Source organism: Chryseobacterium culicis (assembly GCF_002979755.1).
Lineage (GTDB): Bacteria > Bacteroidota > Bacteroidia > Flavobacteriales > Weeksellaceae > Chryseobacterium > Chryseobacterium culicis_A.
This window is the reverse complement of sequence record NZ_PCPP01000001.1, coordinates 502,693-964,065: the sequence shown is the minus strand read 5'-3', so window position 1 is coordinate 964,065 and position 461,373 is coordinate 502,693. Positions and strand designations below refer to the sequence as shown.

Below are 461,373 nucleotides of genomic sequence, written 5' to 3'. Positions count from 1 at the left end.
CTTTTCAAAGATAAAAATCTGAAATTCTTCCTGTCAAGTTTCTTCTTTTACAGTGTAGGAATGCAGACAATTTTCCTTATGGCAACTTTATTCGGAAAGAGTGAGATCAATCTTGCTCAGGATAAACTGATAGGAACCCTTCTGGTGATTCAGATCGAAGCGATCATCGGAGCAGTTATTTTCTCGAGACTATCCAAGAGAATTGGTAACAAAAATGTGATTTCAATTGCCATCATCCTTTGGATTGTAGCATGTCTTTGGGCTTATTTCCTGAACAAAGAAAATCCTACAGTAGAATACCAGTTTTATGGAGTAGCTGCCGTAGTTGGTTTGGTAATGGGAGGTCTTCAGGCAATGTCAAGATCTACCTACTCAAAACTTCTTCCGGAAAATTCCATGGAAAATACAACGTACTTCAGTTTCTATGATGTATTGGAGAAAATTGCCATTATCATCGGAACATTCATCTTTGCAACATTAATTGAACATTTCAATAATATGCGTATCGCGGCCTTATCAATGACCATATTTTTTGCAGCAGGATTAGTTTTAATACGATTCCTGAAGGTCAAAATGAGAACCGATAGAGAAACTTTATAAAAATTAAAAGACGTTATTTTTAACGTCTTTTTTTATTTTAATGAATTAAAAACATTCATTTAGTGATTTGGTTAAATTTATTTATGTAGTTTCCATAAATAATAGAATATAATAAGGATTTTTCACTATGTTTTGATTTTTTTTGTTTATTTGTAAAAATGATAAATTATCAAAATCATGAAAAAGTTTCTATTAGTTTGTTTTTTACAATGTTGTGTTATGGGTTTTTCTCAAAAATTAAAACCGGTTGCGCAAAAAGTTTCGGAATATCATAATGGGAAATCGGAGCTTAAAAGCTATGATTTATTTGAGATAGATAAAAATGCAGATAAATTAGCCGAATATAAAAGGGCTGCAACAGATATCACGGTGATGTCTCTGAAGTCTTCAGAACTGAAAAGATTAATCACCGAAAAACCTGAGTTTCTTGAAATATCTTTTCCCTTTGACGGAGGCAGGCAGATCACCGTTGAAATGTACAGACATCAGATCTTGACCAACGATTTTAAAGTAGTTACAGAGAAAGGAAAAGCAGTAGACTACACACCGGGAGTTTATTATCAGGGTATTGTAAAAGGTGATAATGCATCTATTGCTGCTTTTAGCTTTTTTAATAATGATATTGTAGGAGTTGCTTCTACCCCCGAATTAGGAAATATAGTACTGGGAAAAGCTAAAAATTCTGAAGATTTTGTAAACTATTCAGATGCTAAATTAACAGGTGCCAATCCATTTGCCTGTGGGGTAGACGGATTGAAAGAAAACCAGACCCAGAGACCTGTTTTTAATCCTAATAATACCACCAGTAAAAAAACGGATAACTGCGTAAGAATATACTATGAAGTAGGGTTTGGGCCTTATACCCAAAACGGAAGCAATACTACAACTACCACCAATTGGGTGACTGCTATGCATAATAACGTTACCACTTTATATGCCAATGAAAATGTGAATGTAGCATTAAGTGAAGTTTTTGTCTGGACAACTACTGATCCTTATTCAGGTTCACCAAGTGCAATTCTGAACCAGTTTAGAACTACCAGAACTACTTTTAATGGGGATGTGGCACAGTTATTAAGAAATCCGGCTACAACAAGTATCGCATATGTTAATTCATTATGTACCAGTTATAAATATTCTTATTGTGGAATGAATTTAAATTATCAAAATGTACCTACCTATTCCTGGAATATAGAAGTTATGACCCATGAACTTGGACATAATTTAGGGTCACCACATACACACTCTTGTTTCTGGAATGGTAATAATACAGCTATTGACGGATGCGGCCCTGCTTCAGGAAATAACGAAGGATGTACAGCGGCCCTTCCTCCGGCAGGTGGTGGTACGATTATGAGCTACTGCCATTTGGTAAGCAGTGTAGGGATTAATTTTGCGAATGGTTTTGGTGTACAGCCAGGAACATTGATTAAAAATACAGTAGATTCAAAAGGGTGTCTGGGTACCAACTGTACAGCATCTTGTGCTACATCCATCACCAACTTTAAAGTTAACAACATTACACAGACTTCAGCAAATGCTAATTTTACAGATGCATCCTCAACTTCATGGAAGTATAAATTAACTACTGCTAATGGAGCAGCAGTATCATCAGGAAATACAACTACGCCATCTGTTAACTTTACCAACCTTCAGCCAGCCACTTATTATAGATTAAGTGTAGGAACAGATTGTAGTGGACCCAATGCATTCCAGCTATCACAAATCTTTTTAACTGATGGAGCCTGGTGTGACGGAATTCAGTTTTTAGACACAGGAGGTTCAACAGGTCAATATGGAGATAATGAAGAAATTGTAAAAACATTTTCTCCTACTCCTGGTTCCGCTATGACAATGACATTTACAGCATTCGATCTTGAACAGGGGTATGACTTTATGTATGTGTACAATGGTCCTTCTACAGCTTCCCCATTATTCGCCAACGGAAATAATCTGAGTGGAAATACAGTGCCAGGTCCGTTTACATCAACAGATCCTTCAGGGGCAATAACAGTAAAATTTGTTTCCGATGGAGCCGCTACAGAGAATGGATGGAATGTGAATTTCTCTTGCAATGTTTTAGCAGTAGAAGACATCAATATAAAAAATAACTCAATAGATCTATATCCGAATCCTGCCAAAAATATGATAATGCTCTCTTCAAAAGAAAGACTAAAAGGGTATAAAATCTATGACGAAGCCGGAAGACTGGTGATTTCTAATTCTTCTTTAAAAGGAAATAAACAGGAAATAAATCTTTCCTCAATTCAGACAGGAAACTACGTAATTACCATAGAAACAGAAAAGCAGACCATCAGCAAGAAGCTGATCAAACAGTAATTAATAATAAAAAAATAATACATATTTATTTAAACCATAGCAGACTTTCTGTTATGGTTTTTTTTATATTTTATGATTGTTTTGTAAAAACTTAAAGTATTTGTGTTACTTTTATTAAAAATTAATAATGCGAAAACTCTTACTATTTGGCCCATTGATATGGGGCATCTTTTGTTTTGGGCAACATCTAAAACCTGTAGCCCAAAAAATCCATGAATATGAAAAGCTAAACTACCGTGCTCCTAAGTATGACTTATTTGATGTGAAAAGCACGGATAATATCTCTGATTTAAGAAAAACGGCAACTGATGCTACTGTTTTAAGCCTGGATATACCCAAACTCATGAGATTACTTGCTGAAAGCCCTGAATTTCTTGAAGTATCCTTTCCTTTTGATGGCAATAAAGAAATCACTGTTCAGCTTTTTAAAAAGCAAATTTTCACTGATGATTTTAAAGTAAAAACGAAAAAAGATGAAGAGGTATCCTATAATCCCGGGATTTACTATCGCGGAATTGTTAAAGGAGATGATCAGTCTATAGTAGCATTTAGTTTTTTTGATAATGATGTGGTAGGGATTATTTCAACACCAGCTTTGGGAAATATTATACTTGGAAAAATAAAGAATTCGAGTGATTTTATAAGTTATTCAGAATCTAAGCTGACGGTAAAAAATAGTTTCATTTGTAGTGTAGATGAATTGAAAGAAAATAAAACTCAATTACCACCACCTGATCCAGGACAGCTTACCCATAAAACAATGACAGAAAATTGTGTAAGGGTATTTTATGAAGTAGGTTATAAACCCTATCAGGGGAATGGTTATAATGTAGCTGCTACTGTTAACTGGATGACCGCTATCCATAACAGTGTTGAAACAATATATTTTAATGATGATATTAAGATAGCTTTAAGTGAAATGTATGTATGGACTACACCAGATCCTTATACAGGTAACTATAATCCGGACTTAGGGGTATTTAGCAATAGCAGGCCTATATTTAATGGTGATATTGCTCACTTAGTGATCTCGCCTACTGGTACCGGTTATTCCAATATTAACTCACTCTGTACAGATGTGAGATACTGTTACTCACCCGTTACGGTAACCTACCAGCAATTTCCGATGTATTCCTGGACGGTCAATGTTACGGCCCATGAATTGGGACATAATCTAGGCTCTCAGCATACCCATGCCTGTGCGTGGAATGGTAATAATACTGCTATTGATGGATGTGGTGCCCAAAGTGGAAATCAGGGAAATGCATGCAGCGGGCCAATTCCTGGTAGTGGCGGAGGGACTATAATGAGTTATTGTCACTTAATTTCCGGAGTTGGAATCAATTTCAGTAACGGATTTGGGCCACAACCCGCTGAATTCATTAGAAAAACCATTAATTTAAAAGCTTGTCTGGGTACTAACTGTATTTCTTCCTGTGAAGTAACGGTAATGGATCTCAGTATTGACAATGTTACACAAAACTCAGCAAGTGTCTTTATTATAGATGGAGCTTCACAAGCATGGAAGTATACACTCTCCAAAATAAATGGAACAATTGTGCAGTCAGGAACAATCAATACCAACAGCTTTAGTTTAAATAATCTGGATCCAAATACTTACTATAACTTATTCATTGGAAGTGAATGTTCAGGTTCTTTAGCTTATCAAAAATACCGAACATTTTTAACAGATGGAGATTGGTGCTCAGGAGCACGGTTTACAGATTCCGGAGGTCTTTCCGGAGGATATAGTAACAATGAGAAGTTAACCAAAACTTTTTATCCACTTTCCAATTCCAAACTGACATTATATTTCAGTGAATTTAATTTAGAGAATTTTAAAGACTTTATGTACGTATATAATGGACCTACAGCCGGATCTCCTTTATTTCCGAATGGGAATAATCTTACGGGTACGTTGCCTCCCGGGCCTTTTGTATCTACAGATCCTACCGGAGCTATTACTGTTGAGTTTTTCTCCAATGAATATGGCACGGGGAACGGGTGGAATGCTGGATTTTTATGCAAGTTTTTAGGGGTTGAAGATATTGAAACAAATAACAATACCGTTTCAATTTATCCGAATCCGGCAAAAACAATGATCATTATTTCATCCAAAGAAAATTTAAAATCCTATAAAATATTTGATGAAGCGGGGAGATTGGTGACATCAGCTTCTTCTCTGAAAGGAAGTAAAACAGAGATCAATCTATCTTCCATACAAACAGGAAATTATGTCATTAGCATTGAAACAGAGAAGCAGACAATCAACAAAAAGCTGATCAAACAATAATTAATAATAAAAAAAGAATGCATATTTAAACCATAGCAGATATTTTGTTATGGTTTTTTTATGTTTCATGATTGTTTTAGTGAAAATTAAAGTATTTGTAGTATTTTTAATAAAAAAATTAATAATGCGAAAACTCCTTTTATTCAGCTCCTTTTTATGGGGTATCTTTTGTATTGCCCAAAATTTAAAACCTTTAGCTCGCAAAATCCATGAGTATGAAAAATTAAAGGTTCGTAGCCATACCTATGGCTTATTTGATCTGAAAAATACAGGTGATTTGTCTGATCTTAAGAGGATAGCAACCGATGCAGCTATTTTTAAACTTGATCAGGCTCAGCTTAAAAAACTGATGCTTGAGAGCCCTGAGTTTCTTGAAGTATCTTTTCCTTTTGATGGAAATAAAGAAATAACAGTTCAGTTATATAAAAAATCAATTTTTGCTGATGGTTTTAATGTAAAAACTAAAAAAGATGAACGGGTTTCTTACAAGCCGGGAATCTATTATCGGGGTATTGTGAAAGGGAATGATGAATCTCTTGCAGCTTTTAGTTTTTTTGACAATGATATTGTCGGAGTTATTTCAACTCCTGCTCTGGGGAATGTTGTTATTGGTAAGCTTAAAGACTCCGAAGATTTTGTAAGTTATTCAGAAAATAAACTAACAGTACAAAACAGTTTTGTTTGCGAGGCAGATGAAATAATGGGAAACAAAGGGCAAAAAAACTCTCTTCAGCCTGATCAGCTTACCCAAAAGACAATAACTGATAATTGCGTAAGGACTTATTATGAAGTAGGATATAAACCTTACGAAAATAATGGTTTTAATGTAACATCCACCGTTAATTGGATGACTGCTATGCATAATAATGTCGAAACATTATATTTTAATGATGATATCCGGATATCTTTAAGTGAAATTTATGTCTGGACAACCCCAGATCCTTATACAGGAGGACATGATGCGAATTTAGCAATGTTTAGCAATAACAGACCTCTGTTTAACGGAGATATTGCCAGTTTAATAGTTTCACCTTCAAGTACAGGCGTAGCCTATCTGAATTCACTTTGCTCAGATTTGAAATATTGCTTTTCTCCTGTTCGTTCATATTATGAACAGTTTCCATTGTTTTCCTGGAATATTTTTATAATTGCCCATGAAATGGGACATGGCTTAGGGTCTCCCCATACCCACGCCTGTGCATGGAATGGTAATAATACTGCTATTGATGGATGTGGAGCTCAGGCCGGATCTCAAGGCAGTACATGTCCCGGACCAATTCCGGGAAGCTCAGGAGGAACCATAATGAGCTATTGTCATTTAGTTGCCGGAACTGGAATCAATTTTAGTAATGGTTTTGGGGCACAACCTGCAGAACTTATAAGAAGTATCATTAATTCTAAATCTTGTCTTGGAACAAACTGTACTTCTTCATGTGAGATTACCGTACTGGATGTCAGTGTTTCTGATGTAACTCAAAACTCAGCAAATATTTTTATTATGGATGGAAGTCTGTCATCCTGGAGATACAGACTTTGTAAAATTGACGGCACAGTTGTACAATCAGGAACTACTAATTCTAATAGCTTTATAATAAACAATCTTGAACCGAACACGTATTACAATTTATTTGTAGGAAGCGAATGCTCAGGTCCATTGGCATTTCAGAAACACAGAACATTTTTAACAGATGGAAACTGGTGTTCTGGGGTACGGTTTACAGATTCCGGAGGTCTTTCCGGAGGGTATAGTAACAACGAAAAGTTAACCAAAACTTTTTACCCACTTTCCAATTCCAAACTGACATTGCATTTCAGTGAATTTAATTTAGAAAGTTTTAAAGACTATATGTATGTATATAATGGACCTACAGCCGGATCTCCATTGTTTCCGAATGGAAATAATCTTACGGGTTCTTTGGTTCCCGGGCCATTTGTATCTACAGATCCTACCGGAGCTATTACCGTTGAGTTTTTCTCCAATGAATCAGGTACAGCAAACGGATGGAATGCCGGATTTTTATGCAAGTTTTTAGGAGTTGAAGATATTGAAACAAATAACAATACCGTTTCAATTTACCCGAATCCGGCAAAAACAATGATCATCATTTCATCCAAAGAAAATTTAAAATCCTATAAAATGTTTGATGAAGCGGGAAGATTGGTAACATCAGCTTCTTCTCTGAAAGGAAGTAAAACAGAGATCAATCTATCTTCCATACAAACAGGGAATTATGTCATTAGCATTGAAACAGAGAAGCAGACAATCAACAAAAAATTGATCAAACAGTAATTTCTAAATAAATTTATTATAAAAGCCTGATATTCTCAGGCTTTTTTCTTACTTTTAATCGGTAAAAGAATGCTGTAAACTTAAATAACTCATATTTCGGTCTGAGTTTTGCTTATATTCAGCGGAATAATTTTTAACTTTGCAAAAAGATTTATTGTCAATATGACCAACCCTTTATTTTATGCAAAAATAATTCTGTTTGGAGAATATGGAATGATTGAAGATTCCCAGGGACTTGTAGTACCTTACAGTTTCTATAAGGGAACTTTAAAATTTTCAGATTTAAGTTCTGAATTTGAACTTAATTCCAACAGACATCTGCAGAAATATTCAGACTTTCTTACAGCCCTTGATCTTTCCGATGATTTTAAGTTGGATATTGAGAGCTTCAAAAATGATATTTCAAACGGACTTTTCTTTGATTCCAATATTCCTCAAGGATATGGAGTAGGAAGTTCCGGAGCTTTGGTAGCTGCTATTTTCGAAAAATATTCAGTCAGTAAACTTAATCCTGAGAATATCTCAAAAGATAATCTTAAGAAATTAAAAGCTGTTTTTGGAGAAATGGAAAGCTATTTCCATGGGAAAAGTTCAGGAATGGATCCATTGATCTGTTACATGAATCTGCCAATTCTCATTGAAAATAAAGAAAATTTAGACAGGGTAAATATTCCCGAAGGAGAAGAAGGAAAAGGGGCAATTTTTCTGATTGATTCAGGAATAACGGGTGAAACCGGGCCCATGATTCAAATTTTCTTTGAGAAAATGAAAACAGAAGGTTTCCGTAAAACCCTGAAGGAAGAGTTTATCCGTTACAATAATGCGTGTATTGAATCTTTCCTTAAAAAAGACATGAATCCATTCTTCAGAAATCTTAAAAAGCTTTCTCACTGGGCGTATGAACATTTCCGCCCTATGATTCCTGAAAGTATTTTTAATATCTGGAAAAAAGGACTGGATTCTAATGCCTATTATCTGAAACTGTGTGGAAGCGGTGGAGGTGGTTACATCTTAGGATTTACCAAAGACTACGCAAAAGCAGAAAAAATGCTTGAAGGCTTCCAAAAAGAAGTGATTTACAGATTTTAAATAGATTGGAATGAATTCTGAAAAAGAAACTTTCCAATCTAAAAACTATATCTCAAAATCTTTATTTTACAGATTTTCGCAATTCGTTGGGTTTTTACTCGGAGCACGCTTTTTTGTGGCTGCTTTGTTGACATTTGCGCTCTATGTTTCTACTTTTTTCCTGTTCAATCAGGATGAATCTTTCAGAAAATTCGTATTCGATTTCAAAGTACATGGTATTATTTTTTGTACCGTCCTTACCATTCTTGCGGGTGGCATTATCAACCAATTCTATGATCTGGAGAAAGATCATGTAGTAAAACCTTTCAGAACCAGAGTTCAGAGCTTCATCAAACAGAAATATTTTCTATATGCCTATCTGGCACTCAGTGTTATTTCTTTAGGAGTAGCCTGGATGATTTCTCATAATGTATTTGTTTTTTTTGTTGTATATCAGTTCTTTATGTGGTTTTACAGCCATAAACTGAGCCGAATACTGATCTTAAATAACCTTACTTTTGTCAGCCTCACCCTGTATCCGTTCTTTGGAATGATGGTGTACTATGAAACCTTTTCAAAAAAGGTTTTCCTGATGGCTGTTTTTCTATTTCTTATCCTTTTGTGTATTGATATTGTGAAAGATACCCTTACCAGAAGTGTAGATAAAGCATTTGGATATACTACAATTCCCAATTATTTTAAAAGCCGGAATACAAAAATTATTCTGACCTCTTTATTAGCAGTTACCATGGCAGTTTCTATGAATATCATTACAAAAACTGGTATTACAGGGTTCATGGCTTATTATTTTGCAGGAGGACTTTTTGTAATGATACTTTGTATTTACCTTCTTTTAAACGCATCGAGAAGAACTAACTTCTTCACATTGAATGTATTACGATTTTGGGTTTTCGTTGGAATCATAGCAATGCTTTTAAACGGAATAGAACATAAATTGTAAAAAAAATTCTTTAAATAAACTGAGGTTATTATTACCTTTGCATAACTAAATTTAATAAATAGGAATGCCCATTTTTAATGATACTAAAATTGCATTTGCAGACAAGTCTGATGCACAATTGAGAAAGGCTTACTGGATGTTTAAAATGATTGAACAGCCCGCTCTTACAAGCCTTGGAACATCTGTTCTGAATTTCACAGTACACAACAACTTTCCTTTCGTTACCGGAATTGTAAAAAATACCTTATTTGCACAGTTCTGTGGTGGAGAAACCCGTGAAGAAAGTATGAAAGTTGTAAAGCAGCTGTTTAAAAGAGGAGTTGGAAGTATTTTCGATTATTCTATTGAAGGGAAAGAAGATGAGGAAACTTTTGATGCTGTTTGCAAAGAAATTAAGGATATTGTAAGATTCTCAGTAGGAAATCCGGCAATCCCTTTTATTGTATTTAAACCTACTGCTTTCGGAAGAATTGATTTATATGAAGCTGTTGGAAAAGGTGCAGAGCTTACTACAAGCCAGAAAGAAGAATGGGAAAGAGTAGTGAAAAGATTTGATGAAGTTTGCAGTCTTTGCCACGAGCATGATAAAAAAGTAATGGTAGATGCTGAAGAAACCTGGATGCAGGATGCAGCAGATCACCTTTGCGAAGAGATGATGGAGAAATATAACCAGCAAAAGCCTATCGTTTGGAATACCATCCAGATGTACAGAACCGGAAGGCTGGAATATATGGAAGCTCATCTTCAGAGAGCAAGAGAGAAGAACTACTTCATCGGTTACAAAATTGTGCGTGGTGCTTACATGGAGAAAGAAAGAGCCAGAGCTGCGGAAAAAGGATATGCAGATCCTATCCAACCTACTAAAGAGGCTTCAGATAAAAATTACAATGCAGGAATTGACTTTGTAATGGATCATTTGGATAAGGTTTCAGCGTTTTTCGGAACCCATAACGAAATCTCTTCTGAATTGATTATGGATAAAATGAAAGCAAAATCTCTTGAAAACGGGAATCCACATGTTTATTTCGGACAGCTTTACGGAATGAGTGATAATATTACTTTCTATTTGTCAGATAAAGGCTATAATGTAGCTAAATATCTTCCATACGGACCTGTAAAGGATGTTGTTCCTTATTTGACGAGAAGAGCTCAGGAAAACACCTCTGTGGCCGGACAAACCGGGAGAGAGCTTGGACTGATTAAAAAAGAACTTGAAAGAAGAAAGAAATAATAATATTGTTTTCAATAAATCTATCAGGCCTGCAATTTTGCAGGTCTTTTTTGTTGGAATTAATAGGGGGAAATTTTATGGGAGATTAGTAATAATCAACACAATTGTCTTGTGGGTTAATCATATGTTAAAATAATCTTATTTTTATTGCTGATTTGATTTTAAATATTTATATTTGATAGAGCCATAAAAACTAACGTATAATAATATTTTCATTTACTGTTACAATTCCGTCATAAGACAGAACTTCATCAATACGAAAATCAATAATATTACCCTTATAAATAACCGAAATTATAAAAATATAGCATGGGAGTAAGATAAAATTCCATCATCTGATGCCCGTCAAAATTTTTAAAAATAAAATAAAGCAATAGCTTTAGTTTTCTTCTTCAAATATTTTTTAACCTGATCATTTTCTTTGATCAGGTTTTTTTAAGGCTCAAAACTTTCGAATTTTCCGTTTTCGTAGAACAAAACAATACGCTTTATTTTACTTTGTTGATTACCAAATAGTTGTCCTAATAATTGATCGCTGGTATTTTCTAATCGCTGAGAATCTGATATTTTTTCAGGCGTCTTATCTTGGGTCGGTATAAACGATTCTCCAGGACTTGGTTTTGGAGTTTCTATTTCTGTTTCATCACTTCCAAATTCATCATCATCATTCATCATGGTGAAAAGGTCGGGTAGTGGAGTTGTTTTTATTTTCTCTTCCTCTATATGATCTTCGCTAATTTCGGTTTCCGGCAGTTGGGATTTCAGCATCTCACCTTCTCCAGTAACCAGCCAGTCCCAAAGAAGTTCCGGGAAACGGGATTTTATTTTTATGATAAACTCAAGAGACGGCTTGTTTCTTCCTGAAGTAATATGCGAAATAGATGAACGCTGTACGTCAATCTCATCAGCAAACTCAGAAGGTGTCAGATTGGAATACTCTATAATTTTGGAAATTCTTTCATTTAAACTCATAAAAATAAGCCTTTAATTATTTTACAAATGTAACTCATATAATTTACAAATGCAAAATACAAATGTAAATAAGTATGAATATTTTCAGTATACATTTGTAACATGAAATTAAAATATTATCAATCAATGCATTATAGTTAAATTACAATTGTATTTAATAATTATATGAGGCTGCTATAAGATTTAGGAATAGGCATCCAGACCTTATTATTTGACCTTCTTTTTCCCAAAATATTAGTTTAATAATGTAAATTTTTGCTTTTTCACAGCTTATTTTGTCCCTTAAACCACTTCCTTTTCCCTATTTACATTATTAACGTCTATAAATCTATTTCCTGAGCAATCTATTTCAATAAATATCAAATTAAAGCCATATAAAGGCTATTTTAAAGATGTTACATAGGTAAATTACTGATATAAATACACTATTTAAGCCAATATAATGGAGTAATAGTAGAGAATTAGTATTTCTGTTAAGCAACTATTTTTATGGTGAACTAAAATGGTTCAAAAATAAGCGAATGGATTAAAAATAAGGAGTCCAATCTGATTCATAATACACTTTACAAATGTATACAACGGTAAATATCTAAGTTTTCCACAATTTTTATGTTTAATAAAATACCCCTCAAATGGTAAAAAACGGCTTTTTTAAGCCTTAAAGTACCATTGCAAATAGTATTTAGATAAGCTTTATAACTTACTGACTTTTAATTATTTAAATATATAGTATTAAATTATTCGCAATCCACAATTTTATCCACAGACAATTTGTCTTTTGATGGTGTTTAACAATGTTACAGGTGTTAATCGATCTCTAAACCTCAAAAAGGACAGGATTTAAATATTGTAAACAAATTTCAAAACTAATGTCAAATGTAAATTTGTACATTTTTGCAATATTTACAAATGTTAATTTAAGTTTTTGCCTAAAAATGGCTAAATTTGAATCTTGTAAACAATTCCCAAAATGAATTTTGAACAGATCTATTCTCAAAACCCCGATTTCTCAAATCGCTATATTTCCCCTGAAAAATTATTTTCTTACCTACAGAACAATCTCAGCGATTATATTCAGGAGATCGGAAGATCGTATTTAGATAAACCTATTTATCAGCTAAGCGTCGGAACCGGAAACATTAATGTATTGGCCTGGTCACAAATGCACGGCAATGAATCCAATGCTACTCATGCCATGCTTGATCTTTTGGTGAGCCTTGATAAAGCTCCTGAAATGAAAAAGGATTTATTCAGTAAAATAAAACTGGATTTTATATTCATGCTGAATCCGGACGGATCGGAGAGATGGACCAGACTGAATGCAGCTGATATTGATCTTAACAGAGATTTTCATAATGAGGCTAGTAAGGAGATTAAATTTCTGAAAAAAGCTGTTGCTTCTAAAAAGTATGATTATGCACTAAATCTTCATGAGCAGAGAACCATCTTTACAACCGATGGTATTCATCCTGCCACTCTTTCCTTTTTGGCACCTTCCGAAAATGTAGAACGTACTGTTACAGAAAATAGAAAGAAATGTATGGCTGTGATCGGAAGTGTATACAATCATTTAAAGGAAATGATCCCTCATCAGATTGGAAGATATTCTGATGAATTCTATCCGACTTCTACAGGAGATAACTTTATAAAAGCCGGAATGCCTACAATTCTATTTGAAGGCGGACATTTTGTGGATGATTATACCAGAACAGGTACAAGAAAGTATTATACAATTGCTCTTTATTATGCTTTGAAAGCAATCAGTGAACTGAACTCTAATAGTACTGGATGGGAAAATTATCTTGAAATTCCTGAGAATAAAGAAACGCATTATGATATTATTTACAGAAATGTAAAACTGAACACAGAACATGAATGTATTTTGGACATAGCAGTTCAGTTTAGAGAAATAAAAGAAGAAGGAAAAAGTGAAATCTCATTTATTCCTTTCGTAATGGAAGCAGGGGATGTAAAACAGAGAAAAGGCTGGCTGGAAATAGACTGTACCGGAAAGAAATTTATTTCTGCAACTAAATATCCGAAACTGGATGCTGTTGTAGATTTTAAAATTGAAGACTAATAAAATCGGCTGTCCCAAAGGACAGCCGATTTTATTTTTTTATCTAATTTCTAAAAGTTTATATTCAATAGGAATGGGCTTTAGCCCATTTAATTTAAATAAAAATTCATATGGCTTTAGCCAAAACCTAACTTTGGAAATATAAAATTTAGATTTTATTCAATGATTAAAGCTTAGTTAACCACTTTAATACCATTAGCAACAAACCTGATCTCTTCCTTAGGCTGTGTAATCGCATCAATTTCAGATTGAGGCTTCTTAGCATCTTCTGCATAGTGTTTCTGTTCGTTTACAGAAGTTACTTTTCTTTCTGCATTTCCTTCTAACACAACGTTTTTCCCTTTTAAGGCTGTAGGTACGAAGAAAGCATAGTCTTTCATTTTTACAAAAAACTTAGAATTGTCTTCTGTCTGGATGGTAAGCCAGCATCCTTTTTTATCACATACATCGGTTACTTTTCCTTTAACAGATACATTTTCAACTTTTTTGTTATCTTTTTTAAGCTGCTTAGTCAGTTTTTCTACTGTGATGGCTTTGGATTCAGCAGAAGAATTTACCTGATCTCCGTATGTATCACCTACCAAAGCTTTCCCTTCCGGAGGACCAGACTGGGCAAATGCTAATGAAGAAGCTGTTAAAGCTGCTGTAAATAATATCGCTTTAAATTTCATGTTTAATATTTTTCCCAAAAATACTAATTAAAATTGAATCATAAAGGAATAAAAAATGACAAAAAACAGCTGTTTTAAGGAATTTTCAATAAAATTCAAAATCGAAGACAGATTTGATTATATTTGACCCCTATACTTGACTATGCAAAAAAAACTGAAACTATGGGATGCCATTATGCTTGTGATGGGATCCATGATCGGAAGTGGGATCTTTATTGTAAGTGCGGACATGATGAGGAATCTGGGATCCGGATACTGGCTGATTGTGGTGTGGATCATTACAGGAATAATGACGGTAGCTGCAGCCATAAGCTATGGTGAACTGTCCGCATTATTTCCAAAAGCGGGAGGGCAATATACCTATCTCAAAGAAATTTTTGGTAAAAGAATGGGATTCCTTTACGGATGGGGATTGTTTACAGTAATACAAACCGGAACAATTGCTGCAGTGGCAATGGCTTTTGGAAAATTTACAGCGTATCTGATTCCTTCACTCAACGATGCTGCACCTATTTTTCAAAGCGGTGAATTTAAAATTACATGGATACAGATTCTGGCCATTGGTGTAATTCTGCTGCTTACCTATATTAATACCAGAGGAGTAGAGAGTGGTAAAATTCTTCAGAACATCTTTACCGGTTCCAAAATTATTGCATTAATAGGTTTGATTGCTGCCGGTTTTATATTGGTAGATATCTCTCATTTAGCAGAAAACTTTAGCTGGGGTACGGATTCTTTTAATAACCTGAAAAAAGATATAAGTGGTAATTTTCTCAAAGAAGGCTGGGAACCTATTGGTGGGATGACTCTTCTGGGGGGAATTGCAGCCGCGATGGTAGGTTCTGTTTTCAGTTCTGTTGCCTGGGAAAGTGTAACATTTGTTTCCGGGGAAATTGAAAATCCGAAGAAGAATGTAGTGAAGTCAATGATTTATGGTACTTCTGCTGTTATGATCCTTTATATAGCGGTAAACTATGTATACCTAAATGCATTGGACAGAGACGGAATTGCTTTTGCAGCTAATGACAGAGTAGCAGTAGCGGCTTCACAGAATATTTTTGGAAGTGCTGGTACTATTATCATTGCTCTATTGGTAATGATTTCTACATTTGGATGTAATAACGGATTGATTTTGGCGGGAGCAAGAGTTTTTCAGACTATGGCAAAAGACGGAATGTTCTTTAAATCAGCCGAAAAAAATAATAAAAATGAAGTTCCGGAAAATGCACTTTGGATGCAGGGTGTGTGGGCTTCAATTCTTTGTTTGAGCGGACAGTACGGGAATTTATTGGATATGATTTCTTTCGTAATTGTTCTGTTTTATATGATTACCGTATTTGGAGTTATTTATTTAAGAATGAAACAACCGGAACTCGAAAGACCTTATAAGACATGGCTTTACCCGGTAACACCTGTTATCTACCTTTTAATAGGAACCTGCTTCTGCATTTTACTGTTAATCTATAAACAACAATATACATGGCCTGGTTTTATTTTGGTGCTGCTGGGACTTCCGGTGTACTATTTTATCAACCGGAAAAAAGCGAATGCTTAAAGTAAAATAAAAATATAAAAGATTACAAGGCTTTCAATTCAGTTTGAAGGCTCTTTTTTTGAATAATATTTTAAAGTATTGTCATCATTATTTGTCGAAAATGTGTATTTTGGTAGTTCGTTTTTAAAACAGGACCATGAAGTAAAAACAATAAGTTATGGATACACCAAATTACAGAATGCCTTTCGTACCGTCTACTTTAATGACCGAAGGCGGAAGTATCGATACCTGCGATATGGGGGAAAGTATTGCCCACAATATTATGCTGCTGATCACCACCAAAAAAGGGGAGAACAGATATGATGAAAACTATGGAAACGATGTTTGGAACCTTGAATTCGATAATGGAGTTACAAGTGCCATCTGGGAAAGCGTTTTTATCAAAAGTTTAAGGAGACAGATTCAGGAATATGAACCCAGAATCGTCAACCCGCAGATTGATGCTCATATACAATTTGTAGAGCACAGCTACGATACTAAAGAACACACCGAAATTAAAAAGAAAGTAAGAATTGCCATCAATGCAAAAATGGAAGAATCAGGGGAACGTTTCAGTTTTTCAACAGAGTTGTTTCTAAGTCCAATGTCTATTGATTAATATTTTTAACAGCGAAAGAAAATTATGAATTTAGATCAGAATATTTATTCCAAAGAATCTGTAAAAGCAAGAATGCTGCAGAATGCCACTAAAGTATGGGGATTGAGAAGTCCGCAGTCTTTAGATCCTTTTGTAAAACTGTTGATAGATGCATTCAGTACAGAAGTTTTCAAAGCGAATAATGAAATACAGACGGTAAATGCCCGTATATTGGAAAAACTGGCAAAACTTCTTACCCCGTCTATTTATACCCATCCTATTCCGGCTCATTCCGTGGCTTTTACACAACCTTATGAGTCTTCCGAAGTTTTATTGGAACACACTGAGTTTTTCTTCCGTAAGCAGATGACTTCTACGGTAAAATCAGAATCAGATAAACAGCTGAATATTCCTTTTACTCCGGTAGGAAATGTAAGAATTAATAAAGTTCACACATCCATCATGTTTGTAGGAAATACCTGCTACAGTATTGATGACAGATTCAATAAAATTCCTATTGCAAGATTTCAGGGAAGGCCTGAAGATTATAGAAAAATCACAATAGGAGTAGATGTAAGCAAATATGTAAGTGAAAACTTTCCAAAGTATCTGAGCATTTTCTGCTCCAATCCTGCTTTTGAACACCTTGATTTTGTTTATAAATTATTGCCGTATATCACGGTGTCAAGCAATGGTAATCCTTTATTTGTGAGAGAAGGACTGAGTTATCTTACAGAAAGTCAGAATGATGGCTACGAACAGATGTTCAAAGAGCAATCCATCCGAAATAAAGTGATTGAAGATATTAAAAGTATCTATCGTCATAAATTTATCGAGGTAACAGGAATTTCTCAAAGTCTTTTTTCAGAACCGGGGCAGCTTCCTCAGAATCTTGATTTTCTTGCAGGAAAAGAAGAAATTACTAAATTCCTGGATAATAAAAGCTACCTGTGGCTTACCTTCGAGTTTCCACCACAATTTTCGGCAGAAATACTTGACAATTTTTCCTTTGTTCTGAATGCTTTTCCCGTATACAACAGAGGTTGGAAAAAAACAGAATACAGCCTTGATATCATGGGAAATAATATTCCTTTGGTAACCGATGAGGGGGAACATTTTCTTTATGTAGATGAGGTGCAGGATGGTGACGGAAGAAAGTATACCGAAATTCCTTTTACTCCGGCTGATGATCTTAAAAAAGGATTGTACACCGTAAGAAAAGGAGGCATGGAACGTTTCACAAGCAGAAATGCTGTGGATATGATTGCCAATGTTCTGGAATTGACAAGAGATGAAATTGCCGCATTTTCCCTTTTGAACAGAGATAATGTAAAAGGAGTTCTCAGCGAAATGTCTGACAAAATGAAAACCATGGTTCAGAAAGTGAACAACGCCAAAAGGAATATCAGACAGGAACTGAATTATGTGATCATGGAACCTGTAGAAAAAACAGACCATACCTATGCTGCTTTTTGGATAACGCACTGTACGCTTGCCAATCATATGCGTCCGGGAACTGAACTTTCCAACCAATTAAAATCGCAAACTGTTGTACTGCTTACCGAGACATTGGGAGGAGCTGAAGAACAGAAGGGAACAGACAGTATTCAGGCTTACAAATACGCACTGACAACCAGAGATAAAATCATTTCTTTGGAAGACGTTAAAAACTATTGCCGCATGATTCTGAAAGATGAGGTAAGAGAAGTAAGAGTAAGAAGAGGAACAATGATCAGCAACAAGCCTAAAGAAGGTTTTGTAAGAACAGTAGAGGTAGAGATTATTCCGCAGAACTATTCTTTCTATGGAAGAGCCTATTGGGAGAATATGGCCAACATTATCAGAAACCAGATCATTGCCAAAGCCATTGACGGAATAGAATATATTGTAAGAATAAATAATGAAGATGTTGATTTCCAGGATATGTAAATCTTTGGGGAACACACCATTCATTTAAAATATAAATGCCGTAGCAGATACGGCATTTTTAATATAATGTTGAATTATATCAATAGAAACGGGCTTTAGCCCGTTTTTTTATTACATAAGATTTCCCATCGGTTTTAACCAAAACATAATTACCCGGAAATATCAAATCATTTTCGGAAAAATTCAATCCTGTTAATTTCAATAGGGAATAAAAAAATATTCATTCCCAACATACATTAGGTTTTTTTTATAAAACTTTTATGCCTTTTAAATTCAAAAAAATTGCATAAAATTCCGTATTTTTGCACATTGTGATTTTCAGGCAAAATCATTCCGGATTATGAGCAAATCAACAGAATATATAGAAGTTTACGGAGCACGTGAACACAACCTTAAAAATATTAATGTTAAAATTCCGCGCAACGAATTGGTCGTTATTACAGGCCTTTCCGGAAGTGGAAAATCGTCATTGGCTTTTGATACTATTTTTGCAGAAGGCCAGCGCCGTTATATTGAAACATTCTCTGCCTATGCACGTCAGTTTTTAGGCGGACTGGAGCGTCCTGATGTAGATAAAATTGAAGGACTTTCTCCGGTGATTGCTATTGAGCAGAAAACGACCAATAAAAATCCACGTTCTACCGTGGGTACAGTTACCGAGCTGTATGACTTTCTGCGTCTTTTGTATGCAAGAGTTTCAGATGCGTACTCTTTGTCTACCGGACAAAAATTGGTAAGCTATACCGAAGATCAGATTCTTGAAACCATCAAAGAAAACTATAAAAAAGAAAAGATCATGCTTTTGGCGCCCGTGGTACGTTCCAGAAAAGGACATTATCATGAACTTTTTGTCCAGATGGCTAAAAAAGGCTACGGACAGGCAAGAATTGATGGTGAATTACAGGATATTGAATATGATTTAAAACTTGACCGTTATAAAACCCACGATATTGACATCGTTATCGACCGTTGGATCATCGGGGAAAATGCTTCGGAAAGCAGAATGGAAAAATCATTGCGTACTGCAATGGAAATGGGAGAAGGTATTATTGGAATTCAGAAACTGGGAAGTACAGACATCGAATACTTTTCCAAAAACCTGATGGATGCTGAAACGGGACATTCTCTGGCTTTGCCGGAGCCCAACACTTTCTCATTCAACTCACCCAAAGGAAGCTGCCCGAACTGTAAAGGATTGGGAACAATCAAAAAGATCAACACGGATTATTTCATAGACAATCCAAAATTATCCATTAATCAGGGAGGATTATTACCGTTGGAAGATATCAAGTCCAACAAATGGATTCTATCACAGATCAAAAATATTCTTGAGATCTTTGGATTGGGATTAACAACTCCGCTTCAGGATATTCCGGAAGAAGCATTGGATTATATCTACAACGGTTGTCACAAAGAATTTAATAAAGATCTGAAATACGCAGGAATTACCAAGAAAATAAAAATTGGTTTTGACGGGCTTATTGCTTTCATGGAAGAAATTATCGATGAGAGAGAATCTTATGAAGCTATTTTGCTGGAAAGACATTTCACCACAGAAGAAACCTGCCCGGAGTGTCATGGTACCCGTCTTCAGCCTTCAAGTTTAAGTTTTAAAATTGACGGAAAAAATATTGCTGAGGTCAATGGATTAAGCTTAGCAGATTTAAAAGACTGGTTAGCTGATGTTAAAGATAAATTTTCAGAAAAAAATAAAATCATTGCTCATGAAATCTTAAAAGAGATTGAAACCAGACTTCAGTTTTTGCTGGATGTAGGGTTAGATTATTTAAGTCTGAGTAGAAGTTCAAAAACCCTTTCAGGAGGAGAATCACAAAGGATTCGTTTAGCGACTCAAATCGGGTCTCAATTGGTGAATGTATTGTATATCCTCGATGAACCAAGTATCGGACTTCACCAGAGAGATAACGAAAGGCTGATCCATTCTCTGAAAAACCTTAGAGATATCGGAAACTCTGTATTGGTGGTAGAGCATGATAAAGACATGATTCTGGAAGCTGATGAGGTACTGGATATTGGTCCAAGAGCCGGAAAGTTCGGTGGAGAGATCCTTTGGCAGGGAAAACCGAAAGATTTGTTGAAAGCAGATACCATCACTGCTCAATATATCAATGGTAAAAGGAAAATTGCAATTCCTGAAGAAAGAAGAGCAGGAAGCGGTAAAAATATTGTATTAAAAGGCGCTACAGGAAACAACCTTAAAAATGTTACACTGGATGTTCCTCTTGGGAAGTTAGTCGTAGTAACCGGAATTTCAGGAAGTGGAAAATCTTCTTTGATTAACGGAACACTATATCCTATCCTTAACAAACATTTCTACAGAGCTGTTCAGGAACCTTTACCTTACAAAAAGATCGAAGGGCTGGATAATATTGATAAAATTGTAGATGTAGATCAAACACCAATCGGAAGAACGCCACGTTCGAATCCTGCTACTTATACCGGAATGTTTACCGATATCAGAAACCTTTTTGCAGAACTGCCGGAAAGTAAAATCCGTGGTTATAAACCAGGTCGATTCTCTTTCAACGTAAAAGGCGGAAGATGTGAAACCTGTCAGGGAGGAGGATTGAAAGTGATTGAAATGAATTTCCTTCCGGATGTATACGTTCATTGTGAAACCTGTAACGGAAAACGTTTCAACAGAGAAACCCTGGAGGTTCGTTACAAAGGAAAATCCATCTCTGATGTTCTGGATATGACGATTGATGAAGCAGTAGATTTCTTCCAGCCGATTCCTAAGATTTTTGCAAAAGTGAAAACCCTGCAGGATGTTGGGTTAGGATATATTACCCTGGGACAGCAGTCAACAACGCTTTCTGGAGGTGAAGCACAGCGTATCAAGTTAGCAACCGAATTAGCAAAAAGACAAACCGGAAACACCCTTTATATCCTTGACGAACCCACTACAGGACTTCATTTTGAAGATGTGAAAATCCTGATGGATGCCATCAACCAATTGGTAGAACTTGGAAACTCGTTCATCATCATCGAACATAATATGGACGTCATCAAATTAGCAGACCATATTATTGATGTTGGACCGGAAGGAGGAAAATATGGCGGACAGATCGTAGCACAAGGAACTCCTGAGGAAATTGTGAAGTCTAAAAAGAGCTTGACTGGCAAGTTTTTGAAGAGGGAATTGGAATAATAAAATATCAATTTAATTATATAAAAGAATTTGCGAAAGCAGATTCTTTTTTGTTTCTCATGAGTTTATCAGGCTTAAAATGTATAAAATGAGAAGATTTATCTTTAAAAATACCCCTTCAATATTAAATTTTCAATTATTTTAAAAATTTATTTCATTGATAATCAATTAATTAAATTCTAATGTTAACCCAATGTTAATTGAATGTAAAATTAATATGAATTATTTTTAATAACTTTGGGTAAGAGATACAAAAATAGGTTAGTATAACATTTAAAACCAGTTAGTTATGAAAAATAGAATTCAAATATTGATGGCTTCACTTTTCGTTTGTGGATTTGCTGCTGTTTTGAACACTGCCAAAGCCCAGACAACAGATCATAATACCATTCAGGAAATTCAGTTGAATAGAAGTGAAACATTTAATGATATCAGAAATAAATTAGAAGCCAACTTTGATCTTACCAATCCTGATTACAAGCAGGGAACCGTAAACTCAGTGGTGAAGTTTGATATTGCAAAAAATGGTAAAATTGTAAATGTTCACTCCACAGGAGACTGCAAAACCGTAAGCAAAGAAATTGAAATGGTATTAAGCGACCTTGATTATAAAGTAGACCGTAAAAAACTGACTGAAAATATGGTTGCTTATACTTACGTAATGCCTGTGACTGTAGAGATTCACAACAGATAGTATTGATTGCATATTATTCATGAAAGTGTGAATAATGAAAACTTATCAGATTAAGTTGTAATAAAGAATAAAGGACAAGGTTTTAATTTTGGGCTACCATAAAATTAGAACTATATGAAAAATTTAAAGAAACTGACAAAGTCAGATTTGAAGTCAGTGTACGGAGGAGAGCCAAGAAAATACTGTACATTTTGCGAATGGGCAAATAAAGTAATTTGCAGTGATATTCCAATCGTTCAATGTCCGTAAAAAAAAATAAAGCCGCTTTTATAAGCGGCTTTTCTATTGCTGTGCACTTTGCACAAATTCGGTTAATCTTGTTTTAAGATTTTTAGAATTTCCTATCTTATCAAAAGTAATATTATCTATTTTCCATCCTTTCTCCGTATTGATCAGATGTACGGTATCCATCCAGGTTTCTTTAGGAGAAGCGGAATTATATTCAAATGCTACCAGTGCTTCAGCAGTTTTATCCTGTATCTTGACAGATTTAATTTTATAACTGGTAAATCCTTCATACAAACTGGAGAAAATAGCACCTTCAAAAATTAAAGGTTTTTCATCAGGATGATCACTTTTTTTAACCTTTTCGATATCTGCTTTTGAAGCATTGATAGCCTCTTCCAATGCTTTTTTTAAATCTTTGGAAAACAAATCCTCAGAAATCGGCTGGTTGTAAATGGCCTCATTGGACTTGCCATACTGAGTATAAAGTTCGTTTACTTTTTCATTGATGATTGCATCAGGAGATAAAGTGGGTTGAGTTTCTTGTTTTTTGCAGGATACGAAGAACAGAAAGATTCCTAAATAGAGAAATAATTTTTTCATGTAAGTTTATTTTTTGTGGTGTAATGAGAATCCCAAGGTCAAAATTTATACCAAAATCTGTTAATAAAATATTTTTTACGAATCACAAAAATCAATACATTTGAGTAGATAAAAAATTGTGGATCCTATACTTAACGTCATTGTTCGTTCCCTCTGCGTTTACCTTTTTATGGTGATCGCTATCCGCTTGTTTGGTAAAAATCAGCTTTCTCAGCTTAATACAGCAGATGTTGTGTTACTGCTATTGATTTCAAATGCCGTTCAGAATGCAATGGTAGGGCCTGATACTTCTCTTCAGGGAGGAATTATTGCGGCACTGGTTTTGTTTGTTGCTAATTTTATCTTGAAAAGGATCATGTTTTCCAGTCGTTCCTTTCAGACTTTTATGGAAGATGAACCGGTAATTCTTATCAGAGACGGAGTAGCAGATCAGGCCGCTCTGAATCGTGTTAAGATTACAGAAAGCGAATTGGAAGAAGCCATAAGAGAACATGGAATTGAAAACATACACAATGTAAAGCTTTCCGTTCTGGAAGTGGATGGAAATATCAGTGTTGTTTCTCAGGACGAAAAAAGCAAACAGACCCACTATTCAAGAATTAAAAGAAAACTCAAAAGAAAATACCATTAAATACAATGAATTACGAATTAAGAGAAATGCTTCCCAGTGACGAAAATCGTGTGCTTGAGATCTTCCGGCAGGGAGTAGAGGGTGGAATTGCTACTTTGGAAACAGAAGTTCCTACCGCTGAGGCCTGGAGCATGGAATATTTCAATGACTGCCGCTGGGTGCTGGAAAATGAAAATAATGAAGTCGTAGGATGGTGCGCTTTAAAACCTGTCAGCAAAAGAGAGTGTTTTAAAGGAGTTGCAGAAGTAAGCATTTATTTTGATAACGAATACCAGGGGAAGGGATTGGGTTCCGTATTGCTTAAAAAGATAATTTTGGATAGCGAGGATCACGGATTCTGGACATTACAGACTAATATCTTCTCCGAAAATGAAATGGCCATCAAATCTCATCAGAAAAATGGTTTCAGAATGGTAGGAGTCCGCAAAAAAATAGGAAAACTCAACGGAGTGTGGAAAGATCTTATTATGATGGAAAAGAGAAGCGAAATCATTTAGAGAATTATAAATTATAAATGATGAATGATGAATGATGAATGATGAATGATGAATGATGAATGATGAATTTGTTCAGTAAGCACATAACCTCCCTAACCAAATTGACCATTGACTTGCGAAGCAAAATTGACCATTGACGATAAAAGACTTTATTCCAGCCTTAGACCTTGAATTTTGAACTTTTGGCATTACCATTGTTATATTAAATCAAGTTGAAAAAATAGAAATAATGAAAAATTTGATTAAAATTACAGGGGTGCTTATCGTGATGGTTATGTTGTCATCATGTGTAGTGCATGATAATGGAGCCAGAGGAAATACAATCCCTCCGGGACAGGCTAAAAAAGTGTTTGGAGGAAGTGCAAAAGACTATGCTCCTGGACAGGTGAAAAAGAGAAGTGGCTATTAATAGCAATTTAAAATAAAAATATTAACAGTCGGTTTTAACATACATTAGCTTAATTTCCATCTTTTTTGGCATTAACATTGATATATTTCGCTATCGAAATTGAAAAAGTGAAAATAATGAAAAGTATGTTTAAAATTGTTGGGGCAGGCGCTGTACTGTTACTATTGTCCTCTTGCATAGTACACGAGCCACATGGAAGAAGAATGCCACCAGGGCACGCAAAAAGATATTATGGCGGAAGTGCAAGATACTATGCACCGGGTCAGGTTAAGAAAGTGTATATTTATGACGATCGTGGTCATCATCACAAAGGTCGCGGTCATGGACATCACAGATAAAAAAGAAAAGCACTGAAGAAATTCAGTGCTTTTTTATGATCAGTTATAATCTCGATTTTTTCGGATTTAGGAAAGTATTAAAAATCATAACTTCCTGTCCGAACTTTTTCTCAATCCTTTCAGAAATATTCAAAAGTTCGCTTTTTATAAAATCTTCACGTAATTCATCATTATCGAAGATTAACAGCAGATTATAATTTTTACCTTCCTCAATAAAATCACTGTGTACCTCAGAAAGAATATACTTTTCTACATCCATCAGGTTTTCAGTCATTAAAACCAGGGTTTCATCAATATAATTTTCCCATTCTTCTAGGTTATCTTTCGTACAGTGGAAAGTTATACTTAATACGCTCATTTTTTATGAATTTTTAAGATTTTTTGGATAAATTCTACAGCAAAAATCGGCATTTTTTTCGTAAATTAGCCCGTTAATAAAAATTGGAAATAAATAATTTTCAGACTTACAGCTAAAGGTCTGACTATCATTATAATAAAATTTGTTTATGCAAAAAGAAGGAGAAAGACTGATTCCTATCAACATTGTTGATGAAATGAAGTCGTCTTATATCGATTATTCGATGTCCGTTATCGTTTCAAGAGCGTTACCGGATGTAAGAGACGGCTTGAAACCCGTTCATAGAAGAGTACTGTATGGTATGTATGGATTAGGGGTGTTTTCTAATAGAAAATATTTAAAATCTGCGAGAATTGTTGGGGATGTTTTGGGTAAATATCACCCGCACGGAGATTCCTCTGTATATGATGCTATGGTAAGAATGGCCCAGGACTGGAGCTTGCGTTATCCGCAGGTAGACGGACAGGGTAACTTTGGTTCTATGGATGGTGACCCGCCTGCAGCAATGCGTTATACTGAGGCAAGATTGAAAAAAATCTCTGATGAGGTTCTTTCAGACTTAGACAAAGAAACAGTTGATTTCCAAAATAACTTCGATGATAGTTTGCAGGAACCAACAGTAATGCCAACGAAAGTTCCTAACCTTTTGGTAAACGGTACTTCTGGTATTGCAGTAGGGATGGCTACCAATATGGCGCCCCACAACTTATCTGAGTCTGTAGATGCCATCTGCGCTTATATCGATAACAAAGAAATTACCATCGATGAATTAATGCAGCATATCATTGCTCCGGATTTCCCTACAGGAGGTATCATCTATGGTTATGACGGTGTAAGAGATGCTTTCCATACAGGAAGAGGAAGAGTGGTTTTAAGAGCAAAAGTTAACTTTGACGAAATCGGAAACAGAAACGCTATTATCGTTACTGAAATCCCTTATCAGGTGAACAAAGCTGAAATGATTGCCAGAACAGCAGAGCTTGTAAAAGACGAAAAAATTCCTGGTATCCACGAGATCAGAGATGAATCGGATAGAAAAGGACTTCGTGTGGTGTACGAACTGAAAAACGATGCCATTCCGAATGTTGTTCTTAACCTATTATATAAATATACAGCACTTCAGACTTCTTTCAGTGTAAACAATATTGCATTGGTACACGGAAGACCAGAGCAGCTGAATCTTAAAGATATCATTCATCACTTTGTAGAGCACAGACATGAAGTAATCGTAAGAAGAACTCAGTTTGAGCTTAAGAAAGCAAAAGAAAGAGCGCATATCCTTGAAGGGTTCATGAAAGTAATCGGAACTCAGGATTCTTTAGACAGAGCAATTTCTATTATCCGTCACAGTGCCAACCCTCAGGCTGCAAAAGAAGGCTTAATCGAGGCGTTTGAACTTTCAGATATCCAGGCTCAGGCAATCCTTGACCTTAGATTAGCTCGTCTGACAGGAATGGAGCTTGATAAGATCCGTGATGAATATGATGCCATCATGAAAGAAATTGAAAATTTGGAAGATATCTTAGCCAACGAGCCAAGAAGATTCCAGATCATCAAAGACGAATTGATCGAAATCAAAGAAAAATACGGAGACGAAAGAAGAACTGAAATTGATTACTCAGGAGGAGAAATGTCTATCGAAGATATTATCCCGAACGAATCTGTAGTTCTTACCATCTCTCACGCAGGATATATCAAGAGAACTTCACTTTCAGAATATAAAATTCAAAGTAGAGGAGGTGTAGGAAACAAAGCGGCAACAACAAGGGATTCCGACTTCCTTGAGTATATTGTTTCTGCAACCAACCACCAGTATATGCTGTTCTTTACAGAAAAAGGAAGATGTTACTGGTTAAGAGTATTTGAAATTCCTGAAGGCTCCAAAACAGCAAAAGGAAGAGCAGTACAAAACCTTATCAATATCGAGCCGGATGATAAGATCAAAGCTTATATCAGAACCAATAACCTTAAAGATTCTGAATATGTAAATCAAATGAGCGTTGTGATGGTAACCAAAAACGGTACTATCAAGAAAACATCATTAGAAGCGTATTCAAGACCAAGAGTGAATGGGGTGAATGCCATTGAGATTAGAGACAATGACCAGTTATTAGGAGCTTATCTGACGAACGGAACTTCTCAGATCATGATTGCTACTAAAAATGGTAAATGTATCCGTTTCCCTGAAGAAAAAGTAAGAGAAGTAGGTAGAGGATCTATCGGGGTAAGAGGTATCTTGCTTGAAGATGGTGATGAAGCTATTGGTATGATTGTTGTGAACGATGTAGAGAACGAAACAGTACTTGTAGTATCTGAAAAAGGATATGGAAAAAGAACTGCAGTAGAAGACTACAGAATTACCAACAGAGGAGGAAAAGGAGTAATTACGCTGAACATTACTGACAAAACAGGAAACCTGATTGCTATTCAAAACGTAACAGACGAAGACGGATTGATGATTATCAACAAATCCGGTGTTGCCATCAGAATGGGAATGGATGAAATGAGAGTAATGGGTAGAAATACTCAGGGTGTAAAACTGATCAACCTTAAGAAAAATGACGAAATTGCAGCCATTGCAAAAGTAGAAATGGATAAAGATGTAGAAGAAGATTCTGAAGAAACTGAAGAGATTGAAGAAGTAGAAGAAGGAGTAGGATCACTATTTGATAACCAGGAAGACAATGCGGAACCTCAGGCAGAAAATGAGAATTCTGATTCAGAAGAATAAATTGTACAATTAAATATAAAATAGTTATTATGAAGAAACTAATTTTAGGAATGGCTATCGTAGCGTCTGCTTTTGTTTTCGGACAAAAAGATGCGAATGCCCTGAATGTAAAGCTTCAGGAAGCCAACAAAGCAGCTATGGATGCATATAATGCAAAAAATTATGCAGTGGCAGCACCTAAGTTTATTGAAGTTTATGACTTATTAAAATCTAGTGGTCAGGACAATAAAATATATATGTATTATGCCGGACTTAGCCACGCGTTAGCTAATAACAGTGACCAGTCTATCAAAATATATACAGACCTTGTAAATTCAGGATTTACAGGTGTGGAAACTACTTATACTGCAAAAGAAAAGAAAACAGGTCAGGTGGTAAATCTTGATAAAGCGACTTGGGAGCTTATGAAGAAGAACACAGACTATACTGATTTCAAAACAGAACAGTCAAAAAGTATAGAATCTGATTTATATGAAACTTTAACTTCATTACTTCTAAATGCTAAAAAAGCACCTGAAGCTCTTGCTGTTATTGAAAAAGGATTAGCTAAATTCCCAAACAGTGCCAAACTTAAAGAAGCTCAGACTACAGCATATCTTCAGTCAGGAAACACTGATAAATTTGTTGCTGGATTGAAAGAGCAGCTAGCGAAAAATCCTAACGATGCAACAAACTGGTATAATCTTGGAGTAATGCAGGCTAAAAACCCTGCTACTGCTAATGATGCTATAGATGCATTCAAAAAAGCAATTGAACTTAAGCCAGACTTCTCTGATGCATACCAAAACCTGGTTTATACTACTATCGGAGATGATGCTAAAGTTGTAGGAGAGATTAATGCACTGAGAAAAGACAAACCGGACGAAGCTTCTAAGCTGATTGATGCAAGAAGAGAGAGATTCGGAAAAGCATTGCCATATGCTGAAGGATGGTATAAAGCAAATCCAAAAAGTCTTGACGCTGTTTCTGCATTAAAAGAAATTTATGTAGTAACTAAAAACATTGAAAAAGTTAAAGAAATGAAAGCTAAAGAAGTTGAACTAAGTGCAGCTGCAAAGTAATCATTAGATAACACAATCATAAAAAGCCGGAACAGAAATGCTCCGGCTTTTGTTTTATAATCAAAACTCTCTATCGCTTATTCTAAAAGCAGTTCCGACTGAATAGGTATAGCCGGAAATTCATCATTCAAAATTTCTCTTCTCAATAGTAATGATCAGTAAATTTCACCCTCATAAATTCTCTGTAATTCCGTATCTTTGAGAAAAATTTTTATAAGATGATCGAGTGGAAAACCGCCAAGGAATACGAAGATATTACCTATAAAAAATCTAACGGAGTAGCAAGAATTGCTTTCAACAGACCGGAAGTACGTAATGCGTTCAGACCAAAGACAACTTCAGAATTATACGATGCTTTTTATGACGCTTCTGAAGACCCTTCAATAGGTGTTGTTTTACTTTCAGGAGAAGGACCAAGTTCTAAAGACGGAGGTTGGGCTTTCTGTAGTGGAGGAGACCAAAAAGCAAGAGGAGATCAGGGGTATGTAGGAGAAGACGGAAGACACCGTTTAAATATTCTTGAAGTTCAGCGTTTGATCCGTTTCATGCCGAAAGTGGTGATCGCAGTGGTTCCGGGATGGGCAGTTGGTGGAGGACACTCACTTCATGTAGTATGTGATCTTACTTTAGCAAGTGAAGAACATGCTATTTTTAAACAAACTGATGCTGACGTTACAAGTTTCGATGGGGGTTATGGCTCTGCTTACCTTGCGAAAATGGTAGGACAGAAAAAAGCCCGTGAAATCTTCTTTTTAGGAAGAAATTATTCCGCTCAGGAAGCTTTTGAAATGGGAATGGTAAACAAAGTTGTTCCCCATGCAGAATTAGAAGACACAGCCTACGAATGGGCTCAGGAAATATTAGCTAAATCTCCAATGTCTATCAGAATGCTGAAATTCGCCATGAACCTTACAGATGACGGCATGGTAGGACAGCAGGTATTTGCAGGAGAAGCAACTCGTTTAGCTTACATGACTGAAGAAGCTAAAGAAGGAAGAAATGCTTTCCTTGAAAAAAGAAAACCCAACTTCGGAGAAGATCAATGGATATCTTAAAATTGTAAAAAGTACAATGTAAAATGTATTAATGATATCCATTAATGAGTTTACATTGTACATGATACACTGTACATTATACAAATTATGACTGATTGGATAAAAGCCGCAAGGCTAAGAACTTTACCGCTTTCCTTAAGCGGAATTATTATGGGAGCTTTCATTGCAAAATGGAGACTTTACGGAGAAGGCGGAACTTGGGATTGGAAGATCCTTGCCCTTGCTCTTTTGGTGACGCTTTTATACCAGATTTTATCAAATTATGCCAATGATTATGGAGATGGGGTAAAAGGAACTGATGCTAAAAGAATGAATGAGGCAGAAGCAAGAGCAGTGGCATCAGGGAAAATTACCGCAAAACAGATGAAAAATGCAGTAATACTTTTCGCTGCATTGTCTTTTATTGCTACCATTGCTTTGTTGTACGTAGCTTTCATTCCAAACTATATGAATGAATTTTATATTTTCATAGGATTAGGAGTGGCATGTATTCTTGCAGCAATTGGATATACAGTAGGTAAAAAACCTTACGGATATATGGGACTGGGAGATCTCTTTGTTTTTATCTTCTTTGGGCTTGTTTCCGTATGTGGAAGTTATTTTCTGTTTACAAAAACTTTCAGCTGGGATATTTTATTACCTGGAACTGCTGTTGGAATGATGAGTATGGCGGTTCTTAACCTGAACAACATGAGAGATATTGAAAGCGATAAACTATCAGGGAAAAACAGCTTTGCATTGAGAATCGGATTCAGAAATGCAATGATCTATGAAATGGTACTGTTACAGCTTCCATTATTGCTTATTCTTGCGTTTTTAGGGATCAATGGATTCATGCAGGGGCAAAATTACTATGTTTTTATTGTAATGATCCTGTTGATCCCATTATCAAAACTAAGAAGAAAGATTTTATCCGTAAAAGAACCGAAAGAATTAGATCAATATTTAAAGCAGGTAGGAATCATGACGTTTGTAATGGCAATTCTTACGGCAGTCGGACTTAATTTATTTAACTAAATCCAAAATATTATATCATGAGTTCTACGATCTATGTTGAAGCTCAAATGCTTATCAGAAAGCCGGTTGAAGATGTTTTTGAAGCATTCATCAATCCGGAAGTGACTACCAATTTCTGGTTTACAAAATCTACCGGAAAGTTGGAAGAAGGTAAGACCGTTACCTGGGAATGGGAAATGTACGGAGTACAATCTGTAGTGAAAGTTCATCAGATCATTCCCAACCAGCTGATCAGAACAGAGTGGGGAGAACCTTCAACAAACGTAGACTATGAATTCAAAGCCATGGAAAAAGGTACTCTTGTTGTGATTAAAAGCTACGGATTCAGCCAGACAGGCGAAGATCTGTTAAAAGTAATTAATGACAATACAGGAGGTTTTACGACAGTTTTAGACGGTTGTAAAGCTTATCTGGAACATGGAATTAATCTTAGGCTTATCGAAGATAAATTCCCATCGAAATAATAGATAAAAAAACACGGATGGCACGAATACTTTTGCAAATGTCACTAATCTCATGGTGATGTCTGTGAAATTATTTGAGTCATTTGTGTTTAATAATAATTGAAACTAAATTTAAAATGAAAATACAATTCTTAGGGCAAAATTGTTTCCTGTTTACCTACAAGGACAAAACAATTTTGAGTGACCCTTTTTACAACTACAAAAAAGCAGAATCAGGTTTTGAGATTTCTGCTCAAAAAATCGACTATATCCTGTTGACCCATGCACACGGTGATCACATTGCGGATGTAGGAGAAGTATTGCAGCATTATCCTGAAGCTACCATCATTGGAGTTCCAGAAGTATGCGGTTACTTCCAACAGGCAAAAAATAAAGACGATGTGAACTTAGGAGGGTCGGCAAAAATCGACGATCTGAAAATTTCCATGGTTCCGGCTCACCATACAAGTTCTTTCCCGGATGGAAGCTATGGAGGCGTTCCTGTAGGGTATATCTTCAGACTTCCTGAAGGTAAGAACATCTATTTGGCAGGTGATACAGGAGTAATGGCGGATATGGAGCTGTTTCCAAGATTATACGGAAACATTGATCTTTCTATTCTTCCCATCGGAAGCCATTATACAATGTGCCCTAGAAAAGCTTCTTTTGCAGCAGCAGAGCTATTAAAAACACCGAAAGTAATCGGATGTCACTTTGATACTTTCCCTGCCATTGAAATCAATCATGAAAGTGCATTGCAACATTTTGCAGATAAAAATGTAGAACTTGTTTTACCAAAACTAGGTGAGACCTTCGAATTTTAATCAATAACGAACCCGGAGGTAATCTGAAAATTAGAAAAATGAAAATGATGCGTAAGGTATTAAAAACAAAAAAAGATAATTATCAAATTACCTCTCTTCTTACTTTAAACCAAAAAAAAAATGGCAAGCTACCTAAATCACACCGCTACGACCGATTACCTTTGCTGCGTTCCCACCCTGGAGGATTCTCAGGAGCTGGTTGTTTAGGACTTGCCGTTGCAAAGGTAGGAATATTTTATAAACTTCAAAACTTTATCAAAGAAAATTAGTTGAAAAAATGCAGTGGTAAAGCTAAACGCCTGACATTTAGAGGGAAAAATTTTCAACTTTTTTTTAAAAATTTAAATATGACGAAAAGTCCATCAACACTAGGAATTATACTTTTTATCGCTACAATGATCGTTTTCTTTGTAGTATATACTTTTTTCTCAGGAATCAATTATTTTGATATCTCTTTGAAAGCCAATGCTTTTGTTTTGCCTATTTTATATGCCGGAACAGCTTTCTGGTCTGTAAAATCTTATTGGAACAACCATAGAGTAGTAAAATTCAAAGACGCTTTCAAAAGAGCATTCGTTCCGATGTTTATCGGAGGAATTCTTTCCATCTTCAGTATTTATGCCTTTTTAACCTTTGTAGATCCGGCTGCTAAAAGCCTGTTGAACTACCAATATGTTCAGAGACAAAAATCAGAATTGGATACAGAATATACTTCTGCAAGAAAAATCATGAAGCATCAGAAAGATATTGACGAGCTGGATCAGAAGTACAAAGAAAGATTGCAAAGCTTCACTCCTGAGGCGGTTAAAGGAAAAGATATGCTTACCGCTAGCCATTTTTCAGGATATTTTGCAGCAATTCTTATATTTTACGTAGTTTTGTCGGTGTTTTTCGGAGCGTTTTTCAGAACAAGAACAATACATCAGCCCGAAGAAACAAACCAAGCCTAATTTTTATTAAAATTAAATGAATTTATCTATAGTTATTCCGTTACTGAACGAAGAAGACTCTCTGGAAGAGCTTTTTTCAAGAATTGATAAAGTATGCACAACCAGCAGTTTATCTTATGAAATCTGGTTTGTAGACGATGGAAGTACGGATTTGTCGTGGAGCATTATTGAGAATATGAAAGTACAGCATCCTCAGATCCACGCTATTAAATTTTCCAGAAATTATGGAAAATCACAGGCGCTTCATGCTGCTTTTGAAAGAACAAACGGAGAGGTAGTGATTACCATGGATGCCGATTTGCAGGATTTCCCTGAAGAAATTCCGGAACTGTATAATATGGTGATTCATGATAATTATGATATCGTATCCGGTTGGAAAAAGAAGCGTTTTGATAATGTAATGACGAAAAATATTCCGTCAAAACTATTCAATGCAGCAGCGAGAAAAGTTTCAGGAGTTTATCTTCACGATTTCAACTGTGGTTTGAAAGCCTATAAAAGACAGGTGGTAAAATCAGTTGATGTGTATGGAGATATGCACCGTTATATTCCGGTACTGGCTGCCAATGCTGGTTTCAGAAGAATCACGGAAAAAGAAGTGCAGCACCAGGCTAGACCTTACGGAACTTCAAAATTCGGAACCGAAAGATTTGTCAGAGGATTTCTGGATTTAATCACCCTTTGGTTTGTAAGCCGTTTTGGAGGAAGGCCAATGCATTTCTTTGGAGCTGTGGGTACTTTAATGTTTATTGTGGGTTTTCTTTCTGCACTTTGGTTAGGAATTTCTAAACTTATTGATGTTGCAAGAGGAATTTACGGACATTTAATTACCAATAACCCTTGGTTCTTTATTGCTTTAACCATGATGATTTTGGGAAGTCTTCTGTTTGTAGCAGGGTTCCTGGGAGAAATGATTATCAGAACAAACCGCGAGCATAAGAACTATAATATTGACGAAGTGATATAATCTTTAAACACTAATGGTACGAATGTTTCACAAATAGCCCTATGTATGCTTGTGATATTGGTGGATAAAATTAGTGTAATTCGTGGTTTTAGTTTAAACACTAATGACGCGAATGTTTCACAAATAACACTATTGGTATTTGTGATATTAGTGTATAAAATTTGTGTAATTAGTGGTTTTTAAGCTAAATAATAGGAAACCACAATTAAATATAATAACTTCATCTTAATAAATAAAAGCACTCTGTCAGCAGGGTGCTTTTTGTAATTTATAAAAACTTTTAACTTTCATGTTTAAACTCAAACCTATTCTTTTTTATTTTCTTTTACTTTTTACAGCCTCCTGCTCATCCAATAAACTTTCCGGTTCCTGGGAATTTATTGATATCTATGAGGGAGAAATCCGTAATACCGATACATTGAAAACCAAGACAAACAATTCCAGATACGGAACAGGAATTCTCACATTTAATCAGAATAAAACTTTCAGTTCCATGGGAAATAGCGGGACTTATCAGATAGACAACAATCTGTTGAAAATGAAGTACAATGGTGATGAAAAAGTTACCCCAATGAAAATTTCCAAAGTCAGTAAAGATGATCTGCTTCTATTTTCAATGGCCGGTAGCCCTAAAACATGGTTTTATAAGAAAGTAAAAGAAAGAGAGAATAAGAAATAGTCTTTTCCTGAAAAGCCAAAAATTGAAAATTATCAGGTATTTTATTGTCAAAAGACAAAGTTTTTTAGAAATTTTAATCCTATTTTTGTTCAAAATAATATTGAAAGTCCTGTGAGAGACCTGAAAAAAGCTTTCAGAGATTTTCAGTAAAGATCGTTGCGATTATAATATAGAATATTTTAAATTAAATATGAAAAAAGTTGTATACACATTGATGCTGATGGCAGTAGTTTCCTGTGGAAAAGTTTCTCCAAAAGGAAATATTGAAAAGAAAGATGTGGATGTATCGGAATTCGTAAACCTTGATCTGGAAGGGAAATTCCGTGTATTTTATGCCAAAGGCCCGAAAAATTTTGTAGAAATAGAGACCTATCCAAATGTAGCCAGTAATCTGGATGTGGATGTAAAAGATAAAACACTTTTCATCAAAGAAAAAAGAGGAACAAAGGGAGTGGATTTCTATAATGTGACCATTTATTCGAAATATAATCTGGAAAAAGTGGCTATTTCTGATTCTGTTGAAGTGAATATTTCAAGTGAAATCAAAACTGACAATTTCAGACTTAATATGAAAAATAACGCAAGCTTCATGGGATCTGTAAACACCAGAAGAGCAGAGGTGGAAATGCATAACAGAAGCCGTGCTAATTTTCTGGGGTTGTCTAAAGAAGCTGTTATAAAAATCTCAGATACAGCAAGTTTGATTGCTCCTTACTGGAAAATTACCAACCTGAATATCGATTCTAAAAACGGAAATTATGCAGAAGTGAATGTAAAAGATTCGTTGAAAGGACATATTCAGAATACGGCAAAATTTATCTATTATAATGACCCAATCAGAGCGTTTAAAATTGATAAAACGACGAAAGTCGAGAATAAGAAATTAGAGTAATTTGGGATGGAAGTGGGAGGCTGGAAGCTGGGAGTAATGTTAGTTTTTCATACTTCTTGTTTTCCAGATTAGAAATTTGCTTCCCATCTTTAAAACATAAAAAATAAAAACAAAGCAGGAATTTTGAAGCCAGGCACAATATAACTTATAGCCTCCAGCTTCCTTCTTCTAGCCTAGAAAGAAATATGAGCTTTAAATTTGAAAAGTTAATAATTTGGCAAAAATCTATGGATTTCGGAGAGCTTATTTTTAAATTATCTCAAAAATTTCCAAAGGATGAAATGTTTAATTTAACTTCACAAATAAGAAGAGCATCCGATTCGATTGCATTAAATATTTCTGAGGGAAGTATTTTGCAGTCAAAATTAGAGTTTAAAAAGTTTTTAGGATATTCAATTCGGTCTTTGGCAGAAACAGTCACCTGTTTATATAAAGCAAAAAATAGAGAATATATTACAGAAGAAGAATTTAGTAAACTATATAATGAAAGCTATAATTTGATGAACCAGATTGTTGCTTTTAGAAATCAGATAAAAGAATAGATTGGGTTGAGAGAGAGAAGCTGGAAGTAATGTTAGTTTTTCATACTTCTTGTTTTCCAGATTGAACATTTTCTTCCAAGTTTTAAACATAAAAATAAAATAAATAAAACAAAGCAGGAATTTTGAAGCTAGGCAGGATATAACTTCCAGCCTCCAGCTTCCTTCTTCCAGCTTACAAAACTTACACATAAATTATGAATACACTAGAAAAAGCGAAACTTTGGTTAAGTGATACCTTCGATAAAGAAACGAGAGATGCTGTACAGGCATTAATCGACAGCAATTCCCCTGATCTGGAAGATTCTTTCTACAGAGAACTGGAATTCGGAACCGGAGGAATGCGTGGGATAATGGGAGTAGGAACCAACCGCTTGAATAAATACACATTAGGGCAGGCTACTCAGGGACTGGCAAATTATATGTTGCAGCAGTTCAAAGGAGAAGAAATTAAAGTGGCCATCGCTTATGATGTTCGTCATAACTCAAAAGAATTCGGAAAACTGGTAGCAGATGTTTTAACGGCAAACGGAATTAAAGTATTGCTTTTCAAAGATCACAGACCCACTCCGGAATTGTCTTTCACCGTTCGTGATAAAAAATGTAACGGAGGAATTGTACTGACAGCTTCTCACAACCCGCCGGAATACAACGGTTATAAAGTATACTGGAATGACGGAGCACAGATTGTTCCACCGAACGATGAAGCAATTATCAACGAAGTATATTCTGTAAAATTCGAAGAAATTAAATTCAACGGAAATGATGATCTGATCGAGTGGATCGGAGAGGAGCAAGATGATGTATATATCGATGCATGTATTGAAAACTCTACTTATCAGAATGTTGGAAAAGAAAATTTAAATATAGTTTTCACCTCTATCCACGGAACTACCTATACTACGATTCCTAAAGCGTTAGAAAAAGCAGGATTCAAAAAAATAGATCTTGTAAGAGAACAGATGATCCCAAGCGGAAATTTCCCTACCGTAGATTCTCCAAACCCGGAAGAACCTGCTGCATTGGAAATGGCAATGGATCTGGCAAGAATTACCAATGCGGATATCGTTATCGGAACAGATCCGGATGGGGATAGATTAGGTATTGCAGTAAGAAACCTTGAGGGTGAAATGCAATTACTAAACGGTAACCAAACCAATACAATCCTTACTTACTACATCCTGAATGAATGGAGAAAGCAGGGAAGAATTACCGGAAAAGAATTTATTGGTTCTACGATCGTAACTTCAGATATCTTCTTTGATATTGCACAGAAGTTTGGAGTAGAATGCAAAGTAGGTCTTACCGGATTCAAATGGATCGGAAAAATGATCCGTGAAGCAGAAGGAACACAGAAATTTGTATGTGGTGGTGAAGAAAGTTTCGGATTTATGACCGGAGACTTCGTTCGTGACAAAGACTCTTGTGGAAGTATTCTTGTAGCCTGCGAAATTGCTGCATGGTGTAAAGCGAATGGAAAAACAATGTATCAGTACATGATCGAGATTTATGAAGATCTTGGAATGTATTATGAAGGATTGATCAACATTGTAAGAAAAGGGAAAGAAGGTGCTGAAGAGATTCAGAATATGATGAAAAACTTCCGTGAAAACCCTCCCAAAGAACTGGCAGGTTCACTAGTGGAAGAAGTTAAGGACTTTAAAGAGCAGACAAGCCTTACCATTTCTACCAATGAGAAAAAAGTAATGAATGATATTCCAAAGTCTAACGTATTGATCTATTACACACAGGATGGAACAAAAGTATGCGTAAGACCTTCAGGAACAGAACCAAAAATCAAGTTCTATGTTTCAGTGAAAGATTCCATTACTTCAGAAGCAGATTTCAGAGACAAATTACAATCATTGGAAGCTAAAATTGGAGCCGTTAAATCAGATTTGAATCTGGATTAATTCTCTGAAACGACTGATGATCAAAAAAATAATAGCAGTTTGCTTACTGTCTGCAGCCGTAGTTTCCTGTAAAAAGGAAACTGCAGTTTCGGATACAAAGCCGGAAAATGATTCGATTGCGGTAACAGGAACCAAAGAAGATCAGTACAAACCGATAGATACAGCATGTTCTCCCTCTTATAAAACCGAGGATTACATCACATCCCTTCAATGGTACCGGACAAAAATCGAAAAAGAAATGGCTGGAAACAGTCCGGAACAGAACGACAAAGTATACGAAGATTATTTAAAAATAAGAGGAAAGTATACAGAATGTCTGATGGGGCTGCATACTGATGTTTTAGATAAATACGTGAATTATTATAACTACGATAAGGATCAGTATAATCTTCCGGATAACGTTAAAAAAATAGCCTCAGAACTCAAGAAAGCAAATCTTGAATTCAGGGAAGTAGGAGAAGGAATAACCGAAATATGGACTGTTCCCGGATACTATTCTTCTCTTTTTAAGAATAAAGTGACTCCGGATTACGAGGCCTATATTTTACAAACTGACAAAGAAAGTGAAACCAATTATGCAGCAGATGCAGGATTGATGATTACCTGGGAACAATTGGGCGACAGACTGATGTTCTGGGAAAATTTTATGAACAAATATCCTGACAGCAAGCTGATAAAGACGGTAAAACGGGATTATCAATACTATCTGTCTGATTATTTTTTAGGAATGGATAATACTCCTACTTATGAAAGAGATCATGACAAAGGAACAGGAAAACTAAACGATGAAAACAGAGCGGAATTCAACAGGATTATCAAAAAATATCCGAATTCCAATACGGCAAAAAAAGCAAAAGAAATAATCCTTCTTTTTGATGCGCAAACGCCCGTAGATCAGATAGATGAGAAGATCAATGGAGAACGATAATATAAATTTAAAATAAGAAAAAGTGAAAGTTTCAAAATTAGCAGCGAACCTGATCGGTTCTGAAATTGTAAAAATTGGTAACGAAGTAAATGATCTAAAAGCAAAAGGAGCGGAAATTGCCAATCTTACTATTGGTGATCTGAATTCTAATATCTATCCTATTCCGGCATTGCTGAAGGAAGAGATTCAGAAAGCATATCAGAATAACCTGACAAACTATCCGCCTGCAAATGGACTTTTATCTTTAAGAAAAGAAGTTTCCAAAGACCTTAAAAAAAGATGGAATCTTGATTATTCTCCAGAGGATATTTTGATCACAGCAGGATCAAGACCTTTGATCTATGCCGTATACAAAACCATCGTAGACGAAGGAGATAAAGTAGTTTACCCTACACCATCATGGAATAATAACCACTATGCTTACCTTACTTCAGCCAACGCTGTAGAAGTAAAAACAAAACCTGAAACCAATTTCCTTCCTACCGCAGATGATTTAAGACCTCATTTGGATGGAGCAGTATTATTGGCACTTTGTTCACCATTGAATCCTACAGGAACAATGTTTACAAAAGAGCAGCTTTCAGAAATCTGTGAATTGGTAATCGCTGAAAATAAAAAAAGAGGAGCAGACGAAAAACCGTTGTACCTGATGTATGATCAGATCTATTCTAACCTTACTTTCGGTGCTGAGCACGTAGATCCGGTTTCTCTTTTCCCTGAATTGAAAGACTATACAATTTATATCGATGGTATTTCAAAATGCCTTGCTGCAACAGGAGTACGTGTTGGATGGGGATTCGGTCCGGCTCATATTCTTGATAAAATGAAGGCGCTTCTTACCCACGTTGGAGCATGGGCACCAAAACCAGAGCAGGAAGCAACTGCTAAATTCTATGAAAATCCAGAGAATGTAGATGTTTTCGTTGATGATTTTAAAGCTAAACTTGAAGAGAGCTTAAAAGTTCTTCACAACGGAGTTCAGGATTTAAAAGCAAAAGGGCTTGCTGTAGACAGTATTGAACCAATGGGAGCACTTTATCTTACCATTAAATTAGACTATATCGGAAAAACAAAACCAGACGGTGCTGTTATTGAGAACTCTTCAGACCTTGTATTCTACCTGATTAATGACGCAGGAGTGGCCCTAGTACCATTCTCAGCCTTCGGAGAAGAAAAATCAGAACCTTGGTTCCGTGCTTCTGTAGGAGGGTTAGCAGTAGATGAAATCAAAGTAATGCTTCCAAAACTGGAAAGTGCTTTGAATAATTTAAAGTAATCTTTAAATAAAAATATAGGCTTCGACTCTGTCCGGCATGGCATCGTTAAAATAAACAATAGTATTAACTGTGTCACGCTGAGCGGAGTCGAAGCATTTTCATATATAATATAAAACCATGAAGCTTCCACGGAAATCTTTTCTTGAAACAAAATATGTGTTTTTATCAACACTGGTAATTATAACACTGGTGATTCTGAGTGTTTGGCTTTCAGGAAAAGCTGATCACCGCTCATTATTTCAAAATTCTATTTTGTCAACCTCTATTTTAGCAGGAGGATTTTTTCTTTTTATAAGCATAGGTCTGTATTATGGCTGGAAATTAAAAGATAATGTTGGAAATATTTTAAACAAAGAACGGGTACAAAGGTATGCTGATAAAACCCCGAAAATTAATGGTTTTGATTTTGATCCACCAGCGGTAGGAGATAGTATAGGAGGCATTATTCTTTCCATTCTGTTATGGATTGTAATTTCCATTTTGCTCATCTTTCTGTCCTATTTTTTTGGACTTTTCTTTTGGTCAGCAGTATTATTGCTGGGCGCTAGTTTGTACTGGGTCTTTTTCAGAGCTTTGAGATTGGTTTTCAAAAACTCAGGAAAATGTAAAGGAGATTTGTTCAAAAGTCTTGGATTCGGAGTTTGCTACTCGTTTCTGTATATTTCCTGGATGTACGGAATTATTTTTTTGATTAAATATTTAAACTGATAAAAAATACAACGATAAAAAATTAAATAAATATTAAAAGTTAAATAATAACTTTGCCTACACTCAACTAGGAATTACCTTTGGGGCTTTTATACCCCTAAATATAATAAAGTTGAAAATTACACGATGAAAAAATTAAAATTTCTATTCTTACCCGTTTCAATACTGGTATGCTCACAAGAGGTTGATACCGTAAAGGTAAAAGAACTTCCAAAGGAGCTCGGATTGCCAAAAGTACAAACTTACACCCTAAAAGACGGATCTGTCAGAACCTATCCCAAACCTAAATTATTAGATTTTGTAACCAAATTACCCAGAAACTTTATCGATACCAATAAAGATTTTGTTGCTAAAGATCATGCTTATTATCTGGGAGGAGCAGTAGCAGCTACGGTGATTCTCCTGCCGTTTGATCAGAAACTGATTGATAATTCAAGAGAGCTGGCAGAAAAATGGGGAATGGATAAAGATAACAACTATAACAAAGTGGGTGGAGTATTTAAAATTCCAAAAGATGTCGGATCTGCCCTCTACCTGATAGGAAATGGTTCTACATTAGTTTTGTTAGGTATTGGTTTCGGAACCTATGGATTGATTAAAAATGATTATAGAGCACAGGCTACCGCCAGCGGTTTGATGGAAAGTTTAATTCTTTCCGGAGTATTCACCCAGACCCTTAAAAGAATCACAGGAAGAGAAAGTCCATTTATTGCCGAAGAATACGGACATAAAGGAGGAGCATGGAATCCGTTTCCAAGCTTTTCGGCATTCAGCAAAAATACCTCGAATTATGATGCAATGCCATCCGGTCACCTGACAACCTTTATGGCTGGTATCACCGTGATAGCAGATAATTATCCGGATGCCAAATGGATCAAACCGGTAGGATATACATTAGCCGGAGCACTATGCTTTCAAATGATGCAAAGTAAGGTTCACTGGGCATCAGACTATCCGTTAGCCTTATTAATGGGATATTTTATTGGAAAAACAATCTCAAAAAGCAGATATACTTCTTCAGAAGGAACTATAGGAAAGACGAAATATAATCTCAACTTTATTGCATCCCGACAATGGGAATACAATATGGTAGGAGTAAAACTCTCTTTTTAAACTGCTGAACCCTCTGTTTTGTATACTAAATAAGATACTTTTCACTACATTTGATCTCAAGATAAAAGAATTATTCAGGCTTTTTGTACATGCCGGAATGAAACCTGCTGATTTAAAACGAATTACTTAATATTGTATTGAATGAAAATAATCGCTGTTATCCCTGCCCGTTACGAAGCAAGCCGTTTTCCGGGTAAATTAATGCAGATTTTAGGAGAAAAAACCGTTATCACCACAACCTATCAGAATGTAGTGGAAACCGGGCTGTTTGATGAGGTATTTGTGGCAACAGACTCCGAAATTATTTTTGATGAAATTGTAAAAAACGGAGGGAAAGCCGTAATGACAGGGCAGCACGAAACAGGAAGCGACCGTATTGCTGAAGCAGTACAGCATATTGACTGTGATATTGTGATCAATGTTCAGGGAGATGAACCTTTCCTTAAACTGGAACCTTTACATCAGCTGATTGAAGTTTTTAAACATGATGATCAGCAGGAAATATCCTTAGCTTCTTTAAAAATACAGCTGCATGAAAAAGAAGAAATTGAAAACCCTAATAATGTAAAAGTTATTACAGATAATAATGGTTTCGCTTTGTATTTCAGCCGTTCTGCAATTCCTTTTCACAGAGAGGTTTCTTATGATGTAAGTTATTTTAAACATATTGGAGTATATGCTTTCAGAAAAGAAGCATTGCTGCAGTTTTCAAAACTGGCTATGAAACCATTGGAAATATCCGAAAAGATTGAATGTATCCGCTATCTTGAATATGGAATGAAAATCAAAATGATAGAAACCAATTTCGTAGGAGTAGGTATTGATACGCCTGAAGATCTGGAAAAAGCCCGAAAGTTAATTTAAAATCATCGGAGGCAGCAGAGCAAATTTGCCCATCAGCCTTTTTTGCAATTTTACATAAATCCCCCTATATTTGAATTTATAAATAAAATTAATGAAGAAGTTATTATTCGTATTTGGACTGATATTTTCACATGTGATATTCGGACAGACCGCAAAGGAAATTATAGATAAAAACATTGAATTATCCGGAGGGTTAACCAATTGGAAACTATTGAATTCAGTATTGCTTCAGGGAAAAGTGGTATTGGGAATCAAAGATGAATATCCAATAAGAATTTTTCAACAGCGTCCAAATCTTACTAAAACATTGATTACTACCGGAGGAAAAGAAACTGCTATTGAAGGTTTTGACGGTTCCAAAGGATATGCCATGAACTATGCCGCCAATAAACTTCAGGAGTATCCTGAATATGTGCCGGAAAGTTTTGATAATGACTTCATAGACTGGGAAAATAAAGGATTTGATGCCAAATACCTTGGAAAAGAAAAAGTAGGAGAGATCTACTGCCATAAAGTGGAACTTACCAAGAATGTCAATAAGAATATGTATTACTTTGATACAAAGACTTATATGCTGATAAAAGAAGTGAAAAAAGATGAGACGCTTGTCTATTCTGATTTTAAAAAAGTAGGAAGCCTTACAATGCCTTTCAGAATAGAATCTTCCAGTACTAAAAAAGATGGAGATTATGTGATGCTATTAAACAGAATAGACATCAACAAAGTATTTCCGGCTAATATTTTCAAGTTTTAATACAACTGCAGTTCGCGGTACAAAATAATAAAAAATGAAAAAGATTTTTTTAATGCTGCTTTCTTTCATGGCATGCCTGCAAAGCTGCACCAATCAAAAAAGTGAAATTTCAAAAGCTAAAACCAACGAACTTATGGGAAAAACAATTTACGACTTCAAAGTAGAAAGTCTTGACGGTAAAGAGATCAATTTTGCAGATTTTAAAGGGAAGAAAATCCTGATTGTCAATACTGCTTCAGAATGTGGATTTACACCACAGTATGCAGATCTTGAAAAGGTGTATGAAGAATATAAAGACAAACTGGTAGTGGTAGGTTTCCCTGCTAATAACTTCGGAGGACAGGAGCCTGGAACCAACACTGAAATCGGAACTTTCTGCCAGAAAAACTATGGAGTAACATTCCCAATGGCTGCTAAAGTTTCTGTAAAAGGGGATGATACTGCACCTATCTTTAAATATTTAACAGAACAGGAATTAAACGGAGTAAAGAATACAAGCATCCTTTGGAACTTCACTAAATTTCTGGTGGACGAAAACGGAAAACTGATTGATTCTTTTGTAAGTACTACAAAGCCTACTGATGTGGCGATTACAAAGTATCTGAAATAATAGATTATTACATGGATTCTTTGGATCAGTTTGAAGCTTGTATCATTAGCGGAGCAATTGGAGATGCCTGGGGAAGCAGCTATGAAAATGAAGTAGAAACTGATGATTCACATATTTATTATTTAGGAAAAAGGAGCATAAAGCAAAGAGTCTGGAGTATTACGGATGATACACAAATGACTTTGGCAACTTGTGAGGTTTTGTCTGAGAGTAGCTTTACCCCTGAAAATCTTATCAATAAATTTATAGAATATTATAGAAGCCGTAAATTAACAGGAATTGGCGCTTCTACACTTAAGGCAATTTTAGATACTGAAGCTGGTATTCATTGGAGCCAGGCTGGACGAATTGGAGAATTTGCCGCAGGAAACGGAGGAGCGATGAGAATTGCTCCTTTTGCTTTTTTCTCAGATATTACAAGACAAAATATTTACGAAGCATGTAAGGTTACCCATAGAAATGATGAAGCCTTTTCTGGAGCTTTAGCTGTTTTTCTTTCCATAAAAGCAATCCTAAATTCTGAATGGAATGGAAACAATAATCTTTTTGATATTATTATTCCGGAAATTCCTGATACAAATATAAAAGACAGATTAATCGAAATTAATTCAGCAGGAAATAACTCTTCAATTTCAGAAATATCAAAATTGGGCAATAATGGTTATGTTGTTAATTCAGTTCCTTTTGCAATTTACTGTTCAACCAAAATTATTGATTTAGGTATGGAAGAAATGTTTAAACAAATTATCAGTTCGGGAGGAGATACAGATACCAATGCTTCAATTGCCGGACAAATTGCGGGAACATTGATTGGAACTAAAGATATCCCTCAAGAATTAATTTCGAAACTAAAAAAATTACCGGATTACCAATGGATCAAGCAGATTATCGATACAACAAAACAGAAAATCAGTTAAAATATTATTCATTGCTTTTCTCTGCAAAACAGAAAATATTTCCAAGCTTTATACTGGAATAGCCATTGCTTTTTATTTTCGAAGAATTAATCATGGCCTTTGCCAGAATATCAGTGGGCAGAGGCTTCTGACTTTCCAATAATCCCAGTTTATTGGCAAACTTTATAATCCGGCTGCCTAAAACTTCTCCTGTTCTTTCAGAATTTTTTCGTTCAAGCATTCCCGGTTTAAAAATAGTAATCTTATTGAAATGCAGTTGTTTTACAGCTTCTTCCAGCTCACCTTTCATCTTGGAATAGAAAATTTTGGATTGTGGATTGGCTCCATAAGCGGATACCAGAATATAATCTTCTACTTCATTCTCTTTCGCTGCTTTCGCAAATTCATACTGGTAATCAAAGTCTACTTTCTTCTGAGCTTCCTTACTTCCGGCATCCTTTAAAGTAGTTCCCAGACACGAAAATGCAACATCTCCCTTCACCATATCTTTCCATTCTTCGGGTTTTTCAAAATTCACAACATGAACTTTAAGCTTATCATTCTGAATATCGATAGGTTTTCTGACAAAAATATCCACTTCATCAAACTCTTTGTCATTCAATAACTGATTGACAAGATCTTTTCCTGTGGCGCCTGTAGCACCTATTACCAGAGCTTTCATAATAATTGTGATTTTGTGAGATTATTTCTTTCTTAAATTTACTAAATTTGAATTAAAGATTAAAGAATTATATCATTTAATCATTACTAATTACTTATCACTCATTACTTATATTTGATATGGATGCCAACGAAATTTTAGATTACTGTCTTGCTAAAAAAGGAACTACGGAAAGTTTTCCGTTTGATAATGAAACACTTGTCATCAAAGTAGATACTAAAATATTTTTACTGATGGGGCTTGAAAGACAGCCGTTAGGTGTTAATGTAAAAACAGATCCGGAGTGGAGTGCAGAGCTTCGTGAGCAATATCCTCAGATCACAGGAGCTTACCATATGAATAAAACCCATTGGAATTCTGTAACAATCGATGGTTTGAAAAGAGATTTGATCTTTAAATTGATTGACCACTCGTATGATCTGGTTTTTAAATCCCTGACCAAGAAAGCTCAGAATGAAGTGAATTCTTTATAAAAAATAAAAAAGATTGAGGTACGAAATTTGTTATCTGTTATCAGTGAAATATACATTTAATAGTAATAAAATAAAGAACAAATGAGAAACCACCTTTTATTATTCGCCGCAGCAGGGACATTAATGTGGTCAAGCTGCACCAAGCCACAAAGCAAAAGCACTGCTGACAACCCAACTTCGGCTGTCTCAGCTTCTGAGACTTCTTCCGAAAACATTAAACTGGAATTTTCAGGTACAGAGAATTTTACCATTAAAAATCCAAAACTTAAAGTAAGTTTATACGGAATGGATGAAAAACTGGCTGACGCTCCTGCCAGCTTAATTACGGAAAAAGAATTTGAGCAGAAATCAGTGCCATTCACCATTGATCTTCCGGTACCAAAAGATGCTGAAAGCAAGATTAATCCAAAACCTGCCGGTCCTGCAAAATATTATGTAACCATAAGCTGGGACTCTGACGGAAACGGAAAAGCAGATGAAAAAGGAGATATCTTTATTGATTACGACAAACAGTTCCCGAATGTGAAACTGAATAATGAGACCCAAAAAATCTACTTAAAAGTATTAAAATAAGCAAAAAGGCTATTCGGTGAGAATAGCCTTTTTTGTTAATAAATCTTTATATCCTAATGCTTTCTTTTCAATCAGATGCCAGGAAGCATATCCCAGCAGAATAGATAGCGGTAATGAAAATATAAATAACATCGCTGTATCCAGTTTAAAAAAGTACACCAGCGTTTGCTGTATGGGGAAAGAATAAATATAAATCCCGTAAGAAGTATCCCCAATAGTGTCTCCAACTTTATTAAGATATCGGGTAGAGCTTTTCCCAAGCAGAATAACCAGTAGAGGAAGAGTAATATAGCAGGTATAGTGCGAAATATTTAAATATATACTGGCAATAAAAACAATGGAAGAAAGTATAATAAGGATGTTTTCTGTTCTTTTATTGGTGTTAAGATAAGTCATGATCATTCCTCCGACAAAAAAACACATCAGATTATAAAAATGATTGCTTCCCAGTTCCATCTTCATAAATAATCCGTGAAGGAAATAGGGATGGAAAAGACTGAAGGCATAGCTCGATATGAATAACAGAGTTACAATAATTTTCAGATAAGTTTTTTCCCTGATAAAGAAAAGTAGAGAGACCATCACATACATGCTGAATTCATAGCATATTGTCCACAAACTCCCATTGATACTGTACTTATAAGGATTACTTTCAAAAACTCCATCAATACCTTTCTGGCGGAAAAATAAAGTGATATTTTGAGGAATATAAGTATATACAGAGGTATTCTTTAAATAAGGAACGGAACTTTCATAGACTGCAGGTGCCAGAAAAACGGTAAGAAAGAGAACGACCAATAGTGCCGGAAAAAGTCTTAAAAGTCTTTTCCAGTAAAAATCGGGAAGACCTTTGCAACGCAGGAGACTTTTGAAAATTAAATATCCTGAGATAATGAAAAAACCATGAACTCCCAGATAAGAAAATTCCATCTGGCCGTTGGTAAGTTGTGACAGAGGATCACCGTGGGCGGCCCCTGAAAGAGCATAGGAATGAGAAATGACAACAAAGCTTGCAAAAACAAGCCTTAGAAAGTCAAAATTATTACTCCTTGAAATCATATATTTGTGTTATTCTTTTATCCTCATCCAGTCTTTCAATCAATTTGTCAAGACCTTCGAATTTGATTTCATCATGAAGAAAATCCCTGAAACTTACCGTAATCTTTTCATCATAAATATCATCATCAAAATCAAGGATATAAACTTCCACAGTTAGTTTTTCTCCGTTTACGGTTGGATTGGTTCCTACACTCAGCATTCCTTTATATTGGTTGCCTTTTACGAATACTTCTACAATATAAGCTCCTTTTTTAGGTAAAAGCTTGATGGATTCTGTTTCAATATTGGCTGTTGGATATCCGATGGTTCTTCCGATTTTCTTCCCGTGAACCACAGTTCCGGAAACAGAGTAGGTGTACCCCAGCATTTCGTTGGCCTCTTTAATATTTCCTGTTAAAAGCGCATTACGTACTTTCGTAGAACTGATATTATTTTCATGGATATTGATTGCTTCCATTTGTTCTACCTCAAAATCAAGTTCTTTCGATAGTTTTTGAAGAAGCTCAAAATTTCCACTTTTGTTTTTTCCAAAAGAATGGTCATATCCTATAATAAGGTATTTTACATTCAGTTTATCAATTAAAATCTGACGTACAAATTCTTCTCCGGTAAGATTTCTGAATTCTTCATCAAATTCTTTCAGGAACAAATTATCAATGCCATATTTCTCAACCAGCTGTTTTTTTTCTTCCAGCGTATTCAGAAGCTTTAAATCTTCATTAGGATTAAAAACAAATCTTGGATGCGGCCAAAAAGTAAGGATAGCAGTTTCCAGATTGTTTTCTGTACCTATTTTAGCCAGTTCATCGATAATACTCTTGTGCCCTAGATGCACCCCGTCAAACATACCTAAAGACAATGCTAGAGGCTTCTGTGAGGAGTAATCTGTAAAATTCTTGAAAACTTTCAAAACGGAAAAATTTTGATTGCAAATATAAAACCTTTATTTTTAATGTAACCGAGGGAATTTGAAAATTTGAAAATGAAAAATTTTGAAAAATATCCTACATTATATTATACTATAATAATGACAAACGGCTGAATTACCAATTTGCTGTTAAATATAATGATAAATATTGAATTTTACATAGTATAGCGTAAACTCATTCATCTCTTAAAAAGCATGATAAAAATCTTTTTTTTACCAATTGCGGGTTTATGAAGAATCACTATATTTGCACCAAGAAAAAATTTAGCAATGGCAAACCAAATTAAAGGTAAAATTTCTCAAATTATTGGTCCGGTAATCGACGTTGTCTTCACAGATGTGGAAGCTGTTCCAGCAATCTATGACGCGTTAGAAATTACAAAAGAAAACGGTGAAAAAGTAGTTTTAGAGGTAGAACAACATATTGGCGAAGATACAGTAAGATGTATTGCAATGGACGCTACTGATGGTCTTAAGAGAGGTCAAGATGTAATTGGATATGGAAATCCTATTATGATGCCAATCGGAGAGGCTGTAAACGGAAGACTATTCAACGTTGTTGGTGATGCTATCGACGGACTTCAAAATATTTCTAAGGATGGTGGTCTTCCAATTCACAGACCAGCTCCAAAATTTGATCAACTTTCAACTTCTGCAGAAGTTTTATTTACAGGTATTAAAGTAATCGACTTAGTTGAGCCTTACGCAAAAGGAGGTAAAATTGGATTGTTCGGTGGTGCTGGTGTAGGTAAAACAGTATTGATCCAGGAGTTGATTAACAATATTGCAAAAGGACACGGAGGTCTTTCTGTATTCGCCGGAGTAGGTGAAAGAACGAGAGAAGGAAATGACCTTTTGAGAGAGATGTTGGAATCAGGTATTATCAAGTATGGTGATGATTTCATGCACTCTATGGAAAACGGAGGTTGGGATCTTTCTAAAGTAGACTTAGAAGCTATGAAAGATTCAAAAGCTGCATTCGTTTTCGGACAGATGAACGAGCCGCCAGGTGCAAGAGCTAGAGTAGCACTTTCTGGTCTTACATTAGCTGAGTACTACAGAGATGGTGGAGAAAGCGGACAAGGTAGAGATGTACTTTTCTTCGTAGACAACATCTTCCGTTTTACACAGGCTGGTTCTGAGGTATCTGCACTTCTTGGTCGTATGCCATCAGCGGTAGGTTACCAACCAACTCTTGCTTCTGAAATGGGTGCGATGCAGGAAAGAATTACTTCAACTAAAAATGGTTCAATTACTTCAGTACAAGCGGTATACGTACCTGCGGATGACTTAACTGACCCGGCTCCTGCAACTACGTTTGCTCACTTGGATGCAACTACGGTACTTGACAGAAAGATTGCTTCATTAGGTATCTATCCAGCGGTAGATCCATTAGCTTCTACTTCAAGAATCCTTGCTCCGGAAGTTATCGGTCACGATCACTACAACTGTGCTCAAAGAGTAAAAGAAATCCTTCAAAGATATAAGGCACTTCAGGATATCATCGCAATCCTTGGTATGGAAGAACTTTCTGAGGAAGATAAATCAGTTGTTTACCGTGCAAGAAAAGTTCAGAGATTCTTATCTCAGCCTTTCCACGTAGCAGAACAGTTTACAGGTATCCCAGGATCATTGGTAGACATCAAAGATACTATCAAAGGATTCAACATGATTATGGATGGTGAATTAGATCACTTACCAGAAGCAGCTTTCAACTTGAAAGGAACCATCGAAGAAGCTATCGAAGCAGGACAAAAAATGTTAGCTGAAAACGCTTAATAATTAGACATAAGATTTTTAGACATGAGATGAGAGACATATAATGTTTGTCAAAAATCTTTTAATCTTCAATCTTTTAATCTTTTAATCTAAATTAAATGAATATAAAAATTTTAACACCAGAATACGTAGTTTTTGAAGGAGAAGTAGACTCAGTATTATTGCCTGGAAAAAATGGTGAATTTCACATCATGAAAAACCACGCAGGAATTGTTTCTTCTTTAATCGGAGGTGATGTAAAGCTTTTTGCTAATTCTATTGATGAAGCTTTTGCTAAAAATTTCACTAAAGAAACTGGAAAAGACTCTGTTTTTGCTTATGCTATCAAAAGCGGTGTTGTAGAATTTAATCATAATAAAGGCATTATCCTTTGTGAATAATTAAATGAAAAGCTAAATATATTTTCAAGAAAGTGTAACTTTGTGTTACACTTTTTTTATTTGTAAAAGTCTGATTGTATGAAGAAAGGCATAATCATATTATTTACAGTTCTGGGTGTTTTCCTCCATGCCCAGAATATCAAAACCAAGAGAGGAATTATTAATCTTGACGGTATTCCGGTAGCTAAGCTTTCCAACAAATCCAGTGAATATACTTTTATGGATCTGAAGGAAACTCCGATGTATACTATAAAATTCATTGATAAAAGTATCGTTGATTCTGTTCGCGACAGCTATATCAGTGTCAACAGGGTATATAACAGGGACAAAACAATCGAAATTGATTATTCATCACCTTCTGCATTTTCCGGAGAAGAGAGGTCTGCGGTATTTACTTCAGTGAAGGATCTTAAGATAATTGATAATAAAGGAATCAATGTTAAAAACCTTGATGAGCTTTTTTCCAATGTACCTAAGAGAAAACTGGATGCTAAAACGAAAGATGCTTATACTATCCGAAAGAAGATAGATAAGATGAATATTGAGGTTAATAAAGTGGGAGAGATCCTTAGTAACGGTGTTCCGGTAGGATATTTTACCAATTTACCTGTAAGTTTCGGCTCAGAAGAAACAATCATGGATAAAACTCCAATTGATATTGAGATCTATGATGCCAAAAGCAAGCTTATCGGAAGATATATCACGACTACAAAACAGCTGAAAACAGCTGGAGGAAAATCTTTTACCATCTACAAGGAAATGTCAGGAAGAGCTTCTATTCTAAAATTTCCAACCTATAAAGCATTGGCGGAACGTATGGCTATTATGGATCCAAACTTTATTAAAATACAGGAAAAAGTATCTGTAGGTACCGTAACAAAAGAAACACCTAATTAAATCTGATAAAAAGGAATGGCTTATTATCAATAGAAACGGGCTTTAGCCCGTTTATTTATTAAGGATCAAATTTCCATTGGCTTTAGCCAAAACTTATATTATTAAACCACCCCGTCAAAAATTCTTTGAATTTTCGCCACCCCTCCGGAGGAGGGGAATATTTTGTCGGTTTATATAGGGGTAGTTAAAAAATATGGACATGATTCTTTCGAAATGAAAAAAAACTTTATTCCTTAAATAAAAATCTGTGTAAATCCGCGTAATCTGTGGGAGATTATAATTCTATAGAAACAGATGTTATTCGTTCAGAAAAAGAAAAATTTATAAAAAATTATGTCTTTTTAAAATCCCTGAGAAAAAAATGAAAATTTTTATAAACTTAAAATGACTCCATTTTCCTTCAATTGCTGCATCGGTTTTGAAAACCAGAATAACTCAAAATCTTCAAAACTTTCTTCAAATTGATTCTTAAGTTGTTGAATAGTAGGTTTTTTTGAATTTTCAATAGCGTTTTCTTCCAGCACATTCATCAGCCATTCTGCCTTTTCCTGTTCCAGCTCAACCTTCACAATATTGGTTTTTAAGTGGAATGTAAGTAACGTATATGTACCAGAATATTTCTTTTTATTTTTTACGCGATTCTCAGCGATTACATTTTTGGTTAAAAAGACCACTTTGGAATTTCCTTTCAGACTAAACTGCCCATCTTCCAAAAGACAGTCGTGAATGTAATCCGGATGGATGGATGTTCTTGGAATTTTAAAATCAAACCATTCCTGAAGAGGGAGTTCAAAATTTACTCCATGCATATAATTGAACAGTGATTTTTTTAATCCGAAACTAAATTTGTTATGATCAATTCCGGTTTTATCTTTAAAGTCGATGTCGTTATTGGCAAACAAAATTTCCTGCTTCACGGGAATCACTCCAAAATCTTCCGGGCTTATTCCAACAGGTGAGTGGGCTGTCATGGCAAACTGATGCCAGAAACCACTTTGAAGAATTCCCATCTCAAACATCTGCCGAACCATTTCCAGAGAATCAACAGTTTCCTGAACCGTTTGGGTAGGGTAGCCATACATCAGATAAGCATGAACCATAACACCGGCTTCTGTAAAATTTCTTGTTACGTTGGCAACCTGTTCCACAGAAACTCCTTTGTCAATTAATTTCAGCAATCGGTCACTGGCCACTTCAAGTCCTCCGGAAACAGCAACGCATCCCGAAAGCTTCAGAAGATAACATAAATCACGGGTGAAACTTTTTTCAAAACGAATATTGGTCCACCAGGTAACAACAAGATTTCTTCTGAGAATTTCCAGAGCCACTTCTCTCATTAAAGCTGGTGGTGCTGCTTCATCCACAAAATGGAATCCGGTTTCACCTGTTGTTCGGATCAATTCTTCAATTCTGTCTACCAGAATTTTAGCAGAAATAGGTTCGTAGATCTTGATATAATCTAAAGAAATATCACAGAATGTACATTTTCCCCAATAGCATCCATGCGCCATCGTCAGTTTATTCCATCTGCCGTCACTCCATAAACTATGCATGGGATTGGCGATTTCGATAACGGAAATATATTGATCCAGTTTTAAATTTGTATAATCAGGCGTTCCTATTTCAGATTGTTTAAAATCGTGCCTTTTAGAATTATTCTTATAAACAACTTCATTATTTTCGATAAGAAAAGTTCTTTTAAATTCTCCTTTCTCAGCGGAAATTTCTAAATTTTGATAAAGAAGTTCTAATGGAAGTTCACCATCATCTAAGGTAATAAAGTCAAAAAATTCAAATACTCTCTGATCTTTAACTTCTCTTAATTCTGTATTGGGAAATCCGCCTCCCATAGCCGTTTTAATATGGGGATAATGTTTTTTAATCCATTGGGCGCATTTAAAACCGGAATACAGATTACCAGGAAATGGTATTGAAAAACAAACCAGCTTTGGCTGAACCGTTTCTATTTTTTCTTGAAGAATTTTTAAGGTAAACGCATCGATAAATGTAGGTTCACCAGATAATTTTGAATATAATTCATCAAAAGAATTGGCACTTTTTCCAAGACGTTCTGCATATCTGCTGAAACCAAAATCAGCATCAATGTTTTCTACAATATAATCGGAAATATCTTCTAAATATAAAGTCGCCAGATGTTTGGCTTTATCCTGAAGACCCATATTTCCAAAAGCAAACTCCATATCATCCAGCTGGTTGAAGCGGGAAGCTTCGGGAAGGAAGTTCATGCTGCAGATCTGCCTTGCCAGTGTAGGTGTTTTTCCTTGTAAAAAAGGGATGACCTGATCAATAGTCTTTAAATATTCTTCTCTTAGAGCATAAATTCTCTTAGAGTTTTCAGAGGTGTTCTGAAGATGAATTTCTTTATTAAAAACCTTCTGAATTCCTTCTTTTGAAAATAAATCCAAAATAACATCGATCCCCAAATCTACCTGATAGCTGGAAATATTTTTGGTATTTAAAAATCCTTTAATATAAGCCGTTGCAGGATAAGGAGTATTAAGTTGGGTAAAAGGCGGAGTAATAAGAAGCAGGTCTTTCAACAGAAATTTTTTGCAAAGTTATTCTAAAGTTTTTTTAGAAAAAAATTTTTTCTCCTGATTATAAACAGTGAAGAAAAAGTCTTTAGAATTCTGCTTTATGACTATCTCAATGACAAAGAGTTTCTGTTAAAACAAATGAGTCGGTTTATTAAACAAAGCATCCGGAGAATTTCTGTCAATAAAATTTAAAAAAGAATCTTCATCAAAATATCCGTCTTCATCAAGGATTTCGTCTTTTAATAATCCAATTTCACTAGGTTTCTCAAGGTTGATATTCTCAATAAATTTTCCGGTCTTTCCGATTATCTCATTATGAAAACTGATTAAGTATCTGGAATATATATTTCCTTCAGCCACTGTATAATGCCCGTTTTCTGCAATGAGTGAGGTCATAATACTTCCTCCAATATAGGTTTCATTATCATTGCCCGATGCTCCGAATACTACTTTGGAGGTAACATTTCCGGAGCAGTACAATGAACCGTTCACAATAATATTTTCTGCCTGTATATTTCCTGTAACAATAAGGACAATGTAATCTTCAACAAACAATTTTTTGGATAAGTGAAGGTTACCTTCTATAAGAACGATTTTATAGCCTTCGCCTTCACCGGTAATCAGTTCAAGAGAAGTATTGATATCATTTTCTATAAGAATAATTTCGGGAGCGTCATCTTCATTATTGATGTGAAGGGAAGCTTCTTTTATTTTTTCTGCGGTTTCATCATCCAGCATTTCGAGAAATTCTGCAAGACTTTCTTCATCTAAAGCGCTTTCATTGAAAAAATTGTTTTCCAGAGCTTCATGGGTGATGTTGTATAAGTTTTCTGATTTCTCTTTAATTCTATTATATAATTGATCTTTAGTAAGTTTCTGTAATTCTTTCATAGGCTTTTATAATAAATGTATATATCTGTTATAGAAGGGGAACACCTATCAATAGACAGCTGCAATATAGTCAGATAAATTTTGTTATACCAGAGGCCGGAAGGGATTATTGAATATTTTTTTCAATCAGACCAATAGATATGAATGGTTACTTTTTAATCAGATTGTATGATCTTATTTATATCATTTTTGAAATTTCCTGCCGAGTAAAAAGATACTGTACTAAAGAATTCCAGAGTATAATTTATGCGTGGTTTAGTTTTTTACGATCCGTAATTACATTTAAAGTTACTCCCAACAGGATCAGTGTTATTCCGATCAATAAGTTATTGGTGAATTTTTCATGAAACATCAAGACACTGATCAATACCGCTACTACCGGTTCCAAAGCACCCAGAATTGCAACAGGTGTAGAACCTATATATTTAATGGCATACACCAGACAAAGACTGGAGATAACCGTAGTGAGAAATGCAAAAATAAGGAAACTCAGAAAGACAGACATTGAAGGAATAGCAAATGATTCGTGTCCGATCATTGCTTTAGTCATGAAAAACATAGAAGTGAAAAACATGGAAAAAAAAGTAAGTTTAAATCCTGATACTTTCAGATTTGACTTGTTCACAATAACCATATAAAGTGCATAAAAAAGAGAACTTAGCATTACAATTCCCAAACCTGCAAAATTAATTTCTAAGCCGTTTCCTTTTAAGCATAAAACAATAACTCCAGCAAAGGCAAGAAGTAATGAAAATACCGAGAGCCTGGTAAGCCTTTCCTTATAAAAGAAAAACATAATCAGGGCTACAATGACAGGATATATAAACAGTACGGTAGATGCTATTCCTGGAGTCAGAAAATCATAACCCAGAAACAGAAACTCTGAAGAAAGCGCATAGCATATTCCCAGAATAGCCAATATAAGGGTTTCTTTTTTATTGAGTCTGAAGTTTTGTCGGGAATAAATCAGATAACCACCCACCATTAAAGCTGAAAAGAAAAACCTGTAAAACAAGGTTATATCCATAGAAAAGTGAGCCTGTTTGACAGGCAGAATAAAAATCGGAATCAGACCATAAGAAACAGCCGACAGAATTCCCAATGTGTAACCTCTAAGTTTCATTTGCTTTATAGTTATTAAACAAAAAAGCCACTGAATCAATCAGTGGCTTTTTTTTATTTTTTAAGATTAAATCGGTTTAAAACTTAATCCTTGTTCCTGCAGTAATTTTTGTTCCTGCTCTTTGTAGTAGCCACCTACTAATTTATCATGAATTGCTTCAAACGCTGCCAGAGTTTCGTTGATCTCTGCATCCGTATGGGAAGCGGTAGGAATCAGTCTTAAAAGAATCATTCCCTTCGGAATGACCGGATATACCACTACAGAAGTGAAAATACCGTAATTCTCTCTTAAATCTTTTACCAATAGAGTAGCCTCTACCGGAGTTCCCTGCATCATTACCGGAGTTACACAAGTATTGGTATCTCCAATGTTGAATCCTCTTTCTTTAAGTCCGTTTTGAAGTTTGTAAACATTCTCCCAAAGTTTAGCTTTGATCTCAGGTCTTGTTCTCAATAGCTCCAGTCTTTTCAATCCTCCGATTACCATTGGCATTGTAAGAGATTTTGCGAAGATTTGTGATCTCAGGTTGAATTTCAGATATCTGATGATTTCTTTGTCACCCGCAAGGAATGCTCCGAAACCTGCCATTGATTTAGCAAAAGTAGAGAAATATACATCAATCTGATCATTACAGTCCTGCTCTTCACCTACACCGGCACCTGTTTTACCAAGTGTCCCGAAACCATGAGCATCATCTACCAATAATCTGAACTGGTATTTTGATTTAAGATCACAAATTTCTTTGATTTTTCCCTGCTGACCTCTCATCCCGAAAACTCCTTCCGTAATCACAAGAATACCTCCTCCGGTTTCTTCAGCTACCTTAGTTGCTCTCTGAAGGTTTTTCTCAAGACTTTCCATATCGTTATGCTTGTAGGTAAATCTTTTACCGGCATGAAGTCTTACTCCATCTACGATGCAGGCATGAGAATCCATATCATAAACAATAACATCATTTCTGCTTACCAGAGCATCAATGGTAGAAACCATTCCCTGGTAACCGAAATTCAATAAGTATGCTGATTCTTTTTGTACGAAGTCTGCTAATTCTCTTTCCAGCTGAAGGTGTTGATCTGTTTCTCCAGACATTGCTCTTGCTCCCATTGGATAGAACATTCCGTATTCTGCAGCCGCTTTTGCATCTGCTTCAATAACTTCAGGATGATTACACAGTCCTAAATAGTCATTAGCACTCCAGAAAATTACTTCTCTACCCTGAAACTGCATTCTAGGGCCGATGGGTCCCTCTAATCTTGGGAAAATAAAATAGCCTTCACCATAATCTGCAAATTGTCCAAGTGGTCCTGGATTTTCTTTTATTCTTTCAAAAATATCCAACATTGTATCGTAATTTTTAAGTAACAAAGCCTTTTTTGTCAGAATACGCAAAAGGCTTTATTTGTATCGTGATTTTATTCGTTCTTATTTGATAAACTCAGTTTTGAAAACTTCGTCATAGTTGTGAACACAGTTGTTAACAAATCCCTGTTCGGCCATCCATTTATCACTGTATACTTTAGTGATGTATCGGGAACCATGGTCAGGATATATTAAAACAACCACGTCATTTTCTGTAAGCTCATGAGACTGGGCATACTGCATTAATCCCTGTGTTACAGCTCCGGTAGTATAACCACCCATAATAGCTTCTTTCAAAGCAATTTCGCGGGTTCTGTACGCGGACATTTCATCATTTACCCTTACAAACTCATCCACCTTGTCAAAAAGCAGGGCAGAAGGGATCAGGTTTTTACCCATTCCTTCAATCTGATAAGGATGTACATCTTCTTTGTGTATTTCTCCTGTTTCGTGATAGCTTTTAAGGATAGAACCATCTGCATCTACACCGATGATTTTGATGTCGGGGTTCTTTTCTTTTAAAAACTTGGCAGAACCAGACAATGTACCCCCTGTTCCGGTGCAGGCAAAAAGGTGAGTGATCTTACCTTCCGTCTGTTCCCAGATCTCAGGACCTGTAGTCTGATAGTGTGCATCAATATTAAGCTCGTTAAAATATTGATTGATGTAAATAGAATTAGGAGTTTCCTGAGCGATTCTTTTAGCTACTTCATAGTATGATCTTGGATCATCAGCCGGTACATTGGCCGGGCATATATACACCACAGCACCCAACGCTTTCAGATAAGCAATTTTTTCTGGTTTAGTTTTATCACTTACTGCAAGAATACATTTATATCCCTTAATGATACATACCATCGCAATAGAAAACCCAGTATTACCGGAAGTAGTTTCTACAACTACAGAATCTTCTTTTAAAAGGCCTTTCTTCTCTGCGTTCTCTATAATATGAAGTGCAATTCGGTCTTTAGTGGAATGTCCAGGATTATATGATTCTAACTTGGCATAAACGGTTGCTGGAATATCTTTTGTAACAGTATTTAGCTTCACCATAGGAGTGTGTCCTATTAGGCCAAGAATATTATCGTAAACATTACTCATTATTTGTTATTTTCAATAAAAATCTGACTGCAAAAATACAAAAAAATAAATAATTACTAAACTTTTGTTTGATTTCTAGGGCATAGTTTGTAAAAAAAAATTTTAGTATTTTCAGTTTTGACAGCAGTATAATCGCAAATACTACGCCAAATTTTTTAAATTTTGTTAAAACCCGCATAAAATAAGATAAAAGCCTTATTTTCGCATAATTGATTTAATACTATGAAAAATTGGACTTTTAGGCAATGGAACACCGTTTCAGGATGGGTGGTTTTCGTTATTGCTTTTTTCACGTACTTGTCCACCATAGAACCCAATTTCAGTTTTTGGGATTGTGGCGAGTACATTTCTTCTGCAGTAAAACTTGAAGTAACGCACGCTCCCGGAGCTGCTTTATTCCAGATAGTGGGTGCCGTGGCAGCCATTTTTGCATTAGGGAAAGGCGAAAACTATTCTATCGTGATCAACGCGATGTCTGCATTGTTCAGTGCGCTGACTATTTTATTTTTGTTCTGGACGATCACACACTTTGTGAGAAGACTTCTAAACAAAGATTTTGAAGAAATTACAAAACATCAGGAAATCTCTATTTTATTTGCCGGAGCTATAGGAGCACTTTGCTTTACGTTCTCAGATACATTCTGGTTTTCGGCAGTAGAAGGAGAGGTTTACTCTATGGCTTCAATGTTTATCGCGCTTTTGGTCTGGTTGATTACCAAATGGGAGAATGAGTATAAAGCGGGAGACAGTGAAAGATGGATTATTCTTATTTTCTTTGTTTTAGGACTTTCTGTGGGAGTACACATGATGTGTATGCTGGCGATTCCTGCAGTGTGTCTGGTTTACTATGCAAGAAATTACAAATTTACCTGGAAAAACTTTATCTGGGCAAACCTTATTACACTGGGGATTTTGATTATTGTTTTCAAAATTATCTTCCCTTTAATTATGACCATGTTCGGAAGACTTGAAATTTTCTTCGTGAATGGTCTTGGACTTCCTTTCCACTCGGGAACGATTGTAGCTTTTGTGCTGATGGTAGCGATCTGCTATTTCTTAATTAAGTATGCAAGAAAAGCCAAAAGAAACATTTATCAGACCGCTGCATTATCTGTAGTTTTCATGATGATCGGATTCTCTTGCTGGATGGTTATTCCTATCAGAGCCAATGCAAATCCACCGATGAACCTTAATGATCCGGATACGGCAATTGGTATGCTGGATTATTATAACAGAGAGCAGTATGGTGACTGGCCTACAATCTACGGGCAAAACTACACAGCATTCCTTGACGCTAACGGAATTGAAAAGAATGAAGACGGAAGTTTTAAAACACAAAAAACCGGAGAGATCTACGAAAAAGATGAAAAAACCGGAACGTACAGAAAAACCGGAGACCGCTTCAATTACGTATTCAATAAGTCTCAGGTAAGCTTAATGCCAAGAATGTTTAATGAGGATAAGGATGTAATGGCGAACTATATTTCTATGTATGGTGCTCCTGATTTTACCTTCAATTATGCTAACGAAGATGTGGCAGACAATCCACAGGCTAAGCAGATTTTTGATGAGCTGAGAGCTAAATATGAAGACAAATCCATTACAGCTTCAGATTATCTGAAAGTAAAACCTTATAACTTAATCAATGTTCAGAAGCCTTCATTACTTCAGAATATGGATTACTTTATTACTTTCCAAAACGGATACTACTTTGTAAGATATCTGATGTGGAACTTCGTAGGAAGACAGAATGATCTTGAAGGAAATATGGAGAGTACAAAAGGAAACTGGATTTCCGGAATTCCTTTTGTAGATAATGCTGTAGTTGGAAATCAGGATAAAATGCCTGCTAAATTCAAGAATGAAAGTACCGTAAAATTCTTCTTCCTTCCATTAATCCTAGGTTTGATTGGATTCTTTTTCCAGTTAAACAGAGACTTCGGAAGATTCTATGCCCTATTATCTTTATTTATTTTAACAAGTGTAGGAATTGTTTTCTATACAGGGGTAAAACCTTTTGAACCGAGAGAAAGAGATTATGCAATGGTAGGTTCATTCTATGCATTTGCCATCTGGATTGGTTTGGGAGCCGGAGCAATCTTGTGGTTCTTACAATCTAAAATAAAATCAAACGGAGCGAACATCGCTTTAGGAGTGGTTTTATTAGGTGTTCCTTTCATGATGGGCTTCCAGAACTACAATGTTCATGACAGAAGCAACAGATATACAGCTTATGATTATGCATATTCTGTTTTAAAATCATTACCGAAAAACGATATCCTTTTCGTGTACGGAGATAATGATACTTATCCGGTTTGGGCTATTCAGGAAACAGAGCAGTTCAGAGATGATGTGAAGGTGGTAAACTTTACCCTTGCTTCAACACCATGGAATCTGGATCAGGTGAAAAGAAGAACTTACAATGCTATGGGTATTCCTAGCCAGTTGACACACGATGATTACAGAGATGGAGTAAATGACCAGATCTATATGATGAAGAAGGAAGATTGGGAAGGTGTTTTCTCTATGTTGAAAGAGCAGGGAGCTCCGGAAACAGAATTCCAGTCTTTCAGAAAATATCTTACTCAGGATTCTTTAACATTGAAACAAGCGATTGAATTCATTAAATTCAAATCTCCTGAAAAAGACGAATTATTAAAAATGTACTTCGGGGAAGAGAAATTTGAAAAATATAATATCCTTCCGGTAAACAAATTCATCCTTCCTGTTAATAAAGAAAATGCTTTAAAAGCTGGAATCATTAATAAAGAAGATCTTCCAAACGTAGCCAATCAGATCATGATTACTTACAAAGGAAACACGCTTTATAAGAACAACCTTATCCTGATGGATCTTTTGGCGAACTTCGACTGGAAGCGTCCAATCAACTTCTCATCAGGAGGTATTTATGACAGTGAAAATATTTTCTATCTGAACGATTACCTTCAGTTTGACGGATTCAGTTACAGATTAATCCCTATCCAAACGCCTCCAACGGCAGATGGTGATATGGGAAGAGTAGATGCTAATTCTCTTTATAATGTAGTGAAAAGCTTCAGATGGGGGAACTTCAAAAACTTAAATGCTCACTTTGATGAAACGGCTACTTCTAATATCATCAGCTACAGAATGTCAGCAAGCAGAGCAGCGTCAGCACTTGCATTAAGCGGACAGAAAGCTAAAGCAATAGAAATTCTGGATCTTGCAGCAAAAGAAATTCCTGCAGAGAAATATAATGATCCTCGTTCGTTAAGTTCAATTGTATCAGGATATATTATTGCAGGCCAGGAGCAGAAAGGTCTTCAGATTGCTGAAGTACTTAAAAAAGGAATCTTTGAAGAGTATGATTATTATTTAAGCCTTTCCAAAGCAGACCAAAGCTACCTGAGAAGACAAATGAGAACAAAACCTATGGAATATTCTCTTGTTGTTTCAGCAGTAACAGATGCTTATACTAAGATCGGACAGAAAGAAAAAGCGTATGCTTATCTGGTAAAATCCATAGAGCCGATTGATAAGAAGTTCAATGTATTTATCAGAGATCTTCAGGAAATGGGCAGAGATAAGGCGATGAAAGAGTCTGAAAATGTTCAGCAGATTGCGCCATTCTACCAGTACTTATTTGATGTCATGGAGCCTTATGATTCCACTTATTCAAAAGAAAAGGAAAATCAAATTACCACAGCGATTATCAAAGCAACAAAATAAAATACTTTAAAACGGAACTTCGGTTCCGTTTTTTTATTATTGGGAATCCTGAATTTTAAGGTTATATTTGTGAAAGTAAAAATACATAATGTCCGAAACACAAAATAGCAAATTCCCAATCTATGCCGTAATGGCTACGGTTCTTTTTAAACTTCTTTTTTTATTGACGCACTACATACAGGAAGATGCATTTATTACCTGGAGGGTTGCTCAGAACCTGTTGGACTATGGAGTAATCGGCTTCAACGGAGACACTAAGATTTCTGCTTCTACAACACATCTGTATGTTTTTGTATCTTATATTTTCAATCTTGTTTTTGGAAAAGAAAACTTTATTGAACCTCTTTTGATTTTTAATTCTATCCTGTTTACGATAGGAACTTTATGGCTTTCTCATCTTGTTCTTAAAAATCCATGGCATAAAGCCATCTTTATATTTCTGATCGGTATTTTGCCGCCAGCTATTAAAATTTCAATTCTCGGAATGGAGTATGGAATTCTGTTTTTCCTGGAGATGGCATTATTGTATTATGGTTTCCATAAAGGGAAAAAATGGGTCTTGACACTTCTTCCCGTTTTAATCATGTTTACAAGAATTGATACGGTAATATTCCTGGGAATTGTCTTTCTTGTAGATCTGTTCTGGAATAAAAAAATCAGATGGAATTATATTTTTGGCGGAATTCTGGGCGTTTTATTCACGGTAGCTTTCAATTGGTTTTATTTTGATGAATGGGTGAACAATACCATTACAGCCAAAAAACTCCTTTACAGCGAAAACTTTACCATCCAGCAGCATATCGGATATTTTTTCAAAAGCTTTGGAAACTTCTGGGGAATGCTGAAAGTTCCGGGAGATTTTAATCCTCTCACCATTGTAGTCTTGATTTTTGAACTGCTTTGCTTTATTTATCTGATCAGACAACGAGAGAAGCGAAACTACTTTTTGTGGATGATTTTTCTTTTCGGATGGGCAAAACAAATAATCTTTATTTCTCAAAAAAGTTTGTTCGACTGGTATTACTGGGTGCCACAGCTTTTGCTTTTTGTTCCTATTCTTATTTTTGTATTGGAACAGAAAGAAAAGAGAAATCTATGGCTGTCATTATTGATTATATTTTATATTTTCCCAATGCTTGTTTTCCAGACTGTTCACTGTATTGCAACAGGAAACGGGGAATGGAACTACCGCAGAACAATTGGTACATTTTTACATCAATATGAAAAAGATAAAAATCAATGGATTCTGCTTGAACCAGCAGGTTATGTTCCTTATTTTTCAGGATTAAAAACGATTGATGAGGTTGGGCTGGTAGATAAACAAATTCAGGAGGAAATAAAAAAAGATAAGGTAAATTACTGGATCAATACCGTAAAGACAAGAAAACCGAAATATCTTCTTTCTTACCAGAATCTGTACGAAGGAAATACAGCAAATTCATTGTATTATCAAACCCATTATAGACTTTTAAAAGAATTCAGAGTGAAGGATCATCTGAAAAGTGACAATAAGATTTTAGAAAAAATTTACCACCTGAAACCTTCAGGAACAGACTATAATTTGTACATTAGAGTTGATTAAAAGATTGAAATATTTAAGCATTTAAAGATTAAAAAATAAGGAGTTCTTATAACTTTTTCACTCTCAAACTTACAACCTATCATCTAATCCCTAATCCCTGAAAAAATGAAATACTGTGCTTTTCTCCGTGGTGTCAACGTAAAAGGAACGAATATGAAAATGGCTGATGTCTGCCAGGTTTTTAAAGATGCCGGAATGAAAGACGTGAGTTCAATACTGGCTTCCGGAAATATTGTATTTTCTTCAGATAAAAGTATTGGAGATTTAAAGGTCATTCTGGAAAAAGCAATGTCAGATTACTTTTCTTATGAAGCCTTTTTGTTTGTAAAATCTCAGGAAGAAACAGAAGTTTTCTGGAATAGTATTCCTTTCGAAAAAAATGATGAACTTCATATTTATGGTTTTGTTGGAATTCCAGGGGTGGAAAAAGTTCTGATGGAAGAATTTCAGAAAGCTGCACAGGCAGAAAATGAAAAGGCAGAGATTATCAATGATATATTTTACTGGCAGGTGCCGAAGGGCAATACCCTGGATTCTACCTTTGGAAAAGTACTGGGCAAAAAAAGTCTTAAAGATCAGTTTACCAGCAGGAATGTGAATACGTTTGAGAAGGTTCTGAAAAAGTTCTGATGCCTGGGATATTGATTTATTTAATAGCGATGTTCGCCATTGCTAATTTCTATTATTACGTTTTTAAAAATCCCTTAAAGATTTTTAAGTTTTTTAGCCTTTTCTTTATCCTTGTTTCCATTATTTCGATAGTGATTTCACTTAATTATTCAGAAAGTGTATGGGAAGGTTTTATTACATTCAGCGGGTATTATACTTTGCTTTTTGGAATACATTTATTATTGAGAAAAGTGTTTAAAATCAATAACTATCTTTTTTATATCATTGCTTTTTTCCTTGCTTCATTTTTGATTACAGTTTTCTTTGCAGCATTGATGCAGGATATCTTTAATTACTCTTAGAGTCAAATAATTTCCATTTGTGAAACTTTCTCAGTATTTTTACTGAACTTTTTAATTACAACAAAATGATTCAGTATTTAGATAATATTTCGCACAAAGATTCAAAGAACTTTTTCCTTATTGCCGGACCTTGTATTATTGAGGGGGAAGATATGGCATTAAGAATTGCTGAAAAAGTAATCAATATCACAGATAAATATAACATCCCTTATATTTTCAAAGGAAGCTTCAAAAAGGCTAACAGAAGCCGTGTAGATTCTTTCACAACCATTGGTGAAGAGAAATCTCTTGAAATCCTTAAAAAAGTAGGAGAGACGTTCAACATTCCTACAACAACAGATATTCATGAAAATGAACATGCAGCGCTGGCAGCACAGTATGTAGATGTTCTGCAGATTCCTGCATTCCTTGTTCGTCAAACTGATTTATTAATCGCAGCAGCAAAAACAGGAAAATGTGTTACCCTGAAAAAAGGACAGTTCCTTTCACCGGAAGCCATGAAATTTGCTGTTCAGAAAGTGACTGATTCTGATAACCAGAAAGTAGCCATTATTGAAAGAGGAAATTCTTTCGGATATACAGACCTTATCGTGGATTACAGAGGAATTCCTACCATGAGAGAATATGCTCCTGTGATTTTAGATGTTACCCACTCTCTGCAGCAGCCTAATCAGAATTCAGGGGTTACAGGTGGAAGACCGGACCTTATTGAAACTGTTGCCAAAGCAGGAATTGCAGTAGGTGCAGACGGAATCTTCATTGAAACACATCCTACACCGGAAACGGCTTTATCTGATGGTGCCAACATGTTAAGATTAGATTTATTAGAAGATTTGTTACAAAAATTGACAAGAATTAGAGAATCAATTTTGTAATTGTTAAAAAAACATTAATTTTAGAAATTCTAAAACATTTCTTTTGAAAAAACTAGTTTTACCGCTAAGCCTTATGGTCCCTTTTCTGATTTTCTCCCAACAAAGAAAAAAGGATACAGCGACCACTAAAGTAACCGATATAGAGGAAGTTGTCTTCCAGAAAAAAGCAACAGGAAGAACCAATGACCTTACCAACGTAAGAATTTCAGCGAAAGAAGCGAAATCAGTAGCTTCTATTAATGGAGGAATTGAAGGATTGCTTAAAACACTACCTTCCGTAAACTCCAATACCGAGCTGTCTTCACAATATATGGTTCGTGGTGGAAACTATGACGAAAACCTTATCTACATTAATGATATTGAGATCTACAGACCTTTCCTGATCAGAAATTCTCAACAGGAGGGAATGAGTATTATCAATCCGGATATGGTTTCTGCAGTGAATTTTTCTGCAGGTGGATTTGAAGCCAAGTATGGTGATAAAATGTCTTCTGCTTTAAATATTTATTACCGTGAACCTGAAAAATTTGAACTTTCGGGAGAGGCCAGTTTAATTGGAGGTAGATTGACAACAGGTCTGGCTTCTAAAAATAAAAAATTTACAGCCTTATTTTCCGGTAGATACAGAAATACCAATCTTGTTCTTAACACCTTAAAAGAAGATACAGATTTTAACCCAACGTATTGGGATTTCCAGTCTTATCTGAATTATCATGTGAGTGATAAATTCACGATGTCATTCATCGGATATTATTCCAAGAATGATTATGAGATGATTCCAAGAGCAAAAAGTGTTACGTTCGGAAGTCTTCAACAGCCTATTACCGTGAATATAGGCTATGGAGGTAAAGAAAATGACCAGTATAAAAATATGATGGGTACATTTTCCATGAACTATAAGCCGACAGATAAATGGAAGCTTACATTGGATGCCTTTGCCTATCAGAACAGAGAAAGAGAATATTATACAATACAGTCCCAGTATGAATTACAGACCTTTGATCCTGTGACACAGCAGCCTGTGACATCTTTTGACGTTGGAGGTCAGATTGAGCATGCAAGAAATGACTTATTTGTAAGAACATACGGAACACAGTTCAGAGCGAAATTTTCTCCTAATGTAAATACTGATTTTGAGTTTGGATTTAAATATGAAAAAGAGAATCTGAAAGATCTTACTAATGAATGGAAATTGGTAGATGCAGCAGGATACAGTATTCCAAGACCGGAAATAATTGATCCGAGAACCGGAACTACAGGGGATCTTAAGCTTGCTTACTATATTGCCGGACAAAATAATATTGAGCCTACAAGGCTTTCTGCCTATGCACAGTATTCTCAAAAGTTCTACTGGGGAGCCAGTAAAGTATTCGTGAATGCGGGAGTACGTGTAGCCAACTGGAGTTTTAATAAAGAAACAATATTCTCCCCAAGAGCTCAGTTCGCCATTAAACCGGATTGGGACAGCGATATGTTGTTCAAAATTTCAGGGGGAATCTATTATCAGTCTCCTTTCTATAAAGAGATCAAAGATTTAGACGGTAATTTTAACTCTAATATAAAATCGCAGCGTTCTATCCAGGTAATTCTTGCCAACGATTATGAGTTCCAGATGTATGACAGACCCTTTAAGCTGACTACAGAACTTTATTATAAGAAAATGGATAACCTGATTCCATATTATATGGATAATGTAAGGATTCGTTATTCAGGGCAGAATAATTCCAAAGGATATGCCTACGGTATTGATACAAGATTATTCGGAGAATTTGTACCAGGTGTAGATTCATGGTTATCTGCGAGTTATGCCAGAGTATATGAAAATATTGATGGACGAGGAGATATTCCGAGACCTACGGATCAGAGATTGAGATTTGCTATGTTCTATCAGGATTATATGCCAAGTTTTCCGTCTATGCGTGTGAATCTTACTTTAGTCTATGCTATGGGATTGCCTACAGGAGCACCTGTAATGTTTAATAGCAACGGACAGCCGGACTTTGGTTCTGCTTATAATTACCAGCAGACTCTTCCTGCCTATAAAAGAGTAGATTTAGGATTGACTAAAGTATTCATTGATCCGAAAGAAAAAAATAAAAGATCAGGTTTCTGGGGTAACTTTGAGGAGCTGACATTAGGTGTTCAGGTTTTCAACGCCTTTAACATCAATAATACGGTAGCCAATCAATGGATTACAGATTATAATACCAATTATATGTATCCTGTTCCCGTACGTCTTACAGGACGTTTCTTTAATGTGAAACTGGAATTCAAACTATAAAAATTAAAAGATGAGGTTGATTGTAATCTCTCAAAGAATAAATAAAAGCTTTCGGAAATTTTCGGAAGCTTTTTCATTTTCCTGAATTTTATAACAACATTACCAAATTCTATAACAACGGTTTCAGAGATATTTTTACCTTTGTCTTACCAATGAAAAAGATTCTTGCCATATTGTTTTCTATTTTCTATTTCGGATTTTCTTCCGGAGCAGCTTTTAGCATTCATTATTGTATGAAAGAATTGGTTTCTGTAAGCCAGAAAGTAGATGATATCTGTGCAAAATGCGGTGTTAAAGAGAAAAAAGGATGCTGCAAAACAGAGATTAAACTAGTAAAAGTAGATGATTCCCAGAAATCTGATCTTCTGAACATTGATTTTTTAAGTTCAGTTTCAGAAATCCCGGTGAAACACCAGTTTACTGTGGTTGACAAGTCTTTTTCTGCTACCAAGTTTACTCAGATTCAGATCAATGGACCGCCTGAATATCGGCCTGTACCTATCTACATCAATCATTGTAATTTTAGAATTTAGAATTATTCAGTCGCTTTTGGTATCATTATATTTTATAGTGTTACAGGCAACATGTTCTGACGCATTTACACATGCGTTCCCCTTTATTCTTTATTAAAAATTAATTCTAAAATTTAAAACAATGAAAAAATATATCATCACAGCAGCCTTATCTTTATTCTCAGTTATTTCACTATCAGCACAATCTAAAAAGGATGCTCAGGTTTCTAAACTGTACCAGAATTATATTGCGATCAAATCTGCTTTAGCTTCAGATGATGCCGACAAAACCTCAAAAGCTGCAACAGAATTCATTAAAACAGCTTCTACGATTGATTATAAAGTAGTTTCTGAAGGAAATATCAATGTTCTTAGAAAAGATGCTTCTGCTATTTCCGATGCAAGAAATGTTGCTGCACAAAGAGAAACTTTTTTAAATCTTTCAGACAATATGATTGCTTTAACCAAGCAGTTTAAACTTTCTGATAAACCAGTATACGTTCAATATTGCCCAATGGCGGACGGAAGCTGGCTAAGCGATGAAAAACAGATCGTTAATCCCTATTACGGAAAGTCTATGCTTTCATGTGGAAGTGTAAAGTCGGAAATTAAATAATTACCGTACTATTCTTTAAAATAATAAGTTGCATGGCTTAAATTATAATTAACTTTAAGCTGTGCGACTTCTAAAAGTTCGAAATATTATGAAAAAGATAATAATGTTTCTGGTACTTTTGTTCTCTGTATTTACTTTCGCTCAAACAACAAAAAACCTTTATACTTGTCCGATGCACCCAGAAGTGGTGTCCTCTCAACCTGGAGACTGCCCGAAATGCGGAATGACTCTAGAGAAGAAAACTGTTGCCCTAAAGTCAAAAGCAGCGGTGAAACCGGAAGCGAAATCTACAGCAGAAACAAAAATAAAACCCTCAGAAACAAAAATAAATAAGGGTAAAGTCGAAAAAATAGATAATAAAAATGCAAATAGTTATGCATGTCCAATGCATCCGGAAGTAGTTTCAGACAAGCCGGGAAAATGTCCTAAATGCGGGATGGAACTTGAGGAGAAAGAGGATCATTCACATACTGATAAACCGAAGGCAGAAGGTTCTGTTTTAAAAAGAAATTCTGAAAATGGAAGAATTACCTTCGGAGGAAAAACAGTTCGTTATGATCTGTATGTAAAAGATACCATTGTCAATTTCACCGGAAAAAACAGAAGGGCAATTGCAATCAACGGTAAACTCCAGTCTCCAACCTTATATTTTACGGAAGGAGATACCGCTGAGATTTATCTTCACAATATGCTTAAGGAAAATACAGGGCTTCACTGGCACGGTGTGATTCTTCCCAATGAACATGACGGAGTTCCCTACCTTACGACAAAACCTGTAAAACCCGGAGAAACCCATCTGTACAAATTCACAGTTTCTCAAAACGGAACCTATTGGTACCATTCTCACGAAGCCCTTCAGGAGCAGATAGGAATGAATGGTATTTTGGTGTTCAAAAAAAGAGAAGGTGAACCCAAAACGGAATACAATGCTGAAATTCCTGTATTGCTGGGAGATTGGAGCGATGATGATCCGATGCAGATTGCAAGAAGACTTCATATGGCCAATACTGACTGGTATGCGGTAAAGAAAAATGCAGTACAGAGTTATTGGGAAGCCATTAAATCCGGAAATTTTGGAACAAAAGCCCTGAATGAATGGAAGAGGATGGAAGCCATGGATGTGAGTGATGTCTATTATGATAAATTTTTGATTAACGGAGTTCCCAGCTCGGGTTATTCAAATTTAAAAGCTGGAGATAAAGTGAGACTCAGAGTAGCCAACGGAGGTTCATCTACTTATTTTTGGCTGAATTATGGAGGCGGAAAGATAAAAGTAGTAGGAAATGACGGTAATGATGTGGTACCCGTAGAGGTTGACCGTCTGATTGTAGGAGTTTCTGAAACGTATGACATAGAAGTCACCATTCCTGAAAATAAAAGTTTTGAATTCAGAGCTACTTCAGAGGACAGGATAGGGCATGCTTCCCTTTGGCTGGGTTCAGGCGAAAAGATGGAAGCTCCCAACCTTCCAAGGCTGATGCTATTTGAAGGAATGAAAATGATGAACGGCATGATGGAGATGAGCGGAAATATGAAACCGATGAATATGACGATGGGAAATCAGATGATGGATATGAATGAAGTAATGTACCCGGAATTATCTGAAAATCAAAGAAAAACTACAGCAAAACATATCAATGAGATGATGGGAATAAAAACCAAAGAAGATAAAAAAGAGGATCATTCTCAACATTCAGAAATGGATATGAAAGAAGAAAAAACAATCAAAAGATTGTCTTATAATATCTTAAAATCTCCGGAAAAAACGATTCTTCCTACAGACAGCCTCCGTGAAATGAAATTTACACTGGAAGGAAATATGAATCATTATCTGTGGACGCTGGACAATAAAACCGTAACGGAGACGGATAAGATTCTGATCAAAAAAGGAGAAGTTCTTAGAGTTAAAATGTATAACAATTCTATGATGCGCCACCCAATGCATCTTCACGGTCATGATTTCAGATTAATCAATGCAAAAGGAGAATATTCTCCACTGAAAAATGTAGTGGATATTATGCCGATGGAAACGGTGACCATTGAGTTTGCAGCCAATCAGGATGGTGACTGGTTCTTCCACTGTCATATCCTGTACCATATGATGGCAGGAATGGGAAGAATCTTCAGTTATGAAAATTCAAAACCTAATCCTCAGCTACCCAATAGAAAACTGGCCTGGAAAAACTTTATTCAGGATAATAAAATGACCAGTTCAATGGCAATGCTGGATATAGCAAGCAATAAGATTCATGCAGAAACCATGACAATGTTCGGACCCAGATGGGCAAACCTGAATGAGTTTCACTCCAACTGGAATTTTGATCATTTCGAGGGAAGTGCAAAAGTAGGACGCTTCTTAGGAAAATTCCAATGGGCACTTCCTTATGCAGGATTCAGGGTTCAAAAGAATCACGAGATCATGGAGAGACAGATGGCAGAAGATATGGGAATGGATTTCCTTGGCAAAAAGACCTGGTTCGGACAGCAGAAAGCCTCAAAAAACAGATTGGCATTTATGGTGGGTATGCAGTACGTATTGCCAATGTTGATTACCGCTGATGCAAGTGTTGATCAAAACGGGAAAGTATTGTTAGAGCTGAGTCGTGAAGATATACCGCTTTCCAGAAGACTGAGAGGAAACTTCAGCGTCAATTCAGATGGTGAATTCTCAACAGGGGTGAGATACATTGTTCAGAAATGGCTATCCCTTTCCGGAAATTATGATAATGAAATGGGCTGGGGTGCAGGTGTTACCTTAACTTATTAAATAAAACTAAATTATATTCAAAAAGCTGTCTCATTGAGGCAGCTTTTTTAGTCAGGTAAATACTCGTTATAGGTGATTTTTTTTAACGCAAAGAATAGATAATTGAAATGTTTAATTTTAGGAGGCAAAGAGCGGCGACTTTGTTGCGGATGAAGCTTAAGTAATACATTCGCTTAGAAAAATCAATGAAATTGATTCTTGCTTTGCTCCCTTAAAATTTTACTATTCAAAAGTGAAACCTTTGCGTTTTACATATTTTCGTACAAATTTTAAAATTCATGATTTTGGCTAAAAAACAAAAACCACCTCATTTTCACGAGATGGCTTTATATAATTGATACAAGTGCTTTTATTTAGAAGCTCCTGTAGCTTTTTCAGTTTTTGCCGGAGTATATGTTACTTTTGAAATATCAACCGTCATTTCCTTCAGACGTTTTGCCACATTTTCAGGCATCTCTTTCTGATATCTTCCTCCAATTACTTCAGCAAGGAATTTCTCTGTTTCAGCATACATCGCCATGCTGTTTACAGGTTTACGGAATCCGTGGCCTTCATCATCTGCCAAAATATAATTCACCTTTTTACCTTTATCGCGAAGAGCAATGACAATCTGATCTGCTTCTGCCTGCTTTACTCTCGGATCATTGGCTCCCTGAACAATCAGTAAGGGTTTATTGATTTTATCTACACTGAACAATGGACTGGCATCATGCATACGTTTTTTACCATCCTCTGTCTTAGGATCACCTACCATACCATACAGGAAAGCACGTGCGGCCTCCCAATAAGCAGGAACAGAATTCAGTAACGTAAATAGGTTACTTGGTCCTACAATATCTACTCCTGCAGCATATACATCCGGAGTGAATGCTAAACCGGCCAGTGTTGCATATCCACCGTAGCTTCCTCCCATGATCACTACTTTGCTTTTGTCTGCAATTCCCTGATCGATAAGGTATTTAACACCCCAGGTGATATCATCCTGCATCAGTTTTCCCCACTGAAGATCTCCGCCATTCTGGAACTTTTTACCATATCCGCCGCTTGCTCTGAAGTTGGGCTGTAATACTGCATATCCTCTGTTGGCCAGAAACTGTACTGTTGAGTTATATCCCCAGTAATCCCTTGGTCCTTTCGGGCCTCCATGAACCAATACGACTACAGGAACATTTTTGCCGGATGAACCTACAGGTAAAGTCAGATAAGCCGGAATTTCAAGACCATCACTGCTTTTATAGCTGATAGGAGTCATTGCAGCCAGGTATTTTTCAACTTTTTTCAATTCTGTTCTTGGTGTATACTGGAAAATCAGCTGTTTTGTCTTTGCATCAAAGAAATAGGCTTCAGAAGCATATTGAGCACCTCCAACAGCAACTAAGGATTTAGAATAATCATTGGTAGAGCTTGAAAAATTAACTTCTCTTCCAGGAAACTTACTTTGCAGAAATTTATAATTTTCCTCCCATGTTTTATCTTTCCAGTAATATTCTGTTTTATCTCCGGTGTAAGAGGTGTAGATCATCTTTCTGGTATTTCTGTCCAGAAAAAGCCCTCCGAAATCTACTTTATCTTTAGGGTCGCTTTCTACTTTGGTGATTTGTTTGGTTTTGGGATCCATCAGGAATAAGGTAGACTTGTCAAGATCTCCTTTATTGGTCACCAGATAAAACTTAGAATTATCTTCATTCCAGTTAGAGATATAAGCATTTTCCGTTACCAGTGTTTCGTAAATAGGAGTCAGTTTATCTCCTTCTTTGTAAAAGAACTGTGTGGTTCCTTTATCATCAGTTTTCGACAGTACTCTCAGTTTTTCATCCCAGTCAAAATTATAGCTTGTGATACGGTCTGTATTCTCGTAGATCTTTTTCAGTTCTCCTGTAGAAATTTTCAATGAATATAAATCATGCCATGCTTTATCACGATTATTCAGTCCAATCATCAGCAAGTCAGGATCTTTTCTGCTTGCCAGATAAATATTTGCAGTTACTTCCTTAAGTGGAGTTAAATTCCTTGATTCCGGAACTCCATTCTTTGCTTTAGCCATAGGATCTACTGCAAAAATATTCATGTTTTCATCACCATTACTATCTTTTACATACAGAATGTATTTTCCGTCTTCTGTCCAGAAGTAGCCACTCATTGGGCGTTTACTGTCTGTTAATGGACGGGCTTTTTCAAAGGGCTCATCAATTTTTTTTACCCATATATTCATGATACCGCCATATTCTTTCATAAATGAAATCCATTTTCCATCCGGGCTCAACTGTCCTCCGGCAATTTCAGGGTTACCAAAAAATAAACCCCTGTCCAGTACCGGAACCTCCTGTGCTTGTGCCACATGAACTCCTATCAGTAAGAGCAATACATAAAAGATTTTTTTCATGTTTTTAATTTTTAGTTGTTATTAATACATCGAATATAATTTTTAAAATTTTATCTTTTCTTACGATTATAAACTCTACATTTCCAGTTCTATAATTTTTTTTGCCATTTTTTGATTGATACTTTCAGGAATCAGTCCTATCAGAAAATTTCGTATTGAATTTCCTCTTTCCCATTGAGAAACCTTTCCGATACTGCGGCTTGTATTGACAATATAATCTACTTTCTTTCGTCTGATATTTTGAAATTTTCCGAAAATCATATTGAAGTCAGTATTCTTTTCCAGCAGCTTTCCGATGATATAAGCATCTTCAATTGCCTGGCAGGCACCCTGTCCCATATTAGGTGTCGTTGCGTGGGCTGCATCTCCAATCAGGCAGAGGTTTTCAGCATGCCATTGAGGAATAGGAGCGAGGTCTGATATGGTATTACAAATAATATTTTCATTGGCCGTAGCCTTAATAAGTTGTAAAACCAAAGGATCAAAATCATGAAAAATCTCCGCAATTCCCTGATATCTGCCAAAACTTTTCTCATTGACGCAGGCGTACCAGTACACTTTTTTATCAGAAATTTTTACGAAACCGAACCGTTTTCCTTTTCCCCACATCTCAAAAGCTTCCTGATGGTGTTTCTCAGGTAAGTCGAATTCCACCAGACCACGCCAGCATTTCTGTCCGGAATTCCGTATAGTTCCTGTTTTTAAAATCTGATTGCGGATAGGAGATTTTATGCCGTCTGCTCCAAAAACAATTCTACTTTCAATCTGGTTTCCATTTTCAAAATCTAAAATATAGTTTTCCTCTTTTCTTATTTTTTGTAATGAATGGTTCAGATGTATAGAACCGGGATTTAAATTTTCTGCCAGAATTTTCTGAAGCTCTGCCCGGTGAATAGCAACATTGCAAGAGTTGTACTGAGTTTCCAGGTCTAAAATTTCTGTTTTTGAAATAGTTCTCAGAGATTCATCAGCGATAACAATTCTGTGAATTTTATTACCCGCATTTTCAATTTTTTCTTTTAAACCCAAACGGTCAAAAACCTGCATTGCATTGACGGCCATCATAATTCCGGCGCCTACAGGTTTTATTTCTGGGGCAGATTCGTAGATGGTAAAATCATATTGATGCTGTTTCAGTACATTTCCGAGGGTAAGTCCGCCGATTCCTGCTCCGATGATTGAAATGGTGTTCATAAGGTTTATTTTTTTTGAAAACATACATTGTGAAAGATGCCTATTGCTTGAGGCATTTGCCTTAGATATGTCATTCTGAAAGAAATGGAATGTAGTGAAGAATCTCAGTTAATTGTCCATTGAAATAGATGTCTTCTTTACATCATCTAATTTAAATTGTTAAAATATAACTCTCTGATACTTTTTTGAAACCATATCTGCTGAAAAAATTGTGAGCACCGTGATTGTTGACTCCGCTTTCCAGCAAAATAAAACTGATGTTCCAGTTTTTAGATTCATGAATGGCTTTCTCCAGGAGTGTACTTCCAAGAGATTGACCTCTTACAGACTGATCCAGAAGCATATCCTCTAAAATTGCATACTTTTTAAAAGGACTGTTGATCACATTGAAAACCATCATTCCCACAATTTCCTCATTTTCGTTTTCTGCAATTAAAATATTCAGTTTAGAATTGCCATCAGAATTAAAATCAGTAATCAGCTGTTCGGTAAGAATCAGTTCAAGATCTGGATTCCAGTGATGGGAATCAATAGCTCTGCCGGACATCATTTCGCCATGGGAAATATAAGAATCTGTCTTATGGGTAATGAAAAAGTCTACGAGTTCTTTGATACGGGCTTTATCAGTAAGCCATTGGGTGGTATATTTCATGATGCGTAATGGTGTTTATTTTAATTTTTCAATTCTTCCAGCAAGGCATTCTGCTTATTGATGAATTGATTGAGACTGTCTGTTTTCAGTGGATGAGCGTTTTGATACTTTTCAATTTCAGGAAGGGTTTTTCTGATTTTGAGTGCAGTATATACACTGTAAATACTTTGTTTATTCCTATTAATCTTGCTCTTAAGTTCTTTTATTTTTTGAACTTTCAGATAATACTTGTCTGAACTTTCTGTGATGAGGTTCATCATTTCTTTTCTTAAAATGGAATCATTAATAGATTTTGCCTCATTTTTTGCAATCAAATAGTAATCTTCTGAATTAGAAATGATGTTGCTATATATACTTTGCATTTTATGAGCATCTTCTTGCATTAAAGATATTTTTTCATCTACTTTTTTAATTTCTTTATCGTTTTTGATTTTTTCATAATAGATGCCATTAAATATATCCTGAGTTTTACTTAGTCGTTTTATAGGAATACTGGATTCTGTGTTTTCAGCAGCTTTTTCTACGATGTCATTTTGCGATTTGTTTTCTCCGCAGGAAAGCAGAGATAAAGCCAGAATAGAGGCGAAAAGTATTTTTTTCATAGTATGTTTTATTTTGGTTGAAAATCAGCATTATCCCAACAACTAAAATTACTCATTTAGATTTTAATGCAAATGAGGAAAGGATATGATTTTAATTAGTTGAACAAACGGTGAAAAATGTTACATCCATAATACTACAGCGTATAAATAATTTGTTTTACTAATGAATGATAATAAAAAAACGGAGCCTGAAAACAGACTCCGCCTATAAATTTTTTTACGCTAAAATTATTTACCCAGGTAAGATTTAAGAATCTTGCTTCTGGTATTGTGTTTTAGTCTCTTAATTGCTTTTTCTTTGATCTGACGAACTCTCTCTCTTGTAAGATCAAAAGTTTCACCAATTTCTTCTAAAGTCATTGGGTGTTTTCCGTTCAGTCCGAAGTATAATCTTACCAAATCAGCCTCTCTCGGCGTTAAAGTATTCAATGCTCTTTCAATCTCAATTTGTAGAGATTCAAGCATCAGATCTTTATCAGGACTTGGTGATTCTCCTGAACGTAATACATCATAAAGATTAGAATCTTCACCTTCTACTAAAGGAGCATCCATAGACAGGTGTCTTCCGGAGTTTTTCATAGATTCTTTGATATCTTCCTCGCTCATGTCAAGAACTTCAGCCAATTCTTCCGGAGAAGGTGGTCTTTCATTTTCCTGCTCAAGGTGAGCGTATGCTTTATTGATTTTGTTGATAGAACCAATTTTGTTCAATGGTAATCTTACAATTCTTGACTGCTCAGCCAATGCCTGTAAAATTGATTGACGGATCCACCATACTGCATAAGAGATAAATTTGAAACCTCTAGTTTCATCGTACCTTTTTGCCGCTTTCATTAATCCTAAGTTACCTTCATTGATCAAATCGGGTAAAGAAAGACCTTGATTTTGGTATTGTTTAGATACAGAAACTACGAAACGAAGGTTGGCTTTGATTAATTTCTCAAGTGCGGCTCTGTCGCCTGCACGTATTCTTTGTGCCAATTCTACTTCCTCGTCCGCAGTGATCAGTTCCACTTTACCAATTTCCTGCAAATACTTGTCTAATGAAGCAGTTTCCCTGTTGGTAACCTGCTTAGTGATTTTTAATTGTCTCATTTATTTTATCCTCAAAAAAAGAGTTACTATAATATATACGTATGAAAAGGTAAAAAGGTTACACAAGTTTTATTTTTTTGTGAAAAGAAACGTGTTAAAATAATGATAATTTTCTTAAAAACAATATATACTACTGGTATTCAATCGCTTGTGGTTTGCTCTGGACTGGAAATAAAATATACATAAATAACAAAAAGACCATACCTTATTTGAGAATTCTGTAATTTCCCTAAACCCTAAACCCTAAACCCTAAACCCTAAACCCTAAACCCTAAACCCTAAACAAAAAAAACGAAACCGAAGTTCCGTTTTTATATCTAAGAGTACTATTTTAAGTTTGGGTTTGTGAACCTTCAAACTCGCAATTCGTAACTAAAAAAGCTCATTTAATACTTTCGCCAGTCTTAATCCTCCATATAGAAGCTGTCTTTCCATTGTTTCATTGAACTTATACTGATAGTCGTAAGATAACTTGGAATCGTTAGGAGTCTGTGCGTAAATTTTGTTGGCTATTTTATGAGAATCATACAACCAGTCTTCCAGTGTTCCGGATTGAATCTGTGCTACTTCGTCTTTAGATTTGATATCTAAAAGCTTAGAATATTCTGTGTAGCTGTATTTTTGAGAATCTACTAATTTCCCGTCCCAAACGGAGTGTAAATTGGTTTTTTCTCCGAAATAAGTAACATTGATTTTGTTTCCTCCTAAATCCTCTGCTCTTCCTACGTGTAGAGGCTGAGCAAGATCTCCCATAATGTGGATAAGGAAGATTAAAGCAATTTTTCTGTCTTTTTCAGAGGTGTTTTTGTCTTTGATCTGGCTAGACAAGGTATTGACCTGAGTATAAAGACTTGGGCCTGCCTGTGCTTTCAGGTTTTGTTCAAAAGCTTTAAAGTCAGTCATCGGATCGATGTTTACATAATGCCATGATGAAGCCTGCTTCCATGCCCCTGTGGTATCAGATTTGATAAAATCCGGCCAGTTAGCCCAGTAAGCCAGACGCTCTTTTCCCATGATCTTTTTAATCTCTCTTCTTGCTTTGCGGGAAAGGTGGTTTTGTGCAATGTCTGCAATCACTCGGTGTCCCGTTAATCCCCACGCATAAGAATAAAGTGAAGAGGCCATGAATGCTAAAATCAGAATTTTAGAATAAATACTTTTCATTTTAAATAACAATTTTCAGTCTGCAAAGATACGGCCCGCTTTCGGAATGAGCATACATTATCCTGAATTTATTCTATAAGATGATGTTAATAAAATTTAATTTAAATAAATACATAATAATGTTAGGTTTGAAAAGAATAGAAAGCAGCGAGCGTAAAGACATAAAACTCTTCATATAATACATAAAAGCAAAAGTAAAACCTTATCACAACCTTAAACTTTAAACCTTGAATCTCAAATTCTAAACGCTTGATTCTGAATAGTTAATTTTAAATTCAAAAAAGCAAATAAACTTTCTATTTACCGTATTTTCACGGAATTTGTAGAAAATTATTCCTATTAATGTCAATAAATTATTATTTTTAGGATAAAATTGTTGTTAAAATATTTTTTCAAACTTATGAGATATATTATCTTTACAAGTCATAATCAGAGGAAACACTATGTATGAGAGTAATATTGTAGATATGCATTACAATAAGCTGCAGACAGACTTTAAGGCTGAAGCTGTAGCTGTTAACCTTTTGAAATACCACCGTGCGGTAAGCAATATATTCATAGAGAGGGTTGGTGTAAACGACCGTGCTTACCTGAAAGACATTAAAAGTATTTCAAGCAGTTATTTAGGATTTGACGAAGAAGTCTTTACCATAGAGAGTTACAGAGAGGGGATTTACGATTACCTTCCGGAAGGACTATTCCATCCACCTTCTCTTGGGGCTTCAAGAAAGAATGTAGATACTGTGGTAAGGGAAATCCGAAAGCAGAAAAGGGTAGAAGATGATGCCCGTAAATTTTTCCGTCCTTTTGAACTGGAAGTATTTTTTACGGAAATCAGTGCTTTGCTTAAAGAATCAGAATTTGACATTACAAGCAATACAGATGCTTTACTTGACACGGTAAGTGAGCTGTGGCCTATGATAAAAATGCTGGACAAACAGAGTGCTTATATCTTTATGCATATTTTACCGTTTTTCCATCAGATCAGAGGGGACAAGAGATGGTTTGAAAGATGTATGACTGCTTTCCTGCAGGTACCGGTACAAGTAACTTTTTCACCTAATATTATTGACGGAATTGAGAAAAACGATGATTCCATGTTATTAGGAAATTCCCGATTGGGGGTAACCTATATTCCAAGTGGGCCTCATATGGACGGACAACGAAACTGGGTGGTCAACATTGGCCCTATTCCTTACGGAGATATGAAGAAGTATATCCCGGGAAGTCCTTTCAGAAATGTACTCCAGGCACTCTATGACTATTTTCTTCCCGTAACAGTGGATGTGGAGGAAAATTTTGTCACAGAAAAAGAGGAATATTCTTTCAGCCTTGAGGATGAGGAAAGAAATGCCAGCCGCCTTGGATACTCTACATTCCTCTAAATTATTTTATTATATTTACAACTACCAACAAAGTATAAATTCGAAAAGAAACAAATGGAAATTTCTTCAGTAAAAGGTATTTTTTTAAGGTATATCTTAATGCCTTTAATCGCAATTATTATGATGGTTATACTCGGTGTAATCAGGAGAAATAAACCTGCGATAAAAATTAAAGTCATTATTATATACGTATTGCTGTGCAGTTTATGCCTGGCTATCCCGGGCGTTTTTGGATTTGCCGGAAATCTTTTTAACCCATACTGGTATCTCATTGCACAGATCATCTACCTTATTTTTGGGATTATTCATGTGAATCTGCTGCATAAATATTTCAAAAAGCATATCGATTCTCTGGCTATGAGTATTCTGTTTGAATCTATACTTTCATTAACGTGCATAGCTTTGGGAGGATATCTTTTCACCCTGATTTTTAACTGGATGAGCAAAGGAACAGGATATGCGGTAATGGCAGCAACAAGTATGGTTATCTTTGTGGTTCCTATGGTGTTTTACTACTGCTATATCCAGTTTATCAGTATTCCTTTTGATATTTATAAAACTTGGAGATATTCGCCGGAACAGAAACTGCCTGATTTTGAAGGAGCAGATTTTGACAGATTAATGGTACTGAATGTTGAACTGAGCAAAAAATTAGAAGATACAAACCGTTTCAGAATTAAAGCGAAAACACTTCCGACAGGAGTTACTTTCGGAGATTGGTTCTACAGAGTAGTGGATGATTACAACCATAAAAATCCGGGTTCAATTATTCATCTTTCAGACGAAGGAAATGAGCCTTATTACTGGATCTTTTATACTAAAAAATCGTTTTTCAGCTTTAGAAAATATATAGATTTCGACCACGACATTACGACAAACAGCATTTCTGAAAATGAAGTGGTGATTTGTAAGAGAGTTATTCAGCATGAAGAGGAGGGAGTCACAAGAAAATCATAAACACAAAAATTAAAAAGTATTAAACATGATACAGCCTATTAAACATTTTGCAATCAATTGGGTGGATGGGATGAAGGTTTCCCAGAGGCACCTTAATGATCAGGATAATTTCTTAATTGATACCATCAGAGATTCCAATTCCCTTGGAATTACTACATATAACTACGGACTTTTGCCCATTTCCAATGAATTTACAGACCGTACCATTTTTGATGTTCATAACACGGCAACGAACGATGTACAGCTTGTCATTAAGCGCTGCAGTGCTGTTACGATGGCAGGATACCGTATTGAGCTGACGGACAGAAGAATCAGCGTAAAATCTTTGGCGAAATCAATGAATGAAGAGCAGGCAGATGGAGATTATTATATCTTAATCTCTGTAAATCCTTTTGATAAAGTTCCTTTTGGAGATATTGATCCTGAGGAAATTCCGCCACGCCATCCAAGTGCACAGCCTAATCACCATATTGAACTGCTTCCTGTAACGTCTTTGAACAGCAGCTATTCAGGAGGAAATTATCTTATTATTGGTAAGGTAGATTTAAAAGGAAATATTGCACAGGTTGATTCGAACTTTATTCCGCCTTGTACTTCTGTACAGAGTCATCCGGCTTTGGTAGATTACTACAGCAGCTATGCGAAGTCTATCGGAAACCTTCAGCAGTATGCTTTTAAAATTATTCAGAAAGCATCCCATAAAAACCAAAATACAGCTTTAGCCCAAAACGTTAAGTTTTTGTGTACTACAATGGTGAATACTTTTGGAGATATGTATTTCCAGTTTAGAAATATTACCCCTTGGCAACCGCCTGTATTTTTAATTGAATCTTTTGCAAGACTGGCCCTTCATTTATACAACTCAACGCAGCTTCTTGTTCCTGCTGAGTTGGAAGAAATGCTGAACTACAGCCTTGAGTGGAGCGAAATTGCCCCTCATACCTTATTAAACCAACTTTCTATTGTTGCAGAAACCAATTATGATCACCATAACTGTGGTGAGCCATTGCTTTACATTCAACAGATGTTGAGAAGCCTTGAAATCATTTTCTCTAAACTGAGCGAGCTTGATTACATCGGTCAGAGAAAAGAAAATATCATTGTTAATGAGCAGGAAGTTTCTACCAACACGAATCCTAAAAGAGGTTGGAGTGTTTTAGATTAAAATCATTGAGTAAAAATAGAGTCCCGGATGAAAATTCGGGATTTTTTATAGACGTATATAGAAAAAAATAAAAGTAAATTTGTTATAAGGATTGATAAAATGAATTTAGAGGTTATAAGACAGGATACTCCGGGATGTTCGGATAAGATATTTTTAAACAGTGCAGGGTCATCATTAATGCCGAAGCCCGTTGTAGAGGCCACTATTAAGTTTTTATATGAAGAACAGGAGCTTGGAGGTTATGCCGCTGCGGTAGAAAATTCAGGTCTTATCAGCCAGTTTTATGAAGAGGTTGCGAAACTTATTAATACCAGGTCTTCCAATATCGCATTTGTAGGCAGCTCAACAGATGGGTATGCAAAAGCTTTATCCAGCATTTCTTTTAAAGAAGGCGATTGTATTATTACCACCAATGATGATTATATCTCCAATCAGATTGCTTTTATTTCTTTGCAGAAAAGATATCATATTGAAATCATCAGGGTTGCCAATCTGCCTGACCATGAGCTAGATCTTGAGGATTTTGAAAATTTAATCAAAAAACATCATCCTAAATTAATAGCGGTCACTCATATTCCTACCAATTCCGGTTTGATTCAGAATATAGAAAGAGTAGGAAGGTTGTGCAAACAATATGATGTCCTTTATCTTGTGGATGCCTGCCAGTCTGTGGGACAGATTGTGGTGGATGTTGAAAAAATCCATTGTGATTTTCTGACGGCAACCGGAAGGAAATTTATGCGTGGACCGAGAGGAACAGGTTTTTTGTATGTTTCTGATAAAGCCTTAAACCAGAAAATGTATCCTCTGTTTTTAGATAGTATTGGAGCTAGGTGGACGGCGTTTGATGATTATCAGCTTAATGATACAGCCAAAAGATTTGAACTTTTTGAAAGACCCTATGCTGCTTTACTGGGATTTGCAGAAGCTTTACGCTATGCCAATACGATTGGAATGAATCAAATTGAGCATTACAATCGCACGTTGGCAGATACTTTAAGAATCAACCTGCAGAATAATGGTTTCAGAATTTTGGATAAAGGAAATAGATTAAGCAGTATTGTTACTTTTTGTCAGGCTGATGGAAAGGTTGAAAAGATCCATAAGATTCTGAGTGATCATAAGGTATTTTTTAAGGAAAACCGCAGAGAGGATGCCTTAATAGATTTTACCTCTAAAAATGTAGACCATGCGATCCGTTTATCTCCTCATTACTTCAATACGATCGAAGAAATTGAAAAAGTATCACAGCTTTTAGAAAATATAAACCTTTAAAATGTGGTTTAAAATAGTAGCGCCCTGGCATTCGCCAGGGCGCTACTATTTTATTTTTTATTCAGAAGATCAAGAGTGTGCTCTACATGTCCGCCTCCTTTCCATTCATCATGTCCCGGAATAATCAGAGTTGCCTGGGCGTATTTGGATTTCAGTTTTTCCATGGTTTTTGGCCATTGAGCAACATTGGCTTCTCCGGTGTAACCAAGATCAACAGCTGCTTTACTTTTTACCAGACACCCTCCGTCCAGTATTTTGTATTGTGGAAACCATACCACTACATTGTCAACAGTGTGTCCTTCACCAAGAAAATCCACTACAAATTTCTCACCGCCAAAACGGTACGTTTTTCCTGTTTCTATAAGTTCTGTAGAAGTAGCTTTTCCTTCTTTCTTCAATAATTCGTTGGTTTTGGCAGTTGCATATGTTTTGATTCCTTTGTTATTATAAAAGCTCAAATCTCCGGCTCTGTCTTCATGTGAATGGGTAGCAAACACTGCAATAACAGGCAGGTTATGGCGTTTCTGGATGGTATCCAGCAGGCTTTGATATTGTGTTTTCTGCCATGGAACATCGAACAAAACAACTCCTTTTTTGGTCACCAGATAAACGGCATTCGTCGAATATTCTTTTCCTCCGAATACTCCGAAAGTTTTATAAATATAAAAATTAGGCTTAATCTGTGGCTCAATCACAAAATCTCTTACCTGAGTGGTTTGAGCATTGGCCAATGGACTTAATAGCATCGAAATAATAAAAAAAGAAAGGCTTTTTTTCATAATTTTTTAAGTAATAATTAAAGATTTTTATTTGTCGGAAAAGACAAACTCTGTAGGTTGTTTTGCAAACCTAACTAAAAATTAATTTTGGGGTATTCAGAGAAGGAAAGTTTAACCGTTTTTTAACAGTTTGAGGAATAGACTAAATGCAGATCTGTATGAATATCATACCTTACAGGTTTTTAAAACCTGTAAGGTATATTTTTTCAGTTGTAAGGATTTATTTCTTAACCAATATTTTTTCAGTCGCTTTTTTGCTTAAAATTTCTGTTTTACCATCAATTTCTATGGTCATTGATTTATCAAAACTTTCAATTTTAATGATTTTCACTTTAGTATTAAGCAGCAGTTTCCTGTCATTCAGATAAGTCAGGAAAGCATCATCAGAAAGCGTTACCGAAGCGAAAGTAACATCTTCACCAGGTTCGCAATGGCTCAACTTTTGCAGATCCTGGGAAATAATATTTCCGTCTTTATCAGGAATAGGCTCCCCATGAGGATCGAATTTAGGATGGTCCAGAATTTCATCCATTTTATCAAAAAAGATTTGAGAATGTACATGCTCAAGCTGTTCCGCAATCTCATGAACGTTTTCCCAGCCGAAATTCATTTTTTTAACCAGGAACATTTCGGTAAGCCTGTGTTTACGAACCACCAAAGCAGCTTCACGTCTTCCGCTTTCTGTAACGATTAATGGTTTGTAAGTCTCATAAATGACCCACTTTTTCTCGGCAAATTTCTTCATCATGTTATTAACACTCGGCATTTTTACATTTAAAAATTTACTGAGCTCATTAATCGTAACCTTTCCTTCATTGTCAACTAAATGAAACAAAGCTTTCAGGTAATTCTCTTCTGTTAGGGTTGTTTTCAAAATGTTAGATGATTTTCAATACAAATCTAACAAAATAAAATGAAAAGTTAGCTCTTGTTATTTTAACTTTTTTTACTTTTACTCTATGAAATTTTCATTCAAAAACGATTATTCTGAGGGATGCCATCCTAATATTTTACAGGCTCTTTTACAGTATAATCTTGATCAGCAGGCCGGATATGGAGAAGATGAGTATTCATTAAAAGCGAAGACATTAATCAAAGAAAAAATCAACAACCCACATTCGGAAGTCTTTTTAGTTTCAGGAGGAACGCAGGCTAACTTAATTGTTATTTCTGCCATCTTGAAACCTTATCAATGCGTAATTTCTGCCGCTCCCGGACATATCCTGAATAATGAAACCGGTGCCATCGAAGCTACAGGTCATAAAATATTGAGCATTGAAACCGAAGACGGTAAAATAAAACCATCAGATATTATCCCTATTTTAGAAGGACATCGTAATGTACCCCATCAGGTAATGCCTAAGCTGGTTTATATTTCCAATTCTACAGAGCTGGGAACCATCTATCAGGCAAAAGAACTGGAAGAGCTTTCTGCATTTTGTAAGGAGAATAAATTATATCTGTTTATGGATGGAGCCAGGCTGGGACATGGTCTCACAGCGGAAATCAGTGATCTTACTCTGGAGAAAGTGGCTGCTCTTACCGATATTTTCTATCTTGGAGGAACTAAGAACGGTGCGTTGATTGGTGAAGCAATCATTATTAATAATCCTGTTCTTCAGGAAGATTTTGCTTTTAATATCAAACAAAAAGGAGCATTATTAGCAAAGGGAAGATTGCTGGGAATTCAGTTTATGGAACTGATGAAAGACGACCTGTATTTTGATCTGGCCCGACACGCCAATCAGCAGGCCATGAAAATTAAGAATGCGTTGCAGAATAAAGGGATTGCTTTTCTTTCCGATACCTATACCAATCAGATTTTTCCTATTCTGAACAATCATCTTATTGAAGTGTTATCCGAGAATTTTGAGTTCTATGTCTGGAAAAAAGTAGATGAGAATCTTTCTGCCATTCGTCTTATTACTTCATGGAGTACAGGAGATGAAGCGGTAAACCAATTTATTGAAATTATAGAAAGAGAACTATAGTAACAAAAAAATTGTCTCAAAAGTCAAGTAGTTTGACTTTTGAGACAACTTTTTGTTTATAACGGAGTGTTATTTTACAGCTTTGTTCACTACTTTGCAATCTGCAGTATTCAACTTCTGCCCGTCTTTATAGCTTATTTTATTCTCGTTAGCATATTTAGACTGTCCGTCTTCTTCTTTATGATCGCCAATTCCTTCTGTTAAAGCATTATCTTTTTGAAGGAAATAGATATCTCTTTTACTTTTTTTGCCTTCAGCAGTAAATTCGTAAGTCAGTTTCAATGTATCTCCTGATTTGAAACCCGTTACATCACCTTTTGAACTGTCTTTTTCACTGTTTTTATATGATAATTTTCCGGTGATGGTTCCCAGATTATCATCAATAGAAGCAAAAACACTGTCTTTTCCTGTTACCCCGATATAACAGAACGATTTTGGTCCAAGCGTATCTATTACGGGTTCTTCTACAGCAATGGTATCTGCTTCCACTTTGGGAGCCGGTGCCTCAGTTTTTTTATTGCAATTGATTAAAAAAGCTGATACAGCGCCCAATAAGATTAATTTTTTCATATCCTTAATTGTTAAATCAAATTTTTGAAGCTCAAAAATAATAAACTATTTATATAATAAAGAATATTGTTCATAAATAAGAATAATTTTCTAAAATGCATTAGCCGGAATATTTTAGGCACGGAAAATGATCTACCTTGCAAAATTGATTGTAATGAAAAAGATGACCAAAGCGCTGGGATTGGGATTATTTATGCTTGGTTTACATTGGATGTCAGGGCAAGCTCCTCAGAATTATATTTATACATCTTCGGGAGACCTTAAGAACATAGAAAAAATGATTACTCGCCAGGATATTGGAGGAGTACAGATTGTTTATAACTGGAAAGCTTTGGAAACTTCAAAAGATGTGTATGATTTTTCTGTTATTGAAAAAGATCTGGAATATTTAACTTCCATCAACAGAAAATTATTTATTCAGCTTCAGGACAGATTTTTTGAGCCACAGGCCAGATATATTCCCGATTATCTTTTGAATGATAAAGAGTATACGGGAGGACTGGTTCCTCAATATGATAATCCTGGTGAGAATAAACCTGTGGGAAGCGGATGGGTTACCCAGCAATGGAATCCTGCTGTCCGAATGAGATTCCAGAAGCTTATAGGAGCGCTGGCAGAGAAGTTTGACGGTAAAATTCAAGGGATTAATCTTCCTGAAACATCCATAGATATAGAAATGAAAGCCGATAAAACAGGCTTTAGCTGTGACCGCTATTTTCAGGCTGAATTAGAAAATCTGAAGTTCGCAAAAAATGCTTTCCGTCAATCCAACGTATTGCAATATGTCAATTTTTTTCCCTGTGAGTGGGATAATGATCATCAATACATGTCCAGATTGTTTGATTTTGCTTATAAAAATAATATAGGGCTGGGAGGACCTGATATTGTTCCCAATAAAAAAGGTCAGATGAAAAACTCTTATCCATTTTTTAATCAATACAAAGGAAAGCTTTCTCTTGTTGCCATGGCGGTTCAGGAACCGACTCTGACCTATAAAAATCCGAAAACTAAAAAACCTTTTACCAAAGAAGAATTTACAGAATATGCTGAAAACTATCTGGGTGTTAACATTATTTTCTGGAGTGTGGAATCTCCCTGGTTGAGAGATCCCAGTTAATAATTCTCCCTTATATTTTTAATAATCCCCTAAATCCTCTCGCTGCATAATAAGAATCTGCGCCATTGTGATAGGTGAATACAGTGTTGTATCGTCTGTCACAGAAGAGAGCACCTCCAAGCTCTCGTATTTGAGGTGGTGTCTTGATCCAGCTTGAAGTCTTTTGATCAAACTTTCCTAATTCCTGAAGATGGCGGTATTGTTCTTCTGTCAAAAGTTCAATACCCATTTCAGAAGCGGTATCAATGACATTGCTTTCGGGTTTATTGGCTTTTCTGGCATCCCAGGCCTGATAATCATAACATAAACTTCTGCGTTTTGGACTTTCCGGAGAGCAGTCCACAAAGGAATATTCATCCGTTTTTTTATTATAATCTACTACATCTGGTTCTCCTTCTGTAGTTTCCATTTCGTATAAAGACCATATTTTTTCAGGGTTGGCTTCCAGTTTTTGCTGGATTTTTTCCCATTTCATATCCTTATGACGGTTCATATTTTTTTCAAAACGGGTTTTTAGTGTTTTTAAAAGTTCGTTGATTTGTTCCTGGGTGAGTTTCTTTTTCATGTCAAATTTTGTTTTGTTATGTTGATGGGTGTTGTTGGAAATCGCGAAGACGTAAATTTTATTAATAATGGCTTGTTTAAAGGCGCAAGGATTTTATCTGCGATAAAATTTCTGACTCTTTATCTTTAAAAATGATTTTATAAAAAAATTGTTTAAACTTATCAAAAAATACTTAATACATATTGAACCATTAAGAAGGATTTAAGAAATAAAGTATAGTTAAGATAAATCATTCTGATTTTTAAGTTTAAAGCATAGCTTATCTTAATAATCTTAACAACTTAATACAATCTTACTGTTTCAAAAATAAAAGTTTAAACAACTTTTAATATTAAAATTATTAATCAGTAATGGTGATTTTTCTGTCTGCAGGTCTGAAATACCATGAAATAAGAACCAATACCAATAATAATACGGCCGGAAAAGTTCTGCCAACTGTATCACCCACGATAAGATGAGAGATTACAGCGCCTGACATGACAAAGAAAAATCCTGCATAGGCCCATTCTTTCAGGATCAGACGCTTAGGAATCAGTAGGGCAATAACGCCCAGAATTTTCCATACTCCAATGATGGTCATCAGATAAGAAGGGTAGCCGAGGTTGGTAAAATTGGCCAGTTCATCTTTGTTTTTCATAAGTTGGACAATGGCTGTTGAAACCATTCCCAGTGCCATCCAGAGGGTGAATATCCAATAGATGATTTTTGTTCTTTTTTGTGAGGGTTGTGGTGTGTTCATGATTTGTTGTATTTATAATTAGTCGTTTAATCCTATTCCGTCCATGATTTGTGGAATGCTTTTTTCAATGCGGGCTTCACGGGTTTTGGACTGTTTGGCAGAAGAAAAGTGGAGTAGGTAAGCTCTTTGTCTTCCCGGAGTTAATGCTTTGAAAGCTTCCTGTAATGCTGGGCTTTGATCCAGTTTCTCTTGAAATTCTTCAGCCATTTCAAACTCTTTTGTTTTCTTCATTTCCACTTTAGCACCTGACTCTTCAATTTCAACGGCTTCAAACATGTAAGAACGAAGAACTTCCTCCAAGTCATTGATTTGTGCTGCCTCCGTGAAGCGGATCTGTCTTGCAGCCTGTACGTTTTTGGACTGCTGAATCAAAATGTTGTCCGGATCTTTCATCAGCGCTCCTTTAAAGAAAAGAAGAGCACAATATTCTTTAAAACCGTGGATCAGGAAAATATTTTTCCCTTCATACGTATAACATGGACATCCCCATTTTACATCTTCTGCAAGTTCGGTGCTTAGAGCAATGGCTCTTAATTTTTCAAATTCTTCCTGCCATTGTCCGGCATTTTCGAAGAAAAAATTAACTTTTGGATTCATATGTTTTGGGTTTGAGGGTTTCTTGAGGGTTGGAGAGTATAAGGGTTCAATGTTTAACGTTTAAAGTTGTTATTCTTTCCCTGATCATTGACGATTCACTTGCAAAGCAAAATTCACTATTGACATTGATTTTCACAATTTAAACTATGGCATCCATGTCCCTCATCTTTTCCTCTATTCCTCTATTATCTTTTATCTGCTACCTGCCACCTAACATCTCCTGTAAACGGTTATGCGCCATATTAATGCCCTGGGCGAATGGCATTTTCAGATGCTGATCTCTGAAGTCTACAGATTTATAAATGGTTTGGATGGTAATCTTGCTGGTGGTATCCGTTAACTTTTCAAATGCTAAAAACTCAATCTGAACCGGAAAAGGAGTATTTTCCATCTGGAAAGTTCTTATAATTTTCTCATTCTGAACAATTTCATGAATCGTTCCATTGGCACTGAAAACCACATCGCCCTGAGGATTTAACGTTTCGAAACGGTAACTTCCGTGTTGTTTGTTTTCGAATTTGGTCACCTTAGTTCCCATCCATTGCTCGAAAAGTTCTGCTTCTGTATACGCTTTGAAAAGCAATTCTACAGGAAGATCAAATTCTCTGATAATGAAAATTTCCTGTTTGCCGTCTTCAGCGTGGATTTTTGTTTTAAGTTCCATGATGTTGGTGTTTGAGGGTTTCTTGGGTTTGAGAGTATTAGAGTGGGAGAGTAGAAGCGTTCAAGGTTTAAAGTTTTTAGCTAAGTTACTGGTTGCTGTTTGCTGGTTGCTTTTGTTGCAAGTTTATTTCGTTGATGCTTAAAATTAAAGATAGACGTTCTAACTCTATTAAAAAATTCACCATTCACTTGCAAAGCAAAATTCACTATTGACAAGATTTTCAAAATTTAAACTTTGACGTCCATTGTCTCTTATCTCTTATCATTATTGTTCTGATACGCTTTCATTACACTTTCCAGCTTGTTGAATTTCTCGTCCCACATTTTGCGGAAAGGTTCTATAAAATCAGCTATTTCTTTCATTTTATCGGGATTTAGGTGATAGATTATTTCTCGGCCGTTTTGTTCAGATCTCAGCAGTTCACATTCTGTAAGGATCTGGAGATGCTTTGAAACGGTAGGTCTCGCCGTATCAAAATTAGAAGCAATGGCTCCCGCTGTCATCGACTGTGCCGCCACCAACATCAATATAGACCGTCTTGTAGGATCTGCTATCGCCTGAAATACATCTCTTCTTAAATTCATCGTGTAGTTATTTGACTACAAATATATGTGTAGTTATTTAGCTACGCAAGTTTTTTTTTGAAAATTTTTATTAATTAATTGTAAGTATGCTTTTTAAAAGAAAAATGGAGAACTTAATGCTCTCCATTTTATTATTTAAATATTGACTTAGATTGTTAGTTACTCAGGAACTATTAATTTTAAAAACCAGATTATTTTGGAAAGGGAAGTAAATGATGAGTGAAAGGATTAATTTTTTTTTAACCATTAAAGTTCCTTAAAAACTTTCTTTCTGCTTTTTGACGCAAAGTTTTAATGATAAGAGTTTTTATTTTAGGGAGCAAAGACTGGACAAGCAGGCTTGTCCGATGAAGCGGGCGAATAGTTTTCCGCAGATTTTTTGAGTATTAATAATCCGCGGATGATTATTGTTTTACAAAAATACCGATGTATTTCCCATTGTATTCTACAACAAAGGTGCTGACATTCATTCTGTTGCAAAAATCCTGATAGGCGGAATTGTCGCCAATATCATCACTGATAAACACGGCACCAGGTCTCAGTCTTTTATAGATCTGATGATAAGCCCACATTCTTCCGTGGTAACTTTTGTCAGAATCATAATGGAAAACATCAAAAGAGGAAACTTTTTTTAAAATTTTAGGTAAAGATTCTCTGTCTGCAAAACGGAATAGTTGCCAGTACTTTTTAAGATTTTCAGGAACAACACAGCCTACATACTGATCACCATCCTGAGCAAGATAAGGCATATCTGAGCTATAGAGTGTACCATTTCTTTTTTGAAGCGAAAGCAATATCGCTAAAGAAGACCATCCATAAGCCACACCTGTTTCAAGAACGTTTTGTGCTTTGGTGAATTCGCAGGCGTAATAAATAAGCTCCAGTGCACCAGCGCCACCCATTTTAATAGGGCATTCTTTTTCTTTTGCATTGGCTTTTTCCAGAATGTCAGCATAGGCAGATCTAAAATTGTCAGTATCCATTGAGAAAAGCCTGGAGATCACTTCTTTTTGTGAAACGGCTATGGATGCGGCCCAGTAATTTGTTTTTGCTTTTCCTTTGAAAGGACTTCTTCTGCTTACCGTATTTTTAATGATTTTTCTGCCCAGTTCAGGATAAAGAGCAGGTCTTTTAAGATAAGCTACAAATGTTTTGAGAACTGTTGACATTGCATTGATGGTATTAAAATTACAAGACAAATGTATTTTTTTTAAAACCATATTGCATTGAGACAATATTAACTTTACGAGTAAATCTGTTTAAGATTTTTTAATCTAAAAATAAAGTGCTAAAATGATAAAATGAATTATTTCAGGAAGTTAGGGATAGGTAGGAGAATTGCTGTGAAGATTTTTTTACAGGGTAATCTGCAAAATAGGTCTGCTCCACGAAAGATCGTATTCTTTGATTTTTACAACAAGGATATCAAATTGTTTTTCAATGACTTAAGGTAGAAGTCATTTCTTTGTATTTGAGGAAATACTTTTATTTTTTCCTTTACAAAAATGTCTGTCCAAAAATATATGGAGTACGGTCATAAAAACGGCTATACTTTTCTGCTTTTTCACTAGGGTAGGTATTTTTTTAACACACTTTTTAGTGTGTTGTTTGCAAATGTATAAAATAATTGGATAAACCAAAAGAAAAATAAGACGAAATTGTTCTAATGATTTAATAATTTTTACAATAAATACATTTGAGAGAAATATAAAAGCCTATTATGATAAGCAGAAAAGTTCACAATCTATCGTATCTTCTTCATAGGAAATGATTGTCTGGCCATTTTTCCGTTCATGATTCCGGAAATTTCTGCCCATAAAGAATCCTTACCCATTTTTTTATATTTTATAGTTTGGGGGAAATCATGCTGAAGATTTTCGAAGACGAGCAAAGCTGGATCTTTGATGAGGTTTGAGCTAAAATCTACAGGCTGTTCATTATTCTGATTCTTTACAGAAACAATGTAATGCAGCTTTTTATCTATCTCTACAAGCCGGACAGATTCAAACAAGACGGTGTCTTTTTGTTTCAGGTAATAGCTTTTTCCCTGAAATTCTGTTGTACTTTTTCGGGTCCATGTTTCATAGAGGTTTCCTTTGGAGGTTTTGGTTTCCCAGGTACCGAGAAGCCATTCAATTTTTTTCATTTCATGTTGTTGAGGTGTCCTGCTGCTTGTGATGGATAGGCCGATCATTGCAAGGATTAATGTTGTTTTCATTGCCCAATCATTTTATTTCAGTAAAATTCTGGATAAAAACTTTTTTAAAATTGTAAAAATGCGACATCAGGATTCTTTTCCATAAAACAGGAAAGACATCGTAAGACTTTCACCATAAAATTCTTTAGGAGTAAGCCCTGTAAACTCTTTGAAATCTTTGATGAAATGAGCCTGATCATAATATTCGGAATCATAAGCAAGCGTTGTAAGACTAGTATATTCTTTATTGAGAAGATGTTTGAGGGTAGTTTGAAGCCGTATGGTTTTTGAAAGTTGCTTCGGGCTTAATCCGATAGCCGAAGAAAATTTGCGCTCCAGCTGTCTTCTGTTGATATTTGTTTGTCTCGAAAGTTCATGAACTGAAATCTTTCCGTCCACGTTCAATAGCAGATCTACAGTAGATTGTACAATCCTGTCAATGGTTTCTGTATCAAGCCTTCCCCGTAAAAAGGTCTCTATGATATCTATTTTTTCCTGTACTGTAATAGCTTGTAAAATGTTTTTTTCCAGTTCAGTCCCATGAATTTCAAAGAGTTTTTCTAACGGAACTGCCTGATTATCCATGTCTTTAATAGGAATTGTGGCAAAAGGAATAAAACCATCATGATGGAAACGGACAGAGAAAATACCGGTGATTCCTGTAGGTTCTATTTGTAAAGGCTGGGTCAACTGTCCGAAAACACAGCTTCTTGGCTGCAAAATAGCCTTTCCGTCAATGTATTGATTGTAAAGATCACCATAATGAAAGATCATTTCCATACAGCCGTCCGGAACAATGGTCTGTACCTGCGGGTTCATTTCTGCCGGGCTGTCCAGCGTCCAGTAGCATTTTATAAAGGAAGCCAGCTCGGGCTGTGGCTGATAGGTTTGGTAATTCATGGTGTACTATATTCTGATGTTATAAAATTATTAAATAAAAAATGAAATAGTCTTAAGCCGCTGAAATATAGTCTGGAAAGCAATATTCAGGAAATGTCTACCTTTGCAAATTCGATGTTTTCTATACATTAATCAATATTATTTGAAGATGAAATTTTTACTTGACCTTTTATTTCGTGTTATTCAGCTTTTTACAGAACCTTATTTCTTAGTATTTCTTGCAATAGTTATCATCGCATTACTAAAAAGAAAAAATAAGCGTAAAAATCTAAGGATAGGAGTTGGCTTTTTTGCCGTTGTAATGATCATTTTTATAGGAAATGGTTTTCTGGGGAAACTTACTTCGGGATATCTGCAGAAAAGTTATGTTAATACGATTATGAATAAAAATAAGACTTCACAGAATCCTGTTATCGTTGTATTGGGTGGCGGAGTTGTAGACTTTGACAATACGGAGAAGCTGCATACAATGTCTTATTCCAGACTCGTAACCGCTTATCAGCTTTATCATGAATATAAGATGAATAATCTGCCTTGTAAAATAGTAATCTCCGGAAAGGGAAGAGGACAAAAAAGTGAAGCAGAATTATTCAGTGAAAATTTTAAAAAAATGGGAGTATCAGAGACAGATCTCATTAAAGAAGATAAAAGTATGAACACCTATGAAAATGCAAAATATTCCAGCAAGATATTGAAACAGATGGCTCCTTCGGATGTATATCTGGTTACTTCCGGGTTTCATATGAAAAGGTCTGTTGCTTTGTTTCATACCTTTGGATTAGATCCTGTTCCACAGGCATCAGACTTTATAGATACAGAAATCACTTTGTTTCCTAACAGCTATAATGCTGCCTTTACCTTTGTTATGCTTAAAGAGGTACTGGGAATATGGCAGGTGCAGCTGTATAATAGTTTGGGATTGAATGGGTAATATTTAAAAACTTATTATATAAAAACCGGACACTTAAATTAGTTTAAGTGTCCGGTTTTGTTTTAAACAGCTTTAGCTGTTATTTTGCTTTCTTCAGTGAAATTAATGTCTGTAAAACCACAGAAGCAATAATAAAAATCAATCCTATATAAAAAGACAGATTGACTTCCTTACTTTCTCCAAAAAATAAAAATGCCATAATAATAGCGTACACGGGTTCCAAATTGTAGGTGAGATTAACGGTAAAGGCAGGAATTTTCTTTAAAACCTCTGCAAAGATCACATATAAGCCAACGGTACAAAAAAGTGATAAAATGCCCAAATAAGCCGTGTTTTTTAAGTCAGGAACTATGCTATCTGACGGGAAATAGAGGAGATATAGGGCAAAAACGCTCCCCAGCATAAAGTACCGGCAATCATCTGATAATAGTTGATAACTTTGGTATCAAAATGGTGCACCAGACGTTTGTTGTAGATGGTATAAAGGGCTCCAAATGCTGATGAAAAGATACCTAAAATAATTCCAAGCTGATAGGAAGTATCAAAATGAAAAATTAAGCTTATTCCCAGAATAGTTAATGTGCTGAGAAGCAATTCTGAAAGTTTGAATTTCTCTTTATCAATAACAGGTTTAAATACCGCTGTAAAAAAACTGGTCAGGCAGTAGCATACAACACCAATAGATATATTCGCGTATTTTATACTCGCATAGAATAGAAGCCAGTGTAGCGTAATGAGCAATCCGGCTTTTGAAATCTGAATTTTTCCCCGGAGAGGAATATCTGCTGGAATTCTAAACAGTTTTAAAATAAAGAATAAAATAATAGAGGAGAAGAGGAGTCTGTACCAGACTAGCAATCCTTCATTAAGTGTGATTAATTTCCCGAATACCCCTGTAAATCCGGCCAGAATTACGGCCAGATGTAATAATAAATATGATTTTTTCATTGAGAATGAACTGTATAAAAGATTTTAAATTATTTTGCTGAAATAGAAGCATAACTAAAAAGACCGATAAAAATTTATCAGCAGCAATACTTCAAATTACAATTTGAAAATATTAAAATCTTGGTGGGGAGATACAGCTCGCGATGTTCATATTTATTCGTTGAAGCTCAAATATAGGGAAAAATATTGTATAATTTTACATAAAAAATACATTAAACTTGTGTCCGTCCGGATCTGCAAATACAAAACCATAATAGTTTTCGCCAAAACTTTCAGGTTCTGAAACAATGGTTCCGCCAGCATTTCTTACTTCTTCAGCCCATTCATCCACCTGGTTTTTACTGTCTGCAGAAAGGGTGAATATAATTTCATTGGAACTTTGAGGGTCTCCGAATTTCATGCTTTTCAGGTTGTTTTCTATAACATTTTTTAAGAAAAAGTGAATAATGAATTCATTTCCAGCCATAAAAAAGCTTACCAGTTCATTGGAACTGTGCGGATTATTGGGTTTGAATCCCAGCTCAGTATAGAATTTTTGGGTGCGTTCAAGGTTGGCTACTGCCAGATTGGCCCAGATCATTTTAGGTTTCATATGCGTGATATTTTGGTTAGGATAAAGGTATTTTGTTTTTACAGAATAAAAACTGTCATGAGGCAAGATTTTGTATTTTTAAGAACTATTAGAGACTTTGGAATCGTTTCAATTTAACATAATATATTAGTGAATTATAACACATGAATAAAAGTATTGCAAAGAAAATTAAACAGCTAGGAGGAAATATAGTGGGCTTACATGCAGATAAAAGTTTTATTGAAAACTGGCAGAGTCTCAGCTTCAGCCATTATCTTTATGACAAAGATTGGGATGTTTATGGAATAGATCAGTATTATGAACAATACAAAGATTTGTATATAGAAGATCAGAAAAGTTTTTATGAGAACTTGCTGGAACATTATTTTTCTGACCATGAATTGCCGTATGGTCAATATTTTTTCAAAGATTGGATTTTCACGCCATTTAAAGAAAATTCCGAGGATTATGAAGAGCTGGACGGACTTGTAGAGGAATGCGAAGTAAAAAAAATCGTACAAGGCAAAGAGATGGATTTTATGTGTATATTTTATTCTTACGGATATCCTGATCATTTTTTTGTTTGCACAACAGATCCTGATCAAAATAATCCAACGGTGTACAGTACAGATCATGAAATATATTTTCAGGAAATTGAGAATGAAGGAAACCTGGATGAGTTTCTGGATCGTTTTATGACCCAAGAAGAGTTCTTAGAAATCGTTATAGAATATTTGGATGGGAAATATTCAAAATAAGGGATTCTGAGGGAGTTAATACTCTATTTCAGTTGGATAATAAAAATCCTATAATTTATATTATGTTAAATAATAAATAATATTTATCTTTTTTTTAAAAATTAATATTTTAATATAGCTTATTAACCTTGCTATTACTTTTACAAGATCACCCTATAAAGAGTAATAAAAAATTAAGTATTTTTTGAGGTTAAATTATTAATATCTATATCGTTTTTACTTTAAATTCAGCATTTTACTTACACATATTTATGCGGTTGGAATTAATTAATTACCTTTGTAGCGTTAGTTCATAAAGACTAATATAAAAACACAATTAAAATAATGAAAAAAAACTTATCTACAGCTTTTGCTGTATTGTTCTCGGCGTTCCTGTATTCTCAGGTTGGAATCAATAACAAGAACCCAAAGTCTACCTTTGATATCATGGCTAACACCACAGACGGAAGCAAACCGGAGGGACTTATTACTCCCAGACTGACCGGAGACCAGATCAGGACTGCTAACAACCAGTATGGTGTGGATCAGAAAGGTGCTATTGTATATGCCACATCAGCCGATTCTGTTCCAGGAATCAAAACAACCAACATCAATGCAGAAGGCTATTACTTTTTTGATGGAAGTGTATGGCAAAAAATGGGATCTAAGGCATATACTGCTGGCAACGGGCTTACCCTATCTGAGAATAATGTAAAACTGGGAGGTCCCCTTACCGAAGCTACGGCTATATCCAATGTAACGACAATCAATAAACTCACCGTTACCGCAACAGGAACTGACGCTATCAATTTTGATTCCAATACACTGAGTGTGGATGCTTCCAATGATAGAATCGGGATTGGAACTTCCTCACCGGGAGCCAAACTGGAAATTAAGTCAGGATCAAATGGTGTTTCAGGACTAAAATTTACCGATTTTAATGCTTCTTCCCCTACAGGAAATGGACAGGCATTAGGTGTAGATGCCAATGGGAATGTCATCACTGTTCCTAATCCAACAACAGCAAGTGTAAGCACTTCGGAAGCTTATCTGAACGGAAATGGCTCGTATTCCAACGTATATAATGTAAATGATTTAGTGTGGACTAAGGTGCCATCATCTAATCAAACCATCAGTATTCCAGCAGGCGGCAAAGCTTTATTTTTAAGTTTTATGCTTGGAATAGACTATGTAGGTAATTTAGCAGGTTCCGGTGCTGGCTACTATACCGCAAGGCTTTTTATTGATGATAACCCTACGAATGTATTCTTAACCACTCAAGAACCGGGGCCAGATGCGCAAACCCAATACAGTATAAGCGCCGTAAAATTCTTATCCTCCGGAAATCATGCGGTTGATGTAAGAATGCAAAGAACATTTAATAATGGAACGGCCAGCGGGGCAAATATGAATTGTGGAGTAATGTCTATGAGCTTTAATGCAAGTTATATCAATTAAAGTCTGAAATTTTTTAGAAAGACAAAAAGGCTTTTAAGCTTAATACATAGTAATTTAAAAAAATTACTTAATAATATATTTATAAAACGAGACCGTTTCATTTCAAAAATGGCGGATTAAGGAATCTTTCAATTAAGCCTTAATCCGCCATTTTTGCAAACTGCTGTGAGCAGACGTTTTTTCTATTTATTTAATTTTTCTAATTCGGGTAATTCTTTTTTATACTTTTCAACGTCCCAAACTAAATTCCAATTTTTAAGATAATCAGAGATTGGACCTAAGCCAACTTCTGTTCTTCTTTTATCTACATTGTCAGGATCAATTAAAGGTGAAACATAGAAAGTATTATTACTCTGAATGATTCCTATCTGACTTCCGTATATTTGTTTTCTACCTTCCCGAATTTCTATTCTGTCAATTAACAATGCTAAAGAGCCTGGACTTGCATTTCCTTTTGCTACCGCTTCTTTCATCATGGGCAAATATTTTTTCTGCGTTTCCAAATCTGAATGCTGAATAACCAGGAATAATGCACTATTGGCTTGTGCGCCTACTTTGTCTTTGCCAACCCAACCTTTTTCATCTAGTATTTTTTTTACTTTTAATAGATTAATTGAGTCTTTTTGATTGGTTACTCTCCAAAGATCATTCATTTCTTTAGAATTTGGACCGAATTTTTTTTGAGTTTCATTCATTTGCACCCTGTATTTTTGGTCTTCTTCAAGAATTGCCAATAATTCAGCCTGCAATGGTTTGTCATAATTTGCTTCTATTAAAGCTAATTTTTTTTCTAACTTTTCAATTGTTTTCCCCCACTCTTTTTTTGAATGTAAATTTTCTAAATCAGTATCAGAGTTTAAGTGCTTTAGATTGGTCCAACCTTTTTCTATGGATAAGTTCAACCATTTAAATGCTTTTTTTGTATTTCCTGCTAAAGAAGATGAACATGCGCCATTATATAAGTGACTTGGATTTTCGCTTTCGATTTTAAACGCTTTATCATATAAATCTGCAGACATTTTATAATCTTTTGTTTCATATAATTTATTTGCTTCACTTATTAATTTTGAATATTCCTGAGCATTAATGCTTGTGAATAAAAATAATAGTAATAAGGTATAAATAGTGTTCCTCATTTTTTTCTGTATTTAACTGTTGAATTTTAGATGGTTATGTTCTGTTTTAAAATATCTGCTAGTTTTCAAATATACACATTGGAGTCAATCTGATGTATGTAACTTCGGTAAAGCCATTGATGCTACGAATATAAAATTTATTTTGATGATTGGTTTGTTAAGAGATCATAAAAAAATAATCCTAAGTTTTCCATGGATTGACGAATTTTGTTGTTTTTAAATTAAATATTCATTTTGAATAAATATTGGTAAGAATTTTCTTTATCAATAAAACGGCATCTTCAAGTTCTTTCTCATTCATTGAAGCAAAGCCTAATCGAAAAGCATTTTCTTCTTCATCTATTCGTTTGATTTGCAATTGTGAATGGGTTTTCAATGTATTAACGCTGTATGGAGATTTTAGCTGTATCCAAACCGCCAGACCTCCGTCTGGTAAAGTAAAAGAAATATAAGACCTCAGATGTTGCTGCAAAAGTATATTCAGGTAATCTCTGCGCTGATGGTAACATTTTTTTGCTTTCTTCAGATACCTTCCTAAATCACCACTTCTAATCAATTCTGCTAATGCATTTTGCATATATCCATCCCCTCCTACATCAATTGCTTTTCGTAAAATAAGAGCTTCCTGAATGAAGTTTTTAGGCGCTACCATAAAACCAATACGAAGGGAAGAACCTAATATTTTTGAAAATGAACCTATATAAATAATGTTCCCCTTATGCGTTCCACTTGCTAAAGGTAGATAGGGTGAAGAGGAGTAATGATAATCGTAATCGTAATCATCCTCAATAATAGCAAACGAATATTGATTGGAAAGCTCCAACAGTTTCATTCTTCTTTCAACGCTCAAAGTGACCGTTGTAGGATAATGATGATGAGGAATGAGATATACAGCTGTTATTTTTTTCTTTTTACATATTTTTTCTAGAACATGGATGTCCAGCCCATTTTCGTCTACAGGAACTTCTATCACAGACGCTTTTGTTTTTTCAAATGCACTGTTCGCAATAGGATATCCTGGTTTTCCGGAAATAATAATGTCTCCTGGCTGTAAAAGCAATTGAGCTGCCAGATAAATGCTCATTTGTGCACCATGGGTAACCAATAGATTATCTGCGGAAATATTCAGTCCTCTTGTTACAGATAGGTATCTCGATAACTCTTCTCTTAGTTTTAGCGTACCTTGAGTTGTCCCGACCACTGATTTTTTAATGGTAAAGCTTCTTGATGTATAGCTACGGTAAATTTTCAACAGCTCGTCTACAGGAGAAAGCCGAATATCAGGATGTCCATCATCAATAAAAACCTCAGGAAGAACAGTCAGTTCCCGTTGTGACGAATCTTTCTTCGAAATATGAAGCGGAAGATCAAAACTGTTTTCATAGGATACAGAGGAGTTTTGAGCATGCCACTTTTGAGGCTTTAGAGTGGGAATATGTTCAGATACTCTAACCTGTTTTCGGGGAACAATCAGGATCCAATCCTGGGAATTGAGTTCTTCATAGGCTGCGATTACCGTCTTACGATGTACACCTAGTGTTTTTGCAAGTTCTCTGGTACCGGGAAGGGGCATTCCAGCTTTTAAATTACCATTTCTTATCGCATTAATAATAGAGATTGCTATCTGTCTGTAAACAGGAAGCTTTTTTTCTTTATCAATACTGATGATATGTTCAAACGGAAACATTCTGGACTACTCTATATGTTTAATCTGGAATACAAATGTAGTCCAAAATACAGGTAAGTTTGTTCTGTGAATCAAATAAATTTTAATTAAAAGTATGATCGCTGTAATATTTGAAGTTCTTCCTGAAGAAGGAAAAAAAGATGAATACCTGGATATAGCAAGTTCACTAAAATCAGAGTTGGAAATAATTCCTGGTTTTATTTCGATTGAACGATTTCAAAGTCTTGTAAATCCAAAAAAAATCCTTTCTCTGTCCTTTTGGGAAGATGAGAATAGTATAAAAGAATGGCGCAACAGAACCACACACAGAAAAGCACAACAGGCAGGAAGGAATTCTGTATTTGAAGATTACAGATTGCGTGTAGCTGCGGTAATAAGGGATTATGGGATGTCTGAAAGACAGGAAGCTCCTACAGATCGTATTTTTTAAAATAATAATAAAAAAAATAAAAAATGATTACGTACCAAATTGAAGAAAAAATTGGAATAGAAGAATTTATCGAGGTGTTGGTAAACTCTACATTAGGAGAAAGACGCCCGGTAAACGAACCGGAAAGAATAACAGAGATGCTGCAGCATGCCAATCTTATTGCAACAGCCCGGGATAATGGTAAATTAATTGGAATATCAAGATCGTTAACCGATTTTGCCTTCTGTACTTATCTTTCAGATTTGGCTGTTGATGAGAATTATCAAAAGAAAGGGATTGGAAAAGAATTAATCCGATTGACAAAAGAACACACTCCCAAAGCCACCTTGATTCTATTGGCAGCACCAAAAGCTGTAGCCTACTATCCTAAAATCGGGATGAAACAGTGGGAACAGTGTTATATACTGAACAATGTGGAGGATTTGAAATAAAATACCCCAGAAAATAAGAAGACATGTAGTTTAGGTACATGTCTTCTTTCAAGATAATAACTTGGTCGATATCGTTATTTTTACACTGGCTGAATATTAAGTGGACTTAGAAATTTTAACTGAGAATTGTTTGAGTTCGTTATTTTATTCTGGTAGTTATTGTATCAAATTTTTTAAGCAATAGTAAATTATAAAGTTCTGTGACTTCGTTCCAATCTGTAGCCTGATATCTGGTTTGTTTTCCTTCAAAAATTACGAAAAGTGATAAATCTTTATTTACTTCAATTATATTTTCATTATCAGTTATAACTGAAACCCAAAATGCTCCATGCTCTTCATCCATTAATTGAATGTCTGATATGGCTTTTATTATATCCTTTTCATCAATATTGTCTTTTTGATAACCGTCAGCATATTGAATATAATTTTCCGTCATATTATTGTTTTTGAGATTTAATTTATCCATTATTGACTTTCTCTATTTTACAAAAAAAGCTCAATAGGATTACAAATTACAATTGTTGAACATTGAAGCTCTCGACAATCTTGCTGCCTTTTCCGTTGTCTTTTTAGTTTCTATTTTCATTATCCAAATTAAAACGTAAAATGCAGAAATCTATAATTTCTTTTCTTCGGTTATCTACATTTGTTTTATCAAAATTTCCTTTTTGTATTTGCCCTGCTAAATTTGTTATTTCTGTATTTGTTGATTTTAAATAACCATCAACTTTGTTTATTGGTGGAAGATTTCCTAATCCAATATTTAACCCTCTCTCTAAAAGCGAAAGATTTCCTAATCTATTTTTTTCATAATCGTAATCTCCTGCAAATCCATATGAAGTTGCATCGTAATTTGGATCTTTACTAAATATGTGCTCTACTTGATAGTCTTTGTAAGTTTCAATATCATGATTATCATTGCAATATTCTGAAAGTATATATTTTACTGCACCATTTGCATAAATAGCTCCATCAAGGTAGGTCCTAAAAACGTGATTGTTTACAAATTTTTCACTGAATCCTATCAGATATTCTCTAATTTCTTCAACAGTTAAATTCTGTTCAGAAATATGAGAACTCAACCAATACATATCTGCAATAGGGTTTGTTCCCCTTAATTTGTAGACTCTAACTTCAATAGTTTCCAAATTTGGTAATAATTCATTAAGTTTACCTTGCATATAAAGTCTTACCAACAAGGGATATAATGTTGCTGTAAACTCCAAATATCTAAAAGGTTTTTGATAAATATCTTTTGTCTCGACTTCTTTTATGAGGTTAGAGTAACTAACAGCAAACCTTTCAAAATCTTCTAAATATTCTGAAACAAAAAGTTTCAATTCGTCTGGTCGTTCTTTTAGTTCTTCGCATCTTACTTTTAGATTGTCAAATATTGTGTCCGCACCATCTCTGTTGTTCCAAGTTGAAGAAAATAATTTTTTTGAGGAATAGTAATGTTGGGTAAAAATTGTGTTTTCTTCAAGTCTGCTCAATATTCCTAATTTGTCTCTTCTGACTAAAAGGTCATCATAAGCATCAAATATTTTTTCAAAACTATTATTTATATTGTCGTTAAGCTCTTCTTTTAAATGTAGTGTTGAAAAAAGCATTAAAATACTTTTAGTTTTATCTAAAATTCGCAATGGCAAACCTCTGTCGTTTATAATTGAAAACATTTTAACGGCCTGTGCTTGGCTCTCAACATTAAAAACCAAAACTTCAATATTATCACGTATAAAAATTATTCGTTGTTCAATTTCAGTAGCTGTCAAAGAGTTTGAAAATGCAGTGAATAATTTCTTTGCTGAAAACATAAACCTTTGACTTCTTCTGTTTATTATTTCAGCATCTATTGTTTCTGGTTCAAAAAGAAGTTGATTTAAAAATTCACCATCAATTCCAAGTGGTTGAAGTTTTAAGCTATTTTTACTACCAATGAATGCTAATAATTGACTTTTTTTAAGATCTTCATCTGAAATTTTGTCAATAAGAACTTTTAGTAGTATGAATATTGTAGTTATACGTTGTTGCCCATCAATAATTTCATATATTGTGTCAGTTGATAATCCACTCGATTTATTTTCTTTAAATGAAAGTGTTCCAACAAAATGTTTCATCTCGTCTTTTATACTTTCTTCAATGTCTTGCCATAATGCTTTTATTTCTGTATGTGTCCAACTATATTTACGCTGATATGATGGAATAATAAATCTATTTCCATTGAAAATAGAGCCAATTTTTTCTGTCTGACTTTTTGTTATTGACATATTGAATTTAAGTATATTATTGGTTATGTGTCTATATTTATACCTTTGTATTGACAATTTTTTTCTTTCAATTAAGGTTGGATTGATCAAATATAATTATTCTAATCTGTAACAAATTACGGGATACCATAAGAATTATTTAAGTCGCTCTTGTCGAGTACTGCTATTTCAATTTAGCTCGTTTTTAATCTCAATTTTATGATAAGCAATCCATCGTTTTAAATTCCCCACCATTCTTTTTAAATGATCTTCATTCAGGAAAATATTGGTCCAATATTCAAATCTGTCACACTGAACACTTATATAATAGTTCATAATGGCCAGACATGCGTAAGGTAAAAACTTTTTTTCTTCATCATTAATTTTAGTTACAGTTTCGTAGCCTCTTATGAAACTGTCAGCTTTTGCCTCATATTCCTCTTCGTTAAGATGGGTTGTAAATAACTGAAATAGAAAGTAAGAAATATCAAAGCATAAATAACCGTTACCACAAAAATCAAAGTCAAAAAAGGTTACTTCTTTTTCATCGTCAATGTGCAAATTGTCAAACCAAACATCAAGATGAACTGCTCCATATCTCATATGCTGTTTGTCTGCATTTTCCATTTTTAGCGTTAAAAAATCAGAGAGATTTTCCAAAAATTCAATTTCGCTGGTATTTTTACTATAGAATTCTTTTGTTCTTAGAACAGGATTTTTGAGTAGGTTTTGAGTATTGTAGGACATTCTCATCAGTTCGACATTTTCTGTTGATTGATGAATTTTAGCTAATGCTTGTCCAATCAGAAAACTTGTTTCGGATGAAAATTTTGCTGTCTTTATACCTTTAGCATATGAAAATAAAACACCAAATCTTGTCCCTTCCGGAGCTTCAATTTCCTGGATAAATTGGTTTGATTGATCAGCTATAGGAAAAGCAATTTGTCGGTTTGCTTCTTTGAGATGATTGAGAAGTCTTAATTCTTCTTCAATTTCTAATAGAGTTCGCCAATGATGCGTGTACACTCTAAAAACGTATTTGTTTTTACTATCATGAACGATGTATAAATGGTTCATAGCGAGCCGAAATATATTGCATTTTGTTTTGTCGGTTAGCCCATATTTTTCTTGAATAAGTTGACCAAGTTTATGAGGTGAAAGTGTACTGTTTATTGTCGGAAATTTCTCTGTCATTTAATTCTTGTTCGTTTCTGGTTATAGAGTGATGCAATTTCGGTAACATTTTTCGATTTCACTCATAAAAAGCTCCAAAATCCGTAGATTTAATGCTTGATTATTTTAGTGAAAACAGTATCATCTTTTAAGAAATAGTTCCCTAATGGATATTCAGTAAGATCCATCATGCTTTTCCCTTTTCTGAACATCATATTTTTAATGAGATTTCCATTGATATTTTTAATTAATTTTTGTGTAAATAAATTGGGTAGAAATCACAAAAAATGAGTTGTGTACTAAAACTGATTTTGAATAGATAACATAAAAAATCTGCAGCTATGAATTAATAATAACTGCAGAAATATAATTGATTTATATAGTGATTTTCATACCGACTGAAATATTAATTCCGGGCAGCGGACTTAGAAATTTTAACTGAGAATTCTGAAGTCGAGCCTCGGTGTTCAGAAGATTATTTCCAATAATATAATATTCCAGTTCACCAAAGCCTAAGCTGTTGTCTTTATAGGCTAAACGGGCATTTAGCAACGAAAATGCAGGCATAGGAAGCTCCGGATTAATATTTTTTCCTAAATATTTTTGTTGTAAATAATGATCTAAACTTAGATTCAGGCTAAAGTTCTGCAGAGTGCCTTCCAGATTGAATCCAAAACGGCTGGTAGGCATATTAGGCATATAATCACCATCACTCCATTTTCTTATGGAACTGTCGGCAACGCTTATATTCCTTACCAAGTCATAATATCCGCCTATCTCCCACTTTCCTAATTTTCCAAGATCGGCTTTATAGGCGGCTTCAGCTTCAATTCCGTTGATTTCTGTATCATCGGAGCGCCATTCTTTTACCAGAAAAACTTCTCTCGAAATTCCGGTATGGGCAAGGTAAATATAATTCTTATAAGAAGTATTGTACCAACTGGCAGATATTCGAAGGTTCTTCAGGTTAACTCCAGTTCCGATTTCAATGGTGTTTGCCGTTTCCTTATCCAGCTTGTCATCACCATTTTCCTCTGTCAGAATAGCAAAATGATTGTTTCCTGAATAAAGCTCATTCACTTCCGGTGCTCTTTCCGAGTGATTGTATTGTACTTTCAGATATCCTTTTTTAAAGATATTCCATTGAGCAGAACTGTGGAATTGATGAAGGGTAAAGTCTCTGTCGCTGAGTTTTCCCCCGGAAAGTCCGCGGCTTCTGACATATTTTTGATCTGCTTCCGCCCTGCGTTGTACATGATCATTTCTATATCCAAGATCTATCTGAATACTATTAAAATCAAGATGCTGCATGGTAAAAACTCCAATTTCACGGCTTATATTATTGGGTAAATATCTCTGCCCGCCATTTCCTTCCATTTCTCTGTATTGAATGTCAAGGCCAGTGGTTCCCGTAAGAAATTTTAATTTCTGCTGCGTAATTTCCATACGTCCGTTGTGTTGATTTACAGCAAACTGATTGGCGCGGTAACGATCAAGAAGTTCTGCATTTTTTGAGAATACTCCCATATAATTCAGTTTTATGCTTGAAATCGGAGAATTTGTAAATCGGTAACCAGATTCAAACATGGCTTTATGTGATAAACTTCTGATGTTGATCGGAAGATATTCTATTTTTTGCGATGGTTTTCCATGAGTATGTTTGGGTATTTTAGGGATTGCATATCCCGGAACTCCAAAATAAGAGTAAGAATTCTGATAGGCTCCTCCTGCATAAAACGATTTTCCTATATAACTGGTTCCTACATAGAATGAATTGCTTTCTGAATGACTATTGGGAATGATTCCGTCTTTTGTTTCCACATAATCCCTGATTCCGTTTACTTCACTTCTGTAACGGTCTTTCACAGCATCCTGACCAGGAACATAAAGATCATTCTTTGGATTGGGATAATGTTTGCCGTCAGCAGGATTATAATACGTGGAATTGAAGGTGTAAAGATCATCTTCCGACAGTTCATATTCTATCATATGATCTTTGGCAAACTGGCTGATGTAAGGGAAAAGACTTTTGTTGAGTACCCGTCTTGAATCCACATCTATCTGGCAAAGTGACTGTAAAATACTGTTGAAACCTACCAGATTGGGATCATAACATCTGCTGTCTTTTGATTTTCCCGGAATTCTGACCATTTCCTGCTTCTGATTGGATGCTCCTACCGTCCAAACCCAGTTTTTAGCAATAGTACCTTTAGCTGAAAAGGCCTGTTTCTGACCACTATTGCTTCCTCCTTCCAAAAGCCCGCGAAAATTTATCTTTTTATCCGGCAATTGTGTGGCAATATAATCTGTTTCAATATCTATTGCGCCCCCAATAGCTTTTCCTCCATATAAAACCGATGCAGAGTTTTTGTAAATCGTAATATTCTGAACATTGTTCATCTCTATATCCGTATTAAAATCAGGACTTATTCCGGAAAGATCATTAACTGCCGTTCCGTTTTCCAATATTTTTACACGGTTTCCGCTAAGGCTTCTGATAACGGGAGCTCCGGAGTTGGGCCCATATCCCGAATTTTGAATTCCGGGAATTTTACTCAATGTTTCTCCCAGTGTGTTAGACTGAATAAAATCCAGTTTTTTTCTTGAAATATTTGCAGAGTTATAATTTGTTTTTCCCTGTACCCTGACAGATTCTATATCCTTTACCACTTTTTTATCAGGAGTAATTTTCTGAGATTTCAGAATAGATGGTGAATACATAAGTGTGCTTCCCACCAAAAAATAGACGGTCCTTTTCATGTGCATATACTTTAATGATCCGGCAAAGCTAGAAAATTAAAATATTTAATGCAACATTGTTGCTTTATTGAAATTATTAAATTTTTTCTTATAAAGCGAATAGGTTAAATGGATTGTATTGTAGCGTTTTCCTTGAATTATTTTTTCAGAGACCTAAAAAAACCGCTCTTTTTCAGAGCGGTATAATCTTTTTAATTCAATGCTTTTTGACTAGCAAGTTGAACCACACTCAAGTAATTTGATGTGGATAACACCGTTTACTACACATTGTGTTTGGCATAACGCGTTCGTTACAACAGTGCTTACACCGCCAACTACTCCACCTACTGTAGATCCTACGCCAGTAACTACGCCACCAACGATAGTACCTACACCGCCTACTACTCCACCAACTACACCTCCTAGTCCACCTAGAAGTCCGCCGATTGGATCTAGTAATCCGTTACCTGAAATAGCTTTTAATTCGTTTCTGTCCAATTTTTTTAAGTTTTTCATAACTATAATTTTATATGATTATTACATCACGAATATATGAATAATAATAATACCATTGCAAATTATTTTCAATAAATTAATTATATGTTTTTATTATTTAATATTTCATTAATATAAGTGTATTTTAATGAAAATAATATTTTCACTTATATGTGATTGATTTACTAAATGTTAAAACTAATAACTCAATTTATGAAATTTAGAGTTATTGGTTTTGTATTAAATACTGATTATTTATGGTTATTATTCAATGGTTATAAGGGCTTTTAACTGAGCTTAAAAAACGCTTACTGCAGTGGCGAATGTTGAGTATTTTACGGTTGAGACTACCCTATTTCAGGAAAAATGGACAGAAGTTGAATAAAATTCTGTAGAATGTATGGGAAAACCTGTTTCATTCGTTGATAAAAGAGGTCAAATTTTGTATTTTTGCTGACATACTTTTATCAATGTCAGTTTTTTCAAATAATATACGCTTTTTAAGAGCCAGAAGAAAGCTCTCTCAACAAAATGTAGCCGACGAATTGTTGATTTCAAGAGTTCGGTATTCAAAATATGAAAACGGAATATCCGAACCTCCTATCGAGCTGCTGGTAAAAATTTCCAAATATTTTCATGTAAGTATTGACCTTATGCTTTCTGTAGATATTGAGAAGCATCCTATGGATGAGATGCTGAAACTTCCTGATAACAGAATCGTTCTTCCGGTTGCAGTAGATACGCATGGAAATGATACGATAGAAATTATTCCGCAGAAAGCCTCAATGGGATATCTGGAAGGCTATAGCGATATAGAATACATTGAAAGTCTTCAGCGTATTGCTCTTCCTTTCCTTACCAATGGAAAATACAGGGCTTTTCCTGCGGATGGTGATTCTATGCCTCCGTTCAGAAACGGATCTTATATTGTAGGAAAATATGTAGAAGGAATTAATGAGCTTAAGGAAGGTAAAACCTATGTTTTTGTTACCTTAAATGACGGAATTACCTACAAAAGATTTAAAGAAAGAAAAGAAACGGCAATCAGTGTAAGTGCTGATAATTCATTTTATGAACCTTACGATATTCCTTTTGAAGAAGTGGTGGAAATCTGGCAGTATGCTTCAGGGATTTTTCCGGAAGATTTTGAACCGGGTGATTATGAAAGCTACAATTTTAAAGAGATGTTCCGTGAGCTGAGACAGGATATCAGGGATCTGGATAAAAAAGTTTCAGGCCGTCGCCGTAAGCAATCTTAATCTGTAAAATACTTATTATATATATACTCCTGATTTTTCGCGGGAGTATATTTTATATGAACTTCTGTCATTACAGATGATCCGATAGTTCAATCCAAACAGGAGCATGATCACTGCTTTTTTCCCAGCCCCGTACATGGCTGTCTACTCCACCCGATAACAGTCTGGGTTGTAGATAAGGACTTAATAAAATATGATCAAGTCTCATTCCTGCATTACGGTCGTAAGCTTTATATAAATAATCCCAGAAGGTATAAATTTTCTCATCAGGATAAAGACTTCGTATAGAATCAAGCCAGCCTTTTTTCTGAAGGTCCTTAAATGCTTTTCTTACTTCTGTTCTGTATAGCGCATCATTTTCCCAACGTTCAGGTTTATAAACATCCATAGGTTCCGGTATAATATTGAAATCACCGATCAGTATGGCGGGAAGTTCCATTTTGATGAGCTGGTTGGTTCGTCTTTTAAAACGCTTAATCCAGGATAATTTATAATCAAATTTGGGCCCGGGATAAGGATTTCCATTGGGAAGATACAGGCAGCAGATTACCATTTGATCAATAATAGCTTCTATATAACGGCTCTGAACATCGTCTGTATCACCTGGTAAAGATCTTTGTACTTCAGTTATTTCTCTGTTTTTTGCCAGTATGGCTACTCCGTTCCAGCTTTTTTGTCCGTTCCATATGGCCTGATATCCTGCGTTATTAATATCCTGTAATGGAAAGCGTTCCTGTGGGGCTTTTAATTCCTGAAGGCAGACAATATCCGGTGACGTTTCTTTCAGCCATTTCAGTAAAACAGGAAGACGGCCATTGATTCCGTTCACATTATAGGTTGCTATTTTCATGATGTAGGTTTTTTAGAAAATCAATTCTTTTTAATTACGACAATAATTATTCCATCATAAATATCTACTATTTGATATTTTATGGAATAATAATCTCAAAAAAATAAGTTTTAATGAATAATCTCTGGTTTGAGAAATAAAAGTTCAATATATTTGTGATACCAGATGTAGCTCATTAATAATAAACTTCGATGAAAAGATATCCGACCTTTTTATTAGCAATACTTTTTCCAATTACCCTATACAGCCAGCAGAATCTTACTGCTGATGAATTGTTTGTTAAAGCCCGTACTACTGCTTTTGAACAGAAAGATTATACTACATCTATAGCACTCGCCAAAGAAGCATTGGAAAAAGCACCCAATTATACAGATATTTCAGTTTTTCTGGGAAGGCTATATACCTGGAACAAAGATCTGGCTGCAGCAAGAGCTGTGTTTGAAGATCTTGGAAAAAGAGAGGTTCAGGATGAAGATTATTTTCTGGCCTATGCGTCATTGGAATACTGGAATGATCAGAATACAAAGGCTATTGAAATTATAGATAAAGGACTTTCCTACCATTCTAAATCTGAAGCATTACTGTTGTTGAAGGCAAAAGTATATTTTGGTATGGATAATTATGAGGAAGCCGACAAAGCTGTAAAAACTCTTTTATCCATCAATCCTAAAAATACTGAGGCAAGGGCTCTTGCGGTAAGAATAAATGATCTTTCTTCTAAAAATGCGATAGGAATTGTTTATAATTATTCTCATTTTGACAAACAGTTTGATGACGACTGGCATATCGTGGGCGTAAGCTATAAAAGAATCACACCGATTGGTTCTGTGATCCTTCGGGGTAATTATGCCAATAAGTTTGCACAGGGCGGCACACAGATTGAGTTGGAAGCCTATCCAAGACTTTCCAAAATGTTCTATCTGTACGTTGGCGGAGGATATTCTGACGATGTTGGTCTGTTTCCGAAATACCGCACCGGCGTTTCTTTAAATGCGAATCTTCCTCATAGTTTTGAGGCAGAGCTGGGCTACCGTCAGCTTTATTTCAGCAACAGTATCTGGATGTTTACTGCTGCTGTAGGTAAATATTATAAAAATTTCTGGTTCAATCTGCGTACTTACATTACGCCTGACAGCAAGAATATTTCACATTCTTATACAGGAACGGTACGATATTATACAAAAGGAGCCCAGGACTATTTTGCTTTTCAGATCGGAACAGGTATAAGCCCTGAAGAGTACCGTAATAACCTTCTGGAAAACGAAACTTTTAAGCTTAAAACCTTTAAAGTAGGAGCTGAATATAATTTTTCTTACCGCTCTGTCAATCTTTTTTCTGTGGGAACGATGTATTATAATCAGGAATTCCGTCCGGGTGAGAAAGGAAATCAGTTTGATCTTACTTTAGGCTACACCCGAAAGTTTTAAAATCTTGATTTCGTTTTTTTCTTAAAATTGACCATTACCGAATCCGGCATTAGCTTTTTCGTAGAATAAAACTTGGCATTCATACTTTTGTATTGATTGAATCTGCCATTGATTTTATTCATGGCTGCCGCATCATTGTCCGCGCCCTCCTCCATATTTTTCAGTGTGAAAAGTTGTCCGTCATGGATGTAATACTTTTCAGATACAAAGTCAATCAGTTGGTTTTTACTCTGCATCATAGGAATTCCGGTTTTGCTTATCTCAGAATCTGCAGAAAAGCCTCTTCCTACCCATGTTACTGTAGAAGGAGTACTAATTTTATAATTATTTCTGTAGTATGCTAAAATAGAAGGTGCAATATCAAAATGACTGACTGTTTTGTGAAAACGTTTTGATTCTTTTAATAAGGGAGAATAGATCAATAAGGGTACGTGGAACCTGTCAATTTTGGCTTGTAATGTAATTTCAGGCATACTGTGATCTCCCGTGATGACAAAAATTGTGTTTTTGAAATCCGGTCGTTTGCTGTAGTTTTCAAAGAAACCTTTCATGGCATCATCTGCATTCAATACTGAAATGAGCTGATCTTTGTGAGCGGCTGCCCATTTTTTCTGTTCAGCAGTTAAAATCCCTGAATTAAGCCTTTGATTGTATAGCTTTTCATAATAATTTTTATTGTTGATTAAAAAAGGATTATGTGTTGAAAGCGTAAGGATCATATTGAAATACGGCTGATTCTGTGGTTTCTGTTGCTGCTGTACTTTATCTAAGACAGCCTGATCCTCATATCCCCAGCTTTCTCCGTTGTTGGCGGGAAGTTTACGGTAAGGGCTGCTGAATGAAGCTTCATCTACGATATGATCTACTCCACTGTATTCCAGAAATTCACGGTAGCGGTCAAAGGATGCGTGACCTCCATAATAAAATCCAGTTTCAAATCCGTTGGCTTTAAGGATGTTATAAAGATTGAAATTCTCTGGTGTTTTCTCTATTTCAAGGAAGCCGTTCTTTCCGAAAGGAAGTGACCCTGTCAGTGATGGCAATGCTCCAAATGTTCTTCCTGCTGAGCTTAAGCTGTTTTCCCAGAATAATCCTTTACCTGATAAAGAATCAAGATAAGGGGTGAAATTCCCGATATATCCTTTTGGAGAGGTATAAGCATGTCCAAAACCTTCCATAACAAGGAAAACGAGATTAGGAATCTTCTCAGACTTGTTAAGATAAGACCCTAAGAAATCCTGTGTATTTTCTTTTCTCCAGAACGGAAAGTTTTTATCAATCATTTCTGCGTTGGCTGCAAAATCTTCATTTTCGCTCAGTAATTCAGTCAGTTCCGGATGATCGCTGATGAAATTATCTTCATTGGATTTAAAGAAATAGGCCCATTTACTTTTTGCTGCATTTTGGTTAAATTCACTCTCAGAACCTAAGATCTTAGATCCTGCTATATCAGATGGAATGAAAAATGCCGCCAGCCCAAAGATTAATAATACCAATCCGGGATAGATTGATTTTAAAGCTGTTTTACCTGCAATCCATAAAGGAATGAGAGAAGCGGTTATTAAAATTCCCAGTAATGCAAAGTTTTTGAAGTTGAGCATTCCGCTTGCCTGTAGAATCTGTTTCATCTCTTCTTTGCTGTAGTATAAAAGATCTGCCCCCAATACATTACGGCTTTCAGAAAAATACAGGAACAAGATATATTGGGTAACCGCTACAATAAGCAACGTTATCATTCCCAAAGTCCTTGCCCAGCCTTCTTTGATAAAATTGATGATCAGATACACGATCCCAATACAGAATATCAGTTTAAACGCAAATAAAATATTTTCTACGAAAAGATTACCAATAATGGCAGATGTTTCAAATTTTGGAAAAGTATATTGGTACCACAATGATTCTGCGGCAACTCCTATTAAAAATAAAGCAAAGAAAACCAGCGCCAGCATTCCCCATTTTTTCAGTCCTGCCTGAAGAATAGCATATATTCTTTCTTTTAGAGGTAAGTGCTGTGTACTCTGATTGAAACCCTGTCTCGTCATTTCGCCCCAGCCATGGGATTTTTTGAAATAATCTATAAATCCGTTTACCCCTGCTTTTACTACAATAGGATGGAAATAAAAAGGTTCGGAAAAAGCGGTGAAAATCAATCTAAGGAAATCTTTTCTTTTGGTATAGACCTGATGGCTTACGAGATCCACTAGTATCGCATAGATGGAATATAAGAATCCCATTGATATAACGAGAGCAAACAGAACGATAAAGAAAGGCCAGTTGATAATTCCAAGCAATAAAAAGATAATGAAGATAATGTAGCCCGAAAATTCGATGAGTGGCCCCAGAAATTCAAAGAAGAACCAATAAGGAAGACTGATCATTCCCAGTTTTTTATACTTCGGATTGAACATGAGTTTTCTGTGTTTCCACAAGGTTTCCATGGTTCCGCGCATCCATCTGTTTCTTTGTTTTCTAAGAATATCTTTGGATTCGGGAACTTCTGTCCAGCATAGAGGATCCGGAATGGTAAGCACTTCGTAAGGCTCATTCTTTTCCTCCATGTATTTTCTCATTCTTACCACCAGCTCCATGTCCTCTCCTACGTTATTTTTATCATAACCTCCGCATGCCAGTACAATTTTTCTGTCAAATACTCCAAAAGCACCAGAGATCAGGATTAACCCTGAGGCGCGGGACCATGCCATACGTCCGAGTACAAAAGCCCGTATATATTCCAATGCCTGAGTTCTTCCCAGAAGAGTTTTCGGCATGTTGACACTGACTACTTTTCCGTTTTCAATGACACAATTGTTGGCCAGACGAATCACTCCACCGCATGCAATGAACTTTTTATCAGTCTGCTCCAGCATGGGTTTTGCAAGTTTTAAAATAGAATCCTGCTCCAGAATACAGTCAACATCAATGCAGACCAGATATTCGCCGGAAGAAATATTCACTCCAACATTTAAAGCATCTGCTTTTCCTCCGTTTTCTTTATCAACAACAATCAGTTTTTTAAAGGCCGGATTTTTACTTTTATAAACGCCTCTTACCGCATTAGTTTCTATTTTTCCCTGAATGAAATAAGCCATGGATTCCAGTTCATAAGCTTCGATGAGCTTTTGCATTGAATCGTCCTTACTTCCATCATTGACAATAATGATTTCCAGATTATGATAGTAAAGAGATAACAGGGAACGTACATTTTCCACAATGGTCATTCCTTCATTATAGGCCGGAGCAATAACACTGAATACAGGGGCATTGGGGTTGGCTGCAATAATGCTGTAATCTGTAAATGTATTTTCTTTTTTATAACGCAATACGGCACCCAGCGCATAAATTCCTATCCAGCCATAGATAAGGGTTACTGCTGTTCCATAAATCAGAAACACCCAAATAACAACTTCATAGATGATGTGTGAGAATTCTAACATACTTTTTCCTGTAATGCGTATTTAATGATTTGAATTAATTCTTCAGAAGAGTTTTCCTTTTGGGAGAGTTCTGTCAGGTATTCCTGTTTTTCCAAAGCACATAAAGCTTCTGCAGCATGCACTTTTATTCCAGAATCAGGAGTGTTCAATAATTGATCTTTCAGAAAATCTGTACAGCACTGGTCTTTTGACTTTTTCATGACTTTAAGGATTTCTTTCTGTACTTCAATCGGCTGATGCAGATACACTTCCATAAGATCACTAATGGTAGATGAATTTTCCAGTGATAATAAAGTCTGAACTGCCTGTACCCGTATATCAACAGAAGGATGATCCAATAAATCAGTTACGGTAGAATAGAGAGATAATACCTGAAATTTTCTTAATAGTTTAAGGGTGAAAATAACTACGGAGTCATTAGAACTTTCCATCCAGATTTTAATACTTTCTCCGGAATTTTCAGGAATATTGGTAATTGAAATCAACAAACGAAGCTGTTGCCATTCTGATATTTTTGATGAAATGCTGTTCAGGAAATGAAGACCTTCAAATCCCTTAAAATTCACCATTGCATATTGTGCTTCCTGGTATACCTGAGCTGAAGGATGGGTTAAAAATGTAGAAATTTTAGGTAAGGCTTCTTCTACTTGCATAGCCGTAAGCTCCTGTATTCCTCCTGCAATGATATGTTCTTTCTTTTGAGTCAGTTTTTTCAATGCTTCTTCCTGAAGGCTGTATTCCTGAAATAAGTCTTTAAGTTTATTCTGTGCTGCTCCGGAAAATTTCTTCTCGGATTCTGCCAGTTTCTGAAGGAATAAATTTCTGAATGAGGCACTGCCGGAAGCTGCTGAAAAGTTACTGTTTACAGGTATTTCCTCTTCACCATATACAATCACTTCTGAGATTTTTTTATTGATCACTTCAGACCATCTGAAAGCCTGAAGAGATTCTCTGTACTGATAAAAGCTGTAGATCAGTACCGCTATGATCAGTAAAAGTACTAAAGATAGCATTCCCAGAAAAACAAGAAAGAGAAAATGCACAGAAGTGGTGAGAAACATGGCTGTAGTTTATTTTGAAGAAAATCTTTTTATTCTTAATATCAATTCATTGGGACTGAATGGTTTTATGATGAAATCGGCTGCTCCCAGATCAAAAGCATTCAGTACCACTTCTTCCTGCCCCATACTGGAAAGCATAATCACCGGGATCTGCTTACCCATGGTTTTAATGGCTGAAAGTATTTCAATTCCGGATGCAAATGGCATCATGATATCTGTGATAGCCAGATCTACATCTTTGGTTTTCAAGGTTTCAATAGCATCTTTCCCGTTACGGGTCAGGATCACTTCATGCCCCTCTTTTAATAATTTATGTTCAATCGTTTTTAGAATCAGTTCGTCGTCTTCGGCGATTAGAATCAGCATAATTTTAGTTTTTTATTGTATTAAATTTTTTATTAATTGTAATCCTGTTGTTATTTCCTGGATCATTTCTTTTTCCATGGAAGGAAAATCCATGTTGGGTTCTGTTTTGCTTTCCCAGTGGACGGTACGTTCTGTAAGTCTTACCAACCCTGCTGTTCCTGCTGTTCCTTTGAGCTTGTGAAGAATCAATTTCAGATTGGTACTGTCTTTTTCTGCTGTGCTTTTTTTGATATTTTCTTCAGCCTGGGTAAGTTGATCTACTACAAGGTTCAGGAATATTTTTCTGAAATCCTCGTCGTCATCACCTATTTGTTCGTTCAGAACATTGATATCAAGATAATTTGGCTTACTGGCCGAATCTTCAGATGGGATATTGATAGGGTTTTCATTAATGATGTACTTTTTTAGCATTTCCAGCAAATCTGCCTGTCTTAAAGGTTTAGGAAGGAAGTCATTCATTCCGGAATCCAGACATTTTTCTTTCTCACCCAATACATTTCCTGCGGTTACCCCAATAATCGGAATATTATGATAATCAGGCAATAATCGGATTTGTTTTGTGGCTTCAATACCATCCATTACCGGCATCTGAACATCCATTAAAATAATATTGAATGTTTTTCCTTTACACAGCTGAAATGCCTGAAGGCCGTCTGTAGCTTCTGTAAGCTGTGCATCCGGGATTAATGAACGCATCATTTTATTATTCAGCACCATATTCACCGGGTTGTCATCTACCAATAAAACCTCCGGCGACTGCATGAGTATTGAGGTTTCTGTTTCCGGCTGTGAACTGTGGGTGATCTCTTTTTCAGTATTTTTTACCGCCCGTCTCAAGGTTTTGTAAAGCTCTTCAGATTTGATAGGCTTCAGCAGGAAGTATGAATTGTTTTCCTGACGGAAAGAATTAATGACATCATGTTCTTCAGAAGACGTGTGAAGGATAATCAGAGGAGAAGATTCATTTTGTGTATTAAACAGTTCCTTGATTTTTTCTATGGTTTCCAGTCCGGAAATAATCGGCATGTGATAATCCATCAGAATGACATCAAAACGTTCTCCAGCAAGTAGTATCTGAAGTGCTTCCATTCCATTGGCCGCAAGTTTTGAATCCACATTTTTATAGGCAAGCATATGCTGGATAATAATCCTGTTGGCTTCATTATCATCTACAATAAGTACCTTGCTTATTTTCAGGTCATCATCCTCACGGTGATCAGACATTTCATAAGGAACTTCGAGGTCAAAATAGAAAACGGAACCTTTCTGAAGTTCGCTTACCAATGACAGCTTGCTTCCCATGTAATTCAGGATATTATTGGAAATGGTCAATCCAAGACCTGTTCCTCCATACTGTTTGCTGATAGAGCTGTTTTCCTGGGTAAAGGCATTGAAAATATGCTGTTGTTTTTCCTTAGGAATCCCAATTCCGGTATCTCTTACGGAAAATCTGAGTTTGATATTTTTGCTGTCCAGATTCAGCTTTTCTACTTTAAGTTCTATTTCCCCCTGTGTTGTAAATTTTACTGCATTTCCAAGGAGGTTGATCAAAATTTGTTTCAGTCTTGATTCATCAAGCCAAATCGTTTCAGGAAGTCCCTGTTCTATATTTAACAGTAATTCTATATTCTTTTTCTGCGACTGGTAAAGGATAACATTGATTACCTGGCTTACCATGTCATAAATATTAGATTTCTCAATAATAAGATCCATTTTTCCGGATTCTACCTTGGAAAAATCAAGTATATCGTTGATGATATTCAATAAATTCTCTCCTGATTCATTGATATAATTGAGGTATTGGGTCTGTATATCGTTCAATGGCGTTTTTAAAAGAAGGTCGGAAAAACCAATAACCCCGTTCAGTGGAGTTCGGATTTCATGGCTCATGTTAGCTAAGAATTCAGATTTTGCTTTGCTGGCAATATCTGCCATTTTCTTGGCATTTTTCAGTTCTCTGTTGATTTTTACAGATGCTGTAATATTTTGGGCAGAAACAATAATTCCCCCGATAACATTATTGGAAAGATACCATGGCGTGACCTCTACGCTGTAATGCTGAATAATTCCTTTACCCGGAACTTCTATTGCCATGTCTTCATTTTTGTAAGCCTTTCCTGCCAGTGCGTCCTGATATATTTTTAATCTTTCATCGGGTACATTGGGAGAAATTTTAAACATATTTTCACCAATAAGCCTGATATCGTTCATCTGAAACTCATCTTTCCAGCTTCTGCTTACAGAAACATAATTAAGATCTTTGTCGAACATGGCTACTGTAGAAGGGACATATTTTACGAAAGACTGTAGCATAGCCTCTTTTTTGGCCAGTTCAAGATAAACTTTTTTGAAGGTATCAATATTCTGAATGATTCCGTAGACTCTGGTGCATACTCCATCTTCAAATTCCGGGATACCTTTTACCCTTACCCAAATCATTACCCCATCATTTTGTACAAGCTGTAATTCTTCATCGTAGGGAATGCCTTCTTTTACAGTCTTTTCGAATAAGAATTCCAGTCTTTCCCTGCTTTTTTCAGTGTAGAAACCCAGGGCATTGTCAAAATTAGGCTGAAAATCCTTATCTATTTTATGTATTTCTCTGGTAGACTGTGACCAAGTGACGGTATTGTTTTTCAGATTCACTTCCCATCCTCCTACCTGGGCAACAGCACTGGTCTGTTCCAGCATTTTTTTGGTATGCACCAGATCTTTTTCCAAACTCACTCTTTCAGTAACATTCAGTGCGGTGCTGACCACATAAGGTTTTCCTTCCTTATTGATCTCCACAAGATTGTGATACATCCAGATCATTTCTTCACCTCCTTTTGCTTTCAGAATCATGGTTCCGAAATCTTCCTGGTTTTTGTTAATCCGCTCGAGGTATTGCTCAAGAAGAGGCCAGTTTTTTTTAGGAACAAGGTCTTTTAAATTCAAGCCTTCTACTTCTTCTGCTGAATATTGCAGGATTTCTCTTCCTTTTTCGTTAACAGCAATGATATTTCCATCCATATCATGCATACTCATCAATCCAATGGCGTTTTCGAAGAAGCTTCTGAAACGGCGTTCAGAGCTTTCCAGTTTTAATTTTTCTTCGATGCGTTGGGTAATATTGATTCCGAAGCAAAAAATCTCAGTGTGATTTTTATTGAGTTTTAAATACCATTCCACAATAATGGTTTGGGCATCCTCTATTTTTGTTGAAGTGGTAAAGGTTACTTCTTCATCGGTATGGGGAAGATTTTTGGAAAGTAATTGCAGTTGGGAATTATGATGACCTATCAGATCCAGGAAATTATGATCAAGAACCTGGCTCTTATCCAATTGAAATGTATTCTCAAAAGCCGGGTTAATATCTTTCAGCGTTAAGTCTTTATCCAGTACGCAGATCAGGTTATTGGAAATGGCAAAGGTCTGTTGAAAATATTCAGCCTGGATATTTTTCTTTTTTCCAGTCAGGATTTTTGTGATGGCCTCTCCTATTTTTTTCAGGGTTGAAATCTGATCGTCTGTTATCGTTTTGGGCTTATAGTCAATAACACAGATGGTTCCTAATACAAACCCTTCCTCATCAATCAAAGGAACTCCTGCATAAAACCGGATTCCCCCTGCAAGAATAAGTGGGTTATCAGAAGATCTTTCATCCAGTAATGTATCATTAATGATGACAACATCTCCACTTGCAATAGAATACTGGCATAAGGTACTTTTCCGGTCTACAAAATCCAGGGCAAGCCCCACACAGCTCTGGATAGTTTGGGTTTCACTTTCCATCATGGCGATGAGCGCTGCGGGGCAGTCGGTCAACAGACATGCTGTTTCTGCAAAAATGTCTAACTGGGGATCTTTTTCAAGGTTTAAAAGATTAAAATACTCCAGTTTCTTCATTCTCCCTTCTTCATTCGCAGGAATTGGATACTTCTTCATATGTTATTTCAACGATTAGAGACTATTCTTTTATTATTATTAAAAAATGATAATCAATGCCTTAAAGTTTATATTTTAAACATTTTTAAGTACTTTAAATTATTATTTTAATAAGTAAACCAAAGTACGAAATAATTTTGTATTCTATTGCGGTAAATTTGTTAATAAAGCTATATGTATATTTATTTTAAACTAGTTTATAAGAATCCTATATTTATATGGAAGTAATGAGCATTATGAAAATAAAAAGTACCCTCTGTAAAATAGGGTACTTAATGGATGAACCGGGATGATATAAGTTGTTCATAATGTGTTTTCTTAAGGCCTGACGATTGATTGTTTATAAAAGTCCATTCCCGGAAAATACGGAAATGGACTCACCACTTATCATCATCCAAATCACAACTAAACTATAAAGAGTGAAGCAATAGCCTGTGCATCGCTACCACTTAAAATTTCGTCATAAGCTGCAGAACCTGCTGCAGCCCCAAATAGTGTTCCTGTGTTGTAACCGGCCTGATTGGTATTATCTTCTCCTGCATACACCGGATTGGTTGCCGATGGCATATTTCCTCCGTCAGCAAGCTCTATCCATCCTTTGTTGGCTCTCATTCTTCTTACCTGTGAGGCATGTCTGGCTTCCACGGAATGAATTTGTAATGCTGCCTGAAGTACCACTTTATTGGACATTACATTTCCGGCCTGCCCTTTATACGCCCTTACTCCGGTATCTTCAAAGGCTTGAGCAAGGATAAGAAATTGGTTATAATCTGTAAAAGGCATAAAGTTTCCGCTGGCTGTGAAATCAAAAGTAGGTTTATTCCCCGGGGTTGTCCCTAGAGAAGTCAGGGTGCTTTTCAGAAAGCTTACATGGGCGGATTCATGTTTTGAAATCTGCATAAAAACAGTTCTGTCTGCATTGGGGATCAGTCCTGGTGTTGACAGTCCTATGCTGTAATACTCATTTTCCAGATATTCCAGTACCAATGCCAGCTGTAAAGCATCTGTCAATGTGCTTTTTAAAGCAGTACCTGTTAATACTGGTTTGGGAGTCTCTGCTTTGGCTGAAGTAGCCATCAATGTGCCTAATCCAAGAGGAACAGCTGCTGTAGCGGCTTTTTTCCCGAATGAGGATATATTCGTAAGGGTTTCTAATCTTGAAGCTTCTGTGGTAAAAAATTTATCATGTGAAAGCTTATCCAGTAATCTAAGAATATTCATAATGTAAGTTTTTTAAGATGAATGATTAATTGATACCTCTTTCTTTCCAGGTAAAAGGTGTTTTGATAAATGCTCCTGCGGCCATTACAATGTCTTTGGGCTCTTTGGCAAGATCAAGACCGTTGGCATCTATCACATCATCTCCTGAAAAATCTGCAGATCCCGGATTGATTAAATTTCTGATGGCAGAAGCATGTCTGGCTTCCACTGAAACTATTTTTCCGGCAATGACAAGATAAGCAGGATTGGAAATATATTTTCCGGCACCATTATACGCTGCCACGCCTGTATCTTCTAATGCTTTTGCAGTGGCCAATACCGAATTTCTGTCATTAAAATTCACATTCGGATACTGGAATTCAAGTTTTGGAAGTACATGATCTGTAGCTCCGCTAATGGCTGCTTTGAAAAAATCCCGATGGATGACCTCATGATGGTAGAGATCAGTAAAGACCTCTTTTTCAATACTGGAAATTCCCGTATAAAAATTGTTGACCACTTTTGTATAAAAATCTGCTTCAAGCTGTTCCAGTGCATAGGCATAATTCAATACGCCTACATCTCCTGTTCCCAAATCATACTTGGATTCTTCTATAATCTGGAAGTCATCATCATCATTACATCCGATAATGGTAAGGCCTGCAATGGCTAATCCTACTCCACCTAATTTTAAAAAGTTTCTTCTGCTGGTATCAAGGGTAGCACCCTGATTAGAAACCTGAATTGTTTTTTTCATACTATTAATTTTTTAGTGTTAGATATGCAAAGAAGTAAAAACAGCATATTGGAATATGCTGTTTGAAATCTTAGAAATTGTTATGGCATTAAAACCGTATCTATTACATGAATTACTCCGTTAGATTGGTTCACATCAGCAATAGTCACTTTGGCACTGTTTCCTTTTGCATCTTTAATGTAAAGGTCTTTTCCTTTGGTCCAGAATGTAAGATCCTCTCCCTGTACAGTTTTCATCATGCTTTTTCCGTTTCCTGCTTTTACAGCAGCCCAGATTTCTTTGGCACTGTATCTTCCTGGTAGAACGTGATAAGTAAGGATGCTCGTAAGTGTTGCTTTATTCTCAGGTTTTACAAGACTTTCTACTGTTCCTTTCGGAAGTTTTGCAAAGGCAGCATCGGTAGGTGCCAATACAGTAAAAGGACCTGCTCCCTGTAATGTTTCTACTAAACCTGCAGCTTTTACTGCTGCAACAAGGGTTTTGTGATCTTTAGAGTTAACAGCATTTTCAATAATGTTTTTGGATGGATACATTGGAGCTCCTCCCACCATTACTGTTTTTTCTTTCATCGTTTGTGCAGTTACCTTTCCGCTGAAAGCAAATGATAAAGCTACCATTGCTAAAACTGTGATTTTTGACTGTGTGTTCATTGTGTTGATTTTTTTATTAATTATATTTAATATGTGTCTTTAATGTCATTTACGAGGTTGGTTTTATTTTAGATTGAAAAAAAATAAAATAAATTATAATTAATTGATTTTCAAATGGTTATTTTTTACCCGGGATGAATTCAAGACAGATAGAATTCATACAAAATCGTTTTCCTGTAGGTTTTGGACCATCATCGAAGACATGTCCAAGATGAGAATCGCATCTTCCACATAATACTTCTGTACGTTCCATATGATAAGAAGTATCTTTTCTGTATTTGACACTATTTTTACGGATAGGTTGATAAAAGGAAGGCCAGCCGCAAGTAGTGGCAAATTTGGAAGTTGAAATGAAAAGAGGGTTTCCACAGACAGCACAATAATAAGTTCCCTTTTCATCAAATTCATAATATTTACCGGTAAAAGCTGTTTCTGTAGCTCCTTCCCTTGCGACCTGATAGAGCTCAGGTTTTAAAATCTTTTTCCATTCACTATTGCTTACTTTCAGTGTATTTTCTGCAGTGTGGGAGTAATAAGGATTTTTATTTTTAAAAAGTGTACTTTGTGCATGATAGGTTCCGAAAAATAGTGCCATGCAAAAAGTGGATATTGTTTTTGAAGCTAATGTTTTCATATTTACTATTTTTTAATTATTTTCTTAAAATCATGTACGATATAAAAGTTGAGATAGATTTTTTTGGGAATATGTTTTATTTTATTACATTTGGATAGAAAAATAAATACTATTAAAACAACCTATTCTGAAGAGGAACTTATCGTTTTACTAAAAGAAAAAAACGAAAATGGTTTTCATTATCTGTATGACCACTATTCCGGTGCGCTGTACGGAATCATTCTTCGAATCGTTCAGTCTAAAGAATATACTGAAGAAATTATACAGGATGTTTTTGTTAAAATTTGGAACTCTATTCATCAATATGATGCTTCAAAAGGAAGGTTTTATACCTGGATGATCAATATTGCCAGGAATACTGCTATCGATTATTTAAAATCAAAAGCATTCCAGAACGAACTTAAAAACCAATCACTTCCGGATTTCGTATATAATACTGCAGAGCTTTCAACAACGAATAATTCTTCCGATTATATTGGATTTAATAACGTACTTGAAGGTTTGGAAACAGACAAGCAGGAGCTTATTGATCTTGCGTATTATCAGGGATATACCCAACATGAAATATCCGAAAAACTGAAGATACCGCTGGGAACGGTAAAAACGAAAATGCGGAATGCATTGATGAAATTAAAAGATTTGCTAAAAGATTATCAATAAATTGAACACTAAAGAATACATATCATCCGGAATTATAGAATCTTATATTCTTGGCCATGCTTCTCCTGAGGAAGCAGGGATTTTGGAGTGTGTGATGAAGAATAATGCTGAAGTAAAGGCGGCTTTTGAAGAAGCACAAAAGACTTTGGAACATCTTGCTACAGCAAAAGCTGTAACACCTCCAAGCGAGTTGAGATCTAAGATCTGGAATAAGATTCAACAGGAACAGAATGTTGAAGAAGTAAGTCCTACCCTTTCAACAAATATTCCTGAAATTAAAGATCATAGAGAATCCACTGAAAGAGTAAATATTCAAAAGAATACCAATTGGAAACCGTATGCAATAGCGGCTTCTGTACTGTTCCTGATCAGTGTTGGCGGAAACTTGTTCATGATGAATACACAATCTTCTGATAAAAAGGAAATGGCTTTACTGACTGCTGATAAAAAGGTTCAGGCTCAGGCCATGGAAAGAATGAATCTGAAGATTGATATGTTCTCTAATCCTGATATGCAGATGGTGATGCTGAAGGGGGTTGAAAAGCATACAGAAGCTAAAGCAATGGTTTTCTGGGATAAAAAAACAAAAGAAGTCTATCTGAATGCAGAAAAACTTCCTAAAGCTCCTGAAGGAATGCAGTATCAGCTTTGGGCAATAGAAGACGGAAAACCGGTAAATGCTGGAATGTACACGGAAGATAAAGACAGCAGAATTGCTTTGGCCAGTATTCCTCAAGCGCAGGCTTTTGCCATTACTCTTGAAAAAGAAGGGGGAAGCACTATTCCTACCATGGAAAATATGTTTGTAATGGGAGAAATCTAAAATCTCTTATGGACAAAAAAACAAGGCGGACACAATCAATCCGCCTCGTATCTCCCAAATAATTGAATATGAAAAAAAATATGAATGTCTATATCAAACAGGCTTTCAGCATCAGATCATGCAGGTCTGTATTTTTAATGAAAGGCTGTAAAAGTTCGTTTCCAGGACCATAGGCTGCAACTTCCACATAATCTCCGGAATGGTCCATACTGATCCATCCTACAGAATTTCTGCTTTTCTGAATGTCTGAGTACAGTTTAAAGGGCAGTTTTTTATAATTATAAAGTCCTTCTTCCTCTTTCTCAAGCCCGTTGTAAAAACTCAGCATATGCTTGGCCTCTTCATCATTCAGAACAATTTTATTAGCCTCATAAATCCAGTCTTTAATATCTTTTACCGAATGCTCTTTCTGAATCTTGTTCAGAATATATTCATTGGTATATTGATAGTCTGAAATACTGTTAAAATTCTTGGTGGCCTCTGTTCCATAAATCGTTCCGGGGTTGGCATTTCCATGATCTGTGGTAATAATCACGAGGGTATTTCCATCTTTTTCAGCAAAATCTATGGCTGTTTTTACCGCTTCATCAAACGCCAGCTGATCGTGTATCAACGCTGCTACGTCATTGGCATGGGCTGCCCAGTCTACTTTCCCTGCTTCTACCTGAAGGACAAAACCTTCGGGATGATCTTTCATCTGATGGATGGCTGTATGGGCCATTTCAGCCAGCGTTGGTGTATTTTTGAATTCCTGGAGATGAGCTCTGTCAATACTATAAGGCAATGCACCTGTATTAAAAATACCCAGGAGTTTCTCCCCTTTTCTGATTTCTTTCAGATCATTTTGTGTTTTTAGAATCCGGTATCCTTTTTGGCGATAAACAGAATAAAGATCTTTTTTGTCTTCTCTTTTGGAAGGGTTGAAAAACTCATCTCCTCCTCCTAACAGTACATCGAGTTCCAGATCAGCGTACATTTCAACAATTTGAGGCTCGGCATTTCTTCTGGAAGAATTCACACAGAATCCGGCAGGAGTAGCATGAGTAATGGTTACAGAGGTCACACAACCAGCTTTCTTTCCTGCTTTTTTATATTGCTGCCATATGGGAAGATGTTTCTCTCCGTTAGCTCCCATATTCAGTGTTCCGTTTTTTACTCTGATTCCTCCACCGAATGCTGAGCTTGCGGCCGCAGAATCTGTAACAATAGAACTTGCTGAAGCAGTATCCATCAAAGCACGTGTCACTTTTTTCTCATGATACAAATTGAACCAGTTACTTCCCTTTCCTAAAATATTCCGTGAATAAAGGTCTGCCATTGAAAGCGTTCCGAGGCTCATTCCGTCACTAACCATAAAAATGATGTTCTTTGCTTTACCTGTCCCGGATGTTTCACTATTTTTCCCGAAGCTCCAGAGATCAGACGGTGATAAGGTCAATAACCCTGAAAGTATTGCAGATCCTTTTAGAAATTTTCTTCTGTCCATATTGTTTTGAAATAATGCTGTAAGTTATTGTATTTAGTGTTTTACTGAAACTTTGTTGCATTAAATAAAGGTTAATTTTAAATATTCTTCGGAAACGGATCTTCAAACATCATATTCTGATCAAACATTTCTTTTTCCTTATCGTTAATGAGGCAATGTTGCAGCTGTAATAACATTTGATCTTTATCCAGATTCTGCCCGATAAACACCAGTTCATTGATTCGGTCTCCCCAGTTTTTATCCCATCTGCTTTCTATAAACTTTTGGTTTTCTGCAAATGAAGAATATTGTACCCTTTGATTCAAAGGCATGCTGCACCACCATACACCCGCCTTTTCAAGACGAAAAGATCCTCCTGCCTGGGAAAAATTCAAAGCATCATTGGGTCTTGAAGCCAGCCAGAACAGTCCTTTAGCTCTGATTGCTCCTTCCGGGTATTGCTGGTTCAGAAATTTCCATAATCTTACAGGATGAAAAGGTCTCTTATCCCTGAAAACCATTGAACTTATTCCGTATTCTTCAGTTTCAGGGGTATGATGCTCAGACTGTAATTCTTTTTGCCAGCCGGCTGAAGATTGTGCTTTATCGAAATCAAAAAGCTGTGTATTCAAAATCTTTTGAGGGTCAATTTTCCCAAATTCAGAATGGAGAAGAACTGCATCCGGATTCAATTTCTTTATGGCAGCTGTTAAAAAGCCAAGGGTTTCAGTATTGATAAGATCTGTTTTGTTTAAAATAATCACATTGGCAAATTCAATCTGGTCGGTAAGAAGATTGACAATGGTTCTGTAATCCCCTTCCATATCTGTAAGGTCACGATCCGTCAGCATTTCATTAGAACCGAAATCATGCATAAAGTTGAAACAATCTACCACCGTTACCATTGTATCTACATAACTGAACCTGGAAAGATCGATTCCGCTCTCTTCATCTACATACGTAAAGGTCTGGGCAACCGGAATAGGCTCACTGATTCCTGTACTTTCAATAAGGAGATAGTCGAAACGGTTTTCATGAGCAAGGCGTTCTACTTCTACCATAAGATCTTCCCGAAGTGTGCAGCAAATGCATCCGTTACTCATTTCCACCAGTTTTTCTTCTGTTCTTGAAAGGGTATTTTGGTTTTCAACAAGGCGGGCATCAATATTAACTTCACTCATATCATTCACAATAACTGCTACTTTTAAGCCCTGTTTGTTGTGTAGAATATGGTTTAATAATGTCGTTTTGCCCGCTCCCAGAAAGCCACTGAGTACAGTTACAGGAAGTTTTTTAGTCATGTTTTTAATGTTTATGATTTTTAAAATTGATGATATGACCTGTAATCAAACCTGCTGCTCCTATGTAGATCAGAGGAATATGTATTTCAAACAAGAGATCTGTGAGTACAGAAATGAAGATAAGAGCAATAGATATCCAGAATAAAAATTTCAGCCAGCGCTTCTCCATTTTTTGGGTTACCCTGAATACGACAACTGCTCCAATAAAAAGGAAAGCCAGATCAATATAGGGATTGTGTGATATTCCCAATGGGACAATCAGTAATAATGGAAAGACAATACAATGAATCAGGCATAAAACAGCAGCGGAGATTCCTACAGCATCAAGAATTTTTGATTTCATAATAGTATGGATTAATTTTCTTATCGTAACTTTGTTGCAAAAGTAGACATAAAAAATTAAATAACGCAACTTTGTTGCATTAAAATATGAAACAGGTCAGAAATACTCATGCCAAAACTGAAATTTTAAACCTTATTAATGGTTCAGATGTAGCCCTTACCCACTCTGATATTCAGAAAAAACTGGGTGATTTGTGCAATAGAGTAACCATTTACAGGGTGTTGGAAAGGCTTGAAAACGAAGGAGCTATCCACAAGGTTGTCAATATTGACGGAGTGGTAAATTTTGCAAAGTGCAGTGGCAAATGCAGTCATGAACAGCATTTTCACAATCATGTTCATTTTAACTGTAAAGAATGTCATTCTGTAACATGCATTGAAAATGCTATTCCGGAAATCAGTTTACCGGAGCATTTTATCGCACAGGAATACAATTTTATTATCAGCGGGATTTGTCCGAAATGTGCTGACGCTTAAAAAAGCAAAAAGGCAGAAAAACGAATTCGCTCATCTGCCTTTTTACCTTTGTTTGCTGTTATAAGGAAGAGATATAGACTTCTATTTTGGTTCCGTCATAATTGAAGGTTCCATCAGAATTCTTTTTACCTAATACCCATTTCATATCTACGGGTACGGTCCATGCAGATCCTAACGAAAAACCGTTTACAGATCTTATTTCATTTCCGTTTCCTGTAGTAATTGCTGAATGAAAGAAGGTTTTATCAATAAGTCTGTAGAAACCAATGGCTTTTCCTCCGGGAATGGGCGAATATCCATCCCATTTTTCTCCTGCCGGATAATTAAACAGAGTTAACCATTTTTGTCCTGCTGATTCTGCCAGCTGAGTAGGACTTATTCTGGCACCACGCATATACAATGCATAGGCTACCACATCATGACATACTCCACTGTTGTATTTCGAAATATTCTCTTCCCCAGAGAGAATGGCATGGGCAACGGGTGCCCTTTCGGATAGGGATAGCTGAGCCTTCCTGGCTCCTTCCGGTGTAATAAATGACATATTATACTATTTTGTTTTGGTAGGGTAAAGATACAGCTTTAAAATTTAATCACGATTGTAGGAAAATATAGATAGGGTTTTAGAAAATATGAATAGATAATATTTTAAGTTTGGGCTAAAGCCATTGGACTTTATATTTTTTACTAAAACGGGCTAAAGCCCGTTCCTATTGAATCTTTGTAATATTTTTTAGATAGGTTGTTGTACATCAATAGAAGTGGGCTTTAGCCCGCTTATTTTATGGTTTGTGATGATCCAAAGTTTAATGTAAATATCGTTTTGAGAAAACCTCCTAATTTTAGATTTAAAATAATTTAGCAATAGAACATACATTCATAGCTGAAAAGTTTTCCATTTTTAAAGGTGAAAATGAAAAGGCCTGCATCACTATTTTGAATGTGATATTCATGGGGTGAAGAGATCCAGCGGGTAGACAGCATATCACCAAAACGGTTTACGAAATCCCTTTCATCATACTGGGAATCCATGCGTACATTTCCTAAGACTAAGGCTTCACCATTGCTAAAAGACATCTTATAGATACTCCCGGAAACTTTTCCTTTATATTCTTCAAAGGCAACAATGGTGTTGGGGGTTCTGTAAAAATATTGAGGTTCCCAGCCACATTCAGGAGTATTGGGAATATCTTTCACTTTCTGCATGTCCAGCTGTTTTACCTGAGCCTCTGTAATTTTTCCGTCAAAAAGTTGAGTGTCTTTCCATATAAAATGCAGGTTCAGGGCTTTGAGTTTTTTTTCATAAGCTTCCGTTCCCGGTTTTTTTGCCAATTGATCTGCCAGAAGGCGTTCAAAGTCGATATCTATTTTAGGATTTTCTACACCGGCATTTGTATAAGATTCTTTCCAGTAATTCAAGGCTTGCTTCAAATTTTTGTCTTCCAGCCATGCCATTTCACGTAATCTTCCCACCTGTGTAAGTTCCTTTTCCTTATTTTTTCCTTTCACTGCAAGATATTCTTTTAGAACTTTCTCATAAGTAAGCTCAGTACCGAGATATTTCATTTGAATATATTCAGGATTCTCATGGAAATGATCTCCAATATATACCCAGCCATCCTGATATAAAGGGACATAATCAATACACACCAGCTCATTTAAAGCAGCTCTTCGGATGGCGGCACTTTCTGTGGCAGGAGCTTTTCTTACCCGTAATTCAGACACCTGTACATAATAGTGTGGACACTGGTATCCCTGTGTTCCTCTATAAAAATACTGAACAGGTTCACCCGCAGATTTCTTGCCACGCATGGATTTTAATAAAGGCTGCCGATCTATAAACCCAATATCACCGTTACTTACCTGTACTTTATATTGGGTTTGGGTAGAATCCAGAAGGTAAACAGGAGCTTCGGTGGAAAATATTCCCAGAAGGTCTTTATTATTCCCATTTTCACGATAGAGATGTCCCCATTCGGATGTATAAACAGGATGCTCACCAGGTTTTTGAGCCATGATAGAATAAAAACAGCAATGAATAATGCCGGCTCCTAATAGTATCTTTTTCAACATATTGTAATTTGGACAAACCTAATATTTCCCTTTTTTGGAAAAGAGTTTGCTATTGTTATAAGGTTATTTCCTTCAAAAATACTGAATAATGAAGGACATTCCTACTCTTATTGTTATTCAGAATGGGTATAAATTCCATGCTATTCACCTGTTCCCATTGGGTAGCGCCAATAAAAATACTATTTTTATCCGCCAAAAAAAGTAAAGACTAATTTATGCCGACTGATGCTTCTCATAAGCTGATTCCGATGACCACTTTCGTGCTGGAATATTATTCTCACGAAGGATATGCCGATCTTCAGATTTTGAATCTGATGAATAATTATGCCAATTTCTTAAAGAAGCGTTTGACTCTTGGAATGTTTGTTCCCGTAGACCGTAAAGGAGATATTCTGAAAGAGCCTAAAAACTATTCTGAATGGAAATCTCTGGATCATAATGACGGAAAAAGAACAGATGTTGCCGGATTTGAAGAATACGCGGAATATCAGAAGGCTGAGCAGAACTGCATGTTTGAAGGTTTTAAAGTAGATTATAACGGCTATTCAAAAGTACGGATTATAGCTTCATATGATCCTTCTATTGAATTATCTTTTAATAAGAATGATCTGATTCCTTCAGGATTTAACGATGTAGAATCCCTTACTGTTTTTGATGACATCTTTTTAACATCCAGTGCGTTAAAAGCAATCGGAATAAAAAGATAAAACTGTATCTGTTTGTCAATCAATTATTTTCCTATTGATCTCTTTTTAAACTCAGAAGGAGACATTTCTTTATACGCTTTGAATATTTTATTGAAATGACTGGCATCATTAAAGCTTAGCTTATCTGCTATCTCACTGATGTTGTAGTGGCTTTGAAGTAAAAGTTTTTCCGCCGTTTTTATTTTATGCTGCATAATATGCTGTTGTATGGAGAAACCAGTCTGCTTTTTAATATAGATGCTGATATAATTGGGCGAAAGCATAAACTCTTTGGCAAGATTCTCAATTTTCATTTTATTGGCATCCAAGGCATTGACATTGATATAATATAATATCCTTTCAATTCTGCTTAGATTTTGGGTAATCCAGTTTTTGGTGGTGGCAGTATTCATCGTATTTCGGATGAGAATGGTAATGATCGCTGAAAAAAGATCGCTGGTAATCTCTTTATTATAGGTGTTTTTATGACTGAATTCATACAGGAGAATGCTGGCAAGCTGTAACAGGTGTATTCTATCTGTTTTACTTTTAATCACTGATTCGTAAACGAAAGAATGATCTTCCATCAGAAGCTGAACAACCTTTTTAAGCTCATTCTTTTTATTAGACAAAAGGTTTTCCCAGATATACTGTTCCGTAAATTTTATATAAATAAACCTTGTTTTGCTTTTAATAGAAAACTCATGGCCATCACTGGGTCTGAGAAGAAAAACATCTCCTTTTTTGTAGGGAAAAGTAATATTGTTGAGATGATGAAACCCTTTCCCGTTTTCTATAATAATCAGTTCATAGAAATTATGATTGTGATATTCAACGTCCCAAATTTCTTTTTCAATACTGAAAACATTAAAAGAATTGAAATTAACGATTCGTTTCATCTAAGAATGGATTTTTACAAATTTACCATTAATTTTTACAATACAAACTGATGGGCTATTCCTCAATTTTGTCCTATCAATACATTCAATATGAAATACATAAAACAATCAGTATTGTTGCTTGCCTCAACAATTGTTTTGATGTCTTTTTCTGATCGTCAGGACAAAGATAAAAGAGAGAAAAAGGAACCACATGAAGCAAAGATTTCCACCAAAAAATACTGGCCTAATGGTGCTCAGCTGGTCATTTCTGTTTCTATGCAGTTTGAAACAGGCGGACAACCGGAAGGGGCAGAAAGTCCGTTCAGTGGAACTCCTCTTCCTAAGGGCCAGCCGGATCTTCCGGCGGAAAGCTGGTACCGCTATGGTGGGAATGAAGGCATTTACCGGATGCTGGATTTATGGAAAAAATACAATATTAAAGTAACGTCTCATGTAGTGGGAACGGCAGCGGAAAAATATCCCGAAGTCGCTAAAGCGATTGCAAACGGAGGGCATGAAATTGCTGCTCACGGTATTTCCTGGGACAATCAATGGAATAAGAGCTATTCTGATGAGTTGAATTTTGTCAAAGAAGGTGTCAATGTGGTTGAAAAGATTACTGGTCAGAAAGCAGTAGGCTACAATTGTAATTGGCTGAGAAGAAGCCCGAATACCCTTAAAGTATTACAGGAGCTCGGCTTTTTGTATCACATAGATGATGTAAGCCATGATGAGCCCTTCATTAGCAAAGTAAAAGGGAAAAATTTTGTAGTAATTCCTTATACATTGCGTAACAATGATATTGTCAATATCGAAGGAAAACACTGGAGCCCGGATCAGTTTCTGGCTCAATTGAAGTTTGAGTTTGATCGTCTCTATGAAGAAGGTGCTTCCAAAAGAAGAATGATGAGCATCAGTTTTCATGACAGAATTGGTGGAACTCCGGCAATGGTGCACGCCATGGAAGAATTCATTAAATACACCAAAGAAAAACAAGGGGTAATCTTTATGAGAAAAGATGATATCGCCAAAATGGTAATGAATGATCCCGATACTCCGGTTGATAATAGTGAAGAAAAGTTTAATAAGTAAGGAAGCGGGAAGCTGGAGGAAGGAAGTTATTAAGGTCTGCAAAAACAAATTATAGTTAATTAAGTACAGTGAAGTGAATCATACCGGATATAACTTCCAGCATCCGGCTTCCAGCTTCCAACCAAAAAATACCTTTATGAATAATACAAAAACAGCCTATTTTTTCCTTCGTGTTTCGATGGGAATAAACCTTTTAGGACACGGATTGGTCCGATTGGTAAAATTACAGGACTTTGCCTCAGGAATGATGAAAGGTTTTGAAACAAGCTGGCTTCCACAGCCATTGGTACAGCTCTTTGGGATAACGCTCCCCTTTTTGGAATTTCTCATCGGATTATTGCTTATGATTGGTTTTAAAACCCGAATTGCCACTATAGCCGGAGCTTCCCTGATCATCCTGCTGCTTTTTGGAAGCAGTACCGTTGAAAACTGGGAAGCCATGGGAATTCAGATGATTTATGCAGGTTTATTTTACCTATTGATCAGCAGAATTGAAGATAATTATCTGGCACTGGATAGAAAAAATTAAACCAAGCTAACGAAGCAGTGAAGGCTGGGAAAGAAAAGGAAACAAAGAGAAATAAAGAATAAATTATTCAATCGTTGTGATCTTTACTTTCTCAGTTTTTTTATGATCTCAGAGATTATGTTACAACTTTCATGAATTCAGCTACTCTATTTTTATCATTATGCCCGAATTTTGTATCAGAAATAAAAGCAGCTGAAAATATTCTGTTTATTTTCAATGCAATATCCAACCCTCAAAATAAAAAATGATGCAAACGATATTAGGAGCCAATGGACAGATTGGCGAAGAACTGGCAAGAGAACTGGCAAGAAATTATACTTCAGATATCCGTATTGTCAGCAGAAATGCTAAAAAAGTAAATGCTACAGATCGTATTTTCTCAGCAGACTTATCAGACAGAGAAAAAGCAATAGAAGCCGTGAAAGGAAGTGAAATTGCTTATTTTACCCTTGGACTTCCTATGGATACCAATCTTTGGGAAAAACAATTCTCGATAATATTGAAAAATGTTATTGAAGCTTGCAAAATCAATGGAACGAAGCTGGTATTTTTTGATAATACCTATATGTACCCTCAAAATAATGAGGTTTTAACGGAGCATACTCAATTTGCTCCTGTAGGCAGAAAAGGAAATGTAAGAAGAGAAATGGCAGAAATGCTTTTGAAAGAGATAAAAGCCGGAACAATAGAAGCCGTCATCTGCAGAGCTCCTGAATTTTATGGCCCCGGAAAAACTCAAAGTATTACCAATAGTCTTATTTTCAATGCTATCAAAGAAGATAAAAAACTGAAAGTCCCTTTAAGAGATGATAAATTACGAAGCCTGATCTGGACATCTGATGCAAGCCGTGCTACAGCTTTAATCGGAAATACTCCCGATGTTTATGGACAAACCTGGCATTTGCCGGTAGACGATAATAAGTTAACCTATGAAGAATTCATTGCATTGACTTCTCAGATCTATGGGAAAGAATTCAGGTATTCCGTAATCCCCAATCTGGCTTTTACCATAGGATCTTTCTTCAATAAAAATGCAAAAGAATTGAAGGAACTGCTTCCAAGATATCAATATGATAATCTCTTTGACGATTCAAAATTCAGAAAAAGGTTCCCGGAGTTTAAGGTAACTACCTACAGACAGGGAATTGAACAGATCAAAAAAGAACAGCTAGCGGCAAAATAATACGGTTAAAATAAGTAACTTAGAAACACCAATACCACAACCGAAGGGGAAAATATTCCCCTCCTTTAGAGGGGTGGCGAAAATTCACAGAATTTTTGACGGGGTGGTTAAAGGATAAACTCAAACAAAAAAGGAAATGAAAGCTCCTGAAAAAGTAACTTCTATCACAGCATTACACAACTATCTGAAACTGAAAAGGCCTTCCAACCCTCTGATCAGCGTATTTGATTTTAATGAAGTGAATATAGATCCGGAAACGATACTAAGTGCCGTGACTACAGATTTTTATGTGGTTTCCATTAAAAAGGATTGTGCAGGAAGATGTAAATATGGACAGCATTATTATGATTTTGAGGATGGAATTATGTATTTTATTGCTCCCCATCAGGTATTGCAGTTTGAAGATATTCTGCTTTCCGAAGTGAGAGGAAATGTATTGGTCATACATCCTGATTTTCTGCAGGGATATCCGTTAGCCTCTATCATAAAAGATTACGGCTACTTCTCCTATACGGCCAATGAAGCGCTCTACCTTTCCGAAAAAGAAGAAAAATCTGTAACGGATATCATGGGTAATATCAGCAGAGAGATAGAAGCCAATATGGATGGTTTTACCCAGGATTTATTGCTTTCCAATATTGATTTGCTGTTGAAATACTGTGACAGATTCTACAACCGTCAGTTTTTAACCCGAAAAAAAGTAAATCATGATCTTTTGACTCAACTTGAAAATTTACTGGATGATTATTTCAAAAATGAAAAACTGCTGATCAATGGGATTCCCACCGTACAGTTTGTGGCAGGACAAATGAATATAAGTCCCAATTATCTAAGTGACATGCTGAGGGTGCATACAGGACAGACCACGCAGCAGCATATTCAGAACAGAGTGATTGAAAAGGCAAAAGAGCTGTTGTCTACCACTACAATGTCTGTATCTGAGATTGCTTACAATCTGGGATTTGAGCATCCACAGTCTTTTCATCGTTTGTTTAAAAATCAGACCGCTGTTTCTCCTTTAGAATTCAGAAAGAGCTTTAATTAGAGCTTTTTGACAAGCCTATAAATCTCATAATGTACGCTAATTAAAAAGCAAGTATAAATATTTTATTATATTTGTCTGAATTGCATGGGATTTATGACAGGAAAGAATGGAATATTACATGGTATACAGATCGTTAGTATATTTTTAATACTAGTCCATTTTCTGATCCCAAAAACAGAAAACACAACCTTTTCTACCATAGAAATCACAAGTAATTCCAAATCCGAAGAAAGTCCTCAGAAAAAATGTAATAAGACTTTTCTTGAAGAAAATAACAAGACTCCGATAAAATGCAATAATAACTATTGCTCTAATTCTTCTCTCTTTTTTACCACCTCTTTTCCTTCCTTTGGATTTGAAAAATTTATGGATCCGGAAATAAGCAACGGCTTCTTTTTATATGATGATCCGCCCTATTCTTCTTTTTTTAATTCTATTTGGATTCCGCCCAAAATAAAAATGTAATTTTCAGTTATTGGTAAAATAACATTTTTCAGCTATGGAATATTTTTTTCCATAGCCTATCCTATTATCTAAACCAGAATTACATGACCAGCTGCTGTTCATGGCTTTGTCACGGTGATGTAATCAAAAAATGAATTAAAAAAATAATGAAAACAATAGTATCAAACCTCGAAAAAAATACGAATACCATCTATATAATATGCAGAATATTAATTGGATTATTCTTTTTTGTAGCAGGCTTTAACAAGCTTTTTCATCCTATTTTCCAGGGATATATGTTCAATACCATCAGTACCATAGGATTTCCTTTTCCTCAGTTTACGGCCAATTTCACCGCCTTTTGTGAATGTGTCTTTGGTTTATTTCTAATGCTGGGTTTTTGGACGAGAATAAGCTCCGTATTTTTAATCATTATTATACTTGTTGCTTTATTTACCCATGACCTGGGCTCAATTCCTAAGGAACTTATTCCTATCAAACCCGAAACCGGAATTTATGAAATGGATCCTTTTACATGGCTTGGCTATTTTCTATACCTGCCTCAAATGTTATATCTCCTGTTTTTACTTCTGTTTTTGTTTCAGGGGTGCACAGGATTTGGAATTGATCGTTTCCAAAAAACAAAATCTGGAAATAGTTAATAATTATAAACAGCTCTCTTTTTGGGAGCTGTTTTTTATTGGAAAATCGCAAAGTCGCAAGGTTTTTCTAAATTTTATGTATGATTTTAAGACGCAAGAAAATCGAAGACTTTCAGCAAGTGATGATTGTGTTTTTATAATAGAGTAAAGTGATTAGCATATTTTTGCATCAACATCTGTGAAAGTTTTAAAACATACAGTGTTTAATTTTATCGAAGATAAAATCCTTGCGCCTTACAGAAGCTTTTTTAATATCATTTTGCGCCTTTGCGTTTCCCAAATAGAAGCATTCAAAAAAATAAAAAAACGCAAAGATTTAATGGTTTCAGATTTTTACTAAAAATGAGTAATGATATAATGTCAACGGACTGTATCATTGATTTTTCCCCCTTTGATTCCTCAAGATAAAGTAAAACATTAAAATCTTTGCGTTAAAAAATATTTATAACAAGACCTGGTAAAAAAACAAAGTTTAAAGACCCAGACCTTTTTATTAGAGCGAGCAAATATGCTATAAAGTCACTGATGAAGCTACGCGGCTATGCGTTTGCGTGGAAAGAATCAATGCATTGATTCCTGTCTTTGCCTTCTTAAATTTGTAATGAATAATTTAAATCCTTTGCGTTAAAAAAATATACATTCCCTCTCAATTGCATACCTGTTTTTTACGATAAAACTGATTTGGTTATCGTAATAAGGCTCATGGCAATAACTACCATTCCTACCACGACAAACATTTTCTTTGTTGGCAGTTTTGAGGTAAGCATGGCAGAAAAAGGAGCTGTAAAAACACCACCCAGCAAAAGCCCCAAAACAATATTCCAGTGATGGATACCAATGGTAAAGATGAAGGTAACTGCACTGGTTATGGTAAGTAAAAACTTGGCAACAGTTGAGCTTCCCACTACATATCGGGGAATTCGTCCTTCTTTGATCAATGTTCCGGTTACTAATGGTCCCCATCCGCCTCCTGCAAAAGAATCAATAAAACCACCTACCAATCCTAATACTCTGAGATTGGTTCTGCGTTTGGTTTTACCTTGCCCTGATTTTTTATCTTTGAATGCATTTCTTAAGATATTTACCCCAAGATACAAGGTATAGCAGGCGATAATTGGCTTTACAATATGAGCATAATGTTCTCCATAATGAGAAAGCGTTAATGCTCCGATAACAGAACCTACAATAGCCAGCGGGAATAATACCCACACCATTTTCTTATTGACATTTCCCAGTTTATAATGACTGAAACTTCCGGCTGCAGTAGTAAATGATTCTGCAGAATGAATGCTTGCACTCACTACAGGTGGTGGTACATTCAACAGCAGAAGTATGGTGGTACATATTACTCCATACCCCATTCCCATGGATCCGGCCACAATTTCTGCCATAAAACCTGCAAACAGCATCCAGTAAAAAATATGACCGTCTTTATTCAGAAAGTATTGGATATCACCGGAAAGATTGAACTGATACACCACGAGCCCAAATAATCCAAAAAGCAATAAAACACCTATAATGGCAAGATAAATATTGGCTTTTCTCTGAGCTGTTTTGGTAATATTGATCAGTTTCTCAATTTCCCTATCCGGTTTTGAAGCAACTTTTCCGTCAGATAGATATTCTGTAGTGATCTTATTGAGTTCTTTCACTTTGTAATTGAAATCTCCTGTCAATTGATTTCGGATATTCTGCATATTATCCAGAACATGATCCATTTCGTCAGGGATGATTTCAGTAAAAGTTTCTCTTAATCTTTTAGCGATAGTCGGAGATTTTCCATTGGTGGAAATGGCAATTTTAAGGCTTCCTTTTTTGACAATGGAACCTAAATAGAAATCACACAAATCCGGTTTGTCAGCAATATTGACTAATACATTATTTTGTTGTGCTTTTTCTCTGATCTCTCCTGCCAGTACAATATCATTTACCGCAATAATTGCAAGATCCATATCATTAAAATCATGATCATTGTATGACCTTTCGTGAAGAGTGATATTGGAGAACTGATTTTGTAAGGTTCTGACTTCAGGGATAATTTCTTTTGCTACCAGTTTGATGGATGTTTCAGGTGAATTACCCAGTACGGATTCCAGTTTTTCAAGAGCTACCTTTCCACCACCGATGATCAATAGTGAAAGGTTTTCAAGTTTTAAAAATATGGGATATAAAGAATTGCTCATGCTGATTACAGTTTTAAATCATAAGTAAAAGCGAGATAATACAGTCCTCCAATTTCAGGACCTGCTGCATACTGAAAATAACGTCTGTTCAGTAAATTGGTTGCCCCAATTTTCACATTCGCACGGATTTCAGGAATCTTCCATGTAGCCTGAGCATCAATGGTATAATAAGCCGGAATTGCACCTGATGCTAAAGGACTTTCCCACATAAAGCCACTCTGCCATCTTGCCACAAGGGTAAATCCTATGTTTTTGACAATTTCTCTGTTTCCGATACTTACATTCATCATCCATTTCGGGGTGTTGAAAGCCGTAATAAACAGATCTGAAGTATTGTTGGACGCAAGATCATTATAAGAAACATTGGTATTGACATTGTAATTTCCTGTGATATTATAACGGATGCCTAAAGAGGTTCCATAGCTTTTGTAAGTGTTGTTACTGTTGGTATAAACTCTGTATCTGTCCTGTTTACTTCGGTCCAGCATAGCGAGTATAGCTGCATTGCTTCCTACCTGGCTGTTTTTTGGGACGGCTACTTCTACCTGACCAAGGAATCCTTCGTAAATATTGTAATAGAAATCCCAATCCAGCACCAGCTTGTTATTGAAGAAAGTAGACTTGTACCCTACTTCAAATGAATTGATTTTTTCCGGCTGTAATTTTTGCAGATTGGCTACTGTTAAAAGCTGTTTATTATCCTGAGCGGCTTGAGCCTGAGTTTTTCCTGCATCTATAGCTGCATTGACTGCTGAGGTAAATTTGTCAATGGAAGCCAGGGTATAGGAATTTTCCAGATATCCCAGTCCGTCATTCACTTTCGAAAGACCTCCCACTCTTCTTACATTTCCGTTATTTACGAACGAAAGTGCTTCAAATAACGAAGGGAAACGGTATCCGTTTTGGAATGAAGCTCTGAAATTATGTTCTTTAACAGGAGAATAAACGACACTTATTCTAGGGTTAAGTTTGGCTTCAAATTCGGGATTCCTGTCAATTCGTAAAGCAGCATTGATTTTTAATTTATCATTAAAGAAAAGTTTCGTTATCTGAGCAAAAGCTCCATATTTCTGATAAATAACATCTTTCCCGAACGTACCATTGGCTAAAGGAATATTTCTTTCACTTACAGGACGGTCAAAATCAACGAAATTATTTCCGTCCGGAGTAATACTGTACAAACGGTAATCTATACCTGCGAGAAGGCTGAATATTTTCACAAACCTGCTAAAGTCGTAGGTAAGTTCGCCTTGATAGAAACGGGATTTCTGTTCCAGTTTAGCGCCACCCGTTGCCGGAGCACCTGCAATTCCTGCATTGGCTGAATCCCAGTTATTGATTCCGATAATGGTATTTTTTAACTGTTCAAACGCTGCAGTTCCTGGTACGACTCTATTTTTATCTGCTTCCTGGCGGGCTATAATGAAGGCATCATTGAGATTAGCTCCTGCATTCAGGTTATTCTGAAGAGCCGTTTGAAATATATTTTTCCAGTTGGTATTGGAGAGATTGGTTAAATCCAGATTATCCGCCAAAGGTTTCAGATTATAAGAATCTCCTGTGTTTTCTATGGATACATAAGCTCTGAACGTCAGTTCTTTTCCAGTCAGTTCTACTTTATGGTTTTGAACCGTGGCATTTTGTAACCGGATTTTATTTCCTCTTTGGAAAGTTCCGTCCAGCAAGCCATAACGGTATACATAAGATGTTCTCCACTGATCTCCGAAACGGTAGTATAGTCCTGCATCAAACTTAATGTTTTTTACATCCGGGCTTACAAGATCTTTTTCAAGATATCCTGTCCTCGAAACATTAAATGTGGTGGGCTTTCCGTTGTAATCTACTTTTACAGCAACACGGTTGTTTCTTTCATCTCCGTATTTATTCCACAGATCTTCAGCAGGATTATTGGCCAAAGCAAAATTAGGATTGGCTGTGACCATAGATCCGGGATTCTGATCTGTCAGATTATTTGAAATCCAGTCGGTTCCACTGAAATAAGAGGCATTGACTTTAACGGCAAAATTTTTATTGATCACCTTTGCAAAGCGAATAGCACTTTCACCCAGAGAACTTATTTTATGATTAACATTATCTACATGATTGACTCCGCCACGGAAATAAAGGCTTATTCCTTCAGAAGTAAACGGATCTTTGGTCTGTAAACTGGCCAGCCCGTTGATGGCATTCATTCCGTACAAAGCCGAAGCTGCTCCTGGTGTTACTTCCATAGACTGAATATCCAGCTCTGTAGGCCCTATTGCATTTCCCAATGGAACTCCCAACGTTGCCGACTGCACATCTACTCCGTCTACCAACTGCATAAAACGGAAATTATTGGGTGAGTTAAAACCTCTTGAATTAGGGATTTTTAAAGTAAGACTTGAGGTTAAAAGCTGCAGTCCTTTTACATTTTCCAATGTTTCATAGAACGAAGCAGCCGGACTTTCCCTGATGGTTTTAATATCAATTTTTTCAATGGCAATCGGTGATCTTAATATTTTTTCCGGAACTCTGGAGGCTGAAATTACGACATCATCAATAATCGTATTTTGAGGGTTAAGACCTATCGTTATTTTGTTGGAAGGAGAAAGTATTTCAACTGTCTGGCTGGTGAATCCATCTTTCTGAATAACCACCCGAAATGGTAGGGTAACTCTTGTTCTGATCTTAAAATTTCCCAGTGGGTCTGTGATGGCATTATCCTGTGTATTTTCGATGTGTACTTTTACCGAATCAAGGCCTTTGCTTGTGCCTGTATTTTTGATGCTTCCGCTAAGCTCTATGAGTTGCTGCTGGGCCTCTGCCAGATTGAAAAATAGAAATGTAAATGCAATAATACCTGCTTTAGGCAGAAAATTTCCCTGTTTTTTGTTTTTCATTTTTGCTTCATTTTTTAGGTTGAGAATGAAGCTGTCTGAACTTTTACATTGATTGTTTTTGGCCACAAAAGGCACAAAAGTTTTCATTTTAAAACACTTTAGTTCACCTAAGTAAGTTTAAAACGGTGCCGTAGAAAGCTCACATTAGATGAAAATCAAAGATTTTCACAAAACTTAGGTGTTCTTATTACGCACAAAGTTGGGCTCTTAAAAAACTTAAGTGTTTAAAAATTTTTGTGACTTTTGTGGTTGGATTGAAAAGTTGAAACAGCTTTGATTGTATTGCTATTGGAGAATCAACAACACATACACATTCGTCTCCCAAAATGAAGAGGTTTAGTTTTTTTATTTTTTTTCAGATCATAATGAAAATTAGCCATATAATTAATTTAAGGTATGTAAGTAACGGTATGAAAAATCACCAAATGTTTCTTCTGCAAGTCTTTTCTGTACATAAATTCCGAAAAGCTCATCCAGGGTTGTAAGAATTTCTTCTTCGCCAATATTTTCTTTAAATTTTGTATTCAATCGCATACCCAGACGGTCTCCTCCGATGTGAAGATTATATTTCCCATAAGCTGTACCCACAAATCCGATTTCAGCATTTGGAGATCTTCCACACCCATTAGGACATCCAGTCATACGAATGGTAATATCTTCGTCCCGCAGACCATATTTTTCAAGGATAGGTTCTATTTTTGTGACCAATGAAGGCAGATAACGCTGAGCTTCAGCCAATGCCAATGAACAGGTATTCAAAGCCACACAGGCAACAGAGTTTTTACGCAGAGCACTGGCTCCGTTTGTATATTCTGAAATTCCGTGTTCTTCTAAAATATGTTCAATATCAGCTTTATTCTTTTCATCAATATCAGCAAGAATAAGGTTCTGGTTACAGGTAAAACGGAAATTGGCATTGCCAGTCTGCGCTACTTTTAATAATCCTGATTTTAAAGGATATTCTGCCGTATTAAGGATTCTTCCATGCTCTACAAATACAGTGTAAAACCATTTTCCTTCATGATTTTGAATCCATCCGTAACGGTCTTTTCTTTGTTCAAACTTAAATTCTCTGGCAGGTTCAAAGCTGAATCCTGTTCTTTTTTCTACTTCCGCTCTGTACTGATCGATACCCAATTTATCAATCGTATATTTCAATCTTGATAATTTTCGGTCGCTTCTGTTTCCGAAGTCTCTTTGAACCGTGATGATTTCGTAGACAGCTTTTAATACTTTTTCTTCGGTATCTACAAATCCAAGAATGGATGCAAGGCGGGCATAAGTAGCTTCGTTTCCGTGAGTAGCTCCTAGTCCTCCTCCGGCAGCAATATTGTAACCAACAATTTTATCATTTTCGATAATAGCAATTAAGGCAATATCATTGATGAATACATCCACATCATTATTGGGTGGAACAGCGATTCCTATTTTCAGCTTTCTCGGAAGATATCTATCCTGATACAGAGGATCTTCTTCTGCTTTTCTGTCTACCAGAAGTTCATCATCAATCCAGATATCATAATAAGATTTGGTTTTTGGAAGACACATCTCACTGATTTTCCCTGCCAGTTCGTAAGCTTCCTTGTGCAAAGGTGATTCTGAGGGATTGGCTGTACACGTTACATTTCTGTTGACATCCCCACAAGCCGCAATAGAATCCAGATGCTGAAGATTGAAACTTTGGATGGTAGGTCTTAAATGAGATTTTAAAATACCATGCAGCTGAATCGTTTGTCTTGTGGTTACTTTAATGGTTCCGGTGGAATGATCTTCTGCTGTTTCATTCAATCCTACCCATTGTTCCGGAGTTAAAAAGCCGCCGGGAAGTCTTAATCTGATCATGTAGGAATACAGCCATTCCAGTTTTTTAGAGACACGCTCTTCCCTTCGGTCCCTGTCGTCCTGTTGGTACATTCCATGAAATTTGATCAGCGTCTGATCATCTTCCCTTATGGCTCCGGTAATAGGATCAGCAAGGCTTTCTTTTAAAGATCCCCTAAGCCCATTACTGCTGGTTTTAATCCTTTCTACCGGTGAAAGGTTTTCTTTATCATTGTTCATAATTGTTTCCTTTAATTTTTTACGAGTACTTCTTTATCTCATTTAATAAACATCTTTAGCATATCTGCCGCTAAGCTCCATCTCTTCCAGATAAAGGGCTGCATCTTCTTTGCTTCTTTTTCCTTCATTCTGAATGATGGTGAGAAGTGTCTGTTCTACATCACGAGCCATTGGTTCTTTGGCTCCGCACACGTATACAGATGCTCCGCCTTCCAGCCAGTAAAAAACTTCCTGTGCTTTTTGTTCCAGTCTGTGCTGAACATATATTTTTTCAGCGGTATCTCTTGAAAAAGCAAGGTCTAAATGAGTAAGGCTGCCCGTTTTAATGAAATCCTGAAGTTCTGCCTGATAAAGGAAGTCTGAAACGAAGCTTCTGTCCCCGAAAAACAGCCAGTTTCTTCCTTCCGCACCTGTTGCATCACGCTCCCAAAGGAATGATCTGAAAGGTGCTATTCCTGTACCGGGACCAATCATGATGATATCTTTATCAGCTTGAGGCAATTTGAAGTGTCCTGCATCCTGAATATAAAACTCAATATCTTCTCCTTCTTTGAATTCACTCAGAAAACCACTGCATAATCCATTATGTTTCTGATGATCTATAAAGAATTCTGATTTGGCGACCGTAATATGAATTTCTGTATCACCATGCGCTTCAAGCGAAGAGGAAATTGAATACAGACGGGGTGACTGAGCAGTTAATACCTGAACGATTTCTTCAAATTCATCAGCATTTTTTACCGGATAAATCCTAAGCAGATCAAGAAGACTGAGTCTGACCTCGGGAATGGAATGTCCTGTTATTTTAGCATATTGAGCAACAACGGATTTAAGCAGATAACTGATGTTAAGATGTTTGTGTAAAAGTTCTTCAGCGGTATCTGTAATTTTTGCTGTTTCTATCTTTTTTTGAGGATCAATTCCTGTAAGGGTAATAATTTCATCTACTATAGATTTTGAATTGAAAGGAATTAATCCTAACGCTGCACCCGGCTGGTAAGCCAGCGATTCTTCTGTTTCAATTTCAATGTGATACGTTTCTTTTTCAGAAGTAATATCGTTCAGATTAATGATTGCCGAAACTTTCCCCTGGTATTTCTTTCTTCCGGCAGAAACCTTTGGAGTTGAAATACTTTTTGTACTCTGACCAGCATTTTTACTGACTGTCTCGAATACATGTTCTATCCAGTGTGAAGCTTCCTGTTCATAATCAATATCACATTTCTTTAATGGGATAACACGCTGAGCTCCCAATATTTCAAAGCGCGAATCTACATCTTCTCCTGTTTTGCAGAACAGAGGGTAACTGCTGTCTCCTAAAGCCAGTACTCCGAATTTAAGTCCGCTAAGATTAATTTCATTTTCATAGATATAATCATAGAACTTTTTGGCCAGCGCTGGTGGTTCACCTTCTCCCTGAGTGCTGATCACTACGAAGAAAAACTCTTCTTTAGCCAGATCTTTTGGTTTGTACTGAGAAAGGTCAGCCAGTTTTACCTGAAGTCCTTTTTTCTTCACAATACCTGCTAAAGCTGTCGCTAATTTTTTACTGTTTCCGGTTTCTGTTCCGTAGGCCAGCGTTATTTTCTTTACAGCATTCTGTGCAGTACTATTCGTTTCCTGAGGCGGCAGTACGGCGGTCAGTGACGATCCTCCGGCAATACCTGCAAGATATCCGCTTGCCCAAATGGCTTCGTCTCTGGATAGGTCTCCGGATATTTGTTTTAATACATTTAATTTAGTTTCAGACAGCATATTCAAAGAAATTTTGAGTTGTAGGGATTAGACTTCCGTTTTCCACTGATTTAAAGTAAAGACCTTCCTGTTCGGCATTTTCCAGCCATGAAAATTCTTCGTGAAGGTTAACAATTTTACCCACAACAACCAATGAAGGTGAAGCAAAGTTTTTGTCTCCGAATTTTTCATTAAAATCATCAAATGATGAAGTGTACACCTTTTGGAAAGGCGTTGTCGCCTGTTCAATGACTGCAATTTTTTTATCACCTGAAATCTCAAGCTGTTTCAGCTTTTCTACAAGTGGGGTAAGATTTCCTTTAGACATATAGAAAACAAGGGTATCATTGGTTAAAGCCAGCTCTTTCCAATATTCTTCACTCACAATTTCTGATTTATAATACGTCAGAAAACGCACTGATGTAGAATATCCTCTTGCTGTTAAAGGCATCCCTGCAAATGCGGCTGCTCCTAATGCGGCTGTAATTCCCGGAATAATTTCGTAAGGAATATGATTCTGTTTTAAAGCCTGCAATTCATCCAGAATATTAGAGAATATAGAAACGTCTCCTCCTTTAAGCCTGACAATAGTTTTGTTCTGAAGGGCATATTCCACCATCAAAGTATTGATATGAGACTGCGGTGTGGAAGCATTTTTACTGCATTCTTTCCCTACATAGATGATTTCTGTGTTTTCATTAACGTAGGTTTCCAGAATCTCCGGGCTTACAAGGCGGTCACATAAGATGACATCTGCTTCTGCGATTGCTTTTACTGCTTTTACAGTGATCAGTTCAGGGTTGCCGGGCCCTGCACCGATAAGGAAGACCTTTGGTGATTTTATATTTGTTTTCATTGAAGTAGGTGTTAATTAAGGATTTAGAAGAGTCCTTCTACGGACAGATACCTTTCTCCGGTATCGTAATTGATGGTGAGAATTTTAGCGTTAGGTTGTATTTCCGGTAAATGTTTTGCAATGGCTGCTAAAGCGGCTCCTGTGGAAACTCCCACAAAAAGACCTTCTTGTTTAGCGGCATTGAGGGCGTATTCATAAGCTTCTTCCTTTCCTACTGTAATGACTCCGTCTAAAAGAGTAACATCCAGAATGGAAGGAACAAATCCTGCTCCGAGTCCTTGTAATGGGTGCGGTGCGGGGCTTCCTCCACTGAGTACGGGAGATAATTCCGGTTCTACAGCAATTACTTTTACATTAGGATACTTTTCTTTTACTGCTTTTGCAATTCCCGTGATGTGTCCTCCGGTTCCTACTCCTGTAATGATGTAATCTAGGCCATCCGGGAAATCTTTTAAAATTTCCTGTGCAGTGGTTTCTACATGTACTTTTACATTGGCAGGATTGTCAAATTGTTTTGGAATCCATGAATTGGGGGTTTCTTCAGCAAGCTCATTGGCTTTTTCAATGGCTCCTTTCATCCCTTTTTCTCTTGGGGTAAGGACGAATTCTGCTCCGTACGCTTCCATAATTTTACGGCGTTCTATGCTCATACTTTCCGGCATGACAAGGATTAGTTTGTATCCTTTTACAGCAGCTACCAAAGCGAGTCCTATCCCTGTATTTCCGCTAGTGGGTTCTATAATGACACTGTCTTTATTTAATAATCCTTTTGCTTCTGCATCTTCAATCATGGATAGGGCAATTCTGTCTTTAATGCTTCCGCCAGGGTTGCTTTTTTCAAGTTTGATCCAGATTTCATGATCTGAACTGAAGAGTTTATTGATTTTTACGACGGGTGTGTTTCCAATCGTTTCTAATGCGTTCTGAAATTTCATATCAATTTACTTTTTTGTTTTTTTTAAATCACAAAGGTTAATGATTCCGGTAATGAAGTATTATCCTTTATTTTTATTTCACTTTTGTGGTAGACCAGAGAGTTGGCAGGAACATCCTGGGTTACCCAGACATTTCCTCCTATGATACTTTCTCTGCCTATAGTTGTTTCACCTCCCAGAATGGTGGCTCCCGAATAGATAATCACATCATCTTCAATATTGGGATGCCTTTTCTGATGGGCTTTTTCTTTGGAAACATTCAAGGCTCCGAGGGTTACTCCCTGATAGATTTTGACATTGTTTCCAATAATGGTTGTTTCTCCAATCACTATTCCTGTTCCGTGATCAATAAAAAAAGATTTGCCGATGGTAGCTCCGGGATGAATATCAATTCCGGTTTTACTGTGTGCATATTCTGAAATGACACGCGGTAGAATCTTCACTTCCTGACTCCAAAGCTGGTGCGAAATACGGTAGACATAGGTGGCAAAAAAGCCCGGATATGCCAGATATACCTCTTCCAGAGAATCTGCTGCGGGATCAAATTCCAGAATAGATTTTGCATCCAGAACCAACTGATCATACAGTGTCGGCAAGGCTTCAAAAAATTGATTGACTTGTTTTTCAGTAAGATCTTTATCTCCTACAACGGTATTAATTAAGTCAGATAGTGTTTCCTGCAGGGCTTCGAAATTTCTTTTCAGTTGCTCTTCAGTATTGTCAGTCTGAGGCAGGAAAAGTGTTTCATACAAATCCTTAACCCATTTTTTGGTCTTTATTTTATCAAAGAATCCATGAATGCTGTTTTGCTTTGTCTGATGAATTCTTTCAATTAATTGATCGGGAATTGCCATTTTTTCTATTGAATTATACAGGCTGCTACCGTTGAATTGGACGTTTCATCTACCAAAATGGCAGAGCCCGTTGTTTTATTATTGGTAAAGCTGTCATAGACCAAAGGCTGTGCCGTTCGAAGGGTAACTTTTACAATTTCGTTCAGTTTAATTTCTCCATCCGCCTGTTCCCGGATAAGGGTATTGACATTGATCTTGTAATCTACTTCTTTTACAACGGCTTTGACAAGTCTGCTATTCTGTTGCAACAGATATTTATTCCCTGGCTGCAAAGGTTTCTGATCAAGCCAGCATAACAGAATTTCAAGGTCTTTTTCAACCGCAGGAACATGTTCTTCCGTTGCAAAAATATCTCCTCTGCTGACATCTACATCGTGAGCAAGGTGGATAACAGCGGGTTGACCTTCAAATGCTTCTTCTTTTTCAACACCATTGATTTCAATTTTAGTGATTTCATTGGTAAGATCTGCCGGAAGAATATGGATTTTGTCTCCTTTGATGAATTTTCCACTAAGTATCTGTCCGGCATAGCCTCTGTAATCATGCAGTTCCTCCGTTTGAGGACGAATCACATACTGAACCTGAAAACGGCTTCCGTTGTTTTTTTGTTCATGTAGGGTTACTTCTTCAAGATACTCAAGAAGAGAATTTCCTTCATACCAATCTGTTCTGGAAGATTTTGAAACAATATTATCTCCTTTTAATGCGGAGATCGGAAAATAACTTACGTCATTTAATCCCAGATTTTCTGCAATTTTTGCATATTCTGATTTTATATTTTCAAAAACATCTTCTGCATAATCCACCATATCCATTTTGTTGATGGCTACTGCAACTTTCTTCAACTGTAATAAAGAGGCAATAATGGAATGTCTTCTGGTCTGTTCTATCACACCTTTTCGGGCATCGATCAGAATGACCATCAGATCAGAATTGGATGCTCCGGTGATCATATTACGGGTATATTGTACATGCCCGGGAGCATCAGCAATGATAAATTTTCTTTTTGCGGTTGAAAAATAACGGTAGGCAACATCAATCGTGATTCCCTGTTCTCTTTCCGCACGCAATCCGTCTGTTAGAAGAGCAAGGTCTACCCCGTCTTCATTTTTATTTTTAGAATGTTTTTCAAGGACTTCCAATTGATCCTGTAAAATACTTTTGCTATCGTAAAGCAGTCTGCCAATAAGGGTACTTTTACCGTCATCTACGCTTCCTGCTGTTATAAATCTTAATATATCCATCCGATTTTTGTTATAAATAATGAGTAATTGGTAATGAGTAATATTCTGTGGTTAAGAAGTAAAAGCTGTCTATTCTATTACTTATTACTCATTGCTGATTGCTTATCTAGAAATAGCCTCCTTTTTTTCTGTCTTCCATGGCGGCTTCTGTCACTCTGTCGTCAATTCTGGTTTCTCCGCGTTCTGAAATTCTGGTGGCTACAATTTCATCGATTACCGCATCAATGGTTACAGCATTGGATTCTACAGCAGCAGTGCAGGTCATATCGCCTACAGTTCGGTAACGTATTTTTTTGGTGGTGATAATATCCTCCGGCTCTAAAAAGACGTGTGAGGAATTGGCAAGCCATTGACCGTTAAAGTCTACCACTTCTCTTTCATGCGAAAAATAAATGGAAGGAAGTGCAATTTTCTCTCTGCGGATATAGTTCCAGATGTCAAGCTCAGTCCAGTTGCTGATTGGGAAAATTCTTACATTTTCTCCTTTGTGAATTTTTCCGTTGAAGATATTCCATAGCTCGGGACGCTGAAGTTTAGGATCCCATTGCCCGAATTCATCACGGACGGAAAATATTCTTTCTTTTGCTCTTGCTTTTTCCTCATCTCTTCTGGCTCCTCCGATACAGGCATCAAATTCAAATTCTTCAATCGTATCAAGAAGTGTATAGGTTTGCAGCCAGTTTCTGCTTGGAAATTTACCTTTGGCTTCCGTTAATTTTTTACTTTTTATCGTGTCTTCCACTTTCCTTACCGCCAGATTGACCTCTAACTGCTTTACCAGCTGATCACGAAAATCCAACACTTCCGGAAAGTTGTGTCCGGTATCTACATGAACAAAGGTAAACGGTATTTTGCCATGGAAGAATGCTTTTTTGGCCAGATGAGCCAGCACAATACTGTCTTTTCCTCCACTGAATAATAAGGCAGGACGTTCAAACTGACCCGCTACTTCTCTTAATATATAAATAGATTCAGCTTCTAACTGATCTAAATAATTGAACTGATGTATTGACATTTTTTTCTTTTTTTATTGATGAATATGCAGACCGCATTCTTTTTTGTTGGCATCTTCCCACCACCAACGGCCTGCTCTGAAATCTTCTCCTTCTTTGATGGCTCTGGTACAGGGCGCACATCCTATGCTTACAAATCCTTTTTTATGAAGATGATTGTAGGGCAGATGATGATCCTTTACATAGGCTGTCACCTGTTCTGTGGTCCAGTGTAGAATAGGATGAAATTTGATAATCCTGTTATCCGGATCCCATTCCAGCTGGGGCATATTTTGTCTGTTGGGAGAATGTTCTGACCTCAGGCCTGTAACCCATACTTTATAGCCTTCCAGTGCTTTTCTCAGAGGATGAACCTTTCGGATGGTACAACATGCTTTCCTTTTCTCTACGGACTGATAGAATGAATCCGGACCATTTTCTGTGACAAATGCTCTGAGTTCTTCCGTATCCGGATAGTAGGCTTTGATATTCTTTTTGAAAAAAGCTTTTGTGGAGGTCCAGGTTTCGTAGGTCTGTTCAAAAAGTCTTCCGGTATCAAGTGTGAATATTTCAATAGTTAAATCTTTTATCAGATGAGTGATCACCTGATCTTCGTAACTGAAACTGGTTGAAAAGATAACTTCTCCCGGGAATCTTTCGGTCAGTATTTGCAGTCCATTCGTTTGAAAAGAAGCTTCACTAGCCTCTTTTACAAGATTTTCGTATTCATTTTCCAGACTGTTGTTCATTTTGAATTGAGATTTAAGTCTTGCAAATATATACAAAATTCTATAACTCCTATCAAAATAGTAGAATTTAAATAAAAAAAATTAATTGTTATTGATAAACTTAGTCAGAGTGGCCTCCATCATGCTTGTTCTGGTCTTTTCACGAACGATCATTAATTCTTTTCTTAAGTAACAGACCGCTTCATCTACGCAATCATCGCATGCTTCATAAAAATTTAGAGATACACATGGCGTAAGAGCAATAGGCCCATCAAAAATACGATAAATGTCTGCTAATGAGACATCGTCGGGTGATTTCAGTAAGTAATACCCTCCTACTTTGCCTTGTTTACTGTTGACCAGTTTGGCTCTTTTAAGTTCGAGAAGAATTTGTTCCAGAAATTTCTTGGGGATGTTTTCGTCTTGTGCAATAACGGAGGTTGGCAGAAAGCCCTGGTTATAATTCCTTGCTAATCTGACCATTGCTTTAAGCGCATATTTGCAACGTTTCGACATCATAATTCCTGCAAGTTATGATAAATTATTGTATAAATGAAATGTTTTTAGGGTTGAAGACTTTGTATTTAACCACAAAAGTCACAAAAGATTTTAAAAACACTTAAGTTGATTTTAAGTAAGAAATAAACTCTCGAGAAGTTTAATTAAGCTTAAAAAAAGCAAAGATTTTTATTGTCTGAGGTTATTTTAGTCTAAAAATATGCACAAACATCTGGGTAAATCTGTGAAATCTGTGGGAAAAAGATACTCAATAAGTTTACCCTTTCTCCAATATAAAGTAAGCCAGTTCTCTATCCTCTCGTATCAGATTTTCAATTCTGCTGAAGCCACTTTTTAAAAGTACTTTTTGAGATCCTATATTATCAAGATCGGTAACAGCCACAATATCTTTCTGAGAATTCAGTGAAGAACAATAATCAACAAGAGCTTTACAAACTTCAGTTCCAAGTCCTTTACCCCAATACTCTTCTCCTAAGGTATAGCCGATTTCTAGTTGTTCCGGATGGTCAAGGAAGATTCTTGCGAGGCACATTCCTACAAAATCCTGATTTTGGGTATTAAATATTCCCCATCTGCTGAAGGTTCCTTCTGTGTAATCAGATAATGCCTTGTCAAACATTTCTTTATACTCTTCCGGAGTCTTGTAAGGCAGATACCTGGTAACATTTTCATTTTCAAAAAGACCAGAAAATAAAGGGAATTCTTCGGGAGTAAATTCGCGGATGGTGATGGTGTCGTTTTTATAATGCACTGAATATTGTTATCAAAGAATAAAATTACATAAATAAATGGAGAACTGCTCATAAATAGGATAAAAAATTGGGCTTACAATGAAGCCCAATCTACTCTGCATATGAATACTAAACTATTATTCATATTTCTGAGAAAAGTGTTTTTGTTATTTAAAACGTTTTAAACCAGTCTGTAACTGCTTTGAGTTTGATTCTATTTTTTAATGAATTTTTGGGAAGATTTTCCTAAAGTGGTTTCAATATCAATTAAATAAGTTCCGCTTAGGAAGTGTTTAACATCCACCTTATCACCAACAATTTTAGCATTCATATTTCTTCCAAACATGTCATAAACAGCAATTGATTTAATTTTCCCTTTTGTTTTAATATTCAATACATCAGAAACCGGATTTGGATAGACGGATGTTTCTGAGTTTGTTATATCAATGTCTGCAGTGGATAATGGTAATGCACAAGGTGTTGTAATACTGCCATATGGTTGTGTGTTGTAGCCAAACTCAGTTACAGAATAACCTGATCCATTGGCCCCAGCAATCAGTTTGAAATAGCCGTTAATATTGTAGCCTTCGAATTGGTTTCTAAAACCAACATAAGCGGTTTTGCCAGACCAGGTAGTATATGTAGGACTGTAGACATCAAGTTGTCCAGGAGTATAAGTAGGATAACCTATATTACTGGCATTCGTTATGGTGGTGCAGGCTGGAATTAGGCTAATATTTCTGGTTCCTGTTTCGCATACTAATCCTTTCCAATAGGTTTCAAATTTTAATTGATTGGTAGCATAGTACCAGGCACCATACCCAGCATCATCACTAAGCTCCGGGTTAATGATAAAATATTTCCAGGTTGCTCCAGAGTTAGTTGTTACTGTTGTTGGTGTTGGATTGGCATAACTTTCCAGAGGAGTTCCGGTAACTATTTTATAAGGATCTTTATAAGAAAAAGTTAATGCTAAAGCTGTTGTGGATCCTAATGATGTTGCACCTCCTGTTATGGCTGGATTAAGGAACGTAATTGATGAATTGAGAACCTGGCTTTTAGGATGACTGGTTGCCGCACCATTTATAGTAAGTGTTGCAGTAGTAGGACTTGTAACGACTATCGTTGCTGTTAGTCCTGCGGGTAATGAAGAAGTGAAATGGGTTCCTGCAATAAGAGTTGTTCCATTCGATACGCCAAATGTTGCTCCGTTTAGGGTAATGGTTGAGATTGGAGTAGATGCTACTGTTCCATCTAATGATACTTTACCATTATTGTTTAAGTTTTCAGTAAATGTACTGTTGCTAAGAGTTAATCTAGGCGGAGTATTGGCAACACCGGTTGCTGCTAAGTTTGCGGGCTGCCATAAATTTATTCTTGAAGGGTGGTTTAATGCGGCTAACATTCTGTTGACTTGTCCATTGGTAAACATTTTATAACAACCGGAAGAGCCGTTGTATCCCATATAGTTTTCAACGTTCACTTTTTGTCCAAGACAATTATTTCCAGAGTTACATCCTAATCCATTAGAATTATTTTCTACAGGGGTGTCAGCAACTCCGTCACCATCATTACCAGGGTTACCCGTTGAACAAAGAACATTAAAGGTATGTTGAAGATTTAACCAATGCCCGAATTCGTGAGTGAATGTGTCAGAAAACTCGTTTGAAGCCACAGTTCCTGCAGCATCATATATATAACGGCCATTATAAACAACTCTGGCTGTATTTACTGAAGTCATGTATGAATCCGGATACCAGGCAACACCTGATTGATATAAATCTTTATCAGCATATAGATCATTTTGTATATACACATTCATATACTTTGTATTATCCCAGGCATCTGTGCCAATTTGTGCATCATATCCGCCACCGTTGCCATATCCACCTTTGAAAGGATGAAATACCACTCCGCTTGTTGCTTTTCCTGTTGGATCAATTTTAGCTAAGCGGAATTCAATACTTAATGTGCCCCTAATAGGCTGGAAGTAAGAATCTATAGTGTTTGAATCAGTGTTGATTCCATTGAAATTTAAGTTGATTTGTTGCAGTAAGTCAACTACTTTTTGGTAATTTACTTTTACATTACTCTGAGATTCTCCATACACATGAAAAACCACAGGGATGATATAGGTGGGAGCATTCACCTTTTTATTCAATGGAGTTTTGTTTGATTCCATTTTTTTTACAAAATCTTTGGTGAATTTTTCAAAATTTTCATATTCAGCCTTAGATTTAGGGTGCAGTTCAAAATGTCTTTTCATCATTTCATCTGCTTTACACTCATGAGGTCTGTTTTCTTGAGCAAAACCTATTATTGGAAATAGGGAAACAAGTAGTAGTAATTTAAATTTTTTCATGATTTTTTGGATTTGGGTGTTAATAAATTATTTGAATAATTAAATGGTTTTAGGCATAATTTTTTTTTGTGTGTTATGTGATGTTTTTTAATTAAATCTTTCAGGGTTGAATATCTTTATCTCAACCGTTGGCTTTTGGTCATTGGCAAGTTCAGAGACTGTTTTTCCGAAAATGGGTCCAAGACTTAGTCCCATCATTCCACCACCTCCGGCAATAATTAGATTTTTTAATTTCGAAGATTGACCTAAATACGGAAGGCCATCCGGAGCGCAGGGTCTGTATCCAAACCAGATTTCTGATTCTTTGGGTATTTCCATCTGGAAATCGGGTAAATACTTAGGAATAGAACGGATGATTCCTTCTACCCTTTTCATATTAATTTTCTCCTTATGGGAAGCCAGTTCCATGGTTCCGCCAAAACGGATTTGCCCGTTCATAGGAGTTACCGCTACTCTTGCTTCGAGTAATAAGGCAGCATGTTCCATTTTATGAAGAGGATTGTTGGGACTATGCATCAATGAGTAACCTTTCCCGGGCATTAATTGAATGGAAAGACCTGCTTTTTGAGCGAGCTCAGGTAAGAATGAACCTCCTGTCATAATAAATCGGTCTGCGGTAAATTGCTTACCATTGGCAATGACAGTTTTAATATTGTTTCCGGAAGTCTCAAAACCTGTTACTTTATGATGGGTATGAAAAATGACATTGTTATTTTTAAGATAGGCGATCATTTGTTTCATCAGCTTTACCGGATTCATATGACCGTCACATTTATAATTGATTCCGCCAATGACGTCCAGTTGTGTATGGGGTTCCAGTTCCTGAATTTCTTTTTTGTTAAGAATATCCACTGATAATCCCATATTCATTGCTTTGTAGGCAAGCTCAATTTCCTCTTCTGCTACTTTCTCTGTTTTATAAAGCATCAGAATACCATTTTGATTAAGTTCAAAATCAAAACCATCTGTTTCTGCGATGTCATTATAAAGTTTGCTGCTTGCAAGATTAAGATCACGGATGGCTGCTGCTGAATGATCAACATGTTTCTGGTTGGAATGTTTCAAAAACTGTAATCCCCAGGATATCAGTTTGGAGTTGAGTGAAGGCTTCACATAAAACGGACTTTTACTGTCAAACATCCAGCGTATTCCCTGAGCAACAACTCCCGGTGCGGCCAATGGGGTAAAATGACTGGGTACAATCATTCCTGCATTTCCATAAGAACAGTTGTTGGTAAGATCATTTTGTTCTAGAATCTCCACCTGCCATCCTTTCTGTAAAAGGTAATAGGCTGAGCTTAATCCTGCTATTCCTGCACCAATGATCAGTGCTTTTCCTTTATTCTGTGTCATATGCGTGTTACATTACCTGAAAACCCTGCCAATAAGGATCTTCATCATCAATAATAATATGATTATATCCGGTAATTCTTGCCCAGCCTTCTACTGATGGGATAATGGCTGATCTTCCATCTACAGCTGCGGTCTCTTCAATTCTGCCAATAAACTGAGAACCAATATAGCTTTCATGGATAAATTCTTCTCCTTTTTTGAGTTTTCCTTTAGCATGCCACTGCGCCATTCTTGCAGAAGTTCCTGTGCCACATGGTGAGCGGTCCAAGGCATTTTCACCTACCAATACCGCATTTCTCCCACTTGCTTTAGGATCTGTAGGTATACCCGTCCATTGAATATGGCTTAATCCGGTAATGTGTTCAATTTCAGGATGAATAAATTCATACTTTTCATTGAGTAATTTTCTGATAAGTTTTCCATAATGGATGAGCTGGCTGGCTGTAAAATCAGAAATATCTCTATAATTTTCCTGAGGATCTATAATAGCATAAAAGTTTCCGCCATAGGCTACATCGGCACTGATTAATCCAAGATCCGGGCATTCAACTTCCAGATTTTCCGTATACAGAAAAGACTTTACATTCGTTAGTTTTACCGATTTTACTTTTTTCCCTTCCTGTACATAATCTATGAGGATAAGTCCTGCAGGTGTTTCAAGACGTAGTTTCCCGGGAATTTTAGGTACAACAAGACCTTCTTCTATGGCAATAGTAACCGTCCCAATTGTTCCGTGCCCGCACATGGGAAGACATCCGCTGGTTTCAATATATAAAACCCCGATATCATTATTTTCATCAGCAGGAGGATACAGAATACTTCCGCTCATCATATCATGGCCCCGGGGTTCAAACATTAATCCCTGTCTTATCCAGTCATATTCTTTCATGAAATGAAGCCGGCGCTCCATCATGGAATTTCCTTTTAAAATAGGCGCTCCTCCTGCAACAAGGCGTACAGGACATCCACAGGTATGTGAATCTATACAAAAAAATGTTCTGTTCATGTCGTCTGTAATTTTAATGATCCTGAATTCATTTCTCCATCCACCATTCTGCTGATCTGCAATGGATTGTCATTCTTTAACTCTTCGGGTAAAAATTCATCCGGCCAGTTTTGAAAAGAAATAGGACGAACAAATCGTTTTACAGCATCCGGTCCTACAGAAGTAAAACGAGAATCTGTGGTAGAGGGAAACGGACCGCCATGCTGCATGGCATAAACTACTTCCACTCCTGTAGGCATTCCGTTGAATAACAGTCTTCCGCATTTATCTTTCAGAAGGCTGACTAACGTAAGATTATCACGTAGGTCTTCATCAGTAGCGGCTACCGTAATCGTCAATTGTCCTTTTAGCTGATGGGCGATTTCTCTGATTTCATCAATTGTTTCACATACCACAACAATACCAAATGGTCCGAAAACTTCTTCACTCAATACAGGATTATTCAGGAAGGTCTGAGCATTTGTTTTTATAATGGAAGCATGTCCTTGACCATCTTCTGTTGTGGTGTTTGCCGAAGCAATTATTTCAACATTCGGTTGTTCTATCGCAATATTTTTATGTTTTTCAAAGCTTTCCAATATCCCTTTGTGAAGCATATTCGCAGGAGCAACATTCAGAATTTCATCTTTTAATGTGTTGATAAAGCGATCAAGAGAATTCCCTTTCAATGCAATAAATAATCCCGGATTTGTACAAAACTGACCTACTCCTAGCGTTAAAGAAGCCATATATTCTTTTGCTAATATTTCAGCTTTAGTTTCAAGTAAGTTTTGAAAAGCAAATACAGGATTGATACTTCCCATTTCGGCAAACACCGGAATAGGATTTTCACGACGGTTAGCAATATCAAACAAAGCCTTTCCCCCTTGTAAAGAACCGGTAAATGCAACGGCCTGGATATCCGAATGCTGAGTCAGGTAAGCTCCGGTTTCATAAGATGTTCCGGTAATATGGCTAAAGATCCCTTCAGGCCATCCAAAAGCTGTAACAACGGTATTTATAGCATCAGCCATTATTTGTGAAGTCTTTGGGTGTGCCGGATGTGCCTTTACAATCACAGGACAGCCTGCCCCAATAGCACTTGCTGTATCTCCTCCCGCTGTAGAAAATGCAAACGGAAAATTACTGGCTCCAAAAACAACGACAGTTCCAATGCCTACATGGTATTTTCGGAGATCTCCTTTTTGTTTTTCCGGCTGGGCAAGATCAATTCTGGGTTCTGTATATATTCCGGCAGCAACAGCTTTTGCATAACTTCTCCATTGTCCTACTGTTCTGGCCTTTTCACCCGTAAGTCTTGCTAGAGGCAATGACGTTTCAGCGTGAGTAACTGCCAAAAGTTCTTCTCCCAAAGCTTCAATCTGATCAGCAACAGCATTCATAAATTCTGCCCGTTCATTGATGGTGGTATTCTTCAGGAACTGAAAAGCTTCAGCAGCCCTCTGAATTCTTTTATCAATATTTTCTTTTGATGTTTCTTCAATCATAATTATTTTTCAGGTGTTAATTGAGTACCGGACGATTAGCCCTACCTTCTTCAATGATTTTTTGAACTTTTTCAGCTTCCTCTCCATGGAGTTCAAGACGTGGAGCTCTCACATAGGGATTGCTTATTCCTTCTGCCGCCGCCGCCAGTTTGATATACTGGATAAGTTTAGGATGAATATCCAGCTCCAGCAAAGGCATAAACCATCTGTAGATTGCTACAGCTTTGTCATATTCATTGGCTTTTGCGTAGTTATACATCGCCATGGTTTCATTAGGAAAGGCATCTACAAGACCTGCCACAAGGCCATCAGCTCCAAGCATCAGGGTTTCCAGGCAAATTGTATCTACACCTCCAAGAATTTTGATCCTTTTTCCGAAACGGTTAATCATTCGGGTTACATTCGCCAGATCTCTCGTTGATTCTTTAACAGCCTGAATGGTTGGATATTCAATAAGCTCCTCAAACATTTCAAGGGTAACATATATTCCGTAGTCTACGGGATTGTTGTAAATAAGAATAGGAAGATCTGTAGCAGAAGCCACTGCTTTGAAATACTCAACAACTTCACGATTATCAGCTTTATAACGCATAGGCGGAAGAAGCATAAGGCCGTCTGCTCCGAATTCTTTTGCTTTCTGTGCAAAGTTCACAGCATTTTTGGTTGTATTTTCAGAAAGATTAAGAATGACAGGAATTCTTCCCTGCGTTATTTTTTTTGCGTATTTCAGCAACTCAAATTTTTCTTCAGTTTCCAAAGCACTGGCCTCCCCTAATGTTCCTGCAAGGATAATTCCGTGAACTCCTGCTTTAATCTGGGCTTCTGTATTGAGAGCAAACATTTCAAAGTCGATCTCACCTTCTTTCGTAAAAGGAGTTAATACAGCAGGATAAATTCCTTCCCAGTTTAGTTTTGTACTCATATCAAATAATATTTATTCAAAACTAAGTGAATTTCAAAACGGTAAATGTTAATATTTTAATAGATATTAACCATATTTTAACAGGTTGCTTTTATTGGTCTATGGTGACCTCTTTATAATGCTTAAGGTATTCTTTGGGTGAATATTTCATAATGGACTTGAAAACGCGGTTAAAATTGGTAAGGCTGCTAAACCCGCTATTAAAAGCAACCGAAGAAATACTGTACATATTGCTGGCTGTCAATAGTCTGCATGCTCGCTGTACACGAAGCTCATTCAGATATTCAATATACGTAATGCGGGTACGTTTTTTAAAAGAGCGGCAAAAAGCCTGAGGAGTCATACAGGCTTCTTTGGCAATAAGGTCTAGCGTAAGTTTATTTTGGGCGAAATTTTTCTTAATAAAAGTCTGGGCATCTATAATTCTTTTGTCGGTATCAGAAATAAGATCAGGCAGATTCTTTTCTGAAGATAATGGAATATGCAAATGCCTGTTTTGCATAAGATGGTTTAAAATCCTGATAAAATCAATGATCTGATCTACTCCTTTTGTCTTTTGTAATGCTGCAATATTTTCCCCGATATTTTTTTTAAGTTTGGAAGATACCTGAAAACCTACTTCTGAATGATTGATGAAATTTTTAAGCTCCTCAAATTCAGGTAAATCAAAAAATGCGGAGATCTTTTTATGAGGATCAAAAAAAATAGAAATAGCATGAACCTTCTGTTTTTCATTTTTCTCAAAATTACCCCTGAAGACGTGGGATTGATTGGCTCCCAGATAGAAAATATCACCCGCTTCAAAATTAAAGAGATTCTGTTCTATGGCCAGTGTTCCATGCCCTTTAAGAATCCACATGATCTGTGTTTCTGTATGACGGTGGAAATAAGGATAGAAATTAGGCATTATATCTTCCTGGATGCGAAGACTCTTGTTAGTATCAGCAGGAACAGAAAATTGCAGACTCTTCATAATATCATGGCTTTATTAGAATAACATTTTCTTAAAGGTTAAAATATTGCTGAAGGTAAGCAAAATATGAACATTGAATATCATATTAAAATCCAAATTTTACATATTCTTAATTTTAATGAATAAAGGGCTATCAATAGTACAAAATCGTAACTTTAACCTTTTAAAATAAAAAGTATTCATAATATATGTTTTCAGCACAAACTTATCAAGACAGAAGAGCAATATTACAAAGAAATGTATCTGGCGGAATCCTGTTATTTCTAGGAAATATAGAGAATCCCGTGAATTTTGAGCACAATCCTTATTATTTCCGTCAGGACAGTACTTATTTATATTATTTCGGAATTCAGGAACCCCGTATTGCAGCCATCATGGATATCGATGAAAATAAAACCATTGTTTTCGGAGATGAACTCAGCATAGATGATATCGTATGGATGGGCAGACAGGAAACCCTGAAAGAAAGATGTCAGAAGTCCGGAGTACAGGAAACGCTGCCTTATACAGAGCTTTCTCAATACATTGCAAAAGTACAGGCTTCGGGAAGAAAGGTTCATTATCTTCCTCCCTATCAATCTTCTAATAAAATTTTACTGGGAGATCTTCTTGGGACTACAATTGCAGAATTACAGCCTTCTGCAGAAATGATTAAAGCAATTGTAAAACAGCGTTCTATCAAAGAACCTCAGGAAATTGTACAGATAGAACAGGCAGTGAATGTATCTAATGATATGCATTTATTGGCCATGCGAATAGCAAAACCCGGAATTAAAGAATATGAAATTGCAAATGCGATTCAATATCTTGCGGCCAACAAAGAATGTCAGATGTCTTATCCCCCGATTGTGACGATAAATGGAGGGATTCTGCATAACCATTACCGTCTCAACACCTTAAAAGAAGGAGATCTTTTTCTCAATGATTCCGGAGCAGAAACAGCGATGGGATATGCAGGGGATCTTACGAGAACCTTTCCTGCAGGCAAAACTTTTACGACCCAACAAAAGGAAATGTATGAAGTTGTTCTGAATGCTTTTAATGAGGCTCAGAATCTTCTGAAACCGGGAGTACGATTTAAAGATATTCACCTGAAAGCAGCACAACATCTGGTAGAAGGGCTTACCGATCTCGGACTGATGAAAGGAAATCCTGAAGAGGCTGTTAAAAACCATGCTCATACTCTGTTTTTCCAGTGTGGACTGGGACATATGATGGGACTTGATGTTCATGATATGGAAGATCTTGGAGAACAGTATATTGGTTATACGGAGGAAGAGCCAAAAGATACCAGAACATTCGGGCTAAAATCTTTACGTTTGGGAAAAGCCCTGGAATCTGGTTTTGTCGTTACAGTTGAACCTGGTATTTACATGATTCCGGATCTGATTGATATGTGGCAGTCCGAAAACAAAAACGCAGACTTTATTAATTATGATAAAGTAAATGAATACCGGGATTTCGGAGGAATCCGTGTGGAAGATGATTTCCTGATAACAGATAATGGTTACAGACTTTTAGGTAACGGACTGATCAAAACGGTTGAAGAAATTGAAAATTACAGAGCTGAACATTTAGCTTAATTTAAATCATATTTATGAAGAACATAAAAAAACTAACAGCTATTGCATTGTATTTCCTGTGTTTGTCCCCACTGGCAGCGCAGAAAACTCAATGGACTCCTGATGGTAATGCGTATTATTCATTTACTAAAAAAGGAGTTGAAATTGTTGATGTACTGCATCCAGGGAAAGATCAGACACTTTTAAACAGTAGTGAGCTGGTTCCTGCCGGAAGTTCTGATGCTCTGCAGGTACAGAGTTTTCAGGTATCTCCTGATGGTAAAAGTTTATTGCTTTTTGCCGATACCAAAAAAGTATGGAGGGACAATACCCGTGGAGATTACTGGATCTTCGACAAAAATACCAAAAAGCTTACCCAGCTTGGAAAAGATTTGCCTGCTTCATCGCTAATGTTTGCAAAATATTCACCGGATGGAAAAAAAGTAGCCTTTGTCTCTAAGCATAATATTTATATTGAAGATCTTTCAAATAATCAGCTCAGCAAAATTACGAATGATGGTACAGACAGAATGATCAATGGTACTTTTGACTGGGCATATGAAGAAGAGTTTGGAACTCAGGATGGTTTCAGATGGTCTCCGGATGGAAGTAAAATAGCTTACTGGAAAATGGATGCACGAGGAACTAAGAATTTTCTGATGATCAATAATACGGATAGCCTGTATTCTTTTACCGTTCCTGTAGAATATCCAAAAGTAGGAGAAAATCCTTCAGGATGCAGTATCTGGTTTTATGATCTTGCCTCCAAAGCCTCAAAGAAAGCCAATATTGCAGGTGATGAAGTACAAAACTATATTCCGAGAATGGAATGGGTGCTGGATTCTAAATCCGTAATCCTGCAACAGCTGAACAGAAAGCAGAATCAAAGTAAAATCATCGTAGCAGATGCCAATTCCGGAAGCAGTAAAACCATTCATACGGAAACTGATGCTGCATGGATTGATATCAAATCCCGTTGGAACGATAATGATCCGAGCGGCTGGGATTGGATTGAAAATGGTAAAGAATTCTTATGGCTTTCTGAAAAAGACGGCTGGAGACATATTTATAAAATAGATATGAACGGTAAAGAAACATTACTTACAAAAGATAATTTTGATGTTATAAAACCTGAGTTTTTTGATGTTCCTAATCAACTGATTTACTTTTTGGCTTCTCCTGATAATGCCGCTCAGAAATACCTGTATAAAGTAAGTATGAAAGGAGGAAAAGCGCAAAAAGTAACTCCGGCATCTTATACAGGATCTAATAACTATACCATATCCCCTAACGGAAAGATTGCGATGTTTACCAATAACAGCATCAATTCAATTTCCATAGGCTCTGTAATCTCTCTTCCGGAACATAAAGAACTGGTTGCAGCCAAAAGATCAGCAAAAGCTGATCCTGCAAAATCTAAAGCAGAGTTTTTCCAGATTACCACACAGGATGGTGTTACACTCGACGGATGGGTGGTAAAGCCTAAAAATTTTGATCCTAATAAAAAGTATCCGATTGTTTTTACCGTTTATGGAGAACCGGGATCACAAACTGTAACCGATAATTTCTATACCGGCTGGAATTATCTATATACAGGAAATATGGCTGAGGATGGTTATTTATACGTTTCCCTTGAAAACCGTGGAACTCCATCCCCAAGAGGACGCGAATGGAGAAAATCCATTTATCGTAAAATAGGACAGCTTAATATCCGCGATCAGGCAATGGGAGCCAAAGCTTTATTCGCAAAATGGCCTTATGCAGATACTTCAAGAGTTGCTGTTTGGGGATGGAGCGGTGGCGGTTCTTCTACCCTGAACCTTTTGGGACAATATCCTGATATTTACCAGACAGGAATTGCCATTGCTCCGGTTGCCAATCAGTTGTTCTATGACAATATTTATCAGGAACGCTATATGGGGCTTCCACAGGAGAACAGAGAAGATTTTGTCAATGGTTCTCCACTGGCTTATGCTAAAAACTTAAAAGGAAATCTTCTGCTGATTCACGGAACAGGTGATGACAATGTACATTACCAGAATACAGAAGTATATATCAACGAATTAGTAAAATATAACAAACAGTTTCAGCTGATGTCTTATCCTAACCGTACTCATTCTATTAATGAAGGAGAAGGAACATCACTGCATCTTGCCACTATGTTTACAAAATACCTGAAAGAACACTGCCCTCCGGGAGCAAGATAAGTAATAAAGCCTCACAGTAATGTGGGGCTTTTATTATGTAAAACCATTACAGCATTAAACAAAAATTCCCCGGATTGCTCCAGGGAAAAAATAAGTGTCAAAACCTATAATTTTTTTATAGTGGTGTGGAATGATGTTAAATTAAAAGCAACAATGCATGTGCCAAATTACTCACTATTTTATGAAATGTGATCTTTTGTGGTACCTTTTGTTTCCTTTCTTCCTTAGTGCTTCTATTTTTACATGATTATCACTAAATTTGAGTGAATCATTTCTAACATCATTCATGAAACTACCACGCTCCTATTATTCCAATCAGGATGTTCTTTTTCTGGCTCAGGATCTTTTGGGAAAAATACTTTTTACGGAACTCAATGGTGAAACTACAGCCGGAATCATTGTAGAAACGGAAGCCTATTTTGGAGTTAAAGATAAAGCTTCCCATGCCTATGGAGGCAGGCGTACAGACCGTACAGAAACCCTGTATCATCATGGCGGAATTTCTTATGTGTATTTATGCTATGGAATTCACCATCTTTTCAATATTGTCACTTCTGTGGAAGATGATCCTCACGCAGTGTTGGTGAGAGCTGTTGAACCTTTGATTGGTAAAGAAATCATGGAGTTGAGAAGAAATATGCCGGCTTCAAAACCAGCCATTTCCGCAGGTCCGGGATCAGCTTCCAAAGCATTGGGAATTGACCGCTCTTTTAATAAAAAAGATCTGAACGGACAGGAGATTTGGATTGAAGATCACGGTATTTCGTATACTCCGGATGAAATTGTCACGGGACCTCGTATAGGTGTAGCTTACGCTCAGGAAGATGCGCTTCTGCCCTGGCGGTTTTTTGTCAAGGGGAACAAATATGTGAGTAAACCCAATAAAGTATAAAGGTCAGGATGTACTGATTGAATCATAAAATTCTTTATAGTGTATAACCAGACTGTCAAGAGAAAAGCCACGGTTTAGCCCGCTCGTATTGGGTAAAACCCAGACTTTTGCTCCACAGAAATCTTCAGACTGTTCTCCCCAAAGAATTTCTTTCTTTTTAGAAAATGCCTTGTAGGCTGCTTTACCCAGAAAAACAATATATTTCGGTCGGTATTTGGTTATTTTTGAGGTAAAACTTTCAAGAGATTCATCAAATTCTTCTTTTGAAAGCTCATCCGCACGGGATGTTGCTCTGGCCACAGCAGTGGTCAGCCCATATCCGAAATCCAATAGAGAAGTATCATGTACGGCTTCTATTTCATACGGTGTAAACCCCGATTGATAAAGTACTTTCCAAAAACGATTGCTCTTTCCTGAAAAATGATGACCATCGTTTGATGACTTTAAGCCGGGATTGATTCCGCAAAAAATAACATTGAGATCGGTTGAAATAATATCTGTCAGCATATAGATAATAAAAGGATTTAAAGATATTGATATTTGTATTTGAGCTGTTCAAAGATAAATTTTATCTCAAGATACAGGACGTTTCATCTTCTTTAAAATACGTTTTATCTAGCTCTTTTGCGGTGTCACTCAGATTATAATACTGAATACGAATTGATAGCGGTAATTTTGTCGGGTAAATTAGATGAAATTGTTTACGGTAAAGAGTTCATTTTAATGATACTCTTTTAATCAATAACAAAACATCTTAAAAACAAGTGATATGAACTGGATTGCATTAATTATTGCAGGAATTTTTGAAATCGGATGGCCTTTGGGGCTTAAACTATCTCAACAACCGGAAAATAGTAAATGGAACTGGATCATCTTTTCGGTCCTATGTATGACGGTTAGTGGAGGATTTCTCTGGTATGCTCAGAAAAGCATCCCTATTGGAACGGCTTATGCTGTCTGGACGGGAATCGGTGCGGTAGGAACTCTATTGGTTGGAATTCTCTTTTTTCAGGATTCTGCAAGCATTTTAAGACTATTGTCTGCTTTACTGATTGTTGTCGGTATTGTTGGTCTCAAATTATTTTAAAGTAAAAAATGGCTTAAGACTATCAGAAGTCTTAAGCCAAAACATTATTCAACATTCGAATAATAAACTAACCACATTCATTTTTCCTGGTTTTGATATTCTTTTATGTATTAGATTTTTTATAAAGCAAATGTGAACAAACCAATAGAAATGCGGAAAAAATATCTATCAACAGAGATTCAGAATCTACAAAACTTATAATTTTACTGGCTTTTTTGAATAGAAAAGCTGAATATTTCCATTTTCTTAACGGATGATTTTAAACAATTTCATTTCTAATATTATAGCTCCAGCAAAGCCTTATATGTTCTCCCCACCGGAAGTTTTTTCCCATTGATCTGAATCATATTGGCCGACTTGACTTCTATTTTTGACCGTGATATAATATATGATTTATGAATGCGGGTAAACATTGTAGGATGTAAAGTCTCTTCTATTTTACTGATGGGCATTTTAAAAGTGAAGCACCCTGCTTTGGTATGAATATGAATGTATTCTCTTAAACTTTCGATGTAAAAAATATCGTGGAGAATAATTTTTACCTGCTTTTTACCACTGCTGATGAATATAAAATCACGCTCAGAGACTTCAAGTAAAGCATCTTCTGCTTCCATCAAATGCTTAAATTTACCAACAGCAGTCTGAAAACGCTCATACGGAATAGGTTTCATCAGATAGTCTGCAATATCAAGTTCATAACCTTCTACAGCATACTGATGATACGCTGTGGTAACAATTACAAAAGGTGGATTTTTTACCTTTCTGAGAAAATCAAAACCTTTTACCACCGGAAGATGGAGATCAAGAAACATCAGATCCACATCATGGATACTTAAAAGACTGCTGGCATATACTGCATCTGTACATTTTCCTATAAGATTCAGTTCCGGGTCTCTGGAGATGAAATTTTCCAGAATTTCGGCGGCAATGGGTTCATCTTCTACAATAATGCAGTTGTATTTTTTATAGGCTGATGGTATCATGGAAATTGATGGTTAAAGTTATAGTATAATGGTTATTCTTGTCTTCTACGAAAAGCGTATGTTGGGGATAAAGCAGTTCAAGCTGTCGGCGGATATTTTTTAGTCCGATTTTTGTGGAATGTTCATGAGGTTTTTCCTGTTTGGAGTTTTCTATGCTGTAAGTAAGAATTCCGTTCTTTAACTTGATATCAACGGTAATAAAAGCTTTTCCCAGACTTTCAGAAACACCATGTTTAAAGGCATTTTCCACAAACTGTATCAAAATCAGAGGTGAAATTTCCTGTGAAGGATTATCAATTTTTTCCGTAAAATTAATGGTAAGCTGGTGATGACGGATTTTCTGGATCTGTATAAAGTCTTTAATATTTTCAATATCCTTGGCTATAGAAATACTTTTTTCGGAGGACTCATAGATATTATACCGCATTATCTTGGAAAGCTGCAGGATCACATCCGGGGTTTCATCTGCTTTTTTCAGAGCCATGCCGTAGATGTTATTGAGCGTATTGAAAAGAAAATGAGGATTGATCTGTGCCTTCAACATGGTCAGCTCCTGATCCAGCTTTTCTGATTTTAATTGAGCGATTTGCTGTTTCAGAAGATTTTTCTGCCGGGTAATTTCAACACCGAAAATAAGACCCACCATAAAAATAAGATCCATAAAAGAATTGAATGCTACATAACCATTCAAAAAACCAGAAACCTCTTTCCCATCCAGTGTTTCTGTAACACCATAGATGTGAGGGTAAATGATAAAATGAGTCAAAAACCGATGCCCGAAAACAGCAGCAATTACAATGAAAATAGAGATAAAGTATTTAGAAAAACCTTTAAAATAAACCTTCTCATAAACATATAGCAAAGCATAGGCAAGTGGAATTTTGACAAAAAGATAGCCAAGCTCCAGAATAAGTGTATTCTGAAGTCTTATGGGCCATTTGAAATCCGGGAATTGATATCTGGACCAGTAAAAATCAAGGTAAACTTCCAGAATATAATACAATATCCAAAAAAGCAAATGAATCCGCCATTTAGAGGAACGATCTGATTTCAAATTTGTGATGATTTAAAAGTACAAAGTACCATTTGTTGACTCAAATATAAAAATATAAGTCTATCAAATGAAGATAACGATCTACAAACTATTGATTTTGAACGATGCCGGATCAGCAGGATTTGAGAAAACAGATGATTGGGGAAGCTCTAAGTTCTTTTTTTATTCGTGAATTTTAAAGAAACTTCAGGATACATAAGATTGAAAAAGCTAAAGATCAGCAGAATATTGAATTCAATCCCGTTATTTCCGCCTCCTACTACAAACCAGCCATTTTGCCAGTGTACATAATAAATTCCGAAAATGAAAATGAGAATATTACAAACAGCTATCGGCTTAATACACCTATCGATCCAGATCAATACTACTGAAAACAAATGGATAAGTTTGATCATCCATGCAATATAAATTCCTATTGGACTGAAACCTATACTATCCAGATAAACATGTCCGAAATCATTCACATCTCCACTGAAAATGGAAATTACACTATGCATCAGCAATATTGTTGACAAGGCTAAGCGAAGAAAGAAACTCTTTTTCATATCACCAAAAGTAATACATGAAGAACAGGCTCCTTTTATTTTGTATATCAACAACTTTGAAGTAGATATAAAAGTTTTACTTTTCTAAAGTATTCATACTCATTATCTTGTTAAGTGCAATATAATCAATAGAATACATGTGTTATTTAGAAGAATCTGATAGTGTTTTCATTTTTCAAGTGTATGAACTGTATTTTAATAAGATAGTGGTAATAATAATTTTCTTTTACATATATCATTATATAGTGATTTAAATAAAATAAATTATTATATTTACATTCAAATCAGGCGCGGATACCAAAATAAAATAATGATACAAAAAAATGCAGGACATCAGGATGAGAACTTAGGAAACATCCGGAAGGTCTTACAGAGCAGACACAATGATTAATTCCCTCATGATCATAAATCTGTTTTTTGTTCTTTAAATTATTAAGGTAAGATTCTAAAACACAAATACTTCTTTTTCAATCAAAAAAAGAGTGGTTAAATAAGTACCACTCTTTTTCTATTAAATTCAAAAAAATTGTCAGTTTTAATTCTGTGTCAGACTTTTCTTAATAAACTCTTCCAGTTCTTTGCCATGAAGGTTTTTAGCTAAAATAGTTCCCTGTCCGTCAATGATCACATTAAAAGGCAGTTCATCAACTTCGTAAAGCTTTGCTACAGGGCTTTTCCAGAATTTTAAATCGCTGATCTGTATCCAGTTGATGTTAAATCTGTCAATTGCTTTCTGCCAGCTTTCTTTATTCTTGTCTAAAGAAACTCCCAGTATTTCAAACTGATTGTTTTTTACCTGTTCTGAGTAGGTTTCATACATCGTTTTCAGCTGAGGCTGTTCTTCTACACATGGAGCACACCATGTCGCCCAGAAATCAATCAGAACAAGTTTTCCCTTCAATGCTGAAAGAGAAAATGAAGTTCCGTCTGCTTTGGTCATTGTTATCTCAGGAGCTTTTTTCCCAATTTCTATTTTGTTTTGGGCAGTAATAAATCCTGAGAAAACTATTAAAAATATTATGGTAAAACCGGTCTTCATATTAATCATTTGTAGGATAATCTTTATCTAACCAGTCTGTTTTAATGTTTTTGGGAAGATTTAAAAGTTTCGCATTTTTGAAACCCATTTCCATCAGTAATGCAAAAGCAGGGCGAATATTAGGACACTTCACAAAAGGGCAACATCCGCAGTAAATCACAATTTCTCTGTTCTTAGGAATATCTTTAAGATAATTTTTCAGCTTTTCCAGGTTTTCAGGCTCATGGGTAGGGCCAATGTCTACCGAACCTTTAATGATAGCTTCAGGTCCGACAGAAATGATGACAAGATCTTTTGTCTTATGTTTTTCAATTCTGGAAGCCAGTAACGCGGGATCCATCAGCTGACTGTCTTTCCATGGATCCTGTTTTTGCTGTGCCTGGCTGAAAATGGAGCAGGCAAAGCATACAATGATTAACAAATACTTCATACTTCTATTTTTCACAAAGATAAAAATGTTTTATTGAGGGATCTGTTCAGAAGGCAGGAAAATTAGCTGTTTTTGTATATTTTACCTCAATCAGAGTTTTTTAGGAGTAATATGAATTACATTGGATGCTCCGGGCTCTATGACCAATTGAGTTCCTCCTCCCCTTTCATTTTCCCGACCCTGAATTGCGGATCCGGTAACCAGCGTTAATTTTCCCTGAAAAACAGGATGAAGCGGGGTCAGTGGAATTTCAATTTCCTCTTCTTCAAGCTGTATAATAATAGATTCTGCATCAATGGGTTGACGGGTTCCGTCTTTTAGGACAGCAAATGTCTGGTATTTTTGATTTTCGTTCATTCTTCTGTTTTTTATCAGTAATAAAAGTATTGAGAATATTTTAAACCAGAAATAGTAAAATATTTTAATGTAAATGTTGATATTTTAAAGGTTAATATCTGTTTGATTTTAAATATTTAATACATTTATATCAAGTATCATTCAATCTAAAAAAATGAAGATGGAAGAAAGATTCCAGCCTGATGCAATCATCATAGGAGCCGGACTGGCAGGGCTTACTGCTGCTATGGAAATTACCAATACCGGGAAAAAAGTTCTGCTTTTGGACCAGGAAACAGAACAGAATATTGGCGGACAGGCATTCTGGTCATTTGGTGGTTTGTTTTTGATCAATTCCCCTCAGCAAAGGAGAATGGGAATTAAAGATTCTTATGAACTGGCATTGCAGGACTGGAAAGGAACAGCCGGATTTGACCGTCCTGAAGACTATTGGCCTCATCAATGGGCAGAAGCCTATCTGAAATTTGCTGCCGGGGAAAAATATGAATACATTTCTAAGTTGGGTATCAAGCTGATGTTTATGGTAGGCTGGGCAGAACGTGGTGATGGTTCGGCAACAGGTCATGGAAATTCTGTGCCCCGTTTTCATGTCAGCTGGGGAACGGGAACAGGTGTGGTAAAACCGTTTGTGGAAAAAGCTTATCAAGCTCAGAAAAAAGGACTGCTTGAGATGAAATTCAGACATCGAGTGACAGAACTTATCACCGAAAACGGAAAGATAAAAGGTCTTAAAGGAGATATTCTGGAAAATGATACCCAGGATAGAGGTGCTTCTACAAACAGAAACGTTATCTCAACATTTGAATATACAGCTCCGAATATCATTATCGCTTCTGGAGGAATTGGTGCCAACCATGAGCAGGTAAGGAAAAACTGGCCGGAAAGATTGGGCAAAGCCCCTGAAAATATGGTATGTGGTGTTCCAGCCTATGTGGATGGCAAAATGATTGGGATTGCAGAAAATACAGGTGCTCATATCATTAATCCGGACAGAATGTGGCATTATACGGAAGGATTACAAAACTGGAATCCTATCTGGCCAAATCACGGAATCCGTATACTTCCAGGTCCATCATCTTTATGGTTTGATGCCAAAGGAAAACGTCTCCCCGCTCCTTTCCTTCCGGGATTTGATACGTTGGGGACTTTACAATATATACAGGAAACAGGATTTTCCTATTCCTGGTTTATCCTTACCCAGAAAATTATTAAGAAGGAGTTTGCTCTTTCAGGCTCAGAACAGAATCCGGATATTACCAATAAAGATTATTCTCTTTTTCTGAAAAGAATTTTTGGTAAAAAAGCACCCGGGCCTGTAGAAGCCTTTAAAGAACATGGAAAAGATTTTATTGTATCAGATAATCTGAAAGATCTGGTTAACAGGATGAATGAACTGGCTGGAAATAACCTGTTGAATTATGAAGACATACACTCACAGATTGAAGCCAGAGACAGGGAATTAGATAATAAATTTTCAAAAGATACCCAGGTTAATTATATCCGGAATACCCGAAATTATTGGGGTGATAAATTGGGACGTGTTGCTGCACCCCATAAGATTTTAGCTCCTGAAAACGGTCCTTTGATTGCTGTACGTCTTAATATTTTAACCCGTAAAACTTTAGGCGGAATAAAAACCAATCTGAACGGACAGGTATTAAAGGATGATGACAGCATCATTGAAGGATTGTATGCAGCCGGAGAAGCTGCCGGATTTGGCGGTGGCGGAATGCACGGTTACAGAGCTCTGGAAGGAACATTTTTGGGAGGCTGTATTTTTTCAGGGATGAAAGCCGGAAAATATATTGCCGGACTTTAAAATTACATATTAGTATGAGTCATTATTTTGATCATAAAGTCATTTGGATTACAGGAGCATCATCAGGAATTGGTGAAGCTTTGGTAAAAGAGATTGCAAAGAACAGCAATGCGAAAGTCATTCTTTCATCCAGAAAGGAAGAACAGCTGCATAAAGTTGCTGAAAAAACAGGTTTGAATACTGATCGGTATGCAGTAATTCCTTTAGATCTTAAAAATTATAAAGAAATGCCAGCCATTGCAGCGAAAGCATCTGAACAGTTTGGAAAAATTGATATTCTGATCAATAATGCCGGACTCTCACAACGTTCTCTAGCCATGGAAACAGATATTGAAGTGGATAAACAGCTGATAGATATTGATTATATCGGAACAGTAGCTCTTACAAAAGCAGTTCTGCCTTATATGATCAGGAATAAAGGCGGACAGATTGCTGTGGTATCAAGTCTTATGGGAATATTCGGGGCTCCTATGCGAAGCGGATATGCAGGGGCAAAACATGCCTTACACGGATTTTTTGATGCGTTGAGGGCAGAATTGTTCAATCAGAATATTCTGATTACGATCATTTGCCCGGGCTTTATACAAACCGATATTTCTGTGAATGCCGTTACCGGAGACGGTTCATTACAGGGAACAATGGACGACGCTACGAAAAACGGAATGCCTGCAGATGTTTTTGCAAAAAAGATGCTGTATGCAATTGAAAAACAAAAAAAACAAAAAGCCATAGGAGGTAAAGAAGTAATGGCCGTCTATCTGAAAAGATTCTTTCCGAATTTACTGGCAAAGATAATCCGTAAGGCAAAAGTGGTATAAAAAAGCACCATTCTCTGTTGAACAGTGCTTTTTTAGTAAATAAACGAATGGATTTGTATTAAAAGGTTTTCACCCATCCGATTCCTACTGTTTTATTTTGATAAAACGGCATTACCATAGTGGATGACAGCATATTTTTACTTTTATTTTTTCCTCTTAATAAACTGTCAATTTTTGGAAACAGCCAATAGGCAAGTTCTGTAGAAAGAATTCCAAAGCCGGCCCCCGCTACAACATCTCCCAGCCAATGTTTATCATTCAGCATTCTGTAGACTCCGGTGAAAACAGCAAACGGATATCCTGAAATACTCAGCCAGAAATTGGTGTCTTTATATTCCCGGAACATAAATTGTGCTGAAGAAAATGCAGTTGCCGCATGTCCTGAAGGGAAAGATAAAGTGTTGGATCCATCCGGTCTTTCTTCTTTTACCAGATATTTTAAAGGCATCGTAAAGGCAGCAGCAATCAGCTGTGAGGAAGCGTAGATAATGGTACGGTCTCTCAGGTTATGTTTTCCTTTCACCCCCATTGCATTAAGTCCATATACGATCACTGCAGGAGCGTATTGGGTATAATTATCCAGTTTTATTTGGGTAGGCTGATGCTCGTTGATTTCCACCTTTGTGGATACATTCAGCTTTTTGAGATTATTCATCGTCAGCCCTGCTACTCCATAGCTAATAAATGCTGCGGGAATGATCAGACTTTTATAGTTCAGGTTGCTTTTGGGAATCTCTGCTTTGATAATACTGTCTTGTACAGGTTTCTGAACAGTCATCGTGTCTTTTGTATTCTGAGCATTGATTTGGCTTAAAGCTGAGCTCAAAACCAGTATATACATCAGGTTTTTTTGAAAGTGTTTTTTCATTTTAAATCACATTAAAATTATCCGGTTCTGTATTAAAATTTATAGCTGTATCCCAAACGGACCCCCTGAGTTTCATAGTAGTCATTACTGGTATAGGCAAATCCGTTACCCTGAACAGCCTTTTTGATCACCATAGTATTGAGTAAATCCGTAGCATTTAAAAACAGTTCACCCTTCCCTTTCTGTATCGCTTTTTTTACTCCTGCATCCATGGAAAATCTTGACTGTATTCTTCCCTGAGGAATAATATCCGGTGCCAGATACACCAGTGTACACTGCATATCAAATCCTTTTGAAAAATGAAAAACATTATTCATTTTGATGTTTCCTGATATAGCCGTCTGTTGATCAGCAGAGAAAGTATTAGGCTGAGGATACAGATTTTGTACAGTAAATGCATTGATCTGATTACGGTATATATTTCCATTGACATTCAGGGAATACAAATCAGATATCTTTTGGTTCCATATTGTTTCCAGCCCTGTATTGTAGCTTTTTCCCGCATTCTGAAATATGGCATAAATAAGTGTGCTGTCCGGGACAATACTCGAAATTCTGGTAATAGTTCCGTTGGCAAAACGATGGTATAGTGCAGAATATAAATATCCATTATCCCAATTGTGCTTATATCCGAGCTCAATGGAATTTGTAAACTGGGGACGTAACGCAGGATTTCCTACTTTAATGATCTCTGCATCGTCATACTTGGGAAAAATTCTGATATCTACTTCATTGGGACGGTCTACCCTTTTGTTATAAAAAACGGAGAACTTATTGCGGTCATCAAGTTTGTAGGCAAGCCGGAAATTCGGGAATGGCTGGGTGTAGTTGTATCCGTCACTTTTATACGTCGGGTGGTTAGGATTTACATCATATTGAATTTTGACATATTCCAGTCTGAGACCCAATTCAGCTTCCCATTTTTCATTTTCAAAAACATAATTTCCATACACGGCAGGAATAAATTCTTTATAATCAGCTTTTCCTCCCGCAGAAACATCCAAAACAGAGTTGGCTCCCGGAATAAAATTCATATTGGTCGGAATGCTTCTGTTTCTCAGTTTAATACCTGTTTCTATTCTACCATATTTCAATGGTTTTACATAATCGATATTGAAATCATATACCTGTTCATCAGATAATAGTTTAAAAGCATCTGTTCCTGTAGAGGAAGGAAGATAATTATCATAGAAATACTTTTCATCCTCTCTATGGAAAGTATAATTGAAACCTACATTCAATACATGCCCTGCTTCTTTAAATTTATGCTGATAGGAAGCTGTTCCCATCACTGTTGTTTTCAGTTCATCTTCCAGAAACTGCCACAAACGGAGACGCTGGGACATATCTCCATTGAAAAACGGCTGATCTCCTCTGTCTATAATCTTTTCACTTCCATACATTCCTGAAATCGTTAGTGTATTTTGCGGATCAATATTCCAGTCTATTCCTGCTTTGGTGGTGAAGAAATTGGTGTTTCTATTCCTTTTCAGCTGAGAATTAATTACCGTTCCGTTATCATAAGTACGGGTTACGAATTCATTTTTGTTAAGCGTTTCTGTGTACAGATTATCCGCCTGCAGAAATATATTAACCTTATTTTTTCTGTAATTGACCGATAATGAAGGATTAATTTTGGGAGTCAGCGTATACTGTGGTCTTATGGTAGGAAGATTTTCCTTTCTTACCCAAAGTGAACCTAAACCTGTTGTAAATCCTGCTTTTCCGTTCCAGCCGTTCTGTTTATTTTTTTTCATGATGATGTTGATAATCCCTGCATTCCCGTTTGCATCATATTTTGATGAAGGATTGTTGATGATTTCAATTTTATCAATGGCAGAAGCTGGAATATTATCCAGTCCGGTTTGGCTTCCAAAACCTGTAAGAGCGGTTTGTTTGCCATCAATCAGTACTGTTACTTTATCATTTCCTCTTAGCTGGACTTTACCATCCTGAACGGTAATTCCGGGAAGATTCTGCATGCTTTGGAGCACAGAACCACCATTTTGACTGATATTATCTGCCACAGAATAGGTTTTCTTATCAAGACGGCTGTCTATTTCATTCTTTTTGGTTGCCGTAATGGTTATTGCTTCTATTTTAGTCTCATTTTCCTGTTCCTGAATGAGCTCAACAGTGGGAATTTCCAGAAACTCAGAAAGGCTTCCTATAAAAATGGGTTGAATTTGGGTCTTATATCCGGTGACTGAAGTTTCCAGAAGATAGTGATCCGGTTTTATCCCAGTAAGTGAAAACCTTCCTTCCTCATTGGTAATCGTTCCGGCAATAAAGGTGCTGTCTTTTTCTTTTTTTAAAATAATATGGGCATAAGGTAATGCTGTTTTGTCTTTCCCCGTAATTCTTCCTGAGGCAGTCACAGAAGCTGTCTGCGCAGAAACAAGGGAAGAAACCACTAGGCAGGCTGGAAAAAATAACAAGGCTGCTTTATTCATTCGTCTAGTATTTATTTTTTTTAAATATTTTTTGTTATTCGTTATAAGGTGTATGATTTATTTGTTCCGAAGAGGTCATTTCCCGCCGGGTTTTTCTTTGTGAAATGACAATCATCAAAACCATCAGAGCCAGGGATATCAGAGAAGCGTTGAGGGTTCCAAGATCCAGTCCGCCTTTAGCTAAAGGTTTGGTTAAAAGATCTCCGAATGTAGCACCAAACGGTCTGGTAAAAACAAAAGCAATCCAGAACAGTACGACATGATTGATTTTCGTGAAATAATGCATGAGAACCACTATAAGTATAATCAATCCGGTGATCAGAGCTCCGGTCATATATCCGAGTCCTAAATTATCACTCAGGAAATCCCCAAAAGCAGTGCCCAGACTATTGGAAAATAAAATAGCAGTCCAGTAATAAAATTCTTTATTCTTTTCAACAATTGGATAAACTTCAAGGTTGCCGTACTTTTTGTACCATAAAAACAAAGAGAGTAAAAGACCGGAAAGAAGGATTAAACTTCCTGTAAGATATCCGGTTTTCAATGTTCTGTCAATGCAGTCAGAAATTTCTGTCCCCAGGGTTGTTGTTCCAATAATCACCATCCAGTAGACTGCCGGAATATATTTTTTTGCACGGAGCTGTACGGATAAAATGATTACAAAAAACAACAGGGTAATCAGTATGCCTACGATATATCCCCAATTAAGGGTCATGGAAATAAAATCACCAAGAGTTTCTCCTAATGTTGTTGCTACAATTTTCATCAGCCAGAAAAGAAGGGTTACGGCTGCAACTTTGTTTACGGTTTTCATTTCTAAATAAAATTATACCTCAGTATGTTTTCTATACAAAGGTGCAATCCGATTTAGAAGAAATTTAGAATTGTAGGAAGGTGGATTTTTTTTAACTATAATTTAACAGCAAAAATATGATGATGATTCTCAAATCTGTAAGTGATGGTCCAATGATGAAACCTACAGATTTCCTGAATAATAGAAAGCCCGAGCCCACTTCCATTGCTGTCTGTTGAAAGCTTTGAAAATCGTTTGAACAGTAAATCCGTATTCAGTTTTTCTGTTCCCGAATTGGAAACTTCAAAAACAGAATCAGTAAGCTGTAGAGAAATGCTCCCGCCTGCAGTAGTATGACGGATGGCATTGATAATAAGATTGTTGATGAGTATTTCTGCCAGAATATTATTTCCACTTACCTGTACCTCATTGGAAATATGTTTTGTAAGGGATATGTTTTTTTGTTCAAAATGTTCCTCGAGAATATCAATGCTTTGATGCAGCAAATGATCAAACGAAATGATTTCAGAACTGTCGAACTGATTATTATCAATTTTCGCAAGAAGTAAAAGGTTTTTATTGATTCGGGAGCTTCTTGTAAGCGCCTTGTTCATATCTTCCGCGATGGTATACTGTTTTTCGGTAAGATTCTGATCCTGAAGTAAAAGATCCAGCTTGTTTTTAATAATAGCAAGCGGAGTCTGCAATTCGTGGGATGCATTTTCCGTGAACTCTTTCTGGGTTTTATAGGTAGAGACATTACGTTCTATCAGTTTGTAAAGAGATTGATTAAGCTCTTCAAATTCTGTCGTATCAGAAGCCGGAAACTCTATGGTATTCTGGCTGTTGAGATTAAAGGTCTTCAGTTGATCCAATGTACTTCTGAACGGTTTCCAGATCGATGAAGAAAGCCTTCTGTTAAGATATAAAAGTCCAAGAACAATAACCACAAAAAAGAATATCGTAATCATGGCGATAATGGCTATCGTTTCATGAGATTCCTCAATATTGGTCTGTATCGTAAACAGATAAGGTTTGTTTTGAAGATAAACTACTTTTTTTAGACAGCGGTAACGTTCTTTTTTTTGTTCCGAAATAAAGGGAAGATGTTTTTCATAAGTATAAACCGTATCCCGTTTTATTTGGTTCGAAGAGATCTTTTCAATATTCGTTTCCGGCTGGATGTGATTCCATAATTCAAGACTCTTATCCAGCGCTTCTTCTGAAAGTTTTAACTGATTGAATTCATAAGCCGTTTTCTCTACAATAATCTGATTATGCTCATCCAATTCATTTTTCCAGATGGTGTCTACGACAAAATAATACACGGGAATGCTTATCATCAGTACAATAAGTACGTAGATAAGAAAGGGCTTTGTGGTTTTGGTCAGTAGAGGCTTCAAAATAATGATGAATTATGAATTATGAATTATAAGTTATGAATTTTTACTTTTTGATGTAATAATAATACTTCGAATTATTTTTAATATTTCAGTTGCTTCACTGCTTATACTCTCATATTCTGAAGATGACAAATAGTGGGTGTGAAATAAAAGTTCAATCCAATAAATAGATTCATCACATTCTTTTTGAGCAATAGAAAGTTTATGAATGAAATCTGCTTTACTTTCTGCATTTTGGGACTCTCTTATTAAAGCTCCCACTGCTGTTCCGCTTCTCAATAACTGTTTACTCAGAACATATTCATTCTTATGAGTTGAAAGATATTTATAAAGGTTAGTAATTCTTATTGCAAAACTAAAACTTTTATCTTTCAACACATTTTTCTTCTCACTCATAATAATTCATCATTTATAATTCATCATTTATAATTCATAATTATTTTAGTTTTCCCACTTATATCCCGTTCCATACACTGTTTTGAGATAATGGCTGCATCCGGCATCATAGAGCTTTTTCTTGAGATTTTTCACATGAGCATATACAAAATCGTGATTATCAAGCATATCTGCAAAGTCACCGGAAAGATGTTCTGCCAGTGTACTTTTGGAGATGACTTTATTTTTGTTACCGATAAAATAAATGAGGAGATCAAATTCTTTCTTGGTCAGGGAAATAAGTTCATCGTTTACAACTACCGTTTTAGCTAATAGATCAATCTGTAATTCGTTCTGAATGATTACATTAGAACTGCTAAACTGCTTTCGTCTGATAATAGAATACACCCTTGCCATAAGCTCAGAAAGATGAAAAGGTTTGGTAAGGTAATCATCAGCACCCAATTTTAAGCCTTCAATCTTATCATCAAGAGCATTTTTAGCAGAAATAATAATCACACCGTCCTGTTTCTGTTGTTTTTTTAATTCTTCCAAAATTTTAAGTCCGTTTCCGTCCGGCAGCATAATGTCCAGTAAAATACAGTCATACTCAAACGCTTCTATTTTACCCATTGCTTCACCGAATGTACTAACTGCTTCACAGAGGTAATTTTCTCCGGATAGATATTCGGAAATGCTTTGAGCAAGAGCTGCTTCGTCTTCAATGATGAGAATTTTCATGCGGTAAATCTATTCCTAAATTTAGAAGAAATTTCGAATTTTAAATTAAAATATAAATTACAAAAATAGAAACGATAAAACAAGTGTAAAGATTTAAAAGGAGGTTTTTTATTATATATTTCATAAATTTACGGTGCTGTATCAATCTGATGACAGCATAAAATGTTTTCGAGGTGAAAATTCACAACAAAAAAAAATACCTTAGCTTCCTTAAATTTAAAAGAGATTTCCAGAAATATGGATTAGAAAAAGCACGCAGCTATGAGCTTATTCTGCATTGGCTGAACAACAGACTGAGCAGAAATCAGTTTTTAGTTCTTTCCGGAATTTTGGTAGGATGTACCGCTGGTTTAGCAGGAGTTATTCTGAAAACTCTGGTACACAATATTCATTATTTCATTACCAATAAAGTTCATTTTGAATATCAGATATTATTCTATATCGTCTTTCCTTTTTTAGGAATTGTTTTGACTACCATGATTGTTCTGACGCTGTTCAAAGGTCAGGATCGTAAAGGGATCGGAGCTATTTTGTATGAAATTGCACAGAATTCCAGTATTGTAGCTTCCGTTAAAATGTATTCTCAGGTGATACAAAGTGCAATTACCGTAGGATTGGGAGGATCTGCCGGATTGGAAAGTCCTATTGCGGTTACCGGAGCTGCCATTGGTTCCAATTATGCGCAGACGTACAGACTGAGCTACAAAGAACGTACTTTATTGCTTGCTGCTGGGGCTACTGCCGGAATTGCGTCAGCATTCAACGCTCCTATTGCGGGGATTATGTTTGCTTTTGAGATTCTTTTAACCGGAGTGGTTTTCACAGATTTCATTCCTTTGGTTGTTGCTGCTGTTTGCGGAAGTCTTTTGTCAAGAATTTTGCTTCAGGAAGATGTCCTTTTCAGATTTTATACCAGGGAGGCATTCAACTATAAGAATGTTCCATATTATCTGATTTTAGGATTGGTTACAGGATTATATGCCCGTTATTTTGTGATTATTTCTCAAAAAGTGGAACATTTTATAAAAGGACTTCAGCTTTCAAGAATGCGTAAAGCGATGTTTGGAGGAGCAGTGCTGTCTTTATTATGTGTTCTCTTTCCTCCTCTGTTTGGAGAAGGTTATGAAACCGTAAAGGCTTTTACGAACGGGAACACCTACTCTATTATTGAAAACAGTTTTTTCCGATACTTTGAGATCGGAGACTGGACCATTATTATATTTTTGGTGCTGGTATTACTTTTAAAAGCATTTGCAACCTCATTTACCATATTCAGTGGCGGAAACGGAGGGAATTTTGCACCTTCTCTTTTTGCCGGAGGAACTTTAGGGTATTTATTTGCTTTGATTTGCCAGCATTTAGGTTTTACAGATGTTCCGGTGACTAATCTTGTTTTGGTAGGAATGGCCGGAGCGATGAGTGGTGTATTGTATGCTCCGCTTACCGCGATATTTCTGATTGCAGAATCAAGTTTCGGATATGATTTGTTTATCCCACTGATGATTGCTTCCATCATATCTTATCTCATTGCCAAATGGTTCTCCCCGATTTCTCCGGAGCTGAAGTCTTTAGCAGATGAAGGAAAAATATTCACGAATAAACATGATAAAAACCTCCTCTTTGCTTTAAGAACCGAAGATTTCATTGATAAATATTCACAAACAATTAATGAAAATGCTTCAGTTACAGAACTGTTTGAAATGGTAAAGAATGGAGATAAAAATATTTTTGCGGTTGTGGATGAAAGCAGAAAACTGAAAGGAGTTCTTACTTTGGATGATATAAGACCTTATCTTTTTACTAAAGAAATAGAAACCTCCCAGGTTGTTGCCCAGATCATGAAAACTCCACCAGCCGTTCTTCACCGCGAAAATAAACCATTGGATATTCTCCAGACCTTTGATGATACCGGAGTATGGAATCTCCCGGTAGTGACTGAAAATAATGATTTTATAGGATTTATTTCAAAATCTTCAATACTGATGAGCTACAGACAACTTCTGAAAGAATATTCTGATTAATATTGAAGTAGAATATAACAACTAAAGAACTCCATTCCCCTCCTCTGGTGGGGTGTCAAATCTGTTGATTTGACGGGGTGGTATACAAAAAATCCGTTCAGCAATGAACGGATTTAATTTTAGTCTATAATGAAAGTTGAAAAAATTAGTTGCTTGCGTTATTCAACAGCGCAATATCTTCCTGATCCAGAATAAGTTTCGGAGCATTGAATACGGTCTCCAGCTGTGAAGCACTGGTGGCACTTACGATAGGTGCTGTGATCAAAGGATTGGATAGCAGCCATGCCAGAGAAACCGTTCCCTGAGTGGTATTATGCTTTGCACTTACCTGATCCAAAGCTTTTAATACTTCAAGCCCTTTAGGATTTAAATATTTTCTAACCCCTTCACCTCTCGCACTTTTTGCAAGATCTGCTTCATCACGATATTTACCGGTTAAAAAACCAGCTGCCAGAGACCAATAAGGAAATACACTTAAGTCAAACTGTTCTGCCAGAGGAGCATAGTTTGTTTCAAAACCTTCTCTTTCCATTAAATTGTAATGAGGCTGTAATGCAACATATTTGGGAAGGTTATTCTTCTCGGCAGCATCAAATGAAGCTTTCAAACGTTCCGGTGATAAATTGGAAGCCGCAATATAACGTACTTTTCCAGCCTTAATAATTTCATCATAAGCAGAAAGCGTTTCTTCTACCGGAGTGATGTTGTCATCAAAATGAGTATAATAAAGGTCAATATGATCGGTCTGCAGCCTTTGCAGAGATTCGTCTACAGATTTTAGAATATGTTTTTTGCTGATGTCATAGCCATGTTCTTTTGTCTCTGAGCCTACTTTCGTTGCTAAAACGATGTCATTGCGGTTCGATCTGCTTTTCATCCACTTTCCGATAATCTCCTCAGACTGTCCGCCTTTTCCGTTCACCCACCAAGAATAGGTGTCTGCAGTATCTATAAAATTGAATCCGGCTTCTGTAAAGCGGTCTAGTATATCGAAAGACTGTTTCTCGTCCAGAGTCCATCCAAAAACATTTCCTCCGAAATTGATTGGGGCAATCATTAAATCGGTGTTTTTGATTTTTCTTTTTTCCATAAAAATAATTTTACTAAGTGAGATCTAAGGTAAGGAATATTAAGGGCGAAGACTATTCAAAATAGCCATTCCAACTATAGTTATTATAAATGAAAACACTGATGTTTCCTAAGTTTTTTTTGGTTATTGATTTTTTGGAAAATGCAAAGGCGCAAATTAATTAAAAACAAACTGCTTTAAGGCGCAAAGATTTGTATAATCTTCTCATTGATTTTCTTGCGCCTAAAAAATATATATTGTAATAAAAAGCTTGCGCCTTTGCGTTTGTCAAATAAAAAAATAAAAACAGCCCGTTTTGAAAAGCTGTTTTTATTATCTATCAATTAAAAATACGGTTACTTTTCAACCTGAGGAATCTCAATAGCAATAAGCTGTAGTTTGTATTCCTGCAATTGCTGGTTGATGGTAGATAAACCGTTGCTGAAGAATGGTGATGCTGTAAAAAGCTCATGATAATAGGTGATCCCTTCAAGAACGTTTTTCCTGAATGCATTCCATTTTTTTGTCTGCGAATGGGTAATCTGTACGGTTGATTCTGCAATTTCTTTTCTCAGATACTCCACATACATTTTCAATTCATTGATGAACATGTTCGGACGTTGATTGTCTGAAAGAATGTTGGTATTTCCATAAATATGTTTTACCATTTCCGAAAGAGAAACTTCCTTATCAAAAAAAGCAATATTGGGTCCGGGACATATCACTACCCCTTGTTTTTCCCCTTTGATTTCAAGGTTTTGTTCCATATATGCCGCATTTACAAGTCCGACACACAGGCAAGCTTTATCGGTAATTTCAGACTTCCTTTTATTGAATTCCTGCTCTGTTAATGTTTCCTGTTCTGCATACAACGCTTTCAGTTTGATATCCTGATATTTTTTAGACGCGGTACAGGTTCCTTCCGGAGAAAATTCTTTGCTTAATGCCAGAAGTTTTTTAGGGCACGAACTACCGTATTTTCCTTTTGCTTCTTTTTCATACTTCAATGTTTCGTTGGATGTTCCTTTTACTGTATTGAAAGGCACTCCCAACGGTGAGATATTACTCAGATAGAAATCCTGTTCTTTTGATTGTAAAAGTAAATTTCTGGTTTCAGTATCTACGGAGGTTGCTTCGGGCACCAATAAAAACGGAGAACCCCATCCTACGCTGTCTACACTATAATTCGCCAATAAAAACGCATGCTCTTCAGAAGTACCTACTCCACCTTGCACCGTAATTTTCATTTCTAAAGGCTCGGAAACTACGGGTTTTCCTTTTTGTTCTAAAGCGGCAGTCATTAAACTGTGAGCCGATTGTATCAGATCATTTTTTTTCTGCTTAAACTCTTCCATAATAGGTCCAAGAAGCATTCCTTCAGTGGCAAATGCATGGCCTCCGCAATTCAATCCGGATTCTATTCTGTATTCTGAAACCCATAACCCTTTTTTGGCCAGAAAATTCCCCTGTATCATCGCAGAGCGGAAATCGCTTACTTTAAGAATGATTTTCTTTTTGATTTTTCCGTTTTCATCCGGGAAGAAGTCTTCAAACTCTTCCATATAGCTGTACAAACGGGGATTCATGCCTGCAGAAAGAACCATGGATGATGACAGTTTGCTTTTGGCAAAACCCCGCAGTGAAGCATGGGCATCGTTATACATTACAGGAAGCTGCTCATTTTTATGATAATTGTCTTTATCTACTTTCGTCATGATATTGACATCAATACTTCCCGGTTTTAAATTAGATTCTATGAAGTTTTTGATATTGGAACTCCAGTTGTCTTTTTGATTGATAAGGGTTTGAAGGCTGTTTTTAAGATCCGAAGTATTCGGAAGCATAGCTATAAAGTCCTTTAAAGCTTCTTTGTTTTTGCTGATTTCCTGTTTAAAAGATTCAAATTTTTCATTCACAATATCATCCACCATATCCAGATAAGCCGTAACTCTTCTGGCTCTGTAGTCTTCTGTTTTTGCTGAAATTCCGAAATAGTCAAGATTGAACTTTTTGTTGTAAAAGTTCTTCATTTTTTCCAGGATTTCATCATCAATGATGGAGATCACAGAAGAAATTCCATATTGGGCAACACGAATCGGGCTGTCTATAGTATAAGCCAGACCCATTACCGGAATATGGAAATTGTGCAAAGGTTTTTTTGTCATAAAGTTTTGATAAAAGTTCTTTTATTATTCATCTAAAAATCCTTTACAACTATTCACTCTTTAAAAATATTATTTTAAAATGAATTATGCATTAAATAGTATTTCATAATATGGAAAACATGTCAAATATCATGAGTTGAAAACCTGCCTTATGTTTTTAAAAGCAAAAGAAAATATAGGAATACTATGGATTTTCATTATATTTATAAGTTAAACTATAACCATAACGTGAGAAAAAATAAAGGATTATTAATCGGGATAATAGTGGCTCTCATTGCTTTTTCCTCTGCCATTATCATGATTGGCGGTTTGGTAGTCATGGAATTTGCTAATAATACGTCTAAAGTAATTGGTGATTTATTTGATTTTGATTCACATATTACAAACCATATAACTACAGATCTTATTTTCCTGGGAATTACAGGGATTGGTTATCTTTTTTCACTTAGAAAAATTAAAAATGAGAGCCTTTCGTTTATGATTCTTTTAACCTTCATGGTTTCTATATTTGTTTTTGGAAGTGATTTGCTTGTTCAGTTTGAAGCAATGAAAGTAACAAAACTGGATGGGCAGTTTGGGTTCTATATTTTTGAAAAAGTGGCTTACACAAGTGTTGTTTATCCTATTATTGGGTTTATTTATGACAGAAGCAGAAGAAAAATCCGTTAAAATCATGATCTGTAAACTCTTTATGATAAGCTTGATTTTAAGTTCAATATTTATTTTTTCTCAAAGCATCAATGAAGATCTGGCTCGTTATTTACAAAGTGCAGACACAATTCTTATTACCAGTCATGACGATCTCAGGCTTGATATTGAAAAACCAGGTAAGAGTACAACAATTCACAGAGACTTACTCAAAAACGGTGTTCCTAACAATGCTATCATAAGAAAGAAAACAATATTAACTCCTGATTCAAAACAAGAATTAATAGAGATTATAAAAGGACAGAAAAGTGTAAAAGCCTGGGACGGAGCATTTTGTTTTGAACCCCATAATACTTTATTCATTTATAAAGAAAATCAGTGGAGAAATATTGAATTATGTTTCGGATGTAAGCAATATGGCCATAGTAAAGATGTACCTGTTAATGCAGAAGAATTTTTGCACAGTGATCAGGACTGGCTCAATCTTGAAGAATTTTTCAAAAAGCAGGGAGTACAGTGGGAAGTCCCGAAGAAGAAATAAAAAAGATCAGCCCACTGACTGATCTTTTGAATGATAATATAGGTATTTAAGGCTATTCAGCTTTATTTTTAAGCATCATCAGAAGGCTGTAAGCTCCTTTCTGTACAATTTTCTTATCTTTTAAAAAGTCTGATTTTATTATCTCTGTAAACTGATCATCAGAAATTCCGGTCACTACGGGAATCATTTTATAATTGGATTTTCCCAGATCTTCAAAAACGTAATTTTTATTTTCATAAGAAACCAATGCTTCATTGGGAAGACCTTGTGTATAACGGCTGCTGATTTTAACTTCAGCATTGATATACATTCCTTTTACAAACTCAGCAGTTGCAGAAGACAGCTTAGCAATTGCAGTGGCTGATCCCCCATTTTCAATACTTGGCACTACGCTGATAATTTTGGCATTGGATTTCAGCCCCGGATTCTGATTGTTATACACTAAAATTTCCTGTCCTGTTTGAATATCATTCACATCATTTTCAAAAACCTTTAATTCTAAAAGTAATCCTGCAGGGTTGATCAATTCAAATAAAGTATCTGCCGGATTGATGTATTGTCCGTTATTCACAAAAATTTTGCTTACAAAACCTGTAAACGGAGCATGAATACTGATTCTGCTTCTGATATTTCCGGTATGTAAACCTTTGGTATTGATCCCGATGATTCTCAGTTTTTCTTCAAGTCCTTTCAAGGTAGCATTCAGCGTAGCATAATCAGCTTGTGCGGTCTGCATCGTCTTATCACTGCTGGCTTTGCTTGTATTGAGGTCTTTCTGGCGGTTGAAATTCAGTCTTGCAGCTTCAAGCTGAGCCTTTGTCACCAGATAATCCTGTTGCAGCTGTATAAACTGCGGATCTTCTACAACAGCCAGCACTTGTCCTTTGTTGAAGTGGCTTCCATTAATCACGTTAATAGATTTTATATGTCCTCCCATAATACTGGAAACGGAATTAATATGTGATGGTGCAATTTCTGCCTTTCCGTTCAGTCTTACCAGTTTTTCCATATTTCTGTTCTGGATAGCGGTTGTTGTTAACCCTACAGACTGAATCTGCTTTTCTGTAAGATGCACTGAGTTTTTATTGTTTTTAGCAAATTTCGTGTTTTCATACACTGTTTTTTCTTCTTCTTTTTTCCCTGAACATGAAGATAAGGTAAGGATTAAAGTAAGGCTGTATAGAGATATATTCTTGAAATGCATGATGGTATTATTTTGAAATTAAGAATTGAAGTTCTGCCCCGATCTGATTGAGTTTTTCCAACTGATCAGTATAATCTGCTTTGGTTTTTACGGCCTGGTTCACCAGTATTACCCAATCCAGATAATCAATTTCTCCTGCTTCCATTTGTTTTTGTGCAGTTTTTAAAATAGTTTCAGATTTTGGGAGCTGTTTTTGTTCGTAATTTTCGATGATCCGCTGTTGGTTCATATAATTGTTCAGCTGCTGATTTAACCTGTTTTGAAGCTCAATTTCTTTTCTTTGGTATTGATTCTCTGAGATTATAATTTTAGCCTGTGCCGCTTTGGCCAAAGCTCTTTGTCCTTTTGTAAACAATGGAATTCCCACTCCCACCTGCACTGAATTGAAGCGGTTGTTACTGATGTTTTTCATACTCTGGTTAGTATATCCGATAAGAAGATCCGGAAGCAGTCTACTTTTCTCAAGCTGTACTTCGGCCTCTCCTATTTTGATCTGTTGCTGCAGATACTGAAGTTCGGGATGCTGTTTTACCATTTCCCCGGAAATCTGCATCCCCATACTCATGGTGGGCTTTTCAGCAATAGGCTGGTAAAGAATTTCGGACTGAAGTAATAGCTGAAGCTGAAGTTTGGCCATGTTCAGATCATTTTCAAGAATATTCAACTGTACTTTTACCTGTTCTTTCTGAATTTCAGCGGTGGATTCCTCTAAAATATTGGCTTCACCCTTTTTTAATCTTAATGCGGCTTTATCTGCAAAGTTATTATACAACTGACTGATGTATTCCAGGACTTTTTTCTTCTCCTGAAGCACTAATATTCTGTAGAAAACGTCTGTCACTTCTTTGGTAAGCTGTGTTTTTGTAAGGTTCTGGTTAATGACACTTGCAGACCATTCAGCATCCAGCATCTGCTTCCTTTTTGAATAGACTGTTGGAAAGCTGAATCTCTGGGAAATTCCGAATGAATTATCTGTTTCTTCTCCCTGAATCTGCCCAAATCCTCCGGTAACTTCCATCTGAGGAATATCCAGATAGCTGGCTTTTAGCTTTTCCTGATAATCTGATAATAATTTTGAGTTTTTAAGAATACCGTTTTGTTGGTATGCTTTTTCCAAAGCCTGGTCATAGGTAATATTTTCCTGAGCCTGGAAACTTCCAAAGGAAATTAACAACAAGAAAACAGAAAGTTTTTTATAGTTGGTTTTTTTTGCGAATTTCATTTTATCTTTATTAATATGTTCAAACAGGACGTATAAAATAGGGAGTACAAATAGTGTTAAAAAGGTTGCAAGCATCAGACCTCCGATTACCACAGTTGCCAAAGGTCTCTGTACTTCAGCTCCTGCACCGTTGCTTATTGCCATGGGAAGGAATCCCAAAGAAGCTACAAAAGCCGTCATCAAAACCGGGCGGAGTCTGATTTTTGTCCCTATGAGTACAATTCTGCTGGTATTTGATATTCCACTTTTTTTCAATCGGTTAAATTCTGATATCAAAACAATTCCATTAAGTACAGCTACTCCAAACAAAGCAATGAATCCTACTCCTGCACTAATACTGAAAGGCATTCCTCTCAACGCCAGAAAATAAACGCCTCCTATTGCAGACAATGGAATGGCTGTGTAGATGAGCAGGCTGTGTTTTACAGAGCCGAAAGCAAAGAATAAGAGAAGGAAAATCATCACCAACGAAATAGGAACAGCAATTCCCAGTCTGGCTTTAGCTTCATTTAAATTTTCAAAAGCACCTCCATAAGAAACAGTGTAACCTGGTGACAGCTTGAGGCTTTTACCTGCTTTTTGCTGAAGTTCCTCCACAATACTCTGAACATCTCTCCCTCTTACGTTAAATCCTACAATAATCCTTCTTTTAGTGTCTTCTCTCTGAATCTGGTTCGGACTGTTTTTAAGTTCTACTTTAGCCAATTGTGACAATGGAATCTGCTCTCCGGAAGCCGTAGGAATCAAAAGATTTTGGATGCTGGTAATATCTTTTTTCTGTTCATTATCCATTCGGACAACGATGTCAAACTTCTTCTCTCCTTCGTATAATGCTCCTGCTGTCTGACCTGCAAAAGCCATGTTGATCACCCTGTTTATATCTGCCACCGAAATATGGTAACGGGACAGTTCGGAACGGTTATAATCAATCACAACCTGCGGAGCACCTACAACAGGTTCAATGTAAAGATCCTGAGCCCCTTTTACGGTATTGATGATACTTCCCATCTTTTTCGCATAGGCAGCAAGGCTGTCAAGATCTTCACCATAAATTTTGCATACCACATCCTGCCTTGCCCCGGTCATCAGTTCATTGAAACGCATTTGTACAGGGAACTGGAAACTGGTTGTCAATCCCGGAATAACACTTAGCGCTTTACTCATTTTATCAGAAAGTTCCGGAAATGTTTTGGCGGAAGTCCATTTCTTTTTAGGCTTTAAAACGACAATCATATCTCCGGAATCCATAGGCATAGGTTCTGTGGGAATTTCTGCACTACCAATTTTCATAACCACTTTTTCTACTTCAGGAAACTGTGTTAAAAGGATATGTGCTGCCTGAGTGGTTGCTTTCTTTGTTTCATTGATATTACTTCCCTGCAGTATTCTCATCTCCACGGCAAAGTCACCTTCCTCCAGAGAAGGAATAAATTCTCCTCCCATTCTGGAAAGGGTAAAAACAGCACCAACAAACAGGATGAATACGCCAACAATAATGGTTTTTCTGAACTTAAGAGCCTTCATCAGGAGTTTCTGATGCCCTGTTTCCACTTGCCCCATCACACGGTCTGAAATATTTTCTTTTTCCTTTTTCTTTCTGCTTAATACCCAAGAGCTCATCATAGGAATGTAAGTCAGAGAAAGAATAAAGGCACCAATCAGGGCAAAGGCAACCGTCTGAGCCATAGGTTTGAACATTTTCCCTTCAATTCCCTGAAGCGTAAAGATGGGAAGGTATACAATCAGAATGATAATCTGCCCGAAAACCGCACTGTTAACCATTTTGGTTGCAGAGCTGGAAACCTGGTCGTCCATTTCCTTTTTGCTGAGCATATTGTCTTTTCCAAAATGCTTTTTATGAGCGAGCTGATGCAGTACCGCTTCAACGATGATAACGGCACCATCTACAATAAGCCCAAAATCAAGGGCTCCAAGGCTCATCAGATTTCCTCCCACCCCGAAAATATTCATCATGATAATCGCGAAAAGCATCGCTAAAGGAATGACAGAAGCAACCAATAATCCCGCCCTGAAATTTCCTAAGAATAAAACAAGGATAAAAACAACAATCAAAGCGCCTTCCATCAGATTGGTTTTTACCGTACTGATGGTATTGTTCACCATTTTAGCACGGTCAAGAAAAGGCTCGATGACCACTCCTTCAGGTAATGATTCCTGGATTTTTTCCAGTCTTTCTTTGATATTTCCGATCACCACATTGGCATTCTCTCCTTTCAGCATCAGGACAATCGCTCCGGATACTTCTCCGGTATCATTATAGGTCATAGCGCCATATCTTGTCGCATACCCGATCTTTACAGAAGCCACATCTTTAATATGTACAGGAATCCCTTCTTTGGTTTCCGCTACCTGTATGCTTCCGATATCTTCTGTGCTTCCCAGAAGCCCTTCACTTCGGATAAATAAGACCGTTTCTTTCTTTTCAATATAAGCACCTCCGGTATTCTGATTATTCTTTTCAAGAGCCGCAAAAACATCGTTGATATTGATATTAAATGCCTGAAGTTTATTCGGATTAATGGCAATTTCATATTGTTTCAATTTCCCCCCGAAACTACTGACATCAGCCACACCTTTTGTTCCCAGAAGCTGTCTTCTGACTACCCAGTCCTGAATGGTTCTGAGCTCAGTTTCATCATACACATTTTCGTATCCTTTTTTAGGTCTTACCACATATTGGAAAATCTCTCCCAATCCGGTTGAAATAGGCCCTAATTCCGGCTTCCCGATTCCCTCAGGGATATTGTCCTGAACGAGTTGTAAACGTTCCTGAACCTGTTGACGAGCCCAATACACATCGGTATTGTCATCAAAAACTACAGTCACCAATGAAAGCCCGAAACGGGAGAAGCTTCTCAGCTCTGTAATTCCGCTGATATTACTGGTAGCCTGTTCAATAGGAAATGTAACAAGACGTTCTATATCTGCTGCACCATAAGAAGGAGCTGTTGTAATGATCTGAACCTGATTATTAGTGATATCCGGCTGGGCATCAATAGGAAGTTTAGTGGTTTCATAAACTCCAAAAAGCACAAGCCCCACTGTAAACAGAGCAATGATGAGTTTATTCTTTACAGAAAACTCAATAATTTTATTTAACATGGAAAAACGATTAATTAGTAACCCGGGAATGCGTTATAAAAACTGTTGAAATTTTCCATTGCAGAAATTGCTTAGGGTAACAACAAAGTTATAATGACATTGTAAACAGAGTTATAATGCACAACAGGTTAAATTGATATGGAATAATAAATGGATTGCTTTAAGTCTAAAGCAATTTCAGGATAAAATTAATTAAGAAAGCCGCGGAGGCTGGAAAATCTGAGAAAGATATTGATTGGAGAAATCTTTTTCTTTGTAGATACTGGTTTTCCTTGAAACTGTAATTTCTTTAGGTTTTTTAAATTCGAATGTCAATTCCGGAAGCTGGGCATGTACAGTGAGTACAATTGGTGGATTGATAAAAGGCAGTTTCTGATCAGTGTCCCAGTCAGAATCCTGCTTGTGGTTATCATAATGCTCCATTACAAATTCTGAAAAGCTCCCGTGATATTCCATGAAATGCTCAACAAACATAGGTACTTTCAATACTTCCCCCGCATTGGTGGTAGCCAGTACATACATCATTGAACATAATATGGAGAACCATTTTAACATGGATGCAAATATAGGGCTTAAATTTTTCCTGAGAACGCACCAGTATTAATTTTTTGAGAATTTTATCTAGTTTAAAAATAGTTTAAATAAATAATAGCTATTCAAAATAATGTTAGATTCACCAAACAAAAATTAAAGTCTGGATTTCAGTCGGCTTAGCGTTTCCTGTGAAATATTAAGATAAGAAGCCACCATTTTATTAGAAAGTCTTCTTACAACAACCGGGTTTTCATCCAGGAGCTGGCGGTATTTTTCAAGAGCATCCTGAACAAGGAAAGACATCAGTCTTTTGGTATTATTTACATACGCTGTTTCCAGATAGATTCTGTAAAATTTCTCCCATTGCGGGATAATTTTCAGGAGGTGGTAAAAATTCTTATGGCTGATATAATATACTTCTGAATCCTCTACGGCCTCAATAAATTCCTCAGAGGGTTCAGAAGTAATGAAACTGGTGAGAGCAGTGGCAAACTGATTTTCAAATGCAAAATATCGGGTGGAATCCTGCCCTTCTTCATTGATGAAAAATATACGGAGGCAGCCATTCACTACAAAGAATGTTCTCTGGCTATTTTGCCCGTTAGAAAGCAGCATTTCATTCTTTTTTAATTGGATCGGTCTGAAATAAGAGAGAATCGTTTCCAATTCTTTATCCGTTACTGCTATTCTATTTTTAATATATGACGTTAAAAGTTCCTGCATGTAAGCAAAAATAGGGATAAATGGCTTTGCTTACCTCTTTTATTCTGTTCTGTCTATGGATTTTCTGCCTGCCCGGCTTTCCAGTATGAACAGATATACATTCCATGTGGATCCCAGTCCAGTGTTGTTTTGAAATAAGTACGAAGCTCATGTACCGTAGTATATTCTGCAGCGATGTAAACATATTCTTTTAAAACTCCGGATGGAAACTGAACCGATTTCACCGTTTCAGCAAGCTTACTTCCTTTCTCAGGATGAGGATTGTGAAGCCATTCAACCGAAATATCGGCTGCAGAACACAGAATAAGCTCGTCCTCTTTGCCAGATACCTCCAATAGGATCTTTGCGGATACATAAGACGGAAACTGTTCTGCAATGGCACAAATAACAGGAAGCGCTGTTGCATCTCCTGCCAACAGGTAAAAATCAGCATCAGGAACTAGTGGTCTTGTACTTTCTTTCATTCCTACTTCTAATACATCCCCTGTACAGGCTTTTAGTGCCCAGGCAGAAGCCGGACCATTATCACCATGAGCAACAAAATCAATAATTAATTCCCTATTTTCAAGATCAATTTTCCTGTTGGTATAGGTTCTGACGAGAGAAACGCTGTCTTCTTCAGTCGGGATAAAGATTTTATTGTTAGAACCGGAACCGACATTGGCTAATAACTCAGCCTGTTTATCATCGATTTCAAATATCACACGGATAAGATGCGGAGTAAGATATTGCTTGTTTTTAACGATAAATGCAGAACGTATTTTTTTTGTTTTCTTTGCCTGAACTATTATAGAATTTTCCATTTTTTATTTTTTATTGAATAGTAAAATGATCATAGATAAAACACAGCTGATGCCTCCGAACAGATACACTGTCTGATAATCAAACCAACCCGCAATCAATCCGGCAATAGGCCCTGCCAGTCCTAATGACAGGTCAACGAAAGCCACATACGCTCCCAATGCTGTTCCTCTCATCTGAGGTTTTACTTTTTGAATGGCAAGAACTCCCAAAGCCGGAAAAACCAGTGAGAATCCTACACCTGTTAATCCACATCCAAGTAAGGCTAATGTTTTGGAAGGAGATGTCCAGATGAGCATCTGTCCCGCCACTTCGATAATCAGGGAGATCAATGCTATTTTAAAACCTCCGTATTTATCCGGAAAAGAAGCAAATAAAATTCTGGTGAGGACATAGCATGCTCCAAAAATCATAAAAGCAAGTGAGGCGTCACCCCAATTTTTTTGTGTGAAAAATAAGGCAATAAAAGAAGCGATACATCCAAAAGCCATTGATGAAAAAGCAAGACTCAACCCCTGACCGGATATGGCACCAATTACCTTGTAGAAAGGAGTTCTCACATGATCTTTATCTACCGGAATAGAAGGAAGTCTTGCGGTAGAAAGCCAGCTTACCAGCGGAAGTAAGGCAATCAGCATAAAAGCAGGCAGGATATTGTATTCTTTACTTAACCAGATACTGATGGGAGCTCCGATGGCAATACCTGCATACATGGCAATTCCGTTCCATGTCATTACTTTTCCGGAATTGGAGTGCCCTACGAGACCTATTCCCCACGTTAAAGCTCCGGTAACCAGGAAACTTTCACCAACTCCATGAATAATTCTTGCGATTAAAAGAAAAACCAGTGCCAGCAATGGATGAGCCTGAAATACTACAGCCAATACATAAACGATTCCGGCAATCACTGCCAGTATCACACCGGACATTTTGCTTTTCTTAGCTCCTTTTGTATCCGTGATTTTTCCGGAATAAGCACGGGTTAAAAGGGTTGACAGCGACTGCAGACCAATGACAAGTCCTACCATAATACTGTCAAAACCTAAACTGTTCTGGACAAACCTTGGAAGTACTCCCAGGGCAATTCCTATGGTGAGATAAACCCCGAATACCGAAATAATAATCGGAGTAGTTGCCTGATAGAAATTAATAGTCTGACCTTTTTCTAATGTTGTACTCATAAATTTTGTTTAAAATATTCGGGTGCAAAGGTCCCTGTACAACAAATAAAAAACTTTGATCTAGATCAAAAACGGTACATTGAGTTAATCAAAATCCAGGAAGCTATCAGTAAGCTGCTTCCATTGTATTTTAGCGATTCCCATCATTCCACCTGCAGCCGTTACAAGATTTCTAATCACATCAATGAATTGAGCATTCCAATTAGGCCTTTCATTTCGTCCGTATACTGCTGCTTTTAAATGAGCTATGTTTCTGGAAATCATAAAGGTTGAACTTGCTGCAGAACTGTAAAAATGAGCAATATGACGACTTTCTTTGTGTTGGGGATCTCCTGATGGCCTGCATGTCATCGATATACTTTCAGAAAAACTGTCTTGATAGAAACAGATATCCGTAATCTCTACCCAGTCGTACCCTTTTGCCTCAGGCTCTCCCGGACCCGGAATATCAATTCGGATGAAATCTCCTTTTTGAGGTTCGCGATCTACGGGATTTCCTTCAAAATCATACAATTTAAATGCGGCAAATGCCTTACCACTATAACTTTCCCATTTATTAACTGAAAAAAATCTTTCTTTCAATATTTTATATTTCAGCGGAATTAAATCCTGCTCAAATACTTTTCGGCTTTCCGTATCATGGGAACCTCCGAATTTTTGTGCAGGAACTCCCTTGAATTTCTTTGGACTCATAGGATCGGTTTTAAGCAAAATAGGATAAAAACATTACAAAATTTTATGACTGAGGTCACAAAAGAGTTAAACAATTGTTTGAATATCGACTGATATAGACCTTGTTTTGATAATAATTCACTTTTTGCCAATTATTTATTTTTGGCGAAAATCATACGTACAATTCTTCAGATGGCGAATTATATTTAACAGGATATGATTTTCTACTCCTAATTTCGGAATCCTGAATAAAATGAAACACATTTAGTAAATAATTATTTTGACTTAAAATAAATAATTTTTAAAAAAAATGAGCTTATGATGTTTTGCATAACATGATTTTTGCTTATATTTGTGAATCGAAATAATTTTTTTTCATCATTTGTGTTTTTTTAAGGTCTTCATTCGTGGAGACCTTTTTATTTTCAATAATATCATAATTGAATATTGTCTATTGAAGTGGAAAAAAGGGTAAAATGTGAAATATTACCTTTTTAAATCTTTCCAATTTCTTTTCTGTAAAGGAATGTATGATGTTTTGAGATGTCAATAACTCTCCTTTTTGATAAATTTAAATCGCCTTTGTACGGGTTTATAAGCCTATTGAATTGTTTTAATAAAATCTGTTGGCCTGAACTGCATTACAGACTGAAAACTTCTGGTATATGCCTGAACACTCTTATACCCTACTTCATAAGCTGTTTCTGAAATCGTAAGATTACCCGAACTTAAATACTCCAGACTCTTGATAATACGAAGCATTTGCTGGTATTTGCTTAAGGTAAGTCCGGTTTCTTTTTTGAAAATACGTTCCAGGGTACGGAAAGATAAATGAGCTGTATCACTAAGATCTTCCATTTTGATTTCATTCCGGTAATGATTGTGCAGATGCTGTATAACTTTAGCAAGACGTTTATCTTTGGGAAGGCTGATGTGAAGGGTCAGCGAATGCTCTACAAATTGTGGCAGTTCGTTGAAAAGAGCCTTCAGGAATAGGTTTTCATTATGATTCACAGTCATCTGTTTAGACCACTTTTCTGCGTATTTTATCATTTCTTTCAATACAGGAGGAACAGAAAATACATTTACTTCATAATAGAAAGATTCTTGGGTACTGATATCGGCAAACATAATCATCAGCTTGATCTTTTCAGAATGAGAATTGGTTTTGTGAACAGCATTCGGAGGAATCCATACGGCATGATTCTGAGGAAGAAGATAGATTTTTTCTTCGATAGTAATATATTGAAACCCACTTTCTACATAAACAAGCTGCCCTTTCTGATGGTGATGAAGAACATCATCATGAATCCAGTTTTCTTCAAACCATACAAAATAAGGTTTCTTCAGTTCATCTATTTTTATGGTGCCGTGGATGTCCATGTCGTTTTAGGTTAAAACTTTGGCAAAATTAAACAAAATTACTGTACTAATTTTGTACAAAAGTTTTTATTATGATGAAGAATGAAGTAAAAAAGAATGCTTCGTATGTTTTATTACTTATTAATGTTCTGGTGGTTATACTCATTTCCAGTAACCTCCGTTCACCGATTGTGGCGGTTGCGCCTGTATTGGGAGAGATAAGAGATGTTTTGAAGCTGGACAATTTTCAGGTGAGCCTTTTAACCTCTATTCCACTGTTTATGTTTGCTGCCTGTTCGGTGCTGGTGAGCAGATTTTCCAATAAGTTCGGAATCAGCAAACTTTTGATGTACTCACTGATTATTCTGAGTTTCGGGTTGTTTTTACGAATCAGCGGATCTCTATGGCTTTTGTTTGTAGGATCTATATTCATTGGGTTGGGTATCTGCATTGGAAATGTGGTTACTCCCGGATATGTTAAGAATAATTTCCCGAAACAGATTGGTCTCATGACCGGAATTTTTGCGGTATCTATGAACCTTACTGCTGCTTTAGCTTCAGGGTTCAGTGTAAAAATCGGGGAACTGACAGGATTTGGATGGAAAGGTTCTCTCGGTATCTGGCTGGTGATTGCTGCACTGGGTTTTCTTGTTTTATCATTGGAGTTCATATTTAATAAAAGAAATCCGGTTCCATCTCAAACGGCACTCAGTACTTCAGATTTCAATATGTTTAAATCTGCTCAGGCATGGAATATCAGTATTTTTATGGGACTTCAGTCATTGTTTTACTATTGCCTCGTAGCCTGGCTTCCTTCATTTCTTTCAGATTTTCATATGCAGGGAGAAAGTTCCGGCTGGGTTTTCTTTGTGATTCAGATTACCATGATTCCTGTGACATTCTGTTGCCCGATTATTGCCAGTAAAATGAAAGATCAGAGACTCATGATCCTTTTTATCTGTGCTTTGATGTTTGGAAGTACCATGATGTTTGTCTTCCTTAAATCTCAATGGATCTATGTGAATGCAGTTATCATAGGGATTTCTAATGGATTATCTTTCAGTCTTTCGATTCTGTTTTTTTCTACAAGAACGAAAAGCAGTATCAATGCTGTTAAAATATCAGGAATGGCACAGTCTGTAGGATATCTGATTGCAGCATTCGGACCTCCGTTGTTTGGAAAGCTGCATGACTGGGATATTTCCTGGAACAGTTCGTTTTATTTATTAAGTGGTGCTGTACTGCTGATGTTGTATTTTGGATTGAAAGCAGCAAGAAATAAATATGTTGAGGATTAAGATGGTCAAAGGTCATGTGACCCGTCTTTTATTGCTGGATGCTACCCATTCTTCTTTTTGGCATTTTGGGCAGCGTCCGGCATTACCCGCTTTTTTATGTTCAGTATACCCACAGAATATACAAGAGTAATATCTTTCCTCATGAATATATTGTAACGGATTATGTAATGAGCCTGGTATAATAGGAAGCCCATATCTTACAGATTCATCTTCTAAAAAGAATACACTGATCTCTCCTGATATTTCTTCTATAGCCATTTCAATCTGCCCAAGTTGCGAAACTCCTTTTAACCTTAATTCTGCAAAGAATTCGTCACTCCCAAGGTTTTCTTTTTGAAAGTTTTTAATTGAAAATTCGCCATTTTCTACCAGACAGATAGATTTTCCTTCGACTAGATTTTCAAATTTTTTACTTTTTCCGATAAAATAGGTCACAATAGAATATAGAAGAATAATAACGATAAAAACAATAAGGGATGAAATAATTCCGACATCCTTATTAAACATAGGATCTCCCGCGGCCGATCCCAGGCCAATAATGACTACCAACTCAAAGATTGAGAGTTGTTTTACCCCTCTTTTTCCTAAAATTCTAAGTCCGATGATAATAGCAAGAAACATAATCATGGTACGAAGAATGATCTCTAAAAGAAAAGACCATTCTTCGTGTCCCAATAATAATTCTTTCCAATCAAGATTTAAGAGAAAAGCTGACAGCATACCAATTATTTATCAGGAAATATTCAAAAAATAAGCCATAACTCCTGTTATTTATTTCATATCTATTTCAGGCTTACCTCTTCTCCGTCTTTCAGTATGAAACATTGGTTTTCGAGTCCTTTTTCTGTTATTTTTCCCTGAATAAATTTCCGGTCTTCCCTGCAATGGCTTACAGCTTCCAGATGAGTTACCCAAACCGTAGACTCCGATGCATGTTCACAGACTGTTACAATGTCTTCACTGTTCATAATAATAGGATCTCCTACGGAAAAAGTGGCGGCTCCTCCTGCCAAAATGATATGTTGAGGCTTGTGTTTATCAATTTCCTGGGCAATTTCATCATACCAAATAGTATCTCCTGCAATATAAACTGATGTATGCTCTGTTTTAAAAACAAAACCATTCACAATTCCCATTTTCTCTCCGATTTCTCCGGTCCCGTGCTGGCCTTTGGTGGTAGATATTTCAATATTTTCCCATTGAAGCTGATCATTCACAGTGACAACGTTGGTAAATCCCTGTTCTGAAATTTGCTCAGAAATAATCCCTGAACAAATAATCGGAATGTTTTTATCAAGAAGTTCTATGGCTGCAGCATCCCAATGATCAGGATGAAGATGGGTGACGGCAACGGCATCTATTCCTTGTAATTTTTTTATTAATTCATCCTTACTGAAAGGCAGATTTACGAGAGGATTCAGTAATTCACTATCTGTCATGGGCATTTTTCCCATAGATCCTTTTTCTCCCAGCATAGGATCAATCAGGATGGAAATTCCATCAATATTCAATAGCAATGTTGCATTGCGCCATAATTGTAATTTCATTTTGACTAAGTTTGTAGAGCAAAGCTATTGCCTGATCAGGGTAAAACAATCGAAGGTTACCAAAAGGTTAACCATAAATATTCAATTGACGTATGAATTTTGAAGAATTTAAAAACTGCGGATTAAGACGAAGCCTGAATATTCTTTCGGGCAAATGGAAACCGCTGATTCTACACAACCTTTTTGAAAAAGATCAGGTACGGTTTGTGGAACTTTGGCGAAATATGCCCAGAGTTTCCAAGAAAGTACTTGCCGAGCAATTGAAACAGCTGGAAGAAGATCTTATTATTGAACGGATTGAAGTGTATAATTTTCCACCGGAAGTATATTATAAGCTTACTGAAAAAGGCAAAAAGCTAGGGCCTATCCTTTCTCAATTACACCTATGGGGAAATGAGTTGAGATAGCACTGTTTATTTAATATTTTATATATTGGCGAAAATTACCTTGTAATTTTAAGGGTATAAAAACTAATAGCAATTTTTACCAATGAAAAGAATCATTATTTTGATCTCCTGTGTATCATGTACATGGACTGCTGCTCAAATAGCACCGCCACCTACTATCCAAAGATCAACAACATCCCGAGGACTTACCGTCAATTCAAGAAAAGGGACATTAATTGAGAAGAAAATCAGCACTCTGGGTACGTTTAAAAACCTTAATATTCAAAAGATTGTAACGAAAGATGTTTCTGACAATTCATCAGACCGTTTTCTGGGAATCATGTATGAATATGAAACCTTTGATGAGATATCAAAAAAAACATTGACTATTGATAAAAATGAATTGGGAAAACTGATTCAGGCTCTTCAGATGGTAGAACAGAAAGAAAATGAAAAGACAAACCAGGAAACCAAATATAAGTTTGTTACGATGAGCAATATTGAGTTCGGAAGTGTTTATCGGGAAAAACTTTCTTCGTGGGTTAATTATATAAAAATTCCTTCTCATTATTTTAATCAGAGCTTACAGGAATTCAATAAAGATGACCTGAAAGAATTGATTGCTCTTTTGAAGAAAGCTGAACAGGAACTTTAAAAAATCCTGAGCTGCAATCGTTGTCAATAGGTAAACATAAAAACCTTATAGGCTTACAAAACCTATAAGGTACATTTAAAAAAATTAAAAATAATTATTACCGGAGCAGGATCAATTTAATCTTTAAACTGATCCAGAACTTCCATAATATTCTGATATACAAAATCCAATTCTTCAGAGGTAATACAATACGGAGGAACCAGATATATTACATTTCCCAACGGCCTCATGATAATCCCTCTCTGTAAGAATTCATTGTAAAGTTTCTTCCCTATTTCATTGAAATAAGAAGTACCATTCCCGGTTTTGAAATCGAAAGCTAAAATAGTTCCGATCTGTCGAACCTTTTCTACATGAGGATGCAAAGCAAGTGCTTTCACAAACTCTGAATGCTGATAAGTGATGCGGTTGATATTCATTTGAGTTTCGCTTGTAAGTAGGAGTTCCATACTGGCAAGAGCAGCTGTACAGGCTAAAGGATTGGCTGTAAACGAGTGCCCGTGAAATAAAGTTTTATAACGATCATCAGAAAGGAAAGCATCATAGATTTCATGGGAACAGGTGGTAATTCCCATTGGCATTGTTCCTCCTGTCAATCCTTTTGAAAAACACATGATATCCGGTTTCTGTGTAAGATAATCTGCTGCGAAAAGTTTTCCCGTTCTTCCAAATCCTGTAAAAACTTCATCCTGAATCATAAGAACACCTTCTTCCCGGCAGCATTTCATCAGCTGGCTAAGATCTTCGGCTTTATACATCAGCATTCCGGCCGCTCCCTGCACTAACGGTTCGTAGATAAAGCAGGCTACTTCATCAGCGAGTTCTTTAATCTGCTTTTGCAGGCTTTCCAGATTTTCTGTATTGGGTGTATCGATAAAAACAACTTCAAACAGCATGCTTTCAAAAGGCCTTGTCCAGAAACTTTTTTCACTTACAGACATGGCACCGAAGGTATCTCCGTGGTAAGCATTTTTAAACGCTAAAATCTTTGTTTTCTTTTTTTCCTTATTGTATGCATATTGAATACACATTTTTAAAGCAACTTCCACTGCAGTAGAGCCATTATCAGAGTAAAAAACTTTCTCCTGGCCAGCCGGAAGAATTTTCAGTAGATTTTCTGAAAGCTGTATGGCAGGTTCATGGGTAAATCCTGCAAAAATAACTTGCTCAAGGGTGTTTAACTGTTCAAAAACACGCTGCGCAATATAAGGATGAGAATGCCCGTGCAACGTCACCCACCATGATGAAACAACATCCAGATATTTTTTCCCTTTGTTATCATAAAGGTAAATTCCTTTTCCTTTTACAATGGGAATCGCATCATCAGCTGTTTTCATCTGCGTGTAAGGATGCCAGTTAACGGCTTTGTCTCTTTGTTGCAGGCTGGCTTGTTCTGTTATAGTATTCATATATTGATGTAAGAAATAATGATGAGTGATGAAATTGGATTTAACAATAATTTAGTTGAATAGGCTGAAATGTTGGATTAATCGCAAAGGCGCAAAATTTATCATCGATTGCTATTATTTTAAGACGCAAGAAAATCGAAGATTTTCAGCAAGGAATATGTTGTAATTTTCCCGTAAATTTTTTCTAATATTATTTGCATAATCTGCAAGAGAATGAAAATTTGCAATATTAAATTTTATCGGAGATAAAATCCTTGCGCCTTAAATATTTACTTACTACAAAAGTTTTTTGCGCTTTTGCGTTTTCCAACTTGTAGAGCAGTTTATAAAAATTCAAAAACCAATTTTATAATAAACCCTATAATACTCATAATCCAGCTCATCACTCATTATTTTATCATTTATAATTCATAATTTTCTAGCAACATGTTTCTTTTTTCATCATAGGTTTCAGTCCTAATGTCTGAAGCATCTGCATATCTTCAGAAACTCCCGGATTAGGGGTTACCAATAGCGTTTCTCTTTCTCCTGTAAAAATGGAATTAGCTCCTGCCATAAAACACCACGCCTGTTCTGTTTCTGACATTTCTATACGGCCGGCGCTTAATCTCACCATAGAAGAAGGCATTACAATTCTTGCGGTTGCGATCATTCTTACCATTTCCCAGGTATCTACTTTTTCATTATCTTCTAATGGAGTTCCTGCTACTCTTGCTAAAGCATTGATAGGAACAGATTCCGGGTGTTTTGGCATTGTTGCCAACGTCAGAAGCATTGAAATTCTGTCTCTGTGCGTTTCACCCAGTCCGATAATTCCTCCGGAACAAACGGTGATTCCTGCATTTCTTACATTGTTGATGGTATTGATCCTGTTATCAAATGTTCTGGTAGAAATGATCTCTTCATAATATTGCTCAGAGGTGTCAAGATTATGATTGTAGGCATATAATCCTGCTTCCTGAAGTCTGATAGCCTGTTCTTCGGTAAGCATTCCTAAAGTGCAGCAAACTTCTAATCCAAGTTCATTCACTCCTTTTACCATGTCAATAACCCTATCAAAATCGCGGTTATTACGAACTTCACGCCACGCTGCTGCCATACAAAATCTTGAAGATCCTGAATCTTTTGCTTTCTGAGCATGGGCAATTACTGTTTCCGTAGGCAATAAAGCCTGTACTTTGATATTCGTGTGATAACGGGCTGCCTGTCCGCAATATGAACAATCCTCAGGACATCCACCAGTTTTGATGGATAATAAAGTAGAGATCTGTACTTCAGAAGGATCATGCCATTCACGGTGCACGGTTGCTGCTTTATAGATCAGTTCCATCAGAGGAAGGTGATAAATCTCCTCAATCTCTTCTTTAGTCCAGTCGTTTCTCAATGTTGTTTTTCTATCCATTATCATAATTTTGTTATTGTTAATTGCTGTGCAGCATGTTGTATAGATTCCTTATCGGTATTTTTGATTTCCGGAATCTTTATCATTTTTGTTTCTTTTTCGATGAAACTGCAGATTACTCTTTCAGTATCTTCGGGAAAGTCTCCGTTAAGAATTAAATATTCCAACTGAATTCCTCGTTGTTGTAAAGCCATAATTGAAAGTAGACTGTGATTGATACATCCCAGATAATTTCTGACTACCAATGCCGCCGGAAGATCTAATTCTTCAATCAAATCGATCATAAATGTAGAGTCAGATATGGGAACCATAAGCCCTCCTGCTCCTTCTATAATTAATGGTTTTTCTGTTTTGGGGAGTTGAAAATCATTCAGGTTTATGGTGATGTTTTCTTCTCTTGCGGACTGATGTGGTGATGCAGCCAGCTGTAAACGATAGGTTTCCGGGTGGCATATTGCATGATCTGTCCATGCTTCAATTTTATGACTGTCTGTATACTGCAGATCACCAGACTGTATGGGTTTCCAGTATTCTGTTTTAAAATGTTGAACCAAAACCGCTGAGCATACTGTTTTTCCGATTTCGGTTCCTATTCCTGTTATAAATAATTTCATGTGTTTCGAGATTCGGGATTCGTGTTGCGAGGTTTGAAAGCTTATTTTTTGTTTTAAATAAATTCTCTAATAATTCCTGTCAGTTTTATAATTTCCTCTTCTGTATTAAAGCTGTGAAGGCAAATCCGCAGTCGTTCACTTCCTTCTTTTACGGTGGGACTGTAGATTGCGTAGGTTAAAAATCCTTCCTCAGATAAGGTGTTCTGTACTTGTTTCAGTTGTTGATTGTCCGGAATTACAATGGCTTGAATGGGACTTGTTTCCGCTGATGGAGAGTCTAAATTTCGGCTTCGGAAAACTCTGATGTTGTCCTGAAGTTTTTTTGCGAGATCCTGATGCTGATCTAAAAATTCATACCCAGTTTTTATACTCATCCACTGGAAATCCTGTGCTGAAGTAGTGTAAATGAATGGGCTTGCAAAATTGATCAGGTAGGATTTCACTGTTTCATTGCAGAGGATTGCTGCTCCATGCGCTCCAAGAGCTTTTCCATAGGTTACAACTGCGGCTGAAACCTGGTTCTGTAATTGATATTTTTCAACCAATCCATATCCAAATACTCCAAAAGCATGGGCTTCGTCAACAATCAAAGAAGCTTTATACTGATCTGCAATCGCTGAAATTTCCTGAAGAGGAGCAAAATCCCCTTCCATCGAGTACAAACTTTCGATAGCGATATAACAGTGTCCATTTTGCCTTTTTAAAACATTTTCAAGATCTTCAATATCATTGTGCTTGAATTTCAGTTTTTTTGCATTTGATAATCTGCAGGCATCATGCACCGACCGATGAATCTGTTCGTCCACAATAACTGTATCATGACGGCTGGGAAGTGTAGAAAACAAGGCCAGATTTGCATTATATCCGGACGGAAAAAGTAATGCCGACTCAAACTGATGTGTCTGAGCAATATCATTTTCTACCGAAACCGCAATGTCACTGTTTCCACTAATTAGCCTTGATCCTGTACTTCCTGAAAGCAGTTGAGGATGAGCCATAATCTTCTGCAACAAAGAATGTTGAAAGTCTTTGCTTTTTGCCAACCCCAGATAATCATTGGAGTAGAAATCAATTCCACCAGATGGAAGCCGTAAACGCCTTAGAGTTCCTTCCTCTCTTCTTTTATCAAGGGATTCCTGAAAACGGGAGATATGGCTAAGCATAATTTAACTGTGCCACTTCCTGTGTAATAGCATTAATCCACTCTTCGTGCAGTTCTTTTTCTATAGTTAAGACATGCTCTGCGTGTTCCTTCCAGTCGGGTGAAAATTCATTAAGTTGATTGATCATTTCTTCCAGATGTCCTTCTTCTTCAAGGATGATAGATTTTACCATAATTCTGGAAGAAGCCTCAGTAAGTACCTCCTGATAAACCGGATAAAGCTCATCCGCACGCACTTCAATGGCATAGGTTACAAAAAGATATGCCGCATATTTCAGGTCTGTTTTATTCAGATTGAATGCTTCCTGAAGATATCTGCAGGCTTTGATATCCAATGAATGAAGATATTGGCTTGTTGCTATGGGAGCCAGAAGTTCCGTACTTTCGTAGGTTTTGCATAATTCAGGATCTATTTTCCCGATCTGTTTTTTTAGATAATAGGCATGGCGGTGCTCTTCGGCAGCATGCTTCAGCTGGATCTGAGAAACCAATGTAGGATGTTCACATTTTGATATTTTTCTTGCACCGGCATTCTCCATAAAAGAAAGTGTATTCAGCCATTTGGCGTGGATACTTCCTTCCTGTACAATTTTTTTTAACAGATGATGAAATTCCATAGATTTTTATTTTGATGTCAAAAGTAGTATATTGCCGGATGGTTACATGGTGCCAGTTTTGATATTATGGATAGTCCGGTTAAGATTCCTTATGAAAGTTTTATTAAGATTGATAGAAAATCAGAGACTTCTATCTATTTGCAGATTGCCAATCAGCTGATCAATGCAATTCAGAGAGGATTCCTTCCTTTTGGAACAAAGCTCCCCGGAACAAGAACTTTCAGTGAAATGCTGGAAATTCACAGGAATACAGCAGTGGTTGTGTATGATGAATTGTCGGCTCAGGGTTGGACAGAGAGTTTTCCGAATAAAGGTACCTTTGTGATTGGAAAAGATCAGGAGAAACCTGTAAAGGTGAACGATTTTGAGCAAAATAACCTTCAAAACTATCCTGTAAACACTGGTTTTTCCTTCAAAACATCTAATATTCTTGACAATCCTTTTGAACATTCAGACTGTGAGTATGTTTTTAATGATGGTGTGCCGGATATCCGATTGACACAAATCGGACAGCATTCCCGGTTTTACAGCTCTATTTTGAAGCGTAAATCCAATCAGAAAGCTTTGGGACATTATAATCATGACGGAAGTGAATTTTTTAAAGAACATTTATCTCAATATCTGAATCTTTCCCGTGGGCTTCCTATTTCTAAGAATAACCTTCTTATCACCCGCAGTACGGAAATGAGTATCTATATTGTTTCCGAAATCCTTCTTTCTGCAGGTGATACCGTATTGGTAGGTGCATTGAGCTATTTTTCCGTCAATATGATCTTTATGAAAGCGGGTGTTGATATTGTCTCGATTCCTATTGATGAAGAGGGAATCATTGTTGAAAGTGTACGGGAAGCCTGTAAAAAACAGAAAATACGAATGCTTTACTTGACGCCTCATCACCACTATCCTACTACCGTTGCGCTGAGTGCTCAGAGAAGATTTGAGCTGCTGGAACTCGCTAATGAGTATGGATTTATTATTCTGGAAGACGATTATGATTACGAATTTCATTATGATAAAAGCCCTATTCTTCCCTTAGCCAGCGCCGATACCAACGGAATGGTAATTTACATTGGTTCATTCGGGAAATCTTTGGCTCCGGGATTCAGGACAGGATTTATTGTTGCACCGGAAAATCTGATGACCGAAATGCGTAAATATCTTGGAATTATTGACCGTCAGGGAGATATTCTGATGGAAAGAGCACTTGGAGAAATGATTGCAGAGGGAGAAATCAACCGTTATCTGAAGAAGTCTTTAAAAGTATATCAGGAAAGGCGTGATCATTTTACTTTGTTGCTGGAAGAAAATCTGGGTGATTTGATCTCCTTCCAAAAACCTTCCGGAGGTCTTGCCATTTGGCTGGAATGGAATATCCCTTTGAACCTGATGCAGCTAAGCCGGAACTGTGCTAAGGACAACCTTTTCATTCCCAAAACGCTTTTATATCAGAATAAAGGGCTTACCGCCATGCGACTGGGGTTTGGGGATCTTAATTTTGAAGAGATGAACAAAGGAATTGAGGTTTTTTCAAAAAATGTGAAGGGATTGATTGGTTGATTAAAATAGATAATTGTACCGTTTTATGGATCTGCAGGAAAATTATGAGGTATCACTTGCTGAAAATCTTTGATTTTCTTGCGCCTTAAAAAGTTATAAGATTAAAAAACTTTGCGCCTTTGCGATTTTCAAAAAAAATACTTTATCAAAAGAATATTTTAGTTTTGAACGCAAAGGCGCAATTGAAATCAAAAATAACTTGTTTTTAAGGCGCGAGGATTTTATCGCAGATAAAATTGATACTGGATATTTAAAAATAAGAAGTTATCTAACTTTTAGATTGATTGATTTTAACCACAAAAGACACAAAAGCCTTGAACATTTAAGTTTTAAGAGTCTGATTTACGCTTAATAAGTACACATAAGTTTTATAAAATCTTTGATTTTCATCTTATGTGAACTTTTTTGCAGTATCATTTTAAGCTTATTTAAACAGTTAAAATTTTTAAAGTAAAATCTTTTGTGACTTTTGTGGTTTTAAAAGATTAAAAGCCCCTTTGCAGAGGCTTTTACTAATGTTGAGAAGGAAAAACTACTTTATTTTTCTTATGTTTTGGTTTCTTCTTTTTCTTATTCAAATAGATGATAAAACCGGTAATGGGAAGCGATAGTGCGATAACAGCGGCCAGAAAATAAATAATTCTGCTCGTTAATCCCAAAATACTTCCGGTGTGAAGATCATAATTTCTTTCTCTTAATGCGGTTCCATATCCGATATTTTTGTTTTTATAAGATTGAGATTTTAAAACATCTCCTGAATATTGATCCAAATTAAAATGTTCATTTCTATATTGCCTTCCGTCATAGGTCAGTTCAGCATAATATGTTCCCTCTTCTGATCTTGGAAAATTGATAAGTGCTGATTTCTTACCTTTCAACCCTTTTTCCATCGTGTTTCCAATCAAATTGAGGATGTTATTCCGGTTTGAAAATTCTTCGGAAGGAATGGTGCTTTTTGCTTTTTTTTCTGTAGGAGTATTTCCGTTCAGTGTGTTCTTTACCCATTTATCTACATCTTCGAAGCTCCATATCAATGCGGAATAAGAGATTAAGAGTAAAGGAATAATGGCATAGAATCCCAGCACATTATGAGCGTCATAGTTAATCCTTTTCCAATTAGCAGATGTTTTAATGAAAAACATTCCTTTCAGCATGGCTTTACTCATTTTTCGGGGATACCATATCACAAGCCCCGATAAAAGGATTACAGCAAATATCAATGTGGAATAACCGGTAATTGTTTTTCCAATTTTTTCACCCAGCAGAAGTCTTCTGTGAAGATCCAGCACAATTTCAAAGAAATCCTTTTTAGCATCTTCTAGTTCCTGTACTTTTCCGGTGTAAGGATCTACATAAATCCGGTAATAATAAAGATAAGTTCCCCAATATGTCCATGCTTCCTCATCCATTTTCAGTGTGCGGAAAACATAGGTTCGTGAGGGATCGGAAGGCATTACCACTCTTTTGACTTTCAAACCTTCAGGAAGTGCTTTTTCTGCTTTTTCCGTAAGTTCTGATAATGAAAGTTTTTTTCTTCCGATATTTTCAACGAAATATCTGTTGGGATGGACAATATGTTTTAATTCTTCTTCGAAAGCCAGGATACAACCTGTAGCGGCCATGATAACAACTATAAGCCCGGACGTTAGTCCGAGCCATAGATGTAACTGATATGCAATTTTTCTAAACTTTAACTTCATTCTTAAAATTTAAAGCTAACCTCAGCAACAAAGTTACGAGGCATCTGAGCTACTACAACTCCCTGCCCTGCAAAATATTGCACATTGCCCAGATTATTCATTTTAAATCCTAATCTGTATCTTTCTTTTTCAAGGGAAATGGAAGCATTCACTAAAGTATAGGCTGGGAATGCAAACTGCCCGGTAACTACTTTGTTTCCGGTAAGCTGTTTTCCTACACGGTTTACCCCAAAGCCTACTCCAAGTCCCTGAAGTCCTCTGATAGGAAGAATATAACTGATCCATGAATTGAATACATTCGCTGGACCTGCAGATTCCGGACGACGGCCATCTACAGCAGGATCTGCTTTTTCATATCTGCTGTGGTTGTAGGCATATCCGGCCATAATATTTAATCCCTGAACAGGATTCATAATGGTTTCTATTTCAATTCCTTTACTTCTCTGTTGTCCATCCTGAACCACAATATTGTATTCTTTTCCGTCACGGATCACTCCGGTTCCTCTCTGGATATTGTCAACAAGAATGTCATAATATGAAACGGTAAAGTTAACCTTGTTTCTCCAAAGGTTTCCTTTGATCCCTACTTCCCACTGATTGGCCATCTGTGGTTTCATATCTCCGCTATAGTCAGCCAATTGCTGGGTAACAGGTGCTGTATAGCTGAAACCATTCATATAGTTACCATAAGCAGATAGTTGATCTTTAAGGATTTGGTATACAACGCCTACTTTTGGAGACCATGCTGTTTGTTTGAATTCTCCAGCGCGTTTGTTGTCATTCAAATTAAGTTGTCCTTTACTTTCATAATGGTCCATACGCAAGCTGATCAAGGTAGTCAAGCGGTCGGTAATATGGGTTACATTTGAGATATAAGCTCCATAAAGATTGGATGCTGTGGTATTTCTTACCAATGGAGATTTACCCGCCAGGATTGCAGCCTGGGTAAAAGCCTGAATTTTTTGCAGCGCCAGATCTTTGGATATGTTACCATATATTCCTGTCACTGGTGCTACCACTGGCCCTGAAGGATTTGTACCATCGATATAATCATATACCACAATCGGGGAATGGTTATTGTTGATGGTCTGATTAAGATAATCTAACCCAATCAACACTTTATTTTTAATCTTACCGATGTTAAATTCTCCGTTAAAGTTCTGCTGAACACTTGTAGAAGAAGCTTCGGAGTTCTGCCACTGTACGTTACGTTCCAGCAGAACATCACTGGTTGTCCCTCTGATAAACTGATATTGATATAATCCTTCCGTTTTTCTGAAGTTTCTTGAAAGCAAAGTTTGTGAAGTCCATTTATCTGCAATTTTGTAGACAGCCTCAGCTTTTACATTGATAGATGGAGCTTTTAAGGTCATATCATTGTTGGAGTAAGATCTTTTCCAGTCGAATCCAAGTTCATCTGGTGTATGAGCAACATAGGGTCTTGTTCTGGACAGAAAGATAATTGGAGTGTTTGTTCCTTCATAATTATAAATCTGAGCTCCTAAGTTAAATTTCAATCTTTCATTAACCTGATAACTTATCGTAGGCGCTACAAAGAATGACTTTCTGAATTCAGAATCTCTAAATCCGTTCTGATACTGATAAGCGGCATTCAAACGGAATAACATATTTCTGGATTCTGTAATGGGACCATAAACATCAGCGGTTACACGGTTCAGATTATAGCTTCCCATAAGATAAGAAGCTTCTCCTCCGAAATAATCTTTCGGTTTTTTGGTGACCGCATTAATCAAACCTCCAAAAGAAGTTACAGCACCTCCGTACAATGTTCCGGAAGGTCCTTTGATCACTTCCAGACGTTCAATGTCAGCAGGATCTATCTCACCGTTGGTAGTTGCCGGAACACCATCTACCATAGATACTTTGGTTGGAAAACCTCTAAGGCTGTAGTAGAAACTTCCGTCTCCAGAACCTCTTCCCGGACTTCCCTGCATTTTTACCATTCCCGGAACATTTTTCAATACTTCCGAAATATCGTAAGTAAGCTGTTCTTTCATGATTTGCTGGTTGACGCTTGTATAAGCCTGTGGATTTTCAAGAGCTTTCAAAGGCATTTTGCCCACTGAAGTACTGTCTTTATCCAAAAATTTATTTCTACTCACTGCGTATACTGTAATTCCCTCAATCACATTATTGTGTAAAGGGGCGTAGATAGCAGGAATTTCGTGGACATCTTTCTGAATGTAGATTTGCTCTCTCATCAGTTCAATGTCATTTAAAACCACCTGAAGCGTATATTCTCCAGGTGGTACATTTTCAAAGTAATATTCTCCTAAATTATTTGTTTTTGCCTGATAAGACGTGTTGACAAGTCTTAAAATTGCATTTTTTACCGGCGACTTTTCAGACAGCATGATCTTGCCATGAACTCTGTCGCCCTGCTGTGCAGAAAGCGAGTTTGAAGATAAAGCAAGACCAAGAAGTAATATAAGGGTTTTAGATGTTTTCATGCTGTAAGTTTTGTAACAGGGGATAGTTTATTTTACCGTTTTGTGATAATGGGAATGATTCTATAAGTTCGGTGCGTACATATTGTGGGTTGATACGCAGTTTATTTTTGATGGTTTCGGTGATGATCTGAGGATCAATATCCGGATTGTCATACAATACCACGATTTTTTTATCATTGGCGTTCAGACATACGAAAGTATTGCCCTGCATTTCATTTTTAAGAATGAATTCTACCTCATCCAGATTAAGGCGTATTCCGAAAAGTTTCATGATACGTTTTATTCTACCTGTGATATAATAAATTCCGTTCTCCCCTTTTCTTGCTGTATCTCCGGTATGCAGTACGGAAGGTTGCTCATAAGTGGCAAGATCCTCCAGTTTATTGGCATAACCTCCAAAAATACTGACATGTGAAAAAAGAAGTTCATCTGTGTCAGGATCAATCTTGAAGTTTCCTCTCTCTACAACAGTTCCAATAGAGGTTTCTTCTTCAAGGAGTCCTTCCGTCGTAAGGTAAGCCATTCTTCCTCCAGCTTCCGTCTGACCGTATTGAGCAAAAAAATCTTTTTTAAATTCATGACAATACGTGAAAATTGTTTTTCTCAATTCAGCATTAATCACGCCTCCGGTATGGGTAAAATACCTCAGACTTGGAGAATCTTTTCTGAAAAATCCTATTCTGTTCAGGTTCTCATAAAGAAAAGGAACTCCTCCTAAAGTACTGTAGCCGTACTCCTCCATTTCGTCCCAGAATGCTTTCTGCATAATGTCTTTATCTGTACATACAATTCTTCCTGCACGCATACAGTTCGTGGTGAAAATAGAGAATCCGTATACGAAGTTGATAGGAACGTTTAAAGGAACCACATCGGATTCCTTAACGGGCATATACTGAAGGATGCTCAAAGCATTCTGATAAAGGCTTTCATCGGATAGTTTAACCAACTTCGGAACACCTGTAGTCCCGGAAGTACTCAAAAGGATCTTGATGTCAGGATGAATGGTAATTTCACTCTTATAATCATCCTTTGCAAAAATTCTGATGTTGTCTGAGAATTCTTTCAGACTGTATCCGGCAATTTCCTCTCTTTGTGGATCAAAGATGTATTTAGGGCGGTATTCAGCCTCGATACGCTCTTTGAATTCCTCATGCAGTTTCTGTCCCAGTATGGCAATAGTGTGCGCTGTTCCGTAAAAATTGAGAAGTACCTCAACGCTGGACAGCTGATTGTCATTGTACAAAAAGAGGAGTCCTTTTTCTACAGGGTTTAAGCCTAAAGACCGGTACAGTGTTCCCACCGGTATTGTTTTACCGGTGGAAGCATCTGTAAACTCCAAGTTCTTATTGGCAATTACATTTTCTAAAATTTTCATATGCTTAGTTTTCTACGAATACTTCGTATTTTTTCATTTTTTCACGAATCTTTCCGACGGTTCCCATCTCCAGAATATCGTTAAAATCAAATTTGATCTGATAAAACTGTTCAAGCGCTTCTACGATAAGAAGATGAGACATGGAATCCCATTCCGGGATTTCCTGATAGGTTAGTTTTTCATCTACCAATTCTTTCTTTATAGCGATGGCAGAGGCGATAATTTCATAAAATTCTTCTGTTGTGTTCATTTTAAATTTTTATAGTTTTCCATTTTCCATTTCTAAAAATCATTAGGAATAGTACTGCCAATACAATTTCCGAAGAAACGATAGCGGTAAATATTCCTCTCAGTTCCCAATGAAGTCTTACTCCTAACAAATAAGCCATAGGAAGCTGAATGACATAAAACATCACGAGGTACAGCAGTGTAACCTGCAGAATGTTTCCGGCTGCATTCAAAGCACGGCTGATTACCATTGTGAATCCCAATAGCAGATAAGCCATAGATACCACATGAATATACTGCACTGCATATCTTGCAACTTCAGGTTCTGTAGTGAAGAATTTCACCACATATTCAGCGGCAATCTGCCAGAACAAGGCTACAATTACCAGATAGGTCATGTTGATTGTTCCGGCTCTCCATACTGTTTTTTCTGCACGTTCCGGCTCTCCGGCACCCAGATTCTGTCCGGTAAGAACGCCTGCGGCATTTCCTATTCCCCAGGCTGGCATCGTTGCTACGGAAGCAATACGCTGAGCAATGATATATCCTGCAAGAGCTGTGGTTCCGAAAGTAGATATGATTTTCACCATAATCAGCCAGCTGGATGTAGGAATGATATACTGAACCAATCCTCCGAAGGCTATTTTCAGAATCTTCTGCAGTAATGGCAGATCAAGATGAAAAGGAACTCTGATGCTGATACTGGTTTTACCGGACAGAAATATAAAAGCCTGGTATAAGACTCCTAACAATCTTGATAAAACGGTAGCATAAGCCAATCCCATTAATCCAAAAGCAGGAATAGATCCCAGTCCGAAAACAAGGATTACCGCCAATATGATATTGGAAATATGACAGATCCAAAGTGATTTCATCGCAATATCTGCATCACCCGCTCCCCTGAATAATCCATTTATTGAAAGTCGCAGAATAACAAGTCCGATACTCAGAAATACCAGCCTTGAAAAAGAAACGCCTTCCGTTACTGCATTGGCATTAACTCCCAGAAAATCCACAATTTCCGTTGCAAAATAGCTGGAAACACCGCCAATAAGCACTGCAAAAAGTAAAGCAAGAAGGATGATATACTGAGCTGTTCTGCCCATTCCTTCCTGATCTTTTTCACCTGCTCTTCTGGCTGTGAGAGTCGCTGCCGCAATACCTAACCCTACTGCGATGGCATAAGCAAAGTTGATGTAGTTATCTGTAATTCCCACAAGACCCAGAACTTTGTCTCCTAATTTTGCAATAATCAATAGATTGACACTTACAAAAACAGATTCCATGACAAGTTCCATTACCATGGGAATGGCAAGGCTAAAGATGGAACGGTTGATACTTCCGGAAGTCAGTTCAACTTTTTTCCCGGCTATAGCTCCATACGTAAAAACCGCTCCTTCTTTTAGTATATGCAGGAATTTCCTCATACTGCTGCTACTGAATTTTTATTGGCAATCTGATACAACGGATTAGGTAATGCTCCATCTTTTCTTGGAATGGCAAATGCCTTATTTTCGCTGTAACCATTGTTTTTCAGACGCAGACTGTTGATATAAAATCTTTTGAATGCAGGTACATACAGGTCATACTTTTCGTATCTTTCCTGAAGATGGGTATTCTCAGCTTTATAATTTTCTACACAGTTGTGAACCAATTCCCAGAATATTTCTTCATTAAAGTTGGAATAGGTATGCAGAGCATTTGAAAGATATCTGAAGAATGCATCAAAAACGCCTAATAGAATAAACAACGGAATATTCTCTTTGTTGGAAGACTGGATCAAACCGTCTGCAAGATGTGCAGGAAGTTTTTCTCTGGCTTCAGTTGTTAAAACGATATCATCCACAAAATCTTTAATTACAATTCTCTGTGGAACACCGTTTTTCAGAACAACCATAATGTTTTCTCCGTGTGGCGTTACACATAATGAATGCGTGTAATAAATATGTAATAAAGGAGTCAGATAAGCATCAAGATAGCTTTCAATCCATTCTTTGATACTCATTCCTGCTTTTTCTGCAAATGCCTGAACTAGTGGAACTCCGCTTTCATCTACATAAAGTAAAGAAGCCATGGTTACCATTTGCTCATCTTCTTTCAGATAATTTTCAGCACTTTCTCTCCATAATGCTCCAAGGAATTCATTATATTGATAAGGTACACTGGCAATAGCTCCATATTGTGGATGCAGATAGGCAATGGCTGCCTCTTCTCCTAAGAAAATAGTTCCTTTGCTTTCCAGATAAGCATCATCTTTGATTAATCCTTTTACCCAATCTGTAATGGCTGGAGCAATTTTCATCTGTTTAGGTGATAATCCTCTGATATTTCCTGTGCTCAGAATAGAAACAGCTGTTTTCAAATATCTTTTCTTCGGATGATCTACATTGAATAAAGTACGGATACTCTGCTGTGGACTGTAAGTATCACTACCCTTACCCATTGGGATTAAAAGCCCTGAAGCAAGATCTCCTGCAAAATGAATCTGAAGTTTGTGTTCCCATTGCCATGGATGTACAGGGATAAAATGATAATCTTCAACAATTTTTCCTTCGCTCATCAGCTGCTGCTGAAAATCATTATACAAAAGATCTCCTATTTCTGAACGATAAAAATCTTCTCTGTTGATGTATTCCAAAGCCTGGAATGATGATCTGCTTTTATGGGAAGCCAGCCAGATTACTTTTAAATTCTCATCTGCTTCAGGAGCAAATGTTTTCAGATCACGGGGAGAAAAACCTAATCGGCTTTTGTTCACAATCACCCACGGATGTCCGGTCATATTGTGCTCTACCGTTTGATAATCAGCATCAGCAAGATCTTTTGAAGACATTACTCCTTTAGATAAAATCAAAGCATCACAATATAACGTATGCAGTAATTCTTCTGTATATCTTGCAATGGTATAAGGATCCAGATCAAATACAGTCTGCATTTCCAGGAAGAAAGCCGCTACATCTATAGCAGATAAATCTTCACCATTTTCGGTCTTAGTAATGCTGTCTTTATCAATATGCCAATAATCCATCATTCTCTCCTGCCCGCGGAAGCTGTAGGTAATATTTTCAACTCCGGTTTCAAGTTTAAAAACTGTATATCCGTCTTTATCTTCAAAAGTTACCACAGGTTTTAGAAGCTCTTCGTGCATCAGTTCTGCGATGGTTTTGGCCATTAAGTTTCTGTTAGCCTGATTCCAGTTTTCCTGGCTTACTGTATTTTTTAAGTTGGTGTTCATTTTTTAATTAAATTTTGGCAGTTGGTAAATCAGCGTATTTTTCCACATCAAAGTCCTGGAAAGCAATCTTCTTTTCAATTTTATAATGCTCTCTTCCCAGAATATCATTGATGATGTAGGAATTACGGTAAGCAGCCATTCCCAGATCGGTAGAAATATAGCTGTGTGTGTGTACTTCGGCATGAAGCACATAGATTTCGCCTTCGTTATGATCTATTGAATAATTCCTGTTGACATCAAACAATCCGCTTGAATCTCTCTTGATTCTGGATTGGATATTCTTTAAGAATGCAGGCTCATGATAACGGTATCCGGTTCCCAAAATCAGATAATCAGCTTCCTGATCATAAGGCACATCCTGTTCAAGTTGTGTAAACTCAAGATTGATGAAGTCCGGGTTGCTGTTATCTACCTTATTCAGCTGGCTGTTAGGAATAATTTTAAGATTAGGATCAGCATTATCAATATTCAGATCGTAAATAAAATCATAGATATCATTGATTAGGTCGTAATTGATCCCTTTAAACTGAGCCTGTTGCTTGCTTAAAATAGTTTTCCTTGCAGACTCACTTCTGTTGTAGAAATATTCAACATAATCAGGGGAAGTAAGCTCCAATGTCAGTTTAGAATATTCCATAGGGAAAAATCTGTCCGGACGGGAATACCAACCCAGTTGTGTTTTTTCATTCCTGTTTTGAAGCAGATCATAGAAAACCTCTGCAGCACTCTGCCCCGAACCGATAATGGCAATTTTCTTTCCTTGAGACAGCAATTCCTCTTTTCTATACAGATAAGCACTGGTATGAATAACACGGGAATCATCTTTGGGAATAAAAGAAGGAATATGAGGCTGTGTTCCTGTTCCTAAAATCAGTCTTTCCGTTTTAAAAACAGTCGTCTCTTTTGTTTTGGTGTGAACTGTCGTCACATGATATAATCCATCTTCATAAGTAATATCCATTACCTGCGTTGAAAAACGGCACTGTGGAAGCTGTTCAATCACCCATTGGCAGTAACGGTTGTACTCTTTCCTAGGGATAAAGAAGTTTTCTCTGATAAAAAACTTATACAGTCTTCCGGTTTCCTTTAAATAATTCAAAAGACTCAAAGGACTGGTTGGATCAGCCATGGATACACAGTCACACAAAAATGGAGTCTGCAGGGTTACATGGTCAATCATCAATCCCGGATGCCAGTCGAAACCATCTCTCTGGTCCAGAAAAAGGGTCTTCAGTTCCGAAATCGGATTGGATAATGCGGCAAGTCCCAGATTGAAAGGGCCAATACCTATGCCTATTACATTGTATACGGCTTCGTTAGTCATTTTTTGTGATGTTTGTGGTGATTTGTACCTCTTTATTTTGCGGGAATTTTTCCCAGTACCATTCTCTGTAACAGAAGTTCAGATTGGCTTTTTTATGAGGCATTTCAATTACTTTGTCTACTTTGAAGCCTACATGGGCTTTATTCATCATAGAAGCAAGAGAGTCTACAGACCCTTCCCCTACCATTTTTCCTACCTGTGGCTGTGCAAAAACATAGTCAACCATAGATTGAGTGGATGGAGATACAAATTTCTTTTTAGGATCAATAGGTGCAATAAACTGGTGCGTTCCATAATCTGTAGGCAATACATCATAGTAATCTCCCACGATATCTCTGCATGCCCAGTACACCTCTATATTACAGGAAGGCTCATCATTACCTGCAATGATATAACTGTGGGCTTCATCACTTGGAAGCATCAGTCTGTAGTAGGTTTCAAGCTCATCAATAGGCCAGTTCATCTGCCATATTTTTACGGCATGTTCACGGTTGAACCATTCATGAAGCATTTCAAGGTCATTTTCAAGATCTATAGGACGCATACTCATGGTTACATCCTCTTTCTGGAAGTATCTTTTGAAGAAAACTTCTTTTCCTTGTGGGTGAATCAGTTGATCTGAGAAGAAATGTTTGTGAAGAAGATTCGGAACTTTCGCATAAGCAATAGATGCTGCATTCACGCCTCCGTCTACATCAGCTACGGCCGATTGTAAGTTAGATTTAACCGCCCAATATCTTTGATTTAATGCATAATCCGTTAATGATGAAGGTTCAGTTTCATGAAGATTTTCAAACTCCCTGTAAAGGATATGAATCAATCTTCTTTCTTTAACCAATCCTGTTTTGCCTATTGATGAGATCAAAGCACTCAGATTGCTTACCAAAAGATGGTGGGAAATAATGTCTAAAAGGCGCTCATCTCTAATGAAAAGATCTTCAACTTCAGGATATTCTGTAATCAGGGATTCATATTTTCCTTTGAAACTTTCTTTAATCAGATATCCCTGTCCGTCTCTTACATAGATAGATTCCGGTAAAAGCTGATTGTCAAGCTGAACAAGAAGGTTTTGCTGATGAACTTCCGGAGCCATCCCTAATTGATTGAACAATCTGTTTAAAGGAGAAAGCAATAGATTTACATACTTTTCAAACCAGATAATAGCCGCTTTTTCAGCATCTACCCCTAATTGATTGGCCACATTTTTAAAGAAATGTGCCGTAAAATTGAAACCATCTGTAGATTCATCCTGACAAAGCCTTGCCAGTAAAATAACTTTATCTTCATTGGAAAAAGGATTTTCACGGAGCAGTATATTCAAGCTGTCCATATTCTTTCCTTCGTAATGAACACTTACGGTGGAAGGTTCCAGTAATAATTTAAAATTCGGGAAGTTTTGTTCAAACGAAGCTTTTTGATGCTGCCACCAGATTGCAGAAGCATACCCTCTGTTGAGATCTTTTAAACTGTTTGTTCTTACCGAGCCTGTCATTAAAACATGCAGAGAGAATTTCAACATCCAGCTGAAGTCAGGATTATATACTGTTCTTATAGAAGAAGTCGCATAAAAATCCTCCCCCAAAGGTCCGATGTGAATAATTTTTCCTGAACCTAACATTTCAGGGTATTCTGCTGTTGATAAAAGATATTGTGCCTCCCATGGATGGCATGGAACTATATAAAAATCATTGATGTTTTCAAAATCGTAGCTTTCCGGTAAAGAAGTCCATTTTTCGAAGATTTCTTTTGCTGAAATCCCTGGAAGAGATTTTTCTGTAATACAGTCTTTATGAATCAGGAAGTAATCCAGCTGAAATCCTTTTCCGAATTCCGGACCGTATAAAAGCTGTTCTTCCTCAGAGAATCCCATTCTTGATTTGGTGAAAGGATGTAGATTATGTCCTGCAGGAAGCATTTGTTCAGATTCCAAGAAGGAATAGGTTAAAAGCTGATCATCCTGAAGACATGCTTCCGTTGTTTTTTCCAGATTTCTTAAACTGCTTTGAATTCTTTCTACAAACTGTTTGAATCCAGTTTCGTTTGTTGTTTCTGAAAACTCCTTGTAAACCAATTCAGTCAGTTTTTCATTATTGACTTCAAAAACCTCTTGATTTTGATGGTCAACGGCCCACAAAACAGGTCCGTATTCATGAAAAAGAGTTTCGGAACGATAAAAAACGGGAGCGAACAGGAACAATCCGCTTTTCTTCATTTCAAATCTCATATACAGCGGATAATTACTGTTCTGCAGAGCTTTTGCTGTAAGGAGATCATATTTTGGAACTCCCTGATAGAATTTTCCATTTCCCAGTTCTCTCAGCATTCCGTTAAGAAGAATTCTGAAGGTAATTTCTCTGGCTTGTTCTCCTGTTTTATTTTTCTGAATTAAAGTCTTTTCCATGTCTTTTGATTGTGGTAAGAATTTGATAAATATCTTCAGTAGTGGTAATCGGGTTCAGGAAGGTAAATTTCAGATAGAAGTTTCCATCAACCTTTGTGCTGGCTACAAGGATTTCTCCGCTGTAGAAAAGTTTCATCTTAATGTATTGATTCAGGGCATTCAGATCACTGATTTCCGGATTTATATATCTGAAAACAAGAACACTTAAGTCAGAATCTGAAAGCAATTCAAAATCTGCATCTTCAGTAATCATTGCCGCTGCATCTTTGGTAAGATCAATCACGGTATCTGTATATTCTGCCAGCTGTTCTCTACCCATCATTCTTATGGTAAACCAAAGCTTTAAAGCATCAAATCTTCGGGTACTCTGCGTAATGGATTTATTGATCTGTGCCGGAATTTCTTCTTCGTCCATTTCTTTTGGATTCAAATAATCGGCGTGATGTTTAAGAATCAACAGTTCTTTTTTATTTTTAACAATAAAGGCACTGCTGCTGATTGGCTGGAAGAATGACTTATGGTAATCAATTGTTACTGAATCTGCTCTTTCAATACCATTAATCAGATTGCGGTATTTGTCACTTAATAGTAAAGCACATCCGTAAGCGGCATCTACGTGCATCCATATATTATACTGCTCTGCAATATTGGCGATATCTTCCAGTGGATCAATATTTCCAAAGTCTGTAGTCCCTGCTGTTGCAACAATACCGATAGGAATATTTCCTAACTGTTCTTCTCTTTTAATGTATTTTTTCAAAAGAGAAATGTCCATACGGAATCTGTCATCGGTAGGAACTTTAACAATGCTTTTCTCACCCAATCCCATAATGGAAGCATTTTTTAAATTGCTGAAGTGAGATTTATCTGAAACAAATATTCTGAAACGGCTTGCCTCTGCCGGCAGACCATCCATTTTAATATTGTGGTTGTATCTTTTCTGGGAAAAACAGTCACGCATCATAACCAATCCCATTAAATTGCTCTGTGAGCCCCCTGCTGTGAAAACGCCATCGCTTTCAGTGGTATTATATCCGATTTGACCCGCTGTCCAGTCGATCAGTTTTCTTTCCATAAAAGTTCCACCGGCACTCTGATCATAAGTATCCTGTGAAGAGTTGATAGCACTCACAAGGATTTCTCCTGCCAATGCCGGAATAACTACCGGGCAGTTAAGGTGTGCTACATATTGTGGAAGGTGAAAAGCTGTAGCGTGTTTTACATAAATTTCATCTACTTCCGCAAGAAGTTCATTATAATTGGAAAGTTTTTGATTAAGATCGATCTGTTGTACCATCCCTTTCATTGTTTTGGCTTCTATACCACTGAAAGGTTTGTCGTTTCTGTAAAGAAATTCCTGAACCAGGTCTAAAGTACTATTGACTGCATTACGATAATGATCATAATTGTCTGGATGAAAAATATTCCCAAAATTCCCCGAAATGTGAGGTGAAGTTGTGCTTGCGAGCTCTTCTAGGGAAATTAAATTGTTGTTCATAAAAGTTTTGTAATGTGATTTTTTAAATCTGTGAGTTGTTGTGGTTTTTTTGATATACGATTATATATATCTGATAGTCAGGTTTTTAATTTTTACATTTTTTTTAGATTTTGTTTGGTGGTTGAGTAATTATTCATAAATTTGACTCGGCTATTGTTATTTAGAATAATTAAAAACAAATATAAAAATTATTAGTTAACACCAAATTTTTTTTTAATGAATTCTACAGAAATTTTAGATAAAGACTGTTCTACAGCGGTAAAACTGCTTCCTACGGTCATAGAGGTCACCTCACAGGAGAGAAGAATGATAAAAGATGCTGCACTACATCTTCAGAAAAAGTATGACACTTATGAAAACCGTGATTTTATTAAGCATGTACATCAGCTGGCGTCTTATTTTTTACCGGAGAGAATTTTAAATATAGCGGCTGATTTTGCGAGTGACTTTTCAAAAAATCAGTATGGTGCACTGATCTTTACCGGATTAATGGATATAGATCAGGAGAATATAGGCTCTACCCCTTCAAATTGGCAGACTGCAGATTATTCAAAATTTAATTTATATGGTTTTGCATGTGCACTTATTCATGGAGCGCTGCCATCAAAACCTGTGCAATATTATTCACAGCGTAAAGGAGGTGGATTAATTCATGCCATCATTCCTGATGAGAAAATGAAAGAAACGCAGACGGGATCAGGATCTTCCACAGATTTGTATGTACATACCGAAGATGCTTTCCTGAAACATCAGGCAGATTATTTAAGCTTTATGTATGTAAGAAATGAGGAACAGGTTCCTTCTACTCTTTATTCAATCCGATCTCATGAGTCTATCGGTGAAAACTACAGACCTCTTTTTGAGCGTATTTATAAAATCCCAAAAGATGCGAATCTGGAAACAGGAGATACTGAAGAAGAAACATTAGATTCTGTATTGTATGGGAATTTAAGCCTTCCTTTTATGAGGTTTGATGCTGCAGAACAGCTTTTCAATTCGAGTATAAGACAATCTGAGGAAGCTCAAAGTACGCTGCATGAGTTCTGGGAAGAAGCCAGACATTTGATTTACTCAGGGTTTACGCCTCAGGCGGGAGATGTCATTCTGGTTAATAATCATTTATGTGCTCACGGAAGATCAGCTTTCCGTGCAGGAGTGAGAAAAATTGACGGTATTGAACAGCCTTGTGAGAGAAGAATTATGCTTCGTATGATGAGTAAAGTGAGTCTTATCGATATGAGAGCACACACGCTTACAGAAGATCCGTTCTTTGTAATAGAAGAGCATTTGGGTAAAAACTTTCAACAATTTTAATATGCTGGTTAGTTAGCATTTTGAACATCAATCAATCGTAAATCCTTTTTGGGCATGGCTCAAAAAGGATTTTTTATTTGATTTTCATTCGATTGATCCGTGTCAAGGTTTAAAACCTTGACACGGATCGATTGGGTAAAGCTATCAACAATAAAAAACAAGCGGGCTAAAGCCCGCTTCTATTAATATAAAAACTAATCAAGATTCAATAGGAAAGGGCTTTAGCCCGTTTTAATAATTAAATATAAATTCCAAAGGCTTTAGCCGAAACTTAAAAAACAGGTTTATTGTTTAAAAAATCTGTCAAATAAAGACAATTGTTCAGACAGTGATCTGCTCCAGTATTCGGGAACATGCCCACCCAAAGATTCTGTATAGAGATGCTGGATTTTCATTTCTGTCAGTTTTTTATGAAAATTCCTGTTCATATTGATCATCTGGGTGTCTTCTGTGCCACAATCGAAGATATATTGCTGTCCTGCTCCTGCCATCAGCTTCACTTTACTGTCGGTAAGAAAACTGGGATTAATTGATTCTAATGGTCCAAGAACTTTATTTACCATATATTTTTGATATCCTTCCCCAAATGAGTTGAAATCCAACGCACCACATGAACTTCCTACAATACCAAACGTTTTATTATAAGTAACCCCGATATTGGTTGCTCCATAGCCGCCCATACTCCATCCCATAATGCCACGGAATTTTTTATCGGCTTTCACAGGATAATTTTTATCAATAAATTCTACCAGTTCTTTTCCAATAAAGGTTTGATATTGTGAATCCTTAACAACCGGACTGTCTACATACCATGAACTGTAATTTCCATCCGGAAGCACATAGATCGTTTTAAGTTCCTGTGCTTTTTTAACAAGATCAGGAATATCCTGTTTCATAATTCTGTCAGGATTACCGCTGAAACCATGAAGAATATACACAGACGGATAGGTTGTATTAGGCTGAAGGTTAGGGGTAATAATAACTGTTTTGATCTTTTTATTCATTTTCGGACTGAAAACTTCCTGATGAATAATTTTTTGTGCTGATAGTGGGATAAATGCAACCAGCACAACGACAATTTTGATAAGCTTCTTCATGTTTAAAAATGTTTAATTAATAATAATCATCGGTTTTTATTATAAAACATATAATGTACCAATGACTGTATGATGAAGCAAAATTGCAGCATAAAAAGAAAAAAAACCTCAACATATGTTGAAGCTTTTATTAGTTTATTTCACTCAGATTTCGAATTCATTTTAATGAAGTCAGAAAGCTGGGGAGCGAAGTTATTGAAGTTCAACAATAAAATTCCAAGAGGGTTATTATTTTTTATAAAAAAGTTATCTAAACTTTACCAACCACAAAAGTCACCAGAGCTATTATTTTAAAACATTTTAGTTCACTTAAGTAAGTTTACAATGATGCAGTAGAAAAGTTCACATAAGATGAAAATCAAACATTTTCACAAAACTTAGGTGTACTGATTATACATAAAGCTTAGCCCAAAAAAACTTCAGTATTTAAAACTTTTGTGTCTTTTGTGGTTAAAAAATCAATATAAAAGATCAGACAGCTTCAGTCCAGAAAATTAAATTTTCTTAAACCGAACTCAGGGTACTTTATTCCACTCAGAATTAGGAATATCAGTTAATTTCTTTTTTGATACGGCTTAGCTGTGTAGGAGTAATTCCAAGGAAAGAAGCGATATGATGTTGCTTTAATCTGTTGTACAAAGATTGATTTTCAAGTAACTGTAAATACCGTTTTTTTGCAGTTTCATATTTCAGAGATACTTCCAGAGGTTCTTTTTTCACTACCCAGTTTTTTTCCAGATAATACATATGAAAAAGAGCCAGATCATGATGCTTTTCCAACAATTCTCTATACTGTTTTGCCGGATATTGGATAACTGCACAATCTTCCAGTGCAATAATATTGAAATCGCTGGGTACATTTTTAATAATGGCTGCAGTGGAGGCAACAAAGCTGTTTTCTTCAAAGAAGATTTTATAAATATTATCTCCCTGTTCATCTACCGTATAATACCCTATTAATCCTGATTTGATAAAATAATAATACCTTGCCATGGAACCGGATTCCAGCAGAAGATCATTTTTGTGATAGTACTCTTCTGTACAGATATCCAGTAAATCTTGAATTGTTTCTTCAGATAAAGGATAATACTGATTGATATGCTTTACAAATTCTGAATTGTTCATTTTGAATATTTTACACAATTATCAGTGAAAATTTGTGCTATCTGTGGGCAAAAAAAATTAATCCAACATTTTCTTCATCATCAGATCGGTCTGTTCTTCTTCTCCAAGTCTGAAAATATGTTTATCAAATTCAGCAAATCCATTTTTTCTGTAAAATTGTAAAGCCCTCAGGTTTTCTTCCCAGACACCCAGCCATAAGTATAATTTATTAAGCTGTCTGGCGGTATCTAAAGCTTGATCATAAAGGAGTTGTCCTACTTTTTTCCCGTGATGGCTTTTCTTCACATAGATTCTTTCAATTTCAAGGCTGGTATCATCCTGAAGTTCTGTCTGTGCATTTCCTGTATTCACTTTCAGATAGCCTACCGGATTGTCTTCTTCCCAGGCAATATAGAAAAGAGAATCAGGATTATTCAGCTCTGATTTTACCTTTTCTGTGTTGAAGCTTTCTTCCAGATACTTTTTCATAGATTCTTCAGTATTATCTTCAGCAAATGTTTCTGAAAATGTCTGAATTCCTAAGCTTTGTACCACGTCTAAGTCTTCAGCAGTCGCTTTGTTTATAATAATTGAACTCATGATAGTAAGAATGAATGTTATGAGAAAAGAATTTTCTTAAATGCTTCAGAAGCCAGGTGTACCTGTACACTCCAATCGTCTGCAGCATCACTTCCGGCATCATCAGAAATATATTTCAGACATAGAAACGGGATATTCTCCTGTTGGGCAATCAGTGCCAGTGGATAGGCTTCCATGTCTACAATATTATAATCCGTTTCAGAATGGTTCATTTCAAAACTGTCGCCACTTCCGCATATTCCTTCCTGCAAAGTTTCCATTTTAAGGCCATATTCTAATACAGGTGGTACTCCGGATAGAGGGGTTTCATATAATTTAAATCCTAATCCTCTTACATCCATATCTCTTTGGATGAATTTTGTACAGCATACCACTTCTCCTTTGTGAAATCCTTTACTACCTGCAGAACCTAAATTCACGATCAGTTTTGGTTTTCTTGTATGAATTTCTTTCGTCAATTCGATTGCGGCATTTACCTTTCCAATACCTGTAATTAATTTGTTTTTATCATCAAAAACAGTTCCTGCTTCGGAATCTAAGGCAAAAACAAAAAGGGTATCATCAATTGAATAATGGGTTTCGTTGTTAATTTTTATCATTGAGAAATTAGATTTATGCAGTTGTTGTCACTGTATTACAAAGATACAACAGGTTTTCTTTTTTTTGCATTAAGAATGATGAATATTAAATAGCAGGCAACAAATAGAATCAAGGGAATTTTAAATGCCAGATAATTAAACTTTTCTATGGGGACTTGAATCATTTTGCTTACAATTGGTGACAACATCATTATGAAACTCAAGATCGTTATTGACACTTTATTTTTCCATCTTGAAATAGTAAGAACAATACCCAAAAGTCCTAATACAGCAAAAACCTGATCTATATTTCCGAAATCAAAAGCGGTAAATACTAGCCAAAAAATAAATGGTAATCCCATCATTTGTCCCATTAAAACAATGAGCAGATAAGAAATAATTGATGTATATCTTAGAGTATTAATAGTCATACCATGAGTTATTTTCAAATATACAGATATCCTCTCATATTTCTAAAAATTCCAGGCATTTCCTATTAAAAACCCCAAAACAAATAAATGTTTTGGGGTTTTGATATCTTAAATACTGCATCCATCTGCATCACAGGAAGCTCCGCTGCCTCCCGAGAGATCTTTAAACGGACTTACAGTTTCTTTATAAGTCTGCTGAAGTGCATTTTCAAATACTTCTACCGGCTGAGCTCCGGAAACAGCATATTTACCATTCAGAACAAAGAATGGAACTCCGGAAACACCATTATTTCTTGCTTCCTGAATATCCTGATTCACTTTATAATCCAGCTGATCTGTTGTAACTGCCTGGATTGCCTCGTCTTTATCAATTCCCAAACTTTCAGCAAGAGCCACTAAAACATCTCTATCTCCTACGTTTTTACCGTCGATAAAATGAGCGATAAACAATGCTTCTTCCATTTCATTGGATTTGTTATGCTTTTTGGCTAAATGAAGCAATTTATGAGCGCTGAAAGTGTTGGTGATCAATGTTTTTCCAAAATTAAAATCAATTCCAGCTCCTTTACCCATTTGTGTTACCTGACCAAGCATTTGTGTAGCCTGGGCTTCTGCAACCCCCTTTTTTTCTCTAAAATACTGAATTGTATCCTGCGTTTCCTTAGGATCTAAAGTAGGATCCAACTGAAAACTCTTCCACTCTACTTCTACTTCATCTTTAAAAGGAAGTTTACTTAAAGCCTGCTCAAAATTATTCTTTCCAATATAGCAAAACGGACACATTACATCCGACCAAATTTCTATTTTCATTGTATTTAATTTTAAATCAAATTAATAGTGCAAAGGTACTATAATTTATTCAATGTAACAAAAATTGTTACAGTTTAATTCTGACAGGTGGAAAGTACCTGGCTGCGTTTTTCAACGATCCCTTTTAAGATCATCATCAGAAAAGCAAGAAGCCCGAAGATCACGCCTATCCAGGGAATATACTCTACTCCTTTTGTCACGATAACCCATCCTCCAATTGTGGTTCCCAGCGTCACTCCCAGATTTCCGAATGAAGTGGCAAGGCTGTTGGCAAACTCCAGCGAATCCGGTGCGGAAGAAATCATATAGGTAGAGGCATTCAAAAAGCTTGGTGAATACAAAAATCCCCAGATTCCAATGACCGCAATTGTTGCTAAGAGATTCCCATCAGAAAAATATAAAAGAACAGGCACTAAAATAGTTCCGGAAAGAAAAATAGCCGTTGTTGCTGCTACATTTTTATTGAGCATTTTTCCTGCTACTCCATTGGCTGCCACTCCGATAATTCCGAATAACAAAAGCATATAGCTTACCATTGAAGTATCCATTCCTTTGGCTTTGTTCAGATAATCTGCAAAATAACTATAGGTAGAAAACCAGGCTGTAATCATAAAAAAATTAGTCAGAGTACTCAGAACAAATGGAGGCTGTTTCAATATTCGGATCTGATTTCCATAAGATTTTTTCTCCTTCACAGGCATCGGAGGAAGAAGGAAATAAATGACAACCAGGGCAATCAAACTGACTATAGTTTGTATCATGAATGAATATTCCCAGGACCACAGGCCAGCAATCCATGTTGCAAAAGGAACTGTAGTGACCATGGCAATGGCTACTCCATTAAAAACAATCCCCATGAGTTCATTCTTTTTACGGTCATCCGCCTGAGAAACAGCTACAGATAATGCAGTCGCAATATATACAGGCTGGAGAAAAGCAGGTAAAATTCTTACCAACATCAGCAGCCAGAAAGGTGGTGAAAAAGAAGACACAAACCCTGTCACCAGAAACATAAAAATGGCCGTGAGCATTATTTTTTTACGGTCAAAACCTGAGGTAAGTAAGGTCATAAAAGGTCCTGTAAGAGCAATGATTAATGCAAAAGCGCTTAACAGATACCCTGCTTTGTCTATACTCATTTGATAATGTTCTGCAATTTGCGGAAGAATTCCGATAACGCCGAATTCTGTTGTAATAACGGCTATAAATCCCAGACATCCAATGTACGCATACTTCTTCATGATCCTGTTTATTCGTCAGATTTTAAATTTTGATGAGCAAAATCTGCCATTTCATTCACCGCCAATTGCATTTCCTCCAACAGATCTCCCATATGCATAAACCCATGAACCATATCTTTATAAAGGCTTGTTTTAAGGGTTACTCCTGCATTTTCCATGTTCAGAGAAAGCTGTTTCCCATCATCCAGCAAAGGATCATGTTCCGCCAGAATGATTAATGTAGGCGGAGTTTCTTTAAAATCTTTTATCAAAACAGGAATCGCTAGAGGATTACCTTTCTCTTCTTCGGGAAGATAGCCTGCCCACGCATCAATGCCTCCCTGTTTGTTAAGAACCGGACCATTTTCATATGTTTCCCATGATTTTGAGTTCAATTGATTGTCAGCGGCAGGATAAATCAGAATCTGAAATTTCAACTGTTTTCCTAACTGAGTGGAAACTACCGTTGCCAAAGCACCTCCGGCACTGTCACCTATAATTCCAATTTTATCAGGATCAATCCCTAAAGATTCTGCATTTTTGAACACCCAGTTTATCCCATCAATACAGTCATTCAAGCCTGCCGGGAAAGGATGTTCCGGAGCAAGGCGATAATCTATAAAAATAACTACAGATCCGGTTTTATTAGCCAGTTTTCGAACGACAGCATCATGGGTTTCATATCCTCCTGCTATAAACCATCCTCCATGAATATAAATAATAGCTGATGACTGTTGTATTTCTTTTCCATGAGGTCGGTAAATACGAACAGGAATCTGATGATTGTCCTGCTGAATACTCAGTTCTTCAATCATCGCTACTGATTCTTTTTTACCACTTAACTGCAACGACATCGTCTCAAGATATTTACGGGCACCGTCTAAAGAATCCTTTGGATTGAAAGGTTGTATTGTTTCTAAATGATTTAAAATCTGTGTTATTTTAGGGGTTAATTGCATTTCTATTTTGATTTAAGTTATTGTTTCTGCTGCGAACATGAGCGCTATTGTTCTTTATTGCAGTATATTTTCTGTTTTGAGCAACAAAATTAAATCTCAACCCTTACATTTGCATTGTATACAGCTAAATGTATGGTACTAACAAATTTGTAAGTAATGGGTAAGATAAAAGAAAATTCAACGAATAATATCAACAGACAGTATATACAGGGTTGTGATCTGAGTTACGCAGTATGTAAAATCGGAGGCCGATGGAAACTGATTATTTTAAATAAATTAAAAGATGGGAAATTACGTTTCAGTGAACTTAGAAACTCTATCTCAGGGATAACAGAAAGAATGCTGACGCTTCAGTTAAGAGAACTGGAGAAAGAAAGTCTGGTGAAGAGAACCGTACATGCGGAAGTTCCTCCAAGGGTAGATTATGAACTTACAGCTATTGCCAGAGAGTTGATTCCGATCTGGAAACAGCTCGATGAATGGGGCGGAAAGCATAGAGAATTGATGCAGGTACAAGAGAATGCAGAAGAGTATAAATAAAAAAGTTTCGGGGATTTTATCTACGATAAAATCCCCGAAACTTAAAAGAATCAGAAATGTAAAATAAATTCTGATTTATGCTTTATTCACTTTTTTACAAAACAGGACATGTGCTATGAGTGCCAATATTCCAAATGTTGTCCCTACAAAACAAACTCCTGTCCATTGAGCCTTTTGCCAGGCGATAGAAGCCAGCCATGTTCCCAGTGATCCTCCAATGAAGTAAGATACCATATAAACAGTATTCAGTCTGTTTACAGCATTAGATTTGATAAGGAAATAATTGGTCTGATTCATGATATGGCTTGACTGTACTCCTAGGTCAACAAGAATTACTCCTACAATCAATCCCCAATAGGTTTCCCCTGCAAAATAGGTAAAACCCCAGCTTCCAATAACGATCAATAAAGAATATAATATAATTCGGTTAAGATCCAGATACTTTTGAAGTTTTCCTACTTTTGCAGCCGCTAAAGCTCCTACCGCTCCTGCCAATCCAAAACTTCCTACTACAGATGATCCGGCGTTAAAAGGCGGTTTCTCCATGTGAAAAACCAATGTTGTAAACAGTGCACACATCGATCCAAATGCCATTGCTCCACGGAAAGATGCCAACTGAAGTACAGGCTGTGTTTTGGCAAGCTGAGCAACAGAACGCATCAGTTCTTTGTAAGTTCCTTTAAAATTAGGTGACAGCTCAGGTAGCATTTTATAAACTGCCAGCCAAACCAGAATCATCAATCCGGCAGCAATACCAAACATGGCTCTCCAGCCCCATACTTCCCCTACTATTCCCCCTATAAAACGGGAAAGAAGGATTCCCAACAATAATCCGGACATAACCAGCCCAATATTGGCTGATTTCTCTTTATCAGATGAAAGCTCTGCTGCAATAGGAACAAACAATTGCGGAATCACGGATGTAGCACCAATTAATAAGCTGGCAGCATACAACATCCACAATTGAGTAGCAAAAGTCATCCATAAGAGCGACCCGAAAACCAAAAACAAATCGATTAGAATTAATTTCTTGCGAAAGAATTTATCTCCCAACGGCACAATTAGTAACAGCCCTAAGGCATAGCCAATCTGTGTGAGTACAGATATTTTACTCGCTGCACTCTCAGAAACCTGAAGTTCTTCAGAAATAAGCGCCAATAAAGGTTGATTATAATAATTATTGGCGACCACAAGTCCGGAAATAATAGCCATAAGCCAGATAACAGTCCGGGAAATACCATGGGAAGAACTCTCCTGCATTGCGTATAAGATTTTATTTGGATTGAAAGATGTCCGACGGCAAATCATGATAGAGTCCGTCAGATTTTTAAGAAATCAAAGGTAATCATAAAAAAAAGAAATGATCAGTCTCTCATCTTTACATTTTTATGAATGATGGATGATTCTGTGATAAGTAGAATGATTCCAGCGTTCTGCTTCTATGATTGTTTTTATTGATAATTTATATCGATGAAAAACCTTTTGAATATTAGAAATATTAAAGAAATTTGCAGCATGAAAATCATTCCACTTAAAGAAGGTAATTTTTCGGCAAGCAAAACCAAAGACTTCACGCTTTTAACAGAAGACAATTTTGATAAAGTTGGAGGAATAAAAATGTCTGTCCAACCCTTTCTTATCATTACTGAAAATGATTATATCCTTCTGGATGCAGGAATTGGCTGGAAAAATGAATCCGGATCCACTGTTGTTTCAGAAATTCTGGAAAAGGAAAATATCCGGCCTGATCAAATTACAAAGTTATTACTGTCTCACCTTCATAAAGATCATATTGAAGGCGCTGTAAAGCTTACAGATAATGGTTTTGAAGCTGCTTTTCCAAATGCCCAGATTTATATTCAGAAACGCGAACTGGATTTTGCGATGGAGAAGAAAGGAAATCCTTCTTTTGATTTTGATATGCTGGAAAAACTGATTGAGCTCCCGAATATTACCTGGATGAATGATGATCAGGGACAGATCACAGAAGAGATTTCTTATGAAGTGGTTGGTGGGCACACCCCCTTTATGCAGGTGTTCTGGATCAGAGAAAATGGGGAAACTGTTTTTTATGGTGCTGATGATCTTCCGCAGGCTTCTTATTTAAAATATCATTTAGCCTATAAAAGTGATTTCGATGGCAGAAAAGCCATGGAATTAAGACTTACATGGGAAAAAGAAGCAAGAGAAAACCATTGGAAAATTCTTTTGTACCATGACCTGGAGAAATCTGTAGTAGAAGTTTAAATATCTATAAATGGTTTAAATTTCATTAAACCATTTATAGATATCAAATTCAGAAGGAATATTGAGTTTTTTTCTGATTCTGTTTTTCCTGTTTTGTATTGCTTTTGGGGTAACAAAAATACAGGTTGCAATTTCCTTTGTGGTCATATTGAGCTTAAGGTAAATACAAAAGATCAGTTCAGAATTTTTAAGGGAAGGCTGTATATCAGATAACTTTTTAAAAAAATCGGGATAAACCAGTCGGAATTTATTTAAGAGACGAGGGGAATTGCTTTTGGCTAATGCCATTATTTCGTCTTGTACAAGAATCTTTTTCGTTAAATCCTCTAAGTTAGTTTCAGTTTTTTTATTTTTCATAATACTTTTTCATCTCTACTCATTTCAGATGCCACATCTTTTGTGTATCTGTACAAAGCTTTTTTCTCTGATCAATCTGTAGGGTAATCTGGAGAACAAAATAATTTTTATGTATTCAAAATTTCATTGGCTTTTTCAATGATCATATCATCATTTAAAAACAGATTTCATGTATTAAAGAAATGAATACACGAAAAAATAGTGTCTATGAAATTTGTCCTATTTCTTAATGGCAAAGAAAGAAAAAATGATTAAAATTCTATAAAATCCGCGTACCACATAGATACCACGTTAATATTGTAGATAAAATACTATTCAATTTTTCAATTGCCTGCTTTCTCTTTATTGATAGAGTGTAAATCTAACATGTTATAGCCTTTACTTTTTATGATCTCGATCAATGTTTTGGGGCTTAGTAAAAACAGTTAGAAACAATGAATAGAAAGTTGATATGTGATAACAAGACAAAAAAATTCAAACAAATATTCTTTAGAAATAGAAAACCGAATTTATTTTAAATCCGGTTTTCTATTTCTAAAAATTGTTCTCTGTGATTTCCAAATCTTTGAGATAAGCATAACAGCCTTTAAGGTCGAAATATTTTTCTTTTAGCAATTTTATTTGATAGGTTACAGGAAGATATTTACCCCATTTTGAAAAGTCTATAATTTCAGGTCTGCTTTCTAATAAATCCGTCAGCACTTCATCAATATTCTGACCTATATCAGGTCTGGATAGGACTGTTTTTAACTCTTCCAGGGTACAGTCTTCTATTTCAAAAGCACTTTTTTGAGGATCTAATCTATTCTCTATATTCAGGCTATCCAATATCAGTTCTATCGTCCGGTTGATTTTTGAACTTGTAAAAGAATAAAAAGTAATTTTTTCGTTATGGTTTAACAAAGGCCTTTTCTTTTTACAATCATTGATGATAAAAGACGAAAATTCACTTCGCAAAAGAATAATGATTTGTTGGGCAACATCATCCAAAAAGTCGTATTGCTCTTTTGAAATAAGAATTTCAAGCATCTTTTCCCTGATCTGATGAGCTGTATCTGCAGCATCTCCAAAAAATTTAGGCTTTTTACCATCTTTGGCAGGAATTACCTCTATTTTTTTGGTTTGATAATCAATATCCTTTATACTCCATATTTTAGCAGACAGATAGATATTTTCATTCTCTCTTATCTGTGGTGATAATGGTAATTCTCCAATTTTCACTCCACTGCTGGATACTTTAAAAAAAACAGGGGCATCGAAAAGGCTATAGAATTCTTTTGTGTTGACTACTTCTTCTCCGTGTATCCCAATAATCAGTTCATTACCCAATTTTTCAAAAAAATCAATAGCAGTAAGGTAGTGGATGATTTCTTCTGTTTCCTCCATGCTGATCTCTGAAAATGCAGAATTTCTTGTGATTTCTTCCACAAGTTCAGGCAAAGAAATCACTGAAGAGCTTTTAACAGTAGATAAAAGCTGATGAACCATAATGTCATAAGGCTTTTTGTTAATGGAAACAGGCTCTATATATTGTTCTTTATAGAGCATCCAGCAGGCTAAAGATTGCAGTAGGCTCCATGGTTCTGTTGCGTAAAGTAATAAATTGCTCGCTTTTCCTTCCCTTCTGCCACTTCTTCCCACACGCTGAATGAGTGAGGCAATACTGTGGGTAGCATCTATCTGTACTACTTCATCCACATTACCAATATCAATTCCCAGTTCCAGTGTTGAAGTACAGGAAATACAAAAGTTCTGTAAAGCTGAATTTTTAGCAAAAAACTCAACATATTCGCGGACTTCTTTATCTACAGAAGAATGATGTGAAAAATAATTTTTATGTCCACCTATTTTCTCAGAGATCTGTTTCAGTTTCACAGCTACTTCTTCCACTCTTCCACGGGCATTCGGAAATATTAAAACTTTACTTTCTCTGGTTCGGATATAAAGGTCTTTTAATAATGGTAAAGGTAGTTCTTCAACAGAGCCTGGGAAATATTTAAAGACTGCATTGATTGGCTTGGGAGTAGTATCCCTGATAACTTTTGTATGCTCACTATCTCCTAAAAATTCTTTTAGCTCGGTATATTGATTGGCATCACTTACTGTTGCAGAAAGCCCTACAATACTGAATTTTTTGACATTTATTTTTTGAAGGCGGCTCAATAATGACTGCAGATGAGTTCCTCTGTCTGATCCTAAAAAAGAATGAATTTCATCAATAACCACATACTCCAGCCCAGAAAAAAGATGGCGTATATTGTAAGGTTTATTCACAAACATCGCTTCTATAGATTCAGGAGTGATAAGAACAATACCTTCCGGGCTTTTTAAAAGTCGGTCTTTTGCAGCTTTAGAAGCTTCCCCATGCCATTTTATGACAGGAACATCCAGGTATTCACAAAGGCTTTCCACTCTGAAAAACTGATCGTTGATCAAAGCAATAAGCGGTGAAATATAAAGTACTTTTACTCCGGGGACTTTAAAATTTACCTTAGACAAGATAGGCAGAAAAGCAGCCTCAGTTTTCCCTGAAGCTGTTCTTGATATTAAAATATAATTATTATCGGTAGAAATAATTCTTTGAATAGAAGCTTCTTGAATAGGTCTTAGGCTCTCCCATTTCTTATTCCGAATATATTTCCTGATGGGCTCGGAAAGCAGATTAAAGGCTGTCATAATTCTTCAATACTGTCTAAAAGAATAAGATCATTGGGTCTTTCGTCTGCAATTTCAATTTCCCCGAAAAGTCTTTTTTTATCCACTTCGGGATTTTGTCTGATGATATTAAGGATATTTAGAAAGTCTCTGATTACTTCTCTTGGCGTCAGAAACTCTGCAGCTCCTGGTTTGTTGAAAATTTCCTCCATAAAAGCAGAAATATCCTCATCTGTAATATCCAGCTCTGTTTTATAATTGAAATCAAAAATCAGTTTCAGTTTTTTTAGCAGAACAAAAATTTCATTATGATTCAAAGGCATTAGTTTGATCACCGGCTGGGCGAAATCACGCAGTTCAGAGGTTTCGAATTTATTGGCTTCAAGTCTGGATTTCAGTGCCTGATAGCTGAAAAGACCTCTTCTCTCATTTTCCAGAAACTCTTTTGTTCCGGCAAAATTAATGAAAAGGTTGGCTACTTTCCCCTGAAAACAGTCATTGTAAATAGACAGAATTTTCTCGTAATTTTTCTCACGGGAAGCCATTGTAGAAATTTTATAGAGATTGATCGCTTCATCCAGGTTGATCATGAAACCACTATAGCCCATGCTCACAAAAAGCTTGCAGAAATTCTTGAGCATATCATAATAATTGGAATCATTGATGATTTCCCTGATTCCTAAATCCTGTCTTGCTTCTGTTTTAGTGCTGTATTCTCCTTTCAACCATTTCAGTGCATTTCTGCGCAGTAATTCATCTCCGTTAATATAACCTTCATAGTATTTTACAATAGCTGAACCGAAATCAAAACCACCTATTTCTGTGATTTCGTTCACAGTTTTCATAATAGAATTCTGAATCAACCCCAGATACTGATCACTTCGGATTTCCATCAGGGATATGTGATTTTCCTCTGCCGTTTTTGCAATCACCTGTTCTATCCATTTTTCAAGTAAAGTTGGCAATGCTCCTCCCTCTGGTTTGGTCTGGATCGCAATATTATCCATAATTGCAGAATATAGCATCACACTTTTTCCATCATTGGAATACAGTCTGTTATCCGGTGTAAAATCTGCATTAGCCACAACAAACTTTTGTTTTAAAGTCACTGTATTCAGCAGATGAAGCATAAAAGATTTCCCACTTCCAAAGTCTCCAATCCAGAATTTCACAAGGCTCAATCCGTTTTTGACATCATCCAGAGCGCTGATAAAAGCATTGATTTCTTCAGATCTCCCTACTGTAATATGTTGTACTCCTATTTTCGGAACTACTCCGCTTACCAAAGAATTGATAATGGAAGTAGCTTCTTTAGGTTTAATATTGTCAATCATTTTTTAAAAGTTTTTTGTAATAATTTGTGTTAATAATAAAATATTCCTCTTCTTCCTCAATAAGAATATCGTCGAGAAGTTCAAAACAACATTCATTAATAGAATCTATGGTAGAGCCCATAAACAGTCCCTTTGCTTTGATAAAACCCTCAAACTCTTCCTGTAGGATATTGAAGCTGTGTTTCTCAAATAAATCTATAATATCTTTTTGAATTTCTGTTAAATGAAGATCATCCATATATTTGGAAACCTGAATCTCTGATAGATGTGGAATAGCGGTAATGGTTAATTCTTTTTCATCAGCAATTTCTGTCTGTTGCATGGAAATCATTTCCTCTTCGCTATCATTATTATTAAGAATATTACCTAATATATCGGCTGTTTCAGAATGCTGTTCCTGAATATTTTTAATAGCCTCAGGGTCAATCTTAATTCTCTTTCTTTTAGGAAGATAAAACTGAGTGATTTTCTCAAGAGCTTTTTTTAGATTCCTGTCTACAATAAACTCATTCAGAATATTTTCAAAGTCAGTGAACAATTCTGAGGTAGAAAACAGGTTTTTCTGAACATTTTTAGGAAGCTCTCTTTTATCAAATTTAGGGGAGTTAAGATCCTTTTCTAGATAGTAAATATAAAGCCTCAATGCACAGTCTTTATCATATTCTGCTACAAATTTTGAAGCTTCAAAAAATAAAGCATCTACTGACGGATTTTTGACATTCACATCCGAAAGCCTGAATATCTCTCTTTCAAAGGCCAGGGAGTTGGAATAATCATCCCGGATCATTTCAAATTTGGTCTTCCAACGGTTGGTATTATTCTCATTGAGGATAATATTGGTTTTGTAATCGGCATCAAGAATCTGGTGCTGGTTTTCACTCAGGAAGGTATCAAGCTTTGAAGCGATCTTTTTATTGTAATGATAAAGAATATCCTCCTCAGTATAAATAAAATCAGTATTAATTTTTCTTTTAATACCATACACTTCACGGACATTGTTTTCACTTAGTTTCAAAATATGATTGAAAATTTCTGTCTGTACGGAATTGTAAGTGTAATTGTAATTCAGGCTGTCTTTTCTGTAATTGTACCGGAGGCAGACGATAATTTCTGACAGTTCTTCAATGACAGTTGGATAGGATTTGTTGACAGGGATACAGTTCTGATACAGGTATTCAATGGATCTTAAAAACTGTTTAATAATCTGTATTTTACAATATTCAATCTCATTGAAAACATTACTGGAAAAAGACATGGTATCCAACATGGTGGATTGATCCTCGTTAAGATTGAGCTTTCTGCTGTATTTTTTTCCAATTTTCCACAAATCCGGATGAGAAGATCGGCTCTGATCCTGAGGAATATTCCCAGAAGCAAAATCTTCGTTTCCAAAATCAATCGGGCTTTCCAAATGTCCGGAAACATCAATAATAAAAGGATCGGTATTGAATGAACCTTGATTGTTAGGCATAGTATTTTCGGAGGTTATCATTATAGAATGTTCTGAAGAGGTTTCTCTTCAAACCGCGTCAAAAACATCAAACTCATGAACCAAAATAATAGTGTGCCCTGACTTTCTGAGATCTAAGGCTTTTTCCACTTTTCTTCCGTAACAGGAATAGCTCCAGCAAGCATTATTGGTATCTCCAATAATCAGATAATCTGTTTTTCTTGAAATGGTATTCACAGGAATTCCCCCTTTATTAGAAATTGCTTCCTGCAATTCGTTCCGGGTTCCACGACTTAAAATCCCTGTAATACAGAAGGTTTTATTTTCAAAAGTAATTTCAGGATCTACAGCACAGATACCAGATATAGAAACACCTTCTGTATCTTTTTCCACTTTTTCAGCGATCTCTGTATTTTTTAATTCAACAAACTGTTTAATAAAAGCTGTCAGCACAGCTCTTTCTTCTTCATTTATTTTTTTGTCAGCAACGATTGATAAAACGAGACTTCTGATCTCATCATACGGATAATGAGAATTCAGATGCTCATTCTCAGATAGCCATTCATGAAGTTTAAAGATTTCATCATCATTGAGAATACCATCAGCCAGTATACCATGGAAAATTCCTTGCAAAAGCTGCAAATCTGAAGTAATTCCATTGTAATAGATACTGTCATGTTCATATTTCTGGCATAACCAATACAAATCTTCAATGGCTTCTTTAGCCGGAATTTCGTTGGAGGCTGTATTTTCAATTAAAAGCATGAATTCTCGGAATGGATTTCTACTGATCAAATCATAATGTTCTTTGGCCCATAATCTGAGTTCATCCATTTCTCTGACATCAATAATGTTATCAGAAAGAATACCTAGTAAAAGCCCCTTTAAAGAATTGATTGCTTTATCTGCTCTTGCTTTGGAAGTAAGAACCTGAAGTTCAGGATTTTCAAAATTAGTCATCTTAATAAAATTGAGTTATGGTAATTAGTTTATTGATCGTAAATCAATGCTCTAATATAACAATATATTACCTCAAATGTATTGAAGATCCCGAAATATTCTTTACGGTTTTCCGTAAGAACGTTGATAAAAATGAAAAAGAAAGAATTCAAAAATGGAAACTGTAACCATCAAAATTATTTCCTCGTCCTCCTTTGTAATGTGTTACTGTTCCAGCTGTTTCTGAAACTCTTCCAGATATTGGGCAAGATGAATTCCGTCTGCCAGTCCATGATGCGCTTCAATCGAAACCGGAAGATATTTTCTACCTTCCCTGATAGTAAATTTTCCAAAAGCAATCTTAGGAACCGATTCTGTAGTATTAAAATCTGTAGGATGCAGTATAGCACTGAATGAATTCCATGGAATAGTCGTATGTCTTATATGATCTTTTCCAAGTCTCTCATTGCTCAATCTCAATCCTGAAGTCTGATGTACGCCTTTTATTTCCTCCTGCAGGGCAGTGTTGAAAGTTTCAAAATCCTCTGAATAAGGAGTAAATGAAAAACCAAAAGTACCATCAGGTCTTCCAATCGTACTGCCGGCATGAACTATATCAAACTGTATTACCTGACCATCAATAATTCTTAATTTTAATTCATCCACTGTATTGATGGCTACCATAGACTTGTGAAAATAATAGGCAAAAAATGAATATCCTTTTTCTTTCACTGTGTCATATGCTTTTGTACAGTCTACCTCTGTTGTAAATCCAAAATAAGGGCTTGCCATATTAGAGAAAAATTCGAAATGCTCTTTCCTGTTCCAGTTGTCTATATCTACAATCTTCATTGATTCTTATTTGCTGCAAATTTCTGAAAGTTTCTCCGGTTTTAAAAGGTTACGATTAAAAATATAATTAAAACTTAATTTTGTGAAGCGGCTATTTGGTAGATATTTTGCTGCAAAATACCCATATTTTAGAATCTTATTTGTAGATCTTCAGATAACTCCTTTTCATTCAGGAGTTAAAAATTTAATTAACAACAACATAAAAAATATCATAATGGAAAGAATCGGATTTATCGGATTGGGAAATATGGGACATCCTATGGCTAAAAATCTTGAAAAAGCAGGATTTCCGCTATCTGTTTACAACAGAACTTCAGAAAAAGCCAAAGATTTTGAAGAAAAAGCGACTGTCTGTACCCACATTAAAGACCTGATACAAAACAGCGATATCATACTCACCATGTTGACCAACGATAGTGCTGTAAAAGCAGTGTATGAGGAAATTCTTCCTTTAGATATTCAAGGGAAACTCTTTGTGGACATGAGTACGATTTCTCCGGAAGTTTCCAAAGAAACGGCAGCAGCTCTGAAAATAAAAGAAGCTTCCTTTATTGATGCTCCCGTAGCAGGCAGTACCCAACCCGCTCAGGAAGGTACGCTGATCATTATGGCTGGAGGTGAAGATGACGACATTCAGCGTGCCGTGCCTTATCTGTTGAAAATGGGAAAATCCGTAAAACATCTGGGTGAAAACGGAAAAGGTATTGCCGGAAAGTTATCAATCAACTACTTTCTTTCCACAATTTATCAGGGATTGGCAGAAACTGTTTTACTGGCTGGAAAATTAGGAATTGAAAGATCAGATATGCTTGAGATAATTAATGAAAGTGCCAGCGGAAGCGGTGCTACCAAAGTAAAAACACCGATGCTGATTGCAGATCAGTATGCTCCGGCATTTGCTCTTGATTTAATGTTGAAAGACATCCTTCTCGCTAAAAATGCAGGCGCTGATTTTCCTTTATCCGAAGCATTGATTCAAACCTATCAAAATGCCCATGATGAAGGCTTTGGTCAGGATGATGTTATAGGAATTATCAACTATTTAAAACAAAAATAATATGGAGATTATCAATTATAACGGTAAACAATGGTCAGCAAAAAAGGTAGATCATATCTATATCGTCAGCCTCGACAATCAGTCTAATATTGTAGAATCTTTAACGGATTTTATTCAAAACCAAAATATCCAGGCAGGAGAAGTTACAGGAATAGGCGCCGTGAGTGAGGCAACACTTCGTTTCTTTAATCCTGCAACAAAAAAATATGTGGATAAAACCTTTAAAGAACAGATGGAAGTCACCAATATTTCCGGAAATGTCTCTGAAATAGAAGGAAAACCAACTCTTCATCTTCACATTACGTTGGGAAGAGAAGATTACACTGCGCTGGCAGGACATCTTTTGGAAGCAAAAATTCAGGGAGCTGCGGAATTTATTTTCTATCCACTGAATACCAGAGTAGTAAAAATTAAAAACGAAGAAATAGGAATCAATCTCTATGATTTTGAGAAATAAAACCTTGATTGCTGTTGAAAGTAGTATTTTTGATAAAATATTTATTTGATGTTTGAGGTTCTGCTTTCCCATATCGAGAATAAGGTTGATATCACCGACGAACAGAAAAATCAGGTTAAATCTTTCTTTACCTTAAAAAAGCTTCGTAAAAAACAATATCTGCTTCAGGAAGGAGATATCTGTAAATCGTTGTCTTTTGTAAGTAAAGGGCTGTTAAAATCTTATTTTCTGGATGAAAAAGGAAATGAACACATCAATATGTTTGCCTTTGAAGGTTGGTGGATCTCGGACTTCAACAGTTTTATCAATCAGGAAAAATCTGTTCTGAATATTGATGCTATTGAAGAAACCGAAGTTCTGATGATCACCTTGGAAAATTATGAAAAAATGATGCTGGAAGTTCCTGTCATGGACAGGTATTTCAGAATTTTATATCAGAATAGTCTTGTTACAAAAGATTACAGACTTATTGTTTCCAATAGCTATACTGCTGAAGAAAAGTATCTTCAACTGGCACAAAAGAGTCCGGAAATGATCAAAAGAGTCCCCCACAATCTTATTGCCTCCTATCTTGGCCTTGCCCCTGAAACTGTGAGCAGAATCCGTAAAAAGAATTCTTTGAACAATACTTGATCCAGATCAATTCAAAGGCATGATCCAAATCAAGGGTAAAAGCTTCTATCCACCCATAATTTTGTACAAGAAATTTTACAATACTTATGGAAAAAATTGCATTGGTAGTAGGCGCTACCGGAATTACAGGAAGCAATCTTGCTGAAGAACTGATCACCCAGGGCTGGACAACATACGGATTATCAAGAAATCCAAATACCGGTATTCCAGGTCTTCGTCCCATTAAAGCAGATCTTACGAATGAGCAGAATCTTGCGGAAGCCCTTGAAGGGATCTCTCCTACTCATATTTACTTTACCACATGGATGCGTAATGACACTGAGGAAGAAAATATCCGCGTCAACAGTCTGCTGGTAAGAAACCTGTTGAATGTTTTATCTCCTAAAAAATCGGTTCAGCATGTGGCTCTGGTTACAGGGCTTAAACATTATCTGGGACCATTTGAGGCCTATGCTAAAGAAGGAATTTTACCTGAAACACCTGTCAGAGAAGAACATCCAAGGCTTCCACTTCCCAACTTTTATTATGCACAGGAAGACGAAGTGTACAAAGCTTCAGAAAGAGAGGGCTTCACATGGAGTATTCACAGACCTCACACCGTAGTTGGATATGCAGTAGGAAACCTGATGAATATTGGAGCTACATTGGCGGTGTATGCCAGCATCTGTAAGGAAACCGGAAGGAAATTTATCTGGCCGGGATCTGAAGCACAATGGAATGGAGTTTCGGATGTAACGGATGCCAGAATATTAGCACAACAACTCGTTTGGGCATCCACTACAGAATCAGCAAAAAATCAGGCATTCAATATTACAAATGGAGATGTTTTCAGATGGAAATGGCTGTGGAAAAGACTGGCAGATTGGTTCGGTATAGAAGCTGTAGGTTTTGAAGGAACCATAAAACCTCTTGAAAAAGAACTGGAAAATGACCACCAGATCTGGACAGCTATTGCCGACAAATATAATCTTAAAGAAAAAGATCTTCACCGTTTATCATCAGCATGGCATACTGATCTGGATCTTGGAAGACCGCTGGAAGTCATGTGTGATATGTCAAAAAGCAGAAAACTGGGTTTCACGGCTTATGTAAGCACAGAAGATTCTTTTATACATGTTTTTGAAAGACTTAGAGCAGAAAATATGATTCCTTAATGGAAAAGGAAAATACAAAGACACAAGATTTATTTCCTGTGTCTTTGGGTTTTAACAAACAAGCAATGCTTATGGTATAATTTTGTGTTTTTTAAGTTTAATTAAACTTCTGTAGTGGTAACCCCAAATTTCTTTTTAAAAGAAGAATAAAAATGGGATAAATTCTCAAAACCCAGATCAAGATAGATATCCGAAGGCTTTTTATCCCTGTTTTTAATTAAATAATACGCTTCCTTTAATCTTTTTTCTTTCAGCCATTGTTTTGGAGTCATCTCAAATATTTTGTTGAAATCCCGCTTAAAACCTGAAAGACTACGGCCTGTAAGCTTTGCAAAAGCCTCCACCGATACATTGAACATAAAATTCTTGTTCATAAATTCCTTAAGGTCAATTTTATGGGGTTCAGAAAAATCAAAAAGAAGATTTTTAAGATCAGGATTACTCAATAAAATAAGCTCTATCGCTTCTTTAACCTTTAAAGCACCCAATGTTGGCGGTACTTCTTTCGTTTTATGGATATAAGGAATGAGTGAGGCAAAATAGCTCTTAAAAAAATCATCAGGCTCAAAAAACAAACGCTGATTCTCTGGAAAATTAGCCTGCACAACTATTTTGTTTTCTGTGGCATATTGTCTCAGGGTTTCATCGTCAAGGGTGATAGAAACAAACTGATATTTTTCATTGTCTGAAGGATATTTAATCGTTCTGATCAGTTGATTTTTCCTTACCAGAACCACTGTATTTTCTTTGATCACCGTTTTACCCTGTTCATGAAAAGCATGCGTTTCCCCGGATATCTGAAATCCCAGAAAATGGTCCGGAATAAATTCCTCATAGCCTCTGTAAGATTCAAAAGCACATGAATAAACGAGTTTATCAAATATAATCTCAGAAGTATTTTCCATCATACAAATATCTGAAATTTAAGCAATAGCATGAGCTCCTGCCGCTGCAATTTCTTTATCCTGCTCGGGGGTTCCTCCTGAAGAGCCTATAGCACCAATGGTCTTTCCTTCTGCATCCTTAAGAACAACACCGCCTGCAATAGTCAGCAGTCCTTCATTTGAATTCAGCATTCCATAGCCATGAAAACCGGCTTCTGAGATTATACTTCCCATTACATCACTATTTACTCCGAACATAGCAGCTGTCTTTGCTTTTTTAACAGCAAAATCAATCACTCCATATACACTATCCAGCCTTGCCAGCGCAACAAGATGTCCCCCGGAATCCACCACGGCAATACTCACGGGAATATTCATAGATAATGCCCTTTCTTTTGCTGCATTTAAAACCTTTTCTGCAGTTTTATAATTCAGTTCCATGGTATTAACTTTTTGCTGTCCAGGCATCTGCCTGAAGCTGTTTTACAAACTCTTCAGTTTCCTTTGGATGTACATTTCTGAAATGACTGTCTTCGTCTAAAGCTACATTTACAATCACTTCAGCCATAGACTGTGGATCAAGCTGATGAGCCAAAGATTCTGCGGCTCCGTCAAAAGCAGATTCCGGAGTGAAATTGATTTTCGGGTCATACCAATGAAAAATAGAATCTACTCCCCTGTCATTAAATCCTGTTCCAAATACCCCTGGATTGCAAGTTGCAATTTTGATATTAAATGGAGCAAGCTCTGTCTTTAATCCTTCAGCAATAGATTCCAACGCATGCTTGGAAGAACAGTAGGCAGCCACATAAGGAACTGTCCATAAACCTCCCATTGATGAAGTGAAAACAATCTTACCCCTTCTTTTTTCGACAAACTTTTTGATGAAACCCTGGGCAAGATTCAATGCACCAAACACATTCACTTCAAACATAGAGCGGATAATGTCCACCGGCTGCTCAGCAATTGGACCGCCTTCCATAATTCCGGCATTGCTGATTAAAATATCTATTTCATATTTCTTCAGAATATAATCAATATCCCTTTGGCTGGTAACGTCCAGTTTATCCACTATAAGATCAATTCCCTGTTCTTTAGCTTCGCGGATTACATCACTCATCTGAGGATAAACCTGTGTAGTGGCAATTACCTTATGTCCTTTTTTAGCAAGCTCAAAAGCAGCAATCTTTCCGAATCCACTTGCTGCACCTGTAATTAAAATTGTTTTACTCATTGTATTCTTTTTTAATGTTGGTACAAATTTCAAAGATTTCCAAAAGGATAATATTGCCTGGAAGTTCATTTTTATATTGCTGAAAAGTTCAAAAAAAACTATTATTAAAGAACCATGAAAGTCAGATTTCAGATTTGAATGATAATAAAAAATAAACAGTTTATTGTAAATTGGTTAAGTTTTTGAAGCTTATCTCATAAAACCAGTCACACCATTGAAATTAATCACATTTACAAAAAAAGGAATTTATTGTCCACAGGGAAAATTCTACATTGATCCCTGGAGACCTGTAGACCTGGCGGTTATCACCCATGGCCATGCTGATCATGCCCGCTGGGGAATGAAAAAATACCTTTGTCATCATTTTACAAAACCTATTCTCCATCAAAGAATCGGACCCGATATCGAATGCCAAAGTGTAGAATATGGAGAAGTTATTACCATCAATGGAGTAAAACTTTCCCTTCACCCCGCCGGACATATTATTGGTTCTGCACAGATAAAACTCGAATATAAAGGATATGTGACCGTAATTTCAGGAGATTACAAAGTTCAGAATGATGGATTGAGCACTCCTTTTGAGCTTGTAAAATGCAATGAGTTTGTGACAGAAAGTACCTTTGGCCTGCCTATTTATAACTGGCTTGAAGTTCCGGATTTAAATAAAAAACTCCAAAACTGGGTACTGAAGAATAAAGAAAATCATAAAACCTCTGTTTTTATAGGCTATTCTTTAGGGAAAGCCCAGCGTATTATGAAAGCAGTGGAAGAATTGGGAAAAATATATGTACACTACTCCATCGGAAAATTGAATGAAGCCTTTGAAACAGTAGGAATCGACCTTCCGGACTATACTATCGCAGACTTCAGAGAGCGTCCAAAAGAGATGGAACATGAAATTGTTATTGTTCCTCCTGCTTTACTCGACAGCAATATCATCAAAAAAATACCTGATCCGGCTACTGCAATATGCTCAGGCTGGATGCAGGTTCGTGGTGCCAGAAGATGGCGAAGTGCAGATGCTGGATTCGCGATGAGTGACCATGCAGACTGGAAAGGATTATTGCAGACTGTAAAAGCTACGGAAGCCGAAATTGTGCATGTTACCCACGGCCAGACAGAAGTATTTTCAAAATATCTGAATGAAATAGGCGTAAAAGCTGATGTTGTAGAAACATTATTTGGAGAAGATGAAGAGGAATCTGAAAAAGAAATCACTGAAAATCCTGAATCATGAGACATTTTGCAGATCTTATCAACGCTTTGGAAACCACCAACAAAACCAATGCTAAAATTGATGCTATCATTGATTATCTGGAACGCGCTCCCGATGAAGATAAAGTATGGTTTATCGCCTTATTTACCGGAAAAAGACCTAAGAGAAATGTCAATACCAATTACATGAAAGAATGGGCGCTGGAAATCACAAAGCTGCCATATTGGCTATTCCAGGAATCCTATTCTTCTGTAGGAGATCTTGGGGAAACATTATCATTAATTCTTCCGCCTCCGGAGGAAAAAATAGAGCGCTCCTTATCAGAATGGATGAACGATATTGTCAATCTTAAAGGCAAAACAGATATTGAAAAGAAAGAATTTGTATTACAGTCATGGAATGGTCTGGATTACACAGAACGTTTGATTTTCAATAAATTAATTGGCGGAAGCTTCAGAATCGGGGTTTCAGATAAAACCTTAATCAATGCACTGACAAAATTTTCCGGGCAGGAATCTAGTGCGCTCATGCACAGTTTAATGGGAAAATGGTTGCCTGATGAAGTTTCTTTCAAAGAACTTATTGATGCTGAAAATGTGAATCCTGACAATTCAAAACCTTATCCTTTCTGTCTTGCTTATCCTTTGGAAAAAGAAACTCAGGAACTGGGAAATCCGGACGAATGGCTGGTAGAATATAAATGGGACGGAATACGCGGACAGATCATCCGGAGAAACGATGAAGTCTTTATCTGGTCAAGAGGAGAAGAACTTATTACCGAGCAGTTTCCTGAGATTACAGAGGTCGTAAAAGCAATGAAAGGCAGCTTTGTTATAGATGGAGAAATACTTGCGGTAAAAGATGGTAAAGTTTTAAATTTTAATGAATTACAAAAAAGATTAAACAGAAAAACTTTAACTAAAAAAATGCTGTCGGAAATCCCGATAGAAGTCTTTGCCTATGACTTACTGGAACTTGAAGATAATGATTTGAGGGAAAAACCAATCTCTGCGAGAAGAGCTTTACTTGAAGAGTTATTACTGAATGAAAATCCTCAGAATATCAGTATCTCTAAAAATCTGGACTTTGAACAATGGGAAGAACTGGATTCGCTTCGTGAAAATTCAAGGACAGTAAACAGTGAAGGATTGATGTTAAAACAAAAAAACTCACCCTATCATTCCGGCCGGAAAAAAGGTGACTGGTGGAAGTGGAAAATCAATCCGTTTACTATTGATGCAGCCCTGATCTACGCCCAAAAAGGCAGTGGCAGACGAAGCGCTTATTATACGGATTATACTTTTGCTGTGAAAAACGGAGATACTTTGGTCACCATTGCCAAAGCCTATTCTGGATTAACGGATAAAGAAATTATGGAAGTGAGCAGGTTTGTTACTAAAAATGCCATTGAGAAATTCGGACCTGTGAGAACCGTAAAAGCAGAACTTGTTTTTGAAATCGCATTTGAAGGCATTGGTTTCAGCAACCGCCATAAAAGTGGTGTTGCACTCCGGTTTCCCAGAATTGTAAGATGGCGGAAAGATAAAACCGTGGATGAAATTGATGATTTGGAAGAGATTAAAAAATTAATACAATAATATTTTTAGAGCAATGATCGTAAAGGCACCGTGTTCAGCTATTATGAAATGTTGTCTTTGCTGAGTGAAACGCCATTGCGAACAAAAAAAATGAAACCAATATAAACCCTTAGCGTCTTTTGCGTTAAAATTAAATTAAAATAGATTTGGCAGCATTCGAACATACCAACGGATTTAAGATCATTCAGCAATGGATGATCGATAAAGGTATTGAACCTTTTAAATTTCAGATAGAAACCTGGAAGAAATTTGAAAGCGGATACAGCGGAATGGTAGTTGCTCCTACCGGTTTTGGAAAAACGTTCTCTGTTTTTTTAGCATTAATTTCTAACTTCCTGAATCATCCTGATCAATATAAAAAAGGACTGAAAATGATCTGGATAACACCGCTTCGTTCTCTGTCCAAAGACATCGCTAAAGCCATGCAGGAAGCAATGGATGAAATAGGACTCGATTGGGCTGTAGGAGTAAGAAACGGAGATACTGATCCAAAAGTAAGACAGCAGCAGGTTAAAAAAATGCCTGAAATTCTGGTGGTAACCCCCGAAAGTCTCCATTTGCTGCTGGCTCAGAAAAATAATGAAGCTTTTTTCAGGGATATGAAATGTATCGCTGTGGACGAATGGCATGAATTACTCGGTTCAAAACGAGGGGTGATGGTAGAACTCGGCATTTCACAGCTTAGAAAATACGTTCCGAAAATTAAAATATGGGGAATTACAGCCACCATCGGAAATCTGGATGAGGCCATGGATGTTCTTATTCCCTATGATGGTAAAAAGACAAAAATTACAGCTAAAGAGCATAAAAAGATAGATATTCTTCCTGTTTTTCCGGACGAAATTGAAATATTACCCTGGGCAGGACATCTTGGAAATAAGCTTGCAGATAAAGTAGTCCCGATTATTTTGGATTCAAAGTCTACCATTGTATTTACGAATACCAGAAGCCAGAGCGAAATGTGGTACCAGCTTCTGCTGGATGCTCACCCCGATTTTGCCGGACAGATCGCCATCCATCACAGTTCTATCGATGCCCATTTGAGAATCTGGATTGAGGAAAATCTAAGTTCCGGTAAATTAAAGGCTGTGGTATCCACATCATCTCTCGATCTTGGCATTGACTTTAAACCTGTTGACACCGTTATTCAAATAGGATCCGCCAAAGGAGTCGCCCGTTTCCTTCAAAGAGCCGGACGGAGTGGTCACTCCCCTTTTGAAACTTCAAGAATTTATTGTGTCCCGACCCATTCTTTGGAACTGATTGAAGTTTCTGCTCTAAAAGAAGCCGTAAAACAAAAAGTCGTTGAACCCAGAGAACCACAGGTTTTATGTTTTGATGTTTTGGTGCAGTTTCTGATGACATTGGCGGTTGGTGATGGTTTTTATCCTGATGAACTACATGAAAGAATCAAAAAAGTATATGCTTTTCAGGAAATGTTGGATGAAGAGTGGCAAAGCATTCTGGAATTTCTTACCATTGGCGGCAGTGTGTTGAAAAGCTATGAAGAATTCCATAAAATAGTCATTATGGAAGACGGCCTTTATAAAGTTACTTCAAGAAAAATAGCAATGCTTCACAGGATGAATATGGGGGTTATTGTAAGTGATGCAATGCTGAAGGTGAAATTTATTTCCGGAGGTTATATCGGAATGGTCGAAGAATATTTTATTTCAAAACTAAAGAAAGAGGAGAAATTCATTTTAGCCGGACGTACACTTGAAGTTGCAATGATCAAAGATATGACCGTGTATGTAAGAGCGGCTAAAGGAAGGGCTTTAGTACCCAGTTATCTGGGCGGAAGATTGCCACTAAGCTCTAATTTAGGGTATTTTTTAAGAGAAAAACTTTCACATGCTTTAAATCCAAAAGCTTCAGAAAAGGAACTCAAATTTCTGCATCCTCTATTGATCAATCAGGAAGCAAATTCCCATATTCCCAAAGAAAATGAATTTCTTGTTGAAATGATTAAAAACCGTGAAGGCTATCATTTGTTCATATATCCTTTTGAAGGACGCTTGGTACATGAAGTAATGGCGGCTCTGATTGCCTACAGGATTTCAAAGCTTGCGCCTATTTCCTTTTCTATGGCGATGAATGATTACGGATTTGAGTTGTTCAGTGACAAAGAAATCCCGCTAAATGAAGAAAACCTGAAACAGATTCTTACCCGGGACAATCTGATGAACGATGTGATTGCAAGTATTAATTCTGCAGAAATGGCAAGACGAAAATTCCGTGATATTGCCGTAATTTCAGGAATGGTGATTCAAAATTATGCAGGACAGCAGCGCTCCAACAAATCATTACAAAGCTCTGCCGGATTGATTTTCAAAGTTCTGGAAGACCATGATCCCAATCATTTTTTAATAAAGCAGGCCTATACCGAAGTTTTTAACATGCAGCTTCAGGAACAACGGCTTGTAGAAGCTTTTAAAAGGATTGAAAAATCTGAAGTTATTCTAAAACATTCCCGTTCTTTTACCCCGCTCAGCTTCCCAATCAAAGTAGACAGTCTGAGACAAACTCTTTCGAGTGAAGGATTGGATGCAAGGATTAGAAGAATGTTGAAACTATCTAATATAAGTGATCTTTCATAAAGATTTTCTGATAAATTCTTCTGCAATTTTAATCTTATTCTTAGCCTAATATTCTAAGTTAATTTTCTTGATAAGTTTAAATAATCATTGTAACTTAGAGTATACCTTCTTAGAAGTTTAAAATAAAATGTAAATAATGGAAAAATTATTCTTGGTCCGTCACGGACAGTCACTCTGGAATCTGGAAAACAGATTTACAGGCTGGAAAGATATTGATATAACTGAAGCCGGAATTGAAGAAGCCAAAAAAGCAGGGCTTGCGCTAAAAGGAGAAAGAATAGATATTGCATTTACTTCTGCCTTGGTAAGAGCACAGCATACCCTCTCCATCATCCTTAACGAAATTGGAAATCCCAATATTCCGGTCATCAAAGATAAAGCATTAAACGAACGTTCTTACGGAAATCTCGAAGGATTAAACAAAGCAGAAACCGCACTGAAATATGGTGACGAGCAGGTTCATAGCTGGCGCAGATCATTTGATGTGGTTCCTCCGGGTGGAGAAAGCCTTAAAGATACTTACAACAGAGTGATTCCTTATTTTGAAAGTCAGATAAGACCTTTATTAAAACAGGGTGAGAATGTATTAATTGTAGCCCATGGAAACAGTCTCCGTGCCCTTATTATGTATCTGGAGCATCTTTCTCCTGAAGAGATTTTAGAACGGGAAATTGCTACCGGTATTCCTCTGACTTATGTTTTTGATGAAAAATTTCATGTAAGCCGAAAGGTCAGTTAATCCGATTTAAATAGTTTACCTTTAAGCATTAAATTTTCAATCCACCAAGTGTTTATAGCAACAAAAAAAATTTTCATCCAAAGTGAAACTTTTATTCTGACCAATCAACGGGCAGCATTCCGGGAAAAAGATAAAGCACTGATTCTTTCCGATCTTCACATCGGGAAAACCGCTCATTTCCGCAAAAATGGTATTGCATTGGCCAATCATATCATGAAAAGCGACCTGGAAAGATTATCCGCACTGATTGAATATTTTCAGCCTGAAAAATTCATTGTGGTTGGAGATTTACTTCACGCCGGAGACAATTCTGATGTGGATGAATTCTGTGTATGGAAAAAGCAATACTCTGACTTGCAGTTTTATCTTATTGAAGGAAATCATGACAGAATTTCAAAAGCTTTAGAGGAAAAATTATGTTTTGATTACAAAGCTGAATGGCTTGAAACTGATGATATCACTTTTATTCATGATTTTGATCCGGTCAGATTCGGATTTCAGATTACCGGACATATTCACCCCGGAATTGTGTTGAGTTCTGCGGTGAAGAATATCAGGCTTCCCTGCTTTGCACTCACCAGCAATCAATTGTTACTTCCTGCTTTTAGTGAATTCACAGGATTGGATACCAAAAATCTACCTAAGAAAAGTACATTTTTTGTGTTTACAGATGCAGAGATTTATGAGATTTAATAACCTCAGGTTAATCGGTCAATCTTGCAATACAAAATAAAGGCAGATTTTTATCTGCCTTTATAAAACCATCCTCTTCATGATCAACGTATTGATTCCCTCTTCATTTACATGCCTCTAACATCCTGGTTTGTATTATGCTTATCAATCTGATAAAAACGATTAGTGAAATCTTAATTTTTCTTACTTAAGCGGATGCTGTATACCGTAATCAAAACTGTTACCAGCAGGAACAATGCCCCGATCCAGGGTGTACTTTCCAGGCCTAAAGAAGAAGTCACAATCATTCCTCCTGCATAAGATCCGATTGCAATCCCCATATTAAAGGCTGCAATATTAATCCCTGAAGCAACGTCTTCCGTTCCCGGAAGTTCTTTTTCTGCAATTTGTACCACCAATAGCTGAAGTCCCGGAACAGAAGCAAATGATAATGCTCCTAAAAGGAAAAGGGTAATGATACTTAGCACCGGACTGCTTACGGTAAAATAAAAGGCAAGCAATACCAGTCCCTGTGCGGCAAACATCCATAGCAGTGCTTTCAAAGGGTTTTTATTCGCTACTTTTCCTCCAATCAGATTTCCTAGTGCAATGGCAATTCCATAAATCAAAAGGATAAAAGTAACGGTAGATTCCTGAAATCCTGTGATCTTCTGTAAAATTGGTGACAGATAAGTAAAAACAACAAATGTTCCTCCATACCCCATTGCAGTCATTAAAAAAGCAAAGATCAGACGTTTATTTCCCAATACCTTAAACTGGCTTTTTAATGAAGCTGTTTTCCCATTTTTCAGCGTATTGGGAACCAATAATAAACTGGCTACTAACCCAATGATTCCAAGGATTGAAACCCCGATGAAAGTCGCTCTCCATCCGAAGTGTTGTCCTATAAAAGTTCCCAGCGGAACTCCTGTTACAATGGCCAGTGTAAGTCCGGCAAACATAATAGAAATTGCTGTAGCTCTTTTTTCTTCAGGTACCAATGAAGCGGCAATGGTAGACCCAATGGAAAAATAAACCCCATGGGCAAAACCTGTTAAAATTCTTGCTAGCACTAAAGTTATAAATCCAGGCGCAATCGATGCCAAACCATTTCCGATAACAAACAGGAGCATAATGGAAACCAGCAGCATCTTGCGTGGAATTTTCCCTGTTAATGCCGTTAATATAGGAGCTCCGATAGCCACTCCAATCGCATAAAGACTTACCAATAATCCTGCTGACGGAATGGTAATCCCGAGATCAGATGCTACGGTGGGCAGCAGTCCCACAATTACAAATTCAGTAGTTCCTATTCCGAAGGCACTTATTGTTAATGCCCATAAAGCTGCAGGAAGACCTTTTTTAACCGTCTGCGTTGCCGTATTGATCTGTATTTCTTTTTGAAAATTCATTGTCTTATAATTTGTTGATATTGATAAGGCAAATTTCCGACGAATATTTGTATTATAAAAATTATTTAAATTGTATTAAAGTATCAGAATAATGATAGTTTTATTTTAAGTTTAAAATTTGTTCCTTTGTACAATAATCAGCAGTTTTAATGAAGAAATCAGAAGCAACCCGACTTACTATTCTCCAGAAAGCGTTCGAATTAATCTATGTAAAAGGTTTCCAGACAACAAGCATTGATGAAATTATCGCAACGACTCAGGTGACGAAAGGTGCTTTTTACTATCATTTTAAAACTAAAGATGAGATGGGACTGGCTATTATCAACGAACTGATGAAGCCTAACTTCAGACGCAACTTTATTGAATCCCTCCAAAACAACAGAAATCCTCTGGACAATATTTATGAGATCATCCATAATCTCCTGATGGAAAATGATTTTCTAAAAGTTGAGTACGGCTGCCCTACTTCCAATTTTGTACAGCAAATGGCCCCATGGCACACTGCCTTTACCCAGGCTTTACATGAACTTTCGAAAGAATGGGAAGAAGCTTTTACTGAAAGTATTGAAAAAGGTAAAAAGGAAGGAATTATTAAAAAGGAAGTCAGCGCAAGAGAAGTCAGTGTTTTTGTCATTTCCGGGTATTGGGGAGTCAGAAATTTGGGGAAGGTTGAAAATTCAAAAGAAGTATATCTTGTTTATTTAAAGGGACTTAAGTCTTACTTCAAAACGCTTCAATAATTTTTTTACTCAAAAACATACTAACTAGTATGTTTTTATTATACCTTTGTCCTGTTCTAAAAAATAACCCATGTACCAAACCCTTACTTTTTTACATTCATTAACCCGATGGTTGGTCTTAATAAGCTTACTCTATGCTATTTACCGTTCTCTCAAAGGATTTATGTCGGAAAGAAAATTTACAGGAACTGATAATGCTGTAAGGCATTGGACCGCTACTATAGCTCATATCCAACTGATCATAGGAATGGTATTTTATCTGAAAAGCCCGGTAATTCAATACTTCTGGAAGAATCTGAATGCAGCCAAAGAATCTTTTGAACATCTGTTTTTTGGTGTGATTCATATTTCATTGATGATTACCGCCATTATTATCATCACGGTTGGTTCTGCTTTAACCAAAAGAAAGCCTTCAGATAAGGAAAAATTCAAAACTATGGGCATCTGGTTTTCTATTGCGCTGATTATTATTTTCATTGCCATTCCGTGGCCCTTTTCTCCTTTTGTAAACAGACCTTATTTCAGATAATTATGATAGATTTATTTAAAACAAAAATCGGACGGCTGAGAATTCTGGCTATTTTAGAAGGGATCTCATTATTGACCCTGATAGGCATTGCCGTTCCTATGAAGTATTGGATGGGAAATCCTTTATTGGTAAGGCTTATCGGCCCGGTACACGGAACATTATTCCTGCTTTTCCTATTCAATACATTGAGTGTTGGCGTAGAACAGAACTGGAAGTTCAAAGAAATAACATGGAAAGTAATTCTTGCCTGCTTTATTCCGTTGGGAACATTTTATATTGACAAAAAAATACTGAGCAAGCTATAAAAAGTCTTTTTATATTCTGTGGAATTGCCCTTATTCTCTATGTTGCCTACAGAATATACCGATTCCAGACTTTAGATAACGGATTACCGGAGCTGCTCAAAAAAGGAGCGATAATTCTCGATGTAAGAACTGAAAAAGAATATGAAACGGGACATATAGAAGGTTCTGTAAATATTTCATTAGGAACAATCAGAGAGCGGTACGTAGAATTAGATCCGGAAAAAACATACATTACAGTATACTCTCATGGGCTTCGAAGTGTAAAAGCTGAAAATATTCTCAAAGAAAGAGGCTTCAGGCATATTCATAACGGAGGTGCCTGGACAGACCTTCAGAAAACAATGGGTCAATAAAGAAAAATCTCTCCTGCATATCATTTACAGGAGAGATTTATTTTTAAATGGTTTTATCGTCAAGCCATACAACTTTTTGTTCCGGTGAATGTTCCTGTCCTATGATGTCTCTGTACAATTCAGGTCTTCGGGCTTTAATATACCTGTATCCTCCTGCCTGAGTAAGCTTTTCGGGAGTAATGACAGCCGATTCAAAGCTATCTTCCCAAGAATGACATTCTGCAATAATATCTCCGAAAGGATCTATAATCATGGAACATCCGTTTTTCAGCTGGTCATCATCCATACCTACAGGGTTTGAAAAAACAATATAAGCACCATTATCATAAGCTCTTGACGGAAGCCACTTCATCAGCCAGTCTCTGCCTTTCATTCCCTTAAATTCCAACTGTAAAGAGGTAGGATCTGCGACCCTGTTTTCCCATAGCTGAGGATCCACAAACCCAGCTCCCGGCCTTGTAGAAGGGGTGCCCATGGTAACGTGTGGCATAAAAATTATCTCGGCTCCCAGAAGTCTTGTTGCTCTGACATTTTCAATGACGTTGTTATCATAGCAGATGAGAATTCCACACTTCCAACCCATAATATCAAATACACAATACTCATTCCCAGGGGTAAGGTTGGGATTGATAAAAGGATGAAGTTTTCGGTATTTAGCCTTTAGTACTGTTTTATCAACACATACATATGCTTTGAAAAGATTATCATATTGGTCTTTTTCAAACAGACCTGCTAATAGAGTAATATTATATTTTATGGCAATCTCCTGCAATTTTTGGATGCTCTCCCCTTCCGGAATACGTTCAGCAACGTCGAGGAGTTGTTCTTTGGAAAGTTTCCTTGCAAAAGTATAGCCTGTGATTGAACATTCATGAAAAACAATCACATGAGAGCCTTTGGATGCCGCTTCAGCAGCTAATTTTTCGATAACGGACAGGTTATAAGCCTTATCTCCGCTTTTGTTTTCAAATTGTGCGGTTGAAATTTTAATATTCATTGATTTTTTTTAAGCAAAACTAGAGAGATCCGCCGCTGAAAAATTGTATAAAACCGACATGTCCGGTTTACAGCTCAATGAAATTAACAGCCATCTTATTTTCTGTATTCAGATACTGCTTGGGAGTAAGCCCGATATTATTTTTAAATTCTCTGATAAGGTGTGACTGGTCAGAATATCCCGCTTCATATGAAAGCATCGTCATATTTTCATGATCAAATCCTTTATTCATAAGGCTTAAAAAGTAATGAAGACGGATAATATTTCCATATTTTTTGGGAGATATTCCCATATGATATTCAAATTTCCTTTCCAGATGCCGTTCAGAATATCCAGTGAAGCTTTGCAAATTTTTGGAGGATACAGAGCCTTTATTCTGAAGTATATATTGCTGTGTTGCAGCTATCATATGATGTTCAGCATGCATGCTTTCCGATAAAAAATCAGTAAAAAATGTATTCAGATCATTAATAACAGCTAACGGGTTTGCCTTATTAAACAGTTTTTCCTGAAATACTTCCAGTTTATTTTTCAATACATCTTCCACAGAAACAATCTGATTACTGATTTCCTTAACAGAAGTTTTTAAAAGGATATTCAGAAAATAAGGCTGGAATACAACAGCAATCAGAGAAAATCTCCCTTTTGAAGAAAAATCTTTATATCCGTTTAAAGCTCCGTAAAAAAAGGAAAGTGGCATACTATTCTCTGAAATGCCGGAATACAGATTCATATCCCCGGATAGAATAAGTCCGGAACTCCCATCAGTAAAGAGCCTTAGGTACCTTATATCACTTTCGGAATTTTCCAAAAAGATATAATGCCTGATATAAAGCGCTAAATGTTTAGGAGGCGAAATCTGCATCCATCAAATGTACGTAAAACATATTTATTGAAAAGAAATCAACGGAAGGTACCACATTTTATTCCCATTTGGTCAGGTATTTGAATGTTTTCACGTATATATTCATCATTTTCTATTGAAAATACATCTTTTAAACAAAACCAATCACTAAAATATTATATCATGTCAACACAAAATCTTACCCATCTCGAAGCGATCAAAAAGATCAAAGAATTATCAGAAAGTGCAAAAATATGTATGTTCTGTACAGAATTAGAAACCGTTCCTGTCAATTCCCGACCCATGACACTCCAGGAGACGGATGACAGTGGAAACCTTTGGTTTATCAGCAGTGGTACCAGCAATAAAAATTTTGAAATAAAAGAAGACCGCAGAGTGCAGCTATTTTTTATGAATAACAGTGACTCCCAATATCTTTCCGTATACGGAGAAGCGTCTGTTTATAAGGATAAAGCCACTATTGAAGATAAATGGTCTCCACTGGCAAAAGCCTGGTTTGACGGAAAAGATGATCCCAATGTAACCATTATTCGTGTAGAACCTAGAGAAACCTATTACTGGGATACGAAAGCCGGAAAACTGGTCAGTCTCTTTAGTTTTGTTGCTTCAGCAATAACAGGTCATAAAACTAATAATTCTGACGGTGTAGAAGGAAATGCAATCATTTAAAAAATAAAAAACGGCTCAAGAAATTGAGCCGTTTATACAAGATTAATAATGCTAATTTTTCACATCTTCTATAGATGCTCCAAAATTAATGTGAAGGACGTTCCCATTAGGCGTTACTAAAGCAGGTACAGACATCACGCCTGCCTTTTCTGCGTCTTCAATTTTGTTTTTGTCATTACCCAAATGGATAATTTCAACATTTTCCAACCCTATAAGGCTGATAATATCATGTTCTGCGCTGATACATACAGGACATCCTGCATGATAAAAAATGGATTTTTTCATAAGATTGTATTAATTAACAAGGGTTTTAATAATATTTTTTAGCTCTTCTGTTTCTTTTTCATGTAAAGGTTTTAAAGGACTTCTCAGGTTCCCGCCATCTTCACCCAGAATATTCAGACCTGACTTCACCGCTCTTGGCAATCCTTTATTGACAATAAATTTTAAAAGGTCAAACTGCTGATAGAAAATTGTTTTTGCTTTTTCAAGATTTCCTTCTTCAACAGCATTGTAAAGGCTGATATTAAGTTCAGGAATAAGATTGGGTGCAGCCGTACACCAACCTCTTGCTCCTGCAGAAAATGCGGCCAGAGCCAAGGGATTGGAACCATTATAGAAAGCAACCTCTTCTCCCAGTTCTCTTCTCAGATGATGCATTCTTTGAATATCTCCCGTACTTTCTTTGATCATGGTTACGTTAGGAATTTCAAGCAGCCTTTTCAACAGGGTTGGAGACATATCCACTCCGCTTGTTGCCGGATTATTGTAAGCCATAATCGGGATAGAAATTTTACGGGCAACCGCGTCATAATGGGTAACAATCTCATCGTCTGTGAGCTTCCAGTAGCTCATCGGAATGATCATCACGGCATCAGCCCCTGCTTTCTCTGCAAATTGAGCATGGTGGATCGTTTTCTCTGTGGTAAGATTGGAAACCCCTACCAGCGTTGGAATTCTTCCCTTTACCTGTTGCAAAGTAGCTTCTGTAACCTCTTCCTTTTCTTCATCAGACAGGTAAGGCATTACCCCTGTACTTCCCAATGGAGCAATACCATGACTTCCGGAAGTGATCAGCCTTTCTACCAAATGTTTGAAAAGAGGAATATCTACTTTTTCATTTTCATCAAAAGGTGTTATGGGATAGGCAATAATCCCTTTAAATGGCACATTTTTCATGTTTTTTGGTTTAAATGTTTAAAATAATTTTAAACCATTAAGAGCTTTTAAGTTGTTAAGAATATTAAGGGTAGCTTTCCTTAAAAAATCATATCCGATATCAATCCAATTAAAAACTACTCGCCTTAATGGTTTAAACAATTGATCCTAAAGGTCTCTGCCTTCTTCTTCTCTCAAAGCCACTCCTAAGTTTTGCAGTTGAGGAGCATTTTCGCAGGCAATATATTTGGCAGGTTCCGTATCACTTAAATTTTGGTGTTTATGCCAAGCCCATGAAGGAATATAAACCGCATCTCCAGCTTCCCAGTATACTCTTTCATCCTCTACTTCTGTCCAGCCTTTTCCTTCGATTACAAATAATACCGTTTCATAAGTATGACGGTGTCTGTTTGTTTGCTGTCCGGGCGTTAATCCACCAATGGTCATGCTTACATTTTTACTTGGAAGATCAACAAAGAAAACCGGATGCTTTCTCTCCGTTGAAAACTGGTTGTGTTCCCCTGCGTTCTCTACATTTTTATGAATTAAATGGCTTGGTTTTACATACTTTGGTCTTGCAAAAGTTTCGTGGAAATCTTTAGAACTGAATTGTTTCTTGTCCATGATTTTAAAATTATTATGGTTTTGTGCTTTATTGCATGACAAAATTATTCTATATTTGGACTGTTTAAATGATTCAGTTTTTACATAAACAGATAGTCCAGATGTTGCGCCCTTGGAAATTAGAATTAGAAATTGATAAAAAGCTTGATAAAGCAGTGTATCTACAGATTGCAGATACTATTATCACGGATATCCGCTCAGGAAGATTAAAAGCAGGAGATGCACTGCCCGGAAGCAGAAATCTTGCCCAGACTTTAAAAATTAACCGAAATACAGTGGTGGAAGCCTATCAGGTTCTGATTAATGAAGAATGGGTAATTTCAAGAGAAAGGAAAGGTATTTTTGTATCCGAAAAGCTTCCTCTGTTGCATGAAAAAAATGCAGATGCAATGCATGATTCTCAAAATCAACGGGCTATGCCTAACGGAGTTCTGATCAATTTTGATGATGGTCATCCTGATAGTAAAATTGCGCCTGTCAATGAACTGGCAAGAGCTTACAGGCAAATCTTCAGTATCAAAGCCAAATGGCAAATGATGGGTTATGGAGATGAACATGGCGATGTAGAGTTCAGGAAAATGATCTCCCAGATGCTTAATCATCAGCGCGGAATGCATATTCATGAAAATGAAATTTCTATTACCCGTGGCAGCCAGATGGGAATGTTTCTTACCGCCCAGACTCTTCTAACTTCCGGAGACCAGGTTATTGTAGAAGATCCAGGATATCAGCCTGCATGGCAAGCCTTTCAATATGCCGGAGCTCAGCTTTTGCGTGTGCCTGTGGATAAAGAAGGAATCAATATAGAAACTATTGAGAGACTTTTGACAGAGCATCAGAACGTCAAAGCCCTATACATTACTCCTCACAGACAATATCCTACTACGGTTACGCTGAGTCTGTCAAGAAGATTAAGATTGATTGAATTATCAAACCAGTATAATGTAACGATTATTGAAGATGATTATGATAATGAATTTCATTTTGGATATCGTCCTATTCTACCCATTTCGAGCTTTCCGGAACTTCACAATTATGTGTATATCGGAACATTGAGTAAAGTGGTAGCACCAGCTTTGAGAATTGGGTATCTGGTCACTAAAAACCAGGAATTGCTGAAAAAAATTGGTGATCTGAGAAAGATCATTGATGTTCATGGAGATGTCATCATGGAACAGGCAGTTCTTCAGCTGATCAAAGAAGGAGCTGTGAAAAAGCATATCAGAAAAGCAACCGTTCATTATAAAAATAAAAGAGATTTTGTTTTTGAACTGTTGAAAAAATGTATGATCGATATTGCAGATTTTACTTTGCCTGAAGGTGGTCTCGCCTTTTGGATTGTTCCTAAAAAACAACTGGATTGGGATGTGGTAACGCAATTATTACTGGATAAAAATATTAAGATTATTCATCCGAAACAATACAGTCAAAATCATGTGAATGGTTTCAGATTAAGCTATGGAGCACTTTCCGAGGAACAGCTGGCACAAAGTATTCCTTTGATTGCTGAGGTCATTTCTAAATTTTAAACAGATTACGCAGAGCATTAGAAACTCTGCGTAATCTGTTGGATCGGATATGTTTTTAGCTCATTACCTTTTCATTGAGGAATGCTATACATCAGTTATAAAACTACTCTACTTCAAAAACCGCCTGAATCTCTACGGAAGAGCCCACAGGAATAGATGAAGCACCTAAAGTAGCTCTGGCATGTTTCCCTTTTTCTCCGAAAACTTCAACCGCCAGATCAGAAGCAACATTCATTAGATCTGCATGTTTTGTATAATCATCTTTGGTATTGAAAATTCCTGTAAGTTGTACACACTGCTTCACTCTGCTTAAATCTCCTCCTACCGCTTCATTCAATACAGAAATAACATTCAGCATAGTCACTTTTGTTGCCTCCTTCACCTGCTGTTCATTAACTTCCACTCCTAATTTTCCGGGCTTGAAAATTTTGCCGTCTTTCAAAGCAACCTGATTGATAAATACCAGATTTCCGGAACGGACAAAAGGCTGATAATTCCCTGCCGGTTTGGGAACCTGTGGAAGCATAATATTTTTCTGCTTTAAGATTTCATTAAAATTCTGACGATTTTCAGCAACAGCTACCGTTTTTTTCGGTCGTATATCTTTTAATGCCCATACTACTTTTGCAAAATTTCTTCCCTGAAGTTCGGCAATATTTCGCTCTCCTTTGGTAGGCCTTTCCACATCTTTTAAAGAAGCCATACTGGTAACTCCCAATACTGTATTTCCCTGTGGAATTGCTTTATTCAATTCTTCTGTTCCGCGGATTCCATTAGACACCAGTACCATTCCGTGCACAGCAAGACTGTTCCAGAATGCCTGAAGTGCCAGTTCTTTTCCTGCTCCACTTCCTGCAGACATGAAAACGGTAGCCGGAACTCCTTCCAAAGCATGGCTGGTCCACAACTGAACAGTTTTCGATAAGAATTCGCTCATTCCGGTACTAATGTTCCCGAAATAAACCGGTGATCCAAAGGCGATTCCATCATAATTTGTAAGTTCATCTACTGTTGCCACTGGTATATCCTTCAGGTTGGGATTTTCTGAAGCTTTAACCAATTTAATATAAGGAACTGCATTATTTTCACTTTCAATTCCTTTGGCTATTTCTTTAGCCAGGTTGTAAGTTCCGCCATTGTCTGAATGGATAAGAACTAATATTTTAGCTTTATTTTGTGCCATGATATTGGTGGTATTAGATAATAAAATTAAAATAAAAAAAAGACATAGTTTTTTCATTCTGAATAAGATATAGATTATATTTTGAATTAATTATTTAGCATGATGTTGATATTACAAAATTACTACTGTCGTTTTTATTAAATTTGCCAAAATATACATACAAAACGACAACATGAAATGTGGACTGATTGAAAAAACGGAAAGCCAGTTTGTAGATTCTATCGAGAAAGAAGCTTATGTGTGGTGTGAAAAAGGCTGGAAGCATGACGATTATGAGCATATGCACAACCGTGCTCAGCTTACCTTTGTAGAAGAAGGTTATCAGTATTTCCATATCGACCAGAAAATTTATCTTGTTCCGCAGCATCATGTCATTTGGATTCCTTCAGAAAAAGCTCACAAAATAACCTCGGAAGCCCAAACAGTCAATCTGATGGTATTCCTGTTCAAGTCGGTTTTTGAAGAAGAATTTTACCAGCATGTTCAGGTATTTGCTGTTCCGCCTGTTTTAAAGGAAATGCTTTTGTATGCTTCAAAATGGAACCAATTACTGGAAGATAATGAAGAACAGGATATTTTTTTTAAAGCCATTTTAAAGAGCCTTCCCAACTTCTGTAAGGAAAGCAGCGGTCTGGAAATTCCTGTACCTACTGATGTAAGACTGATCCCGGTATGTAATGAAATCAATGCTCATTTTAAATATAATCTGGATATTGATGCTCTGGCTGAAAAAGCACAAATGTCTGTGCGAAGCCTGCAGAGAATTTTTAAAAACGAAACAGGAATTACCTTACAGAAATACCTGCAGCTGACAAGGATTTTAAAAAGTATTGAACTGATCGATACCCGACAATATACTTTGAGTGAAGTTGCTTATAAAGTAGGTTATCAAAGTCTGTCAGCATTCACGTCATCTTATTTTGCCATCATGCAGACAAAGCCAAAGGTGAATAAGAATTAAGGCTTCTACGTATCATTTCCGGCAACAAAAATCTGAAATTTATCTTAAAATTAAAACTCTGTTGAGCTCGCTTTTAAAGCACCCCAGAATAAATTCAGTGTAATATAACTGGGCATTTAAAGCCTGAGTTTTAGGATGGAGTTCCAGCTTTTTTGTAAGAATAACTTCGCCTTTATAAGCAAATGAAAAATAGGCAAACACTTTGTATCCGGAATTAATGATGGGGTTACAATAACCGGTTGTAGAAATAGACCAGTCGGATTCAAAAAGCTTAGCTACATTGAGAGCCATGGATTGAGAAATAGCTTCTGCTGCTCCGTCAAGATCATCAGGTCCAGGTCTACTTACTTTAAGGAGTCTTACTTTTTCCGGCAGTGTATAAGCTGTCATTCCGCCTTTGTAGAATAAAGGAGCATCCGGCATCTGGGAGAAAGCCAGCTGGAGGCAACCGGAAGTAACACTTTCAGCGATAGAAACAGATTCATCAGCAGCTACCAGAAAATGGCTTATATAATCGAGAAGGTTCTGTTGAAAATTCATAATATTTATATTTTGAGAGGTTCATTTAAAATTATAATAAAAGAGACCAAAAAGCTGCTGAATAAAACCATACAGCAGCTTTCATGATTAAATATTGTAAATGGTGTGAAAGGTATTTTAATCTCTTATTTAAAGACCCTTTCAATAAGGCTGTCTACAAATCCGTTTTATTGTTCTCCAGAATATCAAGAAATCTGTTGATGTATTCTTCTTCTTTCAAAACTTTATAGTATGCTGTTTTTGCATATAAGGTGAAAGAAGGGGATTCAAACCTTACTTCAGCTTCTCTATCAGCAGTATCCGATGTATTCCTGGAATGAAACTCACGGATATGAAGAATATATTCTTCCATGTAGGTGTTTATTGTACCTTTAAGGATCTCACATTTTGCATTGTTTTTAATCTTCTCCAAAGACTTGATCAGGAAAGCCGTCACTCCGTATGAATTGATTATAGGCGGAAACAGAGACTCATTCTCTATCATATTATTTTTATCATTCATCCCGGAATGCCGTAAAGTGTCGTTTTCAAATATCATGTTTAAAAGAGGTATTAGTTATGGGAAGCTTTTAAATATTGCTCGAAATAGTGGAGATCATTTTTATCTTTAATAGACAGATGAAACATGACCTGTTCCGGCTCTTTCAGTCCAATACTGTTGAAACAGTCAAAATGGGCAATCAGTGCCTGTATGTTTTCAATATCAATATCCTTCAGGATGATGAACAACAGAAAGATGTTTTCCTTAATCTCTTTAGCATAAACAGCGGCTCCATCTTCGAAGCAATTTCCCTTATGGACTATTTTTATAAATTCTTTGTGTTTCAGTGTAGTTATTATTTTCTGAGCGTCCATATATTTTGATTTCATGGTTAAATTAAGATGAGTATAAATAACTGATAACCGTTCCTTTTAATCCCCTTTCTTCTCATTACAGCGGTCACCTGTTTCATCACTATCATTGAGCTCACCACCTTCATTTTCCATATTATAAATACTTTTGACAGCACTTATAAAAAAAGAGTGAAGCAGCGCTTTATGCTTATTATTTTCTCTTGTTACTCCATGGTCTCCTTCCTGCTGTTCTTTGCTGGAATTCATATCCTCGGATTCATTGGTTTCATCGGCCATAATATGATATTAAAGTATGGATTATTACGGCCTATAACTGGCACGGATGGCAATTTCAAAAATGAATATTTTTATATTCACCTTAGGTAAGATCTTAAGAATGGTATTGAAAATTACTATACCAAATGTACATAAGAATAACTCACTTTTTTATGATCTGAGTCATCAAAATGAATATTAATATAAAATTTTCCGGTCTTTTAAAGTGATATGCCCTTCCTTTTCCATTTTTTTTAAGGTTCTGATTACAGTTTCCACCCTCAGGCCTGTAAGATTGGCAATCTGCTGGCGTGTAAAGGCAATATGGAAACACTGATGACAGTCTTCATCATGATAGCTTTTAAGATAATCCAATAAGCCCTTCAGTCTCTGCATCGGATTTTCTGATGCAAGGCTCTGCATCATTTTCAGTTTATAAAAAATTTCCTGTGAAAGGCAGGCATTTATTTCCAGCGAAAGCCCCGGATTCTCCGTGATCATTTCAAAGAAATTATTTTTGGGAAGTCTTATAATCCGGGAATCTTCAAGACATATAGCATTGATTGGATAATTCTGATGAAGGAAAAGCATGGCCTCTCCAAAGCTTTGTTTTTTACCCAGAATATTATGAATGAATTCTTTTCCATTTTCATTATAATTATTCAGTTTTACTTTTCCTTCAACAATCTGAAAATAATAAAGTGCATGATCCTCTTCTTTAAAAACAACTTCATGTTTCTTATAATTCCTTTCTTCTCCCCCGAATGAATACAGAAGACTTTCTTCAATATTCATACAACTTATTGTTTTCATAACTTTAATAGATTTTAAGTAAAGAAAGACACAAATAATATACCTAAAATGGATTTTTTAGTATAAAATTTTACGGTTTTCAATTCTTAAAATTTTATCCCTCTCCATATGCTTAATTGTTCTTATGGCGGTTTCCACGCAAAGCCCCGTCAGGCTTGCCATTTGCTGCCTCGTTAACGGAATCAAAAATGAATAAGGTGTCAAATCTTTTTGAAAACTCTTCAAATAATCCATCAAACCTCTAAGCCTGATAGATGGGTTTTGAGATGAAAGATTCTGCATCATAATGAATTTGTAATAAAGGCGTTCAGAAAGAAAACTGTTAACCTCCATGTATAATTCAGGATTTTGATTCAGTAAATTGAAAAAGACAGATTTGTGAAGCCTCAGAACACTACATTCTGTAATGGCTTCAGCATTCATAGGGTAAGGTTTTTCTATAAACAGAATAGATTCCCCACAGCTTTCTCCGTCAGATAAAATGTTTTGAATAAATTCTTTTCCCTCCTCATTGTAATTGTTGAGTTTTACTTCCCCTTTAATAATCTGGTAATAATAAGTAGGAATATCCCCTTCACAGAATATCACTTCTGAAGGGGTATAGTGTTTCGTTTCTGCTCCCGCTGAAATCAAAATATTTTCGTCGATAACCATAATAGTTGTTTTTGGCGTTGTTTTCTTCTTCTCCTCTTCTTAGTCTTAGTAAAAATATTGGTAATCGATTCTAAGATGTATGCAAAAACCGCACCTTAATTATTGTTTTTAAAGTTAAAAAACGTTAAAAATTTTAACAACTTCAATCATATTTTTCATTTATTGACTAAATATCGTTACTAAAAATGCAATTAAATTACTATTTCGATACCACATTTTTAAGCTAGAATTTTGACATTATATAGGAGAACAATACAATAAAACCCGTTTTCACTTAATGAAAACGGGTTTTTCAAAGTAATAACAGAAAAAACTACTATTTCTTTGGAATTTTATTTTTATGAGCTCCTGTAGTATCTGCAAGTTTTTTTGAGGAAACCGTATCACGATGTACTGTATCGGAAGGGATTGGACTTATAGGAGAAACAGAATCCGTCCTTATGGTATCAGCTATGACAGTGTCTGTTGTAACATGAGTTTCTGTCCTCGATTCTTTTTTGCAGCTCAGGACAATAATTCCTATCAGCAGGCTTGACATAATAAACTTCATAATACTCTATTTTGTGGTGATAGATCAAAGGTAGACTATTGTGAAGCAGCTTTCTTATGACTTAAGTCATAATGCTTTATATTTAATTATTTCGCAAATTTCTTAGTTCCAGCAACACATAAGATCACTCCTACCGTTACTCCCAGCATTCCCATGCTCACCTGCTCATGAAGAAGCCAGGCGGCCAAGGCCAAACCAAAGAAAGGCTGAAGCAGTTGCAGCTGTCCCACAGTAGCGATTCCTCCCTGTGCTAATCCTTTATACCAGAATATAAATCCAATAAACATACTGAAAAGAGAAATGTAGCCCAGCCCAAACCATCCCTGAAAACTAACATGTCCAATATCCTCAGGAAAATAAATAAAGAATAAAGGAATCATAACAGGCAATGCCAGTACCAAAGCCCAGGAAATCACCTGCCAGCCACCTAATGTTTTGGATAATTTCGCGCCTTCAGCATAGCCCATACCACATAAAATAACTGCCAGCAGCATCAGAATATCGCCAATTGGTGACGCTGATATTCCTTGTGAAACAGCATATCCAATCACTAAAAGACTTCCTACAATCGAAAAAAACCAAAATATAGGATGAGGCCTCTCACCCCCACGGAAAACTCCAAATATAGCGGTTGCCAAAGGCAGCATTCCCAGAAATACAATGGAGTGAGCCGAAGTAAGATACTGAAGAGCCAGTGCAGAAAGAAGCGGAAAACCTACCACACAGCCAAGAGAAACCAGAAGCACAGGAACGAATTGTTCTTTCACCGGTCGTTTTTCTTTGCCCACCCATAATACGATTAAAGCCAATACTCCGGCAACAGCTGCACGGACTATTGTTACAAAAGTTGGGCTCATTTCCATTACCGCTAGTTTGGTAGCAGGCAGCCCTCCACTAAATAATACAACACCAATGAAGCCATTGATCCATCCGCTTATATTTTCATCTTTTGTTATCTGATTTGTCATCATTGTAAGAAAGGTTTTAATTGATGGTTCAAAATTAGAAAGGATAATTTGATAAACACAGTATCAGTTTTGTATATTTGCATGAGCACAGTTTGAAAATATGAGCAAAGAATTTTTATACACAGAAATTGCAGACGGAATTGCAGGGCAGATCAGAAATGGCATTTTAAAGACCGGAGACAAGCTTCCTTCGGTAAGAATGCTATGTCAGGAACATCAGGTGAGTATGAACACTGCTAAACGTGTTTTCCTCGAACTGGAATCCCAATCTTTGATAGAATCAAAACCACAGTCAGGATATTTTGTAAGCCAGCTGCTCTCTGTAAAACTTCCTTTACCCGAAGTGAGCCGTCCGTCATTGATTGCCAATAATGATGAACCGGATGAGCTGATCAGTAAAGTGTATGAAAATATGGGCAAAAAGGACCTTACTTTTTTCTCTATCGGTATTCCGTCCGGAGATCTTTTACCTCAGGCAAAACTAAAAAAAGAAATAGTGAATGCCATCAGAGAATTAAAAGACGGAGGTACTGACTATGAAGAACTTCAGGGAAATCTGAAGCTCAGAAGAATGATTGCTATACGTTCTTTGCAATGGGGAGGAAACCTGAGCGAAAATGATTTGATTACCACCAATGGCGGAATGAATGCTCTTTCTTTCTGCTTAATGGCTCTGGGAAAACCAGGAGACACAATTGCTATTGAAAGTCCCTGTTATCCGGGTATTTTACAGCTGGCAAACGGATTAGGCCTAAAAGTACTGGAACTTCCCACCCATCCTACTACCGGAATAGAAATTGAAGCCTTAAAAAAAGTAATTCCCAAGATAGATCTGTGTCTGTTGATTCCCAACTTCAATTCTCCGCTGGGAAGTTGTATGCCTGATGAAAATAAAAAAGAAATTGTAAAAATATTGTCGGAAAACAATATTCCGCTGATAGAAGATGATGTGTATGGAGACCTTTATTTTGGTTCCAGCCGTCCAAAATGCTGCAAATCTTTCGATAAAGACGGAAATGTACTGTACTGCAGTTCGATTTCAAAAACACTGGCTCCCGGCTATCGTGTTGGATGGATTGCTCCTGGGAAATACAAAGACAAGATCATGAAATTAAAACTCTTGCATTCCACATCTTCTATTTCTATTGTGAATGAAGCTGTCGCCAACTTTCTGAAATCTGGGAAGTACGAAAAACACCTTCAGCAGCTTCGTAGAACCTTACAGTTCAACTATCAGAATTATGTTCAAACTATTGCAGAATCATTCCCGGAAGGCACCAAAACCAGCCGTCCACAGGGAGGATTATCATTATGGGTAGAATTTGATAAAAAGATCCGGACCACAGAATTATATGATCTGGCTATCAAACAAAACATCAGTATAGCTCCCGGAAGAATGTTTACCTTTCAGGAGCAGTTTGAAAACTGTATGAGACTTTGTATAGGCCTTCCCTGGTCGGAAAATACACAGGCAAAGCTCAGACAGGTGGGAAATCTTGCCAAAAAAATTTATTGAAAGTAAGGAGGCTGGAAGATGGAAGTTATTATAGTTTTAAGAATAGATTATGTCGATTCTTATTAAGGATGTTTGAATAATAACTATCAAGTTCTTCTGTGTTTACCAGAACTTCAAGCTTCCCTCTCCCATCTTCCAGCCTTCTTTATTTATTATCAGGAACAAAATTCTTTCTTGCCAGTTCTTTTCTTACACGGCTAAGACTCTCAGGAGTAATCCCCAGGTAAGAAGCAATCATCCATTGTGGAACTCTCAACAGTAAATCCGGATACATTTTAATAAATTTCATGTATCTTTCTTCTGCAGTCTCTCCCAATAAAGAATTGATCCTGTTTTGAAGACTTCTGATATGTTTCTGCAGCAGAAAATCACTTCTCTCAATACTGTTTGGGAATTGTTCCACCAATTTATTAAAGAAATCGGGATGTAAAAACAGTACCTCTGAATCTTCCACTGCTTCTATATAATAAATGGATTTTTCATTGAAATAAAGACTGCTTCGGTCAGAAATCAGCCAGCTTTCCGGGGCAAACTGTATAATATGTTCTTTTCCGTTTTTATCAATAGAATACATTTTTATCAGTCCTTTTTCTACAAAGAATATATGACGGCATATTTCGCCATACTGAAGAAGAAACTGGTTTTTAGGAATTTTCTTTACTTCATAGTGCAGGCTACAGGTGTTCACGTTTTGAAGCGGAACATTTAAAACTTTAGCTAAATAATTATTTATATTCTTCATGATACAATCTGGCTTAAAGAAATATCCTGGTGCGAAGCATTGTTGATGGACTTTCCGTTCTCAATTACAATCAGCTGTGGACTTTCGTGTCTGATTTCAAAATCTGCGGCTATTTTATTAGAAACAGGTCTGTGAGCCAGAAGATCCAGGTAATAAACATGAACCGACTGATCTGAACTTTCCACTTCTTTTTCAAAGTTTCTCAGTACTGTTTTACTGATGAAACAGCTTGTTGAATGCTTGAATATAGCAATTTTATTCTGAAAAGAGTCTTCTATAGCTTTTGTAAGGTCTTCTTCAGACTCTATCTTTTTCCAGAATGATTTTTGATCAGGGGTTTCGCTTTTTCCACCAAATATTTTATCAAAAAAACTCATACATTAAATTGTTTTAGATGGTGATCAAGATGTTTATATTCTAAAAATGTCCAGTCTTTTTCAGTCATTTTACCGAATAATCTGTGATGATCCGGCAGCCTGTTCTTTTCACAAGCTTCCCGGAATTCTTCCAGCGTTTTCAGCAGATTGGTTTTTGATACATCAAAATCACACTCAAAATTAACGATTAGTTTTTGAAAAGTAGGCATGTTTCTGGGAATTCCATTATTGAAAACATACATTTCTACTTTTGTAAAGATTCCTATAGTCTCGAATACCACATTAATACGGGGAAGTTCAATTTTCCGCAGGGCTACCTGAAGAACTAGATCACAATGCTTTACCATTTGACATACGCTCATTTTCCCCCATTTTCCAATGGAGTTTTCAGATAACAAAGAAATTCTCTTTACAATTTCGTTGTAGTATATGGGATTATCAAGACGCTTTCTTACCAACCTTTTTCTTTCTTCAGATTTTCAATATGAGCAAAATGATGATTACAATGCCAGACGTACAAAGCAAGGCTTTCTCTTAAATTATAACTTTTATTGTGCTCAGGATGATGAAAAGTTCTTTCAAACTGTTTATTGGTAAGGCTTTTAAGAAGTACCACCCATCTTTGGTGTGTTCCTTTCAACATTCTCATTGCCGGCTTTACAGGCATATGGAAACTGTCCTGAAGTTCTGCCCATTTCGCTTCATCATAGGGTTTTATTGTAGGATTATCTTCCGTAAGAGCCAGCTTAAAACGGATAAAACTGTTCATATGACTGTCTGAAAGATGGTTCACAAGCTGTCTTACCGTCCAGCCTCCTTCTCTGTAAGGAGTATCCAATTGGTCGTCTGCAAAATGTTCAATGAGATTTTTTAGCCTGCCGGGAAAGTCTTTAATCACTTTGATATAAGTATCCAAGGTAGTGTCACAGATGCTTTCGGGAGCTTCAAACGGTCCTATTGGAAACTTTTTTTTCTCTAAATCACTCATTGTTCAAGGGTTTTAATTTTTAAATATTGCCGATTTGTCCGATCATTTTCTTTTCAGACAATTTTCAAATATCAGCTTGTGCGAATTTATCAAAAATTCAAGGATTTAAAGTGAATAAAGCATTAATTATACCGATAATGATTTTTGTGGTACCAATTTTTCATTAAAAAAGGCTTCAATTGTATAAACTGAAGCCTGTATTATTTAAGATCAAGTATTAATAACCATGTAAATCAATACCTTCTGTTCTTTGCAGCGTTACTTTTCTTCCCATTTTCTTTTGAATCACCCTGAAATGCTGTAATTCATCATCCGTTAGAATGCTAATTGCTGTTCCTTTTTCGTTGGCACGCCCCGTTCTACCAATACGATGGATATAATCTAAAGGAGAACGCGGTAATTCATAGTTGATAACACATGGCAGAGATTCAATATGAATTCCACGGCCAATTAGATCTGTAGCCACCAGAATCTGAGCTCCATTTACTTTAAATTCTTCCAGATTATTTCTACGGGCCCCCTGTGACTTTTGACTATGAATCGCCACAGCTTTAATTTTATTCTTTTTAAGCTTCTCTACCAAATTGTCTGCAGATCTTGTGGACGAGACAAAAATAAGAGCTTTTTCAACTTTCTTTTCCTTAATTAAATATCTTAAAAAAGGACCTTTATTTTCCGGAGAAACATGATAGGCCAGCTGTTCGATATTATCTATCTCAACTTCTTCTTTTTTAATTTCAATAAGGGTAGGATTAATGGACAGACGTTCTTTCATCTCAGAAACTTTATCATTTAAAGTTGCTGAAAATAAAGTGGTTTGTTTGGCTATCGGCATCATCGCAAAAAGCTTATTCATCTCTTCACCAAAGCCCAGCTGAAACATTTTATCTGCCTCGTCAATCACCAGATGTTTAATTCCTGAAATACTCAAAGCATTATGATCAATTAAGTCTAATAAACGCCCCGGAGTTGCAATCAGAACTTCCACCCCAAACATTCCTTTCATTTGCGGGTTGATAGAAACCCCTCCATAAACAGCCATTGTTCGGACTTCTCTTTTCAGATTTTCTGTAAAAGCTCTGAAAACTTCATCAATCTGAATAGCCAATTCACGGGTAGGAACCAATATTAAAACCTGAACATTACGGTCTTTTTTAACTTCCGAATTCTGTAGTTTTTCTAAAATCGGCATCACAAAACAAGCTGTTTTACCAGAACCTGTCTGTGCAATTCCCATCAGATCTTTCCCTTGTAAAATTACGGGAACAGCCTGCTCCTGAATTGGAAATGGTTTTAAATACCCCAATTTGTTAACAGAACGAATAATATTGTGTGATAATCCTAAAGACTCAAATGACATAAAAAATACTTATTTCCTGCAAAGATACGTTATTGAGATTTGGTGTATGTCCCAAAAATGCCATACTTTTCAAAGAAAATACAATTATTTTAATTTTAAACCACTCATTTCGGGAGTATTGAAAATTTACATTGCCGATTTGTCCGATAATTCGGTTTTGGACAAATTTTTGTGGTTTAGTTTTTTTAAATTTATCAAAAATTCGAGAAATCAAAATATGAAAAAAGCATTAATAATAGTCGATGTACAGAATGATTTTTGTGAAGGCGGAGCACTTGCAGTCCCTGGAGCCAACGAAATTATTCCTTACATCAATCTTCTGATGGAGGAAAATGAATATGATCAGGTGGTTTTGACGCAGGACTGGCATCCTGCAGGTCATAAAAGTTTTGCAAGCAGCAATGGCAGAAAGGTAGGAGAAAGTATTATTTTGAATGGTGTTCCACAGTTTATGTGGCCGGATCATTGTATTCAGGGAACTTTCGGAGCAGAATTTCACAAAGATCTGAACAGAGATAAAGTAACCCACATTATACAAAAAGGTAAAAATATTGAAATAGACAGCTATAGCGGATTCCAGGATAATAATCATTTTATGAAAACCGGATTGGATGATTTCTTGAAATACCACGACATTCAATTGGTTGAAATCGTAGGATTAGCATTAGATTACTGCGTTAAATTCACGGCTCAGGATGCTGTGGCCAACGGATATGTAACCTGCCTTCATTTCAACGGAACACGTGCTGTAAACGTAAAACCTGACAATGCCAGAGATGCCATCTACGACATGATTGAAAAAGGAGTAACCGTGTTAGGATAATGATGAATTATAAATGATGAGCTATGAATTAAGAAATACTTTAATGATAGACTTCATCACCATATAAAACAAAAAGCGCAGAAAACAATTCTGCGCTTTTTTATTCTTTACACTTAAATATACTGTTTAAAAAGAATGAAATTAAGTTACAAACTGAAGAATCTGTCATTCATCATTTATAACTCATAATTCATCATTATTTTAAAGCATTTTAAGGTTATTTACTTCCAGTTCTGTAAGGATTCTCCAGTGTCCTCTCTTGATATTCTTCTTCGTTAATCCGGCAAACATCACTCTGTCTAAAGCTTCCACTTCGTATCCTAATCTTTGGAATATTCTTCTGATAACACGATTCCATCCGATATGAATTTCAATTCCGATCTCATTTTTAGGTTTTCCTTCAATGTACGAAATCTGGTCAACAACCGCTACTCCTTCATCAAGACGGATTCCTTCTGCGATAAGACGTAAATCTTCACCCGTAAGTTTTTTATCTAATGTTACATGATAAATCTTTTTAGCATCAAAAGATGGATGCGTTAATTTTTTAGTCATGTGTCCGTCATTCGTCAATAAAATAACACCCGTTGTAGAACGGTCTAATCTTCCAACCGGGAAAACTCTGTAAGGAGAAGCATTCGCTACAAGATCCATTACTGTTTTTCTGGCTTTGTCATCTTTCGTCGTAGAAATGTAACCTTTTGGTTTATTCAAAAGTACATAAACAGGTTTTTCCGGAGTAATACTTTGTCCGTCAAAAACTACTCTGTCGGTTTTCTGTACCTGATAACCCATTTCATTGACTACCTTTCCGTTTACTTCTACAAGACCCTGAGTAATAAGCTCATCAGCTTCTCTCCTACTGCAGATCCCTGAATTGGCAATATACTTATTGAGACGGATCGTGTCTTTATGAACATCCTTGTCAATTTTGTTTAACCTTCTTTTTTGTACAAAAGATTTTGCTCTGTCTTCTCTTTCATCTCCATTAGAGGGTCTTCTGCCATATTTCAGACTACCTCTTTCATATTTATCTCTTGCATCAAAGCTCTTTCCTCCTCTCTTTGGTTTTCCGAAAGATTTTTTCTCATAACTCTCACTTTTGTTCGTGATGTATGGTTTTCTTTCAGATTTTGATCCCATCTCATCGTTGGAACCTTCGGAGCTGTCTGTATTTCTTTTGAAAGGTTTCTTTTCAAATCTTGAGTTGGATCCCTGATGTTCTGCCCCTTTTCTTCCCCCGTCTTTAGAGAACGGTTTCTTAAAAGGCTTTGATCCTGAAGAATTTCCAGATCTGGAAGCACGAGAATCATCAGAACTTTTCTTGGTTGAAATTCTTGGTCTCTTTGGTCTGTCTGAATTATTATTATCTCTGCTCATTCTAAAAATTTCTGCAAAGATAGTAATTTAGTTACGAGTTAAAAATTAAGAATCATAACTTTGCACTATAGTTTACATTTTAACTTTACATAAATTTGAAGATGATAACAATATTAAACGATAATTTTTCACAGCTAAACGAGTTTCTTCACGAAAAATCTTTCAGTAAAATTTTCATTCTTGTAGATGAAAATACCCATGAATACTGCCTTCCTGTTCTTTTAGGAAATATGGAAACCGATCTTGGTTTTGAAATTTTAGAGATTGAAGCCGGAGAAGAAATGAAAAATATCCAGACAGCCAATCAGCTTTGGGAAATTCTCACGGAGATGCAGGCGGATAGAAAAGCATTGGTTATCAATCTTGGTGGCGGTGTAATTACGGATATGGGCGGATTTGTTGCATCTACTTATAAAAGAGGAATACAGTTTATCAACATTCCTACTACCCTTTTATCCATGTGTGATGCTTCCATAGGAGGAAAAACAGGGATTGATCTGATGCACTTTAAAAATATGGTGGGAACTTTTGCTTTTCCTGAACAGATCTTTATTTTCCCAAAATTCTTAGAAACATTACCTTTTAAAGAATTAAGAAGTGGCTTTGCTGAAATGCTTAAGCACGGATTAATTGCTGATAAAAATCATTGGGATCAGCTGATTCAGATCCGTAAGCTGGAAGTGGAAACGGTAATTCCACATATTCAGAGATCAATGAATATCAAGCAGAATGTGGTAGATCAGGACTTCCATGAGCAAAACATCAGAAAGACACTTAATTTCGGACATACAATAGGCCATGCTGTAGAAAGTTTATGCTTACAACAGGAAAATCCTATCCTTCACGGTGAAGCAGTTGCTATGGGAATGATCGCAGAAGCGCATCTTGCCTGTCTTGAGAATCTTATTTCTGAAGAAGATGCAAAAATGATCATTGAAAATATTCAGAGATATTATCCATACCTTGATATCAGCGATTTTAAAGATGAAGATATCACAGCGCTATTATTAAATGACAAAAAGAATACAGACAGTAAAATCAACTTTTCTCTGCTTTCAGGAATAGGCTCTTGTACGTATGATCATCAGTGCAGCCAGGAAAATATCCTTGAATCTTTGTCTTTTTATAGAAAATTAAATGATGCTTAACGCTTTTTTGGAAAAACAAATTCTCTTTAAAAGCTATTTTTGACAAAATTGTCAATTTAGACACTTTCTAAACAAATGTTTAATTTAATTTACAATATACTGAAAATTAAATACATAACAATAAAATCACTTAAACACTAAGTGATTTTTTTATTGATTTTACTCATAAAAAATATTTTTGGCAAGCAATTTGAAAGATACTCTGCGTTCAACTGAAAATGCTGAACAGTAGTAAAATTTAAAATTAAGAAAGAGTAAAATTAAAAAAATTAAAGTTATGAAAAAGTTAATTTTAGGATTAGCGTTAACTGCAGGAACATTCGCATTCGCTCAACAGACAGGAAATACATCTTCCAATCCAGTAACATTTGGGGTAAAAGGGGGAATGAACGTATCTTCACTTTCAAAAGACAGTGGTCTTGATGACCAGAAATCTAAAATAGGATTCAACGCAGGAGTATTTGCTAACATTCCATTGGCTGCATCATTCAGTGTTCAGCCGGAGGTTCAATATTCACAATATGGTAATAAATCAGATTATACGTTAGGAGGAACAAAATTTTCAGCTTCTACTAAATTAGATTATATTACTGTACCTGTAATGTTCCAGTACAACCTGATTCCAAATCTTTATGTGGAAGCAGGACCGGAATTCGGTTTCATGGTAAGTGCTAAAAACAAGTTCAAAAATGAATCTAACGGAGATTCTAACACTACCGATAACTACAAAGACAATCTGAATACATTTAACTTTGGTATCGGTCTTGGAGCTGGATATTATTTCACTCCAAACTTAGGACTTACTGCAAGATATGTTGCAGGTTTAACAGATGTAGCGAAAAACAGACCTAGTGGATCTGATGCTACAAGAAACAACCTATTCCAGGTTGGATTAGCTTATAAATTTAAATAAGCTATACATTCACTAACAAATTTTATATTCAATAGAAAAGATCAGATTAATTTTTTAATCTGGTCTTTTTTTATGTTAAAATAAGATGGAGTTAATAATTCACCATAAATACATCCCATATAGTTGATTTTTTCATTCGTTAAAAACACATAAAGTCTTTATTCATGAGGGTTGACGGCATATTGTTTGTTGTTTAGCCAACGTCAAACAATGTAAAATAAAACTAATCTATGAAAAAGATTTTTTTAGGCCTGGCAATTGTCGCAGGTACTTTTGCTTTTGCTCAAAGCACTTCCACTTCCACTGATGCAGCTACTCCATCAACATCTTCTTCCAAAATCAAATTCGGTTTAAAAGCAGGACTTAATGTTTCCAGTCTTTCTAATATGGATATGAAAGCAAAAACAGGATTCTATGGTGGTGTATTTGTAAATATTCCTGTAGCAAAAGATTTCGCTATCCAGCCGGAAGTATTATATAGTGCTGTTGGGGCAAAACAAAAAGGAGACGGTAATGCAAAACTTAATTTAGAATACATTTCCGTTCCTGTAATGTTTCAGTATAAAGCACTTCCTAATTTTTATGTAGAAGCAGGACCTCAATTTAATTTCCTAATGGGAGCAGAACTAAAAGATGATGTCGGAAGTTTGCAACTTAAAAATGCAACCAAGAGTTTCGATTTCGGAATCGGACTGGGAGCCGGGTATAATATTACCAAAAATATTGGTGTGAATGTAAGATATACTACAGGGTTATCTGATATTGTGAATGCGAAACAACAGAGATATCTTTATGGATATGGCAGACCGGGATCTGTAAGAAACAGTGTATTCCAGGTAGGAGTACATTACAAATTCTAACGCACGATCTCCTTTTTTGTCAAGTTTTTATAATTAAAGTGGAGCCGGATTAAAATTAATCCGGCTTTTTAAATTTCAATGGGAATTATATAGTAAACAGTAGATTTCCAGCACATTTCAATTTTGGCACACCATTTGATTCTTAATGAAATGTTAAACAAAACTTAATAACTATTAAAATATAAACTTATGAAAAAGATTTTTTTAGGCCTTGCGCTAGTAGCAGGTACTTTCAGTTTCGCTCAGAAGACTTCAACTTCTACTGCATCATCTTCTCCAGTTAGATTTGGGGTAAAAGCAGGTCTTAATATTTCTACTCTTTCTAACAGTGAATTCAACTCTAAAGCTGGATTTTATGGTGGCGTTTTTGCAAACATTCCAGTAGCACAAGACTTCTCTGTACAACCAGAAGTATTATATAGTGGTATGGGTGGTAAAGCTAAAACTAACAGTGATATAAAACTAAATATGGATTATATCGCAGTACCAGTGATGTTACAGTACAACCTGATTCCTAATCTATATGTAGAAGCAGGTCCTCAATTCGGGTTCCTTATCAGTGCTAAAGGAAAAGGTAACGGTGCCTCTGTAGACGTTAAAGACAATTTGAAAACTTTTGATTTCGGATTAGGTCTTGGAGCAGGATATTATTTCACACAAAATATTGGAGTGAATTTAAGATATACTGCAGGATTATCTGATGTTCCTAAAAACAATAACGGTGATGCTGCCAGAAACGGAGTATTCCAGTTAGGTTTAGCTTATAAATTCTAAGTAAATTTTCTATTCAATACAGAGCCGGATTATAGTTTAATCCGGCTTTTATATTTTATTGATATTTTGGCAAGAAATTTGCGTATTGAATACTGATTGTACTTTATTCCGGAATTTCCAATTTACAGTTCCTGTTTTTACAATGAATAGGTATTGATTCAGTTGATCATTCAATTGATTTTCAAGACTGAAATCTAACTATTACCATTAATTTTTAACGAGAACTTCCATAATTGGTTGGCATTTAGAGTGCATTACAGAATACAGGAAAGTATTTTGTTCCATAATTTAGATACATTTTGATTTCAATAGAAAAAGTCAGGTTTATTAATTTAGGCCTGACTTTTTCGCTTTTAGTATGATTTTTATCACTTCTCTCCTTTATGGCAGATATTTTGTCACAATGAAGAAAAATTAAATTAAACTTTAAATCATGAAAAAACTCTTTGCAGTCCTTGCCGTTGCGGGTAGCCTTTTCGCAAATGCACAAGAAAAAAATCAGTCAAAATCTTCATCTCCTGTTACTTTTGGTGTTAAAGCCGGATTGAATGGATCTACACTTACCAGAGGAGACGGTTATGAATATGACAACAATGAAAAAATGAAAGTAGGTTTTCATGCAGGAGTATTCGCGAATATTCCGGTTTCTGAAAAATTCAGTATCCAACCTGAACTTCTTTTCAGCCAGCTGGGGTCAAAATCAGATTATAACTACAGAACAAGCTCAGGGAACTACAGAAGAACACAACACTATGATTATAGTACAACCTTAAATTACCTTTCTCTTCCTGTGATGGTTCAATATAATATTCTTCCTCAGCTTTATGTAGAAGCAGGTCCTGAATTTGGATACCTGTTGGGAGGAAGAACAAAAGGAGATTTAACCACTATTGAGACTACCGGAAATTCAATTACCGTTAATCATACGGATCATATTTCGCAGAATATTTCAACAGGCCTTTTTAATCGTTTTAATCTGGGACTAGGAATTGGTGCCGGATATTACTTTACGAAAAGCTTTGGCGTGACCGCCAGATTTACTGCGGGTCTTACTGAGGTTTACAAATACAATGAGGACGACAAAGTAAGAAATAATGCCATTCAGATTGGCGTTGCTTATAAGTTTAAATAGCGATATTTATTATTTTCAAAACAGATACCGGGCTTTTTAAAGTCCGGTATTTTTATTTCTACTCATAAAAATAGTCCAGATAGCTTATAAATTTTTCTAAAAACTTATTTCTGATTTTAAATTTTCATCATTTCAATTATCAACAAGAAAGTATTTTTAGCATTAAACTCTTTTCAAAAATATAGAGATTGGCAAGATATTTATTCATTAAAAAGGGATAAATGATTAAAAAAAACCTTTAATGAAACCACGTGAAAACCTTTATAAATAGGCATTTTTCAAGTTTGGCAAGCAATTTGCAAAATAATTCGAGTCTGATTGGGAAATCATTCGACACAAATAGTAAAATTAAAAAATAAAATTATGAAGAAGTTATTTTTAGGATTAGCATTAACTGCTGGTGCATTAGCTTTCGCTCAGGAAACAGAAACTAAGACAGAAACAAAAACAGTAAGTGCATCACCACTAAAAAAAGATGTTCAACCCGTTAGATTTGGGATCAAGGCAGGAGGAAACTCAGCTTATTTCAGTCAGCAAAAGTTCGGAATCAACACTCAACAACTAGGTTTCCATGCAGGTGCATTTGTAAATATTCCCATTTCAAAACAATTCAGCTTTCAGCCAGAGGTATTATTTAACCAAATGGGAGCAAAAGATGTAATGTATTCTACAGAAACAGACAATGGAGTTACCAACGTAAAAACCAAAGCACAAAGTAGAGTAAACATGAACTACATTTCAGTTCCGTTAATGGTTCAAATGAGACCTATTGATAAGTTTTATATTGAAGCAGGACCTGAGTTCAGTTATTTCATCAATGGAAAAAACAAAGGAGAAACTACTGTAGCAAGTACTACCGGAGGTATTACTACCACTACTTCAAGTTCTCACTCTCAAGATATCGACAAAGATATGATCAATAAATTCAATTTCGGACTAGGTCTTGGTGTAGGATATGATATCACTTCCAACATCGGTATCAATGCAAGATATGTAAATAGCTTGACAAAGATTGATAAGAGCATGTCTGCAGCTGAAAATAACAACAGAGTATTTCAGTTAGGTCTGAACTATAAGTTTTAATCAAAAGAACCAATTTTTTAACCCTAGTGCAGTTATCTGCACGTATAAAATAGCCGGAAGAATTTCTTCCGGCTATTTATATGTAAGAATGGTTATTCGAATATTCTGGGATCATCACTGATAACGCCGTCTATTCCCATATCTTTTAATTCTTTCAGTCTTTCTTTGGTATTCACAGTCCATGGGATTACTTTCATGCCCAATGAATGGCATTCCTGTACTAATTGTGGGGTCACAAGATTATGTTCAGGGCTATAAATAGTAGGAGTAAAGCTCAGAAACTTCATATCTCCGGCTACTCCACTCAGATGATTGGGATACATTTTGAACTTTTCTACCGGAATATTTTTAAAATAAGCCTGTTGCTGAGCCAGCTTTTTATCATCTACTTTTTCTACCAGTAAAGCAGTCATCACCTTAGGATATTCTTTATGAATAATTTCCAGCGTTCTGGGGTCAAAAGACTGGATAATAACTCTGTCCTGAATCTTTTTTTCTACAATAATCTTCATCATCAGATCTACAAATTCTTTGGGTTCCGGATGGAAAATATTGTCAGAGAAAGGGCGTGTTTTTGTTTCTATATTATAAAAAGGCAGTGGTCTCTTCAATTCGCGGGCATAGGTTTCACAAGCATCTATAACATCCGAAAAGAGAGGTTTTTGAACCTTCATTTTCTTTTGGTCCGGATAGTTATTCAATTTTTTTAAGCCTGCATCAAATGTTTTAATCTTTGCATAGGGCATTTCATAAATTTTGTAGTAAAAACCTGAGTCTTTGGGGATATAAGTTCCATCTGGCTTTGTAATAAGTTCAGGAGACAGAAAAGCATCATGAGAAAGAATAACCTTTTTGTCTTTCGTTATAGCCAAATCCATTTCAAGGGTTGTAACATTCATTTTTAGGGCATTCTTCATTGCCGGAATTGTGTTTTCGGGGTAAAGTGATTTTCCTCCCCGATGTGCCTGCTTATCGAATGACTGTGAAGAATAAAGTTGGGCAAATACCAGAAAAATACCCGTAAAAAATGCGTTTTTCATATCCTGACGTTTTATTCTGACAAAATTAAAATTCCATTATATACTGTATAATACAGGAATATTAAGCTTTTGCTACATTTATAAAACAAAAGACCCGGGCTATTAACCCAGGTCTTCTATTTTTACTATTTCAATAAAGAGATTAATTGAATAAATCTACCTCTTCTCCTTTTCCTACAGGATATTCTTCAGTAAAGCATCCGAAACAGTGATTAGCAGATCCTAAAATAGTTTTCAGATTATCAATACTTAAAAATTCTAAAGAGTCTACTCCCAGATAGTTTTTAAGTTGTTCTGTAGACATATTTGCAGAGATCAGATCATCTTTAGACGGCGTATCAATTCCCAGATAACATGGTGCAATAATAGGTGGAGAAACACTTCTGAAGTGGATCTCTTTCACCCCTGCATCTTTTAAAATTTTAACCAGTCTTTTAGAGGTAGTTCCACGAACGATAGAGTCATCAATGATTACCACTCTCTTATCTTTCATCTCCGAGATAATTGGGTTTAGCTTAAGGTTCACTACCCTTTCTCTCATTTCCTGTGTAGGAACGATGAAACTTCTTCCGATATATCTGTTTTTGATTAAAACAGGGCGGAAAGGTATTCCTGAAGCCTTAGAGAAACCAATGGCGGCAGGAACTCCGGAATCCGGAACACCGATAACCAAATCAGCATCTACAGGAGCCTGTTCCCAGATTTTCTCCCCCGATTTTTCTCTGATTTCATATACATTGATATTTTCCAATGTAGAGTCAGGTCTTGCAAAATAAATATATTCAAAAGAACAGATTCTCTGCTTTCCTTTCGCTTCATCCATCATATAAGAATGAAGTTTTCCAGGTTCGTTTTCATTGGTATAAATGATCTCACCAGGAAGGATATCACGTACATATTGAGCTCCTACCGCATCCAGTGCAACAGATTCTGAAGCAACCACGTAAGATCTTTCGTCGATAGCTCCTAACACCAATGGACGGATTCCGTTGAAGTCTCTGAATGCAAAGAATTTGTTTCTGGTCATCCCTACAACAGAATAGGCTCCTTCAATTTTTTCCATGGTAGCTTTAATGGCTCCACGAAGACCTAAATCAAGGTTTTTCTGGATCAGTCTCAGGATCACCTCAGAATCGGAAGTAGCTCTGAAAACTACGCCTTCAGCCTCTAATTCTGTTTTTAATTCTTTTGCATTGGTAAGGTTACCGTTGTGTGCTATAGAAAGTATAATCTGGTCATATTCGTTTTTCGCGAAAAATGGCTGGAAGTTATATTTCTTTTTATCTCCTGCAGTAGTATAACGGGTATGCCCGATTGCAGAATTTCCCATAAAAGTTTCAGGTTCCTGAATTTCTTTATAAACATCCAAAACCAGTCCTTCGTCTTTCATATTTGTGATTCTTCCATCTTTTAAAACGGAAATCCCACAAGCCTCCTGACCTCTGTGCTGTAAAGCAAAAAGCCCAAATTGTGAAAGAGAGAAAGTATCCAGATCATTATCCGAATACAATCCGAAGATCCCACACTCTTCATTGGGAGCATCCAGTCTTTCCTCTTCCTGAGTTCTGAAAAGATTCCTTCCGTAAGTCTGGGTCTCAAACTGTTTTAAATATTCACTTTTATGAATGTCTAAACTTTTCATTTCTATTTTTTCTAAATTAAAAGATTAAAAAATTTAATGATTAAAAGATTACTGAAAGTTTAATTTTTAAATGATTCAATCTTTAAATAAATTAAATCTTATTTCTGTAAAAGATTTTTAAGACGGTTGTAGATTTCAACATAAGCCTCAGTAACTTCTCCTAAGTCTCTTCTGAATCTGTCTTTGTCTAATTTCTTCATGGTATCTTTATCCCAAAGTCTGCAAGTATCAGGAGAGATTTCATCTGCAAGGATAATTTCACCGTCTGAAGTTTTACCCAATTCGATTTTGAAATCTACCAGGATGATATTGATTTTGTCAAACAGGTCAATAAGGATTTCGTTGATATCTGAAGTCAGCTCATACATTTCGTCAAGCTCTTCATAAGTAGCTGCTCCTAAGAAAACGGCATGGTGGTCATTGATAAGCGGATCTCCCAACTCATCTTTTTTGTAGCAGATATCGAAGATGGTTACCGGAGATTTAATTCCTTCTTCCACTCCTAATCTTTGTGCCATGCTTCCTGCAGAATAGTTTCTTACGACCATTTCCAAAGGAATGATAGATACTTTTCTTACCAACTGCTCTCTTTCGTCCAATTGTTTGATGAAATGAGTTTTGATTCCTTTTTCATTTAAGTATTCAAAAATAAGGGTTGTGATCGCGTTGTTCATTTCACCCTTCAGATCAACCTGACCTTTCTTTTGAGCGTTAAATGCTGTAGCATCGTCTTTGAAACGTACTACTACTTCATCAGGATTATCGGTTGCAAATACCTGTTTTGCTTTCCCCTCGTACAACATTTCTTTCTTTTGACTCATAATTTTACTTTCTAAATTGTAGTTAGATTTATTGATTTATTTTATTATTATTCCTGTTAAGACAGCCAGTCCAAAACTTAGCAGTGTACCAATTAATACATATTCTGTAAGTTTTCTCTGTTTTGCCTGTGCAAGGTCGCTGAACCTGAAAACAGATTTGGCAGCTACCATGAAACCTACGCCTTCCCAGTGATTCACCATAATAAAAGTGAAAACCAGCAGACGTTCTAAAATTCCGATATATTTTCCGGCACTTGATAAAGATTCGGTTTGAATAGTGTTGGCGCCATCCGGAGCAGGGGTCCAGGATGACAGTAAGATTTTAATAAAAATAGAAGCAGGTGTTGTCAGAAACAATGCTGCCATGATGATTTTTAAAAACTCCTGATTCTGTAAAAAGCTGAAGCTGAATTCCTGAAAATAAAAGGAAACTCCGGCAATCACCAAAACATGCAGCAGCTGATCAATAAAAAACCATCTTTTTTTAGTCTTTACATTCTGAAATGTAAGTTTTGCTGCATCAATAATGAAGTGAGTAACTCCTACTAAAACGGCGACCCACCACAGCTGAAGATCCCAAAGAAAGAGAAGACTTAAACCCGTGTGAATCAGAATATGAAAGTATAAAAACTTACTTTTTAGTTTATAGTTCTCCTTATCCGCAACCCATGAATTTGGCTGAAGTATAAAATCTCCAAGTAGATGTGCCAATATGAGTTTGATAAAGATCATGCTTACAATTCTGAGATTTTCTTTCTGAAATACTGATTGGTCTCCACGATGAGCTCATAGTTGGCTCGCTTCAGTCTCTGGCTTACCGAAGACTGTGAAATAGCAAATCTCTTAGCAAGATCTTCCTGAGTGATATCCTGATTCATGATCATCTCATGAATAATCTCTGCTGTAGCCATGGTCCAGTTATCAAAGTCCTTGGAAGACCATTTCAACAGAATATTAAGATCTCTGTCAACCGGATCACTGGAGGTTTTAATGGCAACGGTATGCCCGTCATTTTTAAGATCATTAAGCAATCTTCCGGAATTTACATAAGCTGTACCATTAGATTCGGTGATTTTCTCAGAAGAGAAACTTTCTTCACCAATACCTATGGCCATCCTTACATCCAAATTTTCCAGGCTTTTAATAAGAGATTTTATGGCTAGAAAACGCCAGAAAACGTCATCAATTTTGCATTTGAACTGGAACTCATCTCCTCTGTAGATTTCCCATGTGTCAGGAGCGCTTCCCCATTTTTCGAGAAGATGTTTAAGCCTGGTAATCCAAACTTCAGTATCCGCATGCTGTGAATTTATAATATCACCGGTAATGACCGCTATCATACTGCAAATATAAGCATAATTACTTATATATAAAAAATATAAGCAGAAACACTTATAGATATTGATTATTAGCGAATCAGCTTATATCAATGATGCAGTAAACATAAGGTTTTGAAGGGTTTATATTAAATGACAAAATTAAGAAAAAACAAAAATCAGTTGAAAATTTTATTATTACATTAAGTTTAACTCTACTTTTTTACCTTTTTTTAGGCAAGAAGCTATTCCTGCTATCCACTCATACTCCTCGCACCAAGCTATCCCAGCCCCTTAACCCTCCAACTCTTCCAACCCATGCTCCGGGGTAACCGCTTCTATCAGGGCTAAACAGTCATTGCGAGCAAAGCGAAGCAATCTCATCAACTCTATTAAAAAATAAAACCTCACAGATTTTTAAAACCTGTGAGGTTTAGGTTTGTTACTAAAAGGATTTAGGTTTTACAATTGTTACCTTTTAATAAACTGATGGGCTTTTTCATCAAGTTTTAAGAAATATACACCCGCAGGAATTCCCGTCACCGGAATACTTTTCTTATATCTGAAAGGATCTTTCTCCGAATAGATCACTTTTCCGGAAAGATCTATAATCTGAGCCATTTTTACTTTTTCCCTTTCTCCATTTACATACAGATGATCAGAAACAGGGTTCGGATAAATCGTAAATTCATTGTTTTCCGCAATCAATTCTGCAGTAGACAATGTGCCGCCCAGGTTCTGGCAGTAATTGGACGGATAAGAATCCCATTCACCTATACTAAATGTACTGGTGGGTTGACTGACAGTACTCTTTCTATATAAAGATACATTTCCGTTATTATTGAGGCTGTATTTTATCCCGATAGCATCCACAGTTACGGTCTTATTATAAGCAAGCTCTACATAATTTTCTCCTGCAAACATCAGAGGATCAGAAGCTGTTACAAATTTCGCCTCATTACTGGTAAAACACGACAAAGTACCTTTTGGATTCAAAATCACAAACGTTTCATTGTTTCCTACTTTGCCCTCTAATTCATAAGTATCTCCATTATAGATCGCTCCGGAAGTATTGTTTTTAAACTGAATATTGATTCTGTAATTATTTAAATTAACTTCATGCCCTGTTTTATTAACGATTTCCAATGCATTATTCTTAATGAATTCCGTATTCGTTCCGGAAATATATTTTGTAATCATAAGATCCGGAGCATATGAATCAGAAGCAATCGTTGAAGTGGTGATCATATTACTGAACGGGGATTCCAGATAGGCTTTATCAAAAGCTTTCACTGTAAAAGTATAAGTTGTTGAAGGATTCAGATGGTCAATGCTTATAGAAGTTCCCTTTGTAACAGCAACAGGTGTTGTGGATCCGTTCATATAAATCCTGTATCCTAAAATATCAGCATCAGGAGCAGCAGTCCAGTTTAAATTAATAAAATAAGCATTCTGCTGTGTTGAAACCAGTGTTCCCGGAGACGCAGGGGCAATACTATCAGGCGTTTCGGACCAGATCATATCAATCCACTCAGGATGATCGATAAATGGGTTTCTGTTTTTTTGTATTGTATAGATGGCATTATTTCTGTCGATTTCCCTTTGTGAAACCGGATCTGCCGTACTCCACTGTTTCAGCATAGCAATATAAGCAAGATCAACCGCTCTTTCTTCAGTTCCATCCAGCGGACATTGGTCTGTAGCAGGAGTAAGATTCGCTGATGTAGTATAAGCCGTATTGAATGAGCCTAATTTCCCTTCATATCGAACCGCAAAATATAATAAACTCCTGGCGATATCACCTTTGAATTCATTAATAGGTTCATAAACTCTTCCTATATAAGGATAATTCGGAATGGCCGCATTGGAGATCCTTGAAGTATTGCTGAAGATATAATGATTCGTATTGTTTCCTATTCCATAAGGATAATTGCTCCTCCGCTGGTTGATATACCCGTCCACAGGAATAATAAAGTTAAGATCCGAATACATGGGATAATCACTGATTGAGGAACTTGTACTGAATGTACTTTGTGGCATCATGTGCTCCCTGTTGTATCCCTGACCTTCCATACTCACTCCTGCTACCATCTGATCCACTGTATATTCATAAGCATCCGGTCCCGAAGGAATTTCAGAATAGATATCCAGCAGATATTGAGTATTCGATGCATCGTGATCATAATATTTATCAAGATCAGTCTGCCCATATAACACTTTAAGATCGTTATAATGCCAGTTGACCATTTTTTCTGAAATAATATCGTGGAGTTTTGATTTCAGGGCATACCCCGTCAGCCCAGTTGTTCCATTATAATATCCCGCAGGAGCCTGAGCAGAAATATAAGAGGAAATCAAAATAATTGGAAGTAGAATTTTTTTCATACCTTAAAAATTGGAACCTAAAATAGTGAAATAAAAAACGTAAAAGACTGTATATTTTATTAAGAAAGTATTAATTTTCAAAATATAAAAATTTGAAAATTAAATGTATTAGCGCTTACTGTTGTCAATAAAATAATTTTTCTTTAGCATTCCATCAATTTGGTTATCTTTGGGAACTAACTATTATTATATGAATACAGAGACTATTGACAACATCAAAATGATAGCGGAAACGGCTAGAGAATTTGCAGAAAAGAACATTAGACCGAACATTATGGAATGGGATGAAAGCCAAACATTTCCAAAAGACTTATTCCACCAATTGGGTGAGATGGGTTTTATGGGAATTGTAGTACCTGAACAATATGGAGGTTCTGGCTTAGGTTATCATGAGTATGTTACTATTCTGGATGAAATTTCTCAGGTTGACCCATCTATTGGTCTTTCTGTAGCAGCACACAACTCACTTTGCACCAACCATATTTATGAATTTGGAAATGAAGAACAAAGACACAGATGGCTTCCTCAGCTGGCATCCGGAAAAGTAATCGGAGCTTGGGGACTTACAGAACACAATACAGGTTCTGATTCAGGAGGAATGTCTACTACCGCGGTAAAAGATGGTGATGAGTGGATTATCAACGGAGCTAAAAACTTTATTACTCATGCTATTTCTGGAGATATTGCCGTAGTGATGACTAGAACAGGAGAAATAGGTGCTAAGAATAACTCTACAGCCTTTGTTTTAGAAAAAGGAATGCCTGGATTTACTTCCGGAAAAAAAGAGAATAAATTAGGAATGCGTGCTTCTGAAACAGCAGAATTAATTTTTGATAATGTACGTGTACCGGATTCTCACCGTTTAGGAGAGGTAGGTGAAGGTTTCAAGCAGGCAATGAAAGTATTGGACGGTGGTAGAATTTCTATCGCAGCTCTAAGCTTAGGTACTGCAAGAGGAGCTTACAAAGCGGCTTTAAAATATGCAAAAGAAAGACATCAGTTTGGAAAACCTATTGCAGATTTCCAGGCAATCAACTTTATGCTAGCAGATATGGCTACAGAAATTGACGCTGCTGAACTTCTTATCCAAAGAGCTTCTACTCTTAAAAACGCAAAACAAAAAATGACAAAAGAAGGAGCTATGGCAAAATTATATGCTTCTGAGGCTTGTGTAAGAATCTCGAACAATGCTGTTCAGATCTTCGGAGGATACGGTTATACAAAAGATTTCCCAGCTGAAAAGTTCTATAGAGACTCTAAGCTTTGTACAATCGGTGAAGGTACTTCTGAAATCCAGAGACTGGTTATTGGAAGAGATATTACAAAATAAATCTTTAAATCCCAATACAAATGATTAAACAGGCACTTTTAGGTGAGTTTCTGCACGAAGCTGAAAACACCAGAAAAATTTTACAGGCAATCCCTGACAGCGCATTAGACTGGAAACCCTCTGAAAAAAACTGGACAACCGGTCAGCTGGCCTCACACATTGCTGAAGTATACAATTGGTACGAATCCACTTTCAATCAGGATACTTTTGATATGGGAGCGTACAAGTATGACAAAGGAGATATTTCCAAAGCGGAAAATATCCTCGCAAAATTTGAAGAAAATGTTGCCAACGCACAGAAAGTTTTGGAAAACTCGGATGAAAACACTTATTTTAATGAGTGGAAAATGGAAATGAACGGAAATGTACTTTTCCCGCCATCTCCAAGAATCCAGGTGGTAAGAGGCTTTCTTTATAATCATTTGTACCATCACAGAGGTGAACTGGTGGTTTATTTAAGATCCACCGGGAACAAAGTCCCTGGACTTTACGGTCCTACTGCTGATGATAAAATGTAAGTAAGGATTATATAAATATACGAAGCTGTTTCATTTTGAAACAGCTTTTTTTGTAGGCAGGATGTAGAGCATTTTGCAACAGTCGCCAAAATTCAACTTACTAATATTATTCACACATAATTAAATAATTAATAAATTTTATTGTCTCATTTTAATAAATTAATAAAAAAATACATCTATTTTATTTTTTTTGAAATTAAAATTCATTTCTTCACTTTCACTTTTCTTTTATTAATAAGCTTTTTCAATTATACTTAATGTATTGCATAACATTTTAAGACCACATTCTAAATTTCTCTTAAAAAATTTTGTTTTTGATAATATATTTTTCATTAGCTTTGATATTCCACAATCAAATTTAATATTTAATATGAAAAAACAATTAACGCTGATTGGAATGCTCCTTATTTCGGGTATTTCTTTCGCACAGACTGACCGTCTTTGGTCTGAAGGTTCCAGAAAAACTTCATCAGAGATCTTTGAAAACAAAGCCAGCATCAGCAATCCTAAGGTATACAACCTGGATATCAACGGATTGAAAAACATTCTGGCAAAAGCTCCCAAAAGACTGGCTGCAGGCGAAAAATCAGAACTCATTATTTCTTTTCCGAATTCTGAAGGCAGAATGGAAAGTTTCAAAGTGAGGGAGAATTCCAATTTTGCCCCTGAATTGGCAGCAAAATATCCGGATATCAAATCCTATGTAGGACAAGGTCTGGATGATCCTAATTCCACAGTCTATTTCAGTGTTTCTCCACTAGGACTGTCATCTATGGAAATTTACGGTGATAAATCTGCAGTATTCATCGAGCCTTACACTAAAGATCTTTCTTCTTATGTAGTGTACAGAAAATCCGACAAAAAAGATGATCTTAATAAGTTTGAATGTACAGTCGTTGATGCTGCACAAAAAGGAGTTTCCAACTCTGCTCTTGCGGCAAGACCTAATGCCGACGATGCCAAACTAAGAACATTCAGACTGGCACTTTCCTGCACCGGAGAATACACCACCTATTTTGGAGGTACAAAAGCTCAGGCTTTGGCTGCAATGAATACTACCATGACCCGTGTAAACGGTGTTTTTGAAAAAGATTTCGCAGCAAGAATGGTTTTGATTGCCAACAATGACGCTGTCATCTACACCAATGCTTCTACAGATCCTTATTCCGCAGCTTCAGGAATGAGCAGCTGGAATTCTCAGCTACAAAGCACTTTAACTTCTGTAATTGGTGAAGCCAATTATGACATCGGACACTTGTTCGGAGCTTCCGGAGGTGGTGGAAACGCAGGATGTATCGGCTGTATCTGTACAAACGGATCTAAAGGAAGCGGCTATACTTCTCCGGCAGATGCTATTCCTTCAGGAGATAATTTTGATATCGACTATGTGGCTCACGAAATGGGACACCAGTTTGGTGGAAACCATACTTTCTCTATGAGCAATGAAGGAACAGGCGTTAATATGGAACCGGGATCTGGATCAACAATTATGGGGTATGCCGGAATTACCAGCCAGGATATCCAACCTCATTCTGATGCCTTTTTCCATGCCGTAAGCATTCAGCAGATCACTAATAATATTAAAGCTAAAACCTGCTCTGTTAATACCAATACAGGAAATTCAATTCCTACAGCCAGCGCAGGCTTAGATTACACAATTCCAAAAGGAACTCCATTCGTACTGACAGGAACAGGAACGGATGCCGACGGGGATTCTTTAACATACATCTGGGAACAAATGGACAATGCTTCTTCTTCACAAACAGGAGCAAGCTCAGCAGCCAGTGCTACAAAAACTACAGGTCCTAACTTCAGATCATGGACTCCAACAACTTCACCTGCAAGATACTTCCCAAGAATGGCTTCTGTTTTAACAGGTGCAACCACTACTGCAGGTTCTGAAATCACCGTAGAAGCTCTTTCTTCTGTTGCCAGAACATTAAATTTCAGATTTACCGTTCGTGACAATAAAGCAGGAGGTTCAGGAAACAATTCTGACGATGCGGTAATCACAGTGAATGGAACTGCAGGACCATTCAATATCACTTCACAAAATTCAGCAACAACTTACGCTGGAGGAAGTTCTCAAACCATTACATGGAACGTAGCAGGAACTACAGCTAATGGTGTGAATGCAGCCAATGTAGATATCCTTTGGTCAACAGACAGCGGAAATACCTGGACTACCCTATTAGCAGGAACTCCAAATGATGGTTCACAGGCTGTAACAATTCCTAATGCTACGACAACTACAGGAAGAATTATGGTAAAAGGATCTAATCACATTTTCTTTGATGTCAACAATGCTAACATCTCTGTAAATGCAGGTTCCGGAACTCCTGACACGGTTGCTCCTACAGCTCCTACCCTTGCTGCTTCAGGAACTACTGCTACTACAACCAATCTTTCATGGTCAGGTGCTACAGACAATGTAGCGGTAACCGGATATGATGTATACCAAGGTGCTTCCCTAATCGGTTCTACAGCTTCTACTACATATACTGTAACAGGGCTTACTCCGGCAACAACTTATTCTTTCTCAGTTAAAGCAAAAGATGCTGCAGGAAATGCTTCTGTTTCCAGCAATACCGTAAGTGTTACTACTCTTTCCGGTGGAACCGTTACCTATTGTTCTTCTTCGGCTTCCAACACTGCTGATGAAAGAATCGGAAACGTAACATTTGGATCAATTAACAACACATCTACAGGAACTGCAGGGTATGAAAACTTCACTTCAGTTTCCACTAATGTTACAAGAGGAAGTGCTTATACGATTTCCATTACTCCGGTTTGGACTTCTACAAAGTATAGCGAAGCGTATGCTGTTTATATTGATTACAACGGTGATGGAGATTTCACAGACAGCGGAGAATTAGCATGGACAAAAGCAGGTTCTACAACCAGCCCGGTTACAGGATCTATTACCATCCCGGCTACTGCTACAGTTGGATCTACAAGAATGAGAGTAATGATGAAGTATAGCTCAATCCCTACTTCTTCATGTGAAGCATTCACTTATGGACAGGTTGAAGATTATACTCTTAATATTGTTTCTTCAGGAAAAGGAGATCTTCAGAATACAAAAGACCTGATTACAGATGTGAAATTGTATCCAAACCCTGTTAGAGATATCCTTTATATTTCAAATACAACTTCAGAAGACTACAGAATCTTCGATATGGGTGGAAAACTAATTGACTCAGGAAAACTTCAAAGAGGATCCGTGAACGTCAGCAACCTTATCAAAGGAGCTTATATGATTCAAATTGGTGAATCATCAAAAAGGTTTATTAAAAATTAATAACTTTAAAATTAAACGATGTGAAAAACTGCCCTGTAAAGGGCAGTTTTATTTTTTTACGTAAAATATAACACCAAAAACAATTATTACCGAAATAAATTACATAAAAACATTTTATTTAAAATAAAATAACTAACATTTAAGTTTTTTGATTTAAATTTATCGCATAACAATTTTCTATTGTACCGTTGACCCATATTGTATTTAAGGGAGCTCTAAGCCGTTTTTTAAGGTCGGATGCCCTTGCTTCTTTTGATTCTATTTTGGCGTGAATTGGTATTTTAATAATTTACCCGCCAGAAAAGTGTATTATTAAATCAATTTCAGTTTTGAAACCCCTGTTACAGACTGAACATTAATAATATTCATATCAGTATTTCCATTGAAGATTTCTGTAAAAATAATGTTTCAAAAAGGTACTCCCTCTAATCCCTCAATATTTTAAAATAATTTAAAATTTTTTATATGAAACATTTATTTAAGTACATTTTTTTTTTAGCAATCACTTCTTTCTCGGTTGCCTGTAGTTCGGACAATGATGACGTGATAGATACCAATCCTGACGTTACTTCGGTCTTCTACAAAAATGCTGATGAACTGGCAGTAACTTATGACCCCAATAATTCGGTAAGTCAGGCAATCAGAAATCAGGCATATGACCTTTACAAAAGAGGCAAATGGAGTGAACTGGAATCTCTTTTTAAAGCAAATAATTTAAATGGTAGCTGGCCGCCTGCAAACGGAGGTTATAATATTGTGGATGATGTTGCTTTACAGGTTGGGCAAAAATTTGACAGATACAGCGGCGCTGTAGGCAGCTATAACGGTACTGGTGTTCCTACATTAGGAGGAAGTTTCACAAGTCCAATCATCAATGGATATACCTATACATTTACTCAAAGAGCGTTAAATCAGCCTGAAGACAAATACGATTTCTATTATGAAATTGATGTATTGAATAATTCCATGCAGTTTAAAACCCAGACCGCAGATATCATTCCTTGGTTCGGGCAGGCAGGAAAAGGAAAACAAACCATGTGGAAAATCCCTGTTGATATCAATACAGGATACCAGAAAACCTGGAATAAGCTTGCAGAAGAAGGTTATATAAAGGTTACCATTAAGAAAACCCCTAGCGGAAAATATCCTAACTTAGTAGGCACAGTTATTCAGCCATAAATCTACCCAGATGTATTCAATATCAGAAAAAATAAACATTACCGAAAAAGCTTCTGTTGAAAAAAGTAACTTTATTAATGATGAAGCTCTTCCATCAGCCATAATAACTTTCAGCTGCGGCCATTGCAGCCACAAAAATACAGTTGAAATCGTTCCCTATGAATCAGGATTTCCTCTCTTTCAAGTATATAATGAAAATAAAGTACTTTCCAGAGAAGAATTATTAAAACACGGAATAGTAAACAAAACCTCTCAGAGAATGCTTCACTTTGGAGAATTGACAGTCAATGACCAACCAACATTATATTTTGGCACAGACTGTACTTCCTGTCATTCAAAATACATCTGTGTATTCAGCTTTGGAGAAAAACAGCCGGGATTGATGGTATTAAATATATCCGGCGTTTGGAAATATGAATAACTGAAATCATTTCTACCTATACAATAAAAGTCTACAGCTTGAAAGTTGTAGACTTTTTCTTAATTTAGCGAACAAACTAATTTAACCCGTGAAGCACATCTACCAATGAAAAAAATAATCCTTTTTCTTTTTACCCTATACTTTGGGTCAGCATTTTCACAAAAAACACTGGCTAAATATCCTGAAGGTCAATTTCCTTATAAAGAAGGCCCTATCCAAATGGCTGCAGACATGCAGAACTATTTTCTGACAACCGGCACAAAACCTTGTGATAAAAACGAGATGTATTTTGTAACCTTAAAAATTGATAACACCGGCAAACCTTCTTTGGTAAAGAAAAAGAGTGATGAAAATGCCATAGAAAGAAATAAATGTGCTTTCAATCTTGCTGTCAAATCTTTGGGGAGTTTAAAGAACTGGCAGCCTGCAGAAGAACAGGGAGAAAAAGTTACCGCATATTTTGATTTTCCTTTTTTAACAGAAGATTTTTTTGAAAATTATAAGTCTGATTATGATATTTCAAAAATATATCAGCCTGCTGAGCTACCCGGTGGAGTGAAAGAGCTAAGAAAAGAAATACATAAAAAACTGGAAGGATATTTAGATTCGGAATCTTACAACCCAAAAGGAAAATTTATCATATCCTTCATCATAGATGCAGACGGCAGCATTTCTACTGTAGATATCGAGCCTAAAGTAGATAATAGCGAACAGTTTTTTGAGGATATAAAATTTATTTTGAAAAAAATAAAAGTAAAATGGAATCCTGGAAAAATTAAAGGACAATCTATAAAATCAAAATTCAGAATGCCTTTTAATTTCAAATCAGCAGATTTAGATTAAAATTCTCAAAAAGCAGTTCTTTTGTGCTCTGCATTTTATTCCTGTACATTTCACATTTTACAAATCCTTTTCTATCTTTGTGGGAAATAAAAAAATTCATGGATAAAATTGATAGTCTGAACCAAGTAGCAGAATTCCATACTACTTTCAAAGCCCCTATTTTAGATACCCCACAAATTCCTTCTCCAGAAAGATGCAATCTTAGAGTGGAGCTTTTACAGGAAGAATTAAACGAACTGAAACAAGCCATTGCAGATAATAATATTGTAGAAATTGCAGATGCATTGTGTGATCTTCAGTATGTTTTGAGTGGAGCTGTACTGGAATTCGGACTTGGCAACAAATTTGTAGAGCTATTCAACGAAGTTCAGCGCTCCAATATGTCGAAAGCATGTGACAATGAAGAACAGGCAAAGGAAACTGTTGAATTTTACAAAGAGAAGGAAGTAGAATCTTTTTATGAAAAGTCCGGAGAAAAATTCAATGTTTACAGACAGGCAGATCATAAAGTGTTAAAAAACAAATACTACTCTCCTGCTGATTTAAAATCAATTATTGAAAAATAACATATGAAAAAATTTATTACCAATATTGTTGCCTTTTCAAGTTTATTTTTAGCTGCACAACAGCTTAGTGCTCAAAAAGTAGTAGTAAACCGTGAAGTTGAAACTCAGAAAGATGGCAAAATGCTTTTAGGAAACCAACTGAAAGAGCAGTTTTTAAAAGCTCCTTATGCAGATTGGTATGTAAAAGAACATGATGAGTATGTTCTTGACCAAAAAGCCGTCAGTGAATTAAAAAAAGAAAAAATTGGTACTTATGATATTATTGTATTCATGGGAACCTGGTGTGAAGACAGCCACAGAGATTTTCCAAGACTGATGAAAATATTGGAAGCCGTAAGCTATCCGGAAAATAAATTGAATATCATAGCAGTAAACCGTAAGAAAGAATCTCCTACCGGAGATGAAAGTCTTTACAATCTTCAAAAAGTTCCTACCATTATTCTGAAAAGATATGGAAAAGAAGTGGGAAGAATTATAGAAATGCCTACTACAGGATATATCGAGAGGGATTTAGTTGAAATTCTTAAAAAGAATGATTCGTCTGTCATCAAAGAAATTTTTAAATAGATTTTGAGAAATTATAGAACAATATTATCCTTTGCAGCCGGTGCCGGCGCCATGGTCCTTCTGTTTTTTGGACTGAAATCCTGCCTGAACCTTGGAAATAAAACTGAAAAGTCTGATTATTATATCCTGACCAATCAGATTTCCAAGATGAATAAAATGGTAGTCATGGAACAGAATACTTCCAGCATGCAGAAAACCAAAATGGGTTATGAAGTTTTTGGAAAAGAAATCTCCAGCAACAGCATTATAACTTACACAAAGACCAATGCACAGGTTTCTTATGACCTTAACAAAATGAAGATCGAAGTAGATTCTATCAATAAAAAATTGATTATCACCGAGCTTCCTGATGCAGACATAAGAATTACGCCAAGCGTTGAAATCCAATCTTTGGATGATTCTTTTATTAACAGAATTTCAGAAAAAGATATTAAAAATGTTACCCAGAAAGCTAAAGAAACAGCCGAAAAATCAATTGATCAGAATCAGCTGAGAAGTGAAGGCCGCAAACAGCTGATGGAAAATCTTAATAATATCTTTGTTTTGGCTAAGGCTTTAAATTATGAAATAGAAGATAAAACAGGAAAAATTGGTATTTTAGGACTTTAAGGTAAAATATTTCCGTTTGGCAAACCCTTTGAATGATACTATCATATTGTTGAAATTTAAAATTCAAAGTCATGGATACAAAAGGAAACACCAAAAAGAAAGAATCTGCCAACACCGCAGAAACCCAAAAGCAAAACCAGGATTTCCCCAATATTCCTGCGGCATCACAAAAGACCAATCCGCCTGATATTGCTAAAGAAGATGTTCAAAAGTCTTCAAAAAATAAATCAGGAAAAACGGATAATACCAAAAAATAAGAATAATATCCCTTACAGGTTTAAAAAATTGAAAAGTTCCGTCTCATATGAGGCGGAACTTCTCTTTCTAACTATCTAACTGAACTTTTTGTTTCTATACAATGGTAGATTTTCCGATCTTGATATTTTCAAAATTGTAATATGATTTCTCGGAATATCTGATATGGTCAGCGATAAAGCTTCCCACTTCACTCGTTGAATAATATTGTTTGGTATTAAGATCAATGGTAACATACTTGTTTTCAATAGCATGTTCTACAGATTGTCTCAATTTATCTGCGGCAGCCTTTACATTAAGATGATCCAGCATCATGGCCACACTTAAAATAGAAGCAATAGGGTTGGCAATTCCTTTTCCTTTTGCCTGTGGATAAGATCCATGGATAGGCTCAAACAGGGCATTCTTCTCTCCTACTGAAGCAGATGGAAGCAGTCCGATAGAACCGCCAATCACACTGGCTTCATCAGAAATAATATCGCCAAACATATTTTCGGTCAAAATAACATCAAAATGTTTAGGATTAAGGATCAACTGCATAGCTGCATTATCTACAAACATATAATCAAGCTGTACATCCGGATATTCTGGCGCAATTTCCTGACATATTTTTCGCCATAACCTTGAAGTGTCCAAAACATTAGCTTTATCAATAAGAGTAAGCTTTTTCTTTCTTTTCTGAGCCTCCTGAAAGGCCATATGGGCGATAGGAATAATATCTTCACGGCTGTATTTGCAGATATCATAAGCATAGGCTCCTTCCGGGTCTGTAAATTTTTCACCAAAATAAATTCCACTTACCAGCTCTCTGAAAATCTGGATATCCGCACCTTCGATAATCTCTCTTTTAAGCGGACTTTTATCAATTAATGATGCATACGTTTTCAAGGGACGGATATTGGCAAACAACCCCAATTCTTTACGTAGTTTCAATAATCCTTGTTCCGGTCTCACTTTCGCTTCCGGATTGTTATCAAAAATCGGATCCCCGATAGCTCCGAAAAGTACGGCATCAGATTCTTTACATATTTTCAACGTCTCCTCAGGCAAAGGATTTCCTGTCTTAAAAATAGCTTCTGCCCCGATCAATCCATAGTCAAAATGGAATTTACATTGAAAAGCTTCCGCAATAACATCTAATATTTTAATGCTTTCACTAATAATTTCCGGGCCAATCCCATCTCCGGGAAGAACTGCGATTTTAAAATAATTGTTGCTCATTTGCTTTTTGTGTTTTTAATTCAAATTCTGTGATGGTTTGTTTTCTGCTGATTAGAAAATCAATATCGTCATAGCCGTTTAACAGGCATATTTTTTTGTAAGAATCAATTTCGAAAGTTTCAGTGGTATCTTTAAAGCTTACAGACTGTAATTCCACATCAATGGCAATTTCATTGTCTGGATTTTCATTGATTCCTTCTAGGATTTCTTTTAAAAATTCTTCGGAAACCTTTACAGGAAGAAGCCCGTTATTTAAGGCATTTCCTTTAAAAATATCCGCAAAATAGCTGGAAATAATTACTTTGAAACCATAATCAGTTAATGACCACGCTGCATGTTCACGGCTGCTTCCACACCCGAAATTATTTCCTGCCACCAAAATTTCACCACTGAATTTAGGATTATTCAAAACAAAATCAGGATTCGGTTCTCCTGTATGAATATTGAACCTCCAGTCTCTGAACAGATTTTCTCCGAAACCTTTTCTGTCTATACTTTTCAGGAATCGAGCCGGAATAATCTGGTCTGTATCTATATTTTCTGCCGGCAATGGAACTGCGCGGGATTTTAAAACAACTAATTTTTGCATGTATTCTACATTGTTAGACTTTGAACCACAAAAGTTTTTTCACTTCAGTTTACTTAAGAAAGGATAAAAAGAACCCATATAAGAAATTCGCATAAGAATGAAAATCAAAGATTTTCAAAAAGCTTAAGTGCTCTTGTTATGCAAGCCAATGATAACTTCTTCTTACGTAAGCGTTACAACCTTTTGTGTCTTTGTGGTTTAAACATAATTTAAAATTACTTTTAGTTTACACTTTCAAAAGCTGAAATTTTACCTTCTATGGCTGCTTTTGCTGCGGTAAGCGGACTGGCAAGAATGGTTCTTGAACCTTGTCCCTGCCTGCCTTCAAAGTTTCTGTTGGAAGTGGAAACACAATATTCCCCTTCCGGAATTTTATCATCATTCATCGCCAGACATGCTGAACATCCCGGCTGACGAATCTGAAACCCCGCCTCATTGAATATTTTATCCAATCCTTCTGCGTAAATCTGCTTAACAACCTGCTGAGATCCGGGAACAATCAGAGCTTTTACAGCCTCAGATTTGCTTTTTCCTTTGATATATTGAGCCGCAGAACGGAAATCCTCTATTCGTGCATTGGTACAACTTCCTATGAAAACATAATTAACCTTGATGCTGTTCACAGCCTGTCCAGCTTCCAGTCCCATATATTTCAAAGCTTTCTCTTCGGATTCATTCTGTGGTACCGGAATCACTTCACGGATTGAAATTCCCATTCCCGGGTTGGTTCCGTAAGTAATCATTGGATAGATATCTGAAGCATCAAAGCTAAGTTCCTCATCAAATACAGCCCCTTCATCTGTTTTCAGAGTGCTCCAATAGGCTACTTTTTCATTCCAGTCTTCTCCTTTGGGCGCAAATTTTCTCCCTTGTACATATTCAAAAGTAGTTTCATCAGGAGCAATCATTCCGCCTCTGGCACCCATTTCAATACTCATATTGCAGACGGTCATTCTTCCTTCCATCGACATTTCTTCGAACACATTTCCTGCATATTCACAGAAATATCCTGTTCCGCCATCGGTTCCTATTTTTGAAATGATATAAAGAATAACATCTTTAGGCTGAACATTTTCATTCAGTGTCCCATTAACGGTTACTCTCATGGATTTTGGCTTGTTAAGCAACAAACACTGGCTTGCAAATACCTGGGCAACCTGACTTGTTCCGATTCCAAAAGCAATAGATCCAAATGCTCCATGGGTAGAGGTATGGCTATCTCCGCAGACAATACTCATTCCCGGCTGGGTAATCCCTAATTCCGGAGCGATGATATGAACAATTCCCTGATATTGATGTCCCAATCCGAAAAGTTCAATATTATTTTTCTTACAGTTTTCCGTAAGCTGCTCTACCTGATTTCTTGAAAGTTCATCTTTAATAGGCTGTTCCTGATGCAATGTAGGTACATTGTGATCTGCAGTGGCTACAATCTGTTCCGGTCTGAAAATTTCCAGATTTCTGGATTCAAGTTCCGCAAAAGCCTGAGGACTGGTTACCTCATGAATAAGATGTTTGTCTATATAAATGATCTGAGGTCCGTCAGGAATGGTTTCTACCACGTGAGCGTCCCATACTTTATCAAAAAGCGTCTTTTTATTGTTGTTCATTTTACTTTTATCTTGATTTAAATCAAACCTATCCTATTTTTCTACTGAAAGAATCCATCATCAGGCTCAGATCATCATTTCCTATTTCTTTTTTAAGATCTGCAATTTTTAAAAACTCCTGATACAGATAATCCAATTCATTTTTGGTAACCTCATATCCAATATGTTTGAAACGGTAAGCCAAGGCTGAACGGCCGCTTCTGGCAGTAAGAATAATTGAAGAAGCATTTACCCCTACTTCTGCAGGATCAATAATTTCATAAGTTTCTCTGTTTTTAATCACGCCATCCTGATGAATTCCTGAGCTGTGAGCAAAGGCATTAGCTCCTACAATAGCTTTGTTTGGCTGCACAGACATTCCCATCAGATCAGACACCATTGTACTCATTTCATTCAGCATTCTGGAATTGACATCGGTATGAAGATGCAAATCTTTATGCTGTTTTAAAATCATAACCACTTCTTCCAACGCCGTATTACCCGCTCTTTCTCCCAGTCCATTGATCGTACATTCAATCTGGCGGGCTCCGTTAATCGCTCCCGCAATGGAATTCGCAGTAGCCAGTCCAAGATCATTATGACAATGACAAGAAAGCACTGCTTTTTCAATCCCTTTTACATTTTCTCTCAGGTATTTTATTTTCTGACCATATTCTTCAGGGAGACAATACCCTGTTGTATCAGGAATATTTAAGACAGTGGCTCCTGCTTTGATAACAGCCTCGCAAACCTGCGCCAGATATTCATTGTCTGTTCTTCCGGCATCTTCAGCATAAAATTCTACATCTTCCACATACGTTTTGGCATATCTTACCGCTTCGGCAGCTCTTTCAATAATATCCTCTCTTGTGGAGTTGAATTTGTATTTAATATGAGAATCAGAAGTACCGATCCCGGTATGTATTCTTGGTCTCTTTGCAAACTTCAGTGCCTCTGCCGCTGTATCAATATCCTTTTTATTCGCTCTCGTCAGTCCGCAAACCTTAGCATTTCTTACCAGTTTTGAAATTTCTGAAACAGATTCAAAATCTCCAGGACTGGAAATTGGAAATCCTGCTTCAATGATATCAATTCCTAATTCATCAAGCCTTTCAGCAATAATCAGCTTTTGTTCCGTATTCAGTTTGCACCCCGGAACCTGCTCCCCATCTCTCAGTGTCGTATCAAAAATTTCAATTTTTTCGGAATTCATAAATGAAGTTTTTTACTTAATTTTGGCTCAAAACTACAGCTTGCAATATTTTTTCATTTTCATTTTTTCTGAAAATTACAATATTCAATAGCTGAAAAAATAGACGTATTTATTTGTTAATCAATAATTTAATTTCTAAAAATTTACAATGGCAGAATTGCAGAAAGATTTTTTGTTTGTATTGGTAAAGTCATTGACCACCTCTGAAAAAAGACAGTTTAAGCTCTACGTAAACCGTCTCGGAATTAATGTAGATGCCAAATTTCTTTTACTATTTTCTGAGATGGATAAAATGAAGGAATACGATGAAAGTGTGATTATTGAGAAGAAAATTTCTACGAAACAACAGCTTTCCAACCTTAAAGCCCATCTTTATAAACAAATCCTGGTGAGTCTCCGCATGAACCCGAGCCATCAGAACTACAGAATCCAGCTTCGGGAGCAATTAGATTTTGCCAATATCCTTTATCAGAAAGGACTTTACAAACAGGCTTTAAAAATATTAGACAAAACCAAACAATCTGCACTGGAACTGGATGAAAAAAGTATTGCTTCTGAAATTATAGATCTTGAAAAAGTAATTGAATCACAATTTATTACACGAAGTATTGAAGGCCGTGCCGAAGAATTGATCAAGCAATCTCAGGAGATTAGCAAACAGAACCGCTATACGACAAAACTATCTAATCTTTCGCTGAAATTATACAGTGAAATGCTGACTCATGGCTATGTAAAAAATGATACAGATCGGCAAGAAGTTATGGATATTTTCAATGCTGAGATTAAAAACATCAACCCTGAGAAACTGAATTTCACGGAAAAACTATGGTATTACAAAGCCCATGTCTGGAAAAACCAGCTTTTACAGGACTACAAATACACCCTGAAATATGCCTATCAATGGGTAGATCTTTTTCATAAAAAACCCGAGATGATCTACAGTCACCCTGTCTGGTATATTAAAGGAAATACTTATCTGCTGAAGATTCTTTTCCTGTATGGAAATATTGATATTCTGGAAGAGCATTTTGAGAATTTTAATACAATGGTACATGCAGAGAATTTTGTACAGAATGAAAACCTTCAATCTCTTATTTTCCTTACCCATTATAATACGCTAATGAATATTCACTTTGTAAAAGGGGAATTTTTTACCGGAACAAAGCTTATTCCTGAGGTAGAATTAAAAATGGAAAAACTCAGAGAAAGAATTGATGAGCACCATTTCATGATTCTCTATCTGAAAATGGCCGCTATGTTCTTCGGCAGTAAAATGTTTGACAAATCGATTGAATATTCCATGAGGGTTATAGAATCTAAGGGAAATGTACAGGAAGATCTATTATTTCATACCCGGATTTTAATTTTAATGGCCAAATATGAGTCGGGAAATGATGAAGACTATGATGAATTTATTGCCTCTACTTTAAAGTTTGCCAGGAAAATGAAAAAACCGGAAGAGTTCCATTTTGAAAGCATTCAGTTTTTTAAGAACCTTAATAATCAGGTGCCGGATCAAAGACAGAAAGCATTTGAAAGCTTTGATAAAAAGCTGGAAGAGTTTTCCAATAATGAATATTACCGTCGTTCATTATTCTATATTGATATTCATGGATGGATTAAATCTAAAGTGCAACATGTTGACGTGATTGAGATTATCAAGCAGAAAGTAAAGTACAAAAGAAAACATTAAATAAAAACACATAATATGCTATATTACAATATTTTACAATACTTTATTTAATCTAAAATAAAACATATAAAAAACATTTTTTATCTTATCATTAGGTATTAACAGGTCACTCCTCCAGAGCTCTAATTTTAAAACCAAATACTTTCTATTAACAATTAGCTCCTATTGGAGCTGGTATGATCCCATCGGGATCTTCTGTTAATAGACATTATGAAGTCACCGTGAAAATAAAGCTCCGGAGGAGCGACCTGTTAATTATGCTTTGATGCAATCAAACAAGAATAGTTTATTTATACAGATGCTCTATAAAATTCAAAGCATTTTTATGGCTGATCTTTTCTACCAATTCGGAAGAAAAGCGCTTTTCAATTTCTTTGTTGATGGAATTAAAAGCAGATGCATCATCATATCCTTCAAAAAAGAAAGGATGACGGGATTTGTCCGGATGGTTTTTGCAAAAGAAAAAATCAGCACCATAGGCAATAAAATCTTCTCCTCCTAAATCAAGACCATATTGAATATGTTCATATAGTACCTCAGGATTTTTCTCATCAATACAGTTACGGATAAAATTGAGTCCAATTAATCCTTTCCTTCTAATGACTTCTTTTGCCAGTTCATCAGGAAGATTTCTTTTTTTGTCATGTACAGGCCTATAGTTAGAATGGCTTGCTATAATAGGGATCTTATAATTTTTTTGGTCTATATAATTAAGAATTCCATAGGCAAGCTGATCACTGGTATGAGCCAGATCAATGGCAATATTTTTTTCTGAAAAGTAATCAAGCAGAACTTTTCCATCCTCTTTCAGTCCAACATCAGAATTATTTCCTCCTCCAAAGCGGTTTTCAGTATGATGGGTTATTCCCAGGTAAAGAATTCGCTGTGTTTTTTCAATGATCGCTTCCAGATTTTTAAAGCCAGATTCTAAGGTTTCATCTTCACTACAAAAGCCAGATGCGTTTTCAATAGAAGCAATAACTCCTACTTTGCCTGTATTATCGGTATTTTTATAGTTTTCCCCTTCAAATAAGAAAAAGTTTTCATTTTGCAGGAGATTTGAAAATATTTCGCTCTGTTTAGCACCGTAAACAGTACTATTTTCACCTGTTGATGAGTATATAGCCATCACCTGAAGCTTCACATTTCCTTCTTTTAAATAAGGAAGTGAACAACCAAGTTCTTTATCATCAATTAATGAGCCCGGCTCAAGTAAATAACATAATAAGTCGCAGTGCAAATCTACATTTATCGTATTCATATTGAATTGTAATTGGTTTGTTTTTAAATACTTTCGAAAAGAAAATGAGCTTTATTACTAAGAAAATAAATACCCGAAAATTCTAAAGTATTTTTCTGGGATAAAGTGAATATGGAATTCTATGAGACAAAAACCACCCTCGTCTTTTTCATTTTTAATATTAATTCTCATTCTAAATATATGCTAATATAGTATTTTATCTAAAAATTCCGTATTTTTGCCTCTTAAAATTTCTTAGTAAACAATGATAAAAATTACACTTCCAGACAATAGTGTCAAAGAATTCGAAGGAGCAGTTACTGCTCTAGATGTGGCAAAATCTATAAGCGAGGGATTGGCTAGAAATACCATTTCCGCAATCGTTAATGACCAACAAGTAGAAACGACCACACCTATAACCACGGATTCCACGGTACAGCTTTTGACTTGGAATGATGATCTTGGAAAGAAGGCTTTCTGGCACTCTTCTGCCCACCTTTTGGCGCAGGCAATCCTTGAGTTTTATCCTAATGCTAAGTTGACGATCGGTCCTGCTATTGAAAGCGGATTCTACTATGACGTGGATTTCGGGGATGAAAGCTTATCTGAAAAAGATTTTGAAAAGATTGAGAAAAAGATCCTTGAAAATGCAAAGAAAGGTTCTACATTCTCTTTATATCCGGTTTCAAAAGAAGATGCTTTAAAAACCTATGCCGATAACCCTTACAAAGTTGAACTGATTTCAAATCTTAATGACGGAGAAATCACTTTTGTAACGCATGATAACTTTACAGACTTATGCCGTGGTGGTCACATTCCAAACACTGGAATCGTAAAAGCGGTTAAGATATTAAATGCAGCAGGAGCTTACTGGAGAGGTAATGAAAAGAATCCTCAATTGACAAGAGTATATGGTATTTCTTTCCCTAAGCAGAAAGACCTTACTGAATACCTTGAAAGACTGGAAGAAGCTAAAAGAAGAGACCACAGAAAATTAGGTAAAGAACTTGGAATATTCGCATTCTCTGAAAAAGTAGGTGCTGGGTTACCACTTTGGTTACCAAAAGGAACTGCTTTAAGAAGAAAATTAGAAAATTTCCTTTCTGATGCTCAGAAAAAAGGAGGTTATGAATTTGTAATGTCTCCACACATCGGAGCGAAAGAATTATATGTAACTTCAGGACACTGGGATAAGTATGGGGAAGACAGCTTCCAGCCGATTAAAACGCCTAATGAAGGAGAAGAATTCTTACTGAAGCCAATGAACTGTCCTCACCACTGTGAAATTTACAAAACTTCACAATGGAGCTACAGAGATTTGCCTAAGAGATATGCAGAATTCGGTACTGTTTACAGATATGAGCAAAGTGGAGAGCTTCACGGATTAACAAGAGTTCGTGGATTTACTCAGGATGATGCTCACCTTTTCTGTACTCCGGATCAGCTTTCTGAAGAATTTGAAAAGGTAATTGATCTTACCCTTTATGTTTTCAAATCTTTAGGTTTTGAAGATTTTGTAACTCAGGTATCCTTAAGAGATCCTGAAAACAAACAAAAATATATCGGTTCTGATGAAAACTGGGAGAAAGCAGAAAGTGCGATCATCAATGCAGCTCAGAAGAAAGGTTTAAAAACAGTAGTAGAATACGGAGAAGCGGCATTCTACGGTCCTAAACTTGACTTCATGGTGAAAGATGCTTTAGGAAGAAAATGGCAGCTGGGAACTATCCAGGTGGATTATAACTTACCGGAAAGATTTGATCTTCATTATATTGGAAATGATAATGAAAAGCACAGACCGGTAATGATTCACAGAGCTCCTTTCGGTTCTATGGAACGTTTCATTGCTATTTTGTTAGAAAATACAGCAGGAGATTTCCCATTATGGCTGAGCCCGGATCAGTTTATTATTCTACCGATCAGTGAAAAATATGTAGATTATTCAAAAAAAGTTTCACAATTTTTGGAAAATCACGATATTAGCGGTCAGATTGATGACAGAAACGAGAAGACAGGTAAAAAGATCCGTGATGCTGAATTGAATAAAATTCCTTTCATGCTTGTAGTAGGAGAAAATGAGGAAAATGAAGGCACGATTTCTGTAAGAAGACGTGGAGAAGGAGATCTTGGAGTGATGAAGCTGGAGGATTTCGTTGCTTTCTTCAAAAAAGAAGCAGCCATATAAATTTAAAATTAAAAGATTGAAGGATTTAAAAATTAACAGAATCCTTCAATTTTAAATATTTGAATCAATTAAATTAAGTAATTAACCAATAAAATTATAATACAATAGCACAAAGATTTAACAACAGGGGCCCACAGAGACGTCCGGTACAAGAGGACTTACACTTGATCAACGATAAAATTCGTGTGAGAGAGCTTCGTTTAGTGGGCGATAACGTAGAGCCAGGAATCTATCCAATTGACAAAGCAAGACAGATTGCTGCGGAACAAGAATTGGATTTAGTAGTAATTTCTGACAAGGCAGAACCATTTATTGCGAGAGTATTGGAATATAAAAAATTCTTATACGAGCAAAAGAAAAAACAAAAGGAACTTAAAGCTAAACAGGTAAAAGTGGTAGTAAAAGAGATCCGTTTCGGACCTCAGACTGATGACCACGATTACGAATTCAAGAAGAAACATGCTGAAAAATTCCTTGAAGAGGGTTCTAAATTAAAAACCTACGTATTTTTTAAAGGACGTTCAATTATCTTTAAGGATCAGGGAGAAATTTTGCTTTTAAAACTTGCTCAGGAATTGGAGCACGTGGGTAAAGTAGACCAGCTTCCTAAACTTGAAGGAAAAAGGATGATTATGATGATGAGTCCTAAAAAACCAGCAAAATAATTAAATCATTATTTTACATATAAACCTCAAAGCAATTTGAGGTTTTTTTGTGTTCCTATTTTTAGGGAAAAAAATTTAATGATTGTTGATTCAGACTACTCTACCACCCGGATCAACAATCATTTTTAAGAAAGAAATTTACAGAGTTTTGTTATCCTTCAAAATCACCACAGTCATGCTCTGTAAAAAGAGGTAAAGCTTTTTTGGTGGTAAAATATTTGGATATTCTTTTGTTTTTCAAATCCAGTTTTTGCCCTTCTACAGACAGTTCGTAAACGGGTGCTTGATCTATTTGGGTTAAAATATAAGTTCTTTCTGATGTTTTAAAAATGGCTTTATTTCCGTCATTGGAGAATGAGAAATCATTAGTTTCAAAGGTATCCTTTTCATCACAAACATTGGTCCATATTATTTTCTTCTTTGTTATGGACAGGCTTGCCAAATCACATGAATAACAGTTCCCCGAGAACTCTATACCAAATTTTTCATACACATCTGTACTCTTGCTATTCAATACATCAATAGGAACTAATGTTGAAAAATCATTAGGAATCTCTGATTTCACGACCTTATTCTTTGCCGGATCAGGTGTAGAAATCTGATGTACTTTTGCATTTGCAGAATCTGCCTTGTTCACTTTTTTTTCTGTTGTAGGTGAACAGGAAACTAACAACATCATCACCATTGAAAAGCTGGTTATTACGTTTTTCATCTTTTTTAAATAATTAATAATATCTGGGTTATCGTTTTTGTAAAATTCTCCAAAATCTACCGTTCAATATATCCCTGTTTTCAGCCATTTATTCCCTATATCAGAAGGTTTTGTTGGCTACAGACCTGAATACAGATACATTTGCGGAAAAATATAAAATGAAAATCTTTCCAATCTTTATATCATCCGTGATAGTTCTTGCAGGATGTAATCAACAGAATAAAACATCGGACGCAGATAAAACCACAACTGAAATTAAGCAAAAAAAAATAACACTGGCTGATTTCAAAAAAATAAAAGGAGTTGATAATGTTCTGGATGTACCCTTTCAATTATTCACCAAGCTGGATTCTATACAGTTTTTTGTCACTCCCGGTAAAGATGCGGCCCATTTGAAAATGGCCTATAATAAACTCGATAATTACTATGGATTTGAAGAGTTTGAGGACTTCTATTCTATTCACTACAGTATTGATAACAATATTTCGAACAGCATTGAAGCTTTTGTCCTGAAATCAGAATTTACGCCTGCATTTGCCCTTACTTTAAATAGTGTGGATCTTTATGAGATCAGAAGCAGCACATTTAAGAAGTCTAGTGATTTTAAGAATAAATCTTTTAAGAAATTCGGTACCATTACTGAGATTTCAGAGCAGGAATTTAAAACCAACTCAAAAAACAGAATCGATGAAACATTGGTGAAGAATCCGAATATAACACTGCAGAATGACAACTGGGTATACAAAGAAAATGGCAGAGAAGAAGTTATTACCCAACATGAAAATATATCTACAGAAACCGGACCGCTTGCGAATGAATATGTAGGGCGATCCCCTTACTTAAACCTGGAGGTTTTCAAAGAAAATTCTGACGAAGTTGCAGATTCATTTTACTCTTTTTACCAAATAAAAAATGCCGTTATGTTTGAACTGGGTACAGATGGTTATCCCCAAATTCTCCCTACGAAAGGCTGGGTTACCTTTGTCTCCTCCAATAATGATGTGGGAAGTGATTTTCTTATTTCTCAATATTTTCCGCAAACCAAAAAACAGGATAATCTTTTATATGTAAATTTCACCAACTTCAAAATAGCAGACGAAAAAAAGGCATTCTGGACAGCTAATGACACCTTTTATGCAGAAGTCTATCCCCTTAATTCTCCTTCAGCCAATGGTAAAAAGCAAAAAACGGCTTATATAAAAATACAGTTGAAAGCTGATCTGTTTTAGTAAGAAAACTGAGAGAATTAGGATCTCAATGAAAATACAATTTACATTTAAAGGAATATGAACTTGTGTAAACTTTTATATTTTGAAACATTAAGATCGTATTAAGATGTTGAGAGTATTAAGATAAGTTTCGCTTTAAGCTTAAAGATAAGAATGATTCATCTTAACTATACTTTATTTCTTAAGCTCTTCTTAATGGTTTTATTAGATAAAAATTTTAACAATTTCAATAATAAAAACCCCTGAAATCAGCCAGTGCGTATGGGTATAAAGTCTAATATCTTTGCTGCAATTATTTAAAGAGATACAATGAAAAAATTAAGTTTGACACTCCTTTTTAGTTTATTAAGTTTTATGACTTTCGCACAATCGTTAAAAGTTGTGGTTAAACAGGACGGAAAAGTAATTCAGCCTGTCAATGATGTTTATGAACTGAAAAAATCCCCTTTCCTATTCGAGATTACCTCTAACAATCTGGAAGGTTTTTTAGTGGGAGCCACCACAAATAAAGATATTTATGCCGGAGCACTGGGTCTTTTGAACACTGAGGTTCCATGGTTTCAGAATACAGGCATGGCGGAGGAATTGTATAACAAGGACAAAGAAATGTTTTTAATGGATTCTGCACCTTCTTACTGGTATTATACAGATGCAAAAGACCATAGATTTGATAAAAACCCTAAAGGCAACGCAAAACAATGGACAGCTACCCGTACTATTACTAGGTTTTATGATATTATGGTGGATCAGCCTATCAATCTGAAGGATTTTGACGGCAGGGTTTTCCTATTAATGTATCAGCCCGAATATAATGATGAGTATGATTTAATAGGAAAGAAAAACCTGTTCCAGGCTGCACTCAAATTCAAAGATTAATAATTACACCTAATTTTAAATTTATATAAAAAAGGTCTGCTTTGCGATGTAAGCAGACCTTTTTGCTGGTTGAATATTTATTCGATAATTAATCCGTATTCTATGGCTAATTTTATGGCCGAACTCAGATTAGAAGTCTGAAATTTTTCAATAAGATTCTTTCTGTGGCTTTCTACAGTATGCGGACTGATGAAAAGCTTTTCCGCCATTTGATTGGTTGTCAAACCTTTTGAGGCTTCAGCCAGAATTTCTTTTTCTCTTCGTGTTAATTTCGGAACATGGTTTAATCCATCCGTTGATTTTTTCTCCAAAACAGACTTCGTTTGAGAGCATAAAAACCTGTTCCCGGCATATACAGCAGTAATTCCTTCCAGGATTTCGGAAACTGAGGCATTCTTTTGAATATATCCCAAAGCCCCTTCAGCCAGGGTACTGTTAATTACGGGCAGTTCATTGTGAACACTCAGGATAATAATCTGGAGGTTGCCGTACTTTTTCTTTAAGGGTTTAATCAGTTCAATGCTGTTGGTATCTACCAGATTGATGTCCAGCAATAAAATGTCGACCTCTTGTTTTGCAAGACCTGTATTCATCTCAGAAACGTTTCTGAAGCAATCTACTACATCTATCGTATCACTATTTCCTAAAATATTCTTCAACCCTTCTAATAGAAGTGGGTGATCATCTGTTATGGCTACTTTTATCATGTTTAATACATAGGGATTTGAAGTTCTATGCTGGTACCAATATTCAATTCAGAAGTGATATTCATGGTTCCTTTTAGAAATTGGACTCTTAGTTCTATATTATGAAAACCAGCTGTTTTTCTGGCATTTAATCCTGCGGGATCAAAACCTTTACCATTGTCTTCTACGGTAAGGTTTAATAGATTTTCTTCTTCGCTGATCTGAATAATAATTTCAGATGTATTGGCATGTTTTATCGCATTGTTGACCAATTCCTGAATGATCCTGTAAATAATCAATTGCTTTTCCTGTGAAATGGAATTACTGTAATTGATAAACTCAGTGTGAATGTCTAATGCATTATTGGATATACGGGAGGCAAATTCCTTAATTGCAACTTCCAAACCATATTTCATTAATAAATCAGGCATTAAATTATGGGCAACCCTTCTTAGCTCTTCTACAGCGCCATCAATCTGATCAATTGATTTTGAAATTCCCTCCTCTATATTTTCGGACTGATGAGGATTTAAATAAGACAACTGATGTTTCGTTCCTGAAAGCAGGCCTCCTAATCCATCATGAAGATCACGGGCAAGACGACCACGCTCCTGTTCCTGCCCTTCCAGCAATGCGGTAAGCGTAGAAATTTTTGAGTTTTGTTTCTCTTTTTCCATAGCCAAAGCATGCAGTTCATCTCTTCTCTTAATAGATTTTGCACGTTGTTGATAAGCATACAGCAATAAGAGGATCAAAATAATAAAGAAGATGATAAAAAAGATATAATAAGTATTGATCTTCTCTTTGAATGCCAGTAACTTTTTAAAATTATTAATATCGTTGTTCTTCTGTTGAGTTTCCAGTTTTGCCAACCGAAGCTGCTGTTCTTTTTTCTCGGATTCAAGTTCTGAAAACTTCAGTCGTTCACGTTGGTTTTCTTCCACCAGTTTTAAGTTGTTATATACCTGCTCACGCTGTGCCCGAAGGATGTTGATCAACTTAATTTCCTGTGCTTTTTTGTCGCTTTCCAGCTGTAACTTGATATATTTCTGTTCCTGGCGCTCTTTATCAAATTGAGATTCTAATCTTTTGGTAATATCCAGTTTTTCCTGGTCATAAACACTTTTGTATTGATCTACATAACTTTTATAGTAAGTGAGTGCTTCCTGGTAATTCCCCTGTTCTTCGCTAATTCTGGATAATGATTCAAGAATAGATAATTCAATATTATGATCACGCACCGGACTTTTCCCAATTTCCATAGAGGCTTTTAGAAAATAAGACTTCGCTAAATCATAATTTTTATCCTGTATGGCCAGCTCTGCCAGAATCCCGAATGAAGAAGCAATATGAATAGCGTCCCCAGTTTCCAGACTCACTTTATTAGCTAACTGGGCATAATGCCTTGCCTTATCACTGTCGAAACCAGTATACAGATTGGCTAAATTGATCGCTGCATAGGAAAGACTGCTCCTGTTAAGCATCCTGTCTTTATTTTTATTGAAAGTCGTGATAGCCTGCAAATAATATTGCTCTGTTTTATCTCTCAGCTCCGTATTGGATGGGTTTTGCGTATATTTTTGTTCATACACATAGCCCATTCTCATGTAGGCATCGAAGATAAGGTTGGGATCATTTTGTTTCGATGCTAACAACAAAAACTGTTTGCTGTATTTCTCTTCCAGCTGGTACTCATTGAGGTTGGAATAAATAGTGGACAATTCTTTCGCTACGTTACCAAATCTCCCATACAGTGTAGAGGTTGTTGGAGCATTTTCATAATATTCGATCGCTTTTAAATAAGCAGCAACGGCATCAGTTGTTTTATTATTGCGGATCAGAATCCAGCCTTTAGCGTAATTAAAATAGCCTTTAGCCTCATTATTATTCGTTTTTAAACTATATGCCTTTGCCATGTCAAGACTTTTTGAAGACTCAGCTGTTTTATTATCCAGCCGATAATTCATGGCTTGCACCGCGTATAATATGGTGGCATACTTTCCATCTGCCTGCTTTGCAGCAAGGGAAATGTTGGTGGCTAAAATCTGGTAAGACTTAGGTTTGAGGTTATGAAAAAATAAGGCAGTCGCATATTTGGGAGCCAGATTAAGCTGTTCAACCGTATTGTTTGAGGCATGGCTGTATTCCCTTTCTAACTTGCTTAAAACATCCTGTGCCTGAACAAAAAACGGAAAAACAAATAAAGCAAATATCAATAATAACCTGTGCATCAAACCCTTATCTTTATTAAGTTGTCATATTGTAAAGAACGCAAATATAGGTAAATACGGTTAATTGGTTTCAAAGCCATTTTCTTCAGCAAAAGATTTCCATTTCTGGAATTTCTTTTCATTTTTAAAGGTGGAATCATTACCATAATAATACAGCAAACGTTGGGTAGCGTATTCGTAGGCACTGTAAGCATTGGCCTGTTCGTAATATTTAACCGCTTTCTTCAAATCAATTTTCACTCCCATTCCATGTTCATAGATAATCCCATAATAGATGCCTGAATAAGATTGATCATAGTCCTTCTTTAAATACTCTAAAAGATTTTTATAATCTCTTAACTGATAATAGATTTCTGAAATTTTATCGTAATTGTAGTAATACTTTTTCTCTGCCTTCTGATAAAAAGCCAAAGCTTTATCATAATCCTGTATTACATGTTCTCCAAAATAATACAAATCGCCTAAATTGGTAAGAGCCATTCCATCCCCTAGTTCAGCACCTTTTTCATATGCCTGAATGGCTTTTTTGATATTAAAAGAATATCCTATTCCATTGTGATATAAGGTTCCGATATTGTTCCATGCCACAGGATGATTGTATTGGGCTGCTTTTTCATAATACATCATGCCTTTTTGCGGATCAAACAGCATTTCAATGTCAGGATCTGTATATAAAATACCCATTTCTACCCAACTATCCACATCATTTTTCTGAGCAGAAAGCTGAAACAGACGCAATGCCTCCTGATAATTTTGATTGTCCTTTGCATCAAAAGCCAGTTTTTTAATGACTTCTGTCTCCAGAAATTGTTCAGAATTGCTACCTGCCTGATTTTTCCATCGATTATAAAAGGAAATAAAGTGTTCCAGATCTTTTCCTCTAAAGGAATACCTATCCAGATAAATCGTACCATACCCCGAAGTTTCTACCTGCTGAATAGATTTATCTTCATTCATTCTCAACATGCTTTCTCCTTTATACAAAAACAAAAGTCCTTCTTCCTTTCTATAATTCAAAGGATTAGAGATGTATTCATACTTTTCAGCTGATAAACCCTTTTCAAAATCATACAATTGATAGCCATTATTTTTTTGAACCGATAAAAATCCATTTTCCAAATAATGAATCTGCTTAATTTCAAATTGAGGAGCAATGAGCCAGATATCATGCTCAGCATCGAAAAGTCCTGATCCATTTTGGGTTTCCAGAGTAAAGACATTGCTTTTATATCCGACATTGGATATTGCTTTTACTTTAGTAATCCTTTCATTTTCTAATAAGAACTGATGTTTTGAAGGGTCATAGAGCTTCCAGCTTTTATCTTTACGAACTGCCAGTGTATCAAAATTATCTATTACAATCAACTGATCTGCTTCGTCTATTATAGTATTACCATTTTCATCTATCAGCTTTCCTTTTTTATTGAATTTATTGGGTTTTACCCAAAAACAGGTGCTGGTTTTTAAAAGGCTGTCTTCTACAAAATCGCCCAGATAATTCCCTTCTTTTGTATAATATCTACGCTTACCGGTTCCTTGCTGTCTGCTAAAAAACAGCTCCGGAAAATAATCATATTCATAGGCGTTTTCGCTTTCCACAGGAATAATCAGTCCGTTTTCATCGCTGTAAACGCCAAATCTTCCGGCGATTTCTACACCTAAAAATCCATACGCTAGCCTCTCAACGGCATCATAATCAGCAGGAACCAACCAGGTATTTGAGTAAATTTTTAAAATACCCGACTTTCCGTTCACTTTTACTTCACCAAATGGCTCCAGAGCAAAATCAAACACCTCAAAGGCATCTTCATAAATGGGAGGAATCAGTTCTTTTCCATCACTTTGCAGGTAACCGAACAGTCCCTCTTTTTGAATCACTGATATGTTATGATGATAGTCCGCCTCAAAAATCTCGTCATAAACAGATGGCACCAAAACAACACCCTTTGCATCCTTCAATCCAAATTTCCCGTCTTTTTCAAATATTGAAGATGCTACCTTTTTATAGGCAAGTTCTTCAAAATATCCCAGACCGTAATTAATCCAGTCGGTTTGTAAAATCTCAAGAAATGAGGAGTAACCTGTGTGTGAAAATAAAGAATCCAGCAAAGAGAGATTTTGGGTTTCAACAGCCTTCTTGTATAATTTTCTTTTCTGCTGAATCTCAACTAACCATTCTTTTGCCTGAACTTTGTGCTTTTCTTCGTTCATATTGAAAACATCTGTAGCATTCAAGACGAAAGAATCGTAGGGCAACGCTTCCAGGAACTCAAATATTGTGTTAACAGGTTCGTAGTAAGCTTTTTTGTAATGCAGCTGATAGGTGTCTGCCAGTAAATTGAAAAAATAACGCAGCTGGACGATTCCCTGTTCTTTGTCAGAAATAAACTCAACACCTTCCACTTTACTATTTTCCGCAATGAGAGGATACAGCAATAGCGGTATTTCATAGTTCCACTCTCCCAGATGAGTATTAAATGATTGATTCGTTTTCTGATCATAATTATATAAATAAATCCGGTGTGCCATTCTTTAAAATTACTATTTGTTTTCCGTCTTTCCCATTTTCCGCTTCAGGAATACTTCATTTTGAGCCTTTCATTCCTTTTACAGCTTCTCCTTCACTCCATTTTGTTATTGTTTTTACCCACGCTTTGTGATTGTAATCTTAGTTCGAAATAAGAATTTATCATTTAATTATGGGGTGAAAAAGAAAGCTATAAAAGTCATAAAATCAATATGCATCTAAGAGAAATGTCTGTCAGTCATTATCATTAACTATTGTTCTCCATTGCTGATAAATCATCAATTTTTCACAATATTATTTTTAATGAATTCCGGAACGAAGGTAATAAAAGAGATTCCATAAAAATATCCCTGATACTGGTGGTTTTTTAAATTTTTTCTAGTCCTTATATGCAGTTTTAGGGAATTGTTGTATTCAACCTGTTATAGAAATATCATATAACAATAGAACACTGCCAAAACCACTCCGATGATTCCCGAAATCAGAAATACAAAAAAATAATACCGCGCTTTTTTATTTTTCTTTAGCAATGAGTTAATTATAAAAGTAATGAGCGTGACTAAAAATCCTGCTCCGAAAAATAAAATCAAAACAGCAAGAAACAAGGCTCGTTCTATATGTAAATCTGCAGATGAAAGCATATTTTAAATTAAAACTTTAAGTGTGAATATATTAAGTGGAAATTCTATAAGAAAGAAATTATAAAAATCATTCATCAATAGTAGAGAGAATTGAAAAATATGACAATCCCTGTTATCAGCTATATTTCATCATATACATCATCATTCAGAGGCTGTTTAAAAGTAATGCTGAGCCTTTTTTTATTCGCGGCTCGTCATAAGATAAAGATTTTCAATCCATTTACATTTTAATTAATGTTATTTATATCTTATTATTATTTAAAAATTATTAATCAAATATTATCTTAGATCAATATATAGTGAAGATTTTCTATCTACATTTGTGATTATAAAAAAGACAAATTCACTAATCATTAAAAAAAGAAACAATGAGCACACTTACATTAAAAGACGGAACAGAAATTTATTACAAAGACTGGGGAAAAGGACAACCTATTTTCTTTCACCACGGATGGCCATTATCAAGTGACGACTGGGATGCCCAAATGTTCTTCTTTCTAGAACAAGGCTACAGAGTAATTGCTCATGACAGAAGAGGACACGGAAGATCAGAGCAGACTCCTTACGGACACGATATGGACACTTACGCTTCTGATGTTGCGGAAATTGTTTCAGCATTGGATTTAAAAGATGTCATCCACGTAGGACATTCTACAGGAGGAGGCGAAGTGATCCGATATGTAGCGAAACATGGTAACGGAAGAGTGGCAAAAGCTGTTCTGGTAAGTGCTGTAACTCCTATTATGGTACAAAATGAGAACAATCCGAATGGAGTTCCTATTTCTGTTTTTGATGATATCCGAAATAATACAGCGAAACACAGACAACAATTCTTCATTGATATTACCTTCCCTTTTTACGGCTACAACAGAGAAGGTGCCAAAGTATCTGAAGGAATCCAGAGAAACTGGTGGAGACAGGGAATGAGTGGTTCTATTAAAGCTCATTATGATTGTGTAAAGGCTTTCTCTGAAACAGATTTTACAGAAGACCTTAAAAGCGTGGATGTACCGATATTGGTAATGCATGGTGAAGATGATCAGATTGTTCCTTTTGAAACCACTGGTAAAGTGGCTGCTACCCTGCTTAAAAACGGAAAACTCATCTCTTATCCAGGTTTCCCTCATGGAATGCCGACAACAGAAGCAGAAACGATCAACAGAGATCTTTTGGCATTCTTCAAATCTTAACAGATTAGGCTTATTTTAAAGCGCTTACCTATAAAAGGCAGACCAGTTTCCATGCAGGTCTGTCTTTTTAATTTACAGATCATTGTTCTTCCTGTTTAAGCATATTAAAAAATCCTTTCATGTCTCACTTATTTTTCTTAATTTTGCAGACTATTATTCCTAATGTCCTTAGGGGTAACCAAAACAGATATTGATAACAAAAACAATAAAAAAGCAAAACAATGCCAAAATTAAAAACGAAATCAGGTGCTAAAAAGCGTTTTGCTCTTACCGGTTCTGGTAAGATCAAAAGAAAAAATGCTTACAAAAGCCACATCTTAACTAAGAAAGAAACTAAGCAGAAGAGAAATCTTACTACTACTTCTTACGTAGCTAAAGTGGACGAGAAAAGCGTTCAACGTCAATTAGCAATTAAGTAGTTTTTATAAATCTATATTCGGTTTATAAGAATTCAAAACAAATTCAACAATTTAACCCTGAAACGGTGCAAATAAGAGTAACATCCGTTGCCGCCCTTTTCAAAAAAACAATTTAAATTATGCCAAGATCAGTAAATGCCGTAGCTTCAAGAGCTCGCAGAAAGAAAATTTTTAAGCAAGCTAAAGGTTTCTTCGGAAGAAGAAAGAACGTTTGGACTGTAGCTAAAAACGCGGTAGAAAAAGCAATGCAATATGCTTACCGTGGTAGAAAAGAGAAGAAGAGAAATTTCAGAGCACTTTGGATCACTCGTATCAACGCGGGAACTAGAGAGCACGGAATGTCTTACTCTCAATTTATGGGAGCTCTTAAAAAGAACAACATCGAACTTAACAGAAAAGTTTTAGCAGATTTAGCAATGAATCACCCTGAAGCTTTCAAAGCTGTTGTAGATCAAGTAAAATAATGTAGAATAGATTTTGTTATCAATATAGTCCCGGGATTTTCCCGGGATTTTTTTGTTATATACTTTTCATTTTTTTTAGTGCTGTTCAAAATCCAGCTGCCATCATGTGCATTTCAGGGTAATTACCATATCAACAGCCCTAGTTGCCGGATAGAAATTCTCAGATTGTAAAATATTTAAACCAAAACACATAAAACAAACGAAAAATATAAACATATCTCATCCATTAAATGAATTTTAATATAACATGATGATAAATTACATAAAAAGACATATTTTTATCAAAAAATGAAGCAAATAAACATTAATACTTGTGATTATTAATAATAAATGATGATTTATTATTATATTAGCAATCTCTAAAGAAAGTATCAAAATGAAAAAAGTTGCAGCTTTATTGCTCACTTCCATTGCCCTGCAGAATATGGGTGCACAGAGTTTTATTCAAGCGTATGAAGACCGAGCAGATATGGTTACCCAAGCCAATATTACGACCAACCTTCAGGAATTTGCAGGGTTTGGGGTAAAAAAAACAGGTACAACGGCAAACACCAATGCATTGGACTGGCTTAAAAACAAATATCTGTCCTATGGATATACTGCAAGTAATATGTCTGAAGATACTTTCACCTACGGGAGCAGCACTTCAAAAAATTTAATCATTACCAAGACAGGAAATGTATATCCCAACAAATATGTTATCATCTGCGGACATTATGATACCATTGTAGGTCCCGGAGTAAGTGACAACGGCAGCGGAACTTCTATTATTCTGGAAGCAGCAAGAATATTGAAAAATATTCCGACAGAATACTCCATCAAGTTTATTCATTTTTCCGGTGAAGAACAAGGTCTTGTGGGAAGCAGTCATTATGTAAATAATGTGGCTTATCAGAATGGCAGCCAGGTTCTGGATATAAAACTGGTTTTAAATATTGACCAGGTAGGTGGACTTATTGGAAATAATAACAATACCATTACCTGCGAAAGAGATACAGGCGGTGTATCATCCAATAATACAGCCTCTAACGCTGTAACACAGGAACTGATGAACTGTACGACTCTTTATTCTCCTCTTCAGACTCATCTTTCTTATGCCTACAGCTCCGATTATATGCCTTTTGAAGCCAAAGGATATACCATTACCGGTTTCTATGAGTATTTGAGAAGTGAAAACGAACATACGGTAAATGACACTTTTGCCAATCTGGATCCTGTATATATTTTCAATGTAGGAAAAGCAGCTGTGGGAGCTTTACAACATTTTGCTGTTGCCTCTACAGCCAGCAACCTGTTAAGTACAAACGACACCTCTTTACAAAAATCCGGTGAAGCCATCCGAGTTTATCCCAATCCGGCTAAAGACCTTGTAACAGTGGAATTTCAGCAAAAAGTAAAAGAATTCAAAGTTGAAGTAAACGATATGGCGGGAAACACTGTTTTAAGTTTTGAAAATCAGGAAAAAATAAATACTTCGGCATTAGAAAACGGAGTCTATACCTTTACGATTAAAACTGATAAAGGAAATACAACCAAAAAAATAATCATTAATAAATAATGTCAGGCTGGATATTCAGAATTAGGTTTATATTCAATGGATATCCGATGTTACTACTATAAAATGAAGAAAATCGCTACTTTTTTATTTGCCTCTGTTATCATTCAAAATATTGGAGCCCAAAGTTTTATTCAAGCTTATCAGGACAGAGCGAATATGGTGAACCAGACCAATATTACAACCTACCTTCAGGAATTTGCCAATTTAGGAGTAAAAACTACAGGCTCACTTGCAAATGCTAATGCGCTGACTTGGCTTAAAAATAAATACATTTCCTATGGATATACAGCCAGCCAAATTGTAGAAGATCCTTTTACAGCAGGCAGTTATAATTCTAAAAATCTGGTAATTACCAAAACCGGGACAGTATATCCTAATAAATATGTAATCATCTGTGGGCACTTCGATAGTATTACCGGACTGGGAATCAATGATAACGGGAGCGGAACATCTATCATCCTTGAAGCAGCGAGGATTCTGAAAGATATCCCTACAGAATATTCTATCAAATTCATCCATTTTTCCGGGGAAGAACAGGGACTTTTGGGAAGTAAACATTATGTAAACAATGTAGCGTATCAGAGTGGAACCCGTGTTCTGGATATTAAACTGGTCTTTAATCTGGATCAGGTAGGTGGTGTTATGGGAAACAATAATAATACGGTTTACTGTGATGAAGATCAGGGTGGACTTTCTTCCAATAATGCGGCTTCCGCTGCTGTAACCCAGGAACTGAGAAACTGTACAGCACTTTACTCTCCTCTTTTGACCGCTGTAGATCCGGCTGCAGATACAGATTATATTCCTTTTGAACAGAAAGGTGAAGTGATCACAGGTTTCTTTGAAAGAATCAGAAGTACCTATCCGCATACCGTCAATGATACTTTCGCCAATACCGATCCTGTATATATTTACAAGATAGGAAAAGCATCTGTTGGAGCGCTACAGCATTTTGCGGTGGCTACCGGTACATTGGGAACTCATGAAACTGATGTAAAAAACACTTTGGAAACGGTAAAAATCTATCCTAACCCTGCCAAAGATATCCTCAATATTGAACTTCCTGATTCCGGAATTAAAAATTTCACTTTTGAAATTACGGATTTTCAGGGGCGTTCTATTTTCAAGAGAGCTAATGAAACAAAAATCAATGTTTCCGGGCTTGAAAACGGAGCTTATATTGGAATTTTAAAAGTTGGAGACCAAAAGGTCGTAAGAAAAGTTATGATTGAAAAATAATTTGCATTATCATAAAACCTTATTGATATAAAAACCTTTGAAGCTGTTCAAAGGTTTTATTTTTCATAGCATTAAAAGAATTATAACATTTATAAAGCCATGCAGCATATTGATATGATATTCATAATAAATTTACATTTGTTTTAAAATATTAAACACATTATTGTGATTTATTTACTACATTCGTGTTACCAAAATAATATTTTAATATGAAAAAAATCACAACACTTTTATGTGCTGCCTTCATGATGCAGTCCATTGGAGCTCAAACTTTTATTCAGGCTTACAAAGACAGAGCGGATATGGTTACTCAAACCAATATCACTACAAATCTTCAAGAGTTTAGTAATCTGGGGGTAAAAACTACTGGTTCAGTAGCCAATACCAATACACTGAACTGGATTAAGAATAAATATCTCTCTTATGGCTATACAGCCAGTCAGATAGAAGAAAGCCCTTTTACTTTCGGAAGCACCAGTTCCAAAAATTTAATCATTACCAAAACAGGAACCCTTTATCCTAACAAATTTGTCATTATTTGTGGGCATTTCGACACCATTTATGGTCCGGGCGTGAATGATAACGGCAGCGGAACTTCCATTATTCTTGAAGCAGCGAGAATACTTAGAAATGTTCCAACCGAATACTCTATAAAATTCATCCATTTTTCCGGGGAAGAACAGGGATTAAAAGGAAGCAGCCATTATGTAAATAATGTAGTGTATCAGGGAGGTGTCCGTAAATTGGATATCAAACTGGTCTTCAATCTGGATCAGGTGGGCGGTGTGAAAGGAAATAACAACACAACCGTATATTGTGATGAAGATCAGGGAGGAGTCTCCAGCAATAATGCAGCGTCCGCAGCCGTTACTCAGCAGTTAAGAAACTGTACAGCACTCTACTCTCCTCTTCTGACTGCCGTAGATCCTGCTGCAGATACGGATTATATCCCTTTTGAACAGAAAGGTGAAGTGATTACCGGTTTTTTTGAAAGGATAAGAAGCAGCTATCCTCACAGCTCTAAGGATACTTTCACCAATATGGATCCTGTGTATGTATACAAGATTGGAAAAGCAACTGTGGGAGCATTGCAGCATTTTGCAACCGCTTCTACTACCATGAGCAAGCCTGCTTCTAAAAACGCACTGGAAGCCGTAAAAATATACCCTAACCCTGCCAATAATCTTCTCAATATTGAGTTACCAGAGTCTAAAGAGTTGAATTTCAGTTTTGAAATCAGCAATGCTATGGGAAGATCCATGCTGAAAGTGAATAATGAAAGGAAAATTAATGTTTCAGGGCTTCAGAACGGAGTGTATATTGGAGTTTTGAAAGTAGGTGAAGAGACACTTGTGAAGAATATTATGATTGAAAGATAAGGATCAATAGATTCATAATAAAAAAACAGCGGGAGTAATTTTCCTGCTGTTTTTATTTGTAGATTCAATCCTTTTATTTTAATACATTGTTTTTTAAAGCAAGTCCTTCGATTTTAGAAATAATATCCTGATCATTAATAAAGCCGTCTTTGATATCTGTCAATAATTCTTCCAGCGTTACTTTATAAAGATCCGCTTCATTATGTGATAAAAAATGTATAATCTCTGCCAAAGCGCTGTCAAAATCTTTAAGATTACAATAGGATAAATATTTTATCAAAGAAGCAAGTTCGTTTTGCTCATCTTTCTGTAACAATTTATCAGCGATATCAATGGCCCAATCATATTCTTTCAAACGATACCAACAATCTGACATAAATAACAATCTATAATTTTCAGACTTAGGTGATAATCCATTTAAATTTTGCAAAATAGTAATAGCGGGCATATACTGGCCATTATCCATCAAATCTTTAGCTTTTTGTAATGGAGTCATCTGCTAATTATTCCTGTTTTTAAGAATTTCTTCAATTTCTTCCAGCGTAAATCCTTTCGCTTTCAATAAAATTAAGAAGTGATACAGCAGGTCTGCAGCTTCATTTTTAAAAAGTTCTTCGTTATTGTCTTTTGCTTCTATCACGAGTTCTACAGCTTCCTCTCCTACTTTTTGGGCCATTTTATTGATTCCTCTTTGGTAGAGCGAATAGGTATAAGAATCCTCTGTTTTATTATCTATTCTCTGAGCTATTTTCTCTTCCAGTTCATATAAAAATCCCTTAGTATTCTTTTCTCCGAAACAGCTGAAGCTTCCTGTGTGGCAGACCACATTTTTAGGAATAACTTTAATCAATATGGTATCCTGATCACAGTCTATATCAATGCTTTTTACCGTTAAAAAATTACCCGATTCTTCACCTTTTGTCCAGAGTCTGTTTTTGGAACGACTAAAAAAAGTAACGATTCCCTCCTTTTCTGTTTTTTCAAAAGCTTCTTCATTCATATAGCCTAACATCAACACTTGTAATGTTCTGTTATCCTGAATCACTACAGGAACAAGTTCACTATCTTTATTAAAATCTATTTTCATCGTACTTCTATTTTTTGAGTTTTTAATTGTTGTTTTAATTCCTGAACGCCTATTTCATTAAAATGGAAAATACTGGCTGCCAATCCTCCTGTAGCTTTTGTTTCATTAAATACTTTAACAAAGTCATCTACCTTACCAGCACCTCCGGAAGCAATGACCGGAATACTGATATTTTCTGAAACCAGCTTTGTAATACGGAGATCAAAACCATTTTTAGTCCCGTCACCATCCATAGAAGTCAGTAAAATTTCTCCTGCGCCTAGGGACTCTGCTTGTTTCGCCCATTCTACGGTAAGAAGTTCGGTAGCTTCTCTTCCACCTTTAATATGGACAAGATCCACACTCCCGACTTGTCTTGTGTCAATCGCTACCACAATACACTGACTTCCAAACTCTTTGGCCAAATCGGAAATAAGAGTAGGATTTTTCACTGCTGAAGAATTGATACTAATCTTATCTGCGCCTGCTTCCAAAAGTTTTCTCACATCTTCTACCGAAGAAATTCCTCCTCCCACCGTAAAGGGAATACTGAGTTCTTTTGCAATATCTTTTACCAGTTCTATAAACGTCTTTCTGTTTTCAATAGTGGCGGTAATATCCAGAAAAACAAGTTCATCAGCTCCTTCTTTCTCATATTTTTTGGCAAGCTCTACAGGATCTCCAGCATTTTTAAGATCTTCAAAGTTGATTCCTTTTACCGTAGATCCATCTTTAATATCCAAACATGGAATAATTCTTTTTTTAAGCATTTTCAATAAAATTTTGAAGTTGTTGTAAGCTTATTTTTCCCTCATAGATTGCCTTTCCGATGATTGTTCCTGAACATCCTATATCTTTCATTTTATAGACATCAGCAATCCCTGAAATTCCTCCGCTGGCTACCAGCTGAACCGATGTTTTATATAAAATTTCAATATACAGTCCTGTTGATGGACCTTCCAGCATTCCGTCTTTCGAAATATCCGTACAAATCGTATTTTGTATTCCTTTTTCCTGATACTGAAGGATAAAATCAATGATATCATTGTCACTTTCTTCGAGCCAGCCGGAGGTTTTTATTTTCCGGTTTTCACAGTCTGCTCCCAAAATAATCTTCTCAGGGCCATATTTCCGTATCATTTCAAAACAGAACTCAGGATTCTGAACCGCAATACTTCCTAAAGTTATCTGTTTTGCCCCTGAATTAAAGGCTGTTTCAATATCTTCCTGAGTTTTTAATCCTCCTCCAAAGTCAATGTGTAACGAAGTAGATGCTGCAATGTTTTCCAGAACCTTCTGATTGACAATATGCTTTGATTTTGCCCCATCAAGATCTACCAAATGGAGAAACTGAATGCCAAAACTCTCAAATTCCTTCGCCACTTCTACAGGATCTTCATTGTATATTTTCTTTGTGTTGTAATCTCCTTTCGACAAGCGGACACATTTCCCGTCGATAATATCAATAGCCGGAATTATTTTCATCATTATAAATTTATAAAGTTTTTAACGATCTGATTTCCCACGATTCCTGATTTTTCAGGGTGAAACTGCACTGCATAAAAATTATCTTTCTGCAAAGAAGCACTGAAAGGCAGTATATAATCACAAACAGAAGTTGTAAAGTCTGAAAGCTCACAATAATAACTGTGAACAAAATAAACATCACTACTCTTTTCAATTCCGGAAAACAATGCCGATGTCTGTCCTGAAACTGTATTCCAGCCCATATGCGGAACAATATCTCTGGATGGAAATTTTCTGACATTGATATCAAAAATTCCCATTCCTTCAGTATCTCCTTCTTCATTTCCTTTACACATCAGCTGCATCCCCAGGCATATTCCCAAAACAGGTTGTTTAAGACTTGGAATCAATAGATCAAGTTCTTTTTCTTTCAACAGTTTCATGGTGGATGAGGCTTCTCCTACGCCTGGAAAGATAACTTTATCTGCTTTTAAGATCTGTTCAGGATCATCCGTAATCACAGAATCAACATTCAGCCTGTTGAGGGCATTCTGAACAGAGTTTACATTTCCTCCGTTGTATTTTATTATGGCAATCATATTTATAAACTTCCTTTTGTAGAAGGCAGGCTGAAGTTAGTATCTGTTTGGTTTACCGCCATTTTAACGGCTTTTGCAAATGCTTTAAAGATGGATTCAATTTTGTGGTGTTCATTATCTCCTTCTGCTTTGATATTCAGATTGGATTTTGAGGCATCCGTAAAGGACTTAAAAAAGTGATAAAACATTTCGGTAGGCATATCCCCTATCTTTTCTCTTTTAAACGGAGCATCCCATACTAACCACGGTCTGCCGCCAAAGTCAATAGCCACCTGAGAGAGACAATCATCCATCGGAAGAAGGAAACCATATCTTTCAATTCCTTTTTTCTTTCCTAAAGCTTTTAAAATGGCTTCTCCCAATACAATCCCGGTATCTTCAATCGTGTGGTGCTCATCTACAGCAAGATCTCCGTTTACTTTTATGGTAAGATCCATATTTCCGTGTCTTGCAATCTGGTCCAGCATGTGATCAAAAAAATGAAGCCCGGTTGAAATATCAGATCGTCCGTTACCATCAAGATTGACTTCAATTTCTATATCTGTTTCATTGGTTTTTCGGGATACTTTAGCTTTCCTCATTCCGGATTTTAAGAACTGATAAATCTCTGACCAACTTGTCGCAGAAAGCTCAGCTTCGCTATTTAAGTTTTGATTAAGATAAATAGCTTTAGACTTAAGGTTTTTAGCGAGTTGAACGTCGGTATTTCGATCACCAATTACATAGGAATTTTCCAGATCATAATTGCCATAGATGTATTTTCCAAGCATTCCAATTCCAGGTTTTCTGGTAGGAAGATTTTCGGATTCAAAACTTTTATCAATTAAAATATCACTAAAAACGATCCCTTCATTTTCAAATGCCTGTAGCATTTTTGCGTGGGGTTTTATGAAATCTTCTTCAGGAAAACTTTCAGTCCCCAAACCATCCTGATTCGTCACCATAACCAGTTCATAATCCAGTTCATTGACAATTTTTGACATGTTTTGGAAAACCCCGGGATAAAACTCAAGCTTTTCAAGAGAATCAACCTGGAAATCAGTAGGTGGTTCAATAATAAGGGTTCCGTCGCGGTCTATAAAGAGTACTTTTTTCATATGTTTTTATCAAATTGTTTTTAACCATTAAGCTTTTTTTAAGTGATTAGCATTAAGAACATAGTTGAAGCTATTAATTTAGCTTTGCATTTTATGCATCCTGATGAATCTTAACTTTTCTTATTATCTTCGTTTCTCTTAATGGGTTATATTTTAACAAGCTATAATTATATTCCTTTTAAAAGATTAATTAATTTTTCATTTTCTTCCCGGTTTCCTACATTGATTCTGATGCATCCGGGAATGGCAGGATCTCTTCTGCTGGTTAAAATCTCCTCCTCAAGCATTCTTGTATACACTGAATCAACATTTTCCATTCTGATCAGAAAAAAGTTGGCATCTGTTGAAAATACTTTTGAAATACATGCAATTCCTTCAAACTGCTCCTGCAGCCATGTTCTTTCTTCCAGAATACGGTTTACATTTTCCTGAAACCTCTTTTCATCATTCAATGTCTTTACGATCAATTCCTGGCTTAAAACATTCACATTATAAGGAGCTTTTACTGTGTTGATCAATCTGATAATCTCTCCTGATGCATATGCCATACCTACTCTTGCTCCGGCAAATCCCCATGCTTTGGAAAAAGTTTGTAGTACAATTAAGTTAGAATATTGATCCAATAGCTCCAAACTTGATTTTTTACCAGAAAATTCAATATAAGCTTCGTCAACAACTACAATTCCATTGAAGTTCTGAAGATAAAACTCAATATCATCAATACTGTTTCCTGTAGGGTTATTGGGTGAACATAAAAAGAAAACTTTAAGAGAAGGATCTTCAGCAATTTTTAAAAAATCATTTTTAACAATCTCAAAATTTTCATTCAAATCGAGTTTCAAAACTTTATTTTCATTAATTGCTGCATAGAAACCATACATAGCAAATGACGGATTCATCATCAGAATAGCATCTTTTTTAGGCTCACAGAAAATTTTAATGATAAGGTCTATCAGTTCATCACTTCCATTTCCTACAGCAATTTGTGAAGGAGAAATATTTTTAAGTTCTGCAAGTTTGTTTTTAAGCTTTTTCTGCGTAGAATCAGGATAACGGTTGCATTCCCCAAAAGGGCTTTCATTAGCATCCAGCATAACCGGAGAATTGAATTCATTATGATCCCTGAAACTTACATAAGGCCGTAGTTCTAATATATTTTTTCTTACTAAAGTATTGATACTGTTATTTTTCATTGTATTATTTTTCATTTTAAACTATTTTAAACCATTAAGATGAATGAGTGATTAAGAATAGTGAAGAAAATATCGGAGATATTTAATAAGCTGTGAGGTGAATTCAAATGTATTTGAATCTTAACGTTACTTAAAAGCTTCGTTTTCTTAATGGTTCAATTTTTTGGATAAACTTTACGTTTTCCAACATTTATTATTTTAATCTGATGGATACTGCATTTTTGTGAGCAAACAGACCTTCTGCTTCTGCCATGAGCTCTATCGTTTTTCCTAAATTCTGAAGACCTTCCTTTGAAAGATGCTGAAATGTTATTTTCTTTACAAAACTGTCCAGCGATACTCCACTGTAATTCTTTGCATAAGCATTGGTAGGAAGCGTGTGATTGGTTCCGCTGGCATAATCTCCTGCGCTCTCACAGGAATAGTTTCCGAGGAAAACCGAACCTGCATTCTGAATCTCAGGAATATATTTTTCAAAATCATTGATCGCCAGAATAAGGTGTTCCGGAGCATAAAGGTTACTAAATTCCAGGGCTTCCTCCAGGGAGTTCATTAAAATAAAAGAGCTGTTCTCCAAAGCCTGACCAGCAAACTCATTTCTTGGTAAGTCTCTGAGCTGCTGCCCAACAGCCTCTATAGTTTCTTCAAACACTTTAAGGTCTGTCGTAATAAAAACAACCTGACTGTCACTCCCGTGTTCTGCCTGTGAAAGAAGATCTGCAGCACAAAATTCAGGAACTGCCTGTTCATCTGCTATCACAAGAACTTCACTTGGACCGGCAGGCATATCAATGGCAACTCCGTAACGCTGGGCATATTCTTTGGCCGCTACTACAAACTGATTTCCGGGACCGAAAATTTTATTGACTTCAGGAATACTTTCTGTCCCCAAAGCCATTGCGGCAACGGCTTGTGCTCCACCAATTTTAAAGATTTCCGAAACCCCACAAAGTTTAGCAGCATACAGAATCGCAGGATTGATATTTCCATTCTTATCTGGTGGTGTACACAGTATAATTTCTTTACAACCTGCCAGATTTGCAGGAACGGCAAGCATCAGTACTGTGGAAAATAAAGGAGCTGTTCCTCCGGGAATATAAATCCCCACTCTTTCTACAGCACGATTTTCACGCCAGCAAACCACTCCTTTTGTTGTCTCGATTTTTTGAATCTCCTGTTTTTGAGAAGCGTGAAATGTAGCAATATTTTCTTTTGCCTGCTGAATAGCCTGTTTCAATTCATCATTAATCTGCTTTTCTGCCTCTTGAATTTCTACATCAGATACTTTAATACTCACCGTTTCTGCTTTATCAAATTTTCTGTTGAATTCTATTAAAGCTTTATCTCCGTTTTTTTCAACTTCCGTGAATATTTCTGTAATAAGACCTGAAATCTCTTTCTGCTCAAGAACCGGGCGTTTTACTAAATCTGTCCAGGTATTTTTTGTGGGATATCTGTATATTTTCATTGTATTATTTTGAAAGATTTTTTTTGAACCATTAAGATTCTTTTAAGTTGTTAAGTTTCATTAAGATCATAGCTGAAGCTATATTATTCAGCTATCTTAATTGCTATTTTTTTTGATAACGCAAAGACGCAAAGTTTTTTCTAATCTTTTACTTTTTTAAGGCGCAAGAAAATCGAAGATTTTCAGCAAGTGCGTGGGTATAGTTTTGTGATTTAAAACGGCATTCAATTTTATCGCAGATAAAATCTTTGTGCCTTAAAATAGTATTGGCTTCATTTTTATTGCGCCTTTGCGTTAACCAACATTATCATTCTTCAACTCACGTTATCACCTTAATGATTAGTTAGATTCTTTATATAACCATTTTATCAATCGGGATGATTAAAATATCCTGGGCCCCATTATCTTTCAGTTCATCAATCACTTCCCAGAAACGCACTTCATCAATAACAGAATGAATACTGCTCCAGCCTTCTTCTGCAAGAGGAATAACTGTAGGGCTTTTCAATACGGGAAGAACTTCAGATACTTTTTGAATTTTTTCGTTGGGAACATTCATCAGAATGTATTTTGAATTTTTTGCTTTTAAAACCGCCTTGATTCTGAACACAAATTTCTCAAGAATAGCTTCTTTTTCAGATGATAATTGAGGAGTTTGAGCTAAAACAGCCTCCGATTTCAGCAAAGTGACAGTCTCGCGCAATCCGTTTTTGAATAAGGTACTTCCGGAACTGACAATATCACATATCCCATCTGCAAGACCGATATTAGGAGCTATTTCAACAGATCCTGAAATCACGTGAATATCTGATGTAATTCCTTCTTTTTCTAAAAAGTTTTTGAGGGTATTAGGGTAAGAGGTGGCAATTTTTTTACCCTGGAAAAAAGAGAGTTCATCCGTTTCAACTTCTTTGGGAACAGCCAGTGAAACACGGCATTTTGAAAACCCAAGTTTCTGAATTGTTTTGATATTTTTACTTTTTTCAATCAGAAGATTTTCGCCTACAATGGCAATATCCACCACTCCATCTTCCAGGTATTGTGGGATATCTGAGTTCCGAAGGTACATGATTTCCATCGGAAAATTATCTACTGAAACTTTGAGCTGGTCTTTGCCGTTATTGACATAGATTCCACAGTCTTTGAGAAGCTGAAGAGATTCTTCGTAAAGCCGGCCGCTTTTTTGGATTGCAATTTTTAATTTACTCATTTTGCCTTTTTTGAGGTCTGAGCAAATAAAACTGATCTATTGAAATTTCTGAGGAGAATTCAGGAAACAAAAAAACCGCCTATTTACTCAGACGGTTTTAATTATTTTTGATTTTAGCACATACTTATATCAATCAATTCCGCCTAACAGAGATGATGATGATAATGATGTAATGCTAAAAATGTTGGTTTCATTGTTTGAATTATGATGCAAATGTAGGATTTATTTTTAAAATGCAAAGTTTTTTCAGATTAATTTTTGATAAAAATTCATCAGCTCCTTTGCAATAGGTTCGTCATTAAACTTTTGAACAAACTCGAAACCCTTTTCCTCACGGCGTTTTCTCTCAGATTCATTTTCCCAGAGAAATTTGATTTTGGCCCGGATGTCAAGATCATTATCCGGATTGATGTAAACGGAGTCTTTTCCTCCCGCTTCCGGTAGGCAGCTTGTATTGCTGGTAACCACAACGGTTTTGGAGAAAAGTGCTTCTATGACAGGGATTCCAAAACCTTCAAAGAAGCTTGGATAGACAAAAATATCTGCCAGTTTATAAAGACAAGCCAGCTCATCCATGGAAACCCCTTCAAGGAATAGCACCTGCTTTTCCATTTTGCTCTTTTTCAGAAATTTTTCTATTTTCTGGAAATATTTGGTCTTCCTTCCAACCACCACCAATGGAATTTCTGTACCGTTGATCGCTTTTACAACGTTCAAAAGATTCTTACGATCTTCGATAGTTCCTACGTTGAGTATAAACCTTTCCGGAAGCCTGAACTTCTCTTTTACCTCCTGCATCAGTTCCGGAGACTGCTGCTCTTTAAAAGCCTGATGACATCCCTGATAAATGACTTCAATCTTAGTCTCAGGAACTTTTAAATATTGAATGATATCTCTTTTGGTCTGTTCTGAAATAGCAATAATTTTATCAGCCATATCAGCGGCTTTTTTAAATTTCCAGAAGTGAATTCTCCTGTCAAAAAAAGAATAATACTGCGGATATCTTACAAAGATCAGATCATGAATGGTAACGACCTTTTTAATAGGTTTTGAGTCCCATTTTAAAGGTAGTTCACCGGATAATCCATGGAAAATATCAGCGTTTTGCTTCTGGGCATCTTTACCCATTTTAAGCTGACGGGAAAAGTTTCCTTTTGAAGTTTCAATAAAATGAACATTCGGGTGCTTCAGGATATCCTTTCCACGCTCCGATGTGTTTTTGTTCAGTAACAGATATTCGTTTTCCGGTTCATACTCGGAAAGTATCCTTACAAGATCTCTCGAGTAATTTCCCAATCCGGATGTATTATGGAAAAACCGTTTTGCATCAAAGGCAATCTTCATCGTTGTATCTGTTTTTGAAATTCCTGGAATGTACCGAATGTATGTCCTTTTTCTTTCAGCCAGCCTACAAACGCATCAAATCTTTCCACCATATCTTTTCCGGAGTTCTTTACAGTAAACCCAGGCAGTTTAAATGCTTCGTCTTTGATCTCTGCAAATTCCCACGGATGGAAATAGATGTTGAGATATTTATCTTTTTTCAACGTATCTGAAGCCAGTTTCTTGTAGAAAGACAATGGGAAATTGTGAAAGCTCAACCAAAACAAAGGAATCCTGAAATTAGGAGAAACCGAAGCCGGAACCTGGGTTACATTTCCTTCTTTAAAATAAGTTCTGGATACTTTTAAATTATTATATCTTCCCGGCAAAAATGTGGGATTAATAGATGAATTGTATGAATAGCCCGCTTTTTCCACTTCTTTGTCGTCTACGGGCATCATTCTTGGCATTCTCAACCCTGTTACCTTTGTGGAAAATAGTTCTTCCAGTTTTTCCCGTGATTCCTTCAGGTGTTTGTCTTCAAATTCTGAATGAAACCATGTATGAGAAGCCAGTTCATGGCCTTCGTTTAACAACCTTTCAATAAGGGATTTGCTGTTTTCTGCAAAAACTACCGTAGAAAAGAAAGTAGCTTTGGCATTATGTTTTTTAAGGATATCAAGAATTCTCTCTAATCCTGTTTGTGAAATTGAAATCTGCTTTTCAAAGGGAATCTCACCCTTATATTCTAATGGCATATCAAATTCTTCAATATCAAAACTCAATAAAACCATTCTAAAAATTTTTGTTTTTAATAATATAATTAGGTCTTTCTTTCACCTGTTTAAATATTTTACCTAGATAAATTCCCATGATTCCAAGGATGATCAACTGAAGTCCTCCAAAGAAAACAATGGTCATAATCAACGATGCCCAACCTGATATCTCCGTTTTGGCAATAAAGGAATGAATGACATACGTTCCATATCCCACTACCGAAAGCGCGGAAAATAAAAACCCAAGATATGCGGCTAAATAAAGAGGTTTTACACTGAAAGCAGTGATTCCCGTAAAGGCAAAAGTAAACATCTTTTTAAGGTTGTAGCTGCTTTGTCCGGATAGTCTTTCATTGGCTTTAAAATCAATTCCGGTCTGTTTGAAACCCATCCAGCTCGTTAATCCTCTCAGGAATAAATCATCTTCATTGAAGGTTCGCATTACTTCAACAGCATTGGCATCCATTAGTCTGAAATCTGATCCGCCTCCTTTTGTGAGGTTAACATCGGAAAGACTGGATAGTAATTTATAGAAAAGATCTGACGTTTTTCGTTTAAAATAAGAAATTTCTTTAGGATAAGTTCTTACTGTAAATACCACATCATATCCTTCTTCCCATTTCTGAATCATCTCCGGAATAAGCTCCGGCGGATGCTGAAGGTCTCCATCCATAGAAATGACTGCATTTCCGTGAGCATTATCCATCCCTGCTTTTACTGCGGGCTGATGTCCAAAATTACGGGAAAACTCAATGAATTTTACTTCATCATAGGTGTTGGAAAGTTCTTCTAATTTTTGTTGCGTATGGTCTCTGCTACCATCATTTACAAATATGATTTCAAAATCATAGTTGCTTAAGCCATCAAATACTTCTTTAATTTTCTGATGGATCATGGCAACGTTACCTTCTTCGTTATAGGCGGGAATTACAATTGAAATTTTCTTCATATTTATTAATTCAAGCTATAATTTTTCTCAAAATCTTTAGTCAGAAGTTCATAAGTTACTCTCAACCAGACCACAATACAAGGTACTGCTTTTAATGAATATTTGATGATATAATTTTCTTTTACAAATTTCGGGAATAGATCCGAAGTTGAAAAACAAGTGAAAATAATGACAAAAACCAGCAATCCAATAATAAGCGGTGTTCTTTCTTTCTGAAGGAAAAACCATATCAGCACTCCTACCACAGCAATAATGTATGTTGGAGATTCTGAACTGGAGCTGAACAGTACCAGAAACAGTAATGTTGAAGCCAGAATCATCAGTTGGAAAGCATAGTGTTTGTATTGCTTAATTCTGATATATGGCAACACAAAAAGCGGTAATCCGCCTGCCAAAAATACAAGATTGGAAATGGATGCATCCCCCAAAACTCTTCTTACAAAGCCCATTAATGAGATATCTTGCATATTTCCCAGCACCTGGTTTTCATTATTTTTTTCTACGATAGACTGAAACCAATCTGAGTAACACTGAATCACAAACTGCGGACTTGAATAGGCCATTGGAAGTACGAAAAATAGGATGGCAATGCCTACTCCTGAAAGAATAAATTTAGTCTTGTTTTTAATAAAGAAAAACTGCGTTAATCCTACTATTCCGTAGATTTTGACGAATATTCCTATTAAAATGGCAGTTACCGATTTTACTTCTTTTCTTTCGTAAATGTATACTGCAGATAACAGCAAAAGTCCTGTCAGTGCTACATTGAACTGCAAACTTAAAGCTGCTGTAATGTATTCCTGAAGACAAAGCAATCCGAAAATTGCTTTTTTGCTGTCTGAAAACGGCAGTTTATAAATTCCGTAGATAAAGATAAAGGTGTTGGCAATATTCCAAAGTGAAATTCCCAGCCAATCCGGCATCATGGCAAAAGGAGCAATCAATGCACTGAAAAATACGCCATAATGATTCAGGTCAAAATAGAGATTCGGATAATGGATAAACAGATTTTTCTGATGAATGGTATTAAAGAATACGTTTTTAAAAATCAGATAATTATTGATCGCATAATCTCCTCTCAGATATTTGGAAATAGCTGTAACAACGGATATAATAAGATAAACCCCAAATATATATTTAGGGTTTAATAATATTTTAAGAAATTTTTCTTTCAAGATTGTGGTATTAGATTAAAATATTAATCTTAAACTGCTACATTATTGTCTCTCAATGCATCATTCAGAGATGTTTTCTTATCTGTAGATTCCTTTCTCTGACCAATGATCAGTGCACACGGAACCTGATATTCTCCAGCCGGATACTGTTTTGTATAGCTTCCAGGAATGACTACTGAACGGGCAGGAACTCTTCCTTTAATTTCTATAGGAGTATCTCCTGTAACATCGATAATTTTTGTAGAAGCTGTCAATACTACGTTTGCACCCAATACGGCTTCTTTTTCTACGTGAACTCCTTCTACAACGATACATCTTGAACCGATAAAGCAATCATCTTCAATGATTACCGGAGCTGCCTGTAATGGCTCCAATACTCCACCGATACCTACACCACCACTCAGGTGAACATTTTTACCGATCTGTGCACAACTTCCTACTGTAGCCCAAGTATCTACCATTGTTCCGGAATCTACATAAGCACCAATATTTACGTAAGACGGCATCATAATTACTCCAGGAGCAATGTAAGCACCTTCTCTTGCTACTGCATGCGGTACAACTCTCACCCCTTTTTCAGCATAACCTCTCTTCAAAGGCATTTTATCATGAAATTCAAACGGGCCTACTTCAATAGTTTCCATTTTTTGGATCGGGAAATACATTACGACAGCTTTTTTCACCCATTCATTTACCTGCCATCCGTTTTCAGTAGGTTCAGCAGTACGAAGTTCACCTTTATCAACTAAAGAAATAACCTCTCTGATTGCCTTCTGGCTGTCTTCATTTTGTAATAGTTCTCTATTATCCCAAATATTTTCAATAGTTTGTTGTAACGACATGTTTCTTATTTAAATTAGTTTGAAAAATTATACCAGCCAAAGATACAAAAAAGTTCAGCAAAACAGTTTTTAAGATGATGCTTTTAATAAAGGCTAAACATCCTTGCAACCCTCTTTTTATATGTAACATATATTTGTTCATGCTGTTTTAACAGATACTCTTCTTCAATCCGGATTTGAATCTGCATCAAAATACTTCCAATCAAAAGAAAAGAAAAAGCAATTACCGTTGGAAAAACAAGAAAAAATCCGACAAGACTGATGGTCATCCCCAGGAATATGGGATTTCTTGAGAACCTGAATAATCCATGAGTAATAAGTTCTGTTTTTGTTGTGCTATCAACCCCGATCCGCCATGAATTTTTCATTTGCAGCTGCGCTATTATAACCCAAATCAGTGCGAAAATCATGATCACCACTCCCGTATATTGCAATGGAACATATTCCAGCATGGTAATTTTAAAAGCATTAAAAATCTTTTCTGGTAAAAAGAGTAAAAGCATTGTATAAATAAAAAGGACACACAAAGTCATCTTAAAATAGAATCCTACAAGTCCGTAGACAGAATCGTCTTTGGGAAGAACATTTGGGTTTTTACCGATCTGTTTTGCTACTTTATAACTGATTCCGACAAAGGAAATGGTAAAGAATACGATAAAATATAAAGGAATAAAGAATCTGATGAAATCAGCCATATGATAATAGTTTTGGGCAAATTTCCTGAGTTTCATGATGCAATACTATTGCAATGTCAGAGACTTTATTGGGGTTCCAGAAATTCCAATTGGAAAACTAGAAATTCCCCTCCTCCAAAAGAGTGGCAAAAATTCAAAGAATTTTTGATGGGGTGGTTAAAGAAGAAGATTTTATAAGTTTTGGCTAAAGCCGGTTGAAGTTTTTATTTTTCGATAAACGGGCTAAAGCCCGTTCCTATTGAATGTTTCACCATTTTCTCGCTGATTTTTAAATTTATTTAATCCAAAATAATAAACTCCATTGTTCTGGCAATATGCTTTTCCTGAATAATGCCCTGTGAATACTTAATATTATGGCCGGTATTATATTTTGTCAGATAGGCCTGATTAATTTCTTCAGTAACGTCACTGATATCTTCCGGAACGAGAGCTTTTATAGCATATGTTGTTTCGCCACATAGGATTTCACCTGCTGAATCTTCTAAAAAGGTATTATACCAACTTCTTTTGGCGAGTCCCCAGGATCTTGCAAATATTCTGTTCTGTACAATAACCATCCATATTTCCAGGAATTCAGGTCTTTGATTTCCGGCTTTTATTCCGATAATATTATTGTTTTGAATGTAATCTAATGCAGTGTCTTTGTTCATTGTTTTAATTTTTCAGTAAAACTAAAACATGGAAAGAGGAATGAAAATTTATTTATACATGAGATCAAAAATCTGATGTCGTTGGATCGTTTTCTGATGCAGATGAATTTTTAAAGCATCATTTTACCGAGAGCCGTTTGCAGACATTCTTTATAGCTTTTGGCTACTGTAATTTTTAAGTCGCCACAAATTAAGTGATTGTCTTCGAAAGATTCAATATTCATCAGATTGATAATATATGAATTATGAACCCGCATAAATTCGTCCGGCAGGCTTTCAATCAGATCTTTAAGTGTTTTGTAGTAAATATATCTCTTGTTGTCGATGGTGTGAACTTCCACATAATTTCCGAGCCCTCTGATAATACTGATATCTTTTAAGAAAATCTTAATCAGCTTCTTATCTGTTTTAATGAAGGCAAATGTGCGGTTCTCTATCATTTTTCTTGAAACTATTTTTACAGAACCCTTTGGGCATGAAGGTAGGCCTTATTCCAGTATTTTTCGTTCAGGGAAGAAATGATTACACCTTTTGAAGTAGAAGCATGAATAAATTTCACTTCTCCGTCAGGACCAATATCATGAACTATTCCTACATGGGATACTCTGCTTCCCCCTGCTGTTGCAAAAAATAAAAGATCTCCGGGCTTCACATCTTTAATATCGATATTCTTTCCTGCATCAGCCTGATCAGAAGATCGTCTGGGAAGACTGAAGTCATTTTCTTCGAATACTTTTACGGTAAATCCGGAACAGTCAAAACCTGAAGAAGTATTTCCTCCGAATTTATAGGGTGTTCCGATGTATTTTTCTGCATCTTTCAGAATATCATTGATTGATCTGGAGACATCCCCATTAAATTTTGAATCCAGCTTTCTGAGATTTTCAGCTTTCGCTACGTTCTTTGTATTTGATTTCTTACTGGCAGAAGCACTTTTCGAAGATCCGCAGGAAACTACAAAAGCAGATGCCATCAGTAAAACAGACAGCTGCTTTATCCTTATTCTTTGTTCAAATAATCCCAATCCCATATTCATCTGATTTATACTTAATTAACTAATTCATGACAAATATACATTTTATATTTTAATTATAATATAACTATACTACAACTATATGGTAAATATATGTTAAAATTTTGTTTTCCATTATTTATTGGTATATTTGATTTCTATTTTGAAGATATGGCGACATATGAAAGTGTAATTAAGATTACAGGAGCGGTAGGCGACCTGGTATTTTACAATCTGAACGGCAAGAATGTGGTTCGGAAGAAAAGCGGGTTCAATAAAACAGCTTTTAAAAAAAGTCCGTCGTATGAAAAAGTAAGACAGAACAGTTCGGAATTCGGGCACTGTTCAAAAATCGGGAAGATCATCCGGAAGAGTCTGGAAGGGTATATCAAAAAAGCAGGTGATCCCCTGCTCTATCAGAAGTTTGCAAAGGTGATGACAGCCATCAAGGATTTGGATATTATTTCCGAAAGAGGAAAAAGAACGGTTGAAAACGGTTTAAAGACTGAAGAAGGAAGGAAGCTGTTGAGAGCATTTCAGCTGGGTACTATCAAAACTGTTTCAGATTGTATCAGAAGTCAAAACCAGATTTTATATAAGAATAAGGGTTGTACCCCAGATGAAGGAGTCATCTTTACCTTAAAATTAGATTCTGAAAGTTACAGCATAGAAACTCATGAAGAAATAATAAGCTGGAACCAGCAACAGGAAAAGTCTTTTAAAAAATATTTTTCCGAAGATGATTTTCTACTTTATTTTGTAGCATTGAAGAATGAGAAAGATGAAATTACCCATATGGGATTTGTTTAAATAAAAAAGTCTGCAGTAGATCTGCAGACTTTCTTGTTTTATTTCTTTTCTCCTTTCCAGCTTCCTGATATCGCAGGGGTTGGAAGTGAGTTGGACCAGTTTCCGTTTCCTTTTTTCTCTGTCGTTAACGTTCCTTTGAAATCTCCTTGTGATGGAAGTCCTACTCTGGCGTTCAGATCTCCTGTCTCACTTAAATTTCCGGTAATGCTGTAATTTTCATTATTCACATCGGAATGCATTGTTCCTACTACTTTACCACTCTCGTCTACCACAAAGTTCCAAACTCCCTTATCGCTTCCTTCATAAGAACCAGACCATGTTCCTACATAATCATAAATAGTATCATCATCAGAGCTGCAACCGATAAATAAAAACGCCGTTAATAAAAGTAAAAAAAGTTTCTTCATAGTTTCAGTAGTTTTATAACCTAAAATCCTGTTATTCTCATATACTTTCCTCTTAAAAATCCAGTCACAGAGAATATTTTTTAATATGTATTATTTTTTGTTCCGTGCAAATCTACTAATTTTTTCATTCAAATTATCTGAATTTTAATTAGCACCCAATATGTTTATTAAAAAACAACATATTTCCGCTAAAATACAAATATTTTTCAAACAAATACAAGCTGTGTAAATTTTGAGTTATTTTAAAAATATACATAAAACTTGATATTATTAAATTCAATATTCGTTTACAATTACTTTATATCAGATTTCAGAGGTTTTTTCTCCCTATTTTAAAGATATTTCTTACATTAGTGAAAAATTTAACCTTTTTCAAAAAATAACATGAAAACAAAATCATTCTTTTTGGCAGCACTTGCTATTTGTGGGAGTTTAACAGCACAGGTTGGGATTAATACAACCTCTCCTACTCAAGCATTGGATGTTAATGGACTGCTAAGAGTAAGAGGACTTTCAAATGCTGAAAAAAAAATTGTTGCAGCAGATGCAGAAGGCGTTTTATTCCTTCTTTCACCTGAGGAAATTTTTGCACCGAAAGCATTATTAAACACTTCAATGTCATCTGCTGAGCAAAGACTAACCATTTATGAAGGAAAATGTTTCCAACCTGTTGACAATGCTTCTTCCTGCACTGTTTCAATAAATCATTACACCTCTTGCGCCGGGTTCAGTAATCCTGTAGATACTCAAATTGTGGTAGGACAAGGAATTAATACCAGCAACGGGCAGTTTTTAGGTACATGGACAGCAAGATATATTGACAATAAAGGGTTTGCAGGGGCAGCTCCTGTGGCCAACCAGACTGCTCCTGATTATCCCAGAATTTCTTATCCGGGAGCCAATACAGTCAACTATTTAGGAAACGGAAACTTTGCCGGTCAATGTAATACCGATTTGGTGACCACCATTAACCAAACGACCGGAGATATAAAAATAGAGTCTGTAAAGCGAAGCATGTACGCACACCTTGTGTACCTTATTAATATTGCGCGCTCCAGATCTTTATAGTATTCGATATTTGATTTCAAAAAGGCAGCCACAATTGAATTGTGGCTGTTTTTTATTTAAGAATTAAAGATTTCCATTTAGCTTAAGAATATTAACTTCCATATTCAATCAAAGACTTTAATAATTCTTATGTTAAGCTGTAAACAACCAATCCTGTTTTTTTTTGAATGAAAATGAAATACATCACTTAAAAATCGTACTATTATACTATGAAACAGATACTGACTGAAGAAACTTTTTCCTCACCACAATGGTTAAAAATAATCTGTTATTTTTTCGGACCTCTCCTAGTTTTGACCGGATTGGGCCTTCTCATGCAGAAAGATTTTCCACAAGAGATTATTTTTTTGGTGCCATTACTTTTGCTGATTGCTGTGAGCATGCTGATGTATACCCGGCTAAAATTAATCATTTCAAATACGGATATCCGCTTTACAGGAGGTTTGACACAGCATCAGTTTCTCTGGACTGACATTACAAAAATAGATATGAAAATGGTTGGAAAATATCAAACTCCAGTCTGTACTGTATATTATGGCAAAAAATCCCTGGAACTCAATAGAGGTTTTTATTTAAAAGGAAATTTCAATAGAATCTTATCGCTGCTGGAAATGAAGGTCACACCAGAACTTTTCTCTAGGCAATATCAAACGATCCGCCGTCACCTCATTTAGTTCAAATGACCCAACAGAAACGCCCCCTATTCGGAGGCTAAAACTATAGGATGAATGAAAAACTTTTCCCAAATGTATGAAATATTCATTCTGAGTTTTATGAGTACAGTCATAATGAAACATTTTCCCAATTAACAGAATAAACAAAGACTAATTGATAATGTCTCCCTTACTATTTTCTAATTTTTCCCGAAACTTCTGAAGATCTTCAGGCTTCGGTCTGTTCCATTCTGTGATCTCTCCTATTATTTTCAAAGGCATTTCGGAACGATAAGAGCGGGTGGGATTTCCTGGAAATTTTTTATCTGTTACATTGGGATCATTTTCGAAATTCCCTGTTGGTTCTACAATATAAACCCTTTCTGCTCCATCCCCTTTTGCCAGTGCAGCGGCAAGCCCTGCCCCTTGAGTCAAAGCAGTGAAGTAAATATGATTCATTTTAAATTCTGACTTATAATTTGAGTTTCCACCAGCGGTCAATAGATCTCCAATCTGCAACTCAGCTTTTGTTCCGTGGTAAAAAGGGCCTTTGTCTGACGGATGGTTTCTAAACAGTTCCGACAACTCAGCATTCTTTTTTGAATTTTCATGATCGCCTAAGTTCTGATAGCATTGGGAAATATTCAGATAAAGAGAAGGCAAGGCACTTTTAACAGTATCATCATTAATTTTTAAAGCAAACTCTAAAGAGGTTTCAAGCCACTTTAACTTATCTTCCACCGTTTTCTGATGACGTGATACATAATGAGATGCCAGAAACTTTTCATGGTCATCCGAAGCTTCTTCCCAAGCTTTTAAAAATAGTTGAGCCGCTTCTTCAGGCATTTCTTTCTCTTCAAAGCTCATTCCTTGCAAACAAAGCTTAATTACTGGATTAAAAGGAGAAAATTCCATGTTTTATTTTTTTCAAATCTAGGGTATTCTGTTGGAATTCTTTTGCTTAAGAACAGATTTACATTTTAAAATCTATTAGTAAACCAATAACCGTTCTTATTATCTTTTAATTTTCACCTAATAAAATCAACAAAATATTTGCAAATATCATTTAAATACTTACTTTTGTACCGCTTTAAAATAAAAGACGGGGGATTGGCGCAGTTGGCTAGCGCGTTTGACTGGCAGTCAAAAGGTCACGGGTTCGAATCCCGTATTCTCCACTGGGTACGTCTTCAAGTACCGCTAAAAGCCCACAAAACCTGCAAAAATTAATTTTTGCAGGTTTTTTATTTTTCAAGTAAAAACTGAGATTTTTCAATAAACTCGTAAAGTTTGTGGCAAAATTGCGGCAATTTTCAGATTAAAAGAAATCACGATAAATTTTATTAAATATCTGATTATCAAAACAAAAAAAGCTTTTTACGCCTTGGCTCAAAGAATCTCTAGTTCGACTTTCATAAACTTTATATGGATTTAGATACATCAAAGTTCTGTTGCAACAATTGTATAAACAAACCTAGGTCCATTACCAAACACTTTGATTTTCATTTCTGGATGAAGCTTTTGGGCCACTTGGGTAATATCGATATAGATAAAGGTTATATCTGATACATTTAAAATATATTGTGCCTATTATTAACAGAAGAAATCGAGCTCTATTTTTTTCATAAGTCTTAAATACTAATATATTTTTTGAGTACTTCAACAAGGTCTGTCTTTCTTAAAGGTTTGGGAAGGAAATCATTCATTCCGGCTTCAAGGCACTTTTCTTTTTCACCCAGGACATTTCCTGCTGTAACGCCTATGATAGGGATATCTTCATATCCCGGCAGCAATCTAATATTTCGGGTTGCATCAATACCACTCATTATCGGCATCTGCACATCCATCATGATAATGGAAAACTGCTTCTTCTTGCATTCCTCCAAAGCCTGCAGCCCATTGACCGCTTCCGTTAAATGTATATTGGGAGCAAGAGACTTCATCATTCTATTATTCAGGACCATATTCACTACGTTATCATCAACCAAAAGCACTTCTAATTCCGGGGCAAATAAATGCGAAACTTTTTCAGACTGATCCTTACTCATTTCTACTGCATAAGTTTGATCTACTTTTCTTAAGGTTTTGTAGAGTTCATGTGATTTGATAGGCTTCAACAGTAAATGTGCATTTTCTATTTTTCTAACTGAGGTAAGTATGCCCAGTTCTTCAGAAGAAGAAGAAAGTACTATAAACGGGGAAGTCTCTTTTCGCTCATTGAACATCCCTGTTATTTTATCTATTGTTTCCAATCCGGACATAAGAGGCATATGATAATCCATCAGAATCACATCGAACCGCTCACCTTTCAACAGGATCTCTAAGGCTTCCATTCCATTAGAAGCCAAGGTAGACTTTATATTTTTATAGGTAAGCATATGCTCAAGAATGATCCTGTTGGTTTCATTATCATCAACCACTAAGGCCGTTTTAATACTAATTTCCTCCTCCATCCTCAATTTAGGGATCTCGTAAGGAATCTCAATGTCAAAGAAAAACACAGAACCTATTTCCTTTGTGCTGCTCAGCGACAAATGGCTTCCCATATATCCCAGGATATTGTTCGAGATCGTAAGGCCCAGACCTGTACCACCGTATTGTTTACTGATTGAACTGTTTTCCTGAGTAAAGGCATCAAAAATATACTTTTGTTTCTCAACAGGGATACCGATCCCCGTATCTCTAACCGAGAAACGCAAAGCAATAGTCCTATCATCCATACGTAATTTCTCTACTTTTAGCTCTATCTCTCCCTTTTCTGTGAATTTCACAGCATTCCCAAGAAGATTAATCAAGATCTGTTTTAATCTTGCTTCATCCATAAAAAGTATTTTTGGAAGACCAGGCTCAATATTGAGAAGAAGTTCAATGTTTTTTTTCTGGGATTGATAAATAATAACATTGATTACCTGGCTCAACATATCATAAACATCACATTTTTCAATTAAAAGCTCCAATTTTCCGGATTCTATTTTTGAAAAATCCAATATATCATTGATGATGCTAAGCAGGTTTTCCCCTGATTCATTGATGTAATTCAGATATTGCTTCTGTGTTTCATTCAGTGGTGTGGTGAGGAGAAGGTCTGAAAAACCAATAACTCCGTTTAAAGGAGTTCTGATCTCATGACTCATATTAGCCAGAAATTCAGATTTTGCTTTGCTGGCTGTATCTGCCGCTTCCTTGGCATTTTTCAGTTCTTCATTTATCTGCACAGCATTGGTAATATTCTGGATGGAAATAATTACACCCCCTACTTCATCTTTTGTGAGATACCAGGGACCGACTTTAAGATCGTAATGCTGAATTTCTTCTTTTCCTTCCACCTTTAGCATAAAGTCACTGTTGATGTACGTTTTTCCCAAAAGCGCATTGTCATAGATATCTTTTCGTTCTTTGGGAATATTAGGTGATATCTCGAAAAGGTTATCACCGATAAGATCTACCTTATTCATACTAAATTCCTCTCTCCATCTGCTGCTTACAGCAACATAGTTAAGGTCTTTATCAAACATCGCCAAAGGAACAGGCACATCAGTGGCAAAAGACTGCATTATAGCCTCCTTCCGGGTAGCCTCCAGAAACATCTTTTTGAAGGCATCAATATCCTGAATGATTCCGAAAACCCTTTTACAGGTATCACCTTCAAATTCGGGAATACCTTTTACTCTTACCCAAATCGTAACACCATCATTACGCAGAAGCTGAAGTTCCTCATCAAAAGGAATTCCTTGTTGTATTGCCTTATTAAAAAGATATTTTATTCTCTCCCTACTTTTTCCTTTGTAAAATTCAAGGGCACTTTCAAAAGTAGGCTGGAGATCATCTTTTAGTTTGTGAATTTCTCTTGTACTTTGAGACCAGAAGAGCTTTCCTGTCGTCATATTGGCTTCCCATCCTCCCACCTGGGCAACCGAGCTTGTTTCCTCAAGCATTTCCTTCGTATAAAACAGATCTTTTTCTAACTTACCGCGACGGATAAGGTCAGATTTTAGTTGTATATAAACAAAAATAGTTACCCCAATAGCGGCCATGGCAGAAAAGACGATGAACAAAACGGTCCTGTTGGAAGAATTCTTCAGATCTTCATTTTTTATGGCAAGTTGGACTTCCTCATTTTTTACAAATTTCTGAACGAGCATACGGCATCTGTCCATAGCCTCCTTGTTTTGTACAAGATCTTCCGGACTCATTACTATTCCCTTTTTTCGATTCTCAATAAGCACTACATATTCCTTCATCACCATTTCTGAAGTACGCAGCAGTTCATTGAGGACATTAATCTGATCTTTATCTCTAAGATTAAGTCTATCTTTATTAGAAACAAGCAACGGATATTCATCCCTGCTTTTAGTGAAAGGTTCAAGAAAATCTTCCCGTCCGGTAAGCTGATATCCCCGATTTCCCGTTTCAGCATCTAAAAGAATGTTTAAAATATCTTTTGTTAAGCTTATAGATTCCTTACTTTTTAAGAAGTCTTCTCTATTCTCCATCTGCTTATGTATGCTTATATAAGATGCTATGGAACTAGCAATCAGAAGTATCAAAGAAATCACTACTCCTATTTGAAGATTTCTTATAATTTTTTTCGGCATTGAATAGTATTTTTGCAATAAAATACTAAAAATAGGTCATTTTATAATATTGACAAATTAATTTAAAAATTTGTCAGCAGATATTGAAAAATGAGTAAAATTTAAGTCGTTTAAAGATAAGAGATGCCTTTATAAAGTTTTATTTTGCCTGTATACCATTAGTATAAAAATTGTTCATGAATGTATTACTTTTCATTTTAAATACTAAGAATCCATAAATACATACTCATCATTTACCGTATCGATAAGCTGGTCAGAATTAATATTTCTTGAAAAAATAGGATAATGAAAACGATCTAGTTTATTAAGAATACGTATAAGATCCATCTTCTCATAATAATTGAGATTTCCTGCAACGATATTGGTAGCTTGCCGAATTTTTTCCATTTGATTTTCCAAAATCTGTAATCCCCTTCCGGTAATACGGATCAACTTACTGCGCTTGTCTAGCTCAGAATCTGTCTGTTCTACAAGTCCCTGCCGCAAAAGCCTGGCTATAATAAGCATACCAACCGGCTTATCATGGATATTTCTTTTGATAAGAGCCATTTTTGTCATCTCTCCAAAAGCCTTAAGATTTATCAGATAAATAAAGTCTTCCTGCGTAGAAAATTCAGAATCTGAGATGGCTGATTTCGAGTAGGTTTTCGCATATCGATTAAGATGAACAAGCAAGGTACTTATGGCACTTTCCGCAGTTCTTCCGTTCTCTTTACCTTCCCAATAAGGTTCTTCGAAATGTTCTTCCCGATGAACATTCTCTTTGTTAGAAATCCAATCCTTAAACCCCTGAATAGTTTCCGGATATAAACCGGGAGAGGTACGAATTTCTGTTTCAAATTCCTGCAACAAGTCAATAGAATCTTTAATAAGTTTATAATCCATTTTCATTAAAATAGTTTACAAATATACCTAATTTTAGATTATAATTGTTCCCTGATTATATAAAATAAGAACAATTTTGCAAAGAATTTAGAGTGATAATTTCCTTATTCTGAATTCTTAAAATCTTTTGTACGGCATAAAACTTGTTGAGAATAAATAATTATAATAATTGTTATGGACCGAATAGAAAGCCAACCATTACATTTAAAAAGTGATAAAAAAATAATTGATAAATATTTCAATTTAATTATTAAAAAGGAATTGAATATTGATATCAATGCCAGCACTGAATATGTAGTTGTTCAAAATATTGTTTCAAAAAAATTAATTCTTGTCAAAACATTTTCGGACAGCACCATAGAAAATCCATCTTTGTATCTTTTATTATCTTCTTTAATTCAGCAAATCAACACCTGTTCGTTAACGAAAAGACAGATTATTACAGTACTGGAAAAAAAATAAAAAATCTCTCAACGTTTTGAGAGATTTTATTGATGAACTATTGAGTATCTGTTATGCAGGTTCTTGTATATGTTTTGCTACCATTGCTTCAAGATCATCCAGGTTGAATGGTTTTGAAACATAATCATCGGCACTCGCTTCTGATGCTAAAGCCACAATATCATTATTCGCTGTAACATAAATTACCGGAATGTGTTTAAATTCTTCCGTACTTTTAAGAAGTTTTGTAGCTTCTACACCTCCTATTTTTGGAATCCAGTTATCCATCAAAATAACATCCGGCTGATAGTCTGCCACTTTCTCAAGAATATCGTGTGATGTTTCTGAGATTCTGACTTCATACCCGTTTTCTTCAAATATGATGGTGATTACTTCTAAAATAGCTGTATCATCATCAAAAATTAAAATTTTCTTTTTACTCATATTATTTATATTCTTACATTATAACTGTTTTATATAGCTCGCTAAAGTATCAGGCGTGATAATTAAATCATAATCAATTTCTTCTATAGCATGTCTGGGCATATAGTCTACTTCTGCTGTTTCCGGATCCTGAATCCAGACTTTTCCGTTATACTTTTTAATATAGCTTAGTCCCTCAACTCCATCAGCGTTAGCCCCTGATAAAAGGATACCAATCACATTTTCGCCATAGATCTCAGCTGCAGATCTGAATGTCACATCTATAGAAGGACGGGAATAATTCATTTTCTCTGAGCTATCCAATGACATATTTTTATTATTCTCAAACAATAAATGATAATCGGCAGGAACAATATATACTTTATTCTCTTCCAGTTCTGTTTTATCTTCAACCTCCACAACAGCTATTCTGGTAAACTGCTGCAGTAAGGTTCTAAGAATATCTCCAGATTGTGCCTTACGATGAATCACCAATATTATGGGAATATGAATTTTATTATCCAGATTTTTAATCATTTCAATAATAACCTGCAGACTTCCCGCAGATCCTCCGATAACAATTAATTTCATATTAGTTTGTGAGTTCATCGCAGTAAATTAATGGTGGTCAATTTTCTTCCAGATCTTCTGATCTTCCATCTGATGATAATTTTTGTCAATAGTAGAAAACCGAAGAGTCTCTTTTGCTCCCAGCGCAAGAAAACCCAAATTCTCCAGGCTATTATCAAAAAGCCTAAATACTCTTTCCTGAAGATCTCTATCAAAATAAATCAGGACATTTCTACATACTATCAGTTGAAAGCTATTAAAAGAACTGTCTGATACAAGATTGTGAGTTGATAAAATTAATTTTTCCTGCAGGCTTTTATCAAACCTTACGCTATCGTAATTAGCTGTATAATAATCAGAAAAATCTTTTACACCACCGGAAAGCATATAGTTTTCTGAATAAAGTTTCATTTGCTGTAAAGGAAAAATACCGGCTCTTGCTGTTTCAAGAACTGCGGGATTAAGATCGGTACCATAAATCAAAGACTTATTATAAAGGCCAGCTTCTTTGAGCAGAATAGCTATAGAATAAGCCTCTTCCCCGGTTGAGCAGCCTGCAATCCAGATTCTGATTAGCGGATAAGTACCCAACTGAGGTAATATTTTCTCCCGTAAGGTTTTAAAAAAAGAGGGATCTCTGAACATTTCCGTAACATTCACTGTAACTTCCTCTACAAAACGTTTTAAATATTCAGCATCATTTATAATGGTGTATCTGAGCTCTGCAAAGCTTGTAAACCTGTCCAGGAGGCATATACGGTTTACTCTTCTTTTAAAAGAAGCTCTGCTGTAGCCAGAAAAATCATAGCCATACAGATCATAAACATCTCTGATGAGATATTCTATTTCTTCATCTTTTACGATACTTGGTTCCAGCATCTATGAAATTTTTTCTATTGCCATTATTAAAAGATCTACATCAATCGGTTTTGAAACATAATCATCTGCTCCTGCTTCCAAACATTTCTGACGGTCTTCAGGCATTGCCTGTGCAGTAACTGCAATTACAGGAATATGTTTGATTTCTGAAGTATTTCTTATCATCCTGACTGCTTCATAGCCATCTATTCCCGGCATCATCATGTCCATCAGAACAATATAAGACTGGGAACCCGATTTCAGGGTTTCTAAAGCCTCCTGAGCCATTGTACAGGACTCAACGGTATATCCACGCGCTTTAAGAGTTAATTTCAATGCAAATATGTTGCGTGGGTCATCATCCACGATTAAGATTTTCTTATTCATCAGAATTTTATCTGTTTAACTTTCATACAACCAAACACGAAGGAGTGATAATAACTGATCAATATCTACTGGTTTTGAGATATAGTCTGAAGCTCCTGCTGTAATACATTTTTCACGTTCTCCAATCATAGATTTGGCAGTAATGGCTATAATAGGCAGCTTTTTAAATGCCTGCATTTTTCTTAATTCCTTAATGGTTTCATAACCGTCCATTTCCGGCATCATCATATCCATCAAAACCACATCTACATCTGGATTCTGGTTTATTTGTTCCAGAGCGTGCTTCCCATCCATCGCCACAATTACTTCAACTTTATACTTTTCCAGGGCTTTGGTTAAAGAAAAAATATTACGTACATCATCATCAGTAATCAATATTTTTTTACCACTCAGAACTTCTGTTAAAGAACCCAGCATTCGGCCTCTGTTATTTTCAGCAGAGCCATTTTTCTCTTCTACCAGATGTAAGAATAGCCCTACTTCATCCAACACTCTCTGATAAGAATGTGCTGTTTTTACGACAATGGAATCGGCATACTGTTTTATTTTGAGCTCTTCTTCTTTAGATAAATGATGCTCAGTAAAAATAATGATCGGGAGATTCTCCAGTCCTTCATAACTTTTAATTGACTCAATGATATGGTAATCATTTCCTTTTGCACTTCCAACATCCAGAATTACACAATCAACAAGGTTTGAAGTCAATACTTTTACACTATCTTCAACAGTGTGTTCCACCGATAAAGAAATATTAAAATTACTCAGAAAATAGGATAATGCATTGGCATGTTTGGCATTTTCTTCAACAATCAAAACTTTTTGAGGCCCTTTTTGTAATGCTTCTTCAATTTTCCTGAACACATCAGTCATTCTATCAAGCGCTACCGGCTTATTGATAAAATCAACAGCTCCTTTCATGAGACTTTCTTTTTTCACATGCAGGGCAGACATCATGTGGACCGGAATATGCTTCACATAAGGATCCGACTTCAATTCATCCATTACTTCCCAACCATCTTTTACAGGAAGCTGAACATCCAGTAAAATCGCATGAGGATGATATTGCTGAGCTGCTGGAAGAGCATAATCTCCTCTTACGACCACAATACCTTTATAGTCTTGTAAATGAGCATATTTTAATAAAGCTTTTGCAAAATTAGTATCATCTTCAATAATCAGGATAATCTTATCTCCTTCCTGAATATTCTCTCTGTCATCCTCTACATCATCAGGAATTTCCAGCGTGTTCAACGGAACAACTTCCCCCTCATCAAGAATGTTCTGAATTTCTTCAACGTCTTCACGGATAATCTCTACCAGATCCTGATCAGTTTCGGAATGAGCAATTTCAGTTACGGGATGTACAGGAATAGTAAAACTGAATTCACTGCCTTTATTCACTTCACTTTTCAGAGTCAATTCACCTCCTAAAAGCCTTGCAATTTCACGACTTATTGAAAGTCCGAGTCCGGTACCTCCAAATTTCCTTTTTGTAGATCCATCAGCCTGCTGAAAAGCTTCAAAGATAATTTTTTGCTTGTCTTCTGGGATTCCGATACCTGTATCTTTTACTGAAAATATAATAAATTCAGGCTTTTCAAAATGCTTTTTGATATGAAGATCAATACTTCCTTTTGTTGTAAATTTTAACGCATTAGAAAATAGATTTCTTAACACCTGATCAATTCGGAGACGGTCACTTTCAATCACTTTCTGGACGTTTGAATCTATCTGAATATTGAATGGAAGCATTTTCTCCTGAAATACAGGACTGAAAAGGTTTTTCAGATCTTTTACGATATCTTCAATAACCACCTCCTGATATTCCAGGGTCATTTTGCCGGATTCTATTTTTGCGAGGTCAAGAATTTCATCTATTAACGTCAATAAACTTGTTCCTGAACTTTGAATAACTTTAGCAGATTCCACCTGATCTTCATTAAGGTTTTCCTCCGGATTTTCTGCCATTAACCTTGATAAAAGAAGGATTGAATTAAGAGGGGTACGTAATTCATGGGACATATTGGCCAGAAATTCAGATTTGTACTTGGTACTGAGTGCCAACTCCTCTACTTTTTTCTGAATCTCATTATTCCGTTCTGCAATTAAATGATTTTTTTCTTCCAGCAATCGCGAACGTTCTTCCAGTTCCGCATTGGCCTGCATTAATTCTTCCTGCTGTACTTTTAATTCTTCTTCCGAGGCCTGAAGTTTTTGGGTCTGAGCTTCCAATTCAGTATTGAGATTTTCAAGTTCAGAGTGCTGTACCTGTAATTCTTCAGACTGTGCCTGGGTTTCTTCCAGGAGCTGTTGCTCTTTTTCTCTTCCTTTAGCAGAATTCAGAGCAATTCCTATATTCACAGAGCATTCTTCAAAATAGCTGATTCGGTCTTCATCAAAATTAGAGGTAGATCCCAATTCAATAACTCCTATTGCATGTCCATCTGCGAAAACCGGTATCAGAACTATTCCATAGATCTTAATGGTACTGCTGGCAAAAGTTACTACAAAATCATCTTCATGAAGATTATTGTATACCTGCGTTTTAGCATTCATGAAAGCCTGCCCTACCATTCCCTCTCCGGGATCAAAAGTTCTTTTCATATTGGCTTCTAGTCCAAATGCTTTATTAAGCTTTAGAACCCCTTCATCAAAAAGATATAATGAACCATTGATGCAATTTCCATATTTAATCAACTGATATAAAGCTTTATCAGAAACTTCCTTTACAGATTTATTTCCTACGAGGGATTCATTCATTAAAGCAAGTCCTTTCTGACGCCAGTCGCTTTTATTAATTTTATCAAAAGATATTTTAAGGGATTCGGTCATATGATTAAGAGATTCCACAAGGTCTCCGAGATCATCCTCAGCATTATCTACTGCTTTTTCACTATAATCACCATTGGCCACTCTGTTTGCTATTTTTTGAATAGCACTTACACGCCTTGTCATTTCCTGATCTTTATCTCTGAGCATTTTCTCAAGTTCATCTCTCCGGATGAGATCTGCACGCATTTTAAAATAGAAGAATGCAGTTACCACTACTGCTGCCAATGCAGAAAAAACAATGAACAGAACTGTTGTTTCTGATGAACGTGCTAAATCTTTATTTTTGATTTCAACCTGATTCTCTTCATATTGCACAAAATCTCTTACAATTTTACGGCACTCGTCCATATAAGCTTTACCAGTAACAATCTGCTGCTGGGTCATCACAATTCCTCTTCGTCTGCTTTCCACCAAATTTTTCAGATTATCCATCACTTGGCCGACTGCTATTTTTAATCCGGCCAGTCTTTCCTGCTGGTTCTTATCCTTTACTCCAAGTGATTCTGCCAGGACCAAAGCTTTAGAATATTCTCTTACTCCACGCTTATATGGTTCCAGAAAGTCTTCCCTTCCGGTAAGCTGATACCCTCTGTTTCCTGTTTCCGCATCCAGCAGGGCCACCAGAACATCTTTAACTGCTGTTACAGAACGTCTGCTTTGGGAAAGGCTTTCACGATGGTTCATCTGATTCTGAATACTCCAGTATGAGGCCACTGAGCTGGCTATTAAGATCAGAAGTGAAAGACCTATTCCAAATTGAAGATTTCGTATAATTTTTTTCGGCATGAAAATTAATTTAAAGGTAGGGTAAAATAAAATGTAGACCCCTCATCTACAATACTTGAAACGCCAACATTTCCATGATGCTGCTTAATGATTTCAGCGCATATAAACAGGCCGATTCCCATTCCCTGGAACTGCAATGAAGACTCTTCTACACGATAGAATTTTTTGAATACTGCATCCTGTTTAAAATCGGGGATTCCAATCCCAAAATCAGTCACATTTACTCTTACTTCCTGGGCTTCATCATCTACAAAGGTGGTCACAATCACCTGGTTATTCTTCGGGGAATATTTAATAGCATTCGTCAGAAAGTTAATCAGTACCTGCTCGATACGGATCTCATCCAATGGAATTAAAATGTCTGGTTTTGTTCCGTGACGATCAATTCTTACCTCCCGTTCATCATGGGTCTGTAATATTGTTTCGACCGCATTACTGATTACACTTTCAAGATTAACGGGCTTTTTATTAATCTTCAGTTTTCCATTTTCAATTTTCGATACATCCAGAAGATCGGTGATAAGGGTATTTAACTTTTCAATCTGCCCCTGAACTTTTGTAACAAATCCTGCTTCCGGACTTTCTTTATCTAATTTCAGCTTTCTTTCCAATAGCTGAACGTATGCTTTAATACTGGTTAAAGGAGTTTTTAATTCATGGCTTGCGATGCTTAAAAATTCATCTTTTTCCTTTTCTACTTTTTTCTGATCATCAATATCAGTAAAAGTTCCTACCCAGTTTTTGATACGATTTTCATCATATACCGGAGTTATTCTCAGCAAATGATAACGGTAATTACCTGAAACTATATTTTTAATTCTGATCTCTAATTCAAGAGCTTTTCCTTTTTTTCTACATCGCTGCAATTCTTCTATGATATCATGATCATCAGGATGTGTCTCAGGAAAAACCTGTTCCTCTTCAGAATACTGGTACCATTTACCATTAACAAAATCAACGATTCCGTCTTCATTAAGGGTAAATGCAATCTGAGGAAGTGACTCTAGCATCAGGTGAAAATGATCGATCTGAGATTTCATGGTAACCTGAGATTCGCGTCTTCCTTTCACTTCAAGCTCAAGATTCTGCTGTGTTTTTTTCATCTCAAGATTCTTCTCCTGAAGATTATAGAATGTTTTTACTTTAAGCAGAAGAATTTCAGGATCTACCGGCTTGGTTACATAATCTTTACCCCCCGAAGCGTAGCCCTGGGTTATAAATTTTTTATCTGTATTGACAGCGGATAAAAATATAATAGGAACATCTTTAGTTTTGCTGTAATCTGCAAGTGTTTCCGCAACTTCAAAGCCATCCATATCCGGCATCTGAACATCTAAAATAATTAAGGCATAGTCATTCTTCAGTGCTTTACCAAGAGCCTCTTCACCAGAGCCGGCCGTTTCTACCTGAAAATCCTTAGATTCAAGTAATTTTTGAAGTGAATAAAGGTTACTTTGGTTGTCATCAACAATTAAAATCATACAAATTAAAATCAATAATTAGTTACGGATACTTTAGCTTCAAAAATACTCACAATATTTCGAAAAGCAGTAATTTTTAAAGGATAATCCTTAAGAATTCCATACCACATTTTACATCAAAAAAAATCCCTTGCACAGGGATTGGGATTGTTGATCCTATTTTAAGAAAAACGTTCAAAATTTCAGAAAAAAAATACCTTGTAAAAAACAATATACCAGATGAATATCGATGAAAACATTCTCTATTCATTCTGATATGAACATTATCTATATAAAATCAACCATATAGAATATTAGTAAACTAAAATTCGTTCGTGATGATAAAAATGACCAGAACTTTAAAAATTCTGGTCATCTATTAAACTAACTTTAATTGGTTTTCTTTTTCCATTCTGCTTTTACATCTTCAGCGGCATCTTTTGTCTTTTCCCATGCTTCATCGGCCTTATCTTTAATATCTTCCCAAGCATCAGAAACATTTGATTTTACTCGATCCAGCCAGTCTTCCTGAGTAGCTTCCTGATCATTATCTCTTTTTTCATTGATATAATCTTTAGCTTTATCTGCTAAGTCGCTGATCTTCCATTTTGCTTCATCAGCTGCATTTTTTAAAGAATTTTTTGTTTGGTCTACTGCATTTTCCGCTTTGTTGTAATCTGAATTGTTCATAATATAATATTTTAGTAATTGGTATATAAATAAACAATCATTATGCCTAAAGAAGAATTATTCTGTTAAAAAAATCTTAAAAGAAATCCTTAAATATATAGATCCCTGTTTTACAGGTATTAAGCCTGCTATATTTTTTCAAAGAGATGCCCGAAATAGTTCTTTTTCTTAACGAGATAGCTTTCATTCACTTCATTAGAATCAATTTCCAAAGGAATTCTGCTGTTGAGAATGATATCGCTATTCTCTACAGCTTTGATTTTATCGGGATTATTCGTTAATAAATTGATCTCTTTTATATTTAAGATACCCAACATTTCAACTGCAATATCAAAGTTTCTTCCATCTGCAGGGAACCCCAGTTTTAAATTAGCTTCAACGGTATCCCAGCCCTGTTCCTGAAGCTCATAAGCCCTCAGTTTGTTAATGATTCCGATATTTCTTCCTTCCTGACGCAGATAGATAATTACTCCTCCATTATTTGATATATATTTCATAGCAGTATCCAACTGTTGTCCACATTCACATTTTTTGGAGTGAAAAATTTCTCCTGTAATACATTCTGAGTGAAAACGGACATTGACTACCTTATTAAAATCAGTATTATCCGCCACTAAAACCAAATGAGGGCTCCAGTTTTCTTCATTTTCTGAAAATGCATACATCGTGAATAATCCATAATCTGTAGGGATTTTTGATTGTGCCTGTATTTTAAGCATAAGTTTAATTTAAAATTAATTGATCATCTATTTGTCAAACGGACTTTCTTTATCCTGTTTCACCCAGATAAGCTTTGAGGTATCGTAGCCGATCTCCTGAGCCTTGTTGATGAAACGTTGTTTGATATTTTCAGGAATATTTTTTTCGCGGGAAAGAATCCACAGATAGTCTAAATTTTTTCCGGCAACCAATGCATATTTATAATCCTCAAGTGCAACTACGTTATATCCGGCATAAAAAGGCCAGAAAAAACTCACTTTCAAAGCTGCGATATTTTTTTCTCCTCTAAATTTAGCCTTACCATTTACTGAAACCCATTTGTTCTTTTTAAAATTATATCCACTGTTCATTACATTTACGCTTCCGTCCTCATTAAGACTGTACTGAGCCATCGCATTATCAAGATCTTTTTCAAACCGATAATCAAATCTTGCTATTTCATACCATGTTCCTAAATACCTGTTGACATCAAACTGATTGACTGGCTGAGCTTTTTCAGGCATTGAAAAACATGAGGTCAGAATATTTAATAATCCGAAGCTCATTAACAAGACAAAAATTATTTTATTTTTCATTTTTAGTTATTTTTTTAAAGAAATAAATATTTAATAAAAACTGAGTGTATCCATAAACAGCATCCTCAATAGGAATTGTTCCCATTCTTATTCCTAAAAATTCATCAGGATTATAGTTAACAACCGGCGAAGGAATTAAAGACCCTGTCAGGATTCCATTTACTGCAAAAAAGCCCGGCATCAGAATCAGATATACAAAACTAGCCTTGGCTATCCAATCTTTTTTAGCGATAAAATGCAGATAGCAAAGCGTGAGTATTGTTACCACTACTGTTAATAAAGTATATATTTTCTCATAATAAAGAAGCCCTGCCACACTCAGAACAATAACTGCTGTAAAAACAATAAGATTATTAAAAACACTCACCCACTCCATCTTAAAAAACTTTTCCAGACAGTAGTAAGTAAAAACACAGGCAAATGGAATACAGTAAAAAAACAACCATTCTTCAATGGGAAGTTCTGCAATTTTAATCCCAAGGGTATAATGAAGATCAAACCACCATACTCCTTTTCTCGTAAACCATATATCCCAGAGAATAAATGGAATGGCTACAATAGTGGATGACAACAAAAATTTTCCGAAAAGCTTATTGAATTGTATCCTCCTGTCAAAAGAAGCCAAAAAGCAGATAATGACAGTGAAAAAATTAATCAGTAAATAAGTATAGTTCATCATTTTTTATTGAAATACATTTTAAAATATTTTACAGGAACCCATAGAAATCCAAAACATTCTCCATCTTCTTTTCCCAAATATTTATGATGTTGTTTATGTGCTCGTCTTATTGCAAGTAAGTACGGATTATTTGTTTTGGTAAAAACTTTTGCTCTTTGATGAATAAAAATATCATGAACAAAGAAATAAGCCATTCCGTAAAGACTTATTCCCAGACCGATAAAAAACCAATAACTGAATTCCTGTTTTACTCCCAGATATAATAAAGCAATAGCCGGGCTGGCAAAAATGAAAAAGAACCAATCATTCCTTTCAAGCTTGCCATCATTGCTATGATCATGATGATCCCGGTGCAGGAACCACAGAAAGCCGTGCATAATATACCGATGGATCAGCCATGTTGCTCCTTCCATTGAAATAAATACTCCCAAAACGATCAGAATATTCATTTTAATTATGTTTATCGTTAAAAAAATCATTGAGCACCCTGTATCTGAAATCAAAAATACTTCTGAGCTTTTCTTTTACAAATAACTGATGGGCTATTTTACCTAAAATCCCCATTGGGAGTTCATAATCCACAGTATCTTTCATAAGTACTCCGGAACCGTTGGGAATAAATTCATGAAAATGATTCCAGTATTTATAGGGACCTTCTTTTTGAAAATCAGTGAAGCTTTTATGGCTTTCTACCTGACTGATCACTGTTTTCCACTTCATCGGAATTCCCAATACGGGAGAAACTGTGTAATCAATCTCCATTCCTTCGAAGATAGGTTCATCATTAATTTCTGAAAGAACCACAAAATTCATACGTTTAGGGGTTATTTCAGATAAGTTATAAGGAGATGAAAAAAATTTCCACGCTGCCTCAATATTGCAATTAAGCTGTTGCTCTCTGTATAATCTGTACATTATTGATTCTTTTTTGAATAGTTCTACAACCTTAAAAATTAATCACTCACTACAATTTAAGTATTAGAAATAAGCAGATTTGTAACGTATATAACTCTTGAATGCTACCAACAGTTTTTTTGAGTTTGCAATTCTTATCCTTTGCTGCAACATTTTTTGAGAACTTGTTTTTTTTATTTTTTCAAACAGCGACAAGTAGTATCTGTATGCCAGATAAACTCCGAAAATAGACGAGCTCGGTAATTTTTTAATTCCCAATAATGCTTCTTTAAACTCTTCTTCAATCTCTTTTTCAATACGCGCTTTTAGTGTATTATCAAATACTGACATATTCATAGACGGGAAATAGGTTCTGCCCAGAATCTGAAAGTCATCTTTGAGATCTCTCAAAAAATTAACTTTCTGAAAAGCAGATCCCAGTTTCATAGCGTAGGGTTTCAGCTTTTCATATTGCTGTTTATTACCTTCAGTAAATATCTGCAGACACATAAGACCTACCACTTCAGCAGACCCATAAATGTATTCTTTATATAATTCCGAGTTATAATCAATGGTTTGAAGATCCATCTCCATACTGCGCAAAAACATACTGATCAATTGTATATCAATATTATACTGACGTACTGTTTCCTGAAATGATTGTAAAATGGGATTGAGTGATATACCATCTTCCAGTGCCTCATAGGTTTCTGTTTTTAATCTATTCAAAAGCTTTTCTTTATCATAACCATGAAAGCTGTCTACAATTTCATCCGCCAGGCGTACATAACCATAAACAGCGTAAACAGCAGGTCTGATGGAAGGCTTCAATGCCAGTATCCCCAATGAAAAACTGGTGCTGTATTTTTGTGTCGTGTACTTACTGACTTCGTAAGACAATTCATCAAACAATTTTTTCATATTATTTTATTTTTAGTTTACTGACTTCAGTTGCTACTATTTTCCCTGAAATTATCGAAGGAGGAACACCCGGTCCCGGAACAGTTAGCTGCCCTGTATAAAAAAGGTTTTTGATTTTTTTATTTTTGATTTTAGGTTTCAGGACAGCTGTTTGTGACAAAGTGTTAGACAATCCATAAGCATTACCCTGATAAGCATTATAGTCTGAAATAAAATCACTTACACAATAACTTTTTTTATACTCAATTCTTGAAACAAGATGACTTTCTCCTGTGTGTTTCTCAATTCTATCAAGCATTTTTATAAGGTATTTTTCCCTTACAGCTTCTTCATCATGTATTCCAGGTGCAAGAGGCAGCAACAGAAAAAGATTCTCACAGCCTTCCGGGGCAACATCCGGATCTGTTTTTGAAGGACAGCAAGTATAAAAAAGTGGTTTAGAAGGCCATTTCTTATTTTTATAAATACAATCTATATGATTGTCAAGTTCATTTTCAAAAAAAAGGGTATGATGTTTTAAATGCGGGATTCTTCCCTTGATTCCAAGATAATAAATAAGGCACGAGGGCGCAAAGGTTCTGGTTTTCCAATATTCTTCCTTGTAGTTTCTGAGTGATTTAGGTAGTAATGTTTCTGTATGATGATAATCTGATGAAGCAATTATGGTGTCAAATTCATAATTTTCGCCGTCTATTGTGATTGAAACTACTTTTCCTTTTTCTGTATTTATTTTCTGTACTTCACGGCTAAAATGAAAAGTTACCCCTTGTTTCTCTGCCACTTCTTTCATGGCGACAACCAGCTGATAAAACCCTCCCATTGGATACTTTGTTCCCAAAACATACCCTCCATAATTCATGAGACTATACAGAGCAGGAATATTTTGCGGAGAAGCACCAAGAAAGATAACCGGAAATTCCATTAGCGATCTGAGTTTTGAATCAGAAAAATAGCCCGAAACATATTTCCTGAAATCACTCAAAAGATTAAGCTTCATTGCGCTGCCTGCTATTTTTAAAGAAGCAAATTCAAACCAGTTATAACAAGGTTTTGTTACAAAATCTTTCATTCCTACCTCATATTTAAACTGAGCTGATTTCATAAATTGATCATACCTATTACCCGCTCCCGGCTCTATTTTTTCAAATAAATTCCGGATTTCATCATTGTTTTCAGGTATTGAAACTTTTTCTTCTGCAAAAACCATTTCAAACTGCGGGTCTAAAGAAACCAGTGTAAAGAAATCAGATGCCTTATAACCAAAGTCATTGAAAAAGCCTTCGATAATATCAGGCATCCAGTACCAGCTGGGCCCCATATCAAAAACAAATCCTTCCTCTGTTTTAAATTGCCTTGCACGCCCTCCCGGCTGATGATGCTTTTCAAATACATGTACTTCATGTCCTGACTTTGCAGCATACGCAGCTGCAGAAAGCCCGGAAAATCCAGAACCTATTATCGCAATTTTCTTTCTTATATTATCGGCATTCATTGTTATTGAGTCGTTTTATTCAACACTTTTTACGATTTATTCAATTCAGTTTTTTATACGCAAGATCCAAAAGATCTCTTGATTCGAGATTCATCCGGTAAAAAGAATGATGAAATTCATCCAGTTTAGAAAGTATAGCAATGAGCAACATCTGTTCAGGATGAGTAAGGTTTCCTGCCACCACCTTTGAAGCCATACGGATCTCGTCCATACTATTAGCTAATACAGCCAGTCCTTTCTCTGTTATTTGAATCACTTTTTTTCTTTTGTCTTTTTGAACAACGGTCTGTGCAGCCCAGCCATTACGAAGTAAACGGTTAATGATAAGTATACCCGAAGATTTTTCATGAAGATTGCATCTGATGAGTTCCATTTTTGACATGGTTCCCAATACCTTAAGGTTTATAAGATATATGAAATCATCCTGACTTGAAAAAGCTGAATTGCTAATTACAGAGCGTGAATAGGATTTTGCATATCTATTCATTCTTATCAATAAAGTAGTGATAACACTATCAGAACTTCGTCCAAATTCTTTTCCTATCCAATCAGGGTCTTGAGACTCAAAACCATCTTTATAGGATATATTGATCCATTTTGTGAACCCTTTAAGGTCATTGTTATATAAGGATTTACCCTCATTTTGTTTCATGAATTGCTGAACAAGTTCTATAACCGATTTTATAAGATCAAAATTCATATAAAACATTTAGTACACAAATGTACTAATTTTAGAATATAAATATACTTTTATTTTATTTTTATTTGATAATAAACCGAAATGACAAATAAACGTGCTTAAAAAGAGGTAGAAAATCAATATGATCTTTAAATAAATAGTAATAAGAAAAGTATTAAATAGTAAATTAATAAACCAAAATGATTTTTATAAATTGTTTGTTGATGACGGAATGATCATAAAGACAAACGATTGTGATTTATCGTAAAATGTGTAACCTACCAGATACCTTTATTATCTTCTTAATTTAAAGTTTTTCGTGCCTTCCAAAGAGGTAATTGATATAAAAACAGTAATTTAAGGGGATTCAAAACAAATTATTTAATTAATATCTTCATTAATAATTGAAAACACAGTCATTTTACTTTTAAATAGCTATAATTTGATTAAATTTACGTCAATAACGTCTGTTTATTCAGGCATCTTAAAAAACGCTCAGAAAAAAAGGTATGAATAAAAAAAATGCCACTATTTATGACATTTCCAATAAGCTCAACGTAAGTGTGGCAACTGTTTCGAGAGCATTGAATGACCACCCAAGAATAAGCGTAGCAACCAAAGAGTTGGTTCGTAAAACGGCTAAAGAAATGAACTATAAGCAAAATAATCTTGCTAAAGCCTTAAAAAGTGGTGAAACCAAAAATGTAGGGATCATTGTTCCGTACATCAATACCAACTTTTTCTCGTCAGTGATCCGAGGAATTGAGGAAGAGCTTTCTCCACTCGGTTATCATGTGATTATCTGCCAAAGCCATGAAGATGTCAATATTGAAAAAAGACAGCTTAACACGTTGCTGAATGCCCAGGTTGACGGTATTTTCATGTCCGTATCTAAAACGACAACGGATATTGCCCACATTGTGAATATTCTGGATACATCCAATACACCGATTATCTTTTTTGACCGTAAAAAGGATATTTCAGGGGTCAGCACAGTGACTATTGATGATTATCGCGGGGGATACATGGCAACAGAACAACTGATCAAAGAAGGTTATAAAAATATCTGCCATTTTGCAGGAGACCTTAATCTTGAAATTTACCAAAACCGTCTTAATGGTTATAAACAAGCCTTAATTGATCATAACCTTCCTATAAAAGAAGATAATATCATTCTTACAGGTAGTTCCATTGATGAAGGTATGGAAGCTATCAAAAAACTTTGGGGTAAAAAATCTGTTCCTGATGCTATATTCTCTTCCAGTGACTTTGCCGCTTTAGGTGCCTGTCAGGAATTAAAAAAGAGAAAAATAAAAATTCCTGAGGAAGTTGCCATTATCGGTTTTTCCAACGAACCGTTCACTCAGTTTATGGAGCTTCCGATCAGTTCGGTGGATCAGACTCCTGTATTGATGGGGAAAATGGCAGGACAGGTATTTTTAGAAAGCGTAAAAGAAAATGGTTCCGGAGTTTCTATTGAGAAAAAAGTGGTGCTTACGCCACAACTTTATATCAGGAAGTCGTCAAAGAAAAAATAGTTTTTTCTTGAGATTACTACGCTACGGAAGTCATCAAAAACCTGTTTGTCATTCTGAGAAAGGACGAATCTAATTATAAGTTTTGGCTAAATCCAATGATCGTATTTCTTTTTATTAAACGGGCTTTAGCCCGTTTCTATTGAAGCAAAGTTTTACGGTTTTTTTGATAATTTTGCTAATAAGAAATGTTCACTTCTCTAAATATTCCCCTTTCGGATATTTCATTATTATAAAAAGAAAATGCCTCCTACAAAGTAGAAAGCATTTTCATCCCTAATTAATATTTATAGTCAAAAAACATTTTACAAACTCACCCCTCTTCTCCAGGGGATAAAATCATTTTGGTTTAAAATGGCAGCTTTGGTCTTTACTTCTCCACTGGCTATTTTAATAATAAACTCCAACAGTTCTTCAGCTTTTTCATCGATCGTTTTTTCTCCGGTGATGACATCGCCTGTATTAAAATCAATAATATCCGGCATTCTCTCAGAAAGAGAAGTGTTGGACGATATTTTTACCACAGGAACGACAGGATTTCCAGTAGGAGTTCCAAGACCTGTTGTAAACAAAACAACATTAGAGCCTGAACCTACCAAAGCAGTGGTGCATTCTACATCGTTTCCGGGAGTACATAGTAAGTTCAATCCGGGTTTCTGAATATATTCGGTGAAATCAAGGACGTCATTAATGGGAGATGAGCCTCCTTTTTTAGCCGCTCCTGCAGATTTCATGGCATCAGTGATCAATCCATCTTTAATATTCCCCGGTGACGGATTCATATCAAAGCCAGATCCTGCAGCAACGACTGATTTTTCAAAGTCTTTCATTAACTGTAAAAATCTTTCTGCATCTTTTTCGTTTACACAGCGGTTTACCAGTTCCTGCTCTACTCCACATAATTCCGGGAATTCCGAAAGAATAGTAGCACCTCCGATTCCTGCCATTACATCTGATAACCGTCCTAAAACCGGATTGGCAGAAATTCCTGAAAAACCATCTGAACCACCACATTCCAATCCTAATACAAGCTTTGAAAGAGATGCCGGTTTTCTTTGGATTTCATTGGCTTTTTTAATGGCTTCATAGGAATCCTTAATGATCCCGCTCAGCATTTCATCCACTGTTCCCGATTTTTGCTGTTCATAAACGATAATCGGTTTTTTATTGTTGGGGCTGATCTTTTCAAGGGCATCTTTAAAAATCTGAACCTGCAAATTCTGACATCCCAGGCTCAAAACAGTTGCTCCAGCCACATTTGGATTGTTAACATAGCCTGCCAATAAACGCCCCAATGCTTCCGCATCCTGACGAATTCCACCGCAACCACCCTGATGGGTTATAAATTTAACGTCAATATTTTTAAAAACTCTGGAGTCCTGATCTTCTTCAGATACAATTTCTTCCTCTGAATTATTGATCAGAGATCTCAGCAATAGCTGATGTTTTGTGACTTTTTCAAATAAAAGTTCTTTTTCAAAAACCTCTTTTAAAATCTCTACATTTCTGTTTTCACAAAAAACCAAAGGAAAAAACAGCCATACATTTTCTGTTCCCACCTGCCCGTCTTCCCTGTGATAGCCTATGAAAGTTCTGTCTTTCCACTGATCTACATTGGGAGCCGTCCAGGAAGTGGTTTCTGTTTTGCCTTCTACTTTTGCGCTCTGATGTTTTACATTTTCGGTGGTAATCACCTCTCCTTTTTGGATGGGCTGACTGGCTTTTCCCACCAAAACCCCATACATAATAATAGAATCTCCTATCGAAAGATTTTCTGTAACAAATTTATGTTTGGCTTTTGTATCTTTTGCAATCACATAGGTAAGATCACCTAATATAACATGCTCACCCTTTGTCAGATCAATGAGTGCAACTGCTACATTATCATCAGGATTTACCTTCAGTACTTTCTTTTGCATGATTTTTAAGAATAGAATTGAACAAAATTATGATAGGCCGTTTCAACATCATTATGGTCAATTTCCCATAATGCTTTTGCCACCGCCTCTTTCAAGCCTTTAACGTGGGTAAGATCAGTATCCCAGAAAGCAATTTCACTTAGTGCCAGTGCTGCTACCTTTTCATAATCGTTTGTTGTCCAGATATCTTTGAATCGGTTGATAATTGCCTCTTCATCATTCAACGGAAGGGCTGCCTCATTAAAATTTCCCTGGTAGAATCTTATTAAACTTGCCAGAGAGAAAGTTAAATTAAGTGGCAGCTTCTGATTAATTTCTACATACCCCAATAAACTCGGAAGGATTCTTACTTTAAATTTAGAAACAAAATACAAGGCGATACTTGCCAGATAATGCTTGATAAAAGGATTTCTGAATCTGTCAAACACTTCTTCCGAAAAATCTTTCAACTCGTTCTCATCCAATCCTAAGGTTGGGTTGACTTCATCGAAAACTGCGTCACGTAAAAACTTCCCGATAAATGGATTGTCAATGGATTCTTTTACTGTTTCTTTTCCTGATAATAGTGCTGGTGCCAGCATTAAAGAATGTCCGCCGTTCAATATTCTTACTTTTCTAAGACGGTAAGGCTGAATATCATCCACTACCAGAATCTGTTCGTTGATCTGATCAAAGGGAATTCTCTCTTTCAGATTTTTAGCATCCTGAATGACAAAAAGTAAAAATACTTCGGAAACAACCATCATCTGGTCTTCATAATCCAACTGGTCTTCGTAGGATTCTGCATCATCTTTAGGATATCCCGGAACAATCCTGTCTACCAATGTATTGTGAAAATAATTACATTGTTCAATCCATTGCACAAAATCTTCTTTTAAATTCCATAATCTGGCATATTGAATAATGATATCTTTTAAGACAAAGGCATTATCTTCAATGAGTTCACAAGGAATAATTCTTAATCCTTTTTCTGGTGCTCCTTTGAAATGTTTAAATCTTTCATATAGTAAAACCGTCACTTTCGCCGGAAAGTTTTTGTGCGGTCCGGAATACTGATCTTCAGTTTCGTCATACGCAATTCCTGTTTCTGTAGTATTGGAAAAAACAAATTCCAACTCTTCTTCTTTTGCCAGTGCAAGGAATTCATTATAATTTGTATAGGGATTGATGGACTTCTGAATGGAAGAAATCACCTGTTTTTCATCAATAATTTCACCTTTTTTTATTCCTCTCGTAAAAAGAGTGTACAGATTATCCTGCTCTTCAAGCTTGTGAACAGAACCTCCCGGTGTAGGTTGAACATTCACAATTCCCGCGTTGAAATCTGTCTTTTTATTTAACTGATCTATAATATAATCTGTAAATCCTCTCATGAAATTACCGCCTCCAAACTGTACTATTTTAATAGGAAGTTTTCCCGGGGAATTATAGAATTCACGATTTAGTTTTTGTTTTATCTGATTTTCCATTTTTTTCTAATTTGAATGAAACTATCTTTAAATTTGATAGTTTTTTATTTCTACTTAATTACTTTGTATTTCGGAACCAAAGTCTTCATGACACTCCAGGCAATCAGGTAAGCCACTGCACATACGGAAAAGATAATCATGTATCCTTTATCAATTCCATCGGAAATAATAGCTCCGGATTTTTCCAGATCATGAACAAAATTTTCGGGCAGACGTTCATTGAGATATTGAGGATATTTTTCCAGTAAAGGCATTCCATCCACGGTAGTCCATACTTTATGAGCATGATCAAACAGAACTCCAGAAGATTTGTTAATTAAAAATGAACCGATTCCACCAGCCATTCCTCCGATTCCGGTAATGGTTGCGATGGCTTTTTTAGGAAACATATCGCCCACCGTAGAGAAAATATTGGCAGACCATGCCTGATGTGCTGCTCCCGCAATTCCGATAATCAGAACCGGAATCCAATAGGAAACAGAACCTAATGGTTGTGCCAACAAAGCCAGCAGAGGGAAGAATGCGAAGATCAACATCGCTTTCATCCTTCCGGAATAAGCATCCATGCCTTTTTTCTCCACAAAGTATTTTGGAAGCCATCCTCCGATAATTGACAATAAAGTAATCATATAAAGAACGAATAGGGGAAATGCACTCTGTGTAGAATCCATTTTGTAAACAGAACTTAAATAAGCCGGTGTCCAGAACAGGAAAAACCACCAGATTCCATCTGTCATAAACTTTCCAAAGGCAAAAGCCCAGGTCTGTCTGTGACTGAAACATTCCCTGAAAGAGAATTTCTTTTCCGGCAGCAACGCATTTTCCGATGGCAGATCATCCTGGTCCTGCTGAATATAGATAAGCTCACGCTCATTAACCTTATGATGTTCGTGTGGCTTTTTGTAATAGAATACCCAAAGGCCCATCCATAGAAAACCTAATGCTCCGATAATGATAAATGCCCATTCCCAGCCCATCGATTTTGCAATAAACGGAATGGTAACCGGTGCCGCTAAGGCTCCAACCGTCGCTCCCGCATTAAATATACTAGTTGCCAGCGCTCTGTCTTTCTTGGGAAAATACTCTGCAGTGGTTTTTATTGCAGCAGGAAAATTACCTGCTTCCCCAACAGCCAGAACGAAACGGGCAAAAATGAACAATGTCACGCTGGTACTGATAATAGCTCCCACATTATCTACCCTTCCGATAATCTCTTTGGATTCTTCAAAACCTACCCACCAGCTTCCTGTCAAAACCCCTGAAGTAGCAATTCCGCAGAAAGCATGAAGTACTGCTCCTACAGACCATATTCCGATAGCCCAAAGAAATCCTTTTTTGGTATCCATCCAGTCTACAAATTTTCCGGCAAAAAGCATACTTATTGCGTAGAAAATAGAAAATAATGCAGTGATATTTCCGTAATCATTATTGTTCCAGTGAAATTCCGGGGCGATGAAATCTTTCCAGGTGAGAGACAGTACCTGCCGATCCATATAATTAATGGTTGTTGCAATAAAAAGGAGCAGGCAGATCGTCCATCTGAAGGTACTCGGTTTCGGAGATATTTCTTTTTTCATATCAATCGTTAATAGTATTGATTTTTATTGATTTTAACAACAGAACAAGACAAAAACTATCCTTTCCATGCTATTCTAGCACAGAATCAATTAATTTTTTAAACCATTATTATTTAATTATAGAATTAAAAACAATTAACTTGAGTTACAATGCAATGATTGCCTCATGAAAGTTTTTACTTAGTTTTTAATTTTCTTACTGGTTTAAACAAAATATAAGGATCTCGTTATCTTAATTCATTAATAACCTGAATCGAATGAGCTACTGCTTCTGTAATCTTTTCATAATCATATTCTCCTTCCTCATTTTTTACAAACAGCTGGGAGCCTAATCCTACACAATAGGCTCCTGCAGAAATCCATTCGGTAATATTTTCTTTTGTGGGAATTACTCCACCTGTAGGCATAATGTTTGACCATGGCATCGGGCCTTTTACCGCTTTGATAAATTCCGGACCTCCCACCTGTGTTGCCGGGAATATTTTCACAATTTCAGCTCCCAGTTCTTCGGCATAAGAAATTTCAGAAACTGAACCACAGCCAGGCATCCATGCAATTTTTCTCCGGTTACAAACTTTTGCCACTTCAGGATTTAAAATGGGAGCTACGATAAAGTTCGTTCCATTCTGAATATATAATGAAGCAGTTGCCGGATCAAGAACAGATCCAATTCCAAGGATGATTTCAGGGATCTCTTTGGCAGTGTATTTCAACAGCTCAGCAAAAACTTCGTGGGCAAAATCTCCTCTGTTGGTAAATTCAAAAACACGGGCACCACCATCAAAACAAGCTTTTACAATTTTCTTGCAAACGTCCAGATCTGCATGATAAAACACTGGTACAATCCCTGTCTGCTTTGCCATTAAGGCTACTTCTATTCTATTAAATCTGGCCATAATTATCTTTTTATTCTTCCTCCTGAATTTCCGTTCATCACTTCCAGGATGTCTTCTACACTTGAATAGTTAATATCTCCCGGAATAGTATGTTTAATCGCACAGGCTGCATTGGCAAAACTCAACGCTTTTTCGTCATCAAAATTCTTTAAACCATAGATCAACCCTGCAGCAAAAGCATCTCCTGTTCCGATTCTGTCAACGACAGGATTGATTTCCAGAAGATCGGTTTCAAAATAGGTTTCATCTACCCACGCTCTTCCCTGAGTTTGCTGAGTGCTGGCTGTGACCCCAATTCTTACTTTATCAAAAATCCTTTGAACGGAAGGAACCTGTTGTTTTAATTCTTTACAGGCTTCAATAAAACCTTCTTTGTCTGAGGAAAACTGAGTTTCGAGAATTTCATTGATTTCGTTTACTCCTCCGATAAAAATGGTGGAATAAGAAACCAGTTCTTTCAGTATTTCATGTCCTTTTTCACCATATTTCCAGAGATTTGAACGATAAGCTGGATCGGCTGTCACTTCAATTCCCATGTTCTGAGCGGTTTTCAATCCCTCTTTTAAAGCTTCATAGGCTGATTCCGAAATACCAGGACTAATCCCTGTCCAGTGGAAGTATTGACATTCTTCAAGTGCTTCTTTCCAAGCTATTTTTTCAGGTTGAATATTGGCAAAGGAACCATTCAGCCTGTTGTAAGCAATTCTGCTGGCACGAACTGATGATCCTACTTCAAGAAAATACAGTCCCAGAGGATGTTCGTTCTTGTTGATAAAAGTGGTATCAATACCAAAACTCTGAATGAAAGAAACCGCAGATTCTCCGACAAAATCATCGGACACACAGCTGATATGTTGTACTTCACAACCCATTGTTGCCAATGAAGCAGCGACATTCAACTCTGTTCCTCCAAAAAAGAACTCCATTTCATGACTTTGTTTCATGGTTCTGTTTCCGGGTGGAGAAAGCCTCATAATGACTTCACCGAATGTGACTATTTTGCTCATGATATTCAATTAAAAATCAAAATAGTTTTTTGCGTTATGATAACAGATATCTGAAATAGTTTTCCCAATCAGTTCAATGTCATCCGGCAGTTCTCCATTCTTCATTTCTTCTCCGAAAAGATTACACAATACTCTTCTGAAATATTCATGTCTTGGATAAGAAAGGAAACTTCTGGAATCTGTCAACATTCCTACAAAGCAGCTAATCAATCCCATATTGGAAAGGGCATTCATTTGTTTGATCATCCCGTCTTTCTGGTCGAGAAACCACCATCCTGAACCAAACTGTACTTTTCCTTTGATGCTTCCATCATTGAAATTCCCGATCATTGTCGCGAAAATTTCGTTATCAGCAGGGTTTAAATTGTATAAAATGGTTTTTGTCAGTTTATCTTTTCCGTCTAAAGTGTTCAAAAATCGGGACAACGTTTCCGCCTGCACAAAGTCTCCTATGGAATCCCAGCCGGTATCCGGTCCTAGAATTCTGTGCATTCTTTCATTATTATTTCTCAAAGCTCCCAAATGGAACTGCTGAACCCATCCGTGTTGGTGATAAGCCTCCCCTAAGAATAATAAAATGGCTGTTTTGAATTGGTTCACCTGCTTTTCGGCAATCACTTTTCCGGCTAATTTATCATTGAAAATAGTATTCACTTCAGCTTCTGAAGCTTCTTCAAAAGAAATATTATTTAAGCCATGATCACAGAGTCTGCATCCGTTTTCGTGGAAATACTCAATTCTTTTAAGCAAAGCATCACACAAAGTCTGATAAGAATTAATCTCAATACCTGCTGATGCTCCCAGTTTTACCATATAATCTGCAAAATTGTGATTTTCAATCAAAATGGCTTTATCCGGACGGAACGCCGTACTTACTTTGATACTGAAATCGCTTTTCGCCAGATCCTGATGGTAATTCAAAATATCTGTAGGATCTTCTGTCGTACATAGAGATTCCACATTCATCATTTTCAAAAGACCTCTGGTAGATTTTTCAGGCGTTTGAAGCTGGGCAGTGATGTTTTCATAGATCTCCGATGCATTATCTTCATTCAACAGTTCATCAATTCCGAAATATCTCTTTAATTCCAGATGAGTCCAGTGATACAAAGGATTTCTCAAAGTATACGGAACTGTTTTTGCCCATGCCTCGAATTTCTCCTTGTCAGTAGAATCTCCCGTGATGAATTTTTCATTCACTCCCATGGTACGCATGGCTCTCCATTTGTAATGGTCGCCGGCAATCCATACTTTGGAGATATTATCAAAAACAGTGTCTTCTGCAATATCTTTAGGAGTCAAATGATTATGATAATCGATGATCGGCTGCTTTTCTGCAAATCTGAAGTAAAGTTCTTCAGCGTATTTATTTTGTAATAAAAATTGATCTGTTATAAAAGGTTTCATTTTTTGTCTAATCTGTAGTTATTCATTAGCAGGTTTTCCAATGGTGGCAAGAATTCCTCCGTCAACGTAAATAATCTGTCCGTTGATGAATCTGCTTGCGTCAGAAGCAAGGAAAATAGCTGTTCCTGCAAGGTCTTCCGGATTTCCCCATCTTCCTTCCGGAGTTCTGCTGATGATAAAATCATTGAAAGGATTTCCATCCACACGGATGGGCTCTGTCTGGGAAGTAGCAAAATATCCGGGACCTATTCCATTCACCTGAATATTGTGTTTTGCCCATTCTGTTGCTAAGTTTTTGGTAAGCATTTTAAGGCCGCCTTTTGCTGAAGCATAAGCCACTACATTATCACGTCCTAGTTCGCTCATCATTGAGCAGATGTTGATGATCTTCCCGGATTTCCTTCTGATCATATACTTCCCGATTAATTTCGACATGATAAAAGGTCCGGTAAGATCCACATCTATTACTTTTCTAAAGTCTTCCACTTCCATATCAATAGCCGGAATACGTTTGATAATTCCTGCATTGTTGACAAGGATATCTATTTTTCCATGGGTGGCTTCCATTAACGCTACTTTTTGGGCAGCTTCCAGTTCATCCGTCACATCAAAAATATAGCCTGTTGCTTTATACCCTTTTTCGTGGTAGTAATTCAATGCTTCTTCCAGTTTTGATGGCGTTGTACTGGTGATTGCCAGTTCGGCACCAGCAGCAGCAAGGCCTTCTGCCATTGCCATTCCTAATCCGTGAGTACCGCCGGTAACGACAGCTACCTTACCGGATAAATCAAATAAATTCATTGGGAAAATTACTTTAGTTCGTTTGTTTTAATACCGTCCATATCACCGTAGTCCATATTTTCTCCGGCCATACCCCAGATAAAAGTATAATGGGAAGTTCCTACCCCAGAGTGAATAGACCATTCGGGAGACAATACTGCCTGCCTGTTCTTCATGAACAGGTGACGGGTTTCGTTAGGCTGTCCCATAAAATGGCTTACCGTCTGCCCTTCTTCGAGGTCAAAATAGAAATAAGCTTCCATTCTTCTGGCATGAGTATGGGCCGGCATTGTATTCCATACACTTCCGGGGTGTAGTTCCGTCATTCCCATCTGAAGCTGGCAGGTTTCTACAACAGAATTCACAATCAGTTTGTTGATAGTACGCTTATTCGCATATTTTTCCTCACCCAATTCCACAATTTCTGCTTCATTTTTCGTGATTTTTTTTGTGGGAAATGCATGGTGTGCCGGTGCTGAATTGATGTAGAAATAAGGTTGTCCTTCATCTGTCTTTTCAAAGATTACTTCTTTAGTCCCTTTTCCGATGTATAGAGCTTCCTTGTTTCCAAGCTCGTATACATTCCCATCTACCGTCACTTTCCCGGCACCTCCTACGTTGATGATTCCCAGCTCTCTTCTGTCCAGAAAGTTTTCTGCTTTCAGATCATCGGTAGGCTCCAGTTTCAAAGCTTTTGACGAAGGCATTACCCCTCCTACAATAAACCTGTCATACATAGAATAGACAAGTTTTATCTTATCCTCATTGAATAAATCATTGATCAGAAACTCACTCCTAAGATCTTCTGTAGTATACTTTTTAACATCTTCCGGATGATGGGCGTAACGAAATTCTGACTGTATCATACTCCTATTTTTACTTTTCTTTTTTGCGGTTTTCTCAAACCAGTTAAATTAAATGTAATCGATTGCATAAAATTACACTAAAATTGGCAGAAATACTTGTGGGATAAATATAGAATTATTCTTTAATTAGTTAACAAAAAATTAATTTAATTTTCAAAGTGATTGATTTTCAAATATATAAAATTAAAAACAATGCTTGTTTTGATTGAAATAAAAACTTTTCATTCGGAAAAAATTAACCAAAAACAGAACCAATAACCTTCAAAAATATAAAATCATGCCAAAATAAAACGATAATTACAAGATATTAAATTGATAAAAATTAAACACTTTAACAAAACATACTATATACATTATGATATATTATTAAAAACAATAAAATACAGATACAAAATCCTGTGAAAAAAGATGACAAAAATCAGAAAATATTACAAAATTTTGTTCCAAGATAATAATTCAGGGATTTTTTTGATGCAAAAACACATGAATTTTAAGTTATTTTTAAGTTTTCTAAATCTTAAAACATTAAAAAACTGAAAGATTTATGCTTAGTAACATAACATTCAAAAAAAATAAATATTATATTGATTTACAGTGTTTTAATACAATACCAATCTCCCGAATTGAATAGTTTTTTTTCATTTAAACCATCAAATTAATAAAAAAATAACATTTTTTTCTTTGCATATTGAAAAATAATATTAGTTTAGGAGCCAGAATAATGTTTTATAAAAAATTACGCAATCGATTGCACAAAAGCGTAAAAAAATATTAAAAGCTTCATGACCACTAAAGTCCGCAGAATACTTAACAGTCCTAAACAAGAAAGATTGAAAAAACTTTCAACCAAGAATTAAAACTATAAGGATATACAATGGATAAAAGAGTACAATCAATAAAGTGGTTATATTTAACTGTTTTTCTGCTTCCTGTCCTTGCAATGGCTCAAGAAAAAGAAACAAAAAAAGATAAAGAAACCAAACTGGATGATGTGGTTTTAGTGGGATATACAAAGGTTTCTAAAAAAGATGTTACCAACGCTGTTTCTTCGGTGAAAGGCGAAGCGCTTAAAGATATGCCGTCTACCAATGCTGCTGAAGCTATCCAGGGAAGACTGGCCGGAGTACAGGTTTCCCTGAGTGAAGGATCTCCCGGAGCTGATGTGGATATTGTAATCCGCGGTGGAAATTCCATTACCCAAAGCAATGCCCCACTCTATATTGTAGATGGTGTACAGATGGATAATGCCCTGACGATCTTATCACCAAAGGAAATAGAATCAATTGAGGTTTTAAAAGATGCTTCATCAACCTCTATATTCGGTTCAAGAGGAGCCAACGGTGTTGTTCTGATCACAACAAAAGGAGGCCGTAAAAAGGGAAAGACAACGATCAATTATAATGGTTTTGTAGGGGTAAGAAGCATTCAGAATAAGCTTAATGTTCTGGATCCTTATGAGTATGTACTCTATCAGTATGAACAATATTATAAGAACGGAGACCTGAAAGATATTGAAACTTTTAACACCCGTTACGGAACATTTGACCAGCTGGATAAATATAAATCTGTCAAGAATGTAAACTGGCAGGATAAACTCTTTGGAAGAGAAGCCTTCAACTTTACCCATAATGTATCTCTATCCGGAGGAAATGAAAATTCGGCATTCTCTTTAACTCTGAATAATGTAGAAGAAGACGGGATTATGATTGGTTCCGGATTTAAAAGAAATATGGCCAACTTCAGGTATGATTATGATATTTCAAAAAAACTGAGCATTGGTCTTAATGCCCGTTATAGCCGCCAAATGATTTATGGTGCGGGAACTTCTGCTTCCGGTTCGCAAACGACCAACAGATTGAGAAATGCTATAAGGTATCAGCCTTTTGAAGGAGGTTCTACGGTAGATGTTGATGAATTTGATCCTTTATTCGCTGATCAGACCAACCTCGTCAATCCAATTCTCCTGGCCAATGATGAAGTAAAAGAAAGCGGAAGAAATGATTTATTGCTTAATGCAACGCTCGATTATAAAATCAGTAAAGATTTCACTTTCCGAAGTGTAATCGGATATGTGCAGAGAGATCAGATTGTCAACCAGTTTTCCGGCCCGGTAACCAACCTTGCAAGACAGAATAATGATCAGCCTGTAGTATTTTTAAGCAATGCTCAAACCAGAAGAATTACCAATACCAATACCCTGAATTATAGAAGAACGTTTGGAAATCACAAGCTGGATTTGCTAGCGGGTCAGGAAACGGTAAGAACAGACGGAGAATCAACGTCTATTAATATCAAATGGTTCCCGAAGTCTTCTTCGGCACAGGAAGCATTTGCCAATTCACAGCTGGCTTCACCTCCGTCAGGAATGGTTCAGGATGCTCCTAAAACCGCAAGAGAAGTAGACCGTCTGGCGTCTTTCTTTGGAAGAGTAAATTATATCTATAATAATAAATATATCGCAACGGTATCCATGAGAGCTGATGGCTCAAGTGTTTTCAAGCCAGGTCCCAACCAGTGGGGATATTTTCCTGCAGCCTCTCTGGCATGGAAAATCAAGGAAGAAAATTTCTTAAAACAAAGCAATTTTGTCAATGAATTGAAACTTCGTTTAGGATATGGAAAATCAGGAAATAACAGAATCGGAGCTTTTTTATATGATACCTTCTTCACCTCTTCTTCAGACTATGGATATGCTTTTGGAACCAGTGTTACACCTGGTGCCACAACCGGAAATATCATGGCAAACCCTAACGTGAAATGGGAGACGGCAACTTCTTATAATGCAGGAATAGATTTTGGTTTATTTAAAGGAAAACTTTATGGTACCCTTGACGTCTATAAGACTCATACGAAAGACCTTTTATTACTGGCTAAAATACCCCAGACTTCCGGATATGAGTTTCAATATCAAAATTCAGGAAGCAGTGAAAATAAAGGGATCGAATTATCAATGGGAAGTACCATCATCAGTAAAGAAAACTTTTCATGGAAGATTGATGCCAATATCTCCTCCAACAGAAATACGATCAAAAGCTTAGGAAACAATGCTTCTGCAAGTTCCAATTCTTACTACTACCCTTCCGGATGGCAGAATAACCTCTTTGATTTCCTTGTTCAGGTAGGCAAACCGGTAGGAACTTATTGGGGATATGTTACGGCCGGAAGATATGAAGTGAGTGATTTTAATTATGATGCAGCCACTCAGATCTATACTTTAAAAAACGGAATTGCAAGCTCTGCCGCTGTGGCCAACGGTGCCAAAGCCATACAGCCGGGGGATCTTAAACTTCAGGATCTTAATGGCGACGGTGTCATTGACAGCAAAGACATGACTGATCTTGGAAGCGCACAGCCTAAATTCTACGGTGGTTTTACTCAGACCTTCCGTTATAAGAACTGGGATATGAGCCTTCTTTTCAATTTTTCCATCGGAAACAAAGTGTATAATGCCAACAAAGTAGAATATACAACCCAATATCTGTATAAGGATAATAACATGCTTGCTGAAGTGGCAGACCGATGGAGATGGTTTGACAACGCAGGAAATAAGGTAACAGACCCAACCGCTCTTGCCGCCCTTAATGCCAATACAACGATGTGGACTCCGCCTGCAGGGGCTTATTTCCTACATTCTTATGCTATTGAAGACGGCTCTTTCTTAAGACTGAATAACCTTACGATTGGATACAGCCTTCCAAAAGGATCTTTAGAAGCCATCGGAGTGAAAAACCTGAGACTGTATGCTACTGTGAATAATTTATTTACAATTACCGGCTATTCAGGATTTGATCCGGAAGCCAATACAAGAAGAAATCCATTAACTCCGGGAGTTGATTATTCAGCTTATCCAAGAAGCAGATTTATCTTATCAGGAGTAGATATCACTTTCTAAAACGAACGCTATGAACAAAAATAAATTTTCAAGTTTTTTCTTATCTCTTGCCTGCGTGGTTACTCTTAATTCCTGCAGTGATTATTTAGAGGTAGAAAATCTTTCCAATACCGCAGAAAAGCAACAGTTTGACTCAGCGCCGGATACTTTTGCTGCTCTTGTAGGAGTTTACAACAGTGCTATGGGTGACAATACCTATGGACAGAGAATGAACCTTATTCTTTCCCAGTCAGGAGACGATTTCAGGACGTCAGGAGATTACAATGCCAATGACAGAAGAGGAGTCAGCTGTTTTGGAGCAATTCCTACCAATACAGAATTATTAAGACCTTTCCTTGATACTTACACGGGTATTGAGAGAGCCAATCTGGTTATTAAAAACATTCCACTTTCTCCTGTGTATCAAACAGGATCCGCAGCTGATAAAAAACTGATGGACCGTTATCTTGGGGAAGCGTTGACATTAAGAGCAATGTTCTACTTTGATCTTATTAAAAACTGGGGAGATATTCCCTTTCAGGACAAACCTTCAGCTGATCTTCCTTCGGTATATTTACCTAAAACGGATCGCGACATCATTTATGATCAGATACTGGAGGATCTTGCTCAAGCTTCAACTTTAGTTCCATGGAAATCTGAAGGAGGAACTACAGCACAAAGACTTTCAAAAGCTGCTGTAAAAGGATTAAGAGCGAGAATCGCCCTGGCAAGAGCAGGATATTCTCTGAGAAGAAGCCCCCAATTAATGGTACAAGGCACCAATCCTCAGAAGTATTATCAGATCGCTTATGATGAGTGTAAAGAAATCATCAATTCCGGACAGCATAAGCTAAATCCTAGTTACGAAGGTCTTTTCAGATCACTGCATACCAACAGCCCGGATACAACGAATGAAATTATTTTCGCTATCGGAGCATTTGGAGGAAACTCACGAACAGATTCTAAAATCGGATATTATAATGGGTTAAGGCATGATGACTCAGACTGGAAATCGGCAGGAGGAATCAGTGCTATTCCTACTTATTTCTATGAATTCGGTAAAAATGATCTGAGAAGAGATGTCAATATTGCTATTTTTAGAGTAAGTACGAGCAAACAGGAGGATCTTCAGACTTCTATTAATTGGAATGATGGAAAGTTCAGAAAATCCTGGACGAGCATTACAGGAACATCCCAGAATTTAGGAATTGACTGGCCGCTCTTGAGATATGCAGATATTTTATTAATGTTTGCAGAGGCAGATAACCAAATTCACAGTGCTCCTTCTCAGGAAGCCATTGATGCTGTAATGGCTGTCAGACAAAGAGCTTATGCCGGAAATATTGGCCAGGTGGGAACCATTCCAACTTCTAAAAATGACTTTTTCAAATATATTGTTCAGGAAAGATTATTGGAATTCGGAGGCGAAGGTTTAAGAAAATATGATCTGATCCGTTGGAACCTTCTGGAAACAAAGATCAATGAAACCAGACAAAAGCTTACAGATTTCATGAACGGCACCGGAGCTTACGCGAATGTTCCCGAGTATATCTTTTATAAAAAGCCAGCTTCTACTGTTGTTAATTATGTGCCTACAAAAACGGCTCAACAAAATGTACTGGATATGGATATTTATGTCAACGGAATCAACAAAGCCGATGTTTTCTACAATCCTAACCAAAGTGTTGCCACGCCTTCAGGATATACGAAAATCAACTGGAGACTTGCCATGACACAGCCTTACATCAACGGAGATCCTGTGAAAAGTTATGCTTATTATTTCCAGCCCAACAAAAAGGAACTTCTTCCTATTGCGCTGGACGTAATCAATTCAAATTATAATCTTACTCAGGATTACGGATACTAGACAGTTTAAGTTTACATTCATATCAAAAATACAGGTTGCTCTCTTTTGGGACACAACCTGTATTTTAAACCAAAATTGCTTTATGAAATATTCCATTTTTTTAAAAAACACGGCTCTGTTTTCTGTTGCTTTGATTGCTTTATTTAACCTTCTTTCTTTCAAAACAAAGGATAAAACCATCGTGGTTTCGAAAGACGGAAAAGGTGATTTCATAACCATCCAGCAAGCCATCAATTCCATTGAAAACAGTTCTTCAACGAGAACAAAAGTTTTTATTAAAAACGGAATTTATAAAGAAAAGATTACCATCCCGGAAACAAAAGGAGCTATCCTGCTGGAAGGTGAAAATCCAGAAAAAACGATCATTACTCACGATGATTATGCCTCCAAAAAGAATCCTGAAGGGAAAGAGATCGGAACTACAGGTTCGTCTACGATATTTATTTATTCAAATGATTTTACGGCAAAAAATATTTCATTTGAAAACAGTTCCGGAAAAGTCGGACAAGCCGTTGCCGTATTAACCTCCGGCGACAGGATTGCGTTTGAAAACTGCAGATTCCTGGGAAATCAGGATACTCTATATGTAAAAGGAGCACAGGATCTTGAAGACAAGACAAAACCATCAAGAAATTATTTTAAAAACTGTTATATAGAAGGAACAACGGATTATATTTTTGGAGCAGGAACTGCCGTTTTTGAAAATTGTATGATCTACTCCAAAGAAACGGCAAGTTATATTACAGCCGCTTCTACCCCACAGGGAAATGAATTTGGGTTCGTTTTTATCAATTCAAAGATTATTGGAAATGCAAAAGACCATTCCGTCTATCTGGGAAGACCATGGAGACCTTTTGCCAGAACGGTTTATATTGACTGTGAGCTTAACAAAACTATAAAGCCAGAAGGATGGCACAACTGGAACAAGACGGAAGCAGAAAAGACCACATTGTATGCAGAAAGCAACTCAAAAGGAGCTGGAGCTACTATTGCTCAAAGAGCTTCATGGTCACATCAGCTGACCCAGCAGGAAAGAAAAAAATATACGGCAGACAATATCCTTAAAGGCAAGGATAACTGGAATGCAAAAAAGAGCTTACAATAATTTAACCTACTCCCAAAGAGAATTTTAAAATCATGGCAAAGAGCTTAATCACACTATTCGCTACCGGAATTGTATGCAGTATTTCTCCGCTGATCAATGCGCAGGAAATATTGAGTTTTCCAGGTGCTGAAGGTTTTGGAAGATTCACAACAGGCGGACGTGGCGGAAAAGTATATTTTGTTACCAATCTGAAAGATGATCATTCTGAAGGGACATTAAGATATGCCCTGAATCAGAAAGGTCCGAGATATATTGTATTTAAAACCAGTGGAACAATTTACCTGCAATCTCCTTTAAAAATAAAAGAAGGTAATGTCACTATTGCCGGACAAACCGCTCCCGGAGACGGAATTACCATTGCCAATTATGAAACATTTGTAGCAGCTGACAACGTTATTATCCGTTATCTGAGATTCAGAATGGGAGATCAGAAAAAATTTGAAGGCGATGCTTTGGGAGCCCGATTTATCAAAAATCTGATGATGGATCATTGCTCTATGAGCTGGTCTACAGACGAAACCGTTTCCATCTATGCCAACGAAAACACAACCTTGCAGTGGTGTATTGTTGCGGAAAGCCTCAGAAACAGCTTCCATCAGAAAGGGGCACATGGTTATGGCGGAATTGCCGGAGGTAAATGGGCATCATTCCATCATAATATCTATGCACATCACGACAGCAGAAATCCACGGTTAGGTGAATACGCAGGAAGTAAATTTGCATTCACCGACCTTACTGACTTCAGGAATAATGTGATCTACAACTGGGGCCACAACAGTATCTATGGAGGTGAAGGAATGAACGTGAATCTCGTTAATAATTATTACAAACCGGGCCCTGCAACCATCACCAGACAACGGATTGTCGCCATCGATAAAAATGAAAATCCAAAAACAGAAGTCTATGATATATGGGGAAAATACTACATCAACGGAAATGTGATGGAAGGAAATCCAGAAATTAGCAAAGATAACTGGACAGAAGGTGTTTTCAGCCAGATGAAGCCAAGCTACAACTTAGTAGAAAAGGATAGAAATTCTATTAAAATCAATCAGCCTCATGATATTGAAAATAACATCAAAACCCATTCTGCGGAGGAAGCTTACAGGAAAGTGCTCAAATCCAGTGGAGCAAGCCTGGTAAGAGATGCTGTTGATCTTCATGTTTTAAAAGACATTCAAACCGGAGGCTTTACTTACACAGGCTCAAAAGGAAGTAAAAACGGAATCATTGATTCTCAAAATGACACAGGTGGATTTCCCCTTTTAAAACAGGCAGTACCTCTCCTCGATTCGGACAACGACGGAATGCCGGATGAATGGGAAATAAAACATCATTTGAACCCAAAATCAGCCAATGCCAACGGAAGGGATCTTGATAAAAACTATGACAATATAGAAGTCTACATGAATGATATTGTCCGTACAATAACCGATGAACAAAACTAATAACCATGAAAAATCACCAACAGAAATCGGTAACCCAACAGGAAAAAGTATGAAACTCAGTTTATTTAAAATAATTATAGCAGGTGCTTTTATCAGCACAAATCTTTCAGCGCAGACTTCTGTGATTGAAGCCATTAAGAAAAACCCAAAAGCTGCATTTTCTTACGCTGAACTGTCTGTAAAAGAAGGCGGAAAATGGGAAGGGAATCAATACATTGGAGGGACTTTCAAAAATGTTCAGGAGCTTACAATTCCAGAAGCCCACACAGATCATTCTTCTTATATCAGATACGAAGGAATTGGTCTTGAAAATAATCAGGTTGGCTACAGACTCTATCTGGACTGGAGAAATGCCACCGACATTTTCGGTAAAAAAGTAACGGGACTCGTATTGCCTGAAGTTGGCCAGGACGGTTTTGAATCTTATCATCACTATGCTCCGTGGGGACAGGATATTCTGAAATCCGGACGTACCATTGGAATAGGCTCTTACGGAAGATATGATGAGCAGAATGATTATGTTGAAACCTTTAAAATCGTAAAAAATACGAATGTAAAAGTAGTCAATGAAAAAGATCAGTCTTATGCCCTTATTGCTTACAAAGGCTGGAAAACCTGGGGTAATCCCGTAGACCTGCAATCAAAACTAACAATTTTTCGAAAAGACCGTTTTGTAAAAGTAGACTTAAATCTGAGCAACAGCCTTTCAGGTCTGTGTACCGGAATCGTTGCTTTCAAAGATATTCCCATGAAACAGGGAATCAGTAAAAATAAAAAATGGGGTTATATTGCGACTTATGGACCGCAAACTTTAGCCAAAAAAGAAGACAATCTGGGAATGGCAGTCTTCTACCCTCTTGAAAGTTTTGATAAATACGTAAAAACAAAATCTACTCATACCATCGTTTTCAAAAAAACTAAAAATGTATCCTATTATTTTATGGGCGCATGGTCTCAGGAACCTAACGGCTTAACAACCGAAGAATCTTTTTACCAGGATTTGGATCAAAAACTGGATATTCTCGATCAAACTCACCAACTTTAAGGTTTACAATCATGAACTTTATCAATAGCTCTATTAAAATCTATGCGCTGGCAACTGTATGCTCCGGATTCTTTTTTTCCTGCGCACAAAAACCATTACAAAAAGCATCATCAGAGATACGAACGGAAGCCAATGGAAAAATTTCCTCTAAACTTCCATGGTCTCAAAGAATGCTCCTTTCTGAAATAAGCCGATTCCCACAAGCATGGATGCTGGATTACAACAAAGCCCCGAAATGGAGCTATCCCACAGCAATTGTCCTGGAAGGCGCAGAAAGATTATACGAAAAAACCGGAAACAAAGAATATTATCAGTATATCACAACCTTCGGTGATACCATGGTAAAAGAAGATGGAAGCATCGTTTCTTATGATCTCTCCAAATACAATATCGATATGCTGAATTGTGGAAATATCCTTCTCTACCTTTACCAACAGGAGAAAAAAGACAAATATTTAAAAGCTTTACAAACCCTTCGCTCTCAGATAGATGGTCAGCCAAGAACTTCAGAAGGCGGTTTCTGGCATAAGAAAATTTATCCTAATCAAATGTGGCTGGACGGATTATACATGGGTGAACCATTTTACGCACATTACACTCACTATTTTTCAAAAGGTGAAGAAGCTGAAAAAGCTTACAGTGATATCATCAACCAGTTTGATCTGATTCAGAAGCATCTTTTAGACAAAAAAACAGGGCTGCTTTATCACGCCTGGGACGAAAGCCGTCAACAGCAATGGGCCAACAAAGAAACAGGTCTTTCACCCAATTTCTGGTCGAGAGCAATGGGCTGGTATGGAATGGCAATAGTAGATGTTTTAGACCATTTGCCTCAAAATCATCCGGGAAGAACAAAACTACTTACCTACCTCAAATCTTACTGTGATGCCGTCATCAAAGTACAGGATTCCAAAACAGGACTTTGGTATCAGGTATTGGATAAAGGCGGAGAAAAAGGAAATTATCTGGAAGCTACAGGCTCATCTATGTTTGTATACACCATGATAAAATCTGTCAACAAAGGATATCTACCCCAATCGTATAAAGCATCTGCAAAAAAAGGATACGAGGGTATTATCAAAAACCTTATTACAGTAGATGAAAACGGTATTGTCAGCTTAAATAAATGCTGTGCAGTAGCCGGACTAGGCGGAACACCCTACAGAAGCGGTTCTTATGAGTATTACGTGAATGAAGAAGTACGTTCCAATGACCCGAAAGGAACAGGACCTTTTATCCTGGCAAGTTTAGAATTTGAAAAATAAAAAAATTGGGAAATTATCATCCTTGTCAAGGATTGGTAAGTCAGGTAAAGTATAATTGATTGTATGAAGACAAAAAGTATTGTAAATATTATTGCCATTACAGCTTGTTCAGCGGCTTCAGCATACCTTCAGGCACAGGAAAAAAACTATGTTTCCGAAGTCTGGACTGCTGATCAGGGAAAAAACTACAGAAATCCTATTTTATATGCAGACTACTCTGATCCGGATGTTATCCGTGTGGGCAGCGATTATTATATGACGGCATCCAGTTTCAATGAAACTCCAGGGCTTCCTATCCTTCATTCTAAAGATATGATCAACTGGAAATTGGTTAATTATGCCATTCAGGACATCCTTCCTCTTGAACATTTCTCGACCCCGAAAAGAGGTGACGGAGTTTGGGCACCAAGCATAAGATTCCACAAAGGAGAATTTTATATTTATTGGGGAGATCCTGATTTCGGAATTTATATGGTAAAAACCAAAGATCCGTTGGGAACCTGGGAAAAACCGGTTTTGGTAATGGAGGGAAAAGGATTAATAGATTCCTGTCCGTTCTGGGATGAAGACGGAAACGCTTATCTTATTCATGGGTGGGCGGGAAGTCGTGCAGGAGTAAAAAGTATTCTGACTCTGAACAGAATGAATCCTGAAGGAACAAAAGTTCTCGATAAAGGAATTCATATTTTTGATGGGCATGACACTCATCCTACCGTTGAAGGACCTAAACTATATAAAAGAAATGGCTACTATTATATTTTTGCTCCTGCTGGTGGTGTAGCTACAGGATGGCAGTTGGTATTGAGATCAAAAAACATTTATGGTCCTTATGAAGAAAAAATAGTATTGGAGCAAGGCTCAACAGCCATTAATGGACCCCATCAGGGAGCATGGGTAGATACTCCTTCCGGTGAAGACTGGTTTTATCATTTTCAGGATGTGGATGCCGGAGGAAGAATCATTCACCTACAGCCGATGAAATGGGAAAAAGACTGGCCGGTAATGGGAGTGGATTATAATAAAAACGGAATAGGCGAACCTGTTTCAACCTATAAAAAACCTGATATTGGACAATACTACCCTGCTTTAACACCTCCGGAAACCGATGAATTTGATGGTGAAAAATTAGGATTACAATGGCAATGGAGTGCGAATGAAAATATTGTATGGTCTTCCAAAATTCCCGGACAAAAATTTTTAAGACTCTTCTCTATAAAAGTTCCGGAAGGAGAAAAAAACCTTTGGAATGTACCTAATCTCTTAACTCAAAAATTTCCAGCTCCCAATTTTGCAGCCTCCACAAAGGTGAAACTGACTCCGGAAGATGCCAAAGAAGGAAAAACAGCAGGATTATTAATCATGGGGCTAGATCATGCATCTTTAGTGATCACCAACAAACCTGATGGGTATTATCTCCAACTCAGGAAAGCAGAAAAAGCAGAAAAAGGCGGGGAAGAAAAAATACTGTTTGAAACTCCATTAAAAAGTAACGAAGTCTATTTGAAAGTTAATGTAAATGAACCTAATGGTTTATGCCAGTTCAGTTACAGTGAAAATGGTAAAAATTTCATCAAAGCTGGTGATATTTTTCAGGCAAAACCAGGCAAATGGATTGGAGCAAAAGTAGGCCTGTACAGCATTAGTACAGCAAAAGCACCTCGTGGAGGACATGCAGATTTTGAATGGTTCAGAATTACAAAGAAATAAAAAGTCATGAAGAAAAATCTACATAAAACCGTTTACTTTTTGTTCAGTCTAATTCTCTTATCAGCATGCCAGTCCCAGGATAAGGCACAAAAAACGATTACAAAACAGTATAAAAAAGTTACCCATATCTACCTCATCGGAGATTCCACCATGGCCGATTACACCGGAAATTATGATCCCGGAAAAGACTATATGAAAGTGCGGTATCCCATTACAGGTTGGGGGCAGGTTTTTCAGCCTTTCTTTGCAAAAGACAGCATTGAAACTCTGAGACCAGCTTTCACAACTGATTCGGTAGTCATAGTTGACAGAGCTCATGGCGGAAGAAGTACACGAACTTTTTTCCAGGAAGGAAGATGGCGTTATGTGTATGAGCATCTTCAGCCCAATGATTATGTGATTATGCAATTCGGACACAATGATGGTTCAGAAAAGCATCCCGAACGTTATGTGAATATTCAGGGATATAAAGAATTTTTACGGTTATTCGTTTCTCAGACGAGAGAAAAAGGAGGAAGTCCTGTTATTGTAACTCCTGTAGCAAGAAATTATCCGTGGAAAGACGGAAAACTTGAAAATGTACACGGTGAATACTGGCAGGCTCCTATGGATGTCGCTAAAGAAATGAACGTTCCTTATATTGATTTAAACAAACTATCCATGGAGTATTTTACTAAAAAAGGACAGAATTTTACCACCAGTCATTATTTTATGAATCTTCCGGAAAATACGTATGAAGCCTTTCCTAAAGGGCAAAAAGACAATACTCATTTTCAGCCTGAGGGAGCAAAGATAGTTGCTGCCCTGGTCTATCAGGAATTTAAAAATATAATTAAAACTCAAAAAAAATAACATGAAGAAGTCACTTACCATTATCAGTTTAGCAGTAACCATGATGTTTTCCGGGCATGCCTATGCTCAGAATCTGGATATTTATAAAAACATTGAGTTTACAATGCCTCAGGTTGTGGAAACATCTTTTCCAGCCTATACGGTTTCCATTACCCAATTTGGTGGAGTTTCAGGCGGAAATGTAAAAAATACACTTGCTTTCAAAAAAGCAATCGATGACCTTAGCAAAAAAGGAGGCGGAAAACTGGTAGTGCCAAGGGGAATGTGGTTAACAGGTCCTATTGAACTGAAAAGCAACATTAATCTTCATGTAGAAGAAGGAGCGTTTATTATTTTCAGTAAAGATAAAAATGATTACCCATTGGTAGATGTAAGTTTTGAAGGGTTAAACACTACACGTTGCCAATCTCCTATTTCAGCAAAAAACGCCACCAATATCGCCATCACAGGCAAAGGAGTCATTGATGGAAGCGGAGATGCCTGGAGAGCCATTAAAAAAAGCAAATTGGCAGAATCTGAGTGGAAAGAAATCGTAAAATCCGGTGGAATATTATCTTCCGATGGCAAAACATGGTATCCTTCAGAAAGCTATAAAAAAGGATTTGAAAGCAGCTCAAGCTTCAATGTTCCCGATAAAATCTCAAAAGACGAACTGAACACAGTAAAAGATTTTCTGCGTCCGGTGATGGTAAGTCTGGTGGGTTGTGACAAAGTATTGTTAGATGGTCCGACCTTTCAGAATTCCCCGGCGTGGAATCTTCATCCTCTGATGTGCTCCAATCTGATTTTAAGAAACCTTACCGTAAGAAACCCATGGTTCTCTCAAAACGGTGATGGTGTAGATCTTGAATCTTGTAAAAATGTATTGATCTACGACAATACATTTGATGTGGGTGATGATGCAATCTGTATTAAATCTGGAAAAAATGAAGACGGCAGAAAAAGAGGAATGCCTACTGAAAATGTCATCATCAAAAACAATATCGTATATCATGGACATGGAGGATTTGTCGTAGGAAGTGAAATGTCCGGAGGTGCCAGAAATATTCATGTTTCCGACTGTACTTTTATCGGAACAGATATCGGGCTTCGTTTCAAAACAACCCGTGGAAGAGGCGGAATTGTAGAAAATATTTACATCAAAAATATTGATATGATTAATATTCCGACACAGACAATCGGTTTTAATATGTTTTATGAAGGCTCTTCCCCCGTTTTGGAAGACGGACAGAAACAGGAAGGCAATAAAACCCCGGAAAAAGTATATCCTGTAACAGAGGAAACTCCGATTTTCAGAAATATATTCTTTAAAAACATCAATGCGGTTAATTCGTATGAAGCCATTACCTTATTTGGACTTTCCGAAATGAACCTTAAAAACATAGTGATTGAAGATTCAAAATTCGATACAAAAAAAGCATTGACTATTGTTGATGCAGACGGAATTCAGTTGAAGAATGTAACCCTGAAATATACGGAAGGAACGGGAGCAACGGTTTATAACAGTAAAAATATCAACCTGTCTACTGTGAAATTTGAATCACCAATAAAACCTTATATCAAAGTCTTAGGAAACAAAACCAAAGATGTAACAGTACCTAAAGATTTACTATCTGATAAAAGCACTGTTTCTATAGGAACGAGGTAGCTAGAAATGCAGTAAAATAAAACTGAAATTATACAAACCATTAAGATGAGTTAAATCTTTAAGAATATTAAGCAGGACTTTGCACTACAAATTCCACTTAAAAATCAGAAGGATTTTCTTCATTCATCTTAATAGCTTAAAATTCTTAATGGTTTCAATGTAAAAATCTGACAAAATGATTTTTAACAAAAGACATACTTATATTTCTATTTTCTTTGTAGGGACGATGGCATTCGGGCAGGTAAGCAGACCGAATGCTACTCCTTACACCAATGAAGGAACTTTTGAAAAATTAAAGAAAAAACATCCCTCCATTAGCCCTATTGATCGTCCTGTTCCCCCCAATATTAAAATCGACAAGGATATTGAATACAAAAACATCAACGGAACATCATTAAAAGCCGATGTATACTACCCTCTTGATGATTCAAAAAAGCATGCAGGAATTGCAATGGTTCACGGTGGTGGATGGATTTCCGGAAGCAAGGATAATGAAAAATATATGGCTATGGAATTAGCTTCAAAAGGATTTGTAGTCATTGCTGTTGGTTATCGCCTTGCGGATGCTGCAAAATATCCTGCCGGAATTGAAGACATAGAAACCGCTATTCAATGGTTAACTACACATCACAAAAAATATTCTTTAGACAAAAAGAAGATAGTTGTTTTTGGGGAGTCTGCCGGAGCGCAGATGGCAACCCTGGTAGGCGTAAAAGCCAAAAACAAAATAAAGGCAATCATCAATATTGACGGAATTGTTTCGTTCATCCATCCTGAAGCTGAAGAAAGTACTTACGCCTCCTATTGGCTGGATGGAGACCGGAATACCAATCTCAAAAACTGGACGGAAGCTTCACCGCTAGAATATGTTGATAAAAATACTCCGCCTACTCTTTTTATCAACAGTTCACAGCCCAGATTTCATGCAGGAAGAGATGATATGATGAAGAAGCTTCAGATTTATAAAATTCCTGCTGAATTTCATGAGATCAAAGATTCTCCACACTCATTCTGGTCTGCAGAGCCATGGTTCACTGAAACATTGAACTATACTGTTGATTTTTTAAATAAAGTGTTGAAATAATTTTTAACCGGATCTTATGAAAAAATTATTTTTAATTCTGTTCCTGCCAATCGTTCAGTTTCTATGGACACAGAGCAAACCTTACATCACCATTACAGTGGCTCAGGATGGAAGCGGAGATTTTACCACCATTCAGAAAGCAATCAATTCAGTAAGAGATCTTGGACCAGCAGAAGCTTTAATTAAAATCAAAACAGGAATCTATTATGAGAAAGTGATTATTCCTTCTTCGAAACATAAGATCACACTGGAAGGGGAAAACAGAAACAATACGATAATTACCAACAATGATTTCTCCGGAAAACCTGATGCTTTTCATGAAAAGATGACGACTTTCAACTCCTATACTCTTCTGGTAATGGGTGATGATATCAAAATCAGCAATCTGACCGTTCAAAACAGTTCATGCAATGAAGGACAGGCGGTTTCGCTTCATGTAGAAGGAGACCGTTTTGTAATGAAAAACGCTGATATTATTGGTTGTCAGGACACTTTTTATGCTGCAACCAACCATAGCAGGCAGTATTTTGAAAACTGTTATATAGAAGGAACTACCGATTTTATTTTCGGGCAGGCAACCGTTGTTTTTAAAAACTGTACGATTAAAAGCTTAGCCGATTCTTACATCACTGCTGCCGCCACGGAAATTGACAGAAAATACGGATTGGTATTTTTGGATTGTAAGCTTATTGCTAAAGATGAGGTGTCTAAAGTGTATCTCGGAAGGCCATGGAGACCGTATGCTAAAACAGTTTTTATCAATACGGAAATGGGAAAACACATTCTGCCCGAAGGCTGGAATCCCTGGAAAGGAGACAAAATGTTTCCTGATAAAGAAAAAACCGCTTATTACGCAGAATACAGAAGCAAAGGTGATGGTGGAAATCCTTCAAAACGGGTAAGCTGGTCTCATCAATTGACAAAAAAAGATCTTAAAAATTACACCTTAAAGAAAATCCTTGATGGCTGGAACCCTAAATAAATAATTGTTGGATAATCGCAGAGGCGCAAGGTTTTGAATACATCATGCTCTTTTAAGACGCAAGAAAATCAGAGATTTTCAGCAAGATGTTACTACCAATTTTATCAGAGATAAAAAACTTGCGTCTTTACGCTTCCCCAACCTTTTTGCTCAACAATGTAGGATCTTCGATTTCAAGACAAAAGAATTATAATAAATAAAATAAAAATGAATAAAAAACTTACCCTTCTCATCCTCTTCCTGTCCATCCTCACTTATGCACAACAACCTACTTTATTCCTCATTGGTGATTCTACCATGGCCAATAAAGAAAATCCGGATAAAAACCCGGAACATGGCTGGGGGCAGATGCTTCCCTCTCTTTTGACCTCTGGAATTTCCCTTCAGAATCATGCAACTAACGGGAGAAGTTCAAAGAGCTTCATAGCGGAAGGAAGATGGAATAAAGTGATGAATCAGCTTAAGAAGGGGGATTTTGTGATCATCCAGTTTGGACATAATGACCAGAAAATCAATGACTCAATACGATTTACCAATCCGTATACTCAATACAGAGCCAATCTTGAAAGATATGTAACTGAAGCGAGATTAAAAGGTGCTATTCCTATTCTGATGACGTCTATTGTCAGAAGAAATTTTAATGAGAACGGTGTTTTGGTGGATACACATAAAGAATATCCTTTGGTGGTCAGAATGGTTGCCAATGATCTTAAAGTTCCTTTTGTGGATTTACAATTATTGTCAGAGCAGCTGGAAATTTCCTATGGTCCGGAAAACTCAAAAAAACTGCATCTGCATTATAAAAAAGGTGATGAACCTTATTATCCGGAAGGAAAAGATGACGATACCCATTTGTCAAAGCTGGGTGCAGAATCTATTGCAAAACTGGCTGTAACTTCTTTGAAAGATCTGAAAACAGGCTTAGAGAAGTATATTAAATAATACGAATTGTACAGATCGTACAAAATTTTAATTAAAAAAGATAAAATGAATTTCAAAAAAGAACCATTCTTTAATGGGAACACTGCATGGGAAGATTTAGGAAATGGTATTTCCAGGCAGTTTGTTGGATATAATTCCCAGATAATGATGGCGATTGTAAAATTTGAAAAAAATGCTGTAGGAGTTTTGCATCAGCATTTTCACTCTCAGATCACATATGTCGCTTCCGGAAAGTTTGAAGTTACAGTAGATAATGAAACAAAAATTTTACAGGAAGGTGATGGCTTTTTTGCACAGCCCAATATTTTCCATGGGGTAAGGTGTCTTGAAGAGGGAAAGCTCATTGATTCATTTACACCTTTTCGGGAAGATTTTTTTGTTTAATAAGATAAATAGAGGTTGGAAAAACGCAAAGGCGCAAGGTTTATTTGAAATACTATCCGTTTTTAAGACGCAAAGATTTTATCTCCGATAAAATTGAACAACAAATATTTTATGAGTTTCTTCATGTTTTGCAAGTCGAGCCGATCATCATGAAAAGATCCGCGAGATCTGTGAAATCTGTGAGAAAAATTTAATAAAAACAAAGCATTAAAAATATAAAATACTGCCATTTTTAATGAACAGTTTAAAATAACAAATCAATATTTAAACAAAATATAAAATGCAACCGATTGATCAAATAAAATATTCAACATTATAATTATATAAATATTAATATATTAAAATATAAAATACTTTAATATTAATACTATAATTTTACACCAGAACAAATCACAAAATATAAACTATGAAAACAACGTTTAAGACGGCCTTATTAACAGCCGCTCTAACCTCTGCTTTTGCTTTAACCGGATGTGGTCAGGAAGAAATCAACAATGACCTTACACAAAGCGAACTCAACATTAAAAATGCTCTCGCACAAAAGATTGTTCCTCTGGCCAATTGTGTAGCTCCGGGATGGGCTTCTCAAAATGGAGGAACTACCGGTGGCGGAACAGCAGCAGAAACAACCGTTTCCACCTACGCTCAGTTAAAAGCGGCTATTGAAAATACAGCTGTGAAAGTGATCAAAGTAACAGGAACCATTACCATCACTACCCGTTTATCGCTTCAGGATCAAACAGGAAAAACAATCTATGGAACAAGCGGAGCCAAACTGGTTTCTACAAACCAGACCAAAGATGGTTCAGGCATTATCAATATTAAAAGATGTAACAATATTATTATCCGAAATCTGATTTTTGAAGGTCCGGGTGCTTATGACACCGATGGTTGGGATAACGCTATTCTTGACGACTGTAGAAATGTATGGATTGATCATTGTGAATTCAGAGACGGGGTTGACGGTAATTTCGATATCAAAAACAAATCCGACTATGTTACGGTTTCCTATACCAAATTCCATTATCTGAAAGCCCCAAAACCAGGAGGTTCGGGAGGAACCGATGATCACAGATTCTCGAACCTTATCGGATCCAGCGACGGCGCCACTGCTGATGCCGGAAAACTGAATGTCACTTTTGTCAGATGCTGGTGGGCACCTGGATGCAGAGAGCGTATGCCAAGAGTAAGATTTGGTAAAATTCATATCCTGAACAGCTATTTCAACAGTTCTGTAAGCAACAAATGTATTGCAGCAGGAGTTCAGGCGAATATTCTGGTAGAAAGAAATGTTTTTGAAAATGTAAAAGAGCCTATCAACCTAATGAGTGGATTTACAGCAGTAACCCAATCCGGAAGCAGTTTCATCAATGTTACCGGAAATACAGCAGGAAGCGGAACAGCATTCACTCCGCCATACAGTATCACAAAACTTAACGTGGCAGATGTAAAGGCAGATGTAACAGCTAATGCGGGCGCTACTTTAGGAGGAAATGTTTGTGATCAGTTTTAAAAGAAGGCTTTAATAATAGCAATAATAAAAGGAAGAGGGCGTCTCAGAAATGAGATGCTCTTTTTTTATTTGAAAAAAATAAGCGGGTTGAAACCCGCTCCTGTTAAAGATCTATTATTCAATCAGTTTATTTTTCTCAAGCCATTTTGGATATTCTTTAGCTAAAAGTTTTTCTGCAAAATCACCAAACCAGCTATATCCGTTTCTTCTTTCTTCCGAAACTTCATTATAATTGTATTTTACACTTCCGTCACGGTCTCCAAACAAAGGTTTATTGGTATGAATATCATAAAACCTTGCCCAGATCACAGAATTTTTATCTTCAGCCAATACTCTAACTGCTTTACCATTCTGTTTGGTAACATTGTAGCTATATCCCTCTATTTTATTCTGCTTAAACCACGCTACTGCTGCTTTTATTGACTTTTCTATTTCGGGAGTCACGGGTTGCTGCATCAAAAACCTTATAATTCCTACTGATTCTCCCGTAGCCAATGAAACAGGTTCAAAAGCTCTTGCCTTATCCGGTTGCAAAGTAATTTCATGATACTGATCAGCCCAGATGGAAGGATTTCCCTTTTGAACTACCTGAGTTTTTAAAATACATCCAATACCTTTCTGAACAGCTATTTTTGATTTTTCTTTTAAAGAAGATGAAATCACATCAAAATTATTCTTGCCTTCCGCAGCATTGTACAAAACAGTAAGAGCATTGATCATCGCATTATCGTTGTAAGTCACCTGCTTTCTATAAAGCCCTGTATTGGGATAATACTGTGGGAATCCTCCATTTTCATACTGCATCAGAAGGAGATAATTGATTCCTTTTTCTGCAGCTTTTAAATATTCTGGATTTTTGGTAGTGGCGTACGCTTTAATCAAGCTGTTGATTTCTCTGGATGTTGCATTATTATCAATCGTTGCATGATCATCCCCGGTAGATTTTATCTTTCTTAAAAGATTTTTATCAATCGGCAGACTATAGTTTACCACCGACTTATCTTCCAGCTGTTTTCCCCAGCCACCATTAGGAAGCTGATAGATCAGCATTTTTTCCGCCAGAGTATCCTTAATCTGGGCAGAATAAGTTACCGACAGTAGTCCTAATGCACATGTGTATATTTTTAGATTCATTTTATATTATTTAAAAAATTACCACTTCATTACTCTCCTACTTCCACCACTAATGGTTTTGCAATGATACTAGCCTGCTTCTGAAGCATTTTCTCCCAGTCTTTCTCTGTTTGAACCTGCCCACTTTTCTGCCAGGCAAACCCGGCATAATAAGTTAAGGTTTTATAAGGCTTGGTAATAACATATAAATTACTTTCATCAGGAACATTAGAGGTAAAAGCAATTGATTTTTCAACGATTTTCGGATTTATAACAATTCCTTCTCCCACAAAAGCATCGTCTATTTTCTCCCAGTGAAGATAATATCCGTTTTGATCATTCAGTTGGGTTTTTCCTTCATTTTTATGCAACGTAATTCCGATAGTATAATTAGGAACAGGTTTTTCTGATTCAAAAGCAGATTCAAACTTAGAAAAGTTGGAACCCAGATCCAAAGAAACTCTTTTGGTTTCTTTCACTTCATATTCACTCCATGGCTGATAAGTCAGTTCAAAAACTGTTCTTAAAGGACCTTCAGCAATTGTTCTGGAAGTAACAAAGTTTTGGGAAACCTGAAGTTTTTCATTTTTCCAGATTCCAATTCCACCTGTTCCTCTGCTATTTCCCACATGGTAAGGGTCATAACCTTCCCCTCTTGTATCTTTATGATAATACATAGGATCTGTAAGATAACCTTTATACCATTTGTTGATAACAGGCTGGTCTGTTCTTTTCAGCCAGATGTCCACACCGCTTGAAAGTGTACTGCTTTTTATTCCCTGCAAAGCTTCCTGCTGGCCTTTTGGACCATATACCCTGAAAGCAATTTTATCATTTTCCCAGGCGTAATCATCTACTCTTTCCGGGACTAATCTCGAATAGGTAGAAATTCCGATTCCCGGAATTTGAACACTCCCATCCGCAACAATAGAGTATACATTGGTCTTTCCTGCATCAATATTCACCAGAAAAAGTAATTCTTCATTTTTTCCATCAGCATCATAATCTATCCATTGAATTGGTAACCATTTCCCTTTTGCATCTTTTATTCTAAGTTCCTCCTCACTGTTTTTATGTAAGAATGACTTCAGCATAGTCCTGGGAATTGCCACTACCTCATTTCTGGAAAAATCCAAAGAATTAACAACCTTTACAGATCTTTGACCATATAAAAAACACGAAAAAATGCAACCGATTGCGCAAATTAATTTAAAACTTACTTTATTCATACATAGAGGTCTACAGTTTCTCCAAAAATAGAAAATATTTTCAATATAGAGATTATAAACTTAGAGTTTCATCATAGGCAATAGTAACTGATAGCTCATAAATGATCCTACTCTTCAATTCCTCCATCATCATCCTGTAAATAATTTAAAGTTCAATAAAACCCAATGACACCATTTTAAAACAAACAGTGTCATTTTTATTTCGACAGAAAATAATCAACACCAGAATAAATAACTAATAACCAAATATTTAACTATTAAACAACTTATCCATAGAACCATTAGGACATGAGCGAAAAATAACACCATATGAATGAAGCCTGCATAAAGTACATTTAAACCATAATTTACCGAACGGCTTATCTTTATTAAACAACTACACTACATTGAGTCACAAATTCCTCAAACTTCCGATCTCTATTTTGCAAGATTGGTCCGTGACCGAAGCAGAGTATGGCTGGGTTCAGTTCTGCCAGTTTCTGAAGCGATTTGATGTTACGCTGCTGATCTGATGTGAATATGTTTGGCGGAAGCCGCAAGCCCGTCGCTGTTGTGAGCAGGTTCATATTGGTCGCCGCATCTCCGATGATCAGTACACCATCTTGCTCACGGAATAAAGAAATATGACCTGCCGAATGTCCGGGAGTTTCTATTACCCGAAAGTTTCCGATCCTATCATTTTCAACGATTGTCTGATCTACTTTGTGTCCCTGCCCTGCCCAATATTTTTGTTGAAGCTTTGCTACCCAATGCCGGGGAGTTGGATAGTCATTGGTTACCCTACCTGTTTCGGTTCTAAAAACTTCATCAGGATGACAGAGCAAAGGTATTCCGAACTCAGCGCATATCTGATCGCTGCAGCCTTGGTGGTCTGCATGAGCATGGGTCAGCACATGTTGATAAACGGGGATTTTCTGGAGAGCTTTCCTTATAGTGGCATACGAACTCCGTATTCCGGAGTCTATCAATACACCTTCGATAATATAGCAGTTGATACTATTTCGTGGCATCAGTGAAATCTGGAATACCTCGGGAGCAATTTGACGTAACATCGTTTTTTTTGTGCAAATCTACATCGCTGATCAGAGCTGCATAAGGACATTTGTCCTATAATATACCGGGTCTGTGGATTTGTCCCTTCGCCCGTGTAAGTGATCGCTGCGTAATGCCCAGATACGATGCCAGATCCTGTGTTGTTACTCGCTGAATGAGTATCGGTTCATTAGATAAGACATGAAGATATTTATCTACCGCCGACCTATTATTATAATTCAGCATATAACGTTCCTTTTGGTTATACTCCTGCTCCATTACCGATTTTATAACTTCATTCAAAGCCACCAACTGACCAAGCAGATACTGATAGTCCAGGTAGTTTATCCTATAGATTATGCTATCCTCAATAGCCCTGATACTCCTTCTGGATTTTTCCTGTGCCATAAACTCAGGAAACGAGGTAGCAAATTCATTTTCAAACTTGAAGCAGGTTATATTTTCCTTTCCTTCTTTATCAGTTGCATATGCTTTTACAGAGCCACTGGCGACAAATCCTATATAACGGCAAGGCTCATCTTCACGAATAAAAAAATCACCTTTTTTTAAGTTGATCGGTTTGAAGAACTTTGTAGCAAAGGTAATTTCCTCAGCAGACAGTCTTCCTATGGAGGATAGGTAATTTTCAAATACGTCAGTCATTTCGCACTCTTTTTATTATTTTATTTCTTCTTAACCGTCTATGGGTTACTCAACAAATCCAACATACAAAACTAGCAATTATTGCACACTAAAAAAGGATCGATGTCCTTTACTATTTCAACTTTATGGATGTGGCTATCCAAAGCGAGCAATGTTTCTGGTGTAGCTTGAATCTATGGTGTTATCTCTGTATCTTTCATCCCATTTTAATTATTGCATTGAAGATATATAGGAAATGTAAAATTAGAACTATAGGGACAGTTTTGGCTCAGCCTTTCTTTTTTATTAAGACAAATCACATAAAATCACTACTTTTTCATAGTACCGAAAAGGGGTTCGTTTTTAATCCATAAAAAAATACTGCAAGGAATAAATCCCTGCAGTATTTTTTTATGTGTTTTTAGAATCTCCGAACCTTATTATTTCTATAAAAAAGTAGCTCTATTAGTTTTGGAATTTTACAAAATCCAGATAAAAAGAAGGATTTCCGGCATTGAATGAGGCTGGAACTATTCCGTTTGTTTTTCCAGCTAACACAGTATAGGTTCCGGGTGTAGCAAAATATAATACACGGTTCTGATCTCTTGGAAACATGAATGCAGCAGTGTTTGATCCACAGTAGCTTCTCCAGACATCACCAATACCATTAATATAAAAAAAGTAATCATTACAGTCAGAATTGATAGCAACTCCACATCGGAAAAAATACCAGCCCTTTGCAGGAATAGTGACCTGAATTCCCGTATTCAATCCGGCAGCTCCGGTTCCTCCCGTATAAGGATTTACCAATGTTCCGGTATAGGGCGTCCAATTATTGGCAAATGCTGTAGTAACAGTAGATGACCATGTTGCTAAACCATTACCATCACTTGTGAGTACATACCCCAGCTGCTGAGTACCATCTTTAATCTGAAGAGCTCCATTAGTAGTTCCATTATCAATAATAACTTTTGCATTTGCTGCCCCCGAGGGTACTGTATTGGTCCCCATCAGGACTTTTCCGGCACCATTAATACTTAAATTGTTTCCCGCCATTGCAATATCTGTAGCTTGTGAAAGGGTTCCTCCCAGCTTTACATCGGTACCTGATAATGTAAGACCATTGCTTGCGGTAATATTGTTATTAATAATCGTTGTTCCTCCGTTACCATTACCTCCTGCAAGTTCTGTAACAGTCATAAATCCTATTTGAGGATTCAACTGAGCTGTTCCTGCTCCTCCTAATCTTACTTTTACAGAGGTATCAACCGTAGGTCTGTAAATAGCATAGGCTTCTGGCTGGCCTCCTATTGTAGTGGCAGGATAATTATTGATAGCATCTACAACACCGGTGGTACTGGAAGGAAGAACAGAATTATTTGAAGCATCCACCCATTCATAGACAAAGAAACCTCCAGCCAGTGAGAACTCTGTAGCATGCAGTTGGCAACGAAGCACATAGGTTTTCCCTGCCTTCAAATTAAAAACACCGGCATTATAAGTAATATTATTGGTTGCAATTACAGACCCAAACGTAACATCTGATCCGGTAGATACTGTTTGAATGGCGTTTGGTTTTACAATAATATAATCTCCTGTAGAAGAAGTTCCTTTTGAAAGTACTTCCCATGTAGAAGCAGCTCCTGTAAGTCCGGTATTGATTAACTCTACACTTTGATTTGCCGGTACAAGAACATTGGGATTTCCATTAATGGTCTCTGGAGTTGCAGAATTTACTGTAATACTAAAGTTTGTATTATTTTTAATCCTATAAATACGTCCTTTATAATTTCCAACCCCACTGATTGCCGAAGGAAGATTAAAAACAGCATTGGAACCACCGTTATAGGAGACATGGAAATCTGATGAGTTCAAATTATAAGAGTTCGCATTGACCGCATTATAATTTGCTGCTAATGATCCAGCGATATCCATAGTAGAACCTGGATTTGCAGTATTAATACCAACATTTCCTGCTTGGGCAAAAGCAAAAGTGGGACTTAAAGCTAACACTGCTACAATTAATTTTGTATAAATTTTAACCATTCATTATTGTTTTACATATCTTAATTGATATTATTATGGGGTAAAGGTATCCTAATATAGATGTAAAAAATCTCCGAATGCCGTGGAAATACATTTACTGGCTTGTGGAAAAATATCCACAACTATAAATTCCCGTTCAGATGCAGAAACCAATATATTTCAAAGCTGGATTCCTGAAATTCTGAGAAAGAGGTGGAGAATTTTATCCAGAGAAATGCGAAAGAATTCAACCAACCTGAAACTGTTAATCACTGATAGTGAAACAACAGCGGTTGTAGGTGATATCGGAATTCATTGTATCAGAGGGGAGAATGCACAGGCAAAACTGGGAATTGCCTGTTCTGGAAAAATGAATGGGTTGAAAAATAAAAATAGTTTATCAAGGCACTACTGTACCGTATATTTTTCGTAAAATGGAGAGAATTTTGTTCTTACAATAGTTAAAGCAACTAAATCATTGCATATCAAATAGGATACAATCATGGTGTGATACCACTTTTTAATGATAACGATAATCCAATTATCATTCTCTATCAATGGATACATCTCTTTTTTAAAGTGCCTGATAACATGATCCTTCCTCTTCCCGTTGAGTGAAAATAAGTCTTTCATAATCTTTGGTAATCTTTAATAATTTTTAGTTTAACAAGTTTTTATGTTGGCTTATTACATGGCTAGTTTTATTATTCCAAATATAGTGAAATACATGGCATTTGTTTTATGACACAAATCATAAAGTATCTGTTAAAATATCCTAAAAAAGGCACATTCCAGTTATTTTTTTCTTAAACTTTCAATTTCCAAAGTATTTTTTGTGAGTATCATCCTGAACATTCCATCATAGGAAATAAAGCTTATACAACTTACGCAATAGATAAAAAGAGCTGAAATTGAATATTTCAGCTCTTCTAATTCTTAAAAATAAAGTTTTTTACTTTTCAAATAATGGATTAGTTCTTTCGGACGGTCAGTCTGAATGATATTGACACCTTTATCAATATACCAGTCATATATATTGGGATGATCCAGAACCAGATCATCATTATTTCCGGCATTATGATGCGGCCACAATGAATTTACCCAGATTTTAACCTTAGTTTCTCTGAGTTTTTTAAAATCAATCAGGTTCTTTTCTGTGGTTCCGATTGTAAATTCAAAACCATAAACTTTATAGCTCTTAAGGTACTCTGAGATTTTTTTCAGATCTTCCTCTTTCCCCAGCTGGATAATCGGCATATAGTGAATTTCATTTTTTATATCACCATATTTTTGATTGAACTCTGAGTAAGATTCATGACCTTTAAACAAAATCTGATCAAGCATATTTCGTTTTTTCACTAAAGGATATACCTGTTTTATATACTCAAAACCTTTGTCCAGATTCAGAAGTATTTTCCCATCAGAAATCTCTAAAATTTCCTGTAAAGTAGGAACACTCATTTGGGTTTCCACTCCTAATCCGTCTCTCAGATGGAGTTTTTTAATCTCGGCTAATGTAAAATCAGACGGCTTTCCTTTCCCTGTTGTCGTTCTGTCGATGGTGTTGTCATGCATCAGGATCAAAACACTATCTTTCGTCATGGCAAGATCTATCTCAGCCATATCTACTCCTTTTTCAATGGCTTTTTTTACCGCCCACACCGAATTTTCCGGAGCCTCTCTCCAATCCCCACGGTGGGCAACCACCATTACTTTGTTATCGGGAAAAGCGGAAAGTGAAATTTTCTTTTGCTGAGCAAAGTGGAGAGACGAAATAATAAGAAGAAACAGTTTTAATAATTTATTGTTGAGCATAATTTTAAAGTTTAAATTAATATCCTGGATTTTGTTTAATTGCGGGATCTGTATTGATCTGTCCTTGTGGAACAGGCATCAGAAGATGATAGGGTTTTATTTGTGCCGTGCTGTATCCGGGATTATTGCTAAAATGAGTTGTCATCACCGAAATAGCCTTTCCCGTCCTGACAAGATCAAACCACCGATGTCCTTCTCCTACAAATTCAAGCCTTCTTTCGCGGTCAATTTCATTCAGTAATGTCTCTTTTGTGGAGAGGTTTACAGAAGCAATACCTGCTCTGGTTTTAATTTTATTCAGCCATACATTGGCATTGGCAAAATCATTCTGCTGAGCAAAACATTCCGCCATCATCAGGAAAACATCAGCCAATCTCAGCACCACAAAATTGCTTCCTCCATCGGCAATGGTATTGGATGTTTTCACCAGTTTTTTACTGAAAGGAATTCCGTTTGACGTAAGCCCGATATAGGCAGACCGTCTTGTATCTCCTGCCAAATAAAGATTGTAGACTTCTTTGGTGGGAAGATTATGGCCTTTCGCTCCTGAAACTGATCCGGAAGGACTGAACATCTGAAATGCCGAACTTCCTTCTGAATTTCCGTTCAATCCGGAAGTGAACTGTACATCAAAAATAATTTCAGCATTATTTTTATTAGTGACATCAAAAATTTTATTGACATCCGTCAAAAGTTGATAGCCTAAAGATTCAATCTGATTTAAATACGTCAGTGATTCTGCAAACTTGTTCTGTGTCAGAAGCACTTTACCCAAAATTCCCAAAGCCGCTCCTTTGGTTACTCTACCCTTTTGCGTTGTGGTGATTGGTAAAAGATCAATCGCTTCTTTCAGATCTTTTTCTATTGCTGAATATACTTCTGCGACAGGCGTTCTTGGCTGCCCAAAGTAATCGTTAACATTCGTGGTTTCTTTTAAAACCAATGGAACATCACCATAAATTCTTACCAGATTAAAATACATCAGCGCTCTCAGAAACTTCATTTCTCCGGTTCTCGTATTTTTCAGGGCATCGGTCATATCAGGGATTTTTCCAATCCTTGTCAGAATAATATTCGCCTGCTGAATTCCGACATAATTGTCCTTCCAGGTACTTGCAATAAGGCTGTTGTTAGGCTGAATAGTGAAAAAATCCAGCTCTCCATACGTAAAGGCATCATTGGCTGGAACCTCATCATAGGTGTTGTCAGAAGGCAATTCTCCCAACGCAGGCATTGCCAGCTGATACTGTCCGGTGTACTGAAGCGCTCCGTAGACTGAAACAATTCCCTGCTCAATTTCAGAAGCATTGGTATAGAATTGTGAGGAAACTTTCTGGGCTTCAGGATTTACATCCAAAAGATCAGACGAGCAGGAAAACATCACAGAAAGACTGAATATTGTAAAGAATATTTTTTTCATGATTTTAAAATTTAAGGTTAAAGCCTACAGAATAAATTTTAGCGACCGGATAATAAGCCTGATCAAACCCCTGCGTAAGAACATTGTCTGAAGTAGCATCGATATTCATTCCTTTATATTTTGACAGCGTGAAAAGATTGTTTCCTACCAGATAGATCTGTGCGTTTTCCAACCCGATATTTCCAAGCATTGATTTTGGAAAATTGAAAGCAAGACGCAGTGATCTCAATCTCACATAATCGGCATTTTTAAAGTAAAGATTTGAAGTTCTGGCTTCTTTTCTGTTATTGGAAAAGTTCATATTCGGCATTCCGAAAAATCCATTGGGATTGGTTGCTGCATTATAGCGGTTGTCAAAATAATACTGCGAGGCCATTCCGAAACCTTCTCCTGATTCTAAGGTAGTGACAGCATCAGCATTGTAAATTCTCTTCCCTATTTCGCTGTATAATGAGAAGCTTAATTCAAAAAGTCCGTATCTGAAATTATTATTGAAACCAAGAATGTATTTGGGAACGCCGCTTCCGAAACTTCTTTTATCATTGACATCAATTTTCCCATCACCATTGAGGTCTTCCATAATATAATCCCCAACCATTGTTCCCGTAATGTGTGGTGAATTGTTGATTTCAGCCTGAGTTTTATAGATTCCGACAATATTGTACCCATACATTTCACCAATAGAGCCGCCCACTTTTGTAACAGAGAAATTATTTTCACCCGTGATAATCTGGTTCTGTCCGTTTGCCAAGGCCAAAACTTCATTTTTATTGGTTGAAAAATTAAAGCTTCCCGAATAGGTAAAATCGTTTGCAATATTGAAAGTTTTTGAAGCAATCTGTAGTTCAAAACCAGAGTTTTTGATCTTCCCTATATTTTGAAGCGATGTACTGAAACCAGACTGCTGTGGAACGGGAACATCGAGTAACAAACCGTCTCTGTTCAGAATATAATAATCTGCAGAAATATTCAGGATATTTTTAAACAGAGAGAAATCAATTCCGAAGTTGTTTGATCTGGACTTTTCCCAGGAAATATTAGGATTGGGAGCCGTTGCCGTTGTATACCCTGGTGTTAGAACGCCACCAAAATTATAATTATCAGGATTCATCAGCGAAAGTGCCCCGAAATTAGGAATCTGATTATTTCCGTTGCTTCCAAGACTATATCTTAGCTTTAAATCCGTTACAATAGTATTTTCAGGAAAGAAATTTTCATTACTGATCGTCCAGCCTGCAGAAAATGCATAGAAATCTCCCCATTTGGAATTCTTCCCGAAACGTGAAGAGCCGTCTCTACGATAAGAAGCCATCAGATTATACTTATTATCAAAGGTGTAATTAACTCTGGTAAAATAAGACATCAATCTCCATTTGTATTGTGTCAGCGTGTTTTTAAATGAAGTTCCGCCTGCAATATTCCGGATGCTGTTGTCTGGAAATGCGGTAGCTTCGGTTAAAAGCTGAGTATTATCTTCCTGCTGAAAAGACTGTCCGGCAATGGCATCTATTCTATGCTCACCCCATTTTTTATCAAATGAAAGCAGGTTTTCAATCAGATAATTTTTACGGATATATTCTGTTCTGTTCGCAAAAGTAACATCCGGAGCGGCCGCTCTGTAGGCTCCCACTGTAGAAGGATCAAAGAAATTATATTCGTAATTGGTGTAATCGCCGCCTACTGACAGTCTGTATTTCAATCCTTTCAACAGCTCAAGCTCAGTAAAAATATTTCCGAAGGTTTTAAATAAAGTATATTTTCTGTTCGTCATTTCCTGAATCGCAACGGGATTCTCTACCAAAGCACCATCCGTTGCTGTATTTCCTAAGATTTGTTTGGAAATAGCCAAACTTCCGTCATCATTATAAGGTTTAAAGAAAGGATACATTGCAGTAGCCATCTGCAGTGGATTATAACTTCTCGAATTTTCTGCGGCATTGATGGTTCCCGTTGCATAAGACGGTGTCATTGTTACTCCTATTTTCCATTTATCCGTAAGTTCTGTGGAAAGATTAACGCTGGTGGAAAATTTTTCGTAATCTGTCCCGATCACCAATCCTTTCTGGTTAAAATAGCTCATGGTAAATGCATATTTGCTTTTATCACTTCCTCCCGTAACATTTAATGAAGTCTGGCTGATGGGTGCCGGTTTCATTACAGTATTCAGCCAGTCGGTATCTGTTAATCCCGGCTGCTTTGCCAGATAAGGGGCAAGATAATCAGGGATTAACTCCCGTAAAGATGCTCCCTTACTTATTCTTGTAGCATTATCATCAGAAATACTTCTGTTACTGCCCTTGGAAAGATAGTTGTTATCTCTGGCTTCTTTCAGAAAAGTGGCCATATCGTAAGCATTCACCAGTTTTACATTATCGCTTCTCATCTGCATTCCGTAATAGGAATCAAAAGAAACAGCCATTCTGCCTTTTTTCCCTTGTTTTGTTTCAATGATAATCACTCCATTGGCTCCTCTGGAACCATAAATGGCTGCGGAGGCGGCATCTTTTAAGATATCAATTTTTGCAATGGAATTAGGATCAATAGCATTCAGATTGGAACCTTCGGTGAGAGGAAGTCCGTCAACAACGATCAAGGGATTCGAACCCGCTGTTAATGTTCCGATCCCTCTTACTCTGATAGAGGGTGAACCTCCCGGCGTTGCATTAGCCTGAGTAATCTGAACTCCGGTAGCTTTTCCGGCAATAATATCCCCGAAATTGCTGGATGCAATGCCTTTCATCTGTTTCTCATCAATAGAAGAAATAGAGCCGGAATTGTTTTTCTTACTCTGTTTTCCATACCCTACCAAAACAACCTCATCAATATTTTTTTCTCTGGATGTTACCGTGTCTTTTATCGGATTTAAATATTCCGCAGACTGTTGAACATTATTCCTCTGAATTTTTGCCATTGCTCTTGCATTGAGACGAACGGTGACGGTTTTCTGATCTACATTAAAATCCAGACCAATATTTTTCTTCAGATAGTCTAAAGACGATGATAGTGACTGATAGTTAACCTGAGATTCATCCACCTGAATATCCTTAAGGTCTGAAACCGAATAAAAGAATTTTACGCCATGTTCTTTTGAAAGTTTTTCAAAGATTTTAATCAAAGGCGTTTTCCGCTGAATGACGGACTGTTGAAAACATTTGTTAGCCTCTGCGTAGGTAAACTGTGGCGCACACAAAAGACCCAACAACATCATGCTAATTGTTGTTTTTTTCATAGCTTTGCTGAAATTAGTTGTTATTTGACTGATTTATATTCAATGCATCGGTAACCCCAATTACTGGTGCATTATTTTTCTAAAATGATATGATAATCTGATTCTTTTCGTGTATTTAAACTAAATGGAAATCCTATGGTTTTAATAACTTTATTAAGGTCTCCGGTGATATCTCCATCAATAACATTCTCTTTATACTGCTGAGGATAGCTTATCGAGATATTGTACGTCTTCTCCAACTGTGAAATGGCCTGCCCGAATTTCATCTCATTAAAATCAAATGTCCTTACGACATCCTGATCATAGAAATGTTTTTCATTTCCGTCTTTATCTGCCAGCCAAGTTTCTTTAGGCAAAAGATAAGTGGTGTGACCTTTATAATCAATTTTCACTTTTCCTTCTTTCAGATAAACTTTTTTATCTTCAGATCTTTGATCAAGCAGGAATTTTGTTCCCAACACTTTTACTTTAAATCCATTGGCATCAATGATAAAGGGCAACGCTTTATTTTTAGCAACACTGAAGAATGCCTTTCCTTTAAAAGAAACATTTCTGGTTTTCTTACCGAAATTTTCTGTCAGGTTCAATTCACTTTCTGGTTGCAGGATAATAATACTTCCGTCCGGCAAGGTGAATTCCTTTTGCATCGTTTCCGTTCTGAAAACCATTTGCTGATGAGATGAAGAGCTTAGAGCATTTTCAGTAAAGAACAGAGTCATCACGGTAAACAAAGGCAAAAGAACAGCCGCAGCCCACAAAAACCTTTTTGTCTTGTTTCTGGATCTGATTTTATTTTCAAGTCCATTCCAGATTCGCTGATCTGCAGAATCCTTCATTTTCCTGTTTTCTTCTTTGACTGATTTCCATTGATTTTCGAAATCCATACGCTCCTGTTTGATCTTTATTAGAGAATACGCAGGAAGTGCAGAATCGTCAACCTATATTTTTTTGATTTAACGATTTGTTCATATTGGGTGATATTGAGTTAAAGTTAACTCAAGCCTAACTAATTTAAAGAAATTAAATGATGAAGGAAATTGGAATAGTAAAAGTATAATCTAAAAGAAGAAATTCAAATTCGCTCTCAGAAACTTCAACACCTTATTCACATGTTTTTCAACAGCTGTTTTGGAAATATCATTTTCCTGAGCGATGGTAAAAAGGCTGAGATTCTGGATTTTATTTTTGATGAAAAACTCACGGCTTTTTTCTGGAACCTGTTCCAGAAGGCTTTCTATCTTTTTGAGTTGGTCTTCCTGCTGTATTTGTTTTTCTATTTCTGAGTTTTCTTCATCCTGACTTTCCGGGGAACTTTCAAGAGGAACGAAAATCATTTTTCTTTTACGGTAGAAATTGGAGACTTCCTGTTTGGCAGATTTAAAAATAAGCGCTTCGATTTCTGACGGAGAATGGGTTTTGGACAGGTATTTCCAGACATGCATAAAAATATCCTGTACTATTTCTTCAATATCTTCTTCTTCCGAAAGGTATTTGGCCACAAAAAAATACACCCTGTGCTTGTAACCGGAATATATTTCTTTAAAATGATCCATTCTTTAATACGTCTTTGAACTCAAAACTGGTGATACAAAAGTATCTAAAAGCTATGGCAATCATATTAAATATATATTAAGTTTAAATCTTTAGCACTCATTCATCGCCGGATTTTCAAAGAAGTATTCTCTGATTATTTCTCAGAAAGAAAAGTTTACATCATCCGCAGAAGGCCTGAAATTGGAATGCATAGCTGCTGTAAAATAGTCGCAGAATATCTGATATACTGCCGAATGGGTATTCGTAGCCCGGATTCCCAACTGTGTATAAACGGTAAGGATCTGATGGGATAATTTTTGAACCAGTTCTACCCCATATTGATGAATCTCATGTTCTTTATCGTCTGAAATTCCTTTGTGATCACCGAGTATATTTTCTACTTCTCTGGCTATGTTTAAAACTTTTTCCAAATGCTTTTCAACGGATTCTGCAAAACCTTTGAAATGGATCTCAGGACGAATACCTTCTGCTTCTTCAATAAAATGAGAGGCCATTCCCAAATAATTGACCAATAGCGTCAAATCCGCAAAAACCCGAAACGGAATGCTGTCCAGAATATCATTCGTGAAAAAATGATCGTACACAAAACTGTAGTCTTCGCTTACCATAACATTTTCAATGGTAAAGGAATAGGTACCGCTTGCTTTCATTCCCATAGATTTCCAGTTGGGGATAATTTCAGCATGTTCTTTCGGAATGATGAATGAGCGAATCACCTCATTGCCGTTGTTATCCGTTATAGGTTTCCCGTTTTCTGTAATCTTGGCATTCAGTGTAAAATGGGTCAGATGAGGTGCTCCTGTTGCAAAATTCCATGAACCGTTGATCAGATAGGTATTATCATCCTGCTTTTCTGCAGTGCCACCAACCATTCCGCTTCCGCCAAAACAGGTTTTGGTATGGGTGAAGAGTAACTGAGCAACTTCGGGTTTACTATTTCTGGAAAAATAGTTGGCTCCGGCACAAAGTGTCAGCATCCAGCCAAAGCTTCCATCGGTTTGCGCCCAGCCAAATAATGCTTTAAGCCCTTCTTCAAAACGATAGCCGAGTCCACCATATTTTTTGGGAACCCAGATTGTAAGCAATCCTTCTTCGTGAATATGCAGCATCACTTTATCAGAAATTACAGAAGCTCCCTGAAGTTCTTTTCTGATGTCTTTAATACTGAGCATGAGCTTTGGATTTAATGATTTTTTGCCATTCTATATAACCGGAGATTGCCACTAAAAATAAGAATGATGTCAAAACAGCATAGAGATATAATTCCTTATGAATCATTAAAGGAATGGAAATAATATTACTGATATTGAGGATCACCCAGTTTTCAATTTTCCGTCTTGCCATCAGCCACATTCCTGCCCAGGCAAAAGCACTTACCAGGGAATCCCAAACAGGAACATCCGAATCGGTAAAATGAGTGAGAAAAGACCAGAATAAGATAAAAGTTCCCAAAACAATTCCTCCGGTAATCCATTTTTCATTGGTGGTAGTAACGGAGATTTCCATTTCGGATTTCTGTTTCCCAAATTTCCAGTACAACCATCCGTAGATGCTCATGATCAGGTAATAAAGATTTAAGGTAAATTCAGCATAAAGCTTTGATGTAAGCATTACGTACAGCGTAAACAGAATACCTGCAATTCCGAAAAGATAGTTGTTGACATTGTTTTTACGGGCCAGTAAAACCTGAATCACTGAAAATAAGACTCCGAACCATTCCGGTAAGGTAATTTGTTTTAAAATGTCCTGCATCATATTAATTTTTAGAAATCAAATGATGAGATGATAAGTAAGCAATCCCTACGCCGGCATTGTCCGGATCAGGTGTGGAAGTACATTCCTGGGTATCATCTCAGCCACTGTTATCTGTAGCACCCCATTGTTGGGGCAAAGGTGCAGTTTTTTTGTGGAAAAAGAAAATACATCAACCTTTTTATTTTGAAATAGCATTCCCTTCAGAATTATCAATAATTTTTATATTTGTCAAACAATACCTTATAAAACGACAACCATGAACTTTTTCAAAAAACTTTTTTCAAAAAATACGGACACAACTGGTCAACAGCAGTCTGATACTCCAAGAATAGACGGAATATATACGGATGAATATTTCAAAAACAGATATACTGAAGATCAGCTTTTGTCCGATAATACTTTGGTTGATGGCTCATTCAGAATGCTGAACAGCTATTTCATGGATAACAAAATAACACCAGCTCTTGAAAATCCTATTTATCATCCTATGAATTTGGATAAGGCTGTTACTCAAGAACCCGGATTTTATGAGTATTGTAAATCATTTGATCAGGAAGACAAACAGATCGGACTAATGCTAACGGTAGCATTTTCATATTATATGGTTCATGAACTTGGGTTTAAACTGTACAGAGACAAAACTCCTGAATTTCCTTTACGATTTATGACTCTGAAATATGACAATAACGGAGGTGTTATTTCTTTATATCCGTTTGAATATTCTTTGAAAGTTTTAAACGGAGAAGCTTTATTCAATGATCTTCTGGAAAGAATTAAAAGCAATTTAGGAAATATCCCAAATGCAGAAGATTTAATCGCTAATTTTAAACAGAATCTGGCTCAGGAATAAATTATTACCCTACTCTTCACGAACTAACCGGAATGTAAGATTAATACGCTCCTTCATAGAAGTTACAGATTTAGCAATCCTGTGTTCCCAGTTTTCCTGAAGATCTCCTTTCATAATCAATAATGAACCGTGAGGAAGTGGCAGACTGTATTTACTCTGATGATGGTCTTTTTTCCTGAAATCAAAGTTTCTGGTCTGCCCCAGGCTTACTGATGCAATCACAGGACGTTTTCCGTATCTGCTTTCTTTATCTCTGTGCCAGGCAACAGAATCATTATGATCTCTGTAAAGGTTAAGCAATACAGAATTGAACTGGTAACCGAATGTTTCTTCTATCCTTTCTTTTAAAGAAAATAATTCGGGAGTCCAGACGTTATTATCCACTTCACCATTTCCTAATGGATAATCCGTTTTCGGATCCCCATACCATGCCGTTAAGCGTGGGGTCAGAACCGTTTTATCATACATTTTCTGGGTACGTTGTTTCCAGGGTGCTGTTTCAAGCAGATGAGCCTTCAGTTTATCTGCTTCATGCGGACTCAGGAAATGCTCACTGTATTCCAGAAGGTCTTTTGGAAATTCATATAAATCTTCTGAGTCGAACAAGCTGAGCTGAGTCATATTTTTATTTTTTAAATAAGAGAAAAGCTTATGGTATTTAAGCAAATAAAATTGATACAAATAATATCTACAAATATATTAATAATGATACATAATAAATCATTCACTGAAGATCATTATAAAAAAGTACACATGAGGAGATTTTTCACATGAGTTACATAATTATTTTTTTTTCGTTAAAAACAAGCCAATTATAGTATAATTCACTTTTATAACAAATTGTAAATTAAATATCTGAAATAATTAATACATTCAAAAAAACGAGTAATAATGCATTATCTGCATACAACAGGAAGTCACTTCGCCAAGATTTAATACTTAATTCAAAAATAATTATTCATCTTTGCAGCCTTAAAATCAAACACGCTAGTTTATTTCATGAGCATTACTTTTAAAAAGCGACTTATTATAGCGCTTGTATTACCTACGGCCGCCATATATTATGGGCAGAGTACGAAGGATTCTTTAGAGAAATCTAAATCTATTGATGAGGTTATGTTGGTAGGTAGAAACCTTTCCCAAACAGCCAAAGAGAGAAAAACCCCTGTTGCGGTTTCCAACATTAAGGCAGCAGAAATTCAGGAGAAACTGGGAAACAGAGAATTCCCTGAAATTATGAAGTCTACTCCATCCGTTTATGTTACCAAAGTTGGTGGAGGATTTGGAGACAGCAGAATCAACATGAGAGGTTTTGACGGAGCCAACATTGCAGTCATTATCAACGGACAGCCGGTGAATGATATGCAGGGAGGTACAGTGTACTGGTCTAACTGGACCGGGTTAGCTGATATTGCAAGCAACATCCAGATTCAAAGAGGTTTGGGAGCTTCTAAATTTGTTGTTCCTTCTGTAGGAGGAACGATCAATATCGTAACCAAAGCTACCGATTCTGAGCAAAAAGCAATGATTAAAGGAGAAGTTGGAAATGATAACTATTCCAGAATATCAGCCATGTACTCTTCAGGATTAAAAAACAAATGGGGAACAACCGTATTGCTTTCCCGCTGGCAAGGTGACGGATACATCAATGGAACAAAAGGAGAAGGTTACTCATGGTTTTTCTCTACAGGATTTAAGCCTAATGAAAAGCATGCGTTCAATCTAATCGCTACCGGAGCACCTCAGGTACACGATACGAGAAGATCTTCTGCAACCGGAGCTAATGTGGCAACGCTTCAGCAGTTTGAAACTTACGGAAGAAGATACAATCCACAAACAGGAATGCTGAACGGTTCTCAATTCAACCTGGCTCCTAACTTCTATCATAAGCCCATTGCCTCTTTGAACTGGGACTGGACTATGAATGACAACCTGAAGTTATCTACCGTTCTTTATGGTTCATGGGGACGTGGTGGCGGTGGTACCGGATTGAACGGTTCTATAAAAAATGCAGGCGGACAAACCATGAATTTCATGAATTATGGTGCAGGCGGAGATGGTACCATCAACTGGGATATGATTTATCGCTATAACAGAGGTGGTATGGTAACAGATTATAATGGAAATACCTTCCAGAAATCAACCTTTACTGCTCCTGCAGGTTCTCCAGGTGATTACAACGGACAATATGTAGCAACGCTGAACGGAACCAGTGGGATCGTGAGAAAACAAAGTATCAATGCTCATGACTGGTATGGTGTGATTGCTGACCTTAATTATAAAAAAAATAACTGGACTTTTAACGGAGGTATTGATCTTAAGACCTACAAAGGAGCATTATATGATATTGTAACTGATATGTTAGGATCAGATGCATTGTTTGTTCCTGGTACAGCCAATGCTCCAAAAGGATATTATATCAATCAAACCGTAAAACCGGAACCGCTTACCAAGCTTAAAGATGCTCAGAAAGTTTCTATTCACAACGAAGGGCTGGTAAAATGGGCTGGAATCTATGGAATGGTTGAATACAGCTCTGAAAAGCTAAGTGCATCTGTTCAGGGATCTGTTTCTGAGCAGTATTACAAGAGAAGAGACTATATGCTGTATACTCCGGGAAATCAGGAGACAAAATGGTATCACAAAACAGGTTATATTGTAAAAGGAGGTGCAAATTATAATATAGATGATCATCATAATGTATTTTTCAATACAGGAGTTATTTCAAGACAGCCATTATTCAACGCTTTATTCCCTTCAAACCAGAATATTTATAACGATGCGAAGAATGAAAGAATCTTCTCTGTAGAGTTAGGATACGGTTTCAAATCGCGTTATATCGATGTGAATATCAACGCTTACAGAACACAGTGGGATGACCGATTCATTTCCAGAACATTCAATGCTACTGCTGCGGATATTGCAAAATTCCCTCAGTTAAGTCTTGGAAATGCCTATTTCTACAATGCCCTGAATGTTGGTCAGCTGCACCAGGGAATTGAACTGGAAGCAAAAGCAAGACCTTTTACCAACCTTAGATTAAGAGGAATGGTATCATTAGGTAACTGGAAATATAAAGGAAACGCCAACTTCAATATTCTTGATGTTCAGAACAACCAAGAAATAGCTGGGGCAACCGGAACCATCAATATCAAAGACCTGAAGGTTGGAGATGCCGCTCAAACAACGGCAAGTATCGGTGCAGATTATAATATCACCAAAGCTTTCAGTATTGATGCTAACTGGGAATATTATGACAAACTTTATGCTCAGTTCAACCCGATCAACTTCCTTACTGAAGCGGCAAGAGAAAAAGGTATTGTAAAATTGCCAAGCTATCATTTATTTGATGTAGGGGCTTCTTACAAGTTCACTATTGATGCAAAAAAATCTTTAACATTGAGAGCGAATGTATACAACTTATTCAACAAATATTATATTTCTGAATTAAGCTCCAATATCTTCGCCGGAGATAAAATTGCCAATGGTCCGGATGCCGGAAAAACGTATCAGGAAACTGGCAGAGTATATCAGGGTGTTGCAGACGGGAACACTGGATTCCTAGGTTTTGGAAGAACATGGTCTGTTTCAGCAACTTTGAGATTCTAAGATAATATCATTTCAATAATGAGTCAAATCAATAGGCTGTCCTTTTTGGGACAGCCTATTTTTATCTTAATCATAAGTTCTACAATAATAATATATAAGTTTTTACAGTCTAAAAATTCTTAGGTTTCTTATTCTGAGCTGCCTGTCTTGCGATTTCATCAATCCGATTTTTTCTGGTTTCGGGTCTTTTGGCAAGTACAATCCATTGCAGCAACATTTTTTTTATAGATTTACTTAGGCTTAGAAAATAGATTTCGGAGCCTTCATGAATTTTAAATGCTTCATTCAGATCCTCCGGAACCTCCAGTTCTTCCACGCTGTCTAAAATATTCCAGGAACCATTCTCTTTTGCAATGCTGATCGTCTCGAATCCTGCCTTAGTCATCAGATTATTCTCTATCAGTTTCTGAACCTTATCCTTATTAATTTTTGACCAGGTACTCTTCGGCTTCCGTCTACTGAATAACTGCATAAACGAACCTTCATCAATCGTCTTCCTCGTACTGTCAATCCAGCCGAAACAAAGGGCTTCATCCACCAGCTCAGTCCAATGAACAATGGGTAAATTTGATTTTCTGGTATTACAAATAAGCCATACAGACTGTTCTATATGGTGATTCTCTTCCAGCCATTGCCGCCATTCTTCCTTTGTATTGACATAAAAGGTTTTTTTCTCTGCAATTTTACCCATAGTTTTTTTTATTGATACTGTAAAATTAAAAGACTTTAGTGACAATAGTTTGTCAGTATTAAAATTTCAATTTCTTACTTGTGACATTCCATGATGTAAGCCTATCTTAAAGAAATAAATGATAAATTAGGCAAAACAAATTACTAAAAAAACATTCTACCTTTTTCAATCGGATATGGAGAGAGAAACTATAGATTATATTATCAGATATTTTGGGAAATTAATGACCGAAAACGAAGCATTAGCCCTGAATAATCATATGTACACTTCAAAGAGTTCCGAAAATGCTTATTTGAGAAATCTGATGATGGAACGTGGCTGGATAAAGTCTGATCCTGAAATAACAAAGCTATTAGAAAATGGAAATGAGGCTTTTCGACAAAACGTTGTAATGAGGATATTGACTGAAACTCCTGAGAAAGTTTTTTTCAATAATTGCCCGAAGTGTAATAAGCTTGCCCGTACTCCCTATGCAAAGCAGTGCAGACATTGTGGATACAGCTGGCATGATGTTACTGCTAAATTTAAGATTGACAGTGTCTTTCAGCTTACCAACAGAAGCTTTTATCTGCTTGGAGAAATTATAGAAGGAGAAATACATCCAGGTCAATTGATGGATCTAACGGTACTAGGGCTTCATAAAAAAATTACAATTGGATCTATTGAATTAGCTGATAGAATAAATAACGGAAAACCATGGAACGGGATTGGCCTTGGAACCAATGAACTAACGGAAGAAGAAAAACAACATTTAAAACAAAAATCTTTTCTTAATCCTATCATCAATATTTCTCAATCATAGTGTATAGCTCTTTAAAGGGTTGATTGTTAGCCCTATTTGTTTAAAACTAATTATTTACTATTTAAATCCATATCAATTAAATAAGCCAGATGTTCATGCATTTTTTCTACAAAATGAAGTTCAGCGTTCAGGATCTTAGCTGTTGATTTTTCAAAATTGTATTTGGTTTTGATACTGAATTCAAACTGGTCAATAGAAAAATCCTTCTCCTTTTCATAAAGCTTTTTGATATGGCTTTTCATAAGTTCATCCTGGTTGTTCAGTACGGAATGAAACTCTACAAAAAGGTTGTCGTTTTCTTCTTCAAGTTTTACCAGTTTCAACTGATAGTGATATTCTACCCCATCAATCAGCCTGGAATGGATGTTTGACGGACTGAATAAAAAACTGTAATATTCATTAGGAGGAAATATAAGGTTATAAACTTCCGGCAGTAAAAGAATGTATTGCAGATTTTTCTTCAATTCAACATCAAAATTTTTCAATCCCTTTTCATAATTTGTAATCAACTTATTTTGATCCTTTTCCTCCGGGAAAGCACTCGTCAGCTTATTCTCTTTCCAATTTTTCCAATTTTTCCAAAGATCAGGTTTATTCTCAATAGAAAGTATTTTCCCGCTAAGATTTCTTTTCAACTGAATATTGCGGGAAATATCTGCAAGAGTAAGACTTTGCAACAAAAAAGGCTTCATCAAAGTATCATCAGTATCACCCGTGATTTCCTGTAGCTTTATGGTGTTATTGATATCATGATCTCTTTTTTCCTGTTCAATAATAATATCCGATGAGGTTTTTAATGAGATTGGTTTGTTCTCTTTACCCATCATAAAAGTATTCTCTACCTTCAGGGTGTATTCCTGTGAGAACTTTTCCAGTTGAAAAAGAGGAATATTTTCCCCGAATAAAAAATTTGAAATACTCATTTCATTACTATTGTATACTCTGAATGCCTTTATTGCTGAAAATGAATTTTATATATTTTATGATTCTAACTCCAGTTTCTGATTGGTAGTCATATTTACAATAAATATTTATGCAGGAACAGATGGAAGCTGATTAAAAAGATTCTGATAATCTAACAATGCTTCATAATCTAAATAATTTTTAGGAGTATCGAACCAATGTTTGGATAAGTCTGCAGTTCCAAATTGCTCAACTAGTTCAACATTCCCATTAGTTTCAGTAAACTCTTCTGAAAAAACATTATTTTTTTTCTTTTGTGAATAAAAGAGTATCGTTTGTCCTAAACCACCTATTCTGTCAATTTGACTTAGAAATATTTTATTATTATCATAAGGAACAAATCCATTGTCTTTTGAACCCGTATCAATATAACCCTTCATAAAATTTGTACTTAAATATACTTTCAATCCATTTTCCTTTTCCTCATAATATTTAATACTTATTGAAAGAGTTGTATTGCTTACTGTAGCATACGGTTTCTGATCCTTATAAAATGTGATAACATATTCCAGATTATTCTCAAATGCATATTTAGCCCAATCTTCTGGAGAAATATTTGAAAATTGTGTAGGGACTTTCAATCCAAATTCATTGGATAAAAGTACCTCAAGAGTAGTTTCCTCACTCATGATTATTTCTCCCATAGTAGCATTATAATCTGCAAATTTCGTTGTATACATAATATTTTACTTTATAAATTGTGACATATCATCAACAATAGTAACTCCTTTTTTTGCTGCATGGTCTAGTATTTCTTTACTTAAATTACCTTTATTTTCCACATGCAAAATCACACTACTTGCTGATGGTATTTTCTTACCTGTTTCTTTAATGGTAGATTCAGCATAATGAGCTGCATCATTAATATAACTTTTAATGGTTTTATCTGTTATTTTGCTCAAATCACTTGCTTTACGCTCAATTATTTTATAGGTACCATCTTTTAATCTTATTAAGCCATCAATAGCACCTTCTCCGCCATTCTTTAATAATACCCTTACTTCTTGTGAATACTTAAACCCTTTTTCTAGTGCTTGCTTACGTAATTCACCATTCCATACTAAATTAAAAAAATATCCACGTCTAACTTTCTGAAACCATTTCTGAGATTCCAAAAGCATCTGAGACAAGCATCTACCAGAATTATGTACCAGTAAAGCTAACAGGCCTACAAAATAGGTATGAAAATGAGCTACCGTAAAGTTATAAACTTTTTTAGGTTCATAGCTATATTCAGTTTTTTCAATGGTGACTTTAGTGTCATCTTTGGTCCAAATCTTTTCGCCAATTTCTAATTCTGAAGCATCTTTCCAACCTTCTTCAGTATAAAAAGGATGTATTGCCGTTGTTTCGATCACTTCAGCTTCAGTATAAATACTAATGATATGGTCACTTTCATTGATGATAAAATCAATAACCGGCTGAAGAGCGACAGTATCTGTATCTTCATCATAAGCCCACACCTGATCTCCGATTTGGATATCCTCAATATTTTTAATTCCGTGTTCGGTATGCACGGGTGTTCCGGCTGGAAAACAGGCAAAAACACAGGTCTTGAGCAATTTTTTGGCTACATCATCCACACTTTTCTTTAAAGCTTCTTTACTCAGCTTTTTTAGTGCCGCTTTCCCCATCTGTTGCAGCGCTTCTTTAGATATAGCTTTTGCTCCTGCTTTTATAGCGCCTTTTACTCCTGCTTTTGCTCCCTGCATGGCTACTGTTCCGGTTCCGAAAGAAACCACACCTACAGCTATGGAAGCGACATCCCAAATTAAAAATCCGGCATTCATAAGGCCACCGCCTACATCTCCGGTTTGTATATCATTGATGAGGTCACGACCGCTTCCCCAAACCGGAATCATACCTTCTACAAAGCCTGCCTCTCCTACACTATCACCATGTCCACTGTCGTCAAGTTCACGCTGTGCCTGATCCTGCATATCTTTTACCTCCTTGGCTGCATCATCCGGAAGAGGAACCTGTCCACTGGTCATAAACTCTATCTTCCCGCCTATAGGACATTGACAGGTACTTTTTCCTATCAAAGAACGGATCCCGTTAATTTTTACCTGCCAGGTATCCTGCCAGGTCATAGGAACAGTAGTAGGGGTGCAAGGTCCTCCACTGATTTTACACACTTTAAAGGAAGGGATATTAATAAGAGGAGTAGCATCCTGATTGGTTGCCACAAGACAGCCATGGATTTTCACCTTCGTATTGAACGTAGGTTTAAAGAAATCCGGAGCTGCCCCCTGATCACACATCATCAGGGCATTCAGGGTTATGTATTCTAACTCATCCATGATTTCGGTTTTAGAATTACATAATATTGGTATCTCCTGATGACATCACAGCGCTTGGTCCGCCGGTAATAGTAAGTGGCGAATCTGTGCTGATATCCATAGGGCCGCCTTTACTTGACAATCCCAGAGCTCCGGTAAGTGCAGTGATATCAATCATTCCTTTTCCTGCTGAAGCCATAATACCTGCTTCGGATATGGTGATAGAATTATCTCCTACCTGTAGGGTAATACTTGTTTTTCCGTCAAGGGTAATATTTCCGCCTGCATCCATTTTTAACAATGATTGTGGTGGAGCATCTTTTTTGCCTCCCACATTGATTACATTGGAGCTTCCTGCATTCACAGTATGGTTGCTATTTGCATTGGTCGTAGCGTTTCCGGTTCCGTCAAAATTCATATTGGCACCGCCCTGATCTTTAAGATTCATAGATCCGGCTCCATTGTCATATTTTAATTCGGCACCGCTTCGCCCACTGAAGCTCATAACATTATTTCCATTACCGCCACCAGCTCCAATTCCGCCATGATACATTCCACCCATCACAAAAGGACGGTCCGGATGAAGATGTACAAAATTGATAATGACCTGATCTCCCACTTCAGGAATAGACATAAATCCTCTGTTTTTACCTACCTTTTCACTGCTTCCGGCATCAGGAGACATTACACGGATAAATTCTGTGGTGTCCTGACCAGTTTGCCAGTCAAGCTGAACCTGCACACGGCCTTGATTTTCAGGATCGGTATTGGAAACTACTTTTCCAAACTGAGGTTCCGCCACCGGAACAGTAAATTCGGGTCTTGGAATAAATCCGGTATCAGAAGCTATGGCCTGGAAAGATCCGTCATAGTATCCGCGGGCATCCACCCGATGGGTTACCTCTATAAGCATTAATTTAGTGAAATAAGAGGTCTCGTTAGTATCTGTTTTACGCATCTGGATATCCGCGATACATCCTGGATAAAGAAAAGGAACGGTTGTATTACCGGAAGTTACAAAAACTTCTGAAGCTTTACTTCCTGCAGTTCCCTTTTGAGAAGCATCAATATCCATAAAAGATGATGCTTTGATAGGAGCCACTCTTAAAGATGGGGTTTGAAAAGTTTTTTCTGAAATTTCATAAGCCCTCTTCGCAATATCTGAGGTATGCGTTATTTTTGAGCTTCCGCCTTTAAATTTTTCGTTTTTACTACTGTTATATCCATAAAATGAAGGATTCACATGTTGAGCTTTCATTTTAATTTTAACATCCGTGAGATTACTGCCATAGGTTAGCAACACAGGCTTTTCCTGCGGCGGCAATTGTCCGAAATGTAAAACTTCTCCATCATAGAAAAATTGTTCTCCATAAGCTTCAGCAATTCTAGCCAGATAGTTATAATGGGTTTCTCCGTATTGAGAACTGTAAGATACATTACCATGGCGGGCATCTATTCTAAAGTCAAATTTCCCCTGCCCTAATCCTTCTTTAATCACTTCATTGGCGATGCTGTTCAAACTAATAGGTTGTGCTCCGCCGAAGCTTTGAATATGTGGGGCAGCATCTAACAAAATTGTTGGGCTGAAACCGGACAGCACAAGATTACCCAGGCTTCCTTTTTCCTGGCTGAATCCAACTTCCGTGATCACTCCTACAAAATTTCGCTCAGCTCCGCCTTCCACATCTTTATATTTGAAAACCACAGTAATCCTTTTTCCTAAGAAATTCTGTATTTCTTCAAGATTATGATTCTCTGCACTTCCTAACGTATCATGAGCAAGAATGAGCTCAAACTCGTGATGTTTGGTAGCACTTTGAGTAAGGCTAAAATGTTTGAAATATTTGATAGGTTTACCTTCCACATGGATATCAAGCTTTACGACCCGGTTGATTCCTACGATAGCACTCTCCGGAATACTGTCAGCATTGAATATTTTAGAAGTAGGCTGTTTAACCCAGAGCTTATCCTTAATTATGGAGGGTTCATTGGGCAGTAAAGGCTGGTTTAGGAATTGTTTTCCTGTATTCACCGTATTGACTGCGTTATTCACTTTTGAAGCAGCTTTCTTTACTTCTTTAACTTTTTTATTGTCTTTGATTTTGCTTACAAAATCTGTCTTGTCTGAATCTATTTCCGGCTTGGGAAGATTATTCTGTTCCTTAAACATGACATCTTTTTTTTAGTGTATGGCTTAATTGAATAAGGTGAGACCCTTCGGCTCAAGGAATCAATCTAAAAGCATGTAACGGTCTCTTGAACAAGCTTTTCAATGATTGACCTGAGATGGGTGCAGTGGGAATTTTCAGAAAAATAATTCCGCTTTAGATACTTAGTAACACTTTAAAAAGTGGTTGATTTCGGTATTTTTTCATAAGTTTTTTTAGTGATTTTGGTATTGCAATATATAACCTTAAATATTCACTCCAAAATGAATTACCGATTATTTGGAAAATTGTCGTAGTTCTACGACAATGAGTTTTCAATAAAGCTTTTTCACATTATTGAACAAAAAGACCTATTATCATTAGATGATCAGTGAGAAGGAATTAAATTTTTTTATTTTTTACACCTTATTATTTACTAAAGTAAGTAGAAGAAATGCTCCGATATTTACTTGGAATTTTTACGTTGCAGCGCCCTCTGATAAAAAGACTGGCTGGCAATTTTCTCTTCTGCTTCATCAATCGCAGTCAGCAGATTGTTTTTATTATCTGCAATATCTCCTAAAATCTGAGACATCAGCTCCCAAACAGGTTTCATTTTTTCAATAAGTTCCTGCCCTTTGGAAGTCAGCATAAACAGCCTTTTTCTTTCATCCTGTTTGTCTTTCTGCCATTGAATCAGTTCCAGTTTTTCGAGTTCTTTGAGTAAGGTTATGGTAGATGGATGAGTATACCCTATTTCGTTGGCGATCTCTACCACACTCGCTATTTCTTTTTTATAAATCGTAAAAATAACCGGAAACCATTTCAATTCAAAATCAATTCCGAATGCTTTATAGATAAGCGCTCCATCTTTTCTCAATTGTTCACTGAGGCGATGAAGTCTGGTTGATATGGCAAGAATGCCTGCTTCGTTGATCACATTCATATTCAGTCAATATTTAAATGGTAAAAAATATCGTCAGCGCTCATTAAAGGGAATTTCACAGGAAGATCACTTTTTCCAATCTTCCCAAAATCGTTCCTCTCATAGAAACGCTGTGCTGCTTTCAGTACCGTTATGGTTCCCAAATATAGATCGTTAATTCCGTTTTTGCGACAGAAAGAAATTAAAACATCCAACAATTCCTGTGCAATGTTCAGTTCTTTACCTCTGAACTCTTTTTTAACGAACATTTTTCTGATTGCTCCTGCCTTTTCATCAAATTTCACCAGTGCAATGGAACCTACCAGTTCGCCATCCACAAAAGCACCCCAAAAATTCCCCCCGGCTTCCTTATAAAAACTTTCAATCTGCAATAAATCGGGTTGATCCTGTATCGTAATCGGAATATTGAATTCTTTCTGCTGAATCGTCAAAATCAAGTCAATAGCCTGTTCTGAATAAGAATTTCCTATGGATTGTATCTCTAATTTCATAGTGTTTGTATTTTAAAGTACAAAACTACGTAGTTAAATACATATATACAAATCGATTTCAGTTTTTAAAGAAATTTAACACGGACTATCCAAAACCGTAACTTCTATAGATCAATGATATATATCCATTTTTTTACACAAAAATTAATATATACTCACAAAAATAGAAATCCTGAAGCGATAACACTGTAAGACTACAATCACAGTAAAACTATTACAGCAAGCCGGAATTGGACTTTCCGAACCTATACTTTCATCTCTTTGAATACGAAAACAATGGACTTTCCATTCATCGGAAACCAAATAAAAACTCCCCTGTAATTGATCACGGAATCCTCTTTTATAATTTTACATTAAAACGCATGAAATAATGAATAATATCAACAATGACAAACAAAACCAATAAATAAAATAAACAAACATATAAAAAAAGTTAAAACATTGATTAATTTGTAAAATATACTTAAATTATTTGAAAATAATATATACTTTTATATGATAAATTTTAAATAATACATTTATGAAAAATCTAAAATTATTCGCTATCGTATTGGGAATGCTATCCCTGTCTTCATGTAACAGAAATGAAGAAGAGCAAAACACTCAGCAGCCTAACAAAGAAAATCAAGCAATGCGTTCATTAGGAGCTGTATTAGTAGATGAGAAAACCTACGATTCATTTGCTAAAGCTGATATAGAAGCATTAACAATGAAATTTAAAGGTAAATCAGCAATTACTGTAGCAGCTACAATTCCGTCAAGTTACAGCATACCAAACACTCCTCCAATAATAAATCAGGGACAGGAAGGTTCATGCGTTGCTTTTGCTACAGCGTATGCTGCTGCAAGTACTCTGGAGCATAATTTTAAAGGGATAACTAATCCAAGAAGTCCAGAATACGTATATAATCAAATAAAATTAAGCAGCTGCCCTAATGGAACTTATGTATCCCGTGGATTAAATTTAATAAAAGATCAAGGAGTGTGCAGCTGGAATGAAATGCCTTATACAGATGTTGAGTGCTCTACACAACCCAATGACACTCAAAAAAGTGCAGCGAGTACGCATAAATTTACAACATGGGCTACTGTAGATAAAACAAATATCAATAATGTAAAGACCCTTCTAAGTATGAATTTACCAATTATCATTGCCGTTACGGTAGATGGAAGCTTTGATAATTTAAGTTCAGCAAACAATTGGATATGGAAAAGCCATTCTGGTGCTGTAAGAGGTGGGCATGCTATTTGCGTAGTGGGTTATGACGATGCTAAACAAGCCTTTAAAGTACAAAATTCCTGGGGGACAACATGGGGAGACAATGGATTTTTCTGGATAAACTATGCATTCTTTGCCAAGACTACCAAGGGAGCTATTAATGAATCTTATGTAGCATATGTACAATAGAAAAAGAGTATAAAATTAATCGTGGCCGGGGGATTTTATTCCGGCCATTTTTATGGTCTTTTACACCTGAATCATTTACTTTTATCCGTGAATTCTGATCCACTATAACTTTTTGGATGTTTGTAAATAAAAAACGTATGCCATTACTGACATACGTTTTTATGATATTATATTACAAAACACGGCTACTTCCAGCCTCCGCCTAAAGCCTGATAAAGCTCTACAGCAGCTTTCATTTTACTGTATCTTGCATTGGAAATGTTCAATTCTGCATTCAATGAATTTACGCTTGCATTCAACACTTCAAGATAGTTAGCCATACCATAGTTTACCAATTCCTGAGAATAGTCAACCGATTTTTTGTAGGCATCCAGCTCATGCTGTTTTAATTCAATAAATGAATCCTGTACAGAGAAAACTCTGATAGCATCTGAAACTTCTTTTCCAGCAGTAAGTACTGTTTTTCTGAAGTTCAGATAAGCCGTTTCCTGATTGGCAAGACTTACGTCATAGTTGGTCTGGATCTGTCTCTTGTTCAGAATTGGTTGGGCAAGTCCTGCCACTACATTGGCAAACAATGAATTTACACTGAATAAGTGGTCAATATCTACAGACTGAAGCCCTCCACTCCCTGTTAATTTTAACGTAGGATAAAACTGCGCTTTGGCTGCATTCGTCATTTGGAAAGCATTCATTAAGTTAAATTCTGCTCTCATTACATCGGGACGATTAGCCAGAAGCTGGGTCGGATATCCCAGTTTCAAATCGATCGGAAGCTTTTGTCCTTCCAGAGTAGATCTTTCAATAGAATGAGAAGACTCACCCATTAAAAGACTCATCGTGTTTTCAAGCAGCTGGATCTGTGTATCAATATCAATCAATAATGATTTGGCATTGAAAACAAGCGCCTCGCTTTGTTGTACTGCGACTTCTGTTACCGTTCCGGAAATCTTCAGTGCTTTTGTAGTCTCTAAGTTTTTCTCACGTACAGCGATGGTTTCCGTGATAATTTTCTTCTGGGCATCAAAAGTAAGCAACTGATAATAGGCAGAAGCAATGGATGAAACAAGACTGCTTTTTACCGCTTTATGGGCAGCAACAGTTCCTAAATAAGTCGCTAACTGTGCTTTTTCCTGTGCTTTTAATTTCCCCCAGATATCAGCTTCCCATCCGATACTGGCTGTAATGTCAAACTGGTTCACATAACGTCTTGATCCGATAATCTGCCCAAACTGTGTATTGATAGACTGGGTCTGAAACGTATAGTTGGGTCCTACAGAAAGTGTCGGCTGATATGCCGCTTTGCTTTGCTTCAGATAAGCTTCTGCGGAATTAATACTTTCCAGGGCAATTCTGATATCAAGATTATTTTCCAGCGCCTTAGAAATATGCCCCTGCAGTATCGGATCAGTAAATATTTCTTTCCATGAAATATCTGCGATACTGGCACTGTCTGAAGGAAGCATATCTGTACGGAACAGCTTTTCGTCTACAACGTTCTTCGGTCTTTCATATTCTTTTCTTGCCATACAAGATGAGATGGCTCCGAGTATGAACACTGAAAAAGTGATTCCTTTTATGATGTTTAATAAACTCTTCATTATTTAAAATTAGAAATTAGATGTTAGAGGCTAGAAGTTAGATAGGGTTTTAGACTAAATTCTAAATATCTAACTTCTAACTTCTCTAATTAATTTTATTCTGCTAAATTGATATCTTCTTTTTTGATAGGCTTAATTTTTTCCTGTAATGTCTCAAAGATGACATACAATACCGGAATAACAAATAATCCTAAAACCGTTCCTATCAATAGTCCAATTGCTGCACCTGTCGCAATAGATCTGTTACCTACTGCACCAATTCCACTGGCCAAAACTAACGGCAATAAACCGAAGATAAAGGCAAACGATGTCATTAAAATAGGTCTCACTCTGGCCTTCGCTGCATTGATGGCTGACATGACAATCGTTTCGCCATGATGCCTTCTCTGAACAGCAAATTCAACAATAAGGATTGCATTTTTCGCCAGTAGTCCAACAAGCATGATCAGGGCAATCTGGAAATAAATATTATTTTCCAAGCCCATTATCTTCTGCCCGAAATAAGCTCCCATTACCCCAAGAGGAAGGGAAATTACAACAATCAGCGGAAGAATATAACTTTCATACTGTGCAGAAAGGATAAAGTAAACAAAGACCAAACTCAACCCGAAGATCAGAAGGGTCTGAGATCCTGAATTTAATTCTTCTCTGGTCAACCCGGTAAATTCTACCGCATAGTTTTGATTCAGCGTTTCTTCAGCAACCTGCTGTACAGCGGCAATAGCATCTCCGGAGCTGTATCCGTCAGAGTTGGCTCCTGTCACTTTCACTGAAGTAAAGAGGTTATAACGGCTTACAGATTGTGGTCCGTAGGCTTTTGTCAATGTTACAAACTGTGAAATCGGAGACATGATCCCTGAACCTGTTCTTATATAAAGTTCGTTCAGATTTTCAATGTTCTTTCTGTTTTCAGGAAGAGCCTGCACCATTACTCTGAACTGTTTCCCATACTTGGTAAAGTCAGCGGTATAAACACCTCCGATATACCCTTGCATGGTTGCCAGAATATCATTTACAGAAACTCCAAGCTGCTTGCTCAAAGGAACATTAATTTCCATCTGATACTGAGGATATTTTGTATTGAAAGAGGTCTGCGCAAACTGAATTTCCGGTCTCTGCATCAGCTTACCGATGAATTCATTGGTTTTATTATCCAGATCGGCATATTCTCCACCTGATTTATCCAGCAATACCATTTCAAAACCGGCACTGTTACCAAATCCTGGTACACTTGGAGGTTGGAAGAATACCACTTTTGCATCAGGTACAGATCCTACAATTCCAAATAATTTTTTGGTAATATCTTCAGAAGTCTGACCATCTTTTTTTCTTTCTTCGAATGGTTTTAGTTTTACAAAGGCAAGACCGTTGTTACTTCCGTTTCCGGACAAGAATCCTCTCCCTGTAGAAATCGTTACGTTCTGAACTCCCGGCACTTTCAATGCTTTAGCCTGAAGTGTTTTCAAGGCATTATAAGTTCTCTCCATAGAGGCTCCCGGAGGAAGCTGAACATCGGTAAAGATAATTCCTCTGTCTTCCGTAGGTACAAACCCTTTCTTCATACTGCTGCTTGCCCAGAATAAAATACCTCCGGTAACAGCGAAAATAATAAGGGTTACCCATTTATGTCTTAACAAAAATACAAACCCTCTTCCGTAACGTTCAGTTGTAGTTTTAAAAGCTATATTGAACTTATAGAAAAACTTCTGTAGAAGGTTTAAATTCTTATACTCTGCATGATGTGCATCGTGAGGTTTCAGGAATAATGAACATAAAACCGGACTCAGTGTTAATGCATTAATTGCTGAGATAATGATTGCAATGATCAGCGTAATACCAAACTGTTGGTAGAATACCCCAGTAGGACCTGTAATAAACGTCACAGGGATAAATACCGCTGCCATTACCAAGGTAATAGAGATAATGGCTCCTGTAATTTCATCCATTGCTTCCACCGTAGCTTTTTTCGCATCGGAAATACCGTGCTCCATCTTCGCATGGACGGCCTCGACGACCACAATGGCGTCATCCACCACAATACCAATGGCAAGTACCAATGCAAAAAGGGTCAATAGGTTTAATGAATATCCGAAAAGATTCAGGAAGAAGAACGCCCCTACAATAGATACCGGAACTGCAATAGCCGGAATCAGGGTAGATCTGAAATCCTGAAGGAAAATATATACAACAATAAATACTAAGATGAATGCTTCAATCAGGGTATGCACTACCTTTTCAATAGAAGCTTCAAGGAATTCATTGGTATCAAAGTTAAAGGTATATTTAATTCCTTTAGGGAAAGTACCTTCTGCTGATTTCAGATAAGTTTTGATATTTTTAATAATCTCCTGTGCATTGGATCCCGGAGTCTGGAAGATCCCCATACTGATGGAAGGATTGTTTCCGTTTTCCCCGATTCCCGTGTAAGACTGACCTGCCAGTTCTACCTTAGCAACGTCTTTCAGCATCAGGTTTTGTCCGTTTGCAAGAGATTTAATGATGATATTATCGTATTGTTCTTTATCGTTGAATTTACCTACATATTTGATGATATATTCAAAAGAACTTCCACTGTTCTGGCCAATTGAACCTGCAGCCGCTTCTCTACTCTGCTCGTTGATGGCATTGGTAACATCCGTAGGAGTCACACTGTAGGCAGCCATTTTTGCCGGATCCAGCCAGATTCTCATCGAGTAGTTTTTACCTCCGAAAACGTTGGCATCCCCTACACCATTTACCCTTTTCAGGTTTGGAATAATATTAATATTCAAAAAGTTCTGAAGATATACGTCATCCAGATCTTTATTTTCAGAATAGAAAGACATATACATCAAGGCACTTGTCTGCTGCTTCTGGGTAACAACTCCCGATCTCGTTACTTCGGATGGAAGAAGTGGTGTTGCTCTTGCGACACGGTTCTGTACGTTTACCGCTGCAATATCCGGATCAATTCCTTGTTTAAAGAAAACCTGGATTTGGGCAGAACCATCGTTTCCGGCACTGGAAGTAATATAATCCATTCCTTCCACCCCGTTGATCTGTTCTTCCAAAGGCACCACTACACTTTTCATCACCGTCTCAGCGTTGGCTCCCGTATAGTTTGCGGAAACACTCACCGTAGGAGGTGCGATGTCCGGATACTGTGTAACCGGTAACGAGATCAGTCCTAGCACACCGAGAATCACAATCAAAATTGAGATTACGGTAGATAAAACCGGTCTGTTAATAAAGTTTTTTATCATTAGAATTTCGGTTTTATTGATTGAACAAGACTATCCATTTTAATGGGCTTCGGCTTCACTGCTGTTCCCGGTTTCAGACCTCCGATACCAGCTGCAATAACAGTTTCACCTTTATTAACTCCTGATTTGACAAGAGCCATATTGTCGATTCTGTCAATAACATTAATTACAACGTTTCTTGCAGTATCTCCTTTTTCTACTTTGTATACGTAAACAATACCTTGTTGTTCGTAAGTAGCACTTTCAGGAACGACCAAAACATTGTCATAACGTTGAGGGAATCTGATGGTTCCACTGTTACCGTTGCTCAATAATTTCTGAGCATTGGAGAACGCCACTCTGAACTGAATGGTTCCTGTAGTAGGATCAATCTGACCGGTAATGGCTTCAATTTTTCCTTTTTCAGGATATAGGCTACCATTTGCTAACTGCAGTTCAACCATTGGTAAGTTTTTGATTTTCTCAGACATAGAAGCCCCCGGAGCTTTTTCAAGGAAATCAAAATAAGCTTTTTCATTCATTGCGAAATAAGCAAAGATCTCAGAAGTATCCGAAATCGTTGTCAGAGGAGTCTGATCAGACGGTCCTACCAAACTTCCGACTTTTAAAGGAAGTCTTCCGATCACCCCTGAAATAGGTGCGCGAATGATGGAATATTCGATATTTGCTTCTACTCCTTTATAATTGGCTTCAGCTTGTCTCTTAGCAGCATTGGCCTGCTGTAACTGTGCCTGAGCCTGAGCCAACTGAGCCTGAGCAGTCTGTAATTGAACGTTACTGATGATATTTTTCTGAACCAAAGGCTTTAGTTTGTTTACTTCAACCTGCGCAGCATTTACAGAAGCCTGAGCAGCAGCCACACTGGATGCAGCAGCACCGATTCCGGCTTTGGAAGCTGCGGCGTTTTCATTCAGAATATTGGTTTCCAGACGGAACAAAGGCTGTCCTTTGGTAACATATTGTCCTTCATCTACCAATACCTGGGTAATATACCCCTGTATTTTTGCACGTACATCATTGTTTACCCTACCCTGAATGGTAGCCGGAAACGTCTGATAACCCACTATATTTTTCGACTCCACGGAAACAACCGGATAGGGCTTGGCACCATCCTGCTTCGGAGCTTCTTTTTTGCAGGCAGTTAGTGAAAACGCTGCAAGGGAAAGTATAACTAGCTTATTATTCATTTTATAGTTTATTAAGAGATTCCTGTATATTTTCTATGTTTTTATTTAAGAGTGCTTTGTAAACTTCTATTCTTTCGTTGTATCCATCGTCTTTACTTTTTTTAAAATTGTTTAAATCATCTAATAGTTTTAGTTCGTCCTGCATTTTTTGGACAATTTTCTCGAATCGTATTTTTTTGTATTCATCATTGATGAAAAAATATCGTTTCCGCTCATCCATCTTATTATGATCAACAATAAGCTGGGTATTCAACAGCAACGAAATACTGGTGGAAACAGAGCTTTTGCTAGCGGATAACACTTCAACAAACTCGTCAAAAGTAATTCCTACTTTCTCATAGTCAAAAAGAAGGTAGGAATAAATTTTCGATGCTAAAGGGGGTAAGCTGAACACGGTGCCATAGAACTTTACGGCATCCTGAAAAATTTTCTCATCAATTTCTATACTTTGGTGCATAATATAAAAATTTGAACAAAAGTAGAAATTAGTTCAGAACCAAACGAACAAACCTGATAGAGTTTATAAATACAGGGCGTTTTAAAAATTCAATGAAAGAGGATTTAACTTTTGGCTTAAAATATAATCTTCTCAAAAGCTTTTCTCATTCCGTCTCTTAAAAGAACTTCTCCGCAATAAGAATAACCTCTGCCTTCCAGGATTTTCAACATAGCAATATTGTCATGGTTCGTATCTACTTTAATACTCTGAATTCCATGGGATTTTGTAAATTCTTCGATATGGTCAAAAAACTTTTTCACCATACCCTGTCCTGCAAATTTTTCATCTACAGCAACTCTGTGAACCACTACAAATTCACCATCACTCAGCCATGCGCCTTCAATAGTACTGTAAGCAGGTTCATCATTTAAAATCAAAGCTGCATACACAGCAATCTCTCCATCTACCGTCAGAACATGTCCGAATCCTTTGGCAATATCACTTTCTACGGTTCCAAGATTAGGGTATCCGTTCTGCCATTGGGTGCTGCCATCCTGTCTTCTTCTTTCGATAGATTGCTGGATGATTTCCCAAATAATGTTCCTTTCTTCAATTTCCGCTTTTCTTAGTTTAATCTCTGGATTCATGTGGTAAAATTTGATTAAAAGCCTGAATGATGTAAAAATTAAAAATCAGAATAGTTTCTGGTTTGTTCAATCTTTGAAACATTCATCTTTTAATGGTTTGTAATTAATTAAAAAACCGAAAACTAATAAGATTAATTTTCGGTTCGAAGTAGTAAAATTTAAAATTATGAAATTGTTTATTGATTTTCACTTTGTTGAAGGTAAGCATCAATAATTTCAAATGCTTTTCTTTCATCTTCCAAATCTACCATTACCTTCAGCGAAGTAGCTGTTGGGGTTGTAGTAAATGTAAGATAGTTATTTTCAACGGTATTTGTAATTTGAGCGTCATCCAATTTAGACTTAACCAACTGAATTTCTGAAGGATTATCACTTACATAAACTGATACTCTCGTACTTCTTTCCATATTCTAACTGTTTAAGTATCTAAATATACGATATATTTTTTTAAATTACAAATCCCGAGTTTTAAATTTTATTAATGTTGTTTTCAATTTTATCTAAAGCAAGTTGGATTTCTTCTTTAGTAACATTCAAATGAGGTCTGAAACGAAGAGACTGATCTCCACAAGGAAGAATAATCAATCCATCGTTAAAAAGCTCATTCATCAGGTGGTTTCTCTGCTCTGCAGTTGGAAGATCAATGGCACACATCAAACCTCTTCCTCTTGCATTTGAAATTTTTTCAGGATACTTTTCAGCCATGGCTTTTAAGCTTTCTAATAAGAAATCTCCAACCACTCTTGCATTCTCCACAAGGTTTTCTTTTTCGATAACTTCCATTACCAGTTGGAAACGAAGCATATCGATAAAGTTCCCTCCAAATGTAGAATTGATTCTTGAACTTTCTCTGAAAACATTGTTCGGAACTTCATCAAACTTCTCTTTGTTGGCCAAAACACCACAAACCTGAGCTTTTTTCCCGAAAGAAATGATATCCGGTTTTGCTGTAAAATGCTGGAAAGCCCACATTTTCCCTGTAATGGCAATACCTGTCTGAACTTCATCAAAAATAAGTAAGATTTCGTTGTCATCACAGATTCTTCTTAATCCTAATAAGAATTCGTCTCTGAAATGATTGTCACCTCCTTCAGCCTGAATAGGTTCAATGATGATACAAGCCACTTTATCAGGGTTCATCAGAATAGCCTCTTCAATCTGAAGCAGCGCAAGGTTTTCATTTTTGATAGTTTCTTCAAGGTTCTCTTCTGTAATCGGGAATTTTAATTTTGGATTTAAAATCCTCGGCCAGTTGAACAATGGGAAATATTGGTATTTTCTTGGGTCAGAAGTGTTGGTTAAGCTTAAAGTATAACCGCTTCTTCCATGGAAAGCCTGTTTGAAATGGATACAGATTCCTGCTTCTGTTTCCAGTCCTTTTGCAAAGTTTTTGCGGGTTTTCCAGTCGAAGCATGCCTTCATAGCATTTTCAACGCCCATCGTTCCGCCTTCGATAAAGAACGCATATTGTAATTCTTGTGGGATAACCACTCTTTCGAATACTTCAAGGAAATGAGCGTATTCTTCTGAGTAAACGTCAGCCAAAGTAGGTTTGTTTACAGCCATTCTTCCTAACCACTCTGATCTTTCTACAAGATAAGGGTGATTGTATCCGATGGATGCTGATGCAAACATAGAGAACATATCCAGGTATTCTCTGTCTGTCAATTTATCATAAAGCCATGATCCGTGTGATTTTTCAATGTCCATCACAAAATCGAAACCGTCTGCAAGAACATGTCTTCCTACTGTTTCTTTTACTTTATTTGCTTTTATATCTAATGTGTGTTCCATAATAAATTTGTAGTGTGATTTAATAAGTGAATGTTCAAATGGCTCAAAGAATGAAACATATAACCATTCAGGTTATTAATTTTTTTTATTTTTTAAGTGCTTTAAGTAAAGCTTTTATAAATCGAATTTAATACCTTGTGCTAAAGGAAGTTGAGCGGTATAATTTATAGTATTGGTTTGTCTTCTCATATAATACTTCCAAGCATCAGATCCTGATTCTCTTCCTCCTCCGGTTTCTTTTTCACCTCCGAAAGCTCCACCAATTTCAGCACCGGAAGTTCCGATATTTACGTTGGCAATACCACAGTCTGAACCAGCATGAGAAAGGAATAACTCCGCTTCTCTCAAGTTCTGAGTCATGATCGCAGAAGATAATCCCTGAGGAACATCATTCTGAATAGCGATAGCTTCTTCTAATGTTTTGTATTTGATAAGATATAGGATAGGTGCGAAAGTTTCGTGCTGAACAATCTCATAAGAGTTTTTCACTTCTGCCACGCAAGGCTTCACATAGCATCCGGATTCGTAATCTTTTCCAGTTAAAACGCCTCCTTCAACAACGAATTTCCCGCCTTCTTTTTTACATTTTTTGATCGCTTCTTCGTATTGGTTTACAGCATCTGTATCAATAAGTGGGCCCACATGGTTGTTTTCATCCAATGGATTTCCGATTTTCAACTGCCCGTAAGCTTTTGTTAATCTTGTTTTCACTTCATTGTAAACACTTTCGTGAATGATCAGTCTTCTTGTTGAAGTACATCTCTGTCCTGCAGTTCCTACCGCTCCGAAAACAGCTCCGATGATTGACATGTCGATATCAGCTTCTTTAGTAATGATGATCGCATTGTTTCCACCTAATTCAAGAATAGACTTCCCGAATCTTTCTGCTACTTTCGAAGAAACCATTCTCCCTACTCTTGTAGATCCTGTGAAAGATACCAGCGCTACTCTTTTATCATCTACTAATTTCTGTCCGATTTCGTGGTCCGATACCAATACACTTGAAATACCTTCAGGAAGGTTATTTTCCTTCAGAACTTCCATCATAATATTCTGGCATGCAATAGCACAAAGTGGTGTTTTTTCAGATGGTTTCCAGATGGTAACATTACCACAGATCCATGCCAGTGCCGTATTCCAGGACCATACAGCCACCGGAAAGTTGAATGCAGTAATGATTCCTACTACTCCAAGCGGGTGGTATTGCTCATACATTCTGTGTCCTGGTCTTTCAGAGTGCATTGTGTACCCCTGAAGCTGTCTTGAAAGTCCTACCGCAAAGTCACAGATGTCAATCATCTCCTGAACTTCACCAAGCCCTTCCTGCAATGATTTACCCATTTCATAAGAAACAAGTTTACCAAGGTCATCTTTATATTCTCTTAATTTTAAGCCCAGCTGTCTTACGATCTCTCCTCTTTTGGGAGCCGGGATCAGCCTGAATTCCTGAAATGCCTTTTGAGCAGTTTCAATTACTTTGTCATAATCACTTTCTCCGGAAGTTTTTACTTTAGCGATTAACTTTCCGTCTACAGGAGAAATGCTTTCTATCACCTTTCCTGAAGCGAAATATTTCCCGCCCACTGAAGTCCCTTTGTTCTCTTCTTTAATCCCAAGATTCTTGAGTGTTTTTTCAATTCCGAAATCCTTTACTTTTTTTGACATAAAATCTTACTTTTCGTTCTCTCTAAAGATAAAAATATTATGTGAACCTCAAAACTTTAATTTTTAATACGCTTTTTATTTGGACTAATTATAAACATGCTTATCTTTGTAGCGTAATCTTTTTGATAATCACCAATGGAAAATTCACAAGAAAACAACTCAAAGCTTAAAAAGTGGTTCAAGCGTGTGGGATGGGCAGGATTAGCTTTCTTTACCATTAAAGGCTTGATTTGGCTCGTTATATTCTACGTTGGAGCAGATAGTCTCCAGAGTTGTATACAATAAAAAAGCAGAGAAAATTTCTCTGCTTTCTTTTTTAGGCGAAGGTTAACTGAATTGTTATTTCTTTATTGAAAAGCTAAAAAAGGAGGTCTTTTTTATACTTTCTGTAATTTTAAAAAGGGGAAAAATATTCGATTTCTGTGCGCGTATTCCCCAAAAAGATTATTTTTCTTGTTTGATCCACCCTTTTAAACTACTCTTTCTTCTTCCTCCCTGCGTTGACAAGGCTCTGATGCAACAGGTATTCTATCTGTCCGTTCACACTTCTGAATTCATCATTGGCCCACTTTTCAAGGAGTTTATAAGTAGACTCATCTATCCTTATCACAAAGGATTTTTTACCTTTGCTTTCCGAAGAGTTCTGAGCTTTTTCCGATTTCATTTTCTAAATTCTCTAACATTATTTCTAACTATTTTAGTGCAGAAATATCTTCACTAAAATCTAACTGTTAATTTTCACTTTTAATTGTAAAGTGTTCCTGCATTTAATATTGGAGTTGCAGCTTTTTCACCACAAAGAACTACCATTAAATTGCTTACCATTGCTGCTTTTCTTTCATCATCCAATTCAACAATATTGTCTTCTGAAAGTTTTTTCAATGCAAGGTCTACCATTCCTACAGCTCCTTCTACAATTTTGGTTCTGGCAGCAACGATTGCTGTAGCCTGTTGTCTCTGAAGCATTGCACCTGCAATTTCAGAAGCATAAGCCAGGTGTGAAATCCTTGCCTCCTGAATTACAATTCCTGCTTTAGAAAGACGATCTGTAAGCTCCTGTTCCAAAATAGAATTGATTTTATCACCTCCTTCTCTCAATGTAATCGGAGCATGATCATCTTCTAAATTATCATAAGGAAAGCTCATCGCTAAATGTCTCACAGCTGCTTCACTCTGCATTTTTACAAAGTCTGAATAACGTTCTACATCAAAAGCAGCTTTATAAGTATCTCCTACTTTCCATACGATTACAACGGCAATTTCAATAGGGTTACCCATTTTATCATTTACTTTCAAAGTCTGACCCTGTAAATTTTCAGAACGTAAAGATATTTTCTGTGATGAATACAAAGGATTGATAAAGAATAATCCATTCTCTTTTACACTCCCCACATACTTTCCAAAAAAGTTTAACACTCTTGAATGGTTAGGCTGAATAATCATTAACCCTTTTAAGAAAAAGCACGAAAGAAGAAAGCAAAGCATAGCGATAGCCACATAGACGATACTTTGATCTACTCCACTAACAAAGAAGTAAACTGCTGCAACAAACAGGGCAAGGCAGATGACCAGTGTAAGATAGCCCGACATGGGTTTTAATGTTTTTTCCATGATTGAATTTTTAATTTGATATTATTTTGATATCATAAAGATACTAATGAATTTTGAATTATAAATGATAAATTATGATTTTTTTGAGGTGTGAGTTTCGGGGTTCGGGTTACGAGTTTCGGGATATAAGATTCGGATATTTTTAACTAACGCAAAGTTCGCGAGGTTAATTTATTAGAATGCATTATATTTTTGTTCGCAAAGCCACTTCGTTTAGCTAAGACCACTAGTTTCTATGCTGAGTGAAACGCCTTAGAGAACGAAACTCATCATAATATACATCATTGCGAACGTATTATTAAAACAACTCATCCCAAAGCCAGAATCACCATACATAAACAAAAAAAATCCCGGAAAGTAAATTCCGGGATTTTAATATATAGAGTTAAAAGTCTATTTCTTTGTAAGGGTTTTAAACTTGAAATAAGAAACCGCTGATAAAAGGATCATTGTACCTATTCCAATGTATACCCATGCTGGTACTGGTACCGGATCTCCTGCTGCATACGAGTGAAGTCCGCTTAGGTAATAATTTACCCCAAAGTAAGTCATTACCATTGAGCAGAACGCAAACATCGTTGCTACGTGGAATGCCCATCTGCTTCTCAATCCAGGTACTAATCTCATGTGTAATACAAATGCATACACCATGATAGAGATGAAAGCCCATGTTTCTTTCGGGTCCCAGCTCCAGTATCTTCCCCATGATTCGTTGGCCCAGATTCCTCCTAAGAAGTTTCCTACAGTTAAAGCAAACAATCCGATGGTTAATGACATTTCAGAAACGATTACCAATTCCTTCAATGTAGTATCATGGTGAATTTTATAGGTTTCTTTATTGGATATAATATAGAATACCAATGAGATTACCGCAATGATCATCGAAAGGGCGAAGAATCCGTAACTGGAGGTAATAATAGCCACGTGAACAATTAACCAGTAAGATTTCAATACCGGAACCAGTGGTGTAATCTGTGGGTCAAGTGCAGAACCTCCGTGGGCAAATCCCATCATAATAACAGCCACCATAAATCCTGCCGCAGGAATCAATGCGTTGGCATTTCTGTACAGAATTAAGCCTGCTGTAATACCTACCCAGGAGATAAAGATAATCGCTTCGTATCCGTTACTCCAAGGCGCGTGTCCTGAGATGTACCATCTTGCAACAAGTCCTAAGAAATGACACAGATAGCCAATTAAACCAATCGCAATGATTACCTTAATTATTTTGTTTAATTTTTGGTTTGATTTGAATAACTCAACAAAACCTAAGATCAGAAGAAGACCTCCGATAAGGGTGTAGAAGATTAACAATTTAAAGTTAATGTCTACTTTATTCATAAATACTTCCAGATCAACTTTGGATTTAGCAGGAACAACTGCTTTCCCCCATTTCTGCTGATAGTCTGAAAGCTTTGCCAATTCTGAATCTGCTTTGCTCCAGTCTCCGGTTTTCTGTGCTGTAAGGGCTTCTGCAAAGTAAGGTCCCATTACCTGCTGAGATTCCATGTCTGGTTCAAATTTCTGATCTAACCATGAGTGCCATGTGTGATTCGCATCATTTTTCACAGGAACAATTCTCATAAACTGACCGCTGAAGAATTCATTGAAGATCTGTACTCTTTCGTTTACAGCAATTACTTCTTTATCATAATTTGTTTGTTCAGCCGGCTTCTTACGGAATGCAGTGTTGTAGTCATGATCCAGAATATAGGTAAGATTACCGTTGGCATCTGCAGGGAAAAGGTTCATCAAAGAGGTATAGCCATCTTCATCTGCTTTTGTTTTATTCTTCAGTTCGTCACCTCCTTTAGTTCCTACCTTAATCAAAGGAACCATTGTCCAGCTTGGTGTATCAGTATTGATAGAAAGGAACCATTGGTTGGCGGTAAGAGACTTTCCGTCTGTTCCTTTGAATTCGTCTTTTTTGTATAATTTTCTTAAAATATCTAATGCTTCTGTATTGATAGGAACAATTCTTCCTTCAAAATTCTGCACCAATAGATATCCGAATTTATCCGCATGCTCTTTGCTGATTTTGTTTCTTGCAATGATTTCATCCGGTGAAATAGATCTCATTTTCCCCATTGGAGTCGCCAGAGAGTTCTGCTTTGGAGCAGCACCATCAAGAGGCTGAGCAGATGGAGCCGGAGCGTGAGAATGGTTGTCTCCTTCCACATGAATATGTTCTCTGCTTCCGTCAGTTGTTCCGTGAGTTTCAATTTTCTGAGCATTTAACCCTAAACTTAAGAATAGTAAAAGTACTGCCGCTGTTTTCTTTTTGTTAACATCAGCCAGCATTTTATTCAATTTCCAGAAGTGAGTCCCTTTCCAGAAGAAGATTACAAACATTCCTAAGAACAGAAGTCCGTATCCGATATAAGAAATCAGAGTTCCCCAGTAGTCATGGTTTACAGAAAGAACGGTTCCCATTCTGTCCGGATCAAAACTCGACTGGAAGAAACGGTAACCTTTATGGTTAAGAACATGGTTCATATAGATTTTATAAGGAGTTTCTTTACCTTCATCAATGATTTTCACATGACTTTCATAAGCACTTGGAGATGAACTTCCAGGATACGTTTCCATTACGAAATCATCTAATTTCAGGGCGAAAGGTGTGTTGTATACTTTTGGTCCGAAACCTACCATGATGTTTAATCCATCCATAGTCACCTGCTTGTAAGCATTCGGGTTTCCTTTTTCAACAGAAAGGTCTACAATTTGTTTTGTTTTTGGTCCCTGAAGCTCAATCTGAAGCATATCCGGAACATTAGCATCTTTCTTTCTGTCTCCTTCAATAGCCATCAGTCTTCCTTTTTTAAGACCTTCAGGAATTACAAGTTTCAGTTCATTGATCGTATATAAACTTCTTAGTGCCAAAGGCTGGAATTCATCTTTCACGGTATTTCCTGTAGCCTGAGTCGCCATGGTCATATAGCTTGCATCTACAGGAGTTTTAATGAATAATTTTCCTCCTTCGTTTTTGAATTCAACTGCGCCTTCAATCGCTCTGTTGAATGTTACCAAAGTTCCGTTGATGGATTTTGTTTCCCCCGGTTTGATGTAAATATTTTGTCTTCCCGTATTTCCGGTAGAAACCAAATGAAGATACTCAGCACCATTAGGTTCAGCAATAAGGCTGTCTTTTTTTCTTTGGATGTATTCCTTTGCAGACACTTTCACTTCTTTTCCGTGGAAGTCATAGGTTGCATTGAAATCTTTGTGTAACGGAGACATCAGATAAGGAACATCCTGATAGTTCAGCACATCACCTTTTTCTTCGATCTGAATTTTAAAGAAGTTTTTATCGGTTACGATTTCATTGGACGTTTCACCTTCTCTGATGTGCATTGTCCCTTCGAAACTGATATATCTGGTGATGGCACCACCAATAAAAATAAAAATAAAGGCAAGGTGGAAAACAAGAACCGGCCACTTATCTTTCTTCCAAAGTCTGTATCTTCCGATATTTCCTATGAAATTAAGAATAAGCAGGACCATGATCAGTTCGAACCACTTGGCCTCATAAATTAATGCTTTTGCTGTAGGAGTTCCGTAGTCGTTTTCTAAGAACGTTGCATAAGCCATCGCGAATGCGTACACCAGCAACAATACAGCCATTGTCCTGGTTGAGATAAGAATATCTTGGAGCTTCTTCATGATTTATTGTACTTGACATGCAAAAATAAGCATGATAAACTACAAAGAGCTTAAAAAAAGCTGTTTTTTATCACTTTGGCCTCGGTTTTGCTTATTTTGAAACATTCTTAATAAGCCTGAAAACATTGGGAAAAATTCAATTCCGGAAATCAACTGAATACAGATTTATAATACCTATCTCAATGATTGAAGACTTCTATTCAAAAACAGAACAAGAACAAGCAATCAACTGATTATCAAGCAACAAATACCAAGTGTATTTTTCAGAAAAAGAAAAGCCAATACAACAATTTCTACAATGGCACTTTTTTTCTGATTTTGCTTAAAAATTCATGAGTAATTCCCAGATAAGAAGCAACCTGCTGCTGGGTAAGCCTCTGTTCGAGTCCCGGATATTTTTCAAGGAATTCAAGATACCGTTTATCCGCTGTTTTGCCAGTTAATGAAAGAATTCTTCTTTGCAGAGCTACCGAAGATTTTTGATTCATGATTCTGAAAAGCTTTTCTATCTGTGGCATTGTTTCGTACAGATGTTCTTTATCTTTTTTAGCAATCATTAAAACTTCGCTTTCTTCCAGGGCATCAATATTCAAAATGCTCGGAACATTATTGATAAGGCTGTCTATATCGGTAATCCACCAACCTTCCACAGCAAAATATAAAGTCTGCTCAAATCCTTTTTCATTCAGGTAATAGATTTTGAAACAACCATTCAGAACAAATCCTTCGAAGAGACAGCAATCTCCTTCTTTGAGAACAACTTCTTTCTTTTTAAACTTTTTGTATTCAAATGGCTTGACAAACTGTTTAAAATCCTCTTCCGAAAGGTGTATATATTGACTGATATTTTTAAGAAGTAAATCGGACATTGTCTTGTTTAAGTCAAATAAAGGTATCAAAATTATTGACACCTTTATAAAATTAAGTTATGTTAAGTTATTTTTGTGCTTAAGCAGTAGAGCTCCGATTTTTGTTGGATAAACGCAAAGGCGCGAAGGCTTATTATACATGCAATTATCTTTTAGGCACAAGAAAATCAAAGATTTTCAGCAAGTTGAACTGTTTTAAATGTTATTGGAGATAAAATCCTTGCGCCTTAAAAATCGCCTATATTTTAAAAAACTCTTTGCGCCTTTGCGTTTTTAATATTTTTATTTTCTCACAGATTGAGCTAATTTTTCAGATGATTACCTATAAGATTATCCAAAAATCTTTGTACCTTTCCATGTCCCCGATAGCTTATTTTAAAAGTTCATGAGTATTTATTACCCGTGCATAAAGATTTCCAAGAGCAGATATTCCAGCCAAAGTAGCCCTTTGTACTTCTGCTGCCTTTACCACTTCCCCATTCAACTCCCGATTTCTGGTTGCTGTAGCATCTCCGATAATTGTATTTATAAACCCAAAATCAAAAGCAGCTCTGGTAGTCGCCTCTACACAAACATCCGTCATCATCCCTGTGATCACCAGATTTTTGATTTCCTTTGACCGAAGATAATCCATCAGATCCGTTTCTCTGAAACTATTGGGAAAATGTTTGATAATTATTTTTTCATCTTCGCGAGGTAAAACCCTATGATTGATTTTAGCACCCTCCGTATCAGGAAGAAAAAAAGAGGCTCCGTCATTGGTAGAAATATGCTGAATATGAATAACAGGAAGGTTATTTTTCCTGAAATACTCTAAAACTTTCCGGGTGTTTTCTCCCGCCTGTTCGGCATTTTCCAACATCATTTTTCCTCCCGGGAAATAATCGTTTTGTACATCAATAATTAATAGTGCTGTGTTTTCCATTTTTTGTTTTTGTGCGTTCATTGTAATCAGTGAAATGACTATCAGACCTAGGGTCAGAATAGTTTTGAATGTATTTTTCATGTCTCAAATTTTATAGGTCAAAATTACACAGGCTTCTCCTCCTGACCTTTGAACTAGTTCAAAAAACGCCATTGATATATTATAATATCCATCAGATTTTTAATATTGCCACTTTTTTTCATTTACATCAATTTAAATAAGAAATTTTATTATCTTTTTTTTAAGAAATATAAATATTAATCCGTTAATATAATTTAACGGTATCAGATTTGGATAAGCAAAAAAAATAGCCTTATTTTATTGTACTGTAAAAGAAAATATTTTTAAGGGGAAAAATTTAAATAACCTTTATAAAAGCGGGATTACCAAAATGTTTTTTGGATAAAAAAGATTCATTTAGTGTTGAATAAAACATTAAATTTGCGACATTGATATTATGGATAAAAAGACACAAAAAAAACCGACTGAATCGCCTGAAAAAGGCAGAATCTTATCTAAGCCACGTATTTTTTTCGGGCTTACTTTTATACTTTTATCGGCTGTTCTTGCATTCTCATTCATTTCTTATCTGATGAACTGGAAAGCAGATCAAAGCCAGGCTGGAACTATGCTTGACAAGAGTATAAAATCTTCAAATATCTTTGGCAAGGTAGGTGACTGGCTTGGGAATATTTTCATTTTTGAAAGTATTGGGATTGCTTCATTTATCATCGCATTTTTACTTCTTGTTGTGGGTACACTGATCCTGAAAAAGAAAATCTTTAAGCCCTGGAAAACGATTGGTCACTCTTTATTTTTTATCTGCTGGCTTCCTATCTTTATGGGAGCACTTACTAAAGGACAAGGTGTTTTAGGAGGTGTGTACGGATATCAGATCATGGATTACCTTAACTCTATTATCGGAACGGTAGGTTTGTGGACCGTTCTCGTGGCCAGTATCCTTTTATATTTTATTCTTGAATTTAATCTTCGTCCAAGCTCTATCAAAGCAAAACTGGATAAGATCAATGAAAATACTATTGGAAAAGTAAAATCTATGATGCCGGACTCTAATGATGATTTCGAGGCCGATGAGGAATTGAAAGAAGAAGCAGAGGAAACAGAAGAGGAAACGGCCTCCAGAGTTACAGTAACCGATGTTACAAACCACTCTGTCAATAATCCGATTAATACAATGAAACAACCAGAACCGGTAAGTACTCCGAAAGGATTTCCTGAAGTTCCGGTTTCAAGCGAGATAGAAACGATTACCACTCCCAACCATACTTCTTTTGAAGCAGAACCGAGAGATGTTTCTCAACCGGTAAGTTTAAACCTTTCTGCGAAACCTATTGTTCCGGTTTCCAGCCCGGAGGAAGCATTTGACATCAGACCATCTGCTCCGTCTCCGGTGGCAACTCCCGCACCTGCACAGGAAAACATTAAATTCAATGTAGAAGTAGCCCAGGTGATTGATGTTTTGGATGATTCTGATAAAAAGTCTCAGGAACTTGTAGAAAAGCACGGACTGTATGACCATAAGCTTGATCTGCCCAATTTCCAGATGCCGCCTGTAGAATTACTGAAAGACTATGGAAATGAAGAAATTTCTATCAATAAGGAAGAATTAGAAGAAAATAAAAATAAGATTGTTGGACTTCTTAAGAATTTCAACGTTGGAATTGCAGAGATCAAGGCAACAATTGGTCCTACTGTCACCCTGTACGAAATTGTTCCTGAAGCGGGAATCAGAGTAGCAGCCATTAAAAAACTACAGGATGATATTGCGCTAAACCTTTCTGCATTAGGGATCAGAATTATTGCTCCAATGCCTGGAAAAGGAACTATCGGTATTGAAGTGCCAAGAAAAAATCCTACCATGGTTTCCATGCGTTCTGTGATTGCTTCTCAGAAATTCCAGAATACGGATATGGATCTTCCGGTAGTTTTCGGAAAGACTATTTCCAACGAAATCTTCATGGCCGACCTTTCAAAAATGCCTCACTTATTGATGGCAGGAGCTACAGGTCAGGGTAAATCTGTTGGTATTAATGCGATTCTTACTTCTCTTCTTTACAAAAAACACCCAAGCGAACTGAAGTTCGTTATGGTAGACCCTAAGAAAGTGGAACTTTCATTATACTCAAAAATTGAAAGACATTATCTGGCAAAATTACCGGATGCAGAAGAAGCCATCATTACGGATACCAATAAAGTAATCAATACACTGAACTCTCTTTGTATTGAAATGGATACACGATATGATCTTCTTAAAAATGCTTTCTGTAAAAACTTAAAAGAATACAATAAGAAATTTACCGAGAGAAAATTAAATCCTGAAAACGGTCACCGTTACTTGCCTTATATTGTATTGGTAGTAGATGAGTTTGCAGATTTGATTATGACCGCAGGAAAAGAGGTTGAATTACCCATTGCCAGACTTGCTCAGCTTGCAAGAGCCGTAGGGATTCACCTTATTGTTGCCACACAAAGACCATCCGTGAACGTAATTACAGGTATGATCAAGGCTAACTTCCCGGCGAGAGCTGCCTTCAGGGTAATTTCCAGTGTAGACTCCAGAACTATTCTTGATTCTCCGGGAGCGGATCAGCTGATTGGTAAAGGGGATATGCTTTATTTCAACGGAAACGAGATCTTAAGACTTCAGTGTGCTTTCGTAGATACTCCAGAAGTAGAAAGACTGGCAGAATTTATCGGAGAACAGAAAGGCTATGCTTCAGCGTTATTGCTTCCTGAATATGTTTCCGAAGACTCTACAAGTACAGTAGGTACTTTTGACCCGAACGAAAAGGATGCTTTATTTGAAGAAGCAGCAAGGATCATCGTTTCTACGCAGCAGGGATCTACATCGATGCTTCAGAGACAATTGAAACTGGGATATAACAGAGCCGGAAGAATTATGGATCAGCTTGAAGCAAGTGGTATTGTAGGAGGTTTCAACGGAGCTAAGGCAAGAGAGGTTCTGATCAGTGACCTTCATTCTTTGGAACAGTTTTTGGAAGATCTGCGTAGTTAAAGGAAAAATTGAATGATTTAACCTTTCAAAATTAAAAATGTCTAAAGATTATTAAATAAAAAAATGAAAAATATTATTTCAAAAGTTATATTAGGAAGTTTTGTTGTAAGTGCAGTAGGTATGGCGAATGCTCAGAAGATTGATGCTAAAGCTAAAAAGATATTGGATGATATTACAGCCAACTACAATTCTAAAAAGAATTCTTACTTCAAATTTTCTTTTGGAAGCGGTCTTAACGGGCAGGTGGCAAAAACAGAACCTGGTATTTATTATGTTGCCGGAGAAAAATACAAACTGAAGATCATGGATACAGAACAGATCTTCGACGGAAACAAAATTTATAATATCAATGCTGATGATATGGAAGTAACCATTGCAAAACCTAACGGAAGCAGCACCATGTTCTCCCCTATCAACTACCTTACGACCTATAGAAATGATTATAACGTTACCTACAATGGTAAGAAAATGGTCAATGGGGTGAATTCTGATTTTATTAAACTGACTCCGGTAAAAGCAAACGGAATAAAGTACGTATATCTTTTTGTAGACTCTGCGAAAAAACAAATGGTAAAACTTGAACAGCATGGCAACAACAAAGATGTTGCGGTAATTGCTATTAAAGAATACAAAGAAAACCAGGAGTTGGATCCTAATATGTTTGTTTTCGACAAAAATAAGTTCAAAAACTACATTATTACAGAACTTTAAAAAGCTGAAAGTGAATTCGCAACCAGGCAAATTTGCTTTTTAAGTTAAAAAAATAACAAAATATAAAAAGCCACAAGTAAACTTTGTGGCTTTTTGATTAATTTTGGCGCATGTTAAAAATACTAGACCGATATATCATAAAAACCTTCTTTGGACCGTTTTTCTTTATATTCAGCGTATTGTTTTTCATTTTTATTGTAAACATTATCTGGGTTCAGTTAGGACAATTTATGGGAAAGGGATTAAGCTACTGGCAAATCCTTAAGCTTCTCTTTTATCTTGGGGTAAACGTAATCAGTATGGTTCTTCCCCTTACGATCCTTCTGGCGAGCATTATGTCATTCGGTGAATTTGGAGAACGTTATGAGCTTGCAGCAATGAAAGCCGCAGGAATTCCTCTGACCCGAGTAATGATTCCCCTTCTTGGAATTTCAACGGCACTGGCCATCATGTTGTTTTTCTTCTCCAATAATATTATCCCGGATTTTCAGAAAAAAGCCAAAAACATGCTTTTCAATATTGCCCAGACAAAACCGGCCATCAACTTTACTCCCGGGCAGTTTATTGATCAGATTCCCGGTTATATGGTGAAGTTTGACAAAATATACGGAGAAAACGGAGAGAATATTGAAGGTGTTTTTGTACATAAAAAAGCAAACGCTTACGAAAATCAACAATCTGTGGTAGCAGAAAAAGGAAAATTTGTTCCGGCTGCTAACAAGAACTTTCTAAAGCTTGTCCTTTATAACGGATATGTTTTTGAAGATGCTTTTGCCGGGAAAGGTGATAATGTAAGACTAAAACAGCCTGATCAGGCCATTAAATTTGATACATTGGTTTCGCACTTTGACATCAGTGAAATCATCAATAAAGCCATAGAAAAAGAACAGATTACAGATGACTATCGTTTCCAGACTTATAACCAGCTTGACGGAACGATTGCCAAAAACAAGAAAGATAACAAACAGTTCTTTGATAATATCGGAGCGGAAGTTCTTAACCAGACCAATTCTGTCATTACCTATATGGATAAGGGTAACAAGCATAAAGTAGCTCCTAAAACCCAGATCAAACTGGATACCGTGAAAGGGGAAAAAAAGCTGGAAATTATTTACAATTCCTACAGCAGGCTTGACAATCTGAAATCAACACTGGAGTCCAAAAAGAATGAATACAGTTCCAATGTAAAGTACTTCAGTAAAGTGGTAATTTACCAGCAAAGAATCGTGGCCTATTCCGTAACCTGTATTATCTTTTTCCTGATTGGGGCGAGTTTAGGATCTATCATCAGAAAAGGAGGAATGGGACTTCCGGTCATCATCGCTATTGTTATTTTCATTGTCTTTTATGTCATGAATGTTGGGGTGGAAAATATGTCCTGGAGTGGGAAAATGAACCCTTATCTTGCAGCGTGGCTTCCCAACCTGATCCTTCTACCTTTTGGAGTCTGGATGACGTACAAAGCCCTTACAGATTCACAGTTATTTGATGCAGAGAAATACAAAGCATTATTCAAACCGATTACGAAAAGGTTTACAAAAAGTAAAGAACATCAGAGATATCAATAAATCTGATATAGAAATAAAAGAAAGCTCCGGAGAAATTCCGGAGCTTTTTTTATACGATTTTATATTGATCATTCATGCTTTTAATTTTTTTGTATTTTTATCTGCCACCAAAGTATCTATCATGAAAACCTTATTTCTGGCAGCAGGTCTGCTTCTTATTGTTTCCTGTAAAAATGAAAAAGAGAAAACTTCTTATAAAGAATCCGTTTCCAGGGATAGTCTTGTGATAAAAAAGGATTCAATGCAGAGCAGCACTGAAGAAGACCCTATTGCTGAGATCAAAAAAGAATATGCTGTCCTTCAGGCTCAGTTGGAAACTAAAAAGCTGAGTTCTTCAAAATTCAATTATGATTGTAATGACGAACCTTCAGGGGAAGTTACTTTCTATTCTGACAAGGATGGAATTAAAGTGATAGAACATTTTTATGCAGAACACAGTCATTTTTCCGGATCTGAAAAGTATTTTATTAAAGATGGAAAACCATTTTTTATTTTCAGACAAGATACTGTGTGGAGTTTTGATGGTGGCACTCCCGAAAAACCAGTAACCAAAGATGATATTACAGAAACCCGTATCTACCTACAGAATAATCAGCCGCTGAAATGTCTTGAAAAGAAATACAGCATAAAATCCGATCAGAAAGAAAAAACAGCTCCTGATACTATTCCAGGAAAAGAAATTCAGTGTAGCGTGGATGAAATCCTTAAGAGCTACCAATCTCTATTAAAACATAAAGACCAGAAAGGCTCAATACAATGTTTATAAAAACAAAAGAGATTGGACCCTTGAGCCAATCTCTTTTTTATATTTTAAAACTGATAAACAAAAGCATTAATATTCATTCCTGCTCCTACGGAAGCAAATAAAACCACATCATTTTTGCTGATTTTATGATGTTCCAGCTCATCCTTCAGAATCATTGTCAGCAAAGAGGGAATAGTAGCGACACTGCTGTTTCCCAGTTTATGAATAACCATAGGCATAATGTTTTCCGGAACCGGTTTTCCATACAATTGATAGAACCTGCTCACGATGGCTTCATCCATTTTTTCGTTCGCCTGATGAATAATAATTTTATTTAACTGATCAATAGAATAACCACTGTTGTCAAGACATTTTTTCATGGCATCGGGGACATTGACAAGAGCAAATTCATAGATTTTTCGGCCATCCATTTTAATGTATCGGGTATCCGGACATCTCTCATTGTTATAAGATTTTCCAAAATACAGATAATCTTTTTCTTCCAATGTATAAGAAGCTGATAAATGAGACTTAATCCCGGAATCATCATTCTGATTCACTTCCAAAACCGCTGCTCCTGCGCCGTCAGCATAGATCATACTATCTCTGTCATGAATATCCGCCACACGGGAAAGGGTTTCTGCTCCAATCACCAAACATCGTTTCGCTATACCGGACTTAATAAATGCATGAGCCTGTATGACCCCTTCAATCCATCCCGGACATCCAAAAACAACATCATAGGCAACACAGAAATTATTTCTGATTCCTAATAAATGTTTTACCCTGGCAGCAAGACTGGGCACCATATCCGACTGAACTGTTCCGAAACGAACATCCCCAAAATTATGGGCAAATATAATATAGTCTAATGTTTCAGGATCTATTCCTGCATTTTCTATTGCTGAACGTGCTGCAATCAATCCCAGATCTGAGGTGACCTGTGTACTGTGCGCATATCTTCTTTCTTCAATGCCTGTAATCTTTTTTAGCTTATCTGTAATGGAGGCATTATCCTCTTTTAACAATATCCCTTCTTCATTAAGAAAAACATGGTTATCAAAAAATAAATTGGTTATTGTTTCCGATGGGATATAGTTTCCTACCCCGATAATTTTTGTCATCATTTTAGTATTCGTTTCCTGTTTTTTAATTAGACACCAGGAATAATTTTATTAAATATAATGAATGAACGTAAATATTTATCAATATAGTATAAAATAAGAATGTATTACATTGTAAAAAACAATTTACATAAAAAAAGAGGCCTCTCATTTGAAACCCCTTCATTATTTTCAAAACTGAAAATCATACTTTCATAATTTCAGCTTCTTTTGTCTTAAGATGCTCATCGCAAAGCTTAACGTATTTATCAGTGTAAGTCTGAATTTCTTCTTCTACACCTTTCAATACATCTTCAGAAACTCCATCCAGCTTTTTAAGTTCTTTCAAACCATCCTGTCTTGCGTTTCTTACCGTTACTTTAGTGTTCTCAGATTCTACTTTAGCCTGCTTTGCAAGTTCCTTTCTTCTTTCCTCTGTTAAAGGCGGAACATTAAGGATAATGTTTTCTCCATTGTTAGAAGGCGCAAAACCTAAGTTGGAATTGATAATCGCTTTTTCAATCGCATTGATTGCTGTTCTGTCCCAAGGTTGAATAGAGATTGTCATTGCATCCGGAACAGAGACATTCGCAACCTGGTTGATAGGAGTCATTGCTCCATAATATTCTACCATTACATCCTGAACCATTGATGTAGAAGCACGTCCTGCTCTAATTCTTTGAAATGCGTGATCCAGGTGCTTTACCGCTGCATCCATGTCTTGTTTTACAGATTCTAATATAAGATCTAATTCTTCCATTATTATATTAAAGTTTGATAAATTACACATCTATTAATTCAACTGAATATCAACTAATTAAACCCAAAAACACTGTAAACATCAGGGTTTTCTTACTGTTTTAAATTATTTTTTACTATTCAGTGCTGCAAAAATAATGATTATTTCCATATTTTGGTAAGACTGCATTCTGTATTTTGTGAAAACGTTGATATTTTTAAAATAAGACGAGCCATAAAATTATTTTTATGACCAGCCTTTTTAGATTATAGAAACAAAAACTAAGTTACTAGGGTTTTCTTGTTTCATAATTCCTCCTGTTATAGGTTAAACTAATAATAAATTAATCCTGGCTTTAAAAAATAAAAGAATTTGCTTCAGAATATTTTACATACTCATCCCATTTTTTATGATCTGAATACAATAACATTAAAACAATTAAACTTGAAACATTAGTAATAACAACCATCTCATTACTTTTCCAAGAATCAGCTTTTCCTACTCTGAATCTAACTTTTGAAGTGTTTTTATTATCAGGAAATTGAACATTATGTTGAATCACTTTAATCAACTCATCAACTTTTGTTATTTCAAAAAATGCTAACAATCTCATCAAACCTGAATAATTCTCACTATCTCTTTCAAGATTTTCTGGTAAACAATTATTTAGTACTATTTTTAATGTTTCGATATTTAACTCATTGCTTTCATTTAGATTTATTTGTGATATATAGACTTCTCTCTCACTCAAGGTTCTCTCCAGCTCCAAATCTATTGTCTCAAGAAGCGCTGATAATCTACCTATAGATCTTAATATTTCTTTAGGAACGTTAGTCTCATTTTTGTATTGTAATGCGTTTGAGGTCTCAGCCCAGTTATGTTGTGATAGTGTTCTCACTTGAATCTCTGCAGTATAATTTTCAAAGCCTCTAAAAGTTGGAACATTAAGCCATTCTTTCTTTATTTTTAAAGTTAAATGTTTTGAGGAATAACCAAATTGATCGTGAGATAGTTTATCACTCGTGTCGTAAGAATTGACAATATCAAAATTCTCCTCCAAGAGTTTAATAACCGAAGCGACATCTCTTTTAAATAGTAAAATAATCCTAAATCCAACAAGGTCTTGAAGCTCTTGTATAGATTTTTTTATTGTGTATCTTTTGGATTCGTGCTTTTCTTTTATTGAATTAAGTGTTTTAACCCGATGTTGAATTGGGAAGCCTAACTTAATATCTTTAAAAAGCTTATCTAATTGCTCTATTAGAGCATTTTCAAAACTTGTCAGATCAGCACTGATACTTTTGTATTCTTCTTCAATTTCATTTGAATCCATTTTTGCCATCTAATTACTAGTTTTCACAAATATAACAAAAAGCCATCTCAAAGAGAAGGCTGTTATTTAAATAGCCCGATAATAGAAATTACTACAGCTAATAAGCCTACGGTAATACCAATTATTGCTAATCTATCAGATCTATTTGAGGTACTATAAAAATCACAGAAGTCAGTAATCAGAAATATCTTTTTTCGAACAAATTCCCAACCTTGCTTTTTACTTTCTTCTAATTCTGAAAATAAGATTTCTTTGTAATCATATCCACACATTACCATCCACTCATGACACTTTTGTTTCTTTACTACATATTTCACTAACATAAAAACATCGTTTATCTCTAATATAGTGATTTACTTCTGTTTTACAAATAATATACAGGATTTTATACACTTACATTTTCTTTAAAAAAAAGAAAATTACTTTCCACATGAAAATATAATATTGAACAAAAACTTCGGGTACAAATACCTACCGAACATTTTGGTTATTTCTACTTAGTGTGATATGATTTTTTATAACTTCCTTTACTATGTTTTTTAATCAGAACATTAGCAGGTATTTGAGTATAATATCTGGAAAGCAAACAGAAAGTCTCAAAGAAGACATTTCTTATGAATAAAAAATTTAAAACTCATTTAAATCCATCAAATCATGACAAATCCATCATTAGATGCCTATCAACAAGTTTTCGGTATGGCAGGTCTTGCCAACCGTGCCGGAGGCTACAACGGTTTTGGTATCCAACTACAGCAGCAGCTTCAGTATGATTTATCCTATTATTTTAACAATGTTCCTCCGGTTAAGATAATGGATCAGAAAACACCTTCCACAGCTAATCCTTCAGCCGTATCGGAATTAGGAAACTGGGATTTGGTCTGGGGGCCAGCCCTGATCGAAGAAAAAAATGAAAAGGGAGTTCCTACCGGAGTTGCAGATAATGCATTATATGTCGTTAAGTCTAATGCTGTTGCATTTCCCGGAGGACCTACATTGCCTACTTATGTTGTAGCTATTGCTGCTACCAATCCTTCATCACTTTACGATTGGGAAACAGAAGATTTTTCAGTTTCAGAAGTGGTCAACTGGACCACTTATAACCCTTCCAATTTCGCTCCGTCATCTTATAATGGTACAGATCCTTATATTTCAAAAGGGACTGCCACTGGAATAGGTATACTACTAGGGCTTACAAGTCCTCAATCTGCCGCTTCACCTAATACCACACTGCAACAGTTTCTTGCCAGCTTAAATCCCGACCCGAATACAGCCATTATATTTTGTGGACATAGCCTTGCCGGAGCATTATCTCCTACCCTTGCCCTTTATCTGAAAGAGAATAAAGATCTGGATGCTTTCGGGGTAACGCTTGTATATCCTACTGCCGGACCAACTCCAGGTGAGGCTGCATTTGCTAATCTGTTCAACAGTAAATTCCCGCCATTGCCTTCAGGGTGGCAGCAACAGACAGGCACTTACCAAAGCTGGAATACCATGCACTGGAATGATCTGGACGTTGTGCCTCATGCATGGCCGGTATCGGAACTGGCAAAAATCGCAACTATTTATGGCCAGGCCCCTACCTATATGACAGCTGCTTTATTAAACGCTTTACAAAAGATGGCAATTAGTGATTCTTCAAATTCAGGAGCCAGCTATACAAGAATACAGAACCAATCGCTTCCGGGTCAACTTCAACACTCAAGTGCCTCCTCGATTAGCATCAAAACACCGCCTGAGTCTTTGCAAGACTATATGCTTCAGCTATCCGTACAGCATGTGGGAATGTATAATGGTATTCCTGCGGAAGGGTCTAATCCACAAGTGAATGGTCTTATTTTAACACAGCCATTACCAAAACCAGATTTGAAACTGGTACCTGGAGTAACTGCTGTTACCGAATTGGAGATGATTCTTAAGATAATAGATCAGATCATTGGGTGGATTTCTTCCCGTTATGTTTTGGTTGAAAAAGAAAATGCCACGCAAAATGCCAGTGCGGATAAATAATTAAGATTAGTGTTAAAACAAAAACACCTGCCACAATAATCATGGCAGGTGTTTTAATATTTTTTAGGGACAAGATTGATTATAAATCAACCAAAGTACCTACATTCTCTCCGTCTACGATTTTTTCTAAATTTCCATCCTTATTCATATCGAATACAATGATTGGCAACTTATTTTCGTGGCTTAAAGTAAATGCAGTCATATCCATTACTTTAAGATTTTTCTCGAATACTTCATCAAAAGATAATGAATTGTATTTTACTGCATTAACATTCTTTTCAGGATCACTGTCATAGATTCCGTCTACTCTTGTTCCTTTTAGGATGACATCAGCTCCAATTTCGATGGCTCTTAAGGTAGCAGCGGTATCTGTAGTAAAATAAGGGTTTCCTGTTCCCGCTCCGAAAATTACTACTCTTCCTTTTTCAAGGTGTCTTACTGCTCTTCTTTTGATGAAAGGTTCAGCCACTTTATCCATTTCGATAGCAGACTGAAGTCTGGTCTTGATTCCTGCATCTTCCAATGCTCCCTGCAAGGCCATCCCATTGATAACAGTTGCCAGCATTCCCATATAGTCTCCCTGCACTCTGTCCATTCCTTTGGCTGCTCCTGCTACACCACGGAAAATATTTCCTCCTCCAATTACGATGGCTACTTCACATCCTTTATCAACTACTTTTTTGATCTCAGCAGCATATTCCTGCAGCCTGTCGTTGTCAATACCGTATTGTCTGTTCCCCATTAAGGCCTCACCGCTTAGTTTCAGAAGGATTCTTTTATATTTCATCTTTTATTTTTAGTAACTTTTTATTAGTACTGGTTTCCCCAGAATTTGATTTTGCAAATATAATCATTAAAAATATTGATAAAAGAAAAATATTTAAATAGAAATAATGTAAGAAATATTTTGAAAAGTACGAAAAAGGATTATTTTTGCATTAATTATAAATTGAGTTGAAGAAAATTATCATTTTTTCATTATTTCTATCAGGAATTGTTTCTTATGCGCAAACAGGAACAAATGTTTATCCGTTCTTAAATGTGCCTGTATCTGCAAGACAGGCTGCTTTGGGTGGCGATGCAATTTCGATAAGAGATTATGATGTTTCCTTTGCTATTGCAAACCCTGCCCTGTTAAACAAAGATTCTGATAAACAGCTTTCTGTAAACGCAACGGCTTACCTTGCCGATTCGAAATACGGAACTATTGCTTATGCCAAAGACTTTGAGAATGGCCACATGGCTACCATCAATGCTAGATACATGAGCTATGGAAGTATTCCGAGGACTGACGAAAGCGGTTTCGAAAACGGAGAATTCAAAGCTTCAGATGTAGCCATTGGCGCAGGCTATGCCTACCAGTTTGAAGAAGACTGGACGATTGGTGGAGGTCTTAATTTCGTTACCTCAAAAATTGACAACTATACTTCTTCCGCCATCTCAGGAACAGCGGGAGTTACCTACCATAATAAAAAGACCAAAGAAGTACTTTCCCTGGTGATGAGAAACTTTGGTTTCCAGCTGAAATCATTCAACGGAACAAGAGAAAACCTTCCGTTCAGAATTGATCTGGGATATACCAAAATCATCAAGAACTTCCCTCTTGCAATTACCATTACAGCACATGATCTTCAGAAATTTGATATTTCTTCAGAGTATAATCTGGATGGACAGGAAGTAAAAACCGGAAGAAAAATTGCTGACCACTTTTCATTGGGAGCAGAATTGTTTCCGGAAAAGAACTTCAATATCCGATTGGGTTATAATGTGAAAAGAGGAAATGAGCTGGCTGTTGCGGACCAGAGAAACTTTTCAGGACTTTCTGCAGGATTTGGAATTAAAATTTCCAGATTCCGTATTGACTATGCCCACGTAAGGTATCACAACTCTTCAAATGTCAACCAGATAGGAATTTCCATGGATCTTTCCAGCCACAGAGGAGAGTAATCTTTTCAGCTGATTTTTTTAATTATTCCGAAAATTTCTTACTTCCTCTTGATTTTTTAAAAAAAATCTTGAAATTTGCAGTATGAAAAAACCTGTAATTGCTATCGATGGGTACTCGTCTACCGGAAAAAGTTCTATCTCTAAAATCATTGCTGATAAATTGGGACTTATTCATATGGATACAGGAGCACTTTACAGAGGAGTTACCTGGTACGCTCTGCAGCGCTGTCTGAATGAAAATGGTGAAATTGATCTGAATACATTATTTTCTTCTTTTGATCAGATCAGACTTGAATTTAAAAACAACAACGGAACCCTTATTCTTTTCCTCAATGATACAGATATCTCCAAGGAAATCCGTACTAATATCGTATCTGACAACGTAAGTCTTGTTGCCAAACAGAAAGAAGTAAGAGACTTTTTGCTGCAGTCACAGCGCACTTTGGCAGAAAAAGGCGGCGTAATTATGGACGGACGTGACATTGGGACAGTAGTTCTGCCAAATGCGGACTATAAATTCTTCCTGACTGCCAGTATTGACGAAAGAACCAACAGAAGATTTTTAGAACTGAAAGGCCTGGGAATAGAAGCCGATAAAGAACAGGTAAAGCAAAACCTTATAGAACGTGACAAGATCGACAGTGAGCGTGAAATAGCCCCATTAAAGCAGGCTGACGATGCTATCGTGATTGACAATTCTGAATTAACCAAAGAAGAAACCATAGAACTTATTTTATCTCACATCGAAAAGATTTAACAATTTTTAATAGGCATCACGCCTCCTTTGGTATACAAATTGCAAGTTTTATTACTGTAAAAACTAATCTATTATTAATTATTAAAAAACTTAAAATGTCTAGAAAAGGAAATAATACAGCAGGTATATTGGCAGGACTTCTTGCAGGTGCTGCGGCAGGTGTAATCTTAGGAATGTTATACGCACCGGAAGAAGGTAAAGAAACCAGAAAAAAAATTAAAAATAAAGCAAATGATCTTAAAGATCAGGCTAAAGATAAATACGGAGAGGTTTCTGAAAAAATGAAAGACCAGTACAGCAATATTTCTTCTACTTTCAAAGAAACTGCAAACAGCGTAGCACATACTGTGAAAGACGGATATGATAAATACAAAGATCAGATTGTTTCCAAAACTGCAGATTTGGCAAAAGATGTAGAAGCGGAACTGAATGATCTGAAAAAATAAAATAAGTAATTTATCTTTTTAAGTAAATTACGGAAAGGAACTTTTGTGCGAAAGTTCCTTTTTTTGTAACTTTAAAAAAAAACAATGATAGAAACTATTAAAGAATATGCCTCCAAGAGAATAGATCTTCTGAAAATTGAAGCGACTGAAAAGTCGTCTCTTTCTGCTGGGCTCATTACTTACTTTGTAGTATTGCTTGTTGCTTTTGCTTTTTTTATTATCCTCTTCAATTTTGGAATTGCTTTCCTTATTGGAAAAGCACTGGATAATTACTCATATGGATTCTTAATTGTTGCTGCATTTTATGCGCTAGTCATGGCGTTTGTGGTTGCTTTCAAAACTAAGATTGTCAATACTGTTGCAGATCAGGTTATTAAATTTTTAAATCATTAAACTATGGGCAGAAAATACGAGAGCATAGAAGAATTAAGAAGAAAGAAAAAACTGCTTCAAAGTGAAATAAGTGATCTGGAGAATCTTCTTACCTTCAAAAATACGAAGGAAAGCCTAAGTGCATTTACCAATGGCTTAAGTGACCAGTATCTTCAGGAAAAAGTAGATGAAGACGGTGATGAAAAAGTAGTTCTGAGAAAGGATGTCATTGCTAAACAACTTACCTCAGAGGTAAAAGATTTACTGATTAATAAAAATACGGCTGTAGGAATTGCAAGCTCTGCTTTCAAAGGGGGAAATATTACAGACAGCCTTGTTAAGCTTGGTGTTACTGCTATCGTAGGAAACTATGCCAAAAAGAATATGAAAAGCTCCAACTGGAAGAAAAAACTGATTGGCGCAGCATTGATCTACCTAGCTCCTGTAGCGCTGAAGTATGTCAGAAAAAAAATGGAGGTCTATCAGAAAAACAAAAGTGTTTCAAGTATGGAACAACTTATATAAATTTAGATGTTAGAAACTAGAAGTTAGCGTATAGTTTATACTCAATTCTAACCTCTAGTTTCTAGCTTCTTATTTTGAAAATAACTGTCCTAAAATAATCCCGGCAGCCATAGATACATTCAGGCTTTCTGTAGACTGGGATTTTCCAAATCTCGGAATACTTATACTTTTTTGTAACAATTTTTCCGTTTCCGGTCTCATTCCGTTTCCTTCATTCCCTAAAATAAGATTCATCTTTTCCGGTTTCTCAAAAGTATAGATGTTCTCCCCTTCCATATCCGTTCCTATGTTTACATTTTCTGTTGAAGAAAGATATTCCACAAGATCAGTATAAACGACATTCACTCTGGTAAAAGAACCCATTGTCGCCTGAATCACTTTCGGATTGTATACATCTACCGTATCTTCACTACAAATAATCTGTTCAATTCCAAACCAGTCTGCCAGACGTATAATCGTTCCTAAATTTCCAGGATCCTGTATCCCATCCAAAACCAGCTGTATATTCTTATCTTCCCATTTTTCTTCCTCGGCAAGATAACATACCGCTACAGAATCTTTTGGTGTTTTAAGAAAACTAATTTTTTTTAATTCATTTTCAGAGATATGGGTCACAAGAGTATCACTACGGTCCAATTTTTGTGGATCCGTTGACAATATTTCTTTAACTTTAATGTTAGAATTAAAAAGTTCACAAATGATTTTATTACCTTCAACCAAAAACAAATTGTATTTTTGTCTGAACTTCTTTTTATCTAAAGATTGTAAAACTTTTATTGTATGAGCTGTAAGCATTATAAGAATTCTCCTCAAAAATATTATAAAATTATCTCATTTGCAACATTTGTTGGTCTCCTTTATGCTTGTAGTACGACAAAAAAAGTTCCAGAAGGCGAATATCTGCTTACTAAGAATACTTTAGGGTTCGAGGATAAGAGAGAATTTTTCGATGAAGAACTGAAAGATTACATTCAGCAAAAGCCTAACAAGAAGCAATTTCTTTTCATGCCATTAAGTCTCCTTCTGTATAATATGGCAGATCCGAAATACGACACGATACTTAATGAATATATGACCTATCCCGGTGAGATGAGAAATCAGAAACTGAGAGACTCATTATTTCTTAAATATAATATGAAAAGCAGTGTAGGAAAAAGTCTGCTTTTCGACCGTTTATTACACAATTGGGGAACCCCACCGGTAATTCTTGATCAGACCAGAAGTGAAAAAAGTGCGGAGTCTATTAAGAAAAGGCTTACCTACAGAGGATTTTGGGATGCTGATGTAAACTTTAAACACACATTGGATTCCGCATCCAAAAAGGCATCTGTTAATTATTCTATCAAACATAACGAGCCTACACGCATCAAGGATTATTTCTATAATATTCCGGATCAGGGGATCAAAGGGTATTACAACTACAACCTGAACAGAAGCCTTGTAAGATCAGGGCAGATTCTTGATCAGACTGTTCTGGAAAGAGAAGTAACCCGAATTACTGATCTGATGAGAGAATTTGGTTTCTATAGATTCAATGCCTCCAATGATGAGGTTTATTTTGTCGCAGATTCTCTTAAAAGCAGAAAGCAGGTTCCTTTAACCCTGGAAATTCATAAAGATTCCCTGGATACTCCTTATAAGATAGCCACTTTTGGAAATATTGATGTTGCCATTGTGGATGAACCTGGTGATTATCCTAAAAATACCAAAAAAGACAGCTTAAGGAGAATAAGATTCCATACGGTAAATGATAAATACAAACTTTCATCCGTATGGAGAGCTAT

General features: G+C 36.3%; 417 protein-coding genes, 1 tRNA gene, 1 other RNA gene and 1 riboswitch (2 of these 420 cut by a window edge). Of the genes, 169 read left to right on the top strand and 250 right to left on the bottom strand.

Annotation, left to right across the window (positions count from 1 at the left end; all coding sequences use genetic code 11):
• The 7 genes from CQ022_RS04505 to CQ022_RS04475 all read left to right on the top strand — a co-directional run.
• On the top strand, positions 1-600 hold the 3' portion of the coding sequence (locus CQ022_RS04505) for an MFS transporter (RefSeq protein WP_105682157.1). 891 nt of this gene lie to the left of the window's left edge; 600 of the gene's 1,491 nt are visible here — the last part of the coding sequence; its start codon lies beyond the left edge, outside the window; it ends in the stop codon at positions 598-600.
• A 177-nt stretch (positions 601-777) separates the two neighbouring features.
• The gene (locus tag CQ022_RS04500; RefSeq protein ID WP_228421613.1) at positions 778-2,940 is read left to right on the top strand and encodes a M12 family metallo-peptidase; all 2,163 of its coding nucleotides are present in this window, start codon (positions 778-780) and stop codon (positions 2,938-2,940) included.
• Positions 2,941-3,067: 127 nt separating this feature from the next.
• Positions 3,068-5,233, top strand: coding sequence for a M12 family metallo-peptidase (locus CQ022_RS04495; RefSeq protein ID WP_105682159.1), 2,166 nt, complete (start codon positions 3,068-3,070; stop codon positions 5,231-5,233).
• Between the two features lie 124 nt (positions 5,234-5,357).
• Positions 5,358-7,523, top strand: a complete 2,166-nt coding sequence (locus CQ022_RS04490) for a M12 family metallo-peptidase (protein ID WP_105682761.1) — start codon at positions 5,358-5,360, stop codon at positions 7,521-7,523.
• A gap of 162 nt (positions 7,524-7,685) precedes the next feature.
• Positions 7,686-8,612 (top strand): mevalonate kinase, encoded by a 927-nt coding sequence (locus tag CQ022_RS04485; protein ID WP_105682160.1) that lies wholly within the window; start codon positions 7,686-7,688, stop codon positions 8,610-8,612.
• A gap of 10 nt (positions 8,613-8,622) precedes the next feature.
• Positions 8,623-9,552, top strand: a complete 930-nt coding sequence (locus CQ022_RS04480) for a UbiA family prenyltransferase (protein WP_105682161.1) — start codon at positions 8,623-8,625, stop codon at positions 9,550-9,552.
• A 64-nt stretch (positions 9,553-9,616) separates the two neighbouring features.
• Complete coding sequence (locus CQ022_RS04475) at positions 9,617-10,783, top strand: proline dehydrogenase family protein (RefSeq protein WP_047429892.1); 1,167 nt, start codon at positions 9,617-9,619, stop codon at positions 10,781-10,783.
• Between the two features lie 435 nt (positions 10,784-11,218).
• Here the strand turns inward: CQ022_RS04475 and CQ022_RS04470 are convergent, their stop codons facing one another.
• A complete protein-coding gene (locus CQ022_RS04470; RefSeq protein WP_105682162.1) occupies positions 11,219-11,755 on the bottom strand; it encodes a helix-turn-helix domain-containing protein in 537 nt (178 codons plus the stop codon).
• 970 nt (positions 11,756-12,725) lie between these two features.
• On the opposite strand from CQ022_RS04470, the gene CQ022_RS04465 reads away from it, so the two are divergent.
• Positions 12,726-13,835, top strand: a complete 1,110-nt coding sequence (locus tag CQ022_RS04465; protein ID WP_105682163.1) for a M14 family zinc carboxypeptidase — start codon at positions 12,726-12,728, stop codon at positions 13,833-13,835.
• Between the two features lie 173 nt (positions 13,836-14,008).
• Here the strand turns inward: CQ022_RS04465 and CQ022_RS04460 are convergent, their stop codons facing one another.
• On the bottom strand, positions 14,009-14,506 hold the full coding sequence (locus CQ022_RS04460; RefSeq protein ID WP_105682164.1) for a DUF4920 domain-containing protein: 498 nt from the start codon (positions 14,504-14,506) through the stop codon (positions 14,009-14,011).
• Between the two features lie 142 nt (positions 14,507-14,648).
• On the opposite strand from CQ022_RS04460, the gene CQ022_RS04455 reads away from it, so the two are divergent.
• The 6 genes from CQ022_RS04455 to CQ022_RS04430 all read left to right on the top strand — a co-directional run bounded on the left by CQ022_RS04455 (position 14,649) and on the right by CQ022_RS04430 (position 22,682).
• Positions 14,649-16,061 carry an APC family permease gene (locus CQ022_RS04455; protein WP_105682165.1) on the top strand — a complete coding sequence of 471 codons (1,413 nt, stop codon included), beginning with the start codon at positions 14,649-14,651 and terminating at the stop codon, positions 16,059-16,061.
• 157 nt (positions 16,062-16,218) lie between these two features.
• Entirely contained in the window at positions 16,219-16,659 is a 441-nt protein-coding gene (locus tag CQ022_RS04450) for a GPW/gp25 family protein (RefSeq protein WP_105682166.1), read from the top strand.
• Between the two features lie 24 nt (positions 16,660-16,683).
• Positions 16,684-18,567, top strand: a complete 1,884-nt coding sequence (locus CQ022_RS04445) for a type VI secretion system baseplate subunit TssF (RefSeq protein WP_105682167.1) — start codon at positions 16,684-16,686, stop codon at positions 18,565-18,567.
• Positions 18,568-18,907: 340 nt separating this feature from the next.
• Positions 18,908-21,739: an excinuclease ABC subunit UvrA gene (gene uvrA / locus CQ022_RS04440; RefSeq protein WP_105682168.1), complete on the top strand. Its 2,832-nt coding sequence runs from the start codon at positions 18,908-18,910 to the stop codon at positions 21,737-21,739.
• A 289-nt stretch (positions 21,740-22,028) separates the two neighbouring features.
• Positions 22,029-22,433, top strand: a complete 405-nt coding sequence (locus CQ022_RS04435) for a hypothetical protein (protein ID WP_105682169.1) — start codon at positions 22,029-22,031, stop codon at positions 22,431-22,433.
• Positions 22,434-22,547: 114 nt separating this feature from the next.
• Positions 22,548-22,682, top strand: coding sequence for a bacteriocin-like protein (locus tag CQ022_RS04430; RefSeq protein WP_105682170.1), 135 nt, complete (start codon positions 22,548-22,550; stop codon positions 22,680-22,682).
• Positions 22,683-22,715: 33 nt separating this feature from the next.
• Here the strand turns inward: CQ022_RS04430 and CQ022_RS04425 are convergent, their stop codons facing one another.
• Positions 22,716-23,261 carry a DUF3828 domain-containing protein gene (locus tag CQ022_RS04425; RefSeq protein ID WP_105682171.1) on the bottom strand — a complete coding sequence of 182 codons (546 nt, stop codon included), beginning with the start codon at positions 23,259-23,261 and terminating at the stop codon, positions 22,716-22,718.
• A gap of 118 nt (positions 23,262-23,379) precedes the next feature.
• On the opposite strand from CQ022_RS04425, the gene CQ022_RS04420 reads away from it, so the two are divergent.
• The 3 genes from CQ022_RS04420 to CQ022_RS04410 all read left to right on the top strand — a co-directional run bounded on the left by CQ022_RS04420 (position 23,380) and on the right by CQ022_RS04410 (position 24,798).
• Entirely contained in the window at positions 23,380-23,892 is a 513-nt protein-coding gene (locus tag CQ022_RS04420) for a DUF421 domain-containing protein (RefSeq protein WP_105682172.1), read from the top strand.
• Between the two features lie 5 nt (positions 23,893-23,897).
• Positions 23,898-24,389 carry a GNAT family N-acetyltransferase gene (locus CQ022_RS04415; RefSeq protein WP_105682173.1) on the top strand — a complete coding sequence of 164 codons (492 nt, stop codon included), beginning with the start codon at positions 23,898-23,900 and terminating at the stop codon, positions 24,387-24,389.
• 268 nt (positions 24,390-24,657) lie between these two features.
• Positions 24,658-24,798 carry a quinol oxidase subunit 4 gene (locus CQ022_RS04410; RefSeq protein ID WP_410492635.1) on the top strand — a complete coding sequence of 47 codons (141 nt, stop codon included), beginning with the start codon at positions 24,658-24,660 and terminating at the stop codon, positions 24,796-24,798.
• Between the two features lie 381 nt (positions 24,799-25,179).
• Here CQ022_RS04410 and CQ022_RS04400 read toward each other — a convergent pair whose 3' ends face one another.
• Positions 25,180-25,494: a DUF4286 family protein gene (locus tag CQ022_RS04400; protein WP_105682175.1), complete on the bottom strand. Its 315-nt coding sequence runs from the start codon at positions 25,492-25,494 to the stop codon at positions 25,180-25,182.
• 148 nt (positions 25,495-25,642) lie between these two features.
• Here CQ022_RS04400 and gyrA point away from each other — a divergent pair, with 148 nt between their 5' ends.
• From gyrA to CQ022_RS04370, 6 genes are all read left to right on the top strand, one after another.
• Complete coding sequence (gene gyrA, locus CQ022_RS04395; protein ID WP_105682176.1) at positions 25,643-28,225, top strand: DNA gyrase subunit A; 2,583 nt, start codon at positions 25,643-25,645, stop codon at positions 28,223-28,225.
• Positions 28,226-28,254: 29 nt separating this feature from the next.
• Positions 28,255-29,286 (top strand): tetratricopeptide repeat protein, encoded by a 1,032-nt coding sequence (locus tag CQ022_RS04390; protein WP_105682177.1) that lies wholly within the window; start codon positions 28,255-28,257, stop codon positions 29,284-29,286.
• Between the two features lie 218 nt (positions 29,287-29,504).
• The gene (locus CQ022_RS04385) at positions 29,505-30,341 is read left to right on the top strand and encodes a 1,4-dihydroxy-2-naphthoyl-CoA synthase (protein WP_047385243.1); all 837 of its coding nucleotides are present in this window, start codon (positions 29,505-29,507) and stop codon (positions 30,339-30,341) included.
• An 87-nt stretch (positions 30,342-30,428) separates the two neighbouring features.
• The gene (menA, locus tag CQ022_RS04380; protein WP_105682178.1) at positions 30,429-31,358 is read left to right on the top strand and encodes a 1,4-dihydroxy-2-naphthoate octaprenyltransferase; all 930 of its coding nucleotides are present in this window, start codon (positions 30,429-30,431) and stop codon (positions 31,356-31,358) included.
• Between the two features lie 17 nt (positions 31,359-31,375).
• Positions 31,376-31,822 (top strand): SRPBCC family protein, encoded by a 447-nt coding sequence (locus CQ022_RS04375; protein ID WP_105682179.1) that lies wholly within the window; start codon positions 31,376-31,378, stop codon positions 31,820-31,822.
• Between the two features lie 116 nt (positions 31,823-31,938).
• The gene (locus CQ022_RS04370) at positions 31,939-32,625 is read left to right on the top strand and encodes a metal-dependent hydrolase (RefSeq protein WP_105682180.1); all 687 of its coding nucleotides are present in this window, start codon (positions 31,939-31,941) and stop codon (positions 32,623-32,625) included.
• A gap of 118 nt (positions 32,626-32,743) precedes the next feature.
• Here the strand turns inward: CQ022_RS04370 and ffs are convergent.
• Positions 32,744-32,841: signal recognition particle sRNA small type (gene ffs / locus CQ022_RS04365), an RNA gene on the bottom strand.
• 131 nt (positions 32,842-32,972) lie between these two features.
• Here ffs and CQ022_RS04360 point away from each other — a divergent pair.
• From CQ022_RS04360 to CQ022_RS04295, 14 genes are all read left to right on the top strand, one after another.
• Positions 32,973-33,575, top strand: coding sequence for a DUF4199 domain-containing protein (locus CQ022_RS04360; protein WP_105682181.1), 603 nt, complete (start codon positions 32,973-32,975; stop codon positions 33,573-33,575).
• A 16-nt stretch (positions 33,576-33,591) separates the two neighbouring features.
• Positions 33,592-34,542 carry a glycosyltransferase family 2 protein gene (locus CQ022_RS04355; RefSeq protein ID WP_105682182.1) on the top strand — a complete coding sequence of 317 codons (951 nt, stop codon included), beginning with the start codon at positions 33,592-33,594 and terminating at the stop codon, positions 34,540-34,542.
• A 289-nt stretch (positions 34,543-34,831) separates the two neighbouring features.
• Entirely contained in the window at positions 34,832-35,221 is a 390-nt protein-coding gene (locus CQ022_RS04350; RefSeq protein WP_105682183.1) for a lipocalin family protein, read from the top strand.
• A gap of 190 nt (positions 35,222-35,411) precedes the next feature.
• Positions 35,412-36,113 (top strand): GIN domain-containing protein, encoded by a 702-nt coding sequence (locus CQ022_RS04345; RefSeq protein WP_105682184.1) that lies wholly within the window; start codon positions 35,412-35,414, stop codon positions 36,111-36,113.
• A gap of 185 nt (positions 36,114-36,298) precedes the next feature.
• On the top strand, positions 36,299-36,655 hold the full coding sequence (locus tag CQ022_RS04340; protein ID WP_105682185.1) for a four helix bundle protein: 357 nt from the start codon (positions 36,299-36,301) through the stop codon (positions 36,653-36,655).
• A gap of 194 nt (positions 36,656-36,849) precedes the next feature.
• Positions 36,850-38,565, top strand: coding sequence for a phospho-sugar mutase (locus CQ022_RS04335; protein WP_105682186.1), 1,716 nt, complete (start codon positions 36,850-36,852; stop codon positions 38,563-38,565).
• Between the two features lie 16 nt (positions 38,566-38,581).
• Positions 38,582-39,493, top strand: coding sequence for a hypothetical protein (locus CQ022_RS04330; RefSeq protein WP_105682187.1), 912 nt, complete (start codon positions 38,582-38,584; stop codon positions 39,491-39,493).
• Between the two features lie 22 nt (positions 39,494-39,515).
• Positions 39,516-40,769: a pyridoxal phosphate-dependent aminotransferase gene (locus CQ022_RS04325; RefSeq protein WP_105682188.1), complete on the top strand. Its 1,254-nt coding sequence runs from the start codon at positions 39,516-39,518 to the stop codon at positions 40,767-40,769.
• Between the two features lie 118 nt (positions 40,770-40,887).
• Positions 40,888-41,478: a hypothetical protein gene (locus CQ022_RS04320; RefSeq protein ID WP_105682189.1), complete on the top strand. Its 591-nt coding sequence runs from the start codon at positions 40,888-40,890 to the stop codon at positions 41,476-41,478.
• Between the two features lie 126 nt (positions 41,479-41,604).
• Positions 41,605-42,591: a phosphatase PAP2 family protein gene (locus CQ022_RS04315; protein ID WP_105682190.1), complete on the top strand. Its 987-nt coding sequence runs from the start codon at positions 41,605-41,607 to the stop codon at positions 42,589-42,591.
• Between the two features lie 141 nt (positions 42,592-42,732).
• Positions 42,733-43,455 carry a 3-deoxy-manno-octulosonate cytidylyltransferase gene (gene kdsB, locus CQ022_RS04310; RefSeq protein ID WP_105682191.1) on the top strand — a complete coding sequence of 241 codons (723 nt, stop codon included), beginning with the start codon at positions 42,733-42,735 and terminating at the stop codon, positions 43,453-43,455.
• Between the two features lie 91 nt (positions 43,456-43,546).
• Complete coding sequence (locus CQ022_RS04305) at positions 43,547-44,209, top strand: histidine kinase (protein ID WP_105682192.1); 663 nt, start codon at positions 43,547-43,549, stop codon at positions 44,207-44,209.
• 34 nt (positions 44,210-44,243) lie between these two features.
• Positions 44,244-44,819, top strand: coding sequence for a glutathione peroxidase (locus CQ022_RS04300; RefSeq protein WP_105682193.1), 576 nt, complete (start codon positions 44,244-44,246; stop codon positions 44,817-44,819).
• A gap of 11 nt (positions 44,820-44,830) precedes the next feature.
• Positions 44,831-45,736, top strand: coding sequence for an ADP-ribosylglycohydrolase family protein (locus CQ022_RS04295; protein WP_105682194.1), 906 nt, complete (start codon positions 44,831-44,833; stop codon positions 45,734-45,736).
• A gap of 4 nt (positions 45,737-45,740) precedes the next feature.
• On the opposite strand, the gene CQ022_RS04290 is transcribed toward CQ022_RS04295, so the two are convergent.
• A complete protein-coding gene (locus CQ022_RS04290) occupies positions 45,741-46,397 on the bottom strand; it encodes an NAD(P)H-binding protein (RefSeq protein WP_105682195.1) in 657 nt (218 codons plus the stop codon).
• Between the two features lie 119 nt (positions 46,398-46,516).
• Between CQ022_RS04290 and CQ022_RS04285 the strand changes: the two genes are divergently transcribed.
• A complete protein-coding gene (locus CQ022_RS04285) occupies positions 46,517-46,870 on the top strand; it encodes an MmcQ/YjbR family DNA-binding protein (protein ID WP_105682196.1) in 354 nt (117 codons plus the stop codon).
• Positions 46,871-46,951: 81 nt separating this feature from the next.
• Complete coding sequence (locus CQ022_RS04280; RefSeq protein ID WP_165791646.1) at positions 46,952-47,443, top strand: hypothetical protein; 492 nt, start codon at positions 46,952-46,954, stop codon at positions 47,441-47,443.
• 9 nt (positions 47,444-47,452) lie between these two features.
• On the opposite strand, the gene CQ022_RS04275 is transcribed toward CQ022_RS04280, so the two are convergent.
• Both CQ022_RS04275 and CQ022_RS04270 read right to left on the bottom strand, forming a co-directional pair.
• Positions 47,453-48,502: an acyltransferase family protein gene (locus CQ022_RS04275; RefSeq protein ID WP_105682198.1), complete on the bottom strand. Its 1,050-nt coding sequence runs from the start codon at positions 48,500-48,502 to the stop codon at positions 47,453-47,455.
• Positions 48,486-49,412, bottom strand: coding sequence for a bifunctional riboflavin kinase/FAD synthetase (locus tag CQ022_RS04270; RefSeq protein ID WP_105682199.1), 927 nt, complete (start codon positions 49,410-49,412; stop codon positions 48,486-48,488). Before CQ022_RS04270 ends, CQ022_RS04275 begins: the two co-directional genes overlap by 17 nt.
• Positions 49,413-49,700: 288 nt before the next feature.
• On the opposite strand from CQ022_RS04270, the gene atpD reads away from it, so the two are divergent.
• The 3 genes from atpD to CQ022_RS04255 all read left to right on the top strand — a co-directional run bounded on the left by atpD (position 49,701) and on the right by CQ022_RS04255 (position 52,486).
• Entirely contained in the window at positions 49,701-51,209 is a 1,509-nt protein-coding gene (atpD, locus tag CQ022_RS04265) for a F0F1 ATP synthase subunit beta (protein ID WP_105682200.1), read from the top strand.
• A 98-nt stretch (positions 51,210-51,307) separates the two neighbouring features.
• Positions 51,308-51,589 carry a FoF1 ATP synthase subunit delta/epsilon gene (locus CQ022_RS04260; RefSeq protein ID WP_103232280.1) on the top strand — a complete coding sequence of 94 codons (282 nt, stop codon included), beginning with the start codon at positions 51,308-51,310 and terminating at the stop codon, positions 51,587-51,589.
• Positions 51,590-51,667: 78 nt separating this feature from the next.
• A complete protein-coding gene (locus CQ022_RS04255; RefSeq protein ID WP_105682201.1) occupies positions 51,668-52,486 on the top strand; it encodes a hypothetical protein in 819 nt (272 codons plus the stop codon).
• Positions 52,487-52,857: 371 nt separating this feature from the next.
• Here the strand turns inward: CQ022_RS04255 and CQ022_RS04250 are convergent, their stop codons facing one another.
• From CQ022_RS04250 to CQ022_RS04230, 5 genes are all read right to left on the bottom strand, one after another.
• Positions 52,858-55,047, bottom strand: a complete 2,190-nt coding sequence (locus CQ022_RS04250) for a B12-binding domain-containing radical SAM protein (protein WP_105682202.1) — start codon at positions 55,045-55,047, stop codon at positions 52,858-52,860.
• Positions 55,048-55,173: 126 nt separating this feature from the next.
• The gene (locus CQ022_RS04245) at positions 55,174-55,935 is read right to left on the bottom strand and encodes a hypothetical protein (RefSeq protein ID WP_105682203.1); all 762 of its coding nucleotides are present in this window, start codon (positions 55,933-55,935) and stop codon (positions 55,174-55,176) included.
• A gap of 244 nt (positions 55,936-56,179) precedes the next feature.
• Positions 56,180-57,058 (bottom strand): DMT family transporter, encoded by an 879-nt coding sequence (locus CQ022_RS04240; RefSeq protein WP_105682204.1) that lies wholly within the window; start codon positions 57,056-57,058, stop codon positions 56,180-56,182.
• 66 nt (positions 57,059-57,124) lie between these two features.
• Positions 57,125-58,396, bottom strand: a complete 1,272-nt coding sequence (locus tag CQ022_RS04235) for an aminotransferase class I/II-fold pyridoxal phosphate-dependent enzyme (RefSeq protein ID WP_185126813.1) — start codon at positions 58,394-58,396, stop codon at positions 57,125-57,127.
• A gap of 84 nt (positions 58,397-58,480) precedes the next feature.
• Positions 58,481-59,518, bottom strand: a complete 1,038-nt coding sequence (locus tag CQ022_RS04230) for a PLP-dependent cysteine synthase family protein (RefSeq protein ID WP_105682206.1) — start codon at positions 59,516-59,518, stop codon at positions 58,481-58,483.
• A gap of 222 nt (positions 59,519-59,740) precedes the next feature.
• Between CQ022_RS04230 and CQ022_RS04220 the strand changes: the two genes are divergently transcribed.
• The 8 genes from CQ022_RS04220 (at position 59,741) to CQ022_RS04180 (ending at position 72,830) form a co-directional block, all read left to right on the top strand.
• A complete protein-coding gene (locus CQ022_RS04220; protein WP_105682208.1) occupies positions 59,741-63,226 on the top strand; it encodes a DUF2723 domain-containing protein in 3,486 nt (1,161 codons plus the stop codon).
• Positions 63,227-63,314: 88 nt separating this feature from the next.
• Positions 63,315-64,808: a hypothetical protein gene (locus tag CQ022_RS04215; RefSeq protein WP_105682209.1), complete on the top strand. Its 1,494-nt coding sequence runs from the start codon at positions 63,315-63,317 to the stop codon at positions 64,806-64,808.
• A gap of 105 nt (positions 64,809-64,913) precedes the next feature.
• Positions 64,914-65,438: a DUF1697 domain-containing protein gene (locus CQ022_RS04210; RefSeq protein ID WP_105682210.1), complete on the top strand. Its 525-nt coding sequence runs from the start codon at positions 64,914-64,916 to the stop codon at positions 65,436-65,438.
• 406 nt (positions 65,439-65,844) lie between these two features.
• On the top strand, positions 65,845-66,654 hold the full coding sequence (kdsA, locus tag CQ022_RS04200) for a 3-deoxy-8-phosphooctulonate synthase (RefSeq protein WP_047385197.1): 810 nt from the start codon (positions 65,845-65,847) through the stop codon (positions 66,652-66,654).
• Between the two features lie 43 nt (positions 66,655-66,697).
• On the top strand, positions 66,698-68,935 hold the full coding sequence (locus CQ022_RS04195; RefSeq protein ID WP_105682212.1) for a TonB-dependent receptor plug domain-containing protein: 2,238 nt from the start codon (positions 66,698-66,700) through the stop codon (positions 68,933-68,935).
• A gap of 152 nt (positions 68,936-69,087) precedes the next feature.
• Positions 69,088-69,468, top strand: coding sequence for an HYC_CC_PP family protein (locus CQ022_RS04190; protein WP_228421615.1), 381 nt, complete (start codon positions 69,088-69,090; stop codon positions 69,466-69,468).
• Between the two features lie 121 nt (positions 69,469-69,589).
• A complete protein-coding gene (locus CQ022_RS04185; RefSeq protein WP_105682213.1) occupies positions 69,590-70,063 on the top strand; it encodes a DUF3347 domain-containing protein in 474 nt (157 codons plus the stop codon).
• A gap of 88 nt (positions 70,064-70,151) precedes the next feature.
• Positions 70,152-72,830: a multicopper oxidase domain-containing protein gene (locus tag CQ022_RS04180; protein WP_165791647.1), complete on the top strand. Its 2,679-nt coding sequence runs from the start codon at positions 70,152-70,154 to the stop codon at positions 72,828-72,830.
• A gap of 349 nt (positions 72,831-73,179) precedes the next feature.
• Here the strand turns inward: CQ022_RS04180 and CQ022_RS04175 are convergent, their stop codons facing one another.
• The 6 genes from CQ022_RS04175 to CQ022_RS04150 all read right to left on the bottom strand — a co-directional run bounded on the left by CQ022_RS04175 (position 73,180) and on the right by CQ022_RS04150 (position 79,920).
• Entirely contained in the window at positions 73,180-75,213 is a 2,034-nt protein-coding gene (locus tag CQ022_RS04175) for an alpha/beta hydrolase family protein (protein WP_105682215.1), read from the bottom strand.
• Between the two features lie 75 nt (positions 75,214-75,288).
• The gene (locus tag CQ022_RS04170; protein ID WP_105682216.1) at positions 75,289-76,407 is read right to left on the bottom strand and encodes an FAD-dependent monooxygenase; all 1,119 of its coding nucleotides are present in this window, start codon (positions 76,405-76,407) and stop codon (positions 75,289-75,291) included.
• A 151-nt stretch (positions 76,408-76,558) separates the two neighbouring features.
• Positions 76,559-77,059 carry a GNAT family N-acetyltransferase gene (locus CQ022_RS04165; RefSeq protein WP_105682217.1) on the bottom strand — a complete coding sequence of 167 codons (501 nt, stop codon included), beginning with the start codon at positions 77,057-77,059 and terminating at the stop codon, positions 76,559-76,561.
• Between the two features lie 20 nt (positions 77,060-77,079).
• Complete coding sequence (locus CQ022_RS04160) at positions 77,080-77,661, bottom strand: hypothetical protein (protein ID WP_105682218.1); 582 nt, start codon at positions 77,659-77,661, stop codon at positions 77,080-77,082.
• 228 nt (positions 77,662-77,889) lie between these two features.
• On the bottom strand, positions 77,890-78,756 hold the full coding sequence (locus tag CQ022_RS04155) for an RNA polymerase sigma factor RpoD/SigA (RefSeq protein ID WP_002979276.1): 867 nt from the start codon (positions 78,754-78,756) through the stop codon (positions 77,890-77,892).
• A 372-nt stretch (positions 78,757-79,128) separates the two neighbouring features.
• Positions 79,129-79,920 carry a S1/P1 nuclease gene (locus CQ022_RS04150; RefSeq protein ID WP_105682219.1) on the bottom strand — a complete coding sequence of 264 codons (792 nt, stop codon included), beginning with the start codon at positions 79,918-79,920 and terminating at the stop codon, positions 79,129-79,131.
• A 467-nt stretch (positions 79,921-80,387) separates the two neighbouring features.
• Here CQ022_RS04150 and CQ022_RS04145 point away from each other — a divergent pair, with 467 nt between their 5' ends.
• The 4 genes from CQ022_RS04145 (at position 80,388) to CQ022_RS04130 (ending at position 84,702) form a co-directional block, all read left to right on the top strand.
• Complete coding sequence (locus CQ022_RS04145) at positions 80,388-81,305, top strand: type VI secretion system baseplate subunit TssG (RefSeq protein WP_228421617.1); 918 nt, start codon at positions 80,388-80,390, stop codon at positions 81,303-81,305.
• Between the two features lie 54 nt (positions 81,306-81,359).
• Positions 81,360-82,262 (top strand): TssN family type VI secretion system protein, encoded by a 903-nt coding sequence (locus CQ022_RS04140; protein ID WP_105682221.1) that lies wholly within the window; start codon positions 81,360-81,362, stop codon positions 82,260-82,262.
• Positions 82,263-82,287: 25 nt separating this feature from the next.
• Positions 82,288-83,427, top strand: coding sequence for a hypothetical protein (locus CQ022_RS04135; protein WP_105682222.1), 1,140 nt, complete (start codon positions 82,288-82,290; stop codon positions 83,425-83,427).
• A gap of 99 nt (positions 83,428-83,526) precedes the next feature.
• Positions 83,527-84,702, top strand: coding sequence for an aminotransferase class V-fold PLP-dependent enzyme (locus CQ022_RS04130; protein WP_228421619.1), 1,176 nt, complete (start codon positions 83,527-83,529; stop codon positions 84,700-84,702).
• A 50-nt stretch (positions 84,703-84,752) separates the two neighbouring features.
• On the opposite strand, the gene blaIND is transcribed toward CQ022_RS04130, so the two are convergent.
• On the bottom strand, positions 84,753-85,481 hold the full coding sequence (blaIND, locus tag CQ022_RS04125; RefSeq protein ID WP_105682224.1) for an IND family subclass B1 metallo-beta-lactamase: 729 nt from the start codon (positions 85,479-85,481) through the stop codon (positions 84,753-84,755).
• A gap of 220 nt (positions 85,482-85,701) precedes the next feature.
• A complete protein-coding gene (locus CQ022_RS04120; protein WP_105682225.1) occupies positions 85,702-86,355 on the bottom strand; it encodes a metal-dependent transcriptional regulator in 654 nt (217 codons plus the stop codon).
• An 85-nt stretch (positions 86,356-86,440) separates the two neighbouring features.
• On the opposite strand from CQ022_RS04120, the gene CQ022_RS04115 reads away from it, so the two are divergent.
• A complete protein-coding gene (locus CQ022_RS04115; protein WP_105682226.1) occupies positions 86,441-87,472 on the top strand; it encodes a threonine aldolase family protein in 1,032 nt (343 codons plus the stop codon).
• A gap of 69 nt (positions 87,473-87,541) precedes the next feature.
• Here the strand turns inward: CQ022_RS04115 and CQ022_RS04110 are convergent, their stop codons facing one another.
• A complete protein-coding gene (locus tag CQ022_RS04110; protein WP_105682227.1) occupies positions 87,542-88,042 on the bottom strand; it encodes a hypothetical protein in 501 nt (166 codons plus the stop codon).
• Positions 88,043-88,196: 154 nt separating this feature from the next.
• Between CQ022_RS04110 and CQ022_RS04105 the strand changes: the two genes are divergently transcribed.
• The gene (locus CQ022_RS04105; RefSeq protein WP_105682764.1) at positions 88,197-89,159 is read left to right on the top strand and encodes a hypothetical protein; all 963 of its coding nucleotides are present in this window, start codon (positions 88,197-88,199) and stop codon (positions 89,157-89,159) included.
• Positions 89,160-89,169: 10 nt separating this feature from the next.
• Here CQ022_RS04105 and CQ022_RS04100 read toward each other — a convergent pair whose 3' ends face one another.
• The 8 genes from CQ022_RS04100 to CQ022_RS04065 all read right to left on the bottom strand — a co-directional run bounded on the left by CQ022_RS04100 (position 89,170) and on the right by CQ022_RS04065 (position 95,405).
• The gene (locus CQ022_RS04100; RefSeq protein WP_105682228.1) at positions 89,170-89,724 is read right to left on the bottom strand and encodes a DUF4256 domain-containing protein; all 555 of its coding nucleotides are present in this window, start codon (positions 89,722-89,724) and stop codon (positions 89,170-89,172) included.
• A 340-nt stretch (positions 89,725-90,064) separates the two neighbouring features.
• A complete protein-coding gene (locus CQ022_RS04095; RefSeq protein WP_105682229.1) occupies positions 90,065-90,463 on the bottom strand; it encodes a DoxX family protein in 399 nt (132 codons plus the stop codon).
• Positions 90,464-90,481: 18 nt separating this feature from the next.
• A complete protein-coding gene (locus CQ022_RS04090; RefSeq protein ID WP_105682230.1) occupies positions 90,482-91,060 on the bottom strand; it encodes a YdeI/OmpD-associated family protein in 579 nt (192 codons plus the stop codon).
• A 199-nt stretch (positions 91,061-91,259) separates the two neighbouring features.
• Positions 91,260-91,724 carry an SRPBCC domain-containing protein gene (locus CQ022_RS04085; protein ID WP_105682231.1) on the bottom strand — a complete coding sequence of 155 codons (465 nt, stop codon included), beginning with the start codon at positions 91,722-91,724 and terminating at the stop codon, positions 91,260-91,262.
• A 251-nt stretch (positions 91,725-91,975) separates the two neighbouring features.
• A complete protein-coding gene (locus tag CQ022_RS04080; protein ID WP_105682232.1) occupies positions 91,976-92,308 on the bottom strand; it encodes an ArsR/SmtB family transcription factor in 333 nt (110 codons plus the stop codon).
• A 404-nt stretch (positions 92,309-92,712) separates the two neighbouring features.
• On the bottom strand, positions 92,713-93,507 hold the full coding sequence (locus tag CQ022_RS04075) for an O-methyltransferase (protein WP_228421621.1): 795 nt from the start codon (positions 93,505-93,507) through the stop codon (positions 92,713-92,715).
• 545 nt (positions 93,508-94,052) lie between these two features.
• Entirely contained in the window at positions 94,053-94,526 is a 474-nt protein-coding gene (locus CQ022_RS04070) for a DUF6265 family protein (RefSeq protein WP_105682234.1), read from the bottom strand.
• A gap of 66 nt (positions 94,527-94,592) precedes the next feature.
• On the bottom strand, positions 94,593-95,405 hold the full coding sequence (locus CQ022_RS04065; RefSeq protein ID WP_105682235.1) for a helix-turn-helix domain-containing protein: 813 nt from the start codon (positions 95,403-95,405) through the stop codon (positions 94,593-94,595).
• 148 nt (positions 95,406-95,553) lie between these two features.
• Between CQ022_RS04065 and CQ022_RS04060 the strand changes: the two genes are divergently transcribed.
• Positions 95,554-96,336 carry a YdcF family protein gene (locus tag CQ022_RS04060; RefSeq protein ID WP_105682236.1) on the top strand — a complete coding sequence of 261 codons (783 nt, stop codon included), beginning with the start codon at positions 95,554-95,556 and terminating at the stop codon, positions 96,334-96,336.
• Between the two features lie 79 nt (positions 96,337-96,415).
• On the opposite strand, the gene CQ022_RS23135 is transcribed toward CQ022_RS04060, so the two are convergent.
• From CQ022_RS23135 to CQ022_RS04050, 3 genes are all read right to left on the bottom strand, one after another.
• Positions 96,416-96,739, bottom strand: coding sequence for a DMT family transporter (locus CQ022_RS23135; RefSeq protein ID WP_228421623.1), 324 nt, complete (start codon positions 96,737-96,739; stop codon positions 96,416-96,418).
• On the bottom strand, positions 96,685-97,284 hold the full coding sequence (locus tag CQ022_RS04055; RefSeq protein WP_228421625.1) for a DMT family transporter: 600 nt from the start codon (positions 97,282-97,284) through the stop codon (positions 96,685-96,687). Before CQ022_RS04055 ends, CQ022_RS23135 begins: the two co-directional genes overlap by 55 nt.
• Positions 97,285-97,480: 196 nt before the next feature.
• Positions 97,481-97,876, bottom strand: a complete 396-nt coding sequence (locus tag CQ022_RS04050; RefSeq protein WP_105682237.1) for a VOC family protein — start codon at positions 97,874-97,876, stop codon at positions 97,481-97,483.
• A 143-nt stretch (positions 97,877-98,019) separates the two neighbouring features.
• Here CQ022_RS04050 and CQ022_RS04045 point away from each other — a divergent pair, with 143 nt between their 5' ends.
• The gene (locus tag CQ022_RS04045) at positions 98,020-98,613 is read left to right on the top strand and encodes a hypothetical protein (protein ID WP_105682238.1); all 594 of its coding nucleotides are present in this window, start codon (positions 98,020-98,022) and stop codon (positions 98,611-98,613) included.
• 324 nt (positions 98,614-98,937) lie between these two features.
• Entirely contained in the window at positions 98,938-100,050 is a 1,113-nt protein-coding gene (locus tag CQ022_RS04040) for a hypothetical protein (protein ID WP_105682239.1), read from the top strand.
• Positions 100,051-100,232: 182 nt separating this feature from the next.
• Here the strand turns inward: CQ022_RS04040 and CQ022_RS04035 are convergent, their stop codons facing one another.
• Together CQ022_RS04035 and CQ022_RS04030 are read right to left on the bottom strand one after the other, a co-directional pair.
• Positions 100,233-101,186, bottom strand: coding sequence for a DUF6624 domain-containing protein (locus CQ022_RS04035; RefSeq protein WP_105682240.1), 954 nt, complete (start codon positions 101,184-101,186; stop codon positions 100,233-100,235).
• 229 nt (positions 101,187-101,415) lie between these two features.
• A complete protein-coding gene (locus CQ022_RS04030; RefSeq protein ID WP_105682241.1) occupies positions 101,416-102,873 on the bottom strand; it encodes a PLP-dependent aminotransferase family protein in 1,458 nt (485 codons plus the stop codon).
• 94 nt (positions 102,874-102,967) lie between these two features.
• Here CQ022_RS04030 and CQ022_RS04025 point away from each other — a divergent pair, with 94 nt between their 5' ends.
• The gene (locus tag CQ022_RS04025; protein WP_105682242.1) at positions 102,968-103,303 is read left to right on the top strand and encodes an antibiotic biosynthesis monooxygenase family protein; all 336 of its coding nucleotides are present in this window, start codon (positions 102,968-102,970) and stop codon (positions 103,301-103,303) included.
• 23 nt (positions 103,304-103,326) lie between these two features.
• The gene (locus CQ022_RS04020; protein ID WP_105682243.1) at positions 103,327-103,734 is read left to right on the top strand and encodes a GNAT family N-acetyltransferase; all 408 of its coding nucleotides are present in this window, start codon (positions 103,327-103,329) and stop codon (positions 103,732-103,734) included.
• 139 nt (positions 103,735-103,873) lie between these two features.
• Here the strand turns inward: CQ022_RS04020 and CQ022_RS04015 are convergent, their stop codons facing one another.
• From CQ022_RS04015 to CQ022_RS22870, 5 genes are all read right to left on the bottom strand, one after another.
• Positions 103,874-104,200 carry a hypothetical protein gene (locus tag CQ022_RS04015; protein WP_105682244.1) on the bottom strand — a complete coding sequence of 109 codons (327 nt, stop codon included), beginning with the start codon at positions 104,198-104,200 and terminating at the stop codon, positions 103,874-103,876.
• A 103-nt stretch (positions 104,201-104,303) separates the two neighbouring features.
• Complete coding sequence (locus CQ022_RS04010) at positions 104,304-106,001, bottom strand: DUF262 domain-containing protein (protein ID WP_123864379.1); 1,698 nt, start codon at positions 105,999-106,001, stop codon at positions 104,304-104,306.
• A gap of 168 nt (positions 106,002-106,169) precedes the next feature.
• Positions 106,170-107,174, bottom strand: coding sequence for a phosphotransferase (locus CQ022_RS04005; protein WP_105682246.1), 1,005 nt, complete (start codon positions 107,172-107,174; stop codon positions 106,170-106,172).
• A gap of 354 nt (positions 107,175-107,528) precedes the next feature.
• Positions 107,529-109,913 carry a TonB-dependent receptor gene (locus CQ022_RS04000; RefSeq protein WP_105682247.1) on the bottom strand — a complete coding sequence of 795 codons (2,385 nt, stop codon included), beginning with the start codon at positions 109,911-109,913 and terminating at the stop codon, positions 107,529-107,531.
• Between the two features lie 210 nt (positions 109,914-110,123).
• Positions 110,124-110,408: a bacteriocin-like protein gene (locus CQ022_RS22870; RefSeq protein WP_002979306.1), complete on the bottom strand. Its 285-nt coding sequence runs from the start codon at positions 110,406-110,408 to the stop codon at positions 110,124-110,126.
• A 449-nt stretch (positions 110,409-110,857) separates the two neighbouring features.
• Here CQ022_RS22870 and CQ022_RS03990 point away from each other — a divergent pair, with 449 nt between their 5' ends.
• Positions 110,858-111,646 carry an XRE family transcriptional regulator gene (locus tag CQ022_RS03990; protein WP_105682249.1) on the top strand — a complete coding sequence of 263 codons (789 nt, stop codon included), beginning with the start codon at positions 110,858-110,860 and terminating at the stop codon, positions 111,644-111,646.
• A gap of 70 nt (positions 111,647-111,716) precedes the next feature.
• Here the strand turns inward: CQ022_RS03990 and xth are convergent, their stop codons facing one another.
• Positions 111,717-112,496 (bottom strand): exodeoxyribonuclease III, encoded by a 780-nt coding sequence (gene xth, locus CQ022_RS03985; protein WP_105682250.1) that lies wholly within the window; start codon positions 112,494-112,496, stop codon positions 111,717-111,719.
• Positions 112,497-112,687: 191 nt separating this feature from the next.
• Here xth and CQ022_RS03980 point away from each other — a divergent pair, with 191 nt between their 5' ends.
• On the top strand, positions 112,688-113,923 hold the full coding sequence (locus CQ022_RS03980) for a YaiO family outer membrane beta-barrel protein (RefSeq protein WP_105682251.1): 1,236 nt from the start codon (positions 112,688-112,690) through the stop codon (positions 113,921-113,923).
• On the opposite strand, the gene CQ022_RS23295 is transcribed toward CQ022_RS03980, so the two are convergent.
• The 8 genes from CQ022_RS23295 to msrB all read right to left on the bottom strand — a co-directional run bounded on the left by CQ022_RS23295 (position 113,920) and on the right by msrB (position 125,913).
• Positions 113,920-117,357: a sulfatase-like hydrolase/transferase gene (locus tag CQ022_RS23295; protein WP_105682252.1), complete on the bottom strand. Its 3,438-nt coding sequence runs from the start codon at positions 117,355-117,357 to the stop codon at positions 113,920-113,922. The genes CQ022_RS03980 and CQ022_RS23295 overlap by 4 nt on opposite strands.
• The gene (locus tag CQ022_RS03970; RefSeq protein ID WP_105682253.1) at positions 117,351-118,418 is read right to left on the bottom strand and encodes a HEAT repeat domain-containing protein; all 1,068 of its coding nucleotides are present in this window, start codon (positions 118,416-118,418) and stop codon (positions 117,351-117,353) included. The genes CQ022_RS23295 and CQ022_RS03970 overlap by 7 nt, the downstream gene beginning before the upstream one ends.
• Positions 118,419-118,427: 9 nt before the next feature.
• Positions 118,428-118,784 (bottom strand): response regulator transcription factor, encoded by a 357-nt coding sequence (locus CQ022_RS03965; RefSeq protein ID WP_105682254.1) that lies wholly within the window; start codon positions 118,782-118,784, stop codon positions 118,428-118,430.
• Positions 118,785-118,796: 12 nt separating this feature from the next.
• Positions 118,797-122,711, bottom strand: a complete 3,915-nt coding sequence (locus CQ022_RS03960) for a response regulator (protein ID WP_105682255.1) — start codon at positions 122,709-122,711, stop codon at positions 118,797-118,799.
• Positions 122,712-123,116: 405 nt separating this feature from the next.
• Positions 123,117-123,932, bottom strand: a complete 816-nt coding sequence (locus CQ022_RS03955; protein WP_105682256.1) for a ferritin-like domain-containing protein — start codon at positions 123,930-123,932, stop codon at positions 123,117-123,119.
• Between the two features lie 25 nt (positions 123,933-123,957).
• Entirely contained in the window at positions 123,958-124,668 is a 711-nt protein-coding gene (locus tag CQ022_RS03950; RefSeq protein ID WP_105682257.1) for a ferritin-like domain-containing protein, read from the bottom strand.
• A gap of 80 nt (positions 124,669-124,748) precedes the next feature.
• Positions 124,749-125,318 carry a fasciclin domain-containing protein gene (locus CQ022_RS03945; RefSeq protein WP_105682258.1) on the bottom strand — a complete coding sequence of 190 codons (570 nt, stop codon included), beginning with the start codon at positions 125,316-125,318 and terminating at the stop codon, positions 124,749-124,751.
• Between the two features lie 118 nt (positions 125,319-125,436).
• Positions 125,437-125,913 carry a peptide-methionine (R)-S-oxide reductase MsrB gene (gene msrB / locus CQ022_RS03940; protein ID WP_228421697.1) on the bottom strand — a complete coding sequence of 159 codons (477 nt, stop codon included), beginning with the start codon at positions 125,911-125,913 and terminating at the stop codon, positions 125,437-125,439.
• A 129-nt stretch (positions 125,914-126,042) separates the two neighbouring features.
• Here msrB and CQ022_RS03935 point away from each other — a divergent pair, with 129 nt between their 5' ends.
• Both CQ022_RS03935 and CQ022_RS03930 read left to right on the top strand, forming a co-directional pair.
• Positions 126,043-126,612, top strand: a complete 570-nt coding sequence (locus tag CQ022_RS03935) for an RNA polymerase sigma factor (protein ID WP_228421627.1) — start codon at positions 126,043-126,045, stop codon at positions 126,610-126,612.
• A 1-nt stretch (position 126,613) separates the two neighbouring features.
• Positions 126,614-127,435: an anti-sigma factor domain-containing protein gene (locus CQ022_RS03930; RefSeq protein WP_105682260.1), complete on the top strand. Its 822-nt coding sequence runs from the start codon at positions 126,614-126,616 to the stop codon at positions 127,433-127,435.
• An 88-nt stretch (positions 127,436-127,523) separates the two neighbouring features.
• Here the strand turns inward: CQ022_RS03930 and CQ022_RS03925 are convergent, their stop codons facing one another.
• The 3 genes from CQ022_RS03925 to CQ022_RS03915 all read right to left on the bottom strand — a co-directional run bounded on the left by CQ022_RS03925 (position 127,524) and on the right by CQ022_RS03915 (position 130,544).
• Positions 127,524-128,921, bottom strand: a complete 1,398-nt coding sequence (locus CQ022_RS03925) for an alkaline phosphatase (RefSeq protein WP_105682261.1) — start codon at positions 128,919-128,921, stop codon at positions 127,524-127,526.
• A gap of 77 nt (positions 128,922-128,998) precedes the next feature.
• A complete protein-coding gene (locus CQ022_RS03920) occupies positions 128,999-130,201 on the bottom strand; it encodes a GTP-binding protein (protein ID WP_105682262.1) in 1,203 nt (400 codons plus the stop codon).
• Between the two features lie 4 nt (positions 130,202-130,205).
• A complete protein-coding gene (locus CQ022_RS03915) occupies positions 130,206-130,544 on the bottom strand; it encodes a MerC domain-containing protein (protein WP_105682263.1) in 339 nt (112 codons plus the stop codon).
• Positions 130,545-130,630: 86 nt separating this feature from the next.
• Between CQ022_RS03915 and CQ022_RS03910 the strand changes: the two genes are divergently transcribed.
• The gene (locus CQ022_RS03910; protein ID WP_105682264.1) at positions 130,631-131,020 is read left to right on the top strand and encodes a Fur family transcriptional regulator; all 390 of its coding nucleotides are present in this window, start codon (positions 130,631-130,633) and stop codon (positions 131,018-131,020) included.
• Between the two features lie 58 nt (positions 131,021-131,078).
• Here the strand turns inward: CQ022_RS03910 and CQ022_RS03905 are convergent, their stop codons facing one another.
• Positions 131,079-131,564: a hypothetical protein gene (locus CQ022_RS03905; protein WP_105682265.1), complete on the bottom strand. Its 486-nt coding sequence runs from the start codon at positions 131,562-131,564 to the stop codon at positions 131,079-131,081.
• 314 nt (positions 131,565-131,878) lie between these two features.
• Positions 131,879-133,093 carry a hypothetical protein gene (locus tag CQ022_RS03900; RefSeq protein WP_123864378.1) on the bottom strand — a complete coding sequence of 405 codons (1,215 nt, stop codon included), beginning with the start codon at positions 133,091-133,093 and terminating at the stop codon, positions 131,879-131,881.
• 215 nt (positions 133,094-133,308) lie between these two features.
• Here CQ022_RS03900 and CQ022_RS03895 point away from each other — a divergent pair, with 215 nt between their 5' ends.
• Positions 133,309-133,800: a hypothetical protein gene (locus tag CQ022_RS03895; protein ID WP_105682267.1), complete on the top strand. Its 492-nt coding sequence runs from the start codon at positions 133,309-133,311 to the stop codon at positions 133,798-133,800.
• A gap of 23 nt (positions 133,801-133,823) precedes the next feature.
• On the opposite strand, the gene CQ022_RS03890 is transcribed toward CQ022_RS03895, so the two are convergent.
• Positions 133,824-134,678 (bottom strand): AraC family transcriptional regulator, encoded by an 855-nt coding sequence (locus CQ022_RS03890; protein WP_105682268.1) that lies wholly within the window; start codon positions 134,676-134,678, stop codon positions 133,824-133,826.
• Positions 134,679-134,768: 90 nt separating this feature from the next.
• On the opposite strand from CQ022_RS03890, the gene CQ022_RS03885 reads away from it, so the two are divergent.
• From CQ022_RS03885 to CQ022_RS03860, 5 genes are all read left to right on the top strand, one after another.
• Positions 134,769-135,752 (top strand): polysaccharide deacetylase family protein, encoded by a 984-nt coding sequence (locus tag CQ022_RS03885; RefSeq protein ID WP_105682269.1) that lies wholly within the window; start codon positions 134,769-134,771, stop codon positions 135,750-135,752.
• A 136-nt stretch (positions 135,753-135,888) separates the two neighbouring features.
• Complete coding sequence (locus tag CQ022_RS03880; RefSeq protein ID WP_123864377.1) at positions 135,889-136,281, top strand: DoxX family protein; 393 nt, start codon at positions 135,889-135,891, stop codon at positions 136,279-136,281.
• A gap of 247 nt (positions 136,282-136,528) precedes the next feature.
• Positions 136,529-137,464: an NAD-dependent epimerase/dehydratase family protein gene (locus CQ022_RS03875; protein WP_105682271.1), complete on the top strand. Its 936-nt coding sequence runs from the start codon at positions 136,529-136,531 to the stop codon at positions 137,462-137,464.
• A gap of 136 nt (positions 137,465-137,600) precedes the next feature.
• Positions 137,601-138,509, top strand: a complete 909-nt coding sequence (locus CQ022_RS03870; protein WP_105682272.1) for a helix-turn-helix domain-containing protein — start codon at positions 137,601-137,603, stop codon at positions 138,507-138,509.
• Positions 138,510-139,120: 611 nt separating this feature from the next.
• Complete coding sequence (locus tag CQ022_RS03860; protein WP_105682274.1) at positions 139,121-139,615, top strand: DoxX family protein; 495 nt, start codon at positions 139,121-139,123, stop codon at positions 139,613-139,615.
• 665 nt (positions 139,616-140,280) lie between these two features.
• Here CQ022_RS03860 and CQ022_RS03855 read toward each other — a convergent pair.
• The 18 genes from CQ022_RS03855 to CQ022_RS03770 all read right to left on the bottom strand — a co-directional run bounded on the left by CQ022_RS03855 (position 140,281) and on the right by CQ022_RS03770 (position 163,437).
• Positions 140,281-141,798 carry a TSUP family transporter gene (locus CQ022_RS03855; protein WP_105682275.1) on the bottom strand — a complete coding sequence of 506 codons (1,518 nt, stop codon included), beginning with the start codon at positions 141,796-141,798 and terminating at the stop codon, positions 140,281-140,283.
• A gap of 5 nt (positions 141,799-141,803) precedes the next feature.
• Positions 141,804-144,680: a TonB-dependent receptor gene (locus tag CQ022_RS03850; protein WP_105682766.1), complete on the bottom strand. Its 2,877-nt coding sequence runs from the start codon at positions 144,678-144,680 to the stop codon at positions 141,804-141,806.
• A 384-nt stretch (positions 144,681-145,064) separates the two neighbouring features.
• On the bottom strand, positions 145,065-146,741 hold the full coding sequence (cysI, locus tag CQ022_RS03845; protein ID WP_105682276.1) for an assimilatory sulfite reductase (NADPH) hemoprotein subunit: 1,677 nt from the start codon (positions 146,739-146,741) through the stop codon (positions 145,065-145,067).
• Positions 146,742-146,783: 42 nt separating this feature from the next.
• Positions 146,784-148,496 (bottom strand): sulfite reductase flavoprotein subunit alpha, encoded by a 1,713-nt coding sequence (locus tag CQ022_RS03840; RefSeq protein ID WP_105682277.1) that lies wholly within the window; start codon positions 148,494-148,496, stop codon positions 146,784-146,786.
• Positions 148,486-149,331 carry a uroporphyrinogen-III C-methyltransferase gene (gene cobA, locus CQ022_RS03835; RefSeq protein ID WP_105682278.1) on the bottom strand — a complete coding sequence of 282 codons (846 nt, stop codon included), beginning with the start codon at positions 149,329-149,331 and terminating at the stop codon, positions 148,486-148,488. Before cobA ends, CQ022_RS03840 begins: the two co-directional genes overlap by 11 nt.
• 23 nt (positions 149,332-149,354) lie before the next feature.
• The gene (cysK, locus tag CQ022_RS03830) at positions 149,355-150,266 is read right to left on the bottom strand and encodes a cysteine synthase A (RefSeq protein ID WP_105682279.1); all 912 of its coding nucleotides are present in this window, start codon (positions 150,264-150,266) and stop codon (positions 149,355-149,357) included.
• A 23-nt stretch (positions 150,267-150,289) separates the two neighbouring features.
• Positions 150,290-151,120, bottom strand: a complete 831-nt coding sequence (gene epsC / locus CQ022_RS03825; protein WP_105682280.1) for a serine O-acetyltransferase EpsC — start codon at positions 151,118-151,120, stop codon at positions 150,290-150,292.
• A 5-nt stretch (positions 151,121-151,125) separates the two neighbouring features.
• Positions 151,126-152,364 (bottom strand): sulfate adenylyltransferase subunit 1, encoded by a 1,239-nt coding sequence (locus CQ022_RS03820; RefSeq protein WP_105682281.1) that lies wholly within the window; start codon positions 152,362-152,364, stop codon positions 151,126-151,128.
• Between the two features lie 106 nt (positions 152,365-152,470).
• A complete protein-coding gene (gene cysD, locus CQ022_RS03815; RefSeq protein ID WP_105682282.1) occupies positions 152,471-153,379 on the bottom strand; it encodes a sulfate adenylyltransferase subunit CysD in 909 nt (302 codons plus the stop codon).
• A 12-nt stretch (positions 153,380-153,391) separates the two neighbouring features.
• Entirely contained in the window at positions 153,392-154,105 is a 714-nt protein-coding gene (locus CQ022_RS03810) for a phosphoadenylyl-sulfate reductase (protein ID WP_105682283.1), read from the bottom strand.
• Between the two features lie 81 nt (positions 154,106-154,186).
• Positions 154,187-154,603, bottom strand: coding sequence for an RrF2 family transcriptional regulator (locus CQ022_RS03805; RefSeq protein ID WP_105682284.1), 417 nt, complete (start codon positions 154,601-154,603; stop codon positions 154,187-154,189).
• A gap of 256 nt (positions 154,604-154,859) precedes the next feature.
• A complete protein-coding gene (locus tag CQ022_RS03800) occupies positions 154,860-155,354 on the bottom strand; it encodes a GNAT family N-acetyltransferase (protein ID WP_105682285.1) in 495 nt (164 codons plus the stop codon).
• A 194-nt stretch (positions 155,355-155,548) separates the two neighbouring features.
• Entirely contained in the window at positions 155,549-157,696 is a 2,148-nt protein-coding gene (locus CQ022_RS03795; protein WP_105682286.1) for a zinc-dependent metalloprotease, read from the bottom strand.
• A gap of 87 nt (positions 157,697-157,783) precedes the next feature.
• Positions 157,784-159,049, bottom strand: a complete 1,266-nt coding sequence (locus tag CQ022_RS03790) for an NAD(P)/FAD-dependent oxidoreductase (RefSeq protein ID WP_105682287.1) — start codon at positions 159,047-159,049, stop codon at positions 157,784-157,786.
• A gap of 7 nt (positions 159,050-159,056) precedes the next feature.
• On the bottom strand, positions 159,057-160,055 hold the full coding sequence (locus CQ022_RS03785; protein WP_105682288.1) for a 4-hydroxyproline epimerase: 999 nt from the start codon (positions 160,053-160,055) through the stop codon (positions 159,057-159,059).
• The gene (locus tag CQ022_RS03780) at positions 160,052-161,542 is read right to left on the bottom strand and encodes an aldehyde dehydrogenase (NADP(+)) (RefSeq protein ID WP_105682289.1); all 1,491 of its coding nucleotides are present in this window, start codon (positions 161,540-161,542) and stop codon (positions 160,052-160,054) included. Before CQ022_RS03780 ends, CQ022_RS03785 begins: the two co-directional genes overlap by 4 nt.
• Before the next feature lie 16 nt (positions 161,543-161,558).
• On the bottom strand, positions 161,559-162,464 hold the full coding sequence (locus tag CQ022_RS03775) for a dihydrodipicolinate synthase family protein (RefSeq protein WP_105682290.1): 906 nt from the start codon (positions 162,462-162,464) through the stop codon (positions 161,559-161,561).
• A 91-nt stretch (positions 162,465-162,555) separates the two neighbouring features.
• Positions 162,556-163,437 (bottom strand): AraC family transcriptional regulator, encoded by an 882-nt coding sequence (locus CQ022_RS03770; RefSeq protein WP_105682291.1) that lies wholly within the window; start codon positions 163,435-163,437, stop codon positions 162,556-162,558.
• Between the two features lie 188 nt (positions 163,438-163,625).
• Here CQ022_RS03770 and CQ022_RS03765 point away from each other — a divergent pair, with 188 nt between their 5' ends.
• The 3 genes from CQ022_RS03765 (at position 163,626) to CQ022_RS03755 (ending at position 168,098) form a co-directional block, all read left to right on the top strand.
• A complete protein-coding gene (locus tag CQ022_RS03765; protein ID WP_105682292.1) occupies positions 163,626-165,020 on the top strand; it encodes an aminopeptidase P family protein in 1,395 nt (464 codons plus the stop codon).
• A gap of 14 nt (positions 165,021-165,034) precedes the next feature.
• Complete coding sequence (locus tag CQ022_RS03760; RefSeq protein ID WP_105682293.1) at positions 165,035-167,206, top strand: S9 family peptidase; 2,172 nt, start codon at positions 165,035-165,037, stop codon at positions 167,204-167,206.
• Between the two features lie 286 nt (positions 167,207-167,492).
• Positions 167,493-168,098 carry a DNA-3-methyladenine glycosylase gene (locus CQ022_RS03755; protein WP_105682294.1) on the top strand — a complete coding sequence of 202 codons (606 nt, stop codon included), beginning with the start codon at positions 167,493-167,495 and terminating at the stop codon, positions 168,096-168,098.
• 3 nt (positions 168,099-168,101) lie between these two features.
• On the opposite strand, the gene mug is transcribed toward CQ022_RS03755, so the two are convergent.
• Positions 168,102-168,605 (bottom strand): G/U mismatch-specific DNA glycosylase, encoded by a 504-nt coding sequence (mug, locus tag CQ022_RS03750; protein ID WP_105682295.1) that lies wholly within the window; start codon positions 168,603-168,605, stop codon positions 168,102-168,104.
• A 262-nt stretch (positions 168,606-168,867) separates the two neighbouring features.
• Between mug and CQ022_RS03745 the strand changes: the two genes are divergently transcribed.
• Entirely contained in the window at positions 168,868-169,185 is a 318-nt protein-coding gene (locus tag CQ022_RS03745) for a DMT family transporter (protein WP_105682296.1), read from the top strand.
• Between the two features lie 281 nt (positions 169,186-169,466).
• Here the strand turns inward: CQ022_RS03745 and CQ022_RS03740 are convergent, their stop codons facing one another.
• From CQ022_RS03740 to CQ022_RS03715, 6 genes are all read right to left on the bottom strand, one after another.
• Positions 169,467-170,168, bottom strand: coding sequence for a LytR/AlgR family response regulator transcription factor (locus CQ022_RS03740; RefSeq protein WP_185126805.1), 702 nt, complete (start codon positions 170,166-170,168; stop codon positions 169,467-169,469).
• Positions 170,149-171,186 (bottom strand): sensor histidine kinase, encoded by a 1,038-nt coding sequence (locus tag CQ022_RS03735; RefSeq protein ID WP_228421629.1) that lies wholly within the window; start codon positions 171,184-171,186, stop codon positions 170,149-170,151. Before CQ022_RS03735 ends, CQ022_RS03740 begins: the two co-directional genes overlap by 20 nt.
• 185 nt (positions 171,187-171,371) lie before the next feature.
• A complete protein-coding gene (locus CQ022_RS03730; RefSeq protein WP_228421631.1) occupies positions 171,372-171,719 on the bottom strand; it encodes a DoxX family protein in 348 nt (115 codons plus the stop codon).
• 583 nt (positions 171,720-172,302) lie between these two features.
• A complete protein-coding gene (locus tag CQ022_RS03725) occupies positions 172,303-172,806 on the bottom strand; it encodes a TlpA family protein disulfide reductase (RefSeq protein ID WP_228421633.1) in 504 nt (167 codons plus the stop codon).
• 1 nt (position 172,807) lies between these two features.
• Entirely contained in the window at positions 172,808-173,236 is a 429-nt protein-coding gene (locus CQ022_RS03720; RefSeq protein WP_105682300.1) for a rhodanese-like domain-containing protein, read from the bottom strand.
• A 90-nt stretch (positions 173,237-173,326) separates the two neighbouring features.
• Complete coding sequence (locus tag CQ022_RS03715) at positions 173,327-173,593, bottom strand: hypothetical protein (RefSeq protein ID WP_105682301.1); 267 nt, start codon at positions 173,591-173,593, stop codon at positions 173,327-173,329.
• A 160-nt stretch (positions 173,594-173,753) separates the two neighbouring features.
• Between CQ022_RS03715 and CQ022_RS03710 the strand changes: the two genes are divergently transcribed.
• Together CQ022_RS03710 and CQ022_RS03705 are read left to right on the top strand one after the other, a co-directional pair.
• Positions 173,754-175,412 (top strand): FAD-binding dehydrogenase, encoded by a 1,659-nt coding sequence (locus CQ022_RS03710; RefSeq protein ID WP_105682768.1) that lies wholly within the window; start codon positions 173,754-173,756, stop codon positions 175,410-175,412.
• 14 nt (positions 175,413-175,426) lie between these two features.
• Positions 175,427-176,230, top strand: coding sequence for an SDR family oxidoreductase (locus CQ022_RS03705; RefSeq protein WP_105682302.1), 804 nt, complete (start codon positions 175,427-175,429; stop codon positions 176,228-176,230).
• Between the two features lie 58 nt (positions 176,231-176,288).
• On the opposite strand, the gene CQ022_RS03700 is transcribed toward CQ022_RS03705, so the two are convergent.
• The 6 genes from CQ022_RS03700 to CQ022_RS03675 all read right to left on the bottom strand — a co-directional run bounded on the left by CQ022_RS03700 (position 176,289) and on the right by CQ022_RS03675 (position 182,863).
• On the bottom strand, positions 176,289-177,098 hold the full coding sequence (locus tag CQ022_RS03700; protein WP_105682303.1) for a phosphatase PAP2 family protein: 810 nt from the start codon (positions 177,096-177,098) through the stop codon (positions 176,289-176,291).
• 32 nt (positions 177,099-177,130) lie between these two features.
• Positions 177,131-179,551: a TonB-dependent receptor domain-containing protein gene (locus CQ022_RS03695; protein WP_105682304.1), complete on the bottom strand. Its 2,421-nt coding sequence runs from the start codon at positions 179,549-179,551 to the stop codon at positions 177,131-177,133.
• A gap of 34 nt (positions 179,552-179,585) precedes the next feature.
• Positions 179,586-180,365 (bottom strand): hypothetical protein, encoded by a 780-nt coding sequence (locus CQ022_RS03690; RefSeq protein WP_105682305.1) that lies wholly within the window; start codon positions 180,363-180,365, stop codon positions 179,586-179,588.
• Positions 180,366-180,460: 95 nt separating this feature from the next.
• Positions 180,461-181,747 (bottom strand): sensor histidine kinase, encoded by a 1,287-nt coding sequence (locus CQ022_RS03685; protein ID WP_105682306.1) that lies wholly within the window; start codon positions 181,745-181,747, stop codon positions 180,461-180,463.
• A 33-nt stretch (positions 181,748-181,780) separates the two neighbouring features.
• Complete coding sequence (locus CQ022_RS03680; RefSeq protein WP_105682307.1) at positions 181,781-182,143, bottom strand: four helix bundle protein; 363 nt, start codon at positions 182,141-182,143, stop codon at positions 181,781-181,783.
• A gap of 45 nt (positions 182,144-182,188) precedes the next feature.
• A complete protein-coding gene (locus CQ022_RS03675; RefSeq protein WP_105682308.1) occupies positions 182,189-182,863 on the bottom strand; it encodes a response regulator transcription factor in 675 nt (224 codons plus the stop codon).
• A 173-nt stretch (positions 182,864-183,036) separates the two neighbouring features.
• On the opposite strand from CQ022_RS03675, the gene CQ022_RS03670 reads away from it, so the two are divergent.
• The gene (locus tag CQ022_RS03670; protein WP_105682309.1) at positions 183,037-184,884 is read left to right on the top strand and encodes a chloride channel protein; all 1,848 of its coding nucleotides are present in this window, start codon (positions 183,037-183,039) and stop codon (positions 184,882-184,884) included.
• A 145-nt stretch (positions 184,885-185,029) separates the two neighbouring features.
• Here the strand turns inward: CQ022_RS03670 and CQ022_RS03665 are convergent, their stop codons facing one another.
• Entirely contained in the window at positions 185,030-185,974 is a 945-nt protein-coding gene (locus CQ022_RS03665) for an aldo/keto reductase (RefSeq protein ID WP_105682310.1), read from the bottom strand.
• A 335-nt stretch (positions 185,975-186,309) separates the two neighbouring features.
• Positions 186,310-188,118, bottom strand: a complete 1,809-nt coding sequence (locus CQ022_RS03660) for a hypothetical protein (protein ID WP_105682311.1) — start codon at positions 188,116-188,118, stop codon at positions 186,310-186,312.
• A gap of 228 nt (positions 188,119-188,346) precedes the next feature.
• Between CQ022_RS03660 and CQ022_RS03655 the strand changes: the two genes are divergently transcribed.
• Both CQ022_RS03655 and CQ022_RS03650 read left to right on the top strand, forming a co-directional pair.
• Positions 188,347-188,787, top strand: a complete 441-nt coding sequence (locus tag CQ022_RS03655; protein ID WP_123864376.1) for a hypothetical protein — start codon at positions 188,347-188,349, stop codon at positions 188,785-188,787.
• Positions 188,759-189,307, top strand: coding sequence for a hypothetical protein (locus CQ022_RS03650; RefSeq protein ID WP_105682313.1), 549 nt, complete (start codon positions 188,759-188,761; stop codon positions 189,305-189,307). Before CQ022_RS03655 ends, CQ022_RS03650 begins: the two co-directional genes overlap by 29 nt.
• Before the next feature lie 52 nt (positions 189,308-189,359).
• Here the strand turns inward: CQ022_RS03650 and CQ022_RS03645 are convergent, their stop codons facing one another.
• The 8 genes from CQ022_RS03645 to CQ022_RS03610 form a co-directional block, all read right to left on the bottom strand.
• Positions 189,360-190,511, bottom strand: coding sequence for an efflux RND transporter periplasmic adaptor subunit (locus CQ022_RS03645; protein ID WP_105682314.1), 1,152 nt, complete (start codon positions 190,509-190,511; stop codon positions 189,360-189,362).
• 7 nt (positions 190,512-190,518) lie between these two features.
• Positions 190,519-194,856 carry a CusA/CzcA family heavy metal efflux RND transporter gene (locus CQ022_RS03640; protein WP_105682315.1) on the bottom strand — a complete coding sequence of 1,446 codons (4,338 nt, stop codon included), beginning with the start codon at positions 194,854-194,856 and terminating at the stop codon, positions 190,519-190,521.
• Between the two features lie 192 nt (positions 194,857-195,048).
• Complete coding sequence (locus tag CQ022_RS03635; RefSeq protein ID WP_105682316.1) at positions 195,049-195,381, bottom strand: hypothetical protein; 333 nt, start codon at positions 195,379-195,381, stop codon at positions 195,049-195,051.
• A gap of 162 nt (positions 195,382-195,543) precedes the next feature.
• The gene (locus tag CQ022_RS03630) at positions 195,544-196,113 is read right to left on the bottom strand and encodes a Crp/Fnr family transcriptional regulator (protein WP_105682317.1); all 570 of its coding nucleotides are present in this window, start codon (positions 196,111-196,113) and stop codon (positions 195,544-195,546) included.
• A 53-nt stretch (positions 196,114-196,166) separates the two neighbouring features.
• Positions 196,167-196,916 carry a siderophore-interacting protein gene (locus tag CQ022_RS03625; RefSeq protein WP_105682318.1) on the bottom strand — a complete coding sequence of 250 codons (750 nt, stop codon included), beginning with the start codon at positions 196,914-196,916 and terminating at the stop codon, positions 196,167-196,169.
• Positions 196,917-196,919: 3 nt separating this feature from the next.
• Positions 196,920-198,095, bottom strand: a complete 1,176-nt coding sequence (locus CQ022_RS03620) for an MFS transporter (RefSeq protein WP_105682319.1) — start codon at positions 198,093-198,095, stop codon at positions 196,920-196,922.
• An 84-nt stretch (positions 198,096-198,179) separates the two neighbouring features.
• Positions 198,180-198,788 (bottom strand): hypothetical protein, encoded by a 609-nt coding sequence (locus tag CQ022_RS03615; protein WP_105682320.1) that lies wholly within the window; start codon positions 198,786-198,788, stop codon positions 198,180-198,182.
• Between the two features lie 579 nt (positions 198,789-199,367).
• Positions 199,368-200,150: a helix-turn-helix domain-containing protein gene (locus CQ022_RS03610; RefSeq protein ID WP_105682321.1), complete on the bottom strand. Its 783-nt coding sequence runs from the start codon at positions 200,148-200,150 to the stop codon at positions 199,368-199,370.
• Between the two features lie 71 nt (positions 200,151-200,221).
• Here CQ022_RS03610 and CQ022_RS03605 point away from each other — a divergent pair, with 71 nt between their 5' ends.
• The gene (locus tag CQ022_RS03605; protein WP_228421635.1) at positions 200,222-201,427 is read left to right on the top strand and encodes a CynX/NimT family MFS transporter; all 1,206 of its coding nucleotides are present in this window, start codon (positions 200,222-200,224) and stop codon (positions 201,425-201,427) included.
• A 12-nt stretch (positions 201,428-201,439) separates the two neighbouring features.
• Here the strand turns inward: CQ022_RS03605 and CQ022_RS03600 are convergent, their stop codons facing one another.
• Both CQ022_RS03600 and CQ022_RS03595 read right to left on the bottom strand, forming a co-directional pair.
• Positions 201,440-202,147 carry a DUF421 domain-containing protein gene (locus CQ022_RS03600; RefSeq protein ID WP_105682323.1) on the bottom strand — a complete coding sequence of 236 codons (708 nt, stop codon included), beginning with the start codon at positions 202,145-202,147 and terminating at the stop codon, positions 201,440-201,442.
• A 62-nt stretch (positions 202,148-202,209) separates the two neighbouring features.
• On the bottom strand, positions 202,210-202,974 hold the full coding sequence (locus CQ022_RS03595) for an MBL fold metallo-hydrolase (protein WP_105682324.1): 765 nt from the start codon (positions 202,972-202,974) through the stop codon (positions 202,210-202,212).
• 92 nt (positions 202,975-203,066) lie between these two features.
• Here CQ022_RS03595 and CQ022_RS03590 point away from each other — a divergent pair, with 92 nt between their 5' ends.
• A complete protein-coding gene (locus tag CQ022_RS03590) occupies positions 203,067-203,381 on the top strand; it encodes a winged helix-turn-helix transcriptional regulator (RefSeq protein ID WP_105682325.1) in 315 nt (104 codons plus the stop codon).
• A gap of 82 nt (positions 203,382-203,463) precedes the next feature.
• Positions 203,464-204,015 (top strand): hypothetical protein, encoded by a 552-nt coding sequence (locus tag CQ022_RS03585; RefSeq protein WP_105682326.1) that lies wholly within the window; start codon positions 203,464-203,466, stop codon positions 204,013-204,015.
• Between the two features lie 116 nt (positions 204,016-204,131).
• Here CQ022_RS03585 and bioA read toward each other — a convergent pair whose 3' ends face one another.
• The 5 genes from bioA to CQ022_RS03560 form a co-directional block, all read right to left on the bottom strand.
• Positions 204,132-205,424 carry an adenosylmethionine--8-amino-7-oxononanoate transaminase gene (gene bioA, locus CQ022_RS03580; RefSeq protein ID WP_105682327.1) on the bottom strand — a complete coding sequence of 431 codons (1,293 nt, stop codon included), beginning with the start codon at positions 205,422-205,424 and terminating at the stop codon, positions 204,132-204,134.
• Positions 205,425-205,842: 418 nt separating this feature from the next.
• Positions 205,843-206,826, bottom strand: coding sequence for a biotin synthase BioB (bioB, locus tag CQ022_RS03575; protein ID WP_105682328.1), 984 nt, complete (start codon positions 206,824-206,826; stop codon positions 205,843-205,845).
• 2 nt (positions 206,827-206,828) lie between these two features.
• The gene (gene bioD / locus CQ022_RS03570) at positions 206,829-207,440 is read right to left on the bottom strand and encodes a dethiobiotin synthase (RefSeq protein ID WP_105682329.1); all 612 of its coding nucleotides are present in this window, start codon (positions 207,438-207,440) and stop codon (positions 206,829-206,831) included.
• A 53-nt stretch (positions 207,441-207,493) separates the two neighbouring features.
• Positions 207,494-208,603, bottom strand: coding sequence for an aminotransferase class I/II-fold pyridoxal phosphate-dependent enzyme (locus tag CQ022_RS03565; RefSeq protein ID WP_105682330.1), 1,110 nt, complete (start codon positions 208,601-208,603; stop codon positions 207,494-207,496).
• Positions 208,596-209,219 carry a hypothetical protein gene (locus CQ022_RS03560; protein ID WP_105682331.1) on the bottom strand — a complete coding sequence of 208 codons (624 nt, stop codon included), beginning with the start codon at positions 209,217-209,219 and terminating at the stop codon, positions 208,596-208,598. The genes CQ022_RS03565 and CQ022_RS03560 overlap by 8 nt, the downstream gene beginning before the upstream one ends.
• 66 nt (positions 209,220-209,285) lie before the next feature.
• Here CQ022_RS03560 and CQ022_RS03555 point away from each other — a divergent pair, with 66 nt between their 5' ends.
• Positions 209,286-210,776 carry a PLP-dependent aminotransferase family protein gene (locus tag CQ022_RS03555; RefSeq protein ID WP_105682332.1) on the top strand — a complete coding sequence of 497 codons (1,491 nt, stop codon included), beginning with the start codon at positions 209,286-209,288 and terminating at the stop codon, positions 210,774-210,776.
• Positions 210,777-211,288: 512 nt separating this feature from the next.
• On the opposite strand, the gene CQ022_RS03550 is transcribed toward CQ022_RS03555, so the two are convergent.
• Genes CQ022_RS03550 through CQ022_RS03510 form a run of 9 tightly spaced genes read right to left on the bottom strand, consistent with a single transcriptional unit; the run spans position 211,289 to position 225,008 of the window.
• A complete protein-coding gene (locus tag CQ022_RS03550) occupies positions 211,289-212,476 on the bottom strand; it encodes a PepSY-associated TM helix domain-containing protein (protein ID WP_105682333.1) in 1,188 nt (395 codons plus the stop codon).
• A gap of 2 nt (positions 212,477-212,478) precedes the next feature.
• Positions 212,479-214,947: a TonB-dependent receptor gene (locus tag CQ022_RS03545; protein WP_185126806.1), complete on the bottom strand. Its 2,469-nt coding sequence runs from the start codon at positions 214,945-214,947 to the stop codon at positions 212,479-212,481.
• Positions 214,934-216,322, bottom strand: a complete 1,389-nt coding sequence (locus CQ022_RS03540) for an AMP-binding protein (RefSeq protein WP_105682334.1) — start codon at positions 216,320-216,322, stop codon at positions 214,934-214,936. The genes CQ022_RS03545 and CQ022_RS03540 overlap by 14 nt, the downstream gene beginning before the upstream one ends.
• A gap of 4 nt (positions 216,323-216,326) precedes the next feature.
• Positions 216,327-216,572 (bottom strand): acyl carrier protein, encoded by a 246-nt coding sequence (locus CQ022_RS03535; protein WP_047374822.1) that lies wholly within the window; start codon positions 216,570-216,572, stop codon positions 216,327-216,329.
• A gap of 1 nt (position 216,573) precedes the next feature.
• Positions 216,574-217,977: an MATE family efflux transporter gene (locus tag CQ022_RS03530; RefSeq protein WP_105682335.1), complete on the bottom strand. Its 1,404-nt coding sequence runs from the start codon at positions 217,975-217,977 to the stop codon at positions 216,574-216,576.
• Positions 217,974-219,785: an IucA/IucC family protein gene (locus tag CQ022_RS03525; RefSeq protein WP_105682336.1), complete on the bottom strand. Its 1,812-nt coding sequence runs from the start codon at positions 219,783-219,785 to the stop codon at positions 217,974-217,976. Before CQ022_RS03525 ends, CQ022_RS03530 begins: the two co-directional genes overlap by 4 nt.
• A 7-nt stretch (positions 219,786-219,792) precedes the next feature.
• Positions 219,793-221,109, bottom strand: a complete 1,317-nt coding sequence (locus tag CQ022_RS03520; RefSeq protein ID WP_105682337.1) for a lysine N(6)-hydroxylase/L-ornithine N(5)-oxygenase family protein — start codon at positions 221,107-221,109, stop codon at positions 219,793-219,795.
• A complete protein-coding gene (locus CQ022_RS03515; RefSeq protein WP_105682338.1) occupies positions 221,102-223,510 on the bottom strand; it encodes a GNAT family N-acetyltransferase in 2,409 nt (802 codons plus the stop codon). Before CQ022_RS03515 ends, CQ022_RS03520 begins: the two co-directional genes overlap by 8 nt.
• On the bottom strand, positions 223,482-225,008 hold the full coding sequence (locus CQ022_RS03510) for a pyridoxal phosphate-dependent decarboxylase family protein (RefSeq protein ID WP_105682339.1): 1,527 nt from the start codon (positions 225,006-225,008) through the stop codon (positions 223,482-223,484). Before CQ022_RS03510 ends, CQ022_RS03515 begins: the two co-directional genes overlap by 29 nt.
• Before the next feature lie 216 nt (positions 225,009-225,224).
• Here CQ022_RS03510 and CQ022_RS03505 point away from each other — a divergent pair, with 216 nt between their 5' ends.
• Positions 225,225-226,322, top strand: coding sequence for a TauD/TfdA family dioxygenase (locus CQ022_RS03505; protein WP_105682340.1), 1,098 nt, complete (start codon positions 225,225-225,227; stop codon positions 226,320-226,322).
• Between the two features lie 284 nt (positions 226,323-226,606).
• Here the strand turns inward: CQ022_RS03505 and CQ022_RS03500 are convergent, their stop codons facing one another.
• The 8 genes from CQ022_RS03500 to CQ022_RS03460 form a co-directional block, all read right to left on the bottom strand.
• On the bottom strand, positions 226,607-227,419 hold the full coding sequence (locus CQ022_RS03500) for an alpha/beta hydrolase (RefSeq protein ID WP_105682341.1): 813 nt from the start codon (positions 227,417-227,419) through the stop codon (positions 226,607-226,609).
• Positions 227,420-227,968: 549 nt separating this feature from the next.
• Positions 227,969-228,544 carry a Crp/Fnr family transcriptional regulator gene (locus CQ022_RS03490; protein WP_105682343.1) on the bottom strand — a complete coding sequence of 192 codons (576 nt, stop codon included), beginning with the start codon at positions 228,542-228,544 and terminating at the stop codon, positions 227,969-227,971.
• 57 nt (positions 228,545-228,601) lie between these two features.
• Entirely contained in the window at positions 228,602-229,123 is a 522-nt protein-coding gene (locus CQ022_RS03485) for a GNAT family N-acetyltransferase (protein ID WP_105682344.1), read from the bottom strand.
• Between the two features lie 17 nt (positions 229,124-229,140).
• Entirely contained in the window at positions 229,141-229,722 is a 582-nt protein-coding gene (locus tag CQ022_RS03480; protein ID WP_105682345.1) for a nucleosidase, read from the bottom strand.
• A gap of 35 nt (positions 229,723-229,757) precedes the next feature.
• A complete protein-coding gene (locus CQ022_RS03475) occupies positions 229,758-230,132 on the bottom strand; it encodes a hypothetical protein (RefSeq protein WP_228421637.1) in 375 nt (124 codons plus the stop codon).
• Positions 230,133-230,240: 108 nt separating this feature from the next.
• On the bottom strand, positions 230,241-230,942 hold the full coding sequence (locus CQ022_RS03470) for a DsbA family oxidoreductase (RefSeq protein WP_105682346.1): 702 nt from the start codon (positions 230,940-230,942) through the stop codon (positions 230,241-230,243).
• A gap of 74 nt (positions 230,943-231,016) precedes the next feature.
• Positions 231,017-232,183: an MFS transporter gene (locus tag CQ022_RS03465; protein ID WP_105682347.1), complete on the bottom strand. Its 1,167-nt coding sequence runs from the start codon at positions 232,181-232,183 to the stop codon at positions 231,017-231,019.
• Between the two features lie 8 nt (positions 232,184-232,191).
• Positions 232,192-233,121, bottom strand: a complete 930-nt coding sequence (locus tag CQ022_RS03460; RefSeq protein WP_105682348.1) for an alpha/beta hydrolase — start codon at positions 233,119-233,121, stop codon at positions 232,192-232,194.
• Positions 233,122-233,277: 156 nt separating this feature from the next.
• On the opposite strand from CQ022_RS03460, the gene CQ022_RS03455 reads away from it, so the two are divergent.
• A complete protein-coding gene (locus tag CQ022_RS03455; RefSeq protein ID WP_105682349.1) occupies positions 233,278-233,661 on the top strand; it encodes a winged helix-turn-helix transcriptional regulator in 384 nt (127 codons plus the stop codon).
• Between the two features lie 75 nt (positions 233,662-233,736).
• Here the strand turns inward: CQ022_RS03455 and CQ022_RS03450 are convergent, their stop codons facing one another.
• Positions 233,737-234,921, bottom strand: coding sequence for an MFS transporter (locus tag CQ022_RS03450; protein WP_105682350.1), 1,185 nt, complete (start codon positions 234,919-234,921; stop codon positions 233,737-233,739).
• 255 nt (positions 234,922-235,176) lie between these two features.
• On the opposite strand from CQ022_RS03450, the gene CQ022_RS03445 reads away from it, so the two are divergent.
• A complete protein-coding gene (locus tag CQ022_RS03445) occupies positions 235,177-235,908 on the top strand; it encodes an MBL fold metallo-hydrolase (RefSeq protein ID WP_105682771.1) in 732 nt (243 codons plus the stop codon).
• 15 nt (positions 235,909-235,923) lie between these two features.
• Here CQ022_RS03445 and CQ022_RS03440 read toward each other — a convergent pair whose 3' ends face one another.
• The 6 genes from CQ022_RS03440 to CQ022_RS03415 all read right to left on the bottom strand — a co-directional run bounded on the left by CQ022_RS03440 (position 235,924) and on the right by CQ022_RS03415 (position 243,495).
• Positions 235,924-236,265, bottom strand: coding sequence for a helix-turn-helix transcriptional regulator (locus tag CQ022_RS03440; RefSeq protein ID WP_105682351.1), 342 nt, complete (start codon positions 236,263-236,265; stop codon positions 235,924-235,926).
• A 534-nt stretch (positions 236,266-236,799) separates the two neighbouring features.
• Positions 236,800-238,941 carry a DEAD/DEAH box helicase gene (locus tag CQ022_RS03435; protein WP_105682352.1) on the bottom strand — a complete coding sequence of 714 codons (2,142 nt, stop codon included), beginning with the start codon at positions 238,939-238,941 and terminating at the stop codon, positions 236,800-236,802.
• Positions 238,938-240,254 carry an ATP-binding protein gene (locus CQ022_RS03430; RefSeq protein ID WP_105682353.1) on the bottom strand — a complete coding sequence of 439 codons (1,317 nt, stop codon included), beginning with the start codon at positions 240,252-240,254 and terminating at the stop codon, positions 238,938-238,940. The genes CQ022_RS03435 and CQ022_RS03430 overlap by 4 nt, the downstream gene beginning before the upstream one ends.
• Positions 240,247-241,725, bottom strand: a complete 1,479-nt coding sequence (locus tag CQ022_RS03425) for a tellurite resistance TerB C-terminal domain-containing protein (RefSeq protein WP_165791648.1) — start codon at positions 241,723-241,725, stop codon at positions 240,247-240,249. Before CQ022_RS03425 ends, CQ022_RS03430 begins: the two co-directional genes overlap by 8 nt.
• 48 nt (positions 241,726-241,773) lie before the next feature.
• Positions 241,774-242,664: a BRCT domain-containing protein gene (locus CQ022_RS03420; RefSeq protein ID WP_105682355.1), complete on the bottom strand. Its 891-nt coding sequence runs from the start codon at positions 242,662-242,664 to the stop codon at positions 241,774-241,776.
• A gap of 204 nt (positions 242,665-242,868) precedes the next feature.
• The gene (locus CQ022_RS03415) at positions 242,869-243,495 is read right to left on the bottom strand and encodes a chloramphenicol acetyltransferase (protein ID WP_105682356.1); all 627 of its coding nucleotides are present in this window, start codon (positions 243,493-243,495) and stop codon (positions 242,869-242,871) included.
• Between the two features lie 82 nt (positions 243,496-243,577).
• Here CQ022_RS03415 and CQ022_RS03410 point away from each other — a divergent pair, with 82 nt between their 5' ends.
• From CQ022_RS03410 to CQ022_RS03395, 4 genes are all read left to right on the top strand, one after another.
• Positions 243,578-244,552 carry an NAD(P)-dependent oxidoreductase gene (locus tag CQ022_RS03410; RefSeq protein WP_228421639.1) on the top strand — a complete coding sequence of 325 codons (975 nt, stop codon included), beginning with the start codon at positions 243,578-243,580 and terminating at the stop codon, positions 244,550-244,552.
• A 1-nt stretch (position 244,553) separates the two neighbouring features.
• On the top strand, positions 244,554-245,009 hold the full coding sequence (locus CQ022_RS03405) for a PPC domain-containing DNA-binding protein (RefSeq protein ID WP_165791649.1): 456 nt from the start codon (positions 244,554-244,556) through the stop codon (positions 245,007-245,009).
• Positions 245,010-245,057: 48 nt separating this feature from the next.
• Complete coding sequence (locus CQ022_RS03400) at positions 245,058-245,642, top strand: Crp/Fnr family transcriptional regulator (protein ID WP_105682357.1); 585 nt, start codon at positions 245,058-245,060, stop codon at positions 245,640-245,642.
• An 86-nt stretch (positions 245,643-245,728) separates the two neighbouring features.
• Complete coding sequence (locus CQ022_RS03395; RefSeq protein ID WP_105682358.1) at positions 245,729-246,796, top strand: SDR family oxidoreductase; 1,068 nt, start codon at positions 245,729-245,731, stop codon at positions 246,794-246,796.
• 101 nt (positions 246,797-246,897) lie between these two features.
• Here the strand turns inward: CQ022_RS03395 and CQ022_RS03390 are convergent, their stop codons facing one another.
• Genes CQ022_RS03390 through CQ022_RS03380 form a run of 3 tightly spaced genes read right to left on the bottom strand, consistent with a single transcriptional unit; the run spans position 246,898 to position 248,914 of the window.
• Positions 246,898-247,704 (bottom strand): helix-turn-helix domain-containing protein, encoded by an 807-nt coding sequence (locus CQ022_RS03390; RefSeq protein ID WP_228421641.1) that lies wholly within the window; start codon positions 247,702-247,704, stop codon positions 246,898-246,900.
• A gap of 15 nt (positions 247,705-247,719) precedes the next feature.
• A complete protein-coding gene (locus CQ022_RS03385) occupies positions 247,720-248,121 on the bottom strand; it encodes a GlcG/HbpS family heme-binding protein (RefSeq protein WP_105682774.1) in 402 nt (133 codons plus the stop codon).
• 4 nt (positions 248,122-248,125) lie between these two features.
• Positions 248,126-248,914 carry an SDR family oxidoreductase gene (locus CQ022_RS03380; RefSeq protein WP_105682775.1) on the bottom strand — a complete coding sequence of 263 codons (789 nt, stop codon included), beginning with the start codon at positions 248,912-248,914 and terminating at the stop codon, positions 248,126-248,128.
• A 214-nt stretch (positions 248,915-249,128) separates the two neighbouring features.
• On the opposite strand from CQ022_RS03380, the gene CQ022_RS03375 reads away from it, so the two are divergent.
• From CQ022_RS03375 to pdeM, 5 genes are all read left to right on the top strand, one after another.
• Positions 249,129-250,151: a ligase-associated DNA damage response exonuclease gene (locus CQ022_RS03375; protein ID WP_105682360.1), complete on the top strand. Its 1,023-nt coding sequence runs from the start codon at positions 249,129-249,131 to the stop codon at positions 250,149-250,151.
• Positions 250,148-251,728, top strand: coding sequence for an ATP-dependent DNA ligase (locus CQ022_RS03370; protein WP_105682361.1), 1,581 nt, complete (start codon positions 250,148-250,150; stop codon positions 251,726-251,728). The genes CQ022_RS03375 and CQ022_RS03370 overlap by 4 nt, the downstream gene beginning before the upstream one ends.
• Before the next feature lie 146 nt (positions 251,729-251,874).
• Positions 251,875-254,328 carry a ligase-associated DNA damage response DEXH box helicase gene (locus tag CQ022_RS03365; protein WP_105682362.1) on the top strand — a complete coding sequence of 818 codons (2,454 nt, stop codon included), beginning with the start codon at positions 251,875-251,877 and terminating at the stop codon, positions 254,326-254,328.
• A gap of 136 nt (positions 254,329-254,464) precedes the next feature.
• On the top strand, positions 254,465-255,067 hold the full coding sequence (locus CQ022_RS03360) for a 2,3-bisphosphoglycerate-dependent phosphoglycerate mutase (RefSeq protein ID WP_185126807.1): 603 nt from the start codon (positions 254,465-254,467) through the stop codon (positions 255,065-255,067).
• Positions 255,068-255,115: 48 nt separating this feature from the next.
• Positions 255,116-255,760, top strand: a complete 645-nt coding sequence (pdeM, locus tag CQ022_RS03355; protein ID WP_165791650.1) for a ligase-associated DNA damage response endonuclease PdeM — start codon at positions 255,116-255,118, stop codon at positions 255,758-255,760.
• Between the two features lie 173 nt (positions 255,761-255,933).
• Here the strand turns inward: pdeM and CQ022_RS03350 are convergent, their stop codons facing one another.
• Positions 255,934-257,151 carry an MFS transporter gene (locus CQ022_RS03350; protein ID WP_105682365.1) on the bottom strand — a complete coding sequence of 406 codons (1,218 nt, stop codon included), beginning with the start codon at positions 257,149-257,151 and terminating at the stop codon, positions 255,934-255,936.
• Between the two features lie 149 nt (positions 257,152-257,300).
• On the opposite strand from CQ022_RS03350, the gene CQ022_RS03345 reads away from it, so the two are divergent.
• From CQ022_RS03345 to CQ022_RS03330, 4 genes are all read left to right on the top strand, one after another.
• On the top strand, positions 257,301-257,891 hold the full coding sequence (locus CQ022_RS03345) for a TetR/AcrR family transcriptional regulator (RefSeq protein WP_105682366.1): 591 nt from the start codon (positions 257,301-257,303) through the stop codon (positions 257,889-257,891).
• Between the two features lie 70 nt (positions 257,892-257,961).
• Positions 257,962-258,420 (top strand): hypothetical protein, encoded by a 459-nt coding sequence (locus CQ022_RS03340; protein WP_105682367.1) that lies wholly within the window; start codon positions 257,962-257,964, stop codon positions 258,418-258,420.
• Between the two features lie 2 nt (positions 258,421-258,422).
• Positions 258,423-258,725: a DUF3817 domain-containing protein gene (locus CQ022_RS03335; protein WP_105682368.1), complete on the top strand. Its 303-nt coding sequence runs from the start codon at positions 258,423-258,425 to the stop codon at positions 258,723-258,725.
• The gene (locus CQ022_RS03330) at positions 258,722-259,078 is read left to right on the top strand and encodes a rhodanese-like domain-containing protein (RefSeq protein ID WP_105682776.1); all 357 of its coding nucleotides are present in this window, start codon (positions 258,722-258,724) and stop codon (positions 259,076-259,078) included. The genes CQ022_RS03335 and CQ022_RS03330 overlap by 4 nt, the downstream gene beginning before the upstream one ends.
• Before the next feature lie 43 nt (positions 259,079-259,121).
• Here the strand turns inward: CQ022_RS03330 and CQ022_RS03325 are convergent, their stop codons facing one another.
• Together CQ022_RS03325 and CQ022_RS03320 are read right to left on the bottom strand one after the other, a co-directional pair.
• Entirely contained in the window at positions 259,122-260,075 is a 954-nt protein-coding gene (locus CQ022_RS03325) for a nitrilase family protein (RefSeq protein WP_105682369.1), read from the bottom strand.
• A gap of 67 nt (positions 260,076-260,142) precedes the next feature.
• Positions 260,143-260,940, bottom strand: coding sequence for a helix-turn-helix domain-containing protein (locus CQ022_RS03320; RefSeq protein WP_105682370.1), 798 nt, complete (start codon positions 260,938-260,940; stop codon positions 260,143-260,145).
• Between the two features lie 162 nt (positions 260,941-261,102).
• Between CQ022_RS03320 and CQ022_RS03315 the strand changes: the two genes are divergently transcribed.
• Positions 261,103-261,609, top strand: a complete 507-nt coding sequence (locus CQ022_RS03315; RefSeq protein ID WP_105682371.1) for a pyridoxamine 5'-phosphate oxidase family protein — start codon at positions 261,103-261,105, stop codon at positions 261,607-261,609.
• 51 nt (positions 261,610-261,660) lie between these two features.
• Here CQ022_RS03315 and CQ022_RS03310 read toward each other — a convergent pair whose 3' ends face one another.
• The 3 genes from CQ022_RS03310 to CQ022_RS03300 all read right to left on the bottom strand — a co-directional run bounded on the left by CQ022_RS03310 (position 261,661) and on the right by CQ022_RS03300 (position 263,391).
• Complete coding sequence (locus CQ022_RS03310) at positions 261,661-261,894, bottom strand: thioredoxin family protein (RefSeq protein WP_105682372.1); 234 nt, start codon at positions 261,892-261,894, stop codon at positions 261,661-261,663.
• Between the two features lie 9 nt (positions 261,895-261,903).
• Positions 261,904-262,788 carry a dihydrodipicolinate synthase family protein gene (locus CQ022_RS03305; RefSeq protein WP_105682373.1) on the bottom strand — a complete coding sequence of 295 codons (885 nt, stop codon included), beginning with the start codon at positions 262,786-262,788 and terminating at the stop codon, positions 261,904-261,906.
• A 147-nt stretch (positions 262,789-262,935) separates the two neighbouring features.
• Entirely contained in the window at positions 262,936-263,391 is a 456-nt protein-coding gene (locus CQ022_RS03300; RefSeq protein ID WP_062669648.1) for a cupin domain-containing protein, read from the bottom strand.
• Positions 263,392-263,492: 101 nt separating this feature from the next.
• On the opposite strand from CQ022_RS03300, the gene CQ022_RS03295 reads away from it, so the two are divergent.
• Positions 263,493-264,920 (top strand): PLP-dependent aminotransferase family protein, encoded by a 1,428-nt coding sequence (locus CQ022_RS03295; RefSeq protein WP_105682777.1) that lies wholly within the window; start codon positions 263,493-263,495, stop codon positions 264,918-264,920.
• Positions 264,921-265,023: 103 nt separating this feature from the next.
• Here CQ022_RS03295 and CQ022_RS03290 read toward each other — a convergent pair whose 3' ends face one another.
• Positions 265,024-266,160 carry an Atu1372/SO_1960 family protein gene (locus CQ022_RS03290; RefSeq protein ID WP_105682374.1) on the bottom strand — a complete coding sequence of 379 codons (1,137 nt, stop codon included), beginning with the start codon at positions 266,158-266,160 and terminating at the stop codon, positions 265,024-265,026.
• A 115-nt stretch (positions 266,161-266,275) separates the two neighbouring features.
• Here CQ022_RS03290 and CQ022_RS03285 point away from each other — a divergent pair, with 115 nt between their 5' ends.
• Positions 266,276-267,064 (top strand): AraC family transcriptional regulator, encoded by a 789-nt coding sequence (locus CQ022_RS03285; protein ID WP_228421647.1) that lies wholly within the window; start codon positions 266,276-266,278, stop codon positions 267,062-267,064.
• A gap of 39 nt (positions 267,065-267,103) precedes the next feature.
• Here CQ022_RS03285 and CQ022_RS03280 read toward each other — a convergent pair whose 3' ends face one another.
• From CQ022_RS03280 to CQ022_RS03245, 8 genes are all read right to left on the bottom strand, one after another.
• Positions 267,104-267,604, bottom strand: coding sequence for a CinA family protein (locus tag CQ022_RS03280; RefSeq protein WP_105682376.1), 501 nt, complete (start codon positions 267,602-267,604; stop codon positions 267,104-267,106).
• A gap of 154 nt (positions 267,605-267,758) precedes the next feature.
• Positions 267,759-268,142, bottom strand: a complete 384-nt coding sequence (locus CQ022_RS03275) for a hypothetical protein (protein WP_123864375.1) — start codon at positions 268,140-268,142, stop codon at positions 267,759-267,761.
• 14 nt (positions 268,143-268,156) lie between these two features.
• A complete protein-coding gene (locus CQ022_RS03270) occupies positions 268,157-268,474 on the bottom strand; it encodes a hypothetical protein (RefSeq protein ID WP_105682378.1) in 318 nt (105 codons plus the stop codon).
• A 42-nt stretch (positions 268,475-268,516) separates the two neighbouring features.
• Positions 268,517-268,735 (bottom strand): hypothetical protein, encoded by a 219-nt coding sequence (locus tag CQ022_RS03265; protein WP_105682379.1) that lies wholly within the window; start codon positions 268,733-268,735, stop codon positions 268,517-268,519.
• A gap of 177 nt (positions 268,736-268,912) precedes the next feature.
• The gene (locus CQ022_RS03260) at positions 268,913-269,527 is read right to left on the bottom strand and encodes a Crp/Fnr family transcriptional regulator (RefSeq protein WP_228421649.1); all 615 of its coding nucleotides are present in this window, start codon (positions 269,525-269,527) and stop codon (positions 268,913-268,915) included.
• Positions 269,528-269,584: 57 nt separating this feature from the next.
• Positions 269,585-270,181 (bottom strand): Crp/Fnr family transcriptional regulator, encoded by a 597-nt coding sequence (locus CQ022_RS03255; RefSeq protein ID WP_105682380.1) that lies wholly within the window; start codon positions 270,179-270,181, stop codon positions 269,585-269,587.
• A gap of 316 nt (positions 270,182-270,497) precedes the next feature.
• Positions 270,498-270,731 (bottom strand): hypothetical protein, encoded by a 234-nt coding sequence (locus tag CQ022_RS03250; protein WP_105682381.1) that lies wholly within the window; start codon positions 270,729-270,731, stop codon positions 270,498-270,500.
• A gap of 86 nt (positions 270,732-270,817) precedes the next feature.
• Positions 270,818-271,702, bottom strand: a complete 885-nt coding sequence (locus CQ022_RS03245; protein WP_105682382.1) for a DMT family transporter — start codon at positions 271,700-271,702, stop codon at positions 270,818-270,820.
• Positions 271,703-271,799: 97 nt separating this feature from the next.
• Between CQ022_RS03245 and CQ022_RS03240 the strand changes: the two genes are divergently transcribed.
• Positions 271,800-273,215 carry a PLP-dependent aminotransferase family protein gene (locus CQ022_RS03240; RefSeq protein ID WP_105682383.1) on the top strand — a complete coding sequence of 472 codons (1,416 nt, stop codon included), beginning with the start codon at positions 271,800-271,802 and terminating at the stop codon, positions 273,213-273,215.
• 145 nt (positions 273,216-273,360) lie between these two features.
• On the opposite strand, the gene CQ022_RS03235 is transcribed toward CQ022_RS03240, so the two are convergent.
• The 5 genes from CQ022_RS03235 to CQ022_RS03215 form a co-directional block, all read right to left on the bottom strand.
• Positions 273,361-273,957: a Crp/Fnr family transcriptional regulator gene (locus CQ022_RS03235; protein ID WP_089691886.1), complete on the bottom strand. Its 597-nt coding sequence runs from the start codon at positions 273,955-273,957 to the stop codon at positions 273,361-273,363.
• Positions 273,954-274,334, bottom strand: a complete 381-nt coding sequence (ytxJ, locus tag CQ022_RS03230; protein ID WP_105682384.1) for a bacillithiol system redox-active protein YtxJ — start codon at positions 274,332-274,334, stop codon at positions 273,954-273,956. Before ytxJ ends, CQ022_RS03235 begins: the two co-directional genes overlap by 4 nt.
• The gene (locus CQ022_RS03225) at positions 274,331-274,792 is read right to left on the bottom strand and encodes a DUF1569 domain-containing protein (protein ID WP_228421651.1); all 462 of its coding nucleotides are present in this window, start codon (positions 274,790-274,792) and stop codon (positions 274,331-274,333) included. Before CQ022_RS03225 ends, ytxJ begins: the two co-directional genes overlap by 4 nt.
• Complete coding sequence (locus CQ022_RS03220; protein ID WP_105682385.1) at positions 274,786-275,322, bottom strand: YfiT family bacillithiol transferase; 537 nt, start codon at positions 275,320-275,322, stop codon at positions 274,786-274,788. The genes CQ022_RS03225 and CQ022_RS03220 overlap by 7 nt, the downstream gene beginning before the upstream one ends.
• 217 nt (positions 275,323-275,539) lie before the next feature.
• A complete protein-coding gene (locus tag CQ022_RS03215) occupies positions 275,540-276,682 on the bottom strand; it encodes a DEAD/DEAH box helicase (protein WP_105682386.1) in 1,143 nt (380 codons plus the stop codon).
• 217 nt (positions 276,683-276,899) lie between these two features.
• On the opposite strand from CQ022_RS03215, the gene pncA reads away from it, so the two are divergent.
• Positions 276,900-277,505 carry a bifunctional nicotinamidase/pyrazinamidase gene (pncA, locus tag CQ022_RS03210; RefSeq protein ID WP_105682388.1) on the top strand — a complete coding sequence of 202 codons (606 nt, stop codon included), beginning with the start codon at positions 276,900-276,902 and terminating at the stop codon, positions 277,503-277,505.
• A 201-nt stretch (positions 277,506-277,706) separates the two neighbouring features.
• Here pncA and CQ022_RS03205 read toward each other — a convergent pair whose 3' ends face one another.
• The gene (locus CQ022_RS03205) at positions 277,707-278,885 is read right to left on the bottom strand and encodes a pseudouridine synthase (protein WP_228421653.1); all 1,179 of its coding nucleotides are present in this window, start codon (positions 278,883-278,885) and stop codon (positions 277,707-277,709) included.
• A 101-nt stretch (positions 278,886-278,986) separates the two neighbouring features.
• Between CQ022_RS03205 and aroB the strand changes: the two genes are divergently transcribed.
• The 6 genes from aroB to CQ022_RS03175 all read left to right on the top strand — a co-directional run bounded on the left by aroB (position 278,987) and on the right by CQ022_RS03175 (position 284,795).
• A complete protein-coding gene (gene aroB / locus CQ022_RS03200) occupies positions 278,987-280,033 on the top strand; it encodes a 3-dehydroquinate synthase (RefSeq protein ID WP_105682389.1) in 1,047 nt (348 codons plus the stop codon).
• A 277-nt stretch (positions 280,034-280,310) separates the two neighbouring features.
• Positions 280,311-280,946 (top strand): porin family protein, encoded by a 636-nt coding sequence (locus CQ022_RS03195; RefSeq protein WP_105682390.1) that lies wholly within the window; start codon positions 280,311-280,313, stop codon positions 280,944-280,946.
• Positions 280,947-281,176: 230 nt separating this feature from the next.
• A complete protein-coding gene (locus CQ022_RS03190; protein ID WP_105682391.1) occupies positions 281,177-281,806 on the top strand; it encodes a porin family protein in 630 nt (209 codons plus the stop codon).
• Between the two features lie 189 nt (positions 281,807-281,995).
• Positions 281,996-282,580: a porin family protein gene (locus CQ022_RS03185; RefSeq protein WP_105682392.1), complete on the top strand. Its 585-nt coding sequence runs from the start codon at positions 281,996-281,998 to the stop codon at positions 282,578-282,580.
• A 433-nt stretch (positions 282,581-283,013) separates the two neighbouring features.
• Entirely contained in the window at positions 283,014-283,712 is a 699-nt protein-coding gene (locus CQ022_RS03180; RefSeq protein ID WP_105682393.1) for a porin family protein, read from the top strand.
• 363 nt (positions 283,713-284,075) lie between these two features.
• Positions 284,076-284,795, top strand: a complete 720-nt coding sequence (locus tag CQ022_RS03175) for a porin family protein (RefSeq protein WP_105682781.1) — start codon at positions 284,076-284,078, stop codon at positions 284,793-284,795.
• A 92-nt stretch (positions 284,796-284,887) separates the two neighbouring features.
• Here CQ022_RS03175 and CQ022_RS03170 read toward each other — a convergent pair whose 3' ends face one another.
• The 6 genes from CQ022_RS03170 to CQ022_RS03145 all read right to left on the bottom strand — a co-directional run bounded on the left by CQ022_RS03170 (position 284,888) and on the right by CQ022_RS03145 (position 291,999).
• Entirely contained in the window at positions 284,888-285,835 is a 948-nt protein-coding gene (locus CQ022_RS03170) for a glycerophosphodiester phosphodiesterase family protein (RefSeq protein WP_105682394.1), read from the bottom strand.
• Between the two features lie 142 nt (positions 285,836-285,977).
• Positions 285,978-287,477 carry an amidophosphoribosyltransferase gene (gene purF / locus CQ022_RS03165; RefSeq protein ID WP_105682395.1) on the bottom strand — a complete coding sequence of 500 codons (1,500 nt, stop codon included), beginning with the start codon at positions 287,475-287,477 and terminating at the stop codon, positions 285,978-285,980.
• A 98-nt stretch (positions 287,478-287,575) separates the two neighbouring features.
• Positions 287,576-288,298 (bottom strand): phosphoribosylaminoimidazolesuccinocarboxamide synthase, encoded by a 723-nt coding sequence (purC, locus tag CQ022_RS03160; protein WP_027372243.1) that lies wholly within the window; start codon positions 288,296-288,298, stop codon positions 287,576-287,578.
• Positions 288,299-288,334: 36 nt separating this feature from the next.
• Positions 288,335-289,030, bottom strand: coding sequence for a DUF3307 domain-containing protein (locus CQ022_RS03155; RefSeq protein WP_105682396.1), 696 nt, complete (start codon positions 289,028-289,030; stop codon positions 288,335-288,337).
• A 2-nt stretch (positions 289,031-289,032) separates the two neighbouring features.
• Complete coding sequence (locus tag CQ022_RS03150; protein ID WP_105682397.1) at positions 289,033-289,638, bottom strand: SatD family protein; 606 nt, start codon at positions 289,636-289,638, stop codon at positions 289,033-289,035.
• Between the two features lie 447 nt (positions 289,639-290,085).
• The gene (locus CQ022_RS03145) at positions 290,086-291,999 is read right to left on the bottom strand and encodes an endonuclease (protein WP_105682398.1); all 1,914 of its coding nucleotides are present in this window, start codon (positions 291,997-291,999) and stop codon (positions 290,086-290,088) included.
• A gap of 190 nt (positions 292,000-292,189) precedes the next feature.
• Between CQ022_RS03145 and CQ022_RS03140 the strand changes: the two genes are divergently transcribed.
• From CQ022_RS03140 to CQ022_RS03095, 10 genes are all read left to right on the top strand, one after another.
• A complete protein-coding gene (locus tag CQ022_RS03140) occupies positions 292,190-293,329 on the top strand; it encodes an acyl-CoA dehydrogenase family protein (RefSeq protein WP_105682399.1) in 1,140 nt (379 codons plus the stop codon).
• Between the two features lie 20 nt (positions 293,330-293,349).
• The gene (locus CQ022_RS03135; RefSeq protein ID WP_079241617.1) at positions 293,350-293,847 is read left to right on the top strand and encodes a DinB family protein; all 498 of its coding nucleotides are present in this window, start codon (positions 293,350-293,352) and stop codon (positions 293,845-293,847) included.
• Between the two features lie 370 nt (positions 293,848-294,217).
• The gene (locus tag CQ022_RS03130) at positions 294,218-297,148 is read left to right on the top strand and encodes a reprolysin-like metallopeptidase (protein WP_105682400.1); all 2,931 of its coding nucleotides are present in this window, start codon (positions 294,218-294,220) and stop codon (positions 297,146-297,148) included.
• 465 nt (positions 297,149-297,613) lie between these two features.
• Positions 297,614-298,327, top strand: coding sequence for a glycohydrolase toxin TNT-related protein (locus CQ022_RS03125; RefSeq protein WP_105682401.1), 714 nt, complete (start codon positions 297,614-297,616; stop codon positions 298,325-298,327).
• 10 nt (positions 298,328-298,337) lie between these two features.
• A complete protein-coding gene (locus CQ022_RS03120) occupies positions 298,338-298,748 on the top strand; it encodes a hypothetical protein (protein ID WP_105682402.1) in 411 nt (136 codons plus the stop codon).
• A 105-nt stretch (positions 298,749-298,853) separates the two neighbouring features.
• The gene (locus CQ022_RS03115) at positions 298,854-299,591 is read left to right on the top strand and encodes a hypothetical protein (protein WP_105682403.1); all 738 of its coding nucleotides are present in this window, start codon (positions 298,854-298,856) and stop codon (positions 299,589-299,591) included.
• 98 nt (positions 299,592-299,689) lie between these two features.
• Positions 299,690-300,157: a nucleoside triphosphate pyrophosphohydrolase family protein gene (locus CQ022_RS03110; protein ID WP_034694493.1), complete on the top strand. Its 468-nt coding sequence runs from the start codon at positions 299,690-299,692 to the stop codon at positions 300,155-300,157.
• Positions 300,158-300,160: 3 nt separating this feature from the next.
• The gene (locus tag CQ022_RS03105) at positions 300,161-300,724 is read left to right on the top strand and encodes a TlpA family protein disulfide reductase (protein ID WP_105682404.1); all 564 of its coding nucleotides are present in this window, start codon (positions 300,161-300,163) and stop codon (positions 300,722-300,724) included.
• 3 nt (positions 300,725-300,727) lie between these two features.
• A complete protein-coding gene (locus CQ022_RS03100; protein WP_079241611.1) occupies positions 300,728-301,333 on the top strand; it encodes a DUF4230 domain-containing protein in 606 nt (201 codons plus the stop codon).
• A gap of 71 nt (positions 301,334-301,404) precedes the next feature.
• Entirely contained in the window at positions 301,405-301,590 is a 186-nt protein-coding gene (locus CQ022_RS03095; protein WP_105682405.1) for a hypothetical protein, read from the top strand.
• Positions 301,591-301,684: 94 nt separating this feature from the next.
• Here the strand turns inward: CQ022_RS03095 and leuB are convergent, their stop codons facing one another.
• The 4 genes from leuB to CQ022_RS03075 form a co-directional block, all read right to left on the bottom strand.
• A complete protein-coding gene (gene leuB / locus CQ022_RS03090) occupies positions 301,685-302,809 on the bottom strand; it encodes a 3-isopropylmalate dehydrogenase (RefSeq protein ID WP_105682406.1) in 1,125 nt (374 codons plus the stop codon).
• Positions 302,790-303,398 carry a 3-isopropylmalate dehydratase small subunit gene (gene leuD / locus CQ022_RS03085; protein ID WP_105682407.1) on the bottom strand — a complete coding sequence of 203 codons (609 nt, stop codon included), beginning with the start codon at positions 303,396-303,398 and terminating at the stop codon, positions 302,790-302,792. Before leuD ends, leuB begins: the two co-directional genes overlap by 20 nt.
• A gap of 221 nt (positions 303,399-303,619) precedes the next feature.
• Positions 303,620-305,008, bottom strand: coding sequence for a 3-isopropylmalate dehydratase large subunit (gene leuC / locus CQ022_RS03080; protein ID WP_105682408.1), 1,389 nt, complete (start codon positions 305,006-305,008; stop codon positions 303,620-303,622).
• Between the two features lie 28 nt (positions 305,009-305,036).
• Positions 305,037-306,200: a 2-isopropylmalate synthase gene (locus CQ022_RS03075; protein WP_105682409.1), complete on the bottom strand. Its 1,164-nt coding sequence runs from the start codon at positions 306,198-306,200 to the stop codon at positions 305,037-305,039.
• 148 nt (positions 306,201-306,348) lie between these two features.
• Here CQ022_RS03075 and CQ022_RS03070 point away from each other — a divergent pair, with 148 nt between their 5' ends.
• Positions 306,349-307,893: a hypothetical protein gene (locus CQ022_RS03070; protein WP_105682410.1), complete on the top strand. Its 1,545-nt coding sequence runs from the start codon at positions 306,349-306,351 to the stop codon at positions 307,891-307,893.
• Positions 307,894-308,179: 286 nt separating this feature from the next.
• Here the strand turns inward: CQ022_RS03070 and CQ022_RS03065 are convergent, their stop codons facing one another.
• Positions 308,180-309,154: a dipeptidase gene (locus tag CQ022_RS03065; RefSeq protein ID WP_105682411.1), complete on the bottom strand. Its 975-nt coding sequence runs from the start codon at positions 309,152-309,154 to the stop codon at positions 308,180-308,182.
• A 244-nt stretch (positions 309,155-309,398) separates the two neighbouring features.
• On the opposite strand from CQ022_RS03065, the gene thrS reads away from it, so the two are divergent.
• Both thrS and infC read left to right on the top strand, forming a co-directional pair.
• On the top strand, positions 309,399-311,318 hold the full coding sequence (gene thrS, locus CQ022_RS03060; RefSeq protein ID WP_105682412.1) for a threonine--tRNA ligase: 1,920 nt from the start codon (positions 309,399-309,401) through the stop codon (positions 311,316-311,318).
• Positions 311,319-311,482: 164 nt separating this feature from the next.
• Entirely contained in the window at positions 311,483-311,983 is a 501-nt protein-coding gene (gene infC, locus CQ022_RS03055) for a translation initiation factor IF-3 (protein ID WP_027372223.1), read from the top strand.
• 151 nt (positions 311,984-312,134) lie between these two features.
• On the opposite strand, the gene CQ022_RS03050 is transcribed toward infC, so the two are convergent.
• A complete protein-coding gene (locus CQ022_RS03050) occupies positions 312,135-312,695 on the bottom strand; it encodes a hypothetical protein (protein ID WP_105682413.1) in 561 nt (186 codons plus the stop codon).
• Positions 312,696-312,853: 158 nt separating this feature from the next.
• Between CQ022_RS03050 and CQ022_RS03045 the strand changes: the two genes are divergently transcribed.
• Together CQ022_RS03045 and CQ022_RS03040 are read left to right on the top strand one after the other, a co-directional pair.
• Complete coding sequence (locus tag CQ022_RS03045) at positions 312,854-313,924, top strand: resolvase (protein WP_105682782.1); 1,071 nt, start codon at positions 312,854-312,856, stop codon at positions 313,922-313,924.
• Between the two features lie 309 nt (positions 313,925-314,233).
• A complete protein-coding gene (locus tag CQ022_RS03040; RefSeq protein WP_105682414.1) occupies positions 314,234-314,800 on the top strand; it encodes a hypothetical protein in 567 nt (188 codons plus the stop codon).
• A 77-nt stretch (positions 314,801-314,877) separates the two neighbouring features.
• Here CQ022_RS03040 and CQ022_RS03035 read toward each other — a convergent pair whose 3' ends face one another.
• Genes CQ022_RS03035 through CQ022_RS03025 form a run of 3 tightly spaced genes read right to left on the bottom strand, consistent with a single transcriptional unit; the run spans position 314,878 to position 320,246 of the window.
• Entirely contained in the window at positions 314,878-315,507 is a 630-nt protein-coding gene (locus tag CQ022_RS03035; RefSeq protein ID WP_105682415.1) for a response regulator, read from the bottom strand.
• A gap of 2 nt (positions 315,508-315,509) precedes the next feature.
• On the bottom strand, positions 315,510-317,717 hold the full coding sequence (locus tag CQ022_RS03030) for an ATP-binding protein (protein ID WP_105682416.1): 2,208 nt from the start codon (positions 317,715-317,717) through the stop codon (positions 315,510-315,512).
• A 60-nt stretch (positions 317,718-317,777) separates the two neighbouring features.
• On the bottom strand, positions 317,778-320,246 hold the full coding sequence (locus CQ022_RS03025; protein ID WP_105682417.1) for a tetratricopeptide repeat protein: 2,469 nt from the start codon (positions 320,244-320,246) through the stop codon (positions 317,778-317,780).
• Positions 320,247-321,253: 1,007 nt separating this feature from the next.
• On the opposite strand from CQ022_RS03025, the gene CQ022_RS03015 reads away from it, so the two are divergent.
• The 6 genes from CQ022_RS03015 (at position 321,254) to CQ022_RS02990 (ending at position 327,134) form a co-directional block, all read left to right on the top strand.
• Entirely contained in the window at positions 321,254-322,075 is an 822-nt protein-coding gene (locus CQ022_RS03015; RefSeq protein ID WP_105682419.1) for an alpha/beta fold hydrolase, read from the top strand.
• 221 nt (positions 322,076-322,296) lie between these two features.
• On the top strand, positions 322,297-322,494 hold the full coding sequence (gene rpmI, locus CQ022_RS03010; protein ID WP_002979658.1) for a 50S ribosomal protein L35: 198 nt from the start codon (positions 322,297-322,299) through the stop codon (positions 322,492-322,494).
• A gap of 119 nt (positions 322,495-322,613) precedes the next feature.
• Positions 322,614-322,958 (top strand): 50S ribosomal protein L20, encoded by a 345-nt coding sequence (rplT, locus tag CQ022_RS03005; protein WP_034694451.1) that lies wholly within the window; start codon positions 322,614-322,616, stop codon positions 322,956-322,958.
• 376 nt (positions 322,959-323,334) lie between these two features.
• A complete protein-coding gene (locus CQ022_RS03000) occupies positions 323,335-324,516 on the top strand; it encodes a M28 family peptidase (protein WP_105682420.1) in 1,182 nt (393 codons plus the stop codon).
• A 63-nt stretch (positions 324,517-324,579) separates the two neighbouring features.
• Positions 324,580-325,755 (top strand): M28 family peptidase, encoded by a 1,176-nt coding sequence (locus tag CQ022_RS02995; RefSeq protein ID WP_105682421.1) that lies wholly within the window; start codon positions 324,580-324,582, stop codon positions 325,753-325,755.
• A 209-nt stretch (positions 325,756-325,964) separates the two neighbouring features.
• Positions 325,965-327,134 carry a M28 family peptidase gene (locus CQ022_RS02990; RefSeq protein WP_105682422.1) on the top strand — a complete coding sequence of 390 codons (1,170 nt, stop codon included), beginning with the start codon at positions 325,965-325,967 and terminating at the stop codon, positions 327,132-327,134.
• Between the two features lie 73 nt (positions 327,135-327,207).
• Here CQ022_RS02990 and CQ022_RS02985 read toward each other — a convergent pair whose 3' ends face one another.
• From CQ022_RS02985 to CQ022_RS02900, 18 genes are all read right to left on the bottom strand, one after another.
• On the bottom strand, positions 327,208-327,630 hold the full coding sequence (locus CQ022_RS02985) for a tetratricopeptide repeat protein (RefSeq protein WP_105682423.1): 423 nt from the start codon (positions 327,628-327,630) through the stop codon (positions 327,208-327,210).
• 3 nt (positions 327,631-327,633) lie between these two features.
• On the bottom strand, positions 327,634-328,221 hold the full coding sequence (hisIE, locus tag CQ022_RS02980; RefSeq protein ID WP_105682424.1) for a bifunctional phosphoribosyl-AMP cyclohydrolase/phosphoribosyl-ATP diphosphatase HisIE: 588 nt from the start codon (positions 328,219-328,221) through the stop codon (positions 327,634-327,636).
• A complete protein-coding gene (hisF, locus tag CQ022_RS02975) occupies positions 328,218-328,970 on the bottom strand; it encodes an imidazole glycerol phosphate synthase subunit HisF (protein WP_105682425.1) in 753 nt (250 codons plus the stop codon). Before hisF ends, hisIE begins: the two co-directional genes overlap by 4 nt.
• Positions 328,963-329,685, bottom strand: a complete 723-nt coding sequence (gene hisA, locus CQ022_RS02970; protein WP_105682426.1) for a 1-(5-phosphoribosyl)-5-[(5-phosphoribosylamino)methylideneamino]imidazole-4-carboxamide isomerase — start codon at positions 329,683-329,685, stop codon at positions 328,963-328,965. Before hisA ends, hisF begins: the two co-directional genes overlap by 8 nt.
• Positions 329,686-329,687: 2 nt before the next feature.
• The gene (hisH, locus tag CQ022_RS02965) at positions 329,688-330,266 is read right to left on the bottom strand and encodes an imidazole glycerol phosphate synthase subunit HisH (RefSeq protein WP_105682427.1); all 579 of its coding nucleotides are present in this window, start codon (positions 330,264-330,266) and stop codon (positions 329,688-329,690) included.
• A gap of 2 nt (positions 330,267-330,268) precedes the next feature.
• Entirely contained in the window at positions 330,269-331,363 is a 1,095-nt protein-coding gene (gene hisB, locus CQ022_RS02960; protein ID WP_105682428.1) for a bifunctional histidinol-phosphatase/imidazoleglycerol-phosphate dehydratase HisB, read from the bottom strand.
• Between the two features lie 167 nt (positions 331,364-331,530).
• Positions 331,531-332,571: a histidinol-phosphate transaminase gene (gene hisC / locus CQ022_RS02955; RefSeq protein WP_228421655.1), complete on the bottom strand. Its 1,041-nt coding sequence runs from the start codon at positions 332,569-332,571 to the stop codon at positions 331,531-331,533.
• Positions 332,572-332,749: 178 nt separating this feature from the next.
• A complete protein-coding gene (gene hisD / locus CQ022_RS02950) occupies positions 332,750-334,024 on the bottom strand; it encodes a histidinol dehydrogenase (protein ID WP_105682429.1) in 1,275 nt (424 codons plus the stop codon).
• 352 nt (positions 334,025-334,376) lie between these two features.
• Positions 334,377-335,234 carry an ATP phosphoribosyltransferase gene (hisG, locus tag CQ022_RS02945; RefSeq protein WP_105682430.1) on the bottom strand — a complete coding sequence of 286 codons (858 nt, stop codon included), beginning with the start codon at positions 335,232-335,234 and terminating at the stop codon, positions 334,377-334,379.
• 246 nt (positions 335,235-335,480) lie between these two features.
• Complete coding sequence (locus CQ022_RS02940) at positions 335,481-336,578, bottom strand: glycosyltransferase family 4 protein (protein WP_105682431.1); 1,098 nt, start codon at positions 336,576-336,578, stop codon at positions 335,481-335,483.
• A complete protein-coding gene (locus CQ022_RS02935; protein ID WP_105682432.1) occupies positions 336,575-337,351 on the bottom strand; it encodes a polysaccharide deacetylase family protein in 777 nt (258 codons plus the stop codon). Before CQ022_RS02935 ends, CQ022_RS02940 begins: the two co-directional genes overlap by 4 nt.
• Position 337,352: 1 nt before the next feature.
• Entirely contained in the window at positions 337,353-338,282 is a 930-nt protein-coding gene (locus CQ022_RS02930) for a glycosyltransferase family 2 protein (RefSeq protein WP_105682433.1), read from the bottom strand.
• Positions 338,283-338,287: 5 nt separating this feature from the next.
• Positions 338,288-339,457: a glycosyltransferase family 87 protein gene (locus CQ022_RS02925; protein WP_105682434.1), complete on the bottom strand. Its 1,170-nt coding sequence runs from the start codon at positions 339,455-339,457 to the stop codon at positions 338,288-338,290.
• Between the two features lie 29 nt (positions 339,458-339,486).
• Positions 339,487-340,299, bottom strand: a complete 813-nt coding sequence (locus CQ022_RS02920) for a 2,3,4,5-tetrahydropyridine-2,6-dicarboxylate N-succinyltransferase (protein ID WP_034694413.1) — start codon at positions 340,297-340,299, stop codon at positions 339,487-339,489.
• Positions 340,300-340,382: 83 nt separating this feature from the next.
• A complete protein-coding gene (locus tag CQ022_RS02915) occupies positions 340,383-341,030 on the bottom strand; it encodes a methyltransferase family protein (RefSeq protein WP_228421657.1) in 648 nt (215 codons plus the stop codon).
• Positions 341,031-341,272: 242 nt separating this feature from the next.
• A complete protein-coding gene (locus CQ022_RS02910) occupies positions 341,273-341,644 on the bottom strand; it encodes a DUF2255 family protein (protein WP_105682436.1) in 372 nt (123 codons plus the stop codon).
• A gap of 110 nt (positions 341,645-341,754) precedes the next feature.
• Positions 341,755-342,084 (bottom strand): LytR/AlgR family response regulator transcription factor, encoded by a 330-nt coding sequence (locus CQ022_RS02905; RefSeq protein ID WP_185126808.1) that lies wholly within the window; start codon positions 342,082-342,084, stop codon positions 341,755-341,757.
• A 17-nt stretch (positions 342,085-342,101) separates the two neighbouring features.
• Positions 342,102-342,674, bottom strand: a complete 573-nt coding sequence (locus CQ022_RS02900; RefSeq protein WP_105682785.1) for a C40 family peptidase — start codon at positions 342,672-342,674, stop codon at positions 342,102-342,104.
• A gap of 153 nt (positions 342,675-342,827) precedes the next feature.
• On the opposite strand from CQ022_RS02900, the gene CQ022_RS02895 reads away from it, so the two are divergent.
• A complete protein-coding gene (locus tag CQ022_RS02895) occupies positions 342,828-343,466 on the top strand; it encodes a hypothetical protein (RefSeq protein WP_105682786.1) in 639 nt (212 codons plus the stop codon).
• Between the two features lie 38 nt (positions 343,467-343,504).
• Here CQ022_RS02895 and CQ022_RS02890 read toward each other — a convergent pair whose 3' ends face one another.
• Positions 343,505-343,873 (bottom strand): hypothetical protein, encoded by a 369-nt coding sequence (locus CQ022_RS02890; RefSeq protein ID WP_105682437.1) that lies wholly within the window; start codon positions 343,871-343,873, stop codon positions 343,505-343,507.
• A gap of 384 nt (positions 343,874-344,257) precedes the next feature.
• Between CQ022_RS02890 and CQ022_RS02885 the strand changes: the two genes are divergently transcribed.
• Positions 344,258-344,941, top strand: coding sequence for a hypothetical protein (locus tag CQ022_RS02885; RefSeq protein ID WP_105682438.1), 684 nt, complete (start codon positions 344,258-344,260; stop codon positions 344,939-344,941).
• A gap of 209 nt (positions 344,942-345,150) precedes the next feature.
• Positions 345,151-345,615: a hypothetical protein gene (locus tag CQ022_RS02880; protein ID WP_123864374.1), complete on the top strand. Its 465-nt coding sequence runs from the start codon at positions 345,151-345,153 to the stop codon at positions 345,613-345,615.
• A 150-nt stretch (positions 345,616-345,765) separates the two neighbouring features.
• Here CQ022_RS02880 and arr read toward each other — a convergent pair whose 3' ends face one another.
• Positions 345,766-346,170 (bottom strand): NAD(+)--rifampin ADP-ribosyltransferase, encoded by a 405-nt coding sequence (arr, locus tag CQ022_RS23325; protein WP_410492636.1) that lies wholly within the window; start codon positions 346,168-346,170, stop codon positions 345,766-345,768.
• 528 nt (positions 346,171-346,698) lie between these two features.
• Between arr and CQ022_RS02870 the strand changes: the two genes are divergently transcribed.
• Positions 346,699-346,772, top strand: a tRNA-Ala gene (locus CQ022_RS02870).
• 453 nt (positions 346,773-347,225) lie between these two features.
• On the opposite strand, the gene CQ022_RS02865 is transcribed toward CQ022_RS02870, so the two are convergent.
• On the bottom strand, positions 347,226-350,189 hold the full coding sequence (locus CQ022_RS02865) for a response regulator (RefSeq protein WP_105720507.1): 2,964 nt from the start codon (positions 350,187-350,189) through the stop codon (positions 347,226-347,228).
• A 204-nt stretch (positions 350,190-350,393) separates the two neighbouring features.
• Positions 350,394-351,074 carry a MarR family winged helix-turn-helix transcriptional regulator gene (locus CQ022_RS02860; RefSeq protein ID WP_105682788.1) on the bottom strand — a complete coding sequence of 227 codons (681 nt, stop codon included), beginning with the start codon at positions 351,072-351,074 and terminating at the stop codon, positions 350,394-350,396.
• Positions 351,075-351,248: 174 nt separating this feature from the next.
• On the opposite strand from CQ022_RS02860, the gene CQ022_RS02855 reads away from it, so the two are divergent.
• Positions 351,249-351,536 carry a hypothetical protein gene (locus CQ022_RS02855; RefSeq protein ID WP_105682441.1) on the top strand — a complete coding sequence of 96 codons (288 nt, stop codon included), beginning with the start codon at positions 351,249-351,251 and terminating at the stop codon, positions 351,534-351,536.
• 51 nt (positions 351,537-351,587) lie between these two features.
• Here CQ022_RS02855 and CQ022_RS02850 read toward each other — a convergent pair whose 3' ends face one another.
• From CQ022_RS02850 to CQ022_RS02780, 15 genes are all read right to left on the bottom strand, one after another.
• Positions 351,588-351,959 (bottom strand): PleD family two-component system response regulator, encoded by a 372-nt coding sequence (locus tag CQ022_RS02850; protein ID WP_105682442.1) that lies wholly within the window; start codon positions 351,957-351,959, stop codon positions 351,588-351,590.
• Positions 351,960-351,977: 18 nt separating this feature from the next.
• Entirely contained in the window at positions 351,978-352,529 is a 552-nt protein-coding gene (locus CQ022_RS02845) for a chemotaxis protein CheB (protein ID WP_228421659.1), read from the bottom strand.
• 27 nt (positions 352,530-352,556) lie between these two features.
• Positions 352,557-353,387, bottom strand: coding sequence for a CheR family methyltransferase (locus CQ022_RS02840; RefSeq protein WP_105682444.1), 831 nt, complete (start codon positions 353,385-353,387; stop codon positions 352,557-352,559).
• Complete coding sequence (locus CQ022_RS02835; RefSeq protein WP_185126809.1) at positions 353,388-353,753, bottom strand: response regulator; 366 nt, start codon at positions 353,751-353,753, stop codon at positions 353,388-353,390.
• Between the two features lie 15 nt (positions 353,754-353,768).
• Entirely contained in the window at positions 353,769-357,371 is a 3,603-nt protein-coding gene (locus CQ022_RS02830; protein ID WP_105682446.1) for a response regulator, read from the bottom strand.
• 5 nt (positions 357,372-357,376) lie between these two features.
• The gene (locus CQ022_RS02825) at positions 357,377-358,852 is read right to left on the bottom strand and encodes a response regulator (protein WP_105682447.1); all 1,476 of its coding nucleotides are present in this window, start codon (positions 358,850-358,852) and stop codon (positions 357,377-357,379) included.
• Positions 358,853-359,221: 369 nt separating this feature from the next.
• Positions 359,222-359,521, bottom strand: coding sequence for a hypothetical protein (locus CQ022_RS02820; RefSeq protein ID WP_105682448.1), 300 nt, complete (start codon positions 359,519-359,521; stop codon positions 359,222-359,224).
• 128 nt (positions 359,522-359,649) lie between these two features.
• Positions 359,650-360,240, bottom strand: coding sequence for a GTP cyclohydrolase II (ribA, locus tag CQ022_RS02815; protein WP_105682449.1), 591 nt, complete (start codon positions 360,238-360,240; stop codon positions 359,650-359,652).
• Between the two features lie 27 nt (positions 360,241-360,267).
• Positions 360,268-360,816 (bottom strand): lipocalin family protein, encoded by a 549-nt coding sequence (locus CQ022_RS02810; protein WP_105682450.1) that lies wholly within the window; start codon positions 360,814-360,816, stop codon positions 360,268-360,270.
• Positions 360,806-361,495, bottom strand: coding sequence for a lycopene cyclase domain-containing protein (locus CQ022_RS02805; protein WP_105682451.1), 690 nt, complete (start codon positions 361,493-361,495; stop codon positions 360,806-360,808). Before CQ022_RS02805 ends, CQ022_RS02810 begins: the two co-directional genes overlap by 11 nt.
• Positions 361,492-361,944 (bottom strand): sterol desaturase family protein, encoded by a 453-nt coding sequence (locus CQ022_RS02800; protein WP_105682789.1) that lies wholly within the window; start codon positions 361,942-361,944, stop codon positions 361,492-361,494. Before CQ022_RS02800 ends, CQ022_RS02805 begins: the two co-directional genes overlap by 4 nt.
• Position 361,945: 1 nt before the next feature.
• Positions 361,946-362,413 (bottom strand): SRPBCC family protein, encoded by a 468-nt coding sequence (locus tag CQ022_RS02795; RefSeq protein WP_105682452.1) that lies wholly within the window; start codon positions 362,411-362,413, stop codon positions 361,946-361,948.
• 60 nt (positions 362,414-362,473) lie between these two features.
• Positions 362,474-363,310 carry a phytoene/squalene synthase family protein gene (locus tag CQ022_RS02790; RefSeq protein ID WP_105682453.1) on the bottom strand — a complete coding sequence of 279 codons (837 nt, stop codon included), beginning with the start codon at positions 363,308-363,310 and terminating at the stop codon, positions 362,474-362,476.
• A 1-nt stretch (position 363,311) separates the two neighbouring features.
• Positions 363,312-364,802: a phytoene desaturase family protein gene (locus tag CQ022_RS02785; RefSeq protein ID WP_105682454.1), complete on the bottom strand. Its 1,491-nt coding sequence runs from the start codon at positions 364,800-364,802 to the stop codon at positions 363,312-363,314.
• 40 nt (positions 364,803-364,842) lie between these two features.
• Positions 364,843-365,502 (bottom strand): MarR family winged helix-turn-helix transcriptional regulator, encoded by a 660-nt coding sequence (locus CQ022_RS02780; protein WP_105682455.1) that lies wholly within the window; start codon positions 365,500-365,502, stop codon positions 364,843-364,845.
• Positions 365,503-365,990: 488 nt separating this feature from the next.
• Here CQ022_RS02780 and CQ022_RS02775 point away from each other — a divergent pair, with 488 nt between their 5' ends.
• Entirely contained in the window at positions 365,991-367,019 is a 1,029-nt protein-coding gene (locus CQ022_RS02775) for a LacI family DNA-binding transcriptional regulator (RefSeq protein ID WP_105682456.1), read from the top strand.
• Positions 367,020-367,321: 302 nt separating this feature from the next.
• Here the strand turns inward: CQ022_RS02775 and CQ022_RS02770 are convergent, their stop codons facing one another.
• The 8 genes from CQ022_RS02770 to kduI form a co-directional block, all read right to left on the bottom strand.
• Positions 367,322-368,935, bottom strand: a complete 1,614-nt coding sequence (locus CQ022_RS02770) for a UxaA family hydrolase (RefSeq protein WP_105682457.1) — start codon at positions 368,933-368,935, stop codon at positions 367,322-367,324.
• A gap of 5 nt (positions 368,936-368,940) precedes the next feature.
• Positions 368,941-370,404: a tagaturonate reductase gene (locus CQ022_RS02765; protein WP_105682458.1), complete on the bottom strand. Its 1,464-nt coding sequence runs from the start codon at positions 370,402-370,404 to the stop codon at positions 368,941-368,943.
• A gap of 50 nt (positions 370,405-370,454) precedes the next feature.
• Positions 370,455-371,981 (bottom strand): MFS transporter, encoded by a 1,527-nt coding sequence (locus tag CQ022_RS02760; protein WP_105682459.1) that lies wholly within the window; start codon positions 371,979-371,981, stop codon positions 370,455-370,457.
• Positions 371,982-372,208: 227 nt separating this feature from the next.
• Positions 372,209-372,877, bottom strand: coding sequence for a bifunctional 4-hydroxy-2-oxoglutarate aldolase/2-dehydro-3-deoxy-phosphogluconate aldolase (locus tag CQ022_RS02755; RefSeq protein ID WP_105682460.1), 669 nt, complete (start codon positions 372,875-372,877; stop codon positions 372,209-372,211).
• Between the two features lie 2 nt (positions 372,878-372,879).
• Positions 372,880-373,884 carry a sugar kinase gene (locus tag CQ022_RS02750; RefSeq protein ID WP_165791651.1) on the bottom strand — a complete coding sequence of 335 codons (1,005 nt, stop codon included), beginning with the start codon at positions 373,882-373,884 and terminating at the stop codon, positions 372,880-372,882.
• 9 nt (positions 373,885-373,893) lie between these two features.
• A complete protein-coding gene (uxaC, locus tag CQ022_RS02745) occupies positions 373,894-375,291 on the bottom strand; it encodes a glucuronate isomerase (protein ID WP_105682461.1) in 1,398 nt (465 codons plus the stop codon).
• An 18-nt stretch (positions 375,292-375,309) separates the two neighbouring features.
• The gene (locus CQ022_RS02740; protein WP_105682462.1) at positions 375,310-376,092 is read right to left on the bottom strand and encodes a gluconate 5-dehydrogenase; all 783 of its coding nucleotides are present in this window, start codon (positions 376,090-376,092) and stop codon (positions 375,310-375,312) included.
• An 8-nt stretch (positions 376,093-376,100) separates the two neighbouring features.
• A complete protein-coding gene (gene kduI / locus CQ022_RS02735; protein WP_105682463.1) occupies positions 376,101-376,937 on the bottom strand; it encodes a 5-dehydro-4-deoxy-D-glucuronate isomerase in 837 nt (278 codons plus the stop codon).
• Positions 376,938-377,811: 874 nt separating this feature from the next.
• Here kduI and CQ022_RS02730 point away from each other — a divergent pair.
• The 14 genes from CQ022_RS02730 (at position 377,812) to CQ022_RS02665 (ending at position 396,650) form a co-directional block, all read left to right on the top strand.
• Entirely contained in the window at positions 377,812-380,829 is a 3,018-nt protein-coding gene (locus tag CQ022_RS02730) for a SusC/RagA family TonB-linked outer membrane protein (RefSeq protein WP_105682464.1), read from the top strand.
• Positions 380,830-380,839: 10 nt separating this feature from the next.
• A complete protein-coding gene (locus tag CQ022_RS02725) occupies positions 380,840-382,675 on the top strand; it encodes a RagB/SusD family nutrient uptake outer membrane protein (protein WP_105682465.1) in 1,836 nt (611 codons plus the stop codon).
• Positions 382,676-382,757: 82 nt separating this feature from the next.
• Positions 382,758-383,780: a pectinesterase family protein gene (locus CQ022_RS02720; protein WP_105682466.1), complete on the top strand. Its 1,023-nt coding sequence runs from the start codon at positions 382,758-382,760 to the stop codon at positions 383,778-383,780.
• 32 nt (positions 383,781-383,812) lie between these two features.
• Entirely contained in the window at positions 383,813-385,228 is a 1,416-nt protein-coding gene (locus CQ022_RS02715; protein ID WP_105682467.1) for a polysaccharide lyase family 1 protein, read from the top strand.
• Complete coding sequence (locus CQ022_RS02710; RefSeq protein WP_228421661.1) at positions 385,215-386,273, top strand: DUF4861 family protein; 1,059 nt, start codon at positions 385,215-385,217, stop codon at positions 386,271-386,273. Before CQ022_RS02715 ends, CQ022_RS02710 begins: the two co-directional genes overlap by 14 nt.
• Positions 386,274-386,284: 11 nt before the next feature.
• The gene (locus tag CQ022_RS02705) at positions 386,285-387,538 is read left to right on the top strand and encodes a glycoside hydrolase family 105 protein (protein WP_105682468.1); all 1,254 of its coding nucleotides are present in this window, start codon (positions 386,285-386,287) and stop codon (positions 387,536-387,538) included.
• Positions 387,539-387,601: 63 nt separating this feature from the next.
• Positions 387,602-389,245: a glycoside hydrolase 43 family protein gene (locus CQ022_RS02700; RefSeq protein WP_105682469.1), complete on the top strand. Its 1,644-nt coding sequence runs from the start codon at positions 387,602-387,604 to the stop codon at positions 389,243-389,245.
• A gap of 6 nt (positions 389,246-389,251) precedes the next feature.
• Positions 389,252-390,097 carry a rhamnogalacturonan acetylesterase gene (locus tag CQ022_RS02695; protein ID WP_105682470.1) on the top strand — a complete coding sequence of 282 codons (846 nt, stop codon included), beginning with the start codon at positions 389,252-389,254 and terminating at the stop codon, positions 390,095-390,097.
• A gap of 1 nt (position 390,098) precedes the next feature.
• Positions 390,099-391,745 (top strand): glycoside hydrolase family 28 protein, encoded by a 1,647-nt coding sequence (locus tag CQ022_RS02690; RefSeq protein WP_105682471.1) that lies wholly within the window; start codon positions 390,099-390,101, stop codon positions 391,743-391,745.
• Positions 391,746-391,920: 175 nt separating this feature from the next.
• Positions 391,921-392,829 carry an alpha/beta hydrolase gene (locus CQ022_RS02685; protein WP_105682472.1) on the top strand — a complete coding sequence of 303 codons (909 nt, stop codon included), beginning with the start codon at positions 391,921-391,923 and terminating at the stop codon, positions 392,827-392,829.
• 16 nt (positions 392,830-392,845) lie between these two features.
• Positions 392,846-393,811, top strand: coding sequence for a pectinesterase family protein (locus CQ022_RS02680; RefSeq protein ID WP_105682473.1), 966 nt, complete (start codon positions 392,846-392,848; stop codon positions 393,809-393,811).
• 207 nt (positions 393,812-394,018) lie between these two features.
• Positions 394,019-394,753 carry a rhamnogalacturonan acetylesterase gene (locus tag CQ022_RS02675; RefSeq protein WP_105682474.1) on the top strand — a complete coding sequence of 245 codons (735 nt, stop codon included), beginning with the start codon at positions 394,019-394,021 and terminating at the stop codon, positions 394,751-394,753.
• A 45-nt stretch (positions 394,754-394,798) separates the two neighbouring features.
• Positions 394,799-395,137 carry a cupin domain-containing protein gene (locus CQ022_RS02670; protein ID WP_105682475.1) on the top strand — a complete coding sequence of 113 codons (339 nt, stop codon included), beginning with the start codon at positions 394,799-394,801 and terminating at the stop codon, positions 395,135-395,137.
• 406 nt (positions 395,138-395,543) lie between these two features.
• A complete protein-coding gene (locus CQ022_RS02665) occupies positions 395,544-396,650 on the top strand; it encodes a polysaccharide lyase family 1 protein (protein ID WP_105682476.1) in 1,107 nt (368 codons plus the stop codon).
• A 114-nt stretch (positions 396,651-396,764) separates the two neighbouring features.
• Here CQ022_RS02665 and pelA read toward each other — a convergent pair whose 3' ends face one another.
• The 5 genes from pelA to CQ022_RS02640 all read right to left on the bottom strand — a co-directional run bounded on the left by pelA (position 396,765) and on the right by CQ022_RS02640 (position 402,712).
• Complete coding sequence (pelA, locus tag CQ022_RS02660; protein ID WP_105682477.1) at positions 396,765-397,784, bottom strand: pectate lyase; 1,020 nt, start codon at positions 397,782-397,784, stop codon at positions 396,765-396,767.
• Positions 397,785-397,813: 29 nt separating this feature from the next.
• Positions 397,814-398,992, bottom strand: a complete 1,179-nt coding sequence (locus CQ022_RS02655; RefSeq protein WP_105682478.1) for a DUF4861 family protein — start codon at positions 398,990-398,992, stop codon at positions 397,814-397,816.
• A 368-nt stretch (positions 398,993-399,360) separates the two neighbouring features.
• Positions 399,361-400,044, bottom strand: a complete 684-nt coding sequence (locus tag CQ022_RS02650; protein WP_105682479.1) for an MBL fold metallo-hydrolase — start codon at positions 400,042-400,044, stop codon at positions 399,361-399,363.
• A 55-nt stretch (positions 400,045-400,099) separates the two neighbouring features.
• Positions 400,100-400,687 carry a Crp/Fnr family transcriptional regulator gene (locus tag CQ022_RS02645; protein ID WP_105682480.1) on the bottom strand — a complete coding sequence of 196 codons (588 nt, stop codon included), beginning with the start codon at positions 400,685-400,687 and terminating at the stop codon, positions 400,100-400,102.
• Positions 400,688-401,131: 444 nt separating this feature from the next.
• Positions 401,132-402,712, bottom strand: a complete 1,581-nt coding sequence (locus tag CQ022_RS02640) for a hypothetical protein (protein ID WP_105682481.1) — start codon at positions 402,710-402,712, stop codon at positions 401,132-401,134.
• Between the two features lie 82 nt (positions 402,713-402,794).
• On the opposite strand from CQ022_RS02640, the gene CQ022_RS02635 reads away from it, so the two are divergent.
• The gene (locus CQ022_RS02635) at positions 402,795-403,124 is read left to right on the top strand and encodes a hypothetical protein (protein ID WP_105682482.1); all 330 of its coding nucleotides are present in this window, start codon (positions 402,795-402,797) and stop codon (positions 403,122-403,124) included.
• A gap of 503 nt (positions 403,125-403,627) precedes the next feature.
• On the opposite strand, the gene CQ022_RS02630 is transcribed toward CQ022_RS02635, so the two are convergent.
• The 7 genes from CQ022_RS02630 to pnuC form a co-directional block, all read right to left on the bottom strand.
• The gene (locus CQ022_RS02630) at positions 403,628-404,506 is read right to left on the bottom strand and encodes a glycerophosphodiester phosphodiesterase family protein (RefSeq protein ID WP_105682483.1); all 879 of its coding nucleotides are present in this window, start codon (positions 404,504-404,506) and stop codon (positions 403,628-403,630) included.
• A 16-nt stretch (positions 404,507-404,522) separates the two neighbouring features.
• Positions 404,523-405,926: a RagB/SusD family nutrient uptake outer membrane protein gene (locus CQ022_RS02625; protein WP_105682484.1), complete on the bottom strand. Its 1,404-nt coding sequence runs from the start codon at positions 405,924-405,926 to the stop codon at positions 404,523-404,525.
• A gap of 4 nt (positions 405,927-405,930) precedes the next feature.
• Complete coding sequence (locus CQ022_RS02620) at positions 405,931-409,155, bottom strand: SusC/RagA family TonB-linked outer membrane protein (RefSeq protein ID WP_105682485.1); 3,225 nt, start codon at positions 409,153-409,155, stop codon at positions 405,931-405,933.
• A gap of 71 nt (positions 409,156-409,226) precedes the next feature.
• Positions 409,227-410,039, bottom strand: a complete 813-nt coding sequence (locus tag CQ022_RS02615; protein WP_105682486.1) for a FecR family protein — start codon at positions 410,037-410,039, stop codon at positions 409,227-409,229.
• 174 nt (positions 410,040-410,213) lie between these two features.
• The gene (locus CQ022_RS02610) at positions 410,214-410,708 is read right to left on the bottom strand and encodes an RNA polymerase sigma factor (protein ID WP_105682487.1); all 495 of its coding nucleotides are present in this window, start codon (positions 410,706-410,708) and stop codon (positions 410,214-410,216) included.
• Positions 410,709-410,849: 141 nt separating this feature from the next.
• A complete protein-coding gene (locus tag CQ022_RS02605; RefSeq protein WP_105682488.1) occupies positions 410,850-411,881 on the bottom strand; it encodes a hypothetical protein in 1,032 nt (343 codons plus the stop codon).
• The gene (gene pnuC, locus CQ022_RS02600) at positions 411,868-412,464 is read right to left on the bottom strand and encodes a nicotinamide riboside transporter PnuC (protein ID WP_105682489.1); all 597 of its coding nucleotides are present in this window, start codon (positions 412,462-412,464) and stop codon (positions 411,868-411,870) included. Before pnuC ends, CQ022_RS02605 begins: the two co-directional genes overlap by 14 nt.
• A 25-nt stretch (positions 412,465-412,489) precedes the next feature.
• Positions 412,490-412,598, bottom strand: a riboswitch (TPP riboswitch).
• Between the two features lie 122 nt (positions 412,599-412,720).
• Between pnuC and CQ022_RS02595 the strand changes: the two genes are divergently transcribed.
• Positions 412,721-413,314 carry a hypothetical protein gene (locus CQ022_RS02595; RefSeq protein ID WP_105682490.1) on the top strand — a complete coding sequence of 198 codons (594 nt, stop codon included), beginning with the start codon at positions 412,721-412,723 and terminating at the stop codon, positions 413,312-413,314.
• 9 nt (positions 413,315-413,323) lie between these two features.
• On the opposite strand, the gene CQ022_RS02590 is transcribed toward CQ022_RS02595, so the two are convergent.
• Positions 413,324-413,935, bottom strand: coding sequence for an alpha-ketoglutarate-dependent dioxygenase AlkB family protein (locus CQ022_RS02590; RefSeq protein WP_105682792.1), 612 nt, complete (start codon positions 413,933-413,935; stop codon positions 413,324-413,326).
• 378 nt (positions 413,936-414,313) lie between these two features.
• Here CQ022_RS02590 and CQ022_RS02585 point away from each other — a divergent pair, with 378 nt between their 5' ends.
• Positions 414,314-416,923 carry a TonB-dependent receptor gene (locus tag CQ022_RS02585; RefSeq protein WP_105682491.1) on the top strand — a complete coding sequence of 870 codons (2,610 nt, stop codon included), beginning with the start codon at positions 414,314-414,316 and terminating at the stop codon, positions 416,921-416,923.
• A gap of 109 nt (positions 416,924-417,032) precedes the next feature.
• Here the strand turns inward: CQ022_RS02585 and CQ022_RS02580 are convergent, their stop codons facing one another.
• Positions 417,033-417,614, bottom strand: coding sequence for a YdeI/OmpD-associated family protein (locus tag CQ022_RS02580; protein ID WP_105682492.1), 582 nt, complete (start codon positions 417,612-417,614; stop codon positions 417,033-417,035).
• Between the two features lie 175 nt (positions 417,615-417,789).
• Between CQ022_RS02580 and CQ022_RS02575 the strand changes: the two genes are divergently transcribed.
• The gene (locus tag CQ022_RS02575; protein ID WP_105682493.1) at positions 417,790-418,416 is read left to right on the top strand and encodes a hypothetical protein; all 627 of its coding nucleotides are present in this window, start codon (positions 417,790-417,792) and stop codon (positions 418,414-418,416) included.
• Positions 418,417-418,466: 50 nt separating this feature from the next.
• Here CQ022_RS02575 and CQ022_RS02570 read toward each other — a convergent pair whose 3' ends face one another.
• The 6 genes from CQ022_RS02570 to CQ022_RS02545 form a co-directional block, all read right to left on the bottom strand.
• Complete coding sequence (locus CQ022_RS02570) at positions 418,467-419,339, bottom strand: hypothetical protein (protein WP_105682494.1); 873 nt, start codon at positions 419,337-419,339, stop codon at positions 418,467-418,469.
• Positions 419,340-419,447: 108 nt separating this feature from the next.
• Positions 419,448-420,059 carry a hypothetical protein gene (locus CQ022_RS02565; RefSeq protein ID WP_105682495.1) on the bottom strand — a complete coding sequence of 204 codons (612 nt, stop codon included), beginning with the start codon at positions 420,057-420,059 and terminating at the stop codon, positions 419,448-419,450.
• A 6-nt stretch (positions 420,060-420,065) separates the two neighbouring features.
• Positions 420,066-421,682 carry a polymorphic toxin-type HINT domain-containing protein gene (locus tag CQ022_RS02560; RefSeq protein ID WP_105682496.1) on the bottom strand — a complete coding sequence of 539 codons (1,617 nt, stop codon included), beginning with the start codon at positions 421,680-421,682 and terminating at the stop codon, positions 420,066-420,068.
• A gap of 16 nt (positions 421,683-421,698) precedes the next feature.
• Positions 421,699-423,831: a type VI secretion system Vgr family protein gene (locus CQ022_RS02555; protein ID WP_105682497.1), complete on the bottom strand. Its 2,133-nt coding sequence runs from the start codon at positions 423,829-423,831 to the stop codon at positions 421,699-421,701.
• 443 nt (positions 423,832-424,274) lie between these two features.
• A complete protein-coding gene (locus CQ022_RS02550) occupies positions 424,275-424,754 on the bottom strand; it encodes a MarR family winged helix-turn-helix transcriptional regulator (protein ID WP_105682498.1) in 480 nt (159 codons plus the stop codon).
• Positions 424,755-424,756: 2 nt separating this feature from the next.
• The gene (locus CQ022_RS02545; protein ID WP_105682499.1) at positions 424,757-425,245 is read right to left on the bottom strand and encodes a GNAT family N-acetyltransferase; all 489 of its coding nucleotides are present in this window, start codon (positions 425,243-425,245) and stop codon (positions 424,757-424,759) included.
• Positions 425,246-425,765: 520 nt separating this feature from the next.
• On the opposite strand from CQ022_RS02545, the gene CQ022_RS02540 reads away from it, so the two are divergent.
• Entirely contained in the window at positions 425,766-426,653 is an 888-nt protein-coding gene (locus CQ022_RS02540) for a C1 family peptidase (protein WP_105682500.1), read from the top strand.
• Positions 426,654-426,838: 185 nt separating this feature from the next.
• Here the strand turns inward: CQ022_RS02540 and CQ022_RS02535 are convergent, their stop codons facing one another.
• The 13 genes from CQ022_RS02535 to CQ022_RS02475 all read right to left on the bottom strand — a co-directional run bounded on the left by CQ022_RS02535 (position 426,839) and on the right by CQ022_RS02475 (position 444,377).
• On the bottom strand, positions 426,839-428,254 hold the full coding sequence (locus CQ022_RS02535; protein ID WP_105682501.1) for an efflux transporter outer membrane subunit: 1,416 nt from the start codon (positions 428,252-428,254) through the stop codon (positions 426,839-426,841).
• 95 nt (positions 428,255-428,349) lie between these two features.
• Positions 428,350-431,496 carry an efflux RND transporter permease subunit gene (locus CQ022_RS02530; protein WP_105682502.1) on the bottom strand — a complete coding sequence of 1,049 codons (3,147 nt, stop codon included), beginning with the start codon at positions 431,494-431,496 and terminating at the stop codon, positions 428,350-428,352.
• Positions 431,496-432,683 carry an efflux RND transporter periplasmic adaptor subunit gene (locus CQ022_RS02525; protein ID WP_105682503.1) on the bottom strand — a complete coding sequence of 396 codons (1,188 nt, stop codon included), beginning with the start codon at positions 432,681-432,683 and terminating at the stop codon, positions 431,496-431,498. Before CQ022_RS02525 ends, CQ022_RS02530 begins: the two co-directional genes overlap by 1 nt.
• A gap of 1 nt (position 432,684) precedes the next feature.
• Complete coding sequence (locus tag CQ022_RS02520) at positions 432,685-433,140, bottom strand: transcriptional regulator (RefSeq protein ID WP_105682504.1); 456 nt, start codon at positions 433,138-433,140, stop codon at positions 432,685-432,687.
• A 116-nt stretch (positions 433,141-433,256) separates the two neighbouring features.
• Positions 433,257-433,769, bottom strand: coding sequence for a GNAT family N-acetyltransferase (locus CQ022_RS02515; RefSeq protein WP_105682505.1), 513 nt, complete (start codon positions 433,767-433,769; stop codon positions 433,257-433,259).
• Between the two features lie 176 nt (positions 433,770-433,945).
• Positions 433,946-434,176, bottom strand: a complete 231-nt coding sequence (locus CQ022_RS02510; RefSeq protein ID WP_105682506.1) for a DUF2007 domain-containing protein — start codon at positions 434,174-434,176, stop codon at positions 433,946-433,948.
• A 61-nt stretch (positions 434,177-434,237) separates the two neighbouring features.
• Positions 434,238-435,563, bottom strand: coding sequence for an L-lysine 6-transaminase (gene lat / locus CQ022_RS02505; RefSeq protein ID WP_105682507.1), 1,326 nt, complete (start codon positions 435,561-435,563; stop codon positions 434,238-434,240).
• A gap of 114 nt (positions 435,564-435,677) precedes the next feature.
• On the bottom strand, positions 435,678-437,228 hold the full coding sequence (locus CQ022_RS02500; RefSeq protein WP_105682508.1) for an aldehyde dehydrogenase family protein: 1,551 nt from the start codon (positions 437,226-437,228) through the stop codon (positions 435,678-435,680).
• Between the two features lie 475 nt (positions 437,229-437,703).
• The gene (locus tag CQ022_RS02495) at positions 437,704-437,892 is read right to left on the bottom strand and encodes a hypothetical protein (protein WP_034694367.1); all 189 of its coding nucleotides are present in this window, start codon (positions 437,890-437,892) and stop codon (positions 437,704-437,706) included.
• 80 nt (positions 437,893-437,972) lie between these two features.
• Positions 437,973-438,839, bottom strand: a complete 867-nt coding sequence (locus tag CQ022_RS02490; protein ID WP_105682509.1) for an SPFH domain-containing protein — start codon at positions 438,837-438,839, stop codon at positions 437,973-437,975.
• 393 nt (positions 438,840-439,232) lie between these two features.
• The gene (gene ccsA, locus CQ022_RS02485) at positions 439,233-442,502 is read right to left on the bottom strand and encodes a cytochrome c biogenesis protein CcsA (RefSeq protein WP_105682510.1); all 3,270 of its coding nucleotides are present in this window, start codon (positions 442,500-442,502) and stop codon (positions 439,233-439,235) included.
• Positions 442,503-442,795: 293 nt separating this feature from the next.
• Positions 442,796-443,371: a Crp/Fnr family transcriptional regulator gene (locus tag CQ022_RS02480; RefSeq protein ID WP_105682511.1), complete on the bottom strand. Its 576-nt coding sequence runs from the start codon at positions 443,369-443,371 to the stop codon at positions 442,796-442,798.
• A gap of 370 nt (positions 443,372-443,741) precedes the next feature.
• Positions 443,742-444,377: a cysteine hydrolase family protein gene (locus CQ022_RS02475; RefSeq protein WP_105682512.1), complete on the bottom strand. Its 636-nt coding sequence runs from the start codon at positions 444,375-444,377 to the stop codon at positions 443,742-443,744.
• Positions 444,378-444,753: 376 nt separating this feature from the next.
• Here CQ022_RS02475 and CQ022_RS02470 point away from each other — a divergent pair, with 376 nt between their 5' ends.
• The 4 genes from CQ022_RS02470 (at position 444,754) to CQ022_RS02455 (ending at position 450,378) form a co-directional block, all read left to right on the top strand.
• On the top strand, positions 444,754-447,333 hold the full coding sequence (locus CQ022_RS02470; RefSeq protein WP_105682513.1) for an FtsK/SpoIIIE family DNA translocase: 2,580 nt from the start codon (positions 444,754-444,756) through the stop codon (positions 447,331-447,333).
• 63 nt (positions 447,334-447,396) lie between these two features.
• Positions 447,397-448,044, top strand: a complete 648-nt coding sequence (locus CQ022_RS02465; RefSeq protein ID WP_105682514.1) for a LolA family protein — start codon at positions 447,397-447,399, stop codon at positions 448,042-448,044.
• Between the two features lie 110 nt (positions 448,045-448,154).
• Positions 448,155-449,612 (top strand): LptF/LptG family permease, encoded by a 1,458-nt coding sequence (locus CQ022_RS02460; protein WP_105682515.1) that lies wholly within the window; start codon positions 448,155-448,157, stop codon positions 449,610-449,612.
• A 121-nt stretch (positions 449,613-449,733) separates the two neighbouring features.
• A complete protein-coding gene (locus tag CQ022_RS02455) occupies positions 449,734-450,378 on the top strand; it encodes a hypothetical protein (RefSeq protein ID WP_123875859.1) in 645 nt (214 codons plus the stop codon).
• 44 nt (positions 450,379-450,422) lie between these two features.
• On the opposite strand, the gene CQ022_RS02450 is transcribed toward CQ022_RS02455, so the two are convergent.
• The 4 genes from CQ022_RS02450 to CQ022_RS02435 all read right to left on the bottom strand — a co-directional run bounded on the left by CQ022_RS02450 (position 450,423) and on the right by CQ022_RS02435 (position 453,855).
• Complete coding sequence (locus tag CQ022_RS02450) at positions 450,423-451,484, bottom strand: 3-oxoacyl-ACP synthase III family protein (protein ID WP_105682517.1); 1,062 nt, start codon at positions 451,482-451,484, stop codon at positions 450,423-450,425.
• Between the two features lie 181 nt (positions 451,485-451,665).
• Positions 451,666-452,220, bottom strand: coding sequence for a ribosome recycling factor (gene frr / locus CQ022_RS02445; RefSeq protein WP_105682518.1), 555 nt, complete (start codon positions 452,218-452,220; stop codon positions 451,666-451,668).
• A 334-nt stretch (positions 452,221-452,554) separates the two neighbouring features.
• The gene (locus CQ022_RS02440; protein WP_105682519.1) at positions 452,555-453,541 is read right to left on the bottom strand and encodes a GTP pyrophosphokinase family protein; all 987 of its coding nucleotides are present in this window, start codon (positions 453,539-453,541) and stop codon (positions 452,555-452,557) included.
• 53 nt (positions 453,542-453,594) lie between these two features.
• Positions 453,595-453,855, bottom strand: coding sequence for a hypothetical protein (locus CQ022_RS02435; protein WP_105682520.1), 261 nt, complete (start codon positions 453,853-453,855; stop codon positions 453,595-453,597).
• Positions 453,856-454,186: 331 nt separating this feature from the next.
• Between CQ022_RS02435 and CQ022_RS02430 the strand changes: the two genes are divergently transcribed.
• A complete protein-coding gene (locus tag CQ022_RS02430) occupies positions 454,187-455,542 on the top strand; it encodes a lipase family protein (RefSeq protein ID WP_105682521.1) in 1,356 nt (451 codons plus the stop codon).
• Between the two features lie 79 nt (positions 455,543-455,621).
• On the opposite strand, the gene pyrH is transcribed toward CQ022_RS02430, so the two are convergent.
• Complete coding sequence (pyrH, locus tag CQ022_RS02425) at positions 455,622-456,329, bottom strand: UMP kinase (protein ID WP_105682522.1); 708 nt, start codon at positions 456,327-456,329, stop codon at positions 455,622-455,624.
• Between the two features lie 167 nt (positions 456,330-456,496).
• On the opposite strand from pyrH, the gene porQ reads away from it, so the two are divergent.
• The 5 genes from porQ to CQ022_RS02400 all read left to right on the top strand — a co-directional run bounded on the left by porQ (position 456,497) and on the right by CQ022_RS02400 (position 459,589).
• The gene (porQ, locus tag CQ022_RS02420) at positions 456,497-457,489 is read left to right on the top strand and encodes a type IX secretion system protein PorQ (protein ID WP_105682523.1); all 993 of its coding nucleotides are present in this window, start codon (positions 456,497-456,499) and stop codon (positions 457,487-457,489) included.
• An 82-nt stretch (positions 457,490-457,571) separates the two neighbouring features.
• The gene (gene cmk / locus CQ022_RS02415) at positions 457,572-458,246 is read left to right on the top strand and encodes a (d)CMP kinase (RefSeq protein ID WP_105682524.1); all 675 of its coding nucleotides are present in this window, start codon (positions 457,572-457,574) and stop codon (positions 458,244-458,246) included.
• Between the two features lie 95 nt (positions 458,247-458,341).
• Entirely contained in the window at positions 458,342-458,692 is a 351-nt protein-coding gene (locus CQ022_RS02410) for a YtxH domain-containing protein (RefSeq protein ID WP_105682525.1), read from the top strand.
• 84 nt (positions 458,693-458,776) lie between these two features.
• Positions 458,777-459,085 carry a phage holin family protein gene (locus CQ022_RS02405; RefSeq protein WP_034694332.1) on the top strand — a complete coding sequence of 103 codons (309 nt, stop codon included), beginning with the start codon at positions 458,777-458,779 and terminating at the stop codon, positions 459,083-459,085.
• A gap of 3 nt (positions 459,086-459,088) precedes the next feature.
• On the top strand, positions 459,089-459,589 hold the full coding sequence (locus tag CQ022_RS02400) for a phosphoribosyl-ATP pyrophosphatase (protein ID WP_105682526.1): 501 nt from the start codon (positions 459,089-459,091) through the stop codon (positions 459,587-459,589).
• Positions 459,590-459,658: 69 nt separating this feature from the next.
• Here the strand turns inward: CQ022_RS02400 and CQ022_RS02395 are convergent, their stop codons facing one another.
• A complete protein-coding gene (locus tag CQ022_RS02395; RefSeq protein WP_105682527.1) occupies positions 459,659-460,384 on the bottom strand; it encodes a TrmH family RNA methyltransferase in 726 nt (241 codons plus the stop codon).
• On the opposite strand from CQ022_RS02395, the gene CQ022_RS02390 reads away from it, so the two are divergent.
• Positions 460,370-461,373: the 5' end (the start) of a BamA/TamA family outer membrane protein gene (locus tag CQ022_RS02390; protein WP_105682528.1), read on the top strand. The gene runs 1,606 nt beyond the window's last position; 1,004 of the gene's 2,610 nt are visible here — the first part of the coding sequence; the start codon lies at positions 460,370-460,372; its stop codon lies beyond the right edge, outside the window. The two genes, CQ022_RS02395 and CQ022_RS02390, sit on opposite strands and share 15 nt — an antisense overlap.

Bases quoted from the DNA above. Each gene is read 5' to 3' on its own strand.
- CQ022_RS04500 (WP_228421613.1), top strand. From the start codon at position 778: ATGAAAAAGTTTCTATTAGTTTGTTTTTTACAATGTTGTGTTATGGGT.
- CQ022_RS04495 (WP_105682159.1), top strand. From the start codon at position 3,068: ATGCGAAAACTCTTACTATTTGGCCCATTGATATGGGGCATCTTTTGT.
- CQ022_RS04490 (WP_105682761.1), top strand. From the start codon at position 5,358: ATGCGAAAACTCCTTTTATTCAGCTCCTTTTTATGGGGTATCTTTTGT.
- CQ022_RS04485 (WP_105682160.1), top strand. From the start codon at position 7,686: ATGACCAACCCTTTATTTTATGCAAAAATAATTCTGTTTGGAGAATAT.
- CQ022_RS04480 (WP_105682161.1), top strand. From the start codon at position 8,623: ATGAATTCTGAAAAAGAAACTTTCCAATCTAAAAACTATATCTCAAAA.
- CQ022_RS04475 (WP_047429892.1), top strand. From the start codon at position 9,617: ATGCCCATTTTTAATGATACTAAAATTGCATTTGCAGACAAGTCTGAT.
- CQ022_RS04470 (WP_105682162.1), bottom strand. From the start codon at position 11,755: ATGAGTTTAAATGAAAGAATTTCCAAAATTATAGAGTATTCCAATCTG.
- CQ022_RS04465 (WP_105682163.1), top strand. From the start codon at position 12,726: ATGAATTTTGAACAGATCTATTCTCAAAACCCCGATTTCTCAAATCGC.
- CQ022_RS04460 (WP_105682164.1), bottom strand. From the start codon at position 14,506: ATGAAATTTAAAGCGATATTATTTACAGCAGCTTTAACAGCTTCTTCA.
- CQ022_RS04455 (WP_105682165.1), top strand. From the start codon at position 14,649: ATGCAAAAAAAACTGAAACTATGGGATGCCATTATGCTTGTGATGGGA.
- CQ022_RS04450 (WP_105682166.1), top strand. From the start codon at position 16,219: ATGGATACACCAAATTACAGAATGCCTTTCGTACCGTCTACTTTAATG.
- CQ022_RS04445 (WP_105682167.1), top strand. From the start codon at position 16,684: ATGAATTTAGATCAGAATATTTATTCCAAAGAATCTGTAAAAGCAAGA.
- uvrA (WP_105682168.1), top strand. From the start codon at position 18,908: ATGAGCAAATCAACAGAATATATAGAAGTTTACGGAGCACGTGAACAC.
- CQ022_RS04435 (WP_105682169.1), top strand. From the start codon at position 22,029: ATGAAAAATAGAATTCAAATATTGATGGCTTCACTTTTCGTTTGTGGA.
- CQ022_RS04430 (WP_105682170.1), top strand. From the start codon at position 22,548: ATGAAAAATTTAAAGAAACTGACAAAGTCAGATTTGAAGTCAGTGTAC.
- CQ022_RS04425 (WP_105682171.1), bottom strand. From the start codon at position 23,261: ATGAAAAAATTATTTCTCTATTTAGGAATCTTTCTGTTCTTCGTATCC.
- CQ022_RS04415 (WP_105682173.1), top strand. From the start codon at position 23,898: ATGAATTACGAATTAAGAGAAATGCTTCCCAGTGACGAAAATCGTGTG.
- CQ022_RS04410 (WP_410492635.1), top strand. From the start codon at position 24,658: ATGGTTATGTTGTCATCATGTGTAGTGCATGATAATGGAGCCAGAGGA.
- CQ022_RS04400 (WP_105682175.1), bottom strand. From the start codon at position 25,494: ATGAGCGTATTAAGTATAACTTTCCACTGTACGAAAGATAACCTAGAA.
- gyrA (WP_105682176.1), top strand. From the start codon at position 25,643: ATGCAAAAAGAAGGAGAAAGACTGATTCCTATCAACATTGTTGATGAA.
- CQ022_RS04390 (WP_105682177.1), top strand. From the start codon at position 28,255: ATGAAGAAACTAATTTTAGGAATGGCTATCGTAGCGTCTGCTTTTGTT.
- CQ022_RS04385 (WP_047385243.1), top strand. From the start codon at position 29,505: ATGATCGAGTGGAAAACCGCCAAGGAATACGAAGATATTACCTATAAA.
- menA (WP_105682178.1), top strand. From the start codon at position 30,429: ATGACTGATTGGATAAAAGCCGCAAGGCTAAGAACTTTACCGCTTTCC.
- CQ022_RS04375 (WP_105682179.1), top strand. From the start codon at position 31,376: ATGAGTTCTACGATCTATGTTGAAGCTCAAATGCTTATCAGAAAGCCG.
- CQ022_RS04370 (WP_105682180.1), top strand. From the start codon at position 31,939: ATGAAAATACAATTCTTAGGGCAAAATTGTTTCCTGTTTACCTACAAG.
- CQ022_RS04360 (WP_105682181.1), top strand. From the start codon at position 32,973: ATGACGAAAAGTCCATCAACACTAGGAATTATACTTTTTATCGCTACA.
- CQ022_RS04355 (WP_105682182.1), top strand. From the start codon at position 33,592: ATGAATTTATCTATAGTTATTCCGTTACTGAACGAAGAAGACTCTCTG.
- CQ022_RS04350 (WP_105682183.1), top strand. From the start codon at position 34,832: ATGTTTAAACTCAAACCTATTCTTTTTTATTTTCTTTTACTTTTTACA.
- CQ022_RS04345 (WP_105682184.1), top strand. From the start codon at position 35,412: ATGAAAAAAGTTGTATACACATTGATGCTGATGGCAGTAGTTTCCTGT.
- CQ022_RS04340 (WP_105682185.1), top strand. From the start codon at position 36,299: ATGAGCTTTAAATTTGAAAAGTTAATAATTTGGCAAAAATCTATGGAT.
- CQ022_RS04335 (WP_105682186.1), top strand. From the start codon at position 36,850: ATGAATACACTAGAAAAAGCGAAACTTTGGTTAAGTGATACCTTCGAT.
- CQ022_RS04330 (WP_105682187.1), top strand. From the start codon at position 38,582: ATGATCAAAAAAATAATAGCAGTTTGCTTACTGTCTGCAGCCGTAGTT.
- CQ022_RS04320 (WP_105682189.1), top strand. From the start codon at position 40,888: ATGAAGCTTCCACGGAAATCTTTTCTTGAAACAAAATATGTGTTTTTA.
- CQ022_RS04315 (WP_105682190.1), top strand. From the start codon at position 41,605: ATGAAAAAATTAAAATTTCTATTCTTACCCGTTTCAATACTGGTATGC.
- kdsB (WP_105682191.1), top strand. From the start codon at position 42,733: ATGAAAATAATCGCTGTTATCCCTGCCCGTTACGAAGCAAGCCGTTTT.
- CQ022_RS04305 (WP_105682192.1), top strand. From the start codon at position 43,547: ATGAAGAAGTTATTATTCGTATTTGGACTGATATTTTCACATGTGATA.
- CQ022_RS04300 (WP_105682193.1), top strand. From the start codon at position 44,244: ATGAAAAAGATTTTTTTAATGCTGCTTTCTTTCATGGCATGCCTGCAA.
- CQ022_RS04295 (WP_105682194.1), top strand. From the start codon at position 44,831: ATGGATTCTTTGGATCAGTTTGAAGCTTGTATCATTAGCGGAGCAATT.
- CQ022_RS04290 (WP_105682195.1), bottom strand. From the start codon at position 46,397: ATGAAAGCTCTGGTAATAGGTGCTACAGGCGCCACAGGAAAAGATCTT.
- CQ022_RS04285 (WP_105682196.1), top strand. From the start codon at position 46,517: ATGGATGCCAACGAAATTTTAGATTACTGTCTTGCTAAAAAAGGAACT.
- CQ022_RS04280 (WP_165791646.1), top strand. From the start codon at position 46,952: ATGAGAAACCACCTTTTATTATTCGCCGCAGCAGGGACATTAATGTGG.
- CQ022_RS04275 (WP_105682198.1), bottom strand. From the start codon at position 48,502: ATGATTTCAAGGAGTAATAATTTTGACTTTCTAAGGCTTGTTTTTGCA.
- atpD (WP_105682200.1), top strand. From the start codon at position 49,701: ATGGCAAACCAAATTAAAGGTAAAATTTCTCAAATTATTGGTCCGGTA.
- CQ022_RS04260 (WP_103232280.1), top strand. From the start codon at position 51,308: ATGAATATAAAAATTTTAACACCAGAATACGTAGTTTTTGAAGGAGAA.
- CQ022_RS04255 (WP_105682201.1), top strand. From the start codon at position 51,668: ATGAAGAAAGGCATAATCATATTATTTACAGTTCTGGGTGTTTTCCTC.
- CQ022_RS04245 (WP_105682203.1), bottom strand. From the start codon at position 55,935: ATGAAAGAATTACAGAAACTTACTAAAGATCAATTATATAATAGAATT.
- CQ022_RS04240 (WP_105682204.1), bottom strand. From the start codon at position 57,058: ATGAAACTTAGAGGTTACACATTGGGAATTCTGTCGGCTGTTTCTTAT.
- CQ022_RS04230 (WP_105682206.1), bottom strand. From the start codon at position 59,518: ATGAGTAATGTTTACGATAATATTCTTGGCCTAATAGGACACACTCCT.
- CQ022_RS04220 (WP_105682208.1), top strand. From the start codon at position 59,741: ATGAAAAATTGGACTTTTAGGCAATGGAACACCGTTTCAGGATGGGTG.
- CQ022_RS04215 (WP_105682209.1), top strand. From the start codon at position 63,315: ATGTCCGAAACACAAAATAGCAAATTCCCAATCTATGCCGTAATGGCT.
- CQ022_RS04210 (WP_105682210.1), top strand. From the start codon at position 64,914: ATGAAATACTGTGCTTTTCTCCGTGGTGTCAACGTAAAAGGAACGAAT.
- kdsA (WP_047385197.1), top strand. From the start codon at position 65,845: ATGATTCAGTATTTAGATAATATTTCGCACAAAGATTCAAAGAACTTT.
- CQ022_RS04190 (WP_228421615.1), top strand. From the start codon at position 69,088: ATGAAAAAGATTCTTGCCATATTGTTTTCTATTTTCTATTTCGGATTT.
- CQ022_RS04185 (WP_105682213.1), top strand. From the start codon at position 69,590: ATGAAAAAATATATCATCACAGCAGCCTTATCTTTATTCTCAGTTATT.
- CQ022_RS04180 (WP_165791647.1), top strand. From the start codon at position 70,152: ATGAAAAAGATAATAATGTTTCTGGTACTTTTGTTCTCTGTATTTACT.
- CQ022_RS04175 (WP_105682215.1), bottom strand. From the start codon at position 75,213: ATGAAAAAAATCTTTTATGTATTGCTCTTACTGATAGGAGTTCATGTG.
- CQ022_RS04170 (WP_105682216.1), bottom strand. From the start codon at position 76,407: ATGAACACCATTTCAATCATCGGAGCAGGAATCGGCGGACTTACCCTC.
- CQ022_RS04165 (WP_105682217.1), bottom strand. From the start codon at position 77,059: ATGAAATATACCACCCAATGGCTTACTGATAAAGCCCGTATCAAAGAA.
- CQ022_RS04160 (WP_105682218.1), bottom strand. From the start codon at position 77,661: ATGAAAAAAATACTTTTCGCCTCTATTCTGGCTTTATCTCTGCTTTCC.
- CQ022_RS04155 (WP_002979276.1), bottom strand. From the start codon at position 78,756: ATGAGACAATTAAAAATCACTAAGCAGGTTACCAACAGGGAAACTGCT.
- CQ022_RS04150 (WP_105682219.1), bottom strand. From the start codon at position 79,920: ATGAAAAGTATTTATTCTAAAATTCTGATTTTAGCATTCATGGCCTCT.
- CQ022_RS04145 (WP_228421617.1), top strand. From the start codon at position 80,388: ATGCATTACAATAAGCTGCAGACAGACTTTAAGGCTGAAGCTGTAGCT.
- CQ022_RS04140 (WP_105682221.1), top strand. From the start codon at position 81,360: ATGGAAATTTCTTCAGTAAAAGGTATTTTTTTAAGGTATATCTTAATG.
- CQ022_RS04135 (WP_105682222.1), top strand. From the start codon at position 82,288: ATGATACAGCCTATTAAACATTTTGCAATCAATTGGGTGGATGGGATG.
- CQ022_RS04130 (WP_228421619.1), top strand. From the start codon at position 83,527: ATGAATTTAGAGGTTATAAGACAGGATACTCCGGGATGTTCGGATAAG.
- blaIND (WP_105682224.1), bottom strand. From the start codon at position 85,481: ATGAAAAAAAGCCTTTCTTTTTTTATTATTTCGATGCTATTAAGTCCA.
- CQ022_RS04115 (WP_105682226.1), top strand. From the start codon at position 86,441: ATGAAATTTTCATTCAAAAACGATTATTCTGAGGGATGCCATCCTAAT.
- CQ022_RS04110 (WP_105682227.1), bottom strand. From the start codon at position 88,042: ATGAAAAAATTAATCTTATTGGGCGCTGTATCAGCTTTTTTAATCAAT.
- CQ022_RS04105 (WP_105682764.1), top strand. From the start codon at position 88,197: ATGAAAAAGATGACCAAAGCGCTGGGATTGGGATTATTTATGCTTGGT.
- CQ022_RS04100 (WP_105682228.1), bottom strand. From the start codon at position 89,724: ATGAAAAAGAAACTCACCCAGGAACAAATCAACGAACTTTTAAAAACA.
- CQ022_RS04095 (WP_105682229.1), bottom strand. From the start codon at position 90,463: ATGAACACACCACAACCCTCACAAAAAAGAACAAAAATCATCTATTGG.
- CQ022_RS04090 (WP_105682230.1), bottom strand. From the start codon at position 91,060: ATGAATCCAAAAGTTAATTTTTTCTTCGAAAATGCCGGACAATGGCAG.
- CQ022_RS04085 (WP_105682231.1), bottom strand. From the start codon at position 91,724: ATGGAACTTAAAACAAAAATCCACGCTGAAGACGGCAAACAGGAAATT.
- CQ022_RS04080 (WP_105682232.1), bottom strand. From the start codon at position 92,308: ATGAATTTAAGAAGAGATGTATTTCAGGCGATAGCAGATCCTACAAGA.
- CQ022_RS04070 (WP_105682234.1), bottom strand. From the start codon at position 94,526: ATGAAAACAACATTAATCCTTGCAATGATCGGCCTATCCATCACAAGC.
- CQ022_RS04065 (WP_105682235.1), bottom strand. From the start codon at position 95,405: ATGAATTACCAAACCTATCAGCCACAGCCCGAGCTGGCTTCCTTTATA.
- CQ022_RS04060 (WP_105682236.1), top strand. From the start codon at position 95,554: ATGAAATTTTTACTTGACCTTTTATTTCGTGTTATTCAGCTTTTTACA.
- CQ022_RS23135 (WP_228421623.1), bottom strand. From the start codon at position 96,739: ATGCTGGGGAGCGTTTTTGCCCTATATCTCCTCTATTTCCCGTCAGAT.
- CQ022_RS04055 (WP_228421625.1), bottom strand. From the start codon at position 97,284: ATGAAAAAATCATATTTATTATTACATCTGGCCGTAATTCTGGCCGGA.
- CQ022_RS04050 (WP_105682237.1), bottom strand. From the start codon at position 97,876: ATGAAACCTAAAATGATCTGGGCCAATCTGGCAGTAGCCAACCTTGAA.
- CQ022_RS04045 (WP_105682238.1), top strand. From the start codon at position 98,020: ATGAATAAAAGTATTGCAAAGAAAATTAAACAGCTAGGAGGAAATATA.
- CQ022_RS04040 (WP_105682239.1), top strand. From the start codon at position 98,938: ATGAAAAAAAACTTATCTACAGCTTTTGCTGTATTGTTCTCGGCGTTC.
- CQ022_RS04035 (WP_105682240.1), bottom strand. From the start codon at position 101,186: ATGAGGAACACTATTTATACCTTATTACTATTATTTTTATTCACAAGC.
- CQ022_RS04030 (WP_105682241.1), bottom strand. From the start codon at position 102,873: ATGTTTCCGTTTGAACATATCATCAGTATTGATAAAGAAAAAAAGCTT.
- CQ022_RS04025 (WP_105682242.1), top strand. From the start codon at position 102,968: ATGATCGCTGTAATATTTGAAGTTCTTCCTGAAGAAGGAAAAAAAGAT.
- CQ022_RS04020 (WP_105682243.1), top strand. From the start codon at position 103,327: ATGATTACGTACCAAATTGAAGAAAAAATTGGAATAGAAGAATTTATC.
- CQ022_RS04015 (WP_105682244.1), bottom strand. From the start codon at position 104,200: ATGGATAAATTAAATCTCAAAAACAATAATATGACGGAAAATTATATT.
- CQ022_RS04010 (WP_123864379.1), bottom strand. From the start codon at position 106,001: ATGTCAATAACAAAAAGTCAGACAGAAAAAATTGGCTCTATTTTCAAT.
- CQ022_RS04005 (WP_105682246.1), bottom strand. From the start codon at position 107,174: ATGACAGAGAAATTTCCGACAATAAACAGTACACTTTCACCTCATAAA.
- CQ022_RS04000 (WP_105682247.1), bottom strand. From the start codon at position 109,913: ATGAAAAGGACCGTCTATTTTTTGGTGGGAAGCACACTTATGTATTCA.
- CQ022_RS22870 (WP_002979306.1), bottom strand. From the start codon at position 110,408: ATGAAAAACTTAAAAAAATTGGACAGAAACGAATTAAAAGCTATTTCA.
- CQ022_RS03990 (WP_105682249.1), top strand. From the start codon at position 110,858: ATGTCAGTTTTTTCAAATAATATACGCTTTTTAAGAGCCAGAAGAAAG.
- xth (WP_105682250.1), bottom strand. From the start codon at position 112,496: ATGAAAATAGCAACCTATAATGTGAACGGAATCAATGGCCGTCTTCCT.
- CQ022_RS03980 (WP_105682251.1), top strand. From the start codon at position 112,688: ATGAAAAGATATCCGACCTTTTTATTAGCAATACTTTTTCCAATTACC.
- CQ022_RS23295 (WP_105682252.1), bottom strand. From the start codon at position 117,357: ATGTTAGAATTCTCACACATCATCTATGAAGTTGTTATTTGGGTGTTT.
- CQ022_RS03970 (WP_105682253.1), bottom strand. From the start codon at position 118,418: ATGTTTCTCACCACTTCTGTGCATTTTCTCTTTCTTGTTTTTCTGGGA.
- CQ022_RS03965 (WP_105682254.1), bottom strand. From the start codon at position 118,784: ATGCTGATTCTAATCGCCGAAGACGACGAACTGATTCTAAAAACGATT.
- CQ022_RS03960 (WP_105682255.1), bottom strand. From the start codon at position 122,711: ATGAAGAAGTATCCAATTCCTGCGAATGAAGAAGGGAGAATGAAGAAA.
- CQ022_RS03955 (WP_105682256.1), bottom strand. From the start codon at position 123,932: ATGAATATTCTTAGATTACTGGATAAGCTTTCACATGATAAATTTTTT.
- CQ022_RS03950 (WP_105682257.1), bottom strand. From the start codon at position 124,668: ATGAAAAAAACAATTCAGGTTTCTAATCAGGGTGCTACCCTTGATACC.
- CQ022_RS03945 (WP_105682258.1), bottom strand. From the start codon at position 125,318: ATGAACACACAGTCAAAAATCACAGTTTTAGCAATGGTAGCTTTATCA.
- msrB (WP_228421697.1), bottom strand. From the start codon at position 125,913: ATGGCACTATTTTTCGGAACCTATCATGCACAAAGTACACTTTTTAAA.
- CQ022_RS03925 (WP_105682261.1), bottom strand. From the start codon at position 128,921: ATGGACAGAAGAAAATTTCTAAAAGGATCTGCAATACTTTCAGGGTTA.
- CQ022_RS03920 (WP_105682262.1), bottom strand. From the start codon at position 130,201: ATGACTAAAAAACTTCCTGTAACTGTACTCAGTGGCTTTCTGGGAGCG.
- CQ022_RS03915 (WP_105682263.1), bottom strand. From the start codon at position 130,544: ATGAAATCAAAAATTCTTGATGCTGTAGGAATCTCCGCTGCTGTTTTA.
- CQ022_RS03910 (WP_105682264.1), top strand. From the start codon at position 130,631: ATGAAACAGGTCAGAAATACTCATGCCAAAACTGAAATTTTAAACCTT.
- CQ022_RS03905 (WP_105682265.1), bottom strand. From the start codon at position 131,564: ATGTCATTTATTACACCGGAAGGAGCCAGGAAGGCTCAGCTATCCCTA.
- CQ022_RS03900 (WP_123864378.1), bottom strand. From the start codon at position 133,093: ATGTTGAAAAAGATACTATTAGGAGCCGGCATTATTCATTGCTGTTTT.
- CQ022_RS03895 (WP_105682267.1), top strand. From the start codon at position 133,309: ATGCCGACTGATGCTTCTCATAAGCTGATTCCGATGACCACTTTCGTG.
- CQ022_RS03890 (WP_105682268.1), bottom strand. From the start codon at position 134,678: ATGAAACGAATCGTTAATTTCAATTCTTTTAATGTTTTCAGTATTGAA.
- CQ022_RS03885 (WP_105682269.1), top strand. From the start codon at position 134,769: ATGAAATACATAAAACAATCAGTATTGTTGCTTGCCTCAACAATTGTT.
- CQ022_RS03880 (WP_123864377.1), top strand. From the start codon at position 135,889: ATGAATAATACAAAAACAGCCTATTTTTTCCTTCGTGTTTCGATGGGA.
- CQ022_RS03875 (WP_105682271.1), top strand. From the start codon at position 136,529: ATGCAAACGATATTAGGAGCCAATGGACAGATTGGCGAAGAACTGGCA.
- CQ022_RS03870 (WP_105682272.1), top strand. From the start codon at position 137,601: ATGAAAGCTCCTGAAAAAGTAACTTCTATCACAGCATTACACAACTAT.
- CQ022_RS03860 (WP_105682274.1), top strand. From the start codon at position 139,121: ATGAAAACAATAGTATCAAACCTCGAAAAAAATACGAATACCATCTAT.
- CQ022_RS03855 (WP_105682275.1), bottom strand. From the start codon at position 141,798: ATGAGCAATTCTTTATATCCCATATTTTTAAAACTTGAAAACCTTTCA.
- CQ022_RS03850 (WP_105682766.1), bottom strand. From the start codon at position 144,680: ATGAAAAACAAAAAACAGGGAAATTTTCTGCCTAAAGCAGGTATTATT.
- cysI (WP_105682276.1), bottom strand. From the start codon at position 146,741: ATGAACAATGATAAAGAAAACCTTTCACCGGTAGAAAGGATTAAAACC.
- CQ022_RS03840 (WP_105682277.1), bottom strand. From the start codon at position 148,496: ATGCTGTCTGAAACTAAATTAAATGTATTAAAACAAATATCCGGAGAC.
- cobA (WP_105682278.1), bottom strand. From the start codon at position 149,331: ATGAAAACAAATATAAAATCACCAAAGGTCTTCCTTATCGGTGCAGGG.
- cysK (WP_105682279.1), bottom strand. From the start codon at position 150,266: ATGAAATTTCAGAACGCATTAGAAACGATTGGAAACACACCCGTCGTA.
- epsC (WP_105682280.1), bottom strand. From the start codon at position 151,120: ATGGCAATTCCCGATCAATTAATTGAAAGAATTCATCAGACAAAGCAA.
- CQ022_RS03820 (WP_105682281.1), bottom strand. From the start codon at position 152,364: ATGGATATATTAAGATTTATAACAGCAGGAAGCGTAGATGACGGTAAA.
- cysD (WP_105682282.1), bottom strand. From the start codon at position 153,379: ATGTCAATACATCAGTTCAATTATTTAGATCAGTTAGAAGCTGAATCT.
- CQ022_RS03810 (WP_105682283.1), bottom strand. From the start codon at position 154,105: ATGAACAACAGTCTGGAAAATGAATACGAAAATCTTGTAAAAGAGGCT.
- CQ022_RS03805 (WP_105682284.1), bottom strand. From the start codon at position 154,603: ATGATGTCGAAACGTTGCAAATATGCGCTTAAAGCAATGGTCAGATTA.
- CQ022_RS03795 (WP_105682286.1), bottom strand. From the start codon at position 157,696: ATGAAAAAATTTAAATTACTACTACTTGTTTCCCTATTTCCAATAATA.
- CQ022_RS03790 (WP_105682287.1), bottom strand. From the start codon at position 159,049: ATGACACAGAATAAAGGAAAAGCACTGATCATTGGTGCAGGAATAGCA.
- CQ022_RS03785 (WP_105682288.1), bottom strand. From the start codon at position 160,055: ATGAACAGAACATTTTTTTGTATAGATTCACATACCTGTGGATGTCCT.
- CQ022_RS03780 (WP_105682289.1), bottom strand. From the start codon at position 161,542: ATGATTGAAGAAACATCAAAAGAAAATATTGATAAAAGAATTCAGAGG.
- CQ022_RS03775 (WP_105682290.1), bottom strand. From the start codon at position 162,464: ATGAGTACAAAACTAAACTGGGAAGGAATTTATCCTGCTGTATTAACT.
- CQ022_RS03770 (WP_105682291.1), bottom strand. From the start codon at position 163,437: ATGAAGAGTCTGCAATTTTCTGTTCCTGCTGATACTAACAAGAGTCTT.
- CQ022_RS03765 (WP_105682292.1), top strand. From the start codon at position 163,626: ATGTTTTCAGCACAAACTTATCAAGACAGAAGAGCAATATTACAAAGA.
- CQ022_RS03760 (WP_105682293.1), top strand. From the start codon at position 165,035: ATGAAGAACATAAAAAAACTAACAGCTATTGCATTGTATTTCCTGTGT.
- CQ022_RS03755 (WP_105682294.1), top strand. From the start codon at position 167,493: ATGAAACTACCACGCTCCTATTATTCCAATCAGGATGTTCTTTTTCTG.
- mug (WP_105682295.1), bottom strand. From the start codon at position 168,605: ATGCTGACAGATATTATTTCAACCGATCTCAATGTTATTTTTTGCGGA.
- CQ022_RS03745 (WP_105682296.1), top strand. From the start codon at position 168,868: ATGAACTGGATTGCATTAATTATTGCAGGAATTTTTGAAATCGGATGG.
- CQ022_RS03740 (WP_185126805.1), bottom strand. From the start codon at position 170,168: ATGATACCATCAGCCTATAAAAAATACAACTGCATTATTGTAGAAGAT.
- CQ022_RS03730 (WP_228421631.1), bottom strand. From the start codon at position 171,719: ATGCATAGTGTAATTTCCATTTTCAGTGGAGATGTGAATGATTTCGGA.
- CQ022_RS03725 (WP_228421633.1), bottom strand. From the start codon at position 172,806: ATGAAGACCGGTTTTACCATAATATTTTTAATAGTTTTCTCAGGATTT.
- CQ022_RS03720 (WP_105682300.1), bottom strand. From the start codon at position 173,236: ATGAAGTATTTGTTAATCATTGTATGCTTTGCCTGCTCCATTTTCAGC.
- CQ022_RS03715 (WP_105682301.1), bottom strand. From the start codon at position 173,593: ATGAACGAAAATCAAAAATACCAGACATTTGCTGTCCTAAAAGACGGA.
- CQ022_RS03710 (WP_105682768.1), top strand. From the start codon at position 173,754: ATGGAAGAAAGATTCCAGCCTGATGCAATCATCATAGGAGCCGGACTG.
- CQ022_RS03705 (WP_105682302.1), top strand. From the start codon at position 175,427: ATGAGTCATTATTTTGATCATAAAGTCATTTGGATTACAGGAGCATCA.
- CQ022_RS03700 (WP_105682303.1), bottom strand. From the start codon at position 177,098: ATGAAAAAACACTTTCAAAAAAACCTGATGTATATACTGGTTTTGAGC.
- CQ022_RS03695 (WP_105682304.1), bottom strand. From the start codon at position 179,551: ATGAATAAAGCAGCCTTGTTATTTTTTCCAGCCTGCCTAGTGGTTTCT.
- CQ022_RS03690 (WP_105682305.1), bottom strand. From the start codon at position 180,365: ATGAAAACCGTAAACAAAGTTGCAGCCGTAACCCTTCTTTTCTGGCTG.
- CQ022_RS03680 (WP_105682307.1), bottom strand. From the start codon at position 182,143: ATGAGTGAGAAGAAAAATGTGTTGAAAGATAAAAGTTTTAGTTTTGCA.
- CQ022_RS03675 (WP_105682308.1), bottom strand. From the start codon at position 182,863: ATGAAAATTCTCATCATTGAAGACGAAGCAGCTCTTGCTCAAAGCATT.
- CQ022_RS03665 (WP_105682310.1), bottom strand. From the start codon at position 185,974: ATGGAAAAAAGAAAAATCAAAAACACCGATTTAATGATTGCCCCAATC.
- CQ022_RS03660 (WP_105682311.1), bottom strand. From the start codon at position 188,118: ATGACAAAAAAACCTTTGCACAATTTCCATATTCCGGTAATGGGTCTG.
- CQ022_RS03650 (WP_105682313.1), top strand. From the start codon at position 188,759: ATGACAGAAGCAGAAGAAAAATCCGTTAAAATCATGATCTGTAAACTC.
- CQ022_RS03645 (WP_105682314.1), bottom strand. From the start codon at position 190,511: ATGCATTTCAAGAATATATCTCTATACAGCCTTACTTTAATCCTTACC.
- CQ022_RS03640 (WP_105682315.1), bottom strand. From the start codon at position 194,856: ATGTTAAATAAAATTATTGAGTTTTCTGTAAAGAATAAACTCATCATT.
- CQ022_RS03635 (WP_105682316.1), bottom strand. From the start codon at position 195,381: ATGATGTATGTACTGGCTACCACCAATGCGGGGGAAGTATTGAAAGTA.
- CQ022_RS03630 (WP_105682317.1), bottom strand. From the start codon at position 196,113: ATGCAGGAACTTTTAACGTCATATATTAAAAATAGAATAGCAGTAACG.
- CQ022_RS03625 (WP_105682318.1), bottom strand. From the start codon at position 196,916: ATGGAAAATTCTATAATAGTTCAGGCAAAGAAAACAAAAAAAATACGT.
- CQ022_RS03620 (WP_105682319.1), bottom strand. From the start codon at position 198,095: ATGAGTACAACATTAGAAAAAGGTCAGACTATTAATTTCTATCAGGCA.
- CQ022_RS03615 (WP_105682320.1), bottom strand. From the start codon at position 198,788: ATGAGTCCAAAGAAATTCAAGGGAGTTCCTGCACAAAAATTCGGAGGT.
- CQ022_RS03610 (WP_105682321.1), bottom strand. From the start codon at position 200,150: ATGGACATCCACGGCACCATAAAAATAGATGAACTGAAGAAACCTTAT.
- CQ022_RS03605 (WP_228421635.1), top strand. From the start codon at position 200,222: ATGATGAAGAATGAAGTAAAAAAGAATGCTTCGTATGTTTTATTACTT.
- CQ022_RS03600 (WP_105682323.1), bottom strand. From the start codon at position 202,147: ATGCTGTCAGCTTTTCTCTTAAATCTTGATTGGAAAGAATTATTATTG.
- CQ022_RS03595 (WP_105682324.1), bottom strand. From the start codon at position 202,974: ATGAAATTACAATTATGGCGCAATGCAACATTGCTATTGAATATTGAT.
- CQ022_RS03590 (WP_105682325.1), top strand. From the start codon at position 203,067: ATGAATTTTGAAGAATTTAAAAACTGCGGATTAAGACGAAGCCTGAAT.
- CQ022_RS03585 (WP_105682326.1), top strand. From the start codon at position 203,464: ATGAAAAGAATCATTATTTTGATCTCCTGTGTATCATGTACATGGACT.
- bioA (WP_105682327.1), bottom strand. From the start codon at position 205,424: ATGAATACTATAACAGAACAAGCCAGCCTGCAACAAAGAGACAAAGCC.
- bioB (WP_105682328.1), bottom strand. From the start codon at position 206,826: ATGGATAGAAAAACAACATTGAGAAACGACTGGACTAAAGAAGAGATT.
- bioD (WP_105682329.1), bottom strand. From the start codon at position 207,440: ATGAAATTATTTATAACAGGAATAGGAACCGAAATCGGAAAAACAGTA.
- CQ022_RS03565 (WP_105682330.1), bottom strand. From the start codon at position 208,603: ATGCTTAGCCATATCTCCCGTTTTCAGGAATCCCTTGATAAAAGAAGA.
- CQ022_RS03560 (WP_105682331.1), bottom strand. From the start codon at position 209,219: ATGGAATTTCATCATCTGTTAAAAAAAATTGTACAGGAAGGAAGTATC.
- CQ022_RS03555 (WP_105682332.1), top strand. From the start codon at position 209,286: ATGGATAGTCCGGTTAAGATTCCTTATGAAAGTTTTATTAAGATTGAT.
- CQ022_RS03550 (WP_105682333.1), bottom strand. From the start codon at position 212,476: ATGAAGTTAAAGTTTAGAAAAATTGCATATCAGTTACATCTATGGCTC.
- CQ022_RS03545 (WP_185126806.1), bottom strand. From the start codon at position 214,947: ATGAAAACATCTAAAACCCTTATATTACTTCTTGGTCTTGCTTTATCT.
- CQ022_RS03540 (WP_105682334.1), bottom strand. From the start codon at position 216,322: ATGAAAATTTTAGAAAATGTAATTGCCAATAAGAACTTGGAGTTTACA.
- CQ022_RS03535 (WP_047374822.1), bottom strand. From the start codon at position 216,572: ATGAACACAACAGAAGAATTTTATGAAATTATCGCCTCTGCCATCGCT.
- CQ022_RS03530 (WP_105682335.1), bottom strand. From the start codon at position 217,977: ATGAGGAAATTCCTGCATATACTAAAAGAAGGAGCGGTTTTTACGTAT.
- CQ022_RS03525 (WP_105682336.1), bottom strand. From the start codon at position 219,785: ATGAACACCAACTTAAAAAATACAGTAAGCCAGGAAAACTGGAATCAG.
- CQ022_RS03520 (WP_105682337.1), bottom strand. From the start codon at position 221,109: ATGACTAACGAAGCCGTATACAATGTAATAGGCATAGGTATTGGCCCT.
- CQ022_RS03515 (WP_105682338.1), bottom strand. From the start codon at position 223,510: ATGGAAAAGACTTTAATTCAGAAAAATAAAACAGGAGAACAAGCCAGA.
- CQ022_RS03510 (WP_105682339.1), bottom strand. From the start codon at position 225,008: ATGAACAACAATTTAATTTCCCTAGAAGAGCTCGCAAGCACAACTTCA.
- CQ022_RS03505 (WP_105682340.1), top strand. From the start codon at position 225,225: ATGAATTCTACAGAAATTTTAGATAAAGACTGTTCTACAGCGGTAAAA.
- CQ022_RS03500 (WP_105682341.1), bottom strand. From the start codon at position 227,419: ATGAAGAAGCTTATCAAAATTGTCGTTGTGCTGGTTGCATTTATCCCA.
- CQ022_RS03490 (WP_105682343.1), bottom strand. From the start codon at position 228,544: ATGAACAATTCAGAATTTGTAAAGCATATCAATCAGTATTATCCTTTA.
- CQ022_RS03485 (WP_105682344.1), bottom strand. From the start codon at position 229,123: ATGAGTTCAATTATTATAAACAAAGCGACTGCTGAAGACTTAGACGTG.
- CQ022_RS03480 (WP_105682345.1), bottom strand. From the start codon at position 229,722: ATGATAAAAATTAACAACGAAACCCATTATTCAATTGATGATACCCTT.
- CQ022_RS03475 (WP_228421637.1), bottom strand. From the start codon at position 230,132: ATGACTATTAATACTCTAAGATATACATCAATTATTTCTTATCTGCTC.
- CQ022_RS03470 (WP_105682346.1), bottom strand. From the start codon at position 230,942: ATGAAAATAGAAATTTGGTCGGATGTAATGTGTCCGTTTTGCTATATT.
- CQ022_RS03465 (WP_105682347.1), bottom strand. From the start codon at position 232,183: ATGAAGAAGTATGCGTACATTGGATGTCTGGGATTTATAGCCGTTATT.
- CQ022_RS03460 (WP_105682348.1), bottom strand. From the start codon at position 233,121: ATGCAATTAACCCCTAAAATAACACAGATTTTAAATCATTTAGAAACA.
- CQ022_RS03455 (WP_105682349.1), top strand. From the start codon at position 233,278: ATGGGTAAGATAAAAGAAAATTCAACGAATAATATCAACAGACAGTAT.
- CQ022_RS03450 (WP_105682350.1), bottom strand. From the start codon at position 234,921: ATGCAGGAGAGTTCTTCCCATGGTATTTCCCGGACTGTTATCTGGCTT.
- CQ022_RS03445 (WP_105682771.1), top strand. From the start codon at position 235,177: ATGAAAATCATTCCACTTAAAGAAGGTAATTTTTCGGCAAGCAAAACC.
- CQ022_RS03440 (WP_105682351.1), bottom strand. From the start codon at position 236,265: ATGAAAAATAAAAAAACTGAAACTAACTTAGAGGATTTAACGAAAAAG.
- CQ022_RS03435 (WP_105682352.1), bottom strand. From the start codon at position 238,941: ATGACAGCCTTTAATCTGCTTTCCGAGCCCATCAGGAAATATATTCGG.
- CQ022_RS03430 (WP_105682353.1), bottom strand. From the start codon at position 240,254: ATGATTGACAATATTAAACCTAAAGAAGCTACTTCCATTATCAATTCT.
- CQ022_RS03425 (WP_165791648.1), bottom strand. From the start codon at position 241,725: ATGCCTAACAATCAAGGTTCATTCAATACCGATCCTTTTATTATTGAT.
- CQ022_RS03420 (WP_105682355.1), bottom strand. From the start codon at position 242,664: ATGACTAATTTTGAAAATCCTGAACTTCAGGTTCTTACTTCCAAAGCA.
- CQ022_RS03415 (WP_105682356.1), bottom strand. From the start codon at position 243,495: ATGAAGATTGTAGATATAGACAACTGGAACAGGAAAGAGCATTTCGAA.
- CQ022_RS03405 (WP_165791649.1), top strand. From the start codon at position 244,554: ATGGAGATTATCAATTATAACGGTAAACAATGGTCAGCAAAAAAGGTA.
- CQ022_RS03400 (WP_105682357.1), top strand. From the start codon at position 245,058: ATGTTTGAGGTTCTGCTTTCCCATATCGAGAATAAGGTTGATATCACC.
- CQ022_RS03395 (WP_105682358.1), top strand. From the start codon at position 245,729: ATGGAAAAAATTGCATTGGTAGTAGGCGCTACCGGAATTACAGGAAGC.
- CQ022_RS03390 (WP_228421641.1), bottom strand. From the start codon at position 247,704: ATGATGGAAAATACTTCTGAGATTATATTTGATAAACTCGTTTATTCA.
- CQ022_RS03385 (WP_105682774.1), bottom strand. From the start codon at position 248,121: ATGGAACTGAATTATAAAACTGCAGAAAAGGTTTTAAATGCAGCAAAA.
- CQ022_RS03380 (WP_105682775.1), bottom strand. From the start codon at position 248,914: ATGAGTAAAACAATTTTAATTACAGGTGCAGCAAGTGGATTCGGAAAG.
- CQ022_RS03370 (WP_105682361.1), top strand. From the start codon at position 250,148: ATGAGACATTTTGCAGATCTTATCAACGCTTTGGAAACCACCAACAAA.
- CQ022_RS03360 (WP_185126807.1), top strand. From the start codon at position 254,465: ATGGAAAAATTATTCTTGGTCCGTCACGGACAGTCACTCTGGAATCTG.
- CQ022_RS03350 (WP_105682365.1), bottom strand. From the start codon at position 257,151: ATGAATTTTCAAAAAGAAATACAGATCAATACGGCAACGCAGACGGTT.
- CQ022_RS03345 (WP_105682366.1), top strand. From the start codon at position 257,301: ATGAAGAAATCAGAAGCAACCCGACTTACTATTCTCCAGAAAGCGTTC.
- CQ022_RS03340 (WP_105682367.1), top strand. From the start codon at position 257,962: ATGTACCAAACCCTTACTTTTTTACATTCATTAACCCGATGGTTGGTC.
- CQ022_RS03335 (WP_105682368.1), top strand. From the start codon at position 258,423: ATGATAGATTTATTTAAAACAAAAATCGGACGGCTGAGAATTCTGGCT.
- CQ022_RS03325 (WP_105682369.1), bottom strand. From the start codon at position 260,075: ATGAATATTAAAATTTCAACCGCACAATTTGAAAACAAAAGCGGAGAT.
- CQ022_RS03320 (WP_105682370.1), bottom strand. From the start codon at position 260,940: ATGCAGATTTCGCCTCCTAAACATTTAGCGCTTTATATCAGGCATTAT.
- CQ022_RS03315 (WP_105682371.1), top strand. From the start codon at position 261,103: ATGTCAACACAAAATCTTACCCATCTCGAAGCGATCAAAAAGATCAAA.
- CQ022_RS03310 (WP_105682372.1), bottom strand. From the start codon at position 261,894: ATGAAAAAATCCATTTTTTATCATGCAGGATGTCCTGTATGTATCAGC.
- CQ022_RS03305 (WP_105682373.1), bottom strand. From the start codon at position 262,788: ATGAAAAATGTGCCATTTAAAGGGATTATTGCCTATCCCATAACACCT.
- CQ022_RS03300 (WP_062669648.1), bottom strand. From the start codon at position 263,391: ATGGACAAGAAACAATTCAGTTCTAAAGATTTCCACGAAACTTTTGCA.
- CQ022_RS03295 (WP_105682777.1), top strand. From the start codon at position 263,493: ATGTTGCGCCCTTGGAAATTAGAATTAGAAATTGATAAAAAGCTTGAT.
- CQ022_RS03290 (WP_105682374.1), bottom strand. From the start codon at position 266,160: ATGAAAAAACTATGTCTTTTTTTTATTTTAATTTTATTATCTAATACC.
- CQ022_RS03285 (WP_228421647.1), top strand. From the start codon at position 266,276: ATGAAATGTGGACTGATTGAAAAAACGGAAAGCCAGTTTGTAGATTCT.
- CQ022_RS03280 (WP_105682376.1), bottom strand. From the start codon at position 267,604: ATGAATTTTCAACAGAACCTTCTCGATTATATAAGCCATTTTCTGGTA.
- CQ022_RS03275 (WP_123864375.1), bottom strand. From the start codon at position 268,142: ATGATATTTGAAAACGACACTTTACGGCATTCCGGGATGAATGATAAA.
- CQ022_RS03270 (WP_105682378.1), bottom strand. From the start codon at position 268,474: ATGAAATCAAAATATATGGACGCTCAGAAAATAATAACTACACTGAAA.
- CQ022_RS03265 (WP_105682379.1), bottom strand. From the start codon at position 268,735: ATGGCCGATGAAACCAATGAATCCGAGGATATGAATTCCAGCAAAGAA.
- CQ022_RS03260 (WP_228421649.1), bottom strand. From the start codon at position 269,527: ATGAAAACAATAAGTTGTATGAATATTGAAGAAAGTCTTCTGTATTCA.
- CQ022_RS03255 (WP_105682380.1), bottom strand. From the start codon at position 270,181: ATGGTTATCGACGAAAATATTTTGATTTCAGCGGGAGCAGAAACGAAA.
- CQ022_RS03250 (WP_105682381.1), bottom strand. From the start codon at position 270,731: ATGAAGTTTATTATGTCAAGCCTGCTGATAGGAATTATTGTCCTGAGC.
- CQ022_RS03245 (WP_105682382.1), bottom strand. From the start codon at position 271,702: ATGATGACAAATCAGATAACAAAAGATGAAAATATAAGCGGATGGATC.
- CQ022_RS03240 (WP_105682383.1), top strand. From the start codon at position 271,800: ATGAGCAAAGAATTTTTATACACAGAAATTGCAGACGGAATTGCAGGG.
- CQ022_RS03235 (WP_089691886.1), bottom strand. From the start codon at position 273,957: ATGAAGAATATAAATAATTATTTAGCTAAAGTTTTAAATGTTCCGCTT.
- ytxJ (WP_105682384.1), bottom strand. From the start codon at position 274,334: ATGAGTTTTTTTGATAAAATATTTGGTGGAAAAAGCGAAACCCCTGAT.
- CQ022_RS03220 (WP_105682385.1), bottom strand. From the start codon at position 275,322: ATGAGTGATTTAGAGAAAAAAAAGTTTCCAATAGGACCGTTTGAAGCT.
- CQ022_RS03215 (WP_105682386.1), bottom strand. From the start codon at position 276,682: ATGTCATTTGAGTCTTTAGGATTATCACACAATATTATTCGTTCTGTT.
- pncA (WP_105682388.1), top strand. From the start codon at position 276,900: ATGAAAAAAGCATTAATAATAGTCGATGTACAGAATGATTTTTGTGAA.
- CQ022_RS03205 (WP_228421653.1), bottom strand. From the start codon at position 278,885: ATGAGCAGAGATAATAATAATTCAGACAGACCAAAGAGACCAAGAATT.
- aroB (WP_105682389.1), top strand. From the start codon at position 278,987: ATGATAACAATATTAAACGATAATTTTTCACAGCTAAACGAGTTTCTT.
- CQ022_RS03195 (WP_105682390.1), top strand. From the start codon at position 280,311: ATGAAAAAGTTAATTTTAGGATTAGCGTTAACTGCAGGAACATTCGCA.
- CQ022_RS03190 (WP_105682391.1), top strand. From the start codon at position 281,177: ATGAAAAAGATTTTTTTAGGCCTGGCAATTGTCGCAGGTACTTTTGCT.
- CQ022_RS03185 (WP_105682392.1), top strand. From the start codon at position 281,996: ATGAAAAAGATTTTTTTAGGCCTTGCGCTAGTAGCAGGTACTTTCAGT.
- CQ022_RS03180 (WP_105682393.1), top strand. From the start codon at position 283,014: ATGAAAAAACTCTTTGCAGTCCTTGCCGTTGCGGGTAGCCTTTTCGCA.
- CQ022_RS03175 (WP_105682781.1), top strand. From the start codon at position 284,076: ATGAAGAAGTTATTTTTAGGATTAGCATTAACTGCTGGTGCATTAGCT.
- CQ022_RS03170 (WP_105682394.1), bottom strand. From the start codon at position 285,835: ATGAAAAACGCATTTTTTACGGGTATTTTTCTGGTATTTGCCCAACTT.
- purF (WP_105682395.1), bottom strand. From the start codon at position 287,477: ATGAAAAGTTTAGACATTCATAAAAGTGAATATTTAAAACAGTTTGAG.
- purC (WP_027372243.1), bottom strand. From the start codon at position 288,298: ATGAGTCAAAAGAAAGAAATGTTGTACGAGGGGAAAGCAAAACAGGTA.
- CQ022_RS03155 (WP_105682396.1), bottom strand. From the start codon at position 289,030: ATGATCTTTATCAAACTCATATTGGCACATCTACTTGGAGATTTTATA.
- CQ022_RS03150 (WP_105682397.1), bottom strand. From the start codon at position 289,638: ATGATAGCGGTCATTACCGGTGATATTATAAATTCACAGCATGCGGAT.
- CQ022_RS03145 (WP_105682398.1), bottom strand. From the start codon at position 291,999: ATGAAAAAAATTCTACTTCCAATTATTTTGATTTCCTCTTATATTTCT.
- CQ022_RS03140 (WP_105682399.1), top strand. From the start codon at position 292,190: ATGAATACAGAGACTATTGACAACATCAAAATGATAGCGGAAACGGCT.
- CQ022_RS03135 (WP_079241617.1), top strand. From the start codon at position 293,350: ATGATTAAACAGGCACTTTTAGGTGAGTTTCTGCACGAAGCTGAAAAC.
- CQ022_RS03130 (WP_105682400.1), top strand. From the start codon at position 294,218: ATGAAAAAACAATTAACGCTGATTGGAATGCTCCTTATTTCGGGTATT.
- CQ022_RS03125 (WP_105682401.1), top strand. From the start codon at position 297,614: ATGAAACATTTATTTAAGTACATTTTTTTTTTAGCAATCACTTCTTTC.
- CQ022_RS03120 (WP_105682402.1), top strand. From the start codon at position 298,338: ATGTATTCAATATCAGAAAAAATAAACATTACCGAAAAAGCTTCTGTT.
- CQ022_RS03115 (WP_105682403.1), top strand. From the start codon at position 298,854: ATGAAAAAAATAATCCTTTTTCTTTTTACCCTATACTTTGGGTCAGCA.
- CQ022_RS03110 (WP_034694493.1), top strand. From the start codon at position 299,690: ATGGATAAAATTGATAGTCTGAACCAAGTAGCAGAATTCCATACTACT.
- CQ022_RS03105 (WP_105682404.1), top strand. From the start codon at position 300,161: ATGAAAAAATTTATTACCAATATTGTTGCCTTTTCAAGTTTATTTTTA.
- CQ022_RS03095 (WP_105682405.1), top strand. From the start codon at position 301,405: ATGGATACAAAAGGAAACACCAAAAAGAAAGAATCTGCCAACACCGCA.
- leuB (WP_105682406.1), bottom strand. From the start codon at position 302,809: ATGAGCAACAATTATTTTAAAATCGCAGTTCTTCCCGGAGATGGGATT.
- leuD (WP_105682407.1), bottom strand. From the start codon at position 303,398: ATGCAAAAATTAGTTGTTTTAAAATCCCGCGCAGTTCCATTGCCGGCA.
- leuC (WP_105682408.1), bottom strand. From the start codon at position 305,008: ATGAACAACAATAAAAAGACGCTTTTTGATAAAGTATGGGACGCTCAC.
- CQ022_RS03075 (WP_105682409.1), bottom strand. From the start codon at position 306,200: ATGAATTCCGAAAAAATTGAAATTTTTGATACGACACTGAGAGATGGG.
- CQ022_RS03070 (WP_105682410.1), top strand. From the start codon at position 306,349: ATGGCAGAATTGCAGAAAGATTTTTTGTTTGTATTGGTAAAGTCATTG.
- CQ022_RS03065 (WP_105682411.1), bottom strand. From the start codon at position 309,154: ATGAATACGATAAATGTAGATTTGCACTGCGACTTATTATGTTATTTA.
- thrS (WP_105682412.1), top strand. From the start codon at position 309,399: ATGATAAAAATTACACTTCCAGACAATAGTGTCAAAGAATTCGAAGGA.
- CQ022_RS03050 (WP_105682413.1), bottom strand. From the start codon at position 312,695: ATGAAAAACGTAATAACCAGCTTTTCAATGGTGATGATGTTGTTAGTT.
- CQ022_RS03045 (WP_105682782.1), top strand. From the start codon at position 312,854: ATGAAAATCTTTCCAATCTTTATATCATCCGTGATAGTTCTTGCAGGA.
- CQ022_RS03040 (WP_105682414.1), top strand. From the start codon at position 314,234: ATGAAAAAATTAAGTTTGACACTCCTTTTTAGTTTATTAAGTTTTATG.
- CQ022_RS03035 (WP_105682415.1), bottom strand. From the start codon at position 315,507: ATGATAAAAGTAGCCATAACAGATGATCACCCACTTCTATTAGAAGGG.
- CQ022_RS03030 (WP_105682416.1), bottom strand. From the start codon at position 317,717: ATGCACAGGTTATTATTGATATTTGCTTTATTTGTTTTTCCGTTTTTT.
- CQ022_RS03025 (WP_105682417.1), bottom strand. From the start codon at position 320,246: ATGGCACACCGGATTTATTTATATAATTATGATCAGAAAACGAATCAA.
- CQ022_RS03015 (WP_105682419.1), top strand. From the start codon at position 321,254: ATGAGCACACTTACATTAAAAGACGGAACAGAAATTTATTACAAAGAC.
- rpmI (WP_002979658.1), top strand. From the start codon at position 322,297: ATGCCAAAATTAAAAACGAAATCAGGTGCTAAAAAGCGTTTTGCTCTT.
- rplT (WP_034694451.1), top strand. From the start codon at position 322,614: ATGCCAAGATCAGTAAATGCCGTAGCTTCAAGAGCTCGCAGAAAGAAA.
- CQ022_RS03000 (WP_105682420.1), top strand. From the start codon at position 323,335: ATGAAAAAAGTTGCAGCTTTATTGCTCACTTCCATTGCCCTGCAGAAT.
- CQ022_RS02995 (WP_105682421.1), top strand. From the start codon at position 324,580: ATGAAGAAAATCGCTACTTTTTTATTTGCCTCTGTTATCATTCAAAAT.
- CQ022_RS02990 (WP_105682422.1), top strand. From the start codon at position 325,965: ATGAAAAAAATCACAACACTTTTATGTGCTGCCTTCATGATGCAGTCC.
- CQ022_RS02985 (WP_105682423.1), bottom strand. From the start codon at position 327,630: ATGACTCCATTACAAAAAGCTAAAGATTTGATGGATAATGGCCAGTAT.
- hisIE (WP_105682424.1), bottom strand. From the start codon at position 328,221: ATGAAAATAGATTTTAATAAAGATAGTGAACTTGTTCCTGTAGTGATT.
- hisF (WP_105682425.1), bottom strand. From the start codon at position 328,970: ATGCTTAAAAAAAGAATTATTCCATGTTTGGATATTAAAGATGGATCT.
- hisA (WP_105682426.1), bottom strand. From the start codon at position 329,685: ATGAAAATAATTCCGGCTATTGATATTATCGACGGGAAATGTGTCCGC.
- hisH (WP_105682427.1), bottom strand. From the start codon at position 330,266: ATGATTGCCATAATAAAATACAACGGAGGAAATGTAAACTCTGTTCAG.
- hisB (WP_105682428.1), bottom strand. From the start codon at position 331,363: ATGAAAAAAGTACTCTTTATAGACCGCGACGGAACCCTTATTATTGAA.
- hisC (WP_228421655.1), bottom strand. From the start codon at position 332,571: ATGAAAAATAATACAATGAAAAATAACAGTATCAATACTTTAGTAAGA.
- hisD (WP_105682429.1), bottom strand. From the start codon at position 334,024: ATGAAAATATACAGATATCCCACAAAAAATACCTGGACAGATTTAGTA.
- hisG (WP_105682430.1), bottom strand. From the start codon at position 335,234: ATGAGTAAATTAAAAATTGCAATCCAAAAAAGCGGCCGGCTTTACGAA.
- CQ022_RS02940 (WP_105682431.1), bottom strand. From the start codon at position 336,578: ATGAAGATTGCCTTTGATGCAAAACGGTTTTTCCATAATACATCCGGA.
- CQ022_RS02935 (WP_105682432.1), bottom strand. From the start codon at position 337,351: ATGGTTTTATTGAGTTTTGATATTGAAGAATTTGATATGCCATTAGAA.
- CQ022_RS02930 (WP_105682433.1), bottom strand. From the start codon at position 338,282: ATGAAGAAAATTTCAATTGTAATTCCCGCCTATAACGAAGAAGGTAAC.
- CQ022_RS02920 (WP_034694413.1), bottom strand. From the start codon at position 340,299: ATGTCGTTACAACAAACTATTGAAAATATTTGGGATAATAGAGAACTA.
- CQ022_RS02915 (WP_228421657.1), bottom strand. From the start codon at position 341,030: ATGAAACTCAGGAAATTTGCCCAAAACTATTATCATATGGCTGATTTC.
- CQ022_RS02910 (WP_105682436.1), bottom strand. From the start codon at position 341,644: ATGAACAAAGACACTGCATTAGATTACATTCAAAACAATAATATTATC.
- CQ022_RS02905 (WP_185126808.1), bottom strand. From the start codon at position 342,084: ATGATAGAGAACCGCACATTTGCCTTCATTAAAACAGATAAGAAGCTG.
- CQ022_RS02900 (WP_105682785.1), bottom strand. From the start codon at position 342,674: ATGGGATTGGGATTATTTGAACAAAGAATAAGGATAAAGCAGCTGTCT.
- CQ022_RS02895 (WP_105682786.1), top strand. From the start codon at position 342,828: ATGGCGACATATGAAAGTGTAATTAAGATTACAGGAGCGGTAGGCGAC.
- CQ022_RS02890 (WP_105682437.1), bottom strand. From the start codon at position 343,873: ATGAAGAAACTTTTTTTACTTTTATTAACGGCGTTTTTATTTATCGGT.
- CQ022_RS02885 (WP_105682438.1), top strand. From the start codon at position 344,258: ATGAAAACAAAATCATTCTTTTTGGCAGCACTTGCTATTTGTGGGAGT.
- CQ022_RS02880 (WP_123864374.1), top strand. From the start codon at position 345,151: ATGAAACAGATACTGACTGAAGAAACTTTTTCCTCACCACAATGGTTA.
- CQ022_RS02865 (WP_105720507.1), bottom strand. From the start codon at position 350,189: ATGCCGAAAAAAATTATAAGAAATCTTCAAATAGGAGTAGTGATTTCT.
- CQ022_RS02860 (WP_105682788.1), bottom strand. From the start codon at position 351,074: ATGGATTATAAACTTATTAAAGATTCTATTGACTTGTTGCAGGAATTT.
- CQ022_RS02855 (WP_105682441.1), top strand. From the start codon at position 351,249: ATGGACCGAATAGAAAGCCAACCATTACATTTAAAAAGTGATAAAAAA.
- CQ022_RS02850 (WP_105682442.1), bottom strand. From the start codon at position 351,959: ATGAGTAAAAAGAAAATTTTAATTTTTGATGATGATACAGCTATTTTA.
- CQ022_RS02845 (WP_228421659.1), bottom strand. From the start codon at position 352,529: ATGAAATTAATTGTTATCGGAGGATCTGCGGGAAGTCTGCAGGTTATT.
- CQ022_RS02840 (WP_105682444.1), bottom strand. From the start codon at position 353,387: ATGCTGGAACCAAGTATCGTAAAAGATGAAGAAATAGAATATCTCATC.
- CQ022_RS02835 (WP_185126809.1), bottom strand. From the start codon at position 353,753: ATGAATAAGAAAATCTTAATCGTGGATGATGACCCACGCAACATATTT.
- CQ022_RS02830 (WP_105682446.1), bottom strand. From the start codon at position 357,371: ATGCCGAAAAAAATTATACGAAATCTTCAATTTGGAATAGGTCTTTCA.
- CQ022_RS02825 (WP_105682447.1), bottom strand. From the start codon at position 358,852: ATGATTTTAATTGTTGATGACAACCAAAGTAACCTTTATTCACTTCAA.
- CQ022_RS02820 (WP_105682448.1), bottom strand. From the start codon at position 359,521: ATGAACAATTCAGATTACAACAAAGCGGAAAATGCAGTAGACCAAACA.
- ribA (WP_105682449.1), bottom strand. From the start codon at position 360,240: ATGCTTAAAATACAGGCACAATCAAAAATCCCTACAGATTATGGATTA.
- CQ022_RS02810 (WP_105682450.1), bottom strand. From the start codon at position 360,816: ATGAAAAATAAAATAATTTTTGTCTTGTTAATGAGCTTCGGATTATTA.
- CQ022_RS02805 (WP_105682451.1), bottom strand. From the start codon at position 361,495: ATGATGAACTATACTTATTTACTGATTAATTTTTTCACTGTCATTATC.
- CQ022_RS02800 (WP_105682789.1), bottom strand. From the start codon at position 361,944: ATGAATATTCTGATCGTTTTGGGAGTATTTATTTCAATGGAAGGAGCA.
- CQ022_RS02790 (WP_105682453.1), bottom strand. From the start codon at position 363,310: ATGAAAAAATTGTTTGATGAATTGTCTTACGAAGTCAGTAAGTACACG.
- CQ022_RS02785 (WP_105682454.1), bottom strand. From the start codon at position 364,802: ATGAATGCCGATAATATAAGAAAGAAAATTGCGATAATAGGTTCTGGA.
- CQ022_RS02780 (WP_105682455.1), bottom strand. From the start codon at position 365,502: ATGAATTTTGATCTTATAAAATCGGTTATAGAACTTGTTCAGCAATTC.
- CQ022_RS02775 (WP_105682456.1), top strand. From the start codon at position 365,991: ATGAATAAAAAAAATGCCACTATTTATGACATTTCCAATAAGCTCAAC.
- CQ022_RS02770 (WP_105682457.1), bottom strand. From the start codon at position 368,935: ATGCAAAAGAAAGTACTGAAGGTAAATCCTGATGATAATGTAGCAGTT.
- CQ022_RS02765 (WP_105682458.1), bottom strand. From the start codon at position 370,404: ATGGAAAATCAGATAAAACAAAAACTAAATCGTGAATTCTATAATTCC.
- CQ022_RS02760 (WP_105682459.1), bottom strand. From the start codon at position 371,981: ATGAAAAAAGAAATATCTCCGAAACCGAGTACCTTCAGATGGACGATC.
- CQ022_RS02755 (WP_105682460.1), bottom strand. From the start codon at position 372,877: ATGGCCAGATTTAATAGAATAGAAGTAGCCTTAATGGCAAAGCAGACA.
- CQ022_RS02750 (WP_165791651.1), bottom strand. From the start codon at position 373,884: ATGAGCAAAATAGTCACATTCGGTGAAGTCATTATGAGGCTTTCTCCA.
- uxaC (WP_105682461.1), bottom strand. From the start codon at position 375,291: ATGAAACCTTTTATAACAGATCAATTTTTATTACAAAATAAATACGCT.
- CQ022_RS02740 (WP_105682462.1), bottom strand. From the start codon at position 376,092: ATGAATTTATTTGATTTATCCGGTAAGGTAGCTGTCGTTACCGGCGGT.
- kduI (WP_105682463.1), bottom strand. From the start codon at position 376,937: ATGATACAGTCAGAATTTCGTTACGCCCATCATCCGGAAGATGTTAAA.
- CQ022_RS02730 (WP_105682464.1), top strand. From the start codon at position 377,812: ATGGATAAAAGAGTACAATCAATAAAGTGGTTATATTTAACTGTTTTT.
- CQ022_RS02725 (WP_105682465.1), top strand. From the start codon at position 380,840: ATGAACAAAAATAAATTTTCAAGTTTTTTCTTATCTCTTGCCTGCGTG.
- CQ022_RS02720 (WP_105682466.1), top strand. From the start codon at position 382,758: ATGAAATATTCCATTTTTTTAAAAAACACGGCTCTGTTTTCTGTTGCT.
- CQ022_RS02715 (WP_105682467.1), top strand. From the start codon at position 383,813: ATGGCAAAGAGCTTAATCACACTATTCGCTACCGGAATTGTATGCAGT.
- CQ022_RS02710 (WP_228421661.1), top strand. From the start codon at position 385,215: ATGAACAAAACTAATAACCATGAAAAATCACCAACAGAAATCGGTAAC.
- CQ022_RS02705 (WP_105682468.1), top strand. From the start codon at position 386,285: ATGAACTTTATCAATAGCTCTATTAAAATCTATGCGCTGGCAACTGTA.
- CQ022_RS02700 (WP_105682469.1), top strand. From the start codon at position 387,602: ATGAAGACAAAAAGTATTGTAAATATTATTGCCATTACAGCTTGTTCA.
- CQ022_RS02695 (WP_105682470.1), top strand. From the start codon at position 389,252: ATGAAGAAAAATCTACATAAAACCGTTTACTTTTTGTTCAGTCTAATT.
- CQ022_RS02690 (WP_105682471.1), top strand. From the start codon at position 390,099: ATGAAGAAGTCACTTACCATTATCAGTTTAGCAGTAACCATGATGTTT.
- CQ022_RS02685 (WP_105682472.1), top strand. From the start codon at position 391,921: ATGATTTTTAACAAAAGACATACTTATATTTCTATTTTCTTTGTAGGG.
- CQ022_RS02680 (WP_105682473.1), top strand. From the start codon at position 392,846: ATGAAAAAATTATTTTTAATTCTGTTCCTGCCAATCGTTCAGTTTCTA.
- CQ022_RS02675 (WP_105682474.1), top strand. From the start codon at position 394,019: ATGAATAAAAAACTTACCCTTCTCATCCTCTTCCTGTCCATCCTCACT.
- CQ022_RS02670 (WP_105682475.1), top strand. From the start codon at position 394,799: ATGAATTTCAAAAAAGAACCATTCTTTAATGGGAACACTGCATGGGAA.
- CQ022_RS02665 (WP_105682476.1), top strand. From the start codon at position 395,544: ATGAAAACAACGTTTAAGACGGCCTTATTAACAGCCGCTCTAACCTCT.
- pelA (WP_105682477.1), bottom strand. From the start codon at position 397,784: ATGAATCTAAAAATATACACATGTGCATTAGGACTACTGTCGGTAACT.
- CQ022_RS02655 (WP_105682478.1), bottom strand. From the start codon at position 398,992: ATGAATAAAGTAAGTTTTAAATTAATTTGCGCAATCGGTTGCATTTTT.
- CQ022_RS02650 (WP_105682479.1), bottom strand. From the start codon at position 400,044: ATGTTACGTCAAATTGCTCCCGAGGTATTCCAGATTTCACTGATGCCA.
- CQ022_RS02645 (WP_105682480.1), bottom strand. From the start codon at position 400,687: ATGACTGACGTATTTGAAAATTACCTATCCTCCATAGGAAGACTGTCT.
- CQ022_RS02640 (WP_105682481.1), bottom strand. From the start codon at position 402,712: ATGGTTAAAATTTATACAAAATTAATTGTAGCAGTGTTAGCTTTAAGT.
- CQ022_RS02630 (WP_105682483.1), bottom strand. From the start codon at position 404,506: ATGCTCAACAATAAATTATTAAAACTGTTTCTTCTTATTATTTCGTCT.
- CQ022_RS02625 (WP_105682484.1), bottom strand. From the start codon at position 405,926: ATGAAAAAAATATTCTTTACAATATTCAGTCTTTCTGTGATGTTTTCC.
- CQ022_RS02620 (WP_105682485.1), bottom strand. From the start codon at position 409,155: ATGAAAAAAACAACAATTAGCATGATGTTGTTGGGTCTTTTGTGTGCG.
- CQ022_RS02615 (WP_105682486.1), bottom strand. From the start codon at position 410,039: ATGGATTTCGAAAATCAATGGAAATCAGTCAAAGAAGAAAACAGGAAA.
- CQ022_RS02610 (WP_105682487.1), bottom strand. From the start codon at position 410,708: ATGGATCATTTTAAAGAAATATATTCCGGTTACAAGCACAGGGTGTAT.
- CQ022_RS02605 (WP_105682488.1), bottom strand. From the start codon at position 411,881: ATGCTCAGTATTAAAGACATCAGAAAAGAACTTCAGGGAGCTTCTGTA.
- pnuC (WP_105682489.1), bottom strand. From the start codon at position 412,464: ATGATGCAGGACATTTTAAAACAAATTACCTTACCGGAATGGTTCGGA.
- CQ022_RS02595 (WP_105682490.1), top strand. From the start codon at position 412,721: ATGAACTTTTTCAAAAAACTTTTTTCAAAAAATACGGACACAACTGGT.
- CQ022_RS02590 (WP_105682792.1), bottom strand. From the start codon at position 413,935: ATGACTCAGCTCAGCTTGTTCGACTCAGAAGATTTATATGAATTTCCA.
- CQ022_RS02585 (WP_105682491.1), top strand. From the start codon at position 414,314: ATGAGCATTACTTTTAAAAAGCGACTTATTATAGCGCTTGTATTACCT.
- CQ022_RS02580 (WP_105682492.1), bottom strand. From the start codon at position 417,614: ATGGGTAAAATTGCAGAGAAAAAAACCTTTTATGTCAATACAAAGGAA.
- CQ022_RS02575 (WP_105682493.1), top strand. From the start codon at position 417,790: ATGGAGAGAGAAACTATAGATTATATTATCAGATATTTTGGGAAATTA.
- CQ022_RS02570 (WP_105682494.1), bottom strand. From the start codon at position 419,339: ATGAGTATTTCAAATTTTTTATTCGGGGAAAATATTCCTCTTTTTCAA.
- CQ022_RS02565 (WP_105682495.1), bottom strand. From the start codon at position 420,059: ATGTATACAACGAAATTTGCAGATTATAATGCTACTATGGGAGAAATA.
- CQ022_RS02560 (WP_105682496.1), bottom strand. From the start codon at position 421,682: ATGGATGAGTTAGAATACATAACCCTGAATGCCCTGATGATGTGTGAT.
- CQ022_RS02555 (WP_105682497.1), bottom strand. From the start codon at position 423,831: ATGTTTAAGGAACAGAATAATCTTCCCAAGCCGGAAATAGATTCAGAC.
- CQ022_RS02550 (WP_105682498.1), bottom strand. From the start codon at position 424,754: ATGAATGTGATCAACGAAGCAGGCATTCTTGCCATATCAACCAGACTT.
- CQ022_RS02545 (WP_105682499.1), bottom strand. From the start codon at position 425,245: ATGAAATTAGAGATACAATCCATAGGAAATTCTTATTCAGAACAGGCT.
- CQ022_RS02540 (WP_105682500.1), top strand. From the start codon at position 425,766: ATGAAAAATCTAAAATTATTCGCTATCGTATTGGGAATGCTATCCCTG.
- CQ022_RS02535 (WP_105682501.1), bottom strand. From the start codon at position 428,254: ATGAAGAGTTTATTAAACATCATAAAAGGAATCACTTTTTCAGTGTTC.
- CQ022_RS02530 (WP_105682502.1), bottom strand. From the start codon at position 431,496: ATGATAAAAAACTTTATTAACAGACCGGTTTTATCTACCGTAATCTCA.
- CQ022_RS02525 (WP_105682503.1), bottom strand. From the start codon at position 432,683: ATGAATAATAAGCTAGTTATACTTTCCCTTGCAGCGTTTTCACTAACT.
- CQ022_RS02520 (WP_105682504.1), bottom strand. From the start codon at position 433,140: ATGCACCAAAGTATAGAAATTGATGAGAAAATTTTTCAGGATGCCGTA.
- CQ022_RS02515 (WP_105682505.1), bottom strand. From the start codon at position 433,769: ATGAATCCAGAGATTAAACTAAGAAAAGCGGAAATTGAAGAAAGGAAC.
- CQ022_RS02510 (WP_105682506.1), bottom strand. From the start codon at position 434,176: ATGGAAAGAAGTACGAGAGTATCAGTTTATGTAAGTGATAATCCTTCA.
- lat (WP_105682507.1), bottom strand. From the start codon at position 435,563: ATGGAACACACATTAGATATAAAAGCAAATAAAGTAAAAGAAACAGTA.
- CQ022_RS02500 (WP_105682508.1), bottom strand. From the start codon at position 437,228: ATGTCAAAAAAAGTAAAGGATTTCGGAATTGAAAAAACACTCAAGAAT.
- CQ022_RS02495 (WP_034694367.1), bottom strand. From the start codon at position 437,892: ATGAAATCGGAAAAAGCTCAGAACTCTTCGGAAAGCAAAGGTAAAAAA.
- CQ022_RS02490 (WP_105682509.1), bottom strand. From the start codon at position 438,839: ATGGAAAAAACATTAAAACCCATGTCGGGCTATCTTACACTGGTCATC.
- ccsA (WP_105682510.1), bottom strand. From the start codon at position 442,502: ATGAAGAAGCTCCAAGATATTCTTATCTCAACCAGGACAATGGCTGTA.
- CQ022_RS02480 (WP_105682511.1), bottom strand. From the start codon at position 443,371: ATGTCCGATTTACTTCTTAAAAATATCAGTCAATATATACACCTTTCG.
- CQ022_RS02475 (WP_105682512.1), bottom strand. From the start codon at position 444,377: ATGAAAAATACATTCAAAACTATTCTGACCCTAGGTCTGATAGTCATT.
- CQ022_RS02470 (WP_105682513.1), top strand. From the start codon at position 444,754: ATGGATAAAAAGACACAAAAAAAACCGACTGAATCGCCTGAAAAAGGC.
- CQ022_RS02465 (WP_105682514.1), top strand. From the start codon at position 447,397: ATGAAAAATATTATTTCAAAAGTTATATTAGGAAGTTTTGTTGTAAGT.
- CQ022_RS02460 (WP_105682515.1), top strand. From the start codon at position 448,155: ATGTTAAAAATACTAGACCGATATATCATAAAAACCTTCTTTGGACCG.
- CQ022_RS02455 (WP_123875859.1), top strand. From the start codon at position 449,734: ATGAAAACCTTATTTCTGGCAGCAGGTCTGCTTCTTATTGTTTCCTGT.
- CQ022_RS02450 (WP_105682517.1), bottom strand. From the start codon at position 451,484: ATGATGACAAAAATTATCGGGGTAGGAAACTATATCCCATCGGAAACA.
- frr (WP_105682518.1), bottom strand. From the start codon at position 452,220: ATGGAAGAATTAGATCTTATATTAGAATCTGTAAAACAAGACATGGAT.
- CQ022_RS02440 (WP_105682519.1), bottom strand. From the start codon at position 453,541: ATGGCAAAAATGGATTCAAATGAAATTGAAGAAGAATACAAAAGTATC.
- CQ022_RS02435 (WP_105682520.1), bottom strand. From the start codon at position 453,855: ATGTTAGTGAAATATGTAGTAAAGAAACAAAAGTGTCATGAGTGGATG.
- CQ022_RS02430 (WP_105682521.1), top strand. From the start codon at position 454,187: ATGACAAATCCATCATTAGATGCCTATCAACAAGTTTTCGGTATGGCA.
- pyrH (WP_105682522.1), bottom strand. From the start codon at position 456,329: ATGAAATATAAAAGAATCCTTCTGAAACTAAGCGGTGAGGCCTTAATG.
- cmk (WP_105682524.1), top strand. From the start codon at position 457,572: ATGAAAAAACCTGTAATTGCTATCGATGGGTACTCGTCTACCGGAAAA.
- CQ022_RS02410 (WP_105682525.1), top strand. From the start codon at position 458,342: ATGTCTAGAAAAGGAAATAATACAGCAGGTATATTGGCAGGACTTCTT.
- CQ022_RS02405 (WP_034694332.1), top strand. From the start codon at position 458,777: ATGATAGAAACTATTAAAGAATATGCCTCCAAGAGAATAGATCTTCTG.
- CQ022_RS02400 (WP_105682526.1), top strand. From the start codon at position 459,089: ATGGGCAGAAAATACGAGAGCATAGAAGAATTAAGAAGAAAGAAAAAA.
- CQ022_RS02395 (WP_105682527.1), bottom strand. From the start codon at position 460,384: ATGCTTACAGCTCATACAATAAAAGTTTTACAATCTTTAGATAAAAAG.